Source organism: Enterobacter sp. DC4 (assembly GCF_000568095.1).
Classification (GTDB): domain Bacteria; phylum Pseudomonadota; class Gammaproteobacteria; order Enterobacterales; family Enterobacteriaceae; genus Enterobacter; species Enterobacter pseudoroggenkampii.
Window position 1 is genome coordinate 1 of the sequence record NZ_AZUB01000005.1, and the last position, 458,871, is coordinate 458,871.

A 458,871-nucleotide genomic window follows, 5' to 3' on the forward strand; every position below is an offset into this window, starting at 1 on the left:
CCGGAGTGGACGCATCACTGGTGTTCGGGTTGTCATGCCAATGGCACTGCCCGGTAGCTAAATGCGGAAAAGATAAGTGCTGAAAGCATCTAAGCACGAAACTTGCCCCGAGATGAGTTCTCCCTGAGACTTTAAGTCTCCTGAAGGAACGTTAAAGACTATGACGTTGATAGGTCGGGTGTGTAAGCGCAGCGATGCGTTGAGCTAACCGATACTAATGAACCGTGAGGCTTAACCTTACAACGCCGAAGGTGTTTTGGCGAAGACAGAGACGATTTTCAGCCTGATACAGATTAACAGAATTTGCCTGGCGGCTTTAGCGCGGTGGTCCCACCTGACCCCATGCCGAACTCAGAAGTGAAACGCCGTAGCGCCGATGGTAGTGTGGGGTCTCCCCATGTGAGAGTAGGGAACTGCCAGGCATCAAATTTAGCGTGCTGATATGGCTCAGTTGGTAGAGCGCACCCTTGGTAAGGGTGAGGTCCCCAGTTCGACTCTGGGTATCAGCACCACTTTATACTTAGGTTAAAGTTTGGCAAGAAGTAAAAGAATTTGTCTGGCGGCTTTAGCGCGGTGGTCCCACCTGACCCCATGCCGAACTCAGAAGTGAAACGCCGTAGCGCCGATGGTAGTGTGGGGTCTCCCCATGTGAGAGTAGGGAACTGCCAGACATCAAATAAGTGAGAAGGCCATCCGAAAGGATGGCCTTTTTGCGTTTATGCGCCGAAAAAAACGGTAGGCCGGGTAAGGCGAAGCCGCCACCCGGCAGAGCTAACGGCTAATGAATCACCTGCGACAGGAATGCTCGCGTACGTTCTGACTTCGGATGCGCAAAGAACTCATCCGGCGGCGCCTGCTCAACAATCTCCCCACGGTCCATAAAGATCACCCGGTCGGCTACAGTTCGCGCAAAACCCATCTCATGCGTCACACACAGCATGGTCATGCCGGATTGTGCCAGCCCAATCATGGTGTCCAGAACCTCTTTCACCATTTCAGGATCGAGGGCAGATGTCGGCTCATCAAAAAGCATAATTTTCGGTTTCATACACAGAGAACGGGCGATAGCCACACGCTGCTGTTGGCCACCCGATATCTGGCCAGGGAACTTATTCGCATGCTCTGCGATACGTACGCGCTCCAGGTAGTGCATGGCTAATGCCTCCGCTTCCTTTTTCGGCATCTTTCGTACCCAAATCGGTGCAAGCGTACAGTTCTGCAGAACGGTCAGGTGCGGAAACAGATTAAAGTGCTGAAAGACCATTCCCACTTCCTGACGCACGCGTTCAATATTGCGGATATCTTCATTCAGCTCGATACCGTCAACCACGATGCGTCCTTGCTGATGCTCTTCAAGATGGTTAATGCAGCGAATAGTTGTGGATTTCCCGGATCCGGAAGGGCCGCACAGGACAATGCGCTCTCCCTGCTTGACCTTAAGATTAATGTCCTTCAGGACATGAAACTGTCCGTACCATTTATTCACGTTTTCCAGCGTAATCATCGCGTCGGCGGGTGTCATAGTTATTTGGCTCATAATTTCCTCAGTGCGGTGTACGCCCGGTGTTAAAGCGCTTTTCCAGATGCTGGCTGTAGCGCGACATGCTAAAACAAAAGATCCAGTAGATCAGAGCTGCAAAGACATATCCCTCGGTGGACATACCCAGCCAGACAGGGTCAACGGTTGCCTGCTGCACGCTGCTAAAGAGATCGAACAATCCAATGATGATCACCAGGCTGGTGTCCTTGAAGAGGGCAATGATCGTGTTGACCAGCCCTGGAATGACCAGCTTGAGTGCTTGTGGAAGAATGACCAGCCCCTGCGTTTTCCAGTAACCGAGAGCCAGTGATTCCGCCGCTTCGTACTGGCCTTTAGGCAGCGCCTGCAGACCTCCGCGCACAACTTCAGCGACATAGGCGGACTGGAAGAGAATCACCCCCACCAGGGCACGGATCAGCTTGTCGATGGTGGTCCCTTCTGCCATAAACAGCGGCAGCATGACCGACGACATAAACAGAACGGTGATAAGCGGTACGCCGCGCCAGAACTCAATGAAGATAACGGAGAGCACGCGTACGATCGGCATTTTTGAACGCCGCCCCAGAGCAAGTAAAATCCCCCACGGTAGAGCACCGGCTATCCCCACTGAAGCGATAATCAACGTCAGCGTCAGCCCGCCCCACTGGCGTGTTTCTACGCGTTCCAGCCCCAGAAAACCGCCATACAACAGTACCCAGACAATAATCGGATAAACCACTGCCCAGACGGCAATATAGCGTCCGCGATGAGGCAGCTTTTTCCAGAACATGGCTGCGACAGAGAGCAGGCCGATAACCAGCGCCAGATTAATCCGCCAGCGCTGTTCATGCGGATACAACCCATACATGAACTGACCGAATCGCTCGTGGATAAACACCCAGCAGGCACCGGCTTTTGTGCAGTCTGCTCGGGTTGAACCGACCCAGTTGGCCTGTAAAAACGCCCAGTTCAGCAGGGGAGGAATCAACTCCCACATGAGCCACAGGCAGACAATCGTCAGCAGGCTGTTACTCCAGCTGGAGAACAGATTCTTACGCGCCCAGAGAATGAAGCGTCCACCTGTCGAGTTGGCAGGGCGCGAGGAGTGCGACAGTATCGCTTTTGTCATCATAGATCCTTAGCGCTCGACCAGTGCTATACGACGGTTATAAAGGTTCATCAGCAGTGAAATCACCAGGCTGATGATCAGATAGACAGACATCGTGATGGCGATGGTTTCAATGGCTTGTCCGGTCTGGTTAAGCACGGTTCCGGCGAAAAGTGACACCATATCCGGGTAACCAATGGCAGCGGCCAGCGACGAGTTTTTGACAATATTGAGATACTGGCTGGTCAGGGGCGGGATGATGACCCGTAAAGCCTGCGGAATGATGACCTGGCGAAGCGTCACGGTATGGGGTAATCCCAGTGAGCGTGCCGCCTCGTGCTGTCCGTAAGGTACGGCCTGGATCCCGGCACGGATAATCTCTGCGATAAACGCGGACGTATAAATCGACAGCGCCAATGTCAGCGCTGCCAGCTCGGGAATTAATACCATCCCGCCCTGAAAGTTAAAGCCACGCAGATGGGGAATGTCCCAGTGCAGCGCAGCCCCAAACAGCCAGTGTGCCAATAGCGGGAGACTAACGATCAGGACCACAGCCGTTGGCCAGGTTCTACGAAGCTGACCGGTTTTGATCTGGTGCTTGCGATTAAAACGAAATACGCCAACAGAAAGAGCAAGCGCCATCACAATCGCGCCAATGAAAGCGTACAGCCCTTCACCCGTCTGAAGAGAAGGAATGGACAACCCACGGTTACTCAGGAAAAACAGCTCAAACGCGTCGACGGCCTGACGAGGGCCGGGAAGGTTGCGCAGTACGGCGAAATACCAGAAGAAGATCTGCAGGAGCGGGGGGATATTGCGGAACGTCTCGATATAAACAGTCGACAGTTTCCGCAGCAGCCAGTTTTCAGAAAGACGTGCCAGACCAATAAAGAAGCCCAGTATCGACGCGAAGACGATACAAAGCGCCGATACCAACAGCGTATTCAGTAAACCGACCACGAACACGCGTCCATACGTGTCACCTTCCTGGTAATCAATAAGGTGCTGAACAATGCCAAACCCCGCGCTGCGATCTAAAAACGCGAAACCGGAGGTAATGCCACGATTATTCAGGTTGGTAATGGTGTTATGGATGAGATACACGGCGATGAGAACAACCGCAACAATAGCAATAATCTGGAATAGCCAGGCGCGGACCGCGGGATGAGAAAAGGATAGCGATCCTTTTACGGCTGAGCGGCGATGGGACATAAAGAAACCTCAGTAACCATGACTCTGGAGAGGGCACTGCCTGAGCAGTGCCCGTTACAGCTATGACTTAACGTACCGGTGGCGCGTACTGAATACCGCCGTTGTTCCAGAGATTGTTCTGGCCGCGTTTGATCTTCAGCGGGCTTTCCGATCCCACGTTGCGCTCAAAGATCTCAGAGTAGTTGCCCACCTGTTTGATGATGTTGTAGGCCCACTTGTTATCCAGCTTCAGATCCTTGCCGAAATCACCTTCTGTACCGAGCAGGTGTGCCATATCCGGGTTGGATGGCTTAGCGGCTTTCTCATCAACGTTTTTCGAGTTGATGCCCATCTCTTCTGCGTTCAGCATGGCGAACAGCGTCCAGCGAACAATGGAGAACCAGTCTTCATCGCCACGACGTACGACCGGTCCGAGAGGTTCTTTGGAGATCACTTCAGGCAGAACAATCCACTCTGCCGGGTTGCTCAGCTTAATACGTAAGGCATACAGCTGTGACTGGTCAGAGGCCAGCGTGTCGCAACGGCCGGACTCCAGCGCTTTGGCCGACTCATCCGAGCGGTCGAATGTCACTGGCGTGTATTTCATGTTGTTTGCTTTGAAATAATCCGCGACGTTCAGCTCGGTATCGGTGCCCGCCTGAATACAAACGGTGGCGCCATCCAGCTCTTTGGCGCTTTTCAGGCCCGCTTTATTGTGGGTCAGGAAGCCGATGCCGTCATAATAGGTCACGCCCGTAAATGACATACCCATCCCTGCGTCGCGGGAGGACGTCCAGGTGGTATTACGGGAGAGCATGTCGACCTCTCCGGACTGCAGCGCCGTAAAGCGTTCTTTCGCCGTCAGCGGGGTGTATTTTACTTTGCTGTCATCACCAAAAACGGCGGCAGCAACGCCACGGCAGACGTCCACATCGATACCGGTAAATTTGCCGTTCGCATCGGCATAAGAGAAGCCAGGCAAACCGTCACTGATACCGCATTGAACAAAACCTTTCTTTTTAACGGCATCCAGTGTCGTTCCCGCATGGGCTTGACCGGCTACGGCAAACAACATGCCTGCAGCGGCCAGGCTGGCTATCATCGTCTTTTTCATAATGCATCCTGTGTGGCGAAATTTATCGTTATAGAGGCGTTTTTAAACGCTTAACCTGTCTGTGGCTTTGGCCAACGTTTATAAAGCAAACGTAATGCCAGTTTTGCGTTCGACAAAATAAGAGACGAGTGAACGCTTAATGCTGAGTGTAGACAGGCTTAAATAAAACGAGCGCCCTGAAATGGTGCGAAATTACAACCTGTGCCACAAATCGGAGCAAAAGTTATGCGTCGGGTCAGGAAAAAAGGGAGATAGTTTCCAGAGTGAATATTGGCAGGGTATTCAATAATATTAATGTGTGAAAATCATCACGATAGAATAAGTAATTTGAATGAGTATGCGAAAAAGCTGTGACTGACTTCAGGCTTAGATTAATTACGTGAATAAATACGGGGCTATTTTTTTACTTATTTGAAAATACTGCACTCATTAAAAGCAAAAGCGCGGCCAGAGCCGCGCTTTCTTAACAGATGTTACTTCGTCAGGGCAACAATACCCAGCGTCAAACCCGCTACTGCGGCAGCACCGCCAGCGATAGCACCCGCAGTTTCCCAGTTATCCTGGGTGGTGCCTTTCATACAGGTATTGGTATGAACCAGTCGGCCCTGGTCATCGTAAACCGGTACACATGGAGAGTCGTGCGCGCAACCAGCCAGCAGCGCAGCGAGAAGTGCAACGGAAATGAATCTTTTCATGATGTTACCTCAGTATTATTTCTCATCCGCTATAAAGCCAGGAGGGCTATTAACGAACTGGAGGTTATTTTACCACCGGGGTAAGTCCTCGTTACACGAGGAATAATCTCAAATTATGTAGTTTGTAAAAATCGTGGAGAAAAATCGGTTTCAGGAGGAATTAATGGAGACATTATGGAGCTGCAAGAGACTGTTTTTACTTAATGCAAATCATCATGTTTTTAACACTGCCTTTATGTAAAGCGTAATTCATTGTTTATGTTAAAAATAAAAAAGGCACCAAAGGTGCCTTTTCGGGGGAATATTACTCTTTATGGTGAGTAAACCGTCGCCGAACAACCACAAAGAAGACGGGCACGAAGAAAATCGCCAGAAGCGTTGCGGAAAGCATTCCCCCCATAACGCCCGTACCGACAGCGTTTTGCGCGCCGCTCCCGGCACCGGAGCTGATCACCAGCGGCATGACGCCAAGGATAAAGGCCAGAGACGTCATCAGGATCGGTCGAAGTCGCATCCTGGAGGCTTCCAGCGTGGCTTCAATAATGCCTTTGCCTTCTTTATCCATCAGGTCTTTAGCAAATTCGACGATCAGGATGGCGTTTTTCGCCGATAAACCAATCGTCGTCAGCAGGCCGACCTGGAAATAGACGTCATTGTTTAACCCGCGCAGCGATGCTGCGAGAAGCGCCCCAATGACCCCCAGCGGTACAACAAGCATAACGGAGAACGGAATGGACCAGCTTTCATACAGCGCTGCCAGACACAGGAACACCACGATCAGCGAAATGGCGTACAGTGCAGGCGCCTGGTTACCCGAGAGCCGCTCCTGATAGGACATTCCCGTCCAGTCATAGCCGATGCCGGAAGGCAGTTTTGCCGCGAGACTTTCCATCATAACCATGGCCTCACCGGTACTTTTACCCGGGGCTGATTCACCGAGGATCTCCATAGAGGGCATCCCGTTATAGCGCTCCAGGCGAGGTGAACCATAGACCCAATGAGCATTGCTAAAGGCAGAGAACGGGACCATTTCCCCATTCGCGCTGCGCACGTAGAGGTTGTTAATATCGCCTGGCAACATACGGAATTTGGCGTCGGCCTGTACGTAGACCTTTTTCACGCGCCCATGATCGATAAAGTCGTTCACATAGGTGCCACCTAATGCCGTCGAAATCGTCTGGTTGACGTCAGAAAGACTGACGCCCAGCGCCTGCGCTTTCTCCTGATCGACATCCAGTTTGAACTGAGGCGTATCTTCAAGACCGTTAGGACGCACGCGAACCAGCAGATCAGGGTGCTCTTTCACCATGCTGAGCAGTTGGTTACGCGCCTGCGTCAGTTGGGTATGCCCCAGGTTAGCCTGATCGATCAATTCAAAGTCGAAGCCCGTGGCGGTACCCAGCTCAATAATTGCAGGCAGGTTAAACGGGAAAACAAGGCCATCTTTAATCTGACTGAAGGCTTTCGTCGCGCGGCCCACAATGGCTTCGACACCATTTTCCGACCCAGGGCGCTCCTCCCAGGGCTTCAGGCTGACGAATGCAATACCGGAGTTCTGACCCTGGCCGCTAAAGCTAAAGCCGTTTACGGTAAAGACGGATTCAACGTTCGCCTTCTCTTTGTTCAGGTAGTAGTCCTGAACCTGGTCGAGGACCTGCTGAGTACGCGTCTGGGTTGCACCTGCCGGGAGTTGAACCATCGTCATAAACACCCCCTGATCCTCTTCGGGCAGGAAGGAGGTGGGTAGGCGCAGGAAGAGTACCGCCATCCCACCGACAATAATGACGTACACCACCAGATAGCGCCCTGTCTTACGCAAAATACCGCTCACGCTGTTGCTGTAGTGCTCCACGCTTTTATCAAAGAGCGCGTTAAACCAGCCGAAGAAGCCCCCTTTTTTCTCATGATGGTCGCCGGATACGGGCTTAAGCAACGTTGCGCAGAGTGCGGGCGTCAGGATGAGCGCAACCAGTACGGACAACGCCATAGCGGAAACGATAGTCAGCGAGAACTGGCGATAGATCGCCCCCGTCGAGCCGCCAAAAAAGGCCATCGGAATAAAGACCGCCGAGAGCACCATGGCGATCCCGACCAGTGCGCCCTGGATCTGCTCCATCGACTTCTGCGTGGCCTCTTTCGGCGGCAGCTTATCCTCGACCATGACACGTTCGACGTTCTCAACGACCACGATAGCGTCATCGACCAGCAGACCTATCGCCAGCACCATGCCGAACATCGTCAGGGTATTGATGGAGAAACCAAATGCCGCCAGAACCGCAAAGGTGCCCAGCAGAACGACCGGCACCGCGATAGTCGGGATGAGCGTCGCCCGCAGGTTTTGCAGGAACAGATACATGACCAGGAAGACGAGAACGATCGCTTCAAACAGGGTCTTCACCACTTCGTGAATGGAGATTTTCACAAAAGGCGTGGTGTCATAGGGATAGACAACTTTCAGCCCCTGTGGGAAGAACTGCTGCAGCTGCGCCAGCTTGCTTTTGATGGCTGCCGCAGTGTCCAGCGCATTGGCCCCGGTTGCCAGCTTAATCCCCAGACCGGTTGCCGCCTGCCCGTTGATTTTAGTGACCATGTTGTAGTTTTCGCCGCCCAGCTCAATACGAGCCACGTCCTTCAGATGAACCATCGAGCCGTCCTGGTTCACCTTGAGCGTCACGCGGCCAAACTCCTCCGGCGATTTCAGGCGAGTTTGCGCGATGATCGAGGCATTCAGCTGTTGCCCGGGAATGGACGGCGTTCCGCCCAGCTGGCCTGCCGCTATCTGATCGTTCTGGGTTTTCAGCTGGTTGATAATATCCAGCGGCGTCAGCTGGTATTTGTTCATCGCGTTGCTGTCGAGCCAGATGCGCATCGCATACTGAGCGCCAAACAGCTGAACGTCACCGACGCCAGACGTTCGGCTGATGGCATCTTTGACGTTTGAGGCGACATAGTCAGAGATGTCATCCTGCGTGAGATTTTTGTTGTCAGAAACAAAACCGGCGACCAGCAGGAAGCTGCTGCTGGATTTCTCCACGCCAATCCCTTGCTGCTGAACCTCTTGCGGCAGCAGCGGCATGGCGAGCTGCAGCTTGTTCTGTACCTGCACCTGAGCGATGTCCGGGTTGGTGCCTGACTCGAAGGTCAGGGTGATGGTGACGTTACCCGCTGAATCACTGGTGGAGGACATATACATCAGGTTATCGATACCGTTCATGTTCTGTTCGATAACCTGGGTCACGGTATCCTGCACCGTTTGAGCGTCCGCTCCCGGGTAGGTCGCGGATATCGCCACGGCGGGAGGGGCGATGGTCGGATACTGTGCGACCGGAAGTTTGAGAATGGCCAGCCCGCCTGCAATCATCAGGATGATGGCAAGTACCCAGGCGAAAACCGGTCTCTGAATAAAGAAGTTAGCCATGTCGTCGTCCCTTAACCGGCTGGAGTCGTGGTGGTATCCGGCGTGGCGACGACGGTTACCCCTGGTCTGACTTTCTGTAGCCCGCTGACAATCACGCGGTCACCGTTTTTCAGCCCTTCCGTCACCAGCCAGCGATCGCCAATTGCCTGCGGGGCGACGACGGTACGCGGCTCAACCTGGTTTTTATCGTTCACCACCAGGACGGTTGCATCACCTCGCGGTGTGCGGGTCACGCCTTGCTGGGGAACCAGAATCGCATCCGGCTGGGTACCTTCATCGATGCGGGCGCGAACAAACATGCCGGGTAACAGCATATGCTGAGGGTTCGGGAAAATGGCGCGCAGGGTAATTGAGCCGGTACTTTCATCGACCGTGACGTCAGAGAACTGCAAGGTGCCTTTCAGCGGATAGGGCTGCCCGTTCTCCATCAGTAGCTCAACGCTGCTGGCGGTATCGCCTTTTTGCAGGCTAGTCTGTTTCAGGCGCATAAAATCATTACTGGACTGGGTGACATCGACATAAATCGGATCGAGCTGCTGGACCGTTGCCAGCGCTGCGGCCTGTCCGTTCGTCACAAGTGCCCCTTCGGTCACGCTGGATTTCCCGATACGACCATCAACAGGAGAGGTCACTTTGGTGTAGGCAAGGTTGATACGTGCGCTTTCAACGCCGGCTTTCGCAGCAACCACGCTGGCATCTGCCTGCTGAGCCGTCGCCACGGCCTGGTCATACTCCTGCTTACTGACATATTGGGTGCCTACCAGCGGGAGATAGCGTTTTACCGTCAGGTGCGCAATATTGGCCGCCGCCTGAGCCTTCGCCAGTTCGCCTTTCGCGCTGTCATAGGCTGCCTGATAGGTCGCAGGATCAATCTGGTAAAGTGACTCACCCGCTTTTACATCGCTACCTTCCGCGAAGTTGCGGCGAAGGATAATGCCGCTAACCTGAGGACGAACCTCCGCAACGCGAAATGCATCTGTTCTGCCCGGGAGTTCAGTGGTGACAGCCAGAGGTGCGCTTTTCACAATGTGCACGCTGACCTGAGGCGCCTGCAGGTGTTGTTGTTGATTTTCCTGACCATCGCATCCAGTGAGCAGTACCGCGCAGACAATGAAACCGGATAAGGGCAAGCGTCTGAAATGATTCGTCATTACTGTTCCTTTAAATACCCATTAACCGATATATGCCGCGAACCGGTAGCTGGGGCAGAGGGATAAAAAATAAAATGTAGCTGCGTATAATAATGAGGGTATTTAATGTTTTTTAATTTATAAGTGCGAATGACCATGCTTCTGGAGAAAATCAGAATCAGACCTGGTCCATTCCGGGATATACTTCAGGCATGTTAATCAGGTAAATGGGGTTTATGTTGTTTGGTTATTCATCCCGTCAATTTAATTCACTCGATGTATTTGTATTAATTATAAATTAAGAGAGGTGACTTTTTTTGTGCAAAATTAAAACGGATTTTAGTGAATACTTACATTTGCATGAACGCAATATTACCTTTAAACCTTGTGAGTAACGAGTAGTTGCCTATGGCGCGTAAAAAGAAAGAAGAGGCTCAACAAACCCGGCAGCAGCTGATTGAGGCGGCTATAGGACAGTTTGCGACGCGTGGCGTAGCCAGTACGACGCTGACGGATATCGCTGATGCTGCAAAGGTGACGCGCGGCGCGATCTACTGGCACTTCACCAGTAAATCAGAAATATTTAATGCCATCTGGGAACAGCAATTACCGCTTCGCGACATTATTCGTGACAGGCTTTCCCTTTCCGATAGCGACGACCCATTGTTAAAACTTCGTGAGCAATTTATTACTGCGCTGCAGTATATTGCCCGTGAACCCCGGCAATGTGCGCTTTTACAAATTCTGTATCATAAGTGTGAATTTAGCAGTGATATGATTTCAGAGCGTGAAATCAGAAACCGCATTGGATTCAATGATGACACGCTACGCGCCACGCTGGAGACCTGTATTTCGCAGAATATCATTTCGCCAAAGGTGAATGTTGATCTCACCTTGATTGTATTCCACGGTTTTTTTAGCGGAATAATTAAAAACTGGTTAATGAATAACGACAGTTTTAATCTTTATCAGCAGGCTCCCGCTCTGGTTGATAGCATACTGGCGACACTCCCTGTCATTCGCGTGTCGCCTGATGAGGATGCTTACAGCTCAGCGCCAGGTAACATTTCTCCTCGGGCACAAAGTGCTTCTATGGTCTGCGCGCTGGTGGGTTTACCTAACAGATAACCCTGAAGGGTGTTACAGCCCAGCTCGGTTAAAAAGGCTTGCTGTGCTTCGGTTTCCACACCTTCTGCCACGACTTTCAGGTTAAGCGTTTTGGCAAGGGCGACAATCGCTGAGACAATAGTGGCATCCTCGCTTTCGCCGCTGAGCTCTTTCACAAACGCCCTGTCGATTTTCAATTCACAGGCCGGTAACCGCTTGAGATACAGCAGGCTCGAATATCCGGTGCCAAAATCATCAATGGAGGCCTTCACGCCCGCATCCGTTAGCTCTGTCAGCACCCTTACGCTCTCATCAGGGTTGCTCATCGCCGTGGTTTCCGTCACTTCGAGGATCAACATTTCCGGTGGCACATGGTGAAGAGCCAGGCAGTCGAGAACCGTTTTCACCAGCGAAGGTTGTTCAAACTGCAGTGTCGACAGGTTTACCGCCATTGACCAGCTTTGATGCCCCTGAAGATGCCATTCCCGCAGCTGGCGACAGGCTTCATTAATCACCCAGTTGCCAATGGGGATGATCAGCCCCGTTTTTTCCGCCAGCGGCAGAAAAAGCTCCGGCGTCAGTAACCCCTGCTTAGGATGCTGCCAGCGCAATAACGCCTCGAATCCGAGGACAGGACCCGCGGGGGCGTGAAATTTTGGCTGATACAGCAGGCGCAGCTCATTGCGATCGATCGCCATCCACAGATCGTTCATTAACTGGAGATGGGTCTGCGCCAGGGTGTTCATGGAGGGCTGGAAAAAGTGGTAGCCGTTACGGCCCATATGCTTCGTGTGATACATCGCCGCGTCGGCGTTAAACATCAGTTCACGCTCAGTTTTGCCGTCGTGAGGGTACAGTGCGATACCAATGCTGAGAGTCACCACCAGTTCATAGGGGCCGAGATTGAACGGGCTATCGATCGCGCGGACCAGCGAATTTGCCAGCGATGCCGCGTCGTCCGGACCTTCTCCCTCTGCCAGCAGAACAAACTCATCACCGCCGATACGTGCAAGGGTGAACTGGCCTTTCAGGAGAAGCAACAGACGCTGCGTAACGGCGACCAGCAGCCTGTCACCGACATCATGGCCGTAGGCGTCATTGATGGCTTTAAAGCCGTCGAGATCCATGAACATCAGGGCAAAGTGATTCCCTTCACGATCGGCTTTGCTGATGGCCTGATCGAGTCTGTCTTCCAGCAGGATACGATTGGGCAGACGCGTCAGAGTATCGTGCAGCGCCAGTTGAGCGAGCTCCCGGTTAGCTTCTGCCAGCGACGAGGCCAGAAGGGCGGTACGTGCCTGAAGGCGGGCATCCAGCATCGACACCAGCAGGGTAATCCCAAGAATAGAGAGGGCGACAACGCTGACCAGCACCGCCAGCCAGCTCCCGTTAATCCCCTCATGATGAACCATTGTGGACATGGGAAATTGCGCTGCTTTCATCCCGGCATAGTGCATACCGGCAATGGCAATCCCCATCGTGATGGCGGCCCCCATGCGCATCAGCACGACCTGTGCGGCTTCGCGACGCAGGCGGAAGGTCAGCCATAGTGCCGCGAGAGAAGCGGCAAGCGCAATCGCGACCGAAATGGCCACCCAGACCTTGTCCCAGATAATCCCCGGCATCACTTCCAGCGCCGCCATGCCGGTGTAATGCATAGCAACAATACCGCTCCCCATCACCAGCGCGCCGGGCAGCAGTCGGCGCAGGCGTAATTGCTCGCAGCTCACGAGCCATAACGCAAACAGCGACGAACCCACGGCGATGACCATGGATAACACCGTCAGGGTGGCGTTGTAGCTCATGCTCATGGAGAGGTCCATCGCCAGCATGCCGATAAAGTGCATGGCCCACACGCCAATACCCATTGCAATACCGCCGCCAGCCAGCCAGACGCGGGCAGCAACGCCCTCACTCCCGGCGACGCGTGCAGCCATGTTCAGCGCGGTATACGCCGCAAGGATGGCAACAACAAAGGAGAGGACGACAAGGATATGGTTGTATTGGCTGACCAGCATGGACGGTTCTACTCGAGTGTGGGGTTACGCTAGAGCGGTTGAGAAGGGCGAGACATTATCACCGTCAGGTAATGGCTCAAAGGGATTTAAATCCCCGTTTTTAGTGGGTAATAATGGTGTGATTTGCGCAATCGGGCGGTTAGTCGAGCTCGGAGCAGTTCACGAGTTTCAGCGGATTGACGGAGTTCATATTGCGACACTTATCGGTTTCGGTACTCATCAGTTCAATCCACTGCATCAGGAGTGCATCGAAAATGAGAACGGAGATTGCAAAGACAATCAGCCACCAGTATTTACGAATCATTGTGTCATTCCGCGAGAAGAGCGCCTGTAGGATGGGGAAAAATATACACGAAAAACCGTGGTTTAAAAGCGGGAGAAGCGAAGGTTTACACTGCGTTGACGGAGAGGTACAGGTAATAAAAAAGGCGCTTCCCCATGCCGAAGAGCGCCTTTTTAAACAAGCATTTAACTGATTAGTATCAGTTCATGCCGTATTTTTTCAGTTTCTTACGCAGAGTACCACGGTTGATACCCATCATCAGCGCAGCGCGGGTTTGGTTACCGCGGGTGTATTGCATCACCATGTCCAACAGTGGCTGTTCAACTTCAGCCAGTACCAGCTCATACAGGTCATTAACATCCTGACCGTTCAGTTGAGCAAAATAGTTCTTCAGTGCCTGTTTAACCGAGTCACGCAGGGGCTTTTGAGTTACCTGGTCCTGAGAGTTAACGGTAGAAACGGTCAGTACGTCAGAATTTACGCGTTGTTCGAACATAGTTCTGTCAGCTCTTTATTTCATTACGCAAGATTTTCGAAGTATGCCTCCAACGCCTCCAGCTGTACGCTGGCATCCTCTATGGCGTTGAATGTGCGCCGAAACTGGTCATCTGGAGCGTGCTCCTGGAGATACCAGGAGACGTGTTTACGCGCAATTCGGTACCCTTTTGCCTGACCGTAGTGGTCATGCAGTTCCCGAACATGCGAACAAAGCAAGCGCTTAACCTCTGCCAGAGGCAGCGGGGCAAGCAGCTCCCCAGTGTCCAGATAATGCTGGATTTCCCGGAAGATCCAGGGTCTTCCCTGAGCGGCACGTCCTATCATCAGAGCATCAGCTCCCGTATAGTCGAGTACAGCTCTGGCTTTAAGCGGGTCAGTTATGTCGCCATTCGCGATAATCGGAATGGAAACTTTCTGCTTAACTGCCCGAATGCTGTCGTATTCAGCTTCACCGTTGAACAAACAGGCGCGAGTGCGTCCATGAATGGTCAGGGCCTGAATGCCACAGTCTTCGGCCAGTTGGGCAATCTCTACACAGTTACGGTGTTCCGGCGACCAACCCGTGCGAATCTTCAACGTAACAGGAACGTCCACTGCGCTGACAACCGCCGTCAGGATAGCTTTCACCTGGTCGGGGTATTGCAGAAGGGCTGAACCTGCAAGCTTGCGATTCACCTTTTTGGCCGGGCACCCCATATTGATATCAATAATCTGGGCACCACTTTCCACGTTAATCCGCGCGGCATCTGCCATCTCTTCAGGCACGCTTCCGGCAATTTGCACGGTGCGAATACCTGGTTCATCAACGTGCACCATCCGAAGGCGGGATTTATCGCTTTCCCAAACCTGCGGGTTAGACGACATCATCTCGGATACGGTTAAACCGGCTCCCATCTCATAGCACAGCGTCCTGAACGGCCGGTCTGTAATACCTGCCATAGGGGCTGCGATCAGGCGATTTCTAAGCTGGTGGTGTCCGATGCGCATGAGTTAAGAAATGACCATACTGTGACTGCAAGGCGGCGTATATTACGCATTTTTTGCACGAGATGAAAGGCCAAACTTTGAACAATCCACTGTTGTAGATCAAGGAATCGCCGCTCAATCTTTCCGTTCAAAATTATTCATTATTTAAATCATTATGTTATACGAGAATGGTTATTTTATAGGCGCTTACAATTTCCCGTAACTTCTCATCATTTCTGAATAAATGCTTCGATGAAGCGGGATAATCTGCTGTTTTTAGCAGCAGATTTCCCCAGTTCTTTGCGATCTGCGTCGCATTTTAGAACATGATCGTCATGCGAAAAATGCGTCTTATTCGACCACAACGCGCCCGTGCAGCGACTGTACCGGACGGTTATTATCGTGATGCATGGTATGAGTAAATTGCTCAAGCTGTTCTGCTGAGAGGGTTAACGGCTGTTTGAGCACGATCCAGGTGACCCCTTCAGAACACGGTGGCGTGGTCAAGGAGCCGCTAAAGCGCCAGTAAGTTTTCACCTTTGGCAGCAGTTTGTTCAGGTTGAGCTCCTTCTCAATCGATACATTCTGTTCAGCCTGCTGAGGCATCACACTCCACAGCTTTTCCAGCTCGGGATTCGCAGCACCGTTATCAAACATGACGGCCACCACGGCCAGCTCACCCGCGCTGTTTTTATGTACCAGATGCATCTCCATCGCGTACTTCTTGCCATGCACGGTGTTTTCGCTCGGTGCATGGAAGTGGAACTGCTGTAGCGTCCAGGTTTGCTTGTCCAGGGTTATCGTGTTGCGGGTATCTGCTTTTTCGCTGGCCTGAATGGTATGGCCATTGTTTGTCAGCCCGACAGGGCCATCAATGTAGTGCGTTTTAAGCGGAGGGAGATGGGCGTTAGCGGTCGAATCAATATTAATCGGAGACTGGTTCATCCCGCTTTGACAGGTCTTGTATGCCTCGTCCAGCTCGCCCCAGTGTTCCGGTGAACCTTCCCCTTCGTAGCTCCAGTGTGACGCAAATGCTGAAGCCGAAACCATGCTCAGCGCCAGCAGCGCTGCCTTGCCTGTAATGTGTTTCATCATATTCTTCCGGTGAATTTTTATAATACAAATCAACATGATTTGTGTGGTTATTTTAACGAAGAATGGCAGAGGGAGAGAGAATAATCAGAGGGTGAAAGGCGTGGTCAGATGACCACGCCAAATGCTTATTTTTTACGGCCGGTGATGCGGCACCACTCTTCTTTCTCAACCACCGGGTCGAGGGTGAAAAGATCGGCGTAGGCTTCACACACGCTGTCGGCCTGGCTCGCCAGAATACCGGAAAGCCCCAGCAGACCGCCCTCAACGGGCAGCACGCTGATTAATGGGGCCAGCTCACGCAGTGGGCCTGCCAGAATGTTTGCGACCACCACATCGGCTTTCATTGCGTCTGGCTGCGCATCCGGCAGATACAGCTCCAGACGATCGGACACGCCGTTACGCTCGGCGTTGTCGCGGCTGGCCTGAATCGCCTGCGGATCGATATCGATCCCGATAGCTTTAGCTGCGCCCAGTTTCAGGGCGGCAATCGCGAGGATCCCGGATCCACAGCCGAAGTCGATCACAGTCTTCCCGTCCAGATCGAGACCATCCAGCCACTGCAGGCACAGGGATGTGGTTGGGTGAGTACCGGTACCAAATGCAAGGCCCGGGTCGAGCATCACGTTGACCGCATTCTCGTCCGGGACGTCGCGCCAGCTTGGGCAGATCCACAGACGCTTGCCGAACTGCATCGGGTGGAAGTTATCCATCCACTCGCGTTCCCAGTCTTTATCTTCCAGCTGTTCGATTTTGTGCACAAATCCCGCGCCCAGCAGAGGATGGTTTTCCAGAATCGCGACAACCTCTTTCATATCGGTTTCGGCATCAAACAGGCCAATAACGTCGGTATCGCCCCACAGACGGGTTTCGCCCGGTAGCGGCTCAAAGACCGGCGTGTCATGCGTGTCCTGGAAGGTGATAGAGACCGAACCGGCCTCCATCAGCGCATCGCTCAGTTCCTCGGCGTTAGCGCCGGTTGTGTTCAGTTTTAGTTGGATCCACGGCATGGCAAAACTCTTTATTTATCAGTAGAAATCATAGCGGGTTGTGGGACAGGCTGACCGAAACGGTTCCCCACCACAAACGCCAGTAAACTTAGCAGTAACGAAGGCACAATCGGATGGAAGCCCAGGTACTGAATCTTAAACGTTGCGAGGACGGCATACAGCACACCGCCGACGATCATGCCGCTCAGCGCGCCCGCCGCGTTTGCGCGTTCCCAGTAGAGCCCTAACACCAGCGGCCACAGGAATACCGCTTCCAGCCCACCAAATGCCAGCAGGTTCAGCCAGATGATCATCTCCGGCGGACGCCATGCGGCGAGCATCATCAGAATACCGAGCACCAGCGTGGTCCAGGTTGAGATGCGTTTCAGCTTCTGCTCATTATGCATTTTAGCCGGACGCGCGCTAAGCCACAGATCTTTGATAATGGTGGCGGAAGCCTGAAGCAGGTGCGCGTTAACGTTCGACATGATGGCCGCCATTGGTGCAGCAAGGAATAAACCTGCGGCCCACGGTGGCAGAACCTGCACCATCAGCGTTGGGATCACCTGATCCGGCACGGTCAGGTGAGGTAATACAGCTCGCCCCAGCGCGCCCGCCAGATGCATGCCCAACATCAGAAGGGCGACAACGACGGTACCAATCACAATCCCGCGGTGAACGGCTTTGCTGTCTTTATAGGAGATACAGCGCACGGCGGTGTGCGGCAGACCGATAACCCCAAAGCAAACCAGCACCCAGAAGGAGGTCATAAACGCGGGCGTCAGGATATCGTCAGCACCATGAGGGCTGACCAGCTTAGGATCAATCTGTTCCAGCGTTTGCACTGCATTGTGTAACCCGCCGGCCGCGTAGATGACGCCAACCAGCAGCACAAGAGTACCTATCAGCATCACCATGCCCTGCATGGTGTCGTTCAGCACGCTGGCGCGGAAACCGCCAAACGCGGTGTACAGCGCAATCGTGATCCCGAAGATGAGCAGCCCGGTCTCGTACTTAATACCCGCTGCCGTTTCCAGCAGGCGCGCGCCGCCAATAAACTGAACGGCAATGGCGCCGACGAAGGCGACAATCAGGCTGATACTGGCAATCCAGACCACCGCGCGGCTCTGATAACGCGCCTGCAGCATGTCGTTCAGCGTAATGGCGTTATAGCGGCGAGCGAGTATGGCAAATTTTTTGCCCAGAATACCCAGTGACAGCCAAATCGTGGGCACCTGAATCATGGCCAGCAATACCCAGCCCAGGCCGTATTTGTATGCGGCTCCCGGCCCGCCGATAAACGAACTGGCGCTCACGTAGGTGGCGGTCAGCGTCATCGCCAGCACAAACCCGCCCATGGAACGGCTGCCGAGGAAATATTCGCTCAGGAACGATCCGGTACTGCGTTTGCGCATGGCATAGAAAGAGAGGCCAAATACCACGATCAAATAGACAACCAGTACGGTGATGATTTCAGTTTGCATCACTGTCCTCCAGCGGGAAATCGCGGAAGATAAAGCGCACCATCAGCCAGCTGAGCAAAATAAAAATCAACGGCACCAGCAGACACGCCATTTCAAACCAGTGCGGCAGGCCGGTTATGCCGGACGCTGAATTCGGTAAGTAAGCAGTTACTAACCATGCGGCGAGATAGAGAAGGGTCAGCCACAGCGCCCAGCGCGCTTCTTTATGGGCCTGAACAAAACGTTTGTCCATTTTTTGTCCCTTGTGGATGAAGAAAGCGGGGATTGTACATGATGAGGCTTTCCAGGCCCCAGAAATAAAAAAGGCCGGATAATCCGGCCTTTTCGTGTGCGCGCAGTCTTACTTCTCGTTAAGACCGAGTTTCTTCTCGAGATAGTGGATGTTGGTTCCACCATTCTGGAAGTGCTCGTCGCTCATAATGCGCATCTGCAGATCAACGTTGGTTTTGATACCGTCGATGATCAGCTCCTGCAGGGCGTTCTTCATGCGGGCAATCGCCACGTCACGGTTTTCGCCGTAGCAGATGAGTTTACCGATCATTGAGTCATAGTACGGCGGTACGGTGTAACCGGCGTAGATATGAGATTCCCAACGCACGCCAAAGCCGCCCGGCGCGTGGAAACGCGTGATTTTTCCCGGGCTTGGCAGGAAGGTGTTCGGGTCTTCGGCGTTGATACGACACTCGATCGCATGGCCTTTCACCACAACTTCTTCCTGCTTGATGGACAGCGGCTGACCGGCTGCGATACGCAGCTGTTCTTTGATCAGGTCAACGCCGGTGATCATTTCGGTAACCGGGTGTTCAACCTGAATACGGGTGTTCATTTCGATGAAATAGAACTCGCCGTTTTCGAACAGGAACTCAAAGGTACCCGCCCCGCGATAGCCGATATCGACACACGCTTTGGCGCAACGTTCGCCGATGTAGCGACGCAGTTCCGGGGTAATACCCGGTGCTGGCGCTTCTTCGACCACTTTCTGGTGACGACGCTGCATGGAGCAATCACGTTCTGCCAGATAGATCGCGTTGCCCTGACCGTCAGCCAGCACCTGAATTTCGATGTGGCGTGGGTTTTCCAGGTATTTTTCCATGTATACCATGTCATTGCTGAAAGCGGCTTTTGCTTCAGCTTTGGTCATGGAGATGGACTGCGCCAGGTCAGCATCGCTGCGCACAACGCGCATACCGCGACCGCCGCCGCCGCCGGACGCCTTGATGATAACCGGGTAGCCAATGCGTTTAGCATGAGCACGGTTAGCATCCATGTCGTCGGTCAGAGGGCCGTCAGAGCCTGGTACGGTTGGCACACCGGCTTTTTTCATCGCAGTGATTGCAGACACTTTGTCGCCCATCAGGCGGATGGTGTCGGCTTTCGGGCCGATGAAGATGAAGCCAGAGCGTTCAACCTGCTCAGCAAAGTTGGCGTTCTCAGAGAGGAAGCCGTAACCCGGATGAATTGCTACCGCGCCGGTGATTTCAGCGGCGCTGATGATAGCCGGGATGTTCAGATAGCTTTTTACGGACGGAGCCGGGCCAATACAGACCGTCTCATCCGCCAGCAATACGTGTTTTAAATCGCGATCCGCGCTTGAGTGCACAGCGACGGTCTTGATGCCCAGTTCTTTACAGGCACGAAGAATACGCAGTGCGATCTCGCCGCGGTTAGCGATAACAATTTTATCCAGCATGTACGCCTCGTTACTCGATGACGACCAGCGGCTCGTCAAATTCAACCGGCTGACCACTTTCGACCAGAATCGCTTTCACAGTACCTGATTTGTCTGCTTCGATCTGGTTCATCATTTTCATCGCTTCAACGATGCACAGGGTATCGCCTACGTTGACTTTCTGACCCACTTCGATGAACGCCTTCGCGTCCGGGCTCGGGGTGCGGTAGAAAGTACCAACCATTGGGGAACGTACGATGTGACCACTGATTTCTGCTGCAGCGGCAGGTGCGGCTTCAGCTGCTGGCGCAACGGCTGCGGAGAGCGCAGGCTGCTGCACTGGCGCAGCATAAGCCTGCTGCATTACCGGGAAGCTAGCGGCTGGGGCTGCACGGCTGATGCGTACAGACTCTTCGCCTTCAGAAATTTCCAGTTCGGAGATACCTGATTCTTCAACCAGCTCGATCAGTTTTTTAATCTTACGAATATCCATGAGTGGGTTCCGTACTCTTGTTTAGTGTGATTGTGACAAGCGTTTTACCGCTGTCTGTAAAGCGTATGAATAGCCGTCTGCGCCCAGTCCACAGATAACGCCAGCAGCGATATCTGACAGATACGAATGGTGGCGGAACGGCTCTCGGGCGTGCACGTTACTCAGGTGGATCTCGATAAACGGGATACTCACCGCGAGCAGTGCGTCGCGGATAGCAACACTGGTGTGCGTAAACGCGGCCGGATTGATCAGGATATAGTCCACATTGTCTTTAGCCTGATGAATACGGTCGATGATTGCGTACTCCGCATTCGACTGAAAATGATCCAAATCCACATTCAGTGACGCTGCTTCCGTTCCCAGACGGTTAACAATTTCACTCAATGTCAGCGTGCCGTACTTCTCTGGCTCACGGGTTCCGAGCATGTTCAGGTTCGGTCCGTTCAAAACTAAGATATGGAACTTATCAGTCATTATGCCGCTATCTCCTGCGATTTTCGGGTAAAAAACAAAATATACCTTCGAAACGCAAATGTCACCTTTTCAGAGGCTTAAAACCGCTATCAGGCGAACCAAGGTCGCACATTATAACGATTTCGTAGCATTTAGCAGCTAAATACTGGTCTTATCAGGGAAGATTATCAACCGCTATCCGAAAAAGATTTGCGGTTGACGGGGAATATGCGGGAAAACGCACAGTTTCGCGAACTATCGCAACCACTGGCGGAACTTCTTGTAACGCCATGCTAAAAGCGCCACGGCGGCCAGTGCGTACAGGACCGGCTGCGGGGAGAGGATCTTCACCGACCACAGGTAATGAATGGGGGCGAGGATCGCGACAAGATAGACGAAGTTGTGTAGCAGCTGCCAGCGCCTGCCCAGTTTTCGCTGCGCATATTGCGTGGAGGTCAGCGCTAACGCCAGTAAAATCACCCAGCTCACAATACCCAGCGTCAGATAAGGGCGTGTCACCAGTTCGCGGCCAAGCAGTGCCAGATTGTTAATTCCCAGTTCCAGCAGGGCATAGCTGGTGAGGTGCAGCGTCGCCCAGGCAAAACACCATAGCCCTAACAGCCGACGGGTGCGTATCAATAGTGGCTGTTTAGCGTAGCGCGCCAGCGGCGAGACGAGCAAGGTGGCCAGTAAAAATTTCAGAGCCATCCGACCGGTAAAATGCTGGATATCCTTGGCCGGGTCTGCGCTAAAGAGCCCCTGGCTGGCGGCCCAGAACAGCCATATAAAAGGAAGTAACCCGGCCAGGTGCAGCAGCACTTTCAGCCAGGTAATCTGTTTTGCCGTTAAACGCACTCAGAAGTTCTCCCGTAAATTGAGGCCACGGTACAGCGAGGCCACTTCATCCGCATAGCCGTTAAACAGCAGCGTGGGCTGACGCTTCACGTCCAGCGCACCGCCGGAACCGATAAACCGCTCGGTTGCCTGCGACCAGCGCGGATGATCCACATGCGGGTTCACGTTGGCGAAGAAGCCGTATTCGTTCGGAGCCGCCAGATTCCAGGTGGTGGGAGGACGCTCGCGGGTAAGCTTAATGCTGACGATGGACTTAATTCCTTTGAAACCGTATTTCCACGGTACGGTTAAACGGATGGGGGCACCGTTCTGCGGCGGAAGCGCCTTGCCGTACACGCCAACGGTCAGCAGGGTAAGCGGGTGCATCGCCTCATCGAGACGTAGCCCTTCCACATACGGATACTCAAGCCCGCCGCCGATAAACCGGTCTTTTTGTCCTGGCATCTCGTCCGGCGCATAGCGCGTCTGGAAAGCGACATATTTTGCGTTGCTGGTGGGCTCAACCATCGCCAGCAGTTTATGCAGCGGGAAGCCGACCCACGGCACCACCATCGACCAGGCCTCCACGCAGCGCATGCGGTAGATACGCTCTTCGAGCGGGAAACGGGTGGTCAGATCGTGATGATCCAGCGTCAGGGGTTTTGCTACTTCGCCATCAATCTTCAGCGTCCACGGATCGGTTTTGAGGCTACCGGCGTTGGCGGCAGGATCGGCCTTGTCGAGACCAAATTCGTAGAAGTTGTTGTAGCCGGTGACTTTATCTTCTGGCGTCAGCGTCAGTTTATTTTGCCATTGGGCGGGTTTCGTAAAGGTGAGCGGGGCGCCGGAAGGAGCCTTCGGCCGATCGTTGCCTTTAAACCAGTCGAGCAGGTCGGCGTGTGCCGCCGGAGAGAGCGTCAGGGCTGTGGCGCTGATGCCAAGCATTTTCAGGATCTGGCGGCGCTGTAACATAAAGACAGACTCGGACGTTACGTCGGCTTCCGTCAGTTTTCGATTTTTCATGGCATCCTCCGTCATGCGTTTTCCTAAGCATGACGGAGGAGAGGGATTCGCGCGAATATGTCACGAAAATTTGAAGATTAGGCGATTTTTACCAGCGCACGACCGTGGAACTGGTTATCCATGATCTTACTGGCGTATTCCGGCGCCTGGCTGAGGGTTATCTCCGTTGCGCTCTGGGTATAGAAAGATTCCGGCAGGTCGCGCACCAGCCGTTCCCAGGCTTCATGGCGACGGGCCGGCGGGGTCATCACGGAATCCACACCCTGCAGGCGGACGTTACGCAAAATAAATGGCATCACGGTGGTGGGCAGGGCAAATCCCCCCGCCAGTCCGCAGGCTGCCACGCAGCCGCCGTAGTTCATCTGCGCCAGGACTTTTGCCAGCACTTTATCACCGACGGTATCCACCGCGCCTGCCCAGACCTGTTTTTCCAGTGGACGAGTTTCGGCGAATTCGTCACGGCTGAGAATGCGGCTGGCGCCGAGCTGGCGCAGGTAATCGTGGGTGCTTTCACGACCGGAAACCGCCGCGACCTGATAGCCCAGCTTGTGCAGCAGCGTGACAGCCGTGCTGCCCACGCCGCCGCTGGCACCGGTGACGACAATTTCACCCGACTCAGGGCGGATGCCCGCATCTTCCAGCGCCATCACGCACAGCATGGCGGTAAAGCCTGCCGTACCGACGATCATCGCCTTGCGGCCATCCATGCCTTTCGGCATTGGCACCAGCCAGTCGCCCTTCACGCGCGCCTGCGTTGCCAGCCCGCCCCAGTGATTTTCACCCACGCCCCAGCCGGTGAGCAGCACCTGCTGGCCCGGGTGGAAGCGCGGATCCTCGCTGGTATGAACCCGGCCCGCGAAATCAATCCCCGGCACCATAGGGAAATTTCGGATGATTTTACCCTTACCGGTAATCGCCAGCGCATCTTTATAATTTAAACTGGACCAGTCGATGTCGACGGTTACTTCGCCTTCCGGCAGGCGACTCTCTTCTACCGCCTGCACTGAGGCAAGCGTTTTGCCGTCCTGCTGTTCTAAGATCAAAGCCTGCATACGGGGTCCTCTCGACTCATATGATTGGAAAATAATTTCTGAAGACTATACTCGCTCAGGGAAACGCAGTGCCGATTTAACGCAATAAATTGCCAGATACACCCGATTTGATAGTATGCCGCATTTGGAATGCAAGTTAGCGCTTACTCGCTACCCCATCAACCCACGGAGTAATCTCAAGGATGCGATTAACGACGAAGTTCTCGGCTTTTATCACCTTGCTGACGGGGCTTACCATTTTTGTCACGCTTATGGGCTGCTCCCTGAGCTTTTACACCGCCATTCAGGACAAGCTGGTTAACCGGGTACAGTCTGTTGCATCGGTGATTGATGCGCGTCTGCTGACGACGCCGCTACCGGCGCTCTCCAGTGAGCTCGATGAGTTGATGGTACCTGTTGATATCGTTCAGATCGACATTCTGCAGGGAAAGCATCGTGTTTTAAGCCACGAACGGCCGGGAAGCTATCGTCCCGCGGGCGTGGTGAGCCAGTATCGGGAAGTGACGGTGCATTCCCTGAAAAATCCGGGGATGACCATACACATGGTCTACCTCGATCCGATGGCGAGCTATTTTCGTTCAATGATGACCACCGCACCGCTCACCGTCGCCGTTGCGTTTATCGTCCTGCTGATCTTTCTCGCGGTCCGCTGGCTGCGCCGCCAGCTCTCCGGTCAGGAGCTGCTGGAGATGCGCTCCGTGCGGATCCTTAACGGTGAACGCGGCCCGCAGGTGCGTGGCTCGGTCCATGAGTGGCCGTCACGCGCCAGCAGCGCGCTGGATACGCTGCTCTCGGAAATCCAGTTTGCCAGCGACCAGCGCAGCCGAATGGATACGCTGATTCGCTCTTATGCCGCCCAGGATAATAAAACTGGCCTTAACAACCGTCTTTTCTTTGATAATCAGCTCGCCACGCTGCTCGACGATTCAGAAAAAGTGGGGACACACGGGGTGGTGATGATGATTCGCCTGCCCGATTTCGATCTCCTGCGCGATACCTGGGGACAGCGGGCTGCGGAAGAAAACCTCTTTACGCTGATCAACCTGCTCTCCACCTTTATTATGCGCTACCCGGGCGCGCTGCTGGCCCGCTATCACCGCAGCGACTTTGCCGTATTGTTGCCTCATCGTACGCTGAAGGAGTCGGAAAGCATCGCCAGCCAGCTGCTGAAGGCGGTGGATGCGCTGCCGCAGAGCAAAATGCTCGACAGGGACGATATGGTCCACATGGGGATCTGCGCCTGGCGTGGCGGACAATCCACACAACAGGTGATGGAACATGCGGAAGCGGCCACCCGCAACGCCGTGTTGCAGGGGGCGAACGGATGGGCGGTTTACGATGACTCGCTGCCGGAAAAAGGGCGTGGTAATGTGCGCTGGCGTACTTTGATTGAGCAAATGCTTAGCCGCGGTGGACCACGTATTTATCAAAAACCCGCGGTCATGAAAAACGGCAACGTTCATCACCGTGAACTGATGTGTCGTATTTTTGACGGTTCGGAAGAGGTTATCTCGGCGGAATATCTGCCGATGGTCCTGCAATTTGGTCTGTCCGAAGAGTATGACCGCCAGCAAATTACCCGATTGATTCCGTTTTTATCTTTTTGGCCTGAAGAGAGCCTGGCATTACAGGTTACCGTTGAGTCCTTAATACGCCCACGTTTTCAGCGCTGGCTTCGTGATACATTAATGCAATGCGAAAAATCGCAACGCAAACACATTATTTTTGAACTTGCTGAGGCTGATGTAGGTCAACACATCAGCCGGTTACGTCCGGTAGTTCGTTTGATCAATGCGCTCGGTGCGCGTGTGGCGGTGACGCAGGCAGGTTTAACGCTGGTCAGTACCAACTGGATCAAGGAGCTGGATGTGGAGTTATTAAAGCTACATCCGGGGCTGGTAAGGAATATTGAGAAGCGTACGGAAAACCAGCTGCTGGTACAGAGTCTGGTAGAAGCATGCAAGGGAACGCGAACACAAGTATTTGCCACGGGCGTGCGCTCCAGAAGTGAATGGCAGATGTTAACAGAGCGCGGTGTGATGGGTGGTCAGGGGGATTTTTTTGCTGCCTCTCAACCGCTTGACACCAACGTGAAAAAATATTTGCAAAGATACTCTGTTTGACCTGCCGTTTACGCTGTTTTCACGTAGAATATCGCGCCTGTAGCTTTGAGTATGTCGAGCAAAAAGCCAGTGAACGACCTTTAACGGGTTACAAACGTCAGTGGGGAACGCTACTGTTTATTCAGCCCTGAGGGAGTCAGGGGATGATTTTGTAACATCAGGAAACGTACTGCACAAATTTTCACCGTTGCAGATGATTTTTGCGCCTTGTCGCTGCTGCGTGTGGTTGGTAAAGTAAGCGGATTTTGTTTTCCGCCCCAGCTTTCAGGATTATCCCTTAGTATGTTGAAAAAATTTCGTGGCATGTTTTCCAATGACCTGTCCATTGACCTGGGTACCGCGAATACCCTTATTTATGTAAAAGGACAAGGCATCGTATTGAATGAGCCTTCTGTTGTGGCCATTCGTCAGGATCGTGCAGGCTCGCCGAAAAGCGTGGCCGCAGTGGGTCATGACGCGAAGCAGATGCTGGGTCGTACCCCTGGCAACATCGCCGCCATTCGCCCAATGAAAGACGGCGTTATCGCCGACTTCTTCGTGACTGAAAAAATGCTTCAGCACTTCATCAAGCAGGTTCACAGCAACAGCTTCATGCGCCCAAGCCCGCGTGTTCTGGTGTGTGTGCCGGTTGGTGCAACCCAGGTAGAGCGTCGCGCAATTCGTGAATCTGCCCAGGGCGCAGGTGCGCGTGAAGTGTTCCTGATTGAAGAGCCAATGGCGGCGGCCATCGGTGCTGGCCTGCCTGTGTCTGAAGCGACCGGTTCCATGGTGGTGGATATCGGTGGTGGTACCACTGAAGTGGCCGTTATCTCTCTGAACGGCGTGGTGTACTCCTCTTCCGTACGTATCGGTGGTGACCGCTTCGACGAAGCCATCATTAATTATGTACGCCGTAACTACGGCTCTCTGATCGGTGAAGCCACCGCAGAGCGTATCAAACACGAAATCGGCTCTGCGTATCCGGGCGATGAAGTGCGTGAGATCGAAGTACGTGGCCGTAACCTGGCTGAAGGTGTGCCACGCGGTTTCACCCTGAACTCCAACGAAATTCTGGAAGCACTGCAGGAACCACTGACGGGTATCGTGAGCGCGGTAATGGTCGCGCTGGAACAGTGCCCACCAGAGCTGGCGTCCGATATCTCCGAGCGCGGTATGGTTCTGACCGGTGGTGGTGCGCTGCTGCGTAACCTCGACCGCCTGTTAATGGAAGAGACAGGTATTCCTGTCGTAGTTGCAGAAGATCCACTGACTTGCGTCGCCCGTGGTGGTGGCAAGGCGCTGGAAATGATCGACATGCACGGCGGCGATTTGTTCAGCGAAGAGTAGTCGAGTTTGAGAGGGTAGCAATTTGCTACCCTTTCTCTCTGACGCGAGAATACGCATAGCCTATGAAGCCAATTTTTAGCCGTGGCCCATCGCTACAGTTTCGCCTTATTCTGGCGGTTCTGGTTGCGCTTGGGGTCATTATTGCCGATAGCCGCCTCGGTACGTTCAGCCAGATCCGAACGTACATGGATACCGCCGTCAGTCCTTTCTACTTTATATCCAATGGTCCCCGTGAATTGCTCGACTCCGTTTCTCAAACGCTGTCTTCACGTGACCAACTCGAACTCGAAAACCGGGCATTACGTCAGGAACTGTTACTGAAAAACAGCGAACTGCTGATGCTGGGGCAATACAAGCAGGAAAATGCGCGTCTGCGTGAACTGCTCGGCTCGCCGCTGCGTCAGGATGAGCAGAAAATGGTCACGCAGGTGATCTCCACCGTGAACGACCCTTACAGCGATCAGGTTGTGATCGACAAAGGGAGCGTGAACGGGGTGTATGAAGGTCAGCCTGTTATCAGTGATAAAGGCGTCGTGGGCCAGGTGGTTGCCGTGGCCAAACTGACCAGCCGCGTGCTGCTGATTTGCGATGCCACGCATGCGCTGCCGATCCAGGTGCTGCGCAACGACATCCGCGTGATTGCGGCCGGGAACGGCTGTACGGATGACCTGCAGCTGGAACACCTGCCAGCTAACACGGATATCCGCGTGGGTGACGTCCTGGTGACCTCCGGTCTGGGCGGACGCTTCCCTGAGGGCTATCCGGTTGCGGTGGTCTCTTCAGTGAAGCTGGATACGCAGCGTGCCTATACCGTAATTCAGGCGCGTCCAACCGCCGGTTTGCAGCGTCTGCGCTATCTGCTGCTGCTGTGGGGCGCCGATCGTAACGGTGCTAATCCGATGACGCCTGAAGAGGTGCATCGCGTAGCAAATGAGCGCCTGATGCAGATGATGCCGCAGGTTCTCCCGCCTGCGGATTCCATGGGGCCGCCTGCGCCAGTCCCGGCGCCGGCAACCGGGTTAACGCAGCCGCTGCCGGATGCGCCGCCACCGCCTAAACTCTCTTCGGGAGGGCAGTAGTGGCAAGCTATCGTAGCCAGGGACGCTGGGTCATCTGGCTCTCGTTTCTCATTGCACTGTTGCTGCAAGTGATGCCCTGGCCGGATGACATTCTCGTTTTCCGGCCAAATTGGGTATTGCTCATTTTGCTCTACTGGATCCTTGCCCTGCCGCATCGCGTAAATGTCGGCACAGGTTTCGTGATGGGTGCCATACTGGATCTCATTAGCGGCTCTACGCTTGGCGTGCGCGCCTTGTCCATGAGCATTATTGCGTACCTCGTCGCACTCAAATTCCAGCTCTTCCGTAACCTTGCGCTCTGGCAACAGGCCCTGGTGGTGATGCTATTGTCGCTCGCTGCGGATATCGTTGTTTTCTGGGCAGAGTTTTTAGTGATCAACGTCTCTTTCCGACCGGAAGTGTTCTGGAGTAGTGTAGTAAACGGTGTGCTCTGGCCATGGTTATTCCTGCTGATGCGTAAGGTTCGCCAGCAGTTTGCTGTGCAATAAAAGGTTTCTATGACGTCTTTGTATCTCGCTTCCGGCTCCCCGCGCCGTCAGGAACTCCTGACGCAGCTAGGGGTCTCTTTTGAACGCATCGTGACCGGCATTGAAGAAAAACGTGCTGAGGGCGAAAGCGCGCAACAGTACGTGTCTCGCCTGGCGCGTGAGAAAGCGCAGGCGGGCGTGGCCAGTGTGCCATGCGATCTCCCCGTGCTGGGAGCAGATACCATCGTTATTCTGAACGGTGAAGTGCTTGAGAAACCGCGCGACGCCGATCATGCGGCGCGCATGCTGCGCAAACTGTCCGGACATACGCATCAGGTGATGACGGCCGTCGCGCTGGCTGACAGCCAGCACGTGCTGGATTGCCTGGTGGTGACAGAAGTGACGTTCAGAGTGCTTACCGACGACGACATCGCCGCTTATATTGCCAGCGGTGAACCAATGGATAAGGCAGGTGCATACGGTATTCAGGGGCTGGGTGGCTGTTTTGTCAGGAAGATTCATGGCAGCTATCACGCCGTAGTCGGCTTACCGCTGGTGGAAACGTATGAGTTGCTGAGCAATTTTAACTCACTGCGTGAGGGAAGGGATAATTATGACGGCTGAATTGTTGGTAAACGTAACGCCATCGGAAACCCGTGTGGCCTATATTGATGGTGGCATTCTTCAGGAAATTCATATTGAGCGTGAAGCGCGGCGCGGAATAGTAGGCAATATCTACAAAGGTCGTGTCAGTCGTGTACTACCGGGTATGCAGGCGGCTTTTGTAGATATTGGACTGGATAAGGCGGCATTTTTACATGCCTCCGATATCATGCCGCACACCGAGTGCGTCGCGGGCGAAGAGCAAAAGCAGTTTGCTGTGCGCGACATTTCCGAACTGGTGCGTCAGGGACAGGATCTGATGGTGCAGGTGGTGAAAGATCCCCTCGGTACCAAAGGCGCCCGTCTGACCACCGACATCACCTTACCTTCCCGCTATCTGGTCTTTATGCCCGGCGCGTCGCACGTGGGCGTTTCGCAGCGTATTGAGAGCGAAAGCGAGCGCGAGCGTCTGAAGAAAGTGGTCAGCGCCTACTGCGATGAGCAGGGAGGGTTTATCATCCGTACCGCCGCAGAGGGGATCAGCGAGGAAGACCTGGCGTCGGATGCGGCATACCTGAAGCGCGTCTGGACCAAAGTGATGGAGCGTAAAAAACGCAACCAGACCCGCTACCAGCTCTACGGTGAACTGGCGCTTGCACAACGCGTTCTGCGTGACTTTGCTGATGCGCAGCTCGACCGCATTCGCGTGGACTCGCGCCTGACCTATGAAGCACTGCTGGAATTTACCGCCGAATATATCCCCGAGATGCCTGGCCTGCTGGAGCATTATTCAGGGCGTCAGCCGATCTTCGATCTCTATGATGTCGAAAACGAGATCCAGCGTGCGCTGGAGCGTAAGGTTGAGCTGAAGTCCGGCGGCTATCTGATCATCGATCAGACCGAAGCGATGACCACCGTCGATATTAACACCGGCGCGTTTGTCGGCCATCGCAATCTCGATGACACCATCTTCAACACCAACATCGAAGCCACGCAGGCGATTGCGCGCCAGCTTCGTCTGCGCAATCTGGGCGGCATTATCATCATCGACTTCATCGATATGAGTAATGAAGACCATCGTCGCCGCGTGCTGCATTCGCTTGAGCAGGCGTTGAGTAAAGATCGCGTGAAAACCAGCATCAACGGCTTCTCACAGTTGGGGCTGGTGGAAATGACGCGTAAGCGTACCCGCGAGAGCGTGGAGCATGTGCTGTGTAATGAATGCCCGACCTGCCATGGACGCGGAACGGTAAAGACGGTTGAGACCGTCTGCTACGAAATTATGCGTGAAATTGTGCGTGTGCATCATGCCTACGACTCCGACCGTTTTCTGGTCTATGCTTCCCCTGCGGTGGCTGAAGCGCTGAAAGGCGAAGAGTCACACGCGCTGGCGGAAGTGGAAATCTTTGTCGGCAAACAGGTAAAAGTACAAATTGAACCGCTCTATAACCAGGAGCAGTTTGACGTCGTGATGATGTAAACGCAGTACGCTGCGTGACGAATGCTGACAAGGAGAGATGCGTGAGGCGATTGCCGGGGATTTTATTGCTTACAGGGGCAACGCTGGTCGTGATTGTCGCGTTGCTCGTGAGCGGGCTACGCCTCGTATTGCCGCATCTGGACAGCTGGCGTCCGCAGCTGCTGGCGAAAATCGAATCCACCACCGGCGTGCCGGTGAACGTCAGTCAGGTCAGCGCTAACTGGCAAAATTTTGGCCCGACGCTCGATGTCCGGGATATCAACGCCCGCCTGAAAGATGGCGGTTATCTGAAAATCAAACGCGTGACCCTGGCGCTGGACGTCTGGCAAAGCCTGCTGCATCTGCGCTGGCAGTTTCGCGATCTCACCTTTTATCAGCTCCAGTTCCTGACCAATACGCCGCTGTCCGGTAGCGATAGCGGTCAGGGACTTGAAGCCAACCGCTTCAGCGATCTTTTCCTACGCCAGTTCGATCATTTCGATCTGCGTGACAGCGAAGTGAGCTTTATTACTCTTTCCGGCCAGCGCGCCGAGCTGGCGATCCCGCAGCTGACCTGGCTCAACGGTAAGGATCGGCATCGCGCCGAGGGACAGGTCAATCTCTCAAGCCTGAACGGCCAGCACGGCGTGATGCAGGTGCGCATGGATCTGCGCGACGATGACGGCCTGTTAAATAACGGTAAAGTCTGGCTGCAGGCCGATGATGTGGACGTCAAGCCGTGGCTGGGCGACTGGCTCCAGCAAAATATGCAGCTAGAAACGGCCCGCTTCAGTCTTGAAGGCTGGCTGACCCTGACGAAAGGCGAATTTGCCAGCGGTGATATCTGGCTCAAGCAGGGGGGCGCGAGCTGGAAAGGCGAAAAACAACAGCATCAGCTTTCCGTCGATAACCTCACCGCACACGTAACGCAGGAGAAAGAGGGCTGGCAGTTTGCCATTCCCGATACGCGCATCACGATGGACGGCAAGCCGTGGCCGCGCGGTGCGCTGACGCTGGCCTGGATGCCGGAGCAGGATGTCGGTGGCACGGCCAGTAAACGCAGCGACGAGCTGCGCATCCGTGCCAGCAACCTGGATTTGGCCGCCATTGAAGGGCTGCGCTCGATGGCGGCAAAGCTCTCTCCCGATCTCGGCGAGATCTGGCTGGCAACGCAGCCGAGCGGGAAGATAGACGCTCTGGCGCTGGATATCCCGCTCCAGGCGACGGAAAAAACCCGCTTCCAGGCAACGTGGAAAGATCTTGCCTGGAAGCAGTGGAAGCTGCTGCCGGGGGCAGAGCACTTTAGCGGCAAGCTGGAAGGCAGCGTGGAAAATGGCAGGCTGACGGTTGATATGCACGACGCCAAAATGCCTTACGAGACGGTCTTCCGCGCGCCGCTGGAAATCAAACAGGGCAGCGCGGTGCTTAACTGGCTCCGTAACGACAAGGGTTTCCAGCTTGATGGACGCCATATCGATGTGAAAGCCAAAGCGGTGCATGCGCGCGGCGATTTCCGCTATCTGCAGCCTGAAGGGGATGAGCCGTGGCTGGGTATTCTCGCCGGGATCAGCACCGATGACGGCTCTCAGGCCTGGCGCTACTTCCCGGAAAACCTGATGGGAAAAGCGCTGGTAGACTATCTCAGCGGGGCGATTCAGGGCGGTCAGGCGGACAATGCCACGCTGGTCTACGGCGGAAATCCGCATCTTTTCCCGTACAAACATAATGAAGGCCAGTTCCAGGTGCTGGTGCCGCTGCATAACGCCACCTTCGCGTTCCAGCCGGACTGGCCCGCGCTGAAAAACCTGGATATCGAACTTAATTTCCTCAATGACGGCCTGTGGATGAAGTCCGACAGCGTGGCGCTGGGCGGCGTGACGGCCAGTAACCTGACGGCCAACATTCCGGACTACTCAAAAGAGAAGCTGCTGATTGATGCCGACATCAACGGTCCCGGCAAGGCGGTCGGACCGTACTTTGAGGAGACGCCGCTGAAAGAGTCGCTGGCCGCGACGCTTCAACAGCTGCAGCTTGATGGCGATGTGAATGCTCGCTTACATCTTGATATCCCGCTGGACGGCAAGATGACCACCGCCAAAGGCGACGTCCGTCTGAAGAACAACAGCCTGTTCATTAAACCCCTTGAGAGCACGCTGAAAAATCTCAGCGGGCAGTTCAGCTTTGAGAACGGTAACCTGAAGAGCGAGCCGCTTACGGCCAGCTGGTTTAATCAGCCCGTTAATATTGACTTCACGACGACCGAGGGTGAAAAGGCCTATCAGGTAGCCGTCAATCTTGACGGTAACTGGCAACCATCACGTATGGACGTCCTGCCGAAGCCCATTGAGGCGTCAGTGGAGGGGGCGGTTGCCTGGCAGGGTAAAGTGGCAATCGACCTGCCTTATCACGCGGGTGCCCAGTATAAGGTCGACATCACGGGCGATCTGAAAAACCTTCAGAGCCAGCTGCCTGCGCCGCTGGATAAACAGGCCGGACAGCCGCTGCCGGTAAAGCTGAACGTCGATGGCAACCTGAACAGCTTCGCGCTGACCGGCAGCGCGGGTGGGACAAACCATTTCAACAGCCGCTGGCTGCTTAACCGCAAGCTCACCCTCGATAAAGCCATCTGGACAACGGATAGCCGCTCCACGCCACCGCTGCCGGAGCAGACGGGCATTGAGCTGAATCTCCCGCCGATGGACGGTGCTGAGTGGCTGGCGCTGTTCCAGAAAGGCGTTGGGCAAAACGTTGATGAAACCGCCCAGTTCCCGCAAACCATTACCGTACGTACGCCGTCGCTGATGCTGGGCGGACAGCAGTGGAACAACCTGAGCATTGTCTCGCAGCCTGGCGCTAACGGCACGAAGGTGGAGGCCCAGGGCAGAGAGATCAACGGTACGCTGACCATGCGTAATCACGCGCCGTGGCAGGCGGCGATACGCTACCTCTACTACAACCCGGCAAGCGCCGCGAGCGGGAAAGACAAACCGGCAGAGACGTCGCCGCTGAGTCATACCTCCCGTGTCGATTTTAGCGGCTGGCCCGATCTCCAGCTGCGCTGTGCGGAGTGCTGGTTGTGGGGGCAGAAATATGGCCGTATCGACGGTGATTTCACTATTCAGGCAAACACGCTTACGCTCTCCGGCGGCCTGGTTGATACCGGATTTGGCCGCATGACGGCCGCAGGGGAATGGGTGAATAACCCGGGCGAGCAGCGGACGTCCCTGAAGGGCGACATTAAAGGCAACAAACTGGATGCGGCAGCCAGTTTCTTTGGTATCAGCACGCCGCTGCGCGGCTCGTCATTTGACGTCGATTACGATCTTCACTGGCGCGACGCACCGTGGAAGCCGGATGAGGCCTCGCTGAACGGCATTCTGAAAACCCACTTCGGCAAAGGTGAAATTGCCGACGTAAGCACGGGGCGTGCCGGACAGATCCTGCGCCTGCTGAGTTTTGACGCGCTGCTGCGCAAGCTGCGCTTCGATTTCAGTGATACCTTCAACGAAGGTTTCTACTACGATTCCATCCGCAGTACGGCGTGGATCAAGGACGGCGTTCTGCACACCGACGACACGCTGGTGGATGGCCTTGAAGCGGATATCGCCATGAAAGGCTCCGTTAACCTCGTGCGTCGCGAACTGGATATGGAAGCCGTCGTGGCACCGGAAATTTCCGCGAGCGTGGGTGTGGCGGCAGCTTTCGTGGTGAACCCGATTGTTGGTGCGGCGGTGTTTGCCGCCAGTAAAGTGCTGGGGCCACTCTGGAGCAAGGTCTCCATTCTGCGCTACCGCATTACCGGTCCGGTAGATAAACCGCAGATTAACGAGGTGCTGCGCCAGCCGCGCAAAGATGCACAGCAATGATTTGACGTGGGCAGGTAATTGCCTCACTCTCAATAAATACGATCTTTATACCGCCACGGGCGGCAACGAACGAGTAGCAATACGATGAGTCTGAACCTGGTAAGTGAACATTTGCTCGCAGCGAACGGCCTGAGCCATCAGGACCTGTTCTCCATTCTTGGTCAACTGACCGAACGCCGTCTCGACTACGGCGACCTTTATTTCCAGTCGAGCTATCACGAATCTTGGGTTTTAGAAGACAGCATCATCAAAGATGGCTCCTACAACATCGACCAGGGCGTCGGCGTCCGTGCCGTCAGCGGCGAGAAAACCGGTTTTGCCTATGCCGATCAGATTAGCCTCACCGCACTTGAGCAGAGCGCGCAGGCCGCGCGTACCATTGTGCGTGATACCGGCGATGGTCGCGTGAAAACCCTGGGAGAAGTGCAGCACTCTGCGCTCTATACCAGCATCGATCCGCTGCAGAGCATGAGCCGTGAAGAGAAGCTGGATATCCTGCGTCGCGTGGACAAAGTCGCCCGCGCGGCGGACAAACGCGTGCAGGAAGTTTCAGCCAGCCTGAGCGGTGTGTATGAGCTGATTCTGGTTGCGGCAACGGACGGCACCCTGGCGGCAGATGTTCGCCCGTTGGTGCGTCTCTCCATCAGCGTGCAGGTTGATGAGGACGGCAAACGCGAGCGCGGCTCAAGCGGCGGCGGCGGTCGTTTCGGCTATGACTGGTTCCTGGGCGACGTTGACGGTGAAGCGCGCGCTGACGCGTGGGCAAAAGAAGCCGTGCGTATGGCGCTGGTGAATCTGAATGCCGTCGCGGCGCCGGCGGGCTCATTCCCGGTGGTGCTGGGTGCCGGCTGGCCGGGTGTATTGTTGCATGAGGCGGTAGGCCACGGCCTGGAAGGCGACTTTAACCGTCGCGGGACGTCCGTGTTCAGCGGACAGATCGGGCAACTTGTCTCCTCGGAGCTGTGCACCGTGGTGGATGACGGCACCATGCGCGATCGCCGTGGCTCGGTGGCTATCGACGATGAAGGTACGCCAGGCCAGTACAATGTGCTGATCGAAAACGGCGTGCTGAAAGGCTACATGCAGGACAAACTCAACGCGCGCCTGATGGGTGTTGCGCCGACGGGCAACGGACGCCGTGAATCTTACGCGCATCTGCCGATGCCGCGCATGACCAACACTTACATGCTGCCGGGCAAATCCACGCCGCAGGAGATTATCGAATCCGTTGATTACGGTATCTTTGCGCCAAACTTTGGCGGCGGCCAGGTGGACATCACCTCCGGTAAGTTTGTCTTCTCTACTTCAGAAGCGTACCTGATCGAGAAGGGCAAAGTGACCAAAGCGGTGAAAGGTGCAACGCTGATTGGCTCCGGTATTGAAGCCATGCAGCAGATCTCGATGGTTGGTAACGATCTGAAGCTGGATAACGGCGTGGGCGTCTGCGGTAAAGAGGGCCAGAGCCTGCCGGTTGGCGTGGGCCAGCCAACGCTGAAAGTGGACAACCTGACGGTGGGCGGTACAGCCTGACCTGACTCCTTCATAAAAAAGGCGCTACATCAGTAGCGCCTTTCTTTTAGCGTAAGTGACCCAGCGGTATCTCCGGATCCGGTTCGTGCGTGATGCGGTTACGCAAATCACGACGAATGATCTCGATCGACCAGAACCAGACCAGATGGCCCACGATCTCTGACACGTGTTCATACCACGGCAGCTCAAACAGCGGTGGCGTCAGCCCCATCAGCGGGAAGGAGATCATATGCACAAAGAGCTGAGCTAACGCACCCGCCAGCAAACCCTGCCAGAGTTTAATTTTCGGGAAGACTTCAGCAACGACACAATACCCGACAGCGAAGACGATTGAGAAAATAATATGCGTCACGCCGACCCAGTTAAATATATGTCCGGCAAATGTATAAACCGCTGCGTTAGGGTCAACAACCCCCAGCCAGTCTCGTAAAAATACATAGGGAGGGTTTAAAAAATTACGTGAACAGTCAATCTGGCTTGCGGCTCTTATTAATTGCTCAGGCCCGCATGCGCCGGTAAATAGATCGGTGGGGCTGCGTGGCGGAAGCGGTACTTCGGCTCCCCATTTGACAAACGCGGAGACAATCCCTGCAATTAAACCGACGAACGCGGCGAGCCCATAGCGCCTGCGTGAAAGCGGTGTTTGTTCAAATAGATTCATTTCTTTTCCTTGTTTAATGTCATCCTGCGGAATACATTTTATTATTCATATCAGCAACAAATTAATAACAGTCTGAACAGCAGACTGTTTATAAAGTAAAGGGCGGGCGGCGGCAGTGTCAATTAGCTATTCCTGATAGTGGCGAAGGAATATTCCAGAATGCAGAGGGGTTTTATCCTGGAAATATTCATCGCTCATATACTTTCAGGGATAAATCGATTATTCCTTCCTTCTTCCCCGCATCCCCTGAAACAGCTCCGCCACGTCCACAAAATACTCGGTCAGATAGTTAATACACACCTGTACCTTGAGCGGGAGTTTGTCTTTTTCGGTATACAGGGCGTACACCGGACGCGGATCGGACTGGTAGCGTGGGAAGAGGATCTCCAGCACGCCGCTGTTGATCTCGTTGATCACCCACATCAGCGGCACGTAGGCGATCCCGGCGCCGGCCACCAGCCAGCGCGAAATGGTCATCGGATCGTTGGTGACAAAACGCCCTTCCGGCAGCAGTCGGGTGGAGATCCCCTCCGGGGCAATCAGCTCAAATTCATTGTCGGGCCGCACGCTGTACTCCAGCCACGAGTGGTTGGTGAGGTCGGCGGGTTTCTCCGGCACACCATACTGCGCCAGATAGCTTTTCGATGCACAGACCACCATCGGCATGCTGCCCAGCCGACGCGAGAACAGGCTGGAATCCTGCAACGCGCCGACGCGGATCACCACGTCCAGCCCGTCGGCAATCAGATCCGGCGCCGGGATACCCGTCACCAGATTGACGGTAAGCCCGGGGTACTCTTTCAGCATATCCGCCGTCATGGCAGCGAGAACATTTTGTGCCATAGTTGAAGAACACCCGATGCGCAGCGTGCCGATGGGGGTGTTGTTGAAGGCATAAAGCTGTTCGTGAACATCCTGCACTTCAAGCAGCATGCGGCGACAGCCCTGATAGTAAATTTTGCCCGCTTCCGTCAGCCCAATGCTGCGGGTACTGCGGTTGAGCAGCTTGACCTGAAGCTCATCTTCCAGTTTGGACACCGTCTGGCTGATGGATGAGACGCTCATCTGAAGCTGGCGTGCAGCGGCGGTAAAGGAGCCCAGTTCAACCACTTTGGCGAAGACCGACATGCGTTTTAAACGTTCCATTGTTCACTCTGGCTTAAAAGTGATTTAGATCACATATTATAGATAACAGCATAACAGTTACGTTAATATATTATTTATTACATAACGGCTGCGCCATTCTCGCCCGGCGTTTCTTGCTCTCCTGCGATGGCGTGCGCTAAAAAATTCTGAAGCCTGCACTCTCTCTAATCAAGGTCAACATGAGTCTGTTTCCCGTTATCGTGGTGTTCGGTCTGTCGTTCCCACCGATATTTTTCGAGCTTCTTTTATCACTGGCGATCTTCTGGCTGGTGCGCAAGGTGCTGGTCCCTACCGGGATCTACGATTTCGTCTGGCACCCTGCATTGTTCAATACCGCGCTGTATTGCTGCCTGTTCTACCTGATATCGCGCATGTTTGTCTGAGGTTGATGTGAAAACGCTAACAAGAAAAATCTCCCGCACTGCCATCACTACGGCGCTGGTTATCCTCGCCTTCATCGCTATTTTCCGCGCCTGGGTCTATTACACCGAATCACCGTGGACGCGTGATGCACGCTTCAGCGCCGATGTGGTGGCCATCGCCCCTGACGTGGCCGGTCTTATCACGGCGGTCAACGTCCACGACAACCAGCTGGTGAAGAAAGATCAGGTCCTGTTCACCATCGACCAGCCTCGTTACCAGAAAGCGCTGGAAGAGGCGGAAGCGGACGTGGCCTATTACCAGGCGCTGGCTGCGGAGAAACGCCGCGAGGCTGGCCGCCGTAATCAGCTGGGCGTTCAGGCAATGTCCCGTGAAGAGATTGACCAGTCCAACAACGTGCTGCAGACCGTGCTCCACCAGCTGGCGAAAGCGCAGGCAACGCGCGATCTGGCGAAGCTCGATCTGGAGCGCACCGTGATCCGTGCGCCGTCGGATGGCTGGGTGACCAACCTGAACGTCTACGCCGGGGAATTCATTACCCGCGGCTCAACCGCCGTGGCGCTGGTTAAACAGAACTCCTTCTACGTGCTCGCCTATATGGAAGAGACCAAGCTGGAGGGTGTACGTCCAGGGTATCGCGCGGAGATCACGCCGCTGGGCAGCAATCGCGTCTTTAAAGGCACCGTCGACAGCGTTGCCGCAGGGGTGACTAACTCCAGCAGCTCTAACGATGCTAAAGGGATGGCGACGGTAGATTCCAACCTCGAGTGGGTGCGTCTGGCCCAGCGCGTGCCGGTGCGCATCCACCTGGACGAGCAGCAGGGAAATCTGTGGCCTGCGGGTACCACGGCGACGGTGGTGATTACCGGTGAAAAAGACCGGGATGCCAGCCAGGACTCGTTCTTCCGTAAAATTGCCCACCGCCTGCGCGAGTTTGGTTAATCGCCATGGGTATTTTTTCTATCGCCAGCCAGCACATTCGCTTCGCCGTGAAGCTGGCGTGCGCCATCGTGCTGGCGCTGTTTGTCGGCTTCCACTTCCAGCTTGAAACCCCTCGCTGGGCGGTGCTGACGGCTGCGATTGTCGCGGCGGGGCCGGCCTTCGCCGCGGGCGGGGAGCCCTATTCTGGCGCGATCCGCTATCGCGGGATGCTGCGTATCATCGGGACGTTTATCGGCTGCTTCGCGGCGCTGACTATTATTATTCTGATGATCCGTACCCCGCTGCTGATGCTGATGGTCTGCTGTATCTGGGCAGGTTTCTGCACCTGGATCTCGTCTCTGGTGAAAGTGGAGAACTCCTACGCCTGGGGGCTGGCGGGCTATACCGCGCTGATTATTGTCATCACCATTCAGTCTGAACCGCTGCTTGCCCCGCAGTTTGCGGTTGAGCGCTGCAGCGAGATTGTGATTGGTATTGTCAGTGCAATCGTCGCTGACCTGCTGTTCTCCCCGCGCTCCATCAAGCAGGAAGTCGACCTTGAGCTTGACGCGCTGATGGTTGCCCAGTACCAGCTGATGCAGCTCTGCATTAAGCATGGCGACAGCGAAGAGGTGGATAAAGCCTGGAGCGGGCTGGTACGTCGTACGCAGGCGCTGGAAGGGATGCGCAGCAACCTTAATATGGAGTCCTCGCGCTGGGCTCGCGCGAATCGTCGCCTGAAAGCCCTCAACACCGTCTCTCTGACGCTGATTACCCAGGCATGTGAAACCTATTTGATTCAGAACACCCGGCCGGAAGCGGTCACCGATACGTTCCGCGAACTGTTTGCCGAGCCGGTGGAAACCGTGCAGGACGTGCACAAGCAGCTTAAGCGCATGCGTCGGGTGATTGCCTGGACTGGGGAGCGCGACACGCCGGTGACGATCTACACCTGGGTCGGCGCCGCGACGCGCTATCTGCTGCTGAAGCGCGGCGTGATAGGGAACACCAAAATCAGCGCGGCGGAAGAAGAGGTGCTGCAGGGCGAAGTGGTGATCAAGGCGGAATCCGCCGAGCGCCATCACGCCATGGTCAACTTCTGGCGTACCACGCTGGCCTGTATGCTCGGCACGCTGTTCTGGCTCTGGACGGGCTGGACGTCCGGCAGCGGCGCGATGGTGATGATTGCCGTCGTGACCGCACTGGCGATGCGTCTGCCTAACCCGCGAATGGTCGCCATTGATTTCCTCTACGGCACCATTGCCGCCCTGCCGATAGGCGCGCTCTATTTTCTGGTCATCATCCCGTCTACCCAGCAGAGCATGCTGCTGCTCTGTATTAGTCTGGCGGTAATGGCGTTCTTTATCGGCATTGAAGTACAAAAGCGGCGCCTGGGATCGCTGGGGGCGCTGGCAAGTACGATTAACATCATCGTGCTCGATAACCCGATGACCTTCCATTTCAGCCAGTTCCTCGACAGCGCGTTAGGTCAGCTGGTGGGCTGTTTCCTGGCCATGATGGTGATACTTCTGGTTCGGGATAACTCGCAGGCAAGAACGGGCCGCGTGCTGCTGAACCAGTTCGTGTCGGCTGCCGTGTCGTCGATGACAACCAATACCGCACGCCGTAAAGAGAACCACCTGACCGCGCTCTACCAGCAGCTGTTTTTACTGCTGAACAAGTTCCCGGGCGATATCGCGAAGTTCCGCCTGGCGTTAACCATGATCATCGCGCACCAGCGTCTGCGTAACGCGCCCGTGCCGATCAACGACGATCTGTCGGCCTGGCACCGCCAGCTGCGTCGTACCGCCGATCACGTGCTTTCCGCCAGTAGCGATGACAAACGGCGTCGTTACTTTACGCAGCTGCTTGAAGAGCTCGATATCTACCAGGAGAAGCTAAAGCACTGGGAAGCACCGCCTCAGGTGACCGAGCCGGTAGGACGGCTGGTGTTTATGCTGCATCGCTACCAGAATGCCCTCACGGATAACTGACTGAAGTAAAAAAACCGACGCCAAAAGCGTCGGTTTTTTTGTGGCTATACTTATTCCAGCACGTTCTTACATTTCAGGAAGGGAGGACACATGACGACCCAGGCGCTTCAGGATCACATCCTTTTTCAGACCGGTTATCTGGTCAACGGGATCTGGAAAACGCTGGACACGACGTTCGATGTACTTAACCCCGCTACCGGGGAAGTCATCGCGAAAGTCGCCAAAGCGGGTAAAGCACAAACCGAAGAGGCTATCGCAGCGGCCACCAAAGCCTTCCCGGCCTGGCGTGCCAAAACTGCAAAAGAGCGTTCGGCGATTCTCTACCGCTGGTACGAACTGATTATTGAGAATAAAAGCTGGCTCGGGCGGTTAATGACCACCGAACAGGGCAAACCCCTGAAAGAAGCGGAGGGAGAAGTCGAATACGCCGCCAGCTTTATCCAGTGGTTTGCCGAAGAGGCCAAACGCGCCAACGGTGAAATTATTCCGCCGATCAAACCCGGCTCACGCATTCTGGCGACCCGTGAACCCATTGGTGTGGTCGCGGCGATTACGCCGTGGAACTTCCCGATGGCCATGCTCACCCGCAAGTTAGGCCCGGCGCTGGCAGCAGGATGTACCGGGGTGATCAAACCGGCCAATAACACACCGCTCAGTGCCTTTGCGCTGCTTACCCTGGCAAAACAGGCCGGCGTACCCGACGGCGTGCTCAACGCCGTGGCCGGGAATACGCATGAAATCAGCGATGCGATTATGGCAAGCCGGGACGTGCGTAAAATCTCCTTTACGGGTTCAACCTCCGTCGGCAAAACGCTGGTGCGTAACGCCGCAGAAACCATGAAGAAAGTCTCGATGGAACTGGGGGGAAATGCTCCTTATATCGTTTTTGAGGATGCGGATATCGACGCAGCGGTTAAGGGGGCGATCGCCAACAAGTTCCGCAATGCCGGGCAGGTCTGCGTCAGCGTGAACCGTTTTTATATTCAGGAAACCGTCTACGACAAATTTGTGAATAAACTTGCCGATGCGGTGAATGGGCTGAAGGTGGGGAATGGTCTTGACGAAGGGGTGGTCGTCGGGCCGCTGATTGAACCTTCTGCGGTCAACAAGGTGCGTGAGCATGTCGACGATGCCGTTGCCCGGGGCGCAACCGTATTGGCTGGGGGTAAGCCCCATCCGCTTGGTGGGAATTTCTGGATGCCAACCGTACTGGGCGACTGCCATGAAGGCATGAAGCTGGCAGAAGAAGAGACGTTTGGCCCGGTGGCGGCGTGCTTCCGTTTCACCTCGGAAGATGAAGTTATCCAGCGCGCCAACAACACGCCCTATGGGCTGGCGGCTTACTTCTATACCCAGAATCTCTCACGGGCCTTCCGCGTTTCACAGGCAATCGAGAGCGGGATGATTGGCATTAACGAGTGTGCCGTCTCCACGGAGCTCGGGCCCTTTGGCGGCGTAAAAGAGTCAGGTCTTGGACGAGAGGGCTCCGTGCTGGGGCTGGAAGAGTATCTGGAAGTTAAAACCCTGCATATTGGGGGATTATAATAGACAGGGCGGCATCTGCCGCTCGCCTGGACTGGGTGGCTGGCAATGAAAACCTATACGTTTGATTTTGACGAGATCGACAGTCAGGAAGACTTCTACCGTGAATTTATCCGGGTGTTTGATCTTGAACGGGAAAGCGTGACGAATCTGGATACGCTGTGGGACGTGGTGACCGGCAGTCTGCTGCCGCTACCGCTGGAAATTGAGTTCATCCATTTGCCCGATAAGCTTCGCAGACGTTTTGGCGCGCTGATATTGCTTTTCGATGAAGCGGAAGAAGAGCTTGAAGGGCAGCTGCGCTTTAACGCGCGGCATTGAATCAAAAAAAGCCCCTGACCATGAGGCCAGGGGCAAGTCGTATGATGAGATACGACGAGGGTTTATTTATACAGTTCAGCCGTTGCATGCCAGTGGTCACCCTGATTCAGTTCGGTGACGCGATAGCTGCTGGCGCCTGCTTTTTCAGCTTTGGCGGCCAGTTCCTGACGAATATCCATTGGGGAACCGGTGACTGACGTCACGGACACGCTGCCCATACGCTGTAGATTTTGTGCCTGGTCAGCATTCACCTGCTGTACGGCTGCGCTTGCGCCGAAAGAGAGAACAGATGCCAGACCGAGGGTTGCGATGATCAATTTGGTTTTCATAGTCTTTACTCCTGAATAGGGTTTTTTACTCAACGGCGAGAAGGGTTGAACCGCTATTTTTATGCCTGGTGCCGTTGAGGGGAGATTTACGTTTTCAGTTATTACTAAAACTTATTTGTACAGCTCAGCGGTAGCGTGCCAGTGGTCACCAGAACGCGCTTCGATGATGCGATAGGATGACGCACCCTGTTCTTCCGCTTTTTTGTTCAGCATCTCATGCATGTCCATTGGCGATGTGCCGACCGCGCCGACAGAAACCGTACCGATGGCCTGGCGGGATTGCGCCTGGTCAGCATTGATAGAGTCGGCCGCGAAAGCACCGAAAGACAGGACAGACAGGACGCTCAGCGCCGCTACAGTTGATTTGATTTTCATGATTCTTACCTCGTCGAATTTTTTAGTGGGGTCTTGTTTCGTGACCCTCATCACAAAATCAAGTATACACTAATAACGGTAAAAATTAATACCAGACTAATGGTTTCTGTTGTTATTACGTGTTAACCAGACTATTTTTTATAACCAAATTGCATAATATTGGGTGTTTTTTGTTCGATTGTGGTGGTTATATCTAATTAAATCATATGGATAGTAGCTTTTGATTTTTTGTGCGATTTTTTGATTTAGCATTCACCAGATGAATGTTAATGGGTGGTAAAAAGCACTATTTGTCAAAGTGAAGGGCAGTAGAAAAGAGGGGGAAACGCAGCGTAAGCAGAACGATCCCCGCAGCGACGCTACGGGGAGAGGGGATTAGAGTTCCTGTTCGAACAGAACCAGAATCGCTTCGTGGAGATCTTTCACGGAGAAACCGCTGGCTGGTGTGGTAAAGATGGTGTCATCGCCGGCGATAGTCCCGAGGATCCCCTCCGTTTTACCCAGCGAGTCCAGCATGCGGGCAATCAGCTGTGCGGCACCAGGGCTTGTGTGGATCACCACTACGGCGTCGTTATGATCGATATCCAGAACCAGATTTTTGAGCGGGCTGGAGGTGGTCGGCACGCCAAGTTCTGCCGGCAGGCAATAGACCATCTCCATCTTGGCGTTACGGGTACGCACCGCGCCAAATTTCGTTAACATGCGGGAGACTTTCGACTGATTGATGTTATCGAAGCCTTGTTCCTGCAGCGCCTGAACAATTTCTCCCTGAGAACTGAATTTCTCTTCTTTGAGTAGCGCCTTAAACGCCTTTACTAATTCTTCTTGCTTAGACGAGCTTCGCATAAGTCACCCGGAATATGACGATAGAAACAACATTATTATGCATGTGGATGAATTTTTATGCAAATTATCTACCCAGCGCCAGGCTGAAATAATGTTATGAAAGGGAGTGATTTTATCAGATTTCGTTATCAGAAAACATGCCTGGGTCACGCCGCGCAAATAAGCTTAAAAGTAAATTAAATGTTATCAAAATGATGTTGTTTTGGTGGCGGGGCAGGGTGTATTGTAACCACCTCTTAATGCGTTGCCATTTGTCGTCAGATAGTCTTCTGATGAGAGATAAAGTCGCGTGACCTCAAATTCTTTAGCTACGAAAATTGTAATTATTTACTTGCTGAATTATGGTCGCCGCAACGGATTTACAGATACTTAAGTTAACCATAATAAGGAGTTTAGGATGAAAGTCGCAGTCCTCGGCGCTGCTGGTGGTATCGGCCAGGCGCTTGCCCTACTACTGAAAACCCAACTGCCTTCAGGCTCAGAACTCTCCCTGTACGATATTGCTCCGGTAACCCCAGGTGTGGCGGTTGACCTGAGCCACATCCCGACCGCTGTAAAAATCAAAGGCTTCTCCGGTGAAGATGCACGTCCTGCACTGCAGGGTGCTGACGTGGTGCTGATTTCTGCAGGCGTGGCGCGTAAGCCAGGCATGGATCGTTCAGACCTGTTCAACGTCAACGCGGGCATCGTGAAAAACCTGGTGCAGCAGATTGCAGAAATCTGCCCGAAAGCATGCATCGGTATCATCACTAACCCGGTGAACACCACCGTGGCTATCGCGGCAGAAGTGCTGAAGAAAGCGGGAGTTTACGACAAAAACAAACTGTTCGGCGTGACCACGCTGGATATCATCCGTTCCAACACCTTTGTTGCTGAGCTGAAAGGCAAACAGCCAACAGAAGTGGAAGTGCCGGTCATTGGCGGTCACTCTGGCGTCACCATCCTGCCTCTGCTGTCGCAGATCCCAGGCGTGAGCTTCACCGAGCAGGAAGTGGCTGACCTGACTAAACGCATCCAGAACGCGGGCACCGAAGTGGTGGAAGCGAAGGCGGGTGGCGGTTCTGCAACCCTGTCTATGGGCCAGGCAGCTGCGCGTTTTGGCCTGTCACTGGTTCGCGCTCTGCAGGGCGAGAAAGGCGTTGTTGAATGCGCTTACGTTGAAGGCGATGGCGAACACGCTCGCTTCTTCTCTCAACCGCTGCTGCTGGGTAAAAACGGTATCGAAGAGCGTAAATCCATTGGTACGCTGAGCGCGTTTGAACAACACGCGATGGAAGGTATGCTGGATACGCTGAAGAAAGATATCACCCTGGGTGAAGAGTTCGTTAACAAGTAAAACGAACCGTCTTCCGGCAAAAAAAACGGAGCTTATCGCTCCGTTTTTTTATGCTTGTCAGTTAGTGGCCGGATATTCCTGAATCGTCACATGCAGCGTCAGTTTCTTATCGTTGCGCATGACTTCAACAGGGATGATTGAGCCCGGGCGAATCTCTGCCACCTGATCCATCGTCTCCAGCGCTGAGACCGCTGGCGTGCCGTTGACCGACACAATGACGTCATTAACCTGAATACCCGCATTAGCGGCAGGGCCACCAGGCGACACTTCATTCACCACAATCCCCTGAATCTGATCGATACCGCCGCCCTGGGTATGCATCGGTGCAATTTCGCGCCCGCCGATACCGATATAGCCGCGGATCACGCGTCCGTCGCGGATCAGCTTATCCATGATCTTGGTCGCCAGCTGGAATGGAATGGCAAAGCCGATCCCTTCCGGCGTCTCGCCGTCGTTACTCTTATCGAACGAGAGGGTGTTGATGCCCATCAGTTCACCCAGCGAGTTGACCAGCGCCCCGCCGGAGTTACCGTGGTTGATGGAGGCATCGGTTTGCAGGAAGTTCTGCCGCCCGGAGGGGTTGAGGCCAATACGACCGGTCGCGCTAATAATCCCCTGGGTGATGGTCTGACCCAGGTTGTAAGGGTTACCAATCGCCAGGACGACGTCACCAATATGCGGGGTTCGTTTACGGTTGATCGGGATGACCGGCAAACCGCCCGTGGCGTTAATTTTCAGCACGGCCAGGTCGGTCAGGCTGTCAGATCCAACGAGTAACGCCTCAAATACGCGGCCATCCTGCAGGGCGACGATAATCTGGTCGGCATCGTTAATCACGTGCTTGTTGGTGATAATGTAGCCGCGCTCGTCCATGATTACGCCGGAGCCGAGGGTACGGATCTCCAGCTGGTTGTGGGCTGAGGTGTTCAGACCACGATTATAGACGTTAACCACGGCAGGTGCGGCACGGCGAACGGCCTGGTTATAGGTGGCTGGCGTTTCATCCGTGCTATCGAACTGGGGAGCCGACAGTTTATTGAGCTGACGTATAGACGGCAGCGCCAGCAGCAGCAGGCCAGCAACAATCAAACCGATGACAATAGAACGTAAGAGCTTTAAAAGCATGATGCGCGTGTCGTTAAAAAAGGAACGATTTGCAGCATAACATGAGTTATCCGGACATCACACGCAGCGGTGATGTCCGGGTCACAAATGCTTAGCGCAACAGTATATAGATGGACTCATTGCCACGCATGACCTGCAGGGCAATAACCGCCGGTTTACTTTCCAGCACCTTGCGCAATTCGGCAATGGACTGCACGCGATTGCGGTTTACGCTAATGATCACGTCATCCTGATGCAATCCGGCCTGTGCGGCAGGGCTGCTCTTCTCGACGGTGTCGATGCGAATGCCTTTCGTACCGTCTTTCAACTGCCCATCGCTCAACGTAGCCCCTTGCAGGGCCGGGGCGATAAGCTCCGCACTGGCAGAGGAAGAGGTGCTCTTATCCAGCGTGACTTCAACGTCCAGTGGCTTACCGTCACGTATCAGGCCCAGCTTCACTTTGGCACCAGGTTCCGTTGTGGCAATCCGCGAACGCAGTTCTGCAAAGCTGCTCAGCGGCTTGTCGTTGAGGCTGACGATCACATCACCCGATTTCACGCCCGCTTTTGCCGAGCCGGAGTTAGGCAGCACTTCACTGACAAACGCCCCGCGCTGTACATTGATGTTGAACGCTTTTGCAATATCCGCGCTCATCTCCATGCCTTTAATACCCAGCAGCCCGCGTTTGACTTCGCCAAACTGAATGAGCTGTTGAGAGAGGGTTTTGGCCATATTGCTGGGGATAGCAAAACCGATCCCGATGCTGCCGCCGCCCGGGGCCAGAATCGCCGTGTTAATCCCTATCAGCTCGCCGTTAAGGTTGAGCAATGCCCCGCCGGAGTTCCCACGGTTGATGGAGGCATCGGTCTGGATAAAGTTTTCCAGCCCTTCCAGATTGAGGCCGCTGCGTCCCAGCGCGGAGACGATCCCGGAAGTCGCGGTCTGCCCTAAACCAAAGGGGTTGCCCACGGCGACGGCAAAATCGCCGACGCGCAGTTTGTCGGAGTCCGCGATGGCAATTTGGGTCAGGTTGCTCGGGTTTTGCACCTGCAACAGCGCGATGTCGCTCTGGTCATCTCCGCCGATCAGTTTGGCATCGAATTCGCGGCCATCGTTCAGCTGGACGCTGATTTTATCGGCCTGGCTGATGACATGATTGTTGGTCAGAATATAGCCTTTTGCCGCATCAATAATGACGCCAGAACCCAGGCCTTCAAAAGGCTGAGCCTGCTGGTCGGGAGATTCATCGCCAAAATATTTTTTCAGTTCTTCAGGGACGCGTTGGCTTTGTACTGCGGTACCCTCAACCTGAACGCTGACGACCGCAGGCAACACTTTTTCCAGCATGGGTGCGAGGCTTGGAATGGCCGCCTGGCCAGGCACCTGGGAGGGAATGGCGGCAAATACAGGAACGGACGCCGAGAGAGATAACCCGACACTTAACGCGATAGCGCTCAACAGCTGGTTTTTTTTCTTCATCGATGTTGACTCTCGTAACCTGGAATAAAGGAAAAACGGCCCCAAAAACACGTTGATGTTATTGAATTTTAAACCGCTGAACAATGAGGTGTTTAACTAAATGATAGCTGGGGTCATCAAGAAAGGACGGGCGCAATCGCTGCGCCCGTAAAATAAATTCAGGTTGTGCGATTAATCGCGTTTTACACCGCCGCGCAGCAGGCCGGACGCGCCGTCTGAATAGTCGCGAGGCATCTGAACGGGCGCCTGATCGTTACCGGCTTCAGAGTCAGCCAGACGGTTGCGGAACGGGTTGGTTTCCGCGGTCATTTCCGGCAGCAGGCTGCTGGAGCTTTTGGCCATATGTTGATACAGCTGACGATAGTCGGTCGCCATGTTGTCCAGCAGCTCGGCGCTACGGGCAAAATGGCTGACCAGCTCTTCACGATACTCTTCCAGCTCGGCTTTGTTCTTTTCCAGTTCGTACTGCAGTGACTGCTGCTGACGCAATTTGCGATTACCGAAACGCATGGCCACAGCACCGATAACGATGCCGACGACTAAACCGATTAGCGCATATTCCCAGGTCATGAACTTCTCCCGTTGTCTTGTTGTTCCGTAGGGTGTTGGCTCGGCTCCTGCCTGTGCCTGATAATGCCACTATAACCGCTATTTCTGTAGAAGTGGAATCCTGACGTATCATCGCGTAGTGTAGAACGGCCTTTTTTTCATCAGTCGCGTCTGCTGGTGAGCGTTAATTGAAGGAATAACAATAAGATTATGCAAAACCTGTCCCCTGCATCGCGATATCAACTGGCCCTAAACGAGGGCACTCATCAGCCGGATGACGTTCAACGTGAGGCGGTAAACCGTCTGGAGATGATTTATCAGGAGCTCACGGCAAAACCCGCTGAAGCCGAACAGAACGGCGGGCTAAAGGCGGCGTTTGGGCGGTTGCTCGGTAAAAAAGCGCCGCTGGCTCATGCGCCGGTGCGCGGTTTATATATGTGGGGCGGGGTCGGTCGCGGAAAAACCTGGCTGATGGACCTGTTCTATCTGAGCCTGCCGGGCGCACGCAAACAGCGCCTGCACTTCCATCGTTTTATGCTGCGGGTGCATGAAGAGCTGACCGCACTGCAGGGTAAAAGCGATCCGCTGGAGATTGTGGCCGACAGGTTCAAGGCGGAAACCGACGTGCTCTGCTTCGATGAGTTTTTTGTGTCTGACATCACCGATGCCATGCTGTTAGGTGGCCTGATGAAAGCGCTATTTGCCCGCGGAATCACGCTGGTGGCCACGTCGAATATCCCGCCGGATGAGCTCTATCGTAACGGCCTGCAGCGGGCACGCTTCCTGCCTGCCATCGACGCCCTCAAGCAGCACTGCGACATCATGAACGTCGATGCCGGTGTCGATTATCGTCTGCGCACCCTGACACAGGCGCACCTGTGGCTTTCGCCGTTAAATGCAGAGACCACCCGCGAGATGGATAAACTTTGGCTGGCGCTGGCCGGCGCAAAACGCGAGCACGCCCCGGAGCTCGAAATTAACCATCGTCCGCTGCCTACGCTCGGCGTTGAAAACCAGACGCTGGCGGTCTCCTTTACGACGCTCTGCGTGGATGCCCGCAGCCAGCACGACTACATTGCGCTTTCGCGTCTGTTCCACACAGTGATGGTGCTGGATGTACCGGTGATGACGCGGCTGATGGAGAGTGAAGCACGGCGCTTCATTGCGCTGGTGGACGAGTTTTATGAGCGCCACGTCAAGCTGGTGGTCAGCGCCGAGGTACCTTTATATGAGATTTACCAGGGCGAGCGGCTGAAGTTTGAATTCCAGCGCTGCCTGTCGCGCCTGCAGGAGATGCAGAGCGAGGAATACCTGAAGCTGGAGCATATGCCGTAACAAACGCCACCCCCTCCCTGTGGGAGTGGGGCTGGGGGTGAGGGTACCAGACGTTAATAAATGCCACCCTCTCCCTGTGGGAGAGGGGCCGGGGGTGAGGGCACCAGACCGCACACTACTTACCCCCGAAAAACCCATTCCAAATCACATTTAAGGGTCGATCTTTGACCTCAACTTCTCTATAATCTTGCGACCCCACGTTACGAGAAGGTTTTTTTCCCGAAACTTTCTATGTGTCGGCATTAGCTATTCGAAGGGGTAGGTTTGCCGGACTTTGTCGTGTGAACCTCAACTGACTAAACGTTTGGGTGTTCACCAACGTGTAACTTATTATTTGGGTAAGCTTTTAATGAAAACTTTTACAGCTAAACCAGAAACCGTACAGCGCGACTGGTATGTTGTTGACGCGACCGGTAAAACTCTGGGCCGTCTGGCTACTGAACTGGCTCGTCGCCTGCGCGGTAAGCACAAAGCGGAATACACTCCGCACGTTGATACCGGTGATTACATCATCGTTCTGAACGCTGATAAAGTTGCTGTAACCGGCAACAAGCGTACTGACAAAGTGTACTATCACCACACCGGCCACATCGGTGGTATCAAAGAAGCGACCTTTGAAGAGATGATTGCTCGCCGTCCTGAGCGTGTGATTGAAATCGCGGTTAAAGGCATGCTGCCAAAAGGCCCGCTGGGTCGTGCTATGTTCCGTAAACTGAAAGTTTACGCAGGCAACGAGCACAACCACGCGGCACAGCAACCGCAAGTTCTTGACATCTAATCGGGATTATAGGCAATGGCTGAAAATCAATACTACGGCACTGGTCGCCGCAAAAGTTCCGCAGCTCGCGTTTTCATCAAACCGGGCAGTGGTAAAATCGTAATCAACCAGCGTTCTCTGGAACAATACTTCGGTCGCGAAACTGCCCGCATGGTAGTTCGCCAGCCGCTGGAACTGGTTGACATGGTAGAAAAACTGGATCTGTACATCACCGTTAAAGGTGGTGGTATCTCCGGTCAGGCAGGTGCGATCCGTCACGGTATCACCCGCGCTCTGATGGAGTACGACGAATCCCTGCGTTCTGAACTGCGTAAAGCTGGCTTCGTTACTCGTGACGCGCGTCAGGTTGAACGTAAGAAAGTGGGTCTGCGTAAAGCACGTCGTCGTCCACAGTTCTCCAAACGTTAATCCATTCTGCTTACGCAGAACGATTGGCGAAAAACCCGCTTCGGCGGGTTTTTTTATGGATAATGCGCAGGTTATCCACAATCTCCATGCATATATCTTCTCTTTTTCCACATTTCCAGAATCCCCTCACCACAAAGCCATCAAAATCTGGTAAACTATCATCCAATTTTCTGCCCAAATATCGGTGAATACTCGATTTTTGTTCGTTTCTTGAACAATGTGTTTTCTCTGGGATGGGCGATACAACATCTGGCTGGCCCCTGTTGGGCTGGTAGCAGTAAAAATTCTGAATATACCTGGAGGTTTTCATGGCTGTCGCTGCCAACAAACGTTCGGTAATGACGCTGTTTTCTGGTCCTACTGACATTTATAGCCATCAGGTTCGTATCGTGCTGGCCGAGAAGGGTGTCAGTTTTGAGATCGAGCATGTGGAAAAGGATAACCCGCCTCAGGATCTGATCGATCTCAACCCGAGCCAAAGCGTACCGACGCTGGTGGATCGCGAGCTGACCCTGTGGGAATCCCGTATCATTATGGAATATCTGGATGAGCGTTTCCCGCATCCGCCACTGATGCCTGTTTACCCTGTCGCGCGTGGTGAAAGCCGCCTGTACATGCAGCGTATCGAAAAAGACTGGTACTCGCTGATGAACGTTATCGTCAGCGGTTCCGCTTCTGAAGCCGACGCTGCGCGTAAGCAGCTGCGTGAAGAGCTGCTGGCTATCGCCCCGGTGTTTGGTCAGAAGCCGTTCTTCCTGAGCGATGAGTTCAGCCTGGTGGATTGCTACCTGGCACCGCTGCTGTGGCGTCTGCCAACCCTGGGCGTAGAGTTCAGTGGTCCTGGCGCGAAAGAGCTGAAAGGCTATATGACTCGCGTATTTGAACGCGACTCTTTCCTGGCATCTTTAACTGAACCGGAACGTGAAATGCGTCTCGGCCGAGGCTAATGACTGTGGAAATGTCACAACTTACCCCACGCCGTCCGTATCTGCTGCGCGCCTTCTATGAATGGCTGCTGGATAACCAGCTCACGCCGCACCTGGTTGTGGATGTGACGTTGCCGGGCGTGCTGGTTCCAATGGAATACGCGCGTGACGGACAGATCGTACTGAACATTGCGCCGCGTGCGGTGGGTAACCTGGAGCTGGCAAACGATGAAGTGCGCTTCAACGCGCGTTTCGGCGGCGTGCCGCGTCAGGTTTCCGTACCTCTGGCAGCTGTGCTGGCTATCTACGCGCGTGAAAACGGTGCGGGTACCATGTTCGAGCCGGAAGCGGCGTATGATGAAGATGTTGCCAGCCTGAATGATGACAACGCATCCGATGAGCGCGAAAGCGACACGGTGATGTCACTTATTGATGGCGATAAACCCGATCATCACGACGACAGTGACCCTGATGACGATCCGCCTCCGCGCGGTGGTCGTCCGGCTCTTCGCGTCGTGAAATAAAAAAACAGGCCCAATCGGGCCTGTTGTTTTTACACTTCCAGGTAGTTCAGTATACCGTCAGCCGCCTTGCGGCCTTCGGCAATCGCCGTTACCACCAGGTCAGAACCGCGAACGATATCGCCACCGGCGAAGATTTTCGGGTTGCTGGTCTGGAACGCGTTATCGCTGCCTTCTGGCGCAATCACGCGGCCCTGCGAATCCAGCTCAACGCTGTGCTTCGCCAGCCACTCCATGCTGTGAGGACGGAAACCGAACGCCATCACCACGGCATCGGCCGGGATCACGTGTTCAGAACCGGCGACGATTTCCGCACGACGACGGCCTTTCGCATCCGGTGCCCCCATCTCCGTGCGCGCCATCTTCACGCCGCTCACTTTACCGTTGGCATTCACTTCAATACCCAGAGGCTGGATGTTGAACTGGAACTCCACGCCCTCTTCACGCGCGTTTTTCACTTCGCGCTTAGAGCCCGGCATGTTCTCTTCGTCACGACGGTAGGCGCAGATCACGTGTGCCGCATTCTGACGAATGGAGGTACGCACGCAGTCCATCGCGGTATCACCGCCGCCCAGCACCACCACGCGTTTGCCTTCCATGCTGACGAATGGCTCATCGGCGGTTTCGCCGTAGCCCATGATCTGCTTGGTGTTGGCAATCAGGAACGGCAGCGCGTCAAACACGCCCGGCGCATCTTCGTTCTCCAGGCCGCCGCGCATGGACTGATAGGTGCCCACGCCGAGGAACACGGCGTCGTAATCCTTCAGCAGGTCGTCGAGCTGCACGTCGCGGCCTACTTCCACGTTCAGTTTGAACTCAATGCCCATGCCGGTGAAGATTTCACGGCGACGGGTCATGACCTCTTTTTCCAGCTTGAAGGCCGGGATGCCGAAGGTCAGCAGACCGCCGATCTCCGGATGACGGTCAAAGACCACCGCCTTCACGCCGTTGCGGGTCAGCACGTCCGCACAGGCCAGGCCCGCCGGGCCCGCGCCGATGATCGCCACGCGCTTGTCGGTTTGCTTCACGCCGGTCATGTCCGGACGCCAGCCCATCTCGAACGCTTTATCGTTGATATAGCGCTCAATGTTGCCGATGGTCACCGCACCGAACTCGTCGTTCAGCGTACAGGAGCCTTCGCACAGACGGTCCTGAGGACACACGCGGCCGCACACTTCCGGCAGGGTGTTGGTCTGGTGAGACAGCTCGGCGGCTTCAAAAATACGTCCTTCGTTGGCGAGCTTCAGCCAGTTCGGGATGTAGTTATGTACCGGGCATTTCCATTCGCAGTAAGGGTTACCGCAGGACAGGCAGCGGTCTGCCTGCGCTTTAGCCTGGCCCTCTGAAAACGGCTCGTAGATTTCAACAAATTCAATTTTGCGGATCTTCAGCGGTTTCTTTGGCGGATCAACACGCTGCAGGTCGATAAACTGGTATACGTTCTGGCTCATCTGAATTCCTTACTGCGCCTGCACGCGCAGCTCTGCTGCGCTACGACTACGGTGACCCAACAGGGCTTTAACATCGCTGGACTTCGGCTTAACCAGCGCGAATTTCGCAGAGAACGCTGGCCAGTTCGCCAGGATCTCTTCGCCGCGCGAAGAACCGGTATGCTGCACGTGTTCGGTGATCAAACCGCGCAGATGTTCTTCGTGGATAGCCAGCGTATCAACGTCCAGCACTTCCACCAGCTCCGGGTTCACGCGTTTGCGGAACTCACCGTCTTCATCCAGGACGTAGGCAAAACCACCCGTCATGCCCGCGCCAAAGTTCACGCCGGTTTTGCCCAGAACGCAAACAATCCCGCCCGTCATGTATTCACAACCGTTATCGCCAATGCCTTCCACCACGGTGATGGCACCGGAGTTACGCACCGCAAAACGCTCGCCCGCACGGCCTGCTGCGAACAGGCGACCGCCGGTCGCGCCGTACAGGCAGGTGTTACCGATGATGCTGGCTTCATGGCTGCGGAAGGCTGAGCCAACCGGAGGACGCACCGCCAGCAGACCGCCCGCCATGCCTTTGCCGACGTAGTCGTTGGCATCTCCGGTCAGGTAAAGCTCAACGCCGCCTGCGTTCCACACGCCGAAGCTCTGACCCGCGGTACCGCTGAAGTGCGCGGTAATCGGATCCGCCGCCAGCCCCTGGTCACCGTGCGTTTGCGCGATATAACCGGAAAGGGAGGCGCCCACGGAGCGGTCGGTGTTGCGGATATCAAACCAGAACGTTTTGCTCTGCTTGTCGTCCACGTACGGCTTCGCCTGCTGCAGCAGCTGTGCGTTCAGCACGCCGTTATCGAACGGCGGGTTGTTCTCGGTGCAGTAGACTGCTTTGCCCGGGTGCGGCTGCGCGGTTTCCAGCAGCTTAGACAGCTCCAGCTTCTGCTGCTTCGCCGTGAAGCCTTCCAGCTCTTTCAGCAGGTCGGTACGACCAATCAGATCCACCAGACGTTTAACGCCCAGCTGCGCCATCAGCTCGCGGGTTTCGCGGGCGATGAAGTCAAAGTAGTTGGTTACTTTGAACGGCAGACCGTGATAGTGATTCTTACGCAGCTTCTCGTCCTGGGTTGCCACGCCGGTTGCGCAGTTGTTCAGGTGGCAAATACGCAGGTATTTACAGCCAAGTGCAACCATTGGGCCGGTACCGAAGCCGAAGCTTTCCGCACCGAGGATCGCCGCCTTGATGATGTCGAGGCCGGTTTTCAGGCCACCGTCCACCTGCAGGCGGATCTTATGACGCAGACCGTTAGCCACCAGCGCCTGCTGGGTTTCCACCAGGCCAAGCTCCCACGGACAGCCCGCATATTTCACGGAGGAGAGCGGGCTTGCACCGGTACCGCCGTCGTAGCCGGCGATGGTGATGAGGTCCGCATAGGCTTTCGCCACGCCGGTGGCGATGGTGCCGACGCCCGGTTCGGAAACCAGCTTCACGGAGATCATCGCCTTCGGGTTGACCTGCTTCAGGTCGAAAATCAGCTGCGCTAAGTCCTCGATAGAGTAGATATCGTGGTGCGGCGGCGGGGAGATCAGCGTCACGCCCGGTACCGAGTAGCGCAGTTTGGCGATGTACGGGGTAACTTTATCACCCGGCAGCTGGCCGCCTTCGCCCGGTTTCGCACCCTGAGCGACTTTAATCTGAATCACGTCGGCGTTGACCAGGTACGCTGGCGTTACGCCAAAGCGACCGGATGCCACCTGCTTGATGCGGGACACCTTGTTGGTGCCGTAACGGGCCGGATCTTCACCGCCTTCGCCGGAGTTAGAGTTGCCGCCGATACTGTTCATGGCTTCCGCCAGCGCTTCGTGGGCTTCCGGGCTCAGCGCGCCGATGGACATCGCCGCGGTGTCGAAGCGTTTGAACAGTTCGGATGCCGGTTCAACGTCGTCAATGCTGACCGCTTCATCACCCGGGTTCAGGGCAATGAGGTCGCGCAGCGTTGCCGCCGGACGGTTGTTCACCAGCTCAGCGTACTGCTGATAATCACGGTATTCGCCGCTCTGAACCGCCTGCTGCAGCGTACGCACCACGTCCGGGTTGTAGGCGTGGTATTCGCCGCCGTGAACGTATTTCAGCAGGCCGCCCTGATCCAGCGGCTTACGTGCCAGCCAGGCGCGTTTGGACAGGTTCACCAGATCCTGCTGGAAGTCAGCAAAACCGGCGCCGCCGATGCGGCTGACCACGCCCTGGAAGCAGAGGTTGGCGACCTCGTCATGCAGGCCGACCGCTTCAAACAGCTTCGAGCAGCGGTAGGAGGCAATGGTCGAGATGCCCATTTTGGACATGATCTTGTACAGACCTTTGTTGATGCCGTTACGGTAGTTGAGCATCACCGCGCGGTAATCTTTGTCGATCGCGCGGGTATCCACCAGACGGGCCAGCGTTTCGTAGGCCAGGTACGGGTAGATCGCCGTCGCACCGAAGCCCAGCAGCACGGCAAAGTGGTGCGGATCGCGCGCGCTTGCGGTTTCCACAATGATATTGGCGTCGCAGCGCAGGCTCTTATCGACCAGACGCGTCTGGATAGCGCCAACCGCCATCGGGGCCGGTACCGGCAGACGGTTTTTCGCGATGTTGCGGTCGGAGAGCACCAGCAGAACGGTACCGTTACGCACCATCTGCTCGGCTTTGTCGCACAGCGCATTCACCGTCTCTTCGAGGCTCGCTTCGTTCACGTCGAAGGTAATGTCGAGCGTGTCAGCGCGGTAGTGCTCCTCTTTCATGGTGGTGAGCTGTTTGAAATCGGAGTACAGCAGGATCGGCGATTTAAAGGTCAGACGGTGTGCCTGGCCTTCGGCCTCGCAGAAGACGTTCATCTCGCGACCGATGCTGGTGGCCAGCGACATCACGTGCGCTTCACGCAGCGGGTCGATCGGCGGGTTGGTGACCTGCGCGAACTGCTGACGGAAGTAATCGTAAATGATGCGCGGCTGGCTGGAGAGCACGGCAAACGGGGTATCGTCACCCATCGAGCCGACCGCTTCCTGGCCGTTCTCACCGAGCACGCGGATGACGGAGTCCAGCTCTTCTGCGCTGTAGTTAAACTGCTTCTGGTAGCTTGCGAGGGTATCGTCGTCCAGCTCGCGGCTGCCCACTTCTTCGTCCGACAGATCTTCGAACGGCACCAGACGACGCACGTTCTTCTCCATCCACTCTTTGTACGGATGGCGGCTTTTCAGATCGTTGTCGGTTTCGGCGGAGTGCAGGATGCGCCCACCGCGGGTGTCGATTACCATCAGCTCGCCCGGACCGACGCGGCCTTTCTCGACCACTTCGTCAGGCTGGTAATCCCAGATACCGACTTCAGAGGCGCAGGTGATGAGCTTGTCTTTGGTGATGACGTAGCGCGCCGGACGCAGACCGTTACGGTCCAGGTTACAGGCGGCGAAACGGCCGTCGGACATGACGATGCCCGCCGGACCGTCCCACGGCTCCATGTGCATGGAGTTGAAGTCGAAGAACGCGCGCAGCTCAGGATCCATATCCGGGTTGTTCTGCCAGGCCGGTGGCACGAGCAGACGCATGGCGCGCACGATATCCATCCCGCCCGCCAGCAGCAGTTCCAGCATGTTATCCATCGAGCTGGAGTCAGAGCCGGTTTCGTTCACGAACGGTGCGGCATCGTGCAGATCGGGGATCAGTGGCGTCTGGAACTTATAGGTACGGGCGCGGGCCCACTGGCGGTTACCGGTGATGGTGTTGATCTCGCCGTTGTGCGCCAGGTAGCGGAACGGCTGAGCCAGCGGCCAGCGTGGAACGGTGTTGGTGGAGAAGCGCTGGTGGAACAGGCAAATGGCCGATTCCAGACGCAGGTCCGCCAGGTCCAGGTAGAAGCGCGGCAGGTCAGCCGGCATACACAGACCTTTATAGATGTTCACAAGATTAGAGAGGCTACAGACGTAGAACTCTTTATCGTCCTGGAGACGTTTTTCAATACGGCGGCGGGCAATAAACAGACGGCGTTCCATATCACGCGGACGCCAGCCCGCAGGCGCGTTGACGAAAATCTGTTCAATACGAGGCAGCGAGGAGAGGGCGATTTCACCGAGCACCCCTTCGTTGGTTGGCACATTGCGCCAGCCGACAATCGACAGGGTTTCACGCTGAAGTTCTTCTTCGACGATGCGGCGTGAGGCGGCAGCCTTTTCAGGATCCTGATTCAGGAACAGCATGCCGACAGCGTAGTTTTTGGCTAAACGCCAGCCGCGCTCTTCCGCCACGATGCGGAAGAAACGATCCGGTTTTTGCAGCAGCAGGCCGCAACCGTCGCCGGTTTTACCATCGGCAAGGATGGCGCCACGGTGCTGCATACGGGCCAGTGCGTGAATAGCGGTACGCACTACCTTGTGGCTAGGTTCGCCTTCTATGTGGGCGATCAGGCCGAAACCACAGTTATCCTTCTCAAGGGATTTATCGTACAACATATCAGTGAACCTCCCCAGGCTCGTCGGGCTTCCCACTGAACTTTACCGTGGCGCACAGGCACAGAAAGAGCATGGCGACGGGGTTTGCGTTTCATACGCGGACCTCGCATTCGCCCTCTTTTTCATCCTTTCGCGCAGGTAAACAAGTTTGAGGACTTGCTTCAGAGGGAATCTCAATTACTGCATAAATATGATGAGCAGGCCGCTCATCCAGAAAGCTTCCAGCGGATTTCCAACTTATCGGGAATTGGTACACAGGTCAAATGGCAATCTTATTTATACAAAAATGTGCTAAAGAGAGTTTATCTGATTGTAATTAAAGGCTATTTAACTATTTTTACATTGATTGTATGCCCTGGCAGGACGCAGCGGAGTGTGATCTGACTCACTATATGTAAGCGGTATTATCAATGTAGCGTGCTGAATAGCAGTTTTATAGCAGAATAATAATCTGGCATTGTCTTCAAACCCGCATAAAGTCACTGTTTTTCAGTGGCGGCGCTATAAATGAAAAAAACAATCAGAACATAAGGAAAAGTAATTACGAATGGCGTGAATGAAATTGCAGTAATCCTGAGTATTTATTCATATAGATAAAGGCCGTCCAGGGCGATTGATCCAGGTCATCGCCGACAGAGGCTAAAAGTGGCAGGCTTGTCCCCTTTCTCCGGGACGGTCTATCAGATTATGCAGTTACAGAAATTAGTCAATATGTTTGGTGGGGATCTTTTGCAGCGGTACGGGCAAAAGGTTCACAAGCTGACGCTGCACGGCGGGTTTAGCTGCCCGAATCGTGATGGCACCATCGGGCGCGGCGGCTGCACCTTCTGTAACGTTGCGTCCTTTGCTGACGAAGCCCAGCAGCATAAATCTATCGCGGAACAGCTTGCCCATCAGGCCAGCCTGGTGAATCGCGCGAAGCAGTATCTGGCCTATTTCCAGGCCTACACCAGCACGTGGGCGGAAGTGCAGGTGCTGCGCGCTATGTATCAGCAGGCCGTCAGCCAGGCTAACATCGTTGGGCTGTGCGTGGGCACGCGCCCGGACTGCGTGCCGGACGCGGTGCTGGACCTGCTCAGCGAGTATAAAGAACAAGGCTGCGAGATCTGGCTGGAGCTGGGCCTGCAAACCGCGCACGACAAAACCCTACACCGTATTAACCGTGGCCATGATTTCGCCTGCTACCAGCGCACCACCCGCCTGGCCCGTGAGCGCGGGCTGAAGGTCTGTTCGCATCTGATTGTCGGTCTGCCCGGCGAAGGTCAACAGCATGGCCTTGAAACGCTGGAGAGGGTAGTTGAGACCGGCGTGGACGGCATCAAGCTGCACCCGCTGCATATTGTTAAGGGAAGCATTATGGCGAAAGCCTGGGAAGCGGGGCGGTTAAACGGTATTGCGCTTGAGGACTATTCGGTGACGGCGGGGGAGATGATTCGCCACACGCCGCCGGAAATTGTCTACCACCGTATTTCGGCCAGCGCCCGCCGTCCAACGCTTCTGGCACCGCTATGGTGTGAGAACCGCTGGACGGGGATGGTGGAAATCGACCGCTATCTGCAGGAGAGCGGTGTACAGGGTTCGGCGCTGGGCCGCCCGTGGATTCCCCGTCTACCGGCGACGGCCGCCTAACAGACTCCCCAGCATGCCGCGCACGATCTGATTGGTGACCTGTCGCGCCGCGCTTTTCGCCATGGTCTGTACCACGCCGTCGCGCTTGCCGCCACGCGGCCCGGTGCTGCCGAACAGGATGTCTTTGAGCCCCCCGAGAATACCGTCATCCACGGCGACAGACTGTCCTTTAGCGGCGGGCGCATCCTGCGATTCGGTGGTCGCCTGTACCCCTTTTTGCAGCATCTCGAACGCGGACTCGCGATCCACCTCGTCTTCATACTTCCCGTAAACCGGAGAGTGGTTAATCAGGCCGTTACGTTCATCGTCGGTCACCGGCCCCATGCGCGAGCAGGGGGCAATCACCATGGCGCGTTCCACCACGGACGGGCTGCCCTTCGCATCCAGGAACGAGATCAGCGCTTCACCGGTGCCTAACGCCTGAATCGCCGCCTCAGTGTCAAAGGCAGGATTGGCGCGCATGGTTTGCGCAGCGGCTTTCACCGCTTTCTGATCCTTCGGCGTAAAGGCGCGCAGGGCGTGCTGCACGCGGTTGCCGAGCTGACCGAGCACGTTATCGGGGATATCCGACGGGTTTTGCGAGACAAACCAGACGCCGACCCCTTTGGAGCGGATCAGGCGAATGACTTGTTCAATTTTATCCAGCAATACCTGCGGCGCATCGTTAAACAGCAGATGCGCTTCGTCAAAGAAGAACACCAGCTTCGGTTTTTCCAGATCGCCCGCTTCCGGTAGCTGTTCATACAGTTCGGAGAGCATCCACAGCAGGCTGGCGGCGTAGAGCTTTGGCATCTGGTAGAGTTTTTCCGAACTCAGAATGTTGATGATGCCTTTGCCGCTGCTGTCGGTGCGCATCCAGTCTTTGATATCCAGCATTGGCTCGCCAAAGAAGTGTTCGGTACCCTGTTGCTCCAGGGTCAGCAACCCACGCTGAATGGCGCCCACCGAGGCGCTGCTGATGTTGCCGTACTGGTTCTGAAAGGATTTAGCGTTATCGCCGATATACTGCGTAATGGCGCGCAGATCTTTAAAATCAAGCAGCAACAGCCCCTGATCGTCGGCAATGCGGAAGATAATATTCAGCACGCCGGACTGCACGTCGTTGAGGTTAAGCAGACGGGCCAGCAGCAGCGGGCCGAGATCGGAGACGGTGGCGCGCACCGGATGGCCTTTCTCACCAAAGATATCCCACACCACTACCGGATTGTTATGCGGCGTCCAGTCCGTGATGCCAATATTCTTTAGCCGTTCGAGCAGTTTTTCAGAGGCCGTCCCTTCCTGAGCGACACCGGTTAAATCGCCTTTCACGTCAGCCATAAAGACCGGTACGCCAATCTCCGAAAGCGACTCCGCCAGCTTTTGCAGGGTGACGGTTTTCCCCGTCCCGGTCGCGCCGGTGATCAAACCGTGGCGGTTCGCCATCGCGGGCAGTAAATACAGCTCTTTTTCCAGCGTCCGGGCAATTAACAATGGTGTACTCATGATGCGCTTCCTCTCTTAGTCCTGGGTGGAGTATAGGCAACCTGATAGCAATTTGGTTGAGTAAATTCCTGACTTTGCGGCGCATTATCCAGCGCGGACTATGCTTTTGCATACGGTTCACAAAATAGTGGGAAACTATGTCCAGATTCTTCTTTAACGATCGCAAACAGCTGGTCAACGATGCCATTGAAGGCATACTGCTTTCTGCGCCACATGCCAATCTCGTCAAGCTTGATATCGATCCGGCCATCAGGATCGTCGCACGCGGTGACTGGGACAAAAGCCGCGTGGCGGTGATCTCCGGCGGCGGCTCAGGCCACGAACCCGCACACGCCGGGTTTGTCGGCAAAGGGATGCTGACGGCGGCAGTGTGCGGCGATCTGTTTGCCTCGCCGAGCGTGGATGCGGTGCTGAATGCCATTGTGGCGGTCACGGGCGATCGCGGCTGTCTGCTGATCGTCAAAAACTACACTGGCGACCGCCTGAACTTTGGTCTGGCGGCCGAAAAGGCCAAACGCTACGGTCTTAAGGTGGAGATGGTGATTGTGGCAGACGATATCGCGCTACCGGACAACAAGCAGCCGCGCGGTATTGCCGGTACGGCGCTGGTGCATAAGATTGCGGGCTATGCGGCGGAGCAGGGGAAATCGTTGAGCGAGGTACGGGAGATTGCGCAACAGGCCTGCGACAACCTCTGGAGCCTGGGCGTTGCGATGCAAACCTGTAATCTGCCGGGCAGCGACGATGAAGAGGGGCGCATTAAGCAAGGCCACGTCGAGCTGGGTCTGGGCATTCACGGTGAGCCCGGCGCTTCCGTCGTAGATACGCAGAACAGCAAAGCGATTATCGACACGCTGGTGACGCCGCTACGCGCGCAGGCGGGAGAGGGGCGCTTTGCGGTATTGATTAACAATCTTGGCGGTGTATCGGCGCTGGAGATGGCGCTGCTGACCAAAGAGCTGGCGCATTCGGCGCTGAAAGAGGAGATCGCGTATCTGATAGGCCCCGCGCCGCTGGTGAGCGCGCTGGACATGAAGGGCTTTTCGCTTACGCTGCTGAAGCTCAACGATTTCTTCGAAAAGGCGATTCACGCCGAGGTTGAAACGCTGGGCTGGCAGAAGCCCGTGGCGTTTGCGCCGCTGCGCACCGTGGCGCATAGCGCCATTCATGACCGTGTGGAGTATACCCCCTCTGACAATCCGCAGGTGCGTGCGTTTGTCTCCTCCGTGTCGACAACGCTGATCCAGCTGGAAAACCGCCTGAACGCGCTGGATGCCAAAGTGGGCGACGGTGATACCGGCTCCACCTTTGCGCAAGGGGCGCGGGATATTGCGCAGCGCCTGGAGCAGAACACGCTCCCGCTTAATGACGTGCCTAAGCTGCTGCTGCTGGTTGGCGAGCGGCTGGCAACGGTGATGGGCGGATCGAGCGGCGTATTGATGTCGATCTTCTTTACGGCGGCCGGGCAAAAGCTGCATGACGGACACGCCCTGCCGGATGCGCTGTTGAGCGGACTGGCGCAGATGAAGCAGTACGGCGGGGCAGATCTCGGCGATCGCACGCTGATCGATGCGCTGCAACCGGCGCTGGAGGCGTTACAGAAAGGCAATATTCAGGCGGCAGCGCAGGCCGCGCAGCAGGGCGCAGAAGCAACGTCGAAAATGGTGAAAGCCGGCGCGGGACGCTCGTCGTATGTCAATAAAGAGAACCTGGATGGGGTGATGGATCCGGGAGCGGTAGCGATAGCGGAAGTATTTAACGTATTGGCGCAGCAGTGAAAGTAGGCCGGGTAAGGCAAAGCCATTACCCGGCACTATCACATCAGAAATCTGCTTTCAACACCACGCGGTAACGGGCTTTGCCGTCGCGCACGTGCTGGATCGCTTCGTTGATTTTCGACATCGGATACAGTTCGGTGGTCGGGGCTACTTTGGTGCGTCCGGCAAACTTCATCAGCTTGCGCAACTCAAACGGCGTACCGGTCGCGGAGCCTGATACGCTGCGATCGCCGCCGATCAGGGTAAACGCCGGAACCGGCAGCGGCTTCATCACGGCACCTACGGTATGGAAGTTACCGCCATAGGCCAGCGCTTCAAAGTACGGCTGCCAGTTGAGATCGACGTTAACGGTATTGATGATCAGGTCAAACTGACCCGCCAGCGCGTTTAGTGCTTCAGGATCGCGGCTGTTCACGACTTTATCCGCACCCATCGCCAGCACTTCTTTCTCTTTCGCCGGGTTCGAGCTGAACGCCGTGACTTCACAGCCCATCGCGTGCAGCAGCTTGATGGCGATATGCCCAAGGCCACCGATACCGATGACGCCCACGCGGCTGGTGGCGGTGATATGGTGCATCAGCAGGGGTTTGAAGACGGTGATACCGCCGCACAGCAGCGGACCGGCGGATTCGATATCAATGCTGTCCGGCAGCGGGATGACCCATTGCCAGTCGGCACGCAGCTTGTCGGCGAAACCGCCTTTGTTCAGAATGGTGGGAACGGCGCCTTCGAGGCAGTTGATCTGATTACCGCTGATACAGGCATCGCAGTGACCACAGCTGCGCGCTGTCCAGCCAATGCCTACGCGCTGGCCCACTTTCAGCCCTTTGTCCTGCGCGGCGCTACCGAGCGCCACGACGCGGCCAATGACCTCGTGCCCGGCAATCAGTGGATAGCTTGAAAAGCCCCATTCGTTGTCGATCATCGAGAGATCCGAGTGGCAGATCCCGCAGTAATCAACCTGTACTTCGACGTCTTCTGCTTTTAGTTCGCCCGCGTCGTACTCGTACAGCTCAAGTTCTGCACCCGCCTGCGGTGCGGCGTAGCTTTTTATCTTTGACATCGTGTTTCCCCCGTTGTGGTGTGAACTGAGAGTGTAGAGTATTCAGTTCAGCGCCGCTTAACAGAAGGGGGCAGCAAAGATATTTACAGACTTTTCAGCATCCTGACTTCGCAATCAACATGGCCGGTACAGCCCAGCGGCGCATCGATATGCTCAAAGCCCAGATGTTCATACAGGCCGATGGCCTCTTTGAGGAAGGCGGTCGTTTCCAGGTAGCACCGGGTAAAGCCCTGCTTGCGCGCGTGGTCCAGCGCCATCAGCGCCAGCTTTTTTGCCAGTCCTTGTCCGCGCGCCGCTGGCAGGAAATACATTTTCTGCAGTTCGCAGATGTCCGGCTCGCTGCAGCTGAGGGGCGCCACGCCGCCACCGCCCACCACCTGGCCATTCTGCTCGATTACCCAGTAGGCATGCCCTGGCTGGCTGTAGAGCTGGAAAAGCGCGTCCAGGTTCGGGTCCGCAACCGTGTAGCCTTTGTCAGCCGTCAGGCCATATTCGGCAGAAACGGTGCGGATAACGGCGGCGATAGCCGGATTATCCTGCTCAGTGATCCGACGCATCGTCGTCGCGACGGGGGTAATCACGCTCATAGCATTACTCATTACAAAAATTGACACATAACTGCTGTTAATAGCACCGCAGAAGGGGGAGTGCAAGCGAGGAGTTTTCAGGAAGGTTACCCCTTACGCCCTGAAGCGTAAGGGGTAAAAGCATTACAGCGCGGCGATAACCGCCTGCTGCTCAATCAGCTTGGTCTTCGCATCGGCGAAGGCAACCAGACGCTCACGCTCTTTCGCTATGACCGCTTCCGGCGCGCGGGCGACAAAGCCTTCGTTCGCCAGCTTGCCTTCGATTTTGCCAATTTCCACGTCGACTTTCGCCACTTCTTTCGCCAGACGAGCCAGCTCAGCGTCTTTGTCGATCAGACCTGCCATTGGGATCAGCAGCTCGGCACCGTCGATGATTTTGGTCACGGAAACCGGACCTTTGTCATCCGCAGGCAGCACGGTGATGCTTTCCAGACGCGCCATGGTCTTGAGGAAGGTGTTGTTCTCGGTGACGCGACGAACAGCCGCTTCGCTGCAGCCGCGCAGCAGCAGTTCCAGCGGTTTGCCCGGGGCGATGTTCATTTCAGCACGAATGTTACGCACCGCAACGATCGCCTGTTTCAGCCACTCGGTATCCGCGGACGCCGCTTCATCAACCTTAGCCGCATCGAATTCCGGGAACGGCTGCAGCATGATGGTGTCAGCGTTGATGCCTGCAATCACCTTCACGCGCTGCCAGATGGTTTCGGTGATAAATGGAATGACCGGATGCGCCAGGCGCAGCAGACCTTCCAGAACGGTAATCAGCGTGTTGCGCGTGCCGCGCAGTTCCGCCTCAGTACCGCCGTTCATCACCGGCTTCGCCAGCTCCAGATACCAGTCGCAGAACTGGTTCCAGGTGAATTCATACAGGATGCCCGCCGCGATATCGAAGCGGTAGCTGTCCAGCGCCTCGCGGAACGCTTTCACCGTCTGGTTGAATTCCGCCAGGATCCAGCGGTCCGCCAGAGACAGGGTCATTTCGCCGCCGTTGAAGCCGCAATCCTGATCTTCGGTGTTCATCAGCACGAAGCGGCTGGCGTTCCACAGCTTGTTACAGAAGTTACGGTAACCTTCCAGACGCTTCATGTCCCAGTTGATGTCACGGCCGGTCGAGGCCAGTGCCGCCAGGGTGAAGCGCAGGGCGTCGGTACCGTGAGACTCGATGCCGTTCGGGAACTGCTTCTCGGTGCGCTTGCGGATTTTCTCCGCCAGCTGCGGCTGCATCATGTTACCGGTACGTTTTTCCAGCAGCTCTTCCAGAGAGATACCGTCAACCATGTCCAGCGGGTCAATCACGTTACCCTTGGACTTGGACATCTTCTGGCCTTCGTCGTCGCGGATCAGACCGGTCATGTAGACGGTATGGAACGGAACCTGCGGCTTGCCGTCTTCGTCTTTGATGAAGTGCATGGTCATCATGATCATGCGGGCAATCCAGAAGAAGATAATGTCGAAGCCGGACACCATCACGCTGGTCGGGTGGAACTGACGCAGCGCGTCGGTGTTTTCTGGCCAGCCGAGGGTGGAGAAGGTCCACAGCGCGGAGGAGAACCAGGTATCCAGCACGTCTTCGTCCTGACGCAGGGCAACGTCAGCGCTCAGGTTGTTTTCCTGACGCACTTCGTCTTCGGTGCGGCCAACGTAGACGTTACCGTCGTTGTCGTACCATGCCGGGATACGGTGACCCCACCACAGCTGACGGGAGATACACCAGTCCTGAATGTCACGCATCCAGGAGAAGTACATGTTTTCGTACTGTTTCGGCACGAACTGAATGCTGCCGTTCTCAACCGCTTCAACAGCCGGTTTCGCCAGCACGTCGGCACGCACGTACCACTGGTCGGTCAGCATTGGCTCGATAACCACGCCGCCACGGTCGCCGTACGGCACGGTCAGATCGTGAGGTTTAATTTCTTCCAGCAGGCCGAGAGCGTCGACTGCTGCAACGATCGCTTTACGCGCGGCAAAACGTTCCAGCTTCTGGAACTCTGCAGGGATGTCGCTGGAGTAAACGTCAGACTCTTCGCCTTTGGTGTCATACACTTCTGCGCTTTCGCGGATATCGCCGTCGAAGGTCAGGATGTTGATCATCGGCAGGGCGTGACGACGACCCACTTCATAGTCGTTGAAGTCGTGCGCAGGGGTGATTTTCACGCAGCCGGTGCCTTTTTCCATGTCGGCGTGTTCGTCGCCCACAATTGGAATACGGCGGTTTACCAGCGGCAGCACCACGAATTTGCCGATCAGATCTTTATAACGTGGATCTTCCGGGTTAACGGCCACGCCGGTATCGCCCAGCAGGGTTTCCGGACGGGTGGTTGCGACCACCAGGTAATCTTTACCGTCGGCGGTTTTTGCACCGTCGGCCAGCGGATAGCGGATGTGCCACATGGAGCCTTTAGACTCGCGGTTTTCCACTTCCAGGTCAGAGATGGCGGTACGCAGTTTTGGATCCCAGTTTACCAGGCGCTTGCCGCGGTAAATCAGGTCTTCTTTATACAGGCGGACGAAGACTTCTTTCACGGCGTTGGAAAGGCCCTCATCCATGGTGAAGCGCTCGCGCTCCCAGTCCACGGAGTTGCCGAGACGGCGCATCTGACGGGTAATGGTGCCGCCGGATTCCGCTTTCCACTGCCAGATTTTGTCGATGAACGCGTCGCGACCGTAGTCGTGGCGGGTTTTTCCTTCTTCAGCGGCAATTTTACGCTCAACCACCATCTGGGTCGCGATACCCGCGTGGTCAGTCCCCGCCTGCCACAGGGTGTTTTTACCCTGCATGCGCTGGTAGCGGATCATGGTATCCATGATGGTCTGCTGGAAAGCATGACCCATATGCAAACTGCCGGTGACGTTCGGCGGCGGGATCATGATGCAGAAGGACTCTTTGCTTTCGTCGCCGTTAGGCTTGAAATAGCCCTGCTGTTCCCAGTGCTCGTAAAGCGGCTGTTCGATATCGCGTGGGTTATATGTCTTTTCCATTATTTCCAGGTTGCCGTATTCAGGTTAAAACCAGCCAGGCGGTACGCTTTATAGCGTTCGCGCGCCAGTTGTTTCAAAGATTCTTCGTAAGGGACAAAGTCTACCACTTCTGTGAAAGCGGTGGCAAAATCTGCAAAATCTATCCGCAGGCTAATCAGAATATCGCGCGCGCTGCTGTTGCGCTTTTGCGGCCAGGCAATTTCAACCGGTGCTCCACCGCGCGGGCCTTCGCCCGACAGGTTATGTGGGACAAAGCTCTCCGGCGGACGCGCCCACAGCGCCTCATCAAGGCGAATGGCCTGCTGTTCATCTTCACAGGCAATCAGAACGCGTTTACCTGCGCGCCAACGTTCTGCGGCAATTTCACACACCAGCTGTTCGACGGCGCTGAGGCCATCCTGATGGGTGTCGTTGTCCAGAAGGTAGAACGTTGCATTCTTCATATATGGGGCTTCTTGTCGTGGATTTAAATGCAAAGCCGGGTGGCGCTACGCTTACCCGGCCTACGGTTGAGTGACGCTGTAGGCCGGGTAAGGCGAAGCCGCCACCCGGCGTTTTACATCATTCGTCGCCGTTAAAACCCGCGCGATTGAGCAGGAACTGCGACAGCAGCGCCACTGGACGACCGGTTGCGCCTTTGGCTTTGCCGGAGCGCCATGCGGTGCCCGCGATATCCAGGTGCGCCCAGTTGTACTTGCGGGTGAAGCGTGCCAGGAAGCAGCCCGCGGTGATCGCTCCGCCAGGACGTCCACCGATGTTTGCCATATCCGCGAAGTTAGACTCCAGCTGCTCCTGATATTCGTCACCCAACGGCAGACGCCATGCGCGGTCGCCAGCCTGTTCCGAGGCGCCGATAAGCTCGTGCGCCAGCGGATTGTGGTTCGACATCAGGCCGGTGATGTGGTGGCCCAGCGCAATCACGCAGGCACCGGTGAGGGTGGCGACGTCAATCACCGCTTCAGGCTCGAAGCGTTCCACATAGGTCAGCACGTCACACAGCACCAGACGGCCTTCGGCGTCGGTGTTCAGCACTTCAACGGTCTGGCCGGACATGGTGGTCAGCACGTCGCCCGGACGGTAAGCGCGGCCGCCAGGCATGTTTTCACAGCCCGCCAGCACGCCGATGACGTTAATCGGCAGCTGAAGCTCTGCAACCATGCGCATCACGCCGTAAACCGCCGCCGCGCCGCACATGTCGTATTTCATCTCGTCCATGCCTTCGGCAGGCTTGATGGAGATACCGCCGGAATCGAAGGTCAGGCCTTTACCGACCAGCACGACAGGGCGCGCGTCTTCGGCCGGGTTGCCCTTGTACTCGATGACGGACATCAGGGATTCATTCTGCGATCCGTTACCGACCGCCAGGTAAGAGTGCATCCCGAGCTCTTTCATCTGCTGTTCGCCGATGACGCGGGTAATGACGTTTTTGCTGTAGGCGTCGGCCAGCTGACGCGCCTGAGAGGCCAGGTACGCCGCGTTACAGATGTTAGGCGGCATGTTGCCGAGATCTTTGGCCGCTTTAATGCCGGCTGCGATCGCCAGACCGTGCTGGATCGCGCGTTCGCCGCTGGTCAGTTCGCGACGGGTTGGCACGTTAAAGACCATTTTACGCAGCGGACGACGCGGCTCGCTTTTATTGGTCTTCAGCTGATCGAAGCTGTAGAGGCTCTCTTTTGCCGTTTCGACCGCCTGACGCACTTTCCAGTAGGTGTTACGCCCTTTAACGTGCAGCTCGGTCAGGAAGCAGACGGCTTCCATTGAGCCGGTATCATTCAGCGTATTGATTGTTTTCTGAATCACCTGCTTATACTGACGTTCATCCAGCTCGCGTTCTTTGCCGCAGCCAATCAGCAGAATACGCTCTGACAGTACGTTCGGAACATGGTGCAGTAACAGCGTCTGCCCAGGTTTGCCTTCCAGTTCGCCACGGCGCAGCAGGGCGCTAATATAGCCGTCACTGATTTTATCGAGTTGCTCGGCGATCGGGGAGAGTCGGCGTGGTTCAAAGACGCCCACAACGATGCAGGCACTCCGCTGTTTCTCCGGGCTACCGCTTTTTACACTGAACTCCATGCACTACGCTCCTGAATCTTAAAGACAACGGCGGCTGCTACGGATAGAATTGAAACCTTTCGTAACTCATGTCCGCTGTTGTGGTGACTTCGTGTTAATCTTACGTTACTACGGTTTCGACACGTCAGAAAAAGTCCTGAAGCGTGAATCCGCTGGATGTTTTAATCTTAGCGATGATTTCGACGACTCAAGAGAATAAATGACGTTTAAGCCATGAAACAAGCGAAATTCCTGCAAAGAGACGGGTTTTTACGGGCGTATTTAAAGTGATAATCATAAGATATCTGGTGCGGGAGACGCTCAAAAGCCAACTGGCGATCCTCTTCATCCTGCTGCTGATTTTTTTCTGTCAGAAGCTGGTTAAGATCCTCGGTGCGGCCGTTGACGGCGAAATTCCAACAAATCTGGTGCTTTCCCTGCTTGGTTTAGGGATCCCGGAAATGGCGCAGCTCATCCTGCCGCTAAGTCTTTTCCTTGGCCTGCTCATGACGCTTGGGAAACTCTACACCGAGAGTGAAATCACGGTGATGCATGCCTGTGGCCTGAGCAAAGCGGTACTGGTGAAAGCGGCCATGATACTGGCGCTGTTCACGGGTATTGTTGCCGCGGTGAATGTGATGTGGGCGGGCCCCATGTCTTCCCGTCATCAGGACGAAGTGCTGGCCGAAGCGAAAGCCAACCCCGGCATGGCGGCGTTAGCCCAGGGGCAGTTCCAGCAGGCGACCGACGGCAACTCCGTGCTGTTTATTGAGAGCGTTGACGGCAGTAAATTCAACGACGTCTTCCTGGCGCAGTTACGTCCCAAAGGTAACGCGCGTCCTTCCGTGGTGGTGGCAGATTCCGGTCAGCTTGCTCAGCGCAAAGATGGTTCTCAGATCGTGACGCTGAATAAAGGCACCCGTTTCGAAGGCACCGCGATGCTGCGCGACTTCCGTATCACGGATTTCCAGAACTATCAGGCCATTATCGGCCATCAGGCGGTGGCGCTCGATCCAACGGATACCGAGCAAATGGACATGCGGACCCTCTGGAATACCGATACCGACAGAGCGCGCGCTGAGTTCCACTGGCGTATTACGCTCGTCTTCACCGTGTTTATGATGGCGCTGATTGTCGTTCCGCTGAGCGTGGTGAACCCTCGCCAGGGACGCGTGCTCTCTATGCTGCCAGCGATGCTGCTTTACCTGATCTATTTCCTGCTGCAAACCTCGATTCGTTCTAACGGCGCGAAGGGTAAGCTGGACCCTATGGTCTGGACATGGTTCGTCAACAGCCTGTACATCTTACTGGCGCTAGGGTTAAACCTGTGGGATACGGTGCCTGTGCGCCGCATACGTGCCCGATTCTCGCGTAAAGGAGCCATCTAATGCAGGCGTTTGGCGTTCTTGATCGCTATATCGGTAAAACCATTTTTACCACCATCATGATGACCTTGTTCATGCTGGTGTCGCTCTCCGGCATTATCAAATTTGTCGATCAGCTAAAAAAAGCCGGGCAGGGGAGCTATGACGCGATGGGCGCGGGGATGTATACCCTGCTCAGCGTGCCGAAAGATGTGCAGATCTTCTTCCCGATGGCGGCCCTGCTGGGGGCGCTGCTGGGGCTGGGAATGCTGGCGCAGCGCAGTGAGCTGGTCGTTATGCAGGCCTCAGGCTTTACCCGCATGCAGGTCGCGCTGTCGGTAATGAAAACCGCGATCCCACTGGTGCTGTTGACCATGGCGATCGGCGAGTGGGTCGCGCCGCAGGGCGAACAGATGGCGCGTAACTACCGTGCGCAGGCAATGTACGGTGGCTCACTGCTCTCGACTCAACAAGGTTTATGGGCGAAAGACGGTAAAAACTTCGTCTACATCGAGCGGGTAAAGGGGAATGACGAACTGGGTGGGGTGAGCATCTACGCTTTCGATGACCAGCGCCGTCTGGAGTCCGTTCGCCACGCCTCTTCGGCGAAATTTGACGCCGAACATAAGCAGTGGCGGTTGTCCCAGGTTGATGAATCCAACCTGACCGATCCGAAACAGATTACGGGTTCTCAGACGGTAACCGGGACGTGGAAGACCAACCTGACGCCCGATAAGCTCGGGGTCGTGGCGCTGGATCCAGACGCGCTCTCCATCAGCGGTTTACACAACTATGTGAAATACCTGAAGTCGAGCGGGCAGGATGCGGGACGTTATCAGCTCAACATGTGGAGCAAGATCTTCCAGCCGATGTCCGTGGCGGTGATGATGCTGATGGCGCTGTCGTTTATCTTCGGCCCGTTACGCAGCGTGCCGATGGGCGTGCGCGTCGTGACCGGTATCAGTTTCGGCTTTGTGTTCTACGTGCTCGACCAGATCTTCGGTCCGCTGACGCTGGTTTATGGCATTCCGCCGATAATTGGTGCGCTGCTGCCAAGTGCCAGTTTCCTCCTGATCAGCCTCTGGCTGTTGTTGAAACGCTCCTGATTGACCTCTCCTCGCTTCCGGTTCACCGGGAGCGAGGCTAATCTCCTGTTTCACCCCGCACTTTTTCTCACAACCTTCAACGCCTCGCCCTGAATTTGAGTATTATTGAGCGATAAAGTCGTGAAGGGATCCTCTATGAAGCAAATTCGAATGCTTGCCCAGTATTACGTCGACCTGATGATGAAGCTTGGGCTGGTGCGTTTCTCTATGCTGCTTGCGCTGGCACTGGTCGTTCTGGCCATTGTCGTGCAAATGGCCGTCACCATGGTTCTGCATGGTCAGGTCGAGAGTATCGACGTCATCCGCTCTATCTTCTTTGGCTTGCTTATTACCCCCTGGGCGGTCTACTTCCTTTCCGTGGTGGTTGAACAGCTGGAAGAGTCCCGTCAGCGTTTGTCTAAGCTGGTCGATAAACTGGAAGAGATGCGCGAGCGTGACCTGAAGCTCAACGTCCAGCTTAAAGACAACATTGCGCAGCTGAACCAGGAGATTTCAGATCGTGAGAAGGCGGAGGCCGAGCGCCAGGCCACGCTGGAGCAGCTGAAAATCGAAATGAAAGAGCGTGAGGTCACGCAGATCCAGCTTGAGCAGCAATCCTCTTTCCTGCGGTCATTCCTCGATGCTTCGCCGGATCTGGTGTTTTACCGTAATGAAGATAAAGAGTTTTCCGGCTGTAACCGGGCGATGGAGTTGCTCACCGGGAAAAGCGAGAAGCAGCTGATTAACCTGAAACCGCAGGACGTTTACTCTGAAGAGGCGGCGGCCAAGGTCATGGAGACGGATGAAAAGGTATTCCGCCATAACGTCTCGCTGACCTATGAACAGTGGCTGGATTACCCGGACGGACGCAAAGCCTGCTTTGAGATCCGTAAGGTGCCCTACTATGACCGCGTGGGCAAACGCCATGGCCTGATGGGCTTTGGCCGTGATATCACCGAGCGAAAGCGCTATCAGGATGCACTGGAGCGCGCCAGCCGCGACAAGACTACCTTTATCTCTACTATCAGCCACGAGCTGCGTACGCCGCTTAACGGCATTGTCGGGCTGAGCCGTATTCTGCTGGATACCGACCTGACCGCAGAGCAGGAAAAATACCTCAAGACTATCCATGTTTCGGCGGTCACGCTGGGTAATATCTTCAACGATATTATTGATATGGATAAGATGGAGCGCCGTAAAGTTCAGCTTGATAATCAGCCTGTTGATTTCACCAGCTTCCTTGCCGATCTGGAAAACCTGTCCGGCCTGCAGGCGCAGCAGAAGGGGCTAAGTTTTGTCATGGAGCCAACCCTGCCGCTGCCGCATAAAGTGGTGACTGACGGTACGCGTTTGCGCCAGATCCTGTGGAACCTTATCAGCAACGCGGTGAAATTTACCCAGAAGGGGCAGGTTGCGGTGCGCATCCGCTTTGACGAAGGCGACATGCTGCACTTCGAGGTAGAGGACTCCGGGATGGGTATTCCGCAGGAGGAGCAGGACAAAATCTTCGCCATGTACTACCAGGTGAAGGACAGCAACGGCGGAAAACCGGCGACAGGAACGGGCATTGGCCTGGCGGTCTCTAAACGACTGGCGAAGAGCATGGGGGGCGATATCACCGTTGCCAGCCAGCCGGGTAAAGGGTCAACCTTCACGCTGACGGTCCATGCGCCGGCGGTGGCGGAAGAGGTGGAAGATACCTTTGAAAATGACGATATGCCGCTGCCTGCGCTGCACGTCCTGCTGGTGGAAGACATTGAGCTGAACGTGATCGTGGCGCGCTCCGTGCTGGAAAAACTGGGCAACAGCGTCGATGTCGCGATGACCGGTAAGGCCGCGCTGGAGATGTTTAAACCGGGTGAATACGATCTTGTTCTGCTGGATATTCAGTTACCGGATATGACCGGGCTGGATATCTCGCGCGAGCTGACGCGTCAGTACGCGGCCGACGAACTGCCGCCGCTGGTTGCCCTGACGGCGAACGTACTGAAAGATAAAAAAGAGTATCTCGATGCCGGTATGGACGATGTACTCAGCAAGCCGCTGGCGGTGCCTGCTCTGACCGCCATGATTAAGAAGTTCTGGGATACCCGTGATGAAGAGGAGAGCACCATGACGTCTGTTGATAGCGCAAAAGCCCAAACGATACTCGATACCGCGATGCTGGAGCAGTACATCGATCTGGTCGGCCCGAAACTGATTACCGATGGTCTGGCGGTGTTCGAAAAAATGATGCCGGGCTATCTGAGTGTGCTGGAATCAAACCTGACGGCGCGTGACCAGAAGGGCATCGTGGAAGAAGGACATAAAATTAAAGGTGCCGCCGGTTCGGTTGGCCTACGCCACCTGCAGCAGTTGGGTCAACAGATTCAGTCGCCTGATTTACCTGCATGGGAAGATAACGTGGGTGATTGGGTTGAAGAGATGAAGCAAGAGTGGCAAAACGATGTGGCGGTGCTTAAAGCCTGGGTTGACGCCAGAAAAAAATGACCCCGGATTAACCGGGGTGCGCGAATACTGCGCCAACACCAGGGAAATCGTGGCTGCGCCTGTTTTTAAACGTTATTTTCGAAAGGGCGCCGCCTGAAAAATTTAGGCCGCACGCAGATAAGATAGCAAATCTTAAATGGTTTGTTACATGAATCAGTGAAATGTGTGAAGCATAGCGTTTTAATCAAAATTATTAATGTGCTTCAGCAAGTTGCAGAAAAGGATTGTCATGATGAAAAAGATTGGTGTCGTCCTGAGCGGATGCGGTGTTTACGATGGTTCTGAAATACATGAAGCCGTAATCACACTGCTGGCCCTGGCTAAGCAGGGAGCAGAGGTGATTTGTTTTGCACCAGACAAAAATCAGGCGGATGTGATTAATCATCTGACCGGTGAGCCGATGGCGGAAACCCGTAATGTACTGATTGAAGCCGCGCGTATTGCGCGAGGTGATATCCATCCTCTTATTCAGGCAGACCCTACAGAGCTTGATGCGCTCATTGTGCCGGGTGGGTTTGGCGCGGCCAAAAATCTCAGTACCTTTGCTGCGCAGGGCGCGGAGTGTCAGATCGATCCTCATCTGAAAGCGCTGTCACAGGCCATGCATGCGGCAGGAAAGCCGCTGGGCTTTATCTGTATCGCACCGGCGATGTTGCCTAAGATTTTTGATTTCCCGCTGCGCCTGACTATCGGGACGGATATCGATACCGCAGAGATCGTCGAGGAAATGGGGGGCGAACACGTTCCGTGCCCGGTAGATGACATTGTGGTTGATGAAGATAACAAAATTGTCACCACGCCTGCGTATATGCTGGCTAAGAATATTGCAGAAGCGGCTATGGGGATCGAAAAGCTGGTCGCCCGCGTGCTGGTGTTGGCTGAATGAGTCGTCAATCCGGTGCTGGCGCGTGGGTAAAACGTACCCTGTTGCGCATCGTTCTGGTGCTGGCGGTGTTTTGGGGTGGTGGACTCGCCCTGTTCAGCATTATGCCAGTCCCGTTCTCTGCCGTGATGGTTGAGCGCCAGCTCGGCGCGTGGCTCAGCGGCGATTTCAGCTATGTTGCCCACTCTGACTGGGTAAGCATGGACGAGATCTCGCCGTTCATGGGGCTGGCGGTCATCGCGGCGGAGGACCAGAAATTCCCGGAGCACTGGGGGTTCGACGTGGCGGCCATTGAGAAGGCGCTGGCCCATAACGAACGCCATGAAAACCGCGTGCGCGGTGCCTCAACCTTGTCGCAGCAGACGGCCAAAAATCTGTTTCTGTGGGACGGCCGCAGCTGGGTGCGAAAGGGGCTGGAAGCGGGGTTGACCCTGGGGATGGAAACGGTCTGGAGCAAAAAACGCATTCTGACCGTCTATCTCAACGTCGCTGAATTTGGCGACGGTATTTTTGGTGTGGAAGCTGCCGCGCGGCGTTATTTTAATAAGCCAGCCAGCCGTCTGAGCATGTCAGAAGCAGCACTATTGGCCGCTGTCTTACCGAATCCCATCCGCTTTAAAGCCAGCGCCCCATCAGGGTACGTGCGAAGCCGTCAGGCGTGGATCCTACGCCAGATGAATCAGCTGGGTGGAGAGGGTTTTATGCAGCGTAATAATCTTATGTAGGGCGGGTAAGCGCAGCGCCACCCGCCGAGGGGCGAACGCTAGTCTTCGTCAAATCCGGCGTTAAACAGGGCAATCACCGCCGCCAGCGCTTCCTCTTCCTGAGGTCCGGTGGCTTCGACTTCAATCTGGCGCCCTTTGGCGGAATCCAGCATTAGCAGGGCGATCACGCTGTTCGCTTCCGCTTCGGTACCTTCGTCATTCCGCAGCAGAACCTCAGCATCGAAACCCTGCATCAGCTCAAACAGTTTCATCGCCGGGCGTGCATGCATACCCAGCTTATTGGTGATCTCAACGGTTTGTTTTACGGTCATGTTTTACGTTTTTCCAGCGTGCGATGACGGGACTGAACGTTCTTCCCGCGCGAGCGGAAATAGTCGGCCAGCTGTTCGGCGATATAAACCGAACGATGTTTACCGCCGGTACAGCCAATCGCCACCGTCAGGTAGCTACGATTGTTTGTCTCCAGCATAGGTAACCATAGCTCAAGGTAGCTTCGCGTCTGGTAGATAAAATTGTGAACTTCTGTGTGCCGGTCGAGGAAGGCCGCGACGGGTTTATCCAGACCGGTCATGGGACGCAGCTTCGGATCCCAGTGCGGGTTCGGCAGGAAGCGCACGTCGAAAACATAATCCGCATCGATCGGAATACCGTGCTTAAATCCGAAGGATTCGAACACCATCGTCAGCTCACGCTCGCGTTTGCCCAGCAGCCGGGTACGCAGCATTTCCGCCAGCTCGTGAACGGACATCTCAGAGGTGTCGACAATCAGGTCGGCACGAGAGCGCAGCGGCTCCAGCAGATCGCTCTCTTCATCGATCGCGCTCTCCAGTGAGAGGTTCTTACTGGAAAGCGGGTGCAAGCGACGGGTATCGCTGTAGCGACGGATCAGCGTATTGCGGTCTGCATCGAGGAACAGCAGCTGAGGCGAAAACGCATCAGGCAGGTTGCTCATGGCCTGCTCGAAGATCTCTGGCGATTCAGGCATGTTACGGACGTCGATGCTGACGGCGGCAGAGGTTTGTCTCTCCGCAAGCGTGCGTGCCAGGTCGGGCAATAACACGACCGGCAGGTTATCGACGCAGTAAAAACCCATGTCTTCCAGCGCGCGCAGAGCAACGGATTTCCCCGACCCTGAACGGCCACTGACAATCATCAGCACCATGTTCCGTTTCTCCTCAGGACAACAGATGTGAAGGCCATCTCCTGGTTATGCATCATCCTGATTGCCTTCTGCTTCAGTGATAATCTGATAGAGCTCTTCATCACTTTGGGCCGAGCGCAGTCGACGGCAAATAGTTTTATCGGCCAGACGTTTTGCGACCAGCGACAGCGTATGCAGATGGGTTTTCGTCTGGTCGGCAGGCACCAGCAGCGCGAAGAGGAGATCGACGGGCTGGTTATCAATGGCATCGAAGGCGATGGGTGTTTCAAGCTGCACAAACACACCAACGGCACGCAGGGTATCCTCTTCCAGTTTGCCGTGCGGGATCGCGATGCCGTTGCCGATACCGGTACTGCCCATTTTTTCACGGGTCAGAATCGCTTCGAATACCACCTGCGGCGGCAGGCCCAGCTGTTTTGCGGCCAGTTCACTGATGATCTCCAGCGCACGTTTTTTGCTCTGGCAGTGAACCGCACTGCGGGTACATTCCTGGTTAAGGACATTGCTCAGTTGAAGAGCGGAATCGTTGTTCATCATAATTTCACCTAAGCGCTAACTGTACAAATGGCCTGTTGTGTTTCACAACAGGCCGTCCTGCACCCGTTAACTGCCCGGACAATTAGTGTTGTTTCAGTTTATCTTTATGTTTATTGAGCTGTCGTGCAAGCTTATCAATCAAGCCGTCGATAGCAGCGTACATGTCTTGCCCTTCCGCACTGGCATGCAGTTCACCCCCGTTAACATGCAGGGTGGCATCCGAGATATGAGTCACTTTCTCCACTTTCAACACAATATAGACCTGATTGATCCTTTCGAAATACTGCTCGAGTTTTGCAAACTTCGCGTTTACAAAGTCGCGTAAAGCCTCAGTAATTTCGACGTTTTGTCCAGTGATGTTGAGCTGCATAGTGTCTTCCTTATCGGTTGTGTCAGACCAGCTGTTTACGCTGGTTGGACGGCGGAATGGATAAAGACTCTCGATACTTCGCAACAGTACGACGTGCCACCATAATACCCTGATCGGACAGCATGGTGGTTAACTTACTGTCGCTTAGTGGCTTCGCGGGGTTCTCCGCGGCGATCAACTTCTTCACCAGGGCACGAATGGCCGTTGACGACGCTTCGCCGCCGCCTTCGGTATTCACATGGCTGGAGAAGAAATACTTAAGCTCAAAAATACCGCGTGGACTGTGCAGATACTTCTGCGTGGTGACACGGGAAATGGTTGATTCATGCATTTCGACGGCCTGGGCGATATCCGCCAGTACCATCGGTTTCATATACTCTTCGCCCTGCTCAAAGAACGCCTGCTGCTGTTCGACAATACAGCGGCTGACGCGTAGCAGCGTATCATTTCGGCTCTCCAGACTTTTGATCAGCCATCGCGCTTCCTGCAAATTGCTACGAATATATTGATTGTCGGAGTCGTTACGCACGCTGGTGCACATGGAGGCATACTGCTGGTTGATTTGCAGGCGAGGGATGCTGTCTGAATTCAGTTCAACGACCCAGCGGCCATTGTGTTTTCTGACCAGCACATCCGGGATGACGTACTCGGGCTCGCTGGTCTGGATCGACTGTCCCGGGCGCGGATCGAGCGACTGGATCAGATTCACCGCTTCTTTCAGCACCTCTTCCTTCAGGCGCGTGACGCGCATCAGGGAGCGGAAATCGTGGTTCGCCAGCAGATCCAGATGATCGCTGATGATTAAGCGCGCTTCGTCGAGCCACGGCGTCTCTTTGCTGAACTGAGAAAGCTGGATCAGCAGGCAGTCGCGCAGATCTTTTGCGGCCACGCCTACCGGATCGAAACGCTGGATGCGCTTCAGAACGGCTTCAACTTCCTCAAGCTCTATCTCGTCGTCGCCCATGCTTTCCAGAATATCGTCCAGCGTGACGGTCAAATAGCCAGTGTCGTCAACGGCATCGACAATTGAGGTGGCAATCGCGCGGTCGGTATCGGAGAAGGGTGTTAGTTCCACCTGCCACATCAGGTAATCCTGCAGTGACTGGGTGGTTTCGCCCTGGTAGACCGGTAGCTCATCATCCTGGTAGTCTGCACGCGTACCGGAAGGGGTTCCGGCGGTGTAGATTTCATCCCAGCTGGCATCCAGCGGAAGCTCGTCCGGCATCTCTTTTTGTTCGAGTGCATCCGCGGTGTCGAGCGCTTCTGTATCCTGCGATTGCTGGGTATCTACCTCGTCATGAAGATCGGTTTGTTCCAGCAGGGGGTTGCTGTCCAGCGCCTGCTGGAGCTCCTGCTGAAGTTCTAACGTGGACAGTTGCAACAGGCGAATTGCCTGCTGTAGCTGCGGCGTCATCGCCAGTTGTTGGCTGAGCCTTAATTGCAAACCTTGCTTCATGTTCAGAGCATTTTTCTCCGGTTCGGCGTTACGTTACCTCTACCCTATCAGAGTCTGAAGTCTTCCCCAAGATAGACGCGCTTAACATGATCGTCTTCGAGGATCTGCTGCGGCGTACCGTGGGCGATCAGATTGCCCTGGCTCACAATATACGCGCGTTCACACACGGCCAGCGTTTCACGGACGTTGTGGTCGGTGATCAGTACGCCAAGCCCGCTGTCGCGCAGGTGTTCAATGATACGTTTAATGTCGATAACCGAGATCGGGTCAACGCCCGCAAACGGTTCATCCAGAAGGATAAACTTCGGGTTTGCGGCCAGCGCACGGGCAATCTCAACACGACGGCGTTCGCCCCCGGAGAGAGCCTGACCGAGGCTGTCGCGCAGATGCTCAATGTGGAACTCTTCCATCAGCTCGTTGGCACGATCCTGACGCTGTTCGCTGGTCAGATCGTTACGAATTTGTAGGACCGCCATCAGGTTATCGTAAACGCTAAGACGACGGAAAATGGAGGCTTCCTGCGGCAGGTAGCCGATCCCGCGACGTGCGCGTGCGTGCAGCGGCAGAAGACTGATGTCTTCATCGTCAATGACAATGTTGCCGGCATCGCGCGGCACAATGCCAACGACCATGTAGAAAGTGGTGGTTTTACCCGCACCGTTAGGGCCAAGCAGCCCTACAATTTCGCCGGAGTTGACGGTCAGACTGACATCTTCTACGACACGGCGGCCCTTATAGGCCTTCGCGAGATTTTTTGCAGTTAATGTTGCCATAACGAATTAGTTACTCTTCTTCTGTGCCGGGGCCTGGCCTTTGCCTTTGTCCTGCAGCTGCGACGGAACCAGTACGGTGGTGACGCGTTTGCCTTTCTCGCTGGAGGCCTGCATTTTTTGCTCTTTTACCAGATAGGTAATCTGGTCGCCGGTAATGTTGCTGTCCAGCTGTTCCAGGTACGCATTACCGGTCAGGATGACCAGGTCCTTCGCCAGCTCATAGTGCATGTGCGTAGCGTGACCTTTCACCGGCTTGCCATTGTCCTGCATCTGGTAGAAGGTGGCCGGGTTACCGTAACCATCAATGATCTCTTTGCCCTGCTCGCCACCCGGACGGGTCACGACCACTTTGTCGGCGTTAATTTTGATGGTGCCCTGAGTCATGACGACGTTACCCGTGAAGGTGACGACATTGCCCTGCATATCGAGAGACTGGGTATCGGACTCGATATGGATCGGTTGGTCGGTATCGCCCGTTACAGCAAGCGCGGGGAGACTGGTCGCCAGCATCGCGCTGGCGATAATTACTTTAAGGCTGAGTTTGTTTGTTTTGAATTTCATAGGAGGTTCTAACCTTTTCAATCAGCTCGGCGTTTTTGCTGCGTAAGTTCCCGCGCATTCTCAAACCGCTGGAATTAAATGTTGTGCCATACAGTGTGACCAGATCCTGCGACGTCACGTCCTGGGTTACCAGGTTGATCTGGGCATTATCCGTCGTAATTTTTCGTAGTTGCGAGTCAGCGGTCAGGGCGTTGACTTCAACGTGGCCATACAGATAAAGCATACGGTCATTTGTCAGTTTTGCCCGATCTGACTTAATTGACCACGTCGGCACTTTGTCCTTATCAAATGTGGTCATGACAGGTTGGGTAAACCACGAAATACCGTCATCTGAAAAATATTCAACATGCTGGGCAATCAGGCGATAGTTCAGCGCGCCTTCAGGGCTGTAGACCACGGTGTCGCTGTGATCGCTTTTATAGGTTGGATCGTTATTGTTGATCACTTCCGTTTGCGTATCGTCGCGATCGGCAAGGTTCACGCCAATCAATACCAGTGCGACAAGCGAAAGCAAAATGATAATCCAACGTCTGGTTTTACTCATATCGATTGCCCTTTGGCCTCATCAAGCTTGCCCTGCGCCAGCAGGAGCAGATCGCAGACTTCACGTACGGCACCGCGGCCCCCGTTGATGTGGGTAACATAGTCAGCTCGTGGGACCAGCAGCGGATGCGCATCGGCAACGGCGATGCTCAGCCCAACTTCAGCCATCACGGGCCAGTCAATCAGATCGTCCCCGACGTAGGCCACGCTTTCCGGTGCGATAGCCAGTTTACCCAGTAAATCTTTAAACGCCGCCATCTTATCGGATTGCCCCTGATACAGATGGGTAATGCCTAAGGTTTCACAGCGGTCTTCTACCAGTTTAGCTTTTCGCCCGGTGATGATAGCCACCTCAATACCTGAGGTGAGCGCACAGCGGATACCGTAGCCGTCGCGAACGTTAAACGCTTTCAGCTCTTCACCATTATTGCCCATGTAAATAAGGCCGTCGGAGAGTACCCCATCCACATCCAGGATGAGCAGACGAATGTTTTCCGCCTTTGCCATCATCTGGGTACTGACCGGACCATAACAGGTTGCAAGGGATGCACCCGCATTACTCATTGTCTTATCCTTCATTACACTACGCCTGCGCGCAGCAGATCATGCATATGTACCACACCCAGCAACTGGTCGCCATCGGCAACCATAACGGAGGTGATATGGCGGGACTGCATCAGGTTCAGCACATCCACGGCCAGCGTACCCGGACGCACGCGGATACCGCCTGGCGTCATCACGTCGGCAATGCCGAGCGTGCGGACATCGACACCCATGTCGAACACGCGACGCAGGTCGCCATCGGTGAAGATCCCCTGAATTTTCATCAGATCGTCGCATACGACCGTCATACCCAGATTCTTGCGGGTGATTTCCAGCAGTGCATCACGCAGGGAGGCTTCTTTACTGACGTGAGGGATCTCATCCCCGGTGTGCATAATATCGTTTACCCGAAGCAGCAGCTTGCGCCCCAGCGCACCGCCCGGGTGGGAAAGCGCAAAATCTTCCGGCGTAAAACCACGGGCTTCGAGCAGCGCGACGGCAAGCGCATCACCCATGACCAGCGCGGCGGTGGTGCTGGACGTCGGCGCCAGGCCGAGCGGACAGGCCTCCTTGGGCACTTTCACGCACAGGTGAATGTCTGCCGCCCGCGCCATACTGCTTTCCGGACGGCTGGTCATGCAAATAAGCGGCACCTGCAGGCGCTTCAGTACCGGGATCAACGCCAGGATCTCATTGGACTCACCGGAGTTGGACAGCGCGATGACGATATCCTGCGGCGTGACCATACCCAGGTCGCCGTGCGCGGCTTCCCCCGGGTGCACAAAGAAGGACGAGGTGCCGGTACTGGCAAACGTTGCCGCCATTTTGCGTCCAATGTGGCCGGACTTACCCATCCCCATCACCACGACTTTGCCGGCACAGTAGAATATCTTCTCACATGCCAGACTAAAATCCTGATTAATGTACTGATCTAACTGCGCCAGACCTTCACGTTCAATCTCCAGAACGTCTTTGCCTGCTTTCTGAAAGTCAAAACCCGGCTGCAATTCTATTTGCGACATAATGCGTTTCCGTTACCCAGAGAGAAGAGGCGAGAGCCAGTACAGCATCGCCATCCATACGATAAATCCACCCGTCAGCAGCGCGCCTGCGCCTTTGCCGATCTGTCGTTGCCGCCGCCAGCAGAGCAGGGCAAATATCACGCTGACCAATAACATCACGCCGTAGTCGCGTGAGAACGCCAGGGGATTAAAGGGCCCTGGCGTAATCAGGGCCGGCAGACCCATCACAATGGCGATATTAAATATGTTGGAACCGATGATATTACCAATGGCAATGTCATCCTCACCTTTGCGTGCCCCCGCAATGGCCGTGGCCAGCTCCGGCAGGCTGGTACCGATGGCAATCACCGTCAGGCCAATGGTCAGTTCACTGATGGCGAAATAGTTCGCCAGCACCGTCGCGTTATCCACAACCATACGCGTTGCCATCGGCATGATGATCAGCGCAACGCCAAGCCACAGCAGGGCAACAGGCAGCGTGCCTTCTCGCGGAAGTTCGGCGACCTGCTCACGCGTGAGGCTATCCTGGCCCTGCTTTTCAGCCAGACGGGCGATTTTAACACTATACAGCAGCCAAATAACGGCCAGCGCCAGCAAGAAAATGCCGTCGCTGTAGCTCAGTACACCATCGTAAAATACGCACCCTGCCAGCAGACTTACGATTAACATTAGCGGCAATTCACGGCGCAGAACATCAGAATGCACGCGAAATGGATGGAGCAGTGCCGCCAGGCCTAAAATCAAGAGTATATTGACGATGTTAGAGCCAATCGCAGTGCCTACTGCCAGGTCTAACTGACCATGCAGCGATGCCGAGACAGAGACGATGATTTCAGGAAGTGACGTTCCAACACTGACCACGGTCATCCCGATGACGACAGGCGGTACGCCCGTCAGGCGACACAGGATAGATGCAGCAAACACTAAACGGTCAGCACTGTAGACCACCAAAAGTAAACCAATTATTAACAGTGCTGTTGCTAAAAGCATCAAAAGTCCTTTCTTCAGGTATACTCGTCGGTCCATCGCGCGGAAATGGCTGGACTGCATACAGTCTGAGGCGTAACGAATTCCTAATTTTGACTTTATGCGCCGGAAAAGTAAAACAAATGCCAGCTTTCGCTAACCTCAACGGCTATTATTCTGTAAAAATGCGGAGTTGAGGGCTGATTCAGGCAGCATGCCTTAATGTGAGCAGGGTAATAAAGGAACCATAAATGAGCCAAACGATGGCGAATTTAGTCGATGTTCGCGGTGTGAGTTTTTCTCGCGCCAACAGATTGATATTTGATGATATTTCGTTGACCGTACCGCGTGGCAAGATCACTGCCATCATGGGGCCGTCCGGGATCGGTAAAACGACCCTGTTGCGCCTTATTGGTGGGCAGATCCCACCGGATAGCGGTGAAATTCTCTTTGATGGCGAAAACATCCCGGAGATGTCACGCTCGCGCCTGTATACTGTCCGCAAACGCATGAGCATGCTCTTTCAGTCTGGAGCCTTGTTCACCGACATGAATGTCTTTGATAACGTGGCCTATCCGCTGCGCGAGCATACCAGCCTGCCGCCTGAACTGCTGAAAAGCACGGTGATGATGAAGCTTGAAGCCGTCGGTTTGCGGGGCGCCGCGAAACTGATGCCTTCAGAGCTATCCGGGGGGATGGCGCGCCGCGCCGCGCTGGCGCGAGCCATTGCACTCGAACCTGATTTAATCATGTTTGACGAACCGTTCGTTGGACAGGATCCCATCACGATGGGCGTGCTGGTGAAGCTCATCTCTGAACTGAACAGTGCGCTTGGCGTCACCTGCATTGTGGTATCTCACGATGTACCGGAAGTATTGAGCATTGCCGATTACGCCTATATCGTGGCGGACAAAAAGATCGTCGCACACGGTAGCGCCCAGGCGCTGCAGGAGAATTGCGATCCGCGCGTGCGGCAGTTCCTCGACGGTATTGCCGATGGCCCTGTGCCGTTCCGCTACCCGGCGGGCGACTATCGTGACGATTTACTGGGAATAGGGAGTTAAGCCACTCATGCTGTTAAATGCGTTGGCCGCTCTCGGACACCGTGGCATAAAAACCATCAGGACGTTCGGGCGTGCCGGATTGATGTTATTCAACGCGCTGGTCGGCAAGCCGGAATTCCGTAAGCACGCACCGCTGTTGGTGCGGCAGCTTTATAATGTCGGCGTGCTGTCGATGCTCATCATCATTGTCTCCGGTCTTTTTATCGGTATGGTGCTTGGGCTACAGGGCTATCTTGTTCTGACAACCTACAGTGCGGAAACCAGCCTCGGGATGCTGGTGGCGCTCTCGCTGCTGCGAGAGCTGGGGCCGGTTGTGGCGGCGCTGTTGTTCGCCGGGCGTGCGGGGTCGGCATTAACGGCAGAAATTGGCCTGATGCGTGCGACCGAGCAGCTCTCCAGCATGGAGATGATGGCGGTCGATCCGCTACGTCGCGTGATCTCGCCGCGTTTCTGGGCTGGGGTGATCTCTTTACCGTTACTGACTATTCTGTTTGTCGCCGTGGGTATCTGGGGCGGTTCGCTGGTTGGCGTGCACTGGAAAGGCATTGATGCCGGTTTCTTCTGGTCCGCGATGCAGGACGCTATTGACCTGCGAATGGATCTGGTTAACTGCCTGATTAAAAGCGTGGTATTTGCCATTACGGTCACGTGGATTGCATTGTTCAATGGTTACGATGCCATCCCGACGTCGGCGGGCATTAGCCGTGCAACTACACGTACCGTCGTACATTCGTCGCTGGCCGTACTGGGTCTGGATTTTGTGCTCACCGCACTGATGTTTGGGAATTGAGTTCATGCAAACGAGAAAAAATGAAATTTGGGTCGGTGTATTCCTGCTTCTGGCGCTGCTGGCCGCGCTGTTCATCTGCCTGAGAGCGGCGAATATTACGTCTGTGCGCACCGAGCCGACGTATCGCATCTATGCCACCTTCGATAACATCGGCGGGCTGAAGGCGCGTTCACCGGTCCGTATTGGCGGCGTGGTGATCGGACGCGTAACGGACATTACGCTCGATGAGAAAACCTATCTGCCACGCGTCGCGATGGATATCGAAGAGCGTTATAACCATATCCCGGACACCAGTTCCCTTTCTATCCGTACTTCCGGCCTGCTGGGTGAACAATATCTGGCGCTTAACGTCGGTTTTGAAGACCCCGAGCTGGGAACGACTATCCTTAAAGACGGTAGCGTCATTCAGGATACGAAATCCGCGATGGTTCTGGAGGATATGATTGGTCAGTTCCTTTACAACAGCAAAGGGGATGAGAAAAAATCCGATGCAGCCCCTGCGCAGAGCGAAGATCATACCGACGCCGCACCGACACCTGGTGCTGCGAATTAATTTCAGGAGAAGTCATTCATGTTTAAACGACTGTTAATGGTTGCCATGCTGGTCATCGCCCCTCTTACCGCCGCCCACGCTGCGGATCAGAGTAACCCGTACAAACTGATGGACGAAGCGGCGAAGAAGACCTTCGACCGTCTTACAAACGAACAGCCTAAAATTCGTGCTAATCCTGATTATCTGCGTGAGGTCGTTGACCAGGAACTGCTGCCGTATGTGCAGATCAAATATGCGGGTGCGCTGGTACTGGGCCGTTATTACAAAGACGCGACCCCTGCGCAGCGTGATGCCTACTTTGCCGCGTTCCGTGAATACCTGAAGCAGGCTTATGGCCAGGCGCTGGCGATGTACCACGGTCAGACCTATCAGATTGCGCCTGAGCAGCCGCTGGGTGATGCGACCATCGTGCCTATCCGCGTAACGATCAACGATCCTAACGGCCGTCCGCCGGTGCGTCTGGATTTCCAGTGGCGTAAAAACAGCCAGACCGGCCACTGGCAGGCGTATGACATGATCGCCGAAGGCGTAAGCATGATCACCACCAAACAGAACGAGTGGAGCGACCTGCTGCGCACCAAGGGTATTGATGGCCTGACCGCGCAGCTGCAGTCCATTGCTCGTCAGAAAATCACGCTGGACGAGAAGAAGTAATGTCACAGCAACTCAGCTGGTCGCGTGAAGGCGAGACGTTAAAGCTGTCCGGTGAGCTGGATCAGGATCTGCTGAACCCCTTATGGGATAAACGCCAGGAAGCTATGCAGGGCGTGACGCTTATCGACTTAACCGACGTCACGCGGGTCGATACGGCGGGTGTTGCGCTGCTTGCCCATCTGGTTGCGGTAGGGAAAAAGCAGGGGACTAGCGTCACGCTTCATGGCGCGAGCGATAATGTCGTTACCCTTGCGCAGCTCTACAATCTCCCTCAGGACGTATTGCCTCGTTAATATTTTCAGTGCGTTACTTCCGAAAGCCCTGACAGTTTCATCGTCGGGGCTTTTTGCTTGTTTAAGACGACGCCACTTTGCTCTAAGATGTTGGGCTTGTTTTCACTATCAGATGATTAAGAACCCATGGAAAATCATGAAATCCAGACAGTGCTGATGAATGCACTCTCCCTTCAGGAAGCCCACGTCACTGGCGATGGCAGTCACTTCCAGGTTATTGCTGTGGGTGAGATGTTCGACGGTATGAGCCGTGTGAAGAAACAGCAGGCTGTGTACGCGCCGCTGATGGAATATATTGCGAATAACCGCATCCACGCCCTGTCGATTAAAGCGTTCACCCCGCAAGAGTGGGCACGCGATCGCAAACTAAACGGTTTTTGAGCTGAGGGCGACAGGCCCGCAGCACGGTTGAATTTATAAGAGAGCACACAATGGATAAATTTCGTGTACAGGGGCCAACGCGTCTCCAGGGCGAAGTCACAATTTCTGGCGCGAAAAACGCCGCGCTGCCAATCCTCTTTGCTGCGCTGCTCGCGGAAGAGCCGGTAGAAATTCAGAACGTACCGAAGCTGAAAGATATCGATACCACCATGAAGCTGCTCACCCAGTTGGGCACGAAAGTCGAGCGTAACGGTTCCGTCTGGATCGACGCCAGCAAGGTGAACAACTTCTCTGCTCCTTACGATCTGGTGAAAACCATGCGTGCATCCATCTGGGCGCTTGGCCCGCTGGTGGCGCGTTTTGGTCAGGGTCAGGTCTCTCTGCCGGGCGGCTGCGCGATCGGTGCGCGTCCGGTTGACCTGCACATCTTTGGTCTGGAAAAGCTGGGCGCAGAGATCAAGCTGGAAGAAGGTTACGTTAAAGCGTCCGTCAATGGTCGTCTGAAAGGCGCGCACATTGTCATGGACAAAGTGAGCGTGGGCGCAACGGTGACCATTATGTCTGCGGCGACGCTGGCAGAAGGGACCACTATCATCGAAAACGCCGCGCGCGAACCAGAAATTGTGGATACCGCCAACTTCCTCGTGGCGCTGGGTGCGAAGATCACCGGTCAGGGGACCGACCGTATCACCATCGAAGGCGTTGAGCGTCTGGGCGGTGGTGTCTATCGCGTACTGCCAGACCGTATCGAAACCGGTACTTTCCTGGTCGCCGCGGCGATCTCTGGCGGTAAGATTGTTTGTCGCAACGCGCAGCCAGATACCCTGGATGCGGTGCTGGCGAAACTGCGTGATGCGGGTGCGGATATCGAAATCGGTGAAGACTGGATCAGCCTTGATATGCACGGCCAGCGTCCAAAAGCGGTCAATGTGCGTACGGCACCGCATCCGGCGTTCCCAACGGACATGCAGGCGCAGTTCACCCTGTTGAACCTGGTCGCCGAAGGTACTGGCTTCATCACTGAAACCATTTTCGAAAACCGCTTTATGCACGTACCAGAGCTGATCCGTATGGGGGCGCATGCTGAGATCGAAAGTAATACCGTGATTTGCCATGGCGTTGAGAAACTGTCAGGTGCTCAGGTGATGGCAACCGATCTGCGTGCGTCTGCAAGCCTGGTGCTGGCGGGTTGTATCGCGGAAGGCACAACGATCGTGGATCGTATTTATCACATCGATCGTGGCTATGAGCGTATCGAAGATAAACTGCGCGCGCTGGGTGCCAATATCGAGCGTGTGAAGGGCGAGTAATCGTTCCGGCAGCCCCCTGCCAGAAATGACCGGGGGGTTGCTGTTCCTGTCAAAAAAACCGTTATTCCTGCGGTTCTCTTTTTGCCTTTCTCTGGCGAATCATGCGCGTTCTGTCGATAAATTCATGGGTGATGGGATCGTGGTAGCGCGAAGGCCAAATCACCCACGGATGCGTATCCAGCGCCGTCGCGATGATTAATTCTCCCTTGGGCCAGGGGCGGGTGAGGGCGTTTGCCAGAGTTGAAGAACTCAGTCCATGGCGGCGGGACTCTGCTGCCAGTGAAGTGCCTCTTTTGCGCAGTGCGGCAATAATATCAGCCGTGTGCCAGTCGATAAATTTCGTATCCATAACACCGTCCTTAAGTTCGGATTCACCTACGCCGTTTCTTCTGAAACGACGGGGTTAATATACCCATTTCAAGCTTTTGTTCTAAAAAGTTCGCGTTACTTGAAGGGATATTCAGAATAAGACATGGCTTTATTCATGCGGTCTCTAAACCGATGAATTTACAGGAATACGTAATTTACAGGATTTTTCTGGAATCTCCCCGCCATGGTCGCGGGGAGAAACAAGGAGGGTTAACGGTCGCGCTGAACGGCGATGTGGGCAAGACCAATCAATGCCTCGCGCCACGGGCTGTCGGGAATGACCTGGAGAGCTTCGATGGCTTTGTCGGCTTCTTCTTCCGCACGCTGCCGCGTCCATTCCAGCGATCCGCAGATAGCCATGGTTTCCAGCACAGGTTCCAGAAGATGGCGGCCATTTCCCTGCTCAATCGCTTCACGGATCATTTTCGCCTGATCGGCTGTTCCGTTACGCATGGCATGGAGTAGCGGCAGGGTTGGTTTGCCTTCATTAAGGTCATCTCCCACGTTTTTGCCGAGCGTCTCGCCGTCCGCACTGTAGTCCAGCAAATCATCAATCAGCTGGAATGCCGTACCCAGATAGCGACCATAGTCCTGCAGGCCTTTTTCCTGTGCTTCGGTACAGTCAGCCAGAATGCCGGAACACTGGGCCGCCGCTTCAAACAGGCGCGCGGTTTTGCTGTAGATCACGCGCATGTAGTTTTCTTCGGTGATGTCCGGGTCGTTGACGTTCATCAACTGCAGCACTTCGCCTTCAGCAATGACGTTTACGGCTTCGGACATCACTTCCAGCACTTTCAGGGAGCCCAGACTGGTCATCATCTGGAAGGCGCGGGTGTAGATAAAGTCCCCCACCAGTACGCTGGCTGCGTTCCCGAACGCGGCGTTAGCCGTGGCTTTGCCACGACGCATATCCGATTCATCCACCACATCGTCGTGCAGAAGCGTCGCCGTGTGGATAAATTCGATGAGCGCTGCGATAGTGATGTGGGCATTTCCCTGATAACCAACGGCTCTGGCAGCCAGAATGGCGATCATCGGACGAATGCGTTTACCACCGCCGCTGACAATGTAATAGCCCAACTGATTGATCAGCTGGACGTCAGAGTTGAGTTGCTCCAGGATTGCTGCATTCACACCCGCCATATCTTGCGCGGTTAACTCGTTGATTTTTTCTAAATTCATCGCAAAAGCCGGGCTTTTTATCCTGTTGATCCCATCTTCAATGGGGTAACGAAGGGTTTCGGTTTATCAATAGTAGTGCTGATTGTACTGAAAAAACGGCTCAGATAAACGTTACCGTACGTGTTGTGTTTTTTTTCTTCATGTATTGACGGTAGCACTTGTCAAAGGCTCGCGTTTTGCGTAATATTCGCGCCCTATTGTGAATATTTATAGCGCACTCTGAATCATACGAGGATGTGCGCGGAAGCGGAGTTTATATGTACGCGGTTTTCCAAAGTGGTGGTAAACAACACCGAGTAAGCGAAGGTCAGACCGTTCGCCTGGAAAAGCTGGACATCGCAACTGGCGAATCTGTTGAGTTCGCAGAAGTTCTGATGATCGCAAACGGTGAAGAAGTCAAAATCGGCGTTCCTTTCGTTGATGGCGGCGTTATCAAAGCTGAAGTTGTTGCACACGGTCGTGGCGAGAAAGTTAAAATCGTTAAGTTTCGTCGTCGTAAGCACTACCGTAAGCAGCAGGGCCACCGTCAGTGGTTCACTGATGTGAAAATTACTGGCATCAGCGCCTAAGACCTGAGGAGAGATTTAAATGGCACATAAAAAGGCTGGCGGCTCCACACGTAACGGTCGCGATTCAGAAGCTAAACGCCTGGGCGTTAAGCGTTTCGGTGGCGAATCCGTTCTGGCGGGTAGCATCATCGTTCGTCAACGTGGTACCAAATTCCACGCTGGCAACAACGTAGGTTGCGGTCGTGACCACACTCTGTTTGCTAAAGCAGACGGTAAAGTGAAATTTGAAGTTAAAGGCCCGAACAACCGTAAATACATCAGCATCGTTGCTGAGTAAGGTTTTCTCGGTCCGGTAACGGATTAAAGCCCCGCACCCTGTTGCGGGGCTTTTTACATTGGAAACCCGGTAATTTTTTCTGTAGGGAAAACGGGCATGAAGCAGCAGGCCGGCATAGGAATTCTTTTGGCGCTCACCACCGCAATGTGCTGGGGTGCGCTGCCAATTGCAATGAAGCAGGTGCTGGAAGTGATGGAGCCGCCTACGGTGGTCTTTTATCGCTTTCTGATGGCAAGCATTGGCCTCGGGGCCATTCTGGCCGTCAAAGGTAAGCTTCCACCCTTGCGGCTCTTCCGTAAACCGCGCTGGCTGGTGCTGCTGGCTATCGCGACGGGCGGTCTGTTCGGTAACTTCATCCTGTTCAGCTCTTCCCTGCAATATCTCAGCCCCACGGCGTCGCAGGTGATTGGTCAGCTTTCACCGGTGGGCATGATGGTCGCCAGCGTCTTTATCCTCAAGGAGAAGATGCTCGGTACGCAGATTATCGGGGCGAGCATGCTGCTGTGCGGTCTGGTGATGTTCTTCAACACCAGTCTGATAGAGATTTTTACCCGCCTGACGGATTACACATGGGGCGTCATTTTCGGTGTGGGGGCAGCAACGGTCTGGGTGAGCTATGGCGTCGCACAAAAGGTGTTATTGCGTCGGCTTGCCTCACAGCAGATCCTCTTTTTGCTGTACACTTTGTGTACAATAGCATTGCTGCCATTAGCGAAGCCGGGTGTGATTACTCAGCTTAGCGACTGGCAACTGGCGTGCCTCATTTTTTGTGGGCTGAACACGCTGGTCGGTTATGGCGCGCTGGCCGAAGCGATGGCGCGCTGGCAGGCAGCACAGGTGAGCGCGTTAATTACGCTTACTCCGCTGTTTACGCTGTTATTTTCAGATTTGTTATCAATGGCCTGGCCCGATGTCTTCGTCAGACCGATGCTCAACCTGTTGGGCTATCTCGGTGCGTTTGTCGTGGTTGCGGGCGCGATGTATTCCGCCATTGGTCATCGTCTCTGGGGACGTTGGCGCAAAAATGAAGCGGTTGTAGTAGTCCCCCGCTCAGGCGAATGAGTTACGGAGAGTAAAATGAAGTTTGTTGATGAAGCGACGATCCTGGTCGTGGCTGGTGATGGCGGCAACGGTTGCGTGAGCTTCCGCCGTGAAAAGTATATCCCTCGTGGCGGTCCTGATGGCGGCGACGGTGGGGATGGTGGTGACGTGTGGCTGGAGGCGGATGAGAACCTCAACACGCTGATCGACTACCGTTTCGAAAAATCCTTCCGCGCTGAACGTGGCCAGAACGGTCAGAGCCGTGACTGTACCGGGAAACGTGGTAAAGACGTCACCATTAAGGTTCCGGTCGGTACGCGTGTGATTGACCAGGGAACCGGTGAAACCATGGGTGACATGACCAAACACGGTCAGCGCCTGATGGTAGCGAAAGGCGGTTGGCACGGTCTGGGTAACAGCCGTTTCAAATCTTCCGTTAACCGTACGCCGCGTCAGAAAACGATGGGTACCCCGGGCGATAAGCGCGACCTGCAGCTGGAGCTGATGCTTCTGGCTGACGTGGGCATGCTGGGTATGCCAAACGCCGGTAAATCAACGTTCATTCGTGCCGTCTCTGCGGCGAAACCGAAAGTGGCGGACTATCCGTTTACCACGCTGGTACCAAGCCTGGGCGTTGTCCGCATGGATAACGAGAAGAGCTTTGTGGTTGCCGATATTCCGGGTCTGATTGAAGGCGCTGCGGAAGGCGCGGGTCTGGGTATTCGCTTCCTGAAACACCTTGAGCGTTGCCGCGTACTGCTGCACCTCATTGATATCGATCCTATCGATGGTTCCGATCCGGTTGAAAACGCCCGCATCATCATCGGTGAGCTGGAAAAATACAGCGAAAAACTGGCGAATAAACCACGCTGGCTGGTCTTCAACAAGATCGACCTGATGGACAAAGCCGAAGCGGAAGCAAAAGCGAAAGCCATTGCTGAAGCGATGGGTTGGGAAGATAAATACTACCTGATCTCTGCGGCAAGCCAGGTTGGCGTGAAAGATCTGTGCTGGGATGTGATGACCTTCATCATCGAGAACCCAATCGTTCAGGCGGAAGAAGCCAAACAGCCTGAAAAAGTCGAATTCATGTGGGATGACTACCACCGCCAGCAGCTCGAAGAGATGGAAGCGGAAGAAGACGATGAAGACTGGGACGATGACTGGGATGAAGACGACGAAGAAGGCGTCGAGTTCATTTACAAGCACTAATATCTGTTCAAAGCCCCCATTATGGGGGCTTTTTTTATTCCAGCGTCGCAGGCAGCCAGCAGCTGGCGATTAAACCGCCTTCAGCGCCATTCTCAAGCGTGAGCCTGCCGTGGTGAAGCTGGACGATGCGCTGCACGATGCTCAGCCCCAGACCGCTGCCGCCGTAGCGCTGGTCAAGACGGCGGAATGGCTCAGTAATGGACTGTCGGTGCGCTTCATCAATCCCTGGACCCTGATCGATAACGCTGATCTGCGTCCCCCCGTCGACCTCGGTTAATGTCACTGTAATCGTTGTCCCTGCCGGGCTGTAGCGTCCTGCATTTTCCAGCAGGTTGCGCAGCATCAGGCGCAGGAGCACGGCGTCTCCCTGAACCGTGAGCTCGCTTTTAGCGGGCCAAATCACCGTATGCTCTTTGGCTTCATGACCCAGGCCGAGAGGTTCAATGATATTTTCCGTCCAGCTTACGGTTTCGTAGTGGCCGCTCGCCATTGCCTGTCCGGCCCGGGCCAGCATCAGCAGCTGTTCGACGGTATGCATGAGCTGATCGATACGGCTAATCAGCGTTGCCGCCTGTGGCGCACCAGACTGCGACATCAGCTCCAGATGGAGCCGGATACCGGCAAGAGGCGTTCGAAGCTCGTGCGCGGCGTCTGCAGTGAAGAGACGCTCCTGTTGAATGGTATTGTCCAGCCGGGCGAGGAGCTGGTTCAGGGAGGTCGTCACCGCGCCGATCTCTTCCATGTCGGAATACATAGGAAGCGGGGTTAAGTTATCCGCCGAACGGTTAGCCAGGCTGACACGCAGTTTATTCAGGGGCCGGGTGATCCAGGTGACCGCCCAGAAGGAGAAGAGCAGGGTAAAACCGACCATCACCAGAGAAGGGACCAGCAGCGAGGCAATCGCCTCGCGGATCTCTTTTTCGACATGGTTATTACGCGCTTTTGCTGACAGCGTTTCACTGACCAGGAAACTAATCTGCTCACGGCTTTCATGCCACAGCCAGATGACGCTTATCAGCTGGAAAAATAACAGAATGACCGCCAGCAGCACCATCAAACGCCGACGCATGCTGTTCATTTCTGGCTCTCCAGGCGATAGCCAACGCCACGGACGGTTTTGATTCTGTCCTTGCCGAGCTTACGACGCAGGTTGTGAATGTGGACTTCAAGGGTATTTGACCCCGGATTGTCCTGCCAGGAGTAGATATCCTGCTGGAGCGTTTCTCTGTGCACCGTTTGCCCGCTGCGCATGATCAGACGCGTAAGCAAGGCGAACTCTTTTGGTGTTACCTCGACCGCCTGATCCTGGCGCAGTACCTGCTGGGTTTGCAGATTCAGCGTAATATCGCCGTCGGTCAGTAAGTTATCACTATGTCCCTGATAGCGGCGAATCAACGCTCGCACCCGAGCCTGCAGCTCCGCAAGCGCAAAAGGCTTCACCAGGTAATCGTCTGCGCCTGCATCGAGGCCGGTGATACGATCCTCAATGGCATCGCGTGCCGTCAGGATCAACACCGGGTTGGCGATACCGCGGCGTCGCCACTGGCTGAGCAGCGTGGCGCCGTCTTTATCAGGCAAGCCCAAATCGAGGATCACCAGACTGTATTCGCCGCTCTGAATCAGGGCGTCCGCCTCCGCTGCGGTGCCGGCACAGTCGAGGGCATACCCTTCATTGGCCAGCCCCAGCGCCAGCCCTTCCTGCAATAACAGATCGTCTTCAACTATAAGTAGTTTCATCGCTAGTTATTCTGGTAGATGTCCTTATAAAGCCTGCTTTCGAAGCGAACAAGCGGAATACGACGATTGCGCTGGTCGGTCGGTTCGACGGCATAGCCGGAAAGATACTGCACGAATGCCATGCGTTGTCCGCTGGCGGTAGTGATGAAGCCTGCAAGGTTGTAAACCCCCTGCAGTGAGCCTGTTTTAGCGGATACTTTGCCATCCACACCGGCAGCGTGAAGCCCGGCGCGGTACTGCAGTGAACCGTCATGCCCGGCCAGCGGCAGCATTGAAATAAAGTTTAGCTCAGTGTCATGCTGTGCAATGTACTGAAGCACCTGCATCATCGTGGCCGGAGAGATCAAATTATGGCGCGATAGTCCGGAGCCATCGACAGCGATGGTATTACCCAGATCGATCCCCGCCTGCTGGCGCAGGATCTGCCGAACCGCGTCTGAACCCGCGCGCCAGGTTCCCGGCACGCCGAAACGGGCGTGACCAATCATGCGGAACACCGTATCGGCAATCATGTTGTCCGACTTTTTCAGCATGATGCGCAATAAATCGTGCAGCGGTGGAGACTGTTTGCTGGCGATGACCGTACCGGGCTGGTTGACCTGCGTCTGACGAAGCAGCGTGCCCGAGTAGGTTATTCCCGCTTGTTTCAGTTCATCTTTCAGAATGGCGCCTGCATAGCTTGCGCCATCCTGTATCGCAAATGCCAGCGGCAGCGGATCGGCGCGCTGGGTCAGGCAGCCGGTCAGCGTGAAGCGGTTAAGATCGCCTGGTACGACGTCCAGCTCACAATATTGCGCATCCGGGGAGCCTTTCGCCAGCGTGCGGACCTGGCTAAACATCGTGACCGGGTAGTAGGACGCTATGCGGATAAACGCTAAATCATCCGGCTTTGGCGCGCTGTAAAGCGAAACCGAGAAGCAGTTACGGTCGACAATCGCGGCGGCGGGCGGGGCGCTAAAGCACTGGGTCATGTCGTTCCACGGCCAGCCTGGGGCTTTATCGTGGCTGGCAAAGATGGACGTGTCGATCAGCACATTGCCATCAATTTTCTGCACGCCAGATTTTTTCAGCACCGCAACCATATTGCGGATATCCTGGCGCTTAAAGGTCGGATCGCCGCCAAAACGGGCGATAAGATCGCCTTTCAGTTCGCCACCCTCAACGTTACCTTTGGTTTCAAGAGTGGTGGTAAAACGGAAGTCAGGCCCGAGCTGGAGCAGGGCGGCGAGGGCAGTGATCACCTTTTGGGTACTGGCAGGCAGCGCCATCTGTTGACTGTGATAGTCAATCTCGGGAGCCTGTGCGCCAACCTTCTGCACCATCAGGGCAAGGTTCGCGCCTGCGGGGAGCTGATTAATGTACTCATCAACATTCGCGGCCTGGGCGGTGAACGTTATACTGGTAGTCAATCCGATGATAAATCTGGAAAATCGCATAATCTCGCGCTAACAACCCGAAAACAAACCGTCATACTACGGTGCATGGCACTGCAAAGTAAACGATGACCCATAGTGAACTTCGCGGTAAAATGCATATCAAATTGAAAAATTGCTGCTGACCTGGGGCATTGCTCCCGGGTCGGTTTTCTTTTTGCTTCTTGCCCGCTTAGGGGGGCAGGAGCAGGGAACACTGCTCCCAACAGGAATGTTTAAGAGGTATAACAAATGCAAGCTATTCCGATGACCTTACGTGGTGCCGAAAAACTGCGCGAAGAGCTGGATTTCCTGAAATCCGTGCGTCGTCCTGAAATCATCGCCGCTATCGCGGATGCGCGCGAGCATGGCGACCTGAAAGAGAATGCTGAATACCACGCCGCGCGTGAGCAACAGGGCTTCTGTGAAGGGCGTATTAAAGATATCGAAGCAAAACTGTCCAATGCACAGGTTATCGACATCACCAAAATGCCTAACAACGGGCGTGTGATCTTTGGTTCTACCGTGACCGTGCTGAACCTGGACAACGACGAAGAGCAGACCTATCGCATCGTGGGTGATGATGAAGCTGATTTCAAACAGAACCTGATTTCGGTGAACTCGCCGATTGCTCGCGGCCTGATTGGCAAAGAGCAGGACGATGTTGTCACCATCCGCACCCCTGGCGGTGAAGTAGAATACGAAATTATTAAGGTTGAATACCTGTAATTCGCTTCTCTACTAAGATGTTGATACATTGTAAAGAAAAGAAAAAGGCCGCGTAGCGGCCTTTTATCAACTCAAGGAGCATGGCATTTTGCTCGCCTGCTGACAGAAATCCCTCGTTTCACACAGAAAATGTGTTTAATTCAGGATATCCTTAACGTGGCAGCGAGATTTTACGCTCTTTAGACGGGCGGTAGAGCACCAGCGTTTTACCGATGACCTGTACATTACAGGCGCCGGTTTCGCGCACGATGGCTTCCACGATCAGGTTTTTAGTGTCTCTGTCTTCAGAGGCGATTTTCACCTTGATCAGCTCGTGGTGTTCCAGCGCTTGTTCAATCTCGGCAAGCACCCCTTCGGTCAAACCATTGTTGCCAAGCATCACTACAGGCTTGAGCGGATGTGCCAGACCTTTAAGGTGCTGTTTTTGTTTAGTACTCAGATTCATCGTATATTTTTGCTTACGTTGGGATTGAAAACGGTTCATTCTACCGCCATCTCCCTTATATCGCCAAATAGCTGCGTAGAAATTTACGTCACAGGCAAGCAACGATGAACCAGGACGGAAATGTTAAATGACAGGTAAAAAGCGTTCTGCCAGCTCCAGTCGCTGGCTCCAGGAACACTTTAGCGATAAATACGTTCAACAGGCACAGAAAAAGGGGTTGCGTTCCCGTGCCTGGTTTAAACTTGATGAAATACAGCAAAGTGACAAACTTTTTAAGCCGGGGATGACGGTTGTTGACCTCGGCGCGGCACCTGGCGGATGGTCCCAGTATGCGGTCACGCAGATCGGCGGAACGGGCCGAATCATCGCGTGCGATCTTTTACCAATGGATCCCATCGTCGGTGTCGACTTCCTTCAGGGCGACTTTCGTGATGAATTAGTGCTGAAAGCGTTACTTGATCGTGTAGGTGACAGTAAGGTCCAGGTTGTCATGTCAGATATGGCACCAAATATGTGCGGAACACCGGCGGTGGATATCCCCCGCGCCATGTATCTGGTGGAGCTAGCGTTAGAAATGTGTCGTGATGTACTAGCGCCTGGTGGTAGTTTTGTTGTGAAGGTGTTTCAGGGCGAAGGTTTCGAGGAGTATCTTAAGGAAATTCGCTCCCTGTTTGCGAAGGTCAAAGTTCGTAAGCCGGACTCTTCCCGGGCCCGTTCCCGTGAAGTGTATATTGTAGCGACCGGGCGAAAATGATAACCGGGAGATTTCAGACGAAAGTTTGAATGAAACTGGATATAGAGTATCCTGACGCTGTTTTTAACACAGTTGTAATATGAGGTTAATCCCTTGAGTGACATGGCGAAAAACCTAATACTCTGGCTGGTCATTGCCGTTGTGCTGATGTCAGTATTCCAGAGCTTTGGGCCCAGCGAGTCGAATGGCCGCAAGGTGGATTATTCTACCTTCCTGCAGGAGGTCAATCAGGACCAGGTTCGCGAAGCGCGTATCAACGGACGTGAGATCAACGTTACCAAGAAAGATAGTAACCGTTACACGACTTACATCCCGGTGAACGATCCTAAGCTGCTTGATAACCTTCTGACCAAAAACGTCAAGGTAGTTGGCGAGCCGCCAGAAGAACCAAGCCTGCTGGCTTCTATCTTCATTTCCTGGTTCCCGATGCTGCTTCTTATCGGCGTCTGGATCTTCTTTATGCGCCAGATGCAGGGCGGCGGTGGCAAAGGTGCCATGTCGTTCGGTAAGAGCAAGGCGCGTATGTTAACGGAAGATCAGATCAAGACCACTTTTGCAGACGTTGCCGGGTGTGACGAAGCGAAAGAAGAGGTCGGCGAACTGGTTGAATACCTGCGTGAACCGAGCCGTTTCCAGAAGCTGGGCGGTAAGATCCCGAAAGGCGTGCTGATGGTTGGCCCTCCGGGTACCGGTAAAACCCTGCTGGCGAAAGCCATCGCGGGCGAAGCGAAGGTGCCGTTCTTTACTATTTCAGGTTCTGACTTCGTTGAAATGTTCGTGGGTGTCGGTGCATCTCGTGTACGTGACATGTTCGAGCAGGCCAAAAAGGCAGCACCGTGCATTATCTTCATCGATGAAATCGACGCCGTAGGCCGCCAGCGTGGCGCAGGTCTGGGCGGTGGTCACGATGAACGTGAACAGACGCTGAACCAGATGCTGGTTGAGATGGACGGCTTCGAAGGTAACGAAGGTATCATCGTTATCGCGGCGACTAACCGTCCGGACGTACTTGACCCTGCGCTGCTGCGTCCAGGCCGTTTCGACCGTCAGGTTGTTGTGGGTCTGCCGGACGTTCGCGGTCGTGAACAGATTCTGAAAGTTCACATGCGTCGCGTACCGCTGGCACCAGATATCGACGCGGCAATCATTGCGCGCGGTACCCCGGGCTTCTCCGGTGCGGACTTGGCTAACCTGGTCAACGAAGCTGCTCTGTTTGCCGCTCGCGGTAACAAGCGCGTCGTATCGATGGTCGAGTTCGAGAAAGCGAAAGACAAAATCATGATGGGTGCGGAACGTCGCTCCATGGTGATGACGGAAGCGCAGAAAGAGTCCACGGCATACCACGAAGCGGGTCACGCGATTATCGGTCGCCTCGTGCCGGAACACGATCCGGTGCATAAAGTGACGATTATTCCGCGCGGTCGTGCGCTGGGTGTGACCTTCTTCCTGCCTGAAGGCGACGCGATCAGCGCCAGCCGTCAGAAACTGGAAAGTCAGATTTCTACCCTCTACGGTGGTCGCCTGGCAGAAGAGATTATCTACGGTGTGGAACATGTTTCTACCGGTGCGTCCAACGACATCAAAGTCGCGACAAACCTGGCGCGTAACATGGTGACGCAGTGGGGCTTCTCCGACAAACTCGGTCCGCTGCTGTATGCAGAGGAAGAGGGTGAAGTCTTCCTGGGCCGTTCTGTGGCGAAAGCGAAACATATGTCCGATGAGACTGCACGTATCATCGACCAGGAAGTAAAATCTCTGGTAGAGCGTAACTATGCACGTGCTCGCCAGATCCTGAACGACAATATGGACATCCTGCATTCGATGAAAGATGCGCTTATGAAGTATGAGACCATCGATGCACCGCAGATTGACGACCTGATGGCGCGCCGTGAAGTGCGTCCGCCAGCAGGCTGGGAAGACCCAGGCGCTTCCAATAATTCTGACAACAATGGCACCCCGCGTGCGCCGCGTCCGGTTGATGAACCGCGTACGCCAAACCCGGGTAATACCATGTCAGAACAGTTGGGCGATAAGTAAGTTACTGCTGTTGACGCGTTTGTCTGTACCTCAAACCCTGGAGCTTGCTCCGGGGTTTTTCATTTCTGTTTAACCATATAGATATCAGGGATTTCGCCATGAAATTATTCGCTCAGGACTCGCATCTCGATCTTTCACATCCCCATGTGATGGGGATCCTGAATGTTACCCCTGACTCCTTCTCTGACGGCGGCACGCATAACACGCTTATCGAGGCGGTTAAGCACGCGAATTTAATGATTAATGCGGGTGCCACCATCATTGACGTTGGCGGCGAATCGACGCGTCCTGGTGCGGCTGACGTGTCTGTGGAAGAAGAGCTGGCGCGCGTCGTGCCGGTGGTTGAAGCGATTGCACAGCGGTTTGAAGTGTGGATCTCCGTTGATACCTCCAAACCCGAAGTGATTCGTGAAGTGGCGAGAGTGGGCGCTCACATTATTAATGATATACGCTCACTCACCGAGCCTGGCGCACTTGAAGCCGCGGCAGAGACGGGGTTACCGGTATGCCTGATGCACATGCAGGGCCAACCGAAAACCATGCAGGAAGCACCGAAGTATGACGATGTCTTTGCCGACGTGAATCGCTTCTTTATTGAGCATATTGCACGCTGTGAACGTGCAGGTATCCCAAAAGAGAAATTGCTGCTCGACCCGGGGTTCGGTTTCGGTAAAAATCTCTCACACAATTATGCGTTGCTTGCGCGCCTGTCGGAATTCCATCATTTTGGCCTGCCGTTACTGGTGGGGATGTCGAGAAAGTCGATGATTGGGCAGTTGCTGAACGTGGGGCCGAGCGAACGCCTGAGCGGCAGCCTGGCCTGCGCAGTGATTGCGGCGATGCAGGGTGCACACATTATTCGTGTCCATGACGTCAAAGAAACAGTAGAAGCCATGCGTGTGGTGGAAGCCACACTGGTAGCGAAGGAAAACAAACGCTATGAGTAATCGTAAATATTTTGGTACCGACGGTATCCGTGGGCGTGTAGGCGATGCTCCCATCACCCCTGATTTTGTCCTGAAGCTCGGCTGGGCTGCTGGCAAGGTACTGGCGCGTCATGGCTCACGTAAAATTATCATCGGTAAAGACACCCGTATTTCGGGCTATATGCTCGAGTCCGCGCTTGAAGCGGGTCTGGCAGCTGCCGGACTGTCCGCCTCCTTTACGGGTCCAATGCCAACGCCTGCAGTCGCGTATCTGACGCGCACCTTCCGTGCGGAAGCGGGGATTGTCATTTCGGCTTCTCACAACCCGTTCTATGACAACGGCATTAAATTCTTCTCCATTGACGGCACCAAGCTGCCGGATGACGTGGAAGAGGCGATTGAAGCCGAAATGGAAAAAGAGATCACCTGTGTTGATTCCGCAGAGCTGGGTAAAGCGAACCGTATCGTCGATGCGGCGGGGCGTTATATCGAATTCTGTAAAGGTACCTTCCCGAATGAGCTGAGCCTGGCTCATCTGAAAATTGTGGTGGACTGTGCGAACGGTGCGACCTACCACATCGCCCCAAATGTTTTCCGCGAACTGGGTGCGAAAGTGATCGCCATTGGCTGCGAGCCGGATGGTCTGAACATTAACGAGCAGGTGGGGGCAACTGACGTTCGTGCTCTGCAGGCGCGTGTTCTGGCGGAGAAAGCCGATCTGGGTATTGCGCTGGACGGCGACGGTGACCGCGTGATCATGGTCGACCACGAAGGTAACAAGGTCGACGGCGATCAGATCCTCTACATCATTGCACGTGAAGGTCTACGTCAGGGCCAGTTGCGCGGCGGTGCGGTAGGTACGCTGATGAGTAACATGGGCCTGGAACTGGCGCTGAAACAGCTCGGTATTCCGTTTGTCCGCGCGAAAGTGGGTGACCGCTACGTGCTGGAAAAACTGCAGGAGAAGGGCTGGCGCATCGGTGCAGAAAACTCGGGTCACGTCATCCTGCTCGACAAAACCACCACCGGTGACGGTATCGTGGCCGCGCTGCAGGTGGTTGCCGCGATGGCGCGCAACCATATGAGCCTGCACGATCTGTGCAGCGGGATGAAAATGTTCCCACAGATCCTGGTGAACGTGCGCTTTACTGCTGGCAAAGGCGATCCGCTGGAAAATGAGAACGTCAAAGCGGTGATGGCTGATGTTGAAGCGGCTCTGGGCAGCCGTGGACGCGTGCTGCTGCGTAAGTCTGGTACCGAACCGCTGATCCGCGTGATGGTGGAAGGTGAAGACGAAGCGCAGGTCACCGAATTTGCGCACCGTATTGCGGATGCCGTAAAAGCTGCATAATCTTGCACGCTAAATGTTTAAAAAGGCGGCGTTTGCCGCCTTTGTTTTAAGCAATTCATGGCTTTTTGCTGTTTTTTTCCGCAGTTGATACAATGCGTCGAAAATGCCCTTGCGAAGGTGATTCGCTTTGGTTAGTATTCACACCCGCTTCAGTGGGAAACAAAAATCCTGCTAATTGGTCGAAGCATTGGTATGCGGCAAATCCGCAAGGAACAGGTTGATTATGTACGAAGCTCTTTTAGTTGTTTTCCTTATTGTAGCCATCGCTCTCGTAGCGCTGATTATGCTGCAGCAAGGTAAAGGCGCTGATATGGGAGCCTCCTTCGGAGCAGGCGCTTCCGGTACGCTGTTCGGTTCAAGTGGTTCTGCGAACTTCATGACCCGCACAACGGCGATTCTGGCTACGCTGTTCTTCATCATCAGTCTGGTGCTTGGCAATATCAACAGCAACAAGACCAGCAAAGGAAGCGAGTGGGAAAATCTGAGCGCGCCAGCAAAAACTGAGCAGACTCAGCCAGCTGCACCGGCTAAGCCAACCAGCGATATCCCGCACTAAGTATTCTGTACCGAGGTGGTGGAATTGGTAGACACGCTACCTTGAGGTGGTAGTGCCCTAACGGGCTTGTGGGTTCGAGTCCCATCCTCGGTACCAATATTCCAGAAGAAAGACGTCGAAAGACGTCTTTTTTTTCGTCTGTATATTGTGGTAGCGGGCAAAATGGCGGCTGGCGCTGCGCTTACCCGCCCTACAAATACCAAATAAAAAAGGCGCCTGTTGGGCGCCTTTTGCATGTCTTGCTGTCGATTACTTCTTATCGCTGTGTTCCAGGTTTTCAACCTGCGGCAGGCCGTTACCGGAGCTGGCGGAGAGCAGGCCATTCTCAACATAGTTGAACAGCTTCTCACGGGTATCAGTGATGTCCAGATTACGCATGGTCAGCTGACCAATACGATCGTCTGGTGAGAACACAGATTCACCTTTCTCCATAGTCAGACGCTCTGCTTTATAGGTCAGGTTGTCAGACACGGTGTTCAGGATGGAGTAGTCGTTACCGCGACGCAGTTCGAGGGTCACTTCACCGGTGATCGCGCTTGCCACCCAACGCTGCAGCGCATCACGCAGCATCAGCGCCTGTGGATCGAACCAGCGGCCCTGATACAGCAGTTTGCCCAACTGACGGCCATGAGAGTGATACTGCTCAATGGTGTCTTCGTTGTGAATGCCGGTCAGCAGACGCTCGTAAGCGATGTGCAGCAGCGCCATTCCCGGGGCTTCATAAATGCCACGGCTTTTCGCTTCGATGATACGGTTTTCAATCTGATCGCTCATGCCCAGACCGTGACGACCGCCAATACGGTTAGCTTCCAGCATCAGCTCAACATCGTCAGAGAAGGTTTTACCGTTCAGCGCAACCGGATGGCCGCGTTCGAAACGCACTGTCACTTCTTCTGCCTGGATTTTGACGTTCTCGTCCCAGAACTTCACGCCCATGATCGGGTTAACGATCTTCACGCTGGAGTTCAGGAATTCCAGGTCTTTCGCTTCGTGCGTCGCACCCAGCATGTTGGAGTCGGTGGAATAGGCTTTCTCGACTGACATCTTATAGTCGAAACCGCAGGCGATCATAAACTCGGACATCTCATGACGGCCACCCAGCTCGTCGATGAAGTCGGTGTCCAGCCATGGTTTGTAAATCTGCAGCTCGGCGTTGGTCAGCAGGCCATAACGATAAAAGCGTTCGATATCGTTACCTTTATAGGTGCTACCGTCACCCCAGATGTTGACGCCGTCTTCTTTCATCGCCGCAACCAGCATGGTGCCGGTGACCGCACGGCCCAGCGGCGTGGTGTTGAAATAGGTCAGACCGCCGGTGGTGTTATGGAATGCACCACACTGAATCGCCGCGATACCTTCCGCGACCAGTTGCTTACGGCAGTCAATCAGGCGCGCGTTCTCTGCACCATACTCTTTAGCGCGACGAGGAATGGCATCATAGTCGTCCTCATCCGGCTGACCCAGGTTCGCAGTATAGGCATACGGAACCGCTCCCTTCTGGCGCATCCACAGCAGTGCAGCGCTGGTATCCAGGCCACCTGAGAAAGCGATGCCAATACGTTGTCCTACCGGAAGATGCTTGAGAATCGTCGTCATAGAATAAAACCCTGCTTGATTGACTGATTAGAGACCGCTTTCGCTCTCTTGTGCATTTTTATGCAAAATAAGTGAGTATTCATTTAATCATCTTTTGGCGAAGACCGGAAGAGAGTCATGCGTTTTTTGTAAAAATTTTGGTCTGATCGATCTGGCGGAAGTCGCCTTGACAGGTGGGGTCAACTATCAATATACTAAACGCCGATTTTACGTCCCGTCTTCGGTACCAAATCCCAGCATTATTTGCAAATTCTGTCCAAAACGCGTAGAATTTGCCACGTTTCAGGCGCGGGGTGGAGCAGCCTGGTAGCTCGTCGGGCTCATAACCCGAAGGTCGTCGGTTCAAATCCGGCCCCCGCAACCACTTTCCCATAAAGTTCTTTTTCAAATATACTGTGAAGACTTAGAGCCTTCGTAGCTGGATTTGAAAAAATTCTTTCGGAAAGTGCTCCAGGCCACAGTTGTGGCTATAGGGTTCAGTTATCTAAAGCCCCGATTTATCGGGGTTTTTTGTTATCTGACTACAGAATAACTGGGCTTTACGCCCTTTTTTTATGTCTTGGGGGTGGGCTTGTCCACATTAGAGCAAAAATTAACAGAGATGATTACTGCACCGGTCGAAGCACTGGGCTACGAACTGGTCGGCATCGAATTCGTTCGCGGCCGTACATCGACGCTGCGCATCTATATTGATAGTGAAGATGGCATCAATGTTGATGATTGTGCTGATGTCAGCCACCAGGTGAGTGCGGTTCTTGATGTTGAAGACCCGATTACCGTTGCGTACAACCTGGAAGTTTCCTCACCTGGCCTCGATCGCCCGATGTTCACGGCCGAGCACTATGTGCGCTTTACCGGTGAAGAAGTGGCTCTCGTTCTGCGTATGGCCGTACAGAACCGCCGTAAATGGCAGGGAATTATCAAAGCCGTTGATGGTGAAATGATCACGGTGACAGTCGAAGGCAAAGATGAAGTGTTCGCGCTGAGTAATATCCAGAAGGCGAACCTGGTTCCCCACTTTTAACAGTCTGGATTGAGGTGAAAAGCCCGCGATGAACAAAGAAATTTTGGCTGTTGTTGAAGCCGTCTCCAACGAGAAATCACTGCCGCGTGAAAAGATTTTCGAAGCGCTGGAAAGTGCACTGGCTACAGCAACCAAGAAAAAATACGAACAAGAGATCGATGTTCGCGTAGAAATCGATCGTAAAAGCGGTGACTTCGATACATTCCGTCGTTGGGTAATCGTTGAAGAAGTGACCCAGCCGACCAAAGAGATCACCCTGGAAGCCGCCCGTTTTGAAGACGAAAGTCTGAACGTGGGTGACTACGTTGAAGATCAGATTGAATCTGTGACCTTCGACCGTATCACCACCCAGACCGCTAAACAGGTTATCGTGCAGAAAGTGCGCGAAGCCGAGCGCGCGCTGGTTGTCGATCAGTTCCGCGATCAGGAAGGCGAGATCATCACCGGCGTGGTGAAGAAAGTGAACCGCGACAACATCTCCCTGGAGATCAAATCCGAAGGGTTGCCGGGTAACGCTGAAGCCGTGATCCTGCGTGAAGATATGCTGCCGCGTGAAAACTTCCGCCCAGGCGACCGTATTCGCGGTGTTCTGTACGCCGTTCGCCCTGAAGCGCGTGGCGCACAGCTGTTCGTGACCCGTTCTAAACCAGAAATGCTGGTAGAACTGTTCCGTATCGAAGTACCGGAAATCGGTGAAGAAGTTATCGAGATTAAAGCGGCGGCTCGCGATCCGGGCTCCCGTGCGAAAATTGCGGTGAAAACCAACGACAAGCGTATCGACCCGGTCGGTGCTTGCGTCGGTATGCGCGGTGCGCGTGTCCAGGCAGTGTCTACTGAGCTGGGCGGCGAACGTATTGATATCGTTCTGTGGGATGACAACCCGGCGCAGTTCGTGATCAACGCAATGGCTCCGGCTGATGTGGCGTCTATCGTTGTTGACGAAGACAAACACACCATGGATATCGCTGTTGAAGCGGGCAACCTGGCGCAGGCAATCGGCCGTAACGGTCAGAACGTACGCCTGGCGTCACAGCTGAGCGGCTGGGAACTCAACGTGATGACCGTTGATGACCTGCAGGCTAAGCATCAGGCTGAAGCCCATGCGGCGATCGATACCTTCACGAAATACCTGGATATTGACGAAGACTTCGCCACTGTTCTGGTTGAAGAAGGTTTCTCTACGCTGGAAGAACTGGCCTATGTGCCAATGAAAGAGCTGCTGGAAATTGACGGTCTGGATGAACCAACCGTTGAAGCCCTGCGTGAACGCGCTAAAAACGCACTGACCACCCTGGCACTGGCTCAGGAAGAAAGCCTTGGCGATAAGAAGCCGGCTGATGACCTGCTGAATCTGGAAGGTCTTGATCGTGCGATTGCGTTCAAGCTGGCTGCCCGTGGTGTTTGTACGCTGGAAGATCTCGCTGAGCAAGGCGTTGATGACCTGGCTGATATCGAAGGTTTAACCGACGAGAAAGCCGGCGAGCTCATCATGGCCGCACGTAATATTTGCTGGTTCGGCGACGAAGCGTAATAAACTGTAGCAGGAAGGAACAGCATGACTGATGTAACTGTAAAATCGCTGGCTGCTGAGATTCAGACCTCCGTGGACCGCCTGGTACAGCAATTTGCTGATGCAGGGATCCCGAAGTCCGCTGATGACTCGGTGACCGCGCAAGAAAAACAAACCTTGTTAACGCACCTGAACCGTGAACACGGTTCTACGCCTGACAAGTTAACGCTGCAGCGCAAAACGCGTAGCACGTTAAACATCCCTGGTACCGGTGGCAAAAGCAAATCGGTACAAATTGAAGTCCGCAAGACGCGCACCTTTGTAAAACGTGATCCGCAAGAGGCAGAACGCCTTGCCGCGGAAGAGCAGGCACAGCGTGAAGCGGAAGAACAAGCTCAGCGTGAGGCGGAAGCAACCGCCAAACGTGAAGCAGAATTAAAAGCTGAACGTGAGGCCGCAGAAAAAGCGAAACGCGACGCAAGTGATAAAGTGAAGCGTGACGCTGCGGAAAAAGACAAAGTGAGCAATCAACAGACAGACGAAATGACCAAAACCGCCCAGGCTGAAAAAGCCCGCCGTGAAAATGAAGCTGCCGAGCTGAAGCGTAAAGCGGAAGAAGAAGCCCGCCGTAAGCTGGAAGAAGAAGCTCGCCGCGTCGCCGAAGAAGCGCGCCGTATGGCAGAAGAAAACGAGAAGAATGGTGTGAATACCGTTGAGCCGACTGAAGACACCAGCGACTATCACGTGACCACTTCTCAGCATGCGCGTCAGGCTGAAGATGATAACGACCGTGAAGTGGAAGGCGGTCGTGGCCGTGGCCGTAATGCAAAAGCTGCGCGTCCGGCGAAAAAAGGCAACAAGCACGCTGAATCCAAAGCTGACCGTGAAGAAGCACGCGCTGCTGTTCGCGGTGGTAAAGGCGGCAAGCGTAAAGGTTCCGCTCTGCAGCAGGGCTTCCAGAAGCCTGCTCAGGCCGTTAACCGTGACGTTGTGATCGGCGAAACCATTACCGTTGGCGAACTGGCGAACAAGATGGCGGTTAAAGGCTCTCAGGTCATCAAAGCGATGATGAAACTGGGCGCCATGGCGACCATCAACCAGGTGATCGATCAGGAAACCGCACAGCTGGTTGCTGAAGAGATGGGCCACAAAGTAATCCTGCGTCGTGAAAACGAGCTGGAAGAAGCAGTAATGAGCGACCGTGACACAGGTGCTGCGGCAGAACCGCGTGCACCGGTTGTGACCATCATGGGTCACGTTGACCACGGTAAAACCTCTCTGCTTGACTACATTCGTTCTACTAAGGTTGCCTCGGGTGAAGCGGGTGGCATTACCCAGCACATCGGTGCATACCACGTAGAAACTGACAACGGTATGATCACCTTCCTGGATACCCCAGGCCACGCCGCGTTTACCTCAATGCGTGCTCGTGGTGCTCAGGCGACGGATATCGTTGTTCTGGTTGTTGCGGCGGACGACGGTGTGATGCCACAGACCATCGAAGCTATCCAGCACGCGAAGGCTGCAGGTGTGCCAGTTGTGGTTGCCGTGAACAAGATCGATAAGCCAGAAGCGGATCCCGATCGTGTTAAAAACGAACTTTCCCAGTACGGTATCCTGCCGGAAGAGTGGGGCGGCGAAAGCCAGTTCGTACACGTGTCTGCGAAAGCGGGTACCGGTATCGACGAACTGCTGGACGCGATCCTGCTGCAGGCCGAAGTTCTGGAGCTGAAGGCCATCCGTAACGGTATGGCGAGCGGTGCGGTAATCGAATCCTTCCTGGATAAAGGACGTGGCCCGGTTGCTACCGTTCTGGTTCGTGAAGGTACACTGCATAAAGGCGATATCGTTCTGTGCGGTTTCGAATACGGCCGCGTTCGTGCGATGCGTAACGAACTGGGTCAGGAAGTGCTGGAAGCGGGTCCGTCCATTCCAGTGGAAATCCTGGGTCTGTCCGGTGTTCCGGCTGCCGGTGACGAAGTGACCGTTGTGCGTGACGAGAAGAAAGCGCGTGAAGTGGCACTGTACCGTCAGGGCAAATTCCGTGAAGTTAAACTGGCTCGTCAGCAGAAATCTAAACTCGAGAACATGTTTGCCAACATGACCGAGGGCGAAGTTCACGAAGTGAACATCGTTCTGAAAGCCGACGTTCAGGGTTCTGTGGAAGCGATCTCCGACTCCTTGCTGAAACTGTCCACCGACGAAGTGAAAGTGAAGATCATCGGTTCGGGCGTAGGTGGTATCACCGAAACCGACGCTACCCTGGCTGCTGCCTCTAACGCTATCCTGGTTGGCTTCAACGTTCGTGCGGATGCGTCTGCGCGTAAAGTGATTGAATCCGAAAGCCTGGATCTGCGTTACTACTCCGTCATCTATAACCTGATCGACGAAGTGAAAGCCGCGATGAGCGGTATGCTGTCTCCTGAGCTGAAACAGCAGATCATCGGTCTGGCTGAAGTACGTGACGTGTTCAAATCACCGAAATTCGGTGCGATCGCGGGCTGTATGGTTACCGAAGGTAACATCAAGCGTCACAACCCAATCCGCGTACTGCGTGACAACGTGGTTATCTACGAAGGCGAGCTGGAATCCCTGCGCCGCTTCAAAGATGACGTTAACGAAGTCCGTAACGGCATGGAATGTGGTATCGGCGTGAAGAACTACAACGACGTTCGCGTTGGCGATATGATCGAAGTGTTCGAGATCATCGAAATTCAGCGTACCATCGCTTAATTACCGATTGTAAGCCGGGATCGCCTCGCGCCACCCGGCAATATTTTCAAAAAGGGGCTTTAGCCCCTTTTTTGTCTGGAGAATTTATTATGGCGAAAGAATTTGGTCGCCCTCAGCGCGTAGCGCAGGAAATGCAGAAAGAGATCGCACTCATTCTGCAACGTGAAATTAAAGACCCGCGTGTCGGCATGATGACTACCGTTTCCGGTGTGGAAATGTCCCGTGACCTGGCCTATGCCAAAGTGTTCGTCACCTTCCTGAACGATCAGGACGAAGCGGCAGTGAAAAACGGCATTAAAGCGCTGCAGGAAGCCTCTGGTTTTATCCGCTCACTGCTTGGCAAAGCGATGCGCCTGCGTATCGTGCCTGAACTGACCTTCTTCTACGACAACTCGCTGGTCGAAGGTATGCGTATGTCCAACCTGGTGACCAGCGTGGTTAAACATGACGACGAGCGTCGTGTTAACCCGGCGGACGACAGCAAGGAGGACTAATGAGTCGTCCTCGTCGTCGTGGTCGCGACGTGCATGGTGTGCTGCTGCTGGATAAACCCCAGGGCGCTTCCAGCAACGACGTGCTGCAAAAAGTTAAGCGTATTTATAACGCCAACCGTGCGGGCCACACCGGCGCGCTCGATCCGCTGGCAACCGGCATGCTGCCGGTCTGCCTGGGAGAGGCGACAAAGTTTTCCCAGTACCTGCTCGACTCCGATAAGCGCTACCGCGTTATCGCTAAACTGGGCCAGCGCACGGATACCTCCGACGCGGATGGCCAGGTGGTAGAAGAGCGTCCGGTGACCTTCAGCGCGGAACAGCTTGATGCTGCGCTGGAGAGCTTCCGTGGGGACACGATGCAGGTGCCGTCGATGTATTCGGCACTGAAGTATCAGGGAAAAAAACTCTACGAATATGCGCGCCAGGGCATTGACGTCCCGCGTGAAGCCCGTCCGATAACCGTGTATGAGCTGCTGTTTATTCGCCACGAAGGTGATGAGCTTGAGCTGGAAGTGCACTGTTCGAAAGGGACCTATATTCGCACCATCATCGACGACCTCGGTGAAAAGCTAGGCTGCGGCGCACATGTGATTTACCTGCGTCGTCTGGCGGTGAGCAAGTACCCGGTAGAGCGGATGGTGACCCTGGAGCAACTGCGCGAGCTGGTAGAACAGGCGGAAGCGCAGGGGATCGCGCCGGCAGATTTGCTGGATCCATTGCTGATGCCGATGGACAGTCCGGCAGCGGACTTCCCGGTTGTTAATCTTCCTTTAACATCCTCCGTTTACTTTAAGAACGGCAACCCGGTTCGTACGACGGAAGCGCCGCTGGAAGGGCTGGTCCGCGTCACCGAAGGTGACGAAGGTAAGTTCATCGGGATGGGCGAAATGGATGGCGAAGGGCGCGTTGCGCCGCGTCGTCTGGTCGTCGAATATCCGGTCGAAGCGTGATGGCGATAACGGCTCACCTTGCGATAAGCAGGGGAGACGAGTAGAATATCGCCGCTTAACGCCTGGTAAATTGTTTAACAATCTGCGGGGCGTACATTGGATTGCTGAATTAGAGATCGGCATCCTTACATTCTTTATACTTTGGAGTTTGAAAATGTCTCTAAGCGTTGAAGCTAAAGCTAAAATCGTTTCTGAGTTTGGTCGTGGTACTAACGACAGCGGTTCTACCGAAGTTCAGGTTGCACTGCTGACTGCACAGATTAACCACCTGCAGGGTCACTTTGCAGAGCACAAAAAAGATCACCACAGCCGTCGTGGTCTGCTGCGTATGGTTTCTCAGCGTCGTAAACTGCTCGACTACCTGAAACGTAAAGATGTTGCACGCTACACCGCGCTGATCGAGCGTCTGGGTCTGCGTCGCTAAGTCTTGCGAGTTTCAGAAAAGGGGGCCTGATGGCCCCTTTTTTCAACCAGACGGCAGCAATTCACTGGAAACTATTGTATTGTTGCTATAAATGATCTTCATTGCAGAGGTTCGCGCGGCTAATGAGAGGCTTCACCCATGGGGGTGTTGGTTGTCATTAGTCGCGAGGATGCGAAGAAGGTCGGGTTAAATCGACAGCACACCGGTGGTGTGCTGTCAAACATTTAAGAAAGGACAGAACTTTGCTGAATCCGATCGTTCGTAAATTCCAGTATGGTCAACATACCGTCACGCTGGAAACCGGCATGATGGCACGTCAGGCTACTGCTGCCGTTATGGTAAGCATGGATGACACTGCGGTATTCGTTACCGTAGTTGGCCAGAAAAAAGCTAAACCAGGTCAGGACTTCTTCCCGCTGACCGTTAACTACCAGGAGCGTACCTACGCTGCCGGTAAAATCCCGGGTGGTTTCTTCCGTCGTGAAGGCCGTCCAAGCGAAGGCGAAACCCTGATCGCGCGTCTGATTGACCGCCCGGTTCGTCCGCTGTTCCCGGAAGGCTTCGTTAACGAAGTGCAGGTTATTGCGACCGTTGTTTCCGTTAACCCACAGGTTAACCCGGACATCGTGGCGATGATCGGTGCCTCTGCTGCCCTGTCACTGTCTGGTATTCCATTCAATGGTCCAATCGGTGCAGCGCGCGTTGGCTACATCAACGACCAGTATGTGCTGAACCCAACCCAGGAAGAGCTGAAAGAAAGTAAGCTGGACCTGGTTGTTGCGGGCACTGAAGCCGCTGTGCTGATGGTTGAATCCGAAGCTGAACTCCTTAGCGAAGACCAGATGCTGGGCGCTGTGGTCTTTGGCCACGATCAGCAGCAGGTTGTTATCCAGAACATCAACGACCTGGTGAAAGAAGCCGGTAAACCACGTTGGGACTGGCAGCCAGAAGCGGCAAACGACGCGCTGAACGCACGCGTTGCTGCCCTGGCAGAATCTCGTCTGAGCGATGCATACCGCATCACTGACAAACAGGAGCGTTACGCTCAGGTTGACGTGATCAAGTCTGAAACTATCGCGACCCTGGTTGCTGAAGATGAAACTCTGGACGCTAATGAGCTGAGCGACATCCTGCACGCTATCGAGAAAAACGTTGTTCGTAGCCGCGTACTGGCAGGCGAGCCGCGTATCGATGGCCGCGAAAAAGACATGATCCGTGGTCTGGATGTGCGTACTGGCGTTCTGCCACGTACTCACGGTTCCGCGCTGTTCACCCGTGGCGAAACGCAGGCGCTGGTTACCGCGACCCTGGGTACTGCACGTGATGCGCAGATCATCGACGAACTGATGGGCGAGCGCACTGACAGCTTCCTGTTCCACTACAACTTCCCTCCGTACTCCGTAGGCGAAACCGGTATGGTTGGCTCGCCGAAGCGTCGTGAAATTGGTCACGGCCGTCTGGCGAAGCGCGGCGTACTGGCAGTCATGCCAGAAGCAGACAAATTCCCGTACACCGTACGTGTAGTGTCTGAAATCACCGAATCCAACGGTTCCTCTTCCATGGCTTCCGTGTGTGGTGCCTCTCTGGCGCTGATGGATGCAGGCGTGCCAATCAAAGCCGCCGTTGCGGGTATCGCAATGGGCCTGGTGAAAGAAGGCGACAACTTCGTTGTTCTGTCTGACATTCTGGGTGACGAAGACCACCTGGGCGATATGGACTTCAAAGTAGCGGGTTCCCGCGAAGGTATCTCTGCACTGCAGATGGATATCAAAATTGAAGGTATCACCAAAGAGATCATGCAGGTTGCTCTGAACCAGGCTAAAGGTGCGCGTCTGCACATCCTGGGCGTGATGGAACAGGCGATTAACGCGCCGCGTGGCGACATTTCTCAGTTCGCTCCACGTATCCACACCATCAAGATCAATCCAGACAAGATCAAAGATGTTATCGGTAAGGGCGGTTCCGTAATCCGTGCGCTGACCGAAGAGACCGGCACCACCATCGAAATCGAAGATGACGGTACTGTGAAGATCGCAGCAACCGACGGCGAGAAAGCGAAATTCGCGATCCGTCGCATCGAAGAAATTACTGCAGAAATCGAAGTGGGCCGTGTCTACGCAGGTAAAGTGACCCGTATCGTTGACTTTGGCGCGTTCGTTGCCATCGGTGGCGGTAAAGAAGGTCTGGTTCACATCTCTCAGATCGCTGACAAGCGCGTTGAGAAAGTGACTGATTACCTGCAGATGGGTCAGGAAGTACCGGTGAAAGTTCTGGAAGTTGATCGCCAGGGCCGTATCCGTCTGAGCATTAAAGAAGCAACCGAGCAGTCTCAGCCAGCTGCTGCGCCAGAAGCACAGGCAGCAGAACAGCAAGGCGAGTAAGTTGCCATTTGCCCTCCGCTTTGCGGAGGGCCTATTATCAGGCAGGACGCCTTGTTAAGCCGCCGGGGGACAGGACGTTCATCCAATAGTTGTCTTCGGGAGTGGGAAATGAAGCCTTTTTTGCGCTGGTGTTTCGTTGCGACAGCTTTAACGCTGGCAGGATGCAGCAACTCTGCCTGGCGTAAGAGCGAAGTCCTCGCAGTGCCATTGCAACCGACTTTGCAGCAGGAAGTGATCCTGGCACGCATGGAACAAATACTTGCCAGTCGGGCTTTAACCGATGAAGAACGCGCACAGCTTTTATATGAGCGCGGAGTGTTGTATGATAGTCTTGGTCTGAGGGCATTGGCGCGAAATGATTTTTCACAAGCGCTGGCTATCCGACCTGATATGCCTGAAGTATTCAATTACTTAGGCATTTATTTAACGCAGGCAGGCAATTTTGATGCTGCCTATGAAGCGTTTGATTCTGTACTTGAGCTTGATCCAACTTACAACTACGCGCACTTGAATCGCGGTATCGCATTGTATTACGGCGGTCGTGACAAGTTAGCGCAAGATGATCTGCTGGCGTTTTATCAAGACGATCCTAATGATCCTTTCCGTAGCCTGTGGCTTTACATCGTTGAGCGGAAGCTCGATGAGAAGCAGGCAAAAGAGGCACTGAAACAGCGCTTCGATAAATCGGACAAGGAACAGTGGGGATGGAACATTGTCGAGTTCTACCTGGGCAACATTAGCGAAGCAACGCTGATGGAACGCCTCAAGGCGGACGCAACGGATAACACCTCGCTCGCTGAGCATCTCAGTGAAACCAACTTCTATTTAGGTAAGTACTACCTAAGTCTGGGGGATATGGACAGCGCTACGGCACTGTTCAAATTAGCGGTTGCTAACAACGTACACAACTTCGTTGAGCACCGTTATGCATTGTTGGAATTATCGCTCTTGGGCCAGGAGCATGACGACCTGGCAGAATCGGACCAGCAATAGCTGACGACATAAACATCAGCCCGTAATCTTTTGATTGCCATCACCTTAACTGGTGAGGGCGTTGTTGTTCGTCAATACACCTACTTTGAGCCGGTTCACACTTTTCAATGAAAATTGCTAATCATTTTCACGATGAGCTAAGTAGACTGGCCGCCATTGACATTGAGGCACTCGTACTACATGGCTGAATTCGAAACCACTTTTGCAGATCTGGGCCTGAAGGCTCCTATCCTTGAAGCCCTTAACGATCTGGGTTACGAAAAACCATCTCCGATCCAGGCTGAGTGTATCCCACACCTGCTTTCTGGTCGTGACGTGCTGGGCATGGCCCAGACTGGTAGCGGTAAAACTGCAGCATTCTCGCTGCCGCTGCTGAACAACATTGATCCGGACCTGCGTGCACCGCAGATCCTCGTTCTGGCTCCAACCCGTGAACTGGCTGTTCAGGTTGCAGAAGCCATGACGGAATTCTCTAAACATATGCGCGGCGTAAACGTGGTTGCCCTGTACGGCGGCCAGCGTTATGACGTGCAGTTACGCGCCCTGCGCCAGGGCCCACAGATTGTTGTCGGTACGCCGGGCCGTCTGCTGGATCACCTGAAGCGCGGTACCCTGGACCTCTCTAAACTGAGCGGTCTGGTACTGGATGAAGCAGATGAAATGCTGCGTATGGGCTTCATCGAAGACGTTGAAACCATCATGGCGCAGATCCCGGATGGTCATCAGACCGCGCTGTTCTCTGCAACCATGCCGGAAGCTATCCGTCGCATTACCCGTCGCTTCATGAAAGAGCCGCAGGAAGTGCGTATTCAGTCCAGCGTAACCACTCGCCCGGACATCAGCCAGAGCTACTGGTCTGTGTACGGCATGCGTAAAAACGAAGCGCTGGTACGTTTCCTGGAAGCGGAAGATTTTGATGCGGCGATTATCTTCGTTCGTACCAAAAACGCGACCCTGGAAGTGGCTGAAGCCCTGGAGCGTAGCGGCTACAACAGCGCAGCGCTGAACGGCGACATGAACCAGGCCCTGCGTGAGCAGACTCTGGAGCGTCTGAAAGACGGTCGTCTGGATATCCTGATTGCAACCGACGTGGCAGCACGTGGTCTGGACGTTGAGCGTATCAGCCTGGTTGTTAACTACGACATCCCGATGGATTCCGAGTCTTACGTTCACCGTATCGGCCGTACCGGTCGTGCGGGTCGTGCTGGCCGTGCGCTGCTGTTCGTTGAGAACCGCGAGCGTCGTCTGCTGCGTAACATCGAACGTACCATGAAGCTGACCATTCCAGAAGCGGACCTGCCAAACGCAGAGCTGCTGGGCAAACGCCGTCTGGAAAAATTCGCCGCCAAAGTACAGCAGCAGCTGGAAAGCAGCGATCTGGATCAGTACCGCGCGCTGCTGTCGCAGATTCAGCCTGTTGCTGAAGGCGAAGAGCTGGACATGGAAACCCTGGCTGCAGCACTGCTGAAAATGGCTCAGGGCGAACGTAGCCTGATCGTGCCGCCAGATGCGCCGATGCGTCCTAAGCGTGAATTCCGTGACCGTGACGATCGTTTCGAACGTCGTGGCGACCGTAACGATCGTGGCCCACGTGGTGACCGTCCAGAGCGTGGTGGTGAAGACCGTCCACGTCGTGAACGCCGTGACGCGGGTGACATGGAACTGTACCGCATTGAAGTGGGTCGTGATGATGGCGTTGAAGTTCGTCACATCGTTGGCGCGATCGCTAACGAAGGCGACATCAGCAGCCGTTACATCGGTAACATCAAGCTGTTCGCATCCCACTCTACCATCGAGCTGCCAAAAGGCATGCCGGGCGAAGTGCTGCAGCACTTTACGCGTACCCGCATCCTGAACAAGCCGATGAACATGCAGTTGCTGGGCGATGCACAGCCACGTCCTGACCGTGGCGGCGAACGTCGTGGCGGTGGTCGCAGCTTCGGCGGCGAGCGTCGTGAAGGCGGTCGCAGCGAAGGTCGCGGTGGTGAAGGTCGTCGTTTCTCCGGCGAGCGCCGCGAAAGCCGTGGCCCGCGTCGTGAAGAAGGCACCAGCCGTCGTCGTTTCGGTGACGCGTAAGCCTTACGCTTCTGACGTAAAGTAAAATATACAGCCCCGATACATGCTATCGGGGCTTTTTTTATTCCCTTTGTACTCTTGTACTGGTACAGTGCGTCACATTAAAATGCAGAACCGCATGATTGACTGGAGAAAAGGCTGTATGGCGACACTAACCACCACCCAAACGTCACCTTCGCTGCTTGGCGGCGTGGTGATCATCGGCGGAACCATTATAGGTGCCGGGATGTTCTCCCTGCCCGTGGTCATGTCCGGTGCGTGGTTCTTCTGGTCGCTGGCTGCGCTGGTCTTTACCTGGTTCTGTATGCTCCATTCCGGGCTGATGATCCTCGAAGCCAACCTGAACTACCGCATTGGCTCCAGCTTCGACACCATCACCAAAGATCTGCTGGGCAAAGGCTGGAACCTGGTTAACGGGCTGTCCATCGCCTTTGTGCTCTATATCCTGACCTACGCGTATATCTCGGCAAGCGGTTCGATTCTGCATCACACCTTCTCTGAGATGTCGCTGAACGTTCCGGCGCGTCTGGCCGGACTATGCTTTGCGCTGGGCGTGGCGTTTATCGTCTGGATGAGTACCAAAGCGGTAAGCCGGATGACGGCGATCGTACTGGGCGCGAAGGTCATCACCTTCTTCCTGACCTTCGGCAGCCTGCTGGGGCACGTGACGCCCGCCACGCTGTTTAACGTTGCCGAAGTGAATACCTCCTACACGCCGTACCTGCTGATGACGCTACCGTTCTGTCTGGCGTCGTTCGGCTACCACGGCAACGTGCCGAGCCTGATGAAGTACTACGGCAAAGATCCGCGCACGATTGTGAAGTGTCTGGTCTACGGCACGCTGCTGGCGCTGGGGCTGTATGTGATCTGGCTGCTGGGGACGATGGGCAACATCCCGCGTCCGGAGTTTATCGGCATTGCCCAGAAGGGCGGTAACATCGACGTGCTGGTGCAGGCTCTGAGCGGCGTGCTGAACAGCCGCAGCCTGGATCTGCTGCTGGTTATCTTCTCTAACTTTGCGGTGGCGAGCTCTTTCCTCGGCGTAACCCTGGGCCTGTTTGACTACCTGGCGGATCTGTTTGGCTTTGATGATTCTGCGATGGGGCGCTTCAAAACCGCGCTGCTGACCTTCCTGCCGCCGATTGTGGGTGGTCTGCTGTGGCCGAACGGCTTCCTGTACGCCATCGGCTATGCCGGACTGGCGGCAACAATCTGGGCGGCGATTGTGCCAGCGCTGCTGGCACGTAAATCACGTAAACGCTTCGGCAGCCCGAAATTCCGCGTCTGGGGCGGCAAGCCGATGATTGCGCTGATTCTGGTGTTCGGTGCTGGCAATGCGCTGGTCCACGTGCTGTCGAGTTTTAACCTGCTGCCTGTGTATCAATAAACAGAAAGCCCGGTGGCGCTGCGCTTACCGGGCCTACAGGGATCGCGTAGGCCGGATAAGGCGAAGCCGCCATCCGGCAAAAAACTACCCCACCAGCTCCTCTTTCACCTGCATCGCCAGCTCAAACGAATGCAATCGCGCCTGGTGATCGAAAATCTGGCCGTTAACCATAATTTCATCCGCCTGCGTTTCGCGCAGCACCGCCTCCAGCCCGTGACGCACTTTCGCTTTATCGCCTACCAGCGACATGCTCAGCGCCTGCTGAACGCCATACTGCTCTGACGCTGACCACAGCTGATGCATATTCTCCACCGGCGGCGGAAGCTGGCCCGTCTCACCGCGGCGCAGCTTCACAAACGCCTGCTGCATAGAGGTGAACAGGAATTCCGCGTCGCGATTGCTGTCGGCGGCAATGATGTTGATGCACACCATCGCGTACGGTTTCTCCAGACGCTCGGACGGTTTGAAGTGCGTGCGGTAAAGATGCAGCGCCTGATGGAGCATATCCGGCGCGAAGTGCGAGGCAAACGCAAACGGCAGCCCCAACTGGGCGGCGAGCTGCGCGCTGTAGAGGCTTGAGCCCAACAGCCACACCGGGATCTTCTCACCGTAACCCGGCACCGGGCGCACGTGCGGGTTCGGATCGCGCGCGTCGAACCAGTCCACCAGCTCTGCCACGTCGCGCGGGAAGTTATCGATATCGCCGCTCATATGGCGACGCAGGGCGCGCATGGTCGGCTGGTCGCTGCCCGGCGCACGGCCAAGCCCTAAATCGATACGGCCCGGATAGAGGGTATTCAGCGTGCCGAACTGCTCGGCGATCACCAGCGGGGCATGGTTCGGCAGCATCACGCCGCCGGAGCCCAGGTGCAGAGTGGTGGTATTTGCCGCCAGATAACCAATCAGTACCGAGGTGGCGGCGCTGGCAATGCCCACCATGTTGTGGTGCTCGGCCAGCCAGTAGCGGTGATAGCCACGCTTTTCGGCCAACTGAGCGAGATCGAGGGAGTGCGAAAAGGCTTCTCTTGCCGAGGAGCCTTGTGGGATCGGCGCCAGATCCAGCACCGAAAACGGAATAGTTTTGTCAGTCATAACAGCTCACTTTGTCGACGGTCAATCTTTAATACTGCATTAAAAAATGATAACCGTTGTTAACAAAGTGAGCCTTTTTTAGGCCTGCAGTTCCAGCCCGGCCAGACGCTTCCAGTAGCCGTTGCAGTCGCTGTTTGCCGTCAGCGGCAGCGGAGCGGCGCCGTTTTCGTTGGCGCGGAAGGCATCCAGCATCGCAAACACGCCGGTATCCAGCGGCGACAAGCGCACCATATCCACCAGCCCGTCCATCGACGCCAGCTCGTTGCCGAGGTTATAGACATAGCCGCTCATGGTCTGAATGCCGTTGAGGACAAACACCTGCTGATTCTCCTGCGACAGCATGCTGCGCCCGTTCGGGTACTTAATGCAGCAGGTTTCGCACTCGTCTTTCGGACGGTCTTCCGAGCGCGCGGTAAAGCAGCGGGCAGAATAGGCCAGCGGCAGATGCCCATAGCTCAGCACTTCCACTTCAAACTGATTGCGAATGCCCAGCTTGTCGCACTGATTCAGCAGGTTTGCCAGCCAGTCGCGAGAGAGCTCCACCGGCATGCACCAGCGCGTCATCCCCTGTTTGAGCAGCAGGCGCAGGGTCACGGCGTTATAGCAGTTCAGAGCATGGCCCGCGACAAACGGTAGCTTGCGTTCGGCGCACATATTCACCACGCCGAGATCGCTCGCTTCCAGCAGGAACTCGCCGTTCTCTACGTAGCGTTTCAGCTCGCCCAGTTCAGAAGAGGCCTGCACCAGCGCAAGCGTCGAGAGCACCACCTGCTTGCCGCTGCCGGCCAGGCTTTTCGCCATATCCAGCCAATCGCCCACTTTAGTGGCGCGGCGCTTGCTGCACACCGCTTCGCCGAGGTAAATCACATCGGCGCTGCTGGTGGCGGCCTGTTGGTAAAAATCTTCCAGCGTCTCTTTTGGCCAGTAGTAGAGCACCGGTCCTAATGAATATTTCATGGTTATCTCACTGCCATTTACGGTGATACGCGCCAAGCGTGGTTTGCGTGCCTTCGGACATCGATCCGAGCGTGTCCATCCAGGCCTGCTGCGGAGCATAGTTCTGCGGGTCCGCCATGCAGCGGTCGATGGCCTGACGCCACACTTTCGCCACCTGGCTCACATAGGCCGGGCTGCGCTGACGACCTTCGATTTTCACCGAGGCAATATTGGCCGCCAGCAGCTCCGGCAGCAGCTCCAGCGTGTTGAGGCTGGTCGGCTCCTCCAGCGCGTGATAGCGCTCGCCGTCGACCAGATAGCGGCCTTTACACAGGGTGGGATAACCGGCGTTTTCACCGTCCTGATAGCGGTCGATCAGCACCTCATTAAGGCGAGATTCCAGCCCCTGAGGGGTCTGATGCCAGCGAACAAAGCGGGCAGGGGAGCAGGCCCCGACGGTATTCGGCGATTCACCGGTTAAATAAGAGGAAAGATAGCAACGGCCTTCGGCCATGATGCACAGGCTGCCAAAGGCAAAAACTTCCAGCGGCACTGGCGTGACGCGCGCGAGTTGCTTAACCTGATGAATAGAGAGCACGCGCGGCAGCACCACGCGGGCCACGTCAAAGTGTTGATGGTAAAAACGTACGGCCTCTTCGTTGGTGGCAGATGCCTGAACAGAGACGTGGCGCTCAATATGGGGATAGCGTTCTGCCGCATACTCAAGCATGGCGAGGTCGGCCAGGATCAGCGCATCGGCACCCAGCTGTGCCGCCATATCCACCGCGCGCTGCCAGCGGGCGTAGCCGTCAGGATGAGCAAAGGTATTGATGGCGATATGCAATTTGCGGCGGTGCTGGTGAACGAAGTTAACGGCTTCCTGAAGCTTTTTCTCCGTAAAGTTGAGGCCAGCAAAATGGCGGGCGTTGGTGTCATCTTTTAGCCCGATATAGACCGCATCGGCCCCATTTTCGATGGCCGCCTTAAGCGCCGGAAGATTTCCGGCAGGGCAGAGCAGCTCCATAATTTATCCTGATGTAGTCGATCGCAAAATTGTTAACGAGCTGGGATTTTAATTAACCCATAGGCGACAATTTTTGATTTAAGGCAGCTAATGGCGTATTGATGACACCAATAATGAGGTACGGCGGACGACGGTTTGTTGATTTACGCCGCTATGTTGCGCTTCGGATATGGCAAAATAGCAGGACTATAGATATCAGGGAGTAAAGCTCGTGCTGGATAAACTGCGTTCACGTCTCGTACAATTTGGTCCATCAATGCTGAGCGTGCCGGTAAAGCTGGCGCCGTTCGCGCTTAAACGTCAGGTGCTGGAGCAGGTCCTGAGCTGGCAGTTCCGCCAGGCGCTGCAGGATGGCGAGCTGGAATTCCTGGAAGGGCGCTGGTTGAGCATTGAGGTGCGTGATATCGGGCTGCGCTGGTTTACCTCCGTTGAGAATGACCAGCTGATCGTCCGCGAAACCGCCGAGGCGGATGTGAGCTTTAGCGCCAACGCCAGCGATCTGCTGATGATCGCCGCGCGTAAGCAGGATCCGGATACGCTCTTCTTCCAGCGCCGTCTGGTGATTGAAGGCGACACGGAGCTCGGTCTGTACGTGAAGAATTTAATGGATGCCATTGAGCTGGAGCAGATGCCGAAAGCGCTGCGCGTGATGTTAATGCAAATGGCAGATTTCGTTGAGGCCGGGCTGAAAACCCCGCCGGACGGTAAACACACTTCAGTAGGTGAGCCATGCTGATTCGAGTCGAAATTGGGATTGATGCGCCGGGGATCGATGCGTTGCTACGCCGCGCCTTTGCGAGCGATGCCGAAGCCCAACTGGTCCACGACCTTCGCGAAGACGGCCTGATTACGCTGGGGCTGGTTGCCACCGATGACGAAGGTCAGGTGGTGGGCTATGTTGCCTTCAGTCCGGTCATCGTTCAGGGCGAAGAGCTGCAGTGGGTAGGCATGGCACCGCTGGCGGTAGATGAAAGCTATCGCGGGCAGGGGCTGGCACGCCAGCTGGTCTATGAAGGCCTGGATTCGCTCAATGAGTTCGGTTATGCGGCCGTTGTCACGCTGGGCGATCCGGCGTTCTATGGCCGTTTAGGCTTTGAGCAGGCCGCGCATTACGATCTGCGCTGCCGCTGGCCGGGTACGGAATCCGCTTTCCAGGTGCACCGTCTGGCGGACGACGCGCTGAACGGCGTCAATGGGCTGGTCGAGTACCACGACCATTTCAATCGCTTTTAATCAGGCTCTCGCGTAGCGCCTCAAAGGAGCCGTCTCCGGTCACGAGGCGCTCTTTCTGGCGCTTCGTCAGCTGTTTGATGCGGTATTCCAGCCTGAGCGCCAGCGATCGGTCACCGACGGGCGCCGAAAAGGCGAGCTGTAATTCCCCTTTCCCTCGCAGTGCTTTTGCCCCTTTCCCCGTTTGATGTTGTAAAAAACGCCGCGCCACATCGGTGGTGATCCCGGTGTAGAGTGCGTTATCAGCGGTTCGGACAAGATAGAGAAACCAGCACACGGTAAACAGATTCAGTATGTTAAGGTGAACGCACCATAGCATGAGAGAGAACGAAAATGGAAACACTGGCCGCCATTAACCGCTGGCTGGCGAAGCAGCATGTTGTCACCTGGTGCGTCTATGACGAGGGGGAGATGTGGTGCGCAAACGCGTTTTACTACTATGATCCGGAGCGCGTCGCGTTTTATGTCATGAGCGAAGACAAAACGCGTCATGCGCAGATGACCGGCCTGCAGGCAAAGGTCGCGGGGACGGTAAATGGCCAGCCGAAAACGGTCGCACTGATCCGCGGCGTGCAGTTCAAAGGGGAGATCCGTCGTCTGGATGGCGAAGAGAGCGACGCGCGCCGTAAGCTCTACACGCGCCGCTTTCCCGTTGCCGCTGCGCTAAAAGCCCCGGTGTGGGAAATCCGCCTCGATGAGCTGAAATTTACCGACAACACCCTGGGCTTTGGCAAGAAGCTGCACTGGTTACGCGCCGAGCAGGCGTAGCGCTTCGCGGTTAAACGCCGGGAGATCGTCCGGGGTACGGCTGGTGATCAGCTGGTCTTTGTCGTTGACCACCTCCTGATCGTAAAACTCGGCGCCCGCATTTTTCAGATCGATAACGATCGGTTTCACCGCCGTGAGCTTACGCCCGCGTACAACCTCCGCGCTGATGAGCAGCTGCGGACCGTGACAGATGGCAAAGACCGGTTTGCCGGTAGAGACAAAGTCCCGGGTAAAGGTCACGAAGCGCTCGTCCCCGCGCAGGGAATCCGGGGAATGGCCACCGGGTAACAGCAGGGCGTCGAAATCTGAGGGGCTAACGTTATCGATAGTCTCATCAATGGTTACGGTCGCCTCGCCCTTATGGCCTGTCACCGTTTTGCCCGCCTCTTTCTCAATGGTGATGACCTCATGTCCTGCCTTGCGGAACGCCTCTGCAGGCGAGGTGAATTCTGAATCTTCAAACTCGTCGGTAATCAAGACTGCGATTTTCTTGCCCATGCTTCCTCCGTTGTTTTGGCTTCAGACTGATTTTTCTCCGCTTGTGGTAAATACTTACCTGTAACAGACTTCTAAGTGTGGTCGACGACGCTGAGTTCGCAAACGGACAATTCTGTAAAGGGGATACGATGAGTCAGGTATTGATTACCGGGGCTACCGGGTTAGTGGGCGATCATCTGCTGCGGCTGCTGATTCAGGATCGCCGCGTGAACTATATCGCCGCCCCGACGCGTCGACCGCTGGCAGATTTATCTGGCGTCTTTAATCCGCACGATCCTCAGCTGACGGACGCGCTGGCGCAGGTCCAGGATCCTATTGATATCGCCTTTTGCTGTCTGGGCACCACGCGACGGGAGGCGGGCAGCAAAGAGGCATTTATCCACGCTGACTATACGCTGGTGGTGGACACCGCGCTTACGGCGAAAAAGCTGGGGGCCAAACATTTTCTGGTGGTCAGCGCGCTGGGCGCTAATGCCGGATCGCCTTTCTTCTACAACAAGGTGAAGGGCAAGATGGAGGATGCGCTGATTGCGCAGAAATGGGAGCAGCTGACGATTGTGCGCCCTTCGATGCTGATCGGCCACCGGGACGAACGCCGCTTTAACGAGTCGATACTGGCCCCGCTGTTTCGCATCCTTCCCGGCAACTGGAAGGCCATCGAGGCGCGGGACGTCGCGCGGGCGATGTTAAAAGAGGGACTGGCCCCGTCGAAAGCGGGCGTAAACATTATCCCTTCGGCAAAACTGCGTGAAATCGCGCAGGGCGAGGCGTAAACTCCCCCGGCTAATAACCTAATACTCTCCGGGGAATGCTATGACTGGTCAGTCTTCATCTCAGGCGGCAACACCTGTTCAATGGTGGAAGCCCGCACTCTTCTTTCTCGTGGTCATTGTTGGCCTCTGGTACGTGAAATGGCAGCCGTACTACGGCAAAGCCTTCACCGCCGCCGAAACGCACAGCATCGGTAAATCTATTCTCGCTCAGGCTGAGTCCAGCCCGCTGCAGGCGGCGTGGGACTATGCCATGGTCTACTTCCTTGCCGTCTGGAAAGCCGCCGTTTTAGGCGTCATTCTGGGGTCGCTGATTCAGGTGCTGATCCCGCGTAACTGGCTGGTGAAAACCCTCGGACAGCCGCGCTTTCAGGGCACGCTTCTGGGGACGATTTTCTCCCTGCCGGGCATGATGTGCTCCTGCTGTGCCGCGCCTGTGGCGGCAGGGATGCGCCGCCAGCGCGTGTCGATGGGCGGCGCGCTGGCGTTCTGGATGGGCAACCCGCTGCTCAATCCGGCGACGCTGGTGTTTATGGGCTTTGTGCTGGGCTGGCATTTCGCGTTCATCCGTCTGGTCGCCGGGCTGCTGACCGTGCTGGTGGTGGCGACACTGGTGCAAAAACTGGTGAAGGATACTGCTGAAGAACCCGCAGCCGTTGAGCTGGATGTCAGCGAGCCGCAGGGGGGCTTCTTTGCGCGCTGGGGCAGGGCGCTATGGCAACTTTTCTGGAGCACCATCCCGGTCTATATCCTGGCGGTACTGGTTCTGGGGGCGGCGCGCGTCTGGCTCTTCCCGCATGCGGATGGCGCTATCGACAACACGCTGATGTGGGTCATTGCGATGGCCGTTGCAGGCTGCCTGTTTGTGATCCCAACGGCGGCTGAAATTCCCATTGTTCAAACCATGATGCTGGCCGGCATGGGCACCGCGCCGGCGCTGGCGCTGCTGATTACGCTGCCGGCGATCAGCCTGCCGTCGCTGATTATGCTGCGTAAGTCATTCCCGGCGAAAGCGCTCTGGCTGACCGCGGGGCTGGTGGCGTTGAGCGGGGTGATGGTGGGAAGTATTGCGCTTCTGTGAAAAACGCCCGGTGGCGCTACGCTTACCGGGCCTGCAAAAAAATCCCCTCAAGTGAGGGGATTTTTTTTATTTAATGTAAGTAAACGCAGTGGTGACGTGCTTCACGCCGCTCACCCGGCTGGCGATATCGGCCGCCGCTTTCCCTTCACGGTCGGTCACCAGACCCAGCAGGAACACTTCGCCGTTTTCCGTCGTCACTTTCACGTTGGAGGATTTCACCTGGTCTGAGCCCAGCAGCTGGGAACGTACTTTGGTGGTGATCCAGGTATCGGAAGAGGCATCACCCAGGCCAATTGGCTTGCCCTGACGCACTTCGTTAAACACCTCTGTGGTTCCTTCAACACCCATTGCGATTTGTTTCGCACGAGAGGCGAGTTCCATATTCGGCGCCTGGCCTGCCAGCAGCACTTTGCCCTGGTAAGCCGTCACGTTAATACGCGCCTCTTTCTTGATCTGTTCGTCTTTCGACAGCGCACTGTTGACGCGCAGCTCCAGCGTACCGTCATCCACCTGTGTCCCCACAGAGCGCGGATCGGTTGCCGCTTTGGTGCCTACTGCGGCGGTACCCACAACGGCCGCAGCGATACATCCCTGAAGCAGTAATGCAGACATAAGGACTGCGAGGGTCGATAAAGCCTTCATAAGAACTCCTTAATCATCCTGGTGAGGGAAAAGCGTGTTATCGATCAAGTCACATAAGCAGTTCACCGTGAGCATATGCATTTCCTGAATACGCGCGCTCCGGTGAGACGGAATGCGGATTTCCACATCCTGCGGCCCAAGCAGACCCGCCAGCTCACCCCCGTCATAGCCGGTTAAGGCCACGATGGTCATGTCGCGGGTGACGGCGGCTTCAACGGCTTTGACAATATCCCGGCTATTGCCGCGCGTGGAGATGGCCAGCAGCACATCTCCGGCATGACCCAGGGCTCGCACCTGCTTTGCGTAAATTTCGTCATGCAGACGATCGTTAGCAATCGCCGTTAAGACCACATTATCGGTATTAAGTGCAATGGCGGGTAAACTCGGGCGTTCTGTTTCAAAGCGATTGATCATGCTGGCAGCAAAATGCTGTGCGTTGGCGGCTGACGTGCCGTTGCCACAACAGAGGATTTTGTTGCCATTAAGCAGGGATTGCACCAGCGTCATTGCGGCACGCGAGATAGCATCCGGAAGGGCTTCCGCCGCGGCAATCTGAGTCTGGATGCTTTCTGTGAAGCACACTTTAATTCTTTCGAGCACGTTATCCCTTTTAAATCTTAATTATGCGTCTTCGCCAAAAGCGTTTTTAAGCCATTCGATCTCATTTCCGGTGAAGGCTATCACATCGAACCGGCAATCCACAGTATCAAAGCTCCCATTATGGCGGGCAAGCCACAAGTGGGCAGTCTGTAATAATTTATGTTGTTTGGCGAGCGTCACGCTGGCGGCAGCACCGCCAAAACGGGAGGACTGTCGAAAGCGCACTTCTACAAACACGATGACCTGACCGTCTTTCATGATCAGGTCGATTTCGCCGCCACGCCCGCGGACGTTGGCGGCGATGAAATGCAGTCCTTTGCCTTCAAGCCAGCGACGCGCCCCTAACTCCCACGCATCGCCGGTCTGTTTGCGGCTTAACTGGCCGGGACGATCTGCCCCTGCTGGTATTTGAGCCATGATAACTTCCTGTTAATCACACAATCCTGAGTGGCGGTCAGATCGCCGGTGTTGCCGTTAAGCTCGAAGCCCGGCACCTGACGCATCTGGGTAAAGTGGTTCGCCAGCGCCCACGCATCAACCCCCATCGCATACAGACGGGCCAGCGAATAATCGTTACGTACGGTACTCAGCGCCTGCTGCATCAGCGCCGGGTTGCTGCCTGCCAGCATCGGGATTTCGCTGTACTGCAGACCGTCCATTTCCAGACGGAAATCCGGTCCCGCGGTGCCCTGCGCGCTGCGGGAGCTGGCGTAGAGCGTTGCGCCGCTCTGGCTGCCGTTACGCATCGCAATCATCGGTTTGATAAAGGCGATCTCCTGCGGCGTGGCAACGATATAAGCCGCATCCACTTTACCGCCACCGCTGATCTGCGCGTCGGTAGGTGGGGCAGGGATCGTCAGGCCGCCAATCGTCACGCCCTGCTGCTGTGGCAGGCTCGCGGTGACCGGGCTACCGTTAAGCGCGATACCCGCTCCACCGTTTACGCCCGCGCGCAGTTCAGAGACGGAACCGAATTTCTGCTGCAGCACCACGCCGCCGCCGAGCTTCTGCCACTCATCGGCAAAGGCATTGGCCACGCGATCGCCCAGCGCGCTGCGTGGGATAAGCAGCAGCGGAGCCTGCTTACCCTGCTCGTGAATATGACGCGCCGCATCGCGGGCTTCATCTTCAGGAGAGAGCGCGAAGTAGCAAATATTGGCCCGGTTCTGAACCTGCTCCGGCTGGTTGAGCGCCAGCACGTTCAGCGTGGTATTGCTCTTCATCAGCTCTTCCACGTTGTTTTTCAGCAGCGGACCGACAACGATGCTCGCCCCGTCCTGTTGAACCTGCGCCAGCACCTGATCAAGCGGCTGCGAACTGGTGTCGTAGATTTTCAACTCAGCGCCCGGATTGGCGCTGGTGGTTGCCACGGCCTGCGGCTGCGCGGCAGGTTGGGCCGCGGGTTGCGCAGGCTGCTGTTGAGGTTGCTCTGCTGTTGTGACAGGTGCAGGTGCCGCTTGCGTCTCGGCCGGAGCCTGGGTCGCAGGTGCTGTAGTAGCCGGTGCCGCTGTAGCTGGCGGCGTCGTCGGAGCCGTCACCGGGTTTTGCATCGTGCCCTGCGCCGGCGCTTGCGCCGAGGTCAGGTCGCTGGTCTCTGCGGCAGATGGGCTGACAACATCATTCACGTTAGCCGCCTGGGCCGCCTGCGCGGGAACCGCGCTGCCGGTTACCGACGTCGTACCGTTTTTCGCCGCTTCAAAGCCCTGCTGAATGGTGCGGCCAAACACCGCCGCCTGGCCGTTGAGCGGCAGCAGCAGAGCGATTTTGCTGGTAGACGCAGGCTTAAAGTTCTGCACGTTCACCAGCTGGGTTGGCAGCATTTTCGCGCCCGGGTTTTGCGGGTAGCGCGTCTGCCAATCCGTAATACCGGCTTTCAGCATCTTTGGATCGCTGCGGTTGTTAAACCACATCTGCTGCAGATCCAGCCAGCCCTGCAGGACGTTTTCATCGGCGTTGATGACCAGCGCCTGCGCCTGTTCTTGCGTCATCGAAGCCAGCGCTTGCCAGGTGGCATCGATATTTTTCTGCTTATCGGCACCGCCAAGCAGTGGCTCTTGCGCGACGAGCGCGCGGAGCAAGGTCAGCGAAGGGCGTCCCTGCTCAGCGGTAATGCCCGCCTGCCAGAAGCGCGCCTGCTGATTTTTATCCAGCGCGCTCACGTCAATATCCCCGAGGATCTTCTTCGCGGCGGCGTAATCTTTCAGCGCGACTTTCAGCTCGGCAGAGAGCAGGCTCTGCTCACGACGCTGGGCGTCGTTAAGATCTTTTGGCAACTGGTTAAACAGCTCGGCTGCCCGCTGGGTTTTACCCTCTTTCAGCAGTGCACGAATGGCGAGTAATTGCCAGTTGGTCTTGGTATCATTTGAACTCTGCGACATTTGTTGCAGATAAAAGCCAGAATCAGCCTGAGCAGAACCCTGGAGATGGGCGGTGCTCTGGTCAGGTGCCTGGGTGCCACAGCCTGCAAAGATCAGGGCTGCCAGCAGAAGCGGCACGCTGCGCGTGGCTTTTTTTCGAAGAAACGTTAACGGTACCATACTGTATCCAGTGATTTTTTTTACGCAATGCTCAATATTAAATCGGCAATACGGACGAAACAATGAAACAACACGAAACGGCAGATAATTCTCAAGGCCAGCTTTATATTGTACCTACTCCTATCGGGAATTTGTCTGATATTACCCAACGTGCGCTCACCGTACTGCAAGCTGTTGATTTAATTGCTGCTGAAGATACCCGCCACACCGGCTTACTGCTGCAACATTTCGCGATTAACGCCCGTTTGTTCGCTCTGCACGATCACAATGAGCAACAAAAAGCCGAAACGCTGGTGGCGAAGCTGAAAGAGGGGCAGAACATCGCCCTGGTCTCCGACGCCGGTACGCCGTTGATTAACGATCCTGGCTATCACCTGGTGCGTACCTGTCGCGAAGCTGGTATTCGCGTTGTGCCCCTGCCGGGTCCATGCGCTGCCATTGCTGCGCTGAGCGCCGCAGGTCTGCCGTCTGACCGTTTCTGCTATGAAGGCTTCCTGCCAGCCAAATCCAAAGGCCGTCGCGACGTGTTAAAAGATCTGGAAGTGGAGCCGCGCACCCTGATTTTCTACGAATCCACGCACCGCCTGCTGGAGAGCCTGGAAGATATGGTGACCGTCTGGGGAGAAGCCCGCTACGTGGTGCTGGCGCGCGAGCTGACCAAAACCTGGGAAACGATCCACGGCGCGCCGGTGGGTGAACTGCTGGCGTGGGTGAAGGAAGACGAAAACCGCCGCAAGGGCGAAATGGTGCTGATTGTTGAAGGACATAAAGCGCAGGAAGACGCGCTGCCAGCCGACGCGCTGCGCACGCTGGCATTGCTGCAGGCGGAACTGCCGCTGAAGAAAGCGGCGGCATTAGCGGCGGAGATCCACGGCGTGAAGAAAAATGCGCTGTATAAGCATGCGCTGGAGCAGCAGGGGGAGTAAGTCAAATGAGCCGCTATCAGCCTCCGTTCACCATCACACCCTTTATCCTCAATCAGGTGGTTGAGATTGGTGAGCTATTAGGGCATTGGGCGGCACATTCTGGTAGGACTTCGCCACTTCTCCGTAAAGAGAATCGTATTAGAACCATTCAGGCCTCGCTAGCCATTGAACATAACTCGCTGACGACAGGGCAGGTGACGGCAATCATGGATGGCAAACGCGTACTTGCTCCTGAAAAAGATATTCAGGAAGTACGCAACGCTATCCTGGCATATGAGAAATTGCCCGAATGGAAGCCCTGGAAGCTCAATGACTTACTCAGTGCGCACCGATTATTGATGATGGGTCTGGTCGATCATCCCGGAAAGCTCAGAAATGGGGACGTAGGGGTATACCGTGGAAACCAGTTAGTTCACATGGCTCCGCCAGCCTCGCAGATGAATCGCCTTATCGACGATCTTCTTTCCTGGCTTAAGCAAACCGATCTTCACCCGCTGATTGCCAGCTCGGTATTTCATTACGAGTTTGAGTTTATTCATCCCTTTTCGGATGGAAATGGCCGCATGGGGCGGCTGTGGCAAACGTTGATATTAAGCCAGTGGCGTGTAGAGCTTGCATGGCTGCCCGTTGAGACACTGATTCACTTCCAGCAAGCGCGCTATTACCAGATTTTAGGGCAATGCGATCGGGCCAGTGATTGCACGGTATTCGTGGAATTTATGCTGCAAAATATGGCCGACGCTTTGCGGGAAGGCATAAACATGCCGTCCGTCATGTCGGAAAAAATGTCGGAAGAATTGTCGGAAAAGGAAAACGCTATCCTTGAGCTTCTGACCGTTCAACCGCAATTGACTGCGGTAATGTTGGCCTCTGTATTGGGCGTGACTTCCCGCACCGCGGAACGATATCTCCATTCTTTGCAAACAAAAGGTAAATTAAAACGCATCGGGGCAAGGAAAGGGGGGAGCTGGCAGGTCATGGCTTAACCTGCCAGCTGAACTCGCTTTATTTCCCTGGCATCGCCTCAAACACCAGCGTTTCCAGCGGCTGCAGCGTAATCAGCACGGCGTTTTTGTACGCCTCCGGCACGGTTGAATTACGGCCATACACCGCCTTCAGACTAAACTGCGCCGCGTTTCCTGTCGGGACTTCGAAATCTTTCGCCAAATCCAGGAAGTAGCTTTGCGGCTTATCCGACGGGTTACGCAAGCCGAGAATCGCTTTGTCCTTGCTCCAGGATGCCCAGCCGTAAACCTGCAGTGCGGTTGGATCACCACCAATCCAGTGCGTATCCACCAGCACGCTGGCGTTATCCCGCGACCACTTCGCCGCCTGCGCCAGGGTATCCCACTTCGCCTTGTTCAGCATTGACGGGGTGATATACAGCTCCTGCAACTGCGTGCCGGTGGCGAAGTAGCTCCAGACCTGGTCGGCAAAATCGCTGTCCGTTTGTACTTTCTCCAGCCCGTAATAGGCGTTTTCCGCGCTGACGATCCCGTGGTACATCAGCGAGTTCAGCGGGAACAGCGGGCCTTTGCGCACAATGGAGCGGTACGTTTCCGCATCGCGGTAGGTCATCCACTGCTGCACCGGCGTGCCGGGGCCGTACAGGTTGATGTCATCGCCCTGGCGCCAGATCGAGTCGGCGTAGAACAGCCAGGACGGGCTGGCGTTAGTACCGGTCGTCAGGTTGATAAACAGATTCGGGTTGGCGCTGCGCATGTTGCGCAGCAGGGCGATGGAAGCATCAAAATCCGAGGCATACGGGCTGCCCTGGATATGCGCGTTGGCATTACCCATCCCGTCCAGCTTGAATGAGGTAATGTGTTCGTTTTTGATTAGCTTAACGATCTGCTCATTGAAGTTCTTAAAGTAGTTCGGCCCTGACAGCGCCAGCTTCCCGTCGACGGTTTCGAACCCATACTCTTTTGCATGCGAGACGCGAACGTCGCGCGGCTTGTTGTAGCCTCCCCACGGTGAGAGCCACAGTCCAACCGAGCTGTGCAGGCTGTCGGCTTTTTCCCGAACCTTGCCAAAACCGTTGCTGAATGCCGGGCCAAATAGCCAGCGCCCGGTAAGGTCGTCCCATCCGTCGTCCAGCAGGAAGGCGTCCAGCGCCACGCCGCGTCCGGTAATAAACTCCTTATTCCACTCGTCCATCCGCTCCAGCACATCCTGCTCGGTGTAGGGATTGAAAAAGCCGATATCCATCCAGCTGTTGTAGTGCAGATAAGGCTTGTACGGTCGCGGACGAACGGCATCAATAAACTGATTTACGCTGCGGCGCAGCTGGCTGATTTCCGGGAAAGTGCCGAACCAGGTGGTAAAGCTGACCGGCGACTCTGGCTGGATCGGCGTTTTCAGTTCTACGTTGAGATTAGTGGTCGCTTCATAGGCGTAAGTGTTAACGATGGGCTTGTCCGGCAAAATAAAGAATGAGTCAGCAACGATCGGCGAGCTGTTAATCGCTCCGTCGACATAGGGGGCCTGAGACTGTTTTTTGGTCGGGAAGAAGGTAATTTTCGCCACGTCTCGCGGCTGGCCGACTGCGGCAATGGTGTAGTCGATGCTGGCGTATTTTCCCTTCACCAGGTTTAGCATCACCGTCACGTTAAAGTCCGGATGGGTAAAGTCGATGACAATTGCGCTGTCCTGCTTTTCGACGTGCTTGATGGTGAAATCAGCGGTGTGGATTTTTGTCTCATCCGGCAGCGTCAGAAAGAACAGCTCCTGCGGCGTGAGCGGATGGTTAGCCTTATTGTCCTTAACCACTACCGTTGAGTTTGCGTCATCAAACGAAAGGGCAATATTGTCGTTATTGAGCGCGTAGTTGGCGGCCAGAGCGCCATGAGAAACAGAGAGAGCCAGCAGCGAAAGAGTGAGCACTTTTTTCATCGGGTTAAGATCCTTATCAGTAATGCTTCAGCATTCGGGTGATGGACTGCTCCAGCCAGTAGCGCTGGGTGCCGAAGTTAATCCGCAGGTAGTTTTCGCCGTTTTGCACGTAGTGGCTGCCGTCTTCAATGACCACGCCCGCCTGCCGGGCAAAATGTTGGGTTAACTGGGTGGCGCTGCGCTCGTCGGCGCTCACGTCTATCCAGGCCAGATACGACGATTCCGGGTTCATCATCTTCCACGCCGGGAAGTGGGTCTGAATCGCGTCTGCAAGGTAGCGCGCGTTGCCTTGCAGATACCCGTTCAGCGCGTCGAGCCACGGCAGACCGTGCTGGTAGGCGAGGATAATCCCCCATACGCCGAACATATTGGGGGATGTTATCGAGTTCTTCTCAAGCTGCTGGCGGAAGCGCTGGCGCAGCGAATCGTCCGGGATCATTGAATAAGACGTTTTCAACCCGCCCAGGTTGAAGGCTTTATTGGGGGACGTCAGCACGATCAGGTTGTCCTGCGCGGCACAGCCCGAAGTCAAACAGCTGACGAATGTACCGTCCAGAATGTGCTCGGCGTGAACCTCATCGACCACCAGAATCGTGCCGTAGCGTTTACAGAGATCGGACACCTGCCGTATCTCATCTGCGCGCCAGATTCGGCCCGAGGGGTTATGCGGCGAGCAAAAGAACCACAGTTTTGGACGGTGGGTTTTGAGCTGATCTTCAATCAGATGAAAATCCAGCTGATAGCGGTTTTCCTCAACGCGAAGCGGGTTAGCGAGGACCTTAACGCCCTGGCGCTGTGCCGCCATTGCAAACGGGTCGTAGACCGGGGTGTTCATCATCACGCTGTCGCCAGCCCTGCAGAACGCCTGAACCGTGTAGTGCAGTGTGGACACGGTGCCGTAGGTTAGCGTGATCCACGACCTGTCTACCTCAACCTGATGACGCGTGCGCTGAAAGGCGATCGTCGCATCGTAGAATTCGTCGAAACACCACGTATAGCCAAAGGTGCCGTGCTCCACGATGCGCCGGAAGCCTTCAATAACGGCGGGCGGTGAGGTGAAATCCATATCTGCGATCCACAGCGGGATAAACCCCTCCGGAACATCACCAAAGCGTGAGCAGACAAACGCATGGTCCCATTTACGGCACTTATCGCTTTTACGCTCGATGATTTTGTCGAAATCAAACACAACGACCCCCTGTTAAATTAAGGCTTCAATGCCGGTTTTGACGCTCTGCACCTGCGGACCGATGATCACCTGTACGCTGTGAGCATCCAGCACCACCACCGACAGGGCGCCCGCGGCTTTCAGCGCCTGCTGATCGATAAGGCCCATCTCTTTCACCACCAGACGCAAGCGGGTGATGCAGTTGTCGAGCGACTCGATGTTCTCTTTGCCACCGAGCGCCTGCAGGATAAGCCCATGATCGTATTTCGATTTTCCACGCGCGCGGGTGTTAGCTTCGACGGCCTGCTGTGCAGCCTGTGCATCCACTTCACGTCCAGGCGTCTTGATATCGTGTTTGAGGATGTACCAGCGGAAGACGACGAAGTAGATAGCAAACCAGGCGATACCGACCGGGAACAGCAGATACCATTTGGTCGACATCCCCTGCATCACGCCAAAGATCAGCAGATCCAGAATCCCACCGTCGGTGTTGCCGATGGTCACCCCCAGCAGGGCCATCACCATCAGCGCCAGGCCCGACATCACGATATGGAAGGCGTAAAGCGCAGGCGCGATAAACAGGAACAGGAACTCAATCGGCTCTGAAATACCGGTAACGACGGACACCAGCACACCGGAAAGCAGCAGCCCCTTAATCACCGGGCGGTTTTCCGGACGCGCGGTGCGGTAGATGGCGTAGGCCACGGCAGGTAAGCCAAAGATAAAGGTCGGCATAAACCCTTGTGACAGAAACGCGGTAACGTGCGGGCTAAACGGCAGCCCGGCTTTCAGCTCGGCGTAGAAAATATTCAGCGCGCCGGCCACTTCATGGCCGTTGACCATCTCAATCCCGCCTGCTGGCGTGAAGCGCACCATCGCCAGCAGAATGTGGTGCAGGCCGAAGGGTTTAAGCAGCAGCACGCCCACGCCGTAAAGGAAGGGGCCAAAAACGCTGGTGCTCTGGATAATATGGCCAATCCCGGCAATCCCCAGCGCCACGTATTCCCACAGCAGGGGAATGAACAGCCCGACCAGTGAAAGGGTAAGGGCGGTGATAATCGGTACAAAACGGATGCCGCTAAAGAAGGCAAAGGCGTCGTGGAGGACCGTGTCCTGAAAACGCTCGTGCAGGAAATAGGTAATCACCCCCACCACGATGCCGCCCAGCACGCCCATCTCCAGGGTCTGTATCCCCAGCACGATCGATTGTCCCACCTGTCTCATGGTCGCGGCATCGGCAAGCTGGTGGGTGGCGGTCAGGTAGTAGTTGATGCTCATGTTCATCAGCATGTAGCCAACGAACCCGGCAAAAGCGCCCACGGCCTTGTTGCGTTTCGCGAGGCCCATCGGGATCGCCATGGCGAACATCAGCGGCAGATAGGTAAAGGCGAAGCCGCCCACCATGGCGATAAAGCCAAAGGTCAGCTGCGTTAACTCGCCGCCCAGAAAGGGAAAACTTTTTATGGTGGAAGGGCTGGTGACGGAGCTACCGATCCCCAGCAGCAGCCCCATAAAGGCCAGCAGGGAGACCGGGAACATAAAGGTCTTTCCCAGGCTTTGGAAAAATTCCCACGCTTTCGATTTAAACGACTTTTCCTGTGTCATGTAGGGACTCCTCGGATTTTTAGGATAATGGAAGGCGCTGTCCGGCTTAAGGACGCGCCTTCATATTTGCGAGGCTTATAGTTATTTTTAGGTACTGACGTAATGCGCGATGGGATCAGGCTTCCGCTGGAAGCAGCAGTCGGTTTGCCGAGCCGCAAACGGCGATCTTGCTTCTGACTACCTCTTTCATGGCGTCCATGCCGACCCGCATGTAGAAGCGCGGATCGTTGCCCTGCGGGTTGTCGGCAAACCAGGCTTTCACCGCGTCAGAGAAGGCGATTTTCAGCTCGGTGGCCACGTTGACTTTGCACACGCCCAGCTCGATGGTGCGACGCACATCCTCATCCGGCACATCGCTCGCGCCGTGCAGCACCAGCGGCACCGTGACCACTTCGCGAATTTCTGCCAGCCGCTGGAAGTCGATTTTCGGGCGTTTGGTATACAGGCCGTGCGCGGTGCCGATGGCGACGGCAAGGCTGTCGACGCCGGTCAGTTCGACGAAGCGTTTCGCCTCCTGCGGATCGGTGAGGAAAGCGCTTTCGGCGTCCACGCTCATGTCATCTTCCACGCCGCCCAGGCGGCCCAGCTCGGCTTCGACGCTGCAGTCGTTGAGGTGGCAGAAATCGACCACCGACTTCACCAGCTTCACGTTCTGTTCAAACGGATAGTGGCTGCCGTCGATCATCGCGCTGCGCACGCCCGCGTTGACCTTGCGGCGAATATCGTCCAGCGATTCGTGGTGATCGAGGTGCAGCGCCAGCGGCATGTCGTAGGTGTGGGAGTACGCGCTGCACAGGGCGTAGATCTCTTCCAGCGCAATATGCTTAAAGGTGCCCGGCGTGCCCGCGAGGATCACCGGCGATCGCATTTCGCTGCACACTTCGAGGATCGCCTGGATCGTCTCCGCGTTGTGGATGTTGAACGCCGGAACGGCGTAGCCTTTTGCCTGCGCGTCCAGCAGAAGATATTTCGTCGAGATAATACTCATAATCAGATCCTCTTAAGCCTGCCACGGATGAATAACAACGCCCTGCACCACGCGGTTGACCGTCCCGCTGGCGGATGGCGTATCGGGCGTATTGCCTACGCTGAGCGACTGGGTGAGTGCAAAGACCTGGGCATAGATCAGGAAGCAGAACGCCTGTTCCATATCGATAAACGGACGTGAAGGCGGCAGCAGAATGTGCGGACCCGCTTCAATGACCGGATCGTTTTCAGCGGCGATGGCGACGACGCGCATAGCCTGGCGATCGCGGCGCAGCTCGGCCAGCAGATCCAGATCGTACTGACGCGTATACGGATGGCTGGAGATGAACACCACCACCAGCGTTTCGTTGTCGACCAGAGATTTCGGCCCGTGACGGAAGCCCGTCGGAGAATCGTAAAACGCCGCCAGCTTGCCCGCCGTCAGCTCCAGCACCTTCAGCGCCGATTCGCGCGCCGCGCCCTGCAGGCCGCCGCTTCCCAGATACACGATCCGTTTCCATGGCTCGTTGCCAAAGACGCCGTGGCTGAAATCGCCGAGCGAGGAGAGGATCGCCTGACAGCGATCGGCCACGTCGCGGAAGGTGTGGCTATTGATCGTTTCCGGGGCGAATACGGCCAGACAGCTCGCCATCATGGTGGTGATACTGCTGGTCATCGCGAACCCGCGATCGTGCGTTTCGGCAGGCATCAGCAGGGCATAAGCGTTATCGCTTTCGACGGCGGTTTGGTACAGGCTCCCTGCCTCGTTGCAGGTGATCGACAGGTGGTAGCACTCCGGTACGAACTGATTGGCGAGCTCAACGGCCGCGACGCTTTCCGGGCTGTTGCCGGAGCGGGCAAACGAAACCAGCAGCAGCGGATGCGCAGGGTTGAAGTAGTCCATCGGGTTTGTGACCAGGTCAGTGGTCGGGACGGCGGAAATATTTTTCCCGGTGTAGCTCGCGAGCCAGGGAGAAACGATATCGCCGATAAAGGCGGACGTGCCCGCGCCGGTCAGGACGATCCGCAGATCGTGCTTGCGCAGCAGCGGCGTCAGGAAGCTGTCGATCGAAGCACGCAGGCTATCGATATTGTTGAGCGAGCGGATCCAGCTGGCAGGCTGCTGGCGGATCTCTTCCTCGGTCCAGGTGCCGGTTGCGGCGGTGGTAGTTTGTGGCATAACTCAGTCCTTAGTCGTGTGAATTCCACATCAGACGCTGGCAATCGTGTCGCTATCTTTCGTTTCGTTTCACTTGTTCACTTAATCAGTTAAATAAAATCTATAGAAAAGAAATCGAAACTTCAATGAAAGAAAAGAAATAAAACGAAAAGTGTGATCGTGAAAGGAAAGGGAAAATTTAAGGAAAGGAAAAGAAAGGCCTTACGATCGGGTGCCGTAAGGCCAACAGGAGACACAATGAAAGGGCTAAAGGGGGAGAGCCTGGCCCTGAATCCAGATCTGCTGGAGGTGCAAACCCCCGTCCAGCGCAATGATATTGGCGCGTTTACCCGGGGCTAAGGATCCGAGCTGACCGTCAACGCCAAGCAGCCGGGCAGGGTGTAGCGAGGCCATATGGATAGCGTCTTCGGCGGTTACGCCCGCATACTCCACCATATTCCTGACCGCGGCATCCAGCGACAGCGTGCTACCTGCCAGCCCGCCGGAGCCGGTTCGAACCACGCCGTTTTGCATTGAGACCTCTTCACCACAGAGCGTGTACCGTCCGTCCGGCATACCTGCCGCCTGCATGGCATCGGTAATCAGCACCACGCGATCCTTCGCGCAGCAACAGCATAAGCGCATCGCCCCAGGATGGACGTGGTGGCCGTCGGCAATTAGCTCCAGCCACGCCCGTTTGTCCGTAAGCCCTGCACCGACCATGCCGGGCTCTCTGTGGTGCAGCCCCGTCATGCCGTTGTAGCAGTGAACCAGCCCGTCGGCACCCGCATCAAACGCGGCGAGTGTTTGCCGGTACGTGGCAGCGCTGTGGCCCAGCATCACGCGTAAACCGCTCTGTTTAAGATGGTGGATCGCCTGTAGCGCGCCGGGTTTTTCTGGCGCGAGCGCCACTACCCGCAACGTGTTATGCGAGACGTCGATCAGTGTATCCAGCTCCGTGATATTCAGTTCCCGGAATAACTCGGGCGGGTGCGCCCCTTTGTTCTGCGGCGTAAAGTACGGTCCTTCCAGGTAGCTGCCCAGGATCTGCGCCCCGGGGCCGCCCGACTGAGCGCGCCGGGCGATTCGCGCGAGCGCGCCGTGGATAGCCTCCAGCTGCGCGGTCACGGTTGTGGGTAAAAAGGCGCCCACGCCTTCGCGCGCTTTATGCATCGCGAGAATATCCAGCACGTCAGGCGCATCATCCATCACGTCCACGCCCGCGCCGCCGTGGACGTGCGTATCGATATACGCCGGGCAAAGCAGCTCTGCATCGCGCGACGTCACGCCTGCCGGGACAGGCTCAATAGCCGCAATCACGCCGTCTTCAATGCGTAGCTGGTGGTCATCCAGCCAGCCCTGTTCGGTAAGCACCCGCCTCGCGCGCAGCAGCTGCCTCATATCCCTTCCTCGGCAGGGGCTTCCTCGCGACAGCGTCCCAGCTCGTCTACGAGGCTCGTCAGGCCGCGGTGCCCGCACTCCAGTGCCTGCAGACGAAACGCTTCGCTGCTTAATCCATCGCGCTCCAGCACCATCTCCAGCAGCAGCTGCAGGTTGGTGCCGGTGATCACTTCACTGCCCGGCCGTTGCATGGCGAGCGTCGATGCCACGCGAAACGGCGTGCCGCCGAGCAAATCGGTGAGAAACACAATATCGTGCTCTGCATCGAGTTCGCTCACCGCCTGCTCAAGCTGAGTGGTCAGCCGCGCGGTGGTGGACGTTTCAGGAAAATCGATGGCGATAAACTGCGGCTGTTCGCCGAGGATCTGCTTCATCGCCTGCTCAAGCCCGCTGGCAAACCCGCCGTGACCCGTCAAAATAATGCCTAACATCGCAACCTCTTTGCTTTTACAGGAAGTGACAGAATTTACCGACAACGCCCAGCAGCACGGTGATACCAATCAGCCGCAGCGGGCTCCAGCCGCGACGCACCAGCCAGAACATGGTCAGGGTGTAGACCAGCGGCAGGAACGCGGGCATCAGCTTGTCGATAACGTCGGCCTGCAGTTTGACAACGGCATCACCTGCCTTGATTTCAAGCGTCGTATTGAGGCGGACGTAGGTTGCCACCAGCGCGCCAATTACCGTCATCCCGACGATAGACGCCGCGTGGCCGACCTTTTTGGTGTTGGCTTTGATCAGCGGAATGGCCGCCACGCCCATCCGGTAAGCGTAGTGCGCCAGGCCAAAACGCAGGCCGAGGTGCACCACGTTAAACAGCACGATAAAGACCACGGCCCCCAGAATCGACCCTTGCAGCGCCAGGCTGGCGCCGATACCACCGCAGATGGGCAGCAGGGTTAGCCAGAACATGGCATCGCCAATACCGCCGAGCGGCGCGCCGACGGCAATTTTGGTGCTCTGGATGCTGTTCACATCCTGCTTGGAGCGCTCCATCGCCAGAATGATGCCGATAACAAAGGTCACCAGGAACGGGTGGGTGTTAAAGAAGCCCATATGGCCTTTCATTGCCCGCGCCAGATCCCGCTTGTTGGTGTGGATCTTTTTCAACGCGGGCAGCAACCCGTACAGCCAGCCGGAGGCCTGCATACGTTCGTAGTTAAACGAGGCCTGCAGCAGCATGGAACGCCAGGCCACGCGGTTAATATCCTTTTTCGTCAGCTCGGCACCGATGCTCTGGTCTTCGTAGACGTTTTCGTTGACGCCGGTCAGCAGCGTCTCTTCGGATTCAGACACGCCCGGTAACGTTGTTTGATTAGATGCCATCTTCGAATTCCTCTTTCTGGGCCGCTGGAGCCGTCGGTTCAGGTGATTTACGCATCAGGTCGATCAGCGCCATCGCCAGCGCGGCCGCCGCAATCGCCAGCACCGGAAGCTTGAGCCAGGCAGCGGCGACAAAACCGATAATGAAGTAAGGGATGTAGACGTTTTTCATCATGATCTTCAGCAGCACGGCGAAGCCGATGGCTGGCATGATGCCGCCCGCGACGCCGAGGCCGTCAATCAACCGTGCCGGCAGAACATCAATGGCGGTTTTCGCATGTTCCGCACCGAAGTAGATCGGCAGGAAGGCGCACAGAAAATAGAAGATGCCGAGCGCCAGCAGCGCAAGATAGTTAACCCGTTCAATACCGTGAGTATCTGCATTGGCCGCCATGCGATCGCAGCGTGACATCACGCCGGACATCACCGAGAAGAGGAACGTGATTCCCATCTGTACCGCGACGGCAAACGGGACGGCGACGCCAACGGCAACTTCTGGCTTCACCCCGGTGCTGATGGCAAATGCGGTACCCACGATGGTGCCGATAATGACGTTAGGCGGCTGGGCACCGGCGAGCGGGGCCAGCCCCATCCAGACCAGCTCTAACGTACCGCCGGTCAAAATACCGGTATGCAGGTCGCCCAGAATCAGACCGACCAGCGGCCCGAGCACCACCGGGCGGTGCATGTGTGTTAACCCGTTAAACATATCCAGACCGGCGATAAAGGCGAGTATGCCCAACCCAAGCGCCTGCAACAGACTGATTTCCATTGTGAATCCCTCAGAGCAGTTTAAAGAGATCCAAAGCAGTTTCTGTTGGAACGCCCTGAACGAAGCATTCCACACCGGCCGCTTTCAGGCCGTTGAACGCGGCGATATCGTTCGCGTCGACAGAGACCGTTTTGGCAATTTGTTGTTTGCCACTGGCGTAGTGCATGTTTCCGACGTTAATACGGGTGATGGGCACGCCGCCCTCAACCAGCTTCAGAAAATCGGCGGGTGATTTGCAGACCAGCAGGATTTTCTGGCGGTCAGCGGCGCGGTGAATGTTGTCGATCACTTTTTGCAGCGACCAGAAGCGCACGGCGATCCCTTCCGCGAGCACCATTTCCATCAGGTTCTGTTGAACCGGATCTTCAGCCACCTCATCGTTGGCGACGAGTACCAGGTTTGCCCCCGCAAACCCCACCCACTGCACGCCCACCTGACCGTGGATCAGGCGTTCATCAATGCGGCATAAGACAATGTTTGGCATAGCGCTTTCCTCTTTTTATTATGCGTTTTGCGTTGTTACGCCTTCGCAGGCGGCGTGGTACTGCTGGAGTATGTCCTGAATGTGGTCAATGATGAGTTCCCGTGGCGTTGACTTGAGAGCGCCCTCGCGAACTTTGCTGTACTGCAACGGCAGGTACTGGCTGATCAGCGGCAGCGGAATGGGCTCGTCTGCCAGGTTACGCACCAGGCGTTCAAAGGCGTCGTCAATCTGACTGTCCGGCCAGTAGTAGCGCACGCGGTCAGAGTAGCTGTAGCCGCGCGCCAGGCGACGCGCGTTGCCGTCACCGTGGTAATGGCTTTGCCAGTATTCCGGGCGGTCGAGCATGACGTTTTCCAGTACGTGACGCAGGCCGGAGCTGGCTTTAGCCGGCAGCAGCTCTTCTTCTATAGCTGCCAGCGAGAACAGCGCTTCGCGCAGGGCGAAGGTCAGGGCAGGACCAACTTTCAGAATCGCAAAGTGATCGTTGACCAGCTTTCGCAGCGCCTGCGGCGTCTGGTAGTCGGTGGAGTGTGCTTCAAACACCAGCGTGTCGTAGGCTTCAACCATTTTGCTCAGGGCAACGGCTTTCTGCGGCTGATAGTCGCAGACGTGCGCATGGTCGAACTCCACGCCAGGCTGGACCACCAGGCCAATAATGCGCGGCCAGATGTCGCTTAAGCCTTCCTTTTCGAACGCGTGGCGGTGCGCTTCAAGCGTGGCGCGGGCCGCGTCTGGCGTGGTGACGGCAAGTTCGGTGAGCGTCTCGTGCGCGCCACCGGGAACCGGCACTTCCGTGCCAATAACGTAGACCAGATCGGATTCACCAAACTGCTCGCGACAGGTCGCTTCGGCAATCTTCGCCAGGCGTGCGGCGCGTCCGGCAACGATCGCGTCGGTCAGGGGAACCGGGTCGTCCGCGCAGGACATGCTGCAGTCGAGGTGGATCTTTTTGAATCCGGCAGAAACATAGCTTTTGATCAGATCGTCGGCATTTGCCATCGCCTGTTGCGCAGGCAAGTTTTGCCAGCGGTTAGGGCCCAGGTGATCGCCGCCGAGGATCAGCTGTGACGTCGGGAAACCGAGCGACTCGGCCAGCTGGCAGACAAACCCGTGAAAATCAGCGGGCGTCATGCCGGTATAGCCACCAAACTGATCCACCTGGTTGGAGGTGGCCTCGATCAACATCGGCGACTGATGCGAATGCGCGTAACGAATTGCAGCTTCCAGTACCAGCGGATGTGCGGAGCAGACGGCGTAAATCCCGTTTGAATTCCCCCGTTTATGGTGTTCCACCATTTCTGTCAGATGTTTCACTTTCCTCTCCATTTCGGATGGTAATGATATTTATCTTTCGTTTTGTTTCATTTAATCCTGCATCATGGTGATATAAAAATAAAACGAAAGATAATAGTTTTCCGATCTGTTTCACAAAAGAAACATAATGAAAGGTTTCAGCGCGGTGCCAGCTTGCGTATCGTCGCTATGCAGGGCTTGCATTCCCGTAAAGGAAAGGCCTTAATAGGCAAAACGAAATGAAACGAAAGAATATTGATTAAGGAGCTCGTATGAGCAGCACCGATTCATCCGCGGAAAAGCGCATCACCAGCACCAGTGAAAGGCGGGAGCAGATCATTCAGCGGTTGCGGGCGCAGGGAAGCGTACAGGTTAACGATCTGTCTCATCTGTACGGCGTATCGACTGTAACAATCCGCAACGACCTGGCGTTCCTGGAGAAACAGGGCATTGCCGTTCGCGCTTACGGTGGGGCATTGATTTGCGAAGGCAACATGCCGGGCGCTGAGCCTTCCGTGGAGGATAAAAGCTCGCTGAATACGGCGGTGAAGCGCAGTATCGCGCAGGCTGCTGCCGCGCTGGTCAAACCCGGGCACCGTATTATTCTGGACTCCGGCACCACGACGTTTGAAATCGCTCGCATGCTGCGTCAGCACACGGACGTCATCGCGATGACCAACGGGATGAACGTCGCGAATGCGTTGCTGGAAGCGGAAGGGGTGGAACTGCTGATGACCGGCGGACATTTGCGCCGTCAGTCGCAATCTTTCTACGGTGACCAGGCCGAGCAGTCGCTACAGAATTACCATTTTGACCTGCTGTTCCTGGGCGTTGACGCCATCGATCTCGACCGCGGCGTGAGCACGCACAACGAAGACGAAGCCCGTCTGAATCGCAAAATGTGCGAGGTGGCAGAACGCATTATAGTGGTGACGGACTCCAGCAAATTTAACCGCTCGAGCCTGCATAAAATCATTGATACACAACGGATTGATATGATTATTGTCGATGAAGGCATTCCGGCGGAGAGCCTGGAAGGGTTGCGAAAAAGCGGGATTGAGGTGGTGTTGGTTTAAGGTTTTTTACCCTCTCCCCTGGGGGGAGAGGGCTGGGTGACGGGAAGTCACGTCACCGGTGCCGGGTTAAACACCGCCAGCTGATTATGCAATCCCCACTGATCCGAAAAGGTTTTCTTCCGTCCGCTGGCGACATCCAGAATGAAGTGGAACAGTTTCCAGCCCACGTCCTCAATACTCTCTTCTCCGGTGGCGATAGTGCCCGCGTTGATATCCATTAAGTCATACCAGCGGTTTGCCAGCTCGGTGCGGGTCGCCATCTTAATCACCGGCACCGCCATCAGGCCGTACGGCGTGCCGCGCCCGGTGGTAAAGACCTGTACCGTAATGCCGGATGCCACCTGCTGCGTGCCGCAGACAAAATCGCTGGCCGGCGTTGCCGCGTAAATCAGGCCGCGTTTCGTCGGGCGCTGGCCCGGGGAGAGCACTTCTGCAATGGCGCTCTGACCGGATTTGGCAATGGAGCCAAGGGCTTTTTCCACCACGTTTGCCAGGCCGCCTTTTTTGTTCCCCGGAGACGGGTTGGCGCTGCGGTCGGTTTTGCCCATATCGAGATAGCTATCGTACCAGGCCATCTCCTCAAGCAGGCGCTTGCCGACCTCTTCATTAACGGCGCGTGGCGTAAGCAGATGGATGGCGTCACGCACTTCGGTCACCTCGGAGAACATCACCGTGGCGCCGCAGCGAACAAGCAGATCGGACGCATAGCCTACCGCCGGGTTGGCCGTCACGCCGGAGAAGGCATCGCTGCCGCCGCATTGGGTGCCCACGACCAGTTCCGAGGCCGGACACGTTTCGCGCTGGCGGCGGTTGAGTTTGTCCAGATGTCGCTCTGCCACCTGCAGAATGTCATCGACCATTGAGCGGAAACCAACGTGGCGTTCGTCCTGCAGGCGCACGATGCTGGCCTCGTCTGCCGGGATGGCTTTGACATCCTCGGTACCCTGCAGCAGGCGTTCTGGCTGCAATTTTTCACAGCCGAGGCCGATGACCATCACCTCGCCGCCAAAGTTCGGGTTGAGGGCGATATTGTGGATGGTCCGGATCGGCACCACGGCAGCGGGCGCGTTAATCGCCACGCCGCAGCCGTAGAGGTGGTTCAGGCCCACCACGCCGTCGACGTTCGGGTATTTTGGCAGCAGATCGCGTTCGATGATTTTCACCACGTAATCCACTACGCCCGCCACGCAGTGCACGCTGGTGGTAATACCGAGCAGATTTTTGGTGCCGACGCTGCCGTCCGCATTGCGGTAGCCTTCGAAGGTATAGCCCTCCAGCGGAGGAAGCGGTTCCGGCACGCGGGTTGCCAGCGGAAGCGTGTTCAGCGGCGGCGCTTCTGGAAGTGCCACCAGCGACTCCTCAACCCAGCTACCCTGTGGTATAGCGCGAACGGCATAGCCGATGACTTCACCGTAACGTACGATTTCGCTATTAGCAGGGATATCCACCAGGGCGACTTTATGTCCCTGTGGAATATGCTCAATCAGTTCCAGCCCGTCCGGGAATCGAGTGCCCGCTTTTAAACCATTGTCGTTGACAATAATCGCCACATTATCGATGTCGTGTACTTTGATATAAAACGCCGTCGGCGATGCCTGTCGAATTTCAATGTCGGCCATTGTTCACTATTCTCCAGCAAAGTGTCTGATAATAAATTCAGCCAATTTTCTAATGGTAGAAATTAATACGCGGCTTTCAGAAATAAAGCATGTCAGCATAGGGGATATTAAAATGTGATCTCGATCGCTCCCGAACCCGTAATCCTTGATTCTGTGCATTAGCGCCCAGTGCTTTGTGCATATGCAAAAAATTTTATCAAAATATGCCGTAATACCTGAGCATTAAAACAATGTGCGGTCGCGGATGGCGTCTTATACTGAATGACTATTTTATCACGCCAGAATACGTCAGAATAATAAATATCATGCTGGCACGGTGTCTGAATGAATAAATAAAATGACGCTGGAAAAGGCTGCGGAATAAAAAGGTAAATACGATGAGTAACGATATCTTCCCGAATAAATTTAAAGCGGCCCTCGCGGCGCACCAGATTCAGATTGGCTGTTGGTCCGCGCTGGCAAACCCAATCAGCACCGAAGTGCTGGGCCTGGCCGGTTTCGACTGGCTGGTGCTGGACGGCGAACATGCGCCGAACGATATCAGCACGTTTATTCCGCAGCTGATGGCGCTGAAAGGCAGCCACAGCGCCCCGGTGGTGCGTGTACCCACCAACGAGCCGGTGATTATCAAGCGTCTGCTGGATATCGGCTTCTACAACTTTCTGATCCCGTTTGTGGAGACGGAAGAACAAGCGGCGCTGGCCGTTGCGTCAACGCGCTACCCCCCGGAAGGGATCCGCGGCGTCTCCGTTTCGCACCGCGCCAATATGTTTGGCACCGTGCCGGATTATTTCGCGCAGTCCAACAGCAACATCACCATTCTGGTTCAGATCGAGAGCCAGCAGGGCGTTGATAACGTCGACGCGATTGCCGCCACAAACGGCGTGGACGGTATCTTCGTCGGCCCAAGCGATCTGGCTGCCGCCTTTGGCCATCTGGGCAACGCCAGCCACCCCGACGTGCAGCGCGCGATCCAGCACATCTTTGCCCGCGCCAAAGCACACGGCAAACCGTGCGGCATTCTGGCGCCGGTTGAGGCGGACGCCCGTCGCTATCTGGAGTGGGGAGCCACGTTTGTTGCCGTCGGCAGCGACCTCGGCGTATTCCGCTCGGCCACGCAGAAATTAGCGGACGCTTTTAAAAAATAACCATCATTGAGGATACAGATTATGACGCTGAAAGTGGGTTTTATTGGCCTGGGGATCATGGGTAAACCAATGAGTAAGAACCTCATCAAAGCGGGCTACTCACTGGTGGTATCCGATCATAATCCGCAGGCCGTGGCGGAGGTGATGGCGGCGGGCGCAGAAACGGCCACCACCGCCAAAGCGATTGCTGAGCAGTGCGACGTCATCATCACCATGCTGCCAAACTCACCGCATGTTAAAGAGGTCGCGCTGGGTGAAAATGGCATTATCGATGGCGCGAAGCCGGGCCTGGTGTTGATTGATATGAGCTCTATTGCGCCGCTCGCAAGTCGTGAAATCAGCGAGGCGCTAAAAGCAAAGGACGTCGATATGCTGGACGCGCCGGTCAGCGGCGGTGAGCCGAAAGCGATAGACGGTACGCTGTCGGTGATGGTCGGCGGTAATAAAGCCGTTTTCGATAGATACTACGATCTAATGAAAGCGATGGCGGGCTCCGTGGTGCATACCGGGGATATCGGGGCGGGTAACGTGACCAAGCTGGCAAACCAGGTGATTGTGGCGCTGAACATTGCCGCCATGTCCGAAGCGCTGACGCTGGCAACCAAAGCGGGCGTCAACCCGGACCTGGTCTATCAGGCCATTCGCGGTGGCCTGGCGGGCAGTACCGTGCTGGAGGCCAAAGCGCCGATGGTCATGGATCGTAATTTCAAACCCGGTTTCCGCATCGACCTGCATATCAAAGATCTGGCCAACGCGCTGGATACGTCACACGGCGTGGGCGCGCAGCTGCCGCTGACCGCGGCGGTCATGGAGATGATGCAGGCGCTGCGTGCCGATGGCCTGGGCACGGCCGATCACAGCGCAATTGCATGCTACTACGAAAAACTGGCGAAGGTGGAAGTGGCGCGTTAATCACGCCTTGCCCATACCTGAGGGTGACAGCGGCGCGCAAACCCTCTATACTGCGCGCCGAAGCTGACCAGACAGTCGCCGCTTCGTCGTCGTCCCTTTCGGGGGAGACGGGCGGAGGGGAGGAAAGTCCGGGCTCCATAGGGCAGGGTGCCAGGTAACGCCTGGGGGGGAAACCCACGACCAGTGCAACAGAGAGCAAACCGCCGATGGCCCGCGCAAGCGGGATCAGGTAAGGGTGAAAGGGTGCGGTAAGAGCGCACCGCGCGGCTGGTGACAGTCCGTGGCACGGTAAACTCCACCCGGAGCAAGGCCAAATAGGGGTTCACATGGTACGGCCCGTACTGAACCCGGGTAGGCTGCTTGAGCCAGTGAGTGATTGCTGGCCTAGATGAATGACTGTCCAACGACAGAACCCGGCTTATCGGTCAGCTTCAACTTCTTCTATAACAATACGTTGGTGTGTCTCAGATTTTCTAAGGCAAAACTGTGACACAGACTGTGATACAAAAGAGACACACCAACGGCTGTTCTATCCCCAACATCCTAAAGCGTGGCAATCGCTACAGCGTTCATTTCAGACTACCTTCAGGCGGTTTTTTCGCGTGTCTCTGGGCTGCGATTCAGCCAGTAGAGCAAGATTTATATCTTTCCGTCTCCCTATGTTCATTTCATTTGTAAAATCGTCCCGGTTTGAGCCAGCCCTACTATTGGATATCGTGCAGAAAAGGAGGAAATTAGAACAAAAATACATTGATGATTATTTACTCAGCATTCAGACCGCCTTCTATGTCGCAGCAAAAAATCCCCTCAAAAGTGCGTAGTACTATGCGAAAGTCAGGTTCGCTAGCTGATGAAAAACGTAATTTGTTTGAGTACCTACGTCACCAAGTCGAAACATTGTCCATACAGCAAAAGCTTCAATATTTCACAATCCGAATGAAATAACAGAAAATATTTACCGAGTGAATTATTTAAAACAATGTTTCAATTTTGGTGATAAACCGCTTTCGCGTGCATGGGTGTTATTTGTACAATGTGTCCGAGAACAGAAAAATTCACAGCAAGCAGAGGGACTTATGCAACAGTACACCAACGAACTCACTTCATCGGTCATCGCATCTTTCGATGCTCCCCGTTATACCGACCAGCAACTATCAGAAATGAATGTGGAAGCCCGCAATCTCATTATTGAACAGCAAGAATATGCCCGACACCATCCAATCACAGCCATCTATCGTGCAGCGGTTGCCGGAAGTCTTACTCTTCGGGGTGGCGTTGTCGATGAACCTAATCCGGATCCGAGTCAGGGCATGAAAGTCCAACTCGATAATGGTCAATGGGTCAGCATGGTTACAGAAGGTGCAACCGTGACCTATCCAGACGGGACTAAGGCCACCATTATCACCAGCGCCGGACAGTTAAGCGAATGGGAAGGTAAAGGGATCGCGCTGGTTGGTAGTTTACTTGATAACGGAGATCAAATTCTCAGCACCCCTGATTATAGATTGATGTTCTCTTTCCGCGAGGGTGAATCAATGCCAGATGATTTCCTGACTGTTGCAAAGGTGGCGTAAATGGGGGGAATGCGTCCAAACGTTTTAGGTCGTGGAATGGCGTTGTTTGGTGATCAGACTACAACTGGCGCAAAGCTAATCCCCTCACTTTCTTTCGGTAACATTCTGGGCCGTCGCCCGATTGTTCTGGGTGACAAGACCACAGCTTGCCCAAAATGCGGCAAAGAAGGAAAAGTTGTTGAAGGTGAGCCACACCGCACAATTCACCAGATCCCTGTTGCCGTGGACAAGTGCGTAGTTTTATGTGGCTGCCTCTCTGGATCTAACCGTATCATAGCCCCTTTGGGCTGGATAGGCCCAGGTGAATCCCCCTCTCAGGCAACAGCAAGGTATCTGGCAGAAGCGGCAACCGCAGCAGCCACTTTAGCTGCATCTCAACAGTCGCAGGTAGAACCAGAACAACACGCCCAAACAGCGAAAAAGAAAACAGGTATTGACGCAGGTTTTACCATTATTCCTTACGGCGGTACTACAGAAGCTTGGCAACGTCTGCTATTTACGGAAAACCCGCCAGCAGGCGTAAAGGAGCTATTCGCTACACTAAACGGCCCGGATAAAAGATATAAAGCGGGTTCTATCATGCTGGTAGTTGACCCCGATAAGCAGGATGAAGAGCAAATCTCCCATATGCGGGCCGCGAAACAACGGATTGATGCAGCATTAGCGCCGCTCTCCATCCAGCAGGCTAACTTCCTTTTCAAATATAAAGATACCATTGAGATGTTTGCAGCTGCTGCGACTACTGCAAACGATGCTGTTGGAAAGGCAGGAAGAGCGACGGAAGCAGCGAAGGGATATTTCGAGAGAGTCGAAAAAATTCTCGTCGAGATCGAGAAGACATACAAAAACCAGTACATCACAAGCGGCACACTGATCGGTGAACAATTCTTCGTTGAACGTCGTCGCTTATTTGGTCAACTTGAAAGCGTGCTGAAGATGTTCATGAAACATCGATTCATGTTCAACGAATACACCGATCTGAAAAGCGCCCTTGGCCTTTCCAGCCGTTCAATTACCCACCGCTGGAATGAAACTGGTGTTAGTGATATTGAAGGTTACGCAACCCATATCGAGAAGCTGGCGAAGTACGTTAAGTGGATGGAAACAGCCGGGAAGATCGGTATTGGTCTGTCTGCTTTGGATACCGCAGCGAAGATCATGGAAGCCTGCACCGTTGGCAGGGATTGCGCCAAAACCTCGTTTACTTCCATCGGTGAATTTTCAGGTGGCCTAGTAGGTGGAGCTGTGGGAGCTAGGATTATTGGCGCTGGCGCAGCAAATACTATTTGCGCTGTGGTTCTGGGGGCTGCAACCATAGAGGCAGGAGGAGCGGGAGCGCTGCTTTGCACGCTCAGTGTATCTGGCGGAATTGCATACGGAAGCGATAAAGCTTTTAGCTGGTCTGTCGGAAAAGCGAGCGAATCCATTGGGGAGGCCCTCGGTCTTTATGAGATTACCAGTGATGATTAGTATAAAAATGGTATCGGTTATAGCCACACTTACAGGATTGTTATTAGGTGTCTTGAGCATCGTCGTGTCCGTCTTAAACCGTAAACGGTTTAGCGAAATTTGCGTCCTGTACAAAAAAAAATATGGCAGCCTTCCTGATGCCGTCTTGCTGTTCGAAAACGTCAACACGCTTTACGTCAACATAGCCTATAGTACGAAAGTGCAGTTCATCTACATCCCTCTATTATGGAATCGCAGTTCAATCCTGACCAAAAACGATGACAAGGACTTCATCAGAGGACTTCCCAAACGGCTGATCGGACCTTTCTATGTCGAGATATATCTGGCTGTCGTCAGTCTAATCTTCTTTATCATTGGGGGGCTACTGATGGTAGCGATAGAGCGCGGTTGGGTGTAAAAGGCGCGTCCCTTAGCGGGCTTTACTCTATAACACTAAGTGCGATACAGTCTGCGACAAATGATAACCCCAGCGCCGCAGATGCCTGACGTATGGTTGAACGAACCCGGCTTATCGGTCAGCTTCAACTTCTCAGAGAACCCCGCTTCGGCGGGGTTTTTGCTTTCAGGGGGGTGTAGGCTGGGTAAGCGCAGCGCCACCCGGCACCAGACAAACGACATCAATTCTCATATTTGCGACATTAAGCACATTTCACTGTTTTTATCCCTTCAGTATCGTTCCTGTGCCTGCGGACGATCGTCATCACAAAATTTCACGCTAAAAAACTCGCCATTTTCAGTATTGATAATTTGTTATGATTGTTATCTTAATGATCGCGAAACTTTTCTCGTTTGATATGCATACATTGAAATCAAATACATTTCTCCCGTGAATATGTGACGTATTCCACTCTTTTCCGCCAGCCTGAAAATTCGCGTCGGAAAAATTTGATAAATTGAAAGAATGTTTCAAACAAATAGCGGTTATTTATTGGTCTTTAATTGCCTGAAATATCGCCTTTATTGATTTTTTACGGATGGAAAAATTTATCCGGGTTATCGCCATAAAATAAATTTATTACCGCTATTTTTGTTGATCAATATCAGCGTAGTAGCATATTTGTCTCTATTTATTGCTTTGATAAATAAGCGTTTTTATGGTTTTTCGCTGTGCGTGATAAAGGGTCTGGAAAGCAAATTGTGAGTAACAGCACATACCCCTTCAAACATTATTGAGTAGAATTCACCCCGTCATAGGGAAATAAGTGCAGAATATTATGAACACTATTATTCTACCGAAAACACAGCACCTCGTGGTATTTCAGGAAGTCATTAAAAGTGGCTCCATAGGTTCTGCAGCAAGACAGCTGGGCCTGACGCAACCCGCCGTCAGCAAAATCATCAGCGATATTGAGTCCTACTTCGGCGTGGAAGTGATGGTGCGTAAAAACACCGGCGTAAAACTCACTGCTGCGGGCCAGGTTCTGCTCTCGTACTCAGAGTCCATCACCCGCGAAATGAAAAACATGGTGAGTGAGATTAACAGCCTGAGTTTCAGCACCGTTATGGACGTCTCCTTTGGTTACCCGTCGCTGATCGGTTTCACCTTCCTGTCCGAAATGATCAAAAAATTTAAGGAAGTGTTCCCGAAAGCACGCGTCTCGATGTATGAAGCCCAGCTCTCATCTTTCCTTCCGGCCATTCGCGACGGTCGTCTGGATTTCGCTATCGGCACGCTGAGTGATGAAATGCTGCTGCAGGATCTGCACGTCGAACCGCTGTTTGAGTCCGAATTTGTGCTGGTCGCCAGCAAAACGCGAACGTGCACCGGCCCGACGACACTGGCATCGCTCACGCACGAGCAGTGGGTGATGCCGCAAACCGATATGGGCTACTACAAAGAACTTCTGACCACCCTGCAAGACAACCACATCAGCATCGAAAACATCGTCCAGACCGATTCCGTCGTCACCATTTATAACCTTGTGCTGAATGCCGATTATCTGACGGTGATTCCCCGCGACATGATTGCACCGTTCGGTTCTGACCAATTTATTGTGCTGCCAGTGGAAGATGAATTACCCGTGGCGCGTTATGCCGCCGTGTGGTCAAAAAATTACAGGATTAAAAAATCGGCGTCAGTATTAGTTGAGCTGGCAAAACAATATTCGTCGATGAATATCGAAAGACGACGATGAATAATTAGTACCCATTTTAAAAACACCCAGAGCGTTAACGTGTTAACGCACTGATACCCTGACTTTGCCTGAAAAGAATGAATTATTATAACGAGGATATTATGCATATTACCTACGATCTCCCGGTAACGATTGAAGATATTCAGGACGCCAGAAAACGACTGGCAGGAAAAATATATAAAACCGGTATGCCACGTTCGAATTATCTCAGCGAACGTTGTAAGGGCGAAATATTCCTGAAATTTGAGAATATGCAGCGTACCGGCTCGTTTAAGATCCGCGGCGCGTTTAACAAGTTAAGCTCGCTGACCGACGCTGAAAAACGCAAAGGCGTTGTCGCCTGCTCCGCGGGAAACCACGCGCAGGGTGTGTCCCTCTCCTGCGCCATGCTCGGCATCGACGGCAAAGTGGTGATGCCGAAGGGGGCACCGAAATCCAAGGTTGCCGCCACCCGCGACTACTCCGCCGAAGTGGTGCTGCACGGCGAGAACTTCAACGATACCATCGCGAAAGTGAGCGAAATCGTTGAGACGGAGGGGCGCATTTTTATCCCGCCTTATGATGACCCAAAAGTGATTGCCGGCCAGGGCACCATCGGCCTGGAAATTCTCGAAGATTTATACGACGTGGATAACGTCATTGTGCCTATCGGCGGCGGCGGATTAATTGCCGGGATTGCGACGGCAATTAAATCCATCAACCCGACCATTAATATTATCGGCGTACAGTCTGAAAACGTGCACGGAATGGCAGCCTCCTGGCAGGCAGGAGAAATAACCAACCACCGCGTTACCGGCACGTTAGCCGACGGCTGCGACGTCTCTCGTCCGGGGAAATTAACCTTCGAAATCGTTCGTGAACTGGTCGATGACATTGTGCTGGTGAGCGAAGACGATATTCGCAACAGCATGGTTGCCCTTATTCAGCGAAATAAAGTGGTGACGGAAGGCGCTGGCGCACTGGCTTGTGCTGCGTTATTAAGCGGCAAACTTGACCACTATATTCAGGGCCGCAAAACCGTCTGCATTATTTCCGGCGGCAATATCGACCTCTCCCGTGTTTCCCAAATTACCGGCTTCGTTGACGCATAAAGGTGACCTATGAGCAACACAGAAAGCATTATCGTTGGCCAGACAAAAACGTCCTCCTGGCGTAAGTCTGATACCACCTGGACGCTTGGCCTGTTTGGTACCGCCATTGGCGCAGGCGTGCTGTTCTTCCCCATTCGCGCAGGCTTTGGCGGATTGATCCCGATCCTGCTGATGCTGGTTCTCGCATTCCCGATTGCGTTTTACTGCCACCGCGCGCTGGCGCGTTTGTGTCTGTCCGGCAGCAACGTCTCCGGAAACATCACCGAAACGGTGGAAGAGCATTTCGGTAAAACCGGCGGGGTGGTGATCACGTTCCTCTACTTCTTTGCCATTTGCCCGCTGCTGTGGATTTACGGCGTCACCATTACCAACACCTTTATGACCTTCTGGGAAAACCAGCTCCAGTTGCCAGCGCTGAACCGCGGCGTGGTGGCGCTGTTCCTGCTGCTGCTGATGGCTTTTGTTATCTGGTTTGGTAAAGACCTGATGGTGAAGGTCATGAGCTTCCTGGTGTTCCCGTTTATCGCCAGCCTGGTGCTGATTTCCCTGTCGCTGATCCCTTACTGGAACTCGGCGGTGATCGACCAGGTCAACCTGAGCGATATCGCCTTCACCGGTCATGACGGCATTCTGGTCACCGTGTGGCTGGGTATCTCCATCATGGTCTTCTCCTTCAACTTTTCGCCTATCGTCTCCTCGTTTGTGGTCTCCAAGCGCGAAGAGTACGAGCCAACGTTCGGTAAAGAGTTCACCGAGCAGAAATGTTCCAAAATCATCGGTCGCGCCAGCCTGCTGATGGTGGCCGTGGTGATGTTCTTCGCCTTTAGCTGTTTGTTTACGCTCTCTCCGCAGAACATGGCGGACGCCAAGGCGCAGAACATTCCGGTGCTCTCTTACCTGGCGAACCACTTTGCGTCAATGTCCGGAACCAAATCGACGTTCGCGACGGTACTGGAATACGGCGCGTCTATCATCGCGCTGGTTGCTATCTTCAAATCCTTCTTCGGGCACTACCTGGGCACGCTGGAAGGTCTGAATGGCCTGATCCTCAAGTTCGGCTACAAGGGCGATAAGAAGAAAGTTTCCGTTGGCAAACTGAACACCATCAGCATGGTGTTCATCATGGGCTCCACCTGGGTTGTGGCCTACGCCAACCCGAACATTCTCGACCTTATTGAAGCCATGGGCGCACCAATCATCGCCTCTCTGCTGTGCCTGCTGCCGATGTACGCCATCCGCAAAGCCCCAGCTCTGGCGAAATACAAAGGGCGTACCGAGAACATCTTCGTTACCGCGGTCGGCCTGCTGACCATTCTGAATATCGTTTACAAACTGTTCTAACCCATTGCTCAGGAAGAGCGGAGTCACATGATGATTGAGTTTCCGGTTGTACTGGTAATTAACTGCGGTTCGTCCTCTGTTAAGTTTTCGGTGCTCGACGCCAGCAGCTGCGATGCCCTGATGACGGGCATTGCAGACGGCATCAACACCGAGAAGGCCTTTATTTCCGTGAACGGGGGTGAGCCAGCCAGACTGGCTCACCAGGACTACGAAGGGGCGCTGGCTGCCATCGCCCTGGAGCTGGAGAAGCGTGACCTGATGAGCAGCGTGGCCTTAATTGGCCACCGCATTGCGCACGGCGGCGACCTCTTCAGCGAGTCGACCCTGATTACGGAAGCGGTGATTGCGCAGATCCGCCAGGTCTCTCCGCTGGCGCCACTGCATAACTACGCTAACCTGAGCGGCGTGGAAGCCGCAGAGCGCTTGTTCCCGGGCGTGCAGCAGGTCGCGGTATTTGATACCAGCTTCCACCAGACGCTGCCGCCGCAGGCGTATCTGTACGGATTGCCGTACCGCTATTTTGAAGATCTGGGCGTGCGCCGCTACGGCTTCCACGGCACCTCTCACCGCTACGTGGCCGCGCAGGCGCATACGCTTCTCGGGCTGTCCCCCGATGACAGCGGCCTGGTGATTGCCCATCTCGGCAACGGAGCGTCCATCTGCGCGGTGCGCAACGGCGAAAGCGTGGATACTTCCATGGGGATGACCCCCCTGGAAGGGCTGGTAATGGGTACGCGCTGCGGCGATGTGGACTTCGGCGCGATGGCGTGGATTGCCCAGCAGACCGGGCAGTCGTTCGAGGATCTGGAGCGCGTGGTCAACAAAGAGTCCGGGTTGCTGGGGATCTCCGGCATCTCCTCCGATTTACGCGCGCTGGAGAAAGCCTGGCACGCTGGCAATGAGCGGGCGCAGCTGGCTATCCAGACCTTCGTTCACCGTATAGCGCGACACATTGCCGGGCACGCTGCGTCGCTGCACCGCCTCGATGGGGTGGTCTTTACCGGCGGTATTGGCGAAAACTCGACGCTTGTCCGCGCGCTGGTGGCGGAACATCTGAACGTGTTCGGCATCCGCCTCGACGACGCCAAAAATGCCCTGCCGGGCAGCGCGGGTGAGCGCGTGATCTCCACCGAGTCGTCCCGCGTGGCCTGCGCGGTGATCCCTACCAACGAAGAAAAAATGATCGCGCTGGACGCCCTCCGTCTTGGGAAGGTTACCCCGGCTGCGGCTTACGCCTGATAAAGCGAGAAACACATGAAAGTAACAATCGATACGGGCGTCGCGCCCTACAGCGACGCATGGGCCGGGTTTCGCGGTGAAGAATGGAAAAACGCCGTCAACGTCCGCGATTTTATTCAGCATAACTACACCCCTTATGAAGGCGATGAAGCTTTCCTCGCGCAGGCGACGCCAGCAACGACGGCGCTGTGGCAGAAGGTAATGGTCGGCATTCGCCAGGAGAATGCCACCCACGCCCCGGTGGATTTTGACACCAACATTGCCACCACCATTACGGCCCACGGGCCGGGCTATATCGACCAGGATCTGGAGACGATCGTCGGCCTGCAAACAGATAAGCCGCTCAAGCGCGCCCTGCATCCGTACGGCGGGATCAACATGATCCGCAGCTCGTTCGAAGCCTATGGCCGGGAGATGGATCCGCAGTTTGAATATTTCTTTACCGACCTGCGCAAAACCCACAACCAGGGCGTGTTTGACGTCTATTCGCCAGAGATGATGCGCTGCCGTAAGTCCGGCGTGCTGACCGGCTTGCCAGACGGCTACGGGCGCGGACGTATCATTGGCGACTATCGCCGCGTGGCGCTGTACGGGATTGCTTATCTGGTGCGCGAGCGTGAACTCCAGTTTACGGATCTGCAGGGCAGGCTGGAGCGCGGTGAGGATCTGGAGGGGACGATCCGCCTGCGCGAAGAGCTGGCAGAGCACAAGCGCGCGCTGCTACAGATCCAGCAGATGGCGGCGAACTATGGCTTCGATATCGCACGCCCGGCGATGAACGCCCAGGAAGCGGTGCAGTGGCTCTATTTTGCCTACCTTGCCGCGGTGAAATCCCAGAACGGCGGGGCGATGTCGCTGGGGCGTACGGCCTCGTTCCTTGATATCTACATCGAACGTGACATGCAGGCAGGAAGGCTGAATGAAGTCCAGGCGCAGGAGCTGATCGACCACTTCATCATGAAGATCCGCATGGTGCGCTTCCTGCGCACGCCGGAGTTCGACACGCTCTTCTCCGGCGATCCGATCTGGGCGACGGAAGTGATCGGCGGCATGGGGCTGGACGGGCGCACGCTGGTGACCAAAAACAGCTTCCGCTATCTGCACACGCTGCACACCATGGGGCCAGCACCTGAGCCGAACCTGACGATCCTCTGGTCTGAACAACTGCCGATCGCGTTCAAGAAATACGCCGCGCAGGTGTCGATCGTCACCTCTTCGCTGCAGTATGAGAACGACGATCTGATGCGTGCGGACTTCAACAGTGACGACTACGCCATTGCCTGCTGCGTCAGCCCGATGGTGATCGGCAAGCAGATGCAGTTCTTTGGCGCGCGCGCTAACCTCGCCAAAACGCTGCTGTACGCGATCAACGGCGGGGTGGACGAGAAGCTGAAGATCCAGGTCGGTCCTAAAACCGAGCCGCTGCTGGACGACGTGCTGGATTACGACACCGTGATGGCGAGCCTCGATCACTTTATGGACTGGCTGGCGGTGCAGTACATTAGCGCCCTGAATCTCATTCACTACATGCATGATAAGTACAGCTACGAAGCCTCGCTGATGGCGCTGCACGACCGGGACGTCTATCGCACCATGGCCTGCGGCATTGCCGGGCTGTCGGTAGCCGCGGATTCCCTGTCGGCCATTAAATATGCCACGGTGAAGCCGGTGCGCGACCATACCGGACTGGCAGTCGATTTCGTGATTGAAGGGGATTATCCGCAGTACGGCAATAACGACGACCGCGTGGACAGCATTGCCTGCGACCTGGTGGAGCGCTTTATGAAGAAAATTCAGGCGCTGCGGACCTACCGCAACGCGGTGCCAACCCAGTCGATCCTGACCATCACCTCCAACGTGGTTTATGGCCAGAAGACCGGGAACACGCCGGACGGACGACGCGGCGGCACGCCGTTTGCCCCAGGCGCGAACCCAATGCACGGGCGCGACAGAAAAGGGGCGGTGGCCTCGCTAACGTCGGTTGCCAAACTGCCGTTCACCTATGCGAAAGACGGGATTTCCTACACCTTCTCCATCGTGCCGCAGGCGCTTGGCAAGGACGAGCTGGTGCGCAAAACCAACCTGGTGGGGCTACTGGACGGGTATTTCCATCACGAAGCCTCTATTGAGGGGGGGCAGCATCTGAACGTCAACGTCATGAACCGGGAAATGCTCCTCGATGCCATCGCGCACCCGGAGAATTACCCGAACCTGACAATCCGCGTTTCAGGTTATGCGGTGCGGTTTAATGCGCTGACGCGCGAGCAGCAGCAGGATGTGATTTCGCGAACCTTTACCCACTCTATCTAAACGTGAGCTCTCATGCCCCCTCAATGCAGGGGGCCTTTTTTTGTCCGCTAAACATACAAAATTGTTTATATAATTACTCACACATATTCATCCGCTCTTGAAAAACAATACCCCTGCTTTTCCCTATAACAGCATGTAAGGACAGTAAGATGATGAAAATGACCCGTGTTGCGCTGGTCGCCGCCTCGCTGGCAGTGTGTAGTTTTACGGCACAGGCCGCGAACGTTGAGGCTGCTCCGTCTCCATCGCAGGATCCGCTGGTGCAGCACCTGAAGCTCAGCAATGAACAAGTTACGAAGATTGAAGGTCTGCATAAGCAGCTGGAACAAAATGTCAGCAAGATCCCGATGACGGGCGTGAAGGACGGCGCGCTGATCGACATGTTCCAGGCGGGCAAATGGGACGAAAGCACGGTGAAAAGCCAGCTTGCCGCCTTTAGCAAAATTGAAGAGCAGACCCGTTATTACCGCGTGAAATATTACTTCGACGTCAGCCAGGTTTTGACTCCGGAACAGCGTAAACAGATTAGAACGGATATGGCTAACGCGCTGGCTAACTGATTTCCTACCCGCGAATGCCGCGGGTTTTTATTTCTTGATCGGCGTCACTTTTAGAAAATTAGCTTTTAATATCCCACTTCAGAAGCAAAATTTCCTCCAGAAGCAGAATATCCTTATTAATGTTGTGACATTTTTCTCCCGCTCTCCGGATATGATCTTCCCACACCAATAACACTCACCTGCAACCATCTGAATCGTAATCGCTGGCGATCGGAAACTAATAAAAACAACTGTTTACCCTACAAAATAAGCGAGTGCCCAATGGATACGGCAACAAACAGCAGTGTGATTGTGAGTGATTCCCCCGCGGCAAGGCGGGCGGGAATGAGTGAAAGCGAGTGGCGAGAGGCGATTAAATTCGACAGCACCGACACGGGCTGGGTCATCATGAGTATTGGGATGGCTATCGGCGCGGGGATAGTTTTTCTCCCCGTGCAGGTCGGATTAATGGGGCTGTGGGTATTTTTGCTCTCATCAATAATCGGCTATCCGGCCATGTATTTATTCCAGCGTCTGTTTATTAATACGCTGGCGGAATCACCGGAGTGCAAAGATTACCCGAGCGTAATTAGCGGTTATTTGGGTAAGAACTGGGGCATTTTATTAGGCGCACTCTATTTCGTGATGCTGGTGATCTGGATGTTTGTCTATTCTACGGCCATCACCAACGACAGCGCCTCGTATTTGCATACCTTCGGCGTGACCGACGGTTTGTTATCAGATAATCCGTTTTACGGTTTATGCCTGATCTGCATTCTGGTGGCCATTTCGTCGCGCGGTGAAAAGCTGCTGTTTAAAGTCTCCAGCCTGATGGTGCTGACCAAATTATTCGTGGTAGCCGCGCTGGGGCTGTCAATGATTGGCCTCTGGCATTTAGCCAACGTGGGCATGCTGCCGCCGCTGGGACTGTTGATTAAAAACGCCATCATTACGCTGCCCTTTACCTTAACCTCCATTCTGTTTATTCAGACCCTGAGTCCGATGGTGATCTCATACCGTTCACGGGAAAAATCGGTGGAGGTGGCGCGCCACAAAGCGCTGCGGGCGATGAATATTGCCTTTGGCATCCTGTTTGTGACGGTCTTTTTCTACGCCGTCTCCTTCACGCTGGCGATGGGGCACGATGAGGCGGTTAAAGCCTACGAGCAGAACATTTCGGCGCTGGCGATTGCGGCGCAGTTTATCAGCGGTGATGGCGCGGGCTGGGTCAAAATCGTCAGCGTGATCCTCAATATCTTCGCCGTGATGACCGCGTTCTTCGGCGTCTATCTCGGCTTTCGCGAGGCGACGCAGGGTATCGTCATGAACATCCTGCGCCGCAGAATGCCGGCTGAGAAAATCAATGAAAACGCCGTCCAGCGCGGGATTATGCTGTTCGCCATCCTGCTGGCCTGGAGCGCGATAGTCCTGAACGCGCCGGTGCTGAGCTTCACCTCCATTTGCAGCCCCATCTTCGGCATGGTGGGCTGCCTGATACCTGCATGGCTGGTCTACAAGGTGCCAGCCCTGCATAAATATAAAGGCGTATCGCTGGTGATTATCGTCATCACCGGACTGCTGCTTTGTGTTTCTCCTTTCCTCGCATTCTCCTGAGGGTAATTAAGGTCGTAACGATGTCTGAGCAAACTCATCCTTTATGGAATCAATTTATTCGAGCGGTGCAGGAAGAAGTGAAGCCTGCCCTTGGGTGTACCGAACCCGTCTCTCTGGCATTGGCCTGTGCGATGGCCGCAGACCTTCTGCCGGGGGAGGTCACACGGATTGAGGCGTGGGTCTCGCCGAACCTGATGAAAAACGGGCTGGGCGTGACGGTACCGGGTACCGGTATGGTCGGGTTACCGATTGCGGCGGCGCTGGGCGCGATTGGCGGTAACGCGCACGCCGGACTGGAGGTGTTGAAAGATGCCACCGCCGATGCACTGGTCCGCGCCAAAGCCCTGCTTGAGGCAGGGCAAGTGCAGGTAAAACTGCAGGAGCCCTGTGATGAGATCCTCTATTCCCGCGCCTGCGTTCATGCCGGGGATCACTCGGCGATGGTGACCATCGCGGGCGGGCATACCCGAGTGGTGGAAGTGGTTTGCCAGGGGGAAACGCGCTTTACGCTTGACGATCAACGGTGCCAGACGAATGACGATCCGCTGGCGGTGCTTTCAACTACTACACTGTCGCAGATCCTGGAATTTGTCGAGCAGGTGCCGTTTGAGGCGATCCGCTTTATCCTGCAGGCAGGGCGGCTGAACGATGCGCTCTCCCGCGAAGGGCTCAGCGGGAAGTGGGGGCTGCATATTGGCGCAACGCTTGATAAGCAGCGCGCGCGCGGATGGATGGCGCAGGATCTGGGGTCAGATATTGTAATTCGTACCAGCGCAGCCTCGGATGCCCGCATGGGCGGCGCGACGCTGCCGGCGATGAGCAATTCGGGCTCTGGCAATCAGGGGATCACCGCCACTATGCCGGTGGTGGTCGTGGCTGAACACGTTCAGGCTGACGACGAAAGGCTGGCGCGGGCGCTGATGCTGTCGCATCTGTCGGCGATCTATATCCATTATCAGCTTCCGCGCCTGTCCGCACTGTGTGCGGCGACAACGGCGGCGATGGGCGCTGCGGCGGGCATGGCGTGGCTGATGGGGGGCTGTTACCAGACCATCGCGATGGCGATTGGAAGCATGATCGGTGACGTCAGCGGGATGATCTGCGACGGGGCGTCAAACAGCTGCGCCATGAAGGTCTCAACCAGCGTCAGTAGCGCCTGGAAAGCGGTGATGATGGCGCTGGATGAGTCGGGCGTAACGGGCAACGAGGGGATTGTGGCGCACGATGTGGAGCAGTCAATCGCAAACCTGTGCGCGCTGGCGTGCCGCTCGATGCAGGCCACGGACCGGCAGATTATTGAGATTATGGCGAGTAAGGTGTCGTGATTTAATCCAACCCGTTCCCCCTCATCCTGGCCCTCTCCCCAAATGGGAGAGGGAACGATCGAGCCCCTCGCCCCTTTGGGGAGAGGGGTTGGGGTGAGGGGGATTTTTAAACCGGCAAATCAATCAGCAGCGCGCGCAGCGGCGTATCCGCCACCAGGGTGATATTCGCTTCATCACGAATAAACGCCCCGTCGCCGCAGGTTAGCGCTTCTTTCTCTTCCGTATGCGTCACCGCATGCACCGTACCGTGAATAGACTGCAAATAGGCGCGCGGGCCATGAAGCTGGAAGCTTGCCTGTTCACCTTTCTTCAGCTCGATATGGTGCAGCCACACCTGCTGACGCAGCTGCAGGCTCTCTTTGCTGCCATCAGGGGATGCAATCAGCTGCTGTTTTTCGTCCGTTAAATCTATCTTCTGCACCAGCGGATTTTCCCGCTCAGGGCAGGCGTCCAGCCACAGCTGCATGCGGGTCAGCGTTTTGTCTTTGCTGAGGTTATGCTCGCTGTAGCTGATGCCCGGCTGCGTGGAAATTAACAACGCTTCGCCAGCCTTTGCCTGGACATGATTGCCCTCGCTATCGCGGTATTCTGCCTCGCCTTCCAGGATCAGGTTCAGGATATCGACTTTCGGGTACGTACGCGGCTGGAAGGAGGCGCCCGGGGCGAGCACTTCCTGGTTCAACACGCGCAATGAAGCGTAACCGAGGAGTTTAGGGTCAAAGTAGTGTCCAAAGGAAAAGGTGTAGCGGGCCTGCAGCCAACCGAAATCGGCTTGTCCGCACTGTTTAGCTGTTCTTGTCGTAATCATAAACTTGACCTCTCTTTACACTAAAACAATGGTAAAGGTATGGACGCTGCATTGTTAGCCAGATATTCTGCCTGGTATGTTCAAATTTCCTGAATGAGAACGAGATGGCTAAAGAGAGAGCATTGACGCTTGAGGCGCTTCGCGTCATGGACGCGATTGATCGGCGCGGCAGTTTTGCGGCGGCGGCAGATGAACTGGGGCGCGTTCCGTCTGCGCTGAGCTACACCATGCAGAAGCTGGAGGAAGAGCTGGACGTCGTGCTGTTTGACCGCTCCGGCCATCGAACAAAATTCACCAACGTCGGGCGGATGCTGCTGGAGCGTGGCCGCGTGCTGCTGGAGGCGGCGGACAAGCTCACCACGGACGCCGAAGCGCTGGCGCGCGGCTGGGAAACCCATCTGACGTTAGTTACCGAAGCGCTGGTGCCGTCAGAAGCGCTGTTCCCGCTGGTGGACCGCCTGGCAGCGAAGGCCAATACGCAGCTGTCGATCATCACCGAGGTGCTGGCAGGGGCGTGGGAGCGTCTGGAGACGGGCAGGGCGGATATCGTCATTGCGCCGGACATGCACTTCCGCTCATCGTCAGAAATCAACTCGCGCAAGCTTTACAGCGTGATGAACGTCTACGTTGCCGCCCCCAACCACCCGATTCACCAGGAGCCGGAGCCGCTCTCTGAAGTCACGCGCGTGAAGTATCGCGGCGTGGCGGTCGCGGATACCGCGCGCGAGCGTCCGGTGCTGACGGTGCAGTTACTGGATAAGCAGCCTCGTCTGACGGTGACCTCGCTGGAAGACAAACGGCAGGCGCTGCTGGCAGGTCTGGGCGTGGCGACCATGCCGTACCCGTTTGTGGAAAAAGATATTGCAGAAGGGCGACTGCGGGTCGTGAGCCCGGAGTATACCAGCGAAGTGGATATCATTATGGCGTGGCGTCGCGACAGCATGGGCGAAGCCAAATCATGGTGCCTGCGCGAAATACCCAAACTCTTCGCCCACCACAATAAATAAACGAGTAGGCCCGGTAAGCGTCAGCGCCACCGGGCGTTATTTTACGCGCCGACCTTAGGATCGGGGCCAAAGCGGTTTTCGCCCGGCGTCCCGCTCTGGCAGTTGAAAATCAAAATCACGATCCAGCCCACAATCGGGATCAACAGCAGCAATAGCCACCACGCTGAACGATCGGTGTCGTGCAGTCGACGGAACAGCACCGCCCATGATGGCAGAAGGACCAACAGGCCATAAATGGTGGTCAGCACGCCTTCACCGCCAGCCCGCTCCCAGCCGAGAATTTTATCCACGATGCCCAGCACCATAATCAGGACGAAGTTCACCAGAACAAACATCCAGTACTCTTTGCGGCGGGCGCGGCCACCAAATCCAATGTAGTTGCGCAGTACTTTTAAATACCAGTCCATTTTCCTTGCCTCATTAGTCAGTCAATCACTTGTTTTCTAAGCGATCGAGGTAAGGATAGATGGAGATTGTGAATTAAAAAAGGGCATTTACCCGTCATACTTCAAGTTGCCTGGGCGTTGGCTTGACTCGGCCTGTGGCCTCGCCCCTTCGGGGCCAGCGCAAGCGCTGTTCAAACTGGCCAGGCCAGTTTGTCCTCGCTCACCCCAGTCACGTACTAATGTACGCTCCTGGGGATTCGCTGCGTCGCCGCCTTCACGCAACTTGAATTATTTAGGGTATTGATTGATGTCCTTAATATTTATCCAAAACGGACGTCGCGCCCGTGAGGTTCATCCAGATCCTGCCACGGCCCAATGGAGATAATGCCCGTCGGGTTGATGGTCTTGTGGCTGCGGAAATAGTGGGTGCGAATATGGTCGAAGTCGACCGTCTCCGCGATGCCCGGCATCTGGTATATGTCGCGCAGGAAACCATACAGGTTCAGGTAATCGCTGATGCGGTGCTTGTCGCACTTAAAGTGGGTGACATAGACCGGATCAAAGCGAACCAGCGTGGTCCACAGGCGAATGTCCGCTTCCGTCAGGCGATCGCCCGTCAGGTAGCGATGCTTGCCCAGGAGCTGTTCCAGGCGTTCAAGCGATTCAAACACTTTTCCAACCGCTTCGTCATACGCTTCCTGGCTGGTGGCGAAACCGGCCTTATAGACACCGTTGTTGACGTTGTCGTAAATCCAGCTGTTCAGCTCATCAATCTTATCGCGCAATTCAACCGGGTAGTAATCCCCGGCGCGGGCGCCGTGGGCATCAAATGCGGTATTGAACATGCGGATGATTTCCGCAGACTCATTGCTGACAATCGTCTGGTTTTTCTTGTCCCACAGCACCGGCACGGTCACGCGACCGGTGTAATGCGGATCGGCGCGCAGATAGAGCTGGTACAGGAAATCGTGGTGATACAGTTCGTCGCCGGTCGCCGCAGGGAAATCACTGTCAAACGTCCAGCCGTTTTCCAGCATCAACGGGTTGACGACGGAAACCGGAATGAAGGATTCAAGACCTTTAAGCTTGCGCACGATCAGCGTGCGGTGGGCCCACGGACAGGCAAGGGAAACATAAAGATGATAACGGTCTTTCTCAGCCGCGAAGCCGCCTTCACCGCTAGGGCCTGGCGCACCATCGGCGGTCAGCCAGTTACGGAAGGCCGAAACAGAGCGTTTAAAGCGACCTCCGGTGGATTTGGTGTCATACCAGACATCCTGCCAGACGCCGTCTACGAGTTGTCCCATTTTTTCTCCTCCGTCAGATAGCAAAAGCGAGGAGATGTCTCCTCGCTTTGTGTTCATTCAGTATAGCGTGCTTACCATTTCTTATTCAGAACGCGGTCGATGCTGTATGCGCCCGGGCCAGTGACGGCCAGCAGCAGGAAGCCACCCGCGATGGTCAGGTTTTTCATGAACATCAGAGAGTTCACGCCTTCCGCAAAGTTGCTGTGGAAGATGAATGCCGTCAGCACGGTGAAGCCTGCAGTAAACAGCGCGGTGGTGCGGGTCAGGAAGCCGAACAGTACCGCCAGGCCGCCGCCGAACTCAAGAAGAATGGTCAGTGGCAACAGGAACCCCGGAACGCCCATGGCTTCCATATACTGCTGGGTACCCGCATAACCGGTGATTTTTCCCCAACCTGCCACGATGAACAGAATTGGCATCAGAATACGCGCTACCAGTACACCAACATCTTCTAATTTTTTCATTTTACTCTCCAGGAAACCACATCAGCGGCTGAACGTTATTTGTCTGCAATTCCGGGTAGATACCGCGTCGTTGCTGTCGATGGAGAGGATAATAAACGGGGCGGGTGGCAATTGTTAGCAAGGAAAACTGTCAATCTTTTTCAAAGATATTGAGTAAGGGAGGGGGAGAGAATATTGCCGGGTAAGCGCAGCGCCACCCGGCGAGAAGGCTAGCGTAATTGCTGCTGCCGCAACGTTGCTTTCACCAGACGCCAGGCGCTCCAGGCACCAAATCCACGACGCGCCCAGCGGATCAGCATGTTCGGATGACGAACGGACCAGATAGCCATCACGCTGCTGCCGACCAGCGCCCATGAACGCAGGCTCAGGACGGTATTCCAGCCCCGGTCAAACCGTCGCGTCGCGTCAATCCAGTCGCGACGGCTGGCAGACAGGTCCAGCCGTTGCTGCTGGATCTGGCTTAGCAGGTACGCTTTTCGCTTTTGACGTTCGGCTTTACCGCTCACGGCTAGTCATCCTCCAGCAGGGCGCGATCGTTCGCCAGCTCCTGACGCGTATGGCGTAGGAATGTGGACTTGCGCGCTTTACGCAGCGTCCAGATACCGCCGATCAACGCGGCGACCAGCAGAACGACGGTGGTGGCAATCATCGCGTTAAGACGATACTGCGGGTCAATGGCCCAGATGATTAACACCATCAGGCTCATCAGGCCAAACGCGGCGAAGAGCATGGTCAGCCCGAGCATCAGCAGCATCTGGAAGAGGTTCGCTTTCTCCTCTTCCAGCTCGACCACTGCCAGCCGGACGCGCGTTTCGGCAATCCCGACCAGCGTCGTTAAAATACGCTGGCCGATGCCGAGGACGTTGTTAGCAGGCCCTTGTGCGTGACGAGGATCTTCCATATCAACGACGCGTCAGCAGGACACCCAGTACCACACCCACTGCGGCACCAATCCCTACACCCGTCCATGGATTATCACGCACATATTCGTCCGCGCGGGCAGCCGCTTCACGGGTCTGTTTCGCCAGTGCATCACCGGTTTCACCCAGGCGATAACGGCTCTCCTTCAGCGCTTGCTCCGCCTTGCTGCGCAGCTTGCTTACCTCTTCTTTTGACTTGTCAGCAGAGGAGTTCAGTACCTCTTCAAGGGTATCGGCCAGGGATTTCAGTTCAGCGCGCAGATGTTCAGACGTCGTATCTTTTGACATGATTCTCTCTCCTGTTGAGATTTCCGTTAACTCAATAATCGCGAGCTTCCAGCGCTTTCAGGTCGTCCTGCGCTTCTTTCAACTTCTTCTCGCGCTTAGCAATTTTTTCCGCATCCCCTTTCTCTTTCGCTTCCTGCAGGTCGCGACGGCGCTCGGCTATCTCGTCCTTCTGTTCAGCGATTTTCTTCTGGTGGTCGGCACGAAGCTTGCTGTCTGAACAGTTCGCTTTCACTTCGCTCAGCGCTTTTTTAAGACCATCAACACGGTGCTGATTGTTATGCTTTTCGGCATAACCGATCTCACGCTGAATATCCTGTTCTTTCTCCTGACAGAGAGAGTTTGCGAAGGATGCTGTGCTTAAAGAAAAAAGGGCCAAAGCCAGAGTCATGCGGAATTTCATTATCGAAACCTTCCATTGTGTTGCGGCATAAGCCGCTATCCAAAGTTATGCGGAGTACATCGAGGGGTGCTCCGCGTACTTAAGCATAGTAAGTAAACGGGGGATTCACCAAAGTGAGTGAAAAGATTCGGAATCCTGGAAGTTATCCAAACCGATGCGACGTATCGCGAATCAATGAGAGCCAGGCAGCTGGCTGGCTGTCATCTTCCTGCTGAGCAATGATATACCCGCGCGGCAGCGTACGGTCGAGAACCACTTTCGCGGCGGCACTTTGCGCACGGGAATCAAACTTGATCAGTAAAACATCGTCCTGCGGGGTGATGCTCTTAAAGCGGATCCCGTTCGCATCCAGATGATGCCAGACAGAAAAACCGTCAGGTACGCTGGCACCCTGGTTTACCGGGCGGATGGCCAGCGTCGATTCCTGATGCGAAAGCGCGCTCCAGGCCAGCAGCAGGGCGCTGAGCACCACCAGCGTAATCATGGCAAAGGCAAAACGGCGCAGAGCGAGCGGTGAGATAACCATCGTCAGCCTCTGGCTCCGTATTTCTTTTTCCACAGGACGACCAGGGAGCCGATCAGGCCGAAGACCAGCAGAACCACAGGCAGCAGCATCAGGCAGGACATCAGCTGGTCTTCATATTTCATAAAGACCGGCGTTTTACCCAATGCATAACCCAGCGTCGTCAGAATAAGCACCCATAGCAGACCGCTCATCCAGTTGAAGAACTGGAAGCGCGTGCTGCTCAACCCCGACAGCCCGGCAATGGTGGGCAACAGGGTGCGAACAAAGGCAATAAAGCGACCAATCAGCAGCGCGGAAAGCCCGTGCTTATGGAAAAGGTGGTGCGCCCGCTGATGATAATGTGCAGGCAGGTGCGAGAGCCAGTTCTGGACGATTCGGGTATTGCCCAGCCATCTTCCCTGGATATAGCTCACCCAGCAGCCGAGGCTGGCCGCAACGGTCAGTAATAAAATGGTGTGTGGAAACGCCATCGCCCCTTTGGCACACAGCACGCCGACAAGCACCAGCAAACTGTCACCGGGCAGGAAGGCAGCAGGCAGCAAACCGTTCTCAAGGAACAGGATCATAAACAAGACGAAATAGAGCATGCCAATCATGGAAGGGTTGGCCAGCGTTTCAAAATCCTGCGCCCAGAGGGCATGCAGTAGTTGGGTCAAAAGTTCCATTCAGTGTTCCTGGAAATCGGTTAACGTCACGCCTGTTATCCGGGACAAACAGCACGGCGACATTGTTGTGATTTCATTATGGTCGCTCGCGGACACATTGCGGTGTGGCCAACACTGTTCCCTGTTAATTGGCTGGTTAGCAAGCACTAACTTACAAAATAAGGAATTGAATCCAATTGTAACAAAGCCCAACGTTCTGCGTCACAGAATTTGCAGGGGTGAGTTGATTTTGGCGTAAGCCCAGGAAGTGAGCGAGGGGATTTACAAAGGCTGACACTATATATGTTTTGCTTACCCATGTAAGCCGGAAGGCGCAGCGAGGCGCCTGCCAGCGGGAAGGTCATCTATTTTGCGGCACTGGGGGCCGTATCGAGATGAACAACGGGATTATCGGCGAAAAGATAGCGGTCAGCGTTAAATTCGAAGTCATCGCTGGTTTCGTTGAACAACATCTGCTTGGTGTTTTCCAGGTGCTGCCACATCGCCAGCTTAGCGGCATGCGGGTCTTTACGAATCAGCGCCTTAAGGATTTGATCGTGATCGTCACACCAGTTGTCGACGGTACGGGAATCGATATGGTCGTGCAGTTTTTTCCAGTACGGGTTGTGAACGCGCTGAGTCCACATTTTCTCAACGATTGCCGCCAGCGCCGTATTCTGGGTTGCCAGGGCGACCTGAACGTGGAACTGCAGATCCCACTCTGAATCGCGGAAACATTTTTCCTTACGGGCATTCTCCTGGATCTCCATCAACTTCATGATGTCCTGCTTGGTCACCTGCGTCGCCGCAAACTCGGCAATATTGCTTTCGATCAGCTGGCGAGCCTGGAGCAGCTCAAACGGGCCATAGCTGGCGAATTCCAGACTTTCGTCCGCGACGGGAGAGTGTTTCGGCAGATTAGAAATCACGTGAATGCCGGAGCCTTTGCGTACCTCAACGTAGCCTTCCACTTCGAGCATGATAATCGCTTCACGCACCACGGTGCGGCTCACGCTTTTTTCATCCGCGATAAAGCGCTCGGCGGGAAGTTTATCACCGACAAGATAGACCCCTTGCTCGATGCGATCTTTCAGCTCGGCAGCAAGTTGTTGATATAAACGACGTGGTTCGGTGATTTCCATATGCGCTCCAGGCAGGGTACGGCAGATGATTTGTTATACCACTTTTGCGTGCCACTCTCCAGATTTTGCCACTAAAAAAGCCGCTACTGAGCGGCCTTTAAATGCCCGGCGGCGCTTCGCTTGCACGGGCCTACGGGTTTTGTAGGCCGGGTAAGCGTAGCGCCACCCGGCGGAAAAATGGTTGCTAACTCTGCGTCGCCGGTTTCCCGAGGGACTCTTTCGCCAGCTCTTCTGCCGATTTGCTTTTCAGCACCGTCCAGATCACCACCGCGCCCAGCAGGTCGAAAATAGCCAGCACGGCGAACAGCGGGCTGAAGCCGATGGTATCCGCCAGCGCGCCGACCACCAGCGCAAACATCGTACTCGCGGTCCAGGCGGCCATCCCGGTCAGGCCGTTGGCGGTGGCCACTTCGTTGCGGCCGAAAACGTCAGACGAGAGCGTTATCAGCGCGCCGGACAAGGACTGGTGCGCAAAGCCACCGATGCACAGCAGGGCAATGGCGACGTACGGGCTGGTGAACAGGCCGATCATACCCGGGCCAATCATCAGCAGCGCGCCCATGGTGACGACCATCTTACGGGAAACAATCAGGTTCACCCCAAACCAGCGCTGGAACAGCGGTGGCAGGTAGCCGCCCACGATACAGCCCAGGTCAGCGAACAGCATTGGCATCCAGGCGAACATCGCGATCTCTTTCAGGTTAAAGCCGTAGACTTTAAACATGAACAGGGGGATCCACGCGTTAAAGGTGCCCCAGGCCGGTTCAGCCAGGAAACGCGGCAGGGCGATACCCCAGAACTGACGGGTGCCCAGGATCTGCCAGACGGTCATTTTTTTGCCGTTGTTGGTCTGATGCTGCGCTTCCTGACCACCAATGATGTATTCGCGTTCTTCTTCGGAGAGTTTTTTCTGATCGCGCGGGTGTTTATAGAAAATCAGCCACGCCATTGCCCAGGCAAAGCTCAGCACGCCAGAGATGATGAACGCCATCTGCCAGCTGTGCATCACAATGGCCCACACCACCAGCGGCGGTGCAATCATTGCCCCGATGGACGAGCCCACGTTGAAGTAACCGACCGCAATGGAGCGCTCTTTTGCCGGGAACCACTCGGAGCTGGCCTTCAGGCCCGCCGGGATCATCGCGGCTTCTGCCGCACCGACCGCACCACGCGCCAGCGCCAGTCCACCCCAGCTGCCTGCCAGCGCGGTGGCACCGCAGAACACCGCCCAGGCGATGGCGAAGAAGGCATAACCGATTTTGGTACCGAGAATGTCCAGCACATAGCCAGCAACAGGCTGCATGATGGTATACGCCGCGGAATAGGCGGCAATGATGTAGGAGTATTGCTGCGTGGAGATATGCAGCTCTTCCATCAACGTTGGCGCTGCAGCTGCCACGGTGTTACGCGTCAGGTAGCCCAGCACGGTGCCTAACGTCACCAGTGCGATCATATACCAACGTAACCCTTTAATTTTACGCATCTAAAACCTCATCGTTATGTTATGTCCGCGCCAGAGCACGGCAACCTCTCAACCGTTTCCGGGAGCAGTTGTGTAACGGGAGGGGCGTAGCGGGAGCATGTCCCGGAACGGCCCGAACCTTGCCATAAGTAAGCGTGCATAAGTCGGTATCCGTACCGTTAAACCCGATGCCTCTCACACCAGTAATGCATTCCGTCGGCTTAGCGTTTGCGACGGCGAAAAGATAACTTGTCATACAACTTTAAAAGGTGAGTGACATCACAAAAGTATGATTCTTTGTAGGGACATTAATCGCTGCGCGCAAAGCCAGTAATGGCGCGGCCTGTAGAAGGGTTTACGCCATTGAGGGTAATTTATTTGTTGGTGTTTATTGATCTCACTCACGAAAAAAGCTTCGGTGGGTGGAAATTGGTGTGATAACTTTGCAGCATATGAACATACGCTTTCTGACGCTCCCGTAATGAGGAAGACGATAATGACGCCGTTTATGACCGAAGATTTTCTGTTGGATACCGAATTTGCTCGCCGCCTGTATCACGACTACGCAAAAGACCAGCCGATTTTCGACTACCACTGCCATTTACCGCCGCAGCAGGTTGCCGAAAATTACCGTTTCAAAAACCTGTATGACATCTGGCTGAAGGGTGACCACTATAAATGGCGTGCCATGCGCACCAACGGCGTCGCTGAGCGCCTGTGCACCGGCGATGCGACTGACCGTGAGAAGTTTGACGCCTGGGCGGCGACCGTTCCGCACACCATCGGCAACCCGCTTTATCACTGGACGCACCTCGAGCTGCGTCGTCCGTTTGGCATCACCGGCAAACTGCTCTCCCCAACGACCGCCGATGAAATCTGGGATCGGTGCAATGCGCTGCTGGCGCAGGATAACTTTTCCGCGCGCGGCATCATGAAGCAGATGAACGTGAAGATGGTGGGTACCACCGACGATCCGATTGATTCCCTGGAACATCATGCTGTCGTCGCCAAAGACACCGCTTTTGATATCAAAGTGCTCCCAAGCTGGCGCCCGGACAAAGCCTTCAACATTGAGCAGGCTACGTTTAACGACTACATGGCGAAGCTGGCGGAAGTGTCCGATACCGACATTCGTCGTTTCGCCGATCTGCAAACCGCGCTGACCAAACGTCTGGATCACTTCGCGGCGCACGGCTGTAAAGTCTCTGACCACGCGCTGGACGTCGTGCTGTTCGCGGAATCAAACGAGGCCGAGCTGGACAGCATCCTTGCGCGTCGTTTGTCCGGTGAATCGCTTAGCGAGCACGAAGTGGCGCAGTTCAAAACGGCGGTGCTGGTCTTCCTCGGCGCGGAATACGCGCGTCGCGGCTGGGTACAGCAGTACCACATCGGTGCGCTGCGCAATAACAACCAGCGCCAGTTCAAACTGATCGGTGCGGACGTGGGCTTCGACTCCATCAACGACCGTCCGCTGGCGGAAGAGTTGTCCAAACTGCTGAGCAAACAGAACGAACAAAACCTGCTGCCAAAAACCATCCTGTACTGCCTGAACCCGCGCGATAACGAAGTGCTGGGTACTATGGTCGGCAACTTCCAGGGCGAAGGAATGCCGGGCAAGATGCAGTTCGGTTCTGGCTGGTGGTTCAACGATCAGAAAGACGGCATGGAGCGTCAGATGACGCAGCTGGCGCAGCTTGGCCTGCTGAGCCGCTTTGTAGGCATGCTTACCGACAGCCGCAGCTTCCTCTCTTACACTCGACACGAATACTTCCGCCGCATTCTGTGCCAGATGATTGGCCGCTGGGTGCACGCGGGCGAAGCGCCGGCGGATATCCAGCTGCTGGGTGAAATGGTGAAAAACATCTGCTTTAACAATGCGCGTGACTACTTCGCCATTGAACTGAACTAAGGCCGTTTGAGGTTGATATGCAATACATCAAAATCCATTCGCTGGATAACGTGGCCGTCGCGCTGACGGATCTCGCTGAAGGCGACGTGGTGACCGTTGATAACCAGAGCGTCACCCTGCGTCAGGCGATTGCTCGGGGACACAAGTTTGCCGTGAAGCCTCTCGCTAAAGGGGACAACGTCATTAAGTACGGTCTTCCGATTGGGCATGCGCTGGTGGATATCGTGCCGGGTGAACATATTCATTCCCATAATACCCGCACCAATCTGAGCGATCTGGACGAGTACAGCTATCAACCTGATTTACCTGCGGCACAAGAGCAGGCGGCGGATCGTGACGTGCAGATCTACCGCCGCGCCAATGGCGACGTGGGGATCCGCAACGAGCTGTGGATCCTCCCGACCGTCGGCTGCGTGAACGGGATTGCGCGTCAGATCCAGACGCGCTTCCTGAAAGAGACTCACGATGCCGAAGGCACCGACGGGGTACATCTGTTTAGCCACACCTACGGCTGCTCCCAGCTGGGTGATGACCACATTAATACCCGCACCATGCTGCAAAACATGGTGCGTCACCCGAACGCGGGCGCGGTGCTGGTGATTGGCCTGGGCTGCGAGAACAACCAGGTGGACGCCTTCCGCGAAACGCTGGGGGAATTCGACCCTGAGCGCGTGCATTTTATGGTGTGTCAGCATCAGGACGACGAAGTGGAAGCGGGCGTTGAGCAGCTTCATCAGCTGTATAACGTGATGCGCCACGACAAGCGCGAGCCGGGCAAGCTGAGCGAGCTGAAGTTTGGTCTGGAGTGCGGCGGGTCTGACGGCCTGTCCGGTATCACCGCCAACCCGATGCTGGGTCGCTTCTCGGACTATATGATTGCTAACGGCGGCACGACGGTGTTGACCGAGGTGCCGGAGATGTTCGGCGCGGAACGTATTCTGATGAGCCACTGCCGCGACGAAGAGACGTTTGAGAAAACCGTCACCATGGTGAACGACTTCAAACAGTACTTCATTGCCCACAATCAGCCGATTTATGAGAACCCGTCGCCGGGCAACAAGGCGGGCGGGATCACCACGCTGGAAGAGAAATCCCTCGGCTGCACCCAGAAAGCGGGCTCGAGCCAGGTGGTTGACGTGCTGCGCTACGGCGAGCGCCTGAAAACGCACGGTCTGAACCTGCTGAGCGCACCGGGCAACGATGCGGTTGCCACCAGCGCGCTGGCGGGAGCCGGCTGCCATATGGTGCTGTTCAGCACCGGTCGCGGCACGCCGTACGGCGGTTTTGTGCCGACGGTGAAAATCGCCACCAACAGCGAGCTGGCGGCGAAGAAAAAGCACTGGATTGACTTTGATGCCGGTCAGCTTATCCACGGCAAAGCCATGCCGCAGCTGCTGACGGAATTCGTGGACGCGATTGTGGAATTTGCCAACGGCAGGCAGACCTGCAACGAGAAGAACGATTTCCGCGAGCTGGCGATCTTTAAGAGTGGTGTGACGCTTTAATCGGTGCGGCCTGATGCCCTCACCCTGACCCTCTCCCACGGGGAGAGGGTACAAACACTAAAAACGGCAACCTCAGGGTTGCCGTTTTGCTGTTAACCTCGTAGGGCGTTCTTCGCTAAACGCGCGTCTTCCGCCTGGCACACGGCGGCGGTGAACATCACGTCGGTGGAGGAGTTAATCGCCGTCTCGCAGGAGTCCTGCAATACGCCGATGATAAAGCCCACCGCAACCACCTGCATGGCGATCTCGTTCGGGATGCCGAACATATTACATGCCAGCGGGATCAGCAGCAGGGAACCGCCCGCCACGCCGGATGCGCCGCAGGCACACAGCGAAGCCACCACGCTTAGCAGCAGCGCGGTTGGCAGATCCACCGGAATACCCAGCGTATTGACCGCCGCCAGCGTCAGCACCGTGATGGTGATGGCCGCTCCCGCCATATTGACGGTCGCACCCAGCGGAATGGATACGGAGTAGGTATCGCGGTCCAGATTCAGCTTCTCACACAGGGACATGTTGACCGGAATGTTTGCCGCCGAGCTGCGGGTGAAGAAGGCGGTCACGCCGCTTTCGCGCAGGCACATCAGCACCAGCGGGTACGGGTTACGACGGGTCTGCAGAAACACCAGCAGCGGATTAATCACCAGTGCCACGACGGCCATACAGCCAATCAGCACCAGCAGCAGCTGCGCATAGCCCCACAGCGCGCCGAAACCGGTGGTTGCCAGTGTGGATGCCACGAGGCCAAAAATACCAATCGGCGCAAAGCGGATGACCACCGTCACGATAAAGGTCACGGCGTGAGAAAGGTCGTTAACTAGGTTTTTGGTCGTATCGTTGCTTTGGCGCAGAGCGAAGCCCAGGCCGACGGCCCATACCAGAATCCCGATGTAGTTCGCGTTAATCAGCGCATGGATCGGGTTGGCGACAATGCTCATCAGCAGGCCGTGCATCACCTCAACAATGCCCGCAGGTGGGGTAATGTCGGTCGCGCCGGTGGTCAGCTGCAGCGTGGAGGGGAAGATAAAGCTCACCACCACGGCCGTCAGGGCCGCAGAGAAAGTCCCCAGCAGGTACATCCACAGAATCGGGCGAATATTGGTTTTTTGTCCCTGCTGGTGATTGGCGATTGAGGCCATCACCAGGGTCAAAACCAGAATCGGCGCGACCGCTTTCAGCGCGCCGACGAACAGCGTGCCGAGCAGGCCGGTGGCCTCGGCGGCAGGTTTCGAGATCAGTGCCAGTGCGATGCCGAGCACAAGGCCAACCAGTATTTGCTTAACGAGGCTGCCGCGCGAGAGGCGCGCAAACAGACCAGACGAGGATGCAGTCATAGGTGTTCCTTAAGTGAAATTGCGTTCCATCCCGGATGTGCTCTTAGTCACATTTATGTCCGGATGTAAGTAAATGTTTGCCTGGTCGAGTATAGGGAAAGTGTCTTGGGAGGGAAGCGTAAAATGCTGGATTTTACGTGGTGCGTCATGTTTTTTAACTACTGCGTTACAAATGTGTGTTCACCCTCTCCCTGTGGGAGAGGGCCGGGGTGAGGGCATCACCCCGCACCGAACGTTTTACTCCACCTGCTGCTTCTTATCGTGCTGGCGGTTAACCCAGGTATTGATAATCAGCGTCACGATCAGAATGCCAAACACCACGCCGAGCGAAATGGCGATCGGGATATGGTAGAAATCGACGATCAGCATTTTGATACCGATAAACACCAGGATCACCGACAGACCGTACTTCAGCATCGAGAAGCGCTCCGCCGCGCCTGCCAGCAGGAAGTACATCGCACGCAGGCCGAGGATGGCGAACAGGTTTGAGGTCAGGACGATGAACGGGTCGGTGGTGACCGCAAAAATGGCCGGAATGCTGTCCACGGCGAAAATCACGTCGCTCAGCTCAACCAGAATCAGCACCAGCAGCAGCGGGGTGGCAAACAGCAGGCCGTTCTTGCGCACGAAGAAGTGCTCGCTCTCAATCTTGTCGGTCATGCGCAGGTGTCCACGGATCCACTTCACCAGCGGGCGATCGCCAATCGCAGAGCCGTCCTCTTTCGCCAGCGCCATTTTGACCCCGGTGAACAGCAGGAACGCGCCGAAGACGTACAGCAGCCATTCGAACTGGGTAATCAGCCAGCTGCCGGCGAAGATCATTATGGTACGCAGAACAATGGCACCCAGTACGCCATAAACCAGCACGCGGCGCTGCAGGGCAGCAGGCACGGCGAAGTAGCTGAACAGCATCAGCCAGACGAAGACGTTATCCACCGCCAGGGCTTTTTCAATCAGATAACCGGTGAGGAAGGCGAGGGCCTGAGGATCGGCAACCGCGCGGCCTTCGGTCGAGGCCAGATACCACCAGAAGGCGGCACAGAACAGCAGGGAGAGGGTGACCCACACCAGAGACCAGGCCGCAGCCTGTTTGATGCTCATGCCGTGTGCGCCGCGACGCCCCTGCAAAAAGAGGTCGATCGCCAGCATGATGAGCACGACAACCGCGAATCCGCCCCACAACATTGGAGTGCCGACAGAATGCATACTATTTTCCTTACACATAAAAAACAAAAACGGCCATGGTCAGAAGACGATAGCCGTTAGCTTTTTATGCATAGACCTCGCCTTCCGGCAAGGTCTCACTTACAACCACGAGGGTTGCCCGGCGACCGGATGCGGTATTGCACGCATCGTAATGACGATCCACCGGCGAAGAAGTTACTCCCCTTTGCAGGTAACAAAATATGTCAGACCATCGGTTTCGTCAATGGTCTGCACCGTTTCATTACACAGCTTTACGCGATCGCTTCCGCGCTGATGCCGTCTGCCGGGAACACCACGCCGGTCTGGCGGCGGATCTCCGTTTGCAGCTTCGCCGTGGTGCGGCTCACCGCCAGGCCAGGGTGATTCACTTCGTTGTCTTCCACCAGACGGGCGAAGACCTCTGCCTCATAGAGCATAGTGTTAATATGCTGAGGCTGCGTCAGCTCCTGCGCTTTGCCGCCGCGCGGCACAAAGCTCACTTTCTGACACTCGGAGATCTTCTCGATAACCAGCGAGCCCGCCTCGCCCTGAATTTCGCTCGGCAGCACGGAATCGCTCACCTTGGAGTGCTGCAGCGTGACGCTGAAATCACCGTAATCCAGCACTACGAGTCCGTGCGCATCCACGCCGCTCTCCAGCAGGCTGGCGGTGGCCGTTACGCCGTGCGGTTCGCCCCACAGGGCCACGGCAGAGGCCAGACAGTAGAAGCCGATATCCATAATCGAACCGTTAGAGAAGGCCGGGTTAAAGGTATTCGGGTTCTCGCCGTCCAGATAGCGCTGGTAGCGCGACGAGTACTGGCAGTAGTTGATAAAGGCTTTACGCACTTTGCCAATTTTCGGCAGGGACTGCTGCAGCAGCAGGAAATTCGGCAGGCTGGCGGTTTTGAACGCTTCGAACAGCACCACCTGATTTTCGCGGGCAAGCGCAATGGCCGCTTCCACTTCCTGGATATTCGACGCCAGCGGCTTCTCGCAAATCACATGCTTTTTGTGGCTGAGAAACAGCTTTGTCTGCGGGAAGTGCAGGGAGTTCGGGCTGGCGATATAGACCGCGTCAATGGCGTCGCTTTGCGCCATCTCATCAAGCGAGGTGAAGAGATGCTCAACGAGGTAGTCGTTAGCAAAACTCTGCGCCTGCTCAAGGCTGCGGGAATAGACTGCGGTAAGTTTAAGTTTGCCGGTTTCGTGGGCGGCGTCGACGAACTGGCGTGTGATCCAGTTCGTACCAATGACTGCGAAACGTATCATAAACGTTTACGTACTCCGTTGCGGGGAACCTTTAGCCACTGTAGCACGTCATCATGACAATTCGCGTGCGCTATTCCGCATTACCATTTAACGATAAATGCGTAAGCCACAGGCGGGTATCAAACTCCAGCTGATGGTACTGCGGCTCCATGTGGCAGCACAGGGAATAGAACGCTTTGTCGTGCTCTTTCTCTTTCAGGTGCGCCAGTTCGTGCACCACGATCATCCGCAGAAACGCTTCCGGCGCGTTACGGAACACCGTCGCGACGCGGATTTCGGCCTTCGCCTTCAGCTTGCCGCCCTGCACGCGGGAGATGGCGGTGTGCAGGCCGAGCGCGTTTTTCAGCACGTGGATCTTATTGTCGTACATCACCTTGTTGATCGGTGGCGCGCTCTTCAGATACCGGCTTTTCAGATCCTGCGTATACTGCCAGAGGGCCTTATCGGTCGCGAAATCGTGCGTGCCGGGATAGCGTTTTTCCAGCACCGCACCGAGCTTCTGCTCGGCAATCAGGCTGCGAACCTGAGTCAGTAAATGCTCCGGATAGCCCTGGAGATAAGTAAGTTGGTTCATCAAGAGCCCAAATTAATGCGAAAACGGGTATACCCTTCATCCTTCACGTTGTCTCTGCGTTGGCTGCGTCTGCTCACCCCAGTCACTTACTTGTGTAAGCTCCTGGGGATTCTCAGACTTGCCGCCTTGATACAACTTGAATGATTTTGGGTATATACTCACGCACCCTTTTCAGGGATACGCCAAATTTTACCATTCAGGAGGGCCGATGAGCCACTTAGACAACGGTTTCCGTTCACTCAACCTTAAACGTTTCCCGGAAACGGACGACGTTAACCCGCTTCAGGCGTGGGAAGCGGCGGATGAATATCTGCTGCAGCAGTTGGATGACACTGAAATCCGCGGCCCGGTTTTGATCCTGAATGACGCGTTTGGCGCGCTGGGATGCGCCCTGGCGGAGCACACGCCATACAGCATCGGCGATTCCTACCTGAGCGAGCTGGCGACGCGTGAAAACCTGCGCCATAACGACATCGAAGAGTCCAGCGTGAAGTTTCTCGACAGCACCGCGGACTACCCGCAGGCGCCCGGCGTGGTGCTGATCAAAGTGCCAAAAACCATGGCGCTGCTGGAGCAGCAGCTGCGCGCGCTGCGTAAGGTCGTCACGCCAGAAACCCGCATCATCGCGGGTGCCAAAGCGCGCGATATTCATACTTCGACGCTGGAGCTGTTCGAGAAAGTCCTCGGCCCGACCACCACCACGCTGGCCTGGAAAAAAGCGCGCCTGATCAACTGCATCTTCAGCGCACCGGAGCTGGCCGACGCGCCAGAAACGCTGAGCTGGAAGCTGGAAGGGACAGACTGGACCATCCATAACCACGCGAACGTCTTCTCCCGCACCGGTCTGGATATCGGCGCGCGCTTCTTTATGGAACATCTGCCGGAAAATCTGGAAGGTGAGATTGTCGACCTGGGCTGCGGCAACGGTGTGATCGGCCTGACGCTGCTGGCGAAGAACCCGGAAGCCAGCGTGGTGTTCAGCGACGAGTCGCCGATGGCGGTGGCCTCCAGCCGTCTGAACGTGGAAATCAACATGCCGGACGCGCTGGATCGCTGCGAGTTTATGATCAATAACGCGCTGTCTGGCGTAGAGCCGTTCCGCTTCAACGCGGTGTTCTGTAACCCGCCGTTCCACCAGAAGCACGCCCTGACGGATAACGTTGCGTGGGAAATGTTCCACCACGCGCGCCGTTGCCTGAAAATCAACGGCGAGCTGTACATCGTGGCGAACCGCCACCTGGACTACTTCCACAAGCTGAAGAAGATTTTCGGTAACTGCGTCACCATTGCGACGAACAATAAGTTTGTGGTGCTGAAGTCGGTGAAGCTGGGGCGTCGTCGTTAAGATTGGGTATGTGCGGCCTGATGCCCTCACCCCGACCCTCTCCCACAGGGAGAGGGCGCAAACATTAAAAACGGCAACTGGGTTGCCGTTTTGCTTTTACCCCGCTGCACGGCAATGTTCTAGATCATCAGAGCCAACTTCGTCCCCTGCGCAATCGCGCGCCGCGCGTCCAGCTCCATCGCCACGTCGCACCCGCCAATCAGATGCACCGTTTTACCGGCTTCGCGCAGCGGATCCGCCAGATCGCGCTTTGGCTCCTGCCCGGCACATAAAATGACGTGATCTACGCGCAGCAGCTGCGGTTCGCCGCCGATCGTGACGTGCAGACCCTCGTCGTCGATCTTCTCGTAGCTCACCGCCGGGATCATCTTCACCCCGCGCGAGAGCAGGGTAGCGCGGTGGATCCAGCCCGTGGTTTTACCCAGCCCTTCGCCCGGCTTGCTGGCTTTACGCTGCAGCATCACGATCTGACGCGGGCTTTTTGGCAGCTGCGGCCCTTCGGGACGAAGCCCGCCGGACTGCTTCAGGCTGGTGTCGATACCCCATTCCACGCAAAACTCGGCAATGTTCTGGCTGGTGGCCTCGCCCGGCTGGCTTAAATACATGGCGGTATCAAAGCCGATACCGCCGCAGCCGATAATCGCCACCTTCTCGCCAACCGGCGTTTTGTCGCGGAGTACATCCAGATAGCTCAACACCTTCGGATGATCGATACCCTCGATCGCAGGCGTGCGCGGTACGATCCCGCTCGCCAGGATCACCTCATCGAAACCCGTCAGATCCGCCGCATGGACAAACTGGTTAAGCCGCAGCTCGACGCCCGTCAGCTCGATCATCCGGCGGTAGTAGCGCAGCGTTTCGTAGAACTCCTCTTTGCCGGGGATCTGTTTGGCGATATTAAACTGCCCTCCAATCTCCCCCAGCGCATCAAACAGCGTCACGCCGTGCCCGCGCGAGGCGGCGTTCACGGCAAATGCCAGCCCCGCCGGGCCTGCGCCCACCACGGCCAGGCGTTTTTTATTAACCGCCGGAACGACCGGCATTTTGGTTTCGTGGCAGGCGCGTGGGTTAACCAGGCATGAGGTGACCTTGCCGACGAAGATCTGATCCAGGCACGCCTGATTACAGCCGATGCAGGTGTTGATCTCATCCGCACGGCCGCTTTGCGCTTTGGACAGCAGCTCGGCATCGGCCAGGAACGGGCGCGCCATCGAGACCATGTCGGCATCGCCGCGTGAAATCACATCGTCCGCCACCTGCGGATCGTTAATGCGGTTGGTGGTGACCAGCGGAACAGACACTTTCCCTTTCAGCCTGCGCGTCACCCAGCTGAACGCCGCGCGCGGCACCGGCGTGGCGATGGTCGGAATGCGCGCCTCGTGCCAGCCGATGCCGGTGTTGATAATGGTGGCCCCCGCGGCTTCTATCGCCTGCGCCAGCTGCACGGTTTCGTCAAACGTTCCGCCGCCCTCCACCAGGTCGAGCATCGACAGGCGGAAGACGATAATAAAATCAGCCCCTGCACGTTCGCGCACCGCGCGAACCACCTCCACGGCAAAGCGCATCCGGCGGGCATAGTCGCCGCCCCATTCGTCTTCACGGTGGTTGGTGCGGGCGGCGAGAAACTCGTTGATCAGGTAGCCTTCTGAGCCCATCACCTCAACGCCGTCGTAGCCCGCCTCGCGCGCCAGCGCCGCGCAGCGGGCGAAGTCGTCAATCAGCGCCAGGATCTCGTCGTGGGTGAGGGCGTGAGGTTTAAAACGGTTAATCGGTGCCTGAAGAGCCGATGGCGCGACCAGATTCGGCTGATAGCTGTAGCGTCCGGTGTGCAGAATTTGCAGGGCGATTTTGCCGCCCTCGCGGTGTACCGCGTCGGTCACAATGCGGTGGTGCGGCAGCTGTGACGCATCGTTCAGGACCGCGCCGCCCTCCATGCCCACGCCGGAAGGGGCAGGGGCCACGCCGCCGGTGACGATCAGCGCCACCCCGTGGCGTGCGCGCTCGGCATAGAAGGCTGCCAGACGCTCGGCCCCGTCCGGGTGCTCTTCCAGCCCGGTGTGCATCGACCCCATCAGCACGCGGTTTTTGAGTGTGGTGAACCCCAGATCGAGGGGGGCGAATAACGACGGGTAGCGGCTCATAGTCTCTTCCAGTGTAAAATTATTGTTATGTGGTCGGATGAGTTACTAATTTAGCCAGCGGCAGCGGAAAGGTAAAAGCGGGATCGAATGATTGTGATAGATCTCAAAGAACTTCCCCTCACCCTAACCCTCTCCCCGGAGGGGAGAGGGGACTGGCCGGTGCGGCCTTAAAGAATCAGCTCGATCTGGTTTTTCCCCTCTCCCCTCCGGGGAGAGGGGCAGGGTGAGGGGTATGGGTTTTTACTAACCCCGGTGCCTGCCACATCGACGTCGTCAGCCCGCTGTCCACCAACCCAAGCTGGTCCACATATACCGCCTGCCATTTCTGCATCATGCCGTCGTACAGCTCGCGATGTACCGGGTTTGGCGTGAATTCGCGGCTCCATTTCACCAGCCGCTCGCCCGTCGAGGCCATATCGGCAAACAGCCCTGCGCCAACGCCTGCCGCAATGGCGCAGCCCAGCGCCGTCGCCTCCTTCACTTCCGGCACGCGCACCGGCAGGCCGGTGACGTCGCTTAAAATCTGGCTCCACAGCGCGCCTTTCGAACCGCCACCGGCAAACACCAGGCTCTCAAACGTCACGCCGGAGAAGCGCGAAATCTGCGCCAGGTTGCAGGCCGAGACGATCGCCGCGTTCTCCTCCAGTGCGCGGAACAGCGTCGCTTTATTGCATTTTTCCGGGTCGATGGAGAGGTTAATAAACGACGGCGCGGCGTGGTACCACTGCTTAAAATGCATGGCGTCGGAGAAGATCGGCATCACCCCGTGTGAACCCGCCGGCACGCGGCTGGCCATCTCTTCCAGCAGGGAGTAGGTGTCCATCCCCATCCGCTCGGCAATCAGCTTTTCCTCCGCGCAGAAGGCGTCGCGGAACCAGCGCATGGTCAGCCCGGTAAAGAAGCTGATCGACTCCGCCTGCGCCATGCCGGGGATAACGTGCGGGTTGACGCGGATGTTCATCTCGGGGTCGGTGCGCACCTGCGGCAGGTTCACCACCTGCTGCCAGAAGGTGCCGCCCAGCACCGCCGTCTGCCCGGCGCGAACCACGCCCAGCCCCAGACACCCCAGTTGCACGTCGCCGCCGCCCATGACGACCGGCGTGCCTTCGCGCAGGCCGCTTTGCTGCGCGGCCTCTTTGGTGATAGCGCCCAGCACGGTGCCGGTCTCTTTCACCGGGGAGAGAATATCGGCGCGCAGCCCGGCCATGTCGAGCAGCGCCGGACGCCAGTCGCGGGAAAACAGATCCAGCATGCCGGTGGTGCCCGCGTTAGACGGGTCGACCGCCAGCTCGCCGGAGAGCTTCGCCGCCAGCCAGTCGCTGATCATGGTGATGGTCGCGGCCTTGCGGTAAATATCCGGACGATGGTGTGCCAGCCACAGCAGGCGCGGCATGGCGCTCAGCGCCAGCGTCTGCCCGGAAACGTCATACACTTCGGATTCAAAACGATAGTCGTGGATCTCTTTGAGTTCGGCCACCTCGCGGCTGGCGCGGGCGTCAACGTTGGCGCAGGCCCAGATGGCCTCGCCGTTGCGGTCGTAAAGCACGATCCCTTCGCGCATGGAGCAGCATGCGACGGACTGAACATCCGCCGCGCCCATATTCGCGCGCGTCAGCGCCTGATGAATGCACTGGCAGGCCAGCTGCCAGTTGGTCTCGAGGTCGAACTCCATCGACCCCGGTACGTTCTCCACGCTCAGGTGCTTCCACTCGGCCTGGCCGACGGCAATCTGGTTGCCCTGCAAATCGAAAATCACGGCGCGAACGCTACCGGTCCCTGCATCTAACGCTAAAAGGTAACTCATGAGCTTGCCTCGCTGTTAGCGCAGGGCGGGCTCTCATTTGGCCAGAGCCAGCACCGCGCGGGCTGTCGTCTCCTCCGTCACCAGGCCATTGATACGGCGACCCTTCAGTGCGGCATAAATCGCATCGGCTTTCTCTTCACCTCCGGCCACGCCAACGATGGTGGGCAGCTGCGCCAGCTCATCAAGCGAGACGCCGAGTAATTCTTTATGGATCTCCAGCTCCTCGACGCACTCCCCTTCGGCATTGAGGAAATAGCCGAGAATGTCGCCGACCGCGCCTTTGCGGGCGTACATCAGCTGTTCACCTTCGCTGATATAGCCGGATCGCAAGATCGTGGCGTCACGGCGCTGGTTCACCGACCCAATGCCGACCACCGCCACGTCAGCGGCGGTGGCGGCGAGGATTACGTCCCGCACGCTGGTTTCACGTTTTAAGATCCCGGCCACCTCGGCGGATGACACGCGAAGCGGGGCGGGGATCATGCTGACGCTGCAGGCCGCATCCAGCTGGCCGATACCGGTCATGTACGGCCCGACGCCGCCGGAGAGCGTCACCAGGCGGATCTGCTGCGAGCTGATAAAGCCGCTCAGGTGCTGCAGGCTGCTCATGGTGGTTTCACCAAACCCCACCGCCAGCAGCTGGCCGGGCTCCAGTACGCCCATCAGCGACTGCGCCGCGCCAATGCCCAGCCGCACGTTCATCTGCGGCGTATTCAGGGCGGGCATCACGCGCACCAGCTTCAGGCCAAAGCGCTGCTGTAGCTCGGTTTCCAGCGCCAGGCAGCCCTCGTAGCGGGAGTTGATCTGCACGCGGATCACCCCGGACTGACGGCCTTTCTCCAGCAGGCGAGAAATCTTTAAACGCGGCAGTCCGAGCCGCTCGCCGATATCGTTCTGGGTCAACCCGTCGTGGTAGTAGCACCAGGCCACGCGCGCCACCAGCTCCTCTTCCGCCAGCGCCAGCCCGGCAAACCGTCCTTCTTCCGCAGTGCGTTTATCGCTCATAGTTGAACTCTTATAAAAATTTAGATCATATGTTCGTGTTGGCGCGGAGGGAAAGTGTGAGCCACGCGACAAAACGGATCATTTCGATCGTTTCTGGTTTATCTGAATCTCAATCGATGAAACTGTGATCCCTGCACGGTTGTAAATATAGTTCACCGTCTACGCTTTTGAACATTATTAAATCTAAAAATCATTTGTTCAATGACGGAGCGATGATGACCTCACTTCTCGACGCGCGGAATATCAGCAAGCAGTTCTCAGGCGTGCCGGTTCTTAAAGGCATTGATTTCACGCTGCTTGCGGGCCAGGTGCACGCCCTGATGGGCGGAAACGGCGCGGGAAAATCGACGCTGATGAAGATCATCGCCGGGGTCGAAACGCCGGACAGCGGTGAACTTTCTGTCGAGGGGCAGTCATATGCGCGGCTGACGCCCGTTCAGGCGCACAGGCTTGGCATTTATCTCGTGCCGCAGGAGCCGCTGCTGTTCCCCAACCTGACGGTGCGGGAAAACATCCTGTTCCGCCTGCCGCGCGAGCGCGATCTTGAAAAGTGCCTGGCGGAGAAACTCCAGCAGCTGCAGTGCCAGCTTAACCTCGACGCTACCGCCAGCACTCTGGAAGTGGCGGATCAGCAGATGTTGGAGATCCTGCGCGGATTAATGCGCAACGCCCGGATCCTGATCCTCGACGAACCTACGGCCTCCCTCACGCCGGGCGAAACCGAACGGCTGTTCCGCCAGATCCGCGCCCTGCAGACACTCGGCGTCGGGATTGTTTTTATCTCCCATAAGCTGCCGGAAATTCGCATGCTTTCAAGCCACGTCTCGGTGATGCGCGACGGCGCGGTGGTGCTGAGCGGCGAAACCGCGCAGTTTGACGATAGCGCCCTGATCGCCGCCATGACGCCGGTAAGCCGGGAGAAATCCCTCAGCGATACGCAAAAGCTGTGGCTGGCGCTGCCGGGCAACCGTCGCACCCAGCCGCAGGATTTCCCGGTGCTGCGCGTTGACGATCTTACCGGGGAAGGCTTTATCGATCTCAGCCTTGAGATCTACGCCGGCGAGATCGTCGGCCTGGCCGGGCTGGTGGGATCCGGGCGCACCGAGTTTGCGGAAACGCTCTACGGCCTGCGGCCCGTGCGCGGGGGCCGTGTCTGGCTGGAGAACCAGGAGATCACCGGCGATCCGGTAAGTTCACGCCTGGAAAAAGGGCTGGTCTACCTGCCAGAAGACAGGCAGGTGTCCGGCCTGTTCCTCGACGCGCCGATCCGCTGGAACACCGTGGCGCTGAACGAGCCGTCGCTCTGGCAGCAGCGCAAGCGGGAGTCTGCGGTCGTGGAGCGCTATCACCGGGCGCTGGGGATCAAGCTCAACCATGCGGATCAAACCGTGCGCACGCTCTCCGGCGGTAACCAGCAGAAGGTGCTGCTGGCGCGCTGCCTTGAGGCTAACCCTTTGCTGCTGATCGTCGATGAACCGACGCGCGGCGTGGACGTCTCGGCGCGCGCCGACATCTACCAGCTGATCAAAAGCGTGGCGGCGCAGAACGTGGCGGTGCTGATGATCTCAAGCGATCTCGATGAGTTTCCGGGCCTCGCGGACCGCGTGCTGGTGATGCATCAGGGCGTACTCAGCGGCGAGCTGCCGCGCCATGCCGTCAGCCTCGACAGAATGATGGCGCTGGCGTTCGGAGGGCAAGCATGAAGACCTTACTGAAAAACCGCGAGCTGAGCGCGTTTCTCGCCATTCTGGCGCTGTTCGCCGTGCTGGTGGCGCTCAATCCGTCCTACCTGAGTTTGCAGACGCTGGGGATGATCTTCGCCAGCTCGCAGATCCTGATCCTGCTGGCCATCGGCGCGGCGCTGGTGATGCTGACCCGCAATATCGACGTCTCCGTGGGGTCAACCGTCGGGCTCTCCGCCATTGCCGTCGGCGTGGCGCTCAACAGCGGCTACAGCCTGCCGGTTTCCATTCTCTTCGCGCTCACGGTTGGCGCGCTGGCCGGGGCGTTCAACGGGTTTCTGGTGGTGGGGCTGCGCATCCCGGCGATTGTCGCCACCCTCGGCACGCTGGGGCTGTATCGCGGGGCAATGCTGCTCTGGACGGGCGGAAAGTGGATTGAAGGGCTGCCGCCGGGGTTGAAATCTCTCTCTGAGCCTGCGGCCATCGGCGTGTCGCCCCTTGGCATGGTGGTGTTGATGATCGTGCTCATCGGCGCATGGACGCTGTCGCGCACCGCGTTCGGGCGTGATTTTTACGCGGTGGGGGATAACCTCGCCGCCGCGCGCCAGCTGGGCGTGGCGGTGAACCGCACCCGCATGATCGCCTTTACCCTGAACGGCATGCTGGCGGCCTGCGCCGGGATCGTCTTTGCCGCGCAGATTGGCTTTGTGCCCAACCAGACCGGCAGCGGGCTGGAGATGAAGGCCATCGCCGCCTGCGTCCTCGGCGGCATCTCGCTGCTGGGCGGCACGGGCACGCTGATCGGCGCGTTGCTTGGCGCGTTTTTCCTGACGCAAATCGACACCGTGCTGGTGCTGTTCAGGCTTCCCGCCTGGTGGAACGACTTTATTGCCGGGCTGGTGCTGCTGGGCGTACTGGTGCTCGACGGGCGTCTGCGCCAGGCGCTGGCGCGCCATCAGCGGGCGCTGAAGTACGGTCGCTTCCAGCCGGGTAACAGGGGGGGGGAAGCACGTCACCCCGTTTCCCAAACGCAAAAAAGAGGTGGCGTAAATGAGGCTTAACTGGGAAAGCGCGCTGCTCATTTTGCTGGTGCTGGAGATCCTGCTCTTCGGCGCCATCAACCCGCGCATGCTCGACGTCAACATGCTGCTGTTCAGCACCAGCGATTTTATCTGCATCGGCATTGTGGCGCTGCCGCTGACGCTGGTGATCATCAGCGGTGGGATCGACATTTCGCTGGGCTCGACCATCGGCCTGTGCGCGATTGCGCTGGGGGTGATGATGCAGGCCGGGTGGCCGATGGCGGTTGCGATTCCGCTGACGCTGCTGCTGGGACTCCTGTGCGGGCTGGTAAACGCGGCGCTGATCCACTACACCGGCATCAGCCCGCTGGTGATTACCCTTGGCACGCTCTACCTCTACGGCGGCGGGGCGCTGCTGCTCTCCGGCATGGCGGGAGCCACGGGCTACGAGGGCATCGGCGGCTTCCCGGACAGCTTCACGGCGTTCGCTAACCTCACGGTGTTGGGGCTGCCGATCCCGCTGGTGCTGTTCGCGGTGATTACCGTCTTCTTCTGGCTGATTACCCACCGCGGGCGCTTTGGGCGCCATCTGTTCCTGATTGGGCAAAATCCGCGTGCGGCACGCTATGCGGCGCTGTCGGTGAACGGCATGCCCTACGCGCTGTATGGTCTGGTGGGCGTGGCCTCGGCGGTTGCCGCGCTGGTAATGGTCTCCTATTTCGGCTCCGCTCGGTCGGATCTGGGGCGCGATTTGCTGATGCCCGCGCTCACCGCTGCCGTGCTCGGCGGGGCCAATATCTACGGCGGTTCAGGTTCTGTTGTCGGTACGGCGCTGGCGGCGCTGCTGGTGGGCTACCTGCAGCAGGGTTTACAGATGGTCGGTATCCCTAATCAGGTGTCGAGCGCGCTGTCAGGGGCGCTGCTGGTCGTGGTGGTGATGGGACGTTCGCTGAGTCTGCACCGCGAGTGGGTGCGTTCTCTCTTTAGAAAACTATCCGGAGCGTAAGATGAAAACAAAACTGTTCGTCCTGGCAATGGCCCTCAGCTTCGCTTCGGCGCAGGCGGCGGACCGCATTGCCTTTATCCCGAAGCTGGTGGGCGTGGGCTTCTTCACCAGCGGCGGCAACGGCGCGAAAGAGGCGGGGAAAGACCTTGGGGTGGACGTCACCTACGACGGCCCGACCGAGCCGAGCGTCTCCGGCCAGGTGCAGCTGATCAATAACTTCGTCAACCAGGGCTATAACGCCATCATCGTCTCCGCCGTGTCGCCGGACGGCCTCTGCCCGGCGCTCAAGCGCGCGATGCAGCGCGGGGTCAAGGTTCTGACCTGGGACTCCGACACCAAACCGGAGTGCCGCAGCATCTACATCAACCAGGGAACGCCGGAACAGCTGGGCGGCCTGCTGGTGGAGATGGCGGGCAAGCAGGTCACCAAACCGAATGCCAAAGTGGCGTTCTTCTACTCCAGCCCCACCGTCACCGACCAGAACCAGTGGGTGAAAGAGGCGAAGGCCAAAATCGAGAAAGATCATCCCCAGTGGCAGGTCGTCACCACCCAGTTTGGCTATAACGACGCCACCAAATCGTTGCAAACCGCCGAAGGGATCTTAAAAGCGTATCCGGATCTGGATGCGATCATCGCCCCGGATGCCAACGCGCTGCCGGCCGCTGCGCAGGCGGCGGAAAACCTGAAGCGCGAAGGGGTGGCGATTGTCGGGTTCAGTACGCCGAACGTGATGCGTCCGTACGTTGAGCGCGGCACGGTAAAAGCCTTCGGCCTGTGGGATGTCGTACAACAGGGAAAAATTGCGGTCAATGTCGCCGATCGTTTGCTGAAAAAAGGCGATCTTAACGTCGGCGACAGCGTGGACGTAAAAAATATCGGGGCGCTGAAGGTCGAGCCGAACAGCGTGCAGGGTTACCAGTATGAGGCGAAGGGCAACGGCATAGTGCTGCTGCCGGAGCGGGTGGTGTTCACCAAAGAGAACATCAGCAAATACGATTTCTGACGGGGGAGCAAATGGCTGATTTAGACGATATCAAAGACGGTAAGGATTTTGGCATCGGCACGCCGCAGGTCAACGTGCCGTTCACGCTGAAGGGCTGCGGCTCGCTGGACTGGGGCATGCAGTCCCGCCTGGCGCGCATCTTTAACCCGCAGAGCAACCGTACGGTGATGCTGGCCTTTGACCACGGCTACTTTCAGGGGCCGACCACCGGCCTTGAGCGTATCGATCTCTCCATCGCGCCGCTGTTTGGTGAAACCGACGTGCTGATGTGCACCCGCGGCATCCTCAGGAGCCAGGTGCCCGCCGCGACGAACAAACCGGTGGTGCTGCGCGCCTCCGGCGGTAATTCGATTCTGGGAGAGCTGTCGAACGAGTGCGTGGCGGTGGCGATGGAGGACGCGCTGCGCCTGAACGTCTGCGCGGTGGCGGCGCAGGTGTACATCGGCAGTGAGTTTGAGCATCAGTCGATCAACAACATCATCAAGCTTGTCGATGCGGGCGCGCGCTACGGAATGCCGACGCTGGCGGTGACGGGGGTCGGTAAAGAGATGGCGCGTGACGCGCGCTATTTCTCGCTCGCCAGCCGCATCGCCGCCGAAATGGGGGCGCAGTTCGTCAAAACCTACTACGTGGACGAGGGCTTTGAAAAAGTGACCGCCAGTTGCCCGGTGCCGATAGTCATCGCCGGGGGCAAAAAGCTGCCGGAGCACGAGGCGCTGGAGATGTGCTGGCGCGCGATAGATCAGGGGGCATCCGGCGTGGACATGGGGCGCAACATCTTCCAGTCCAGCGCGCCGCTCGCCATGCTGAAGGCGGTGAAAAAAGTGGTTCACGAGAACTGGAATGCCCGCGATGCGTTCCAGTTCTGGCAGGAAGAGAAACAGGGAGAAGCAAAATGAACGTGACGCTGGTTGAAATCAACATTAAGCCCGAGCGGGTGGACGAGTTTCTGGAGGTATTCCGCGCCAACCACGAGGGGGCAATCAAGGAGCCGGGAAACCTGCGTTTTGACGTATTGCAGGACCCGAGGGTGAAAACCCGGTTCTTTATCTACGAGGCCTACAAAGACGAAGAGGCGGTGCTGGCGCATAAGCAAACGCCGCACTATCTGGCGTGCGTGGATAAGCTTGAGGAATTGATGTCGGAGCCACGTAAGAAACGCAGTTTTGTGGGGTTGTTGCCAGAGTAACGGAGTTACCCGACAGCGTATGTCTGTCGGGTAAACGCCTTGTCAGAAATTAACCTTCTGCAATGTCTTTATCAAACTATCAGCACTGTATTTACTAAGAAGCGTTTCATCCACGTTGGGAAGTGGGCTCTGCAAAAAATCCCGAAGACCTTCAATATCGTCCTCGTTATAAATAAAAATTCGTGCAGGGTCGTAAAGATCCATGCTTCGAATCGACACGTTGGTGGTAATTAGTTTTTTATTGAAAATAAGCGCTTCCAAAGCACGTAGCGTTAATCCCTGCTGCTCAGGCTTATTGATTTCCAGTAAAACAGCGGCGTGTTTCACCTTCTCAATGTTTTCGATGTAGCTAAGTCTTTTATTTTGACAGTTGTCCGGGTAGTTATCCTGATTGTTGTATTTATCCAAAAGGTAAAAGTCAGGGCTATAGCCGTTATTCTCAAGTTCAGGTGTGATTATCTTAAGGGTTTCTGCACGAACCGGCTCATAGCCTCCAACAAAAAAACAGCTTTTATTCTCGCTCTGGCTCTCTTTTTGTAATCGTTGAATTTCATGCAGGCTAAACGGTAAAAATTGTTCAATCATCGCCAGGTTATAGCGTTGGCAGTCAGCAGAGTCAAAACTAAATATTACGTCAAATACCGGGCGAACCTTTTCGATATAGTCTTCGTCTTCAGTCAGTTGACCAAGAAGGCGGCGCTTGCGTGTTAAGGCCACAACCGAATCGCGCAGGATTAACACTTTTTTACACGGCATGCTGGCAATATAATCCAGGAAAGGGAAAACGCTATAGCCGTTACAAATTACAATATCATCTGGCTTTATCGCCGATAATTTAACGGCACAATGAAAACGTTTATGCCATTTTTTTAACAGCGTACCGGGCATAAAGGCATTAACTGATTTATAACGCCGCATAATACGATTGATTTTCATGACGGGATAATCCTTCGCCAGAGAATTAAGCATCATAATTTCGAAATCATTTACCCATTCCAGAAAATAGTAGCGCATGGTCCCTCAGGGATTGATGGTCGAATTTCTCCAAATGATATCTTATTCCAGAGGGAGAATCATTATGCTGAGGTTGTATTGCTTTTGTAGGCCGGGTAAGCGTTAGCGCCACCCGGCGTTGTTCAGGCCAGCTCCAGATCCGCAAGTATCGCAGCAAGCGCTTCGCGCGGCTCACCCTGAATAGCCTGAAGCGGGAAGGGGAGCGCGGGTGTTTCCACTTTCCCCAGCATTTCTGCCGCTGCTGCTACAACCCGCAAGCTGCCGTATCGACGGAACAATTCCCAAAGCGGCTCCAGCCGCTCGGATTGTGCCGTCTCTTTCGTACGCGCAATCGCCAGCGCTGTTTGCGGGAACAATCCGCCGAGGACCGAGTACCAGACGTCAAACCCGGCATGCAGGGCGGAGGCCGCTCGCCAGTCGCCGGCGATGCCCAGCGTGACGGTCTCAGGAAGACGAGCGCGTACCTGCGACAGGTCCTCCGGCACGCGACCAAGCTTTATGGAGCCTATATTCGGCAGGGCCGCGGCGGCAAATAACAATTCATCGCTAAACGAAAAACCGGTCGTGGCGGGATTATCGTAAATGCACAGCGGTACGGAGATCTGGCGGGTCACCGTTTCATAGAGATTAAACACTTCGTCTTCCGTTAATCGCTGGTACGACACGGGGGCCAGCAGCAAGCCGGAGACACCTGCCGATTGCGCGTCGTCAGCCAGACGCAGAATATCGTCCAGCCGTAATGCGCCAATGCTGACGATGACCGGAATGTCATCAGCATGCGCCGCCGCGCAGCGTGCGATCCGACCGCGCTCTTCTACGGTCAGATAGGCATAGCTTCCCGTTGAGCCGAGAATGCCCAGAGAATCCACGCCAGCGTCGACCACGGGGCGCAGAAGATTGATGAAGGACTGCTCGTCAAACGTCCCCTCCTTCAGGGGGGTTAACGGAAAAGCGCTTAATCCGTGAAACATCGTGTTGTCCTCTTACAGCATCAGCATCTTAACCTGAGCCGTGGCCCCCGGCATCAGCCGCTGCAGGTTGTTGACCAGCTCCTCTCCTGCCTCTTCCAGTGCCGCAAGCGGCATCGACGGCAAGCTTTCAAGAATAAACCACATAGATTGTGCCTGGCTGTCCAGACGCGTACGCACCCCCTGGCGCCAGTTCCAGCGGCGGCAGGTGACGCCGAGGTTATCGCGCCAGATAACCTCGCCTGGTTCCGGATGTTCCGCCACTGGTTGTCCCTCTTTTAAAGTATCAAACGGCTCGCTGCCGTCGGCCAGCGTCAGACGCGGCGCACCCGAGTACGCCGCGAGATTTTCCCCACCCACTGGAATGGCATAGCGAATGCTCACTGCGTTATAGATATCCACCACCGGATCCAGCGACGGCAGCGAACCGTCTTTCAGTACCCGCTTGCGCAGGGCCGCGGCGGAACAGGGCGTGCGTTTCGGTTTCGCGCCGAAGGCTTTAAACACCTCATCCCAGTCTGAAAGGTGTGCATCAGCCCACGGCACATCATCATTCAACATCTGCTGGCAGGCCTGCGCCAGCGCGGCGGGCGCTACCTCCGGGTGGGTAATCGGCGCAGCTTCAACCAGAATGCTCAGCGCCCGAAAGCCTGGGGCAATCCCGGCAAGACGCGAATCTATTGACGGCGTAACGAGAGACATAAATAATCCTGTATTGACTGTTTTATACCATGGTAGTGACCAATGACTGATAAAGTCAATATAATGACTGATTCGGGTGCCGATGTTGCCCAGGTAAGCCTGGCCGTGGCGAACCGCATCCGCAACTGGCGTAAAGAGAAAAAGCTGTCGCTGGACGAGCTGTCCCGCCGCGCCAGCGTCAGCAAAGGGATGCTGGTGGAGATCGAAAAGGGCGCAGCCAATCCCAGTATCGCCATTTTGTGCAAGCTGGCCGCCGCGCTCGGCATCTCCGTGGCGGATATCGTCAATGTCTCCAGCGAGCCGCTGGTACATGTTATCGAAGAAGAGGCGATTCCGGTGCTGTGGCAGGGCGCGCTGGGTGGACGTGCCAGACTGCTGGCGGGTACCGCGGGACCTGACATGATTGAGTTATGGCAGTGGGAGATGCAGCCGGGAGAACGTTTTACCTCTCCGGGGCACCCGGCGGGAACCTTTGAGCTGCTGCACGTAAACGAGGGCGTGTTAACGCTGACGGTGGATGAGGCGGTGACCCAGGTTAACGCTGGTGCGTCGGCGGTGGCGAAAACGGAAGCGTCGCACGGCTACGCCAATGAAAGCGATACCGTGCTTCGCTTCACCATGACGGTGGCGGAGTTTCACCGATAAAAAACTGCCGGGTAGCGTAACGCCACCCGGCGTTGATTACGCCTCTTCCACGCTCACCCGCAGCGCTGCCAGCGCTTTACGCGCCGCTTTCAGCACCTGCTCACACTGCTCAATCGTCAGCGTCAGCGGCGGTTCAATGCGGATGGTTTTCGAGTTGTTGAGCGTTCCGGCCACCAGCACCCGCTGGCGGAACATCTCGCTCGCGAAGCTGTAGCCGGTTTCGTTATCAACAAACTCAATCGCCATCAGCATCCCTTTCCCACGCGCGTCCTGCACCAGGTCCGGATACTCCCGGCCTAGCTGACGGAAGCCGTCCAGCAGCATGTCGCCTTTCTGCTCCGCCTGCGCGGGCAGGTTTTGCTCCAGCAGCACGTTAATGGTCGCCAGAGCGGCCGCACAGGCCAGCGGGTTACCGCCAAAGGTGGTGGTATGCAGGAACGGATTGTCGAACAGCACCGAGAAGACCTCCTCGGTGGCCACCGTCGCGCCAATCGGCATCACGCCGCCGCCGAGCGCCTTCGCCAGGCACAGGATGTCCGGCTGCACGTTTTCGTGCTCGCAGGCAAACATCTTGCCGGTGCGCCCCATCCCGGTCTGGACTTCGTCGAGGATCAGCAGGGCGCCAAACTCATCGCACAGCTGACGCACGGCGGGCAGATAGCCCTGCGGAGGGAGGATCACGCCGCCTTCGCCCTGAATCGGCTCCAGGATCACCGCCGCCACGTCATCGCCGGTCTTGCGGCATTCGCTCAGCGCGGTGCGCATGGCGTTGATGTCGCCAAACGGCACGTGGCGGAAGCCCGGCAGCAGCGGCATAAACGGTTTGCGGAAGGTGGATTTGGCGGTAGCAGACAGTGCGCCCAGGGATTTACCGTGGAACGCGCCGCTGGTGGCGATAAAGGTGAATTTCCCGCGCGGCGACTGGTACGCTTTGGCGAGTTTAATCGCCGCTTCGACCGATTCCGTGCCGCTGTTGCTAAAGAAGCTGTACTTCAGTTTGCCGGGCGTTAAGGCCGCCAGCGTTTTCGCGAGCATGGCGCGAAGCGGGTCGAGCAGTTCCTGGCTATGGAGAGGTTGTTTCGCAAGTTGATTCTGTACGGCGGAAACCACAACTGGATTACGGTGCCCCACGTTGAAAATTCCAAAACCTCCCAGGCAATCGATAAACTCCTGTCCCTGGGTGTCGACAAGCGTGTTCAGACTTCCCGCTTGCCACTCTACGGCTCCGTAATCCCCGCCGGCGGTAACAGATTTGCGATACTCCAGAAACCCTGGATTGACGTGCTCTTTAAAGTAATCGATGACCTCTCGGTTAAGTTGTTTCATCTCCTCATGATCGAGCGTTCGCTTCTCAATGAGATTCAGTGCGTGCGCGGTACAGGCAAGAGCCGAGGCGCTGGAAGGTAACCTGTTCAAAATGTGCTCCCGGGGATCGCGTATCACATGATACTGGTTTAAGTATTGCAGGGATTACGCCACTTCAGATGACTTAACGAAAATCGGGATAAACGCCAGGTTAAAATAATGTTGCACAATATTTAATCATGCCGATAGAAGCCAAACGGGATTTAGCGGTACGGGGCAGAGAGTATAAAAGAAGGGGGAAGAGCGCCGCTGCACTAAAGAAGTGCATACGCTGCAACTTAAGTGGGCATTAACGGGTCATGCTTTGTGGGTAATTTCTCTGCGAAAGTATTTGAAATCAATGGATTAAAAAATCGCACAAAAAGTATGGTTTAAGTCAAATCTGCGATCTCCATCAAGTTTAACAACTAAAGATAAATTGTTTACCGCCGAAAAAACATTGACCCACAAAATTAACATTCAAATAACCTGCAAGGGATGCCCACGATGTCCTCTCCAACCTATGTCACCCAGAATGAATATCCTCTGGACGATGACACCACCTTAATGTCTACCACAGACGTCCACAGCTACATCACCCACGCCAACGACACCTTTGTGCAGGTGAGCGGCTACCAGCTCGATGAGCTGACGGGCCAGCCGCACAATATGGTACGCCATCCCGATATGCCAAAAGCCGCGTTTGCCGATATGTGGTACACGCTGCAGCAGGGCGAGCCGTGGAGCGGGATTGTCAAAAACCGGCGCAAAAACGGCGACCACTACTGGGTGCGTGCGAATGCGGTACCGATGGTGCGCCGCGGGCAGGTGACGGGCTATATGTCCATTCGTACCAAAGCCACAGCGGAAGAGATTGCCGCCGTGGAGCCGCTCTACCGGGCGCTGAACGACGGGCGCTGTAAAAAACGTATTCATAAAGGGCTGGTGGTCGGAAAGGGCTGGCTGGGCAAACTGCCGGCAATGCCGCTGCGCTGGCGCGTGCGCAGCGTGATGGCGGTGCTCTTTGCCGTACTCGCCGCCACGCTGGTCGCGACCTCCGCCGGGTGGATGCCGCTTGCCGCAGCCGCGCTGGTAATGCTGCTGGGGACACTGCTTTTTGAGCAACAGATTGTCCGCCCGATAGAGAATGTGGCGCGACAGGCGCTGAAGGTTGCCACCGGCGAGCGCAACAGCGTGCAGCACCTTAACCGCAGCGACGAGCTGGGGCTGACGCTGCGTGCGGTCGGGCAACTGGGCCTGATGTGCCGCTGGTTAATCAATGACGTGTCGAGCCAGGTGGTGAGCGTCCGTGACGGCAGCGACAGGCTGGCGCAGGGAAATGAAGATCTGAACGATCGGACGCGTCAGACCGTGGCGAACGTGCAGCAGACCGTCGCGACAATGAACCAGATGGCCGCGTCCGTTCAGAGCAACTCCGAAACCGCCGCCGAGGTGGACAAACTCTCCGTGGCCGCGAGCAGCGCGGCAACGAAAGGGGGCAACGCGATGCAGACCGTCGTTAAAACCATGGATGACATTGCCGACAGCACGCAGCGAATTGGCTCGATTACCTCCCTGATTAACGATATCGCTTTCCAGACCAATATTCTGGCGCTGAACGCGGCGGTTGAAGCGGCAAGGGCAGGGGAGCAGGGCAAAGGTTTTGCCGTGGTCGCGGGCGAAGTCCGCCATCTTGCCAGCCGCAGCGCCAGTGCCGCGAATGATATTCGTAAACTCATTGATGCCAGCGCCAGCAAGGTGCAGTCCGGCTCTGAGCAGGTACACGCCGCAGGCCGTACGATGGATGATATCGTTGTGCAGGTGAAAAACGTGACGCAGCTTATCGCCCAGATCAGCCACGCGACCTCCGAGCAGGCAACCGGACTTTCAGAGTTGACCCGCGCGGTGGCTGAACTCGACAGCATCACGCAGAAAAACGCCGACCTGGTCGAGGAGAGCGCGCACATTTCTGCGATGGTGAAGCATCGCGCCGGACGCCTTAAGGATGCGGTGACTGTGCTCCATTGAGTCAATAATGTTCCGGAAAAGCCGTTTATTCCGTAAGGAATAAACGGCTTCTTATTTTCTGATTGTGACTATTAATGTATTTTATTGTTAAGCTCATATTAAATAACTAAAGAAAGTGCCTCAGTTATTTATTCCTGCCTAAGTCAATTATTCAGAACACTATTATGAAAAATACCTATCTGGTGGTCTGGTAACGATCGATGGAGCAATATTAATAGCCTCTACCTATCCATTGTGACGGTTATGAAATAAAAAAACGATCAAACTCATAAAGTTAGCGAAATCGTTACCGATAACAGCGATCGTCTGAGAAATAATCACATCGATGGAGAAAATATGTTCTTACATGACGTAAAGATCGGCACGAAATTATTTCTGGCGTTTGGATTCTTTATTGTCCTGATGGCGATCAGCGCGAGCCTGTCTCTGCTGAGTCTGAACCGGGCTAATAACGGGATGCAATCCATTATTACCAGTGATTATCCGACCACGGTAAAAGCGAACCAGTTAATCGATAACTTCCAGGAATTTATTAGCACGCAACAGCTGATGCTGCTGGATGAGCAGGGTACCTACACGGGGCAATCTCAGCAGCGCCTGAAAGAGATCAGCGAGCACATCACGGTGATCCTCGGCGAGCTTAACAACGCGCTGCAGGATCAAAAGTCTCAGCAGGTGCTGGCGGATATTCGCAGCGTGCGCCAGCAGTATCTGGACTCGCGCTACCGCATTTTGCAGGCGGTGCAGAACAACAATCGTGCGGGCGCTATTCAGGAGATGATGACCACCACCCTCGCCGTGCAGCAGGCTTATAAAGCGAAGGTGAAGGAGCTGATTACTATTCAAAACAGTGAGATGCAGAGTGCAGGGGCGCAGGTGGAAGGAGATTTCAGGTCTAACCGCCTGCTGCTGATCCTGATCACGCTCTTTAGCGTCGTGGCAGGCAGCCTGATTGGCTGGTTTATCGTGCGCGCTATCACACGTCCGCTCGGCGAGGCGGTGCATTTTGCAAAAGCCATTTCAGAGGGCGATCTGACGGGCAGCATCACGCCGCACGGCAAAGACGAAACGGGTCTGCTGCTGCATGCGCTGATGGAGATGAAGACGCGACTGCTGGACATTGTGCAGCAGGTGCAAACCGGCTCGGAGAATATCTCCAGTGCAGCCGCGCAGATTGTCGCCGGGAACCAGGATTTGGCCGCGCGCACGGAAGAGCAGGCAAGTTCTGTCGAACAGACCGCCGCCTCGATGGAGCAGATCACCGCGACGGTGAAAAATACCGCCTCGCATACCGGGGAAGCGACCAACCTTTCTGCCGATGCCGCCACGGTGGTCAAAAACAACGGTGAGATGATGAAGCAGGTGACCAGCAAAATGCGCCTGATTAACGAAACATCGAACCGGATGTCCGACATTATCGACCTGATCGACGCCATTGCGTTCCAGACCAACATTCTGGCGCTCAACGCGGCGGTGGAAGCGGCGCGTGCCGGCGAGCACGGACGCGGCTTTGCGGTGGTGGCCGGTGAGGTGCGTCAGCTTGCCCAGAAGAGCGCGTCGTCTGCCAGCGAAATCCGTGAGCTGATTGAGAGCTCCACCAGCCAGACCCAGGACGGGATGAACCTGGTCGAAAAAGCGAGTGGGCTGATCAACGGGATGGTGGGCAACGTGGAGGAGATGGACGTGATTCTGCGGGAAATTCGCCAGGCCAGCCACGAGCAGACGGAAGGTATCTCGCAGATTAACAGCGCGATTGGCCTGATTGATGCCACCACCCAGCAGAACTCCGCGCTGGTGGAGGAGTCTGTGGCTGCGGCGGCATCGCTTAACGAACAGGCGATGCACCTGAAAGAGCTGGTACGCGTCTTCCGCGTGAGCGAGCACGCGCCGGCTTAATCCAGCTGGGAGATCTCCAGCGCCGCGCGGTCAATCACGCCGATAATCTGCTTAAGCTGCGCGTCGCTGAGCTCTCCCTGGTTCACCTTCAGGTCTAACACCGCTTTGAAGTTATCCAGCGCCCGCTTCATCTGCGGGTTTTTGCGCAGCTGAAAACCGACGCTGCGCGCTTTGATACGCACCTGGATCTGTTCCAGTTGTTCCCGGTTTTCATCCAGCCAGCGCTGTCCTTCAGCGGTAATCGCAATGCGCTTACGCCCGCTCTCTTCTTCCGTAATGGTGATAAAGGACTGATCCTGAAGATAATCCAGGGTTGGGTAGATGACGCCTGGGCTCGGGGTGTAATTCCCCTGGGTCAGGTTTTCAATCTCTTTGATCAGTTCGTAGCCGTGGCTCGCGCTACGGGTCAGGATATCCAGAATCACCAGCCGCAGATCGCCGTGGCCGAAAAAGCGCGGTCGGCGCCCGCCGCTGTCGTGTTCGTGTCGCATAACAGGTCCTTTAATTTGATATATCTAAACTATATCTAAGATATATTCAGATGCAATCTAAAAGATCTTGCATTTTTCATTATTAGTAATCATTATCATTTGAAAATTGATTTAGATATATCGTATTCACCAGCAAAGGGTCCAAAAATGGCATCTACCCGTTATCCACAGCGTGTTCGTAATGACCTGCGTTTTCGCGAGCTGACGGTGCTCCGCGTTGAGCGCGCCAGCGCGGGTTTCCAGCGCATTGTTTTAGGCGGCGAGGCGCTGGAGGGCTTTAGCTCCCGCGGTTTCGACGACCATACCAAGGTCTTTTTCCCGGCACCCGGGATGACGTTTACGCCGCCGGTGGTCACCGATGAAGGCATCGACTGGGGCGACGGCGTGCGTCCGCAGGCGCGCGATTATACGCCGCTCTACGATGAGGCAAATCATGAGCTGGTTCTCGATTTCTTCATTCATGACGGCGGCATTGCCAGCAGCTGGGCGGTCGAGGCGAAAGCGGGCGACACGCTGACCATCGGCGGCCCGCGTGGTTCGCTGGTGGTGCCGGAGGATTACGCCTGGCAGCTGTACGTGTGCGATGAATCCGGCATGCCCGCGCTGCGTCGACGTTTAGAAAGCATTGCTAAACTGCCGGTTCGCCCGGAGGTTCATGCGGTCGTGACGGTCGGGGACGAATCTTATAAAGACTATCTGGCGCACCTGAGCGGGTTCAATATCACCTGGGTGGTGGGCCATCGCGAGCAGGCGGTCGCAGACCATCTGACGGCGCTGACCGTTCCGGGGGAAGACTACTTCATCTGGCTGACCGGGGAAGGGAAGGTGGTGAAAACGCTGAGCCGTCAGTTTGAAACCGACGCGATTGACCCGCAGCTGGTGCGTGCCAGCGCATACTGGCACGCCAAATAATCAGGCGGCGGAATCCAGCTGCGCTTCGTTCACCTGATGTTCGAGCGAGGCGCGGACCTCGTGCAGCGCTTTCTCCTGCTGAGCGAAGTACGCTTCCATATTGTTGAGCGACGAGACCAGCAGCCAGGACTCCTCTTTCTCCAGTTCCGCCAGCTCGTTCACTAAAATGTCGATCTGCTCGCGGACCTGCGCCATTTTTTTGCGGATACGTTCCAGATCGTTCAGCCTGTCGCTGGCCATCAATGGCTCGAAGCCCTGTTGCAGGCGGGCCACCAGCGAGCGAATGGCTTTCACATCGCCGCGCTGCTTCGCCTGGTTTAGCTGCACCATCATGCTGTTGGCTTCTTCTTTCAGATCGTCCGCCACCAGATCCGGGTGGCAGAGCTTGCTCGCCTGCCGCCAGAGACGCTTGAGTTCGTTCTGGTCTTCTTCCGAAAGATGCTTACCTTTGCGCAGCCGCACTTCGGCATCGTGATGCTGCTCGCGATACTTCTCGTACTCTTCGTTCGCCTCGTCGCGCGCCTGACGCGCAGGCTCCTCTTCGCGCGTTAAGCCGCTCTCCAGCTCCAGCGCTTCGGCCAGCAGGTTGGCAATCAGATTGCTTTGCTGTTCCAGATGCTTACGCGCCTCAGCGGCCTGTACGGAATCGGCCGGGAGATCGCGCCAGCGCTGGGTGAGCGTCGCCAGCACCTCTACCGCCTGCGCCATATAGTGCTGGCAGCGACGGTAATCTTCCTCGCGACGACGCGCTTCCGCCTGCTGACGACGCAGGTTTAGCTCCGCCAGGGTTTTACGCAGGGCAAGGATCTGCTGCATCAGCGGCCCAAGGCGGGAAAAATAGAGATCGTTAAACTCATCAAGCTGCTGCACGCGGGCGTTGCGGCGGTCAATCAGATCGCGCAGACGCTCTTCCAGCGCCTTCAGCTCCAGCTTGCTGGCGGCCACCTGCGGGTCGCGCCACGGGGTGACGGCGCGCTGGCCCTGTAGCCAGGCGGTAATGGCCGCCATGGCCGCGGTGTAGTTCTTCTCCTCAAGCGCCACGACGATTGCCTGTAGCTCATCGTCAAACGCTTCATTTTTCAGGCGTGTCAGCTGGCTCTGGATGATGTCGTCATCTTCCAGTTCAATGGCATTTTTAATGATTTCTAGCCGTTTGATCGGTGTGCTCATGATGCCTTTCGCTTTGGCGCTTAAGTATTTGAGTTAAGGTTAGTTGTTGTAAAAGCTACAGGAAATAATACACACGGATGATGATCGGCGCGATGGGGGATTTCTTTAGATTTTACAGAGTGTGAAGATGGGCGCTTAACAGGTGAATAAGCGCTTTGTTTTTTGAGGTGAGAGTTAATTCCTTGAAATAGATAACAATAGTTTTAAATCAAGACAAGTCCCTACGTAAAATTACCAGGTAAAACGCGTATTCATCCGAATAGTTTGCCCTTTCTGGAGTGCTTATGCTTCATCTCACTGACTTTTCCTGACACCGGCAGACGATGGTTCGCCGTGCGGAATATTATTTTCAACGGAGTGTAGATGAAGATGAAAGCTATTGTAGTCGCCCTGCCGATCGCGCTGATCCCGGCAACCGTTCTGGCGGCAAATACGGAAGAAGGGTATTACGGTTCGGCAAAATATCTGCAGATTGAAGAGCGGGCCAAAGAGATGGATACCAGTTCCCGTCCAGGTGTCGGGCAGTTTGTGGGTGGTAAACAGAAAGAGCACTTAGGCGGTGCGGCGATTGCTGCGGGTTATCAGTTTGGTAACGGCTGGCGCACTGAAGGTGAATACACCTTTAAGCAGAAAACCGAATACACCAACGGTTCCAGCGCCTTCCCTAACGGTTTTGATCATCTTCAGACTGAAACTGAACGTCTGATGTTGAATGTCTATCGTGATTACGAGCTGGGCTACGGCGTCTCTGTTTACGGTACCGCAGGGCTTGGTGTAAGCAGGATTAAAGCAGGCGGCTGGCAGGGCAATCCTGGCCGTGAATATGGCTCGACGACGCAAAATAATCTGACTTACGCGTTAGGTGCAGGCGTAAGCTACACGCCGGTTGAACGTCTGTATATCGATCTGGGCTATCGCTATGTTGATATGGGTAAGATCGAAAGCGGATATAACAACTATGCGAACATGCGTGGTTTAAAGGATGAGCAGATGAAGGCCCATATCGTCTCTAATGAATTTACCCTTGGCATGCGTTATGTCTTTTAACCTGTTGTAAGTGTCATTGCTCTAAAAACAGGGCCAACACCGCGTGAATGCGGGGTTGGCTTTTTTATTGCACACAGGTGTTTTTGATTACCTGCACGCCATCAATTAACCTCACGATAGATCCCCACCACGCGTCCCACCGTTTTTATCTCGTCGATACCGCACTCAAACGGAACCTTGCCGCCCGCCACGTGGAGTTTTTTACCCGGCAGCAGCGTCAGGTCGCGGATGCTGGCGGTGCCTTCAATCTCAACCAGCCACAGGCCGTCGGTTAACGATGCGTCTTTTTCGATAAAGTGCAGCTTCCCCTCCGCCCGGACGGCGATGCCGCGCGCCAGCGGTTTGCTAAAGAAAGCAGAGTCGATACTCAAAATGGAATTTTCTTCCAGTCTCCCGTCACTGAGTGTGAATGTCGAAACTGAAACGGGATCGCCCGGCACGGGGTGACCTTCAAACTGCGCCCCTTGGCCGGTCATCAGCCAGCGAAGGCTGGCGCCGGTGTCCAGCGCGCACTGAACCGCAAAGTCGTAAGAGACGGTACCGCGCGCGTAGCGGTTCTGAAGCGAGCTGGCGGCGATATTAAAGTGCCGGGCCAGCTGGATTTTCTGCGTGAAACCATATACCTGACAGATTCTATCGAGTAACTCTTCATTATTCACTTGAGAATCTAAGATCAAAATATATTCCTTTGGGTGTTTACTAATACTCAATTGGGTATTAGTATCATTGCAAATTCGGGCAATCAGCGGCAGACGTTGGCAAACAGAGGCTAATGATTGCAGACAGTATCAAAATGGGAATCATGCAGCATGGCTTCTGAAATCGCAATCATCAAACGGTGGAAAAAACCGTGCTGTACCCGTTTTCAGCACATTAGCGTGCGTGAATTTATGCGAGGGGAGATATGGCGATAGAAGCTGCCCGTGCAAGGGTTCCACTTAGCGTGGGAGCGCGTCTTAACGGGCTTAACCACGTCGCTGAACTGCGCGCCCGATACGGGAGCGATAGCGGAAAAGAGCTGGCGCGGTTTATGGCCGAGCTGCGCGATAAGCGCGACCCCTATTTTGAGGAGAACTGCAGGGCACTGGCCGCCCTCTTTTTCCTGGCGAGATTGCCCGTCGCCCGTCATGAGTGCGATATCAGCGAGCTGACGACCGAAGAGAAACGGGCGCTGATTAACGCCATGAACCATTTTCGTGCTGTTGTGAGTTTATTTCCTGAACGGCTGACCATGCCGATATAACCCAACCCAAAAACTAATGGCGTAAACCCGCCGGGCATCCTTTTGCCTGAATTTAAGGAGAACGCGTGATGCGAAACAGTGAAAACCACCCTTATCCGATCGGAAGTGAAGAACTGAAACGCCTGCTGGCAGAGGCAAAAACGGAGGAACGATGCGCGCGAGCCCTCGCGGTCTCCCTGCGCCTGGAGGCGCTGGCGAGCCATATCTACAAAACCGGTATGAGCGGAGAGGACGTTGCCGAACTGCTGTGCCACGAGGCGGCCCGCTACGAGCGTGAATCACAGGAGCTGCACTGATGGCCGATTTTATCGATCTTGCCCAGGCGCGCGAGCAGGAAGACAGAGAGCGCCACATTAATCGCGCCCGCAGACGACCCGCATCGCCTTCGCGTTTCCTCTGCGAGGACTGCGAGGCGCCGATACCGGAGGCGCGCCGAATAGCGGTGCCTGGCGTAGCCCTGTGCGTCACCTGTCAGGAGATCGCAGAGATGAAAAATAAACACGTCCGGGGAGGATGAGTTGGCGACGTCATTTGCTTATCCGTGGAATGCCCCACGGTCGGCCATTGCCAGCCCTTATCTCACCCATGCCCAACAGCAGCGCCGCGATCGCTTCTTCGCGGCGCTGAAGCAGGCAAGAATGGCTCTTTCACAGCAGCCTGACTGCGTGCGTTTTGAGGTCTGGCGCGCGTTTGACGCCCTCGAACAGCATCGTGGCAGCCCGCAGGCTAACGCCTTTTTGATCCGCTTCTGCAAAAGAATGTTACCTCGCCTGCGGCGGGTCTCTGAACGCTATGCCTGCGCAGGTTTGCATGAAGCAGTCTCCCGAGCCGTGTTTGACGGCCATTTCGATACCCAGCTTCTGCAGTACCTTGCCTCGCGAATGGTCGAACTGGTTGCCCGCTATAACCGTCTGCCGGATATGTCCCGCGCGGACATCGACCTGCTGGCCGCCGATATCGCCAGCTTTATTCGCGGCGAGCTGGCGAATATTAACGATGCTGAGATGGGTGAATACCAGACGCTGTACGTCTGGTATCAGCGCGCCGGACTGATCGCCCGGCAGTTCAACGTGTCGCCTCCGCACTGGGAGCGCGTGTCGAAGACGTGTTTCGACAAAGATGACGTTGCCGCGGCGGTGATCCGCATGTTTTCCGAGGCGTGGTGGCGCGGGCGTCTGCGTCGGGTCGCGGCGGCCTGGCGCGAGCATTTGCAGATTGCCCTCGGCAACGTCAGCAAACGGAGAACGGCGTATGCGAGCAAACGCTGCGTGACCGAGTGGCGCGAGCAGAAGCGCCGCACCCGCGAATTTCTCAAGGGCATGGAGCTGGAAGATGAAGAGGGCAACCGCATTAGCCTGATTGAAAAATTCGATAGCTCGGTGGCCAACCCGGCGATACGACGCTGTGAACTGATGACCCGTATCCGCGGATTTGAAAATATCTGTGAGGCGCTGGGCTATGTGGGCGAGTTCTATACCTTAACCGCACCCGCGCAGTATCACGCGACGCTGAAATCAGGCTACCCCAACGCGAAGTGGAACGGGGCCAGTCCGGCGGATACGCAAGGCTACCTCACCCGGCTGTGGGCGCGCATCCGCGCAAAGCTCCACCGTGATGGGATCCGTATTTTTGGTATCCGCGTTGCGGAACCCCATCACGACGGTACGCCCCACTGGCACATGCTGATGTTTATGCTGCCGGAAGATGTCGAATGCGTTCGTCGGATTATTGGGGACTACGCGCGGCAGGAGGATGCCGCTGAGCTGCAGAGCGAAAGCGCCAGACAGGCGCGCTTTCACGCGGACGCGATCGATCCGCAGAAAGGCAGTGCTACCGGCTATATTGCCAAATACATCTCAAAGAATATCGACGGCTATGCGCTCGATGGCGAGACCGATAGCGAAAGCGGCGGGCTGCTGAAGGAGACGGCGTCCGCCGTGTCGGCCTGGGCGGGGCGCTGGCACATTCGCCAGTTTCAGTTTATTGGCGGCGCGCCGGTAACGGTCTACCGCGAGCTGCGACGTCTGGCGGATCCCGAGGCCGCGAGCGGTCTGAGCGTTGAGTTTGCTGCCGTCCAGGAGGCTGCCGACGCCGGCGACTGGGCGGGATACGTTACTGCACAGGGCGGCCCGTTTGTGCGTCGCGATGATTTACAGGTGCGCACCCTGTATGAGCCGGGTGCCGGGTTTAACCAGTACGGCGAGGAAACGGTCCGCATCCGCGGCGTGTACGATTCTGCCGTTGGCGCGGGCAGCCCAATTATAACCCGACTCACGCAGTGGAAAATTGTGCCGAAGCGGGCCGCGGATCTTAAGGACACGCCTGTATCCTCTCGGAGTTCTGTCAATAACTGTACGCAGACCGATCTTTCTCAACCCCTCAGCAGGCGTGCGAGGCGGGCGTTAACCGAACGCATCAAATTCATCCGCCCTGGCGCGTCGTCGCCCATCGTCTTCGCGAGCGACCCGCAGAACGGGGTTCCGGAGAAAGTAATCGATGAGATACGGCTCGCCACCGGAATCGCCATCAGCCGTGGAGAGGCCCTGCATCTTATGGCTGGCGGCGTTAGCCGCTTTAACGACAAATGGTGCAGAGGGGCAGCTGACGGATCGCTCTTTCCGGCAGCGCGTTCTTATCAGCACAAGGCGCGGAAAATCCTTGAACGTATTGGCTATTTAACGGATCTCTTTGCTCAGAGAGCCCGCTAATCTCCATCCATATCATGTACATACCGTGAAGGGTTCTGATTTTTCGCTTCACTCTTTTTATGAATACGTGCTACTGTATTTTTATACAGTATCTCGTGGTGGAGGTTGTGTGGACAGAGAGTTGAACGAGCAGGTCATGATTGAACGCGTCGAGATGATTGCGCGACTGACGACAGAAGGAACATGTCAGGAAAGAGATCGTGAGATTGCCCTGAATTTGATTGCTGAGATTGCGCGGGGAAATTTAATCAAGAACAACGCATTTACCGTTGTTTTCTCAGCATCGCCTGTTCCGGAACGAATCAAAAAAGAGGGTAACGTTCGGGTGAACATTACGCTCGATAAAGATCAGCAGATTGGCCATGCCGTCGTTGAAGCCTTTCAGTGCGAACTGACCCGCAGAATACGATCCCTGTTTCCGTCATCGCGGGTGAGCGTGAAAATAGGATCGGTGACGGGAGTCGAGCTCCAGGGGCTTGAAGGAGAGGCCGATCGCGAAATGCTGGATAATATTCTCCGGGAAGTCTGGGAAGACGAGAGCTGGCGTTAGCCCAGCGTCATAGCCCGAACGTACACCCTCATTCAGATTTTGCGCTTTCGTCGACCCACGCTTCGCTGCTTGTGGACGGTCTGTTGTGTCCGAGATTGTCCATCCGTCAGCGATAGCGAAAAGACCGCCGGCCCGGGAAACTCTACAGTACCTGGTAACCGGATGTTGGGAGCGTCTGATGAAGATCTATGCAATGCAGGGGGACACGCTTGATGCCGTTTGCGCCCGCTATTATGGGCGCACGGCTGGCGTCGTAGAAGCCGTTCTGAAGGCCAATCCTGGCCTCGCGGAGTCAGGCGTTATTTTGCCTCACGGCACGCCGGTAGAGATGCCGGAGGTGAATAGCGCCCCCACCAAAGAATCCGTAAACCTATGGGACTGAGCCTGGAGAAAATCACCACGGTTATCGCCTACTGGCTGGCCGTGGCGCTGGCCTGGTTCGGGGCGATGTCTCCTGAAAAGGTTGCGCTGTACGTGGGGAGCCTTTGCGCCATTTTTACCGCGCTGACGAATTACTGGTTTAAGCGCAAAACCTGGCGCTACCTCCAGTCTCTGGGCCTCGATAAGAAGAGCATTCGTGAACTCAATCATTAAGCGTTGCAGCGTCGCTGGCGTGCTGGCCCTGGCGGTGCTGATGCCTCACTTTCGATTACTGAAAACCTCCCCGGAGGGGCTGGCGCTGATTGCCGATCTCGAAGGATGTCGCCTCTCGCCCTACCGGTGCAGCGCTGGCGTATGGACGTCAGGCATTGGTCACACGGCAAACGTCGTGCCGACGCGGGACATTACCGAGCGTGAGGCCGCGGTAAATCTGGTCGCTGATGTGCTTAACGTTGAGCGTCGTCTGGCGGCGTGCGCGCCGGTGGAGATGCCGCCGCGGGTCTACGACGCGCTGGTGAGTTTTTCCTTTAACGTCGGCGCAGGCGCCGCCTGCCGTTCGACTCTGGTCTCCTTTATCAAACGTAAACAGTGGCCACAGGCGTGCGGGCAGCTTACCCGCTGGGTGTACGTCAACGGCGTCAAAAATACCGGGCTGGAAAACCGTCGTGTCCGCGAGCAGGCCTGGTGCATGAAGGGGCTGCCATGAGAGTCCTCATGCTGATGCTGGCCGGACTGCTGGCGATCGCGCTGTGGCTTCGTCATGACAACCAGACCCTGTCCCGTTCTTTAGCCACGGCCAACCGGGTCGCCAGCGAGCAAAAAACGGCCCTCGCCACGCTTAACCATCAGCTGTCCCTGTCGCAACGGATGGCCAGAGCAAATGAAAACGCCCAGGTCAGGCTCCGTGAGGAGCTTGTTACTGCGGGCGAGGAGAGGGCAAGACGGGAAGCGACTATCGGGAGATTACTCAATGAAAATGAAGCGTTACGCCGCTGGTATACCGCTCAGCTGCCTGATGCTGTCCGCAGGTTGCACACCCGCACCGCCTGTGCCTCCGCAGCCCATTGTTTACAACGCCTGCCCGAAGGTGAGCCGCTGCCCGATGCCGGGAAGCGAACCCGCCACTAACGGCGATCTCAGCGCCGATATTCGCAGGCTGGAATACGCCCTTATCGCCTGCGCGCTGCAGGTTGAAACCATAAAAGACTGTCAGGATAAACTCGATGCACAAACTCAAGAGCCTGCGTCAGGCATTAATTGACGCGATCCCCCAACTGAATGCCAACCCGGAGCGCCTGCAGATGTCGGTCGGCAGCGGCAATTTTGACGCCCGACTGGCCTCCTCGCTCTCCTTTGAAAAGCGGTATGCGCTGAACGCGAAGGTCAGCGGTTTCACCGGCGACAGCGAGGGATTTTTTGTCCCGGTACTGGCCTGGCTGCGGGAAAACCAGCCGGATATTTTTACCCTCGATGAAGGACGCAAAAACGGATACACCTTCACGATCGTCTTAAACGATGACGATACGATGGATATCACCATCAGCGTGCAATTGACCGAGCGCATTCTTGTCACTCAGGAGCAGGGCGCTCTGCACGCGACGTATTCCCCGGAGCCGCCGCTGCCGGAGCCCGTCACGCGTCCGAAGGCGTTGTACATCAACGGTGAGCTGGTCAGCCAGTGGGAGGATTAAGCTCCCCGAGCTGAAGGCCGCCAGCCGCCAGCTGTCTGGACCGCTTGTTGTATCATCCCGCAGAAAACCCCGTCTCGTTGCTGCCGTTCGTCCTGAACGGCATTCTCTTCTTATGAATACATTAACTTCCATGAACGGTATCGCTCGCGCGATCCGCAACCTGATTCGTATCGGTGTTGTGACCGACGTTGACCTCAACAGAGGCCTTTGTCGTGTCCAGACCGGCGGGATGAAAACCACCTGGCTGAACTGGCTAACCTGTCGTGCGGGACGTTCGCGCGTGTGGTGGGCCCCTTCCGAGGGAGAGCAGGTGCTGCTGCTGGCCATCGGCGGTGAGCTGGATACCGCCTTTGTGCTGCCCGGCATTTTCTCGGACGACCATCCGGCACCGTCCGGGTCACCTGACGCGTTCCACGTCTCGTTTCCGGACGGCGCTGTGATCGAGTACGAACCCGGGCGCGGGGCGCTGACGGTTGCAGGCATTAAAACGGCTGACATTACCGCCTCTGAATCGCTGACCGCCACCGTGCCGGAGGTACGGGTGACGTCAACGTCCCGCATCACGCTGGATACGCCTGAAGTGGTATGTACCAATAAGTTAATTACCGCCTCGCTGGAAGTGCAGAAGGGCGGGGTGATGACCGGAAATATTGAGCACTCCGGCGGTAAATTCACTTCCAACGGGGTGCAGGTGGACAACCACGCGCACGGCAGTGTGCAAAGCGGCGGAAGCTGGACTAAGGGGACACAATGACGGTGCGTTACAGGGGAATGAACAGGCAGACCGGGCTAAGCCTTTCAGAGTCTGACCATATCCGGCAGAGCGTGCGCGACATTCTGGTCACGCCGATTGGCTCGCGGGTCATGCGCCGAGATTACGGCTCGCTGCTGGCGGCGATGATTGACAGGCCGCAGAGCCCGGCGCTGCGCCTGCAGATCATGGCCGCATGCTATTCCGCCATCCAGAAATGGGAGCCGCGGATAAGCCTGACGGCCATCACTTTCGAACGTTCGGAGAACGACGGGACGTTGTATGTCGATATCACCGGCACGCGCCCGACCTCCGGACAATCCTTTTCTATCACCATTTCACTGAGTTAAACGCTATGGCTATTGTTGATCTGAGCCAGCTCGCCGCGCCTGATGTCGTGGAGGAGGTGGATTATGAAACGCTGTTGGCAGAACGAAAGGCCACCTTTGTCTCCCTCTATCCGGAAGAGGAGCGAGAGGCGATTGCACGGACGCTGACGCTGGAGTCAGAGCCGATTGTGAAGCTGCTGCAGGAGAACGCCTACCGGGAAGTCATCTGGCGCCAGCGGGTTAACGAGGCTGCGCTGGCTGTGACACTTGCCTATTCTGCTGGTCGTGACCTTGATGTTATTGCGGGAAACAATAATACCGAACGCCTGACCATCACCCCGGGAGATGACACTACCATTCCGCCAACGGCTGCCGTCATGGAGTCTGACGCTGACCTGCGACTGCGCGCCCAGCAGGCATTTGAGGGATTGAGCGTCGCGGGGCCGGTTGGAGCCTATGAATATCATGGTCGAAGTGCCGACGGACGGGTCGCTGACGTTTCGGTTGATAGCCCTCAGCCTGCATACGTGACGATTTCGGTGTTATCCCGTGAGGGTGACGGCACCGCTCGTCCTGAACTACTGGCGGTTGTTGAAAAAGCGCTTAACGCTGAAACCGTCCGCCCGGTCGGCGATCGTGTGACTGTTCAGTCAGCAGAAATTGTGCCTTACAAGATAAACGCAACACTCTACGTTTATCCCGGACCAGAGTCTGAACCCATCAGGCAGGCTGCAGAGCAAAGGCTGCAAAATTATATCAGCGCACAGCATCGCCTTGGACGCGATATCCGCCTGTCGGCCATTTATGCAGCACTTCACGTTGAAGGCGTGCAGCGCGTTGAACTGGAATCTCCCCACTCTGACATTGTACTGAGTAAGTCGCAGGCCTCGAACTGTACCTCGTATCAGATAGCGATCGGGGGTTCGGATGAGTGACAGGCTATTACCCGTTGGGTCCTCACCGCTGGAAATCGCTGCTGCCGCTGCGCTCTCGAATATTGAGCATGTGCCGGTACCGCTACGCACGTTATGGAACCCCAGCGCGTGCCCGGTGAATTTACTTCCCTACCTGGCATGGGCGCTGTCGGTAGACCGTTGGGATGAGGCGTGGCCGGAGAGCACCAAACGCAGCGTCATTATGTCCTCATTTTTCGTCCATCAGCACAAAGGAACCATCAGCGCATTGCGTCGTGTGGTGGAACCGCTTGGCTTTTTGATTGAGGTGCGCGAGTGGTGGCAGCTCGGTGAGGAGCCTGGCACATTCCGTCTGGTTGTCGGTGTGCTTGATAACGGCATCACTGACGAAATGTATCAGGAGCTTGAACGTCTCATTGAGGATGCCAAACCGGCAAGTAGACACATGACCGGGCTGGCTATCAGCCTGAGCTCAACGGGAGAGTTTTATGTCGGCGCAGGATGCTATCACGGCGATGCGCTGGCTGTTTACCCCTACACCACTGAGGAACTTATTGTCGGTGGTGATTATTACCCGGCCTCGGCCATCCATTTGATTGATAACCTGAGAGTGAACGCATGACCGCAAAATATTTTGCCATACTGACGAATCAGGGCGCTGCGCGGCTAGCTAACGCGACGGCACTTGGTACGCAACTCAACCTGACGCAAATGGCGGTAGGCGACGCTAATGGAACGTTGCCAACCCCCGATCCGGCGCAGACGAAGCTCGTCAACCAAAAACGCATAGCGCCGCTGAACCTGCTCGCTGTTGACCCTAATAATACCAGCCAGATCATCGCGGAACAGATTATTCCCGAGAATGAGGGCGGTTTCTGGATCCGAGAGATCGGTCTCTATGACGACGACGGCATTCTGATCGCCGTGGCTAATTGCCCGGAGACTTATAAGCCTCAGCTGCAGGAAGGCAGTGGTCGCACGCAGACCATTCGTATGATTCTGATTGTGTCGAGCACGTCATCAATTTCCCTGAAAATTGATCCGTCGGTTGTGCTGGCAACGCGCCAGTATGTTGACGATAAAGTTATTGAGGTAAAGGGCTACGCTGATGATCAGATGAAAAAGCACATTGCTGCTGATAATCCGCATAAACAGTACCCTTTAATCGCCAATGCGTTAAAAGAAATTGCCGATGCAGGGTTGAGTGCTGAGGTTCTCAAAAACCTTGGTTTGGGGGAAGGCTCCGCGCTGCCTGTTGGTGTACCCGTTCCATGGCCATCAGCAACTCCACCGGCAGGGTGGCTTAAATGCAACGGAGCGGCGTTCACCGCCTCACAGTATCCCAAACTTGCACTGGCTTATCCTGCACTCAGATTACCTGATTTACGTGGTGAGTTTATCCGTGGCTGGGATGACGGGCGAGGGATTGACGCTGGTCGTGGGCTGCTGTCATTCCAGGAAGGTACTATTGTTTCGGGCTTTGATGACAATGATACGGGAGATATCAGCTCAATCGGGTCTGCTGCCTATGGGTTCGGCGATGTAATGACCGCAGCACAATGGGAAAACATTAAAGGAAAAAAATGGATAGGTAGTCCGGCAAATTCGCAGCGTTACGATTGGTGGGCTTATGTTTCAGCCCGCCCCCGTAACATCGCATTTAACTACATCGTGAGGACCGCATAATGGTGATGGCAAAATTAAGCAGTGAACATATCGCCATTATGGCCGGTGAGATTACTGTGTTTAATTATGACGGAGAGACGGGTGAATATCTTTCTTCATCCGTTGAATATTTAGCGGAAGGTGTAGGCATTCCAGCCTTATCATGTATTGATGCGCCTGGAGAATCTAAAGAAGGTTTTACCATTTGTCGCACCTCTGACTTAAGCGCATGGGAGTACCTCGCCGATCATCGCAGTGAAACTGTATACAACACGAAGACAGGTCAACGAGTCACGATTTCCCTGCCGGGTGATTATCCGAAAGATACGACTACAGAAGCCCCTGGTACGCCATATGATAAGTGGAGTGGCAGCGGGTGGATAACCGACGTAAAAGCGAAACACTCTGCGGATGTGGAAAAGGCTGAACAGCAGAAAACCGCATTACTGGCTGAAGCGTCTGCAATTATCGCACCATTAGCAGATGCTCAGGTTGGAGGCTACATTGACGATGCAGATATTCCACGTCTGACTGAATGGCAGCGGTACCGTTATAAACTAACTAAGATTGATACCGGCACTGCTCCGAATCTTTACCTTCCACCAAAACCCGAGGTATAGGTCATCCAATATCAGGTGCTTTTGATGTATCAATAATCATCAGCAGCACCTGATATTTTCAGCATTCAGCCAGGAAACGTATTCATTTATTCGTTGCCAGATATCTCATGGCTAATTTCCATAAGAGTTGGCTCACCTTTTTCATTGACTTCAAGCCGCATTCCCTCAGGTATTTCCCGCATTGTGAAAAACCAGTTATCTTCAGGGAGCTCTATAGCACCAACAGTATCGTGGAAACCATGAATGACCTCCGTCATCGTGATCGGATTAAATAGGCGCATAGTAAACTCTCCACGAAAAACCATTATTTGATGGGGCACCCGTTGCGGCCATTGTGCAACGAGCTTTGAAACCGATATTTGTTGTTAAAGCATCAATGATCATTGATGAATGAGCAAAGTTGGGCGCTGTGCCAGGATCAGCAGAGAGACGTTCGGCAATGCTGATATAGCGGCTTATACCTGGTAGCGCAATTGGGTAATTAACGGTTGCCAGGCCGTTATCAAGGATTACACCATACCCCATAACCTCAATGGCTCCGTCCGACCATATTACCCAAGCTCCATTTGCGTTACTTCCTCGACTGGTTACGTATTTAGCTCCTCCCAAACCAAGGTTTTCGAAAATGCGTGTTTATCCATTAAATGGCATGATTTCCGGTTTTGACGGAGAGAAATACCATGCTTATTGGATACATACGCGTGTCAACAAATGAACAAAACACCGCCTTACAGCGTGACGCGCTGCAGCGTTCAGGATGTGAGCTCATTTTTGAAGATAAAATCAGCGGTAAATCGACAAACAGACCAGGGCTCAATCGTGCTCTCAGACAGCTGAATGCGGGCGATACTCTCGTTGTATGGAAACTCGATCGGCTCGGGCGCAGTATGCGCCACCTTGTTTCAATGACCGAGGAACTACGCCAGCGAAGCATTAACTTCCGCAGTTTGACTGACAGCATTGATACCTCAACGCCAATGGGGCGTTTCTTCTTCCATATTATGGGAGCGCTTGCTGAAATGGAGCGTGAACTCATTGTCGAGAGAACGTGCGCCGGGCTGGCCGCAGCGCGGGAACAGGGACGTATTGGTGGCCGACGCCCTAAATTGACGCAGGAGGAATGGGCTCAGGCTGGAAGACTGATTGCTGCCGGAGAATCCCGGCAGCGCGTTGCGTTAATTTTTGATGTGGGTGTTTCAACGCTTTATAAAAAATTCCCCGCCACGGTAATCGGACAATCGTTGTGCCAGCGGCCGCTGGACAGGGATGGTTAGCTCATAGCAAGCCCAGCCGCGACAATATCACTCACCAACTAACCAAGGAGTTAAACGGATGAGTGATTTTCACCACGGCGTGGAAGTTATCGAAATCAACGATGGCACCCGCACCATTTCCACCGTCTCGACGGCAATCATCGGTATGGTCTGTACGGCCAGCGATGCTGACGACAAGACATTTCCTTTAAACGAGCCCGTGCTCATTACCAACGTGCAAACTGCGATTGCGAAAGCCGGCAAGGCGGGGACGCTGTCCGCTTCTCTGCAGGCGATTGCCGACCAGTGTAAACCGGTTGTTGTCGTTGTTCGCGTGGCTGAAGGCACCGCAGAAACCCCGGAAGAGGCGCGCAAACAGACCGTTTCCAACATCATCGGTACCACCGACGAAAACGGCAAATACACCGGCCTGAAGGCGCTTCTGACTGCGAAAACGGTAACCGGCGTTAAGCCACGTATTCTCGGCGTTCCGGGGCTGGATTCTCAGGAAGTGGCGACCGCACTGGCCGCGATGTGCCAGAGCCTGCGCGCGTTCGGCTACGTCAGCGCATGGGGCTGTAAAACCATCTCTGACGCGATCAACTACCGCAAAAACTTCAGCCAGCGCGAGCTGATGGTTATCCATCCTGATTTTCTGGCATGGGATACCACCACGAACGCAACGACGACGGCCTGGGCAACCGCCCGCGCGCTTGGCCTGCGCGCCAAAATCGACCAGACAATCGGCTGGCATAAAACCCTGTCAAACGTTGGCGTCAACGGCGTTACGGGTGTAAGCGCCTCTGTCTCCTGGGATCTGCAGGAACAGGCTACCGATGCGAACCTGCTTAACCAGGCGGGCGTCACCACGCTGATTCGCAACGACGGCTTCAAATTCTGGGGTAACCGTACCTGCTCTGACGATCCGTTATTCGTCTTTGAAAACTACACCCGTACCGCGCAGGTGCTGGCCGATACCATGGCGGAAGCGCACGCGTGGGCGATGGATAAACCCATCACGCCAACGCTTATCCGCGACATCGTTTCCGGTATTAATGCCAAGTTCCGCGAGCTGAAAACCAACGGCTATATCGTCGACGGCTCCTGCTGGTATGACCCTGAGTCTAACGATGCATCAACCCTGAAAGCGGGGAAACTGTATATCGATTACGACTACACCCCTGTCCCGCCGCTGGAAAATCTGACCCTGCGCCAGCGCATCACCGATACCTATCTGGCAGACCTGTCAGATTCGGTTAATAGCTAAGGAGCTCCAGCATGGCGTTACCACGCAAACTTAAGTACCTGAATATGTTCAACGATGGCCTGAGCTATATGGGCGTTGTTGAGTCTGTGACCCTACCGAAGCTTACCCGCAAGCTGGAGAAGTATCGCGGCGGCGGTATGCCGGGCTCGGTCTCTGTCGACCTCGGTCTGGACGATGATGCCCTGGCGCTGGAGTGGACCGTTGGCGGTCTGCCGGACGCCGCGCTGTGGGCGCAGTATGCCTCTCCGGGCGCGGACAGCGTGCCGCTGCGCTTTACCGGCTCTTATCAGCGCGATGATACCGGCGAAATCTCCGCCGTCGAAATCGTCATGCGCGGCCGTCATAAAGAGTTCGATGGCGGTGAAAACAAGCAGGGCGAGAGCGGCACCACCAAGATGTCCACCGAGTGCGTGTACTACCAGCTGACCATTGATGGCAAAGAGATCATCGAGATCGACATCATCAACATGGTGCTGAAAGTCGACGGCGTCGATCGTCTGGCAGAACACCGTAAGGCCATCGGCCTGTAACCCTTTAACCGGCCGGGATTACCGGCCGGTGAGTTAACTTTCTGAAGAGTAACGAAATGGAAAATATCAACGAGACCGCCATGCACGAAAGTGAAAACCCACATATCGTCACGCTTGATAGCCCCGTTCAGCGCGGTGAGCAAAAAATTGAACAGGTGACGGTTTCTAAACCCAATGCGGGAACCCTGCGCGGGGTATCGCTGGCGTCGCTGGCGCAATCCGACGTTGATGCGCTGATTAAGGTGCTGCCGCGAATGACCTCTCCGGCGCTGACCGAGCATGAGGTTGCGCGCCTGGATGCCTGCGATCTGCTCTCTTTTGCAGGTAAGGTGATCGGTTTTTTGTCACCGGCTTCGGCTCGCTGAAATTTCCAGAAAATCTGTCGGTCGACGATCTGATGGCGGATATCGCGGTGATCTTTCACTGGCCGCCGTCAGAACTGTACTCCCTGAGCGTGACCGAACTCCTCTTATGGCGCGAAAAAGCGCTGCAGCGAAGCGGAAACCACCATGAGTAATAATGTCAGTCTTCAGGAGCTGCTTAAGGCAGTCGACCGGGCAACCCGACCACTTAACGCTCTCCATAACGCCAGCGTCACTCTCGCAAGCGATATCCACGATTCGCAGACGGCGCTAGGGGCGCTTGATGAGCAGGCGGGGCGTATTAACGGCTTCAGGAAAGCAAATGCCCAGCTCTCCGTGACGGAGCAGTCGCTTGCACAGGCGAAACAACAGGCAGCGGCGCTGGCGGTGCAGCTTAAAAACACGCAAAACCCTACCCAGGCACAGGCTGATGCGCTGTCCGCAGCCCGAAAATCGGCGGCTGACCTTAAGCTTGAGTACAACAGCTTACGCTATTCGGTACAGCGCCAGCGCACTGAACTCGCCCAGGCGGGAGTCAACACGCGTACGCTCTCGTCTGATGAGCGTCGTTTACGAACTCACATCAGCGAAAAAACGCAGCAGCTTAACCGACAGCGGGATGCGCTGGCCCGCGTCAACCAGCAGCAGGAGCGGCTGAGTACCGTTCAGAATCGCTACGAGTCAGGCAAACGCGTTACCGCGCGGGTGCGCCAGCTTGCGAATACGGGTGTGGGCATGGCCAAAGCGGGCTTTGACCAGACGTCCCGGTTTATGGCGCCAGGCATCAGCGTTGAAAAGCAGATGTCGGCCATTCAGGCAAACCTTGGCCTGTCGAAGGGGGATTCCCGGCTTGAGGCGATTCGCCAGCAGGCGCGGGAGGTCAGTGCCAGGACCGGAGTACCTGCAGATACGGTCCTTCGGGCACAAACCGAACTGACTCGTTCAGGCTATGACGCCGATGGGTTGCTTGCGGCCACCGCGCCAACGGTCAACCTCAGCCTGGCGGGGAATGTCGACGCGGTTAAAGCGGCCGATATGATCGCCAGCACGCAGGCCGCGTATAGCCTGGCCGATGCGGATGCGGGACGCATCGCAGATGTGCTTACACGCGGTTTTACCTCTTCGAATACCAGCCTCGCTGAGATGGTGGCGGCCGTCACCTCTGCAGCGCCCGCTGCGGATGCCGCCGGTATGGGGCTTGAAGAGACCACCGCGCTGCTGGGCGTTCTGGCGGAAAAAGGGATGAAAGGCGCCGCCGCCGGGGACGCGCTCAGCGCGATGTTGCGCCATGTTCAGACTCCGGATGCCATAAAAGCCTCGGGGGCGCTGGCTTCCGCCGCGGGTGATGGATCGCTTGATGAAAAACGCCAGCAGTTGCGGGGGGCGAAGGGCAGTACCGCGCTCGCGGCTTCCGTGCAGACCGATAATCTTGACGGCGATATCAACCGACTCCAGGCCGCGTGGAACGGGTTGAAGATTGATGTATTTGATAAAGCGGATGGCGCTCTGCGTAACCTGATAACAACCGCAACCGGCTGGCTTGGCACGGCCTCCCTTTGGGTGAATGCCAACCCTGAGCTAACGCAGACCCTCGCCAGCGTAGTTGTCGGCGCGCAGGCGTTTGCTGGCGTACTGGGTGGCGTAGGCACGGTTCTCGGCCCGGTTCTGACGGGCGTCAATATGGTTATCACCGCGGCCGGGATGTTAGGAACGGTATTCAGCGTGGTGGGCGGCGCCATCATGACGGTGCTGGGCGCACTTAGCTGGCCGGTGATTGCCCTTGGCGCGGCGATTGCCGCCGGCGCCTTACTGATTTTCAAGTACTGGGAGCCCATCAGCGCCTTCTTTGGCGGAGTGATGGAAGGGCTTTCAACGGCTTTCGCACCGCTGGGTGTGCTGTTCTCACCGGTGATGACGGTATTTGACGCTATCTCGGAGAAGCTGGGCGGTATCTGGCAATGGTTCACCGACTTAATCACGCCGATCAAGGCGACGCAGGAAACGCTGGATGGCTGTAAAAACGCTGGCGTGATTTTTGGACAGGCGCTGGGTGATGCGTTAATGGCACCGCTTAATCTCTTTAACAGCCTGAGCGGCAAGGCCAGCTGGCTGCTGGAGAAACTCGGTCTTATCAAAAACGAGTCGGGTAATCTCGATGCCGCGGCGGAAAAAGCAGGCGCGACATCCTCTTCTGCGGGCAGTTCGTCCATTCCGGTGGCGGGGATCTCGGGCGTCGGCCTGGGGTATCAGCCAACCCTCGTGCCGGGAGGACGCTCTTACGTCGATCAGAGTAAAAGCGAATACAACATCACGCTGCAGGGGGGCACGGCCTCAGGAACGGATCTGACGCGTCAAATCCGGGAGACAATAGATAGCATTGAACAGGATAAAGCGAGACGGCAGCAAGCCAGTTTTATGTAAGGTTGAGGAGAGAGAAAATGTTAATGGTGCTGGGTCTGTTTGTCTTTGAACGACGAACCTTACCCTATCAGACAATGCAGTTTACAAAGGATTATCGCTGGGCGTCCAACAATCGGATCGGGAAACCTAAAGCCTGGCAGTACCTTGGCGAAGGCGAGACATCTTTTACCCTCTCCGGACTGCTTTACCCGGAGCTCACGGGAGGGCGGCTTTCCCTTAAGGCGGTCGAGCTGATGGCTAATGAGGGGAGGGCATGGCCGTTGATAGACGGAACCGGCATCATTCACGGCATGTTTATCATTGAGAAAGTCACGCATACGCATTCGGATTTTTACAGTGACGGTACTGCCCGAAAAATTAATTTTACGCTGGAACTGAAACGCGTGGACGAATCGCTGATGACGATGTTTGGCGATCTGAGAACACAGGCCGAAGAGCTGGTGACGAGCGCACGTAATAGCATTGGAGGGCTGGTGGGATGATCACCGAAATGAATATCCGGGCGGGTGGGAAAATCGCCCCTGATTTTATGCTTAAGCTTGACGATCGCGATATCACACAAAATTTCAGCCATCGTCTTATCAGTCTGAGCATGATCGACAAACGTGGACTGGAAGCCGATCAACTGGATATTCAACTGGATGATTCCGACGGGCTGCTAGACTTGCCGGCCCGGGGGGCAAGGCTCTCCTTATGGCTGGGATGGGAGGGAACCCCGCTCCAGCCGAAAGGGAACTTTACGATCGATACAATTGAATTTCGGGGCGCGCCGGACACGCTGACCATTCGGGGATGCAGTGCTGATTTTCGTGGAAAGCTAAACGTGCGGCGCGAACAGTCGTGGCATGACACGACGATCGGCGCGATAGTCAATACTATCGCTCAGCGTAACCAGTTAACTGCCAGCGTTGCGGCGGGACTTTCATCGATTGCTATTTCTCATATCGATCAGTCTCAGGAGACCGACGCTGCGTTTCTCACCCGCCTGGCCGAACGTAATGGTGCCTTTGTTTCAATCAAAGCCGGCAAGGTTATTTTTATGAAAGCGGGGCACGCCGTGACGGCCAGCGGCACGCCGATCCCCTTAATGATGATTGAGCGTGGTGACGGCGATAAGCACCTTTTTTACGTTGCCGATCGTGAAAACTATTCCGGCGTGACGGCCAAATGGCTGCAAACGCGCGACCCAAAACAGCAAAATACTCAATTGAGTATTAATCGTCTACCTGAGGGGCAAGCGACAGAGGGGCTGCAACACCCGGATGCCGCCGTGCCGATTGCAGAACCAGGAGGCAAGGAGCAGAAGCCGCAAGAGAGGCTGGTGGGATCGGCGGAAAACGTATTTGAGCTCACCACGGTGTATGCCTCTGAAGAGCAGGCTCTCAGGGCCGCAGAGGCGAAGTGGCGCGCGCTGCAGCGGGGTACCGTGAATTTCTCTATCCAACTGGCGCTGGGGCGAGCCGATTTGTACCCCGAAACGCCGGTATTGGTAAACGGTTTTAAACGCGTTATTGACGAGCAGGCGTGGATCATCCGCGAGGTGGTGCATACCCTCAACGATAGCGGATTTACCACGCAGCTTAAGCTTGAACTGAATGCCACTGACGAAAAATTTACTGTTGATAGTGAGTAATACAGTTGCTATTGGTTTTATTTTGGGTATTATTGATTCACAAAATGTGAATCAAGTGGAGGGGTACATGTTTCATTGTCCTAAGTGCAAGCACTCTGCGCATGCGCGTACCAGTCGCTATCTAAGTGAAAATACCAAAGAGCGCTATCACCAGTGCACCAATGTGGACTGCAGCTGTACGTTCGTGACGATGGAGTCCGTGGAGCGCCTGATTGCGACCCCCGGTGTTTCTGAACGTGTCCAGACGGCTTCGCTGAATCAGGGTTAGCGGCTGCGTCACCGGCTCAAAAAAGCCAATAAAAAAGCCACTCAATCGAGTGGCTTAATCATATGATTCTACTGCTAAAATTTGGTGGCCCCTGCTGGACTTGAACCAGCGACCAAGCGATTATGAGTCGCCTGCTCTAACCACTGAGCTAAGGGGCCGTGGCGGTGAATTATAAAGTAACTCCCCGCAGCAATCCAGCCATTCACACCTGCCTGCTGTTTTTATAAACAACGCATAATCAATCCTTTATACTTCCCTGACGATGTATCGAGCGGGAGTAAAGATGATCAACGATATTCTGGCCCCAGGCCTGCGGGTGGTGTTCTGCGGAATCAACCCGGGCAAGTCCTCGGCGCACACCGGTTTTCACTTCGCCCATCCGGGCAATCGCTTCTGGAAGGTGATCTACCAGGCCGGGTTTACCGACAGGCTACTCAAGCCCGAAGAGGAGCAGCATCTGCTGGACACGCGCTGCGGGATCACCATGCTGGTTGAGCGGCCTACGGTGCAGGCGAGTGAGGTCAACCTGCATGAGCTGCGCAGCGGCGGGCGGGAGCTGATCAAGAAGATAGAGGATTATCAGCCGGCCGCGCTGGCGATCCTCGGCAAGCAGGCCTACGAGCAGGCGTTTAGCCAGCGCGGAACGCAGTGGGGCAAACAGAGCATCATGATTGGCGTGACGCAGGTATGGGTGCTGCCAAATCCAAGCGGGATCAACAGAGCGACGCTGGATAAGCTGGTAGAGGCGTATCGGGAGCTGGATGAGGCGCTGATGGTGCGGGGGCTTTAGGGGCCTCTGCGGGCTGATGCCTTCACCCTAATCCTCTCCCACAGGGCTGAGGGTTCCCCAGTAATTTTCCCTGAAGCGATGAACGTTGCTTCAGCAAAATTAATAACTTACAGCGACGCCCTGGTCCGGCTGTAAATCGCCGAAGCGTTTCCGTAAGGCCGGGGCGAGGCGCAGGGATGCGCCGAGAGGGCGTGGCCTGCAGGGATGCAGGCTCATGCCCGACCCGATAGCCTGAAGGAATAAGCTGAGGGCACCGCGAAGCGGCGATTTACCGCCGGGAGCCCGGTTCGCAAGGGTGGTGGCGACTGAGCCACCCTGGCACGTTCACTGGTCATGTCGTTACAGAGTAGCAAGGAACATAAAGTGAACGGAATGACCACCACAGCCGTAGGTTCCCCCTCACCCCATCCCTCTCCCTCAAGGGAGAGGGGGTCGTCCGTGCAGCCATTATTTTGAGGGGATCCCACATCCCACAGGGAGAAGGAATAAACAAAAAAAAAGCTCCCGATTGGGAGCTTTTTGCTGTTTACCTGGATTAGTCGTCCAGGAAGCTACGCAGCACTTCAGAGCGGCTTGGATGACGCAGTTTACGCAGCGCCTTCGCTTCGATCTGACGGATACGTTCGCGGGTAACGTCGAACTGTTTACCCACTTCTTCCAGCGTGTGGTCGGTGTTCATATCAATACCGAAACGCATACGCAGGACTTTCGCTTCACGGGCGGTCAGGCCAGCCAGAACGTCGTGCGTTGCGGCACGCAGGCTCTCGGTGGTTGCAGAGTCCAGCGGCAACTCGAGGGTGGTATCCTCGATGAAATCACCCAGATGTGAATCTTCATCATCACCGATTGGTGTTTCCATGGAGATTGGCTCTTTGGCGATCTTCAGCACTTTACGGATCTTGTCTTCCGGCATCAGCATGCGCTCGGCCAGCTCTTCCGGCGTCGGCTCGCGGCCCATCTCCTGCAGCATCTGGCGGGAAATACGGTTGAGCTTGTTGATGGTCTCAATCATATGCACCGGAATACGGATGGTGCGCGCCTGATCCGCGATGGAGCGGGTGATCGCCTGACGGATCCACCAGGTTGCGTAGGTGGAGAACTTGTAACCACGACGGTATTCAAACTTATCTACCGCTTTCATCAGACCAATGTTGCCTTCCTGAATCAGATCCAGGAACTGCAGACCACGGTTGGTGTATTTCTTGGCGATAGAGATAACCAGACGCAAGTTCGCTTCAACCATCTCTTTCTTCGCACGGCGGGCTTTCGCTTCACCGATGGACATACGACGGTTGATATCTTTAACCTGCTCGATGGTCAGGCCGGTCTCTTCTTCAATCTGATGCAGTTTCTGCAGGCCGCGATGCACATCGTCCTTCACGTCGTGCAGTTTTTCAGACCATGGCTTGTTCATCGCGATAGCCGCGTTGAACCAGGTTTCGCTGGTTTCGTTGCCGGTGAAGAGGGTGATGAAGTTCTTCTTCGGCATTTTGCACTGCTCAACACACAGCTTCATGATGATGCGTTCCTGGGTACGTACGCGATCCATCATCACGCGCATGCTGTTTACCAGGTAGTCGAACTGTTTTGGCACCAGGCGGAACTGTTTGAATACTTCAGACAGTTTCAGGATCTCTTCCTGTGCGGCAGCATGGCTGCGGCCTTTCGCTTTGATGGTGTCACGCGTCACTTCGTACTGGGTACGCAGCTCGGCAAACTTCTCACGCGCCAGCTCCGGGTCGATGCTGTTGTCATCATCCGCGGTGTCGTCGTCGCTCTCTTCCTCATCTTCGTCTTCGTCATCATCCATCTCTTCCTGAGACAGTTCAGAACCGACGTGAGTGGCGGTAGGCGCCATATCTTCTTCAGCGTTCGGGTCGACAAAACCGGTGATCAGGTCAGACAGGCGCGCTTCTTCCGCTTCAACGCGATCGTACTGCTCCAGCAGATAGGTAATCGCTTCCGGGTACTCGGCAACAGAGCACTGAACCTGGTTGATCCCGTCTTCGATGCGTTTTGCGATGTCAATTTCGCCTTCGCGGGTCAACAGTTCAACGGTACCCATTTCGCGCATGTACATGCGGACCGGGTCAGTGGTACGCCCGATTTCAGATTCCACGCTGGACAGTACCTGTGCAGCAGCTTCTTCCGCATCTTCGTCAGTGTTGTTGGAGGTTTCAGCCAGCAACAGATCATCGGCATCCGGTGCTTCTTCCATCACCTGAATGCCCATGTCATTGATCATTTGGATGATGTCTTCGATTTGATCTGAATCGACGATATCTTCCGGCAGATGGTCATTGACCTCGGCATAGGTCAGATAGCCTTGCTCCTTACCACGTTGGACAAGAAGTTTCAGCTGTGACTGCGGGTTTTGCTCCATAAGACGGTATCCACACTTAATTCGTTTGATTGGTGTCGGCGATGGGGCTGCCAACCTTTAAAGCGAGGGCGTACTTATATTTTTGCCGCTGCCTCTCAGTGCGGCTGCCGGGGGCTTCCCGATCGATATTCGGCACTTAAGCCGTTAAATTTTTTATTTCTTCGCCAGTTCCTGGTTAATCATCCAGAGCTCCCGGCGTTCTTCGCTGCTTAAACCGTGTGTGCGCTCGCGAGCTATCAACTCTTCCTGGCGCAGCTCAAGCATCGAATCAAACATATGGTTGAGTGAGTCGGTGAACGTTTTTTCTGCAATATCCTTATCTGCTATATCGTCCCACATCGACAATTTTTCAAGGGTAGCGGCCTCTTTTGTGCCGCGATAATGTTCTAAAAGTTGTCCGGTGGTCAGACCTGGCTGTGATAAACACGTGTTGACCAGTTCTGAAAATAAGCCAAGTCCGGGCAATTTTTCGTGGTTCAAACCCGCCAGCGACGGCACCTGTGGCGCCAGTTCCGGGTTTTGCACCAGTAACCCTATCAGTATACGCATGGTTGTGCGTTTTAGCTGAGGCGCGGGGCGAACCGCGCCGTTTTCAGCCTGTTTAGGCATTAAACGTTCAAGCTGGCTGTCATCCAGAATGCCGAGCTTGTTGCCTAACTCCTGACGCAGATAGATGCGCAGCGTTTCGCCGGGCACCTGACTGATTAACGGCAGCGCCAGCGTGCTGAGCTGCGCGCGCCCGTCAGGGGTACTCAAATCGACCTGCGGCATCAGGCTGTTAAACAAAAACGTGGAGAGCGGCTGAGCCTGCTCCATCCGCGCTTCAAACGCCGCTTTGCCCTCTTTACGCACCAGCGTATCCGGGTCTTCACCGTCGGGCAGAAACATAAAGCGTAGCTGACGCCCGTCGGTCATATAGGGTAGCGCGGTTTCCAGCGCGCGCCAGGCGGCATCGCGTCCTGCGCGGTCACCGTCGTAACAGCAAATCACGTTGTTGGTCACGCGGAACAGCAGTTGAATGTGATCCGCTGTCGTGGACGTTCCTAACGACGCAACCGCGTAGTTGATGTCGTACTGCGCCAGTGCCACGACGTCCATATAGCCTTCGACGACCAGAAGACGCGGAGGTTCCGCGTTATCCTGCTGCGCCTCATAAAGACCGTAAAGCTGGCGGCCTTTATGGAAAATATCGGTTTCCGGGGAGTTGAGGTACTTCGGCAGGGCATCACCCAGCACGCGACCACCAAAACCAATTACCCGGCCTCGCTTGTCGCGGATTGGGAACATCACCCGTTCGCGGAAGCGGTCGTAGCTTCGTCCCTGGTCGTTGGTGACCAGCATGCCTGCATCGATGAGAGACTTACGATCTTCGCTATTGCCGCCAAAACGCTTTAACACGTTGTCCCAGCCGGGCGGGGCGTAGCCAATAGCGAAACGCGCAATGACATCGTCGCTCAGTCCGCGCTTGTTCAGATACTGACGCGCAGGCTCAGCCGCAGAGTGCTTAAGAGACTGTTGGTAAAACGAATTCAGGCCATCCATCAGTTGATACAGCGTTTGCCGTTGATGGCGCTCGATCTGACTTGGCCCACTGCCTGCTTCATACGGCACTTCAAGGTTATGCATCGCCGCCAGCTCTTCGACGGTTTCAACGAACTCGAGCTTGTCGTAGTTCATCAAAAAATCAACGGCATTACCGTGTGCGCCACAGCCGAAGCAATGGTAGAACTGCTTTTCACCGTTTACGGTGAAGGAGGGGGTTTTTTCGTTATGGAACGGACAGCACGCATGGTAGTTCTTGCCCTGCTTTTTCAGCTTTACCCGCGCGTCGATGAGATCGACGATGTCGGTTCTGGCAAGCAGGTCATTGATGAAAACGCGTGGGATTCTTCCGGCCATATGCCCCAAAATTTTAAGCGACTTATAAACGAAAACAAGCCGCGCATTCCTTCCGGAAGCACGGCCTTACGACTATTACTCTGTCTGTCAATTGAGGGCTGAGGCCCTCAACCAATTAGTACAGACGAGTACGGCGTGCGTTTTCGCGAGCCAGTTTCTTCGCGTGACGTTTCACAGCGGAAGCTTTAGCGCGCTTACGTTCGGTCGTTGGTTTTTCATAAAACTCACGACGACGAACTTCAGCCAGAACACCTGCTTTCTCGCATGAACGTTTGAAGCGACGCAGTGCTACGTCGAACGGCTCGTTTTCACGTACTTTAATTACCGGCATGTAACTCTCACCTTTAATAAATTCGGTTTGCCGCTGGCATCAACGCCAGCTTATTTCAAAATGGTGCGGAATTTTACTGCAAATGCTGCTGCTTTGTAAAGCACCGATGCGATTTTGAAAGGGACTTTAATAAGGGTGAGGAGTATACACGAGCCTTCTTCCTGGGGCGAACAAAGTTTTACATCAACCCGCCCAGGCTCTACACTGCGCGGTATTGAAACGAGGTAAAACAAGTCATGCGTGTACTGGGTATTGAAACATCCTGCGATGAAACCGGCATCGCCATTTACGACGACGAAAAAGGGCTTCTGGCCAACCAGCTGTATAGTCAGGTGAAATTGCACGCTGACTACGGCGGCGTCGTGCCTGAACTGGCCTCTCGTGACCACGTGCGTAAAACGGTTCCCCTGATTCAGGCGGCGCTAAAAGAAGCAGGATTAACGGCAAAAGAGATTGATGCAGTGGCGTATACCGCAGGCCCGGGCCTGGTCGGTGCGCTGCTGGTTGGCGCAACGGTTGGCCGTTCGCTGGCATTTGCGTGGGATGTGCCGGCGATCCCGGTTCACCATATGGAAGGGCACCTTCTGGCGCCGATGCTGGAAGAGAATCCGCCTGAATTTCCGTTTGTGGCGCTGCTGGTCTCCGGCGGCCATACGCAGTTGATTAGCGTCACGGGCATTGGCAAGTACGAGCTGCTGGGCGAGTCGATCGACGATGCCGCCGGTGAAGCGTTTGACAAAACCGCCAAGCTGCTGGGGCTGGATTACCCTGGCGGCCCGATGCTGTCGAAAATGGCGTCACAGGGAACGGAAGGACGCTTTGTCTTCCCGCGCCCGATGACCGACCGTCCGGGGCTGGACTTCAGCTTCTCCGGGCTGAAAACCTTCGCGGCCAACACGATCCGCAATAACGATGATAGCGAGCAGACCCGCGCCGATATCGCCCGCGCGTTTGAAGATGCGGTGGTGGATACGCTGATGATCAAGTGCAAGCGCGCGCTGGATCAGACCGGCTTCAAGCGTCTGGTGATGGCGGGCGGCGTGAGCGCCAACCGTACGCTGCGCGCGAAGCTCGCCGAGATGATGCAAAAGCGTCGCGGGGAAGTGTTCTATGCCCGTCCGGAATTCTGTACCGATAACGGGGCGATGATCGCCTACGCGGGTATGGTGCGCCTGAACGCTGGCGCAACGTCCGACCTGAGCGTGTCCGTGCGTCCGCGCTGGCCGCTGGCGGAACTGCCTGAGGCGTGAGTTTTTTTGTCCGGTGGCGCTGCGCTTACCGGGCCTACGGTTTTGTAGGCCGGGTCAGGCGAAGCCGCCACCCGGCAACAAACCGCACTACACCCGCAGCATCCCTTTCTCTTCCAGAAACGCAATAATCGTCGCTAAACCGTCCCCCGCCTTCAGGTTGGTAAAGGTCCATGGACGCTCGCCGCGCATGCGGTTGGTATCGCGCTCCATCACCTCCAGCGACGCACCGACGTACGGCGCGAGATCGGTTTTGTTGATCACCAGAAAATCGGATTTGGTGATCCCCGGCCCGCCCTTGCGCGGGATTTTTTCCCCTTCGGCCACGTCGATCACGTAGATGGTCAGATCCGCCAGCTCCGGGCTGAACGTCGCGCTCAGGTTGTCCCCGCCGCTTTCCACGAAGATCAGATCCAGATTGCCGAACTTCTCGCTTAACGCCTCCACCGCCGCCAGGTTCATTGAGGCATCTTCACGGATGGCGGTATGCGGACAGCCGCCCGTCTCCACGCCCACGATGCGCTCCGGTGCCAGCGCGCCCGCCTCGGTCAGAATGCGCTGATCCTCTTTGGTGTAGATATCGTTGGTCACCACCGCAAGATGATAGGTATCGCGCATCGCCTTGCAGAGCGCTTCCAGCAGCGCGGTTTTGCCCGACCCTACCGGGCCGCCTACGCCCACGCGCAGGGGATGTTTGTAATCAGCCATATTGACTCCTCAGGAACGGAATAGTCGTGAATATTGGGTTTCGTGGCGCGCGGAGGCGATGGCGGACAGCGGCGTTGCTGCCCCCAGCGCGTCGTCGCGACGTAAAAATGCCTGTTCAAAACCAGCGGCGTAGTGGTCGCTCAGTTCGATAATCAGCTGCTGTGCGGCCTGCTGCCCAAACGGCACCAGCTTGACGCCTGCCATCACCGCGCTCTCAATCCAGCTGTATCCCAGGCTCAGCGCCAGCTCGCGCACGCTAATGCCCCAGCGTACGCCGAGCCAGGCCATGCCGCAGAGCTGGCTTTGCATAAACAGCGGCAGCCATTCGGGCGGACAGTCAGGTTCCCAGCTCTTAATCAGTCGCGTAAAGGCCGCCCCACGGTTGCGCTCCTCTTCGCGCAGCTCGCGCGTTTCACGGCAGGCGAGAAGGTATGCCGTCCAGCGTTTTGCATTTGTAAGAGAGGATTGCTCACAGGCCTGATAAAGACGGATAAACAGCGGCAGATCGACGCAGAAAAAGCTCTGCTCCATCTGCTGTATTTGCCAGCGTTTAAAGGCCCCGGCGTCCGTGACCCAGCCCGCCTCAACGGCCCACTCCAGCCCCTGGGACCAGGTAAACGACCCGACCGGCAGGCTGCTGCTGGAGAGCTGCATCAGGCGCAGCCTCTGGCGAGCGTGCTCCATCAGCTCATCAGCGCCAGCAGGGCGGAGACAATCAGCCCGCCGCCGAAGGTTTTACGCAGGCCGTCGTGACGGCGCAGCAGCAGCCCTGCGGCAAAGCTGGCGCACAGCACCGCGGCGCTGGCCAGCATAAAGCCGCTGGTGAAGAGCCAGAAGCTATGGCCGGACATCTCCACGCCGTGCGCCCAGCCGTGGAACATCGCCAGGGCAGGCACCGCCAGCAGCAGACGGTTTTCCGTTTTAAACATCATCACGCCGCTGACCGCCAGCGAGGCGATAATCAGCATCTCCATGCCGCTAAAGCCGCCGAGCAGGCTGCCCGCAATGGCGCCGACAAGCATCATCCCGAGGGTGGCAAACGGCAGCAGGAGTTTGCGACCGCTCAGCGCCGAGAGCACGCCTGCACCGGTCAGCATCAGGAGATGATCGAGCCCGGTCAGCGGGTGGAAAAAACCGGCCTGAAAGCTGTCGGCGCCGTGGCCGGGATGCGCGAGCGCGGGAACGGAAAAAGCCAGCAGTAACAGCGGTAAATACTTGCGCATGATGGATCCTTAATGTGAATGAGCGTGAGAATGGCCGTGGCTGTGGGCACCGCTGGTATAAGCGCCCGCTTCCGGTTCAAACGGCAGGCTGGCGTAGCCCACGTCCAGCCCGAACTGGCGCAGCATGTCGTCGAGAACGTGGTCGTGGTGATAGCGCAGCTCGCCGGGCATGATCTGCAGCGGCACGTGGCGGTTGCCCAGGTGGTAGCAGGCGCGGGCGAGCAGGAACGGATCGGCGCAGCGCACCACGGAAACCGACTCCGGGGCGGCGATCACCTCGACAACCTCGCTGCCGTCGTCGGTAGTCAGCAGGTCGCCCCCGCGCAGCAGCAGGCCGCGCGGCAGCATCAGCCCGGCTTCGCGGCCGTCGTTCAGCGATACGCGGGCGCGGCTTTTCACCCGCACGTCAATCGGCAGCGTGACGCTGGCGGTGACGGGGTGCGCATGGTCCAGGCGTTGGGTTAAATAGATCATCATCACTCCTCAAAACAGGAAATAGCGTTGCGCCATCGGCAGAACGTTAGCCGGTTCGCTGGTAATCAGTTCGCCGTCGACGCGCACCTCGTAGGTTTGCGAGTCGACGGTGATATTCGGCTGCAGGCCGTTGTGGATCATGTCCGCCTTTTTCACCGTCCGGCAGCCTTTCACCACCGCGATGGCGCTCTGCAGGTTGAGCTGCTGCGGGATGCCGTTCGCACTGGCCGCCTGCGAGACAAACGTCAGTCGCGTGGCGTGGCGCGCGGCGCCCAGCGATCCAAACATCGGGCGGTAATGCACCGGCTGCGGCGTGGGGATTGAGGCGTTGATGTCCCCCATTGGCGCGCAGGCGATCATCCCGCCCTTGACGATGGTGGCGGGTTTGACGCCAAAGAACGCCGGGGACCAGACGACCAGATCCGCCAGCTTGCCCGCCTCAATCGAACCCACTTCATGGGCGATACCGTGGGTCAACGCCGGGTTAATGGTGTACTTGGCGACATAGCGCTTCACGCGGAAGTTGTCGTTCTCGCCGGTCTCTTCCGGCAGCGCGCCGCGCTGGACCTTCATGCGGTGCGCCACCTGCCAGGTGCGGATAATCACTTCCCCGACGCGGCCCATGGCCTGCGAATCTGACGAGGTGAGCGAGAACGCGCCGATATCGTGCAGCACGTCTTCCGCGGCGATGGTCTCCCGACGAATGCGGGATTCGGCAAACGCCACGTCCTCAGCGATATCCGGATCGAGGTGATGGCAAACCATCAGCATGTCGAGATGCTCGTCGATGGTATTGACCGTGTAGGGCAGCGTCGGATTGGTGGAAGAGGGCAGAATATTCGGGTGCGCGCAGGCGGTGATGATATCCGGCGCGTGGCCACCGCCCGCCCCTTCGGTGTGGAAGGTGTGGATTGTGCGCCCGCCAATGGCGGCCAGCGTATCTTCGACAAACCCGGACTCGTTCAGCGTGTCGCTGTGCAGCGCCACCTGAATGTCCATCTCTTCGGCCACCTCCAGCGAGCAGTTGATCGCCGCAGGCGTCGCGCCCCAGTCTTCGTGGATTTTCAGCCCTATAGCACCCGCGGCAATCTGCTCGCGCAGGGCGTCTGGACTGGAGCCGTTACCTTTGCCGAGCAGGCCGATATTCACCGGCAGCGTATCGGCAGCCTGCAGCATGCGGGCGATATACCACGGCCCCGGCGTGCAGGTGGTGGCGTTGGTGCCCGCCGCGGGTCCGGTGCCGCCGCCGATCATGGTGGTGACGCCGGAGACCAGCGCCTCTTCCGCCTGCTGCGGGCAGATCCAGTGGATGTGGGTGTCGATCCCGCCTGCGGTGACGATCTTTCCTTCGGCGGCAATCACTTCCGTTGCCGCACCAATCGGGATCGTCACACCGGGCTGAATGTCCGGGTTTCCGGCTTTACCGACGGCAAAGATCCGCCCGTTCTTGACGCCGATATCGGCTTTCACGATCCCCCAGTGATCGACGATCAGCGCGTTGGTCAGCACCAGATCCACGCAGCCGTCAGCGGTCATCTGTCCCTGACCCATGCCGTCGCGGATCACCTTCCCACCGCCGAATTTAACCTCTTCGCCGTAGACCGTGAGATCGTCTTCCACTTCGATCCACAGCTCGCTGTCGGCCAGCCGCACTTTATCCCCGGTGGTGGGGCCAAACATATCGGCATAGGCCTGGCGCGAAATCTCAGCCATGTTTCACCTCGCCCATCACCTCGCCGCGAAAGCCGACAATGCGCTGCGCACCTGCGACCTGAACCAGCGTCACTTCCCGCTTCTGGCCGGGCTCGAAGCGCACGGCGGTACCCGCTGGGATGTTCAGCCGGTAGCCTTTGGTGGCTTCCCGATCGAACTTCAGCGCCGGGTTGACCTCGTAAAAGTGGTAGTGCGATCCGACCTGGATCGGCCTGTCGCCGTGGTTTTCGACAATCACGGCTTGGGTTTCGCGCCCGACGTTGATCGCAATCGCGCCGGGCTGGATCTGGTATTCGCCTGGGATCATCACGCGCTCCTTAGACGATCGGGTTATGGACGGTGACGAGCTTGGATCCGTCCGGGAAGGTGGCTTCGACCTGAATATCCGGGATCATCTCCGGGACGCCCTCCATCACCTGGTCGCGCCTCAGGACGTGGCGGCCTGCCTCCATCAGCGCGGCGACGGTTTCGCCATCGCGCGCGCCTTCCATAATGAAGGCGCTGATCAGCGCGACCGATTCCGGGTAGTTGAGCTTTACCCCGCGCGCAAGGCGGCGTTCGGCAACCAGCGCGGCGGTGAACAGCAACAGCTTGTCTTTTTCTCTGGGGGTCAGTTCCATAACGTTTCTCTTATGTCTGCCAGATACGCGGCGAACAGGCGGTTTTGGTGGTGAGAAGCGGGCGAAGCGACTGCCAGACGTCGCGCATCACCCGCTGACAAATCAGGTTATCGTGGGAGAGAAAACGCACCGACAGCAGGCCATCGGTGAGCGTTGCACCTGCATAATTTTCCAGCGGTGCGAGGCGTTCACGCACCGCGTCGAGATGTTCTTCCTGGGCAGGGTAGAACAGCAGCGTGCCGAGCCACGGATGCCCGGCGACGGGCGTGAGATCGCCGTCGCTAAGGTGCTGACGCTCAATCAGGCGCGGCTCGTCATCTACCCACACCTCAAGACGGCTCTCCAGCGTGCCGTGGCTGAAGGTTTCGTTTATCACCGGGCGGCCCAGGCAGTACAGCTCCCATGCCAGCAGCGTGCTGGAGGCCTTCAGGTGGAAAACGGAGCGCAGCGCGGCATTAGCGCCGGGAAAAATAATCGTGTCCTGCGGCAGCCACTCCAGGGTGGAATCTTCCTCGAGATAAAAATGCTGATTCAGGCGAGCCTGTGGGCCGCTGCTGCGATAGAACTTGCTGGCGCCGGGCATGGTGATAAGCGCATGGCTTTTGGCGTCCAGACGCACGGTGATATCCAGCGTATCGCCGCCCACAACCCCGCCTGGCGGGTGCAGCAGATAAAGGTGGCAGGTTTCCCCTTCGGGATAAAATGGACGCTGAACGGTAAGCGGCCCGACGTGGTGGGCGGAGTGCAGGAGGGTTTTCTCAGGGGTGTGACAAAACTGCAGGGCAAGCGATGCCTGCCAGCCTTTGTACGAATTATCAGTGACCTGAGCTGCTAACATGCTGCATCCATTTCCACACCATCGGGATACGTTTCAGTATGCCCTGGCGGAAATGAAGCCTGTCATATGAGTCGCTTATGGATAGTCTGTAATGTAGGCCGGGTAAGCGCAGCGCCACCCGGCAAGAAAGGCGATGACATTATTAATAACGGGGTTTGCGGGACTACCGGTAATCCTCTGCATCCACATCATACCCGGACGGCTCCCAGCGGATTGCCAGCAGCGAGGCCAGGCCGATAAACGGCGCCAGGGCAATTACCCAGAACACAGCGGTATCCAGCGAGGCGACCAGCAGCGGGAACAGGAACAGCGACAGCGTCGAGCTGCTGCGCATCAGCGTCTGGTTGAGACCCACACCCACGCCGCGCAGCGAGGTCGGGTAGCTCAGCGAGGCAAACGTCATGGTATGTGCGCCCGGGCCGAAACCCTGGCCGAACAGGAAGAGCGCCAGCATCGCCACGGCAAGCACGCCTTCGGTGGCGCCTTCCGGACGACCAATCAACCCCAGGCCCAGCAGCGCGACCAGCTGGCAGGCGTAACCCGCCAGCGACATCCGCCAGGCGCCGAAGCGCGGCACGTAGCGTACCGCCAGCAGTCCGCCAACGAAGGCAAACAGCAGGTTAAGCGCCAGAGAAATGAGAATGGTGGTGAGCATCGACTGGACAAAGAAGCTGGAGATGATCACCGGCAGGCCAAACGCCACCGCGTTATAGGCGAACGAGGAGACGACGGATAGCAGCGTGGCGAGCGTCGTGCGGCGTAAGTAGATGCCGCGGAACAGGTTCAGATAGTTTGACCATTTCGCTTTATTCACGACAGGTGCGGGCTGGCTGAGCGCGTCCTGCGGCACGTGGGCATTGATGTTATACGACTGGCGTAAAATGGACGCCGCCTCTTTCAGGTTGCCCTGATTCGCCGCCCAGACCGGCGATTCGCTCATGTAGCGGCTGCGTATGGCGATAATCACCAGCGCGGGCACCGCGCCAAAGCCGAGAATCAAACGCCACAGCCAGTCGCTGTGGCTTTCCGGCAGCACGGCGTAGAAGAAAAGCACCAGCAGGTAGGAGATGCTGATGGCGGCATACCAGGTGGGGCACCACATCGCGACGCTGGAGGCCTTATTGCCGGGCCCTTTCAGCCTGGCGAACTCGCTTAAAAACGCCATCGCCACGGGAAGGTCGATCCCGACCCCCAGCCCCATCACAAAGCGGGCGCCCGCGAGCACATATTCGTTCGGGGCCAGTGCACAGGCGATGGCGGCCACCACGAAGAACACCATATCAGCCATAAAAACGCGGTAGCGCCCGATTTTATCCGTGAGGTAACCGCCAAGCAGCGCCCCGACAATGGCGCCAAAGGTAATCGCCGAGGCCACCATACCGGTACCGGCGGGCGTCAGGTTAAATTCGCGGGTGATGTCTTTAATGCCGAATGCCAGTGCGCCCAGATCGTAGGCATCTAGGAAAATGCCGCCCAGCGCGATACCGACTACGATACGGGCGTTTGCCCGGCCCTGAGAACCGTCATTAACGAGGCGTGATACATCCGATGCGCTGCGCACCCACTGGATGTCGCCATCAGGGGGAATACCTGCCGTTGAAAGGGGAGTAGATTCTGTGATTTCAGCCATTTTCTTCTTATGCGGTTGTGTTGTGTCCCTAACAGTTACCACAGGCAGAAGGTGACCAAAATCACATTTGGCTATAAGGCATAACTAACCCTTCGGAGCGTCTTTTTTCTTCCTCTTGAGCTTCGTCCAGATTTTGGTCTCCTGACGACGCCACAGGCGCTGGATATTGTCGTGATGACGCAGCAGGATAAGACAGGAGAGCATCGACACCGGGAAGGTGAACTGGGGTTTGAACCACCAGACGTAGAACGGGGCGATCAGCGCGCTGACGATAGCGCCCAGCGACGAATAGCCGCTCAGAAGAATGGTCAGAAGCCAGGTCCCGGCCATGACGCCGGTTAAGTCCCAGCCAATGGGGGCAATGGCACCAAAGGCGGTCGCCACACCTTTGCCGCCTTTAAAGCCGAAGAATACGGGCCAGATGTGGCCGACGCAGGCAGCAATAGCAATGAGCCCCAGCCAGAACGGCGTGACGCCCAGCGCATACGCGCCCCAGACGGGTAGCATCCCTTTCAGAACATCAAAAATCAAAACCGCTACGGCTGCTCCCTTGCCGCCAATTCGTAGTACGTTGGTCGCCCCCGGATTCCCGGAACCATTTTCACGCGGGTCAGGTAACCCGGCAATGCGGCAGACCAGAATGGCGCTGGAGATTGAGCCGCAAAGATAGGCGAGGAGGATCATTCCAGGCGCGATTGCACTCATAACGCTGTTCCGTTTTGAAAATGTATCTGTATTCTCAGCATCTGTGGATAATACGCATAATTCGCCGGAAGTGGTATCCGGTTTAGCCAAAAAGCAGGCAGGTCGTGATGGATATTGTATTTATAGAGCAACTTTCGGTAATCACCACTATTGGTGTTTACGACTGGGAACAGACCATCGAGCAGAAACTGGTGTTCGATATCGAAATGGGCTGGGATAACCGCAAATCGGCAAAAAGCGATGACGTGAACGACTGTCTGAGCTATGCCGACATCAGTGAAACGGTCATCAACCATGTGGAAGGGCAACGTTTTGCGCTGGTCGAACGGGTGGCTGAAGAAGTCGCAGAATTGCTGCTGAAAAAATTTAACTCACCGTGGGTGCGCATCAAGCTGAGCAAGCCGGGCGCGGTGGCGCGCGCCGCCAACGTTGGCGTCATCATTGAGCGTGGCACAAATCTGAAAGGCAAGAATTAACGTCATAATTGCTAAACCAATTTAGGTTATACCGGTCTCAGGACTGTATCTTATCGGTTGTCCGTATGGGACACCGTTTTTTTATATCTTTTTAGGGGTTTATAGATGAGCGATATGCACTCGCTGCTGGTGGCGGCAATACTGGGTGTGGTCGAAGGATTGACGGAGTTTTTGCCGGTGTCCAGTACGGGCCATATGATTATCGTTGGCCATCTGCTGGGCTTTGAAGGCGATACCGCCAAAACGTTCGAAGTGGTGATCCAACTGGGGTCTATTCTGGCGGTGGCGGTGATGTTCTGGCGCCGTCTGTTTGGTCTGATCGGTATCCATTTTGGCCGTCCGCCGCAGCACGAAGGAATGAGTAAAGGTCGCCTGTCGCTGATCCATATTCTGCTCGGGATGATCCCTGCGGTGGTGCTGGGCCTGGTTTTCCACGACGCCATCAAATCGCTGTTTAACCCAATTAACGTGATGTACGCGCTGGTGGTGGGGGGCTTCCTGCTGATCGCCGCGGAAGTGCTGAAGCCAAAAACGCCGCGCGCGGAAGGTCTGGACGATATGACGTATCGTCAGGCGTTTATCATTGGTTGCTTCCAGTGTCTGGCGCTGTGGCCGGGCTTCTCGCGTTCAGGCGCTACCATCTCCGGCGGGATGCTGATGGGCGTAAGCCGTTACGCCGCGTCAGAGTTCTCGTTCCTGCTGGCGGTGCCGATGATGATGGGCGCCACCGTACTCGACGTCTATAAGAGCTATCACTTCCTGACGGCTGGCGACATTCCGATGTTCGCCGTTGGCTTCATCACCGCGTTTATCGTGGCGCTGATTGCCATCAAAACCTTCCTGCAGTTGATTAAGCGTATCTCGTTTATTCCGTTCGCGATCTATCGCTTTATCGTCGCGGCTGCGGTGTACGTGGTCTTCTTCTGACCGATGGCCCTCAGTCTTTTGGCTGAGGGCAATGCTTTTCTTTCCAGTCAGACACCGCCTGAATTCGCCGTTTCGTGAGTTCTTCGCGAATTTCCGGTCCTTTGAATCCCGCCTCGACAACGTCCTTCGTGGGCACCGCTTTCGCCACCTCCCAGGCTTTACGCAGTAAACGTCCCTGCGGGTAGTCGCACGCTTCAAACCCGGTACGCCCGCGCACGTCAGCTTCGCTGGTCAGCGCGATTTGCTCTACGCGCTGGGGTTTGCGCCAGGCGTCGATATTATCGAAAAGCTTAACGATGGTGGCCGGTTTCAGGATGGGGAAGGTATGGATCAGATCGTGGAATTCGGCCACCAGTTTCGCCAGATCGCGGATCTCGTTCGGCACGCGCAGACGCTGGCACAGCCCCTCGACCAGCTTCACCCCTGCCGGACCGTGTCCGTGGTGGCGAGGCCAGAATTCCTTTGGCGTTAAGCCTTTGCCGAGATCGTGGCACAGGGTGGAAAAGCGCACGTCCACGTCAGGGCTGAGCATGGCCGCCATGCTCAGGGTCATCAGGGTGTGTACGCCGGTATCAATTTCCGGGTGCCATTTTGCCGGGGCAGGTACGCCAAACAGCGCGTCTATTTCCGGGAACAGCACCTTCAGCGCGCCGCAGTCGCGCAGGACCTGGAAAAAGACCTGCGGGTTACGCGTGGTGAGCGCATTTTCCGTCTCTTTCCAGACGCGCTCTGGCGTCAGGTGTTCAAGCTCGCCCGCCTCGGTCATGGCGGTCATCAGCGCCATTGTCTCATCGGCAATACGGAAACTGAGATGGGCGTAACGCGCGGCAAAGCGCGCCACGCGCAGCACGCGGAGCGGATCTTCAGAAAACGCCGGGGAGACGTGACGTAAAAGACGGTTGCGCAGATCGTCCTGACCGCCATAGGCGTCAACGATCTGCCCGTGCTCGTCCTGCGCCAGCGCGTTGATGGTGAGATCGCGGCGCAGGAGATCTTGCTCCAGCGTCACGTCCGGCGCGGCATAGCAGGTGAAGCCCGTATAGCCCGAGCCCGATTTCCGCTCGGTACGCGCCAGAGCATACTCTTCACGGCTTTTCGGGTGCAGGAACACGGGAAAATCGCGGCCTACCTGCTGGTAGCCCGCGTCGAGCATCTCTTCAGGGGTGGCGCCAACCACCACCCAGTCTTTATCTTTGACCGGCAGACCTAACAACGCATCACGTACCGCACCACCGACCAGATAACTCTTCACGCCCAACTCTCCCGTTTTCTCTTTTCCAGAATGATACGTAAGTCTGGCAGAGAAGACGAATTAGTTCATCCAGCGGTCTTTACGCTTACGGCTTGGGATCAGATGCGGCAGGACCAGACCCAGTACCAGACCCACGCCCAGCACGCCACCGCCATACATAAACCACTGCATGATTATGGTGCGCTGTTTGTCGTCGAGCTGCAGGTTGGCGGCATTCACTTTCTTCTGCGCGACAATCAGCTCGTTTTTCAGTTTCTGGTTCTCTTCTTTCAGGCCGTTAATCACACCGTCGCTTTGCGCCACTTTCTGCTGCATTTCAGCGGTGCGCTGGTTCCAGGTGCCGTCGATGTTGTTCAGCTTGTCGGTCAGGGTCTTCACCTGGTTTTCCAGATCCGGCACGCGCGTGCGCAGGCTTGGCACGGTGCTCAGCTCTTTCAGCGGGATCCAGGAAGTACGACCGGTACTGTCGCGAACCTGACCGTAGTTGGTGTCCGCATTGGTTTGTAACAGGGTGACTTCCTCGCCGGCATTTACCGTGCCCACGAGGCGATAATTATCTCCGGGGCCACTGCGTACCCAGGTGTTCAGTTCGTCAGAAACGTAACGCTTTTCTTCAGCGTGCACGGCGGTTGCGGCGCTAAAAGCGAGTAAAGTAAGTCCAATCAGGCGTAATTTAAGCATCATTAGTCGTTATTTTCATAAATAGTGGAACGATAGTAGTGGCAACAGTGTCTCTACGCAAAGCATTCGTCAGCAATCAGAATCATCTGTGTCACGACTCTACACATTTACGCCCGACAAATTGCTCATTGCATGGCAATTTGGCGCAAAATACTATGTACTGACAAACAAATGGCGAGGAAGTTCGCCCTCATTGACGCGTCTGTGACGCACGCAAAAGTACAAGGCTATGGCACAAGAAATCGAATTAAAGTTTATCGTCGAAAAAGACAGCGTTGACGCACTCCGCCAGCATCTGCATACGCTTTCCGGCGAACACCATGCACCGGTACAACTGCTTAATATCTATTACGAAACGCCAGACAACTGGCTGCGCCGCCACGATATGGGGCTGCGTATCCGCGGCGCGGGCGGGCGCTACGAGATGACGATGAAAATTGCCGGCCGCGTGGTCGGCGGCTTACATCAGCGCCCGGAATACAATATCGACATCAGCAAGCCAGAACTTGAGCTGGAACGTTTTCCGGCGGAAGTCTGGCCGGAAGGCGAGCTGCCTTCCACGCTGGCGGAACAGGTGCAGCCGCTGTTCAGCACCGATTTCTGGCGCGAAAAATGGCTGGTGACGGAAGGTAAAAGCCGCATCGAAATTGCCCTCGATCTGGGGGATGTGAAGGCGGGTGAGTTCCAGGAACCGATTTGCGAACTGGAGCTTGAGCTGCTGGAAGGGGACGCCAATGACGTGCTGAAGCTGGCGCGCAGGCTGGTAAACCAGTCCGGATTACGTCAGGGAAGCCTGAGTAAAGCCGCGCGAGGTTACCATCTAGCCGCCGGAAATGCGCCGCGCGTGCTGAAAGAGACGACCATTTTGCACGTTGCGCCGAAAGCCAGCGTTGAACAGGGTCTGGAAGCCGCGCTGGAGCTGGCGCTTTCTCAGTGGCAATACCATGAAGAGCTGTGGGTGCGGAATGTGAAAAACGCCAAATCCCACGTGCTGGCGGCGATTGCTCTGGTGCGCCATACCCTTGCGCTGTTCGGCGGTATTGTTCCTCGCAAAGCGAGCGCTCACTTACGTGACCTGCTGACGCAGACCGAAACGCTGATGCTCTCCGATGTCTCGGCGCAAACGGCGATCTACAGCCCGCAAACCGCCACGGCAAAACTGGCGCTGACCGAGTTTCTGGTGACGCGCGGCTGGCGCGCCTTCCTGGATGCGAAAGCAGAGGCCAAAATCGCGGAAAACTTTAAGCGTTTTGCGGATATTCATCTTTCCCGTCATGCCGCTGAACTGAAGAGCACCTTTGCCTATCCGCTCGGCGATAAGTATGGCGATCAGCTTCCCCGTCTGTCGCGCAACATCGACAGCATGCTGCTCCTTTCCGGTGCCTACGACGGGCCACAGGCGCAGGCGTGGCTGGAAAACTGGCAGGGGCTGAAGCATGCCATCGAAACCCGCCAGCATATTGAGATTGAGCATTTCCGTAACGAGGCCATTTCGCAGGAGCCGTTCTGGCTGCACAGCGGAAAACGTTAACTCTGGCAAGGAACCCCTAGAATGCCGCTTTCTTCACCGTTACAGCAGCAGTGGCAGACCGTTTGCGAACGTCTGCCTGAGTCATTACCGGCGTCATCGTTAAGCGAGCAGGCGAAAAGCGTACTCGCCTTCAGTGATTTTGTGCAGGAAAGCATCACCGTCTACCCGGACTGGCTGGTGGAGCTTGAGAACGCGCCGCCGCAGGCGGACGAGTGGCGGCATTACGCCGGCTGGCTGCAGGCCGCACTCGAAGACGTAGCGGATGAGACGACGCTGATGCGCGTCCTGCGTCAGTTTCGCCGTCGGGTGATGGTGCGCATTGCCTGGGCTCAGGCGCTGGAGCTGGTGAGCGAAGAGAGTACGCTGCAGCAGCTAAGCGAGCTGGCGCAAACGCTGATTGTCGCCGCGCGCGACTGGCTCTACGTCGCCTGCTGTAAAGAGTGGGGCACGCCGTGCAGCGAGGAAGGGGTTCCTCAGCCGCTGTTGATTCTGGGGATGGGCAAGCTGGGCGGCTGCGAGCTGAACTTCTCCTCCGATATCGACCTGATTTTTGCCTGGCCCGAGAACGGCTCCACGCGCGGCGGCCGTCGCGAGCTGGACAACGCCCAGTTCTTTACCCGTCTCGGTCAGCGTCTGATTAAGGCGCTGGATCAGCCCACGCAGGACGGTTTTGTTTACCGTGTGGACATGCGCCTGCGTCCGTTTGGCGACAGCGGCCCGCTGGTGCTGAGCTTTGCCGCGCTGGAAGATTATTACCAGGAGCAGGGGCGCGACTGGGAGCGTTATGCGATGGTTAAAGCGCGGATCATGGGCGACAGCGACGACGCCTACGCCAACGAGCTGCGCGCCATGCTGCGCCCGTTCGTGTTCCGTCGCTATATCGACTTCAGCGTCATCCAGTCCCTGCGCAATATGAAAGGGATGATCGCCCGTGAGGTTCGCCGTCGTGGGCTGAAGGACAACATCAAGCTCGGCGCGGGCGGCATTCGCGAAATCGAATTTATCGTCCAGGTCTTCCAGTTGATTCGCGGCGGCCGTGAGCCGTCCCTGCAGTCCCGCTCTCTGCTGCCGACGCTGAGCGCCATCGAGCAGCTGCACCTGCTGCCGGACGGCGACGCGCAAACCTTGCGCGAGGCCTATCTGTTCCTGCGTCGTCTGGAAAACCTGCTGCAAAGCATCAACGACGAACAGACTCAGACCCTGCCGGGGGATGACCTTAATCGAGCGCGTCTGGCCTGGGGGATGCGGGTGGACGACTGGTCAACGCTGACCGAACGGCTCGATGCCCATATGGCAGGCGTGCGCCGCATCTTTAACGAACTGATCGGTGATGACGAAAGCGAATCGCAGGACGATGCGCTCTCCGAGCACTGGCGCGAACTGTGGCAGGATGCGCTCCAGGAAGATGACACCACGCCGGTGCTGACGCACTTAACCGACGACGCGCGCCATCGCGTGGTGGCGCTGATCGCCGATTTCCGTCTCGAACTGAATAAACGCGCCATCGGCCCGCGCGGCCGTCAGGTGCTGGATCACCTGATGCCGCACCTGCTGAGCGAGGTCTGCTCGCGGGCGGATGCGCCGGTGCCGCTGTCGCGCATGATGCCGTTGCTGAGTGGGATCATCACGCGTACCACCTATCTGGAGCTTCTGAGCGAGTTTCCGGGGGCGCTGAAGCATCTGATTACGCTCTGCGCCGCCTCGCCGATGGTGGCCAACAAGCTGGCGCGCTATCCGCTGCTGCTGGATGAACTGCTCGACCCGAACACCCTGTATCAACCCACGGCGACGGATGCCTACCGGGACGAGCTGCGTCAGTATCTGCTGCGCGTGCCGGAAGAGGACGAAGAGCAGCAGCTGGAGGCGCTGCGCCAGTTTAAGCAGGCCCAGATGCTGCGCGTGGCGGCGGCGGACATCGCCGGAACGCTGCCGGTGATGAAAGTGAGCGATCACTTAACCTGGCTGGCAGAGGCGATCATCGACGCGGTAGTGCAGCAGGCGTGGGTGCAGATGGTGGCCCGCTACGGCCAGCCGAAGCACCTTGCTGACCGTGAGGGGCGAGGGTTTGCCGTGGTCGGTTACGGCAAGCTCGGCGGCTGGGAGCTGGGATACAGCTCCGATCTGGATTTAATCTTCCTGCACGACTGCCCGGTTGACGTGATGACCGACGGCGAGCGTGAGATTGACGGGCGTCAGTTCTATCTGCGTCTGGCGCAGCGCATCATGCATCTCTTCAGCACCCGCACCTCGTCGGGCATTTTGTATGAAGTCGATGCGCGCCTGCGTCCGTCCGGCGCGGCGGGCATGCTGGTGACCTCAACGGAATCCTTCGCCGATTACCAGAAGAATGAAGCCTGGACGTGGGAGCATCAGGCGCTGGTGCGCGCTCGCGTGGTGTATGGCGATCCGCAGCTCAAAACGCAGTTCGATGCCATTCGTAAGGACGTCATGACCACCCCGCGCGAGGGCAGTACGCTGCAGACGGAAGTGCGCGAGATGCGCGAGAAAATGCGCGCGCATCTGGGTAATAAACATCGCGATCGCTTTGATATCAAAGCCGACGAGGGCGGGATCACCGATATTGAGTTCATTACCCAGTATCTGGTGCTGCTCCACGCCCACGACAAGCCGAAGCTGACCCGCTGGTCGGATAACGTGCGCATTCTTGAACTGCTGGCGCAAAACGACATCATGGACGAACAGGAGGCGCAGGCCTTAACCCGCGCCTACACCACGCTGCGCGACGAGCTTCATCACCTGGCGCTGCAGGAGGAACCGGGGCACGTGGCGCTGGACTGTTTCACTGCTGAACGCGCTCAGGTAACGGCCAGCTGGCAGAAGTGGCTGGTGGAACCGTGCGTAACAAATCAAGTGTGATATTATCGCGCGCAAATTGTGAATCTTTCTGGAGTCAGGAATGAAAGTAACACTGCCAGAGTTTGAACGTGCTGGGGTAATGGTTGTTGGGGATGTGATGCTGGATCGCTACTGGTATGGACCGACCAGCCGCATCTCTCCGGAAGCACCGGTACCGGTGGTAAAGGTCGACACCATTGAAGAGCGTCCCGGCGGCGCGGCAAACGTGGCGATGAACATTGCCTCTCTGGGCGCGCACTCGCGTCTGGTGGGCTTGACCGGCATCGACGATGCGGCGCGCGCGCTGAGTAAGTCGCTGGCGGACGTGAACGTGAAGTGCGACTTCGTTTCGGTTCCGACCCACCCGACCATCACCAAGCTGCGCGTGCTGTCTCGCAACCAGCAGCTGATCCGCCTCGACTTTGAAGAAGGGTTCGAAGGCGTTGATCCCGAGCCGCTGCACGAGCGCATTAACCAGGCGCTGGGCAATATCGGCGCGCTGGTGCTGTCCGACTACGCGAAAGGCGCGCTGGCGAGCGTGCAGACGATGATCCAGCTGGCGCGTAAAGCCAGCGTGCCGGTGCTGATCGACCCGAAAGGCACCGACTTTGAGCGCTATCGCGGCGCGACGCTGCTGACGCCAAACCTCTCCGAGTTTGAGGCTGTGGCGGGCAAGTGCAAAACCGAGGAAGAGCTGGTTGAGCGCGGCATGAAGATCATTGCTGACTTTGAGCTGTCCGCGCTGCTGGTGACCCGCTCCGAGCAGGGGATGACGCTGCTGCAGCCGGGCAAGGCGCCGCTGCATATGCCAACCCAGGCGCAGGAAGTGTACGACGTGACCGGTGCCGGTGATACGGTGATCGGCGTGCTGGCGGCGACGCTGGCCGCAGGAAACTCCCTGGAAGAGGCGTGCTACTTCGCTAACGCCGCGGCGGGTGTGGTCGTCGGTAAACTCGGTACCTCAACCGTTTCCCCAATCGAGCTGGAAAACGCGGTGCGCGGCCGTGCGGACACCGGTTTTGGCGTCATGACCGAAGACGAGCTTAAAGTGGCCGTCGCCGCCGCGCGCAAGCGCGGTGAGAAAGTGGTGATGACCAACGGTGTGTTTGACATCCTGCACGCGGGCCACGTCTCCTATCTGGCGAATGCGCGCAAGCTGGGCGATCGCCTGATTGTGGCGGTCAACAGCGATGCGTCGACGAAACGCCTGAAGGGTGAAACGCGTCCGGTGAACCCGCTTGAGCAGCGGATGATCGTGCTCGGCGCGCTGGAAGCCGTGGACTGGGTGGTGTCGTTTGAAGAAGACACACCGCAGCGTCTGATTGCCGGTATTCTGCCGGATCTGCTGGTAAAAGGCGGGGATTACAAGCCGGAGCAAATCGCGGGCAGCGAAGAGGTCTGGGCCAATGGCGGTGAAGTGATGGTGCTCAACTTTGAGGACGGGTGTTCCACCACCAACATCATCAAGAAGATCCAGAAAGACAGTCAGTAAAAAAACGGGCCAGCTGGCCCGTTTATTTTTCACCCTCTCCCTGTGGGAGAGGGCTGGGGTGAGGGCATCAGGCCGCACTTACTCCTGGTCATCCACCGGTGGAATGGCCGGTGCTGGCTTCACTTCTTCCGGCGCATTGCGGTTTTCCAGCTCGGTCAGACGCTGTTCCAGCAGCGCCAGCTTCTCGCGGGTGCGCAGCAGAACCTGGGTCTGCACGTCAAATTCTTCACGGCTGACTAAATCAAGGCGAACCAACTGCGCCTGCAGCGTCTGGCGGATTTTCTTCTCAACGTCATCACCAAATTCACGAATGCCTTTTGGCATGGATTCATGAACCTGACGCGCAATTTGCTCAATTTTCTTTGGGTCAATCATTGTCGTTTCCCTTGATGGAAAGGTGTCAGTGTCCATTGTAGCGCGTCATGCCCGGGGTAAACAAAATTGTTTGATGCTTATGCATTGCCCAGGATAATCAATAGCGTTATAGTTATCTCGCTTATTCTCAGGGCGGGGCGAAATTCCCCACCGGCGGTAAATCAGCGTGACGCTGAAAGCCCGCGAGCGCTTTGGGTGAAAACTCAAAGGTCAGCAGATCCGGTGTAATTCCGGGGCCGACGGTTAGAGTCCGGATGGGAGAGAGTAACGATCCAGTCGGGCATGGGCCCGCTCACGTTATCTTTTTGCCGCTTATACGGCGCTCCTAAGACTGCCCTGATTCTGGTAACCATAATGTTAATGAGGTTTTTTTACCATGAATCAGACGCTACTTTCCTCTTTTGGCACTTCAACTCAACGTGTTGAACATGCACTGGATGCACTGCGCGAAGGCCGCGGTGTGATGGTGCTTGACGATGAAAACCGTGAAAACGAAGGCGACATGATTTTCGCCGCCGAAAACATGACCGTTGAACAGATGGCGCTGACCATCCGTCACGGCAGCGGCATCGTATGCCTGTGTATTACCGAAGATCGTCGTAAGCAGCTCGAGCTGCCGATGATGGTCGAAAACAACACCAGCGCCTTTGGGACCGGATTTACCGTGACGATTGAAGCGGCGCATGGCGTGACCACCGGTGTGTCTGCGGCTGACCGCCTGACCACCGTACGTGCCGCCATTGCTGACGGTGCGAAGCCATCCGATCTGCATCGTCCAGGCCACGTCTTCCCACTGCGCGCGCAGGCGGGCGGCGTGTTGACCCGCGGCGGTCACACCGAAGCGACCATCGACCTGGTGACGCTGGCGGGCTTCAAACCTGCGGGCGTGCTGTGTGAACTGACCAACGATGACGGCACCATGGCGCGCGCGCCGGAGTGCATCACCTTTGCGCGTCTGCACAACATGCCGGTGGTCACGATTGAAGATCTGGTGGAGTATCGCCAGGCGCACGAGCGCAAAGCCAGCTGAAATTGCTGATATGAAAAAAGCCGGGGAAACCCGGCTTTTTTGTATTCAGTGATAGTTGATCTTAAACAGCACCACCGTTTCGAATGGCCCGGACTGAATCGCTTTCCCTGGGACCGGTGAGAGCTCCGCGGTGTAGTTCTGTTCGTACTGCAATGTACTGCCGGTAAAATCAGCATACTCCTCGTAATGGTTGAACGTGTAAGGTTCTGTTCCATTAAGTATGCGCAGCTGCAAGCCATTCCCGATGAGCAGTGCGGTGTCATCTTGATCAAGTGATTCAGTCGTATAGAACGACGAGTCCATTTTGAAGCCATCTGAACACTGCGCATCCTGCACCTTCGTTGTCTTCACCGAAAAGGTTCGTTTACGCGTCTGTTGATTCACAATATCGCGAGCGCTAAAGGTACCGAAATCGATCTCCTGATTCTCCGGGAAAATGCTGAACGTCGCCCCACAGTCCAGAACGGTAATATTTTGCAGACCGTTAATGTGGTACTTGAGGTTCTTCGCATCCGCCATCTGGTTAACACCGCCTTTTCCGTCAAACTGGACGACAATGTAATCACTCAGAGAACTTACGTAACCGTGCGGCGGTACGGCTTTGATTTTTACATACAAGCGCAGGCGCGCGATAAAGGTACGTGACGTGTGAATATCATCCGGATTACCGGAACAGATGCGGTTTTCCCACCCCATATCCCGAATCTGCTGCGGGGTGTAGATAGTGATGCTGTTATTATCCAGACATTGACGGGTATCGATCCCGTTAGGCTGGCCAGTCGCATCGTAATCCACCCCCTCATAAGTAACACCGAGCTCGTAGTAGGGGTCGGTTGCGGCGGGATAAGGGTTGACCCAGGCGTAAACATCCTCTGGTTCAAAGCTACTCACGACGTTGTGGTCGCAGGTTACAGGAATTTTAATGTCATCCGACTCCCAAATTTTCTCACCCACCTGCGCATTGCTGGGGATGGCAAACGGCGAGATGGTTTTGGTTTCTTCAACGGGACCGCCGGAGCCACCCAGGTAGCAATCGAGCGCCAGCGCCTCTTTTAGCGGCAGCATTAAAAGCAGCGACATAAACAGTGCGTTAACGAGCTTTTGCATCTTTTTCGATCTTCCGTTCGGTGAGCTTGCACGGAGCTGTTCCTGCACACTGTGCGTCGATTTTTTTCAGAGCCCCGTAATCGTCGATGTAACCGATGCTGTAATAATTGCCGTGGTAATCACCGGTAGACGTCGTTGCCGTTGCGAAAGGCGCGATCATCAGGCTGTCGAAGCCCGGCAGCATGGTCTTTGCATTCTTGCTGAGCCACGCGAGGGTGATGTAATACGGCGTGGGGTTATGCACGGTCAGCCCTTTCGCAGTGGCTGATATTTCCATCCGCATTTCCGACTGCTCGCCGGGCTTTTTGGTAATGCCTTTAGGACGCCAGAACAGTTTGATGCGGCTCTGCATCGCGACCTGCATAACGCTGTGTTCCTCGCTGGCGCTGCTGCTTTTTGGCGGCACTTCGCGCAGGTTGAAGTAGAACAGGGATTCTCTGTCTTTCGGCAACTGGCCGGTGGACGCTTGCTTAACGATCCTGACCTGCGACGCGGTGCCCGCTTCGATGCGCTGAATCGGAGGAAGCGCCATGAAGTGCGTGTCTTCTTTGCGACCCTTTTCATCTTCAATCCAGGAGAGCGCCAGATAAGGCAACGCCTTACTCTGATTTTCAACCTTCAGGCTGCTGGCTTTGTCGCTTTCCGGGAAGACAATGCGCGTGCGGTCCAGGTTAACGGCTGCATGGGTGGCGAATGCTGTGCCGGCCAGCATCAGACACAGGCTTTTAAGTGGGGTTAATTTCATCATGATTTCTTACTGACATGGCAGTATCAACTGCATACTGTTTTCAAGGTGTGAAGGTAACGCGAAGCGACACTGCTGATTGTCTCCCCACGTCACGCGGAACTGCTGTTCTGGCTCTACGGCACCGAGCCAGACGTGGCCGTCATCGGCGACCATGGCACTCTGCTTATCGTTTTCCAGCAGGCGAACTACCGCGCCCAGCGGCGGCGTACCGGAAGCGGTGCGTAAGATGCCTGCAATATCACTGCCGGCACGCGTGGCAATCTGACGGTATCCAATCGCCCCTTCCGTCCAGGTTGAGGTGACGACGCGGGTGTCCACGTCCACCCCATCGGGCAGGTTGTTCATATTGACCTGCACGCTGGAGGGCGAATAGCTGGAAATCGAGGGTAAAACGCCAATGCCAAACCGGTTGGTTTCATCCCGCGACATGTTCAGCGGGATGTTGCCTACGCCGTCGGTACTGACCATCACGCGCGGTTCATTACCGTAACTGCGCCGGTGCAGGGCGGCACCTTTCGCCGTCGAGGTGAAGGATCCGTTCCAGCTGGCGCTCAGGGAATTGTATTCATTAGCCTTATAGCTCCCGGAGAGATTCAGATCGCCATAAGGGGAATAATGTTGATAGTTGCCGCTCACCTGCGCCCCAGCATCTGACTTCTCGCTCTCGGTGCCCGCGGAAACGCCCCAGGTATTATTGCGATCTGATGTGTCATACCACGATACGTTCTGGCTCAGGCTGTCGCTGTTTCGCAGGTCGTAATTCAGACGATGATCGGGATCGAGCGGTACGCTCAGTGAGAGATAGAACTGCGTATCATCGTTCTCGTCTTGATAGTGTGTTTTACTCCATGACAGGGTGACGCCCAGGTTTTTCCAGCGGCCTAAGTCAAAGTTGTAGCCTGCGGTCACGCTGCCCGTGGTGGACGGCGAGTCGTTCCACCAGGTTTGACGCAGCATATTCACATAGAGGTTGAGCGATAGCGCCGAAATGTACTGGCTTGCCGTCACGCTGAGCGTCTGTTTTTCTGACTGCCGATCGTTATTGTCATTATCCAGAAAACGGGCGTAGCTCAGGAACTGTGGGTCTGAATAGCGATAGCTGGCGAGCGTAAGCTGGCTGCCTGTGGTATCGAAACGTTTACTGTAGTTGACGCGGTAGCTATAGCCCGTCTGGCTATTCTGACCGGGCAACTGGCTGGTCGCCTGCGTGACGTCAAAAGAGAGGGCACCCAGGTACTCCATGTTTTGTCCAATGCCGGCGGCAACGGACCGATAATGGTCGCCATCGGCGAGCGTACCGCCATAGAGAGAAGTTTGTGACAGCATCCCCCAGGAGAATTCACCACTCAGAAACGCGTTATCTTCAACGTCATGCGAGGCGTCTTTGCGCGCTTTCCCGGTCGCCAGCTTGTAGCGAACCTGACCTTTGCGGGTTAAAAAAGGTACCGATTCTGCCGACACCTGGAAGGTGCTGACGCGCCCGTCTTCTTCCGTCACTTTGACGTCCAGCGTGCCCTGAACAGACTGGTTAAGATCCTGAATGACAAAGGGACCTGGAGGGACTTTGCTCTGGTAAATTACGCGATCGGCAAGGCTGACGGTAACCGTGGCGTTGGTTTGCGCTATCCCGGTAATTTGTGGCGCGTAACCGCGTAGCGACCAGGGCAGCATGCGCTCATCGCTAATCAGGGATGCACCGGTATAGGTGAACGCATCAAAAATAGCTGACTGAAAATCCGTTTCGCCCAGGGTTAATTTTGCCCCGAGCGAGGGCAGAGGACGGAACATATAAACGCGTGAAAAGCGCCCGTCATGTTCTGTACCGGCATCAGTATGCGTTTGCGTATACTGATAATCACTGCGTAAACGCCATGCCCCCATATTTGCACCCGCGGTACCGTAGGTGTTGACGTTGTCCGTACCTGAGCCGTTATTGGGTTGGTAATGGCTGGCGAACAGGTTGTAATCCAGCAATACTCCGGGTACGCCGTTGTCCCAGGTGGATGGCGGCATCCAGTCTGCGGCACGGTACTGTAGCCATGCCTGAGGGATGGTCACCTTGAGCGTCTGGCTGGCCTGGTCAAAGGTAAAGGTAATATCGGGTCTGGATGAAAAATCAATGCATCCCTCTTTTTCTGGCAGGGCGCTGCGAATGTTTTCCTGCAGAGCAAAGGTATCGGCCAATTCAGGTGGAATACAGACCTGTACCTGATTATTAATGTCTCGCCAGCGAAGCTGCCAGCCGTTTGCCAGGGGAATATCATTAATGGAAACCGTAACAAAATAGTTACCTGGAATTACGGCGATTTGATCTTTGAAGAGAGATAAGTCAACGCTACCGCGCTGATCTTTATCAATAGCATTAATGTTAAATTCGGTTGCGAAGGAAATTTTCGTCATTAACAGGGACGTAATAATAATTATCCATTGTAATTTGTATGTCATCGTCCTGTTACTCAGAAAAAAAGAGAATGCCGGCTGCATTAAATGCCAGCCGGTTTATACTGTGACGCGAAGTTATTACTTATACGCCAGAACGTAGTTAGCAGTGGCTTCAACCTGACCCGCAGTCGCGGTTTTGCCTGCAAGGACTTCCATTAACGCTTTGAAGTGCAGCGTCTGCGTGGTGGAGCCTGCCAGCAGATCAACTTCGTTAGCCGCACCCAGCGTAATGTTGGCTTCGGCATTATCCAGAAGACGAACGCCTACGTTCTGTGCGCCACTTGCGTAGGTGTTGGTCATCAGGCTGGTATCCGTCGCGTCTGTTGCTGAGCTGGTGAAGGTGACATCGACTTTGGTAATTGGCGTGTCAGTCTCGTCCGCAGGATCGTCAAGCTGGCAGTTTTCCAGGTTAATATCCACCGGAACAGCGGTAGACTTTTTGTTGGCGTTGATGACGGCCGTGGTCACTTCACCGAGATCGACTTCTTTATCAACGCTGTCTGGTGCAATGCTGCAAGGGGCATCAATGACTACGCCTTTGAATTTGATTTTGCCTGAGCCCTGGTCGTCAGCAAAGGCAGAACCCGATACGATGGCAGCCATAGCAACGGCTAACAGAACTTTTTTACCCATATACATGAAAATATCCTTTTTCAAACGAATTCATACTCTGAATATTAATTTCAGAACGCACGTCGAGTATACGGGAGGGCGGTGGGGAGATGCGATTATCGTAGCTTAAAGCCATTTTAAGATTATATTAATATATAATTCATTTTGATTATAAGTAACGGCTTAGATTGACAATTTATATGGTGAGCTTAGATAATATAATTATTGAATTTTATAAGTTTATTTCTATTAAATAATATTATTTATTAGAAGCGTATTTTTGACAACAGAATAGCGCATTTTTATCTGTATATTAACGTTTCGCAAACCTGCCTCCGTATGACACGGAGGCAGGTTAATGCTAACCGATACCCGCCGATTGTAATAACACCAGGCTAAACCCCATTACCGACATTCCGCACAGTACGCCATAGCTGGGGTTGTTATTGGGATCGATCTCTTTTGCCAGCGGCATGAGCTCATCGACGGAGAGCGCAACCATGATCCCGGCAACCGCGGCCATAATGGCAGCCATCACCACAGGGGAGACCAGACTTCCGAGGATCAACCACGCCAGCACCCCTCCAAGGATTTCGGCCATCCCGGAAATACCTGCCCAGAACACCGCGGTGCGTTTTGAGCCCGTGGCGGCATACACCGGTCCGGCGACGGCCAGTCCTTCAGGAATATTGTGTAAGGCCACCGCCAGCGCGATGCCAAAGCCCATTTCCAGATTGCTGCTGGCCGTCACGTAGGTGGCGATCCCTTCCGGGAAATTATGCAGACTGATACCAAGCGTTAATAGCACGGCGGTACGCTTGATATTGCGCGGCATAGGCGTCACGTTTTTCTGCATTAAATCCTGCGGATGCGCGTGCGGTAGCATACGGTCGAGGGCAAAGTATCCCAGCAGGCCAAAGACAAACATGCCGTAGCCCAGCAGCGGAGACATGCCTTCTGTGCCCAGCGCGGCAGGCAGCATCTCCATCAGGGAGATGAGCAGCATGATCCCGGCAGCAAAGCCCAGCGAGAAGGCCAGCACGCGGTTAGAGGGCTTTTGACCAAGTACGCCGAGGATCGCACCGATAAAGGTCGCGGCGCCCGCGAGTATGGTCAGGATCAAGGGGACTGACATGCATAACTCCTTGTGATAATGATTCTCATTAATATAAATGATTCATTTCTGGCAAAGCGAGGGGCGAACCCCGGCTTTACACATTCCTTACATTCAAATTTCCTGATGATGATCTTCACGCTTATCTGCGTTCATCTTTGCCGGATTGCGCGTAATGTAGCACCATTAAATTGACACCTTCTGTAAGGATATCATCATGGCTTCTTCCCGTATGCCAGCCCTGTTTTTAGGCCACGGCAGCCCAATGAACGTCCTGGAAGACAACGTCTATACCCGTGCCTGGCGTCATCTGGGCGAGACGTTGCCGCGTCCAAAAGCGATTGTGGTGGTATCCGCGCACTGGTTCACCCGTGGAACGGGCGTGACTGCCATGGAAGCGCCAAAAACCATTCATGATTTTGGCGGCTTCCCGCAGGCGCTGTATGACACGCATTATCCAGCCCCCGGCTCGCCTGAGCTGGCACAAAGGCTGGTGGATCTGCTGGCGCCTGTCCCTGTAACGCTGGATAAAGAAGCCTGGGGTTTTGACCACGGCTCGTGGGGCGTGCTGATTAAAATGTATCCTGATGCGGATATCCCGATGGTGCAGCTGAGCATCGACAGCACCAAACCGGCCGCCTGGCATCTGGAGATGGGCCGCAAGCTGGCAACGCTTCGTGATGAAGGCATCATGCTGGTGGCAAGCGGCAACGTGGTGCACAACCTGCGTACGGCGCGCTGGCACGGTGAGAATACGCCTTACCCGTGGGCGACCGCTTTTAACGACTACGTTAAAGCGAACCTGACGTGGCAGGGGCCGGCTGAGGAGCATCCGCTGGTGAACTATCTGGATCATGAGGGCGGTTCGCTCTCTAACCCGACGCCGGAGCATTTCCTGCCGCTGCTGTACGTGCTTGGCGCGTGGGACGGTCAGGAGCCGGTTACGATCCCGGTCGACGGTATTGAGATGGGAAGTCTGAGTATGCTGTCGGTGCAGGTGGGATAATAAAAGCAAAACGGCAACCTCAGGTTGCCGTTTTTTTGTGTTTGCACCCTCTCCCTGTGGGAGAAGACGGGGGGAGGGCATCAGGCCGCAGTCTTACTCCACAAAAATATGCGGATAGAACCGTGACAGATCCTGCGTGATCAGCGCGCGATCTTCGCGAATGCCAATCCCGGCCGGTTGATCGTTGATGAGCCAGCTGCCAATCAGCGTATAGCTGTCGCCAAATTTCGGCAGCTGCCAGAACTCCTGGACGATCATCCCTTCTTCGCCGTACGGCCCTTCAACCGCTTCCAGCGTCTTACCGTTTTCGATAATCGACACGTTCGCGCCTTCGCGGGAGAAGATCGGCTTAACGACGTATTTCTCCATTTGCGGGTAATCATCTTCCGCAAAATACGCTGGCAGCAGGTTAGGGTGATTCGGGAACATCTCCCAGAGCATCGGCAGCAGGGCTTTGTTAGAGATAATGCTCTTCCAGGCCGGTTCCAGCCAGCGCACGCCCGCGTCTTCCAGCTTGGTGGAGAACATCTCGCGCAGCATATACTCCCACGGGTAGAGCTTGAACAGGTTGCTGATCACCTGATCCTGCGTATCCGTAAACTGACCTTTTTCACCCAGGCCGATATCCTCGATATAGAGGAACTCGGTCGCCACCTCCGCTTCGGCAGCGCAGTCCTGCAGATACTGAACCGTGCCACGGTCTTCTTCCGTGTCGCGGCAGCAGGCAAGATGCAGCAGGTTGAAGCCAAACTGCTCGCGCAGCTCGGCGAAGCGCTCGATCAGCTTCTCCTGCAGGCTGTTGAACTGGTCGCTGCCTTCCGGCAGGTTTCCGGCATTGGCCTGGTCTTCCAGCCAGATCCACTGGAAGAACGCCGCTTCGTACAGGGACGTTGGGGTATCGGCGTTGTTTTCCAGCAGCTTCGGTTCACCTTTGCCGTCCCACGCCAGATCCAGGCGAGAGTAAAGCGAAGGCTGATTTGTTTTCCACGACTGGCGGACAAAGCTCCAGGTGTGCTTTGGAATGCGGAACTTGGCCATCAGCTCGTCGCTGTCGATGACCTTTTCCACGACCTTCAGGCACATCTGATGCAGCTCGGCCGTCACCTCTTCCAGCTTCTCAACCTGGGCCAGCGTGAGCTTGTAGTAAGCGTCTTCACACCAGTACGGCTCGCCGTACATGGTGTGGAAGTTAAAACCGTACTCGGTGGCTTTTTCACGCCAGTCCGGGCGCTCGGTGATACTGACTCGTTCCATGATCAGCCGCCCATTGAGCGAGTAGAGGAGGTGCCTGTCGCGCTGCGCTGCATGCTGGTCTGCTTCGCCACCGATTCACCAAACCCGCCGCGGGTGATGGTGCTGGTTGTCGCAGGCTTCGGCGCCATTGCCGTTTTCGGTACCGTCACGGTGCGGCCAGGCGTCGCTGCGCCGTAGCCTTTGCCGCTGGCATCGGTATATTGACCGTAAGCCGGGCTGGTCGGGTTTTTCGAGCTAAACAGCGGCTGCTGCTGGTAGCCTGCACCGCCGCCCATCAGGCGACCCATCATGTAGCCTGCCATCAGCGGCATCCAGAAGCTGCCGCTGGACTGTGCCTGCGCCTGATTTTCTGGCGCAGTGCCGGCCTGGGCCGGGGCCTGCTGGCACTGACCTTCACCGAATTCCGCCACGCAGTCTTCGCGTGAGGCATATTTCGGCGCGGTACGTTCTGCTTCTTTCAGCGCGCTCGTATAAGCCGTTTTACACTCGGCGGCTTTGCCGGTTGCGGCAGAGCAGTCGTCTGCGTTTTGATACAGCGAAACCGTTTCGTCATTTTTCTCACAGCCTGCCAGCATAAAGACAGCCGTGACCGCCAGCGCAACAGGGGTGAGGTGACGCGCGTTCCAGCTCTTGCGGAACGAAGCGTGATTTATAGATTTTGTCCGTTTCATCTTTGTCTTCCTGGACCCAGTGGTAATAACGCTCAGGATAGAGGATGAGTGGTTGAAAATGAAGCGAAGAGGGGCGGAATCAGGGGGATCTTTACGTTGGCTTACGTTCGGATGTGATTTTGCGCCGGGTGGCGCTGCGCTTACCCGGCCTACGATTCAGTAGGCCCGATAAGCGAAGCGCCATCGGGCAATGCTTAATTACGGAACGGATTATTGCCTTTGCTGGCAGGCGCAGCGGTACGCGCGGCAGCAGGCTGTGCAGCAGGGGTGTTGCTGTTAGCGTTGAAGTTATCAACCGCAGCAACCTGATCAGGATTCTCAGGTGCGACGCTCTCCGGAGAGGTAGAGACCGGTTTGCCCAGCGCGCTGTTCAGCATCTGCAGGTCTTGCTCGTTCAGCGTACCCAGAGCCTGTTTAATGTTCAGCTGGTTAATCAGGTACTGGTAACGCGCGCTCGAGAGCTGCTGCTTCGCGTTGTACAGCGTGGTGGTCGCGTCGAGCACGTCAACAATAGTACGTGTACCGACCGAGTAACCCGCTTCCATCGCGTCCAGGGAGCTCTGTGCAGACACAACGGCCTGTTTATAGGCGTTGATGCTGCTGATCGAGGCGTTCACGTTGTTGAAGGACGAACGTACGGTCTGCACCACGTTGCGGTGGGCGCTTTCCAGCTGCTCGCTCGCGCCAACAAAGTTGTACTGCGCCTGTTTCACCTGGGAGTTAACCTGACCGCCCTGGTACAGCGGCAGAGAGAAGCTCAGACCCACTTTATTCTGACCTAAGTTGCTGTCGTCATACTGGGACGTATTGGTTTTAGAGCCGCTATAGGTCGTATCAGAAACACCGGTAGAGGCGCTCAGGCTCAGGGTTGGCAGATGGCCGTCCTGCGCCTGACGAATTTGCTCGCGGGCCAGGTCCTGGCTCAGACGCGCCTGCAGCAAACTCAGGTTGCGGTTTTCCGCCTCTTTCAGCAGGGCGTTAACGGCCTGCGGCTTATCCGTTTTGAAGCTGTCGACGTTCAGGGAGGCCAGCTCAGGATAGTAATTCCCGGTGACCTGACGCAGGGATTCCAGCGCGTTATCGAGGTTGTTACGCGCGGTCACTTCGTTGGCCAGCACGGTGTCGTACTGTGAACGGGCGTTCTGCACGTCGGTGATCGCCACCAGACCCACATTGAAGCGCTGGGTAGTTTGATCTAACTGGCGGTAAATCGCCTGTTTCTGCGCTTCGGTGTAGGAGAGTGCGTCAATCGCGCTCAGCACGTTGAAGTACGCCGTGGCCGTGTTCAGGATCAGCGTCTGCTGGTCGGTCTGATAGGTCACATCCTGGATGCCCGCGCTTTTTTCCTGCAGGGTCAGGGCACGCCATTTGGACATATCAAACAGCGTCTGTGTCAATTGCAGTGAGGCGCTGGTAGCATTGGAGTTAACGCCGTTAGCGTCGCGGAAACCGTTGCTGTAGGTATAATCTGCACCTAAACCTAACTGTGGCAGCAAGGGGCTACGCGCTTCGTTAATCTTTTCAAACGCAGCATCACGATCGGCCGCTGATTTACGTAAATCAGGGTTGCCCAGACGTGCCTGCTGGTAGACCTGTAACAGGTTTTCCGCCTGGCTCATTGCACTGAAGCCCGTCAGGCTCAGGCCGATAAGGATGGGGAGCAATTTCTTCATTTGCATTCCTTGTTGTGAAGCAGTATTAGCGCTGATCTAATTAAAAAATAATTGCCGATTCTAACAGAATCTTCCATACCAAAAGGTTGGCGTTACGTGCCATCTGGCGGTAATTTGCACCAATCTACCATATAGCCTTACAAACGGCAGCCAAACAGCCTTGAAATTCACAATTTCATCACCATTGCTACCAGGACTCGACTCATGCAAAAACCAGATAAGTTGCCCGTGACTTTCGCCAAAAACGATGTAGAAATTATTGCACGAGAAACGCTTTATAGCGGTTTTTTTTCAATGGATCTTTACCGTTTCAGGCATCGCCTGTTTAACGGGGAAATGAGCGGCGAAATCAGACGCGAAATTTTTGAGCGCGGGCATGCGGCAGTCTTGCTACCCTTTGACCCAGTGCGTGACGAAGTTGTGCTGGTGGAGCAGATCCGCATCGCCGCTTATGACGTCAGTGAGAGCCCGTGGCTGCTGGAGATGGTGGCCGGGATGATCGAAGAAGGCGAGTCGGTCGAGGACGTCGCCCGGCGCGAGGCGCTGGAAGAGGCGGGGCTGGTGGTCGGCCGTACCAAACCGGTGCTGAGCTATCTGGCAAGCCCGGGAGGCACCAGCGAACGCTTATCCATAATGGTGGGCGAAGTGGACGCCACGACCGCAGAAGGTATTCACGGTCTGGCTGATGAAAACGAAGATATTCGGGTTCATGTGGTAAGCCGGGAACAGGCTTACCAGTGGGTAGAAGAGGGGAAAATCGACAACGCAGCGTCTGTCATCGCCCTGCAATGGCTACAGCTGCATTATCAGACATTACGAAACGAGTGGAAAAAATGAAGCGCTATACGCCTGACTTCCCAGAAATGATGCGCCTGTGCGAAACCAATTTCGCACAATTGCGCCGCCTGCTGCCGAGAAACGACGCACCCGGCGAAACGGTAAGCTATCAGGTGAGCAACGCGCAGTATCGATTAACGATAACAGAATCAACGCGCTACACTACGCTGGTGGAGATTGAGCAAACGGCACCCAGCATTAGCTACTGGAGCCTGCCGTCGATGACGGTTCGCCTCTATCACGATGCGATGGTCGCTGAAGTGTGTTCAAGCCAGCAGATCTTTCGCTTCAAGGCGCGGTATGATTACCCGAATAAAAAGTTGCATCAACGCGACGAAAAGCATCAAATTAACCAGTTTTTAGCCGACTGGCTAAGATATTGTTTAGCACATGGAGCAATGGCGATTCCGGTTTGTTAGCGTCATAAACCTACCTAAGGACACCATTTGGAAAGCCTGTTGAACCTGACTGTTGCTGGTGGGGCGCCAGTCAGGATATTACAAATCACCGATACCCACCTTTTTGCCGAAAAGCATGAGACGCTGCTGGGGGTGAACACCTGGGAGAGTTATCAGGCGGTACTGAGCGCCATTCACGCTGAAAACCGTGCATGCGATCTGATTGTCGCAACGGGCGATCTGGCGCAGGACCAATCTTCCGCGGCCTACCAGCATTTTGCTGAAGGCATCGCGATCTTTAGCGTGCCTTGCGTCTGGCTGCCGGGAAACCATGACTTCCAGCCTGCTATGTACAGTTCTCTTCAGGATGCGGGTATTTCTCCGGCGAAATGTGTTTTTGCGGGTGAACAGTGGCAGATCCTGCTGCTGGACAGTCAGGTGTTTGGCGTCCCGCACGGTGAATTAAGCGAGTTTCAGCTCGACTGGCTTGAGACCAAACTGGCTGCTGAACCTGAACGCCACACGCTGCTGTTGCTTCATCATCACCCTCTGCCGGCGGGCTGCAGCTGGCTCGATCAGCACAGCCTGCGCAACTCCGCGGCGCTGGATCGCGTGCTGGCGAAGTTCCCGCGGGTGAAAAATCTGCTGTGTGGGCATATTCACCAGGAGCAGGATCTCGACTGGAACGGGCGCCGCATGCTGGCGACGCCGTCGACCTGCGTTCAGTTTAAGCCGCACTGCGCCAACTTCACGCTGGATACCATCGCGCCAGGCTGGCGCTGGCTGGAACTGCATGCCGACGGCACGCTGACCACGGAAGTCTGCCGTTTGACCGGTGCAAAATTCCGCCCGGATACCGCTTCAGAAGGCTATTGATGTCTACGCTCCTTTATCTGCACGGATTCAACAGCTCGCCACGCTCCGCAAAAGCGACACAGTTTCGCCAGTGGCTGAGCGAGCATCACCCCGACGTTGAGATGATTATCCCTCAGCTGCCGCCTTACCCGGCAGAGGCCGCGGAGATGCTGGAATCCATTGTGCTTGCGCACGGCGGCGAAACCTTTGGTGTGGTCGGTTCATCGCTGGGCGGGTATTACGCCACCTGGCTCTCACAATGCTTCATGCTGCCCGCTGTGGTGGTTAATCCGGCGGTTCGGCCATTTGAGCTGCTGCGGGACTTTCTTGGCGAAAACGAGAACCCCTACACCGGCCAGCAATATGTGCTAGAGTCACGCCATATTTACGATCTCAAAGTTATGCAGGTCGACCCGCTCGAGGCGCCGGATCTCATCTGGCTGCTGCAGCAGACGGGAGATGAAGTGCTGGATTACCGCCAGGCAGTGGCGTATTACGCCTCCTGCCGCCAGACTATAGAAGAGGGCGGAAACCATGCTTTCACGGGCTTTGAGAATCATTTCACCCAGATTGTCGATTTTCTTGGACTGCACAGCCACTGACAATCAATGCGAATTGCTAGTTTAAATCATGACGCAAACCTATAACGCTGATGCCATTGAGGTCCTCACCGGGCTTGAGCCGGTTCGCCGCCGCCCGGGGATGTACACCGATACGACGCGCCCAAACCATCTGGGCCAGGAAGTTATTGATAACAGTGTGGACGAAGCGCTGGCGGGCCATGCCAAACGCGTTGACGTCATCCTGCACGCCGATCAGTCGCTGGAAGTCATTGATGACGGGCGCGGCATGCCGGTGGATATCCACCCGGAAGAGGGCGTCCCGGCCGTTGAGCTGATCCTCTGTCGTCTGCACGCGGGCGGTAAGTTCTCCAACAAAAACTACCAGTTCTCCGGCGGCCTGCACGGCGTGGGGATTTCTGTCGTCAACGCCCTGTCAAAACGCGTGGAAGTGAACGTCCGTCGCGACGGTCAGGTGTACAACATCGCGTTTGAAAACGGCGAGAAGGTGCAGGATCTGCAGGTTGTCGGGACGTGCGGCAAACGCAACACCGGCACCAGCGTTCACTTCTGGCCTGACGAAAGCTTCTTCGACAGCCCGCGCTTTTCCGTTTCCCGCCTGACGCACCTGCTGAAAGCCAAAGCGGTGCTGTGTCCGGGCGTGGAAATCACGTTTAAAGACAACGTCAACAACACCGAGCAGACCTGGCGCTACGAAGATGGCCTTAATGACTATCTGTGCGAAGCGGTAAACGGCCTGCCGACGCTGCCGGAAAAACCGTTCGTCGGCAATTTCACCGGCGACACCGAAGCGGTGGACTGGGCGCTGCTGTGGCTGCCGGAAGGCGGCGAGCTGCTGACCGAAAGCTACGTTAACCTGATCCCGACCATGCTGGGCGGTACCCACGTCAACGGCCTGCGTCAGGGGCTGCTGGATGCGATGCGTGAGTTCTGCGAATACCGCAACATTCTGCCGCGCGGCGTGAAGCTGTCGGCGGAAGATATCTGGGACCGCTGTGCCTACGTGCTCTCCGTGAAGATGCAGGATCCGCAGTTTGCCGGTCAGACCAAAGAGCGCCTGTCGTCACGCCAGTGCGCGGCGTTCGTTTCCGGGGTGGTGAAAGATGCGTTTACCCTGTGGCTGAACCAGAACGTTCAGGCGGCAGAGATGCTGGCTGAAATGGCGATTTCCAGCGCCCAGCGTCGTCTGCGCGCCGCCAAGAAAGTGGTGCGTAAAAAGCTGACCAGCGGCCCTGCACTGCCGGGCAAGCTGGCGGACTGTACCGCGCAGGATCTCAACCGTACCGAACTGTTCCTTGTGGAAGGGGACTCGGCGGGCGGGTCGGCCAAGCAGGCGCGCGATCGTGAATATCAGGCGATCATGCCCCTCAAGGGTAAGATCCTGAACACCTGGGAGGTCTCGTCTGATGAAGTGCTGGCCTCGCAGGAAGTCCACGATATCTCGGTGGCGATCGGCATCGATCCGGACAGCGACGATCTGAGCCAGCTGCGCTACGGCAAGATCTGTATCCTCGCGGATGCGGACTCCGATGGTCTGCACATCGCCACGCTGCTGTGCGCGCTGTTTGTGAAGCACTTCCGCACGCTGGTGAAAAACGGTCACGTCCACGTGGCGCTGCCGCCGCTCTACCGGATCGACCTCGGCAAAGAGGTTTACTACGCGCTGACGGAAGAAGAGAAAGCGGGCGTGCTGGAACAGCTGAAGCGTAAGAAGGGCAAGCCTAACGTGCAGCGCTTTAAAGGGCTGGGCGAGATGAACCCGATGCAGCTGCGCGAAACGACGCTGGATCCGAACACACGCCGCCTGGTGCAGCTGACGATCAGCGACGAAGACGAACAGCAGACAAACGCCATGATGGATATGCTCCTTGCCAAGAAACGTTCGGAAGACCGACGTAACTGGCTACAGGAGAAAGGCGATATGGCGGATATTGAGGCCTGATGCCCTCACCCTAACCCTCTCCCACAGGGAGAGGGAATGGATCGTAGGCCCGGTAAGCGTTAGCGCCACCGGGCTTTTTTACGTCAAAACTCCATCTTCACCGTCAGCTGCACTTCGCGCGGATCGCCAATCTGATTACCCAGATTATTGGTGGCGATAGATGAGGTGTAGTAGGTCTTATCAAACAGGTTTTTCACGTTCACCTGCAGCGTCACCGGATACTGCAGCTTCATCTTATACGCCGCAAACGCATCCGCCACGAAATAGCCCGGCAGATAATAATCCGCACCGTTGGTTGCGGAACGACGACTCACGCCGTGCCCGCCGCCGCCCAGCGTCAGGGTATTCCCGGCAAACGCATTATGAATGTCGTAGGTCAGGAACAGGGAGCCGGTATGGCGCGGCACGTTCGGCAGCGGTTTTCCCGCATAGTCCGGGTCTTCCAGCACCTTCGCGTCGGTATAGCCATAGCTGGCGATGATATTGGTGTTCTCGGTCAGCGATCCGGCAAGATCCACCTCCACGCCCTGGGAGCGCACGCGGCCCGCCGTTTTGGCGATGGTTTCACCCCCCACGCTTTCGTTGTACAGCACGTTGCGTTTATGAATATCAAACAGCGCGATATTGGCGGTAACCCCGTCGAACAGGTCGAACTTTGCGCCCACTTCGTAAGCATTCGACGTTTCCGGCGGTAGGTCGCCGATGTAGCTCGCAATGGACGACTGCGGCATAAACGTCTGCGAGTAGTTGGCAAACAGCGAGACCGCTGGCGTGAGCTTATAGACCAGCCCCAGCTTCGGCGTCCACTGTTCGTCGCGGCTGTCGGTGTTGACGTTGAACGGACGGCCTTTGCCCGCGTACTGGGTGTAATACTGGTAGCGCATCCCGGCGACGGCGATCCACTTATCGGTCAGGTACAGGGCATCCTGCGCGTACGCAGAGTAGCTTTCCTGCTTGAGCGTCTGGTCGCTGTCGGACGCCGACACGGTGGTGCATTTACTGAGATTGCCGTATGTCGGGTGATAGATATTGAAATCCTTCACGTTTTTACAGCGCATCATGTCCGTGCGTAGCAGGTCGTAATTCTCATACGACACGCCGGTGAGGATCTCATTGTAAAAGCCTGCGATATCCACGTTCCCCTGCAGATCCGCGCGGGTGCTGTGCATGCGCTGGGTCGAGCCCTGGGTCGCATCCACGCGGCGGGTCAGGTTGCCGGTTTTTGAATCGTAGGCCATCACGCGGGCCTGGTTATCGCTGTATTTGTCCTGGCTGTAGCTGTAGTCAAACTTCGCGGTCCACTGGCTGTTGAGGCGATATTCCGCATTGAGCTGAGCGAGGTCGGACTGGCCGTCGGTGATGTTAAACGGCTCGTCAAAGCGGGTTTTGCGATCGACATCGACGGCCTTTTTAGTGTTGAGATCGAAGATCGTTCCGCGATCGAACGGCGTCTTATAGTCACGATGCGAATAGAGCACGGTCACGGTGGCATCGTCGCCAAACCAGGTGAGCGACGGAGCGATAAAGGTGCTGCGTTCGGTGCCGAAATTACGCCAGTAATCCTCGTCCTGATATTCGCCCGTGAGGCGATACGCCAGGCGCGTGCCGTCAATCGGGCCTGTCACATCGACCTGTCCGGTGCCGCCGCCAAAGCTGGAAGAGGTGGCAGAAATCGAGCCGCCGAAGGTTTTCTCCGGGCGTTTGGTGACGACGTTGATCAGGCCGCCCGGGTCGAGAATGCCGTACAGGGTCGAGGCCGGGCCTTTCAGCACCTCCACGCGCTCCGTTGCGGCATTGAAGCTGCGCGGCAGTACGGTGCGCAGACCGTTGGTCATGATGGACCCGTCGCGGTTCGCGCCAAACCCGCGGCGCACAAAGGCATCCTGCGTGCCGCCCAGGGTGTTGGTCTGCACCACGTTGCTGACGTTATAGAGCGCTTCGTCCAGCGTGGTGGCGTGCTGGTCCTCCAGCACTTTATCGCTGACGGTATTGACCACCTGCGGGATATCCAGCATCGGCATGGTGGTTAACGTCGCGGTGGAGGTATTCAGCGGCTGATAGCCGTTGGTGGCTTCCGCCGCAGTATTTGGATCGGCGGTGACGGTAAGCGTTTCGCCGTCTTTAGCCGCGGTGGTGTCTGCTGCCTGCGCCAGCGGCGCCATAAACAGCAGTGAAAAGAGCGCGCGCCCTTTTATCCCAGAGAGTGAAGGTGTGAACGTAGCCATTACATCTGTTATCCCGAAATATCCCGCGAATGCGTTCGCGGCAAACTGTGTGAGTCATTGCCCTTTACGGTCTGTCCGTTAGCCGGAAGTGGCATCGGACATGTAATTGAGAATCATTCAACCATGCAGGAATGTAGTAGTAAATGGAAAAAAGAAAAAATCGACTACAGCGTTTAAACGTGCGTTTAAGCGCAGCGGGATAACAATTAAACTCTTGAAAGTAATGTATTTTTAATCCATGGTGTGCTCTTTTTTTCTCAGGCTTACCCCTGGTTTCTTCAGGGCATTTCTTCTCTTGACTACTACATGACGCAGCGTCAAACTCTCAAAAGAGAATGAGTTTTATTTTTATTTGTTGTTTTTTCATTACGTTGGCGTTCACGTGGCTCACAACACACACAAACCGGGTCTGGTTCTGGAGAACCTCTCTGCGGGCTATCAGAAAAAAATCATCGTTGATGATATCTCCCTTGCCATCCCTTCGCAGAAAATGACGGTGCTGGTAGGGGCGAACGGCTGTGGGAAATCCACGCTGTTGAGCACTATCGCGCGGCTGCTGCAGCCGCTGGGGGGAACCGCGCTGCTGGACGGTAAAGCCATTCATGAGCAGCCCACCAAAGCGGTCGCCCGTCAGCTTGGCATTCTCCCGCAGTCTCCGCTGCTGCCGGAAGGGTTAACCGTTTTTGAACTGGTCTCGCGCGGGCGTTTTCCCTGGCAGAACTTTATGCGCCAGTGGAGCGATGAGGACGAGCGGGCGGTGGAAGAGGCCCTGCGTCTGACCGGCACGGCAGAGTTTGCCCATATGCCGGTGGAAAGCTTATCCGGCGGGCAGCGTCAGCGCTGCTGGATCGCCATGGCGCTGGCGCAGCAAACGCCGTATATCATGCTTGACGAGCCGACGACGTATCTCGATCTCCGCTACCAGGTGGAGATCCTGGAGCTGCTGCACGCACTGACCCGCCAGCACGGGCGTACCGTAGTGGTGGTGCTGCACGATCTCAACTTCGCCGTGAACTACGGTGATTCGCTGGTCTTTTTACGCCAGGGGAAAGTTGAAGGCGTATTGCATGAGGGCGATGCCTGCACGCCGGAGCTGATCAAAGCGGTGTTTGATGTGGACGTGCATATGTCCATCAACCCCTTGACCGGCAAACCGTTCTTTATGCCGTTTCGCCAGAGCTTTGAACAGCCATGATGCGTGCTTCCCTGGCCTTCCTGATTTTTACATTGCTGCTGGCGCTGGGCGCGATTATGCATCTTGGCATCGGGGCGCGGTTTATCCCTCCCCGAACGGTAGTAGAGGCATTCTTCCACTTCGACCCGCGCAATTTCGACCATAACATCATCATCAGACTACGACTGCTGCGCCTCTGCGCCGCGATGGTGACCGGCGCCGCGCTCGGCGTGGCGGGCGTGCTGCTACAGTCCGTGATCCGCAACCCGCTCGGCGAGCCGCATATTCTGGGGCTCAACGCCGGGGCCGCGCTGGCGGTAGTGATTACCAGCGCGCTTGGGCTGTCGCTGCCGTTTGGTCGCCCGCTGATTGCCGCCGCCGGTGCCGCCGCGCTGTTTCTGCTGGTGCTGATGTTCTCCTCGTCCGGTCGCACCGGGCTCACGCCGATGAAGGTCACCCTGTGCGGCGTGGCGATGTCGGCGTTTGCCTCGTCGATTACCGCCGCGGTGTTAATCCTGGATGAACAGACGCTGCTCGCCCTGCGCACCTGGCTGGCGGGCGATATCGCCGGAGTCAACGCGCAGACGCTCCAGAGCGCACTGTGGGCGGCATCCGCCGGTTTTGTTCTCGCTATCGGGCTGTCGCCCTCGCTCAACATGCTGGCGCTGGGCGACAGAATGGCCCAGGGGCTTGGCGTGTCGCTGCTGAAAACTCGCCTGCTTGCCCTGCTGGCCATCGCGCTGCTCTGCGGCGCGGCCGTCTCTGTCGCCGGACCGATTGGCTTTATCGGCCTTGTGGTGCCGCAGCTCATCCGCCGTCTGGTGTCGGTCGATTTACGCGTGATGGTGCCGCTGTCGGCCCTGTGCGGCGCGCTGGTACTGCTGCTGGCGGATATCGCTGCCCGCACGCTGTTAACCCCCTGGGAGCTGGCAACCGGCATCATGACGGCCCTGGTCGGCGCGCCCGTGTTCATCTTTATGACGTCGAGGATGTTCAAATGAACCGGGCCGGACTCCGCGCAATCCGTGTTGGTCGTTTATCGGCGCTGGTTCGTCCGAAGGCGCTGGCGTACCTGTCGCTTTTCGCGCTGGCGGCGCTAAGTCTGCTGGGCTTTGGCCTGACGCACGGTTCTCTGCCCATTCCCGCCTCTGCCATCGGGCGCGCGCTTTTTTCGCCTGAAAGTCTGACGGCCGAGACTCGCTACGTCGTGATGGACATCCGCCTGCCGCGCCTGCTGATGGCTGTGCTGTGCGGCGCGATGCTCGGTATGGCGGGTGCGGCGATGCAGTCCATCACCCGCAACGGTCTGGCTGACCCCGGGCTTATCGGCGTGAAGGAGGGCTGTAGCGCGGCGGTACTGCTGCTGATTTTTCAGTTCCCGGCGCTGAGCCTGGCCTGGCGTCCGCTGGTTGGCATGGCCGGCGGACTGCTTACCGCGCTGCTGGTCATCGCCCTGGCGCGCGATATCTCGCGTCCGCGGTTCATCCTGATCGGTATCGGCGTGTCATGGGCGTTTGCCGCGGCGATGGGCGTCTTTATGACCACCGCCGACGTGCGCGACGTGCAGACGGCGATGCTGTGGCTGGCGGGAAGCCTGCACGCGGCCAACTGGACGCTGGTAGGGCTGGCCGCGCTCTGGACGGCTCCCGCGTTTGCGCTGCTGCTGTTTACCGCGCGGGCCGCGGACGTGGCGTTGCTTGGCAATCAGGCCGCCGCAGGTCTTGGCGTGCGCACAACCCGGCTGGCGCTGCTGCGGGTTCTCGCCCCGGTGGTGCTGACGGCGGCCTGCGTCTCCTGCGTGGGCAGTATTGGCTTCGTGGGGCTGATTGCTCCGCACATGGCGCGCCTGCTGCTGCGCGGTGGGCAAACCGCGCTCCTGACGGGAAGCGCCGTGCTGGGCGCGCTGCTGGTGCTGCTGGCGGATAACGTCGGACGTCTGGCATTCCTCCCGCTGCAGCTGCCGGCGGGAATTGTGATTTCATTGATTGGCGGACCGTTTTTCCTGCTGCTGCTCTGGCAGCGTCGGGACAGATTTTAGGGGACTATGATGCGCATACTGTTTTCGATGCTGTTGCTGGTGGGGTTCGCGGTGAGCGCGGCGGAGCCGACGCAGGTATTTACCGACGATTTGGAACGCAGGGTCGTTGTGCCGGTTCATCCGAAGCGGATTGTTTCATTACACGATCTGGATATCACCATTCCGCTGATTGAGCTTGGCGTGCCACCGGTGGCGAGCCATGGCCGCACGCGGCCGGACGGCAGCCACTTTCTGCGCTCCAGCGGCATGCTGACCGGCGTCGACTTCGATAATTCCGATATCAAATTTATCGGCACGGCGGATATCGACATCGAAGCCATCGCCGCCGCAAAGCCTGACCTGATCGTTACCGAGCCGACGCGCAACACCCCGGTGGAACAGCTGGAAAAAATTGCCCCGACGGTAAGCATCGATCATCTCGACGGCGGCGCGCCGGAAATCTACCGCAAGCTGGCGCAGCTCACGGGAACGCAGGTGCGGCTCAAGGTTCTGGAGCGGCGCTATCAGGAGCAGATTAAGGCGCTGAAGGCGACAATTGATACCAGCAAGGTGACCGTGTCCGTGATCCAGGCTAATCAGGGGAAAATCAACGCCATGCACAGCTACCACTCGCTGGGTCGCGTGCTGCGCGACGCCGGATTCAAATTCCCGCCGCTGATTGAGTCCATCCCGGAAGGGGGGCGCATCGACGTCAGCGCCGAGCGTCTGCCGGAGCTGGATGCCGATTTCGTCTTCGCCACCTGGCGCGGGGATACGGGCGGTAAGCCGCAGGACGAGCTGGCGGCGATGGATGCGGTCATGCCGGGCTGGTGTCAGTTCCTGAATGCCTGCCGAACCGGGCACTACGTGCTGATCTCGCGTGAAGAGGCGATCTCGAATTCGTTCGCGTCATTAGGGCTGATGGCCGCGCAGGTACAGTCGCAGATTGCCGGGCGTCCGCTGCCGGAGGCGTCACGGTGATCCGAAGAGTCGATGTTTACGGTGAGCGATTCCGCTCGCGGGCGCATCAGCTGACGCCGCGTCTGCTGCAGGTCGCACGCTATATCCATGACAACCGCGAAGCGGTGATGGAGCAGACCGCCATGGAGATTGCCGCCGTATTGAAAACCTCGGACGCCACGGTAGTCCGAGCCATACAGGCGCTGGGGTTCGCCGGGCTGCGCGATCTCAAGCAGACGCTGGAGCAGTGGTTTGGCCCGGTGGTCACCTCCAGCGAAAAGATGTCCACCACGGTGAATACGCTCGCCAGCGACGTCAACGCGAGCATTGATTTCGTGCTTGAGGGGCATCAGCACACCTGCGAGGTGTTATCCGAGCCCCACAACCGCTACGCGATGGCGCAGGCGGTCTCTCTTCTGGCGCAGGCGAGGCAGGTCGCCATATTTGGTATTGGGGCCTCCGGCATTCTGGCCGAGTACACCGCCAGGCTGTTCAGCCGCATGGGATTACCCGCCACGCCGCTCAACCGTACCGGGATCGGGCTTGCCGAACAGCTGATTGCGCTTCAGCGCGGCGACGTGCTGGTGATGATGGCGCAGAAATCCGCGCACCGGGAGGGGCAAACCACCCTGCGTGAAGCAAAACGTCTGGGCATTCCCACCATCCTGCTGACCAACGCCCTTGATTCGCGTTTCAGTAAGGAGGCCAGCGTGGTGATCCACGTTCCGCGCGGTGGCGAAAAGGGCAAAATCCCGCTCCACGGCACGGTGCTGCTCTGTCTGGAGATGATCATTTTATCCGTCGCCTCCACCGAGCCGCAGCGCACCATCAAGTCGATGAAGCGCATCAACGAGCTACATCGCGGGTTAAAACCGGGGAAGAAAAGTGGTTGAATTTCACTCTTTCTTCTAACGATATAAAAATAGGTTGAGGCCTAAGAGAGAACTAATCGCTATTTTTCACCGGCGAGTGATATTGTTCTATCAAATTATAAATAAGAGTTCCTATTATTATTTGAGCCATAAATTGGAACTCTAAATGTATATTAGAACTTAGTTGTGTATGTTAAAAAGGTATTTCCTCATCATTATTTTCATTGTCGTTATATTCAGATGTAAGTAGTAACTTTATAATGAACCCTTCATTTGATACGAGACGCTCAAAAAAATCAACTAACTCATCAAGCGAATCGCACCTCATTGTTATTTCATTTTGATAATTAATCATTACAGGGAATATTCTTTCTTGGTGAAAGTAATAGAAGAATAATTGTTCGCTTGAGTTTGTTTTGATATTTGAGACATAGACGTTATGAATGAGATCATTGTCCCCATCGGTATGCTTTGTCGTAACAAATTTGATTTTGTTATTAAGGTTTGCACTTAGTTCCGAAAGTGTTGATTCTATTATAGACATGGCTCGAATTTTATCATTTAAAATATCACGAGCTTTATTTATGTTCGCTTTTATTAAGTTTGATAGTTTTTCTTTATTATCACTCATTTTCTTATCCTGCCATGTATCGGTATATGATCAAAAAAATCAGTAAAACTGAATCCTAACCCATTAAAACAACTATGTATCTCAGGTGAGTATATGTCTAACTTCCAAGATTTACCATACACAAATGCCGAAGAAAACATCATTTGATCGTAAGTTTTCCATTTGTCATAGTCGTCATCATGATAATAGTAACTACCAGAAAATGAATGTAATGATGTTCTACTATCTAAATTTCTCCAAAAAGGATTGTAAAGTATAGAAGGTGCGTCTAAAATTATATCAAGATCTTTTGTTGTTTGTAGCGTTTGTGTAATCTCTTTTTCAAATGGCTGACTGTTATAATCACCAAGTAGAATTATATGACTTTCACCATGTTTTATTTTGATATCTATTTTGTCACGCAATTTCCCTGCGCAATATTCTTTTTTTCCTTCACCTTGAAACATCGCGCTGTTCCAATGCGAAATGAATAATGAAACTTCTTCACCATCAAACAATGCGTCTATAATTGCTCCTATACGCAATTGTTGTCTGAAATTGCTTTTTTCGTTTATAAATTCAATGTTTTTTATGGATATTTTAGTTTCTTCGTATAATATGGCAAAGTCGTAATAAACACCAGAAACATGTTTTGTAACCATTAAGTGTTTTAAATAATTTTTTTTAGCGATATCTTCAATTAGTGGTTCGTCTTGATTATATACTTCACATAAAATGAAAAGATCCACCGGTCGCTCTGAGGTTATATTGTTTATAACGGCGTCAACTTTTTCATTAAATATTGGATCCACTGGTTTATTTATTGTTTTCTTTACCGGTGGTGTTAGTTTTGTATTCCACCAACAAATGTTAAGATCCATTATACATCAGTTCTCATTAGGACGTTATAGGCTATAAATTTAACGTATGATCCTGCTCATTAAAAGGGGAAAATGCGAAAGGTCATTTTCCACAAACAGCTTCTAGATCGCACCAGCAGTGGCTGGCGTGGGAGATGATCGGTTAAGAGAGATTGCACGCTATTGCCGAAAAACATGTGCGTCGCTGGCCTCCGCATTGCCGGATGTCATGATATTAACACCCGCGATTCAGGCTATCGGGATAAGCTCTCCTGCGTGACCGCCTGGAGACTGACCGCTAACTGCGAGGTTTGTAATTTCTCGCTACTGGCAACTGAGGCTCTGCAGGAGCGCTTTCACGAGAATACGAAGTATGGGGCTATCTCTCAGATCCGCAGCCGGCTAGGCGTATACTTATCGATTATAATATTAGCATACTGGGCTAGTAAGCAAATGGGCGATCCGCGCTTTGCCGATCCCGAAAAAGCGCTCATGATTCAGGAGAAGCTTACCTCGTTCGTGAAAAATCCTTCACGTTTCACAGTTACTATGTGCATGTGCAAACCCCATTCCCGCGCGACGGCTTTACGCAGCAGGGATATGCGGAAGATTCCTGCTTTCATGCGGGCAGACGTGGAGAATATATGATTTCATGCTTAGCTTTATCTATACCATTGATGAAACGATAGTTGGTCTCTCGAAGAGGCTGATGAACTACTTCCTTAAACTTCTGCCGGACGATTATGTTTGTCACTGGGGTCTGGCGCTGGTGGATACTGATGCGCTGCAAGAAGCTTCTTCTGTGGCGATTATGTCGTAGCTGATGAAGCGCTACCTGATGAGCAAGGACGAGAAAAGAAATGGGTTACTGAAACACTCGGTGTACTGCCTTGAGACCAATTAAGACGTGGATGAGTATGCGTGCTGTGGAGACCACTTCCACGTTGAGGTGCTGGGGTGCTTACGTAGAGCTGGAAAGTGTTAATGGTAGCCATAAAACAAAGCCCGGTGGCGCTAGCGCTTACCGGGCCTACGGTTCAGGTTTTGTAGGCCGGGTAAACGCAGTGCCACCCGGCAAATTCCACGAACTTAAACCCCTTGCTCCAGGATGCGGATGTGGGTTTCCAGCACGTCGCCCTTCACCGCGTCGCTCCACGCTTTCATGTGCGCGGTCTGCAGATGCGCTTCAAGATGCGCGACGGTTTCCCACTGCTCAACCATGATGATCGAGTCTGGCGCGGTCGCCTGGAAGCTGGCGTCAGTGGCGGCATCCACCATCGGCGCGTAGCCGTGGCAGCCTTCTTCTTTCAGTACGGTCGGGATAATTTTCGCGAACTGATCCAGCACCGCCTGGCGGTGATGTTGACCTGGACGAGTACGGATTTCTGCGATAACGGTAAGCATGTTTACTACTCCTTTAATTCCAGGCTACCAGTTAAGCAAAAATTTTCGCGAGATGCTTGCGATATTCTGCGATATAGCTCGGGACATCAGGCATTTTAATCACGTCGTTGACGATAAAGGTCGGCAGCGGATCCATGCCCAGGAACTGATTCGCCTTGTGGAACGGCAGATACGCACCGTCCACGCCCACGCCTTCGAAGAACTGATCTTTCTCGGTGAAGGCTTCCAGCGGCGCGTTCCAGGTCAGTGACAGCATATATTTTTTGCCCTGAATCAGACCGCCTGAACCGTATTTTTTGGACGCGTCAGAGCGGGTGCGGCCATCACTGGCATACAGTGAGCCGTGACCTTCGGTGAACACGTCGTCCATGTATTTTTTCACGGTCCACGGCGCGCCCATCCACCAGCCTGGCATCTGCCAGATCACCACGTCAGCCCACAGGAAGTTCTGCACTTCTGCTTTCACATCGTAGTTGCTGTCTGCACGCACGACCTTAACATCATGCCCGGCGTCGCGCAGGAAACCGTCCGCGACCTCGGTCAGGGTGTCATTCAGCAGGCCTTTAGAGTGCGCAAATTCTTTTGCACCGTTAATAATCAGAATGTTGCTCATTTTTTGTCCTCGACGATGAGAGTATGCCGGGTATTCTACGCGCGAGGACGGAGCGGAAAAATGAGCAAAATGTGCAAAGTCTTTTGCATTAAACGCAATAATTCCTTACCAGCTGGCCTTCGCTTCAAAACCACCTTCAGGGGCATTGCTCAGCGAGACGCGCATCCCGTGCAGCGCGGCGATGCGTTTTACGATGGATAATCCCAACCCGCTGCCCGTGGCATCCTGACCCGGCGGACGATAAAAGCGCTCGCCGATGCGCGCCAGCGCGTCCGGTGAAATCCCGGGACCGTTGTCGCGCACGCTAAAGCTACGCGCGTCCAGCGTCACGTCCACCACGCTGCCGTGCGGGCTGTAGCGAATCGCGTTATCCAGCAGGTTGCGCACCAGCAGGCTCAGGAGCAGCGGCTGGCCCGTACGTGTAACCTCTGGTGCATGGATATTCAGGCGAACATCAATGCCCGCCTGCTGCGCCGGATGCCAGATATCCAGCACCGCCGACTGCAGTAGATCGGCAAGCGTTATAGGTTCGACATCGTCCAGGTTGTCCAGCGTATCCAGACGCGACAGCGTGAGGAGCTGGTCCACCAGCCGGGAAGCGCGGTCGATTCCCGCATGCAGTTGCATCAGCGCCTTTTCCCGCGCCTGCGGATCGTCATGAGAGAGCTGCGCCACGTCAGTTTGTACCTTAAGGGCCGCCAGCGGGCTGCGCAGCTCGTGGGCCGCATCGGACGTAAAGCGGCGCTCGCGGGTCATCATCTCCTGGGTGCGCGCGAAGAGGTGATTCAGCGCGTCGAGCAGGGGGCGTACTTCTGTTGGTACGCCCTCCGTCGGCAGGTTATCTGTGGCGTCCGGCGAGCGGGAGCGCAGGGTCTGTGCCAGCTTTTTCAGTGGCTTCAGCTCCCGACTGAGGAGGAGAACCAGCAGCAGCAACATCACGGGCAGCGCCACCAGCCAAGGGGTCAGCTGTGAGCTGACCACGTCCAGCGCCATATCCTGGCGGTACTCCCACTCCTGACCGACCACCACGCGGTACTTCCCGTCGGGTGAGGTCAGCCACAGGAAACGCCATTCGTCGTTGTCGTCCTGGAGCTGCCCGTTAGCAAACCCGTCGCGGCGATAGTGGTACGGAATATCGCGCCCGTTCTCTCCGTCGTTGAGGAGCATTTTGCCGTCGACAGCGTAAATGGCGAAAGCCAGCGCGTCGTCATCCAGACGACCATGCTTCACTTTTTTGGGGATCTCACGCATGCGTTCGGGGGCGCGGATCTCGTCAAGATCCATCGTCAGCAGCCGTTTGGCAAACAGCATCTGCTGCGTGTCGAAGAGCTTATCCAGCTTGTGGGTGGTCTGCTGCCAGGCCACCAGGCTGGCGGCAAACCATGCCGTCAGGGAAAGCGCTAAAAAAAGGAGCGTCAGGCGCAGCTTCAGGCTCAGGCGTTGCGTCAGCTTCATGCGTCACCCAGGATATAGCCGATGCCGTGCACGGTGCGGATAAACTCGCTGCCAAGCTTGCGGCGCAGATGATGAACGTGGACTTCGATGGCGTTGCTGGAGACGTCATCGTCCCAGGTATAAAGCTTTTCCTCGATAAGCTTTCGCGGCAGCACCCGGCCCGCGTTACGCATTAACAGCTCCAGCAGCGCGAACTCTTTCGGCTTCAGCGTCAGCGGCTCACCGTCCAGCGTGGCGACGAGTCGGGTCGGATCGAGCGTGACCTTGCCGTGGCGTAGCTCGCTATGCGTCTGGCCGTGGCTGCGGCGGACCAGCGCCTCAAGGCGGGCACCCACTTCAATCAGCGCGAACGGCTTACAGAGATAATCATCCGCGCCAAGACGCAGCCCCTCCACGCGCTGGTTAAGCGCATCCCGCGCGGTCAGGATCAATACCGGCTCGCTGCGCCCGCTTTCGCGCCACGCGCGCAGGATGTCCAGACCGTCGATTTCCGGCAGCGTCAGATCCAGCACCACGGCATCATAGGGCGCAGAAGCGAGCGCGGCCTGACCGGTTTTACCGTCGGTAAACCAGTCCACGCTAAAGCCCATTTTGCTTAACCCCGCCTTGATACCGTCACCGATTAACCTGTCGTCTTCTACCAGTAAAATGCGCATGTTCCCTCCTTGATGCCGTCAGTAAACCCTCTGTAAGCGCCTGCTGTACAGCAATAATAAATAAATTTTTCCCTTAAGAAGTTGTTAAGGATTACCCTGTTTAATGGACTGCGAAACCAGATTAAAGGGAGAGTTAATATGAAAAAATTCGCTGCTATTGCCGCCATCATGATGATGACCACTGCCCCCGTTTTTGCCGCGCAGGGCGGATTTAACGGCCCGTCTGCCGCACAGACCCAGACCCAAACGCAGGCAGGCGGTTTTGTCGATAATGATGCCAACCTCACCACCGCGGTGAAGGTGAAAGAGATGAAGGACGACAGCTGGGTGAAGCTGCGCGGGAACATCACCCAGCGCCTGTCCGATGACCGCTACACCTTCCGCGATGAGACCGGCACGGTGAACGTGGAAATTGACCACAAGCGCTGGAACGGCGTGACCGTCACCCCTCAGGATAAAGTGGAAATCCAGGGCAAGGTCGATAAAGAGTGGAACGATTTTGAAATCGACGTGAAGCAGGTCATTAAGCTGAACAAATAACCCGGAAAGGGCCGCATAAGCGGCCCTTTTTCTTTGTGACTCAACTCGCCAGATAAGGTAGTATCTGCGGCAATATTGCCTGAAACCCTTCGGTTTCTGAGTTGAGGAATCACACGTAATGAGCGATATGGCAGAGCGCCTCGCGCTACATGAATTCACGGAAAACGCCTACCTGAACTACTCCATGTACGTCATCATGGACAGGGCGTTGCCGTTTATCGGGGATGGTCTGAAGCCCGTTCAGCGCCGCATCGTCTATGCGATGTCCGAGCTGGGGCTGAACGCCACCGCCAAGTTCAAGAAATCCGCCCGTACCGTCGGTGACGTGCTGGGTAAATACCATCCGCACGGCGACAGCGCCTGTTATGAAGCGATGGTGCTGATGGCCCAGCCGTTCTCTTACCGCTACCCGCTGGTGGATGGCCAGGGGAACTGGGGGGCGCCGGACGATCCGAAATCCTTCGCGGCGATGCGTTATACCGAATCCCGTCTGTCTAAATATGCCGAAGTGCTGCTGGGCGAGCTGGGTCAGGGGACCGTTGACTGGGTACCGAACTTCGACGGTACGCTGCAGGAGCCGAAGATGCTGCCTGCGCGTCTGCCGAATATCCTGCTGAACGGCACCACCGGTATTGCGGTCGGTATGGCGACGGACATTCCGCCGCACAACCTGCGTGAAGTGGCGAAAGCCGCCATCACCCTGATCGAGCAGCCGAAAGCCTCGCTCGACGATCTGCTGGATATCGTGCAGGGTCCGGATTTCCCGACCGAAGCCGAAATCATTACCTCGCGTGCGGAAATCCGCAAAATCTACCAGAACGGTCGCGGCTCCGTGCGCATGCGCGCGGTGTGGAATAAAGAAGACGGCGCCGTGGTGATCACCGCGCTGCCGCATCAGGTTTCCGGTGCCAAAGTGCTGGAGCAGATCGCCTCCCAGATGCGCAATAAAAAGCTGCCGATGGTGGACGACCTGCGCGACGAGTCTGACCACGAGAACCCGACCCGTCTGGTGATCGTGCCGCGCTCCAACCGCGTGGACATGGAGCAGGTGATGAATCACCTGTTTGCCACCACCGATCTGGAAAAAAGCTACCGCATCAACCTGAACATGATCGGACTCGACGGACGCCCGGCGGTGAAAAACCTGCTGGAGATCCTCACCGAATGGCTGACGTTCCGCCGCGATACGGTCCGCCGTCGTCTGAACCATCGTCTGGAGAAAGTGCTTAAGCGCCTGCATATCCTCGAAGGTTTGCTGGTGGCGTTCCTCAATATCGACGAGGTGATTGAAATCATCCGTACCGAGGACGAGCCGAAGCCCGCCCTGATGTCGCGCTTTGGCATCAGCGAAACCCAGGCTGAAGCGATCCTCGAGCTGAAGCTGCGCCATCTCGCCAAACTGGAAGAGATGAAGATCCGCGGCGAGCAGAACGAGCTGGAAAAAGAGCGCGATCAGCTGCAGGCGATCCTCGCGTCCGAACGCAAGATGAACACCCTGCTGAAGAAAGAGCTGCAGGCCGATGCCGATGCCTTCGGCGACGACCGTCGTTCTCCGCTGCACGAGCGCGAAGAAGCGAAGGCGATGAACGAGCACGACATGCAGCCGTCCGAGCCGGTGACCATTGTCCTGTCGCAGAGCGGCTGGGTGCGCAGCGCCAAAGGCCACGATATCGACGCGCCGGGGCTCAGCTATAAAGCGGGCGACAGCTTCAAAGCGGCGGTGAAAGGGAAGAGCAACCAGCCGGTGGCGTTTATCGACTCCACCGGCCGCAGCTACGCCATCGACCCGATCACGCTGCCTTCCGCGCGCGGGCAGGGCGAGCCGCTCACCGGCAAGCTGACGCTGCCGCCGGGGGCGACGGTTGACCATATGCTGATGGAAGCCGATGAGCAGAAGCTGCTGCTGGCGTCCGATGCGGGCTACGGCTTTATCTGTACCTTTAACGATCTGGTTTCCCGCAACCGTGCCGGTAAGGCGCTGATTAGCCTGCCGGACAACGCTCACGTGATGGCGCCGCTGGTGATTGAGAACGAAAGCGACATGCTGCTGGCGATCACCACCGCCGGACGTATGCTGATGTTCCCGGTCAGCGATCTGCCGGAGCTGTCAAAAGGCAAGGGCAACAAGATCATCAACATTCCGTCGGCGGAGGCCGCGAAAGGCGAAGATGGCCTGGCGCACCTCTTCCTCCTGCCGCCGCAGAGCACGCTGACCATTCACGTCGGCAAGCGCAAAATCAAGCTTCGTCCGGAAGAGTTGCAGAAAGTGGTGGGTGAGCGCGGTCGCCGCGGCTCGCTGATGCGCGGTCTGCAGCGTATTGATCGCGTGGAGATTGACTCTCCTGCGCGCAGCACCGCGGGTGACAGCGAAGAGTAATGTCGTGATATCCCCCTCTGTCCGGAGGGGGAATTTCAATAAAATTTCCCGTAAAATCGTTGTTAATTCGTGCGTTGCGATTAACAATACGCGCTCGTAATAAAGTCCTTACCTGGCCACAGGTGAAGTATAATTGTCAGCTGTTGGGGCTTCAGAGGTCGCTATGCTATATATTGTTCGTCTTATTCTTACCGTTATCTACTGCATCCTGGTCTGTATTTTCGGCTCTATCTATTGCCTGTTCAGCCCGCGTAATCCGAAGCATGTCGCCACCTTTGGCCATATGTTCGGGCGCCTTGCGCCGCTGTTTGGTCTTAAAGTTGAAAAACGTCTGCCGGAAGGGGCAGAGAATTTCGGTAACGCCATCTATATCGCCAACCATCAGAACAACTACGATATGGTGACGGCCTCTAATATCGTGCTTCCACCGACCGTGACGGTGGGCAAAAAAAGCCTGCTGTGGATCCCGTTTTTTGGTCAGCTGTACTGGCTCACCGGTAACCTGCTGATCGACCGTAATAACCGTGCAAAAGCGCACAGCACCATTGCGGAAGTGGTGAATCATTTTAAAAAGCGCAAAATTTCAATCTGGATGTTCCCGGAAGGGACGCGCAGCCGTGGCCGCGGCCTGCTGCCGTTTAAAACCGGTGCGTTTCATGCCGCAATTGCGGCAGGTGTTCCAATTATTCCTGTGTGCGTTTCCAATACTTCGAATAAGATTAATCTTAACCGCCTGAATAACGGGCTGGTGATTGTCGAAATGCTGCCACCCGTCGATACCAGCAAATACGGTAAAGATCAGGTGCGCGAGCTGGCCGCGCACTGCCGTGATCTGATGGCTGAGCATATTGCGCTGCTCGACAAAGAAGTCGCAGAGAGAGAAGCCGCCGGTAAGATTTAATCCGGCGTTGAAGGGAAAACGAATTCCCGCGTTGTTAGTCGTTTCAGATGGAGCTTATATGTCACTCAGTCGGCGTCAGTTTATTCAGGCTTCGGGGATCGCCCTCTGTGCGGGTGCGATGCCGCTGACAGCCAGCGCCGCCGGGCAGCAACAGCCGCTGCCTATTCCGCCACTCATTGAATCCCGTCGCGGTCAGCCGCTTTTCCTGACGCTGCAGCGCAGCCACTGGTCCTTTACCCAGGGGACGCGTGCGCCGGTCTGGGGCATTAACGGACGTTACCTTGGGCCGACCATACGCGTGTGGAATGGCGATGACGTAAAGCTCATCTACAGTAACCGTACCCCTGAAAATGTCGCCATGACCATCAGCGGCCTGCAGGTGCCTGGCCCGCTGATTGGCGGCGCGGCGCGAATGATGTCACCCAGCGCCGACTGGGCGCCCGTTCTGCCAATTCGCCAGAGCGCGGCAACCCTGTGGTATCACGCCAACACGCCTAACCGCACGGCGCAGCAGGTCTATAACGGCCTGGCCGGCATGTGGCTGGTGGAAGATGAGGTCAGCAAATCCCTGCCGATCCCGAACCACTACGGCGTGGATGACTTCCCGATTATCATCCAGGACAAACGTCTGGATAATTTCGGTACGCCGGAATACAGCGAACCGGGCAGCGGCGGCTTCGTTGGCGATACGCTGCTGGTAAACGGCGCGCAGAGCCCGTATGTCGAAGTGTCCCGTGGTTGGGTGCGCCTGCGTCTGCTCAACGCGTCTAACTCGCGCCGCTATCAGCTGAAAATGAGTGACGGCCGTCCACTGCACGTAATTTCCGGCGATCAGGGCTTTTTACCGGCGCCGGTTTCCGTCAAACAGCTGGCGCTCTCGCCGGGTGAACGTCGCGAAGTGCTTATTGATATGACCAATGGGGATGAAGTGTCTGTCACCTGCGGCGAAGCGGCCAGCATTGTTGACCGTATTCGCGGGTTCTTTGAACCGTCGAGCATACTTGTCTCGACCCTGGTGCTGACCCTGCGTCCAACCGGTCTGCTGCCGCTGGTGACCGACAGCCTGCCAATGCGTCTTCTGCCGCAGGAGATCATGAGCGGCTCGCCGGTGCGCAGCCGTGATATCAGCCTGGGCGACGATCCGGGGATCAACGGCGCGCTGTGGGACGTTAACCGCATCGACATCACCGCGCAGCAGGGCACCTGGGAGCGCTGGACGGTTCGCTCGGATATGCCGCAGTCGTTCCATATTGAAGGGGTGTCATTCCTGATCCGCAACGTCAACGGCGCGATGCCGTTCCCGGAAGATCGCGGCTGGAAAGATACCGTCTGGGTGGACGGTCAGGTTGAACTGCTTGTCTACTACGGCCAGCCTTCGTGGCCGCACTTCCCGTTCCTGTTCCACAGCCAGACGCTGGAGATGATGGACAGGGGCTCGGTAGGGCAGATGCTGATCAATCCGGCACCGTAAAACGAGTCGGGTGGCGGCTTCGCCTTACCCGACCTACAGGCCCGTAGGCCCGGTAAGCGTAGCGCCACCGGGCAATAAATACCCCTTCATTTCCCACATTGATCCAGCGTATAATCCCGCTCCTTTTGTCTATTTTTTCTTCGGAAGCATTATGAGCGCAATTTCCCTGATCCAGCCGGATCGTGACCTCTTCTCCTGGCCCCAGTACTGGGCGGCCTGCTTTGGACCGGCGCCGTTCCTGCCGATGTCCCGGGAAGAGATGGACCAACTGGGCTGGGACAGCTGCGACATTATTCTGGTCACGGGCGATGCCTACGTTGACCACCCGAGCTTCGGCATGGCCATCTGTGGCCGTATGCTTGAGGCGCAGGGCTTCCGTGTGGGGATCATCTCCCAGCCTGACTGGAACAGCAAAGACGACTTTATGCGTCTGGGTAAACCCAACCTGTTCTTCGGCGTGACCGCAGGCAACATGGACTCGATGATCAACCGCTATACCGCCGACCGTAAGCTGCGTCATGACGACGCCTACACGCCGGATAACGTGGCGGGTAAACGCCCCGACCGCGCGACCCTCGTCTATACCCAGCGCTGCAAAGAAGCCTGGAAAGACGTCCCGGTGATCCTGGGCGGCATCGAAGCGAGCCTGCGCCGTACCGCGCACTACGATTACTGGTCTGATACCGTTCGCCGCTCGGTGCTGGTGGACTCCAAAGCCGACATGCTGATTTACGGCAACGGCGAGCGTCCGCTGGTGGAAGTGGCGCACCGTCTGTCGCAGGGCGAGCCGGTGAGCAGCATCCGTGACGTGCGCAATACCGCCATCATGGTGAAAGAGGCGCTGCCGGGCTGGCGCGGTGTGGATTCCCGCATCATTGACATGCCGGGCAAAATCGACCCGATCCCACACCCGTACGGTGAAGATCTGCCGTGTGCGGATAACAAACCGGTTGAGCCGAAAAAAGCGGAAGCGAAGGCTATCGTCGTGCAGCCGCCGCGCCCAAAACCGTGGGAAAAGACCTATGTGCTGCTGCCGTCCTACGAGAAGGTGAAAGCCGACAAGGTGCTCTACGCGCACGCGTCCCGTATTCTGCACCATGAAACCAACCCGGGCTGCGCCCGCGCGCTGATGCAGAAGCACGGCGAGCGCTTTATCTGGATCAACCCGCCGGCGATCCCGCTCTCCACCGAAGAGATGGACAGCGTCTTTGCGCTGCCGTACAAGCGCGTGCCGCACCCGGCGTACGGCAACGCCCGCATCCCGGCGTATGAGATGATCCGTTTCTCGATCAACATCATGCGCGGCTGCTTCGGCGGATGCTCCTTCTGCTCCATTACCGAGCACGAAGGCCGTATTATCCAGAGCCGTTCGGAAGAGTCGATCATCAATGAGATCGAAGCGATTCGCGACACGGTGCCGGGCTTTACCGGCGTGATTTCTGACCTCGGTGGCCCAACCGCCAACATGTACATGCTGCGCTGCAAGTCGCCGCGCGCAGAGCAAACCTGTCGTCGCCTCTCCTGCGTCTATCCGAGCATTTGCGAGCACATGGACACCAACCACGAGCCGACGATCAACCTCTACCGCCGCGCGCGCGATCTGAAGGGCATCAAGAAGATCCTCATCGCGTCCGGGGTGCGTTATGACATCGCCGTGGAAGATCCGCGCTATATCAAAGAGCTGGCGACGCACCACGTCGGCGGCTATCTGAAGATTGCGCCGGAGCATACCGAAGAAGGCCCGCTGTCGAAGATGATGAAGCCGGGCATGGGCAGCTATGACCGCTTTAAAGAGCTGTTCGACACCTATTCGAAGCAGGCGGGCAAAGAGCAGTATCTGATCCCGTACTTCATCTCCGCCCACCCGGGCACTCGCGATGAGGACATGGTGAACCTGGCGCTGTGGCTGAAGCAGCGTCGCTTCCGCCTGGATCAGGTGCAGAACTTCTATCCATCACCGCTCGCCAACTCGACGACCATGTATTACACCGGCAAGAACCCGCTGAGTAAGATTGGCTATAAGAGTGAAGAGGTGGTGGTGCCGAAAGGGGATAAACAGCGTCGTCTGCACAAGGCGCTGCTGCGTTACCACGATCCGAAAAACTGGCCGCTGATCCGCCAGGCGCTGGAAGAGATGGGTAAAAAACACCTGATCGGCTCGCGCCGCGACTGTCTGGTACCGGCCCCGACGCTGGAGGAGATGCGCGAAGCGCGTCGCCAGAACCGCAATACGCGCCCGGCGCTGACCAAGCACACGCCGATTGTGCACCAGCGTTCGAACGGTGGGGCGGGAACGAAGAAGAACGTAAAACGTAAGATCGGTTAAACCTGTAACAATGCCCGGTGGCGCTGCGCTTACCGGGCCTACAGGTCAGCGCGTAGGCCGGGTAAGGCGCAGCCGCCACCCGGCTTTTTTACGCACTTAACCGCCAAACTGATCCGGGTCCGGCCCAAGCCGCTTACCCTTATCCAGCTTCGCAATCTCACCCAGCTCGTCTTTGTCCAGACGGAAATCCCAGACGTCGAAGTTCTCGGCGATGCGCGACGGCGTGACCGATTTCGGTATCACCACCAGGCCGTTGTCCAGATGCCAGCGAATGACGATCTGCGCCGGGCTTTTGCCGTATTTATCCGCCAGTTCGCGAATAATTTTTTGATCGAACACGCCCTGGCCACCCTGCGCCAGCGGACTCCAGGACTCGGTCTGGATTTTATGCGTGGCGTTCCAGGCATGAAGCTGCCGCTGCTGCATCAGCGGGTGCAGCTCGATCTGGTTGATGACAGGCGCAATACCCGTCTCGTCAATCAGCCGCTGCAGGTGATGAACCTGGAAATTACAGACGCCGATGCTTTTCACCAGCCCCTCTTTCTGCAGTTCAATCATCCCTTTCCAGGCATCAACGTAGTGATCGATAGCCGGAACCGGCCAGTGCATCAGCCAGAGATCGACGAAGTCGAGCTGGAGTTTTTCCAGGCTCTCTTCCAGGGCTTCGCGGGGACGTTTTTGGTCGTCGTTCCAGAGTTTAGTGGTGATGAACAACTCATCGCGAGGGACACCGGCGCTGGCCAGTGCGGTACCCACGCCGTCCTCGTTTTTGTACGCGGCGGCGGTGTCAATCGACCGGTAGCCGACTTCCAGGGCTTTATGAATGGCGGAGACGACCTCGTCGTTACCGGCTTTCCATACACCTAGCCCCAGTTGGGGCATCACGTTGCCGTCCTGCAGCTTGATTACGGTTTGGTTTGCCATTTTTCCTCCTTCAGGTGCGCATCGCCGGAGGGTTCCTCCGGCGATGGGGTGTGCATTAAGTCTGGACGAAATGTCAAAAAACGAAAGTCGGGGGGACAAAAACGCTTAGCGTGCCGCCTCGTAAATACGACGGCTGACGTCCAGCGTGATGTCGCCGTGCTCGCCCAGATGGGTCATACCGTGCTCTTCGAGTTTCGCCAGCAGGGCAGGGATAGAGCTGCCGTCCAGGCCGTAGCCAGACAGACGCGTTGGCACGCCCAGACCTTCAAAGAAGCTGCGGGTCGCTTCGATGGCGGCATCAATACGCGCATCGTCAGAACCCTCGGTGATGTTCCACACGCGTTCAGCGTACTGCAGCAGTTTGGCGCGTTTAGTGTCGCGTTTTTCGTTCCACAGGGCAGGCAGCACAACGGCCAGCGTCTGAGCATGGTCCAGACCGTGCATCGCCGTCAGCTCGTGGCCCAGCATGTGGGTTGCCCAGTCCTGCGGCACGCCAGCCCCGATCAGGCCGTTCAGCGCCTGCGTGGCGGCCCACATTACGTTGGCGCGAACGTCGTAGTTTTCCGGCTCTTTCAGCGCTTTCGGACCTTCTTCGACGAGCGTCAGCAGAATGCCTTCCGCGAAGCGATCCTGAATTTTGGCATTCACCGGATACGTGACGTACTGCTCAACGGTATGAACAAAGGCGTCGACCACGCCGTTCGCCACCTGACGCGCAGGCAGGGTGTAGGTGTAAACCGGGTCCAGAATGGCGAACACAGGCTGAACGTGTTCGTTCATGAAGGCCTGCTTGTCACCGGTGGTTTTACGGGAGATCACCGCGCCCTTGTTGGATTCAGAACCGGTGGCCGGCAGGGTCAGCACGGAGCCCATCGGGATAGCGCTTTTGATGTCGCTGCCGCGGGTTTCCAGAATGTGCCATGGATCGATGCCGTCAGCGTAGTGCGCTGCCGCCGCGATGAATTTGGTACCGTCCAGCACGGAGCCGCCGCCGACCGCCAGCAGGAAGGTGATGTTTTCTTCGCGGGCGATTTTCACCGCGTTCATCAGCGTTTCGTAAGACGGGTTTGGCTCGATGCCGCCGAACTCACGCACGTCCAGACCGTCCAGCGCGCTGTAAACCTGATCCAATACGCCGGTTTTTTTCACGCTGCCGCCACCGTAGGTGATCAGCACGCGGGCGTCAGCAGGGATCTGCGCGCGCAGATCGGCGATAGCGTCTTTACCAAACAGAATGCGGGTTGGGGTGTGAAGATTAAAGTTGTTCATTGCTCGTTCCCTTTAGTGGGTGAAAAACCGTGGTGGCGCAGAGGGCGACCTGATGCTGCTCATTGTGGCCGCCCGGGGCTACGCCCTCAATGCACATTCCTGCCGATGTCTTGCCCATTTCTACAGAGCGCTGGAGAAAGCGCGGAAAACAACGCACACTGTCAACGTCGAAAAACGCACCCGGAGTAACGCAAGATGAACCGTGAGGCTATCTGCCAGCAGCTCACTGCGCAGATTAAAAGACTGATAGATAACGAAAATGGCGTCAGTGGCCTGCTTCCTGATATTCGCCTGCTTTATGGCACGCAGCCCGGGACGCGCACGCCGGTCATGTATCAGCCGGGCATCGTTTTTCTCTTCTCGGGCCATAAAATTGGCTATATCAACGAGCGCGTGTTCCGCTACGACACCAATGAATATCTGCTTCTGACGGTACCTTTACCCTTTGAATGTGAAACCTTCGCGACAGAGGCGGTTCCGCTGGCGGGTATTCGCGTCAATGTCGATATTCTCCAGCTGCAGGAGCTGCTGATGGAGATAGGTGAAGACGAGTTCTTCCAGCCTTCGATGGCTTCGAGCGGGATTAACTCGGCGACGCTGTCGGAAGAGATCCTCTGCGCCATTGAGCGTCTGCTGGACGTGATGGAGAGGCCGCTGGACGCGCGCATTCTGGGCAAGCAGATTATCCGCGAAATTCTCTACCACGTGCTGCTGGGCCCGGGGGGCGGAGCGTTACTGGCCCTGGTGAGCCGACAGACCCACTTCAGTCTGATAAGCCGCGTGCTCAAGCGTATCGAGAGCCAGTACACGGAAAACCTCAGCGTCGACCAGCTGGCGGCGGAAGCGAACATGAGCGTCTCGGCGTTTCACCATAATTTTAAATCGGTGACCAGCACCTCGCCGCTGCAGTACCTTAAAACCTACCGGCTGCATAAGGCGCGGATGCTGATGATCCACGACGGTATGAAGGCCAGCGCGGCGGCGATGCGGGTGGGCTACGAAAGTGCGTCGCAGTTCAGTCGGGAGTTTAAGCGCTATTTCGGCGTTACGCCGGGAGAGGATGCGTCACGTATAAGAACGATGCAGGGAGTCTGACGAAAAACGTAGGCCGGGTAAGCGATAGCGCCACCCGGCTTTGTTGAATTATGCGCTGCAGTACTTTTTCTTAATCACCACCGCGATAGTCCCCACCAGGCCCGCCACCAGCAGGAACATCGGCAGCACCATGAGGAAGGTCATCACCTGATCTTCGTGGTGTTTCACGAAGGGGATCATATTCAGCGCGTAGCCGAGCGTCGTCACCACGCCAACCCACAGCAGGGCGCTCAGCCAGTTGAAGAACTGGAAGCGGCGGTTCGACAGGCCGGAAATGCCCGCCATCGTCGGCAGAAGCGTGCGAACAAACGCCAGGAAACGCCCCGCCAGCAGCGCAAGCAGACCGTGCCGGTCAAACATGCAGGTCGCACGCTGATGATATTTATGCGGCAGCTGCGCCAGCCAGCTTTTGACGACGCGCGTGTTCCCCAGCCAGCGGCCCTGCAGATAGCTCAGCCAGCAGCCCAGGCTGGCGGCGGAGGTGAGGATAACCATCGTTGGCGTGAAGTCCATGACGCCTTTACCGATTAACGCCCCGGCAAGTAAAAGCAGGCTGTCACCGGGTAAAAACGAGGCTGGCAGTAATCCATTTTCCAGAAACAGAGTTGCGAACATCACGAAATAGACGATACCGACGACGTGAGGATCCGCCAGCGCGGCAAAATCGTGGTGCCAGAGCGCCGCGATAATATCTTGAATAACAGCCATGGACTTTCCTGTGGAACAGCAGATATAGCGCTATTGTACTCCCTTATTCGCCCGTCGGGTTTGATCCCGGGCGCAACTCATGCAGACTTTTCCGCTTGCGGTGTCCATAAAAGCGTCCAGGGAGTACATTTTCAGCCAGCACTCTACACGATACGCTCGAACCCTGCTGCTAAATCCGCAATCAGATCGTCAACATTTTCTAAACCGATATGCAGTCGAATCAGGGTACCGCTGAAGTCCACGTCGCCACCGGGGCGCAGGGCCGCAATCTGTTCCGGCTGGTTAGCCAGGATCAGGGATTCAAAACCGCCCCACGAGTAGGCCATGCTGAAGAGGGTAAAATTATCCAGATAGCTCGCCAGCTCGTCGTTATTCAGGCGTTTTTTCAGCACAAACGAGAACAACCCGCTGCTGCCCGTAAAGTCACGTTGCCAGAACTCATGGCCTTTACTGCCGGGTAGCGCGGGGTGATTCACGCGCTCAACCTGCGGATGCTGCGCCAGCCATTCGGCCACCTTCAGGCTGCTTTCATGGTGCTGACGCAGGCGAACGCCCAGCGTGCGGATGCCCCGGCTGGTCATGTAGGCCGTGTCTGCGTCCACCATTTGCCCCATCAGGTAGGCGTTTTCACGCAGCTGATCCCAGCAGCGCGCGTTGGAGACCGCCGTGCCGATCATGCCGTCCGAGTGGCCAATCAGGTATTTGGTCGCCGCCTGAATGGAGATATCAATGTCGAATTCCAGCGCTTTGAACAGCACGCCTGCCGCCCAGGTGTTGTCGATCATGACGATCGCCTCTGGCGCTTTGCTGCGCACGGCCTTCACGATAGCCGGCACGTCGTGAACTTCCATGGTGAGCGACCCCGGCGATTCCAGGAACACAATGCGCGTGTTTGGCTGAATAAGTTCGGCAATGCCTTCACCAATCAGCGGGTCGAACCAGCCGGTGGTTACGCCGAGCTTGCTGAGCATTTTGGTACAGAAGTCCTGGCTGGGTTCGTAGGCGGTGTTGGTCATCAGGATGTGATCGCCCTGTTCCACGAAAGCCAGAATGGTGTTGGCGACCGCAGCCGCTCCGCACGGGAACAGCGCGCAGCCTGCGCCGCCTTCCAGCTCGCACATCGCCTCCTGCAGAGAAAAATGGGTTAGCGTGCCGCGACGGCCATAAAACAGGCCGCCTTTCGCGCGGTTGCGCGTGGCGATTTTTTTCTCCTCAACGGTATCAAACACCAGCGAGGAGGCGCGTTGAATCACGCTGTTGACCGATCCCTGGGTATATTTTTTGCTGCGTCCTGCCTGTACCAGCGTGGTATCAAGATGCTTCTTTGTCATGTTCGCTAACCCTGTTTTTATACGTCTGGACGTCCAGACTACCACGATTGGAAAAAACTGCACCCGCAGGCTTATCGAATAAGCAGAAAATATTAGCAAAAAACCGCATAAGAAATTTTTACTGCGTAAGCGCAAGGAAAGTGAACGAAAATTGCGGCACTATGCAAATACTAATGAGAACTACTATCAATTCGACGACGTTTTGATATTATTACGTTCAGATTTTGTGATTTGCGTCCTGGAGATACAGAGTGGGTAATAATTTGATGCAGGCGGATCTCTCCGTTTGGGGCATGTATCAGCATGCTGACATCGTGGTTAAGATTGTGATGATCGGCCTGATTCTGGCGTCCGTTGTCACCTGGGCTATCTTCTTCAGCAAGAGCGCCGAGCTGCTTTCGCAGAAGCGTCGCCTCAAGCGGGAACAGCAGCAGCTGGCTGAAGCCCGCTCTCTGGATCAGGCTTCAGACATGACCTCATCCTTCCACGCGAAAAGCCTGACCACCCTGCTCGTGAATGAAGCGCAGAACGAGCTGGAACTCTCCGCGGGCAGTGAAGATAACGAAGGCATCAAAGAACGTACCGGTTTCCGCCTGGAGCGTCGCGTGGCGGCCGTTGGTCGACACATGGGGCGCGGCAATGGTTATCTGGCGACCATCGGGGCGATCTCACCGTTTATCGGTCTTTTCGGTACGGTCTGGGGCATCATGAACAGCTTTATCGGTATCGCGCAGACCCAAACCACCAACCTGGCGGTTGTGGCCCCGGGTATCGCAGAAGCGCTGCTGGCGACGGCGATTGGTCTGGTCGCGGCGATTCCAGCGGTGGTTATCTATAACATCTTCGCGCGTATGATTGGCAGCTACAAAGCGACGCTCGGTGACGTTGCCGCGCAGGTTCTGCTGCTGCAAAGTCGCGATCTCGACCTGAATGCCAGCTCGGTTAAGCCGGTGCACGCGGCGTCCAAACTGCGCGTGGGTTGATAGTATGGCGATGCGTCTAAACGAAAATCTGGACGATAACGGTGAAATGCATGAGATCAACGTGACGCCGTTTATCGACGTTATGCTGGTTCTGCTGATTATCTTCATGGTGGCTGCGCCGCTGGCGACGGTGGATGTGAAGGTAAATCTGCCTGCCTCATCCAGCCAGCCCCAGCCGCGCCCGGAGAAGCCTATCTACCTGTCGGTGAAGGCGGATAAATCCATGTTCCTCGGCAATGACCCGGTGACGGCCGACTCTGTCATCCCGGCCCTGGATCAGCTTACGGGCGGTAAGAAAGACACCACGGTCTTCTTCCGTGCGGATAAAACCGTTGATTATGAAACCATGATGAAGGTAATGGACACGCTGCATCAGGCGGGTTACCTGAAGATTGGGCTGGTCGGCGAAGAAAAAGCGGCCAAAAAATAGAACGAAAGCTGGCGAAAGCCAGCTTTTTTGTTTTCTGCCACGCGGCATCGTTATTATTTTCTGCTGTATATCCCCATTCTTCATATTTCCTTATCAATAAAGCCATAATTAATAATCCATTGATAGTTAAGTAAATATCAGTATTCGGCTGAGCCATTAAAATATATCGTTGGCTGAAATGACGTCGTGGAATATCCCCACTACGCTTAAAAAAGATAATAAAAACAAACCTTCTTCGAAGGATCTTTTCACCTGCACAGCAAGAGACTCCCTATGGCTACGATGACATGGCTGTATCCGCACGCGCCTCAAAACGATCTGTTCTCGCTTTCTGCCATTCGACGACGCGCCGACAGGCTAATACTGGTGCTCATCTGGTCGCTGTGGGCCATCTCGCTGGGGGTGGGCTATATCAACGAGAATATCCTGCAGGGGGCGATTATTGGCACCTCTCTGGCCTGTTTATCGACGCTGCTGACGCTGTTGTTTCCCGGCGCGCTGTTGCTCCGCCTGAGCTCTGCGTTTGTGCTAATGGCATTTTCCGCGCTGCTGATTCATCTGGGCGAAGGCGAAACTGAATACCATTTTTCGGTTTTTGTCCTGCTCTCCGCGCTCCTTGCCTGGCGAGACTGGCGCCCGCTGGTGATGGGGGCGGCGGTCATCGCGTTACATCATCTGGTGTTTAACTATCTGCAGGAGAATGACCTTTACGGCGTCGTGGTGTTCATGCACAACGGCTTTCATATGGTGGTTTTCCACGGGCTGTTTGTGGTGGTCCAGACCGCAATTCTGGTTCTGCTGGCGATACGAATGGAGCAGGACGCCCGCTCGGCGAGCGAGGTGGCAAGGCTGGCGGGGGTGATCAACCGTGAACCGGGGTACCTCACGCTGGTCGTCGATGCGGTCCCCGCAGAGTCTTCATTTGCCCGCACGTTCAGCCTGACGCTGGGCACCATGCGCGCCACGCTTGAGCAGGTCAGCGCCAATATTGGGCAACTGCTGGAGGCATCCCGCGCGTTAGGACAACGCAACAGCGCGCTGTCGGAACGTACCGATCACCAGGCAAGTTCGCTGGCGACGGCGGCCAGTGCGATGGAACAGTTAAGGGCTGTTGCCACCCTGACCAGTGAAAAAGCCCGCCAGGTTCGGGAGGTGGCATTCAGTACCAGTAACGTGGCGGAGCAGGGGGGCCATAACGTACGGCAGGCGATTGCGGCGATGGAGCACATTCGCGAGGAGTCGCAGCGCATTTACGCCATTCTGGAGCTGATCGACGGGATTGCGTTCCAGACCAATATTCTGTCGCTCAACGCCTCGGTCGAGGCTGCCAGAGCGGGCGAACATGGCAAAGGCTTCGCGGTGGTTGCCTCGGAAGTGCGCGTGTTGGCCCAGCGCAGCGAGGGGGCTGCAAAAGATATCCGCCAGCTTCTGACCGCATCGCAGGCAACCACGCTGCAGGGCGTCGAGCAGGTTGAGCAGGCGGGTATGACAATGAAGTCGATCATTGAGAGTATCGAAGGGCTTCGCTCTCTGCTGGAAGAACTGTCGCAGATGAGCGAGCAGCAGCGGGCAAGCATTGCGCAGATGAACGACAGCATTGCCAGCATCGATGCCAGCGTGCAGGAGAACGTACGTCACGTAGCGCAAACAGTGCAGGTGGCTGAAGCGCAGCGCCAGCAGACGGGTCAGTTAAAAGAGGCGATTGCCGTATTCAGATTTAATTAGCGTTGCGGTTCGGAGGGGGCGCTGGCACCAGACGCCAGCGCGTCTTCATCAAGCGCCACGCAGGTGACGTTTGAGGTACGGAACTCACCGTCTGACAGCTTGCGCGTCAGGCGCAGGGTGGCGATTTCTCTGGAAAGCAGATACTGGTAATTGGCCTCGAGGCGACCCAGAAGCTTCTCTTTCAGCTCTGGCCGCTGTTCCATGATGGCGTTCATCACGGCACCGTAAATTTCTTCTTTGACCTGTAGCGGATAAATTTCGCGGCGATTCTGCCATTTCAGCCGCACCAGCGTTGCCGGGATCGATACCAGGTCCTGGGTAATACGCGTCATCTCGTCATTTTTTGTGTTTCGCAGCGCATCGAGATTTTGCTTTAAGATAAATTCATCACTTTTCTTATCATCTAAAGTCAAATAAACGTCGTTGTTTTTAACTTCCTTCACGTTAATCCTCCCCCAGGCTATAAAAAATTGGGTTGTTTTTTTCGCGCGTAATTAAGTTAAGCCAAATTTCATTGCCCGCTTCGTTAATTTCTTCGGTTTTCTCGGCCAATATTTGACTTAGTTTCTGGGCATCTATTTCACCCTCGGCCTGCAGGTCATTCAGCAGGTGGACAAAGGCTTCAATTTTTATGGCGCGAAATAAGCGGTCTTTTATATGGCGATCGTGCTCTTCCAGCAACATATTTCGGGATTTGCCAGTTCGGGAAACACCAATTAATATATCGGGCTCGAAATCAGAGAGCTTTCTTTTCCCCTGAGTGAAACTGGCCTCTTTTTCTGCTTCCGTCGGTTGCTGTTCCACAGGCGTGATGTGGTACTTAGCCGGGACGAGATAGTCGGGCAGCATTTTCAATTTCCTTTAATTTCAACAGGGTGGGGTTGGTAAAGGCGTGAGATTCGTTGACAATATCATGAGGCAAATTTAAAATCAAAAAAAATGGAGCCTACCCATGAACAGCATCTTTTTTACGGTCATCACATTACTATTACTGACCGCTGGTGTTCTTTTATTGATGCAGGAGTTCAATAAAACGAAAGTGTCGAAAGACACCAGTGAACCCCCGCAACCTGAACTGATGACAAAAGAGGAAGGTGAAGACCATTTCTCTGTATTGATGAACTCCGTTACGCCGGTCTGGTACTGGCGGGTGAACCACGAATATATCGACTTTTTACACGCGACAATTAAGCGCATGAAAATGTCGGAAATTAATGATACGCCCGGACTGTTTGAGGCGCAGCGTCGCTGTAGCGACCTGAATTCAGCCGTGTATAAATATTATGACAATATCAAAAAGCGCTGCCTTAACGGTGAGAAGGTCTCTTATTCCGATCTGGACGTATTAAATTTGCGGCAGTGTTTTCGCGAGTTCAGTCTGGAAGCCTATCCTGAGCTGGTGGCGCTTGTCTGGCCGGAGTACGCCCGTCCCGAGGTTAACCCGGACAACGTCTGAGTGGCGTACTGTTGAGTTATTGCAAACAGTCAGCGCCGTTGAGATATACTGGGCGCTGGTTTCTTTTGCAAACAGGACTTTATGGAACGCTTTTTTGAAAATGCCATGTACGCCTCTCGCTGGATACTGGCCCCCGTCTATTTTGGCCTTTCGCTGGCGCTTGTCGCGCTGACGATTAAGTTCTTTCAGGAAATCCTGCATGTTCTGCCGAACATTTTTTCCATTGCCGAAGCGGATTTGATTCTGGTTCTGCTGTCGCTGGTGGATATGACCCTGGTGGGCGGGCTGCTGGTGATGGTGATGTTCTCCGGCTACGAGAATTTTGTCTCCCAGCTTGATATCGACGAGCGTAAAGAGAAGCTCAGCTGGCTGGGCAAAATGGATGCGTCATCGCTGAAGAATAAAGTGGCCGCGTCGATTGTGGCGATCTCCTCTATCCACCTGCTACGCGTGTTTATGGACGCGAAGAACGTGCCGGATAACAAACTGATGTGGTACGTCATTATCCACCTGACGTTTGTGCTGTCTGCGTTTGTGATGGGGTATCTGGATAAGATCAGTAAGAAGTAAAGTACACTTTACCCCTCACCCTAACCCTCTCCCCAAAGGGGAGAGGGGACTGCTCGGTGCGGCCTTTCTCCCTCTCCCCTTTGGGGAGAGGGCGGGGTGAGGGGCAAGGGCATCAGACCGCACTATTTATCCGACGACGCCTGCCACAGATTCAACTCCCCATCCGCAACATGCTGGTCAATCCGCTTGAGTTCGTCCTCCGTAAAGCGCAGGTTTTCCAGCGCCTGAACATTCTCTTCCAGCTGTTCCGGGCGGCTTGCGCCAATCAGCACGGACGTCACGCGCGCATCTTTCAGCAGCCAGCTTAGCGCCATCTGCGCCATGGTCTGACCGCGCGCCTGCGCCATTTCACTGAGTAAACGCAGGCTGTTCAGGTTGGCCTCGGTCAGCATTTTTTCGTTCAGACCACGGACTTTCTTGCCTTCACGCTGCATGCGTGAATCTTCAGGAATACCATTCAGGTATTTTCCGGTCAGCAAACCCTGCGCCAGCGGGGTAAAGGCAATACACCCCGTCCCGTTTGCTTCCAGCGCATCCAGCAAACCGGTCTTATCGACCCAGCGGTTGAGCAGGTTATAGGACGGCTGGTGGATCAGCAGAGGGATCTTCCACTCGCGCAGCAACTCGGCCATTTTTTGCGTGCGCCCGGTTGAGTAGGAGGAAATGCCCACATACAGCGCTTTGCCGCTCTGCACGGCGTGGGCCAGCGCGGCGGCCGTCTCTTCCATCGGCGTGTTTTCATCCACGCGATGGGAGTAGAAAATATCCACATACTCGACGCCCAGACGCTTCAGGCTCTGGTCGAGGCTGGCGAGCAGATATTTGCGTGAACCGCCCGAGCCGTACGGCCCTGGCCACATGTCGTAACCCGCCTTGGTGGAGATAATCAGCTCGTCGCGGTACGCGGCGAAGTCCTCCCGCAACAGGCGGCCGAAATTCTCTTCCGCGCTACCCGCCGGAGGTCCGTAGTTATTGGCGAGATCGAAATGGGTGATGCCGAGGTCGAAGGCTTTGCGCAGCAGCGCGCGCTGGGCATCAAGAGGCTGAACGTGGCCGAAGCTGTGCCACAGTCCCAGCGACAGCGCAGGAAGGCGCAGACCGCTCTTTCCACAGTAGCGGTACTGCATATGTTCATAGCGGGTAGCGTCAGGGTACCAGGACATGATGTCTCCTTTTCTTATCGATAATTTTTTGAAACGCCGTTTTCATTCTGAACTTATCACATCACTAAGCGCGAAGATAATGGTTAACGGCGGCTGTGCGACCAGTGAAGCCACGCTAATTAAAAATGATCACAAAACGTTATAATTTCCCTCGTTCCTGCCGATAACGAGAGTAGTACTCGCCTCTGGGCGAACTCACCCTCACGGCAAGGAAGACTTATGAATATGCTCCGTAATTTCACGATCCGCTTCGTCATGCTGGCGATTCTCGGGATCTTTTGTTTAATGTGGGCGGGTGTTGGGCTGTACAGCACCTGGTCCCTGTCTCGCGTGACTGATGGCAATGAAGTCGATCGCCAGTTGGTTAAACAGATGACGGTACTCAGCCAGGGTAACGATCAGTATTTCCGCTTTGTGACCCGTCTGAGCCGCGCAATGGAAGTTAAAGCCGCAGGCGGCACGCCGGATTTGGCCTCTGCCCAGCAGGCGCTGGATAACATGGGCAAGAAGCTGGCCGAGATGAAAGCGATCTCTCCAGGCCCGATGGATCAGCAGATCTCTTCCCGGGTGATCGGCACCTGGCAGGCGCTGCTTGAACAGGGCGTGACGCCGCAAATGCAGCAGGCGAAGCTGGGCGCGCTGGACGGTTACCGTCAGCAGGCCAACAACGTCACCCCACCGCTGAGCCGCGCGTTCGGTGCGGCGGCTGAAGAGTTCAACAATGCTGCCGCGAAGTCGCTCGACAGCACCCGCGTGGTGGTGGATAGCCTGACCAGCATGACCCGCACGGTGATTATCGTCGCCACGATAATCGGCCTCCTGATCCTGCTCTTTACCGACCGCTACCTGGTGGCGATGCTGGTCAAACCGCTGGATCGCATTCGCCAGCAGTTCCGCCAGATTGCCCAGGGCGATCTCAGCCAGCCCATTGAGCCGTTCGGCCGCAACTGCGTGGGACAACTGGTGCCGCTGCTGAGCGCCATGCAGGACAGCCTGCGCGAAGCGGTCAGCACGATCCGCTCCGGCAGTGAGAATATCTGGCGCGGCGCAACGGAGATCTCCAGCGGTAACAACGATCTCTCGTCCCGTACCGAAGAGCAGGCGGCCGCGCTGGAAGAGACGGCAGCCAGCATGGAACAGCTGACCGCCACGGTGAAGCTGAACGCGGAAAGCGCGCGTCAGGCAAGCCAGCTGGCCGATGTGGCCTCTACCACCGCCAGCCGCGGCGGCTCGCTGGTGGAAGAGGTGGTGACCACCATGAGCGGGATTTCGGAAAGCTCGAAGAAAATTGCCGAAATCACCAACGTCATTAACAGCATTGCCTTCCAGACCAATATTCTGGCACTCAATGCGGCGGTTGAAGCGGCGCGCGCGGGTGAACAGGGCCGTGGTTTCGCGGTGGTGGCAGGCGAAGTCCGCAACCTGGCAAGCCGAAGCGCCAACGCGGCCAAAGAGATTGAAGGGCTGATTACCGACTCCGTTTCCCGCGTCGAGCAGGGGGCGAAGCTGGTGGGCGACACCGGCACCACTATGGATGCGATTTTGCGTGACGTGACGGAAGTGACGACCATTATGAAGCAAATTGCCTCTGCCTCTGAGGAGCAAAGCAAGGGCATTTCGCAGGTCGGGGTTGCCATTACCCAGATGGACGGCGTTACCCAGCAAAACGCCTCACTGGTTGAAGAGGTTTCCGCGGCGGCGGCGGCGCTGGAGCGCCAGACCGAAGATCTTCAGCGCTCGGTGCAGAAGTTCCGCCTGACGGCATAACGCAGCGTTGCAAGGCTGCCTTGTGCGGCCTTGCATTATTAACGTCTTCCCCTCCAGCTCGCGCTGAAACTGCTATTCTTTTGCTAATCCCCCTGACGTTCTGGGCTCTCTTCTATGAGGTGTTGCTATGAACAGATCGTTATCTGTCATCCCTGTTCTCTCTTTCATTTTTCTGATGCTGTTTTCGGTTTTTGCCAGTGCGACCCAGCAGGCGCAGGAACGGCGCGTGGCGCGTGATGTCAGGCAGGAAACCCGCGATGCGTCACGGCAGGTGAAGCAGACCTGCGTGGCAAACAATAACCAGAGTAATCACGACTGCCGCCAGGACAAGCGCCAGATGAAACAGTCCGGACGGCAAAAAGCGCGGGATATTAAGTATTAACATAACAGGTGAGGCGGCATGCAGGCGTATTTCTTGCCGCCTTTTTAAAAAACGTAAGTCAATATTTTTTAAATATTAAAGTATTTGCTTGTAACAATATATTTGGCATTTTCTGCACATTTCAGAACATGAAAATTAATATTGTCTTAAGATTCAGTCGACATAATGAATTATCTTCTTGATACCGGAAATAATTCAATTTATGAAAAACCGTATTATTTTATTTGCTGCCCTGGCAGGTTTTGCCGTGTTCAATACAGCGATGGCCCAGAGCGTCACGGTCGATGTCCCTGCCGGGTATAAGGTCGTGATTGTTCCGCAGTCAGCCACGGTTCCTGAGGCGGTAAGCGTTGCGCCTGCACCTGCACAAACAACGTATGCCGCCCCTGCACCGGTCTATCATCCGCGTGCACGTCATGTGGCGAGCGTGGCGGAAGGGATGGTGATTGAGCATCAGTATGATGATCACCATTGATGTATTGCCCGGGTCGTACATCCGGGCCTATTTTGGAGTGGCTCTCACGCTGTTGTGTTTAATCCTGCTGTTGCAATTCGGGATATTGGGTATCCCGTTGCAGATGCCACTTCGGCGATACGCTTAAATGAAGGATTACCGTTTGGTGACAGTGATTTGTAGAGTGATTCGCGAGAAATGCCTGCGCGTTTTGCAATGACAGTCATCCCGCCGGAGGCTTCTATAACATGCCGTAAAGCCAGCATGAATGCCTCATAGCCTCCGGGCTCGTCAATTTCAATGAAAGCCTGATGAAGATATACGGGCGCGAAATCCGGAGAATCTTTCAGGAGTTGTACCATTGCGTCATCATGGAGTACTGATTTAGCCATTGCGATTTCCTTTTATATCCTGCGCTTGTAGTCGTTGAGGTACTCAACGGCTCTTTCAATATCTGCACTTTGCTTTTTTTTCGTTCCAGTCAGTAGCACCAGACTCACTGCGCCATCTGCCGGATCGGAGACTTCGCTGAAATAGACACGGTAACCTGGCCCTTGGTTAATTCTGAGCTCTGAAACGCTCTCTCTGCATGGTTTACAATCACCATAGTTACCCGTTGACATTCTGGCGACACGCGTGGCAATCATGGCTTTTGCTATGGGATCTTTCACACTTCTTAGATATGCATCAAAAGGGTCATACCCGTCAGCTGTGATGTAGTGTTTAACCTTAGCCATTATTGTAGCCTGTAGTTTACGATAAGCAAATGCATTGTAATCTTCAGGCTACGACTGGCAATTGTTAACATCGCTGCGACAGAGGGGAAATGCTATTTTGGAAAGCGGCTCGCAAAAATGCGAGATTGAGTGCGGGGTTATTACTGAACAGCAATGAGGCCGGGCACGCGCTGCGACGCCCGGCGAAATCTATCAGTGCGTCGCTTCACCAATCAGCGCGCCCGTTCCCGCGCCAACGGCTGCACCTTTCAGCACGCTCTTGCCGGTAACCGCTGCGGCACCTGCGCCCACGGCAGCACCTACCGCACCACCTTTACGCGCGGCTTTACCTTTGTCGCCGTTTTTGAACATGGCACCGGTGCCTGCGCCAACAACGGCACCGCCAACGGTCGATTTCAGATCTTTGCCCGTGGCCGCACCAATGGCAGCACCTGCTACCGCGCCAGCGGCGGTTTTGTCGATGGCCATTCCCGAGGTGGAAAAAATGAGGGCGCTGATAACCAGCGTTGTTTTAATAAGTTTCATAACAGATCCTTTGTGACTGCTGTCGGTTGATACGTTGCTTCTCACTCTGAGGTGAGAAAAACGCACAGATAGTGCCAGCAATGCCGGCTCAACCTTTAGGCCAATCATGCCCTGAGCAAGGATCTCTGTGGCCGGGCGGCGATCCGCCCGGCTAGTCGTCACGCCTGACGTTTGTCTTCTGTATTGGTCTCGAAGTCGCTCGCCGCGTGGCGTTCGTGAAGCTGCTCGTTCAGCTCGCCGCTGGTGCGGTTAACGATACGTCCGCGCTTAACGGCATGGCGGTTCGCCACGTCTTTCGCCCAGCGCTGCACGTTGGTGTACTTTTCTGCGTCGAGGAACTCAGCGGCGTTATACACGCTGCCCAGCGCCACGCAGCCGAACCATGGCCAGATAGCGATATCCGCGATGGTGTACTCCTCACCCGCCACGTAGCGGCCGCGCGCCAGCTGTTTATCCAGCACGTCGAACAGGCGTTTGGCTTCCATGGTGAAGCGGTCAATCGCGTACTCGATTTTCACCGGGGCGTAGTTGTAGAAGTGGCCAAAACCGCCGCCGAGGAACGGCGCCGCGCCCTGGAGCCAGAACAGCCAGTTCAGCGTTTCGGTGCGTCCCGCCGGATCTTTCGGCAGGAAGTGGCCGAACTTCTCCGCCAGATAGAGCAGGATATTACCGGATTCAAATACGCGCGTTGGCGGGTTCGTGGAGTGGTCACGAAGCGCCGGTATTTTCGAGTTCGGGTTCACCTCAACGAAGCCGCTGGAGAACTGATCGCCCTCGCCGATGCGGATCAACCACGCGTCGTACTCCGCGCCCGTCACGCCCAGCGCCAGCAGCTCTTCGAGCATGATCGTCACTTTCTGGCCGTTCGGTGTTCCCAGCGAGTAGAGCTGCAGCGGGTGCGAACCGACAGGAAGATCTTTCTCATGGGTCGCGCCGGAAATGGGGCGGTTGATGTTGGCGAACGCGCCGCCGTTGTTCTTTTTCCATTCCCACACTTTTGGTGGCTGATACGTGTTGTCTGACATGTTGGCCTGCCTTTTGAGTGATGTGTTGAGGCAGTGTAGCAGGAGATTTGTGAAGCGTTTAACCAACTGAGCGTAATCGATCTGCCGCTATTCCTTCCGGCGCTTATATATATCAAATCCGGCATAAGCTTAATCGAAAATCGCATTTTCATAATTAATGCGTAAACGGATAAAGCTGCATATGATGCTTCAACATAAATAAAAGATGCAGTAATAAACACTTTATAAGGCAAGGAGTTAGTGAGATGCGCAAGCTTCTGTTATCGGCCGTGGTGGTTTCGCTCGCGTTAGGCCTGGCGGGCTGTGATGATGCGAAAAATAAAGAGACCAATACGCCCTCAGCGGCAAAAAGCGACGCACCAAAAGAGGGCGGTTCGCTGATTATCGGTATTACCTCCGGCGACCCGTTAGCCGTTAATCCGCTCTATGCCAGCGACCGTACCACGTTAACGATCATGCAGGCGCTGTATGCCCCGCTCTATAGCTTCAACAACGGTAAGATCGAGTGGGGCCTGGCGGAAAGCCTGACGCCCTCCGCCGACAACCTGAGCTACACCCTGACGTTAAAACCCAACCTCAAATGGCAGGACGGACAGCCGCTGACGGCGGACGACGTGGTCTTTACGTTCAATAAGCTGCTGGATGCCAAACAGCACAGCTTCTTCCGCAGCATGTTCACCTACGGCGATAAGCCGGTACAGGTAAGCAAGGTTGACGACCGCACCGTTAAGTTCACCTTACCGCAGGTTAGCGCCGCCTTTACCGGCACTCTGGTTCAGATCTACCCGATTCCGCAGCACGTGTTCGCAGGTGAAGGTGACCTGGAAAAGAGCAGCAAAAACGATGCGCCGGTAGGCTCCGGGCCGTTCAAATTTAAAGAGTACCGCGCCGGACAATACTACGCCCTGACCCGTTTTGACGATTACTGGAACGGCAAAGCGAAGCTTGATTCGGTTACCTACCGTTTCGCCAAAGACAGCAACGCCGCCAACCTTGCGCTGCAAAACGGAGAAATCAACCTCAAGATGGTTGACCCGCAGGACGTGAACCGCCTGAAAAATACCGGTAAGTTCGACTTCGTGGTCTATCCGGAAGGCCGTCTGGCCTATATGACGTTCAACCAGAACGTGCCGGTGATGAAGAGCAAAGCGCTGCGTCAGGCCATTGCGTATGCCATCAACAAAGACGAGCTAACCCAGACCGCGTTTACCTCGCTGGACTACGCGAAACCGGCGACGTCGTTCCTGACGCCCGATACGCTTTACAAGACGGATGACGTTGAACAGTACAAATTCGATCTGCAAAAAGCCAAAGAGCTGCTTAAAGCGTCCGGCGCGCCGGACAACCTCAAGCTGCGCCTGGCGTATGTGAACACCAACAAAACCCAGGAGAGCATGGCGCTCTATATTCAGCAGGCGCTGAAGGCGATTGGGGTGAACGTGGAGCTGATGCCGCTGGACTCCAACGCCATGTCTCAGCGCAGCCTTGATATGAACAACACCGCGTGGGAGCTGAACCTGGGCGGCTACATCATGGGCTCCGAGCCGGACGGTTACAAATCGCTGTTCATGAGCAACGAAGCCTATAACTACGCGCACTACAAAAATCCGCAGTTTGATGCCCTGTGGGATAAAGGCGCCGTGGAAACCGACGCCGCGAAACGTGCCGATATCTACAAGCACATTCAGCAGACCGTGGCGAACGACATGACCTACTACCCGATTGCCTACACCAATGCGACCGTCGCGGTGGACAAGCGCTTCGGCGGCACCCAGGAGGCAGAGCCGAAACCGGTCTATCTGTTCCAGGATCTATCAAAAATCTATCAGAAATAAGTGATTGCCCCGGCCGTCAGGTCGGGGATTTTGTAAGGGCATGTCGTGAACACACTCCTCACCCGTCGGCTGCTGCAGCTGCTGCCGATGCTGTTCTTTATTTCACTGGTGGCGTTTTTGCTGGTCAAACTTGCGCCCGGCGATCCGGTGGCGGCGTACATTACGCCGCGCATGGCCCCGGAAGATATCGAGCGTATTCGCCAGAGCCTGGGGCTGGATAAGCCCCTGGTCACGCAGTACATCCTGTGGCTGAAAAACGTCCTGCAGGGCGATCTCGGCTATTCGCTTATCTACCACCGCCCCGTGCTGGAGATGATCGGCGAACGCATTCCGGCCACGCTGGGGCTGATGGGCGCGTCGCTGCTGCTGGCGATCGTGCTGGCCATCCCGCTGGGCCTGCTGGCGGGGGCATTTAAGCACCGCTGGCTGGATCACGTGCTTAACCTGTTCGCCTATATCGGCATCTCGGTGCCGATTTTCTGGTTCGGCATCTTGCTCATCACCGTCTTTGCCGTGCAGCTTAACTGGTTCCCCAGCATGGGGATGCGCACCATCGGCATGGAAGATAATACGCTGGACGTGCTGCGTCACGGCGTGCTGCCGTGTATTGCCCTCACGTTCTACAACCTCTCCAGCTACGTGCGCTACATCCGCTCCAACACCATCTCGCAGCTCTCGGCCGACTACGTGCAGACCCAGCTGGCTTACGGCGCCACGCGCTCCAGCATTCTGTTCCGCCACGTGCTGAAAAACGTGCTGCTGCCGGTGATCACCCTGTTCGGCCTGTCGTTCGGTGAGCTGATTGTGGGGGCCTATGTGACGGAAAGCGTCTTCTCGTGGCCGGGGATGGGGCTGCTCGGGATCCAGTCGATCGCCTCGCTGGACTACCCGCTGATCATGGCGATCATCATGCTCTCGTCGATGATGCTGATCGTCGGTAACCTGATCGCCGATCTGCTTTATCGCTTCGCCGATCCCCGCATTCGTACGCTGAGGTAACCCGGATGAGCAGACGCTGGCAGCAGGTTCGTCACCAGCTGCGCCGCAACCGTCCGGCGCAGTTCTCCCTGTTTGTGCTTTTTATTTTCGTTGTCGCCGCGCTCTGTGCGGGCCTAAGTCCGTACGATCCGGATCGGATGGCGCTCGGCGCACGCACGCTACCGCCGGATGCCGCACACTGGTTCGGTACCGACGAGTATGGCCGCGACTACTTCACCCGCGCGCTGTATGGCGGCCAGATCTCCCTGATGGTCGGTTTTCTGGCGATGCTCTTTTCCACGCTTATCGGCACGGTGGTAGGAACGGTGAGCGGCTATTTTGGCGGCTGGCTGGATAACCTGATGATGCGCGCCGTGGATATCCTGATGGCCATTCCGGCCTTCTTCCTGCTGCTGGTGGTGAATGCTTACCTCAAGCCGGGCGTGGATAACATCATTCTGATCATCAGCCTGCTGACGTGGATGAACATGTCGCGGCTGGTGCGCGCAGAAACCTTATCGGTGAAAGAGCGCGAGTATGTGCTTTATGCCCGCGCGTCGGGGGAAAACCCGCTGCGCATTATCGTGCGCCACATTATTCCCGGCGTGCTGCCGACCATTATCGTGGCCGCCACGCTCAATATCGCCTCGGCCATTCTGATGGAGTCGACGCTCAGCTTCTTAGGGCTGGGCGTGCAGGCACCGGCGGCATCGTGGGGAAGCATGCTCAACAACGCCCAGTCGTATATTGGCGAAGCGTCGTGGCTGGCGATGTTCCCCGGCATTTTGATCCTGCTGACGGTGTTCAGCTTTAACGTGCTGGGCGATGTCTTCCGTACCGCCTTTGAGCCAGGAGCGAATCGCGATGAGTAACTTATTAGCGCTTGAGAACCTGCAAACCACCTTCCGCACACGCGAGGGCGAGGTTCACGCGGTGCGCGGCGTGAGCTTTCAGGTTCAGCCGGGCGAACTCGTCGGTATCGTCGGCGAGTCGGGCTGCGGGAAAAGCGTCACCTGTAAGTCGATCATTCAGCTTCTGGGGAACAATGGACGGATAACCGGCGGCAGCATTCGCTTCCAGAATGACGATCTGGCGCAGAAAACCCCTGCGCAGATGCGCGCCATTCGCGGCAACGAGATCGCGATGATTTTCCAGGATCCGATGACCGCCCTGAACCCGGTGCTGACCATCGGCAAACAGATGGCGGAGATCCTGATGCGCAATAAAGGACTGACCAAAAAAGCGGCCAAAGCGGCGGCTATCGCCATGCTGGAACAGGTGGGCATTACTGAGGCTGAACGCCGATACGACCAGTATCCCCACGAGTTCAGCGGCGGGATGCGCCAGCGGGTGATGATCGCGATTGCGCTCTCCTGCAACCCAAAGCTTCTTATTGCCGATGAGCCAACCACCGCGCTGGACGTGACCATTCAGGCGCAGATCCTGCGCCTGCTGAAAAGCCTGCAACAGCAGACCCAAACCGCGATTCTGCTGATCACCCACGATCTCGGCGTGGTGGCGCAGGTCTGCAGCCGCGTGGTGGTGATGTACGGCGGGCTGGTGATGGAGGAGGGGAGCGTGGAAGACATTTTTTATCGCCCTGCGCATCCTTACACCCAGGGTCTGCTGGCCTCGCTGCCGCGCCCGGATGAGGTTAACCAACGCTTATCGCCCATCGAAGGCGCGCCGCCCGGCCTGCTTAACCCGCCGCCGGGCTGTCCGTTCGCCGAACGCTGCCCGAAACGCATGCCCCAGTGTGAACGGCAGCCCGCATTTTACACCGCCGGAGAGGGGCATCGCGCCGCCTGCTGGCTATGGGCCGATAAGGAGATTCAGGCATGAGTGAACAACAGGCGCCATTAGTGAGCGTTCGCGATCTGCGCAAACATTATCAGCTTAACGGTGGTTTGCTGCGTAAAGGCGTGGCCGTGAAGGCGGTTGATGGCGTGAGCTTTGATATTCAGCCCGGTGAGACGTTTGGCCTGGTGGGAGAGTCCGGCTGTGGGAAATCCACCCTCGGGCGCGCCATCCTGCGCCTTTTCGATATTACCTCTGGCGAGATCCACTTTGCCGGGCAGGCGATCGCTCACGCCCGCGAAAAAGAGCTCAAGCCGCTGCGTAAGCGGATGCAGGCGATTTTTCAGGATCCTTACTCCTCGCTTAACCCCGGCATGACGGTACGACAGCTGGTGGCCGAACCGATGCAGATCCACGGCTACAGCCGCGAAGAACAGCGGGAACGTACGGAAACGCTGCTCTACAAAGTGGGGCTGAAGCATGAACACCTTGAGCGATTCCCGCATGAGTTCAGCGGCGGGCAGCGCCAGCGCATCAGCATTGCCCGCGCGTTGTCCGTGCGTCCTGAATTTGTGCTGTGCGATGAGCCGCTTTCGGCGCTGGACGTCTCGGTGCAGGCGCAGGTGGTGAATATTTTGCAGGATCTGCAGCAGGAGCTGGGGCTGACCTATCTGTTCATCGCCCACGATCTCTCCATGGTGCGCCATATCTCCAGCCGCATTGGGGTGATGTATCTTGGTAAACTGGTGGAGGTGGCCCCGGCGAATGAACTGTATCAGCGTCCGGCGCACCCCTACACCCGCGCGCTGCTGGCGGCGGTTCCCCGGCCCGATCCGCGCATCCGCAATCTCGAAGACGCCACCCTGCGCGGCGACATTCCAGGCCCCACGTCCGCGCTGCCGGGCTGTAAGTTCTGCAGCCGCTGCCCGCACGCCATGCCGGTTTGCCAGACGCAGGAGCCTGCGATGCAGGAGATTGCGCCAGGGCATTTCGCGGCGTGCTGGTTGTTTAACGTGTAATTAATGCCCCACGCAGGTGTATGATAAATGCCCCTCTGTCAGGTTAATTACAACGTGCAGACGACGACAACCCTTAAAAAAATTGCCGCCTGCCTGTTTTAGGTTGGATACATGCGTAAAGGAAAGTTAAGCAGTGATGCGCCATTCGGGACATTGTTAGGCTATGCGCCCGGTGGCGTGGCGATTTACTCTTCAAATTACGGCAGTCTGGACCCGCGCAACTACCCGCAAGACGCGGATTTTCGCAGCTATATTGGCAACGAATACATGGGCCACAAGTGGCAGTGCGTTGAGTTTGCCCGCCGTTTCCTGTTTCTCAACTATGGCTTTGTGTTTACCGACGTCGGCATGGCGTGGGAGATCTTCTCCCTGCGCTTTTTGCGTCAGGTGGTGAACGATAACATTCTGCCCCTTCAGGCTTTTGCCAATGGCTCAAAACGTGCACCGCGGGCCGGAGCGCTGCTGATCTGGCAGAAGGGTGGCGAGTTTCACGAGACCGGCCACGTGGCGGTGATCACCCAGCTTCTGGACGATAAGGTGCGTATCGCCGAGCAGAACGTGATTCACTCTCCGCTGCCGCTCGGGCAGCAGTGGACGCGCGAGCTGCGTCTGAGCGTGGAGAACGGGTGTTATACGATCCATGACACTTTCAACGACACGGAGATCCTCGGCTGGATGATCCAGACCGACGACACGGAACACAGCATTCCCCAGCCGGAAATCGACGGCGAACTGCTGAAAATCAGCGGCGCGCGGCTGAAAAACAGGCGTCAGTTCGACGGAAAATGGCTTAACGAAAATGACGCATTGCAGCAGGCGTATATCCGCGCCAACGGCCATGTGATCAACAAAGATCCCTGCCAGTACTTCACCATTACCGAAAGCGCCGAGCAGGAGCTGATCAAGGCCACCAACGAACTGCACCTGATGTACCTGCACGCCACGGACAAGGTGCTGAAAGACGACAGTCTGCTGGCGCTTTTCGACATCCCGAAAATCCTCTGGCCGCGCCTGCGCCTCTCCTGGCAGTGGCGTCGTCACCATATGATCACCGGTCGTATGGATTTCTGCATGGATGAGCGCGGCATCAAGGTCTACGAGTACAACGCCGACTCCGCGTCCTGCCATACCGAGGGTGGGCTGATTCTCGAAGAGTGGGTGAAAAACGGCTATCGCGGCAACGGGCATAACCCGGCGGAAGGGCTGCTGGAAGAGCTGACCGGCGCCTGGAAGCACAGCCACGCGCGGCCGTTTGTCCACATCATGCAGGACAACGATGTCGAAGAGGACTATCACGCGCTCTTTATCCAGCGTTCGCTGATGCAGGCCGGGTTTGAAACCAAAATCCTGCACGGGCTGGGGGCGCTGAGCTGGGATGCCGCCGGACAGCTGATTGACGACGAAGGTCGCCACGTCAACTGCGTGTGGAAAACCTGGGCGTGGGAAACGGCGATAGAGCAGATCCGTGAGGTCAGCGAAACTGAATACGCCGCCGTGCCAATCCGCACCGGACATCCTGAAGGCGAAGTGCGCCTGATTGACGTCCTGCTGCGTCCGGAGGTGCTGGTCTTTGAACCGCTGTGGACCGTCATTCCCGGCAACAAGGCGATTCTCCCGGTGCTGTGGCAGCTGTTCCCGAACCACCGTTACCTGCTCGACACCGATTTTGAGGTTAACGATCTGCTGAAGCAGACCGGCTATGCCGTCAAGCCGATTGCCGGACGCTGCGGCAGCAATATCGACCTGATTAGCGCCCAGGACGAACTGCTGGATAAATCCAGCGGCAAGTTTGTCGATCGTAAAAACATCTACCAGCAGCTGTGGTGCCTGCCAAACGTCGACGGCAAGTACATTCAGGTCTGCACCTTCACCGTGGGCGGGAACTACGGGGGAACCTGTCTGCGCGGCGATGACTCGCTGGTGGTGAAGAAAGAGAGCGATATCGAGCCGCTGATTGTGGTTAAAGATAAGTAGTTATTACCCGCAATAAAAAAGCCCCCGCTGGGTATCCTGCGGGGGCTTTTCGTTACTGCTCTTCCTCTTCCAGCTGCTCGCTGATCTTCAGATCGATGATGCGGCCAATCTGGTCATGATAGACCGTCAGCAGGTTGTACTGGCTCATCTCGGAGATGATCTGCGGTGAGACATTAAAGCTGCGGGCCAGCTCCTCCTGGTGAAAATAGCCCGGCTGACGCCGCCTCACGTGGGCGCGGCGGCGGTTGTACTGATACCACAAAATCAGCAGCCAGCCGTTGAGCGCGGCGAACAGTAAATAGATCAACACCGTATTAAAGGACGCAATAATGACGCCCCAGCGGTGGTCGCTCTCATCGGTGAGCTGCATCCAGAGCCGGGCATACAGGAAAAACAGAAAGCCTCCCCACGCCACCAGCGTTAACGCGGCATCGAAAACACGTGGCAATAGCCGATGTTCGGTCAAAATTAAGGTATTTTCGTTCATTGAATGCTTCCTTTTCCCCGGTCCGGACTGATCCAGCGCGCGCGGGCACGCTGGCGTTTAAGCATGACTTTTGGAAATGCGACGAGGGTGGTGAACAGGCCAATCATCCAGTACACCATCGGGAACCAGATCACCCAGAAAAGCGAGCTGGCTACCTTCCGTTCATAGCGCCTCTCGATGTACAAACTGACCAGGAACTGCAGGAGGCACATCACGCCCAGCAGCAGCCCGGTAAACTCCGGTGGAAAGAGGCTCTCCACGGTCAGCCTGGCAGGAACAGGGGCGATATGGCTGAGGATAAATAACAGCACCGTCATGGCGTACGCGAAGGCCCACAGCGTTGACAGGGCATACTCAAGAAACAGGGGCCACATGCGGTGATGTTCCCAGCGCACAATCCTGCGCAGGTTGACCAGAAACACCTCCGCGCCGCCCTGGGCCCAGCGCAGACGCTGTTTCCACAGACCCTTGAGCGTCTCCGGCATCAGGATCCAGCACAGCGCCCGCGGCTCGAAAAAGATATCCCAGTGGCGCAGCTGGAGCTTCCAGCTGATGTCGATGTCTTCGGTGATCATGTCCGGGCTCCAGTACCCGACGTCCGCCAGCGCCTGTCGGCGAAAGGCGGCGATAACGCCCGAGACGGTAAAGACCCGGCCATAGATCCGCTGCGTCCGCTTGATGAGCCCAATAATCGATGAGAACTCGCCCACCTGGATGCGACCAATCAGCGTGGAACGTGTGCGAATACGCGGATTGCCGGTGACCGCCCCGACGTGGGGATACTGAATCAGCGGTGCCACCAGATACGCTGCCGTATCGCGATCGAGCAGGGCGTCACCGTCAATGCAGACCAGCAGATCGCCCCGGGCCGCCGCTGCCCCGGCTTTGAGCGCCAGCGCCTTCCCCTGGTTCTCCGCGAGGTTAATCACCCGCAGGCGCGGCTGCTCCTGCGCCAGAGCCTGCAATACCTCCGCGGTGTTGTCAGACGAGCCGTCGTTGATGGCGATAACTTCTATATTTTCATACCGCTGATCCAGCGCGGCGCTGATGGTCTCCCGGGCATTTCGTCCCTCGTTAAAGCAGGGGATCAGAATGGAGATGAGCGGCTCACCGGCGAGCGTCGGCGCGGGCGTGTCTTTATCCCACGACCAGTGGCGTTCAAGCTGAAACCAGAAATAGAGGCCGCCGGTTATCCAGAGCACCGACATGAACAGCGGCCAGAAGAACACAAAATCCAGAATCAGCTCGCCGGTAAAGAGGGCGGCCACGCCTAACGGCAACCCGAATACCAGACATAAAATAGAAAAGGCGATAATGCGATCAGTCATTGTCAGGATACCAGTACGAAGAAAATACAGGCCTGATACGTGAGATATCAGGTTGGTTGTTGATGAAATCATCGGGGTAGTAGCCGTAGTTTTTGACGCCGTTCAGCTGGAGCACGCGCATCCACTGTGCCAGCTGGCTGTCAGAAACGGCGCGCGGCGGTTGCTGATCCCAGTCTCTGGCCTGCAACTCGAAAATGGTTTTATCGAGCGCGCCGGGACGCGTGGCGACCGCTTTAACCAGACGCGTCAGCCAAGTATCGCTTTCGTCTACCGGGACGGACTCCATCAACGGCATGGCCATCGGCACCGTCCAGTCATACTCCGCCAGAAAATCGTCAAGATTCTGCGCGAACCACGCCTCGCTTTCGGGCTGCAGAATGGGTAAGGCGAACATGTTGCGCGCGGTTTTTATCTGCGGGCCACGGATATGCTTCACCGCCAGGCTCAGGGCGTGGGTAAACCCGATAAGCAGTTGGCTCTTCTGGCGAGTCGTGTCCTGCCCGGTATCGTCCACGTCCGTCAGCACCGCATCGTCATGGAACAAAATCCCATTGAAGCTGGCATAGCGGGACAGATCTTCATAGATGTCCGTCACCTGCTGGCGCACCTGCGGGTCCCACGGGGAGAGCCGGATATAGGGATCGGTGGCCTCGCTCAGCTGGCCTGTCTGGCGATCCCGGCGCTGCACGCGCGGCAGAGCAGGATCGAGATCGAACGAGAGCACCGGCATCCACGCGAAGACTTTCACGCCCGCGCGGGTTTGCAGCTGCCAGGAGACAAAATTAAAGAGATCGGCCCGGACCGGTAGCCGACGGTTGGGAAAATAGAGTGCCTTGATCCTGCCGTCGCCCTGCGGGTCGGCAAACGCCTGCAGGAAAACATGGCTGATTTTCATGTCGTAGACCCGCTGGATCAGCCTGTTGATATTTTGGGTCTGCTGGGCCGGATCGGGATCGTAAACGTAGTCGAGATCGACGTGCATGACGCGCACGGGCTCGCGCTCCTGAACCTGGCTTACCGTACTGGCAAACGCCTTGAGGGAGGGATTACCGGCGATCAGCAGACGAGGGATGCTCCCCAGCTCCTGCACGTTCCCCAGCCCGTCTTCAAGGGTAAAGGCCAGCTGATAACCCTGCTGTCTGGCGATCGCAAGCGACGTACCGTTAGCAGCGCCGTAGGGCCAGACCCAGGCGCGCGGCGCCTTGCCCGTCACCTGCGTGATTTTTTCGGTCACTTTACGAACGTCATCCCCGATCCGCTGGTTGAACTGTTGGTCGGTTTCATAGCGGCCCGTGGCTTTATCATAAAAGCGATTGGCGATCGCCGGTTCACGGCTGCCCTGCGGGTTGGCCGGAATGCCGTAATGCGAGGCCCAGGTATGCGATCCAATCTCAATCAGCGGCGACTGGCTGAGCTCGCGCACCATGTCCCACGTCGCGAAGCGATCGCGGGGCGTCATCAGGCCACCGAAGTTAACTTTTTGATTTTCCGGCGTATCCACCCAACTGCCCACCGGCGCCCACAGCGCAGGAACGTTCCACGCCTGAAGCAGCGGCCAGACGCGGGTGTAAAAGCTGCTGTAGCCGTCGTCAAAGCTGAGCAGAACGGCTTTGGGCGGCAACGTTTTTTTCCCGTCATGCGCATCGAGAATGTCCTGCACGCTGATGACGTGATAACCGTTGTGCAGCAGCCAGCTTATCTGCTCGTTTAGCGCGCTGGTTCGCACGGAGAGGTAGCGCTGATCGGCGGCATCGTCTTCGACGTCGTGGTAGGCCAGTACCAGAAACTGGTTCTGCGGCCAGGGTTTGCTCGCCTCCAGCTGTGGCCGCGCGTTGGGCGCAATAAACGAAAATGCCTGCGCGCAGACGCTCGCGCTGAGGCAGAGCCAGCCGATGAGTATCAGGCTCACGGAAAAACGTGTGTTCATCATCATCATCCTTAAAAGCGTAAAGTCGCATCAAACGTGACGGAGAGGTTGCTCTCGCGTTTGCCGTCGTAAGGGCGCTTGTCCCAGTTCAGCATCACGCCGGTGTCCATGACGTTGTTCCACTGAACGCGTTGTCCGTAACCCAGCAGGGTGATGGCGCCAGCGGACTGATTTTTCTGCCAGTAGCCGCCGCCACCCGCCACGAACTGCTGGCTCCAGAGGGTGTCGTAATGGCGATGCATTTCATGGTCGACGGACAGGGCGGCCGTCACGGACAGGTCCCGCGCCGGGTTGTAATAGAGCGTGTCGTGCAGGCTGTTTTTACTGGCGGCGATCCCTGGTTCGAGATCCAGCGTCAGGGACGGGGTCTGCCAGAGACGCTCCTTACCCGTGAGGGTGTATTCCTGTCGGCGGTTATGGTCCGAAAAGCGGCTGAGGGCGGCGTTGAACTGGTACTCACGGCGCTCGTTTTGATACCAGCGCACCCCGCCTTCCCCCCGGTTGGCGCTGATCCCGTTGCGTAACGCCCGCAGGGGCGTGGTGCGCGACAGGCGTTCAAGGCTGCCGCTGACCTGCCAGTTATCCGTCAGAACGTACGAGGTTGAGAGGCGAGCGCCCGGCTTGTTTGCCCCGTGATAGCGGTTGCTGGAGAGCTCGGCTTCGAGCTGGAGGTCGCGTGGTCGCCATTCGACGCCGCCCAACAGGTGACGGCTGGTGCCTTCGCCTTCTTCGAAATTACTCTGCGCATAGCGGGTGCCGGCAAACAGCCGCCAGTTATCCGCTACGGGCGGGCCATAGAGCGTGGCGTCCCAGTTGAGGTCGTGCGTCCCGCTGACGGGGTTATCGGAGTGCAAGCCCTTGCTCGCGTTGAGGCGCAGTTCGGACATGTGGTGGACGGTGCGTAGCCTGTCCAGACGCCTGGCGCTGCGATCGACGGGCGTGCGGGTGATGACGTCATCGGCCAGTAAATCCATCTGCCGCCACTCCTGCAGATCCATGGCGACGTAAGCCTGCTGCTGCTCAAGTTCCAGATTCGAGGGCTCCAGCGCCTCCGCCATTTTCAGCGTTTGCTCGGCCGCGCGCGGCAGACCCCGCGCCTGAAGCAGCGTGGCGTAGTCAATCTGTAAGCCCTGATTGCCCGGCGCCGTTGTCGCCAGATGGTGCGCCAGCTTTTCGGCTTCCGGCAGGGCATTCGTCGCCAGCAAATAGTTAAAACGGAGCGACTGCCCGGTAAGCCACAGATCGTTAGGCTGAGGGGTAGGGGAGCCGAAATCGTAGCGGGTCCAGGGGACGTTGCGGGTCTGGCGCTCTGCATACCGGCGGGCGGACGGATACTCTCCCGTATCCAGCCAGGCGTAGAAAAGCGCGTGCTCCTCATCCTGCGGGTCGGAAGCGTATTGCGGATAGCGTTGCAGAAGCGCGAAGGCGGCAGCCGCGTTTTTCTCCTGCAGATACGCGGAGATCACCCAGCCGATTGCCCAGCCCGGCACCGGATGCTGGGCTGCCGTCAGATCCTGATATTCGCTGATGACCCGCGGGTAATCACCATGAGCGTACAGCGCGCCGAGCCGGTCGATACGCGCAAGGATGATGTCTTCCGCCGCCTGCGGCTCGCGTTGCCAGCGAGCAAGCAGCGCGCCGTAACGATTCAGCGCAGATTGCGCAAGCTGCAGGCGCTCCTTTTCTGTTCGGCCAGGTACATCGGCAAGGCGAACGCTTTCGGCTGCGGCATTCAGCTCAAGGCGACGACGCTCCGCGGGGGACAGCGCCACCTTTTGTGAAAGAAGGAGCGCGGGGGTATTGACCCGGTTATCCGTTAGCGCATCAATCAGCTCCCTGAGGAGCGTTTTATTCTCAGGTGCGATATTCAGCGCGCGCGTGTCTGCTAAGAGCCGATCCCAGCTTTTTCCCTGGCGTAACCAGACATACGCCAGCGTCTGAAGATGCGCCTGAGAGGGATTTTCCGCCACCAGCCGCCTGGCTTCCTGCAATGCAAGCGTATCTTTGCGGGCATCGGCCAGGGTTTTGATATAGCCGATACGATAATCGTCGTTATCCGGCGCAAGGCTGCGCGCCTTTTCCCAGAGCGCCAGGGCTGGCTGCCACGCCTTTTGATTTCGCCTGGATTGCGCGACAGCCGCAACGCCGCGGGCGGGCAGCGGCATATAAATGCTGTAGCGCTGCCAGACCTGAATAACCTCGTCATCATGACCTGCCCAGGCCGCCACCTGTAACCAGTCCGCGACGTTTTCAGGCGTCAGGGCATGCTGCTGCTGATAACGCTGAAGATAATCGAGAAACGACGTGTAATTACCGTTACGCGCCTGTTGAATCTGTTGCTCATAAACGGATTCCGTAGCCTGAACCAGAACAGGAAAGAGTAATAACAGAAACAATAATGTTGGGGTGCGATAAAAGAATAATGTACTGAAGCTAAGTGATCTTTCCATATCTATTTGCCATTTGTTTATCATGAATCCATTGCATAACACGGCCGCCTTTAAGCTCAGCGTAAAAGGCCATAAATGAGAACATTAAATCTGAATGCAGTGATGTTACGGGGTACTTACTTAAAGGTAATTATGGATCCTCATCTCAGTAGACTGGATGGGAGGTAATGTACACCTGATATGTTGCCGGATAAATATGCTGAAAAGCGGCTGAGTAGTTTTGAGATAATTCTGGAACGAGCAGGTTTTAATGATTATTTTGAATTGGGGTCTTAATTGTAACCAACTGAAATAAAATGATTTTATTTTTATTGTGACAGTTTTGTATATATTTTTTATGACGTTTATCTGCCTCAATTAAAGTACTTTCTGGTGCATGTTTGGGAAGTTTCATGACAAAAATTCTTAATGTTTAGAGAAGTGACTTTTCTGCGATTGTTTTTTATTTATAATTAATGGCAGACATTGAATGATAGTCTACAGGAAGTCTTACTCATCAATGTCTGTATTGAGGGATGTCCAAAGCCAGAATACATTTATCGTTAATATAACAGCGCTATAAAACGAAGGCGGCCTTCTTTCTGAAGGATCGTTCTTGCTTTAATCTAAAAGGGATGGTTAGTGGCAACTTCAATAGTGTTAGTGACTCAGGATCGCTACCTTGTCAGGGGAATGCGGATATTTTTTCCGGATATTATCCTGCTCGATTCGATTGACAGAAACATATTTGATAACGGTGCAGATGAATATTCTGTATTGATTGATAGTCGTTGTCCGCTCCGTTTATATGATTACCTGATACGCCATCCGGCCAGAACGAAAAAAACAATCTGCTGCGTTATGCTTGATATGCGTCACCGCGAGGAGAATCTGCTCAGTATGAAGCTGTTTATGAACACGTCGCTCACTGCGCCGGATATGGCCTCGCTGTTTAATCTGGTGCTCAATATGAAGGGCAGGCGCCTGACCACGAAGTGGCTGCTGAATTTACGGCTTAGCACGCACGAAGCGATCATGCTGCGGCTGCTGAGGGCAGGGATGTCCATGGAAGCCATTGCCGATGAGCTGAATACGTCGGTGAAAAGCCTCTACCGCAAACGAACGGCGCTCTCGGAACGCCTGGGGGCGGAGAACTTCAACGAAGCGTGTTTGTTTATCTTTAAAAATAAACTGCTGGACGCAAGTGGGAACGATCCCTAGGGTGGGGAGAGATCAAAAGCAAAATTGCGGGCGGTATTCTGAGCTTTGAGAATGCTGGATGAGGACAACTTCCTGGCCTTGGGTATGGATTTACTCTGGCTCAAAACGACACAAGGACGTTGTCATGGACACGATTGAAGAGTCTGGTCACCGCTACTGTGTAGCATATCTTCAAATATTTGATTTAAATAAAAATTTTACAAATATCGTCAAGGAGCGATTTATCCGTCAAATTAAGTTAAACTTCGTCACAGGTTTCAGTGAGTTATGGGACGGATGGCAGAATGACGAGCGAAGAAGCACTTTTAAAATCAGGTTTTAGTAAACGAGATCTTCAAAAGCTAAAAAACAATATCGAGAATTACGGTGGTTCGTTTGATAGCGTAACTCATGATCTGGCCAATCGTTTTAAGGCAATGAAGTGGATAACTATTATTGCCTTTATCATACTGGCTTTAACTCTTTTACTTGCATCCAGGGATACAAGTCTGACACTTGCGCTCACGTTATTGATTGTACTCCCTTTTATCTGGTATATAACGCCAGCAAAACTTGGCTACAAATCCTGGCGTTATCGTAAAATGCTGACTAATTCTGGGACGGGTCGCTGACGGACAATAGATCAAAAATAATCTTAGCTTTGACCCCATAACCAGCAATTTTCATTGTAAGCTGCGGGCGGCTCAGTGTGCTCACCTTTCGGTAATAGTCTGTGGGCATATAACGAAACAGTCGCCAGGTACCTGGTCGCCGCAACAAGCCAAAAATGGTATAAGCGTTAGCGGCCAGTGAAATTGATTTGTAGACACCTAACCCGTTCTCACGACTAAAGCCCATAAACTCAGCTGTAGACATCGCGGCATCCGCGACCAGCCCTTCACTGGTAGTGTTGTTCGTTGCGTAGCGAGCCACTTCTTTACTGATGCTGTTTGCCCCGTCAGTAACCAGAACCGCACCAGCAAGGACCCCGAGAGGGGTCATAGTGCCAATAAGGGTAAATCCTGCGGCTATTTCAGCACCGGCCAGGACAACACTAACTGCCGAGATCACATACCCAACAATTTTGTTATTCTCTCGGATGAACTCGACTTTAGCGTAAAGCTTCGCTGCCTTAGTTCGTAATAAACGAGCTTGTTCCAGAAGGTTATAGTTTTCTTCTCTAAGTTTTTTAACGCATTCCATGCATTCTTCATCTGATTTAGCCCGACGAGCTAACGTAAACTGTTGTTCTATGAGGTCCCGAATTTCCTGAATAAACTTCATTCGAGTCAGACCATCGCTGAGATGAAAAGCCGACAGAGTGTTGGCTGTATTTACCAGTTTTCTGGCTTCCATATTCACCATCGTTTCCGCCCAGGCTTTATTTCTTCCACCTGATTGCATCATGTTAAGCAAAGCTGCATCCATTGTAATTCCTCTCAATTGCTTTACCGGCATCTGTTTAGACTGATAAACGGCTCCCTCTGACAGCCATGCGTGCCAACGCATGGACAATATAGTAGCAATGTAGTTACGGGGTCTGAAGCAGAAGTCGCTTTTTGCAGCTTCGCTCCTCGGCCTGCTTTGTCGCCGGTGCTCACATGTGTTGTGCCACTCCTGCTCCAGTGAATAGCTGCCCTACATATCTGAAAGCAATCTTTGCACTTTCGATAAAGCCGGATGACGGGGAGAGCCCCTATCCTGTTGAGTAATTTACTCATTTCGCTGAGTGGTTGGCGGGGTCAGTCCATGTTGAGGGCAGGGATGTTAATGGAGGAGGTTGCAGGCGAGCTGAATACGTCGGTGAAAAGTCTCTATCGTAAACGGACGGCGCTCTCGGAACGGCTGGGGGCGGAGAATTTTAATGAGGCGTGTTTGTTTATCTTCAAAAACAAACTGCTGGGCGCAGGTAGGAACGATCCCTGGGTTGGGGAGAGACCAAAAGCATAAAACTGTCTTGCGGGCGCTATTCTGAGTTTTAAGAAAAATGGACGGTGACAGCATCCTTGTTTCAGATATGGATTTACTCTGGCTCAAAACGAGAGAAAGGACGCTGTAATGGACACGGTTGAAGAGTCTGGTGGAACATATTTCTATCACGGTAATGCTAACGTAACAGCGCAGGAGCTATTTTTGCTCATATTTGCTGAAGGTCTTGCAAATCATATAGGGGTGACGGTTGAGACTGCTGCAACCATTTTGGCTGGGCAACCCCTTCTGCCTAAGCGAAAGGTCCTGGGTGCATCCGGATCACGGACAAGTATTGCCTCGAAAGTGGCGCGGCGTATTTTAAAGGGAGCACGTTTCCCCGATGGCATAAGGGTCGAAACCACCATTGGTATGGGTAAGACACGTCTAACAAACAAGGTCGGGGCAGCAGTAGGGCGGGCGGTTCCGTATGTTGGCTATACTCAGGCGGTGATTATTTTTATTACGGTTGCCAGAGAAACGAGAAGCAAGTACAACCTCATCGCGCGACCTAAAGATCGTATTGCCTGGACATACTTCTGATGTTGCTTCCTGATGAGCAAGAATTACTAGATTACATCACTGAGAATTATAGTGACCGTAAAACTCCGGCAAGGAAAGAATGGACCTTCCAGGAGCATTTCAATCTCGTACCAGAAGATCTTGAGGACATGCTGCTTGACCTTTTCACCCGGTATGGAATTGAATATAGCAACTTTGTGATGGACCATTATTTTGAACCGGAGCTGTATTGGTTTCAGTTTCGGCTCAGAAAAAAATTCCGCGATCGGCAGTACAAGCCGCTAAATCTCGAAATGATTATTGAGTCGGCAAAAGCGGGGCGCTGGCTATATGACTAAGGGGCTGAAAGCCCCTTATGATGTTTACGCCGATTGACGCTCGTTCCATGTATCACTAAAGATGATGTTCCCATCGTTATGCTTCCAGGTGATTTTCTCGTACCTGAGTTCGATGGTTTCCATATGGTTTTCGTTAGGGTTATCGCCTGAAGCCATCGCAGGGGAAATCGACACTATCCTAACGTCTTCAAGCAACATGTTGAAATACTCTTCTTCCATGCCAGAGTAATTTATCCGATACCACTTTATCTCAGCTGATGACAGGTTTTGACCTGTCGCAACGGCTTTGTAGAGGTATGGGCTTGAACAATCGAATTCCTTAATGATCAACATAGGTGAGTGCATTCGCGTACCGGTTATTTTACCGGTTGCGTTATCTGTTGGGATAACAAGGTTATGATGAAAACCTTTCACTTCAATGCTGCATTCTCTGTGTTGAACATCAACTCCGCCTTTAATCAACGCGCCACCATCGTCCTTCAGCCATAGATAAGCCGGTATAGCCATTCGAATATTCCTTCCTTTTTGCGTGTGGATCTCCATCCTGCTTTCGCAGACCATTCGGGCAAGCGTATGCGCGTAGCTGGTATAGAAGTTCAAAACAGATCATATTTACGGCCTGTCTTTGTTTTTTTAAGACAATGACTTGTTATTTTTTAATCAAAAATTAAAAGTAAGTCTGACGCTGGAAGCGTAATACTTTGTCAGTGATTGGCTGTATGAGCTGCTGGACTAGCGCAAAAGCAAAAACCCGCCACGAGGGCGGGTTTTCTGAAGAAGTGGTGCCGGACTCGGAATCGATTCTTGTTTTTATGATGTTGATATGTATGGTTTAATTTTAATGTGATGATTTTTATACCCTCATTTGTACCCTCGGTCCGTTTGCATTGATTCTGGTGACTCGAATTTGGGTTCAGGTACGAGGTGGTAGGGTTGCAGGAAAATGGCGGGCAATTATTTCGTTCATCTTATCAATCAAATCAGAGCGTTTAAAGATGATGTGCCCAGTGCCTTTCTGGAAGTAACGTATCTCAACATACTCGTCTTCGAAAATGGAAGCGCGCTGTTTGCGGATATGAGCATCCAGCCTGACGGAAAGATCGTTGCGATTCTCCGGAACAGGTTTACCATCCAGCAGATTCAGCATACGATCTAAATCTGCTAACTGCTCACGTCTGCGCCCATGACGGAAGTGAAATCCCCAACGGTCATATTGTACCAGACCATCAACGATGATCTTCTTCCCGAACTTGCAGGGGCTGTTGCTCTTGTAATCCCAGCTTAGTCCCTTAAACACGTTAATGATCCCCCGCTCGAACACCTCCGCTTTACTCTGATGTAGCTGCTCAAAGGTGCTGAGAATATTCTCTTCACTGACAGCGGGAATATCGTCCTTTTCCAGACTGTTGTACCACTCTTCACGTGCCTGTGCGTCCATGAGTGCCAGCATTCCCGACTTATTCATCAGGTTTTTCCAGATGCTGCGATCGATATTTCGGGTGATGGCTTTTATCGCTGTTTCTGGTTTATCCATCAACCAGCAGTCGTAGCGGTATTGCCGTACTGCCCATTCATTCGATTTACCTCCGCCTACACTGCTTGTCAGGGCAGAGATATCGTCAAGTTGTTGTATCAGCGTTTCAATCTGTGCAATCGCAGTATTACGTCCGCTGACGATGCGTTCTATGCTGGTAGAGCAAATCACGTCGGTGTGGCTGGTTAATACTTCGAATTCGGTGAGGGTAAGTTCTGACATGTTTTTCTTTCCTTATACAAAGCAAAGCGCCAGCCGGTGAGGGCTGGCGCTTATACGTGTGTGATGAAGATTGCCAGGCGGCTAATTTGTTCTGGCCTGTTGCAGAAGTCGAAGGTGGTGGAGATCGCGAACGTCCTGTAATGCCTGCTCTATCCAGGGCAACAGCGCCGCCGAATCCGTATTGTCTTCGTCGTTGTCGAAAATAATGACGCTGTCGCAACTGATGTTGTCCTGTAGCCAGTTAATCAGGATGGTGAGAGCGGCTTCGGTGGTTAATTCTGGCATGAGTATTCCATGTGGTTATTGAGGATGGGTTACCAGTCAAAGGTGGCAAAGCCCGGCAGCACTTCGCCAACGGCATCCAGATGAACAATACCAGTGGTGTAGCGACGCATAAGCGTCACCACTAACCGGCGGCAGGCTTTTGACAGACCGAGGCGTTTGAGGCGCAACACAGGAAATGACCACGCATCCAGGCGCAACAGATAGCCGGAGCCGGTGTACATAATCCATTCGCTTTCACCAAAGTCTGCGTACTGATGAGAAAGAGCGAACAGCAGCCTACTATCGGCTTCGGTTATATGCGCGGTACTGCACTGGATACCGTTAACGCGGGCTATGGGCGGAAGCGGATCTTCCACGACCAGCTTTCCGGGGGAATCAGCAATACGAAGCGAGTAACCGTTATCATTGACCACATCAATCAGCGCAGCCAGCTCAATGCCATCGATATCGACGGCGATCCGGCCCCCATTAAGGGCCAGTACATTAACGGTATCGGCTTCCACCGTCAGGGACAGCTTCATTGCAGCCCCCTGGATGACTGCCCACTGATGGCGCAAGCCACCGCCTTATAGCCGGTACGTTGCATCAGGCCGGTGGCCTTTCTGGCCCGGAGTATGTCAATAGCGCTGATGAACGGAGACTGATGCTGAATGGAGAAACCGGGGCGGTCAATACGAACCAGTTCAGATTTTTCAACGAGAAAATTGAGTGCATCTGCCAGTGAAATCCCGGCGTCAATATGCTGCTGGATCACATTGCCATCACCAAACTGTGTGTCGTTAAGCGAAAGGCCGTAATGCCTTTCCAGCAGATAAGTAAGAAGTTGCTGCCAGATTTCTACCGGCGACGGGTGTGACGATACCTTCCTCGTCGGGATGGTGGGTAAGGTTTGCATAAAGTTGATCTCTGTTAAATAAATAAGATGTTGATGGTCGGGGGGATAACGGTGAAGGGGGATGGTGAGTTACGGTGTTTTTCAGGTAATCCGCTTACTGTCTGATGGCGTCAAGTGCGGCCTCCAGTGTGAACCAGTTAATGCCCTGTTCTGCGTCGTGATGGCTGGCTGCATGGCATAATGCCGCTCTGGCCTCTTCTGCCGTCACAGAGTCATCCACATTGTGTACATCGTCTTCGTATCAGAGTGAACACAATACGAAGTCGTCATTTTGATGTTGTTTCAGCAGTTCAATGACCTCGCTGATTTTACAGGCGTATGGTATGGCTATTCTCCTCCGGGTTGTGCCACAGGTGGCGTCGCATAAATCGCAAGATAAACGTATCCGCAGGAGCCGAGGGTGTCTGCCTCGCAGGTCAGTCCTTTTGCGTGGAGCGTGACGCCGTGCTGATGTCGGGGAGTGAGTTCACCGCTGGTGAGCATTAACTCAAGTTGTTTCAACAGCAGTGGAAATGCCTGGTCCAGATGGCGCAGGTCTGATTCGCTGAAGGTACCGGTGATGCTGGCGCGATCAGCCAGGTAATGCAGCCGGTTGCCCTCCTGTACCAGTCGTGCGCCAAAACACGGGATAGCTGCAGGCTTAAGTCCCCACCAGGGGGCGGCAATATCGTGATTTGCTACATTTGATGAGCTTTGCATTTAAGTAATCCTTAACCAGGTGTTAATTCAGGGTAACGCTGCGCAGGACAACATACGGGCCGTTGCGGTCCTGGCGGCGTTCAGCGAATACGGCGAGCACACCGCAGATATCCTGCACCTCCCGTCCGGCATAGTGGCAGATGCTGCCGGACCACAGGTATTTCCCTGTACAGAAGCGGAACAGCCGCGACTGCGGATGCTGGCGGTATATCGCCATCGCCTGGCGTTTGCTGATAATCTTCATCGTTGTTTTTCTCCTTAAAGCCAGCCTCGTTCGGCAAAAGACACTATATCCATCCCGCCAACCACCAGGTGGTCCAGCAGGCGAATATCGACCAGCTCCAGGGCCTGTTTCAGGCGTCCGGTAATCAGCCGGTCGGCCTGACTGGGTTCAGCCTCTCCGGAAGGATGATTGTGCGCGAGTAGCGCGGCGGCAGCGTTGTGGTGAAGTCCGGCCTTCACGACCTCCCGTGGATGGACGGTAATGCTGTTGATGGTGCCGAGAAAAAGCGTATCGCAGGCGATGAGGCGGTGCTGGTTGTCCAGCCACAGCACCATCAGCGACTCCCTCTCCTGCGTGGCCAGATGCAGGCGCAGCCAGTCGCGCACGGCATTGCTGGACGTAAATGACGCACCGGGTTCACGGAGCTGCCCTTCCAGCAGGGTTAAGGCTTCCCTGACCGTCAGCTGGTCGGCAGAGGGTAATTCACGGGCAAACAGCGGTAACTGTTGTTCCATGGCGGCTGACCTCAGTCGATGATGTGCATGATCGCACTGCATTCCGCATGGCTGAGCGCGTAGTCCCGCAGGCGGTAATAGTGCTCCGTCATGGCGTCGCATTCGGTGCGCATGGCGTGGTGGCTGTAAGTCATCAGGCAGACCGCGATCCCGGCAGCCCCGGCGCTGAGCTCACCGCCGTTACCGTTCAGGGTGTTGAACAGCGACCAGAGTTTATCGCTCTCCGCTTCCGGGGCCATAAACGCGCCGCCGTTGCTGAGCGTGTAAAACTGCCAGATACCGCCGTGGTAGTCTGTGCAGAAGCGGTCCATCCACGCGAAGACTGTCGGTTCGAGGATCATCCACTGCGGGATGCTGCCGAAGTGCTGCGGCCAGAAGCTGATGCGCTGCTCGTCCTGTACGAGTGTGGCGGTCAGCGCTGGCGAAGAACTGGCAGATTGTGGCGGTAACGGGAGGATATCGTTAAGGTTAATAATATCGGTCATGCTGGTTTTTCCTTGTTTATTTATCGGGTTGGGGATGTTGGTTCAGCCGGAGTGACGGGCAGGACTGCGCATAGCCGTCCTCATCACAGCGTGACGGCCAGTGGCCCTCCGGGAGGCTTAAGCTGCACAGGCTGAGTTCGCCGGGACGATAAAGAAGGTGTGAACACCAGGCGCACAGGTCGTCATCGGAGATGGAGCGGCTGCAGGGATAGTTCTCCAGGGCGGTCGGATAAAGGGTTGCCTGGTGGGCGTTATCAGGTAGCGGTGGCATCAGCTCAGCGCCTGCTGAAGTTCTTCCTCCATCACCCAGAGGGCGCGATTGAGCTTAACGTCGCCGTCTATGCCTTTAACCGCCCGGGTATGGCTGCGTTTGCCTTTGGCGGTACGTCCTGGCAGACCCCCTTTCAGCAGGTTCTCCTGGCAACGATTGAACACTGACCACAGGTCGTCCTGACGGTCTTCATAACGTCGGGGCGTCAGTATCTGGGATGCCGCCACCGGCTGGTGCTCTTCCCCGAAGCGATACGTCAGCGCGGCTCTGGCAAAAGCCTGCTGTGCCGGTGGGGGAAGTAGCAGTGACTGCATGGCGTCCCGCTTTTCTTCCACCCGGTCAAATATCTCCAGCACTTCATAAGCCCCTTCAATGACCTTCTCAACCACGTTGCCTTTATGTGGCACGCGTACCTCACCAAAACTCTCGCCACATATCAGGCCGTTCTGGCAGACAAAGCGAAACAACCCCGGCAACATCTGGTATGAGCTGGAGCCGTCATGGCTGTTGAGGAGGATGATTTCGGGGACCTGTTTACCGGTAATCTGGCCTTCACGACGCAGGCGCAGCATGTGCTTCGTGTGGTCACGTTTATTCAGGTCGCGCACGCGGGTCTGGCAGGCAAAAAACGGACGAAAGCCTTCGCGCTGCAGGTTATCGAGGAGGGTAATGGTCGGGATGTACGTGTATCTGTCTGAACGAGATTCATGTTTCTCTTCACTGAATACGCTGGGCACATAGTGCGCCAGTTCATCGCGGGTTAACGGGCGGTCGCGGCGTACAAGGTTGACCGCACCAAAACGGCTGGCTAATCGCATGACTGATTCCTTATGGCTGGTATAGCGGCATAAACAAAAAGGCCATGCGCCCCGAAGGGAGCATGGCCTGCTGGTTGTGTGGCGGGTATTCGGGTGAGGCCCGTGATGCGTCAGTCCCCGGGAATACCGTGGCTGAGCAGATAACGGTTAAGCCATTCCCCGGCATCGGCTTCAAAGTTCCACGCCCGCCAGATCAACTGACCCGCGCGCTCGCGAATGACCAGCCGAAAATGTGTCCCCTGGTCGTCCTCAATGGTGATGTTCTGGTACGTTGCTACCACGGCATCAGCCTGCAGGCGGGTACACGGACCGGGTGGTAATGGCGTATCGTCAGTGAGTTGCATGTCTGCTCCCTGATGACAGACGGAAAATGAACGCCCTGCCCGGATGAGCAGGGCGTCGGTGGTGTGTAATACGGGGTTATGGTCGTTATCAGGGCTGGTTCGTCAGTTCTGCTCCGGCCGGAGCGGGTTCATTCGGTGTTGCGGTGGTGCCGTGAATAATCTGGTGCTTCGCCAGCGCCTGCTGCATGTCATTGATGCAGTACGTGATGTAGAAGACGTTAAACAGCACGGTATAAAAGGCATTCATCTTCAGGTCGAAGCGAAACGCGTTCAGTGCATAGTGACGCAGCGCCGTTCTGGCCTTAAAGGCCCAGACCACATACATAACGGCGCTGGCCACGGAGAGCAGCCCGCTGATGGCCAGCAGGATATCGCCGGTTGAGTCATAGCCGTACGGATCAGGCGCTGCCATGGCACCCAGCTGGCGGCTGAGTCCGAAACAGACGGTCAGCCAGATAATAAACAGATTGCCGTAAAGCGGGCAGCCCGTGGTGTCGCTGATGATATCCTGCTTTTTATAGAGCCAGAGCAGGGGCCAGACGCCGCAGGTGGCCATGCTGAGCAGGACAAAATGCAGCGTACGGGTATTCAGCCGCTGGCTGAGGGTGTTGATGTCGGTCATGGAATTATTTCCTTATCAGAGAATGAATTAAAATATGGCGTGCAGAAAGGCGGTAGCCCTTACTGCCAGTTAAAGGTGTACGGGCCCTTGCTGGTCTGTACCGTCAGCTCCAGCGGGCGACATTGAGTGAAGTTACTGTTACTCGGTGTGGTGAAAGAGAACGTCTGCCCGTAGCCCAGACGTTTGTTCATATTCTTTCCCCGGCCTGTGATGGAAATCAGGCAGTTGCCCCGGTTGAGCGTGAGTGACTCTATGGTGATGTCATTTTCGAGACTGGTCAGGGTGAGCTGCCAGACGGGGAGATTCGGATTATTAATCAGATACGTTCCCTGTGAATTTACGGACAGAGGTGCCGTGTTAGCCAGGGCAGAGGCGCTGATAATGAGCAGCGCGGCGGTCAGTAGATGTTTAAACATGAGGGTTTTTCCTTTCCGAAAGATATTTAAAATTATTGCCATTCTTGTATGGTAAAGAGGCGGATTTATTCGCGTTAGGCGCTACATCAGCTGTTTGCCAACCGTCATCAGGCCGGCCAGCCAGCCGATACATTGAGGACCCGCAAGCCAGAACAGTCGGGCTTTTAACAGGCCGCCCATTCCGCCGGTGGTATAGACGCTGTCCGGCATCAGCCACAGGCGCAGGAACGCGCCGACCGTCATACCGGCACCGGGACCGAGCGTCATCCAGAACAGATACCCCATCCCCTGCCCGAAACTGCGGATTTCGCCCGTGTTCCCGAATACGTTAAAGAGGACGACCACAAGCGCGATGGCGAAGGCAATCGCGGAATATTTAATCACTAGCGTCATTCTGTTCAGTCCTTATTTTCTGCACTGCTGAGCGGCGCTCAGCATGTTGTCCATAAAACGCGGGGGGACATAGCCGTACTGCTGGTTCATTTTCTCCAGTTCCCCGTGGGTATATTTCGTTTTCAGCTCATCCCAGATACAGCCGCAGACCGCGGTTGTCCCGCCACCGGACTTGCAGCCCCGGATAAACTCTCGTTCGTTCCTGTCACCGCAGCCGCTCAGGGCCAGCGCTGACAGCAGCGTGACGGCCAGTAATACGTTCCGGGAAACCATCGTCATTTTTAATTGCCTGTTAATCATTGGGTGAATATCCATCCGTTAAAACGCCCCTGCTCAGAGGCTGTCCGATTCCGCCACGCCTTCCTGTTCAAGGGCATGACTGATGTTGTTCACCACCGTATCCGGGTCGAGCCGGATTTCCGCCAGATGCCTACCCGTATCAGGTGTTCCCTTGTAAACGTCCAGGGACGCGAACGGTGTGCCTTCATCGTTCGTCCCGGCAGAGACCTGGTATGAGGTGTCGCCGTTCCGGACGGTGAATTCCTGCAGACTGATTACCTGATTACTCTGGTATGCGTACGTGGTGGTATGTACCGGTACGGTAATGTCCATTTCCTTATGCTCTGCGCCCGTCTTCCCGAATGAATACGATACCGACGGGGTGATGATGCAAATCTCAACCTCCTTTTTGTGGTTAACGGTCTGCGCATAGAAGACGGGCTTTCCGCAGCGCTGTTTATGAGCCTGTACAAGCGCGTCGGGCGTAGCGGCATTTACGGCCGACAGCGATGCCAGCATCATTCCTGCGCTCAGCAGCAGGGCTGTACCGTGTTTCATGTTTTAACTCCTTTTGGTCTGGTCTTAGGTTCGGGAGAAAGCTCCCGGAAGGTGTGAATGACGTTGCTGATAAAGTGAAAATGTGGAAGAGCATTGATGAAATCCGCATCCACAATGAGTGCGCTGGTCTCACTGCGCCGGTGGAAAGAGCGTTCAGACAGGGAAACGGACGTCACTTCCTCAACCCTGAATACCTGTATCGCACCATACTGGCTGGCCACCAGATACCAGCACGCATGCGAGAAAATCAGCCGGTAGGGCTCAAGGTGGTCGTGACGGATGCCCTTTACCAGCAGGCTGACCAGCCGGTGGTGGTAAATGCCTTCAGCAAGACGCTGAAAGCAGTCCGGGAGGATCCTTGATGGGGGCTGTACATGGCCTATCAGGCATGGAGATGTGCCGTTTTCATCCATCAACAGCTGCATCAGCTGACGGCTCTGTGAGGGAATGATACGGGCTATTCCGGTGTTGCGGGCAAACGCCAGCGCACCGGGAGTATGATCGCGCATCGGGTTCGTCCGTAACCGCCAGCAGCCGTTATCGCCAGTGAGATCCAGATGCAGCAGACGCTGAGAGAAATCCCGGCGCAGGGTGCGTTCAGATACGCCAAATTCACCTGACAGCGCTTTCAGTGAAAGGGATTCGCCGGCAAGAAGCCGGCTGATAATGACTGACAGCCTGAGTGCCAGCCTGTCGTGTCGGTGCGCAGGGTCCGTGGCGCGCATGTGCCCTCCGTGAATGAAAAATACTGAGATAACTCATGAGGTTATTATGCAGGACGGGATGGACAGGATATGACCAGCGATGAGACGGTGTGGCAGAAAAGATGAAATATTTTTTCGAAAATAACTGACTGAATTCTCGCGGATAATTGCACATTGTTCAGTGAGTGAGCTGTAGGTGGTCATACCCTGTCATAAAGCCGGTCAGCAGGATGCGCTGTCAGGGCTGAAGGTGGCTGCAGTATTGCGTTTTATTAATCTCTCCCTCAATAAACGCAGTAAGATGCGAAACAGAACGATGAGAGCCCAACGGACGCGGTGGATCGCTTTCTCCGGCCTGCCTGCGTGCCGGCAGTAACCCAGGATCCTGTTTACTATCTGTCTTCGGATATAGCGCAGCAGCATGCGTAACAGAGGCCATGTCAGCTTCCTGAGTATCATTTCCACCTCCTCAAAAAAACCAGTGCCACAGTGCGGAAGCGGCATTCACGATGCCATCGCGGATTGTTCCCAGCCCTTCCCGGACCGACTTTGGCAGCGGAATGGCGTCAACTATCCGGCTGAATAACTCACCCAGCAGATCGCCAAAATCCTTTCGGGCTGTACTCTCTGCCTCTGCAGACCGGTGTTCTTCCCTGACCTGACTAAACACGCCGCTGCTGGCCTCCGGGGGCAGGGCGAATATCATGGTTTCGACCAGACGGGCCAGGTTGTAGCCGGTTTTTGCCGACACCGCATGCACCGGGTAAGGACAGGAGAACTGCCGTGAGATGGCTGCGCTTCGGGCGGTCAGGGTCAGCAACTGGCCGGTGGAGGGCAGACACGCTTCCCTGTCCCATTCCAGCGAGGGTTCCGCCTTGTCGGCCTGGTTAATGACGAAGACAATGCTGCCCGGTGAGACGCCGCATTTGAGCAGGAACCGGTGAAATGCCTCATCGGTAGCACAGGCCCGGTCATCCGCCTTCATCACCCAGAGGATAAGATCCAGCGTCGGTAACTGCTCTTTATACAACTGCCGGTATTCACGGTCATAGTCCAGAGATTCTCCGGCACCGGGTAAATCGACCAGCGTCATGCGGCGGCCGCCGATATCGAGCGTGAAGCGAAGCGGTTCACGGGTACAGCCCTGAGCATCGCTGACCGGGCTGAGGGGCTGCTGAAAGAGCGCATTACAGAGCGAACTTTTTCCACTTCCTGTTTTACCCATAATGCCAATGACCGGCTCGTAATGGATGTGCTGCCGGATGCGGTTCAGTATTGTGCGGGAGAGTGTTTCGGGCAGGATAGACAGCTGTTGCTTCAGGGCATCAAGGCCCTGTTCAGTTTTATCGGACACATTAACCTCCGTGAGTGGAATAATAAAACGGCAGCATTTCTGCTGCCGTTCTCACACAGGTAATATAGGTCTGAAATTTTTTTGAATGTAATTTCTGGTCTGTATGATTGAGACTTTCATTCACTTCTGTAGTCAGGGAGAAAATTTATTCACCACCGCAAGTTTTCCGGTAATGTTCATTAATCAACATTTCCAGCATATCGCTGATACGAACCCCGCTACGATCAGCCATAAAGTCGAGTCGCGTTTTGGTTTCGTTCTTAAGATATGTGTTCAGCGCTTTTTTATCAGTACGGGACTGGCGTAGCTTTTGTTGGTTCCAGGCTTTATTGAGGTTTAGGAGAAACAAACGTTTTGAGTCCGGGGCATTGTCCCATAAATCCAGCGCTGCACGCAGGGCAAGGTTACGCTCTGTATGACTGAGAGGAGTAAACCATGTTGTTAACCCACCGGAGGTCATACTCAGTTCCTCCAGGGTACTGATGCTGACTTTCTGTACTTTACTCAGGTTGTTCCACGCCCACAATACAGCGTCCTCTTCATCCGGCAACCATTTTAGCGGGAGTGGTTTGCTGTAAATATTTTTCCACTTGTCTTTAAGTCTCTCCATGACCTGTTTTTTTAAATACGTCACAGGGGGAGGTGTGATGATAATGCGATCAAATATATGACCTATGATATTCACCCGTTCCCTGTGATTGACTGGAGACAGAGATAATCCGAAATGTGTATACCAGTTTGGACCGTATAGTGTATTTCCATTGCGGGTAATCCCAAAATCTTCATCGCTAACTTTACAGAGGTAACCCCACAACCAGAATGTAGCTCGCTCATCCTGATTCAGCCAGTCAAAACTATCCAGTGGCAGAATGTTTTCTTCCCTGCCCATTTCCATATCCTGGAGCAATCTTATCTGTTGCTCTTTATCCGGAATGTATTGATTAATAAGTTCATTTAATGCTTTTCTGCAACTTTCTGCATCCTGTCGTGGAATGTTTCTGGTGTCGATTCGGTTATTCGTCATCAGCCAGTCAGCATAATAATTGCAAATCCGCATATCCCGACTTTTTATAATTCCCTGACTTCCATTGTAGAAATTAACTGCCATTATTAATTCCTTTGTTTTTAAACTACATTGTAGTGATTTTAGTGATGTGTTTAGTGGTCACACAGTAGCATGGATACGGTTTTACAGTCACTAAAAAACACATCTGGTAGTCAGATTGAGGTTAAGTGGTGGTTTTAAATGGGTTTTTAAAAGGTGATAGCGTGGTGTGATTGTAGTCGTTAATGTTATTAAATTTCTTTCTAATACCTTGTTTTCTGGTTTTTATCTTCAATATTCCCTTTGTGAAAGGCGCATCTTAGCTACCCGATCATCCTTGTGTACACGCGCTTTTTCATCCCCATCATGGTGCCTGGTTCGCTGCTGGATACATTTTTGGCATCAGGTATGGTTACCCTGGTATAGTTTCACTTCATTGCTCAGAATCAGGGAGATGGCTTCTGTGAGTTGTGGAAATTTGGGCGTTATAGTGGTTGAGGTTATTTGAGGCGACAAAGTGTCTTTTTTTTGGTTGTTGGTAAAGATAATTCCAGAGTGAACGTGCATGGCTTTTATCGCGTATAGACCAGGCCTGACGTAACCTGCTCTGGTATTGCAGTCAGGCCCGATGTGTTGGATTGGTATTAATATAATAAAGAAGGGGGTGTCTTTATAGTTCAACAACAGTTAATACAAGCGTATTGCATCAGAAGGGTGAGTGATAGCTAAGAAAAGAATGACATCTGAAAGGGAGTGTTACTGTTAAGAAGAGTGTTACCGATGATATCAGTCGGTAGGTAAGGTTGTTATTAAGATAGTACTTGAGCTCAGATATATCCCCTTTATCAAAAAACAGGGTGAGGTGGTTGCCCTGAGATAAGGCTACGTAAATACGTTAGATATTAAATTTAGTGATATTGTTGCAGGTGTATAAACCTTCTTGGAGTGTAGTGCTGTCGATAATGTATCAGGGGAGTAACCTTGGCGTAAGGCAGCTTTTAGCGAAGTGAAAATGCATAGTGAATATTACTGGTGTTAGCCTGCCTGCTTAACGTGTTATTACGAGAACTAGCCAGGAAAGATCAATGACAGCTGAATGGCTTGTATTGATCCGTTTAGTGTGTGCCAGAGTATTGATTACATCAACGAACCATAATCCATGTTGTAGCCTGCGTCGGGAGTAATAATCGGGGTAGATACCATAAGCTGAATAACGCAGTTAAAACTTGTTTATTCTTATGGGGAAGGCCATCAGTATGCAGGGATGATTAATACACTGGATGTCAGTGATTTGATAAGTGACTGAGCGTTTTAATTCTGAATGTTACTGGAGCTTTCTGAAAGTCCCTGTAATCGCATGAAAGATAGAGGTAATGGAAATCTTTGAATGGTTCGAATACGTTGAACCTGACGCGACACAGTGCGTTTTAGAAGGTATTGAATAGTATTATCTTTCGGGGTAATGAATGGGCTAGTAATGTCAGTTTCTCAGCGGGTGCAGATTGTATAGTAGTCATTAGGATCCGCATTGCTGGCAGACCGGCAGGAACAACGGCATTATCAGAGCTACCTGGCCATTGATTGCATCAGGGCTTACTGCCTGGCTGTGGCAGATGTATAATGTTTCTTTTTTCATCAGAACTCTAAATAAGGCTACACATGGACGCAGAGAAAATTCAGTCAGATATCGATGCTCTTTTGACATACATGAACGATGACATGGAGAACCTCGGAGAAACGATCAAAACCGTTTCATTTGGATTCGATGCTGGCCAGAACGATCGCATCGCTATTGACGAGCTGCTTCACTGGTCGGAAGAGTATTTGTTCAAAATCATCAATATCTGTCATTCCCGTTCTCTCGTGCGTAAGGATTATGGTGGCTTTCAGGATGTCTCTCTGACAGAAGAAGGCCAGAGTCGCGCTATCTCAGTCAAACACGGGAAAAATCGCTCATACGAGTTAGGGGCTAGTATGCAGATTGCTATGCTAAATGTTCATGGGCCAGCGCAGGTTGGCAACGGTAACACACAAAACATCCACAACGTATTTAACCAGTTGCTTCAGCAGATCGAGATGTCTTCAGCTTCAGATGAAGAAAAACAGGAAGCTAAGAGCCGCCTTGCTAAATTTCTGGAACACCCTCTGGTCGGATCTATCGTTGGCGGACTTGCTGGTTCGCTTCCAGGTCTGATGGGATGATGGACGCTCTCAAAGAAACGATCCGGCTACGTTGTGCATTTTGCAGATCAGAGCAGTTCGCCTTACCTTACACGGATTACTCACCTCCTGGTCACAGTTTTGTCGTCTGTGCCAATTGTGGGAGGGAAAATGATGTGACATCTCTGCTCATCAACGCTAAATCGAAAGGGATGGAAATAGCCCGGGCGTATGCTGATGGGCTGGTTGAACAGATGAAGAAGGATTTCGTTAACTCTTTTAAAAATAACAAATACATTAAGATAAAGTGATCGGCCACGACAGCATCGAAGAACAACTCTTCAGGGAGTACAAATGACCAGAGAAGCGATAACGCCATCAAACTACACATCTTCCGCGATCGATGATCTGCGTGAGCTGGAACGTAATTGTCTGTATGAAGCGCCGTATTCAGCTCACGTTCTGCGCAATGTGATAACCCTGCTGGAGAACAGCGTTAAATTCATCCTGCCAAACTGCGCTGATTTTATTGCTCCCGAAGACCTGCGGCAGACGCATCTGGATCTGGCTCGTTTGCCTTATCCTGTGGTGACGTTTGAAATCCCCTGGGAGAAAGAAGGTACGCTTGAGACCTATTTTGACAAACAGGCCCTGCGCTCAACGAAACGGATAGCGTTATGTTGGGAAGCAAAAGTGGAACTGGAGCCAGTACCAGGAATTAACCATGTGCTGGAGCGTTTCCCGGGAGGTGGTGTTTTTGTATGTTCTGTCTACTGGGTCGATGATAGTCGGCGCTGGGACCCGAGCTACGGTGCTCTCTTTTACCCCTACGATAATACGCTTAATACCGTTGTTGATTTAACCTCTCGCCCTGGTGCCACCAGACTGGCTGTGGCCTCGTTGCAGGATGCAGGCCTGGTACCCCAAACGCACATGAAACAATACAAGGCAGAACCTGTGGTTATCCTGCCGGAGTTTGCCAGCCAGACGGAATCTGTACTGGGAAGCCGCGATAAGCTTTTTGCTGACATTATCATCAACTCCCGGGATGAACTTCAGGCATTCATCAACGCCTGCAGTATCCTGAATTGCGCAAATGTGGTGGTGGATGAACTGGTACCGTCGAATAGCAGGAAAGCCCAATGGGCCAGAGGAAAACGCGTCAAGGTACAGGAGCCGGCTGTAAAACCCCGCTTTACCTACAAAGTGCTGCAGATTTCGGATGAACAGCGTTCACATTCAGGAGGAAGTGGTCTCAGTACGGGGTCGCATACGAAACGAATGCATCTTCGCAGAGGTCATATTCGCCGCCGGGGGGAACGGCTGATCTGGATCCGTCCGTCGGTTGTGAACCCAGGTTCTGCACAGGGCATTGTTACCAAAGATTATCAGCTAAAAAAATCAGCTTAGTAGCCGTTACGTTGTGAAAGGTTGGCGCGAAACCTTTCTCCGTTGTCTGTTGGCCTTGGTAATCGCATCACCATGCCGCACTAAAGCCCTGTTTTTTAAGTCTGTGGCGGGTTTGTTTCACGTAAGCTACGTCAATGAGCTCATCCGGCGGCAGATCGCGTGTGATATTACAAATTGTCGCCAGCGCTGAATCTGAGAGTTTAAACGTTCGTGGTAAGGCGTAGTAATCCCTTGTTTTTTGCATGCCGATGTTATCGAATAACGCTCTGAAGAAATCCGTCAGCGAAGGGCGGCGTGCTTTAATTATCGCCTCTGTCGCTTCATCGGCAAATGTAACCTCAACCTCCTCCATACCCAGCGAACGAATAATCCCGGCAATGCCAGGCCAGTACTTAAGGTCGAAACTATTAAGCCGCTGCATTTCTGGTTTAAGGTGAAGCTGATAATGACCGCACCCCTCTCCGGCATCATCGATAAATTCGGTGAGTTTGAGCATACGCTCGCAATGAAAATGACCGTTCCCACTAAGCTCTGAACGTCGCTCCAGCATTTCAGCCAGTTGCATGCTCATGGTGCTGATATTGTCATTCAGGGCCGCCAGCTCCTGATGATCAGCACGTAGTTTTGCAAAACGCGAATCTGTTCCAAAGCTACCGGCATGGATAATCTGCTCAAGCAGCACCCAGAGCTGTTGTCTGGTAAGGCTACAGGTAGAAATCTCCCTGTACACTGATGCCATTTCATCATGACGTTCGATAAGCCGATTAAAAACAGCCCATGTTGAAGGCCACGATGGTGGAACGGTTTTTTGCCAGCCAGACAGCTTCTCATTCAACAACAACAGGGCAATCGCCGGTGCTTCATCAACGCCAATAATCATCGTTACTTCCTCTGGTTCTTATCTGTTCATGTCCATTGTTCACTGAAGCCCTGGAGATGTCGGTAACGGGAAGACTGTTTTTTGGCAGCCTTCAGGTCACCTTGCATCTGAAACGTTGTTATCTCATGGCTCCAGTCGCAGTGCTGTTACCTGTAGTGTTTTCCACCTGCCCCCCGATATTTTCCAACTCCAGCCGTCTCTGAGGGAGCGGCTGGTGGATTTGTTGAAGGCAATAAGTTTTTTTTAACGGCACCGGTAATGGTTATGAACGATAACCCACCGGAGTCCATTTTAATGAGTTACACATACGACCCTTTCTGGCAGCAACGCATCGCCGATACCTTCAGTTGCGCACTGAACGCTTACACCCGCTTACTGGCCCTGCGTGTTGACCTCCGTCTGCCGGATACGCCAGCGGCAAGCGATGCCGCTGTTATCTCCCGCTTCACCGATGCCATGAAAGCCCGCATTGCAGCCCTTCAGGCGCGTCAACGTCGCGAGGGCAAACGCGTCTGGCCGACCACGCTGCGTTTTGTCTGGGCGCGGGAGTTTGGTGAAATCAAAGGGAAGAAGCATTACCACGCGGTGCTGTTGCTGAACCGCGATACGTGGTGCGGACCGGGGGATTACAAAGACCCGGATTCGCTTGCAGGTATGATTAAGCAGGCATGGTGCAGCGCCCTGAAGGTGGACACACAGGAACATGCCGTTCTGGCCCGCTTCCCGAAGAGCCCTGTGTCCTGGCTGACGCGCGGTAATACCACAGAGCTTCAACAGGCGCTGGCGCAGGCCGCTTATCTTGCCAAACGCGAAACCAAAGTCACCGGTGATGGTGAACGTAACTTCGGTTGCAGCCGCGGCTGAGCCAGTCATATCGATTCACCAGGCCTGAACATACGGGCCTGGTAATTTTTTACAACGTTTCCCTATCCTCTGAGGCGAACCGGTAACCCCATGATTCAACCACCACCGGACGTCTCCCGACAGCCATATCCTCAGAGGGAGAAAAATACCATGACCACGTTGAATACGAACATTAATGTCAGCACTGACACACTGCTTTCAGCTCAGGACCCGCTTATCGACATGACCTTTATCACCACGTACACCGGTATGACGGACAAGTGGTTCTATAAACTGATTGGCGACGGGCTGTTTCCCAAACCCATCAAGCTGGGCCGCAGCTCCCGCTGGCGCAGAAGCGAGGTGGAAACCTGGATGCAGCAGCGTATCGCAGATTCCCGTGGTGTCTGAGCAGGCGAGGTCTCCTGATGGAAAAACAACGACGTACTAAACCACAGAACATCCCGGCGCGCTGGAAGTGTCCCCGTTGCCGGAGGCAGTATTGTGGTGCAAGACCCTGCCCCGTTTGTTTTCGTACCTCTGTAGCATCTGCACAACCGTAATCCCGGTGGTCTGCAGAGACTGAATACCAATAATCATCTTCCGCTAACGCATAACTGACCCGCCATTCACACAGCCATGCTGCCCATACCGGGACGGCTTACGCCTGCGTGTTGTCTGGCGGTAAGGAGCACCACGATGTACGCCAAATCTTTCATTGCCCTTGACGGTAATGGTCGTCCCACCGGGGCCAGAACAGCACAACGATATCCGTATGACCGCTACACCTGCCACCTGTGCGGCAGTGCGCTGCGATACCATCCTGAATACAACACTGAGCGACCGTTCTTTGAACACCGGTCCGATATGCTGACAGATAACGGGCGACAGCATTGTCCGTATGTCAACCTGGAAGCGAAAGGGACTCGCCATATCCAGCAGCTGCAATGGTATGTACCGGATGCCCGTCCGCTGGTTTACCGCGCCGACTGGCACTGTCACGGTTGCAGCAGTGATTACCACGGTGAGCGTTATTGCCTGACCTGCCGAACCGGTGAGTTCAGCAGGACGCTCTCTGATGCTGAAATCCGGACTGCAGAGGTTACGGCATGCGCGTACTGAAATGTTACCTGGCAAATGACCGTGAAGGCCACTTTGTGACGGCCAGTGAGGCCATGAGCGCACCGGGGCAGATATGGAGTTGTGCTTCCTGTGGTTGTCGTCTGGTGCTGCATGCTGGCACCTTCAGCGACCCGGCATGGTTTGAACACGATACGCAGACTGTGGCCAGGGATGTGCTGATGAATTGTGCCCATCTCGACCCGCAAGTGAAAGCTGAGGCCCTGCACAGGAAGTTACGCAATATGCTCAACGGCCTGGATGCTACGGTAATGACGCTGTCCTGGTACTGCGTGTGGTGCGGTGACCATTATCAGGGCGTGAAGCACTGTTACCGGTGCCAGACCGGTATCTACAGCATCGAAGAAGCTCACTGGCAGAGAAACTACTGCTGCACTACCAGATAGTTCCTCATTCTTATGAACAAGATACTACCGTAGAGGTGGTATCACTCCCTGATTTAATCCGAAGAGGTTTGCATTGTGAATCATTCTTACATACGGGCGTCTGATGCTGTCAGCGCGGATGCCGTCAGTAAGCGTGCATTTCTGCAACAGGCCGTTGACCATTACCCGCGACTGGCGGCATTCAGCTTTACGCTGAAATTGCCGTATCGAGAAACCCTCAGCGAATACCGGTCATTAATTCTGCATTTTCATACTGAAGTCTGGCAGCGCACCGGCGAATATTCGCGCCAGCGTCAGCAGGCGCGCCAGAGTTCACCGCCAACGATCCTGCGATGGATGTGGGAGTCTGTCAGTGCACCAGAGTGCAAAATGGTGCTGCTGATGAATCTTGATACGCTGGGTGCCTTGCGCGATGAGGTCGTACAGCAGGAGATGAGCGGGATACTCAGAGAGGCATGGTGCGAGGTGATGCATGCTGATAGCAACGTCACCAGTATGGCGTCTTTCGTTATCAGTCGTACAGGAAAGTTTTTATTTTCACGGTCATTCAGTCAGTTACAGACCAAGGTGAATGAAATGGCATCTCTCGTCATGACGGCCAGAACGGGTGTGGTTTGTCCGTGACGGAAAGGCTTCTCCAGTTAAGCAGATGTCAGTTATACAGAGCTTCCCCGATGTATTCCGCGCCGATATAATTTCTGAATGAAAAGAACTCACGATACCTTACCGCCTGAACAAACCGTTACGGCGCTCGCGCATTTTGCATGGTGTGCCCTTGTCGCCTTACGTACCGCGCAGCAGGATGGCCAGGCGTTGTCGCCACTCAGTACGCATGCATTTTTGCAGCGCTGGTTAACTGTGGCGTATAAGCAAAAACGGTTTCCGCGTGCAATCGCATCCGATATTGAAGGGTTACTGACGCTGGGGCGCAGTAAAGGCCCTGCAGCCGGCTTACATCATCGTCTGGAATATCTGTGGGCATCCTGCACCGGACCGGTCTCAGCTCAGTCGGATTTGTACCGGCTGACGTACGCTATTGAACAGCTTAAATCGCAGGGCTGGGTCAATGCAGCGGTGAGTGACGGTGACTGGGGTAATGAAGCGCTTCTGGTCCAGGAATACAGCGATACGGATGCATTGCTGGTAAGGAAGTCGGCACTGACCGGTGGATTTTCGGATGAGGGTAAACTGATTGCGCCGGTGGAATTTCTGGTGACGGGCAACCTGTCAGCATGTACAGAGGTTTTTCAGGCCCGTGCCCTCCAGTCGGTCATGGTGGCGTTGAACCGGATCTCATTACAACCTAAGCAATAGGACAAATATTCTCAATGCATCAGTTAATCTGAAACTCCCTGAATGGCAGGTATCCGGGCCGTGCTTATTTCCTGGTATTGAGGCATGTGTAAAGAGCAGTCGTGACATTTCCTTCTGACGAAAACAGATAAGCCTCGTTTAAGTGAATAATAAGAAATGATGCAAACCTGAAAATGTCGTCAATTTTTCACATGTTCAGTCACGTCCTGCTTCTCATTTTTGATAAAAGTACAAAATCAGATATTTCACGTGTTTGGTGGTTTTTTGTACAAAACCTTCCCCTAAGCTAAATTGATCATTTGCTGCACACCCTTATCCCATAAGGTCTGAAGGGGTTATGCAAGAAAATTCTTATAAATCAGAAGGGTGATCTTTTGCTGTTGAAACTTAGAAATGTAAAACTTAGTTACATTTTTTCATTTCCGATCTGGCAGGGAACGTTCCTACACTCCGGCTATTGGGTCTTATCCGAAATTTTCCATTTCAGACAAATGCTCAAAAATACAGTGTCGGCATGCTGGTGGATGGAATGCGCCCGCTTTTTAGTTCCGGGAATTTTATTTACGTCGGATGACGCGAACCGGAAAGTTGTTCTGGCAGGGTAATTTTTTCTTATTTATTTCTCACTGGCATTGACCGTTTCTATTACTCCATAGAACAGGGACAGCCATGTCTAACTCTTCCTTTCAGTCCGAAATCCCTAAAGCGCGTATTAATTTAAAACTTGATTTGCACACTGGTGGTGCGAGCAAGAAAACGGAGCTCCCCCTGAAATTGCTGGTGGCGGGCGACTTCAGTAATGGTCAGGAGTCTGCCCCCCTGTCTGAGCGCAAAAAAGTTGATTTGAATAAAAATAATTTCGACTCAGTGTTGTCCGAATATTCCCCGAACGTCAACCTCACCGTTAAAAACACGCTGGCTGATGACGGCAGCGAAGACAACATCAGCCTGACTTTCCGGAGCATGAAAGATTTCACCCCGGAACAGGTCTCCCGGCAAATCCCTCAGTTGAAGGCCATGCTTTCCATGCGCAACCTGCTTCGCGATTTAAAAGCGAACCTGCTGGACAATCAGGCGTTCCGAAAAGAACTGGAAAAAATTCTGCTCGACCCGGCGTTAAGCGCAGAACTCCGCTCCGAGCTGTCTGCTCTGGCCCCGAAACAGCCATAACGGTCGCGATGATTTAACGGATTAATAAGGAAGATGCTGATGTCTGTAAAAAATGAGAATGCCGCTGGTGGCGAAAGCGTGGTGCTGGAACGTCCTGCTGCGGGCGGGGTTTATGCGTCCCTGTTTGAAAAAATCAACCTTAACCCGGTCTCTGAGCTGAGTGCGCTGGACATCTGGCAGGACGCACAGGCGATGTCGGATGCAACTGCAGATGAGCGATTAACGGCCGGAATGCAGGTGTTCCTTGAATGCCTGACAAAATCTGGCTCAAAAGTGGAGAAGCTCGACCGCAACCTCATCGACCACCACATTGCGGAGCTGGACTATCAGATTAGCCGCCAGCTGGATGCGGTTATGCACCACCCGGACTTCCAGGCTGTTGAAAGCCTGTGGCGCGGAGTGCAGTCCCTGGTGGATAAAACCGATTTTCGGCAGAACGTGAAGGTGGAGCTGCTGGATATGTCCAAAGAAGATCTGCGTCAGGACTTCGAAGACAGCCCGGAAATCATCCAGAGTGGTCTGTATAAACATACATATATCGATGAATATGACACCCCGGGCGGTGAGCCGATCGCGGCGCTGATTTCCGCCTACGAATTTGATGCGTCTGCGCAGGATGTTGCTCTGCTGCGCAACATTTCAAAAGTGTCTGCCGCTGCGCATATGCCGTTTATCGGCTCTGCCGGCCCGAAATTTTTCCTCAAGGACTCAATGGAGGAAGTTGCAGCCATCAAGGACATTGGTAACTACTTCGATCGTGCGGAGTACATCAAGTGGAAATCCTTCCGTGAGACGGACGATTCCCGCTATATCGGTCTGGTGATGCCGCGTGTGCTGGGTCGCCTGCCGTATGGCCCGGACACTGTGCCGGTTCGTAGCTTTAACTACGTGGAAGAAGTCAAAGGCCCGGATCACGATAAATACCTGTGGACCAACGCCTCGTTTGCCTTTGCATCCAATATGGTTCGCAGCTTCATCAACAACGGCTGGTGTGTGCAAATCCGTGGCCCACAGGCTGGTGGTGCCGTTCAGGACCTGCCTATTCATCTGTATGACCTCGGTACCGGCAACCAGGTGAAGATCCCGTCAGAAGTGATGATCCCGGAAACCCGTGAGTTTGAGTTTGCGAACCTGGGCTTTATTCCACTAAGTTATTATAAGAACAGAGATTACTCCTGTTTCTTCAGCGCTAACTCCACCCAGAAGCCGGCCCTGTATGACACCGCGGATGCCACGGCCAACAGCCGCATCAACGCCCGTCTGCCGTACATCTTCCTGCTGTCCCGTATTGCGCACTACCTGAAGCTGATTCAGCGTGAAAACATCGGCACCACCAAGGACCGCCGTTTGCTGGAGCTCGAGCTCAACACCTGGGTGCGCAGTCTGGTGACGGAAATGACCGATCCGGGCGACGAGCTGCAGGCTTCACACCCGCTGCGTGACGCGAAAGTGGTGGTGGAAGATATCGAGGATAATCCGGGCTTCTTCCGCGTGAAGCTGTACGCGATCCCGCACTTCCAGGTGGAAGGGATGGACGTCAATCTGTCGCTGGTTTCCCAGATGCCGAAAGCCAAATCCTGAGGCGAGGGGAAACCAGGGATGAAAATTTACCGCCCACTTTGGGAGGATGGGGCCGCTCTGGCCCCGCAACAGTTCCAGCAGCAGGCCCGCTGGAATGAGCACGTTGCCAGCATGGTCGCCCGGATGGGGGTTTCTTATCCCTGGGGTGTGGTGGCCGCAGAGTTTGATGATGCCGCGCTTGCGCTGTCTCGCCTGAATGCCACCCGTGTGGTGGTATGTTTCCAGGATGGCACGATTGTTGATACAAATCTGGCGGATAATCTTCCGCCAGTCTGTGATTTATCCACGGCAAGCGGCTCTGAGTCTGTTGACGTCGTTGTTGCACTGCCGCTGCTGAGCGCCAGCGGCGGCAATCTTGATCGCGGGCAGGACAGTGAACGCCCGCGGCGCTGGAAAGCGGAACGTGTGGTGGTGCAGGAGCTGGCCGGGCATGAAAGCGGTGAACTGGCCATTCTGCGTAATGCCATCACACTGCGTTTGTCCACGCAGGAAAATACCGCATACCTGACCTGTCCGGTCACCCGTCTGGTGCGTAATGCACAGGGACAGTGGAGCCGGGATCCGGCTTTCATTCCGCCGATGCTTTCCGTTTCTGCGAGTCCGTTGTTGACCACTGAACTGGGTGATCTGCTGGTTCGTTTGCAGGCACGACGTAAGCGTCTGATGGCCATGCGTCGTGAGAGTAATGAGCGGATGGCAGACTTTGCGGTCGCGGATGTCTCCCTGTTCTGGCTGCTCAATGCGCTGAACAGCGCCGAACCGGTGTTGACGGAATTGCTGCAGACACCGGGTCGTCACCCGGAACTGCTGTACCGCGAACTGGCGCGCCTGGCTGGCAGCCTGCTGACCTTTTCGCTGGAGCATGATGCCGGTGATATTCCGGCGTACCAGCATGCTGCACCGGAACGGGTTTTCCCGCCGTTACTGGCCTTGCTGGATAAGTTACTGGAAGCCAGCCTGCCATCGAGGGTTGTCAGTATTCAGCTTGAGCATCAGGACCAAATCTGGAAAGGATCCCTTCACGATGCGCGCCTGCGCGAAGGGGCCGATTTTTATCTCTCGGTGCGTTCCTCCATGCCGAATCACGAGCTCCAGACCCGGTTCCCGCAGCTGTGCAAGGCGGGCAGCTTTGAGGATGTCTCGGATGTGGTGAACGTAGCGCTGAGCGGGATGGTAATCAAGCCTCTGACGCATGTTCCGGCCGCGATCCCCCTGCGTCTGGAGAACCAGTACTTCTCGCTGGACCTGAGTTCTGATGTGGCCCGGACCATGCTTGAAATGGGCAGTTGTACCTTCTATACCCCGCGTTCTCTGGGAGAGGTGAAACTTGAACTCTTTGCGGTGCTGCGTACATGAATACATCAGAAATGAGTCAAATTGAGCGTACGTTCTACCCCGGCTGGCTGATGGCCAGTCAGCTCCGGGGCGGACAGGAGATCCGCGACGGGGAAGGGCTCTACCGCCGGGCCTGCCGCCTGGTGCAGGAGGCGAAAGCCGAGCTGACGGAGGCAGGCTACAGCGATATCAGCCGGGAGCACATGGTCTATGCGCTGTGTGCCCTGCTGGATGAGAGCGTCCTGAATCGCGGGTCGACAGATGACGGCTACCTGACGTGGCGGCGCGATCCGCTGCAGGCGCATTTTTTTGGCACCCTGAATGCCGGTGAAGAGCTCTGGGAGCGTATTCGCAATCTGCTTAAAGAAACGGCACCTGACATGGCGGTGCTGACCTGTATGTACCGCACCCTGCAGATGGGCTTTGTCGGGCAGTACCGGGCTGAAGACGATGAACGACGTGAAGATGTGGTACGGGCACTGGGTGAACGGGTGCCAGCCTTTACGCTTTCGCAGGATGCGCCGATTGTCGCAAGGGCCTCCCGCCTGCGCAGCGGTCGTCGTCTGTACTGGCTTTCCTGGATTATCGGGACGGCTGTGCTGGTGGGGCTGTGGTTCTTCCTTTCATCCTCTCTCACCGAACTGGTGAGTCAGACGGTCAGACCGGGGTAAAGGATGCGTGATGTTTACCGGAGTCTGTTAACCACCCTGGCGGGCGTACTGGCACTGTGGCTTATCCTGGGCTTCTGGCCGCTGTCGGTCGGGAGCCGTGTGGCGCTCAGCCTGCTGGTCATTCTGTTGTGCGGGGCGATGCTCTGGCGTCAGCGGCGGGCGTCACGGCTGCGGGCTCAGGCACTCAGGGATATTGTGGACGAGAGTCTGCCCCCGGAAGATTTCCAGGGCGCGGTCATTCTGGTGTGTGGCGATAACAGCGCGCTGTTTGCTGAATCTGCACAGCATCGTGAAACCCGCGAGGGATGGTATCTGCGGGTGAAGGATGCGGAACAGCTGCCACTCTTTGCTCAACACCTGAGTCTGAGCCGCCCGGCGCTGGTGTCACAAGTTTCAGTGTTGCTGGCGGTGGTACCCGAGCTGCACACATCCGGTGATGATTTTACCCAGTCTCTGCGGGGCTGGCAGCGTGCTGTCATCCAGTGCCGTGCGGCATTCGGCACGATCCCCCCGCTGTGGACCGTGACCTGGGTATCGCCATCTGCGGCCTGTGCTGACGCGGAGCCGGTCTGGTTTACCACTGTCAGTCAACGGAGCGGTATTCAGGTATATCAGCCAGGTCAGGGCAATGTGTCACTGGCGGAATGGGCCCGGGAGACCGGATCAGACGGACGTCTTTCCCGTCTGAGTCAGAGCCTGTGGCTGGACAGTCTGCTTGCCTGGCAGAATTGCGCGGTCAATGACCTGCTGTTGGCCCGAGAGGGCGAGCTGCCGGTGTTGAAGCCCTGCGTGCAGGGCATGTGCATGGTGCCGGTGAGCGGTATCGCGGGCAATCTCTGGCAACAGCACATCATCGCCGTGACGGCGCTGCCACCGGATGCGACCGTCACAACAGAGCCACTGCCGCTGCCTGAACTGCTGCTGCCGGCGTTACCACGCCGGCGTGGTGTCAGCCACAGAATGGTGTTCTGGCGTTATGCCGGATTACTGGGCGGGATTTTTCTGGCACTTGCCATGCTGGCGTCCTGGATGAACAACCAGCGTCTCATTCGTAATGTTGGCGATCACCTTGCGTTGTATCACCAGCTTACGGGGAAGCCTGTTGCCCCGAAACTGCGGGCGCAGCAGCGTCTGCGGGCCGATGGCGCATTGCTGGACGACTGGGCGCGTCGTGGGGAGCCACTGCGTTATCGCCTGGGGCTGTATCAGGGGCTGCGTCTGGTTCCGCCCGTTGAGGCCGCCGTCAGTGACTGGGCCCCTCCGCCCCCGCCTCCACCAGTCATTAAGAAAATCATTCAGGGCCCGAAAACCATTCGCCTCGACAGCATGTCGCTGTTCGATTCCGGCAAGTTCGAGCTGAAAGCAGGCTCCACCAAAATGCTGGTGAATTCTCTGGTCGGCGTGAAGGCGAAGCCGGGCTGGCTGATTGTCGTGTCCGGGCACACCGATAACACCGGCAATCCGCAACTGAACCAGACACTCTCTCAGAAACGTGCCGAAGCAGTGCGCGACTGGATGCGTGATACCGGTGACGTGCCGGAAAGCTGTTTTGCGGTGCAGGGCTATGGCGCAAGCCGTCCGATCGCAACCAATGACACCCCGGAGGGCCGTGCGCTCAACCGCCGTGTCGAAATCAGTCTGGTACCGCAGGCGAACGCCTGTCAGATACCGGGCCACACCCAGGCGTCATCGCAGGATGATGGCGCATCACAACACAATGGAGAGTAATTCCCATGGCAATTCCTGTTTATCTTTGGCTGAAAGACGACGGCGGCGCGGACATTAAAGGGTCTGTTGACGTTCAGGATCGTGAAGGCAGCATCGAAGTTGTCGCTCAGGAGCATAACCTGTACATCCCGACTGACAACAACACCGGCAAGCTGACCGGTACCCGTATCCACACCCCGTTCCTGTTCACCAAGGAAATCGACTCGTCCAGCCCGTATCTGTACAAGGCTGTGACCACCGGTCAGACCCTCAAGTCTGCGGAATTCAAGTGGTACAAGATCAACGACGCGGGCCAGGAAGTGGAGTACTTCAACACCAAACTTGAGAACGTGAAAGTGGTGAAAGTGAATCCTGTGATGCACGACATCAAGGATCCTTCTTTCGAGAAGCACAACCACCTTGAGCAGATCGAACTGCGTTACGAAAAAATCACCTGGACCTACAAAGACGGCAACATCATTCATTCCGATTCCTGGAACGAACGCGCCACTGCGTAAGTCGCATGCGGACAGGGCCCCTGTCCGCAGTTTTTTGCTGAGTGCCTGTACGTAACGGGCTTTCAGCAAAGAAAACCACAAACTACCAGCCTGACCATATGCGCTTTGGTCCCCTTCACGGGAAACAGCGATGGGCGGTAGCGTGTCCAGGAACCGACAAAGAGAGAGACTCATGGAAAATCCAGCCATCCTGTTGCGACGTCTGAACCCTTACTGTGCCCGTGCGATGGAAGGCGCAGCGTCGCTCTGCCAGACCCGTACCCATGCGGAAATTTTGCCGGAGCACTGGCTGCTGAAGCTGCTCGAACAGGGAGAAGGTGATCTGACGGTGCTGGCACGCCGCTACGAGTGGGATATGGACGCCATCTGGCAGGATTTGCTGGGCTGGCTGGACAAGCAGCCGCGCTCGGTTCGCCACCGCCCACAGCTGTCTGATGCCATTCAGTCTCTTCTACAGGAAGCATGGCTGATTGCTTCTCTTAACGGCGAGGAACAAATACGCAGCATCCATCTGCTGATGGCGCTGGTTGACAAACAGAAACTGGTTCGCTGTGACGGGCTGTGGCCGCTGCTGACGCTGGGCCAGAGTCAACTGGAACGTCTGCGTCCGCTGCTTGATGGGCAGTCGGATGAACGCCCGGACGTGCAGCAGGAAGCAGGGCTGGCGCAGAGCCACGGTGGCGAGGTGGAGTTTGTTGGCCGTCCGGTGGGTGCAGAACTGAAGGAGGGGGAGCTGATCCCGGCCCTGCAGAATGCGCTGGATAAATTCACCCTCGACGTCACCACCAAAGCCAGAGAAGGCAAAATCGACCCGGTCTTTGGTCGTGATACTGAAATCCGCCAGATGGTGGACATTCTCTCGCGCCGTCGTAAGAACAATCCGATTCTGGTGGGTGAACCAGGCGTCGGCAAAACGGCGCTGGTGGAAGGTCTTGCACTGCGTATCGCTGAAGGCAACGTGCCGGAAAGCCTGAAGCCGGTTATTCTGCGCACCCTTGACCTCGGCCTGTTGCAGGCGGGGGCAGGGGTTAAGGGTGAATTTGAACAGCGCCTGAAAAACGTCATCGATGCTGTACAGCAGTCGCCCACCCCGATTTTGCTGTTTATTGACGAAGCCCACACCATCATCGGCGCGGGTAACCAGGCGGGAGGCGCAGATGCGGCCAACCTGTTGAAACCTGCGCTGGCGCGTGGCGAACTTCGCACTATCGCCGCCACCACATGGTCTGAATATAAACAATATTTTGAGCGCGATGCTGCCCTGGAGCGTCGCTTCCAGATGGTGAAGGTGGACGAGCCGGACGATGATACTGCGTGCCTGATGCTCAGAGGCCTGAAATCCCGCTATGCCGAACACCATAACGTGCACATCACTGACGATGCGGTCCGTGCGGCCGTCACCCTGTCCCGCCGCTACCTGACCGGCCGCCAGTTGCCGGACAAGGCTGTTGATTTGCTGGATACCGCCGCCGCGCGAGTGCGCATGAGTCTTGATACCGTGCCGGAAGCCATTGTACGCCTGAAATCCCGTCTGATAGCACTTGGGATGGAAACACAGGACTTGCTGGAGGACATTGCCGCAGGAGCATCGCCACACGGTGACCGGCTGGCAGTCATCGACACGCTGCGTACGGAGCTTGAATCGGAGCTGAAAACGCAGGAAGCCCGTCTGGAGATAGAGCACCAGCTGGTTGGTGAGCTGATAGCCTGCCGTCAGGACATCAGTCGTCAGGCAGATATTCACACCCTGCAGCAACAGCTGGATTTTCTGCAGCAGGACGGTGCGCTTATCCGGCCGGATGTGGACACCCGCACGGTCGCGAACGTGATTGCCGACTGGACCGGCGTGCCGCTGTCTTCCCTGATGAAAGATGAACAGACCGAACTGCTGACCCTGGAAAATGAAATCGGTAAACGTGTGGTCGGGCAGGATGCCTCCCTTAACGCTATCGCTCAGCGTCTGCGTGCGGCGAAAACCGGGCTTACGTCCGAGAACGGTCCGCAGGGCGTGTTCCTGCTGGTTGGTCCGAGTGGCGTCGGTAAGACTGAAACTGCGCTTGCGCTGGCGGACGTGCTGTACGGTGGCGAGAAGTCACTCATCACCATCAACCTGTCCGAGTACCAGGAGCCGCACACCGTTTCCCAGCTGAAAGGCTCACCGCCGGGATACGTCGGTTACGGCCAGGGCGGCATTCTCACCGAAGCGGTGAGAAAACGTCCGTACAGCGTGGTGCTGTTGGATGAAGTCGAAAAGGCGCACCGCGACGTGATGAACCTGTTCTACCAGGTGTTTGACCGCGGCTTTATGCGCGACGGCGAAGGGCGTGAAATTGACTTCCGTAACACCGTCATCCTGATGACCTCGAACCTCGGCAGCGACCACCTGATGCAGTTGCTGGACGAACAACCAGAATCCACCGAAGGCGACCTGCACGAACTGCTGCGCCCGATATTGCGCGACCACTTCCAGCCGGCTCTGCTGGCTCGTTTCCAGACCGTGATTTACCTCCCTCTGAGTGAGCCCGCCATGCGCACCATCGTGGAAATGAAACTCGCCCAGGTGAGCAAGCGCCTGCACCGTCACTACGGCCTGACCACGCATATTGACGAAAGCCTGTATGACGCTCTCACTTCTGCCTGTCTGCTGCCGGATACCGGTGCGCGTAACGTCGACAGTCTGCTCAATCAACAAATTCTGCCGGTGCTGAGTCAGCAACTGCTGACCCACATGGCTGCGAAACAGAAACCACACTGCCTGACGCTCGGCTGGAATGATGAAGAAGGGATTGTACTGGCGTTTAATGAGGCGCACGGAGGCTGAAATGCAGATTTGCATGATGGATTACGGCAACCTGTCGGCGGATGGCAAAACGGCGTACCTGAAATGCTACGGCATCGGGACTTTTGAAGTGCTGACGGGCCTGGATTTTTATATCAATAATCCTGACTGTGCTGACCATGAAAATGCTGCTATCCCGCCGGGGACTTACTGGGTGACCGACAGGCCTGCCGGCAGCTTGTATAACCGAGTACGGGCAGAGGCGATCGATGCCTGGCATGGTCACCGAAATCACCATTCCGAATGGTTTGCCCTTTTCAGCGATAAAACTAAAAGAGACGGAATCATGGTGAATGGCCTGAACCGTACAGGATTTCGTCTTCATCCTTTGAACAGCGATGGCTCCGGTGAGTCCTGGGGCTGTATCACCCTTCGCCGGTCCAGTGATTTTCAGCATCTGCGACGTCTGTTACTGCAGAGAGGAACCTCCCCTGTTCCTGGCGGCAATGGCCTGAAGGCCTATGCCCGTATCGATGTGCGTGGTACCCCGGACTACAGCCTGTGCGATAAAGAGACCGAAGAAAGAAAAGAGGCTGAGAAACGCCGGACACAGCAGGCTCTGAAAAAGAGAGCGGAGAATGCTGAATGAAAATCCTGCTGTTTATTGTGCTGTTCTGGAGCGGGATCCACTTCATTCCTGATGCATGGGTTGCGAGTTTTGTGAAGGCCCATATTCATATTAGTGGTGACGGGGAAGAAGCGATGGACAGCTTCGAGATGCATATCATCGTGATTAAAATAACGTTGTGTGCTGTCGAGGCGTACCTCCTGATGAAGCTATTCTACTGGCTGAAAACACGTCGAAAAAAATAATCTCTTTCTCAATTCCTGTGACCGATACTGGCCCGCGCCAGCCCTGATGGAATAACCGAATACACAATGGAGTCAACGCCATGAGCCTGACGGATACCCTGAACACGATGGTGGCCACCGTCACCGGAAAAGCACTGAACCGCTACTGCCTCGATATTCCTTCCTGCACAGCAGCTATCGACGTGGAGGACTTCAGTGGTTCAGAAGCGATGAGCGAGCTTTACTGCTACACCATCAACTTTACCAGTGCCGACAAGAACATTGATTCCCGCCAGATGCTGAGCAAGCCGGCGACCCTGACCATGGGCGCGGGCCATTTGCTTTCCCTTACGCAGCGCAAGGTGGTTCACGGGGTGGTGACCCGTTTCGAGCGTACCGGTGGTTCAGCAGATGAAGCGCAATACTGCATCGTGCTGGAGCCGTTTCTGGCGTTGCTGGGGAATCAGTTCCGCACCCATCGCTTTTTCGTCAACAAGTCGGTGCCGGAAGTGGTTGCAGAGGTGCTCACGGAGCATGGCCTGAAAGGTTGGGAGTTTGAGTTTACCCTCAAAGCTGAGTATCCAAAGCGTGAGCAGATTAACCAGTATCAGGAAAACGACCTCGCCTTCATTGAACGCCTGCTGGCGGAGGTGGGGATTTTTTACTTCTTCACCCTGCAGCCTGATACCCAGACCGAAGTGGTGCACTTTGCGGACAAGCAGAGCGCCTGGACATTTGGTAAAAAACTCCCGCTGAACAGCCCGTCAGGGGCGAATGACAATGCGGCCGACTCGGTGTGGGACGTGCACGTCTGGCATAACGTAGTGGAGCGCTCGGTCACCGCCAGCGATTACAACCACCGCGAAGCCCAGAACGTCCTGACGTCCGTGCCGGCGGACATGACCCGCGGGGACGGGGAAGGGAACACCTACGGCGATGTGTACCATTATCGCCCGCGTCACCTTGAACGGGGAGACAAAATTAACCCCGCAGCGGAAACAGGTAACTTCTGGGCACGCCTGGAGCATGAACGCTACCTTTCCACCCAGACTACTGTAACTGGCAGCAGTACCGACCATACCCTGGGCCCGTCTCAGGTGTTGACTATCACCGAGACGGCTATCCCGCCGACGCTGCCGCGTGAAACCGAAAACGGTCTCGTCATCATCAGCGCCGGTTACTCTGCCAGCCGTCAGAGCGCGCTGAAGGTGGAATGGGCGGCTATGCCGTACTACGAGAACCGATGCTGGCGTCCAGCCGCGAAAAAGCGTCCGGTGGTCAGCGGCACCCTGATGGCGCGTGTGACCAGTGCCAAAGATAATGATATCTATGCCTGGCAGGATGCATCCGGCATGTACCGGGTGAAATTCGATGCCGACCGTGATGACAAACGCCAGGGCATGGAAAGTATGCCCGTGCGCTTTGCCAAGCCTTACGGTGGTGACAAATACGGCTTCCACTTCCCGCTGATACAGGGTACTGAAGTTGCCATTGCATTCCATGAAGGCGATCCGGATCGTCCGTATATAGCCCATGCCCTTCACGACTCCCGCCACGTTGACCATGTTACGGAGGCCAACAGCACTCGCAACGTCATTCGCACAGCTGGTCTGAACAAGCTGCGGATGGAGGACAAGCGCGGCGAAGAGCATGTCAAGCTCAGTACGGAGTATGGTGGAAAGACCCAACTTAATTTGGGGCACAACGTTAACGCATCCAGAGCGCTGCGAGGTGAAGGTGCGGAACTGCGCACTGACAAACACGTCGCAATCCGGGGCGGCGACGGGGTGTTCATCACGGCAGACAAGCAGCAGGCAGCCAGTGATAATATGCTCTCCATGCAGGAGGCAATCACTCAGTTGGAAAATGCGTTGAGTATTGCCCGTACCTTGTCTGAAGCATCTGAAACGGCAGGGGCATTGCCAGCAGATATTCAGAGTCAGGTTAAGCTGACGGAGGCCCTGAAAGAGCTGGCTCGACCGGGTATGGTGCTGAATGCGCCGGAAGGGGTAAGCATCACCAGCCCGCAGGCGGTTCGCATGGCGTCAGGGAGTGCCAGTGTGGGGATTATGTCCCAGCAGAATACGGACATCAGTGCGCTGAAGCGCTTTACGGTGGCGGCGGGTGAGGCCGTGAGCATGCTGGCCCGAAAGGCCGGGATGAAACTCTTTGCGGCGAGGGGAAAGGTGGAAATCCAGGCGCAGGATGATGCGTTGGAGGCGATAGCGAAGAAAGACGTTACGGTGACGAGTGCCGAAGGCAAAGTTGAAATTACAGCAGCAACGGAGCTGGTAATTAACTGCGATGGTGCCTATATCAAGCTGGCAGGGGGAAATATAGAACTTGGTGCTCCGGGTAATATTTTACTGAAGTGTGCCAATGTTCAGAAAATGGGAGCCTCTTCGCTGAATACGCCAGCGCCTGAATTTCCAAAAGGGTATGGTGGTGTTTACTCCCTGACCGACGAAGAAGGGAAAACCATCCCACAGACTGAATATAAAGTGACAACGGCTGACGGGCAGGTATTTCATGGGATATCTGATGACAATGGCAAAACACTGCCGATTTATACCTCAATGCCCGGAAAATTAAACATTGAGATCCTTGGGACCGGCAAATCAGCAACAGGGAGTAAATAATCATGAGCGATTACCATGCATGGGAAGCCAGTGAGTGCGAGCATTTTACTGATGTTAATGTGTCAGAAAAGACAGTCGTCTGTAAGCGAAAGCCTGTTCCGGGTATTACAATCACAATTGGTATGTTTTTTGATGGTACGGGGAATAATGTTTTCAATACAGATGAGCGTTTATTGAAAAGTTGTACTCACCTTGATGTTGGTCTCAAAAAAGAAGATCTTGAGCTTTGTACCAAAAAACTGGGGATGAGTGTAAATGGCAGTAGTAGCTTTATGGGATATTATTCTAATATTCATTGGTTAAATACACTTTATTCAGTTGATGATGAGGTTGTTGAGGATAAAACTCACTTCCAGCGTGCTGTTTACGTTCAAGGTATTGGCACACAAAAAGGCAAAGAAGACAACCTGGTAGCAATGGGGACCGGGACTTTATCAGAAGGTGTGGTTGATAAGACCGATGAAGGTGTTTCTAAGATCGCAAAAGAAATCCGAACTCTGCTCGGTGAAGAAAGTGGCATAACAAACGCAATAGAGAAAATCCAATTCGATATATTCGGTTTCAGCCGGGGCGCAGCAGCGGCCCGTCATTTTGCAAATCGCGTCAGAAATAATGATAACGCGATACAGCAGGCAATCATTAAGGGGCTTGATGGCCGAAATCAGCATGGTCAGCCTGCCGGTGAAGTGCGGTTTATTGGATTGTTTGACACCGTTTGCGCCATTGGGCTTGACCCGCACGATGCCATAAATCCTGGAGTGGATCTGGATTTACCTCCCGATATCGCACAGAAAGTTTTCCAGATAGCGGCGATGCACGAGTGTCGATATAACTTTAGCCTGAACAGTATAAAAGAATCATGGCCAGAGCTTTCTCTCCCCGGTGTGCATTCCGATATTGGTGGCGGTTACAATCCAAATGAACAGGAATATTATTTTTTAACTAAGCCGAAAAATGAAACTGTCAGGGATAGTGTCCCCCCCGAAATTACGGACATTTATCGACAGACTGCAGCTGAAACACCTGATTTGAGGACACTTCCTAACCTTAGTCCTGTAATGGCGAGTGGAGAGGTAAAAACTGAAACCTGGTATGACTATCTGGTAAATCATGATAAACGGCGTCAGGAGATAATAGAGAAACGCGTCGGCGCTGCTGTGACGCTTAAACGAGTTGTTCCTAATGACTGGAGCAAGGTCAGTTTAAGGGTGATGCTGGATGCTGCGTTAGAGGCAGGGGTCGAGATGAATGAAATTTTGCCAAAAGATCAAAATTTCACATTACCTCCAGATCTCGAAGCTTTGAGCCAAAAAGCAATTGCCCAAGGAAAAGCAGTCAGAAGTGGCAGTGTTCCAACACCTTATACTTCATCGGAAATGCAAGTTATTGGAAAATACATACACTGCTCAGCAAACTGGAATCCCGTTGAATTTAAAACGGTATGGCTTGATGGCAAGCATATTGAAAAAATATATGGAGCAGTAAAAGCGACAGAAGTGTTTGGATTTATTAATCGACCAAACCCCGGCTGGACACGTACAGTATGGAATATGAAAGGGGAAAAAGCATGAAAATAATTACTATTTTTTTGTCATTTTCTTTTTTGGTGAGTTGCAACAGCAGTTCAGCTAATGACCAGCAAGGGAAGATTAAAGCCCCTTTTGATGAGTGGTACTTTACCTTTTCAACACCTAAAGCACTACCTGCTCAGGTGGCACTTGTAAAACTTATTGATGTCAATGGGTATGGAAAGGTTTTTCGAACAATAGACCAGCCACAAGGGCAAAGCGTGGGGACATGGAGCCAGCATGCCGGAAAAGGAACTTCGCCTTTTAATAAAGCATCTTCGCCCCCACAAGTTTTGCAATTTTGCTGGGATTCAATTATTGACAAAAAAGTTTATGAAACTACATTAGTGTTCTCTTCTGAAACTAAAAATAAAATGCTTACTACAGAGCCCAACAACTATAGCCCTGAAGATACTTATTATTTTCAGTATATGGTGATTGGTCTTGCGCCTGAAGGTAAAGTCAGGGTTTGGCTAAAAAACAATGGCAGACCTAATCTTGAACAAAAAGGTACAGAAATCACAACAGTCTCAGGTAATAATCTAAACATGTGCAAAGGAGAGACCAATTTTCCTAATGGGTATGAATATAGTGAGGGAATGAAAAAGTTTATAAAAGGTAAGGCGTATCCTTACGGGCAGTGGTGATTCAAATAAGAGTTGATTTTCAATGACGGGTGTCATTCGCGTTTAATAAACTCACTCATTGTTGCGTAAGGTCTATTTATGAAACTATCCAACTTCGTTTTTTGGCTTTCTATCGCTGCACCATGTTTCGCTGAAACTGTCGTTATCGATCCTACGTCAACGACTAAAGCAGACGATGCAAACTCAATGGCTAATGTTTATCGTTTGGGTATGGGTGTTCCGAAGGATATGAAAAAAGCATTTGAACTCTATCAGGTTGCTGCTGAACTCGGAAATGCGGATGCTCAGATCGATTTAGGTGACATGTATTATTATGGAGAGGAAACCACTCAGAGCTACGAAAAGGCTAATTATTGGTATGAGAAAGCTGCGAATAAAAATAATGCCACAGCTCAGATGTATTTAGGTTACGCATACCTTAATGGCAAGGGAGTTGCAGTGAATTATGATAAAGCAAAGAGTTGGCTTGAGCTTGCAGTTAAACAAGGCGAGCCTTCAGCTATGTATCATTTAGGCACGATGTTCTTTGATGGTAAAGGCGTAACTAAAGATCAAAACCAAGCTATCCCACTATTCAAAAAAAGCTGCTCCGAAGGTGATTCGAATGCGTGTGATAAGCTAAAGGAAATTAAAATAGAGAAATAATGTTCTTATCTGCATAGAGAAATACATATGTGGAAATTAAAAAATGGAGTTTCGTATGTCTAAAGGCTTTGTATTGATTGGTGATAACACTACGCACGGCGGACAGGTTATTTCTGCCTCATCAACAATGGTAGTAAATGGCAAAAAGGTTGCTCTCGTTGGCGATAAAGTCAGCTGCCCAAAAGATGGGCATGGCATTAATACCATTATTGAAGGATCGCCTGAATGGACCTCTGACGGTAAAGCCGTGGTTGTGGATGGTTGCCACTGTGAGTGCGGTTGCCAGGTGATCTCCAGTGCACCGGATTGTGTAATAGGATAAGTAATGGGCTGGGAGCGTCAGAAATCAACGATATCGGCTAAGCCCGAAGAACCTTCATTCATCCTGTGGATGATGCTGGGGGTTCTCGCGCTGGTTGGGTGCGTACTGTTGTTTGTCTTGCATGCCAATCAACTGGCCGGGCCACTTCAAACATTTAATCTTTGGGCTGTCACCGCATGCCCCGCAGTTGTCTGGATTTTATTTATCTGCCTGCGTGGCTGGCTTTACAACAATGCGTTTGACAGGCACGAATTTGAAGCCGGTGAGGCAGAATATGCGCAACAACAGTGGATGGAATGGTCGGGACGTAATATCACAGTATTACACAGCGGTGTCATGCTGCCTGCAAATCTGACATCTCAACTTTTTTTAGCAGCTCCGCCAACGCTGGAGCAAAGCACATCTCTGACCCGACGAATTTGTCAGCAAGGTGGTCATGAAGCGTATTTTTCTGTTTTGCTGTCAGGGTTAAGCCCAGCCCTGGAAAAGTTGCCTTCAGATATAGAACCCGCCGTCACGCTGCTGACCGACTCTCAAGATGATTTGCCAGCATTGCAGGATGAATTTGTACATGCCTGGCAGACAGCTATTCCTGATCGTCTGGTGCCTCAACTGACCATTCTTAAGTCAAAGTCCTTCCTCTCACTTGATGAGCGAATTAAATCACCGACGCTGGATGTAGATTTAATCCTGATTTACCAGACACAGGGGCGGGATGCGTACAGTGATGCGCTGGCCGTCCTGCTGTTGACCTCCGATGATGTGGCTACAAAATATAATCTCTCTTTTAACGCCCGTATTTTGCGTCCAATGGCACTTGATATGGCGATTTCAGAAAAGTCACTGGATACGTTTTTCTCGACCCAAACTCAGGCATGTGCCACCGCCAGTATTGTTGGCGACAACGTGGAATGGGGAAATGCATTCTCCGGTCTGCTTCAAGCAGCACAAAGTTATGGCGGCCACTGGAAACCTGAACAACTCCACTGGCTGGAAAAATATGCCGGGCTCAGTGGCCCCTTCTCTCCATGGATAATGGCTGCAGTAGCCAGCGATATCGTGAATATACAAAAAGCAGACTGTCTGATGCTTTCTACAGATGGCGAGCAGAAATTTATTAATACCGTGCAAACAGGGAACAGAAACAATGACAACGGGTAATTCGTCATGGCGTGGAGGGTGGGGGCGGCTGGGGTTCTCTGCCCTCATAGCAGGAGGGATTGCCTGGTTAATCTGGCATTTTGGCGACCAGATTGGGCTGCACACTACGCTCACGAAAAGCCTGGCGTTTGCCGGTGCTTTATTCCTGTTACTGATGTTTCGTCATGGCAAAACAATTAGCCTTGCCATCAGGCAGGGCTGGCATCGTTTCCAGTCCAGGAGAACGAATGTCCTGCCTGCCGATGAAGGCCGCGTTAAACAGACCGCACCACGCAACGTCACCGTCGACACCATCCGTCTCGCCATGCGCAACCTCTACGGTCGTCGCTGGGGCCGTAAAACCCGCATTCTGCTGATAACCGGCACCGCCTCTGAGGTGGAACAGCTGACCCCTGGCCTGACGGGTCAGCTCTGGCAGGAAGACCGGGGTACGCTGTTGCTGTGGGGCGGCGACCTCAATACCCCAGCCGACAGTGCCTGGCTGACCGCACTGCGCAAACTGCGCCGCCGTCCGGTGGATGGCCTGGTGTGGGTGACCTCGGCGTTCGATCAGCTCTCAGCGCCGGGACCGGAGCAGCCGCTGCCGGTACCGTCTGAAAGTACCATGGACGCCCTGTCTCATGCCATCAGCGCCCGTATGGAAACGCTGGGCTGGAAACTTCCCCTGTATGTCTGGTCCCTGCATCCGCGTGCCGGTCAGCCGGAAGGCCGCATTGTACAGGCCACAGGCTGTCTGCTGCCTGCTGGTTGTCGTACCGAAGGGCTGGCAGAGCAACTGTCAGCCCTGACGTCAGATTTAACCTCGCAGGGTCTGCAACAGACCTGCGATGATGTTAAACACAACTTCCTGCTGACGCTTGCCGACCAGCTCATTCGTGAACCGGAGAGCGTGACCGCGCCATTGTCGGTGATGCTCAATCCGTACCGCCCGCTGCCGCTGGCTGGTGTGGTGTTCAGTCAGCCTTCTGCAGGTGCTGAACGTAGCGTGCAGCATCACTGGGGTATGGATAAGCGCTGGGATGTACTGCCTGAATCTGTCAGGATGCTTCCTGTCGCGCTGCGCCCCATGAAACCGGGCATTCCGTGGCGCAGAGTGTTGGCGTCTGCTGCTGCGCTTACGATGGTGAGCTGGGCTGTGTGGATGAGTGTCGCGTATTTCACCAACCGTAACCAGATTGCTGGCGCAAATGCTCAGGCATCTCTTGCTGCCCGGGAGAATCAGCCGCTGGAGCAGCGTCTGCATGCGCTGTCGGAACTGCAGAAGACCCTGGCTCGTCTTCAGTACCGTTCCGGGCATGGTGTGCCATGGTATGAGCGTGCCGGACTCAGCCAGAATGATGCGCTGCTGGACGCACTCTGGCCCCGTTATCAGGACAGTGCACAGCCGCTGTTGCGGGATGCGGCGGCAGACCATCTGCAGAAGCAAGTCCGTGCCTTTAACGCGCTGCCGCCGGGTAGCCCGTTGCGGGAACAGATGGCAAAAAGTACTTATGACCAGCTCAAGCTCTATTTGATGCTGGCACGTCCGGAGCATATGGATGCGGCATGGTTCAGCTCTGCGTTGCTGCACGACTGGCCGAAGCGTAACGGTGTGAAAGACGGTGTCTGGCAGGGGATGGCTCCGTCTCTGTTGTCGTTCTGGGGCGCTCAGCTGATTGCGCACCCGGAGTGGAAACTCCGTGCCGATGGGGGCATGGTCAGCCAGGCGCGTTCCCTGCTGGTTCGCCTGATGGGTGTGCGCAACAGTGAATCGACCCTGTATCAAAAGATGCTCTCACAGGTGTCACATCTGTACGTCGATATGCGCCTTGAAGATATGACCGGCGATACTGACGCTTCACGTCTGTTCAGTACCACCGAAATCGTACCTGGGATGTTTACCCGTCAGGCCTGGGAGCAGGCCGTGCAGCCCGCTATCGAGAAGGTGGTGAAGGCACGCCGGGACGAGCTCGACTGGGTCCTGACTGACAGCAAGCATCAGGTGAATAAACAGGACGAGACTTCGCCGGAAGTGCTGAAAAAGCGCCTGACGGAGCGTTACTTCGCCGACTTTGGTGGTGCCTGGCTGGCGTTTCTGAACAGTCTGCGCTGGAACCCGGCTGCGACGCTGTCGGACTCCATTGACCAGCTGACGCTGATGGCCGATGTGCGCCAGTCCCCTCTTGTTGCATTGATGAACACACTTAACATCCAGGGGCGCACCGGACAGACCGGCGAGGCGATTTCTGACTCCCTGGTGAAATCCGCGAAGAACCTGCTGGGCGGTGACAACAAAGATGCCATTGACCAGAGTGCCGGTGTTCACGGGCCGCTGGATGCGACCTTTGGTCCGGTACTGGCCCTGATGGACAAGAGCCGCACCGGTGCACAGGAACTGAGCCTGCAGTCATATCTGACCCGCGTGACGCAGGTCCGTTTGCGCCTTCAGCAGGTGACCAACGCCGCCGACCCGCAGGCGATGACCCAGACCATTGCCCAGACGGTATTCCAGGGCAAAGCTGTGGACCTGACCGAAACCCGTGACTATGGCAGCCTGATTGCCGCTGGTCTTGGTCAGGAGTGGAGCGGCTTTGGCCGCACGGTGTTTGTCAACCCGATGGAGCAGGCCTGGCAGCAGGTGCTGACCCCGGCGGCCGACAGCCTCAATGCCCAGTGGCAGCAGGCTGTCGTCAGTGAGTGGAATTCTGCGTTTGGTGGTCGCTATCCGTTTAATGATGCCAGCAGTGATGTGTCCCTGCCACTGCTCGCCAAATACCTCAATGGCGATTCCGGGCGGATTGCACAATTTCTGCAGACCCACCTGAAAGGTGTCCTGCACAAGGAAGGTAATCGCTGGGTGCCGGACAGCATCAACTCGCAGGGGCTGACGTTTAACCCGGCGTTCCTCAGTGCCATCAACACCCTGAGCCATATCTCGGATGTGGCCTTCACGGAAGGCAATGCCGGGATGAACTTCGAGCTGCGGCCGGGCACCGCCGATGGTGTGATGCAGACTGACATGATTATCGACAGCCAGAAGCTGACCTATATGAACCAGCTGCCGGCGTGGAAGCGCTTCACCTGGCCTGCGGATACCGAAGCACCCGGTGCGAACCTGAGCTGGATTAGCACGCAGGCCGGGACCCGTCAGTACGCCGATATTCCGGGTAGCTGGGGCCTGATTCGCCTGCTCGATAAAGCCAGCGTAAAAGCATATCCGGGTGTGGGAAGCAGTTACAGCCTGAGCTGGAAGGCCCCGGACGGTCGCATGCTCAATTATACCCTGCGTACTGAAGCGGGTGAGGGGCCGCTGGCGCTGCTGAAGCTGCGTAACTTCCGCCTTCCGGAAACCATATTCAGCACGACCGGCGCTGCGGCATCAGGTCAGGTCGCCAGCGATGCAGAGGAGGTCTACTGATGAGTACGCTGAACACGTTACTGAGTGCCTGTCAGGCAGAAGAGGAACCATTACTTGTAGCAACCCGTGAGCGTGTGGCGCAGTGGGATAACTGGCTGCAGCCGCTGTCCGGACCCTCGCCCGCTGGCGAAGACCCAGGCTATGATGATGACTTCCAGCAGATGCGAGAAGAGGTCAATAAACTCTCCGGCGCGGATACCGAACTCATCTGTCGTCTGGCGGAGAAGCTGCTGACCACCACTGCCAAAGACATTCGCGTCGCGACGTACTACTGCTGGGCAAAGCTGCATCGTGAAGGCGAGCAGGGGCTGGCTGAGGGCCTTGAACTACTGACCGGACTACTGGAGCGCTTTGGTACACAGCTGCACCCGCAGCGTGACCGCAGCCGTAAGGCCGCGCTGGAATGGCTGGGCGGTTCGCGTATGACTGACAGCCTCTCTCTCTACCCGGAAGTCGTCAGGGAAAATGCGGAACGTACCACCGGTGCACTGCTGTTGTTAGCACATCTTACGGAGAAAGAAGCGGAAGAAACCCGCCCGGAGCTCAATGCGCTGTATGGCGCGCTAGAAAGCCGGTTGCATAAAGGCGGGGGCGTGGATGCGGTGGTGCCACAGAATGTCTGTAGCGAACCGCAAAACCCGATCGGTCACAGCGATGCCCCGTCAATCGGGCGGATCACCTCCGGTCAGGATTTGCTGGCCCAGGCTCGCACCCTCACCGAATACCTGCGTGAACAGCCGGATGGCTGGCTGTCTGCCCACCATCTGATGAAAAGCCTGCGTCATGACACCCTGCGGGCCATTCCGGCCCCGGATGCACAGGGACGTACCCGTATCGAACCGCCGAGAGCAGACCAGCGTGCGTTGCTCAAACGCCTCTACCTGCAGCAGAGCTGGGCTGAGATGCTGGAAACGGCGGACAGCACCTTTTCCCGCGGTGCCAATCACCTGTGGCTGGATTTGCAGTGGTACATCCACCAGGCGCTGACGAAATCAGGCCAGGATACCTTGGCTGGCATCATTGCTGCCGACCTGAAAGGACTACTGACCCGCCTGTCCGGGCTGGAGACGCTGGCGTTCAGTGACGGTACTCCTTTTGCGGACGAAGTGACGCTGAACTGGATCCAGCAGAGCGTGCTTGATACCACAGGCGGGGGGGGCAACGACACGCCATCAGCCCCGGTCACCGCCGGTAACGATGACATTCTGGCACTGGAGCCGGAAGCGGTGGCGCTGGCGGACAGCGAAGGCCTGGAGGCGGCGCTGAACTGGTTGCAGAGCCGTCCCGGGCTCACAACGACACGTCAGCGCTGGTTGTTGCGCCTGCTGATGGGACGGATTGCGGAGCAGTACGGTAAAAATGAGCTGGCGATGCATCTGTTTGCTGAACTGGGAGAGCGTGCCGGAGAGGTGATGCTCAGTGACTGGGAGCCGGAGCTGCTGTTTGAAGTGCAGGCCCGTCATCTGAAACTGCTGAGAATTAAAGCGGGTCGGGCAGAGTCGGACAAAGCTCGCCTGCACACTGACATGGAAAACCTGCTTGCCGGGTTAATTGCTATCGATCCTGCCCGCGCGGTAGTCCTGTGCGGGTAGTGCAAAGAAATGAATTCCGGAAGTGATGCCGGTGATATTAATGATTTTAGGAATATAAACTTTCATGAAAAGAACTAAATCTGCAGCATGTATTGGCATGGTGCTATTACTGTCCGGGTGTACTGCAATTTTGTGGGGTGGAAATAAAGTCGCAGGTAGCCATCAGGTGAATGTTATGAAAATGCAGGATAATGTCACCGATATTTTTCAGTATAAAAACCTCGCCGCTTCTGTTGTTCAGGATAAGACCAAGATACCTCTGATTATTCCTTCGGAAGGCATTGCATTTCTGGGTGAGAAAAACGTCTATATTCTGACGAGAGGGGCTGACGAATTACTGTCTTTAAACAAATTAACAGATAAAATCCCACTGATTGCAGGTAAGGAAGAAAATACGCTCAAACTTCAGTTGGCTCGCCCTGTAAAAGGGGATGCTGTCGTTCACTTTGAGGATTCGTTACGTGTCTGGGTTAATAAAAGCGCAGGTGAGCTTTCAGAATACGATATAGATGTCATTAAGCATTCAGGATTCCGGAGCGCGAAGGAGGGATACTGGAAAGACGTCAATATTGTGGGCATGGTTCTTCCAAGGAAAAGTATCAATTATACATTTACCAATACCGAGTCACTGGGGCGAAAGTATAAAATCGAATTTTACGCTACCGATAGTGAAATCGACTTTTCTCCGAAGAATCTTGCTACCAACATTGTGCTCACACCTGTGGCTCTTGCAGCAGATATCGTATTTTTCCCTGTCTCCCTCACGTTTCTGCGCTTAATCATCGGGCAACAACACTAGGGCACTCCTGCTGGAACGCATATGAAAGATCAGACCCTGCGCTATTTCGATGCAGAAATGCGCTACCTGCGTGAAGCCGCGAAAGAGTTCGCGCAAACCCATCCCGATCGCGCAGCGATGCTCGACCTGGATAAGGCCGGCACACCCGATCCGTATGTTGAACGCCTGCTTGAAGGCTTTGCTTTCTCAGTGGGGCGACTGCGCGAAAAAATTGACGACGACCTGCCGGAACTGACGGAAGGTCTGGTCAGCATGCTCTGGCCACATTACCTGCGCACCATTCCGTCTCTCTCGGTGGTGGCACTTACCCCGGCGCTACATGCCATGAAAATGGCTGAAACGGTGCCCGCGGGTCTTGAGATATATTCCCGTCCGGTAGGGCCAAAGAACACCGTCTGTCGTTACCGTACCACCCGGGATGTGATGCTCAATCCCCTGGGTATTTCGGGCATTACCATGACCACTGAGCCTGATGGTCGTTCGCGGCTTGCGATGCGTTTTTCCTGCAGCAGCCAGGCAGACTGGTCCGGTGCTGATCTCAGCCGCCTGAGCCTGTATCTCGGTGCAGATGTCCCCGTCAGCAGCCAGCTGCATCTGATGCTGACCAAAAGACAGGCCGCGCTGTACATGCGCCTGCCCGGGCAGACCGACCGTATTCGCCTCGACGGGTATTTCTCGCCGGGTGGTTTTGCGGAAGAAGACAGCCTGTGGCCGAAGGGCGATACCGCCTTCAGTGGTTACCAGCTGCTGCTGGAGTATTTCACCTTCCGTGACAAGTTTATGTTTGTTCACCTCAACGGCCTGGATGGCATTATACCGCCTGCCGGAGCGGAGTATTTCGACATTGAAGTCGTGTTCAGCACACCGTGGCCTTCAGAGCTGCCGGTCACCGATGACGCGGTTCGTCTGCACTGTGTGCCGGTGATTAACCTGTTCACACTGGAAGCTGACCCGCTCACCATTACCGGGCTTGAAAGTGAGTACCTGCTGCGCCCCAAACGTCTGCAGGACGGACACACCGAGATTTATTCGGTGGATTCGGTGACAGGCTCAAACCGGACCAGTGATGCAGAGTATGTGCCGTTCAGCAGCTTCAGGCACAAGGGCGGGATGATGCGCCGTCATGCACCACCCCGTTACTACCACACCCGTGTGAAGCGCAGCGTGACCGGGTTGTATGACACCTGGCTTATCCTTGGCGGGCACCAGTGGGAAGAGGACCGCCTGTTTGAGCGTGAAGCCGTATCGCTGCAAATCACCGGCACCAACGGCCAGCTGCCGCGCCGTGCACTACAGAGTACGCTGCTTGACCGCTGTGAGCAGGTGGTCAGTACACAACTTTCAGTACGCAACCTCTGCAAACCAACGCTGCCAGTCTATCCGCCTGCGGAAGACCGTTTCCACTGGCGGGTTCTGAGCCACCTGGGCTCCGGGTTCCTGAACATGATTAGCACCGCTGAAGTGCTGCGCGGGACGCTTGCGCTCTATAACTGGCAGGAAGATGAACTGAACACCCGGCGTCTGGAGGCGATTCAGCAGGTGGCGCATCACCGCCTTCAACGTTTTGAGCAGGGCTACCTGTTGCGCGGGCTGGATATCGAAGTGACCCTCGACAGCAAAGGGTTTACGGGGGAGGGCGACATCCATTTGTTTGGCGAAATGCTCAACCGCTTCTTTGCGCTCTATGCTGACATGAATCAGTTTAACCAGCTCACCCTCATTGTTCAGCCAGAAGGAAAATGCATCCGGTGGAAAGAGAATCACAGTCCGCGCCTGCCTGGCTGATAAAGCGGCTGGGCGATCGGCTGCCATATATCAACTTTTACCGCTTCTGCCAGTTACTGGAACAGAGCCAGCCGGACAAACCGGTTACGGGCAGTACCTGGCAGGTACGTCATGAACCGGTACGTTTTCGGCCACACCAGGGGATGGGCTTTCCGGCATCTGAAGTCAAAGGGATTGAGCAGTCTGAGCATTCGCATCTGCCGCCGACGGTACGCATCACCTTTATGGGGCTCTACGGCGTGGAGTCCCCGCTGCCAACGCACTATATCGATGACATCACCCAGTGCCGGGAAGGGTATGAGGCCACCGCGGATTTCCTCGATATCTTCAACCACCGGCTGATTGCCCAGTACTACCGTATCTGGCGTAAATATTCATACCCGGCGACTTTCGAAGAGGGCGGTAAGGACAAAACCTCGCAGTATCTGCTGGGGCTGGCCGGGCTCGGCATTGACGGCTGCACGGACAGTATCGCGACCCCGGCTTCGCGCTTTCTGGCGCTGTTGCCGGTCATGTTATTGCCTGGACGTACCGCAGAAGGTATGGCCTCACTGGTGCGCCTGCTGGCACCCAACACGCTGGCGAAAATCTGGCACCATGACAAACGCCGTGTGCCGCTGAAGAAGCGACTGACCATGAGCGTCAGCCAGCCCGTCACCCTGACAAACCGACCGGTGATGGGCAGTTATGCCACCGACGTGAACAGCCAGGTGCTGATGCGCCTGACAACCTCTGACCCGGCTGAAGTACAGGGCTGGTTACCGGGCGGGGAGCTTCACTCGGATTTAATGGCGCTGCTGCATGTCTATCTTGGCTCCCGCCTCGATGTGCGTCTGCAGCTGTGTGTCGACCGTAGCCTGCTGCCGGACGCGACAATGAGCACTAAACCCGACGCCGGAGCAGTGCAACTGGGCCGTACCGCCGTGATGCGGCCGCTGAATGCGGCAAACACAGTCACGCACCCCAAAACTATAACCATCAATCTTGGCCGCTATGAGCGGGTACAGGAAAATATTCACCGCAGGGAGACCGATGAAGATGGCGATTACCGCTGGTAAATTTCCTCTGGCTGCGCTGGCCGTTGGTATCACTTTGATACTTGCGGGCTGTGGGCTGACGCAAAAAGTGACAGACGGCACCATTGCCGTGACCAAATCGATATTTTATAAACAGGTAAAAACCCTGCACCTTGATATCCGCGCCCGCGAGGCCGTGAACAGCAATGCCGGTGGTGTGCCGTTGTCGACGGTGGTGCGTATTTATCAGCTAAAGGACCGCAAGACCTTCGACAGCACGGACTACCCGTCCCTGTTTAAAGCCGACAGCCAGGCCATTAAAGCAGACCTGGTGGCAGAGAAAGATATCCGCCTGCAGCCGGGTGGCGCGGTGACGGTCGATATGCCGATGGAGGAAAATGCGCAGTACGTGGCGGTGGCCGGAATGTTTATGTCACCGGACCAGGTGAACAACACCTGGCGGGTGGTACTGAGCCGTGATGACCTCGATCCGGATAAAGCCCGGGTGATTGAGGCCGGCAACAACCGCCTGACCCTGAAGGCGCTGAAAGATGAATGAAATTCCACGTCCGTCGCTGTATGAAACGCTTTATGGCAACTTCACCGGCGGCCTCGACCTGCATCAGGTCAGCGAGCAGAACCAGGTCATTTTGTCCGTACTCGACAATATGCAGCGTATCCTCAACTGTCGTGCCGGCACGCTGGCGCATCTGCCGGACTATGGTCTGCCCGATATGACCAAAATTCTGCAGGGCATGCCGGGAACGGCGCATGAGCTGATGGGCTCATTGTCTGCCGTACTGCTCAAATATGAACCACGCCTGAAAAAAATAGCCGTTGTCCTGCTTGAGCAAACCATACCCGGTGAACTGCGCTATGCCATTGATGCTGAGCTCAAAGGTGTCGGTCTGGTGCGTTACCGAACCGAGTTTATGCCCGAGGGACGGGTTCTCCTGCGACATCTTAAACAACAGCAGTATCTCGACACGACTACCCGTCTGTAAGGCCAGAGAACACCATGTCAGTAAAATCACAATTTCTCGAAAAATTGCAGGCCAGACGGTCTGCTCCGGCTTCATCTGTCAGCAAAACTCAGGCCGATATCGCAGAGTTTCGCCTGCGAATAACACAGCTTCAGGAGCAGATGGACGCGTGGCTGGTGGATACCGGGCTGAACGTGGAGACCATCAGTACATCCGTTACGGACCTGCTGGTGGAGGGCGGGGCTTTTGATATTGCCGGTATCGTCCTGCGTGTCGACGACCGGGCCGTAAAATTTACGCCGGCATTTTTGTACGGCCAGGGCGTGACCGGGTGTGTGGAGGCGACTTTTCATAATGGAGAACGTGTGACTCCACTGGGGCGTTTATTCATGCGGTCAGGTACCGTGAGTGACTGGACCTTTACTACGCCTGGTGCTTTATCCCGTTCCGGGCAGGATTTTGATGAGAGCGCGTTTTTTGGTTTGATTTTATCGCTTCTGCCATAGCGGGTGCTGAAAAATGAATCATTATTTTTTGCTTTGAATCATTGCAAGTTTTCCAGACGAAACGGTTAATAGCTTGCGGATTACTTCGCCCCAAAGTAACGAAATAAATCACGGACAGGGAAATGAGAAAATTAATCTACCTTCTGGTTTCAGGAATACTATTTACGGCACAAGCCGATGCTGCGCGTGGAAGGCAGCCCTGCTCAGGTTCAAAAGGCGGTATAGCGCACTGCACATCTGATGGACGCTTTGTCTGTAATGACGGGAGTCTGAGTCAATCGAAACGATTTTGTTCCGGGTATGGTTCCTCAGAAACCAGCAATCCGATAAGACCGTCCACTTCCACCCGAAAAACGCAGACGAAAAAGGTGACAACGGCGAAAAAGCAGGAGCCGCAACGTGTTGCAGAAAACGACGAACCGGTCAGTACCCAACCCCGACAGCCCACATGTGCTCCCCTCTATATGGCCAGTAAGCCCGGATACACCCATTTACCGATTTGCTCAGGGAACCAGTATTAATCCCCTTGCCCATTTTCAGTTTAAATCGTCAGGATTAAAAGAAGAAAGGAAAAAATAAAATATGGCACGAAGAAAAAAAGATGACAATGCTGCGGGTATTATTCTGGTTATTATTGGCGTCATTGCCTGGGGTGTTTATGTCGCGGTAAGAGCATTAATCAATATTAATGAGCGATTTATTGAATCTGTGTCGAATCCGGCCGGTATCATCGGTCTGTTCTTTGGTTTACTGATAGCCGTTGCGTTGATAATCCGGGTTTTCATTTCCCGTGGCTTCAGGAAGAAAACAGCGGAGCTCGAACAGGCCCTTTCGGGGCTGGCACAGAAAGAGAAAGCTTTTGAAGAGAGAGTCAGTACCGGGGTGGCTCGTGGAATACACCAGGAAAAGAAGCAACTTTCCGGTCAGTGGGATGACTTTCACCATGCCAGAAATAAAGCCACCCGGGCACTGCAGCGTATTGTCGATTCCGCTTATAAATTTAAGGTCAAAACCCTGCTTTCCGGCACCACGGTAAATAACTGGCAAAGTAAGTACGACCAGCTCAGGAAGGAGAGAGAGGCTTACACGGCCATCAGCGAGAAAATCACCTTTCTGGAACTGGAAGATAATGCCGACTGGGAAGGCGTAAAACAGCAGTTTCTGGATAAGGTCGCCCTGCTGGAAAAAGCGCAGGAAGAAAAAGAATATCAGGCTGAGCTCAAGCGTCAGATGCGGGAAGAGAAACAGCGTCAGGATGAACTGGAGCAGCAGCAGCGCGAAGCGGAAGAGGAGGAGCAACGCCTTGCTGAGCAGCAGCGTTTACTGGAAGAAGCTCTGCACGCCGCTGAAGGTGCGCACCGGGAAGAGCTGGAAAGACAGCGTCTGGAGCTGGAGCAGAAAATTCAGGACGTGCATCAACAGTATGAACGCGCCAAATCCATGGCCCAGCTCACGAAGCAGGGACATGTGTATGTGATTTCGAATATCGGCTCCTTCGGTGAAAATGTCTTCAAAATCGGCATGACCCGACGGCTGGAGCCCATGGAGCGTGTGAAAGAACTGAGCGGGGCAGCCGTGCCGTTTGATTTTGACGTCCACGCCATGATTTCCTGTGATGACGCTCCTGCGCTTGAAAAGACGCTGCATGATCATCTGGAAAACTACCGGATTAACCGAATCAACCTGCGTAAGGAATTCTTCCGGGTCGAGCTCAGCCGGATTATCGATGAGGTTGAGCGTCATCACGGGCAGGTTGAATATATCGCCGACCCGGTGGCGCTACAGTATCTGCAGAGTCTCGAATATGCAGAAAGCGAAGCCGCATAACATTATATTCTCAAATTTTGACAGCGGAACTATTGCAGGGCTTCGCTGATGTACTGCACATAAGTGGATAACATTGTATGGCGAAATTAATGACGTCCCTGACGCTATGTTCAGGGAGAATGACGCACGGGGAGCGCCGTGTAGCCCAGCGCCTTGAATCACATCTCGCGGAGGACTGCCTTGCCTGGTACGACATTCCGGTGGGGCGGCAATACAGGCATCCTGACTTTGTTATTATCGATCCCGCAAACGGCCTTATTTTTCTTGAAGTCAAAGACTGGAAGCTGAGCACCCTTCAGCATATTGACCCACAGACTGTGACTCTCCTGACTGCACAGGGAGAAAAGCAGGAACAAAATCCGCTGATACAGGTCAGAGAGTATGCCTGTGCGACCGTCGAATCGTTATCCCGTGAGCCAAAACTGCAGCAAAATACCGGCCTTTACAAAGGTAAGCTTAATATTGCCTGGGCTTATGGTGTTGTATTCACCAATATCACCCGCCAGCAGCTGCTCTCCCTTTCTGACGACGGGGCTGTGGAATCCATATTTCCCCAGGCGCTGACGATTTGTCAGGATGAAATGACTGAGTCTGTCTCTGTTTCCGCTTTTCGTTCTAAAATTTCGGGATTGTTTACCACCCGTTTCAGACCGGCAGTCACTCCGGCTGTCAGGGATATTCTCCGCCAGCACCTGTTCCCGGAGATTGCTATCCGGTCGAAGAAAAAAAGTAATCAGGTCTGCAGGGTAATGGACCTGCAGCAGGAGGTTCTGGCTCGTAATCTCGGGGAAGGGCATCGCGTCATCCATGGTGTGGCGGGTTCCGGCAAGACGCTTATTTTACTCTACCGCTGTCTGTATCTTTCAGAAACGACAACGCGTCCTGTATTAGTGCTGTGTTTTAATATTATTCTGGCGAACTATATCCGTGAATGTGTTGCTGAAAGAGGGCTGTCGGGAAAAGTGCACGTATTTCACTTCCACGACTGGTGCGCGAGCGCTGCCCGAAAATTCAAACTTAATGTGAGCGGTGACGGGCTGTACTTTGATAACTGTTTTACCGCGCTGGAAGATGCGGTTAACAGCGGTGCCGTGACCGACAGTGGTTATGATGCCGTGCTGATTGACGAGGGTCATGATTTCGACCAGCGCTGGCTTTCATTAATCGCCCGGTTGTTTGATAACACAACCCGTTCACTGCTGCTGATGTACGATGATGCGCAGTCCCTGTACCGACGTGAGAGAGCACTAAACTTTTCGCTGGCGAGTGTGGGTATCCAGGCCCAGGGGCGAACGTCAGTCCTTCGGGTGAACTATCGTAATCCCTGCCGCATTCTCAATTTCGCTTACGCCTTCTCACGCGACTATTTTGAAAGTCATCATAATCAGGAGCTCCCTCTGGTGCTGCCGGAAGCCTGCGGAGAGGAGGGTGATATTCCATATATTGAATTATGCCGGTCTGAAGCGGAGGAGGCCCATCGTGTTATTGCATGGCTGAAAGAGCAACACGCGGTTGCGGGCCGCTGGGGAGATATGGCTGTGCTGTGCCCGACACGTTATTCAGCAGTCAGGCTCACTGTATTGCTGGAGCAGCATAAGATACCCACCGCTATTAGCTTTACCTCCGGGGATAAAAAAGCCTATTCACATCGCGACGATGTTGTACACTTCATGACCTTCCAGAGCAGTAAAGGTCTTGAATTTCCTTACGTTGCCGTCATCAATGCGTCTTTTGTTCATAAAGCTGCTGAGGATGAGTCGGAAGCCATCCCGGCGCTTTATGTAGCGTTTACCCGCGCGACGCGTTCGCTGCTGGTGACCTGCTACAAAGAAAACAGCATCAGTCGTCAGCTGACAAAATTTGCCGGCGTGGATCTGCAGGAGCAACAGGATGACTATGCATAAAACGTTAAAAACCGGCGGCGACCCGCGGCTGCTGCCGGATTATGCCGCCCTGCGTGATGAGCTGAGTAAACTGACGCATCCGGCTCGCCCGGATGTGAACTGGCGTTATGCGGAAAAACTCTGTCTCTCACTGTTCGAGCAAAACGGTGTGGAATTGCAAACGGCAGCCTGGTATACGCTTGCGCGTACGCAGCTGGCCGGCTTATTCGGGCTCAATGAAGGGCTGACGATACTCAAGGCCCTGATAAACCATCAGTGGGGGGCACTGTGGCCTCAGCCAGTCCATGCCCGAATGGAAATCCTCAGCAGTCTGAGTCAGCGCCTGCAGCAACGGATGCGCTCGCTTCCGCTGAATTACAGCGACCTCAGCCAGCTGTACCGGGCGGAGCAACTGCTTACGGGTCTGGGAGAAGTACTGCAGCGCCTGGAGCTAAAACATCTGAGCCAGCTCGATACGCTGCGTACCCTGATGCACAACAGTGCTGTCCGGCTGGAAAACAGCGATAGTACCGGGTCGAACATTCAGTCTGGTATTGTGTTGCCTGCCACCGTGATGAATGATGCGACAGCATCCACGAGAGACTTTGCTGGTGGACCGGATGAAGATACGCCAGAGAGTGCAGTGAAGTGGGTTTTCGTTGCGCAACCGGAACCGCAGCCGAATGTAGAAGTACTGTCGACAATGCCTGCTCCGGTTAAAAAGTGGAAGTCCTTCGTCGCCGGGATGTGTACCATGCTGGTGATAAGCATAGTCTCAGTGTGGAGCTGGCATTTTCTTCACCGTCCAGACCCTCTGCAGACTCGGCTTGCAGCTTCACTGGCTCCGTTCCCTGCACCTCTCACGTCTGAACAACTGGGGATGTTGCGTCAGCAGACTCCATTACCGCAGGACCTTATCGCACAGACACAGCATCAGCTTGCCCGACTGGATAAGTTGCCTCCTGACTGGAATATTGCATACAGCAGAAAACTCATCGAACAGGTCCAGGTATTGTGGCCGGAGCAGGCAAAGCCCCTGGTACAGCAGTGGCGGCAACAGATTAATATCTCAGTTCTTCCTGTCGACAAAACGAACGGCTGGCATGAAGGTATGACGCAGCTTCAGGCTCTTGCCGATAAACTGAATGCACTTGATGGTCAGAGAGGAAAATACATTACCGTCAGTGAACTTAAATCGCAGGTCTTTGGCATGCTGACAAGCTTCCGGCAGGCCGTGCCGGTGGAAGAACAGCTTCGGCAGTTGAAGCTACTCCCTGAAGATTCGCTGCAGCGTCAGCAGCAGGTCCAACAGGCTGAGCAGCACCTCCGGGCTCAAATCTCTACGCTGGCGCAGGAAAAACAACGCGACTGATACTAGGGAGGTCTGACATGGTTGATAAAACGCAGCGTCACCGTAATCACTGGACACCGTGGTCGGTTGCCGAAATTACGTTTGTGGAACAACACTATGATCAGTTGTCTGCCCGTGAAATCGGGGAACGGCTTGGCAGGTCTACCAATGGGGTGGCCCGGATTGCTCAGCTTTCAGGTCTGTCCCGTGGCGTGACGCCGCCCTGGTCGGAAGAGGAGCTGGCATTGCTCCGGACCCACTATACAGAAGGTATAGAGTATGTAATGTCATTGTTACCCGGGCGTTCACGCAAGGCTAACCTCTGCATATTTCGACGTACCTCGTGATCGCATCTGGCGGCGTTAGGAATTGATCCAGTAGTTGCAGAACGCTGCCTGAACCACAGAATCAAAGGCGTTGAGGGGATATACAACCGTTATCAGTATTTCGATGAGAGGAAGCAGGCGTTGGAGTTGTGGGCTGATTTGCTCGTATCTCTGGAAAGAGGTGAAGGCTATAACGTGATGCCACTAAGAAAGGTTATCGCATAAAGGAGACAGTCCCAGCTTTTCGTTAAAAAGGCTAGATATTTCAAGATAATGGTTTCGAATGTGAACTTGAACAGAATTCTGGGTGATAAACTAGATTTTCACCATTATCTTCTTGTAATATGCCCAAAAGGGTGAAATAGCACCTTCTATTTCGGATGGAACCATATGGCAATTTCAAAAAAGAATGGTCAATCTAAGCCCAAGCGGAAAACTGAGGTTCCTGGTCAAGCGTTAGGGTACAGCCTTCAATTTACACTCCTCACTCATTTGTTGCTTCAAGCCCCTGAGGGTAGTCTTTGCAGTTTGGAGGTACTTGATGACGTTGCCCAAGAGAATAATTCTGGTGATATCAGATTCATTCAAAGTAAAAGCGCTCTTACAGCTAATCCTGCAGCTGATCGTGCAAAATCATTATGGAAAACACTTTCTAATTGGATTGACCTTGCTACATCCCCAGGCTTCGAAGTGGAAAAAGCTATTTTTGAGCTATATGTATCGCGTCCAGTTGAAGGGAGTATAGTTAAAAAGTTTAATGAAGCTAAAACAACAGAGGATGCCCAAGAAGCCATTACCCATGCCCGAACAGAATTATGGGGAGATTCACCACACTTCACTTTGAAGGATGGCATCTCGAAAGAAATTTCCAAATACGTCGAAAAAGTCTTTACCGCAGACCAAAACCTTCTACAACGACTTATTTGCAACTTTCAACTGACACTTGGTAGTGGTAGCCCACAAGCAGATCTTGAAGCATGTGTGCGAAGCCATCCTGTCTCGCCTTCAAAGGTTAGTGATATCACTAATTACCTTTGCGGAAAAGTGAAACGCCACATCGATATGCTTCTAGAAACAGAAAAACCTGCTGTCATTGCCCGTGATGATTTTTACACCTGGTACAAAGCATATGTTCAGAAAATAGATCGCCAGATGGTTCTTTCTAGCCGTGCTCAGGCCCCAGCAAAAGAGAAGGCTCAGGAGTATCTTCCTGATAAATTTGTCCAACAATTAGAGATCATCGGCCTGCCTTATGAAGAAATACTTGGAGCCATAAGTGACTATTTAATGGCCTCATTCGACCGAACTGATTGGGCTGCGCGGGGAGAGGTTGACGAAACCTCATTTGATGATTTGGATACTCTGCTTCAGAGAACATGGAAGAATAAACAGAGAATCTGTGGTTTAACACACAGAGAAAAGCCCGAACAAGATCAAGGGCAGCTACTTTACTTTGAATGTATGCAGTTTAATACCCCACTTCAGGCTATGTCTCCGCCAAGCCATTTTATTCCCGGTTGCTATCATATTTTAGCTGATAGCTTAGCTGTAGGATGGCATCCAAACTATACGACGCAGTTGAAGAATAAGAAGGTCGCATAAAATGCTGGCAAGGGAAGCTCAAAATATTCAGAATCCTGCATTAGGCGCTGCCCTTGTATGGCGGTTTTGTTGTGGTTATGTCAAAACTAATCGGGTAAGCGCGCCCCCTCCCCTTCCATTTCTCTTTCTGGTACTTCCTATAATTCTGCATCAAGAGACTTCTGAGTTTGTTAAGCGTACCTATAAAAGTTCAGGACTGCGGGCTTTTGCTGCAAAGTTTGGCGATTCAACGGTATCAAAGCAAGATTTGCTGTTTCAAATTCATGAACGTTCAATCCGTTGGCGACAGCTTAGCCTGCGATCAATTGAGCTTGCTGTCGCAGGCGATCTACTCAAATTGCAAGATGAGGGTGATGTAATCCCTTTATCGAAAACAAAGGCGAGGGGATTATCGGATGAGGTAAAGACACTCATGGATTTGGCAGAAAAACTGGGCTCTTGGTTTGGCGAACTCTCGATTCATGAGGTTGTGACAACTTTAAAGGTGAAACTCTAATGTATTTTCAAATTCGAGGCATCATACTCTGGCCACGAAATAAAAAATTTAAGCCTCGTACCATTCGTTTTGAACTCGGCAAAGTTAATGTCATCAGTGGTGCCTCACGCACTGGGAAATCGGCAGTAATTCCCATCATTGATTATTGTCTTGGTTCCAATAGCTGTTCAATTCCAGTAAATACTATTCGTAGATATTGTGAGTGGTTTGGGATCGTCGTGGCAACAGAGCAAGGTGAAAAATTGTTGGCACGAAAAGAACCAGGAAACCAACGTAGCACCACTGAGATGTATGTATTAGAGGCTGAAAATATCTCGTCCATCCCCAGCCGTCTGGAAAAAAATACTAATGTTATTGCAGTAAAGAGAATGCTTGATGATTTGGCTAACCTTTCGAATCTTGACTTTTCAGGTGGTGATGAAAATTCAGGATTTGATGGCCGACCAGCTTTTCGTGATTTAGCTGCTTTCACATTTCAACCGCAAAACGTTGTTGCTAATCCCGATGTTTTATTCTTTAAAACTAATACCTATGAACATAGGGAAAAATTGCGGAAGATTTTTCCCTATGTCCTTGGTGCAGTAACATCTGAATTAATGGCTAAACAGTTTGAGCTCAATAGAACTCGCCTATTGTTACGTCGCAAAGAACGAGAACTCAAAGATGCCCAAGCTATATCAGCACAATGGCTTGCTGATTTAAAGTCTAAGTACAGTGAGGCCCAAGAGCTTGGCTTGGTACCTAAACCGCAAGAACAGTTATCCCGAGAGCAAATGATTGGGCATCTTGAAGATGTTATTTCACAAACCGATCTAGCTTTGGAAGTAACCGTATCAACAATTTCAGACGCTTTGGATGAATTAAATAAGCTTGAAAACGAAGAGCGATTAGTTTCTCGTGAACTAACTACAATGCGTCACCGTCTTGAAGAAATGAACCGTCTAAGAGTTGGAGTACATCAATATGAAAATGCCCTTCTAATGCAACGTGACCGGCTTAAAATTTCTGGCTGGTTATTATCTAACGCAAATGATGAGTCAGATTGCCCCATGTGTGGTAGCCATTCTGATTCTGCCAAGCAAAAGCTACAAGTTCTTGTCCAACGACTTTCAGATGTTGAGGCTGCGATAGGAGCTGATACCCATAAGGAAGTTCCAGCCGCATTTGATAGAGAGCTACAACGTGTAACCTCTGAAGTGTCTAACGCAACCGAGCGTTTAAGGTCCATCCAGTTAAGTAAGCGAGCTTTAACGAGCAGATCGAAGGCGGCGCGTGAGCAACAGTTTTCCACTAGGCGTGCTGAGCGTTTCGTCGGCAATATCGAATCTGCGCTAGAGTTACATAGAAAACTAGGAAGCGATAGTGAACTTGTAGAAGAAGTTAATAATCTCAAAGAAATAGTACAGAACTTGGAAAAAGAGTTACGTGAAAAAGATATCGAATTGCGTAAAAACCAAGCATTAAGAGTTATTAACGCTAAAGCGGGGAATATCCTTCAAGGTTTAGATGTTGAAGACCCAAATGCACCTATTTCTTTAGAAATTAATGACCTAACAATCAAAGTATTAGGGGGGGAGCGTGATGATTATCTTTCAGAGATAGGAAGTGGCTCAAATTGGCTCTCCTATCATTTGGCAGTATTACTCTCTCTCCATCAATTTTATTTAAGTCAAAAAAATAATCCTGTACCTAGTTTTCTTATTCTTGATCAACCAAGTCAGGTCTATTTTCCTAAATCTACTCAGCTTCAAAACGTTGCTAATGAAGATGAACCAAAGCTTCGTGATGAAGATGTTGAAGCTGTTAGACGGGCATTTGAAACAATGGGTAATGTAGTGATTAAGGAAAATGGGAAACTTCAACTAATAGTTTTAGATCATGCACCACGCGAAGTTTGGGGAGAAATTGATGGTGTCGTTGGATTGCCAGAATGGCGCGACGGTATTAAATTGGTCCCGATGGAATGGTTAACTGATGCTTAATTAAATCATCTATTATTCCGTATACAGAGGTTAAAACCTATCAGACTAAAATCATATTACTTTTTCTGATAGGTTTTTGATATTTGACTCTTCTGATTTTCAATATCAATATATCCGAGCAGTGAGGCTCATGTACTGTTAGAAAAGCTATTAACTCACAAAGTTGGTTGAACTAATAATGGGTATAAAAATGAACGAATTGATCGCCTTAATTAATACTGACCCCGAAGAGTCTACAGTGCAGAAATTTTTCGAGAAACATCCGGCCTCAATCATTGGCACTGCCTATGCGCTATCGAATGCATTGATAGCTAAACTTCCATTAGGTGTCGATTTTGTTACAGATTTTACATGGGTAAATCCTCGTTCTGGGCCTACATATGTTTATCTGATTGAAATCGAAAAACCTTCTAAATCAATTTTTAATAAAGATGATTCATTTACTCAAAGTTTCAATCACGCATACGGACAAGTGGAAGATTGGCTGGGTTGGTACGCGAGAAACCAAGATGCCTTTCGAGATATATTAGTCCCATTAAAGTCTCATAATGACTTACCGCCATTTTTTGCTGTAAGAGGAATTTTGATCTATGGGAGAGATTCGGAGTTAAGTAATAACAGGAGAGAGGAGCGTTGGGTTCAAAAAGGATTATCAAATCCATTTGTTGAAGTACGAACATATGATGGGTGGGGTCGTGAAAAAAACAATACTATACCTCCTCATGATATATTATCTGACTATCTATCCACTGTGCATTATTCCAACCGTTCCTATATCAACAAAGACCTCCCAGAAGTTAATATATAGTTATTTTCTAAGGGTGATTGGAGTAAAAATAGGCAGGCCTCATTAGTTATGATGACACCTGCTTATTTAATTGTCACTTTAAATATAATTCTATTTTCTTGTAAGGAAGTTTTTATAAGTCTGAGATGTGAGAATTTAAAAAAAATGGCAGTGGCATTTCTTATGAAAACACCTATTGCGTATTACCACTCACAGAGACCGCCTAATAACATTACCGAAGTACGGCTGATAACATTTCGCTGGATCGCCGAATAACGGTGTTTTTCAGGGGGGGGAGTTGTCAGTTCAGTGCTGTTCATGATAGACCATGTGTCGATATTCTTTTTACCCAGAGTCTTCTGACTAATGAGCACACATTATCGCCTGTATCCACCATTCCTCTGTGTTCCTGAAAAGCATAATTTTCCGGATGTCTGGGAGCATTTTTGTTGTAAGTTGCTGAATCTTCAGCATGGTACCAGTGAAATTTATGTCCGAAATCCTCCTGAGCAGGGGATTGATCTCTGGTATCCCTCCGCCCGAATAGCTTATCAGTGCAAGTGTGTGGAATCCGGTAAGGCTGGTGATTTCAATGTTACAAAAGCTATTGAGTCAGTCATATCAGCCAAAGCGGCCCGGCATGTGCTGGGCTGGGAAAAGTATGTTTTGTGCGTCAACGTCCCTGTTACCGGGGGGGCGGAAAAGAGGCTGAAAGAGGTCCTGCCTGACATTGATATCATGAGCGAATCGGTATGGTTGTCTCTGTGTGAAAAGCATCCCCTTGAAGTTGAACGTAATTTCAGAAAGCTTCTTGATGTTCCTCAAAACAGATTTGTTTCAGCCATTAGTAATACCTTTTCAGTACGCTATACCGAAGAGCTCCGGCAACAACTGGAAGATTCACCTTTTGATATTTTTTTGTATTCCAGTCGACAGGATTCCGTGTTTCGGATCCCTGTGGCGGGGAGCTTTACTGCGGGAGATGTAATCAACATTCTGCGGAATTTTTTCCGCCTTCCGAAACCAGCGACATTTTCAGACGAAAACATTCAGGTATCGCTTAATCATTCTTTGGTCTTTGATGGCAAAAAAGTCCCTCTTAAAAAGACCCTGGGAGAGGTGGGGGTTGTCCATGGTTCTGTCGTTACTTTCTGGACTCAATTTGCCTGGAAAGACCTTGAAGATTTCCGGTTTGATGGCGATGTTATTCATTATGGCGTTCCCACATTGAGTAAAGAAGAACGCAGGGATAGGGCACTGGCCAGATATAAAAGAATGATACAGGAAGGATTCCGTGAGGCTGAGACAGATATTATAACTGATATATCCGCAGAAAAATGAGGTGGGGGTTGATTTAGCTGGTGTTGAATCAGGGATGATGGAAAATTCATCCCTGACTTTTTTACTGAATTGGTGACGCATTCGGAACATCGTAGATATGTGCGGCAAAGTGTGACTGCAGGCGATGGTCAAGCAGGGCCTGAAATATATCGGCACAGCAGGCATCACTGGCAATAATCCTGCCCTGTTCATCAAACTGAAGATTCAGCCGGAACCGCGAGGCATGTTCCCTGAGGCTTGCCATAAACTCCGGTAACTTATAGAATCCTTTTTCTTTTATGGCCGATGCTCTTCTTAGCTGCATTGCGTTTGTTCCGACATATCTTTTTAGTGGCCCGGCATCGGTAAAGAGCTGACTGAATTCTGGTTCATCAACGAGATCGTTAAAGTTAGTAAGGTGAGCTTTTTTATAACTCAGAAGGGATTCAAACGTTTTTTTGTTTTTGATGAAAACATTGTCACCAAGAATATAAAAATCAAAATCTTTTGCTATGTTAAAACGAGGGGTGTCATCTATTTTTAATTTATTGTTTTTGAAAACAACAGATCGTAATCCGGATTGTTTTTTCGTTGCCCATGATGGATCTGTTTTTTTGACACAATGTAGTACAGTATCTCCGGACACCAGTTTCACAGAGTAAAAATCACAGTTCGCCAGTTCTTTGATTTCTTTTACTTTTCTGGCCTGTGCCTGGTCCGCAGATAGTGCTGTAATTGCAACCGCAGAGGTTTCTCCGGAACCAATCAGCATCAGGCTGGCTTCATTGTTCTGGGCCAGTAGTGAATACTCAATAGTCTCCGTGTATTTTCCTCTTTCAGCACAAATAAATTCCGTCAGTTCAGTTTTGAGTTCAGGAACAACAGTGATCCATTTCCCCCTGTATACCGGGTTACTTTTTACTGTCTGTTTCCTGAACACCCAGACAGAAAGTGTTGCACTCTGGATATCAAAATCCTGTAATTCTTTAAGTTTCATCCTTATCTCCACTAATAATAATGACAGACTGTATTGTCTGATATTCGTAATCAGAATCAGGGGAAATACTCAGGTTTGATAATACCACACCTGAGTGTGTGTTTTTGCTACCTGGATGTCGATAAGTTACTTCATACATTTTCCAGTTGAATACGATAAGTATAGGGTTGAGTATTATTTGTCCGGTCTTATAAGACAGCCAGAAGAGCCAGAGAAGAAATACAATAAACCCAAAAAATTTGTTGGTCTCTTGGTAATTAATGCTCATGAACGAAACAATGTAAGGGAGAACATAGTTCATCAGGTCTGACGGCGTATACTTTACTTCCAGAATCCTGATTTTTTGCTCATCGCTTTTAGCCAGTTTTAATATAAGCCATGAAAGAAGAAAACATACCAGGCAGATGAGAAATAAACTGACGGACAGTAATGGTTCCTTAAACGGCAGGTTACAGGAGTCAGATGTCAGTAAATCAAAGCAAAGATGCCTTTTATATTTACTGTCATCAAAATCCTGAATGAGCAGGATCATACTAAGTGGCAAATATGAGCCCAGAAATACAGCAAACGCAAACGGCAGCCTTGGGGTCATTTTACCTCCTAACCTGTGGGGGAAACTCACATCGTACCAATATTTGATGACAACCGGGAAGGTGTTTAACCAGCCGGATGCTTCCACAACGGTCAGTAGCCGGCCCTTTTTAATTCGACAGCAAGTCGTTTAAGACTCTCATCCAGATATCTGTGATTCTGCATCAGCTCTTTTTTCATTAGTTCCGTGTGATGTTCCAGGTCCGGGTTATCTCCCGCCCGACTGACCGGAAAATCATCATCAGAAGACAGACGCCCATTCCTGCTGTAATCCATCACGATACAGACTAGGGTTGCAAGGTCTATCACCCTGTGCAGAGGAAGTTCTTCTGACTGCCTTGACCATTTTTCTCCGGTATTGCGCCAGACTTTAGCTGACAACTCTGTCCAGCCGGGGGAATTCCACTGCGCGATGCCGACTGACAGGCCTTTGGCATCGCTGTCGTCAGCGTATGGACCATCAATACGATCATAATTTTCGACAGTAATGACAGGTTTATGTTTCAGATAAACGGGGATCTTCATGGTCAGTAGCCTCTGGATTGATATCAGATACTGCACAATTTACAGATTTTACTAAATTATAAAATTCTGTAAATGTAACATTATATGTTTGTTGTTTTAATTTAATTGGTTAAATGGTTAATGGAAAGCCGGGTATTTATCTGATTCTGTTTCGTACGGTTTGCTGTCAGTCTTTACAAAAAAAAATCCAGAAGGTGAAGCCAGCCAACCGTAAAGGCTGGATGGCTGATTACGGGGCTTATAAGTGAAATCCTGATTATCTCAGTGGATTATTGACTCTGGCGTAGTCAAAAGGAGAAACAACCTCGTGAATGTTTGCGTCGATAAAATCCCCCCACCATTGCAGCATCAGTCTTCGTTCATCCAGAAACTCCGCCTTGTGAATGTAAGCCGCACGTACGCCATTTCGCTCCTGATGACTCATCTGGCGTTCCACTGCGTCCCTGGACCATAACCCTGACTCAATCAACGAACTGCAGGCCATTGCCCGGAATCCGTGACCACAGACATCGACCTTTGTATCGTAGCCCATCAGTCGCAGTGCGTTATTCACGGTATTTTCACTCATGGGTTTCCATGGATTGTGATCGCCGGTGAAAATCAGTTCGTGTTCACCGCTGATGGTGTGGATCTGCTTCAGTATATCCAGCGCCTGACTGGAGAGCGGTACCAGATGCTCTGTACGCATTTTGGAGCCACGGTGCGAGTACTTGACCCCTTCAATAGGTTTCCGCTCTGGAGGAATGGTCCACATGGCTTTCCTGAAGTCGATCTCAGACCACCTGGCAAAGCGAAGCTCGCTGGAACGTATGAAGATAAGAAGGGTAAGTTTAGTTGCCAGTCGGGTGAGGGGTTGTCCCCTGTAACTCTCCAGTCGCTCGAGTAGTTCTGAAATGCGATTTAAGGCGAGGGCAGGGCGATGCTGGCGCTTCACCGTCGTTAAAGCGCCAGCCATATCCACGGCAGGGTTGTAGCTGATAATGCCTGACTGGGCGGCATAGCGCATGATTGCAGTGATACGTTGCTGAAGGCGGGCTGCAATCTCATAAATCTCTTTTGCTTCAGCTGCTTTAACGGGGACAAGTAAATCGGGAGTCCTGAGGGTGGTAATATCACGTGTGCCGATATAGGGAAATACGTGCCCCTCAAGGCTTTTGATAATCTTCTCGCTGTGAGCTTCGGACCATTTTTTATTGCTCTTATGCCATTGACGAGCAACGAGCTCAAAAGTATTTATGGCATCTGGTGCTGCTTTCTTCGCTCTCCGTTGCTCGCAGGGGTCAATGCCTTCAGAGATGAGTTTTCTGGCTTCATCGCGTTTGTCGCGAGCTTCAGACAGTGAGACGTCGGGATACTGACCAAGCGCCAGCGTTTTTTCTTTACCGAGATGACGATAGCGCAGCCGCCAGTACTTTGAGCCGTTAGGGTGAACGAGCAAAAACATGTTGCCGCTATCGGCAAGTTTGTAAGGTTTTTCATCCGGTTTAGCAGCTCGGATTTTAGCGTCAGTGAGCGCCATTGGCGGTATCTCCTGATAGTAAATGGGGTATAAATTTTATCGAATCAGACTATACCCTCAGTTGTACCCTCGCAAGGGACTTGATGCGGGTTGAAGTTGATTGAGTTGGGTGGAGTTAAGAGATTGTAGAAGTGTTGATTTTTGAGGGCTTAGAATGCAAAAACGGACCTCCGTGGAGGTCCGTTGATATGAATTTGGTGCCCGGACTCGGAATCGAACCAAGGACACGGGGATTTTCAATCCCCTGCTCTACCGACTGAGCTATCCGGGCAACGGGGCGCATTAAACCCGATCTGCCCGGTGGCGTCAACGAAAAATGTTGTTTTCGTTACAGACTGCGCAATCTCTCACCATTTCGCCGCATCCTTAAGCGAAAAAGTGCGTCCAGAGCGCGGAGAGCGGCATGGCGAGCAGCAATGCGGGCAGCATGTTCACTACGGCAAACATCTTAATCCCACAGATGCGCAGCCCGGTAGCCAGCAGCAGCAGGCCGCCGACGGCGGTAAAGTCTGCCATCATCGCCGGCGTAGTGAGCGGGAGAATTAACGTGGCGCAGGTAGCCAGTGCCAGCTGGATAAGCAGCATCGGGACGCAAATCGCCGCCACGGCGACGCCAAGAGTAGTGGCGAAAATGGTGGCGGTGAAGAAATCAAGAAACGCCTTCGCAATCAATATGCTCGGGTCGCCCGTCATTCCTTCCTGCATCGAACCGAAAATCCCGGTGCCGCTGGCGCAAAACAGAATGATGATGGCGACATAGTTTTGAATAAACGTCTCGTGCGTGCCGTGTTTCGCCTTGCCCGGTCGGGCTATCAGGTTTTTGGCTTTGCTCACCGCGCTGTTAATGCCTTTTTCCAGATAGCAAAATTCGCCAATCAGCGCACCGAGCAGGGTTGCCAGCACCATCACGGGCAGGTTGGCGCATTTGATCACTAACAGAATACCGATCCCTAACGATGCCAGGCCGAATATCGAGGGCATGGAGGTGCGAATCCGCTCCGGCAACCGCTGGCTCAGCACGGCGCCGAGTACGCCGCCCAGCAATACGGCTCCTGCGTTGATAAATGGCCCGATAACCAAAGTTAACTCCTGTTATTTAATCATTGATATTGCATTATTATGGCACGTCAGGCCTGCGCGGGCCTTAGCTTTGGGTGGTTTCGTGCATACTGATTCCTTCTTGCACCTCAAAATAAAAGGTGACATTATTGCGCGAATTTTCTCCTCCCTGTCTCACCGCTCGGTGAGGGTAACTGCGCCTATGAAAACCATGAAAATTGCCGTCAGCCGTGAGCTGGCCTCCACTGTGTCTACGCACCGCGAAAAGGTGACGCTGGACAGCACGGATTTTACCGATGTGGCGGCCGTCGTCATCACAACAGCTGAAAGTCACAGCGGCATTCTTGCACTGCTGAAACGTACGGGCTTTCAGCTACCGGTGTTTATTTTCTCTCAGGAGGCAACGGACGTACCTGACGGTGCCACCGCGGTTATATCGGGTAAAGCTCAGGAGTTTCTGGAACTGGAGACAGCTGCCAGCCGTTACGAAGAGAACCTGCTGCCGCCGTTTTTCGACACTCTGAGCCAGTATGTGGAGATGGGCAACAGCACTTTCGCCTGCCCAGGACACCAGCACGGCGCCTTTTTCAAAAAACACCCGGCAGGGCGGCAGTTCTATGATTTCTTCGGTGAGAACGTGTTTCGTGCCGACATGTGCAATGCCGACGTGAAGTTGGGCGATCTGCTGATCCACGAAGGGTCTGCCAAGCACGCGCAAAAGTTCGCGGCGAAAGTGTTCAACGCGGATAAAACCTACTTCGTGCTGAACGGAACGTCGGCGGCCAACAAGGTAGTGACCAACGCGCTGCTCACCCGCGGCGATCTGGTGCTGTTCGACCGCAACAACCATAAATCTAACCACCACGGGGCGCTGATCCAGGCGGGTGCCACGCCGGTTTATCTGGAAGCCGCGCGTAACCCGTTTGGCTTTATTGGCGGGATTGACGAGCACTGCTTTGATGATGCGTATCTGCGGGAGCTGATCCGCGAGGCGGCGCCGGAGAAAGCCGACGAGGCGCGTCCGTTCCGCCTGGCGATCATTCAGCTCGGCACCTACGATGGGACGATCTACAACGCCCGTCAGGTGATCGACAAGATCGGCCATCTGTGCGACTACATCCTCTTTGACTCCGCCTGGGTGGGCTACGAGCAATTTATTCCGATGATGGCGGCAACGTCCCCGCTGTTGCTGGAGCTGAACGAGAACGATCCGGGAATTTTCGTGACCCAGTCGGTGCATAAACAGCAGGCCGGGTTCTCGCAAACGTCGCAGATCCATAAAAAGGATAACCACATCCGCGGCCAGGCGCGTTTCTGCCCGCACAAGCGGCTGAACAACGCCTTTATGCTGCATGCCTCCACCAGCCCGTTTTACCCGCTGTTCGCGGCGCTGGATGTGAATGCCAAGATCCACGAAGGGGAAAGCGGGCGCAGGCTGTGGGCCGAGTGCGTTGAGCTGGGGATTGAGGCGCGTAAGGCAATCATTGCCAACTGTCATATGATCAAACCGTTTATCCCACCTGTGGTGGCGGGGCGGCCGTGGCAGGATCATCCGACGCACGCCATTGCCAGCGAGCTGCGCTTCTTCAGCTTTGAGCCGGGGGCCAAATGGCACGGGTTTGAGGGCTATGCTCACGAGCAGTACTTTGTCGACCCGTGCAAGCTGCTGCTGACCACGCCGGGTATCGATGCCGAAACCGGGGAGTACACCGATTTCGGGATCCCGGCGACGATTCTGGCGCACTACCTGCGCGAAAACGGCATCGTGCCGGAGAAATGCGACCTCAACTCGATCCTGTTCCTGCTGACGCCTGCCGAAAGCAGCGAGAAGCTGGCGCAGCTGGTGGCGATGCTGGGCCAGTTTGAACAGCATATTGAAGACGACACGCCGCTGGCGGACGTGCTGCCGACGATCTTCCAGAAATACCCGGTGCGCTACCGGGATTACACCCTTCGCCAGCTGTGCCAGGAGATGCACGATCTCTACGTCAGCTTTGACGTCAAGGATCTGCAGAAGGCGATGTTCCGCAAGGAGAGCCTGCCTGAGGTGGTGATGAACCCGCAGGATGCCAATCAGGCGTATATTCGCGGAGAGGTGGAGCTGGTTCGCATACGGGATGCCGAAGGGCGAATTGCGGCCGAAGGGGCGCTGCCCTATCCGCCGGGCGTGCTGTGCGTGGTGCCTGGTGAAGTCTGGGGCGGGGCGGTACAGCGTTACTTCCTGGCGCTGGAGGAGGGGATCAACCTGCTGCCGGGCTTCTCGCCGGAGCTGCAGGGGGTTTACAGCGAGAAGGATGCTGACGGGATCAAGCGGCTGTATGGGTATGTTTTAAAGTAGACCCCCTCACCCTAACCCTCTCCCCAAAGGGGAGAGGGGATTGCACGGTGCCGTCTTTTCACCCTCGCCCCTTTGGGGAGAGGGCCGGGGTGAGGGGGAACCTTTAATCAAACCGCACTACGCTTGTACATCCTCCTCGGATGCCCAATCTTGCCGTACAGCATCTCCACCGTCAGAAAACCCGCCTCCACGCAGTGTTCCAGATAGCGCCGGGTGGTGGTTTTGCTTAATCCCGTTTCGCTCACCACCTCATCCACGGTAAAGCAGTGGGTTGCCTTGTCGTTAAACAGCGACTGCACCCGCGCCAGCGTATTCTCCTCAATACCCTTGCTGCCGTTGTCCTGGCGGTAGTTTTTCGCCTGTAGCTGATACAGCGAATCCACGTTCTGCTGGTCGACAATCTTCCAGACCCGCTGCTGTTCGGCAAACTGCACAAACCGCTCCAGCGACTGGCTGAGCCGCTTCCAGGAGACGGGTTTGAGGATGTAGTCGAACGCGCCGTTGCGGATCGCCTGGCTGCAGGTATCCATATCGCTGGCGGCGGTTATAAAAATCACCGAGCAGTTGGCGCGGGCCAGCATGGGGTTATTGATCAGCGAGATCCCTTTGCCGTCTGGCAGATAGTTATCCAGCAGCACCAGCTGCGGCTGTTTGTTTGCAAGTTCTGCCTGAGCCGCAGCCAGCGACGAGGCAATGCCCACCAGCCTCAGTCGCGGATGTTTGCTTATCAGCTCCGCGTGCAGTTGCGCCAGCTCGTTCTCGTCTTCAACAATCAGTACGTCGATAAGTTCATGTTGCATAGTCGGTGTCTTCCAGTTGCCGGGCGGTTCCCGTGGCCGGGATAAACAAGGAGAAAATGGCGCCGCGCGGGGTATTATCGGCAACTTCTATCGCGCCGCCAGCCTGTGTGACATAGCTTTCGATCAGATACAGGCCAATCCCATGATCGCCGCGTGTTTTGGTGGTGATGCCGCGTTCAAAGATCCGGTCACGGATCTCCGGTGTAATGCCAACGCCCTGGTCGGCCACTTCAATAATCAGCTCCTGTTCGCTGAGTTTTATCAGCACTTCTACCGGCGCATGGGGAAGCGGCGATCGCTGTGTCGCTTCGATGGCGTTATCCAGCAGGTTGCCAATAATTGAAATCAGCTCTTGTTCCCCCAGCGGCAGGAACGGTCTGTCCAGCCGACAGGCCGGGTCGAAGCACAGCTCGACGCCTTTCTCCCGCGCGCGGGCGGCTTTCCCCAGCAGCAGGCCGCACAGGGTCGGAGAGCTGAAGTGCGAAGAGATAAAGTCCAGCAACTCCTGGGCATGCTCCGACTGCGCCTGAATGTAGCCAATGGCTTCCTCATAGCGGCCCATATGCAGCAGGCCGGAGAGCGTGGTCATTCGGTTTAACTGCTCATGGCGCATAATACGCAGGTTATCGACATAGCGTTTTACCTGGCTGAGCTGGGCGCTCAGCGAGTCGATTTCATTGCGATCGCGGAAGGTGATCACCCACCCCTGCAGCGACCCCTCAAGCATGATGTGCACCCGGCTGGCAATTACCGTGAGATCGTTAAAACGGCAAATCTCGTCATGGGTATCTTTCGCCAGCATCGTCTGTGTGTCGAAGAACGGGACCGGATCGATAACCTGGCTTATCAGCTGTCCGCGCAGCTCCCGGGCCGGCTGGCTCAGACCCAGCAGCTTGCGCGCCGCCTGGTTGATCACCTCAATCCGCCGCCGATCGTCAATGGCAATCACCCCTTCATAAATAGACTCCATTAGCGCCTTCTGCTGGCGCACCAGCAGCCCGATTTCTCGCGGCTCAAGAGAGAAGATCTGCTTCTTGATGCTGCGGGTAAAGAACCAGGAGAAGATAAAGAGAGCGATTAGCAGCAGCACGGCGGCAATCAGGATATTGACCACCTTACTGACGGTAATGGTGTCCAGGTAGCTGGTGAGATAGCCGACCGAAACAATGCCGACCACCTGTCCGACAGCGTTGAAGATGGGGGCCTTACTGCGCAGCGAAATACCCAACCCGCCTTTGCGAATGGTGGTGGTGCTTTTACCCTGCAATACGGCTTCGTTGTCTCCGCCAACCAGGGTTGTGCCCACTCTGTCGGCAAAGACGGAGTGAAAAAGATGCTGACCCTTATTATCACCAATCACAATAAAGCTGGCGTCACTGTGCGCAGAAATCTTCTGCATAAAATCATGGATGGCGCTGATATTTTTTTGTTCAACTTCATTACGCAATGTCGGAATAAGTGCAATCTCTTCAGCCTGTATTTTGGCTCGCGTACTCATTTCCTGATATAGCTGTTTCCCGACGTCGGCATAATAATATCCGCCCAGTAACGCAAAAAGTACTGAGAAAAAGGCAACCAGCGAAATAAACAACTTGATCTGGAAAGAGACTTTCATAACTATCACGCAAGGTAGCAGCAAAGATCGCCAATATATCATCTTTTTTCGCGCGGACGTCCGCTTTGCCGAAAACTTGTGATCCCTTGCACAGCGGGCGCTGTAAAAGCGTTATCCTAAAGTCTGGCGTGCCTCTGGCTGCATGAACAAATGTTATTTGTTTGTTCGATTCGGAAAAGAAACCATAAAAACCACGCTAATAAATAAGGTATAAATCACATTAAATAAAAGAAACCATTAAAACCATAGCTGCCATTAAAACTTCGCTTTTAATATGCCATTCCTCACATAAAGTAAGCCTTTGTGACTCTAAGCTGAACGCACAAAATAACCAAGGGGCTTATTATGAGCACAACTGACGATTCTTTCTCTGTTACCCACGACCCGATTGAAATTCAGCGGCCTTCGCTCAAAGAGCGCTGGTGGCATATTATGGATACCTGGAAAATTGGGATTATTCCTCTGCCGCTGTTCGTTCTGGCGGGTGCACTGATCGCGATTGATTGCCTGGGCGGAAAACTGCCGAGCGATATCGTGGTGATGGTGGCAACGCTGGCCTTCTTTGGCTTTGCCTGCGGCGAGTTTGGCAAACGCCTGCCGATTGTCGGCAAGCTCGGTGCGGCGGCGATTTGCGCCACCTTTATTCCTTCCGCGCTGGTCTATTACGGCCTGCTGCCGGACGTGGTGGTTGAGTCCACCACCAAGTTCTACAAATCCACCAACATTCTCTATCTCTATATCTGCTGCATTATTGTCGGCAGCATCATGAGCATGAACCGCACGGTGCTGATTCAGGGCTTCCTGCGCATCTTCTTCCCGATGCTGTGCGGCGAAATCGTCGGCATGCTGGTGGGGATGGGCGTCGGCCTGGCGCTGGGTCTTGAGCCGTTCCAGATCTTCTTCTTTATCATTCTGCCTATTATGGCGGGCGGCGTCGGGGAAGGGGCGATCCCGCTTTCCATCGGCTATGCCACCTTACTGCACATGGACCAGGGCGTGGCGCTCGGCCGCGTGCTGCCGATGGTGATGCTCGGCGGTCTGACGGCGATCATCATCTCCGGCTGCCTGAACCAGCTCGGTAAACGTTTCCCGCACCTGACCGGTGAAGGCCAGCTGATGCCTAACCGCGCCAATGCCGATACCACCGTCTCTCAGCCTGCGTTCTCCGGCAAAGCGGATGTGACCACTATCGCCTCCGGCGCGCTGCTGGCGGTGCTGCTCTACATGCTGGGCATGCTCGGCCACAAGCTGATTGGCCTGCCTGCTCCGGTCGGCATGCTGTTTATGGCGGTGCTGGTGAAGCTCTGCAACGGCGCCTCTCCACGCCTGCTGGAAGGTTCTCAGGTGGTGTACAAATTCTTCCAGACTTCTGTGACCTACCCGATCCTCTTCGCCGTTGGCGTGGCCATCACCCCGTGGCATGAACTGGTGGCGGCGTTCACCGTCAGCAACCTGCTGGTGATTGTCAGCACCGTTTCTGCACTGGTCGCCACCGGCTTCTTCGTCGGCAAAAAGATTGGTATGCATCCGATTGATGTCGCTATCGTCTCCTGCTGCCAGAGCGGCCAGGGCGGTACCGGCGACGTGGCGATCCTGACCGCAGGCAACCGCATGAGCCTGATGCCGTTCGCCCAGATTGCTACCCGTATCGGCGGCGCGATTAACGTCTCTGTCTCACTGCTGATTCTGGGCAACTTCCTCGTTTAAGTTTTCAGGAAAGAACAATGAAACTCGCAAGCTTTTTATACCAGGGAAAACGCAGCTACGGCATCGTCCAGGCCGACGGCGTGATTGATTTAGGCCGCCGTCTGGGCGACCGCTACAGCGACCTCAAGGCGCTGCTGCAGGGCAACGGGCTGGCACAGGCCACCCGCTACCTGAACGATGCCGTGGACGTGCCGATGAGCGCCATCACCTTCTTACCGGTGATTGAGCAGCCGGAAAAAATCCTCTGCGTGGGCATGAACTACGCCGACAAGCGCAAGGAGTTTGACCAGCACAACCCGGCCCCAACGCTGTTTGTCCGCTTCCCGGATTCACAGACCGGCCACAACGAGCCGGTGCTGAAGCCGCGCCACTCCAGCGAATTCGACTACGAAGGCGAGCTGGCGGTGATCATCGGTAAAGGCGGGGAGAACATCAGCCGTGATGACGCCCTGCGCCACGTGGCGGGCTACAGCTGCTATATGGACGGCTCCGCCCGCGACTGGCAGCACACCTGGTTTACCGCCGGTAAAAACTGGCGTCAGACCGGCGCGTTCGGCCCGTGGATGGCAACGGCGGACGAGATCCCGGATCCGCACAGGCTTGCAATCCGCACCTGGCTGAACGGCCGCATGGTGCAGGAAGACAACACCAGCAGCATGATCCACAAGGTCGCGGAGCTGATTGAGTACATCAGCACCTTTACCCGCTTAAGCCCGGGCGATGTGATCATCACCGGATCCCCGGGCGGCGTGGGTAAAAAGCGTAACCCGCCGCTGTTTATGAAAGAGGGCGACCGCATTGAGGTGGAGATCGAGCATATCGGTCATCTGAGCAACGTGATCGTGGAAGCGCCAGCCGTCGGGCTTGCGGCGGCACACTGAGTAAGGCGGCATGAACAGTCAACCCATCGATTTTCGCCACACCCTCGTGGCGAAGCATCCGGAACGCTTAAGCCAGATCCGTTACCTGCTGGCAGACAGCGGCCTTGGCCTGGACAACGACATCACGCTGTTTGTCGAAGCCTGGTCAGGCCCGCAGCTGGTGGGTTGCGCAGGGCTTGCCGCCAACGTCATCAAGTGCGTGGCGGTCAACGAGCAGCTTCGCGGCGAGAACCTCAGCGCGCGGCTGCTGGCAGAGGTGGAACATGCGGCGCTGGAGCGCGGCCATTTTCACCTCTTCCTTTGCACCCGTCCGTGCAACCGGGAGCGCTTTGCCCGCAGCGGCTTCTGGCCGATTGCCCAGAGCGGGAGCAATGCCGTGCTGATGGAGAACACCCCGCAGGGGATCGAGCGCTACTGCCGCTCTCTGCGCGCGAACCGCAAGTGCGGGGAGAAGATTGGCGCCATCGTGATGAACGCCAATCCGTTCACCCTCGGCCACCGCCATCTGGTGGAGCAGGCGGCGGCGCAGTGCGACGCCCTGCACCTGTTCGTGGTGCGCGAAGACGCGTCGTTCTTCCCGTTCAGCGCGCGCCTTGAGATGGTGCGCGCGGGCGTGGCGCATCTGCCCAACGTGGTGGTGCATGAAGGCTCGCAGTACATCATCTCTCGCGCCACGTTTCCGGCCTACTTCCTGAAGGAGACCGGCAAAGTGCAGCAGGCGTGGAGCGAGATCGACGTGCTGATCTTCCGGGACTTTATCGCCCCTGCGCTCGGCATCACGCACCGCTTCATCGGCTCGGAGCCGTTCTGCGATATCACCCGCCAGTACAACCAGACGCTGCACGACCTGCTGGCCTCGCATATCGAGGTGGTAGAAATGCCGCGCATCAAGGCCACCGGCAACGCCATTTCGGCGTCCGAAGTGCGCCGATTATTGAAGACACAGCAGTTTTCCCGGATCCGGGAGATTGTCCCGGACTCCACCTTCGCGCATCTCGAAACGCATTACCGTGCGAGTGCGGAAGTCGCTTAACTACCAGGAATTTATCATGAAAATTGTAAGGGAGGCGCTGGCCGGAACGCAGGAGTCCAGCGACCTGATGGTGAAAATCGCTCCCGCTCACGGCGAGCTGGAGATAGTCATCCACAGTGAAGTGATTAAGCAGTTTGGCGAGCAAATTCGCCAGGTGGTCAACGACACGTTGCGCGCCATGAACGTGCACCAGGGATTAATCATTATTGAAGACAAAGGGGCGCTGGACTGTGTGATCCGCGCCCGTCTGCAAAGCGCGCTGATGCGTGCCGCCGATGAACAGGCCATCAACTGGGGGGCGCTGAAATGAGCAAACTCCGCCGCAGCATGCTGTTCCTGCCGGGCGCCAACGCCGCCATGCTCTCCACCGCCTTTATCTACCGTCCCGACTCCATCATGTTTGACCTTGAGGACGCCGTTGCCCTGCGCGAGAAGGATACCGCGCGCATGCTGGTGTTTCACGCGCTGCAGCACCCGATGTATCAGGATATCGAAACCGTGGTGCGCATTAACCCGCTCAGCACGCCGTTTGGCCTGCTGGATCTGGAAGCCGCCGTGCGGGCCGGCGTGGACGTGATCCGCCTGCCAAAAACCGACACGCCGGACGATATCTACGAGCTGGAGGGCCACCTTGAGCGTATCGAGCAGGCGTGCGGCCGCGAGGTCGGCTCCACCCGCGTGATGGCGGCGATTGAGTCGGCCATTGGCGTCATCAACGCCGTGGCGATTGCCCGCAGTTCTCCGCGCCTCATCGGCATTGCGCTGGCCGCCTTTGACTACGTGATGGACATGCAGACCGAGCGCGGCGACGGCACCGAGCTGTTCTATGCCCGCTGCGCCGTGCTGCACGCCGCCCGCGCTGCCGGTATCGACGCCTTCGACGTGGTGTGGTCAGACGTTAACGACGAGGCCGGTTTCCTGCGCGAGGTCGATCTGATCCGCAAGATGGGCTTCAACGGCAAATCGCTGATCAACCCGCGTCAGATTGATCTGCTGCACAACGCTTACGCCCCGACGCAGGAAGAGGTGGATCACGCCAGAAGGGTGATTGAGGCGGCGGAAGAGGGCGAGCGTAACGGCCTGGGCGTGGTGTCGCTCAACGGCAAAATGGTGGATGCACCGATTATTAACCACGCGCAGGTGGTGCTGGAGCGCGCGGCAGCCTCCGGCGTGCGTCGGTAAGGATAAGATGATGAATCAGACTGAACTTCTCCATGTGAATTTTCCCCATCTGCGGGACCTGAAGCCCTTCGATACCGCCCACAGCGCCACGCCGTGGCTGGCGGACAGCGACGCGAAGCACAGCCGCAAGCTCTGCGCCTCTGTTGAAGAGGCGGTTAAGCGCTGCGGCCTGCAGGACGGGATGACCATCTCCTTCCACCATGCGTTTCGCGAAGGCGACCGGGTGATCAACACCGTCGTGGCGCTGCTGGCGCGGATGGGCTTCAAAAACCTGACGCTGGCCTCCAGCTCGCTGATGACCTGCAACGATGCGCTGATCGAGCATATCGAAAGCGGCGTCATCGCCCGGATTTACACCTCCGGCATGCGCGGCAGGCTGGCGGACGCCATCTCCCACGGGTTGATGGACGAGCCGGTGCAAATTCACTCCCACGGCGGGCGCGTGAAGCTGCTCCAGGACGGCGAGCTGAATATCGACGTGGCGTTTCTCGGCGTGCCGTGCAGCGATGAGTTTGGCAACGCCAACGGGACGCACGGCAAATCGTGCTGCGGTTCGCTCGGCTACGCGATGGTGGACGCGCACTTTGCCCGCAAGGTGGTGCTGCTGACTGAAGAGCTGGTGCCGTTCCCCAATATGCCCGCCAGCCTGGTGCAGGACCAGGTGGACTACATCGTGCAGGTTGAAAGCGTGGGCGACCCGGCGAAAATCAGCGTCGGCGCGGCCCGCGTCACCAGCAACCCGCGCGAGCTGATGATCGCCCGCTATGCCGCGGACGTGATCGAGCATTCCGGCTACTTCAAGCCGGGCTTCTCGATGCAGACCGGCTCCGGCGCGGCGGCCACGGCCTGCACCCGCTTTATGGAAGAGAAGATGGAGCGCAGCGGCGTGAAGGCGCGCTTTGCGCTCGGCGGCATCACCGGCAGCCTGGTGGATCTGCACGAGAAGGGGCTCATCGAAAAGCTGCTCGATACCCAGTGCTTTGACGGCCAGGCGGCGGCCTCGCTGGCGCGTAACCCGAACCACGTGGAGATCTCCACCAACGTTTACGCTAACCCAGGCAGCAAGGCGGCAAGCTGCGACCAGCTCGACGTGGTGATCCTCAGCGCCCTGGAAATCGACGTCGAGTTCAACGTCAACGTCATCACCGGCTCCGACGGCGTGATGCGCGGCGCGTCCGGCGGGCACTGCGACGTGGCCGCCGCGGCGAACCTGACCATCGTCGTTGCCCCTCTGCTGCGCAGCCGCATTCCGACGGTGGTGAAGCGGGTTACCACGCGCCTCACGCCGGGCGAAAGCATCGACGTGCTGGTTACCGATCACGGCATCGCGGTCAACCCGGCGCGCCCGGAAATCCGCGAGCGGCTGCTGGAAGCCGGGCTGAAGGTTGTGGATATCAACGCGCTGTACGAGCGAGCGATCTCCCTGACCGGCGTTCCGAAACCGATTGAGTTTACCGACAAAATCGTCGGGGTGATCCGCTATCGCGACGGCAGCGTGATCGACACCGTGCGACAGGTGAAGGAGGACGTATGACTTTAGCGACACCCGTGCGGGCGGGTGTCAGCCTTGACGAACTGCTGGCGGCGAAAGAGCGCCGCGCAGCGCGCCAGGCTGACATGCTTGAGCACTATCAACAACCGGTGATTTCCCTCACGCTGGTCACGCCAGGGGAAATCAAGGACAGCCTGCGCTATCGCAATACCATGGGCGTGGCGCTGCAGATGTGCGACCAGCTGCTGTGGGAGAACCGCTGGCAGGTGCTGGATCGCCAGGTACTGTGGCTCCCGACGGGGCCAGAAGCCCTCTGGTGCGTGGCCCATCCGGCGGTGGAAATCAAAGCGCACTGTGCGGATCTGGAGCAGACGCACCCGCTCGGCAGGCTGTGGGATCTGGACGTGATCTGTCCTCAGCACGGCCACGTCGGGCGTCAGTCGCTGGGGGCGAATCTCAGGCGCTGCCTGATCTGCGACGCGCCCGCTCATGCCTGTTCCCGTTCGCGCAATCACCCCGTTGAGCAGGTGGTTTCCCGCGTGGAGAAGACGATTGATGACTGGTTTGCTCGCGACTAAACCGCGCCCGGCTGACGTGCCCGCGCTTGCCGAGGCGGCGCTGTGGCAGGAGCTGGAGCTGACGCCCAAGCCGGGGCTGGTGGACACGCTCAACAACGGTTCCCATCGCGATATGGACCACGCGCTGTTCGTCCGCAGCATTGCGGCGATTACGCCGTGGTTTTCGCGCTTTGCCGAGCTGGGCAGCGCGCATGCGGATAAACCCGCTGGCGAACAGCTACGGTTTCTCCGCCCGATGGGGCTGGCCTGCGAGCAGGCGATGTATGCCGCGACGAACGGGGTGAACACGCACAAAGGCGGGATTTTTGCCCTGGGTTTACTGTGCTTCGCCGCCGGTCGTGTGAAAAATATCTCCGCAGAGAGCCTCTGCTGTGAGGTGAGTAACATCTGCCGCGGGCTGGTGTCGCGGGAGCTGGCCGCACGCAGCGGACAGGCGACGGCTGGCGAGCGACAGTTCCAGCAGTACGGCTTAACCGGTGCGCGCGGTGAGGCGGAGAGCGGCTTTGCGACGGTGTGTAAGGCGCTGGCGCAGTGGAACGGACATTCACTTCACGGCCTGCTGTTACGCCTGATGGCCGTCAATCAGGACAGTAATCTGGTATCTCGCGGCGGCATGGAAGGGCTGCGCTACGTTCAGGGCTACGCGCGGGAACTGCTGGCTAACGGCTGGGACCGCGAGGCGTTGCTTAGGATGGATAACGCATTGATTGAACGCAATCTGAGTCCGGGCGGCAGCGCGGATTTACTGTCGGTGGGGTGGGTGCTGTCTGCAATAAAATAGCCGGGTGGCGGCTTCGCCTTACCCGGCCTACGGTCTTATTTTGTAGGCCCGGCAAGCGCAGCGCCACCGGGCACAACAATCAATGCGCGATTGGCTGCGCACCGTGTGGTTCACGTACGTGCTTGTACTTGAACAGCGCGATGAACGCGAAGAACAGCACCAGCGAGTACGCCGCGAAGATCAGCCATACAGGCTGCCAGTTGGTGATGCCGTTGGTGGTGTACATCTCCACCACTTTACCGCTCACCACGCCGCCCAGAATACAGCCGAAGCCGTTGGTCATCATCAGGAACATACCCTGCGCGCTGGCGCGGATTTCAGGCTTCACTTCTTTTTCCACAAACACCGAACCGGAGATGTTGAAGAAGTCGAAGGCGCAGCCGTAAACAATCATCGACAGCACCAGCAGCACGGTGCCGAACGGGCTTGGGTCGCCATAGGCGAACAGACCGAAGCGCAACATCCACGCCGCGATACTGATCAGCATGACGTTCTTGATGCCGTAGCGGCTCAGGAAGAACGGGATGGTCAGGATGAACAGTGTCTCAGAGATCTGAGAGATGGACATCATCACCGACGCATGTTCAACGATAAAGCTGCCGGAGAACAGCGGGTTGTTATCGAAGCTGTGCAGGAAGGTGTTGCCGAACATGTTGGTGATTTGCAGCTCTGCGCCCAGCAGCATGGAGAAGATGAAGAAGATCGCCATGCGTTTGTTTTTGAACAGCGCGAAGGCGTCCAGGCCGAGCATGGTGCTCCAGCTCTGGTTTTTCTGCTGGTTAGACACCGGAATGGTTGGCAGCGTCAGGGTGAAGATCGCCAGCAGCACGGAGAGCGCCGCACCGATATAGAGCTGCATATGGCTCAGTTCGAAGCCCGCGAAGCTCACGCCCCACATCGCCATGATAAAGCCGATGGTGCCCCAGATACGGATTGGCGGGAAATCGGTCACGATATCCATATCCGCGGATTTCAGGCGGTAGTAGGAGATGGTGTTGATCAGCCCAAGCGTTGGCATATAGGCCAGCGAGTTAAGCAGGATCACCATGAACATTGCTCCCGGCGTGGTCACCTGGGCTGCCATAAACAGCGTCCCCGCGCCCACCAGATGGCAAAGCATGTACAGCCATTTGGCGCTTAGCCATTTATCCGCCACGATCCCCAGCAGCGTCGGCATGAAGACCGCCGCAATACCGAGCGAGCTGTATACGGCACCGATTGACGCACCATCGAACTTGAGCGTCACAAACATATAGGAGCCGAGTGTAGTCAGCCAGCTACCCCACAGGCAGAACTGCAGAAACGACAATATTTTAAGCTGCAGCTTAAGGTTCATGTTACTTTCCTCACAAGTGAGCGGGAGATATGTTGTTATAGGAACATTCAGGGTTGTTATTTGATGCAATTCTATCAGTTGGCAACGATATGTTTTGTTACCTCCCGCAAAAAAATGCAATCCACATTAATTTGCAGTTTGGATTGTGATGCAAATAACATTTTCGTATGGGTGGGGGGAAGCAGAACACCTTCTCCTTGCAGGAGAAGGTGTGCCGATCACCGACGACGATAGTTTTTCTGCGCGGTATTCACCTTATACAGGTACCGGCGGGATTCCGCAGACGGGTGGCGGGTGGTGAGGGTGGAGTAGACATCCCCCGGCGCCATGCTGTTGATGATGTTTGCGGCCTGCACTTTGTCATTTGAGAAGACGCGCAGCACGCTGCCCGCACCGCCGTTATAGGCGGTGATCACCGCATAGCGGCGCGATGTTGGGTTATCAATTCCACCCAGGTACACATTGTTCAGCATCGCCAGATAGGCGGTACCGGTATCAATGTTGCTCTGCGGGTCGAACAGATAGCTGCGGCTCGGCGTGCCGGATTTCCCCTGCGCGCGGAAGACGTCTTTCCCGGCGCTGTGCTGCACCACCTGCATCAGCCCCAGGGCGTCGGAACGGCTTACCGCATACGGGTTAAACGACGATTCGGTCTGCATAATCGCCAGGATCAGCGACTCATCCACGCCGTACTTACGTGAGGCCTGACGCACCATCCCAATGTACTTATGCGCACGCTTGTCGAGGTGGTTCGGGACGAGGTTGATGGTGACGCTGTAGATGATCTTCAGACCGTTAGAGCGGCTTTTCAGGCGTGTCTGCAGCAGGTAGTCGGCAAATTTCGTGGCGCGACCTTCCCAGCGGATCGGCTGGCCGGTCTGATCGACAACCTGACCGTACAGGAACGGCTCTTTCGAGATCGTAATATCGTCGGCATCGGAGTAGAGATCGATAGATCCCGGATCGTCACCCATCAGCAGGGTTTTGATAATGGCCTGACGTAAGCGCGCTGCAGGGTCAGTGCCTGCAATGGTCTCAATCGTGATCGTACCCTCATCAAAGTTGATGTGGCTACGGGTCAAATAGGCGTCGGTGTACTTAACGTAGTCCTTGGGTCCGGCAATAAGAACTTCGTTAAATCCCCATATGTTCTCGATGTTGTGGGCAAACTGCCCCATCAAAATGTCAAAACCGTTGGTGTCCTTGATCCAGGCTTCGTTGTAATCTTCGCCTTTTTTTGACGAACACGAGACAAGCAACGGCGCAACAAGGGCTAGCGCTAAAAGTTTTTTCATCATTCCGGGAGTGCGTGTTGTGTTTGCTTTAACGGCGGGGTTTCCCCCGCACGCTGTTATTTTTCCGGTGGCGTATAGCCTTCGATGTGCACGTCTTTACCTTCGAACAGGAAGCTCACCATCTCCTGCTCCAGCAGCTTGCGGTGTTCCGGGTTCATCATGCTGAGTTTCTTCTCGTTAATCAGCATGGTCTGCTTTTTCTGCCACTGTCCCCAGGCTTCTTTGGAGATTTCATTGTAGATGCGTTTACCCAGGTCGCCCGGATAAAGCTGGAAATCCTGGCCCTCAGCGTCACGCTGCAGGAAAGTACAAAAAATCGTTCTGGCCATACTCATTCCTCTTTTTCTTGTCGATGCTAAACCATTGCACCGGCACGTAATTGCTGTAACAGGCGCTCCACGGGAGCCGCCAGTCCGACTGATGGCGGTTGCGCTAAGTTATACCAGAGAGCGGTGCCTTCATCCATGCACGAGGCAAATGACGACACGGGAAGCCACATGGGTACAATATCCAGGTGGAAATGGCTGAAGGTATGGCGAAACGCGGTCAGCTGCGTCAGGTTATCGGCAGCAATCCCGCGCTTTTTAAGCCATTCACGCAGCAAGTCTTCATCTTCAAACTGTGGGAAGCAGTATAGACCACCCCACAGGCCGCTCGGCGGACGTTGGGCCAGGAAGACCTCGTCGCCGTGCTGCATCAGCAGCATATAGCCGGTGCGCTCCGGCAGCGTCTGTTTGGGTTTCTTACCCGGATACTGCGCCCAGGAATGGTTGGCATACGCCACGCAGAGATTATTCACCGGGCAGAGTTCGCATTTTGGTTTTGAGCGCGTGCAGACCATGGCGCCGAGATCCATCATCGCCTGGTTGAAACGCTCGACGCCGTTGGCTGGGGTGACCGCTTCACTAATTTCCCAAAGACGTTTTTCAACGTCCTTCTTCCCCGGCCAGCCGTCGACGGCGTAGCAGCGTGCCAGCACGCGCTTTACGTTGCCGTCGAGGATCGGGAAATGCTTGCCTAACGACAGGGAAAGAATCGCACCTGCGGTTGAGCGTCCGACGCCGGGGAGATCAGCAACCTCGTCGAAGGTTTCCGGGAATTTCCCGTTGTGGCGCGTCGCGACCTGCTGCGCGGCCTTGTGAAGGTTACGCGCGCGGGCGTAATAGCCAAGACCGGTCCACAGGTGCAGGACCTCGTCCAGCGGCGCGTTGGCCAGATCGGTGACCGTCGGGAAGCGCGCCATAAAACGCTCGAAGTAAGGGATCACCGTGGCGACCTGCGTTTGTTGCAACATCACCTCGGAGAGCCATACTTTGTAAGGCGTTTTTTCAATTTGCCAGGGCAGGGTTTTACGCCCGTATTTGTCGTACCAGTCCAGCACCTGGGCTGAAAATTGAGAGGCTTGCATGGTCATCGATTCGCATAATCAGGGACGCAGATTGCAGCACAGCGTCAATCTGCTGTAAACCGGATCTTTCCCATGCTTGCATAGAAGCCTTAACTTTGGATAATGCCCGTTTCCCGAACATTCTCACAAGCAGACAACTCTTTTATGAAAAACGACGTCATTTCACCGGAATTTGATGAAAACGGTCGCCCGCTGCGCCGTATTCGCAGCTTTGTCCGCCGTCAGGGCCGCCTGACAAAAGGGCAGCAACATGCGCTGGACAACTACTGGCCGGTGATGGGCGTTGAGTTCAGCGAGCAGCCTCTGGACTTTACTGAACTGTTCGGCCGCGAAGCTCCCGTCACGCTGGAGATCGGTTTTGGTATGGGCTCCTCGCTGGTGACCATGGCGAAAGCCCGCCCGGAGCAGAACTTCCTCGGTATCGAAGTCCACTCCCCGGGCGTGGGTGCATGCCTGGCAACGGCCCATGAAGAGGGCGTTGAGAACCTGCGCGTGATGTGTCACGACGCGGTGGAAGTGCTGCACAAAATGATTCCTGACAATTCTTTAACCATGGTTCAGCTCTTTTTCCCTGACCCGTGGCACAAAGCACGTCATAATAAACGCCGTATCGTTCAGGCGCCGTTTGCCGAGCTGGTGAAAAGCAAGCTGAAGCTGGGCGGTGTCTTCCATATGGCGACCGACTGGGAACCGTATGCGGAACATATGCTGGAAGTGATGTCGTCGCTGGACGGCTATAAAAACCAGTCTGCGAGCAATGACTATGTACCGCGTCCGGAATCGCGTCCGGTAACGAAATTTGAACAGCGTGGCCATCGTCTTGGTCACGGTGTATGGGACTTAATGTTCGAGAGGGTGAAATAATGGCAAAGAATCGTAGCCGTCGTCTGCGTAAAAAGATGCACATCGAAGAATTCCAGGAAGTGGGCTTCTCCGTTGCGTGGCGTTTCCCGGAAGGCACCAGTGTAGAACAGATCGATCAGGACGTGGATGCGTTCATCAACGACGTGATTGAGCCAAACAAGCTGGCCTTCGACGGTAGCGGCTACCTGGCATGGGAAGGTCTGATCTGCACCCAGGAAGTGGGTAAATGCACCGAAGAACATCAGGCGCTGGTGCGTAAATGGCTTGAGGACCACAAGCTGGAAGATGTCCGCGTCAGCGAACTTTTCGACGTTTGGTGGGACTAATAAAGAAGTCAGGGGCCAGCATTAGCTGGCCCATTTTGTCTGAGGGAGTGTTTAAGATGCGCAAAACGTTGCTGGCTGTTGCTTTGATGGCAACTGGATTCACCGCCCATGCGGATTATCAGTGTAGCGTCACCCCGCGTGATGACGTGGTGTTAAGCCCGCAAACCGTGCAGGTCAAAGGCGAGAACGGCAATCTGGTGATTACGCCAGAAGGGAACGTCACCTATAACGGCAAGCAGTACAACCTGACTGCCGCACAGCGTGAGCAGGCGAAAGACTATCAGGCCGATTTGCGTACCGCGCTGCCGTGGATTAATGAAGGTGCCCTGACGCGCGTCGAAAAGAGCCGCGTGGCGCTGGATAAGATCATCACTAAAGAGGTGGGGGAGAGCAGCAATATGCGCACCCGCCTGACGAAGCTTGATAAGCAGCTTAAAGAACAGATGAACCGCATTATCGAGACGCGCTCCGACGGCCTGACTTTCCACTACAAGGCGATTGATCAGGTCCGTGCCGACGGGCAGCAGTTGGTGAACCAGGCGATGGGCGGCATCCTGCAGGACAGCATCAACGAGATGGGCGCCAAAGCCGTGCTAAAAGGCGGCGGTAACCCGCTGCAGGGCGTGCTGGGCAGTCTGGGCGGCCTGCAAACCTCTATTCAGAACGAGTGGAAGAACCAGGAAGATGATTTCCAGCAGTTCGGCAAAGACGTGTGTAAACGCGTGGTGTCGCTGGAAGACAGCCGAAAGGCGCTGGTGGGGACGTTGAAGTAAGTTCCCCTCACCCTAACCCTCTCCCCAAAGGGGCGAGGGGATGGTTTGCTCCCTCTCCCTTTCAGGGAGAGGGCCGGGGTGAGGGTTGCAGCATTTGCAGTGTTTCATGGATCTTTTCCAGCACAGCCTCTTCGTTATTCCAGAGTTCGTTGTTCCAGAATCGTATAACGTGCCAGCCCTTTTGGTTTAACCACAACGTCCTTTGACGATCGTATTCCTGATTTTCATCATGCTGTCCACCATCCAGTTCAACTGCCAGACGTGCTTCGCAGCAGGCGAAATCGAGTATGTAATTTCCTGCCGGATGCTGTCGGCGAAATTTATAATTTTCGAAACGGCGGCTGCGCAGTAGATACCAAAGTCGCCTTTCTTCCGTTGTCAGCTCGCGTCTGAGCTGCTTTGCATATGAACGAGTAATTTCCATCCCCCGCACTCTGCCAGCCTTTCCCTCAGCCGGCAGAACGGGATGCAAAATCCTGAATCAGCCTTCAGGATTCTTCGGCGAGGAACAGCTCAAGAAGGGAGTTTAAGAACAGTTTGCCGTGCTCGGTGATCTGCCAGTATCCATCACACTCGGTGAGATACCCCTGGGCCAGCGCCTCGTCGATTTGCGGGCGAATCACCGATTCCGGCAGCCCGGTGTAACGTGTAAATTCCGCGCGCGGCGCGGCCTCCAGCAGGCGGAAGCGGTTCATAAAGAACTCAAACGGCTTATCCGCCGCCTCAACGTCGTGCTGACGCTCCAGGTAGCGGCCTTCCATATACCCGCGCGGGTGGCGGGTTTTGGCGGTGCGCAGAATGCGCCCGTCCGGGAAGGTCACCTTGCCGTGCGCGCCGCAGCCAATCCCCAGATAGTCACCAAAGCGCCAGTAGTTCAGGTTGTGCTGACACTGGTAGCCCGGCTTCGCATACGCCGACGTTTCGTACTGCTGATAGCCCGCAGCAGTTAACAACTGGTGACCCTGCTCGAAGATATCCCACAGCGCGTCGTCATCCGGCAGCACCGGCGGGCGGGAACCGAACAGCGTGTTTGGCTCGATGGTGAGCTGGTACCACGACAGGTGCGGCGGGTTCAGCGCAATGGCCTGGCGCAGGTCGTCCAGCGCCTCGTCCAGCGACTGATCCGGCAGGCCGTGCATCAAATCGAGGTTGAAGCTGCGAAGATTAAGCCCGGTCGCCAGGTTTGCCGCGCGCTTCGCCTCTTCCGGGCCGTGAATGCGCCCAAGACGTTTTAGCTTCGGTTCGCTAAAGCTCTGCACGCCGATGGAGATGCGGTTTACGCCCGCGCGCTGATAGTCGACAAAACGGTCGGCTTCAACGGTGCCGGGGTTGGCTTCCATCGTAATTTCAGCATCCGCTGCCAGGTTCAGGCGCGCACGCACGCCGTCCAGCAGCGTCTGCATCGCCGGGCCGGACAGCAGGCTCGGCGTACCGCCACCAATGAAAATGGTCTTAACTTCACGTCCCTGTGCGTAAGGTACATCGGCGTCCAGGTCAGCCAGCAGATGCGCAACGTAATCATCGTGCGGCACTTCGCCCTTCAGCGCGTGCGAGTTGAAATCGCAGTACGGGCATTTCTGCACGCACCACGGGATGTGAATATAAAGACTCAGAGGCGGCAAATTAGCCATTACGCAGTGCTTCCAGTAACAGTTTCAGCGCGCGTCCACGGTGGGAAATCGCGCTTTTCTCTTCGCGGGTCAGTTCCGCAGCGGTTTTGCCCTCGGTCGGGACAAAGAAAATCGGGTCGTAGCCAAAGCCGCCGTTACCAGCCGCTTCACGGGTAATCACGCCCGGCCAGCTGCCGTGGCAGACGATAGGCGTAGGGTCTTCCGCGTGACGCAGATAGACCAGCACGCAGTGGAACTGCGCGGTACGCTGCTCGTCCGGTACGTCTTTCAGGGCGACAAGCAGCTTTTCCAGATTCTGCTGGTCGGTAGCGTCAGCGCCGGAGTAGCGCGCGGAGTAAATCCCCGGCGCGCCGCCGAGAAAATCCACGGCCAGGCCAGAGTCGTCGGCAATCGCGGGCAGGCCCGTAATCTGCGCGGCGTGGCGCGCTTTCAGGATCGCGTTTTCGATAAACGTCAGCCCCGTCTCTTCGGCGGAATCCACGCCAAGATCGGTCTGGGCGACCACGTCCAGCCCAAAATCATTTAATAGCGAGGCCAGCTCGCGCACTTTACCAGCGTTGCCGGTCGCGAGAACAACTTTCTGCATGGTTTAGTCCTGTTCTTTCAGTGCCGCGACTTCCGTCGGGATAGATTGCGGATTAAGGATTTTTACCTGTTTATGTCGCCCAAGTTCACCTTTTTCAATGATGACCTGGCTTTTGGCGACGCGAAACTGTTTTGCCAGATATTTAGTCAGATGCGCGTTCGCCTGGCCGTCAACCGGCGGGGCGGTGATGGCGACTTTTAACTCGTCGCCATGCAGCCCAACAATACTGTCACGGCTGGCTTTTGGCTGAATATACAGCCGCAAGACCAGCCCGTCAGCGCAGGTGCTTACTGCACTCATAGCGCCATCCACAGCCCCGGCAGCAGCATATTGCCCGTGGACTGTAACAGCTCAGCGATCCCCATGTTGACCACATAGAGCAGCAGAACCAGGATCATCGGGGAAAAATCGATGCCGCCCATAGACGGAAGCAGGTTACGGATTGGACGCAGCAGCGGCTCTGCCAGCTGAATCAAAGCATACTCAACCGGGCTACGCCCCTGGCTGACCCAGCTCATGATGGCCATCACCAGCAGCACCCAGAAAATAAGCAGACCGATGGTTTTGACCAGAATAAGGACCGCAGCAATCCAGATAATCGGCTGGAAGGTAATGACCATAAACAGCACGATCGCTTTGATAACGCTCAGAATAAACGCCACCAGCAGAGACGAACTGTCGATGGGGCCCATAGCCGGGATAATACGGCGCAATGGTCCGACAACAGGCTGCGTGATTTTCACGACAAACTGCGAGAACGGATTGTAAAAATCACAGCGGGCCCACTGCATCCAGACGCGCAGCAAAAGCGCCATCGTATACAGCTCAAGCACAGTTGAGAGCAGGAAAGTCAACGTCTTCATGGCGTTCCTCAGGTTTCCTTATTATTTTGAGTAGTCGCGCGCACCGAAAATTGCCGTGCCGATGCGCACCATAGTGCTGCCTGCCGCGATGGCGGCTTCCATATCATCCGACATGCCCAGAGAAAGCGTGTCTACCGTGTTATAGCGCGCTTTAAGCGCCTCAAATGCTACAGCCATTTGCTGTGCCACGGCAAACTGCCTTTCATAACTTGACTCAGGCGCCGGAATGGCCATCAGCCCGCGCAGGGTTAAGCGCGGCAGTTCGGCCACCTCTGCGGCCAGTGCGCCCAGCTCGCTCAGCGCAATGCCGGACTTGCTGTTTTCGTCGCTGATGTTGACCTGAATCAGCACGTTAAGCGCTGGCATCTCTGCCGGACGCTGGTCGTTCAGACGTGTCGCAATGCGCAGGCGGTCAATGGTATGGCACCAGTCGAAGTGCTCTGCCACCAGACGGCTTTTGTTCGACTGCAGCGGGCCAATAAAGTGCCACTGCAGATCTTTATTCCCCTGTTCCTGGAAGTAGCGAATTTTATCCACGCCTTCCTGCACGTAATTTTCACCAAACGCCCGCTGGCCTGCGTCAATGGCTTCTGCGATAGCGCTCGCAGGCTTGGTTTTGCTGACTGCAAGCAGCGTAATTTCTTCTGAAGCCCGGCCGCAACGCGTTGCGGCGGCTGAGATTTTGTCCCGGACCTGTGCCAGGTTATGCGCAATGTCGTTCATTTTCCGAGGAGTAGTGTATGGATGTGGAAGAAATTGTGGCCCTTAGTGTAAAGCATAACGTCTCCGATCTACACCTGTGCAGTGATTCGCCACCCCGCTGGCGCAGAACGGGCCGCCTTGAGCCGGCACCGTTTCCTCCTCCTGACGTCGGGGCGTTGTTAAAAGCGTGGCTCAACGACGAGCAGCAGGGGATATGGTGGGCCAGCGGGCAGGTGGATTTTGCCGTGACGGTGGCGGGAGGCCAGCGTCTGCGCGGCAGTGCCTTTAAGCAGATGAGCGGTGTCTCTGTAACGCTCCGGCTGTTGCCGCGTACCTGCCCGCAGCTCGCTTCGCTGGGCGCGCCGCGGGCAATCCAGGAACTGTTAACCAATGACGCCGGACTGATTCTGGTGACAGGAGCAACCGGCAGCGGTAAATCTACGACGCTGGCGGCGATGGTCGATTTTCTTAACCGCCATACTGATGGCCATATCCTCACGCTCGAAGATCCGGTGGAGTTTATCTACCGGAGCGAGCGTTGTCTGATCCAGCAGCGGGAGATAGGTCAGCACAGCCCGTCATTTGCAGAAGCGCTGCGCAGTGCCTTACGCCAGGATCCTGACGTGATTCTGCTTGGGGAGTTACGCGACAGCGAAACGATCCGCCTGGCGCTGACGGCGGCGGAGACCGGACATCTGGTGCTGGCGACGCTGCATACGCGCGGGGCATCGCAGGCGATTGAACGGCTGGTCGATACGTTCCTGGCGCAGGAGAAAGATCCGGTGCGTAACCAGCTGGCCGGCAGCCTGCGGGCGGTGCTGGCGCAAAAGCTGCTTCCCGATCTCCAGGGCGGGCGCGTCGCGCTGTATGAACTGCTGGTGAACACTGCAGCGGCGGCGAATCTCATTCGTGAAGGGAAAACGTGGCAACTGCCCGGCATCATTCAAACCGGTCAGCAGGCAGGTATGCAGAACTTTGACCAGAGCCTGGCGGAGAGACGGGCGCAGGGGCGGCTGTAGGCCCCTGTGCTTAAAAGCCCTGCTCGAAATAGCTTTCGAGGATGATAACGGCAGAAGCGGAGTCCACGCTGCCTTTGTTCAGCGCCCGGAAGCCGCCGTGCTCAAACAGACCCGCACGCGCTTCGACGGTGCTTAGACGCTCGTCGTGCAGCTTCACGGAGACGCCAAAGCGGCCATGGATTTTGTTGGCGAACTTACGCGCCCGGGCGGTCAGCGGCTGTTCGGTACCGTCCATGTTCAGCGGTAGCCCAACGATCACGTCATCGGGCTGCCACTCCTTGAGCAGGCGCTCGATGAGGTTCCAGTCCGGCGTACCGTCGTTGGCCTTCAGGGCCGTAAGCGGACGCGCGGTACCGGTGATGCGCTGCCCCACGGCGACGCCAATGCTTTTGGTACCAAAATCGAAGGCAAGAAGCGTTCCGCTCATCAGGCGTGCCCCGCTACGCCAGGCATGGTCAGGATATCAATGCCAATCAGCTTTGCCGCGTCACGCCAGCGATCGGCGATAGGGGTTTTAAACAGGATATTCATGTCCGCAGGGGCGGTGAGCCAGGCGTTATCGAGGATCTCCTGCTCAAGCTGGCCTTTCTCCCACGACGAATAGCCCAGCGCCACCAGCACTTCAGAAGGCTGCTCTGCGGTGCCCAGCGTTTCGAGCACGTCACGCGAGGTGGTGATAACGGTCTTGTCGGAGATGCGAATGCTGGAAGAGAATACCGGCGGCGTATGCAGGATAAAACCGCGATCTTCTGCAAGAGGTCCACCCAGCATCACGGGTTTATCAAGCCGGATTTCCGGCAGTCGCGCTTCAGCCGGGATTTTCAGCTTGTCCAGAATTCCTTCAACCTGAAGATTTTCCAGCGGTTTATTAATGATAATGCCCATCGCACCGTCTTCATTGTATTCACAAATATAAACCACGGCGCGGCGAAAAATCGGGTCCTGGAGAGCAGGCATGGCAATAAGAAAGTGATGCTGTAAATTCATTGTCAGAGGTACTGTTTCCTGGTTTAAAAAGCGACAACGCCCAGTATGGGGACAAACTCAGGCGCTGTCACTAATAGTATTGTTAGGTTATTTTTGTAAACGCTTTTCGATAGCGTCCATCAGCATACCGGTGATTGAGACAGGGAATTCCGCTTCAATTTCACGAATGCAGGTCGGGCTGGTGACGTTCACTTCGGTAAGACGATCGCCGATGATATCCAGTCCGACGAAGATCAGGCCTTTGGCTTTCAGCGTAGGACCAACGCGGCGGGCAATTTCCCAGTCGCTTTCGGTCAGCGGACGCGGCTCGCCGCGGCCACCGGCGGCCAGATTACCGCGGGTTTCGCCACCCTGCGGGATACGTGCCAGGCAGTAAGGAACCGGTTCGCCATCCACCACCAGAACGCGTTTGTCGCCGTCTTTGATCGCCGGAATATAGTTCTGCGCCATGCAGTAGCGCGTGCCCAGTTCGGTCAGCGTTTCGGCAATCACGCCAATGTTTGGGTCGCTCTCTTTCACGCGGAAAATCGATGCGCCGCCCATGCCGTCCAGCGGCTTCATGATGATATCGCCGTGCTTCTGCCAGAATTCTTTCAGCTGCGCTTTGCTGCGGGTCACCAGGGTTTCCGGCGTCAGGTCAGAGAACCAGGCGGTGTAGAGCTTCTCGTTACAGTCGCGCAGGCTCTGGGGCTTGTTGACGATCAGCGTGCCTTTCTCTTCAGCGCGTTCGAGAATATAGGTGCAGTAGATGTATTCGGTGTCGAACGGCGGATCTTTACGCATCAGGATGACGTTGAGATCGGCCAGGGCAATGTCCTGCTCGGTGCCGAATTCGTACCATTTGTCGTAGTTCTGCTCGACGTTAACGATGCGGGTGCGCGCGCGGGCTTCACCGTTGATCAGGTAAAGATCGTTCATCTCCATATAGTGGAGTTCATAGCCGCGACGCTGCGCTTCCAGCAGCATGGCGAAGCTGGAATCTTTCTTGATGTTAATGTTTGCGATGGGGTCCATCACGATGCCGAGCTTGATCATGTTCTTCTCCGTTAATGCTTCAACCCAGATCGCCAAACCGTACCTGTAGCGCGGTAATGGCCGTGAGTGCCGTTGTCTCAGTGCGCAGAACGCGAGGTCCCAACAGAATATCAGTAAACTGGTAACGTGCCGTCATCGCAATTTCGTCCGCCGACAGACCGCCTTCGGGGCCAATCAGCAGGCGTACGCGCTCAACGGGCAGGGGCAGCGTATTGATGCTGGCGCTGGCGCGCGGATGAAGATTGAGCTTCAGCCCACTGTCCTCTTCTGCACACCACTCCTCCAGATCCATCGCCGGGCGGATCTCCGGAATACGGTTGCGGCCACTCTGTTCGCAAGCCGCAATGGCAATTTTCTGCCACTGCTGGATCTTTTTGTTCAGACGTTCCGCATCCAGTTTAACGCCACAGCGCTCAGAAAAAAGTGGCGTAATGAGGCTTACACCCAGTTCAATGGATTTCTGAATGGTGAACTCCATTTTCTCGCCGCGCGACATCACCTGGCCCAGATGGATGTGCAGCGGTGATTCCCGGTCGTCCACTTCGCCACGCAGGACGTTAACGTGTACGCTTTTTTTATCAGACCGCGTGATTTCCGCGTCGAAAACCTGGTTCGAGCCGTCGAACAGCTGTATTGCCTGACCTGCGCCCATGCGCAGCACGCGGCCAACGTGGTTGGCGGCGTCATCAGACAGGGCGATTTCGCGGCCTGCGGTAATCAGTTCAGGATGGTAAATGCGGGGAATGCGCATAGTCAGAAATTCCATGTGTCATGCGATATAAGCGAATTGCCGTAGTGTAGGTTAGCTCTTTTGCGCCTGGCAAGCCCGCTGGACGTAAGGGTTGTGATTCCCCTGGACTCTGGCGATACGTTCGTCGCGCTGGCATTCCCACTCCGTCACCGGGTACTGCTTGTCCCAGGCGTTGAACAGCTGCGTCTGCTGGCGGGAAAGGTTGAGGTCGTAACGGTCACGCATATAGAAGTAGGTGCGGGCAATGCTGCCGCGCGCGCGGGCAGGGGGCTCGGCGACTTTTTCTTTAAAATCAACCTTCATACCGCACTGGCCGTACTGGCCTTCGCCACCGTTCCACTGGCTGTACATGAAATTACCCCGGTCGCCGTTCACTTCACCCACGGCAGGCTGCAGGTTATGCATATCGCTTTCCATCTGGCGATACACCGGATCTTTGGCGCAGTTTTTACGTCCGCCATCCTGCCAGCACTGGCGCTGGTGGCCAAACTGCCAGGCCGGAACGACATGCTCCCATTCAATACGGCTGGCGCGGTTTTCGTTTTTACGCACCTTGTAGCCGCAGGACTCAAGGTCAACGACCCCTTTTTTACCCTGCCAGTTAATTTTACAGCCGCAGTAGAAATCGCCCGGCACATCGGCGTTCACCTTCACGCCTGCGGCCTTGGCCTGGGAAAAACTGTTGATACCGTCGGCCAGAGCATGGCCTGAGAGCGCCGTCGTCAGAAAGGCGACCGCGAGAGAAAAATTACGGGACATCTTACACTCCGTGTCAAAACGAGCCCGCAACGTAACGAATGTTGTTCCTGTATGCAATCAGTCAGATCAGGAAAGTTCCTGAAAGTTCAGACGATTATTCCGCAACCAGCGGCTCGCCGCATTTGACGCAGCGGTAGGTCGCCTCGCCACGCACCACGCGATTATGGCGACGGACGGTAAGCTGGTGCTGCTGACACTGGCAGCGGTAGGGGAAGGTATTGCGGCGCACCGATTCCAGCTCGAACTGATGGGTACGGCGTGCCGGAACGCCGAGCACTGCCTCCATCATCCACTTCCACTCTTTTCCATGCGGCGCGACGCGGCCAAAGTGTTTCCACACCAGCAGATGTGCCAGCTCGTGCGGTACCACTTCCTCGATAAACGCCTGCTGGTTTTCCATCATCAGCACCGGGTTAAGGCGGATCTCATACGACTCGAGCCAGGCGGTACCGGCCGAGGTTCCACGCTGCTGGTAGACGAGTTTGGGTTCAGGATAATTGCGACCGAGCTTCAGGTTCGCCTGGGCGAGTTTTTCCCGCAGGCTGCGCATAACGGCCTGCTGAATGGCGATGGGGAGACGGGGTGCTTTCATAGGGGCAGAGCATAAAGCGCGAAGCGGGGAGGCGCAAGAGGCGCCTCCCGCAAGATAATTAGTCGTGAGCGCCGATTTCGCGCAGAGGACGACCTTTCATCAGGTTACGTTCAATATGTTCCAGCGAAACGTGTTTGGTTTCTGGAACCAGCCAGATGGTCAGCACAATAAAGAAGATGTTCAGACCGGCGTAGACCCAGAAGGTGTTCGCGTTGCCCAGGGTATTGAGCATGGTCAGGAACGTTGCGCCAACGATCATGTTGGCAACCCAGTTGGTTGCGGTAGAGCAGGTGATACCAAAATCACGCCCTTTCAGCGGCTGAATCTCCGAGCACAGTACCCAGATCAGCGGACCGGCGCTCATCGCAAACCCGACAATAAACATCAGCAGCATGCCTACCGCAAAGTACTGGGCGGTTGGGGAGTGAATGCCCACATGCATCATGGTACCGAGGACGCCCATACCGGCCGCCATCACCAGGAAGCCCAGCGTCAGGGTTGGCTTACGTCCCCAGCGGTCCACCAGACCGATGGCGATAAAGGTCGCCAGCACGTTGGTCAGACCCACGATGACGGTCCCCCACATCTGCTCGGTGGTGTTGGTATAACCCGCCAGCTCAAAGATTTTTGGCGCGTAGTACATGATGACGTTCATCCCGGTGAACTGCTGCATGACCTGCAGCAGCACGCCAAGGAACACCGCACGGCGGAAGTTGCTGTTCTCTTTAAACAGCGCCCAACCGGACTGTTTGACCTTCAGGCTTTCGCGGATCTCTTCCAGCTCGTTTTTCGCTTCGGCGCTGGTGTCGCGCAGGCGCATCAGCACGCGTTCGGCATCGTGGAATCGACGTTTGGCGGCGAACCAGCGCGGGCTGTCCGGCAGGAAGAAGACGCCAATCAGCAGCAGGATGGCCGGGATGATGATCACGCCGAGCATCCAGCGCCATGCGCCGCTGTAGCTAAACGCGGTATCGGAAAGGTACGCGCCCAGGATACCGATGGTGATCATCAGCTGGTACATCGAAATCATACTGCCGCGGATTTTCTCCGGCGCGATTTCAGACAGGTAAAGCGGGGCGGTATAGGACGCCACGCCCACGGCCAGACCAAGCAGCACGCGTGAAACCAGCAGAACCTCAACGTTAGGCGCTGCGGCAGAGAAGAGTGAACCGGCAACGAACAGGATCGCGCCGATCATCAGGCTCTTTTTACGCCCGAGCTTGAAGGAGAGCCAGCCGCTGCCGACGGCCCCGACGGCAGCGCCAAACATCATGGAGCTGACCACCCATTCCTGGGTGTGAGCGCTGATCTGGAACTCGTCAGTGATGAAAGGTAATGCACCGGCAATCACGCCGATATCCAGGCCAAAAAGTAATCCTGCCAGGGCGGCGAGGAAACAGACGAAGAATGTCATCGCCTTGTTGGACGTACGCCCCTGTTTTTTATTGTCAGGCATTATGCCCTCCAGTTGGGTTATCAGTTTTATTGATGTAAAGGGTAGGTGAGTGACTCGTAAAAATATGTGAGATTAATCACATAGGTGTAATCGGTTACACTAACGTGGAACCGTAAAAATAATTAAAGCTTTGAAAATATAGAGGTAAACGAGGTGATGCGCATCGCGTTTGTTAGAATTTCGGACTTAACTGAAATGAAATGTAACAGCAGAAGAAAGGCGATCAGGCAAAGAGAATATTCTGAAAGCGGAAGATATCCGCTGCGGTGTAATCGGTTCCAAATAACCGCCACCCGACAAAAAAGGCCAGCCCGAAGGCTGGCCTTTTAAAAGCGATGTCAGTCGATTACTTCAGACCGGCAGCTTCACGCAGCAGGGCGGCTTTGTCGGTTTTTTCCCATGGGAAATGTTCACGACCAAAGTGACCGTATGCTGCGGTTTCTTTGTAGATTGGGTGCAGCAGATCCAGCATCTGAATCAGGCCGTATGGACGCAGGTCGAAGAACTCGCGTACCAGCAGCGTCAGCTGTTCTGAAGGCACTTTCTCGGTACCGAAGGTTTCAACCATGATGGAGGTTGGTTCAGCCACGCCGATAGCGTAGGAAACCTGGATCTCACAGCGGTCAGCCAGGCCGGCGGCAACGATGTTTTTCGCCACATAACGTGCCGCGTACGCCGCAGAACGGTCAACTTTAGACGGATCTTTACCGGAGAACGCACCGCCACCGTGACGCGCCATGCCGCCGTAGGTATCAACGATGATTTTACGACCGGTCAGACCGCAGTCACCCATTGGGCCGCCGATAACGAAGCGTCCGGTTGGGTTGATGAAGAATTTGGTCGCAGAGCTCAGCCATTCGGTCGGCAGAACCGGCTTGATGATCTCTTCCATCACTGCTTCCTGCAGGGATTTCTGATCGATATCTTCGGAGTGTTGAGTAGAAAGCACTACCGCGTCAATCCCAACGATTTTGCCGTCGTCATACTGGAAGGTGACCTGGCTTTTTGCATCCGGACGCAGCCACGGCAGGGTGCCGTTCTTACGCACTTCAGCCTGACGCTGCACCAGACGGTGTGCGTAGGTGACCGGTGCTGGCATCAGCACGTCGGTTTCGTTGGTTGCATAGCCGAACATCAGACCCTGGTCACCCGCGCCCTGTTCCAGCGGATCGGCACGGTCAACGCCCTGGTTGATGTCTGGAGACTGTTTGCCAATCGCGCTCAGTACCGCGCAGGAGTTGGCATCAAAGCCCATATCAGAATGCACATAGCCGATCTCACGCACCGTGTTACGGGTGATCTCTTCGATATCAACCCATGCGCTGGTGGTAATCTCACCGCCAACCAGAACCATGCCGGTTTTGACATAGGTTTCACACGCGACGCGCGCTTTTGGATCCTGCGCCAGGATCGCATCCAGCACCGCATCGGAGATTTGGTCAGCAATTTTATCAGGATGTCCTTCTGATACGGACTCGGACGTAAACAGGTGTTTTGCCATGTTTTATTTCACCTAAGAGGAATTTGGTTAGCTCAAGCTGCTGTGTGGAATAGCCAAAGGAGATAATTCTACCAAGGCCTGCAGGTTTTTGACACTGGCAGTATGAGTGTTAATCAGTATAGATGGATTAACATCTGGATGGCTATTTTAGGTCACTTCTTCGCCCGATTTCCAGTTTTTTTTGACTAACCTCTCACTCAGTTGAAATTGCTGCTGGCAATAATTCCTGACGGCCCCGGCAACACGCGCATTTTTGTTTTGCTTTTTAGCCCCCTTCTCGGTATAAAACGCGGCGCGCGGCTCATATAAAATAAGCGCTCGATGAACTCATCGTGTCGCCACTTCCAGCCGGGTTAAGCAGTGAACTTTTAGCTTTGGCTTGGGGTCCGTTTCAGCAGAGGCGGCCGTGGAGGTGATACGAGATAATGAACCATCGTTTTCCGCTAATTCAGCGCAGCCGTTCTGGCGCGTATTTGATTCCCGCAACCCGCATTTCTAGTCTGCAAACCTGCCGATGTTATACCCATCTCGGCGCTTCTCAGGATTCCAGGGCCGGTCACGCTTTGTGAAAACTGAACAAGGGCGCTCTTGTTAATACAAGAGTTTTCTCGTGGTTTCGCCGAACCTTGTCATACAGAGTTCGGATACGTGTTTTACAATGATATGAATAAGAAACCGGTCGCACGGTCTGGATTTCAGCATACTCTGCTGGGAAACGGAGCCGTTTATGGGTTGTTATCGCCGTATAACGCTGCGATAGTAGTCAACTGTTTTACACTTAATACAAAGAGTTGAGGTTCGCTATGTCTGACGACATGTCTTCTTTTTCGCCTTCGTCAGCGGGCGAACAGGGTGTACTACGTTCTATGCAGGAGGTTGCGATGAGCTCCGAGGAAGCCAGCAAGATGCTGCGCACTTACAATATTGCCTGGTGGGGCAATAACTACTACGACGTCAACGAACTGGGCCACATCAGTGTCTGCCCGGATCCGGACGTCCCTGAAGCGCGCGTGGACCTTGCTAAACTGGTGAAAGCCCGTGAAGCTCAGGGCCAGCGTTTGCCTGCACTGTTCTGCTTCCCGCAGATCCTGCAACATCGCCTGCGTTCTATTAACGCCGCCTTCAAGCGCGCGCGTGAGTCCTACGGCTATAAAGGCGACTACTTCCTGGTTTACCCAATCAAGGTAAACCAGCACCGCCGCGTGATTGAATCCCTGATCCACTCCGGCGAGCCGCTGGGGCTGGAAGCTGGCTCCAAAGCGGAGCTGATGGCGGTTCTGGCGCATGCGGGCATGACCCGTTCGGTGATCGTCTGTAACGGCTATAAAGACCGTGAATACATTCGTCTGGCACTGATTGGCGAGAAGATGGGCCACAAGGTCTATCTGGTTATCGAAAAGATGACCGAAATCGCCATCGTGCTGGAAGAGGCCGAGCGTCTGAACGTGGTGCCACGCCTTGGCGTGCGTGCGCGTCTGGCGTCACAGGGTTCCGGTAAATGGCAGTCCTCCGGCGGCGAAAAATCCAAGTTCGGCCTGGCGGCGAACCAGGTGCTGCAGCTGGTGGAAATCCTGCGCGAGCGCGGTCGTCTCGACAGCATTCAGCTGCTGCACTTCCACCTCGGCTCGCAGATGGCCAACATTCGCGACATCGCCACCGGCGTGCGTGAATCCGCGCGGTTCTACGTTGAGCTGCACAAGCTTGGCGTGAACATTCAGTGCTTCGACGTGGGCGGCGGCCTGGGCGTGGACTACGAAGGGACCCGCTCGCAGTCGGACTGCTCCGTGAACTACGGCCTGAACGAATACGCGAACAATATCATCTGGGCGATCGGCGATGCCTGTGAAGAGAACGGCCTGCCGCACCCGACGGTAATCACCGAATCCGGCCGCGCGGTCACCGCGCACCATACGGTGCTGGTCTCTAACATCATCGGCGTTGAGCGTAGCGAAATCACCGAAGCGACGCCTCCGGCAGACGATGCCCCGCGTTCCCTGCAAAGCATGTGGGAAACCTGGCAGGAAATGCACGAGCCGGGCACGCGTCGTTCCCTGCGCGAATGGCTGCACGACAGCCAGATGGACCTGCATGACATCCACGTGGGGTATTCCTCAGGCACCTTCAGCCTGCAGGAGCGCGCGTGGGCGGAGCAGCTCTATCTGAACATGTGCCATGAAGTGCAGAAACAGCTCGACCCGAGCAACCGTGCGCACCGTCCGATTATCGACGAGCTGCAGGAGCGTATGGCGGATAAGATTTACGTCAACTTCTCGCTGTTCCAGTCAATGCCGGATGCCTGGGGTATCGACCAGCTGTTCCCGGTTCTGCCGCTGGAAGGGCTGAACCACGCCCCGGAACGTCGCGCGGTGCTGCTGGACATCACCTGTGACTCCGACGGTGCTATCGACCACTACGTTGACGGCGACGGTATCGCAACGACGATGCCAATGCCGGAGTACGACCCGGAGAACCCGCCGATGCTGGGCTTCTTTATGGTCGGCGCGTATCAGGAGATCCTCGGCAACATGCACAACCTGTTCGGTGATACCGAGGCGGTTGACGTGTTTGTCTTCCCTGACGGCAGCGTGGAAGTTGAGCTGTCTGACGAAGGGGATACCGTGGCGGACATGCTGGAATACGTTCAGCTGGATCCGAAAACCCTGCTGACGCAGTTCCGCGACCAGGTGAAAAACACCGGGCTGGACGATGCGCTGCAGCAGCAGTTCCTGGAAGAGTTTGAAGCGGGTCTGTACGGGTACACCTACCTGGAAGACGAGTAGGAAAACCTCCCTCTCCCTGTGGGAGAGGGGCGGGGTGAGGGCATCAGTCCGCACAATGCCCTATACTCACTTGAACCCGTATGCATTACCGGCGATAATTCGCCCCAATAAGCGATTTACGAATCAATCCCTTCCTCGTCGGGTTTAACGACGCGGAGGGGATTTTTTTTCATCTGTTTTTAATGTATCGACTTTAAAAGAGGTCAGGACATGAGCACTTTAGGTCATCAGTACGATAACTCTCTGGTATCTAACGCGTTTGGTTTTTTACGCCTTCCAATGAACTTCCAGCCGTACGACAGCGACGCGGACTGGGTGATCACTGGCGTGCCGTTCGATATGGCAACATCTGGCCGTGCGGGTGGTCGTCACGGCCCGGCGGCGATTCGTCAGGTTTCCACTAATCTGGCCTGGGAGCATAACCGCTTCCCGTGGAACTTCGACATGCGCGAGCGCCTGAACGTGGTGGACTGCGGTGACCTGGTGTATGCCTTTGGTGACGCGCGTGAGATGAGCGAAAAGCTGCAGGCGCACGCCGAGAAGCTGCTGGCTGCCGGTAAGCGCATGCTCTCCTTCGGCGGCGACCACTTCGTGACCCTGCCGCTGCTGCGTGCCCATGCCAAGCACTTCGGTAAAATGGCGCTGGTACACTTTGATGCGCATACCGACACCTACGCGAACGGCTGTGAGTTTGACCACGGCACCATGTTCTTCACCGCGCCGAACGAAGGTCTGATCGACCCGAACCACTCCGTGCAGATCGGTATTCGCACCGAGTTCGACAAGGACAACGGTTTCACCGTGCTGGATGCGGGTCAGGTTAACGATCGCGGCGTAGATGACATCCTCGCGCAGGTGAAGCAGATCGTGGGTGATATGCCTGTGTATCTGACCTTCGACATCGACTGCCTGGATCCGGCATTTGCACCGGGTACCGGTACGCCGGTGATCGGCGGCCTGACCTCAGACCGCGCTATCAAGCTGGTGCGCGGCCTGAAGGATCTGAACATTGTCGGGATGGACGTGGTGGAAGTGGCGCCTGCGTATGACCAGTCCGAAATCACTGCGCTGGCCGCAGCGACCCTGGCACTGGAAATGCTCTACATCCAGGCTGCCAAAAAAGGCGAATAAGCCTCTCCTGGCGTGAAAAAAACCTCTCCCTGGAGAGGTTTTTTATTGCCTTTAGAACACGTTAATCGGGTATTCCACGTAAGCGCGGATTTCGTCCCCGCCCACGTTATAGTCGCTGGCGTTGCTTGAGACGCGCAGCACGGAGTAGCGCAGTTTCAGTTTCAGATCCTTCGCCGGGCCATCCTGCACCTGGTACTGGATCTGGTTAAACCACTCGTGCTCTTTACCGTTGCTGGTTTCAGCGGTTTTGATGTTATCGCCGCGCACGTAGGCGGTGGTCCAGCTCAGGCCCGGTAAACCAAGGCCGCCAAAGTCCAGACCGTAGGATGCCTGCCAGGAACGTTCATCTTCGCCGTTAAAATCAGACCAGTAGGAGTTCGCCAGCCAGATGGTGTTACCGCCGTCACCCACGCCGCCCTGGTCGCGATAGCCGCCATAGTTGTAGCCGGTGCTGCCGCTGCTCTGCTGGTAGGCCACTTTGAACGTGTGAATATCCCAGATGTAGCTCGCCGCCAGGCTCCAGATGGTGTTGCTGCGGCCCGTCTCGAGGCTGTCAGCGTAACCCTGGTCCAGACGGGAGTTATAGCCGTTGAAGTCGAGCACCAACTGCTGCCCGGTGCTGAACGGCTGTTTGAAGTTCAGGCCCAGATACTGCTTGTTCATCACCTCTTCATTATGAGAGGCGTACAGCGCGCCGCTGAACTGGTCGTTGAACTGGTAGCTTGCGCCGCCGAAGGAGAGGCTCTTCAGCCCGCTGTCGTGGCGGTCATCGCTTTTACGCTGCTCGTCGGTGAAGTAACCGGCGTTGATTTCCAGACCGTCGAGCTCTTTTGAGGTCAACATAGCGCCGGTGTAGCTTTCAAACAGCAGGCGGGAGCTGTCGGCATTGATGATAGGCAGCTCAGGACGCTGATTCCCGTAGCTCAGCACGGTGTTCGATATGCGCATTTTGGCGGTTGCGCCAAACTTTGCCAGATCGGATTTTGCCCGGCCATCATCTTCCTGTTTAAAGAAGTCGATGCCGCCTGCGCCGCTTTTGCCCCGGCCGCCGTCCAGGCGCACGCCGTATTGAGCAATACCGTCCACACCAAAGCCCACCAGCCCTTCGGTATAGCCGGATGCAAACGTGGCGATGATCCCCTGACCCCATTCGGCTTTGTCCTGCTGGCCCTGATGGTAGTCGCGGCTGATATAGGCATTGCGTAAAAACAGATCCAGATGGCTGTCGTCAATAAAACCCTGACTGTCGGATTGCTGGCTTGCAGCGGCAGGTAATGCGGCAAATAAACTTAAAGCAATTAATGATAATTCTTTTTTCACGGAGGGAACGTCTCTGTCTGGATATATTAATTTGAATAACTGCGGAAGTGATAATTACCGGAAAAAGTGACCTTTGCAATAATTATGTGACCAGACATTTCAATATGATAACGTAGATTTGGCGGGGCTTGCAGGGGTGTTATCGATATGTGCTGTTAAGTTAACAATTCATGCGAAATAAAAAGGAGGCAAAACTGCCTCCTTCTGAAATTATTTAATTCCGTCTGCAGCCATACGGTCGCGAATATGCTGTGCGCGCTCTTCTGAGGCTGGGTGATCGTCAAACATGGAGCTTTGACGTCCCGCTTCCAGTTTGGCCAGTTTTTCAAAGCTGGTGGCTAAACCTGATGGATTAATGCCGCGTTTGCGCAACAGATCGTAGGAGTAATCATCCGCTTCGGACTCCTGGCGCTGGGAGAACTGGGAGTTAACCAGCTTTTCACCTACGTCGCCAAGCTGCGACTGCGACAGGCTGCCAACGATACCGCCCGCTGAGGCCGCCGCTGCGCGGATGGCGTTGGTGCCTAAAGCAACCTGCATCCCTTTCTTCACGTGGCCCAGGGCAACGTGGCCCATTTCATGGCCGATGACCGCTTCCACTTCGTTGTCGGTCATCATGTCCATCAGCCCGCTATAGACGCGGATGCAGCCGTTCGCCATCGCGAAGGCGTTCACGTCTTTCGCCATGTACACCTTGTAGTTCACCGGCTGGCCGTTGATGTTATCGCCCAGCGCAGAAGCAATCTTATCCAGACGCTGCGTGTAGGTACTGTTAGCCGGCGCAAGCGTGGCTTTTCCGTCCATATCTTTACAGGCCTGGTCGCTCAGCGCTTTTACCTGCGCATCGCTCAGGGAATAGGCCTGAAAGGCCTCTGCGCCTGAGGTCATCAGGCCGTTAGAATCCATATTCTGACAGCCGCTCAGCAGGAGCGTTGTACCCAGGGCCAGCACTATTGCACGCATTTTCATGAGGTTGCTTCCGTACTCGTTAATCTGAATAAAATCCGAAAAGTGCACCGTCAGCGAAGCCGGTGTCGCGCTAAGTATAAGGAATATCTACAGGGCCGGGCGAGTAGATTGCGCAACATGCGAGCATGATCCAGAGATTTCTTAAGCTGCAAAAGAATGGTCCATGTACATGGCATGCCGCTTGGGTTACATTGTTGGCACTTTTTTCCGGCGTAGCCCAAAACGCGCTGTCGTCAAGGGCATGGCCTTTAACAGTCCGATCTGGAGTTAAAATGTCCTCACGTAAAGAGCTTGCTAATGCTATTCGTGCGCTGAGCATGGACGCAGTACAGAAAGCCAAATCCGGCCACCCAGGGGCCCCTATGGGTATGGCTGATATCGCCGAAGTCCTGTGGCGCGATTTCCTGAACCACAACCCGCAGAACCCGTCATGGGCTGACCGCGACCGTTTCGTACTGTCTAACGGCCACGGCTCTATGCTGATCTATAGCCTGCTGCACCTCACCGGCTACGATCTGCCAATTGAAGAGCTGAAAAACTTCCGTCAGCTGCACTCTAAAACTCCAGGTCACCCGGAAGTGGGCTACACCGCTGGCGTAGAAACCACCACCGGTCCGCTGGGTCAGGGTATTGCTAACGCTGTGGGTATGGCGATTGCTGAGAAGACGCTGGCGGCGCAGTTCAACCGTCCTGGTCACGACATCGTTGACCACTTCACCTATGCGTTCATGGGCGACGGCTGCATGATGGAAGGCATTTCTCACGAAGTGTGCTCCCTGGCAGGTACCCTGAAGCTGGGCAAACTGGTTGCGTTCTATGACGACAACGGTATCTCCATCGACGGTCACGTTGAAGGCTGGTTCACCGACGACACCGCTAAACGTTTCGAAGCCTACGGCTGGCACGTTGTGCGTGGCGTTGATGGCCACGATGCTGACTCGATTAAACGTGCAGTAGAAGAAGCGCGCGCGGTGACGGACAAGCCGTCCCTGCTGATGTGCAAAACCATCATCGGCTTCGGTTCGCCGAACAAAGCGGGTACGCACGACTCCCACGGCGCGCCGCTGGGCGACGCGGAAATCGCACTGACCCGCGAAGCGCTGGGCTGGAAACACCCTGCATTCGAAATCCCATCTGAGATCTACGCTCAGTGGGATGCAAAAGAAGTGGGCCAGGCGAAAGAAGCGGCCTGGAACGAGAAGTTCGCTGCTTACGCGAAAGCGTTCCCGCAGGAAGCGGCTGAATTCACCCGTCGTATGAAAGGCGACATGCCGTCTGACTTCGACGCGAAAGCGAACGAGTTCATCGCTAAGCTGCAGGCGAACCCGTCTAAAATCGCGAGCCGTAAAGCGTCTCAGAATGCGATTGAAGCGTTCGGTCCTCTGCTGCCTGAATTCCTCGGCGGCTCCGCTGACCTGGCGCCATCTAACCTGACCCTGTGGTCCGGTTCTAAGCCAATCAACGAAGATACTGCCGGTAACTACATCCATTACGGTGTACGTGAATTCGGTATGACTGCGATTGCCAACGGTATCTCCCTGCACGGTGGTTTCTTGCCGTACACCTCTACCTTCCTGATGTTCGTTGAATATGCACGTAACGCCGTGCGTATGGCCGCGCTGATGAAACAGCGTCAGGTGATGGTCTACACCCACGACTCCATCGGTCTGGGCGAAGACGGTCCAACTCACCAGCCGGTAGAGCAGGTGGCTTCCCTGCGCGTGACCCCGAACATGAGCACATGGCGTCCGTGTGACCAGGTTGAATCCGCGGTAGCGTGGAAATACGGCGTTGAGCGTCAGGACGGTCCAACCGCGCTGATCCTCTCCCGTCAGAACCTGGCGCAGCAGGAGCGTACCCCTGAGCAGCTGGCGAACATCGCTCGCGGTGGTTACGTGCTGAAAGATAGCGCGGGCCAGCCAGAGCTGATCTTCATCGCCACCGGTTCTGAAGTTGAACTGGCTGTGGCAGCGTGGGAAAAACTGACTGCCGAAGGCGTGAAGGCGCGCGTGGTCTCCATGCCGTCTACCGACGCGTTTGACAAGCAGGATGCCGCTTACCGTGAATCCGTGCTGCCTAAAGCGGTTTCCGCTCGCGTGGCAGTGGAAGCGGGTATCGCTGACTACTGGTTCAAATACGTGGGCCTGAACGGCGCTATCGTCGGTATGACCACCTTCGGTGAGTCTGCTCCGGCAGAGCAGCTGTTCGAAGAATTCGGCTTCACCGTTGAGAACGTTGTCGCGAAAGCGAAAGAACTGCTGTAATCGTTTGTACGGTGCGGGCTGATGCCCTCACCCCAGCCCTCTCCCACTGGGAGAGGGTGCAAACACTAAAAACGGTAACCTCTCGGTTACCGTTTTGCTTTTACCTCGCCGTAAATTATTCCACCTAAAATGTGACGCAAGTCATATAGCTCGCTTATTCATCTGGACAGACATTCCTTTTATTCCCCGATTCGCTTATTCTTGCTGAAGCGTTTCAGTCGATTAAATGTTCGACAATTGACCAATCAATCGCAGTTTGTGACAGCAAGGATTCCCCTTCGGGCGTAGCTGGATTACTCTTTCAGCCACCTCAAACTCAGGGATTGCTTTGCAGGAGATCTATGACCGTACGCGTAGCGATTAATGGCTTCGGTCGCATCGGACGTAATGTGGTTCGTGCTTTGTATGAATCCGGACGTCGGGCGGAAATAACCGTGGTGGCAATCAATGAACTGGCGGATGCTACGGGCATGGCGCATTTGTTGAAATACGACACCAGCCACGGACGATTTGCCTGGGATGTGCGCCAGGAAAGAGATCAGCTCTTTGTGGGTGACGACGCTATTCGTGTGCTGCATGAGAACAGCATCTCCGGGCTACCCTGGCGTGAACTGGGTGTGGATGTGGTGCTTGACTGTACCGGTGTCTACGGCAACCGCGAACATGGCGAAGCGCATCTGGCTGCCGGCGCGAAAAAAGTCCTGTTTTCTCATCCCGGCAGTAACGACCTCGACGCGACTGTCGTGTTTGGCGTCAACCAGCATGAGCTGCAGGCCGAACACCGCATTGTTTCCAACGCCTCCTGTACCACCAACTGCATTATTCCGGTCATCAAACTGTTAGACGATGCGTATGGCATTGAATCCGGCACCGTGACCACGATTCACTCCGCCATGCACGATCAGCAGGTTATCGACGCCTACCATCCGGATTTACGACGCACTCGCGCGGCGAGCCAGTCAATCATTCCGGTGGATACGAAACTGGCGGCAGGGATCACCCGAATTTTTCCGCAGTTTAATGACCGGTTTGAAGCGATTGCCGTGCGTGTTCCAACGATTAACGTCACTGCAATCGACCTTAGCGTGACGGTGAAAAAACCGGTAAAAGCCTGTGAAGTCAACCTGTTGCTGCAAAAAGCGGCACAGGGGGCATTTCATGGTATAGTTGACTATACGGAATTACCGTTGGTCTCAGTAGATTTTAACCACGACCCGCACAGCGCCATCGTTGATGGCACGCAAACGAGGGTTAGTGGTGCACACCTTATCAAGACGCTGGTCTGGTGTGATAACGAATGGGGCTTTGCTAACCGAATGCTCGACACCACGTTAGCAATGGCCGCTCAAGGTTTCAGGTAAGACGCATTGTGCGTCTGCAAAACTTTAAGAATCAACGAGAGGATTCACCATGTCTGTAATTAAGATGACCGATCTGGATCTGGCTGGTAAACGCGTTTTCATCCGTGCCGATCTGAACGTACCGGTTAAAGATGGCAAAGTGACCAGCGACGCGCGTATCCGAGCATCTCTGCCAACCATCGAACTGGCTCTGAAGCAGGGCGCGAAAGTGATGGTCACCTCCCACCTGGGTCGTCCAACTGAAGGCGAGTACAACGAAGAGTTCTCTCTGCTGCCAGTGGTTAATTACCTGAAAGACAAACTGTCCAACCCGGTTCGCCTGGTGAAAGATTATCTGGACGGCGTTGACGTTGCAGCCGGTGAACTGGTTGTTCTGGAAAACGTTCGCTTCAACAAAGGCGAAAAGAAAGACGACGAAACCCTGTCCAAAAAATATGCTGCACTGTGCGACGTATTCGTGATGGATGCCTTCGGTACGGCTCACCGCGCGCAGGCGTCAACCCACGGTATCGGTAAATTCGCAGACGTAGCGTGTGCCGGTCCTCTGCTGGCTGACGAACTGGAAGCGCTGGGTAAAGCACTGAAAGAACCTGCTCGTCCAATGGTGGCTATCGTTGGTGGTTCTAAAGTTTCTACCAAACTGACCGTTCTGGATTCTCTGTCTAAAATCGCTGACCAGCTGATCGTTGGCGGTGGTATCGCGAACACCTTCGTTGCCGCTCAGGGCCACAACGTGGGTAAATCCCTGTACGAAGCAGACCTGGTTGACGAAGCCAAACGCCTGCTGAGCACCTGCGATATCCCGGTTCCAACTGACGTTCGCGTCGCGACCGAGTTCTCCGAAACCGCAACCGCGACTCTGAAGTCTGTAAACGACATCAAAGATGAAGAGCAGATTCTGGACCTGGGCGACGTTTCTGCACAGAAACTGGCTGAAATCCTCAAAAATGCAAAAACTATCCTGTGGAACGGTCCGGTAGGCGTGTTCGAATTCCCGAACTTCCGCAAAGGGACTGAAATCGTTGCTAACGCTATCGCAGACAGCGAAGCGTTCTCTATCGCAGGCGGTGGTGACACCCTGGCAGCAATCGACCTGTTCGGTATCGCTGACAAGATCTCCTACATCTCCACTGGTGGCGGCGCATTCCTCGAATTCGTGGAAGGCAAAGTACTGCCAGCAGTAGCAATGCTCGAAGAGCGCGCTAAGAAGTAAGCCATTCAAGGGCAGGGAAACCTGCCCAATTTTCAGCGCGCTTTTAAGAGCTCGCACCTTTTCTAACGGCCGAAGATACAGGACTAAGCAACATGTCTAAAATTTTTGATTTCGTAAAACCTGGCGTTATCACTGGTGATGACGTACAGAAAGTGTTCCAGGTAGCTAAAGAAAACAACTTCGCTCTGCCAGCAGTTAACTGCGTGGGTACCGACTCCATCAACGCCGTACTGGAAACTGCTGCTAAAGTTAAAGCTCCAGTTATCGTTCAGTTCTCTAACGGCGGCGCTGCGTTCATCGCAGGTAAAGGCGTGAAAACTGACATTCCTCAGGGTGCTGCAATCCTGGGCGCTATCTCTGGTGCGCACCACGTTCACCAGATGGCTGAGCACTACGGTGTTCCAGTTATCCTGCACACTGACCACTGCGCGAAGAAACTGCTGCCGTGGATCGACGGTCTGCTGGACGCGGGTGAAAAACACTTCGCGGCAACCGGTAAGCCACTGTTCTCTTCTCACATGATCGACCTGTCTGAAGAGTCACTGCACGAAAACATCGAAATCTGCTCTAAGTACCTGGCGCGCATGGCCAAAATGGACATGACCCTGGAAATCGAACTGGGTTGCACCGGTGGTGAAGAAGACGGCGTGGACAACAGCCACATGGACGCTTCTGCACTGTACACCCAGCCAGAAGACGTTGATTACGCTTACACCGAGCTGAGCAAAATCAGCCCACGCTTCACCATTGCAGCGTCCTTCGGTAACGTACACGGCGTTTACAAACCAGGCAACGTGGTTCTGACCCCAACCATCCTGCGTGATTCTCAGGAATACGTTTCCAAGAAACACAACCTGCCGCACAACAGCCTGAACTTCGTCTTCCACGGCGGTTCCGGTTCTTCTGCTCAGGAAATCAAAGACTCCGTAAGCTACGGCGTAGTGAAAATGAACATCGATACCGACACCCAGTGGGCAACATGGGACGGTATCCTGCAGTACTACAAAGCGAACGAAGCTTACCTGCAGGGCCAGCTGGGCAACCCGAAAGGCGAAGACCAGCCGAACAAGAAATACTACGATCCACGCGTATGGCTGCGCGCTGCCCAGACGTCCATGGTGACCCGTCTGGAGCAGGCTTTCAAAGAACTGAACGCGATCGACGTTCTGTAATTTGAGCTGCTAACAGCATCAGAAGGCCCGCAAATGCGGGCCTTTTTTTATGCTTTTTCAATACCCTGCCGGACCGGTTTTTGTGATCTGTTTGGCAATACTTGCGCTTTTTGTTTACCCTTTACGGACCTGCCTGTCTCCATGGGGGATGGATTTTGTGTTTTGGTTTAACAAAAGGAAGAATAAATGGAACAACTCGATGTTGTAGACAGCATCAATAACGCCGGTAACTGGCTGGTGCGTAACCAGGCGCTGCTGCTGAGCTATGCCGTGAACATCGTCGCGGCGATTGCCATCATCATCGTCGGGATGATCGTGGCGCGTATCGTATCGAACGCGGTTAACCGCGTCATGCTGGCCCGTCACATTGACGCCACGGTGGCTGACTTCCTCTCCGCACTGGTGCGCTACGGCATTATCGCCTTTACGCTGATTGCGGCGCTGGGCCGCGTGGGCGTGCAGACCGCCTCCGTCATTGCCGTTCTCGGTGCCGCCGGTCTGGCCATTGGTCTGGCGCTGCAGGGCTCGCTTTCAAACCTGGCGGCAGGCGTTTTGCTGGTCACCTTCCGTCCGTTCCGCTCCGGCGAATACGTTGACCTTGGCGGCATTGCCGGAACCGTGTTGCAGGTGCAGATTTTCTCAACGACCATGCGTACCGTCGATGGCCGCATCGTGGTCGTGCCGAACGGGAAAATCATCGCGGGCAACATCATTAACTTCTCCCGTGAGCCGGTGCGTCGTAATGAGCTGATTATCAGCGTGGCGTACGACTCCGATATTGATCAGGTGAAGTCGCTGATTAGCAACATCATTGCTTCAGACGATCGCATTCTGAAAGACAAAGAGCAGACGGTTCGCCTGAACGAACTGGGCGCGTCCTCCATTAACTTCGTGGTGCGCATCTGGAGCAAGAGCAGCGATCTGCAAAACGTGTACTGGGACGTGCTGGAACGCATTAAGCGCGACTTCGACGCCAACGGCATCAGCTTCCCGTACCCGCAGATGGACGTAAACGTCAAAAAAGTTAAAGAAGCAGAATAACGTCACCCGTAGGCCCGGTAAGCGCTAGCGCCACCGGGCTTTATTTTTATAAGCTCCGCTAATACCCAATTAAAATTATCCATTTCCTCTAATGTGATTTGCGCAGTATAGTCGGCTTCCAGAACAACACTGCGAGAAAATCGTCATGCTATCTTATTATTTTCAAGGGCTTGCATTAGGCGCGGCCATGATCCTTCCGCTCGGCCCGCAAAATGCGTTCGTGATGAACCAGGGCATCCGCCGCCAGTATCATCTGATGATTGCCCTGCTGTGCGCGGTAAGCGATTTACTGCTGATCTGTGCCGGGATTTTTGGCGGCAGTGCATTGCTGATGCAGTCTCCCTGGCTGCTGGCGCTGGTCACCTGGGGCGGCGTGGCGTTTCTGCTCTGGTATGGTTTTGGTGCCCTGAAAACGGCGATGAGCAGCAACCTCGAGCTGGCGAGCGCGGAGGTCATGAAGCAGGGCCGCTGGAAGATTATCGTCACCATGCTGGCGGTCACCTGGCTTAATCCGCATGTTTATCTGGACACCTTTGTGGTGCTGGGCAGCCTGGGCGGTCAACTGGACGTAGAGCCGAAACGCTGGTTTGCGCTCGGTACGGTCAGCGCCTCGTTCCTCTGGTTCTTCGGTCTCGCCATTCTGGCGGCATGGCTGGCACCTCGTCTGCGTACGGCCAAAGCCCAGCGCATCATTAATACCCTGGTGGGGCTGGTGATGTGGTTTATTGCTTTTCAGCTGGCAAAAGAGGGAATTCATCACGTTCAGGAATTGTTCAACTAATCCTTGTCTTATGGACAACTGAATAAGACCCGCTAAGCTTGCTGGCATGCGCCCTGTTAATGGGCACTCTTCGCAACATGGAGGAATAACAGTGAAGTTTAAGGTGATGGCCCTGGCGGCATTAGTAAGTTTTGGTGCGGTGTCGGTGCAGGCAAGTGAACTGCCGGATGGTCCGCACATCGTCACGTCAGGCACCGCAAGCGTGGACGCGGTACCCGATGTTGCAACCCTGGCAATTGAGGTCAATGTGGCGGCGAAAGATGCGGCGACGGCCAAGAAGCAGGCTGACGATCGCGTTGCGCAATACCTCTCTTTCCTCGAGCAGAACGGTGTCGGTAAAAAAGATATCAACTCCGCGAACCTGCGTACTCAACCCGATTACGACTACCAGAATGGTAAAAGCATCCTGAAGGGCTACCGCGCCGTGCGTACCGTTGAAGTGACCGTGCGTCAGCTGGATAAGCTTAACTCGCTGCTGGATGGTGCGCTGAAGGCAGGTCTGAACGAAATTCGTTCCGTGTCGCTGGGCGTTGCGCAACCGGAGAAATACAAAGACGAAGCGCGTAAAGCGGCGATTGATGATGCCATTCACCAGGCGGAACAGCTGGCTTCTGGCTTTAAGAGCAAGCTCGGCCCGGTTTACAGCGTGCGTTACCACGTCTCTAACTACCAGCCAAGCCCGATGGTACGGATGATGAAGGCTGATGCAGCCCCGGTGTCCGCTCAGGAAACTTACGAGCAGCCAACCATTCAGTTCGACGATCAGGTGGATGTGGTCTTCCAGCTGGAACCCGTTGCAGCACAGCCGAAACCGGCTCAGTAATCTGTAGGCCGGGTAAGGCGAAGCCGCCACCCGGCTTATTTTTTAATCCTGTCTCAACACCTTGTGCCCGTACGCCAGCAGCGCGTCAGTGACGTTGCGCATCATCCGGCTTTCCGGCGCAAAACGGTGCCAGTAGAGCATCCGACGCTGATACAGCCCCGGCGTTAAGTCAATCAGCTCACCGCTTTTCAATTCTTTCTCAATCTGCAGATGCGGGATCATGCAGCAGGTGGTGCCCTGACGCGCAAGCTGCACGAAGGCTTCAGACGAGTTAACGATATGGCACGGCACGCTGCCCGGCGGCAGATCGAAGTTTTGCTGCAGGAACGCCTGATGCATATCGTCCAGATGGTCGAACGCCACGGCAGGGGCTTTCAGCAGCGCCGCGCGGGTGACGCCGTTCGGGAAGTAGCGCTCGGCAAAGGCTTTTGAACCCACAAACAGGTAATCCAGTGCGCCTAACTGATCGACAAGGCAGCTCGGCAACGCCTGAGGCTGGATACTGACCGCCCCAACTACCTCACCGCGACGCAGGCGCTCCTGGGTACGGGTTTCATCTTCAACCTGTAAATTCAGGCGGATAGGGGAGTCAGCTAATACCGGCGCCAGGGCCGGCAGCAGCCAGGTCGCCAGACTGTCGGCGTTGACCGCCAGAGAGAGCAGCAGCGGCGTAGAGCCCGTTTGTTCGTCACCCAGCCACTCGTCTTCCAGCAGTTCAACCTGGCGCAGCAGGGCGAGGAGCTTTTGTCCTTGCTCGGTTGGACGTGGCGGCACGGTACGCACCAGCAGCGGCTGGCCGAACATATTTTCAAGCTGTTTGATACGCTGTGATACGGCGGACTGCGTGATGCAAAGCTTTTGCGCCGCGCGCTCAAAACCTCGTTCACGAATAACTGCATCAAGTGCCTGTAGTGTTCTGTAGTCCGGACGTTTCATTGCTCTGGCTGGCTCCTTAATTTTGCTTATTCTGCACTATGACACAATTTTCCCTTTGTGGCAGACGAATTCCATTCGACGTGTTCTATAATGCGCCCTGAGTTTTCACACCACAGGCAAAACGATCATGACGCAGGATGAACTGAAAAAAGCAGTAGGATGGGCCGCTCTCCAGTACGTACAGCCGGGTACCATTGTCGGTGTCGGTACGGGATCAACCGCGGCACACTTTATCGATGCGCTGGGCACGATGAAGGGGCAGATCGAGGGCGCGGTTTCCAGCTCTGATGCTTCCACGGAAAAGCTGAAAAGCCTCGGCATTACCGTTTTCGATCTCAACGAAGTGGATCGTCTGGGGATTTACGTTGATGGCGCGGATGAAATCAACGGCCACATGCAGATGATCAAAGGCGGCGGCGCGGCGCTGACGCGCGAAAAAATCATCGCCTCCGTTGCGGACAAGTTTATCTGCATCGCAGACGCCTCCAAGCAGGTCGACATTCTGGGCAATTTCCCCCTGCCGGTCGAAGTGATCCCGATGGCGCGCAGCGCGGTTGCCCGTCAGCTGGTGAAGCTGGGCGGTCGTCCGGAATATCGTCAGGGCGTAGTCACCGACAACGGTAACGTGATCCTCGACGTTCACGGTCTGGAAATTCTCGACGCGATTGCGCTGGAAAATGCCATCAACGCTATCCCAGGCGTAGTGACCGTAGGGCTATTCGCCAATCGTGGCGCGGACGTGGCACTGATCGGCACCGCTGACGGCGTGAAAACCATCGTAAAATGATCTGACGGGGGGAGTCCTCCCCCCGCTAAAAAATTTTTGAAAAGCTAAATTCGGTGACTTGTGTCACGTTTTTGGGCCTCTTTTGCCGATCCTGCCGCGTTTGTAAATTTCCATAGCATTTTCCTCTGACATTTTGCTCTGTATGACTTTTCTTCAGAGTGCCGACGCAAACGTTCATATTGCTGCAATAGTTTTTTTTGATATGTTGGCTACAGCGGATTCATATCCAGCACAACATCAGTTCAGACAAAAACAGGGTCGGGTAAATGGCAAAGGTATCACTGGAGAAAGACAAGATTAAATTCCTGCTAGTCGAGGGCGTGCATCAAAAAGCAATCGATAGCCTTCGTGCGGCAGGTTACACCAACATCGAATTTCACAAAGGGGCGCTCGATACCGAAGAGCTGAAAGCGTCCATCCGTGATGCCCACTTCATTGGCCTGCGATCCCGTACTCACCTGACTGAAGACGTTATTGCTGCGGCGGAAAAGCTGGTGGCTATCGGCTGCTTCTGCATCGGTACCAACCAGGTTGACCTGAATGCTGCTGCCAGACGCGGTATTCCCGTCTTCAACGCCCCGTTCTCCAACACCCGTTCCGTGGCGGAGTTGGTGATTGGCGAACTGCTGCTGCTGCTGCGCGGCATTCCTGAAGCGAACGCCAAAGCGCACCGCGGTGTGTGGAACAAGCTGGCGTCTGGCTCCTATGAAGCGCGTGGTAAAAAGCTGGGGATTATCGGCTACGGCCATATCGGTACGCAGCTCGGTATTCTGGCGGAATCCCTGGGTATGCATGTGTTTTTCTACGATATCGAAAGCAAGCTGCCGCTGGGTAACGCCACCCAGGTTCAACACCTCTCTGATCTGCTGAACATGAGCGACGTGGTGAGCCTCCACGTGCCGGAAAATGCGTCCACCAAAAACATGATGGGCGCGGAAGAGCTGGCGCTGATGAAGCCGGGCTCACTGCTGATTAACGCCGCGCGCGGCACGGTTGTCGATATCCCGGCACTGGCGGATGCGCTGAAGCGTAAGCACCTGGCGGGCGCGGCCATTGACGTGTTCCCGACGGAGCCTGCCACCAACAGCGATCCGTTTACCTCTCCGCTGTGCGAGTTCGACAACGTGATCCTGACGCCGCACATTGGCGGTTCTACCCAGGAAGCGCAGGAGAATATCGGTCTGGAAGTGGCGGGTAAACTGAGCAAATACTCCGACAACGGTTCTACGCTCTCTGCCGTGAACTTCCCGGAAGTGTCTCTGCCGCTGCACGGTGGTCGTCGTCTGCTGCACATCCACGAAAACCGTCCGGGCGTTCTGACCGCGATCAACCAGATCTTTGCCGAGCAGGGCGTCAACATCGCCGCGCAGTATCTGCAAACGAACTCGCAGATGGGTTACGTGGTCATTGATATCGAAGCGGATGACGATGTTGCCGAGAAAGCGTTGCTGAGCATGAAGTCTATTGCGGGGACGATTCGCGCGCGTCTGCTGTACTGATGGTGCGAGGTAAATGCAAAACGGTAACGATAGTTACCGTTTTTTATGTTTTCACCCTCTCCCTGTGGGAGAGGGCTGGGGTGAGGGCATCAGGCTGCACGCCTGTTTCACCACTCCCACAACTTCGATGGCGTCACCACCGCCGGCAACGGCACATCCCATTTTTCTACCGGCAACGCCTCCACGCCCTGACAATCATGCGCGTAGCCCACCGGCTGCAACCCATACTGCTGCCAGTTTTGCAGCGTCCGGTCGTAAAAACCACCACCCATTCCCAGGCGCTGTCCCTGCTCATCAAACGCCACCAGCGGCGTAATCAGTACATCCAGCTGTGACAGTGGGAGCACGTCGCGCACGTCGAGTTTCGGCTCGGTGATTTTCAGGCGATTCACCACCAGCTCGCTGTGCGGGTGGTAGTGCAGAAACAGCAGATTACCGTCGCTAAACGGGTGCAGCACCGGCAGGTAGACTTTCTTCCCGGCGCGCCAGAGCTGCTCTATCAGCGGTTGGGTATCCAGCTCTCCATCAAATGACAGAAACAGCGCAACGGTATGCGCCATTACGACAGGGGGATACGCCATCATACGGGCGGCGGCCTGCTGGGCAAAATGCGCTTGCTGATCGGCGGTTAACGCACGACGGCGCTGACGAATGAGCTGACGGATGTCCTGGCGTGAAGCAGAAACTTCAGGGAATTGAGTCATGGTAGTCGGTAGAAGAAAAGAGAGGGAATCTCCGAGATGCCGCCGCAGGCTGTAACCCTTGAACCCTTGGTTCAAGGTGAATGTGTCGTCATAGTTTTAAGGCTTCTCGGACGGACCGAGCATGCTCACCAACCATGGAGCGCCACATTCTTGTGGTATGAAATATCGGCTCAGGGGACTGGCCCGCTTGCGAACATCTCAGAGAAATTTTGTCTTCACAGTTACTCTACCATAGTCAACTGAGAAGTGTTATTCAAACTTGGGTCCCGGTCTTTCGGGATTGCGACCTTGATCAAGCAATGCCTGTTCTATGGTCTGCTGGAGCATTTTAATGCGCTGCTCCATGCTTGCCGCGTAGTCGCGGGTCTTCGCTTTTTCCTGAGTCAGTTCATAGCTGATGTTCAACGCGGCGATGAAAACCAGCTGCTCAGTATTTGTGACTCTAGTGCGTTCTTTTAGATCTTGCAACCGCTGATTCAAATCGTCCGCTGCCTGATTCAAAGCATCCCTTTGTTCAGGCGGACAATTCACTCGCAGTGAACGGCCAAAAATCTGGAGATCGACGGGTTGTGCAGACATGCCACCTTCCTGCTGATTGACTGCGCTGCCTTCGCTTACTGCCCCGGGGGCTGCGAAGGGGCGACACTATAGCTACCCTGATGTGAAGATACAAGCCCTTTTCTGGTATCACCAGGGTCCAAAGTGGTAGCATATCATGAAACTTCCCCCCTTTGACGACGAATGCTCATGTCTATACAGAACGAAATGCCTGGTTACAAGGATTTAAACCAGTTACTGAACCAGCAGGGAGTCGGTTTAACCCCTGCCGAAATGCACGGTCTGATCAGTGGCATGCTGTGCGGCGGAAACAGCGACAGCTCATGGCAGCCGCTGATCCACGACCTCACGAATGAAGGGCTGGCGTTTGGTCACGAGCTGGCGGAAGCGCTGCGTAAAATGCATGCCGCCATCAGTGATTCGCTGGAAGACGATGGCTTCCTTTTTCAGCTTTATCTGCCTGAAGGCGACGACGTCAGCGTGTTCGATCGCGCCGATGCGCTGGCCGGCTGGGTAAACCACTATCTGCTGGGGCTGGGCGTCACGCAGCCTAAACTGGATAAAGTCACCGGCGAAGCGGGTGAAGCGATCGACGATCTGCGCAACATCGCCCAGCTTGGCTACGACGAAGACGAAGACCAGGAAGAGCTGGAAATGTCGCTTGAAGAGATCATCGAGTACGTGCGCGTGGCGGCACTGCTGTGCCACGACAACTTCACGCGCTCACAGCCGACCGCGCCGGAAGTCCGCAAGCCAACCTTACATTAAGAAAAATAACGCACAGGAGGGTGTCATGGTTATCTCAAGTCAAGAGTATTCGCGCCGTCGTCAGGCGCTGCTGGCAACAATGCAGCCGGGCAGCGCCGCGCTGATTTTTGCTGCGCCCGAAGTGACGCGCAGCGCCGACAGCGAATATCCCTATCGCCAGAGCAGCGACTTCTGGTACTTCACCGGCTTTAACGAGCCGGAAGCGGTACTGGTGCTGATTAAGAGCAATGACACCCACAACCACAGCGTGATTTTCAACCGCGTGCGCGATCTGACGGCCGAAATCTGGTTTGGCCGCCGCTTAGGGCAAGAGGCCGCACCGGAAAAGCTGGGCGTTGACCGCGCGCTGGCGTTTAGCGAAATCAACCAGCAGCTCTTCCAATTGCTTAACGGCCTCGACGTGCTCTATCACGCGCAGGGCGAATATGCGTACGCCGATGAGATTGTCTTCACCGCGCTGGATAAGCTGCGCAAAGGCTCGCGCCAGAACCTGTCCGCACCGGCCACGCTGACGGACTGGCGTCCGGTGGTGCATGAGATGCGCCTGTTCAAGTCTGAAGAAGAGCTGAATTTGATGCGCCGTGCGGGCGAAATCAGCGCGCTGGCGCACACCCGCGCGATGGAGAAATGCCGTCCCGGGATGTTCGAATACCAGCTGGAAGGCGAAATTCACCACGAATTTAACCGCCACGGCGCGCGCTATCCCTCCTACAATACCATCGTTGGCGGCGGGGAAAACGGCTGCATTCTGCACTACACCGAAAACGAAAGCGCGCTGCGCGACGGCGATCTGGTGCTGATTGACGCCGGTTGCGAATATCAGGGGTACGCGGGGGATATCACCCGAACCTTCCCGGTGAACGGTAAATTCTCGCCGGCACAGCGCGCGATTTACGACATTGTTCTCGAATCCCTTGAGACGGCGCTCAGGCTGTATCGCCCTGGAACTTCCATGCAGGAAGTGACCGGTGAAGTGGTGCGCATCATGATTAACGGTCTGGTCAGGCTCGGGATCCTGAAAGGGGATGTCGACACCCTGATTGCTGAAAATGCGCATCGACCGTATTTCATGCACGGCCTGAGCCACTGGCTGGGGCTGGACGTGCATGACGTTGGCGCATACGGCACCGACCGTTCGCGCGTGCTGGAGCCGGGCATGGTGTTAACCGTGGAGCCGGGTCTGTATATCGCGCCGGATGCCGACGTGCCTGAAGAGTACCGCGGGATTGGCATTCGTATTGAAGACGACATCGTGATTACCGAAACCGGTAACGAAAACCTGACCGCGAGCGTCGTGAAAAACGCTGACGATATTGAGGCGCTGATGGCAGCGGCACGCGCATGAGCGTGATTATCGTTGGCGGCGGCATGACCGGGGCTACGCTGGCACTGGCCATTTCACATTTGACGAAAGGCCAGCTTCCGGTGCACCTGGTGGAAGCCGTTGCGCCAGAGGCGTCCAACCACCCCGGTTTTGATGCCCGCGCCATTGCGCTCGCGCAGGGCACCTGCCAGCAGCTTTCCCGCATTGGCATTTGGCAGGCCATTGCCGACTGCGCCACGGCAATTAAAACCGTTCACGTCAGCGATCGCGGCCATGCTGGTTTTGTCACCCTGGACGCGAAGGATTATCGTATTGATGCTCTTGGGCAGGTGGTTGAGCTGCATGACGTCGGATTGCGTCTGTTCCGCCTGCTTCAGGACGCGCCGGGCGTTACGCTGCATTGTCCGGCGCGTGTGGCCAGCGTGAGCCGCAGTGAGGCGTCGGTTAGCGTGGCGCTGGAAAACGGCACCGTCCTTGAAGGCCAGCTTCTGGTCGCCGCGGACGGTTCGCGCTCGTCGCTCGGCACCCAGTGTGGCGTGGAGTGGCGGCAGCAGCCTTACGGCCAGGTGGCGGTCATTGCGAACGTCGCTACCGCAGCTGACCACGACGGCAGGGCGTTTGAACGCTTTACGCAGCATGGCCCGCTGGCGATGCTGCCGATGTCGGACGGGCGCTGTTCCCTGGTCTGGTGTCACCCGCAGGATAAAGCTGAAGAGGTGAAGGCCTGGTCAGACGAACGTTTTTGTACCGAGCTGCAAAAAGCCTTTGGCTGGCGGCTGGGGCGTATCACCCATGCCGGCCAGCGGGCGGTCTACCCGCTTTCGTTGACTACGGCCTCTCAGTCCATCTCCCATCGTCTGGCGCTTGTCGGTAATGCCGCGCAGACGCTGCACCCCATCGCGGGGCAAGGGTTCAACCTTGGTTTACGCGACGTCATGAGCCTGGCGGAAACCCTTTCACAGGCGTGGGGTGAGCAAAAAGACTGCGGGGCGTATTCGGTGCTGAGCCATTACCAGAAGCGCCGCCAGGCGGATAAAGAGGCCACCATCGGTGTGACCGATGGTCTGGTCCATCTTTTTGCCAATCGCTGGGTACCGCTGGTTGCGGGCCGCAACCTCGGGCTGATGGCGATGGAACTATTCATTCCGGCACGTGACGTGCTGGCGCAGCGGACCCTGGGTTGGGTCGCGCGTTAAGGAGTTATCACCGTGCAAAATGTTGATGTCGCCATCGTTGGCGGCGGAATGGTCGGACTGGCATTGGCCTGTGGTTTACAGGGCAGCGGCCTGCGCGTGGCTGTGCTGGAGCAAAAGCAGCCTCAGCCCGTTGCCCCGGATGCCCCGCCGGAACTCCGCGTCTCGGCGATCAATGCCGCCAGCGAGAAATTGCTGACGCACCTTGGCGTCTGGTCAGATATTGTGGCGCAGCGCGCCAGCTGCTATCACGGCATGGAAGTGTGGGATAAAGACAGCTTTGGTCATATTGCTTTTGATGATGAAAGCATGGGCTATAGCCATCTGGGTCACATCGTTGAAAACGCGGTGATCCACCACGCGCTGTGGCAGAAAGCACAGCAGTGCAGCGACGTGACCCTGATTGCGACTGCGCAGATCCAGCAGGTGGCGTGGGGCGAAAACGAGGCGTTTATCACCCTGCAGAGCGGCGACATGCTGACCGCGCGTCTGGTGGTCGGTGCTGACGGTGCCAACTCCTGGCTGCGTAATAAAGCCGATATCCCGCTGACCTTCTGGGACTATCGTCATCACGCGCTGGTGGCAACGATCCGCACCGAAGAGCCGCACGGCGGCGTGGCGCGCCAGATTTTCCACAACGACGGCATACTGGCGTTCCTGCCGCTTGCCGATCCGCACCTGTGCTCGATTGTCTGGTCCCTGGTGCCGGAGAAAGCCCAGCAGATGCAGGAGGCAACGCCGGACGCCTTTAACCAGGCGCTGTGCGTGGCCTTTGATAACCGCCTTGGCCTGTGCACGCTTGAAAGCGAGCGTCAGGTGTTCCCGTTAACCGGCCGCTACGCGCGTCAGTTTGCCGCGCACCGTCTGGCGCTGGTGGGGGATGCGGCGCATACCATTCATCCGCTGGCCGGGCAGGGCGTTAACCTTGGCTTTATGGACGCGGCGGAGCTGGTCGAGGAGCTGCGTCGCCTGCATCGCGAAGGGAAGGACATCGGGCAGCATCTCTATCTGCGCCGCTACGAGCGCAGCCGCAAGCACAGTGCGGCGATGATGCTGGCGGGCATGCAGGGCTTCCGCGAGCTGTTTGCCGGGGCGAATCCGGCGAAAAAACTGCTGCGCGATATCGGCCTCAAGCTGGCCGATACCCTTCCTGGCGTCAAACCTCAACTCCTCCGTCAGGCGATGGGTCTTAACGACCTGCCGGACTGGCTACGTTAAAATACACGTCATCCTTCAAGCTGCCTCTGCGTTGGCCGCGTCTGCTCACCCCAGTCACTTACTTGTGTAAGCTCCTGGGGACTCTCAGACTTGCCGCCTTGATGCAACTTGAATGATTTTGTGTATTGACCCCTGTCACACTTTATTTTCCCGGCCTCCGCGCCGGGGAAATGCCCTCGTTTGAAATATTCTAATTTTACGTCATTTTTCGCATTAGATAATCTAATGTCGCGTTTTTCTCGTTACGGAAATTCGGCCCGATTTTCCGCACGAAATATCACCATGTGCTAAATCCTGTTAGATCATTGTTAATTTTGTGCGGGGTTAATCGCATTTTTCCAGTGAATAACTCTGTAGGCTTTTTAGCGTTTTTTGGTCATAAGCTAATGTGATGACCCATTTTGCCTTATGGTTAACCGCCGGTTTCGGTGGTAAGTTCAGGTAAAAGAGAACGTTTGCGTCGGTGCCCGAACGCGGTGCCGATACCGGGTTTCACGGTGAATTTTTCAACGAGGACAAGATGGCTCAACAGACTCCTTTGTACGAACAACACGTGTTATGCGGCGCCCGCATGGTGGACTTCCATGGCTGGATGATGCCGCTGCACTACGGCTCGCAGATTGATGAGCACCACGCGGTGCGCACCGATGCCGGTATGTTCGACGTGTCCCACATGACGATTGTCGATCTGCGCGGTAGCCGCACCCGGGAGTTTTTGCGTTATCTGCTGGCAAACGACGTCGCCAAACTGAAGACGCCGGGTAAAGCGCTCTATACCGGCATGCTGAATGCCTCGGGCGGCGTGATTGATGACCTTATCGTCTATTACTTCACTGAAGATTTCTTCCGCCTCGTTGTAAACTCCGCCACCCGCGAAAAAGACCTCTCCTGGATCACCCAACACGCCGAACCTTATGCCATCGACATCACCGTCCGTGACGATCTGTCGCTGATCGCCGTGCAGGGGCCGAACGCGCAGGTGAAAGCCGCCTCTCTGTTTAACGACGAGCAGCGTAAAGCCATCGCTGGCATGAAGCCGTTCTTCGGCGTGCAGGCGGGCGATCTGTTTATCGCCACCACTGGCTATACCGGTGAAGCGGGCTACGAAATTGCCATGCCGAACGAGAAGGCCGCTGATTTCTGGCGTGCGCTGGTGGAGGCGGGCGTGAAGCCTGCGGGTCTGGGCGCGCGCGATACGCTGCGTCTGGAAGCGGGCATGAACCTCTACGGTCAGGAGATGGATGAAGGCGTCTCTCCGCTGGCCGCCAACATGGGCTGGACCATCGCGTGGGAACCGGCTGACCGTGACTTCATTGGCCGTGAAGCGCTGGAGATGCAGCGCGAGAAGGGCACCGAACAGCTGGTGGGCCTGGTGATGACCGAGAAGGGCGTGCTGCGCGGCGAACTGCCGGTGCGCTTTACCGATGCTGACGGCAATCCTCGCGAAGGCGTGATCACCAGCGGAACCTTCTCACCGACGCTGGGCTACAGTATTGCACTGGCACGCGTGCCGGCGGGGATTGGCGAAACGGCGGTGGTGCAAATCCGCAACCGCGAAATGCCGGTCAACGTGACTAAACCGATTTTTGTTCGCGCCGGTAAGCCGGTCGCCTAATCATTTTTATCAGGAGAACTTCAATGAGCAATGTGCCAGCAGAACTGAAATACAGCAAAGAACACGAGTGGCTGCGCAAAGAGGCGGACGGCACTTACACCGTAGGGATCACCGAGCACGCGCAAGAGCTGCTGGGCGACATGGTGTTTGTTGACCTGCCTGACGTGGGCACGACCGTTAGCGCGGGCGACGACTGCGCCGTGGCGGAGTCCGTAAAAGCGGCCTCTGACATCTACGCCCCTGTGAGCGGCGAAATCGTTGCCGTCAACGACGCGCTGAGCGATTCGCCAGAGCTGGTGAACAGCGAGCCTTATGAAGGCGGCTGGATCTTCAAGATCAAAGCCAGCGACGAATCCCAGGTTGCCGCGCTGCTGGATGCGACCGCGTACGAAGCACTATTGGAAGACGAATAACGTTGTGCCGGATGGCGCTGCGCTTATCCGGCCTACAGCTCAACGTAGGCCCGGTAAGCGTTAGCGCCACCGGGCAACAGCGTTACAGATAACTACGATTCACTGCACGTTTCAGGAACCATCGCTCATGACACAGACTTTAAGCCAGCTTGAAAACCGTGGCGCCTTCATTGAACGTCACATTGGGCCGGATGCTCAGCAACAGCAGGAGATGCTGAAGACAGTTGGCGCGGATTCATTAAACGCACTGATCGGCCAGATTGTGCCAAAAGACATCCAGCTTGCCACGCCGCCTCAGGTGGGGGAAGCTACCACGGAATTCGCCGCGCTGGCGGAGCTGAAGGCTATCGCCGGCCTGAATAAGCGCTATAAGTCTTACATTGGCATGGGCTATACCAACGTGCAACTGCCGCCGGTTATCCTGCGCAACATGCTGGAAAACCCGGGCTGGTACACCGCTTACACCCCGTATCAGCCAGAAGTTTCCCAGGGCCGTCTGGAAGCGCTGCTGAACTTCCAGCAGGTGACGCTGGATCTGACCGGCATGGATATCGCCTCTGCTTCTCTGCTGGATGAAGCGACCGCCGCCGCTGAAGCGATGGCGATGGCAAAACGCGTGAGCAAGCTGAAAAATGCCAACCGCTTCTTCGTCGCGGCGGACGTGCATCCGCAGACGCTGGACGTGGTGCGTACTCGCGCAGAGACCTTCGGCTTTGACGTGATCGTCGACGACGCCGACAAAGTGCTGGATCATCAGGACGTCTTCGGCGTGCTGCTGCAGCAGGTAGGTACGACGGGTGAAGTACACGACTACGGCACGCTGATTGCCGAGCTGAAATCCCGCAAAGTGGTTGTCAGCGTTGCCGCCGATTTTATGGCGCTGGTGCTGCTGACGGCGCCGGGTAAACAGGGCGCAGATATCGTATTCGGCTCCGCACAACGCTTCGGCGTACCGATGGGCTACGGCGGCCCGCACGCGGCGTTCTTCGGCGCGAAAGATGAATTCAAACGCTCCATGCCTGGCCGTATTATCGGCGTCTCCAAAGATGCTGCCGGTAACACTGCGCTGCGCATGGCGATGCAGACCCGCGAGCAGCATATCCGCCGCGAAAAAGCGAACTCTAACATCTGTACCTCGCAGGTGCTGCTGGCAAACATCGCCAGCCTGTACGCCGTGTTCCACGGCCCGGCGGGCCTGAAGCGCATTGCCAGCCGCATTCACCGCCTGGCCGATATTCTGGCCTGCGGTCTGCAGCAGAAAGGCCTTAAGCTGCGCCACGCCTACTACTTCGACACCCTGTGCGTGGACGTGGCGGACAAAGCGGCCGTGCTGGCGCGCGCGAATGCGGCAGAGATTAACCTGCGCAGCGACATTCACAACGCCGTCGGCATTACGCTGGATGAAAGCACCACCCGTGACGATATCCTGAACCTGTTCAGCGTGCTGCTGGGTGACGCGCACGGTCTGGACATTGATGCGCTCGACAAAGAAGTTGCGCTCGACAGCCGCTCCATTCAGGATAGCATGCTGCGTAACGACGCCATCCTGACGCATCCGGTCTTTAATCGCTACCACAGCGAGACCGAGATGATGCGTTATATGCACTCTCTGGAGCGCAAGGATCTGGCGCTGAACCAGGCGATGATCCCGCTGGGCTCCTGCACCATGAAGCTGAACGCCGCGGCAGAGATGATCCCTATCACCTGGCCTGAATTCTCCGAGCTGCACCCGTTCTGCCCGCCAGAGCAGGCGGAAGGTTATCACATGATGATCAACCAGCTTTCCGACTGGCTGGTGAAATTGACCGGTTACGACGCGCTCTGCATGCAGCCGAACTCCGGCGCGCAGGGCGAGTACGCGGGCCTGCTGGCGATCCGTCACTATCACGAAAGCCGCAACGAAGGCCACCGCGATATCTGCCTGATCCCAAGCTCCGCCCACGGTACCAACCCGGCCTCTGCCCAGATGGCGGGCATGGAAGTTGTGGTGGTGGCGTGCGATAAGAACGGCAACATCGATCTGGCCGACCTGCGTGCGAAAGCCGAGCAGGCGGGCGACAAGCTCTCCTGCATCATGGTGACCTACCCGTCTACCCACGGTGTGTACGAAGAAACCATCCGTGAAGTGTGCGAAGTCGTGCACCAGTTCGGCGGTCAGGTTTACCTCGACGGTGCAAACATGAACGCTCAGGTGGGCATTACCTCGCCGGGCTTTATCGGCGCGGACGTGTCGCACCTGAACCTGCACAAAACCTTCTGCATCCCGCACGGCGGTGGCGGCCCAGGCATGGGGCCAATCGGCGTGAAAGCGCATCTGGCGCCGTTTGTGCCGGGCCACAGCGTGGTGCAGATTGAAGGCATGCTGACCCGTCAGGGAGCGGTCTCAGCGGCACCATTCGGTAGCGCCTCTATCCTGCCAATCAGCTGGATGTATATCCGCATGATGGGCTCGGAAGGGCTGAAGCAGGCGAGCCAGGTGGCGATCCTGAACGCCAACTATATTGCGACTCGCCTGAAGTCCGCCTTCCCGGTGCTCTATACCGGCCGCGACGGTCGCGTGGCGCACGAGTGCATTCTGGATATTCGTCCGCTGAAAGAGCAGACCGGCATCAGCGAGCTGGATATCGCCAAGCGTCTGATCGACTACGGCTTCCACGCGCCAACCATGTCGTTCCCGGTTGCGGGCACGCTGATGGTGGAGCCAACGGAATCTGAAAGCAAAGCCGAGCTGGACCGCTTTATCGACGCGATGCTGGCCATCCGCATGGAGATCGACCGCGTGCAGGACGGCGAGTGGACGCTGGAAGATAACCCGCTGGTTAACGCCCCGCACACCCAGCACGAAATGGTGGCAGAGTGGAACCACGGCTATTCCCGCGAGCTGGCGGTCTTCCCGGCAGGCGTGGCGAACAAATACTGGCCGACCGTGAAGCGTCTTGATGACGTCTACGGCGACCGTAACCTGTTCTGCTCCTGCGTGCCGATGAGCGAATACCAGTAATAGTGCTGATGTAGTAACGTAGGCCGGGTAAGGCGAAGCCGCCACCCGGCTTTTTTATTGGGAGAAGCGAATGGCAATTGCACTGGTCACCGGCGCCAGCCGCGGCATCGGTAAAGCCACCGCGCTGCAGCTGGCTCGCGAAGGCTACACCGTGGCGGTGAACTATCATCACAACATTAAAGCCGCGACGGACGTCATCAGGCAGATTGTGGATGCAGGCGGTAAAGCCTTTACCGTCCGTGCAGACATCAGCGATGAAGCTCAGGTGCTGGCGATGTTTAACAGCCTCGATCGTGAAGGTGAGCCGCTGACCGCGCTGGTCAATAATGCGGGAATTCTGTTTGAGCAATCCACTATCGAGAATCTCTCCGCTGAGCGCATTAACCGCGTCCTGGCGACCAACGTCACGGGCTACTTCCTCTGCTGCCGGGAAGCGGTAAAGCGCATGTCCTTCAAACACGGCGGCAAGGGTGGGGCGATAGTGAACGTCTCTTCCGCGGCTTCACGTCTGGGCGCGCCGGGTGAATATGTGGATTATGCCGCGTCGAAGGGGGCGGTGGATTCGCTGACAACGGGTTTATCGCTTGAGGTCGCGGCGCAGGGCATTCGCGTCAACTGCGTCCGTCCGGGTCTGATCTATACCGATATCCATGCCTCAGGCGGAGAGCCGGGGCGGGTGGATCGCGTGAAATCATTGCTGCCGATGCAGCGCGGCGGCCAGCCGGAAGAAGTGGCGCAGGCGATTATCTGGCTGCTGAGCGAGAAGGCGTCGTACGTCACGGGCAGTTTTATAGAGCTGGCGGGCGGGAAATAAAAGCCGGGTGGCGGCTTCGCCTTACCCGGCCTACACGAGTAGTAGGCCCGGTAAGCGCAGCGCCACCGGGCAAAAAATCACAACACCTCGCCGTTGCTGGCAATCACCCCTTTATACCACTCGAAGCTCTTCTTACGGGAACGCGACATGTCGCCCGTGCCGTCGTCGTGCTTGTTCACGTAGATAAAGCCGTAGCGCTTGCTGTACTGGCCGGTGGTGAACGACACGCAGTCGATACAGCCCCATGGCGTATAGCCCATCAGATCCACGCCATCGTGCGTCACGGCTTTGATCATCTCTTCCACGTGGGCACGCAGGTAGTCGATACGATAGCCATCGTTGATGCTGCCGTCCTCTTCGACTTTATCGTAGGCGCCGAAGCCGTTTTCCACGATAAACAGCGGTTTCTGGTAACGCTCGTACAGTTCGCACAGGGAATAGCGTAGGCCTACCGGGTCAATCTGCCAGCCCCAGTCGGAGGCCTTCACGTGCGGGTTCGGTACGCTGCCTTCGAAACCGGAAATGGCATCGCCGGTACCGCCTTCCGCCTTCACCGCGTTGGTCATGTAGTAGCTGAAGCCCAGGTAGTCGCAGGTGCCTTCACGCAGGATCTGCTCGTCATCCGCTTCCATTTTAATGGAGAAGCCACGGCGCTCCCATTCGTTCAGCACGTAGGACGGGTAGTAGCCGCGCAGTTGGACATCGGTAAAGACGTAGCGCTCGCGCATTGATTCCTGGGCGAACATCACGTCTTCCGGTTTGCAGGAGAACGGATAGAGCGCCACCATCGCCAGCATGCAGCCGACTTTCATCTCTGGGTTAATGCGGCGCGCGGCTTTCACCGCCAGGGCGCTGGCCACAAACTGATGGTGCAGGACCTGGTACATGGTCTCTTCCGGATTGTCATGTTCGGTATAGACCACGCCCGAGCAGCAGTAACCGAACAGCGGCGCGCGCCAGTTGCGCTGGTTGTTGATTTCGTTGAAGGTCATCCAGTATTTGACCTTGTTTTTGTAGCGCTCAAAGACCACTTCCGCGAAGCGCACAAAGAAATCGACCACTCTACGGTTGGTCCAGCTACCGTACTCCTTCACCAGGTGCAGCGGCATTTCGAAGTGGGAGAGGGTGATTACCGGTTCAATGTTGTACTTCAGCAGCTCATCGAACATGTCGTCGTAAAACTTCAGACCCTCTTCGTTTGGCTGCGTTTCGTCACCGTTCGGGAAGATACGCGTCCAGGCAATAGAGGTGCGGAAACACTTGAAGCCCATCTCGGCAAACAGCTTGATGTCTTCTTTATAATGGCCGTGGAAATCAATCGCCTCATGATTGGGATAATATTTCCCCGGCACCACGTCCTGCGTGATTTCGCGCGGTACGCCGTGTGCGCCGCCGGTCAATACATCGCAAATGCTTGGCCCTTTACCGCCTTTGTTCCAGCCGCCTTCTACCTGGTGAGCCGCAACCGCGCCGCCCCATAAAAAATCTTTTGGTAAGGTCAATTTTTTCATCGCTGCTATTCTCAGTAATTGGCTTATTGGCATCGAGTCTAGCAAAGCGAAATTAAATGTCACGATATAACAAGGTGTGCATAATGTGATTTGTCACATCAAAAAAACAGGGTGTTTTATTCTGTGAGTTTCTTCGCCAGTTTACGTCCCAGAGACTCCAGAATATAAATGACGGGAATTTGCGTGGTGATGTCGTAGACGCCTGCAATACGCGTCTGAGGAACATGCCAGGAGAGATTAAAGTCCGCCAGCTTTGCGAGACGCGAGTGCTCATGGCTGGTAATGGAGAGCACTTTGCAGTGATGCAGGCTGAACTGGCTGGCGAAGCGCAGGATCTCCTCGGTCTCGCCCGAGACGGAGAGCACGATCGCCAGCGCATTTTTCGCCATATCATTGGTGACCGGGAAATAAGGGTCATCAATATGGTTGCTGAATTTTCCGATATTAGAAAAGAAACGTGCACCATATTTTGCAAGCGAGCCTGACGTGCCTGCGCCGACAAATATAATACGTTCCGACGATAAAATAATATCGACCGCACTATCTAATAACGCGTCGAACTCTTCATTATTCACGCTTTTAAAAAAGCTGATAATTTCGCTGGCACCGAAGTTCGCCTGCTGGGGCTCGTTCTGTTCAAGATAAAGCTTAAAGCGCACGCGGAATTCAGAATAGCCTTCGCAGTTAAGCTTGCGGCAAAAGCGCAGGATAGTGGTGGTTGAGACATCTGCCGCATCCGCCAGCTCGCGGATGGTCATGTACATGACTTTGTCACGATTTTTTATGACATAGTTGTAGACCATCATCTCCAGGTTATTGAGACTGGCAATGGCGGAGTGGGTGAACATACTCACAATGGCATAACTCTTATTCTGACCTCATCGTCACATCATAACATGCACCCGGACGGCAGGATCCATTTTTATGCTCTTGATTCATAATGATTAAATTTTTATGTGAACAATTGTTAGGTGAAAGATTTCTTTATATCTATGATTTTTAGGTATAAATTTTGAAATGAAATTATTTTAGCTAACAGGTGTTCACTGGAATCATTCTCAGTTAGCATAGTTATGCGATGAATAATCATCTTTTGTTTTCCCGGAGTTTTGTATGGTGAGCAGACCATTAATCGCACAGGGATATTCGCTGGCTGAGGAAGTAGCCAACAGCATCAGCCACGGCATTGGCCTGGTGTTTGGGATTGTCGGTTTAGTGTTATTGCTGGTACAGGCGATGGACACCAATGCCAGCGCGATGGCCATTACCAGCTACAGCCTGTATGGCGGGAGTATGATCCTGCTGTTCCTGGCGTCGACGCTGTATCACGCGATCCCGCATCAGCGGGCCAAGACGTGGCTCAAGAAATTTGACCACTGCGCTATCTATCTTCTGATTGCAGGCACCTACACACCGTTTTTGCTGGTGGGGCTTAACTCGCCGCTGTCGCGTGGCCTGATGATTGTTATCTGGAGCCTGGCACTGCTGGGGATCCTGTTTAAGCTGACCATAGCGCACCGGTTTAAGGTGCTGTCACTGGTTACCTATCTGACGATGGGCTGGCTGTCGCTGATTGTGGTGTATCAACTGGCGGTCAAACTGTCGGTAGGGGGCGTGACGCTTTTGGCCTTAGGCGGTGTGGTGTACTCGCTCGGCGTGATCTTCTACGTCTGCAAGCGCATCCCGTACAACCATGCCATCTGGCACGGCTTTGTGCTGGGCGGCAGCGTATGCCACTTTTTGGCTATTTATTTGTACGTGGGGCAGGCGTAGTTTTTCCACCGTGCCTCACCCCGGCCCTCTCCCACAGGGAGAGGGAGGACACCAAAACCGTAGGCCCGGTAAGCGCAGCGCCACCGGGCGATACAGCATCACTCTTCCAGTGAATACGGCAGCGGCTCGATGCTCAGTGTGTTCGCATCGTCACGCACGCGGAACACGCTGTCAGCCTCCATGTCGTTGTTCATGACGGCTTGAACCAAAAGACGTCCATCATCCAGCTGTACAGCGGCTAACACGGTGCCGGTGCGGCGCCAGTTATCACCCATCTTCAGCTCTAAGTCTTCACCCGCTTCAGGTACACGGCTGGCATGGCCCGCCAGCGTCCACAGCGCACGTTTGTTTGCCCCGCGGAATTTCGCACGGGCGACCATCTCCTGGCCGGTGTAACAGCCCTTTTTAAAGCTGATGCCTCCCAGCGCCTGCAGGTTGGTTGCCTGAGGAATAAACTGCGCGCTGTTTGCGGCGTCAATGATCGGCAGACCCGCTTCGATGTTCAGCGCCAGCCACTGCTGACTGTTGTTGAGCTGCGCTTCGCCGCGCAGCGCTTCGGTGACGCGTTCGGCAGTTGCTGCATCCGTAACTAACAGGAAACGCTCCGCCGGGTGTTCAAACCACAGGATGGATGTCGCGCCTTCGCTGACCACCTGCTTTTCCGCATCCGGCAGTTCGCTGAACAGATTTTTCAGCGCCGCACGCGCCTGGAAGCCAGCCACACCCAGCAGGACATGTTCGTCGTCCGGGGCGATAGTGACTTTGGAGAAGACCGCGTATTTTTTCAGCTCTTTGAGCTGGGCGTCACGCAGGCTGCGGCGCTCAATAAAGGCAAAACCGTTCTGACGGCGGAACAGACGCAGGTTGCTCCACATTTTGCCTTTTGGGTCGCAATGGGCGGCCAGCAGGTGCTGGTGTTCGGTCATCTGACTGACGTCGGCGGTCACCTGGCCCTGCAGATATTTTTCGGCGTCGGCACCGGTGAGCGTCGCCAGCGCCCAGTCATCAAGAGAAATAAGCGTCAGCGGCAGACGCGCAGAGGCGGCGGGCTGGCGAGGAGAAAATGGTGTAAAGGCCATAACGATATCCTGAATTGCTTAACGCTTTGATAATGCCTAATGGTAAAAGAGCCTGCAGGCAATGCAAGCGCTTTCAACAGGCCATTTGTGCCATAAACCGGTTGTGCGTAACACCACGCAAAATAATGTAATCCGCTGTCTTTGTAGGGATTATTCTGGAAGCCTGCTCGTCGATCGCAATATTCCAGTAATGAAACGGTCAAAAACACGTTACACTAGCTGGTGTCCCCGTAGAGAAATAAAGAACACTGAAGGGGGTACCGACTGTGCCAAACGTAATGCAGGAAACTGAACATGGATATTAACAACAAGGCCCGTATTCACTGGGCGTGCCGCCGCGGCATGCGTGAACTTGATATTTCCATCATGCCTTTCTTCGAATATGAGTATGACACCTTAAGCGACGATGATAAGCGTCTGTTTGTTCGACTGCTTGAGTCTGACGATCCGGATTTATTCAACTGGCTGATGAACCACGGCAAACCCGCCGACACCGAGTTGCAACGGATGGTGCAATTAATTCAAACACGGAATCGGGAACGTGGTCCTGTGGCAATCTGATCTTCGCGTCTCGTGGCGCTCGCAGTGGATGTCTTTATTGCTCCACGGCCTGGTTGCGGCCATTGTGTTACTGATGCCGTGGCCGCTGAGCTATACGCCGCTGTGGCTGCTGTTATTGTCGTTTGTCGTTTTTGACAGCGTACGCAGCCAGCGTCGCATTAATGCCCGCCAGGGAGAGATTAAATTACTGATGGATTCCCGTCTGCGCTGGCAGGGTAAAGAGTGGGATATCCTCGGTATGCCCTGGATGCTCAACTGCGGCATGATGTTACGGTTACGCAAGGTGGACGGCGGGCGTTGCCAGCATCTGTGGCTGGCGGCTGACAGTATGGATGCTGCCGAGTGGCGAGACCTGCGCCGGATGTTGCTACAACAGACGACGCAGGGGTAACGCGCGTTAGCTAAACTTCTCTGCCATTTCGCCCAGGATCTGCTCGCACCAGCTTTGCAGGCGCTCATCGCTGAGATCGTACTGGTTGGTTTCATCCAGCGCGAGCCCAACAAACAGCTCGCCGTCGGCAATAATCGGCTTTTTACTGGTGAACTCGTAACCTTCGGTTGGCCAGTAGCCGATGAACGACACCCCTTTCGGCGCCAGCTTATCATGCAGCATGCCGAGCGCGTCCAGGAACCACTCCCCGTAACCCAACTGATCCCCCATGCCGTACATGGCAATGATTTTGCCTTCGAGGTTGAGCGTATCAAGCTGGTCCCAGATAGCTTCCCAGTCTTCCTGTATCTCGCCGAAATCCCATGTCGGGATGCCGAGGATCAGCACGTCATACTGCTCCATCAGCGTAAGCGCGTCATCTTTCAGGTTATGCAACGTCACCAGTTCCGGGCCAATGATGTCGCGAATTTTCTCTGCCGCCATTTCGGTGTAGCAGGTGCTGGAACCATAGAACAGACCAATATTCATCGCGTAACTATCTCAATTCTTGCTTTGACTTTGCGCGTAGTGTACCAGAAACCGGTCGCAATCAGGCATAATGGCCTGATTGCAGAATCAAAGGGGCTGATGTGGAAAAGGATCTCGCACTGATCGAACAGTTTCTCGACGCGCTGTGGCTGGAGAAAAACCTGGCCGAGAATACCCTCAGCGCCTACCGTCGCGATCTCACCATGCTGGTGGAGTGGCTCGCGCACCGGGGTTTATCCCTTGCGAGTGCACAGCGTGACGACCTGCAGGCGCTGCTTGGGGAACGTATCGCAGGGGGCTACAAAGCCACCAGTTCCGCACGTTTACTCAGCGCCATGCGTCGGCTGTTCCAGCATCTCTATCGTGAGAAGATCCGCGAGGACGATCCCAGCGCGCTGCTGGCATCCCCTAAACTCCCGCAGCGGCTGCCGAAAGATCTCAGCGAAGCACAAGTTGAGAGATTATTACAGTCACCGGCAGTTGACCTGCCGCTGGAGTTACGCGATAAAGCCATGCTTGAGCTATTGTATGCTACCGGCCTGCGCGTTTCGGAACTGGTTGGTCTGACGATGAGCGACATCAGCCTGCGTCAGGGCGTGGTGCGCGTCATCGGTAAAGGAAACAAGGAAAGGCTGGTTCCGCTGGGTGAAGAGGCGGTTTACTGGCTGGAAACGTACCTGGAGCATGGTCGTCCGTGGCTGCTCAATGGTACGTCTATCGACGTCCTGTTTCCAAGCCAGCGCGCGCAGCAGATGACGCGGCAAACGTTCTGGCATCGCATCAAGCATTACGCCACACTGGCGGGTATCGACAGTGAAAAGCTTTCGCCGCACGTATTGCGTCACGCCTTCGCGACGCATCTGTTAAACCACGGCGCTGATTTACGCGTGGTGCAGATGCTGCTGGGGCACAGCGATCTTTCCACAACGCAAATTTACACCCATGTCGCGACGGAACGCCTGCGGCAGCTACACCAACAGCACCACCCTCGTGCGTGAGTGCCGACGAATTGTAACAGGAACACTTATGAAAAAGTCTTTCGCGCTGTTCACCCTGCTGGCAGCCTCATTTACCGGTTTCGCCCATGCGGACGACGCCGCCATCAAACAGTCGCTGGCTAAGCTTGGCGTCACCGGCAGCGATATTCAGCCTGCACCGGTTGCCGGCATGAAAACGGTGCTGACGAGCAGCGGCGTGCTGTACGTCACCGAAGACGGCAAACACATTATTCAGGGGCCAATGTACGACGTGAGCGGCGCGCAGCCGGTGAACGTCACCAACCAGCTGCTGATGAAAAACCTGAACGCGCTCGAAAAAGAGATGATCGTCTATAAGGCGGCGCAGGAAAAACACGTCATTACCGTTTTCACCGACATCACCTGCGGCTACTGCCACAAGCTGCATGAAGAGATGAAAGATTACAACGCGCTGGGTATTACCGTGCGTTATCTTGCCTTCCCGCGTGCGGGCGTGCAGAGCCAGCCAGAGCAGGACATGAAGGCGATCTGGTGTGCGAAAGACCGCAACAAAGCGTTTGACGACGCGATGAACGGCAAAGGCGTTAAGCCGGCCTCCTGCGACATTGATATTGCTAACCACTACGCGCTTGGCGTGCAGTTTGGCGTTAACGGTACGCCAGCGATTGTCCTGAGCAACGGCTATGTCGTTCCAGGCTATCAGGGACCGAAAGAGATGAAAGAGTTCCTCGACGCGCACCAGAAACAGTTTGGTGGTAAATAATCCGCGTGAAAGCCCCAATAAAATTGCGCCGCCGTGAGGCGGTTGAACCGGTTGATTTGCCAGACGATCTCCCGGCGCTGCTTAAGCGTCTCTACGCCAGCCGCGGCGTGCGTAGCGCTGAGGATCTTGAACGCAGCGTGAAAGGGATGCTGCCCTGGCAGCAGCTGAGCGGTATCGAAAAAGCCACTGAAATGCTCTACAACGCGCTTCGTGAGGGAACGCGGATTGTGGTGGTAGGGGATTTCGACGCCGACGGCGCAACCAGCACCGCGCTGAGCGTGCTCAGCCTGCGCGCGCTGGGCTGCGATAACGTCACGTATCTGGTGCCGAACCGTTTTGAAGACGGCTATGGCCTCAGCCCGGAAGTGGTCGATCAGGCCCACGCCCGTGGTGCGCAGATGATCATGACCGTCGATAACGGGATCTCTTCCCATGCGGGGGTCGATCATGCCCACGCGCTGGGGATCCCGGTGCTGGTCACCGATCACCATCTCCCCGGTGAAACGCTGCCTGCCGCCGAGGCGATTATTAACCCCAACCTGCGCGACTGTGATTTTCCGTCGAAATCCCTTGCGGGCGTAGGCGTGGCGTTTTATCTGATGCTGGCGTTGCGTACCCTGTTACGCGACAAGGGCTGGTTCGAATCCCGCGGTATTGCCGTACCGAACCTGGCCGAATACCTCGATCTGGTGGCACTGGGTACCGTCGCTGACGTGGTGCCGCTTGATACCAATAACCGTATTTTGACCTGGCAGGGCTTAAGCCGTATCCGGGCAGGCAAGTGCCGTCCAGGGATCAAGGCGCTGCTGGAAATCGCCAACCGCGACCCGCTCAAGCTGGCGGCAAGCGATTTGGGCTTTGCCCTTGGGCCGCGCCTGAACGCGGCAGGAAGACTGGACGATATGTCCGTTGGCGTCGCGCTGCTGCTGTGCGACAACATCGGTGAAGCGCGCGTGCTGGCCAACGAGCTGGACGCCCTGAACCAGACCCGTAAAGAGATTGAGCAGGGGATGCAGGCCGAAGCGCTGACCCTGTGTGAAAAACTTGAGCGCAGCGGCGATACGCTGCCGGGCGGCCTGGCGATGTACCATCCCGAGTGGCATCAGGGCGTGGTCGGCATTCTGGCGTCGCGCATCAAAGAGCGCTTCCACCGCCCGGTGATCGCGTTCGCCCCCGCGGGCGACGGCACGCTCAAAGGCTCTGGCCGCTCAATCCAGGGTCTGCACATGCGTGATGCCCTGGAGCGTCTTGATACGCTGTACCCGGGCCTGATGATCAAGTTTGGTGGCCATGCGATGGCGGCGGGCCTGTCGCTGGAAGAGGCGAAGTTCGACGAGTTCCAGCGGCTGTTTGGTGAACTGGTCACCGACTGGATCGACCCGGCCCTGTTGCAGGGGGAAGTGGTGTCCGATGGTGAGCTTTCACCGCTTGAGATGACGATGGACGTGGCGCAAATGCTCCGCGATGCCGGTCCATGGGGGCAGATGTTCCCGGAACCGCTGTTCGACGGCCGTTTCCGCCTGCTGCAACAGCGTATCGTCGGCGAACGTCATCTAAAAGTGATGGTCGAGCCCGTGGGCGGCGGCCCGCTGCTGGACGGCATTGCCTTTAACGTTGACACGGCAGTATGGCCAGACAACGGCGTACGCGAGGTCGAGCTGGCGTACAAACTGGACATCAACGAGTTTCGCGGTAACCGCACCCTTCAGATCATCATCGACAATATCTGGCCAATTTAGCGGCAGTAATCTCTATAAAAAAGGGCGTGGATTCGGTACAATCCCGCTCTTATCACCGCATTTTGACAAGTCCATAAAAGAAAACAGACCATGTTTGAAATTAATCCGGTAAAAAACCGTATTCAGGACCTCACGGAGCGCTCTGACGTTCTTAGGGGGTATCTTTGACTACGATGCCAAGAAAGAGCGTCTTGAAGAAGTAAACGCCGAGCTGGAACAGCCGGACGTCTGGAACGAACCTGAACGCGCGCAGGCGCTGGGTAAAGAGCGTTCCTCTCTCGAAGCTATCGTAGATACGCTGGATCAAATGGCCCAGGGGCTGGAAGATGTTTCCGGTTTGCTGGAGCTGGCCGTCGAAGCCGACGACGAAGAAACCTTTAACGAAGCCGTGGCAGAACTCGACGTGCTGGAAGAGAAGCTGGCGCAGCTTGAATTCCGTCGCATGTTCTCCGGCGAATACGACAGCGCTGACTGCTATCTTGATATTCAGGCAGGTTCTGGCGGTACTGAAGCGCAGGACTGGGCCAGCATGCTGACGCGCATGTACCTGCGTTGGGCAGAAGCGCGCGGCTTCAAAACCGAAATTATCGAAGAGTCTGAAGGTGAAGTGGCCGGTATTAAATCCGTCACCATCAAGATCATCGGTGACTACGCCTACGGCTGGCTGCGTACTGAAACCGGCGTTCACCGCCTGGTGCGTAAGAGCCCGTTCGACTCCGGCGGCCGTCGTCATACCTCCTTCAGCTCCGCGTTCGTTTACCCGGAAGTTGACGAAGATATCGATATCGAAATTAACCCGGCGGACCTGCGTATCGACGTTTATCGCGCATCCGGCGCGGGCGGCCAGCACGTTAACCGTACGGAATCGGCGGTGCGTATTACCCACATTCCAACCGGGCTGGTCACGCAATGCCAGAACGACCGTTCCCAGCATAAGAACAAAGACCAGGCCATGAAGCAGATGAAAGCGAAGCTTTATGAGCTGGAGATGCAGAAGAAAAATGCTGAGAAACAGGCGATGGAAGACAACAAGTCTGACATCGGCTGGGGCAGCCAGATCCGTTCTTACGTCCTTGATGACTCCCGCATCAAAGACCTGCGTACCGGGGTTGAAACCCGCAACACGCAGGCGGTGCTGGACGGCAGCCTGGACCAATTTATCGAAGCAAGTTTGAAAGCAGGGTTATGAGGAACCAACATGTCTGAACAACAAGCACAGGGCGCTGACGCGGTAGTCGATCTTAACAACGAACTGAAAACCCGCCGCGAGAAGCTGGCAGCGCTGCGCGAGCAGGGCGTGCCGTTCCCGAACGATTTTCGTCGTGACCATACCTCAGACCAACTGCACGCTGACTTCGACGCGAAAGAGAACGAAGAGCTGGAAGCGCTGAACGTCGAAGTGGCCGTTGCAGGCCGCATGATGACCCGTCGTATCATGGGTAAAGCCTCCTTCGTAACCCTGCAGGACGTTGGCGGCCGTATCCAGCTGTACGTTTCCCGTGACGATCTGCCGGAAGGCATCTACAACGAGCAGTTCAAGAAGTGGGACCTGGGCGATATCCTGGGCGCGAAAGGTAAACTGTTCAAAACCAAAACCGGTGAACTGTCTATCCACTGCACCGAGCTGCGTCTGCTGACCAAAGCCCTGCGCCCGCTGCCGGACAAATTCCACGGCCTGCAGGATCAGGAAGCGCGCTACCGTCAGCGTTACCTGGATCTCATCTCTAACGATGAATCCCGCAAGACCTTCAAAATTCGCTCCCAGATCATGGCCGGTATCCGCCAGTTCATGGTGAACCGCGACTTTATGGAAGTGGAAACACCAATGATGCAGGTGATCCCTGGCGGCGCGTCTGCGCGTCCGTTCATCACCCATCACAACGCCCTGGACCTGGACATGTACCTGCGTATCGCGCCGGAACTGTACCTGAAGCGTCTGGTGGTTGGTGGTTTTGACCGCGTGTTCGAAATCAACCGTAACTTCCGTAACGAAGGTATCTCCGTTCGTCATAACCCAGAGTTCACCATGATGGAACTCTACATGGCGTATGCGGATTACAAAGATCTGATCGAGCTGACCGAATCCCTGTTCCGCACCCTGGCGCAGGACATTCTGGGCACCACCGAAGTGCCTTACGGTGAAGAAGTCTTCGACTTCGGTAAGCCTTTCGAAAAACTGACCATGCGCGAAGCGATCAAGAAATACCGTCCTGAGACCAACATGGCGGATCTGGATAACTTCGATTCTGCGAAAGCGATCGCCGACAGCATCGGTATCAAGGTTGAGAAGAGCTGGGGTCTGGGCCGTATCGTGACCGAGATCTTCGAAGAAGTCGCCGAAGCGCACCTGATTCAGCCGACCTTCATCACCGAATACCCGGCTGAAGTCTCTCCGCTGGCACGTCGTAATGATCAGAACCCGGAGATCACTGACCGCTTCGAATTCTTCATCGGCGGCCGTGAAATCGGCAACGGCTTTAGCGAGCTGAACGATGCGGAAGACCAGGCTCAGCGTTTCCAGGATCAGGTTGACGCGAAAGCGGCAGGCGACGACGAAGCGATGTTCTTCGACGAAGACTACGTGACCGCGCTGGAGCACGGTCTGCCACCAACGGCGGGTCTGGGGATTGGTATCGACCGTATGGTAATGCTGTTCACTAACAGCCACACCATCCGCGACGTGATCCTGTTCCCGGCGATGCGCCCGGTGAAATAAGACATTAAGATGTAAAAAAAGCCCCGAAAGGGGCTTTTTTATTGCGCCGCGAAGGCTTTGAGTTTTTCGCGGGCGGTCGTCGCTTCCATGACCATCCACGGGCTAAAGGCCCAGGGCGTCGCGTCCAGCGCGCGGAATAACGCGTCCAGCTCAACCCACTGATAGTCCATCACTTCATCTTCGTTTATCGTCACGTCATTGGTGATGCGGGCGGCGAATACCGGGCAAATTTCGTTTTCCACGATCCCGGACGGGTCGGTTTCCCGATAGCGAAATTCAGGGGCGACGGCGGTGATATCGGCCAGTTCCGCGCCCACTTCAAAGCGGCAGCGGCGGATTATCGCCTGTATCGTCTCTTCGCCGGACTGCGGGTGGCCGCAGACGGAGTTGGTCCAGACGCCGGGCCAGGCTTTTTTGCTTAAGGCGCGCCGGGTGATCAGACATTCGCCTTTTGCGTTAAAAAGCCAGGAAGAGAAAGCCAGATGCAGCGGGGTGTGTAACGTGTGCGCGGCATACTTTTCCTGAGTGCCAATCACCATTCCCTGGTCGTTTACCAAAATAACGTGTTCTTGAATACTCATTGATGCTCCAGTGCCAAAATGCCGAGTGGTTCAGCACCATCAGCCGAAGCATTATACTGCATTCTTATACGAACGGTTTGGCTCGTAGAGCGGAAAAGGGCATGACCCCTGTTCGTTTTGGCTGTTATCATAGGGCGCCATTCACGCTGACCGAGGATCTGTTTTGTTTGCAGGAAGCCTGACGAAAAATCCCATTACCGCTGTTTTTTGCCTGACGTTGACGCTATTCCTGGCGGGCTGTTCAGGAAGCAAATCCTCGGATACGGGAAGCTATTCCGGTTCGGTCTATACCGTTAAGCGCGGGGATACGCTATACCGGATTTCACGCGCAACGGGGACCAGCGTGAAGGATCTGGCGCGGCTGAATAACCTTTCTCCGCCCTACACCATCGAGGTGGGGCAGCAGCTGAAGGTGAGCGGCGGATCGTCCTCGGGTAAAAAGTCCTCTTCGAAAGGCAAAACCGCCAAAGTGACGCCGTCCTATCAGGTGCCGCAATCGTCATGGCCGCCGGTTGGACAGCGCTGCTGGATTTGGCCTGCCAGCGGTAAAGTGGTCGCCCCTTACTCACTCTCTGAAGGTGGTAACAAGGGGATAGATATCGCCGCTGCGCGCGGTACGCCGGTTTATGCCTCCGGAGCCGGGAAGGTGGTTTATGTCGGTAACCAGCTGCGCGGCTACGGTAACCTGATCATGATTAAGCATGGCGAAGACTACATCACGGCCTATGCGCACAACGACACGATGCTGGTCAACAACGGGCAGAACGTCAAAGCCGGGCAGAAGATTGCCACCATGGGCAGTACCGGTACGGATGCGGTGAAGCTGCATTTCCAGATTCGCTATAAGGCGACGGCCATCGATCCGCAGCGTTATCTTCCTGCGCCCGGCAGCAAACCGAAGTGCTAAGTGATTATTTAATCGCCGGTTAGTTGTGAAGAGGCTTGTATGAAGGTGCGTAAGGTCTATAATGCCATACGCACCTCAAAGCGGGCGTAGTTCAATGGTAGAACGAGAGCTTCCCAAGCTCTATACGAGGGTTCGATTCCCTTCGCCCGCTCCAGATTTTCTTGATGTTATCTTCCTCTGTCTATTTTTTACCCAGTTTATGCTTTTCCATCCAGGTATCGTCATGCTGTAGTTTGATCGCTTCAACGAAGTTATCACGCATGCCTCCATATTCAGCACTGAGTTATCAGGTGTCATCAGAATTTGCAGCACGATGAATGCAACGTGTAATTTAATCTGCGCTGCTAGCTGATGTTTATATCTAACTATTGGGAGGGGTGGTTAATATTTTGTGAAAGAAGAAACAATCAGGCAATAATAAAAAAATCCGATATGACGCTCTTCGTCATAACGGTTTTTTTAAACTTAACGCAAATATTACTACCAATTATAGTAGCCCTCTTTTTGAGACTATTCCCTATTGCGCCAGAGCTGTCATACTGAGGAAAACAAAAAATATTATCCTTTAATATGCGCTATTACAGCAAAGCCGTCTTTTTTTGCTCGTTATTTTTTTGTTCTCTGAGCCATGCAGCCCCCCTTACTCCTGCTGACCGGGACACAGTGCGTCAGCAGCAGGAGGAACTGTTATTAAAGAACCAGCAACAGCGTGAAGAGCTGGAGCGCAGTATTCCTCGCCCCGCGCCTGCCAGACCGCTGCCTGTTACCGGCTCCGGGCCCTGTTTCACCATTCATACCATTACCCTTTCCGGTGCGACCTTAATCTCCCCGAAAACCCGGCAGACCCTTGTCGCGCCGTGGCTGGGCCGCTGTCTGGATATGGCGAAAATAACGGAACTTCTCGCCCATATTTCTGACTGGTATATCAGCCGGGGCTATATCACCAGCCGCGCTTTTCTTACCGAGCAGGATCTCTCCGGCGGCCAGCTG

At 55.4% G+C, this 458,871-nt stretch carries 451 protein-coding genes, 6 tRNA genes, 3 rRNA genes, 2 other RNA genes, 4 pseudogenes and 1 riboswitch; of the genes and pseudogenes, 256 read left to right on the plus strand and 210 right to left on the minus strand.

All coding sequences use genetic code 11. From position 1 onward, the window contains the following. The 4 genes from P349_RS0124455 to rrf (P349_RS09535) all read left to right on the plus strand — a co-directional run. Positions 1–239: ribosomal RNA gene (locus P349_RS0124455) — 23S ribosomal RNA — on the plus strand; the annotation flags it as partial. A gap of 67 nt (positions 240–306) precedes the next feature. After that, a 5S ribosomal RNA gene (gene rrf / locus P349_RS09545) occupies positions 307–422 on the plus strand. A 14-nt stretch (positions 423–436) separates the two neighbouring features. After that, a tRNA-Thr gene (locus tag P349_RS09540) sits at positions 437–512 on the plus strand. 43 nt (positions 513–555) lie between these two features. Continuing rightward, positions 556–671, plus strand: a 5S ribosomal RNA gene (gene rrf / locus P349_RS09535). Between the two features lie 107 nt (positions 672–778). Here rrf (P349_RS09535) and P349_RS09530 read toward each other — a convergent pair. The 7 genes from P349_RS09530 to P349_RS09500 form a co-directional block, all read right to left on the minus strand. Continuing rightward, complete coding sequence (locus P349_RS09530; RefSeq protein WP_014171880.1) at positions 779–1,537, minus strand: amino acid ABC transporter ATP-binding protein; 759 nt, start codon at positions 1,535–1,537, stop codon at positions 779–781. A 7-nt stretch (positions 1,538–1,544) separates the two neighbouring features. Next, a complete protein-coding gene (locus P349_RS09525; protein WP_032650459.1) occupies positions 1,545–2,648 on the minus strand; it encodes an amino acid ABC transporter permease in 1,104 nt (367 codons plus the stop codon). 9 nt (positions 2,649–2,657) lie between these two features. Continuing rightward, the gene (locus P349_RS09520; RefSeq protein WP_032650456.1) at positions 2,658–3,839 is read right to left on the minus strand and encodes an amino acid ABC transporter permease; all 1,182 of its coding nucleotides are present in this window, start codon (positions 3,837–3,839) and stop codon (positions 2,658–2,660) included. Between the two features lie 67 nt (positions 3,840–3,906). Next, positions 3,907–4,932 carry an amino acid ABC transporter substrate-binding protein gene (locus P349_RS09515; protein WP_024906309.1) on the minus strand — a complete coding sequence of 342 codons (1,026 nt, stop codon included), beginning with the start codon at positions 4,930–4,932 and terminating at the stop codon, positions 3,907–3,909. 473 nt (positions 4,933–5,405) lie between these two features. Then, a complete protein-coding gene (locus tag P349_RS09510) occupies positions 5,406–5,627 on the minus strand; it encodes a lipoprotein (protein WP_008502867.1) in 222 nt (73 codons plus the stop codon). Positions 5,628–5,931: 304 nt separating this feature from the next. Next, the gene (locus tag P349_RS09505) at positions 5,932–9,045 is read right to left on the minus strand and encodes an efflux RND transporter permease subunit (RefSeq protein WP_032650453.1); all 3,114 of its coding nucleotides are present in this window, start codon (positions 9,043–9,045) and stop codon (positions 5,932–5,934) included. A gap of 11 nt (positions 9,046–9,056) precedes the next feature. Beyond that, positions 9,057–10,196 (minus strand): efflux RND transporter periplasmic adaptor subunit, encoded by a 1,140-nt coding sequence (locus P349_RS09500; protein ID WP_032650451.1) that lies wholly within the window; start codon positions 10,194–10,196, stop codon positions 9,057–9,059. Positions 10,197–10,583: 387 nt separating this feature from the next. Here P349_RS09500 and envR point away from each other — a divergent pair, with 387 nt between their 5' ends. Beyond that, on the plus strand, positions 10,584–11,303 hold the full coding sequence (envR, locus tag P349_RS09495; protein ID WP_024906312.1) for an acrEF/envCD operon transcriptional regulator: 720 nt from the start codon (positions 10,584–10,586) through the stop codon (positions 11,301–11,303). Here envR and P349_RS09490 read toward each other — a convergent pair. The 14 genes from P349_RS09490 to acuI form a co-directional block, all read right to left on the minus strand. After that, positions 11,219–13,300 (minus strand): putative bifunctional diguanylate cyclase/phosphodiesterase, encoded by a 2,082-nt coding sequence (locus tag P349_RS09490; protein WP_024906313.1) that lies wholly within the window; start codon positions 13,298–13,300, stop codon positions 11,219–11,221. The genes envR and P349_RS09490 overlap by 85 nt on opposite strands. A 139-nt stretch (positions 13,301–13,439) precedes the next feature. Then, positions 13,440–13,604, minus strand: a complete 165-nt coding sequence (locus P349_RS09485; protein ID WP_024906314.1) for a DUF2556 family protein — start codon at positions 13,602–13,604, stop codon at positions 13,440–13,442. Between the two features lie 178 nt (positions 13,605–13,782). Beyond that, a complete protein-coding gene (fis, locus tag P349_RS09480; protein ID WP_000462905.1) occupies positions 13,783–14,079 on the minus strand; it encodes a DNA-binding transcriptional regulator Fis in 297 nt (98 codons plus the stop codon). 23 nt (positions 14,080–14,102) lie between these two features. After that, complete coding sequence (gene dusB / locus P349_RS09475; protein WP_023309409.1) at positions 14,103–15,068, minus strand: tRNA dihydrouridine synthase DusB; 966 nt, start codon at positions 15,066–15,068, stop codon at positions 14,103–14,105. A 330-nt stretch (positions 15,069–15,398) separates the two neighbouring features. Further along, positions 15,399–16,139 carry a carbonic anhydrase gene (locus P349_RS09470; RefSeq protein ID WP_032650449.1) on the minus strand — a complete coding sequence of 247 codons (741 nt, stop codon included), beginning with the start codon at positions 16,137–16,139 and terminating at the stop codon, positions 15,399–15,401. 128 nt (positions 16,140–16,267) lie between these two features. After that, positions 16,268–17,149, minus strand: a complete 882-nt coding sequence (prmA, locus tag P349_RS09465) for a 50S ribosomal protein L11 methyltransferase (RefSeq protein WP_024906316.1) — start codon at positions 17,147–17,149, stop codon at positions 16,268–16,270. An 11-nt stretch (positions 17,150–17,160) separates the two neighbouring features. Then, the gene (gene panF / locus P349_RS09460; RefSeq protein ID WP_032650448.1) at positions 17,161–18,612 is read right to left on the minus strand and encodes a sodium/pantothenate symporter; all 1,452 of its coding nucleotides are present in this window, start codon (positions 18,610–18,612) and stop codon (positions 17,161–17,163) included. Then, the gene (locus P349_RS09455; RefSeq protein WP_032650447.1) at positions 18,602–18,844 is read right to left on the minus strand and encodes a YhdT family protein; all 243 of its coding nucleotides are present in this window, start codon (positions 18,842–18,844) and stop codon (positions 18,602–18,604) included. The genes panF and P349_RS09455 overlap by 11 nt, the downstream gene beginning before the upstream one ends. 108 nt (positions 18,845–18,952) lie before the next feature. Continuing rightward, the gene (gene accC, locus P349_RS09450) at positions 18,953–20,302 is read right to left on the minus strand and encodes an acetyl-CoA carboxylase biotin carboxylase subunit (protein ID WP_024906319.1); all 1,350 of its coding nucleotides are present in this window, start codon (positions 20,300–20,302) and stop codon (positions 18,953–18,955) included. Between the two features lie 10 nt (positions 20,303–20,312). Next, positions 20,313–20,774, minus strand: a complete 462-nt coding sequence (gene accB / locus P349_RS09445; RefSeq protein ID WP_010436174.1) for an acetyl-CoA carboxylase biotin carboxyl carrier protein — start codon at positions 20,772–20,774, stop codon at positions 20,313–20,315. A gap of 21 nt (positions 20,775–20,795) precedes the next feature. Next, the gene (gene aroQ / locus P349_RS09440) at positions 20,796–21,248 is read right to left on the minus strand and encodes a type II 3-dehydroquinate dehydratase (RefSeq protein WP_024906320.1); all 453 of its coding nucleotides are present in this window, start codon (positions 21,246–21,248) and stop codon (positions 20,796–20,798) included. A gap of 234 nt (positions 21,249–21,482) precedes the next feature. Further along, entirely contained in the window at positions 21,483–22,082 is a 600-nt protein-coding gene (msrQ, locus tag P349_RS09435; RefSeq protein ID WP_024906321.1) for a protein-methionine-sulfoxide reductase heme-binding subunit MsrQ, read from the minus strand. Beyond that, positions 22,083–23,084, minus strand: a complete 1,002-nt coding sequence (gene msrP, locus P349_RS09430) for a protein-methionine-sulfoxide reductase catalytic subunit MsrP (RefSeq protein WP_023333641.1) — start codon at positions 23,082–23,084, stop codon at positions 22,083–22,085. Positions 23,085–23,161: 77 nt separating this feature from the next. Beyond that, positions 23,162–24,136, minus strand: coding sequence for an acrylyl-CoA reductase (NADPH) (acuI, locus tag P349_RS09425; RefSeq protein WP_032650446.1), 975 nt, complete (start codon positions 24,134–24,136; stop codon positions 23,162–23,164). A gap of 182 nt (positions 24,137–24,318) precedes the next feature. On the opposite strand from acuI, the gene csrD reads away from it, so the two are divergent. From csrD to tldD, 8 genes are all read left to right on the plus strand, one after another. Further along, positions 24,319–26,259 carry an RNase E specificity factor CsrD gene (gene csrD / locus P349_RS09420; RefSeq protein WP_032650444.1) on the plus strand — a complete coding sequence of 647 codons (1,941 nt, stop codon included), beginning with the start codon at positions 24,319–24,321 and terminating at the stop codon, positions 26,257–26,259. A 282-nt stretch (positions 26,260–26,541) separates the two neighbouring features. Further along, complete coding sequence (gene mreB / locus P349_RS09415; RefSeq protein WP_000913396.1) at positions 26,542–27,585, plus strand: rod shape-determining protein MreB; 1,044 nt, start codon at positions 26,542–26,544, stop codon at positions 27,583–27,585. A gap of 62 nt (positions 27,586–27,647) precedes the next feature. Next, positions 27,648–28,664 carry a rod shape-determining protein MreC gene (gene mreC / locus P349_RS09410; RefSeq protein ID WP_032650442.1) on the plus strand — a complete coding sequence of 339 codons (1,017 nt, stop codon included), beginning with the start codon at positions 27,648–27,650 and terminating at the stop codon, positions 28,662–28,664. Further along, on the plus strand, positions 28,664–29,152 hold the full coding sequence (mreD, locus tag P349_RS09405; protein ID WP_023309399.1) for a rod shape-determining protein MreD: 489 nt from the start codon (positions 28,664–28,666) through the stop codon (positions 29,150–29,152). The genes mreC and mreD overlap by 1 nt, the downstream gene beginning before the upstream one ends. Before the next feature lie 9 nt (positions 29,153–29,161). After that, the gene (locus P349_RS09400) at positions 29,162–29,755 is read left to right on the plus strand and encodes a Maf family protein (protein WP_032650440.1); all 594 of its coding nucleotides are present in this window, start codon (positions 29,162–29,164) and stop codon (positions 29,753–29,755) included. Beyond that, on the plus strand, positions 29,745–31,214 hold the full coding sequence (gene rng, locus P349_RS09395; protein ID WP_032650437.1) for a ribonuclease G: 1,470 nt from the start codon (positions 29,745–29,747) through the stop codon (positions 31,212–31,214). The genes P349_RS09400 and rng overlap by 11 nt, the downstream gene beginning before the upstream one ends. Positions 31,215–31,255: 41 nt before the next feature. Beyond that, positions 31,256–35,059, plus strand: a complete 3,804-nt coding sequence (gene yhdP, locus P349_RS09390; RefSeq protein WP_032650434.1) for an AsmA2 domain-containing protein YhdP — start codon at positions 31,256–31,258, stop codon at positions 35,057–35,059. A gap of 84 nt (positions 35,060–35,143) precedes the next feature. Further along, positions 35,144–36,589: a metalloprotease TldD gene (gene tldD / locus P349_RS09385; protein WP_024906327.1), complete on the plus strand. Its 1,446-nt coding sequence runs from the start codon at positions 35,144–35,146 to the stop codon at positions 36,587–36,589. 46 nt (positions 36,590–36,635) lie between these two features. On the opposite strand, the gene P349_RS09380 is transcribed toward tldD, so the two are convergent. Both P349_RS09380 and aaeR read right to left on the minus strand, forming a co-directional pair. Then, positions 36,636–37,250 (minus strand): YagU family protein, encoded by a 615-nt coding sequence (locus P349_RS09380; RefSeq protein ID WP_032650431.1) that lies wholly within the window; start codon positions 37,248–37,250, stop codon positions 36,636–36,638. 219 nt (positions 37,251–37,469) lie between these two features. Next, positions 37,470–38,396 carry an HTH-type transcriptional activator AaeR gene (gene aaeR, locus P349_RS09375; protein ID WP_023309395.1) on the minus strand — a complete coding sequence of 309 codons (927 nt, stop codon included), beginning with the start codon at positions 38,394–38,396 and terminating at the stop codon, positions 37,470–37,472. Positions 38,397–38,575: 179 nt separating this feature from the next. Here aaeR and aaeX point away from each other — a divergent pair, with 179 nt between their 5' ends. The 5 genes from aaeX to P349_RS09350 all read left to right on the plus strand — a co-directional run bounded on the left by aaeX (position 38,576) and on the right by P349_RS09350 (position 43,555). Beyond that, positions 38,576–38,779 (plus strand): p-hydroxybenzoic acid efflux pump operon protein AaeX, encoded by a 204-nt coding sequence (gene aaeX, locus P349_RS09370; RefSeq protein ID WP_003860416.1) that lies wholly within the window; start codon positions 38,576–38,578, stop codon positions 38,777–38,779. Between the two features lie 7 nt (positions 38,780–38,786). Continuing rightward, positions 38,787–39,719 carry a p-hydroxybenzoic acid efflux pump subunit AaeA gene (gene aaeA / locus P349_RS09365; RefSeq protein ID WP_032650427.1) on the plus strand — a complete coding sequence of 311 codons (933 nt, stop codon included), beginning with the start codon at positions 38,787–38,789 and terminating at the stop codon, positions 39,717–39,719. A 5-nt stretch (positions 39,720–39,724) separates the two neighbouring features. Next, positions 39,725–41,692, plus strand: a complete 1,968-nt coding sequence (gene aaeB, locus P349_RS09360) for a p-hydroxybenzoic acid efflux pump subunit AaeB (RefSeq protein WP_032650425.1) — start codon at positions 39,725–39,727, stop codon at positions 41,690–41,692. Positions 41,693–41,782: 90 nt separating this feature from the next. Beyond that, entirely contained in the window at positions 41,783–43,237 is a 1,455-nt protein-coding gene (locus P349_RS09355) for an NAD-dependent succinate-semialdehyde dehydrogenase (RefSeq protein WP_032650423.1), read from the plus strand. A gap of 45 nt (positions 43,238–43,282) precedes the next feature. After that, positions 43,283–43,555, plus strand: a complete 273-nt coding sequence (locus P349_RS09350; RefSeq protein ID WP_008502839.1) for a barstar family protein — start codon at positions 43,283–43,285, stop codon at positions 43,553–43,555. Between the two features lie 62 nt (positions 43,556–43,617). Here the strand turns inward: P349_RS09350 and yhcN (P349_RS09345) are convergent, their stop codons facing one another. The 3 genes from yhcN (P349_RS09345) to argR form a co-directional block, all read right to left on the minus strand. Next, complete coding sequence (gene yhcN, locus P349_RS09345; protein WP_014885424.1) at positions 43,618–43,884, minus strand: peroxide/acid stress response protein YhcN; 267 nt, start codon at positions 43,882–43,884, stop codon at positions 43,618–43,620. 111 nt (positions 43,885–43,995) lie between these two features. Further along, entirely contained in the window at positions 43,996–44,259 is a 264-nt protein-coding gene (yhcN, locus tag P349_RS09340) for a peroxide/acid stress response protein YhcN (protein ID WP_023309389.1), read from the minus strand. Between the two features lie 375 nt (positions 44,260–44,634). Next, the gene (gene argR, locus P349_RS09335; protein WP_023309388.1) at positions 44,635–45,105 is read right to left on the minus strand and encodes a transcriptional regulator ArgR; all 471 of its coding nucleotides are present in this window, start codon (positions 45,103–45,105) and stop codon (positions 44,635–44,637) included. A 397-nt stretch (positions 45,106–45,502) separates the two neighbouring features. On the opposite strand from argR, the gene mdh reads away from it, so the two are divergent. Further along, on the plus strand, positions 45,503–46,441 hold the full coding sequence (mdh, locus tag P349_RS09330; RefSeq protein WP_023309387.1) for a malate dehydrogenase: 939 nt from the start codon (positions 45,503–45,505) through the stop codon (positions 46,439–46,441). Positions 46,442–46,498: 57 nt separating this feature from the next. On the opposite strand, the gene degS is transcribed toward mdh, so the two are convergent. The 3 genes from degS to zapG all read right to left on the minus strand — a co-directional run bounded on the left by degS (position 46,499) and on the right by zapG (position 49,595). Further along, positions 46,499–47,566, minus strand: a complete 1,068-nt coding sequence (gene degS / locus P349_RS09325; protein ID WP_032650421.1) for an outer membrane-stress sensor serine endopeptidase DegS — start codon at positions 47,564–47,566, stop codon at positions 46,499–46,501. Between the two features lie 91 nt (positions 47,567–47,657). Then, positions 47,658–49,025: a serine endoprotease DegQ gene (degQ, locus tag P349_RS09320; RefSeq protein WP_032650418.1), complete on the minus strand. Its 1,368-nt coding sequence runs from the start codon at positions 49,023–49,025 to the stop codon at positions 47,658–47,660. A gap of 171 nt (positions 49,026–49,196) precedes the next feature. Continuing rightward, positions 49,197–49,595: a Z-ring associated protein ZapG gene (gene zapG, locus P349_RS09315; RefSeq protein ID WP_008502832.1), complete on the minus strand. Its 399-nt coding sequence runs from the start codon at positions 49,593–49,595 to the stop codon at positions 49,197–49,199. Positions 49,596–49,784: 189 nt separating this feature from the next. On the opposite strand from zapG, the gene zapE reads away from it, so the two are divergent. From zapE to sspB, 5 genes are all read left to right on the plus strand, one after another. Then, positions 49,785–50,909 (plus strand): cell division protein ZapE, encoded by a 1,125-nt coding sequence (gene zapE, locus P349_RS09310; RefSeq protein WP_032650415.1) that lies wholly within the window; start codon positions 49,785–49,787, stop codon positions 50,907–50,909. Between the two features lie 349 nt (positions 50,910–51,258). Further along, complete coding sequence (gene rplM, locus P349_RS09305; RefSeq protein ID WP_006178824.1) at positions 51,259–51,687, plus strand: 50S ribosomal protein L13; 429 nt, start codon at positions 51,259–51,261, stop codon at positions 51,685–51,687. 15 nt (positions 51,688–51,702) lie between these two features. Continuing rightward, positions 51,703–52,095, plus strand: a complete 393-nt coding sequence (rpsI, locus tag P349_RS09300) for a 30S ribosomal protein S9 (RefSeq protein WP_003860436.1) — start codon at positions 51,703–51,705, stop codon at positions 52,093–52,095. Between the two features lie 308 nt (positions 52,096–52,403). Next, positions 52,404–53,042, plus strand: coding sequence for a stringent starvation protein SspA (gene sspA / locus P349_RS09295; RefSeq protein ID WP_023333624.1), 639 nt, complete (start codon positions 52,404–52,406; stop codon positions 53,040–53,042). A 5-nt stretch (positions 53,043–53,047) separates the two neighbouring features. Further along, positions 53,048–53,545: a ClpXP protease specificity-enhancing factor gene (sspB, locus tag P349_RS09290; protein WP_032650490.1), complete on the plus strand. Its 498-nt coding sequence runs from the start codon at positions 53,048–53,050 to the stop codon at positions 53,543–53,545. 29 nt (positions 53,546–53,574) lie between these two features. On the opposite strand, the gene gltD is transcribed toward sspB, so the two are convergent. Both gltD and gltB read right to left on the minus strand, forming a co-directional pair. After that, positions 53,575–54,993: a glutamate synthase subunit GltD gene (gltD, locus tag P349_RS09285; protein ID WP_029740079.1), complete on the minus strand. Its 1,419-nt coding sequence runs from the start codon at positions 54,991–54,993 to the stop codon at positions 53,575–53,577. Between the two features lie 9 nt (positions 54,994–55,002). Further along, positions 55,003–59,463: a glutamate synthase large subunit gene (gltB, locus tag P349_RS09280; RefSeq protein WP_032650412.1), complete on the minus strand. Its 4,461-nt coding sequence runs from the start codon at positions 59,461–59,463 to the stop codon at positions 55,003–55,005. 687 nt (positions 59,464–60,150) lie between these two features. On the opposite strand from gltB, the gene P349_RS09275 reads away from it, so the two are divergent. Then, positions 60,151–61,092, plus strand: a complete 942-nt coding sequence (locus P349_RS09275) for a TIGR01212 family radical SAM protein (RefSeq protein WP_152540091.1) — start codon at positions 60,151–60,153, stop codon at positions 61,090–61,092. Here the strand turns inward: P349_RS09275 and P349_RS09270 are convergent. Beyond that, on the minus strand, positions 61,072–62,574 hold the full coding sequence (locus tag P349_RS09270) for a helicase HerA-like C-terminal domain-containing protein (protein ID WP_032650408.1): 1,503 nt from the start codon (positions 62,572–62,574) through the stop codon (positions 61,072–61,074). The two genes, P349_RS09275 and P349_RS09270, sit on opposite strands and share 21 nt — an antisense overlap. 137 nt (positions 62,575–62,711) lie before the next feature. Between P349_RS09270 and P349_RS09265 the strand changes: the two genes are divergently transcribed. After that, positions 62,712–64,352, plus strand: coding sequence for a dihydroxyacetone kinase subunit DhaK (locus tag P349_RS09265; protein WP_032650406.1), 1,641 nt, complete (start codon positions 62,712–62,714; stop codon positions 64,350–64,352). A 43-nt stretch (positions 64,353–64,395) separates the two neighbouring features. Here P349_RS09265 and ahr read toward each other — a convergent pair whose 3' ends face one another. The 5 genes from ahr to pepA form a co-directional block, all read right to left on the minus strand. Continuing rightward, positions 64,396–65,415 (minus strand): NADPH-dependent aldehyde reductase Ahr, encoded by a 1,020-nt coding sequence (gene ahr / locus P349_RS09260; protein ID WP_032650403.1) that lies wholly within the window; start codon positions 65,413–65,415, stop codon positions 64,396–64,398. An 83-nt stretch (positions 65,416–65,498) separates the two neighbouring features. Beyond that, entirely contained in the window at positions 65,499–66,002 is a 504-nt protein-coding gene (locus P349_RS09255) for a GNAT family N-acetyltransferase (protein WP_024906342.1), read from the minus strand. Positions 66,003–66,125: 123 nt separating this feature from the next. Continuing rightward, positions 66,126–68,981, minus strand: a complete 2,856-nt coding sequence (locus P349_RS09250) for a valine--tRNA ligase (RefSeq protein WP_032650401.1) — start codon at positions 68,979–68,981, stop codon at positions 66,126–66,128. Then, positions 68,981–69,424 carry a DNA polymerase III subunit chi gene (holC, locus tag P349_RS09245; protein WP_008502815.1) on the minus strand — a complete coding sequence of 148 codons (444 nt, stop codon included), beginning with the start codon at positions 69,422–69,424 and terminating at the stop codon, positions 68,981–68,983. The genes P349_RS09250 and holC overlap by 1 nt, the downstream gene beginning before the upstream one ends. A gap of 118 nt (positions 69,425–69,542) precedes the next feature. Continuing rightward, positions 69,543–71,054 (minus strand): leucyl aminopeptidase, encoded by a 1,512-nt coding sequence (pepA, locus tag P349_RS09240; protein WP_024906344.1) that lies wholly within the window; start codon positions 71,052–71,054, stop codon positions 69,543–69,545. 266 nt (positions 71,055–71,320) lie between these two features. On the opposite strand from pepA, the gene lptF reads away from it, so the two are divergent. The 5 genes from lptF to mtgA all read left to right on the plus strand — a co-directional run bounded on the left by lptF (position 71,321) and on the right by mtgA (position 77,580). Next, positions 71,321–72,421, plus strand: coding sequence for an LPS export ABC transporter permease LptF (lptF, locus tag P349_RS09235; RefSeq protein WP_024906345.1), 1,101 nt, complete (start codon positions 71,321–71,323; stop codon positions 72,419–72,421). Beyond that, positions 72,421–73,503, plus strand: a complete 1,083-nt coding sequence (lptG, locus tag P349_RS09230) for an LPS export ABC transporter permease LptG (protein ID WP_024906346.1) — start codon at positions 72,421–72,423, stop codon at positions 73,501–73,503. The genes lptF and lptG overlap by 1 nt, the downstream gene beginning before the upstream one ends. A gap of 135 nt (positions 73,504–73,638) precedes the next feature. Then, positions 73,639–75,972 carry an aerobic respiration two-component sensor histidine kinase ArcB gene (gene arcB / locus P349_RS09225; RefSeq protein WP_024906347.1) on the plus strand — a complete coding sequence of 778 codons (2,334 nt, stop codon included), beginning with the start codon at positions 73,639–73,641 and terminating at the stop codon, positions 75,970–75,972. 232 nt (positions 75,973–76,204) lie between these two features. Next, complete coding sequence (gene elbB / locus P349_RS09220) at positions 76,205–76,858, plus strand: isoprenoid biosynthesis glyoxalase ElbB (protein WP_032645081.1); 654 nt, start codon at positions 76,205–76,207, stop codon at positions 76,856–76,858. After that, positions 76,855–77,580, plus strand: coding sequence for a monofunctional biosynthetic peptidoglycan transglycosylase (mtgA, locus tag P349_RS09215; protein ID WP_032650399.1), 726 nt, complete (start codon positions 76,855–76,857; stop codon positions 77,578–77,580). Before elbB ends, mtgA begins: the two co-directional genes overlap by 4 nt. 38 nt (positions 77,581–77,618) lie before the next feature. Here the strand turns inward: mtgA and npr are convergent, their stop codons facing one another. From npr to P349_RS09160, 11 genes are all read right to left on the minus strand, one after another. After that, complete coding sequence (gene npr, locus P349_RS09210) at positions 77,619–77,891, minus strand: PTS phosphocarrier protein NPr (RefSeq protein ID WP_003861872.1); 273 nt, start codon at positions 77,889–77,891, stop codon at positions 77,619–77,621. Then, positions 77,888–78,742 (minus strand): RNase adapter RapZ, encoded by an 855-nt coding sequence (rapZ, locus tag P349_RS09205; protein ID WP_014885397.1) that lies wholly within the window; start codon positions 78,740–78,742, stop codon positions 77,888–77,890. Before rapZ ends, npr begins: the two co-directional genes overlap by 4 nt. Positions 78,743–78,787: 45 nt before the next feature. After that, entirely contained in the window at positions 78,788–79,279 is a 492-nt protein-coding gene (ptsN, locus tag P349_RS09200; RefSeq protein WP_008501443.1) for a PTS IIA-like nitrogen regulatory protein PtsN, read from the minus strand. 82 nt (positions 79,280–79,361) lie between these two features. Continuing rightward, on the minus strand, positions 79,362–79,649 hold the full coding sequence (hpf, locus tag P349_RS09195; protein ID WP_008501444.1) for a ribosome hibernation promoting factor: 288 nt from the start codon (positions 79,647–79,649) through the stop codon (positions 79,362–79,364). Between the two features lie 22 nt (positions 79,650–79,671). Beyond that, on the minus strand, positions 79,672–81,105 hold the full coding sequence (gene rpoN, locus P349_RS09190; RefSeq protein WP_032650397.1) for an RNA polymerase factor sigma-54: 1,434 nt from the start codon (positions 81,103–81,105) through the stop codon (positions 79,672–79,674). Positions 81,106–81,152: 47 nt separating this feature from the next. Next, complete coding sequence (gene lptB / locus P349_RS09185; RefSeq protein WP_025756692.1) at positions 81,153–81,878, minus strand: LPS export ABC transporter ATP-binding protein; 726 nt, start codon at positions 81,876–81,878, stop codon at positions 81,153–81,155. 6 nt (positions 81,879–81,884) lie between these two features. After that, a complete protein-coding gene (lptA, locus tag P349_RS09180; RefSeq protein ID WP_024906352.1) occupies positions 81,885–82,439 on the minus strand; it encodes a lipopolysaccharide ABC transporter substrate-binding protein LptA in 555 nt (184 codons plus the stop codon). Next, positions 82,408–82,983: an LPS export ABC transporter periplasmic protein LptC gene (gene lptC / locus P349_RS09175; protein ID WP_024906353.1), complete on the minus strand. Its 576-nt coding sequence runs from the start codon at positions 82,981–82,983 to the stop codon at positions 82,408–82,410. Before lptC ends, lptA begins: the two co-directional genes overlap by 32 nt. Continuing rightward, the gene (kdsC, locus tag P349_RS09170) at positions 82,980–83,546 is read right to left on the minus strand and encodes a 3-deoxy-manno-octulosonate-8-phosphatase KdsC (protein WP_032650395.1); all 567 of its coding nucleotides are present in this window, start codon (positions 83,544–83,546) and stop codon (positions 82,980–82,982) included. The genes lptC and kdsC overlap by 4 nt, the downstream gene beginning before the upstream one ends. A gap of 14 nt (positions 83,547–83,560) precedes the next feature. Continuing rightward, entirely contained in the window at positions 83,561–84,547 is a 987-nt protein-coding gene (gene kdsD, locus P349_RS09165) for an arabinose-5-phosphate isomerase KdsD (protein WP_008501450.1), read from the minus strand. Positions 84,548–84,559: 12 nt separating this feature from the next. After that, complete coding sequence (locus P349_RS09160) at positions 84,560–85,537, minus strand: calcium/sodium antiporter (RefSeq protein WP_023309354.1); 978 nt, start codon at positions 85,535–85,537, stop codon at positions 84,560–84,562. Between the two features lie 227 nt (positions 85,538–85,764). On the opposite strand from P349_RS09160, the gene mlaF reads away from it, so the two are divergent. The 7 genes from mlaF (at position 85,765) to murA (ending at position 90,558) form a co-directional block, all read left to right on the plus strand. Continuing rightward, entirely contained in the window at positions 85,765–86,577 is an 813-nt protein-coding gene (mlaF, locus tag P349_RS09155) for a phospholipid ABC transporter ATP-binding protein MlaF (RefSeq protein ID WP_024906354.1), read from the plus strand. A 7-nt stretch (positions 86,578–86,584) separates the two neighbouring features. Beyond that, entirely contained in the window at positions 86,585–87,367 is a 783-nt protein-coding gene (mlaE, locus tag P349_RS09150; protein WP_010436044.1) for a lipid asymmetry maintenance ABC transporter permease subunit MlaE, read from the plus strand. 4 nt (positions 87,368–87,371) lie between these two features. Beyond that, positions 87,372–87,920, plus strand: a complete 549-nt coding sequence (mlaD, locus tag P349_RS09145) for an outer membrane lipid asymmetry maintenance protein MlaD (RefSeq protein ID WP_032650489.1) — start codon at positions 87,372–87,374, stop codon at positions 87,918–87,920. 18 nt (positions 87,921–87,938) lie between these two features. After that, the gene (mlaC, locus tag P349_RS09140) at positions 87,939–88,574 is read left to right on the plus strand and encodes a phospholipid-binding protein MlaC (protein WP_032650393.1); all 636 of its coding nucleotides are present in this window, start codon (positions 87,939–87,941) and stop codon (positions 88,572–88,574) included. Then, positions 88,574–88,867, plus strand: coding sequence for a lipid asymmetry maintenance protein MlaB (gene mlaB, locus P349_RS09135; protein ID WP_032650392.1), 294 nt, complete (start codon positions 88,574–88,576; stop codon positions 88,865–88,867). Before mlaC ends, mlaB begins: the two co-directional genes overlap by 1 nt. A gap of 126 nt (positions 88,868–88,993) precedes the next feature. Then, the gene (gene ibaG / locus P349_RS09130; RefSeq protein WP_032650390.1) at positions 88,994–89,248 is read left to right on the plus strand and encodes a BolA family iron metabolism protein IbaG; all 255 of its coding nucleotides are present in this window, start codon (positions 88,994–88,996) and stop codon (positions 89,246–89,248) included. A gap of 50 nt (positions 89,249–89,298) precedes the next feature. Next, positions 89,299–90,558: a UDP-N-acetylglucosamine 1-carboxyvinyltransferase gene (murA, locus tag P349_RS09125; protein ID WP_024906358.1), complete on the plus strand. Its 1,260-nt coding sequence runs from the start codon at positions 89,299–89,301 to the stop codon at positions 90,556–90,558. Positions 90,559–90,619: 61 nt separating this feature from the next. Here murA and sfsB read toward each other — a convergent pair whose 3' ends face one another. Both sfsB and ispB read right to left on the minus strand, forming a co-directional pair. Beyond that, on the minus strand, positions 90,620–90,907 hold the full coding sequence (gene sfsB / locus P349_RS09120) for a DNA-binding transcriptional regulator SfsB (protein ID WP_032650388.1): 288 nt from the start codon (positions 90,905–90,907) through the stop codon (positions 90,620–90,622). A 230-nt stretch (positions 90,908–91,137) separates the two neighbouring features. After that, positions 91,138–92,109, minus strand: coding sequence for an octaprenyl diphosphate synthase (gene ispB / locus P349_RS09115; RefSeq protein WP_024906360.1), 972 nt, complete (start codon positions 92,107–92,109; stop codon positions 91,138–91,140). A gap of 257 nt (positions 92,110–92,366) precedes the next feature. Between ispB and rplU the strand changes: the two genes are divergently transcribed. The 4 genes from rplU to cgtA all read left to right on the plus strand — a co-directional run bounded on the left by rplU (position 92,367) and on the right by cgtA (position 95,208). Further along, a complete protein-coding gene (gene rplU, locus P349_RS09110; RefSeq protein WP_003025032.1) occupies positions 92,367–92,678 on the plus strand; it encodes a 50S ribosomal protein L21 in 312 nt (103 codons plus the stop codon). Between the two features lie 19 nt (positions 92,679–92,697). Beyond that, positions 92,698–92,955: a 50S ribosomal protein L27 gene (rpmA, locus tag P349_RS09105; RefSeq protein ID WP_004385076.1), complete on the plus strand. Its 258-nt coding sequence runs from the start codon at positions 92,698–92,700 to the stop codon at positions 92,953–92,955. A gap of 96 nt (positions 92,956–93,051) precedes the next feature. Further along, positions 93,052–94,017 (plus strand): DMT family transporter, encoded by a 966-nt coding sequence (locus P349_RS09100; RefSeq protein WP_032650386.1) that lies wholly within the window; start codon positions 93,052–93,054, stop codon positions 94,015–94,017. Between the two features lie 15 nt (positions 94,018–94,032). Further along, the gene (cgtA, locus tag P349_RS09095; protein ID WP_032650383.1) at positions 94,033–95,208 is read left to right on the plus strand and encodes an Obg family GTPase CgtA; all 1,176 of its coding nucleotides are present in this window, start codon (positions 94,033–94,035) and stop codon (positions 95,206–95,208) included. A 34-nt stretch (positions 95,209–95,242) separates the two neighbouring features. Here the strand turns inward: cgtA and pmrB are convergent, their stop codons facing one another. Genes pmrB through dacB form a run of 3 tightly spaced genes read right to left on the minus strand, consistent with a single transcriptional unit; the run spans position 95,243 to position 98,381 of the window. After that, positions 95,243–96,286 carry a two-component system sensor histidine kinase PmrB gene (gene pmrB, locus P349_RS09090; RefSeq protein WP_032650381.1) on the minus strand — a complete coding sequence of 348 codons (1,044 nt, stop codon included), beginning with the start codon at positions 96,284–96,286 and terminating at the stop codon, positions 95,243–95,245. Then, positions 96,283–96,945 carry a two-component system response regulator PmrA gene (gene pmrA / locus P349_RS09085; protein ID WP_032650380.1) on the minus strand — a complete coding sequence of 221 codons (663 nt, stop codon included), beginning with the start codon at positions 96,943–96,945 and terminating at the stop codon, positions 96,283–96,285. The genes pmrB and pmrA overlap by 4 nt, the downstream gene beginning before the upstream one ends. 2 nt (positions 96,946–96,947) lie before the next feature. Continuing rightward, entirely contained in the window at positions 96,948–98,381 is a 1,434-nt protein-coding gene (dacB, locus tag P349_RS09080) for a serine-type D-Ala-D-Ala carboxypeptidase (protein WP_032650378.1), read from the minus strand. Positions 98,382–98,609: 228 nt separating this feature from the next. Between dacB and greA the strand changes: the two genes are divergently transcribed. After that, positions 98,610–99,086 carry a transcription elongation factor GreA gene (greA, locus tag P349_RS09075; RefSeq protein ID WP_014171793.1) on the plus strand — a complete coding sequence of 159 codons (477 nt, stop codon included), beginning with the start codon at positions 98,610–98,612 and terminating at the stop codon, positions 99,084–99,086. Positions 99,087–99,237: 151 nt separating this feature from the next. Here greA and yhbY read toward each other — a convergent pair whose 3' ends face one another. Continuing rightward, positions 99,238–99,531: a ribosome assembly RNA-binding protein YhbY gene (gene yhbY / locus P349_RS09070; RefSeq protein WP_003861814.1), complete on the minus strand. Its 294-nt coding sequence runs from the start codon at positions 99,529–99,531 to the stop codon at positions 99,238–99,240. 127 nt (positions 99,532–99,658) lie between these two features. Here yhbY and rlmE point away from each other — a divergent pair, with 127 nt between their 5' ends. The 6 genes from rlmE (at position 99,659) to P349_RS09040 (ending at position 105,251) form a co-directional block, all read left to right on the plus strand. Next, complete coding sequence (gene rlmE / locus P349_RS09065) at positions 99,659–100,285, plus strand: 23S rRNA (uridine(2552)-2'-O)-methyltransferase RlmE (RefSeq protein WP_003861812.1); 627 nt, start codon at positions 99,659–99,661, stop codon at positions 100,283–100,285. Between the two features lie 102 nt (positions 100,286–100,387). Beyond that, positions 100,388–102,322: an ATP-dependent zinc metalloprotease FtsH gene (ftsH, locus tag P349_RS09060; RefSeq protein WP_010436002.1), complete on the plus strand. Its 1,935-nt coding sequence runs from the start codon at positions 100,388–100,390 to the stop codon at positions 102,320–102,322. 98 nt (positions 102,323–102,420) lie between these two features. Beyond that, a complete protein-coding gene (gene folP / locus P349_RS09055; RefSeq protein ID WP_032650377.1) occupies positions 102,421–103,269 on the plus strand; it encodes a dihydropteroate synthase in 849 nt (282 codons plus the stop codon). After that, positions 103,262–104,599 carry a phosphoglucosamine mutase gene (glmM, locus tag P349_RS09050; protein WP_024906365.1) on the plus strand — a complete coding sequence of 446 codons (1,338 nt, stop codon included), beginning with the start codon at positions 103,262–103,264 and terminating at the stop codon, positions 104,597–104,599. Before folP ends, glmM begins: the two co-directional genes overlap by 8 nt. 223 nt (positions 104,600–104,822) lie before the next feature. Further along, complete coding sequence (gene secG, locus P349_RS09045; RefSeq protein ID WP_023309338.1) at positions 104,823–105,155, plus strand: preprotein translocase subunit SecG; 333 nt, start codon at positions 104,823–104,825, stop codon at positions 105,153–105,155. 9 nt (positions 105,156–105,164) lie between these two features. Then, a tRNA-Leu gene (locus P349_RS09040) sits at positions 105,165–105,251 on the plus strand. Positions 105,252–105,404: 153 nt separating this feature from the next. Here the strand turns inward: P349_RS09040 and argG are convergent. Next, positions 105,405–106,751 carry an argininosuccinate synthase gene (argG, locus tag P349_RS09035; RefSeq protein WP_024906366.1) on the minus strand — a complete coding sequence of 449 codons (1,347 nt, stop codon included), beginning with the start codon at positions 106,749–106,751 and terminating at the stop codon, positions 105,405–105,407. Between the two features lie 287 nt (positions 106,752–107,038). On the opposite strand from argG, the gene P349_RS09030 reads away from it, so the two are divergent. The 12 genes from P349_RS09030 (at position 107,039) to mtr (ending at position 120,723) form a co-directional block, all read left to right on the plus strand. Further along, positions 107,039–107,115: transfer RNA gene (locus P349_RS09030), tRNA-Met, on the plus strand. 207 nt (positions 107,116–107,322) lie between these two features. After that, entirely contained in the window at positions 107,323–107,775 is a 453-nt protein-coding gene (rimP, locus tag P349_RS09025; RefSeq protein ID WP_014833432.1) for a ribosome maturation factor RimP, read from the plus strand. A 28-nt stretch (positions 107,776–107,803) separates the two neighbouring features. Next, positions 107,804–109,306, plus strand: coding sequence for a transcription termination factor NusA (gene nusA / locus P349_RS09020; RefSeq protein WP_003861798.1), 1,503 nt, complete (start codon positions 107,804–107,806; stop codon positions 109,304–109,306). A gap of 24 nt (positions 109,307–109,330) precedes the next feature. Beyond that, complete coding sequence (infB, locus tag P349_RS09015) at positions 109,331–112,018, plus strand: translation initiation factor IF-2 (RefSeq protein WP_032650375.1); 2,688 nt, start codon at positions 109,331–109,333, stop codon at positions 112,016–112,018. Positions 112,019–112,107: 89 nt separating this feature from the next. Beyond that, the gene (gene rbfA / locus P349_RS09010) at positions 112,108–112,512 is read left to right on the plus strand and encodes a 30S ribosome-binding factor RbfA (protein WP_003024988.1); all 405 of its coding nucleotides are present in this window, start codon (positions 112,108–112,110) and stop codon (positions 112,510–112,512) included. Then, entirely contained in the window at positions 112,512–113,462 is a 951-nt protein-coding gene (gene truB / locus P349_RS09005; RefSeq protein WP_032650373.1) for a tRNA pseudouridine(55) synthase TruB, read from the plus strand. Before rbfA ends, truB begins: the two co-directional genes overlap by 1 nt. A 154-nt stretch (positions 113,463–113,616) precedes the next feature. Beyond that, a complete protein-coding gene (gene rpsO, locus P349_RS09000; protein WP_003861789.1) occupies positions 113,617–113,886 on the plus strand; it encodes a 30S ribosomal protein S15 in 270 nt (89 codons plus the stop codon). 242 nt (positions 113,887–114,128) lie between these two features. After that, positions 114,129–116,267, plus strand: a complete 2,139-nt coding sequence (pnp, locus tag P349_RS08995; protein ID WP_032650371.1) for a polyribonucleotide nucleotidyltransferase — start codon at positions 114,129–114,131, stop codon at positions 116,265–116,267. A gap of 108 nt (positions 116,268–116,375) precedes the next feature. Next, on the plus strand, positions 116,376–117,260 hold the full coding sequence (gene nlpI / locus P349_RS08990; protein ID WP_023309331.1) for a lipoprotein NlpI: 885 nt from the start codon (positions 116,376–116,378) through the stop codon (positions 117,258–117,260). A gap of 107 nt (positions 117,261–117,367) precedes the next feature. Further along, entirely contained in the window at positions 117,368–117,448 is an 81-nt protein-coding gene (yrbN, locus tag P349_RS27055) for a protein YrbN (protein ID WP_100122156.1), read from the plus strand. Beyond that, positions 117,441–119,336 (plus strand): DEAD/DEAH family ATP-dependent RNA helicase, encoded by a 1,896-nt coding sequence (locus tag P349_RS08985; protein WP_024906370.1) that lies wholly within the window; start codon positions 117,441–117,443, stop codon positions 119,334–119,336. The genes yrbN and P349_RS08985 overlap by 8 nt, the downstream gene beginning before the upstream one ends. A gap of 142 nt (positions 119,337–119,478) precedes the next feature. Beyond that, positions 119,479–120,723, plus strand: coding sequence for a tryptophan permease (gene mtr / locus P349_RS08980; RefSeq protein ID WP_032650487.1), 1,245 nt, complete (start codon positions 119,479–119,481; stop codon positions 120,721–120,723). 84 nt (positions 120,724–120,807) lie between these two features. Here mtr and P349_RS08975 read toward each other — a convergent pair whose 3' ends face one another. From P349_RS08975 to ubiU, 3 genes are all read right to left on the minus strand, one after another. Further along, complete coding sequence (locus tag P349_RS08975) at positions 120,808–121,815, minus strand: luciferase-like monooxygenase (protein WP_032650369.1); 1,008 nt, start codon at positions 121,813–121,815, stop codon at positions 120,808–120,810. 78 nt (positions 121,816–121,893) lie between these two features. Beyond that, positions 121,894–122,772 (minus strand): U32 family peptidase, encoded by an 879-nt coding sequence (locus tag P349_RS08970; RefSeq protein WP_032650367.1) that lies wholly within the window; start codon positions 122,770–122,772, stop codon positions 121,894–121,896. A 7-nt stretch (positions 122,773–122,779) separates the two neighbouring features. Continuing rightward, positions 122,780–123,775 carry a ubiquinone anaerobic biosynthesis protein UbiU gene (gene ubiU, locus P349_RS08965; RefSeq protein WP_032650366.1) on the minus strand — a complete coding sequence of 332 codons (996 nt, stop codon included), beginning with the start codon at positions 123,773–123,775 and terminating at the stop codon, positions 122,780–122,782. A 211-nt stretch (positions 123,776–123,986) separates the two neighbouring features. Between ubiU and ubiT the strand changes: the two genes are divergently transcribed. Both ubiT and P349_RS08955 read left to right on the plus strand, forming a co-directional pair. Then, complete coding sequence (ubiT, locus tag P349_RS08960; protein ID WP_024906374.1) at positions 123,987–124,511, plus strand: ubiquinone anaerobic biosynthesis accessory factor UbiT; 525 nt, start codon at positions 123,987–123,989, stop codon at positions 124,509–124,511. Beyond that, positions 124,505–125,008 carry a GNAT family N-acetyltransferase gene (locus P349_RS08955; RefSeq protein ID WP_023309324.1) on the plus strand — a complete coding sequence of 168 codons (504 nt, stop codon included), beginning with the start codon at positions 124,505–124,507 and terminating at the stop codon, positions 125,006–125,008. Before ubiT ends, P349_RS08955 begins: the two co-directional genes overlap by 7 nt. Here P349_RS08955 and P349_RS08950 read toward each other — a convergent pair. Further along, positions 124,995–125,324 (minus strand): GIY-YIG nuclease family protein, encoded by a 330-nt coding sequence (locus P349_RS08950; RefSeq protein WP_008501484.1) that lies wholly within the window; start codon positions 125,322–125,324, stop codon positions 124,995–124,997. The two genes, P349_RS08955 and P349_RS08950, sit on opposite strands and share 14 nt — an antisense overlap. 14 nt (positions 125,325–125,338) lie before the next feature. Between P349_RS08950 and P349_RS08945 the strand changes: the two genes are divergently transcribed. After that, entirely contained in the window at positions 125,339–125,773 is a 435-nt protein-coding gene (locus tag P349_RS08945) for a YhbP family protein (RefSeq protein ID WP_024906376.1), read from the plus strand. On the opposite strand, the gene P349_RS08940 is transcribed toward P349_RS08945, so the two are convergent. After that, positions 125,753–126,271 carry a type 1 glutamine amidotransferase domain-containing protein gene (locus tag P349_RS08940; RefSeq protein WP_023333577.1) on the minus strand — a complete coding sequence of 173 codons (519 nt, stop codon included), beginning with the start codon at positions 126,269–126,271 and terminating at the stop codon, positions 125,753–125,755. The two genes, P349_RS08945 and P349_RS08940, sit on opposite strands and share 21 nt — an antisense overlap. 128 nt (positions 126,272–126,399) lie before the next feature. On the opposite strand from P349_RS08940, the gene P349_RS08935 reads away from it, so the two are divergent. Together P349_RS08935 and P349_RS08930 are read left to right on the plus strand one after the other, a co-directional pair. After that, positions 126,400–127,044: an NAD(P)H-binding protein gene (locus tag P349_RS08935; protein WP_032650365.1), complete on the plus strand. Its 645-nt coding sequence runs from the start codon at positions 126,400–126,402 to the stop codon at positions 127,042–127,044. A 40-nt stretch (positions 127,045–127,084) separates the two neighbouring features. Next, positions 127,085–128,122, plus strand: coding sequence for a permease (locus P349_RS08930; protein WP_032650363.1), 1,038 nt, complete (start codon positions 127,085–127,087; stop codon positions 128,120–128,122). A 66-nt stretch (positions 128,123–128,188) separates the two neighbouring features. On the opposite strand, the gene dolP is transcribed toward P349_RS08930, so the two are convergent. The 4 genes from dolP to P349_RS08910 are packed head-to-tail and all read right to left on the minus strand — an operon-like array spanning position 128,189 to position 131,901. Then, positions 128,189–128,764 (minus strand): division/outer membrane stress-associated lipid-binding lipoprotein, encoded by a 576-nt coding sequence (gene dolP, locus P349_RS08925; protein WP_024906379.1) that lies wholly within the window; start codon positions 128,762–128,764, stop codon positions 128,189–128,191. Between the two features lie 9 nt (positions 128,765–128,773). After that, positions 128,774–129,364 carry a DnaA initiator-associating protein DiaA gene (gene diaA / locus P349_RS26385; RefSeq protein WP_003861754.1) on the minus strand — a complete coding sequence of 197 codons (591 nt, stop codon included), beginning with the start codon at positions 129,362–129,364 and terminating at the stop codon, positions 128,774–128,776. A gap of 21 nt (positions 129,365–129,385) precedes the next feature. Continuing rightward, a complete protein-coding gene (locus P349_RS26390; protein ID WP_032650362.1) occupies positions 129,386–129,781 on the minus strand; it encodes a YraN family protein in 396 nt (131 codons plus the stop codon). Beyond that, complete coding sequence (locus tag P349_RS08910) at positions 129,739–131,901, minus strand: penicillin-binding protein activator (RefSeq protein WP_032650361.1); 2,163 nt, start codon at positions 131,899–131,901, stop codon at positions 129,739–129,741. The genes P349_RS26390 and P349_RS08910 overlap by 43 nt, the downstream gene beginning before the upstream one ends. Positions 131,902–131,963: 62 nt before the next feature. On the opposite strand from P349_RS08910, the gene rsmI reads away from it, so the two are divergent. Both rsmI and P349_RS08900 read left to right on the plus strand, forming a co-directional pair. After that, positions 131,964–132,827, plus strand: coding sequence for a 16S rRNA (cytidine(1402)-2'-O)-methyltransferase (gene rsmI / locus P349_RS08905; protein WP_032650359.1), 864 nt, complete (start codon positions 131,964–131,966; stop codon positions 132,825–132,827). Positions 132,828–132,832: 5 nt separating this feature from the next. Next, a complete protein-coding gene (locus tag P349_RS08900; protein WP_032650358.1) occupies positions 132,833–133,813 on the plus strand; it encodes a Fic family protein in 981 nt (326 codons plus the stop codon). Positions 133,814–133,832: 19 nt separating this feature from the next. On the opposite strand, the gene P349_RS08895 is transcribed toward P349_RS08900, so the two are convergent. From P349_RS08895 to kbaZ, 11 genes are all read right to left on the minus strand, one after another. Next, a complete protein-coding gene (locus P349_RS08895) occupies positions 133,833–135,722 on the minus strand; it encodes an enterotoxin (protein WP_032650356.1) in 1,890 nt (629 codons plus the stop codon). Between the two features lie 16 nt (positions 135,723–135,738). Further along, a complete protein-coding gene (locus tag P349_RS08890; protein WP_032650355.1) occupies positions 135,739–136,911 on the minus strand; it encodes a MalY/PatB family protein in 1,173 nt (390 codons plus the stop codon). A gap of 12 nt (positions 136,912–136,923) precedes the next feature. Then, positions 136,924–138,495 (minus strand): maltose/glucose-specific PTS transporter subunit IIBC, encoded by a 1,572-nt coding sequence (malX, locus tag P349_RS08885; protein ID WP_032650354.1) that lies wholly within the window; start codon positions 138,493–138,495, stop codon positions 136,924–136,926. Between the two features lie 115 nt (positions 138,496–138,610). Continuing rightward, positions 138,611–139,483, minus strand: coding sequence for a tagatose-bisphosphate aldolase subunit KbaY (gene kbaY, locus P349_RS08880; protein ID WP_024906382.1), 873 nt, complete (start codon positions 139,481–139,483; stop codon positions 138,611–138,613). Between the two features lie 12 nt (positions 139,484–139,495). After that, on the minus strand, positions 139,496–140,641 hold the full coding sequence (locus tag P349_RS08875) for an SIS domain-containing protein (RefSeq protein WP_032650353.1): 1,146 nt from the start codon (positions 140,639–140,641) through the stop codon (positions 139,496–139,498). Between the two features lie 246 nt (positions 140,642–140,887). Beyond that, complete coding sequence (nagA, locus tag P349_RS08870) at positions 140,888–142,021, minus strand: N-acetylglucosamine-6-phosphate deacetylase (RefSeq protein WP_032650352.1); 1,134 nt, start codon at positions 142,019–142,021, stop codon at positions 140,888–140,890. After that, positions 142,018–142,452, minus strand: a complete 435-nt coding sequence (gene agaF, locus P349_RS08865; RefSeq protein WP_032650351.1) for a PTS galactosamine/N-acetylgalactosamine transporter subunit IIA — start codon at positions 142,450–142,452, stop codon at positions 142,018–142,020. Before agaF ends, nagA begins: the two co-directional genes overlap by 4 nt. Before the next feature lie 16 nt (positions 142,453–142,468). Then, positions 142,469–143,347 carry a PTS N-acetylgalactosamine transporter subunit IID gene (gene agaE / locus P349_RS08860; protein ID WP_024906386.1) on the minus strand — a complete coding sequence of 293 codons (879 nt, stop codon included), beginning with the start codon at positions 143,345–143,347 and terminating at the stop codon, positions 142,469–142,471. Continuing rightward, entirely contained in the window at positions 143,337–144,116 is a 780-nt protein-coding gene (agaW, locus tag P349_RS08855) for a PTS N-acetylgalactosamine transporter subunit IIC (protein ID WP_024906387.1), read from the minus strand. Before agaW ends, agaE begins: the two co-directional genes overlap by 11 nt. A gap of 10 nt (positions 144,117–144,126) precedes the next feature. Then, complete coding sequence (agaV, locus tag P349_RS08850) at positions 144,127–144,600, minus strand: PTS N-acetylgalactosamine transporter subunit IIB (protein WP_023333561.1); 474 nt, start codon at positions 144,598–144,600, stop codon at positions 144,127–144,129. Positions 144,601–144,618: 18 nt separating this feature from the next. Continuing rightward, positions 144,619–145,926 (minus strand): tagatose-bisphosphate aldolase subunit KbaZ, encoded by a 1,308-nt coding sequence (gene kbaZ / locus P349_RS08845; protein WP_032650350.1) that lies wholly within the window; start codon positions 145,924–145,926, stop codon positions 144,619–144,621. A 239-nt stretch (positions 145,927–146,165) separates the two neighbouring features. On the opposite strand from kbaZ, the gene P349_RS08840 reads away from it, so the two are divergent. Continuing rightward, positions 146,166–146,969: a DeoR family transcriptional regulator gene (locus tag P349_RS08840; RefSeq protein WP_024906389.1), complete on the plus strand. Its 804-nt coding sequence runs from the start codon at positions 146,166–146,168 to the stop codon at positions 146,967–146,969. A gap of 47 nt (positions 146,970–147,016) precedes the next feature. Here P349_RS08840 and garD read toward each other — a convergent pair whose 3' ends face one another. Continuing rightward, entirely contained in the window at positions 147,017–148,588 is a 1,572-nt protein-coding gene (garD, locus tag P349_RS08835) for a galactarate dehydratase (RefSeq protein ID WP_024906390.1), read from the minus strand. Between the two features lie 377 nt (positions 148,589–148,965). On the opposite strand from garD, the gene garL reads away from it, so the two are divergent. From garL to P349_RS08770, 14 genes are all read left to right on the plus strand, one after another. Then, positions 148,966–149,736, plus strand: a complete 771-nt coding sequence (gene garL, locus P349_RS08830; protein ID WP_032650347.1) for a 2-dehydro-3-deoxyglucarate aldolase — start codon at positions 148,966–148,968, stop codon at positions 149,734–149,736. A gap of 21 nt (positions 149,737–149,757) precedes the next feature. Beyond that, positions 149,758–150,648, plus strand: coding sequence for a 2-hydroxy-3-oxopropionate reductase (gene garR / locus P349_RS08825; protein ID WP_032650346.1), 891 nt, complete (start codon positions 149,758–149,760; stop codon positions 150,646–150,648). Between the two features lie 59 nt (positions 150,649–150,707). Further along, positions 150,708–151,085: RNase P RNA component class A (gene rnpB, locus P349_RS25005), an RNA gene on the plus strand. Positions 151,086–151,610: 525 nt separating this feature from the next. After that, positions 151,611–152,222, plus strand: a complete 612-nt coding sequence (locus P349_RS26635) for a hypothetical protein (protein WP_193745667.1) — start codon at positions 151,611–151,613, stop codon at positions 152,220–152,222. Then, positions 152,223–153,692 (plus strand): PAAR domain-containing protein, encoded by a 1,470-nt coding sequence (locus P349_RS08815; RefSeq protein ID WP_238550753.1) that lies wholly within the window; start codon positions 152,223–152,225, stop codon positions 153,690–153,692. It abuts the gene before it with no gap. A 52-nt stretch (positions 153,693–153,744) separates the two neighbouring features. Continuing rightward, positions 153,745–154,089 carry a hypothetical protein gene (locus tag P349_RS08810; RefSeq protein ID WP_227441845.1) on the plus strand — a complete coding sequence of 115 codons (345 nt, stop codon included), beginning with the start codon at positions 153,745–153,747 and terminating at the stop codon, positions 154,087–154,089. 817 nt (positions 154,090–154,906) lie between these two features. Continuing rightward, positions 154,907–155,827, plus strand: coding sequence for a transcriptional regulator TdcA (tdcA, locus tag P349_RS08805; RefSeq protein WP_008501504.1), 921 nt, complete (start codon positions 154,907–154,909; stop codon positions 155,825–155,827). A 101-nt stretch (positions 155,828–155,928) separates the two neighbouring features. Then, on the plus strand, positions 155,929–156,918 hold the full coding sequence (gene tdcB / locus P349_RS08800; protein ID WP_024906393.1) for a bifunctional threonine ammonia-lyase/L-serine ammonia-lyase TdcB: 990 nt from the start codon (positions 155,929–155,931) through the stop codon (positions 156,916–156,918). 9 nt (positions 156,919–156,927) lie between these two features. Then, positions 156,928–158,259, plus strand: coding sequence for a threonine/serine transporter TdcC (gene tdcC / locus P349_RS08795; RefSeq protein ID WP_024906394.1), 1,332 nt, complete (start codon positions 156,928–156,930; stop codon positions 158,257–158,259). A 30-nt stretch (positions 158,260–158,289) separates the two neighbouring features. Beyond that, positions 158,290–159,498, plus strand: a complete 1,209-nt coding sequence (gene tdcD / locus P349_RS08790) for a propionate kinase (RefSeq protein ID WP_032650482.1) — start codon at positions 158,290–158,292, stop codon at positions 159,496–159,498. Between the two features lie 15 nt (positions 159,499–159,513). After that, positions 159,514–161,808 carry a formate C-acetyltransferase gene (gene pflB / locus P349_RS08785; protein WP_032650342.1) on the plus strand — a complete coding sequence of 765 codons (2,295 nt, stop codon included), beginning with the start codon at positions 159,514–159,516 and terminating at the stop codon, positions 161,806–161,808. 149 nt (positions 161,809–161,957) lie between these two features. Then, entirely contained in the window at positions 161,958–162,368 is a 411-nt protein-coding gene (locus P349_RS08780) for a Spy/CpxP family protein refolding chaperone (protein ID WP_032650341.1), read from the plus strand. A gap of 261 nt (positions 162,369–162,629) precedes the next feature. Further along, entirely contained in the window at positions 162,630–163,961 is a 1,332-nt protein-coding gene (locus P349_RS08775) for an amino acid permease (protein ID WP_032650339.1), read from the plus strand. Between the two features lie 20 nt (positions 163,962–163,981). Next, on the plus strand, positions 163,982–165,286 hold the full coding sequence (locus P349_RS08770; RefSeq protein WP_032650338.1) for an L-cysteine desulfidase family protein: 1,305 nt from the start codon (positions 163,982–163,984) through the stop codon (positions 165,284–165,286). A 106-nt stretch (positions 165,287–165,392) separates the two neighbouring features. On the opposite strand, the gene P349_RS08765 is transcribed toward P349_RS08770, so the two are convergent. Next, the gene (locus P349_RS08765) at positions 165,393–166,094 is read right to left on the minus strand and encodes a pirin family protein (protein ID WP_032650336.1); all 702 of its coding nucleotides are present in this window, start codon (positions 166,092–166,094) and stop codon (positions 165,393–165,395) included. A 104-nt stretch (positions 166,095–166,198) separates the two neighbouring features. Between P349_RS08765 and P349_RS08760 the strand changes: the two genes are divergently transcribed. Next, positions 166,199–167,101: a LysR family transcriptional regulator gene (locus P349_RS08760; RefSeq protein WP_032650335.1), complete on the plus strand. Its 903-nt coding sequence runs from the start codon at positions 166,199–166,201 to the stop codon at positions 167,099–167,101. Between the two features lie 41 nt (positions 167,102–167,142). On the opposite strand, the gene P349_RS08755 is transcribed toward P349_RS08760, so the two are convergent. From P349_RS08755 to P349_RS08705, 11 genes are all read right to left on the minus strand, one after another. Continuing rightward, positions 167,143–167,508, minus strand: coding sequence for a DUF805 domain-containing protein (locus P349_RS08755; protein WP_032650333.1), 366 nt, complete (start codon positions 167,506–167,508; stop codon positions 167,143–167,145). Between the two features lie 299 nt (positions 167,509–167,807). Beyond that, on the minus strand, positions 167,808–168,794 hold the full coding sequence (locus P349_RS08750; RefSeq protein WP_032650332.1) for a glutathione S-transferase family protein: 987 nt from the start codon (positions 168,792–168,794) through the stop codon (positions 167,808–167,810). A 71-nt stretch (positions 168,795–168,865) separates the two neighbouring features. Then, entirely contained in the window at positions 168,866–169,258 is a 393-nt protein-coding gene (locus tag P349_RS08745; RefSeq protein WP_023309292.1) for a DoxX family protein, read from the minus strand. Positions 169,259–169,467: 209 nt separating this feature from the next. Beyond that, positions 169,468–169,764 carry a YqjK-like family protein gene (locus tag P349_RS08740; protein ID WP_024906403.1) on the minus strand — a complete coding sequence of 99 codons (297 nt, stop codon included), beginning with the start codon at positions 169,762–169,764 and terminating at the stop codon, positions 169,468–169,470. Positions 169,765–169,766: 2 nt separating this feature from the next. Further along, complete coding sequence (locus P349_RS08735) at positions 169,767–170,159, minus strand: phage holin family protein (protein ID WP_023333540.1); 393 nt, start codon at positions 170,157–170,159, stop codon at positions 169,767–169,769. A 1-nt stretch (position 170,160) separates the two neighbouring features. After that, complete coding sequence (locus P349_RS08730) at positions 170,161–170,466, minus strand: DUF883 family protein (protein ID WP_008503141.1); 306 nt, start codon at positions 170,464–170,466, stop codon at positions 170,161–170,163. Between the two features lie 31 nt (positions 170,467–170,497). Then, positions 170,498–170,866, minus strand: a complete 369-nt coding sequence (locus P349_RS08725; protein ID WP_008503142.1) for a DUF1090 domain-containing protein — start codon at positions 170,864–170,866, stop codon at positions 170,498–170,500. A gap of 142 nt (positions 170,867–171,008) precedes the next feature. Next, positions 171,009–171,392, minus strand: a complete 384-nt coding sequence (mzrA, locus tag P349_RS08720; RefSeq protein WP_032650331.1) for an EnvZ/OmpR regulon moderator MzrA — start codon at positions 171,390–171,392, stop codon at positions 171,009–171,011. A 2-nt stretch (positions 171,393–171,394) separates the two neighbouring features. Next, positions 171,395–172,057: a DedA family general envelope maintenance protein YqjA gene (gene yqjA / locus P349_RS08715; RefSeq protein WP_024906405.1), complete on the minus strand. Its 663-nt coding sequence runs from the start codon at positions 172,055–172,057 to the stop codon at positions 171,395–171,397. Positions 172,058–172,401: 344 nt separating this feature from the next. Beyond that, positions 172,402–173,178 (minus strand): transcriptional regulator ExuR, encoded by a 777-nt coding sequence (gene exuR / locus P349_RS08710; protein ID WP_023615584.1) that lies wholly within the window; start codon positions 173,176–173,178, stop codon positions 172,402–172,404. A 184-nt stretch (positions 173,179–173,362) separates the two neighbouring features. Further along, positions 173,363–174,661 carry an MFS transporter gene (locus tag P349_RS08705; protein WP_024906406.1) on the minus strand — a complete coding sequence of 433 codons (1,299 nt, stop codon included), beginning with the start codon at positions 174,659–174,661 and terminating at the stop codon, positions 173,363–173,365. A gap of 475 nt (positions 174,662–175,136) precedes the next feature. On the opposite strand from P349_RS08705, the gene uxaC reads away from it, so the two are divergent. Then, positions 175,137–176,549, plus strand: a complete 1,413-nt coding sequence (gene uxaC / locus P349_RS08700; protein ID WP_032650330.1) for a glucuronate isomerase — start codon at positions 175,137–175,139, stop codon at positions 176,547–176,549. 17 nt (positions 176,550–176,566) lie between these two features. Then, the gene (locus tag P349_RS08695) at positions 176,567–178,054 is read left to right on the plus strand and encodes a UxaA family hydrolase (protein ID WP_032650329.1); all 1,488 of its coding nucleotides are present in this window, start codon (positions 176,567–176,569) and stop codon (positions 178,052–178,054) included. A gap of 92 nt (positions 178,055–178,146) precedes the next feature. Here the strand turns inward: P349_RS08695 and sstT are convergent, their stop codons facing one another. The 4 genes from sstT to P349_RS08675 form a co-directional block, all read right to left on the minus strand. Next, positions 178,147–179,388, minus strand: a complete 1,242-nt coding sequence (gene sstT / locus P349_RS08690) for a serine/threonine transporter SstT (protein WP_032650328.1) — start codon at positions 179,386–179,388, stop codon at positions 178,147–178,149. Positions 179,389–179,625: 237 nt separating this feature from the next. Continuing rightward, on the minus strand, positions 179,626–180,594 hold the full coding sequence (locus P349_RS08685) for a TerC family protein (protein WP_032650327.1): 969 nt from the start codon (positions 180,592–180,594) through the stop codon (positions 179,626–179,628). A 251-nt stretch (positions 180,595–180,845) separates the two neighbouring features. After that, positions 180,846–181,844, minus strand: coding sequence for a Gfo/Idh/MocA family protein (locus tag P349_RS08680; protein ID WP_032650326.1), 999 nt, complete (start codon positions 181,842–181,844; stop codon positions 180,846–180,848). A gap of 70 nt (positions 181,845–181,914) precedes the next feature. Then, on the minus strand, positions 181,915–182,418 hold the full coding sequence (locus P349_RS08675) for a YgjP-like metallopeptidase domain-containing protein (protein ID WP_023333531.1): 504 nt from the start codon (positions 182,416–182,418) through the stop codon (positions 181,915–181,917). 208 nt (positions 182,419–182,626) lie between these two features. Here P349_RS08675 and rlmG point away from each other — a divergent pair, with 208 nt between their 5' ends. Next, positions 182,627–183,763, plus strand: coding sequence for a 23S rRNA (guanine(1835)-N(2))-methyltransferase RlmG (gene rlmG, locus P349_RS08670; protein ID WP_032650324.1), 1,137 nt, complete (start codon positions 182,627–182,629; stop codon positions 183,761–183,763). A gap of 119 nt (positions 183,764–183,882) precedes the next feature. On the opposite strand, the gene P349_RS08665 is transcribed toward rlmG, so the two are convergent. The 3 genes from P349_RS08665 to lsrR all read right to left on the minus strand — a co-directional run bounded on the left by P349_RS08665 (position 183,883) and on the right by lsrR (position 188,713). After that, complete coding sequence (locus P349_RS08665; RefSeq protein ID WP_032650322.1) at positions 183,883–185,904, minus strand: NADPH-dependent 2,4-dienoyl-CoA reductase; 2,022 nt, start codon at positions 185,902–185,904, stop codon at positions 183,883–183,885. Positions 185,905–186,079: 175 nt separating this feature from the next. Next, positions 186,080–187,708 carry an autoinducer-2 kinase gene (gene lsrK / locus P349_RS08660; RefSeq protein WP_032650321.1) on the minus strand — a complete coding sequence of 543 codons (1,629 nt, stop codon included), beginning with the start codon at positions 187,706–187,708 and terminating at the stop codon, positions 186,080–186,082. Positions 187,709–187,741: 33 nt separating this feature from the next. Beyond that, positions 187,742–188,713, minus strand: a complete 972-nt coding sequence (gene lsrR, locus P349_RS08655) for a transcriptional regulator LsrR (RefSeq protein WP_032650320.1) — start codon at positions 188,711–188,713, stop codon at positions 187,742–187,744. A gap of 215 nt (positions 188,714–188,928) precedes the next feature. Between lsrR and lsrA the strand changes: the two genes are divergently transcribed. The 6 genes and pseudogenes from lsrA to lsrG all read left to right on the plus strand — a co-directional run bounded on the left by lsrA (position 188,929) and on the right by lsrG (position 194,615). Next, entirely contained in the window at positions 188,929–190,416 is a 1,488-nt protein-coding gene (lsrA, locus tag P349_RS08650) for an autoinducer 2 ABC transporter ATP-binding protein LsrA (RefSeq protein ID WP_032650319.1), read from the plus strand. Next, a pseudogene (lsrC, locus tag P349_RS08645) lies at positions 190,413–191,445 on the plus strand (autoinducer 2 ABC transporter permease LsrC). Before lsrA ends, lsrC begins: the two are co-directional and overlap by 4 nt. Next, positions 191,446–192,423 (plus strand): autoinducer 2 ABC transporter permease LsrD, encoded by a 978-nt coding sequence (lsrD, locus tag P349_RS08640; protein ID WP_032650318.1) that lies wholly within the window; start codon positions 191,446–191,448, stop codon positions 192,421–192,423. Between the two features lies 1 nt (position 192,424). Further along, positions 192,425–193,426, plus strand: coding sequence for an autoinducer 2 ABC transporter substrate-binding protein LsrB (gene lsrB, locus P349_RS08635; RefSeq protein WP_023333523.1), 1,002 nt, complete (start codon positions 192,425–192,427; stop codon positions 193,424–193,426). A gap of 11 nt (positions 193,427–193,437) precedes the next feature. After that, complete coding sequence (lsrF, locus tag P349_RS08630; RefSeq protein WP_032650317.1) at positions 193,438–194,325, plus strand: 3-hydroxy-5-phosphonooxypentane-2,4-dione thiolase; 888 nt, start codon at positions 193,438–193,440, stop codon at positions 194,323–194,325. After that, positions 194,322–194,615 carry a (4S)-4-hydroxy-5-phosphonooxypentane-2,3-dione isomerase gene (lsrG, locus tag P349_RS08625; protein WP_003862606.1) on the plus strand — a complete coding sequence of 98 codons (294 nt, stop codon included), beginning with the start codon at positions 194,322–194,324 and terminating at the stop codon, positions 194,613–194,615. Before lsrF ends, lsrG begins: the two co-directional genes overlap by 4 nt. A gap of 42 nt (positions 194,616–194,657) precedes the next feature. Here lsrG and P349_RS08620 read toward each other — a convergent pair whose 3' ends face one another. The 3 genes from P349_RS08620 to P349_RS08610 form a co-directional block, all read right to left on the minus strand. Then, the gene (locus P349_RS08620; protein ID WP_032650316.1) at positions 194,658–195,629 is read right to left on the minus strand and encodes a hypothetical protein; all 972 of its coding nucleotides are present in this window, start codon (positions 195,627–195,629) and stop codon (positions 194,658–194,660) included. Between the two features lie 122 nt (positions 195,630–195,751). Further along, a complete protein-coding gene (locus tag P349_RS08615; RefSeq protein ID WP_032650315.1) occupies positions 195,752–196,600 on the minus strand; it encodes a dihydrodipicolinate synthase family protein in 849 nt (282 codons plus the stop codon). A gap of 12 nt (positions 196,601–196,612) precedes the next feature. Next, positions 196,613–197,299 (minus strand): B3/B4 domain-containing protein, encoded by a 687-nt coding sequence (locus tag P349_RS08610; RefSeq protein ID WP_032650314.1) that lies wholly within the window; start codon positions 197,297–197,299, stop codon positions 196,613–196,615. 42 nt (positions 197,300–197,341) lie between these two features. On the opposite strand from P349_RS08610, the gene P349_RS08605 reads away from it, so the two are divergent. Next, positions 197,342–197,944: a helix-turn-helix domain-containing protein gene (locus P349_RS08605; RefSeq protein ID WP_032650312.1), complete on the plus strand. Its 603-nt coding sequence runs from the start codon at positions 197,342–197,344 to the stop codon at positions 197,942–197,944. A gap of 36 nt (positions 197,945–197,980) precedes the next feature. On the opposite strand, the gene ygjG is transcribed toward P349_RS08605, so the two are convergent. Continuing rightward, entirely contained in the window at positions 197,981–199,360 is a 1,380-nt protein-coding gene (gene ygjG / locus P349_RS08600; RefSeq protein ID WP_032650311.1) for a putrescine aminotransferase, read from the minus strand. Between the two features lie 435 nt (positions 199,361–199,795). On the opposite strand from ygjG, the gene P349_RS08595 reads away from it, so the two are divergent. Then, positions 199,796–201,316, plus strand: coding sequence for a methyl-accepting chemotaxis protein (locus P349_RS08595; protein WP_032650310.1), 1,521 nt, complete (start codon positions 199,796–199,798; stop codon positions 201,314–201,316). 336 nt (positions 201,317–201,652) lie between these two features. Beyond that, a complete protein-coding gene (locus P349_RS08590) occupies positions 201,653–203,212 on the plus strand; it encodes a methyl-accepting chemotaxis protein (RefSeq protein WP_024906426.1) in 1,560 nt (519 codons plus the stop codon). On the opposite strand, the gene P349_RS08585 is transcribed toward P349_RS08590, so the two are convergent. Next, a complete protein-coding gene (locus tag P349_RS08585) occupies positions 203,209–203,703 on the minus strand; it encodes a PadR family transcriptional regulator (RefSeq protein ID WP_024906427.1) in 495 nt (164 codons plus the stop codon). The genes P349_RS08590 and P349_RS08585 overlap by 4 nt on opposite strands. Positions 203,704–203,850: 147 nt before the next feature. Between P349_RS08585 and P349_RS08580 the strand changes: the two genes are divergently transcribed. Continuing rightward, a complete protein-coding gene (locus P349_RS08580; protein WP_032650309.1) occupies positions 203,851–204,615 on the plus strand; it encodes a siderophore-interacting protein in 765 nt (254 codons plus the stop codon). Here P349_RS08580 and P349_RS08575 read toward each other — a convergent pair whose 3' ends face one another. After that, a complete protein-coding gene (locus P349_RS08575) occupies positions 204,616–205,785 on the minus strand; it encodes a DNA repair protein (protein ID WP_024906429.1) in 1,170 nt (389 codons plus the stop codon). A gap of 363 nt (positions 205,786–206,148) precedes the next feature. On the opposite strand from P349_RS08575, the gene P349_RS08570 reads away from it, so the two are divergent. Then, positions 206,149–206,832 (plus strand): outer membrane protein, encoded by a 684-nt coding sequence (locus P349_RS08570; protein ID WP_032650307.1) that lies wholly within the window; start codon positions 206,149–206,151, stop codon positions 206,830–206,832. 101 nt (positions 206,833–206,933) lie between these two features. Here P349_RS08570 and P349_RS08565 read toward each other — a convergent pair whose 3' ends face one another. Further along, the gene (locus tag P349_RS08565; protein WP_032650305.1) at positions 206,934–207,509 is read right to left on the minus strand and encodes a phage repressor protein CI; all 576 of its coding nucleotides are present in this window, start codon (positions 207,507–207,509) and stop codon (positions 206,934–206,936) included. 227 nt (positions 207,510–207,736) lie between these two features. On the opposite strand from P349_RS08565, the gene P349_RS08560 reads away from it, so the two are divergent. The 17 genes from P349_RS08560 (at position 207,737) to P349_RS08490 (ending at position 217,684) form a co-directional block, all read left to right on the plus strand. Next, a complete protein-coding gene (locus P349_RS08560; protein WP_032650303.1) occupies positions 207,737–208,075 on the plus strand; it encodes a DUF5347 domain-containing protein in 339 nt (112 codons plus the stop codon). A gap of 68 nt (positions 208,076–208,143) precedes the next feature. After that, complete coding sequence (locus P349_RS08555; RefSeq protein WP_032650301.1) at positions 208,144–208,371, plus strand: DUF2732 family protein; 228 nt, start codon at positions 208,144–208,146, stop codon at positions 208,369–208,371. Continuing rightward, positions 208,371–208,592: a TraR/DksA family transcriptional regulator gene (locus P349_RS08550; protein ID WP_032650300.1), complete on the plus strand. Its 222-nt coding sequence runs from the start codon at positions 208,371–208,373 to the stop codon at positions 208,590–208,592. Before P349_RS08555 ends, P349_RS08550 begins: the two co-directional genes overlap by 1 nt. A 1-nt stretch (position 208,593) precedes the next feature. Then, entirely contained in the window at positions 208,594–210,783 is a 2,190-nt protein-coding gene (locus P349_RS08545; RefSeq protein ID WP_032650299.1) for a replication endonuclease, read from the plus strand. A 109-nt stretch (positions 210,784–210,892) separates the two neighbouring features. Next, positions 210,893–211,333, plus strand: coding sequence for a DinI-like family protein (locus P349_RS26015; protein ID WP_024906437.1), 441 nt, complete (start codon positions 210,893–210,895; stop codon positions 211,331–211,333). Between the two features lie 178 nt (positions 211,334–211,511). After that, on the plus strand, positions 211,512–211,715 hold the full coding sequence (locus P349_RS08540; RefSeq protein WP_024906438.1) for a tail protein X: 204 nt from the start codon (positions 211,512–211,514) through the stop codon (positions 211,713–211,715). Further along, positions 211,706–211,927, plus strand: a complete 222-nt coding sequence (locus P349_RS08535; protein ID WP_023309247.1) for an HP1 family phage holin — start codon at positions 211,706–211,708, stop codon at positions 211,925–211,927. The genes P349_RS08540 and P349_RS08535 overlap by 10 nt, the downstream gene beginning before the upstream one ends. Beyond that, positions 211,911–212,420, plus strand: coding sequence for a lysozyme (locus P349_RS08530; RefSeq protein ID WP_032650298.1), 510 nt, complete (start codon positions 211,911–211,913; stop codon positions 212,418–212,420). Before P349_RS08535 ends, P349_RS08530 begins: the two co-directional genes overlap by 17 nt. Then, complete coding sequence (gene lysB, locus P349_RS08525; protein WP_032650297.1) at positions 212,417–212,842, plus strand: Rz-like lysis system protein LysB; 426 nt, start codon at positions 212,417–212,419, stop codon at positions 212,840–212,842. The genes P349_RS08530 and lysB overlap by 4 nt, the downstream gene beginning before the upstream one ends. Next, entirely contained in the window at positions 212,730–212,975 is a 246-nt protein-coding gene (gene lysC, locus P349_RS26845; RefSeq protein ID WP_230581841.1) for an Rz1-like lysis system protein LysC, read from the plus strand. The genes lysB and lysC overlap by 113 nt, the downstream gene beginning before the upstream one ends. Further along, positions 212,938–213,405, plus strand: a complete 468-nt coding sequence (locus tag P349_RS08520; protein ID WP_032650296.1) for a phage tail protein — start codon at positions 212,938–212,940, stop codon at positions 213,403–213,405. The genes lysC and P349_RS08520 overlap by 38 nt, the downstream gene beginning before the upstream one ends. Positions 213,406–213,517: 112 nt before the next feature. After that, complete coding sequence (locus P349_RS08515; RefSeq protein WP_032650295.1) at positions 213,518–214,159, plus strand: phage baseplate assembly protein V; 642 nt, start codon at positions 213,518–213,520, stop codon at positions 214,157–214,159. After that, entirely contained in the window at positions 214,156–214,506 is a 351-nt protein-coding gene (locus P349_RS08510; RefSeq protein WP_032650294.1) for a GPW/gp25 family protein, read from the plus strand. Before P349_RS08515 ends, P349_RS08510 begins: the two co-directional genes overlap by 4 nt. Positions 214,507–214,511: 5 nt before the next feature. Next, positions 214,512–215,420 (plus strand): baseplate assembly protein, encoded by a 909-nt coding sequence (locus tag P349_RS08505; RefSeq protein WP_032650293.1) that lies wholly within the window; start codon positions 214,512–214,514, stop codon positions 215,418–215,420. Further along, on the plus strand, positions 215,413–216,021 hold the full coding sequence (locus P349_RS08500) for a phage tail protein I (RefSeq protein ID WP_032650292.1): 609 nt from the start codon (positions 215,413–215,415) through the stop codon (positions 216,019–216,021). Before P349_RS08505 ends, P349_RS08500 begins: the two co-directional genes overlap by 8 nt. Then, positions 216,018–217,085: a phage tail protein gene (locus tag P349_RS08495; protein WP_032664155.1), complete on the plus strand. Its 1,068-nt coding sequence runs from the start codon at positions 216,018–216,020 to the stop codon at positions 217,083–217,085. Before P349_RS08500 ends, P349_RS08495 begins: the two co-directional genes overlap by 4 nt. Continuing rightward, positions 217,085–217,684, plus strand: a complete 600-nt coding sequence (locus tag P349_RS08490) for a tail fiber assembly protein (protein WP_032650289.1) — start codon at positions 217,085–217,087, stop codon at positions 217,682–217,684. The genes P349_RS08495 and P349_RS08490 overlap by 1 nt, the downstream gene beginning before the upstream one ends. An 86-nt stretch (positions 217,685–217,770) precedes the next feature. Here P349_RS08490 and P349_RS08485 read toward each other — a convergent pair whose 3' ends face one another. Together P349_RS08485 and P349_RS25565 are read right to left on the minus strand one after the other, a co-directional pair. Continuing rightward, positions 217,771–217,965, minus strand: a complete 195-nt coding sequence (locus tag P349_RS08485) for a hypothetical protein (RefSeq protein ID WP_032650290.1) — start codon at positions 217,963–217,965, stop codon at positions 217,771–217,773. Next, positions 217,952–218,209 (minus strand): hypothetical protein, encoded by a 258-nt coding sequence (locus tag P349_RS25565; RefSeq protein WP_232473032.1) that lies wholly within the window; start codon positions 218,207–218,209, stop codon positions 217,952–217,954. Before P349_RS25565 ends, P349_RS08485 begins: the two co-directional genes overlap by 14 nt. A gap of 155 nt (positions 218,210–218,364) precedes the next feature. Between P349_RS25565 and P349_RS08480 the strand changes: the two genes are divergently transcribed. From P349_RS08480 to P349_RS08445, 9 genes are all read left to right on the plus strand, one after another. Further along, entirely contained in the window at positions 218,365–218,958 is a 594-nt protein-coding gene (locus P349_RS08480) for a recombinase family protein (protein ID WP_032650287.1), read from the plus strand. Positions 218,959–219,016: 58 nt separating this feature from the next. Beyond that, the gene (locus tag P349_RS08475; protein ID WP_032650286.1) at positions 219,017–220,204 is read left to right on the plus strand and encodes a phage tail sheath protein; all 1,188 of its coding nucleotides are present in this window, start codon (positions 219,017–219,019) and stop codon (positions 220,202–220,204) included. 11 nt (positions 220,205–220,215) lie between these two features. Further along, a complete protein-coding gene (locus P349_RS08470) occupies positions 220,216–220,734 on the plus strand; it encodes a phage major tail tube protein (protein ID WP_032650285.1) in 519 nt (172 codons plus the stop codon). Positions 220,735–220,790: 56 nt separating this feature from the next. Continuing rightward, positions 220,791–221,099: a phage tail assembly protein gene (locus P349_RS08465; RefSeq protein ID WP_024906448.1), complete on the plus strand. Its 309-nt coding sequence runs from the start codon at positions 220,791–220,793 to the stop codon at positions 221,097–221,099. Positions 221,100–221,131: 32 nt separating this feature from the next. Beyond that, positions 221,132–221,251, plus strand: a complete 120-nt coding sequence (locus tag P349_RS0124475) for a GpE family phage tail protein (protein ID WP_023616176.1) — start codon at positions 221,132–221,134, stop codon at positions 221,249–221,251. After that, on the plus strand, positions 221,244–223,517 hold the full coding sequence (locus P349_RS08460) for a phage tail tape measure protein (protein ID WP_032650283.1): 2,274 nt from the start codon (positions 221,244–221,246) through the stop codon (positions 223,515–223,517). The genes P349_RS0124475 and P349_RS08460 overlap by 8 nt, the downstream gene beginning before the upstream one ends. 17 nt (positions 223,518–223,534) lie before the next feature. Then, positions 223,535–223,999 (plus strand): phage tail protein, encoded by a 465-nt coding sequence (locus P349_RS08455; RefSeq protein ID WP_024906449.1) that lies wholly within the window; start codon positions 223,535–223,537, stop codon positions 223,997–223,999. Beyond that, on the plus strand, positions 223,996–225,150 hold the full coding sequence (locus tag P349_RS08450) for a phage late control D family protein (RefSeq protein ID WP_032650282.1): 1,155 nt from the start codon (positions 223,996–223,998) through the stop codon (positions 225,148–225,150). Before P349_RS08455 ends, P349_RS08450 begins: the two co-directional genes overlap by 4 nt. Positions 225,151–225,217: 67 nt before the next feature. Beyond that, the gene (locus P349_RS08445) at positions 225,218–225,418 is read left to right on the plus strand and encodes an ogr/Delta-like zinc finger family protein (RefSeq protein WP_032650280.1); all 201 of its coding nucleotides are present in this window, start codon (positions 225,218–225,220) and stop codon (positions 225,416–225,418) included. Positions 225,419–225,500: 82 nt separating this feature from the next. On the opposite strand, the gene P349_RS08440 is transcribed toward P349_RS08445, so the two are convergent. Next, positions 225,501–225,576, minus strand: a tRNA-Ile gene (locus P349_RS08440). Positions 225,577–225,701: 125 nt separating this feature from the next. On the opposite strand from P349_RS08440, the gene mug reads away from it, so the two are divergent. Then, positions 225,702–226,208, plus strand: coding sequence for a G/U mismatch-specific DNA glycosylase (mug, locus tag P349_RS08435; protein ID WP_032650278.1), 507 nt, complete (start codon positions 225,702–225,704; stop codon positions 226,206–226,208). A gap of 535 nt (positions 226,209–226,743) precedes the next feature. On the opposite strand, the gene rpoD is transcribed toward mug, so the two are convergent. The 3 genes from rpoD to rpsU form a co-directional block, all read right to left on the minus strand. Then, positions 226,744–228,591 carry an RNA polymerase sigma factor RpoD gene (gene rpoD, locus P349_RS08430; RefSeq protein ID WP_023309228.1) on the minus strand — a complete coding sequence of 616 codons (1,848 nt, stop codon included), beginning with the start codon at positions 228,589–228,591 and terminating at the stop codon, positions 226,744–226,746. A gap of 153 nt (positions 228,592–228,744) precedes the next feature. Further along, entirely contained in the window at positions 228,745–230,490 is a 1,746-nt protein-coding gene (dnaG, locus tag P349_RS08425) for a DNA primase (RefSeq protein WP_023294585.1), read from the minus strand. A gap of 115 nt (positions 230,491–230,605) precedes the next feature. Further along, positions 230,606–230,821, minus strand: a complete 216-nt coding sequence (gene rpsU / locus P349_RS08420) for a 30S ribosomal protein S21 (protein WP_001144069.1) — start codon at positions 230,819–230,821, stop codon at positions 230,606–230,608. A 236-nt stretch (positions 230,822–231,057) separates the two neighbouring features. Between rpsU and tsaD the strand changes: the two genes are divergently transcribed. After that, the gene (gene tsaD, locus P349_RS08415; protein WP_032650276.1) at positions 231,058–232,071 is read left to right on the plus strand and encodes a tRNA (adenosine(37)-N6)-threonylcarbamoyltransferase complex transferase subunit TsaD; all 1,014 of its coding nucleotides are present in this window, start codon (positions 231,058–231,060) and stop codon (positions 232,069–232,071) included. Positions 232,072–232,158: 87 nt separating this feature from the next. Here the strand turns inward: tsaD and ureG are convergent, their stop codons facing one another. The 10 genes from ureG to plsY all read right to left on the minus strand — a co-directional run bounded on the left by ureG (position 232,159) and on the right by plsY (position 239,979). Next, positions 232,159–232,776: an urease accessory protein UreG gene (gene ureG / locus P349_RS08410; protein WP_024906473.1), complete on the minus strand. Its 618-nt coding sequence runs from the start codon at positions 232,774–232,776 to the stop codon at positions 232,159–232,161. A gap of 9 nt (positions 232,777–232,785) precedes the next feature. Beyond that, positions 232,786–233,460 carry an urease accessory protein UreF gene (locus P349_RS08405; protein ID WP_032650275.1) on the minus strand — a complete coding sequence of 225 codons (675 nt, stop codon included), beginning with the start codon at positions 233,458–233,460 and terminating at the stop codon, positions 232,786–232,788. Then, complete coding sequence (locus P349_RS08400; RefSeq protein WP_032650274.1) at positions 233,460–233,999, minus strand: HupE/UreJ family protein; 540 nt, start codon at positions 233,997–233,999, stop codon at positions 233,460–233,462. The genes P349_RS08405 and P349_RS08400 overlap by 1 nt, the downstream gene beginning before the upstream one ends. A 9-nt stretch (positions 234,000–234,008) precedes the next feature. After that, positions 234,009–234,473, minus strand: a complete 465-nt coding sequence (gene ureE / locus P349_RS08395; RefSeq protein WP_032650273.1) for an urease accessory protein UreE — start codon at positions 234,471–234,473, stop codon at positions 234,009–234,011. Between the two features lie 9 nt (positions 234,474–234,482). Next, positions 234,483–236,186, minus strand: a complete 1,704-nt coding sequence (gene ureC, locus P349_RS08390; protein WP_032650272.1) for an urease subunit alpha — start codon at positions 236,184–236,186, stop codon at positions 234,483–234,485. Next, on the minus strand, positions 236,179–236,493 hold the full coding sequence (locus tag P349_RS08385) for an urease subunit beta (protein WP_032650271.1): 315 nt from the start codon (positions 236,491–236,493) through the stop codon (positions 236,179–236,181). The genes ureC and P349_RS08385 overlap by 8 nt, the downstream gene beginning before the upstream one ends. Positions 236,494–236,503: 10 nt before the next feature. Beyond that, on the minus strand, positions 236,504–236,806 hold the full coding sequence (locus tag P349_RS08380; RefSeq protein ID WP_025758533.1) for an urease subunit gamma: 303 nt from the start codon (positions 236,804–236,806) through the stop codon (positions 236,504–236,506). Positions 236,807–236,816: 10 nt separating this feature from the next. Then, positions 236,817–237,644: an urease accessory protein UreD gene (locus P349_RS08375; protein ID WP_032650270.1), complete on the minus strand. Its 828-nt coding sequence runs from the start codon at positions 237,642–237,644 to the stop codon at positions 236,817–236,819. Between the two features lie 163 nt (positions 237,645–237,807). Beyond that, complete coding sequence (locus P349_RS08370) at positions 237,808–239,274, minus strand: MFS transporter (protein WP_032650269.1); 1,467 nt, start codon at positions 239,272–239,274, stop codon at positions 237,808–237,810. An 84-nt stretch (positions 239,275–239,358) separates the two neighbouring features. Next, positions 239,359–239,979, minus strand: a complete 621-nt coding sequence (gene plsY, locus P349_RS08365; protein WP_023309216.1) for a glycerol-3-phosphate 1-O-acyltransferase PlsY — start codon at positions 239,977–239,979, stop codon at positions 239,359–239,361. 107 nt (positions 239,980–240,086) lie between these two features. Here plsY and folB point away from each other — a divergent pair, with 107 nt between their 5' ends. Then, positions 240,087–240,455, plus strand: coding sequence for a bifunctional dihydroneopterin aldolase/7,8-dihydroneopterin epimerase (folB, locus tag P349_RS08360; protein ID WP_032645073.1), 369 nt, complete (start codon positions 240,087–240,089; stop codon positions 240,453–240,455). Between the two features lie 105 nt (positions 240,456–240,560). Then, positions 240,561–241,382: an undecaprenyl-diphosphate phosphatase gene (gene bacA / locus P349_RS08355; protein WP_032650268.1), complete on the plus strand. Its 822-nt coding sequence runs from the start codon at positions 240,561–240,563 to the stop codon at positions 241,380–241,382. A 10-nt stretch (positions 241,383–241,392) separates the two neighbouring features. Here bacA and P349_RS08350 read toward each other — a convergent pair whose 3' ends face one another. Together P349_RS08350 and P349_RS08345 are read right to left on the minus strand one after the other, a co-directional pair. After that, positions 241,393–242,634: a multifunctional CCA addition/repair protein gene (locus P349_RS08350; RefSeq protein WP_032650479.1), complete on the minus strand. Its 1,242-nt coding sequence runs from the start codon at positions 242,632–242,634 to the stop codon at positions 241,393–241,395. Between the two features lie 60 nt (positions 242,635–242,694). Beyond that, complete coding sequence (locus tag P349_RS08345) at positions 242,695–243,315, minus strand: TIGR04211 family SH3 domain-containing protein (protein ID WP_024906484.1); 621 nt, start codon at positions 243,313–243,315, stop codon at positions 242,695–242,697. A gap of 229 nt (positions 243,316–243,544) precedes the next feature. Between P349_RS08345 and P349_RS08340 the strand changes: the two genes are divergently transcribed. Genes P349_RS08340 through hldE form a run of 3 tightly spaced genes read left to right on the plus strand, consistent with a single transcriptional unit; the run spans position 243,545 to position 249,194 of the window. Continuing rightward, entirely contained in the window at positions 243,545–244,846 is a 1,302-nt protein-coding gene (locus tag P349_RS08340; protein ID WP_024906485.1) for a CYTH domain-containing protein, read from the plus strand. 21 nt (positions 244,847–244,867) lie between these two features. Further along, positions 244,868–247,723, plus strand: a complete 2,856-nt coding sequence (gene glnE / locus P349_RS08335; RefSeq protein WP_032650267.1) for a bifunctional [glutamate--ammonia ligase]-adenylyl-L-tyrosine phosphorylase/[glutamate--ammonia-ligase] adenylyltransferase — start codon at positions 244,868–244,870, stop codon at positions 247,721–247,723. Between the two features lie 40 nt (positions 247,724–247,763). Next, positions 247,764–249,194, plus strand: a complete 1,431-nt coding sequence (gene hldE, locus P349_RS08330; RefSeq protein ID WP_003862540.1) for a bifunctional D-glycero-beta-D-manno-heptose-7-phosphate kinase/D-glycero-beta-D-manno-heptose 1-phosphate adenylyltransferase HldE — start codon at positions 247,764–247,766, stop codon at positions 249,192–249,194. A gap of 78 nt (positions 249,195–249,272) precedes the next feature. On the opposite strand, the gene ubiK is transcribed toward hldE, so the two are convergent. Beyond that, positions 249,273–249,569, minus strand: coding sequence for a ubiquinone biosynthesis accessory factor UbiK (gene ubiK / locus P349_RS08325; protein ID WP_014071796.1), 297 nt, complete (start codon positions 249,567–249,569; stop codon positions 249,273–249,275). Positions 249,570–249,688: 119 nt separating this feature from the next. Then, a riboswitch (FMN riboswitch) is annotated at positions 249,689–249,839 on the plus strand. 106 nt (positions 249,840–249,945) lie between these two features. Between ubiK and ribB the strand changes: the two genes are divergently transcribed. Further along, positions 249,946–250,599, plus strand: a complete 654-nt coding sequence (gene ribB / locus P349_RS08320; RefSeq protein WP_010435670.1) for a 3,4-dihydroxy-2-butanone-4-phosphate synthase — start codon at positions 249,946–249,948, stop codon at positions 250,597–250,599. Between the two features lie 45 nt (positions 250,600–250,644). On the opposite strand, the gene P349_RS08315 is transcribed toward ribB, so the two are convergent. From P349_RS08315 to zupT, 5 genes are all read right to left on the minus strand, one after another. Beyond that, a complete protein-coding gene (locus P349_RS08315; RefSeq protein ID WP_032650266.1) occupies positions 250,645–251,706 on the minus strand; it encodes a fimbrial protein in 1,062 nt (353 codons plus the stop codon). After that, positions 251,690–252,451: a fimbrial biogenesis chaperone gene (locus tag P349_RS08310; protein ID WP_032650265.1), complete on the minus strand. Its 762-nt coding sequence runs from the start codon at positions 252,449–252,451 to the stop codon at positions 251,690–251,692. Before P349_RS08310 ends, P349_RS08315 begins: the two co-directional genes overlap by 17 nt. A 9-nt stretch (positions 252,452–252,460) precedes the next feature. Further along, entirely contained in the window at positions 252,461–254,899 is a 2,439-nt protein-coding gene (locus P349_RS08305; RefSeq protein WP_032650477.1) for a fimbria/pilus outer membrane usher protein, read from the minus strand. Positions 254,900–254,974: 75 nt separating this feature from the next. Then, positions 254,975–255,535, minus strand: a complete 561-nt coding sequence (locus P349_RS08300; RefSeq protein WP_032650264.1) for a fimbrial protein — start codon at positions 255,533–255,535, stop codon at positions 254,975–254,977. A 334-nt stretch (positions 255,536–255,869) separates the two neighbouring features. Then, positions 255,870–256,643, minus strand: coding sequence for a zinc transporter ZupT (zupT, locus tag P349_RS08295; RefSeq protein ID WP_032650263.1), 774 nt, complete (start codon positions 256,641–256,643; stop codon positions 255,870–255,872). Between the two features lie 196 nt (positions 256,644–256,839). Between zupT and ygiD the strand changes: the two genes are divergently transcribed. Next, complete coding sequence (gene ygiD, locus P349_RS08290; RefSeq protein WP_032650262.1) at positions 256,840–257,628, plus strand: 4,5-DOPA dioxygenase extradiol; 789 nt, start codon at positions 256,840–256,842, stop codon at positions 257,626–257,628. 93 nt (positions 257,629–257,721) lie between these two features. On the opposite strand, the gene P349_RS08285 is transcribed toward ygiD, so the two are convergent. The 3 genes from P349_RS08285 to tolC all read right to left on the minus strand — a co-directional run bounded on the left by P349_RS08285 (position 257,722) and on the right by tolC (position 261,226). Next, positions 257,722–258,882 carry a glutathionylspermidine synthase family protein gene (locus tag P349_RS08285; protein ID WP_032650261.1) on the minus strand — a complete coding sequence of 387 codons (1,161 nt, stop codon included), beginning with the start codon at positions 258,880–258,882 and terminating at the stop codon, positions 257,722–257,724. A gap of 2 nt (positions 258,883–258,884) precedes the next feature. After that, entirely contained in the window at positions 258,885–259,553 is a 669-nt protein-coding gene (locus P349_RS08280; protein ID WP_032650260.1) for a DUF1190 family protein, read from the minus strand. Positions 259,554–259,747: 194 nt separating this feature from the next. Continuing rightward, positions 259,748–261,226 carry an outer membrane channel protein TolC gene (gene tolC, locus P349_RS08275; RefSeq protein ID WP_032650259.1) on the minus strand — a complete coding sequence of 493 codons (1,479 nt, stop codon included), beginning with the start codon at positions 261,224–261,226 and terminating at the stop codon, positions 259,748–259,750. A 204-nt stretch (positions 261,227–261,430) separates the two neighbouring features. Here tolC and nudF point away from each other — a divergent pair, with 204 nt between their 5' ends. Genes nudF through parE form a run of 5 tightly spaced genes read left to right on the plus strand, consistent with a single transcriptional unit; the run spans position 261,431 to position 265,839 of the window. Further along, complete coding sequence (nudF, locus tag P349_RS08270; protein WP_024906492.1) at positions 261,431–262,063, plus strand: ADP-ribose diphosphatase; 633 nt, start codon at positions 261,431–261,433, stop codon at positions 262,061–262,063. Next, positions 262,060–262,482 (plus strand): DUF1249 family protein, encoded by a 423-nt coding sequence (locus P349_RS08265; protein WP_003862516.1) that lies wholly within the window; start codon positions 262,060–262,062, stop codon positions 262,480–262,482. Before nudF ends, P349_RS08265 begins: the two co-directional genes overlap by 4 nt. Positions 262,483–262,509: 27 nt before the next feature. Then, the gene (cpdA, locus tag P349_RS08260; protein ID WP_032650258.1) at positions 262,510–263,337 is read left to right on the plus strand and encodes a 3',5'-cyclic-AMP phosphodiesterase; all 828 of its coding nucleotides are present in this window, start codon (positions 262,510–262,512) and stop codon (positions 263,335–263,337) included. Continuing rightward, a complete protein-coding gene (gene yqiA / locus P349_RS08255) occupies positions 263,337–263,918 on the plus strand; it encodes an esterase YqiA (protein WP_008502976.1) in 582 nt (193 codons plus the stop codon). The genes cpdA and yqiA overlap by 1 nt, the downstream gene beginning before the upstream one ends. 28 nt (positions 263,919–263,946) lie before the next feature. After that, the gene (gene parE / locus P349_RS08250) at positions 263,947–265,839 is read left to right on the plus strand and encodes a DNA topoisomerase IV subunit B (protein ID WP_032650257.1); all 1,893 of its coding nucleotides are present in this window, start codon (positions 263,947–263,949) and stop codon (positions 265,837–265,839) included. Positions 265,840–265,922: 83 nt separating this feature from the next. Here the strand turns inward: parE and P349_RS08245 are convergent, their stop codons facing one another. Continuing rightward, positions 265,923–268,064, minus strand: coding sequence for a TonB-dependent siderophore receptor (locus P349_RS08245; RefSeq protein ID WP_032650256.1), 2,142 nt, complete (start codon positions 268,062–268,064; stop codon positions 265,923–265,925). Positions 268,065–268,446: 382 nt separating this feature from the next. Between P349_RS08245 and P349_RS08240 the strand changes: the two genes are divergently transcribed. From P349_RS08240 to P349_RS08220, 5 genes are read left to right on the plus strand one after another with little or no spacing between them, the layout of a single operon-like run. After that, entirely contained in the window at positions 268,447–269,259 is an 813-nt protein-coding gene (locus tag P349_RS08240) for an ABC transporter ATP-binding protein (RefSeq protein WP_032650474.1), read from the plus strand. After that, positions 269,256–270,239 (plus strand): FecCD family ABC transporter permease, encoded by a 984-nt coding sequence (locus P349_RS08235; protein WP_032650255.1) that lies wholly within the window; start codon positions 269,256–269,258, stop codon positions 270,237–270,239. The genes P349_RS08240 and P349_RS08235 overlap by 4 nt, the downstream gene beginning before the upstream one ends. Then, positions 270,236–271,276, plus strand: a complete 1,041-nt coding sequence (locus tag P349_RS08230) for a FecCD family ABC transporter permease (protein ID WP_032650254.1) — start codon at positions 270,236–270,238, stop codon at positions 271,274–271,276. Before P349_RS08235 ends, P349_RS08230 begins: the two co-directional genes overlap by 4 nt. Before the next feature lie 9 nt (positions 271,277–271,285). Then, positions 271,286–272,236, plus strand: a complete 951-nt coding sequence (locus P349_RS08225) for an iron-siderophore ABC transporter substrate-binding protein (RefSeq protein WP_032650472.1) — start codon at positions 271,286–271,288, stop codon at positions 272,234–272,236. Further along, on the plus strand, positions 272,233–273,108 hold the full coding sequence (locus tag P349_RS08220) for a MurR/RpiR family transcriptional regulator (RefSeq protein WP_032650253.1): 876 nt from the start codon (positions 272,233–272,235) through the stop codon (positions 273,106–273,108). The genes P349_RS08225 and P349_RS08220 overlap by 4 nt, the downstream gene beginning before the upstream one ends. Positions 273,109–273,280: 172 nt before the next feature. Here P349_RS08220 and P349_RS08215 read toward each other — a convergent pair whose 3' ends face one another. After that, a complete protein-coding gene (locus tag P349_RS08215) occupies positions 273,281–273,718 on the minus strand; it encodes a hypothetical protein (RefSeq protein WP_032650252.1) in 438 nt (145 codons plus the stop codon). Beyond that, entirely contained in the window at positions 273,715–274,578 is an 864-nt protein-coding gene (locus P349_RS08210; RefSeq protein ID WP_032664156.1) for an endonuclease/exonuclease/phosphatase family protein, read from the minus strand. The genes P349_RS08215 and P349_RS08210 overlap by 4 nt, the downstream gene beginning before the upstream one ends. A gap of 113 nt (positions 274,579–274,691) precedes the next feature. On the opposite strand from P349_RS08210, the pseudogene P349_RS27060 reads away from it, so the two are divergent. After that, positions 274,692–275,443 (plus strand): annotated as a pseudogene (locus P349_RS27060) (glycoside hydrolase family 88 protein); the annotation flags it as partial. Positions 275,444–275,646: 203 nt separating this feature from the next. Here P349_RS27060 and P349_RS08205 read toward each other — a convergent pair. The 4 genes from P349_RS08205 to qseB all read right to left on the minus strand — a co-directional run bounded on the left by P349_RS08205 (position 275,647) and on the right by qseB (position 278,685). Then, a complete protein-coding gene (locus P349_RS08205) occupies positions 275,647–275,961 on the minus strand; it encodes a putative quinol monooxygenase (protein ID WP_008502984.1) in 315 nt (104 codons plus the stop codon). Positions 275,962–275,992: 31 nt separating this feature from the next. Beyond that, entirely contained in the window at positions 275,993–276,574 is a 582-nt protein-coding gene (locus tag P349_RS08200; protein ID WP_032650250.1) for an NAD(P)H-dependent oxidoreductase, read from the minus strand. A 105-nt stretch (positions 276,575–276,679) separates the two neighbouring features. Beyond that, positions 276,680–278,029: a quorum sensing histidine kinase QseC gene (qseC, locus tag P349_RS08195; protein ID WP_032650249.1), complete on the minus strand. Its 1,350-nt coding sequence runs from the start codon at positions 278,027–278,029 to the stop codon at positions 276,680–276,682. Further along, positions 278,026–278,685, minus strand: a complete 660-nt coding sequence (qseB, locus tag P349_RS08190; RefSeq protein WP_032650248.1) for a quorum sensing response regulator transcription factor QseB — start codon at positions 278,683–278,685, stop codon at positions 278,026–278,028. Before qseB ends, qseC begins: the two co-directional genes overlap by 4 nt. A 138-nt stretch (positions 278,686–278,823) precedes the next feature. Here qseB and P349_RS08185 point away from each other — a divergent pair, with 138 nt between their 5' ends. The 5 genes from P349_RS08185 (at position 278,824) to P349_RS08165 (ending at position 286,300) form a co-directional block, all read left to right on the plus strand. Beyond that, positions 278,824–279,225: a YgiW/YdeI family stress tolerance OB fold protein gene (locus P349_RS08185; protein WP_023344926.1), complete on the plus strand. Its 402-nt coding sequence runs from the start codon at positions 278,824–278,826 to the stop codon at positions 279,223–279,225. A 118-nt stretch (positions 279,226–279,343) separates the two neighbouring features. Further along, the gene (parC, locus tag P349_RS08180; RefSeq protein ID WP_032650247.1) at positions 279,344–281,602 is read left to right on the plus strand and encodes a DNA topoisomerase IV subunit A; all 2,259 of its coding nucleotides are present in this window, start codon (positions 279,344–279,346) and stop codon (positions 281,600–281,602) included. Positions 281,603–281,765: 163 nt separating this feature from the next. Next, positions 281,766–282,503, plus strand: a complete 738-nt coding sequence (plsC, locus tag P349_RS08175) for a 1-acylglycerol-3-phosphate O-acyltransferase (RefSeq protein WP_024906505.1) — start codon at positions 281,766–281,768, stop codon at positions 282,501–282,503. Between the two features lie 58 nt (positions 282,504–282,561). After that, positions 282,562–283,974: a cell division protein FtsP gene (ftsP, locus tag P349_RS08170; protein WP_032650246.1), complete on the plus strand. Its 1,413-nt coding sequence runs from the start codon at positions 282,562–282,564 to the stop codon at positions 283,972–283,974. A gap of 151 nt (positions 283,975–284,125) precedes the next feature. Beyond that, positions 284,126–286,300, plus strand: coding sequence for a YgiQ family radical SAM protein (locus P349_RS08165; protein ID WP_032650245.1), 2,175 nt, complete (start codon positions 284,126–284,128; stop codon positions 286,298–286,300). Between the two features lie 96 nt (positions 286,301–286,396). Here the strand turns inward: P349_RS08165 and dkgA are convergent, their stop codons facing one another. Next, complete coding sequence (dkgA, locus tag P349_RS08160; RefSeq protein WP_032650244.1) at positions 286,397–287,224, minus strand: 2,5-didehydrogluconate reductase DkgA; 828 nt, start codon at positions 287,222–287,224, stop codon at positions 286,397–286,399. 105 nt (positions 287,225–287,329) lie between these two features. Further along, positions 287,330–288,493, minus strand: a complete 1,164-nt coding sequence (gene yqhD, locus P349_RS08155; RefSeq protein ID WP_024906510.1) for an alcohol dehydrogenase — start codon at positions 288,491–288,493, stop codon at positions 287,330–287,332. A 195-nt stretch (positions 288,494–288,688) separates the two neighbouring features. Between yqhD and P349_RS08150 the strand changes: the two genes are divergently transcribed. Beyond that, complete coding sequence (locus P349_RS08150; protein WP_032650243.1) at positions 288,689–289,588, plus strand: AraC family transcriptional regulator; 900 nt, start codon at positions 288,689–288,691, stop codon at positions 289,586–289,588. Between the two features lie 48 nt (positions 289,589–289,636). Here the strand turns inward: P349_RS08150 and yghB are convergent, their stop codons facing one another. Next, a complete protein-coding gene (gene yghB / locus P349_RS08145; protein WP_024906512.1) occupies positions 289,637–290,296 on the minus strand; it encodes a DedA family general envelope maintenance protein YghB in 660 nt (219 codons plus the stop codon). 143 nt (positions 290,297–290,439) lie between these two features. After that, the gene (gene metC / locus P349_RS08140) at positions 290,440–291,627 is read right to left on the minus strand and encodes a cystathionine beta-lyase (protein ID WP_032650242.1); all 1,188 of its coding nucleotides are present in this window, start codon (positions 291,625–291,627) and stop codon (positions 290,440–290,442) included. Positions 291,628–291,878: 251 nt separating this feature from the next. Between metC and exbB the strand changes: the two genes are divergently transcribed. From exbB to P349_RS08125, 3 genes are all read left to right on the plus strand, one after another. After that, the gene (exbB, locus tag P349_RS08135) at positions 291,879–292,610 is read left to right on the plus strand and encodes a tol-pal system-associated acyl-CoA thioesterase (protein ID WP_024906514.1); all 732 of its coding nucleotides are present in this window, start codon (positions 291,879–291,881) and stop codon (positions 292,608–292,610) included. A gap of 4 nt (positions 292,611–292,614) precedes the next feature. After that, positions 292,615–293,040, plus strand: coding sequence for a TonB system transport protein ExbD (gene exbD, locus P349_RS08130; protein WP_024906515.1), 426 nt, complete (start codon positions 292,615–292,617; stop codon positions 293,038–293,040). A gap of 273 nt (positions 293,041–293,313) precedes the next feature. Then, entirely contained in the window at positions 293,314–294,765 is a 1,452-nt protein-coding gene (locus P349_RS08125; RefSeq protein WP_032650241.1) for a methyl-accepting chemotaxis protein, read from the plus strand. Here the strand turns inward: P349_RS08125 and P349_RS08120 are convergent. Further along, positions 294,762–295,208: a hypothetical protein gene (locus P349_RS08120; RefSeq protein ID WP_032650240.1), complete on the minus strand. Its 447-nt coding sequence runs from the start codon at positions 295,206–295,208 to the stop codon at positions 294,762–294,764. The two genes, P349_RS08125 and P349_RS08120, sit on opposite strands and share 4 nt — an antisense overlap. Before the next feature lies 1 nt (position 295,209). Then, entirely contained in the window at positions 295,210–295,614 is a 405-nt protein-coding gene (locus tag P349_RS08115; protein ID WP_023333402.1) for a hypothetical protein, read from the minus strand. A 103-nt stretch (positions 295,615–295,717) separates the two neighbouring features. Between P349_RS08115 and P349_RS08110 the strand changes: the two genes are divergently transcribed. Beyond that, complete coding sequence (locus P349_RS08110) at positions 295,718–296,221, plus strand: ESA_00282 family adhesion-associated protein (protein ID WP_023309170.1); 504 nt, start codon at positions 295,718–295,720, stop codon at positions 296,219–296,221. A gap of 81 nt (positions 296,222–296,302) precedes the next feature. Continuing rightward, positions 296,303–296,791 (plus strand): TIGR00645 family protein, encoded by a 489-nt coding sequence (locus P349_RS08105; RefSeq protein WP_023333400.1) that lies wholly within the window; start codon positions 296,303–296,305, stop codon positions 296,789–296,791. A gap of 122 nt (positions 296,792–296,913) precedes the next feature. Here P349_RS08105 and P349_RS08100 read toward each other — a convergent pair whose 3' ends face one another. Continuing rightward, positions 296,914–297,954, minus strand: coding sequence for an aldo/keto reductase (locus P349_RS08100; protein ID WP_032650239.1), 1,041 nt, complete (start codon positions 297,952–297,954; stop codon positions 296,914–296,916). Positions 297,955–298,173: 219 nt separating this feature from the next. Here P349_RS08100 and P349_RS08095 point away from each other — a divergent pair, with 219 nt between their 5' ends. The 3 genes from P349_RS08095 to P349_RS08085 all read left to right on the plus strand — a co-directional run bounded on the left by P349_RS08095 (position 298,174) and on the right by P349_RS08085 (position 300,578). After that, entirely contained in the window at positions 298,174–299,721 is a 1,548-nt protein-coding gene (locus P349_RS08095; RefSeq protein ID WP_032650238.1) for a methyl-accepting chemotaxis protein, read from the plus strand. Positions 299,722–299,848: 127 nt separating this feature from the next. Further along, on the plus strand, positions 299,849–300,103 hold the full coding sequence (locus tag P349_RS08090) for a hypothetical protein (RefSeq protein ID WP_024906521.1): 255 nt from the start codon (positions 299,849–299,851) through the stop codon (positions 300,101–300,103). A gap of 202 nt (positions 300,104–300,305) precedes the next feature. After that, complete coding sequence (locus P349_RS08085; RefSeq protein WP_024906522.1) at positions 300,306–300,578, plus strand: hypothetical protein; 273 nt, start codon at positions 300,306–300,308, stop codon at positions 300,576–300,578. Between the two features lie 44 nt (positions 300,579–300,622). Here the strand turns inward: P349_RS08085 and P349_RS08080 are convergent, their stop codons facing one another. The 4 genes from P349_RS08080 to yghU all read right to left on the minus strand — a co-directional run bounded on the left by P349_RS08080 (position 300,623) and on the right by yghU (position 302,844). Further along, complete coding sequence (locus tag P349_RS08080) at positions 300,623–300,949, minus strand: helix-turn-helix domain-containing transcriptional regulator (protein WP_008499799.1); 327 nt, start codon at positions 300,947–300,949, stop codon at positions 300,623–300,625. A 12-nt stretch (positions 300,950–300,961) separates the two neighbouring features. Continuing rightward, positions 300,962–301,294, minus strand: a complete 333-nt coding sequence (locus tag P349_RS08075; RefSeq protein ID WP_008499798.1) for a type II toxin-antitoxin system RelE/ParE family toxin — start codon at positions 301,292–301,294, stop codon at positions 300,962–300,964. Between the two features lie 192 nt (positions 301,295–301,486). Next, entirely contained in the window at positions 301,487–301,819 is a 333-nt protein-coding gene (locus P349_RS08070; protein ID WP_008499797.1) for a glycine zipper domain-containing protein, read from the minus strand. A 158-nt stretch (positions 301,820–301,977) separates the two neighbouring features. After that, positions 301,978–302,844, minus strand: a complete 867-nt coding sequence (gene yghU, locus P349_RS08065; RefSeq protein WP_008499796.1) for a glutathione-dependent disulfide-bond oxidoreductase — start codon at positions 302,842–302,844, stop codon at positions 301,978–301,980. A gap of 245 nt (positions 302,845–303,089) precedes the next feature. Here yghU and P349_RS08060 point away from each other — a divergent pair, with 245 nt between their 5' ends. The 6 genes from P349_RS08060 to gss all read left to right on the plus strand — a co-directional run bounded on the left by P349_RS08060 (position 303,090) and on the right by gss (position 310,447). Then, on the plus strand, positions 303,090–304,679 hold the full coding sequence (locus P349_RS08060) for an ABC transporter substrate-binding protein (RefSeq protein WP_032650237.1): 1,590 nt from the start codon (positions 303,090–303,092) through the stop codon (positions 304,677–304,679). Positions 304,680–304,724: 45 nt separating this feature from the next. Beyond that, positions 304,725–305,678, plus strand: coding sequence for an ABC transporter permease (locus tag P349_RS08055; protein ID WP_032650236.1), 954 nt, complete (start codon positions 304,725–304,727; stop codon positions 305,676–305,678). A gap of 5 nt (positions 305,679–305,683) precedes the next feature. Then, positions 305,684–306,529: an ABC transporter permease gene (locus P349_RS08050; protein WP_021242100.1), complete on the plus strand. Its 846-nt coding sequence runs from the start codon at positions 305,684–305,686 to the stop codon at positions 306,527–306,529. Beyond that, positions 306,522–307,499, plus strand: a complete 978-nt coding sequence (locus tag P349_RS08045) for an ABC transporter ATP-binding protein (protein ID WP_050597504.1) — start codon at positions 306,522–306,524, stop codon at positions 307,497–307,499. Before P349_RS08050 ends, P349_RS08045 begins: the two co-directional genes overlap by 8 nt. Continuing rightward, complete coding sequence (locus tag P349_RS08040) at positions 307,496–308,473, plus strand: ABC transporter ATP-binding protein (RefSeq protein WP_032650234.1); 978 nt, start codon at positions 307,496–307,498, stop codon at positions 308,471–308,473. The genes P349_RS08045 and P349_RS08040 overlap by 4 nt, the downstream gene beginning before the upstream one ends. Before the next feature lie 111 nt (positions 308,474–308,584). Further along, complete coding sequence (gene gss / locus P349_RS08035; RefSeq protein WP_032650233.1) at positions 308,585–310,447, plus strand: bifunctional glutathionylspermidine amidase/synthase; 1,863 nt, start codon at positions 308,585–308,587, stop codon at positions 310,445–310,447. 52 nt (positions 310,448–310,499) lie between these two features. Here the strand turns inward: gss and pgaD are convergent, their stop codons facing one another. From pgaD to pgaA, 4 genes are read right to left on the minus strand one after another with little or no spacing between them, the layout of a single operon-like run. Further along, positions 310,500–310,934, minus strand: coding sequence for a poly-beta-1,6-N-acetyl-D-glucosamine biosynthesis protein PgaD (gene pgaD / locus P349_RS08030; protein ID WP_032650232.1), 435 nt, complete (start codon positions 310,932–310,934; stop codon positions 310,500–310,502). Then, complete coding sequence (gene pgaC, locus P349_RS08025; protein WP_032650231.1) at positions 310,931–312,262, minus strand: poly-beta-1,6-N-acetyl-D-glucosamine synthase; 1,332 nt, start codon at positions 312,260–312,262, stop codon at positions 310,931–310,933. Before pgaC ends, pgaD begins: the two co-directional genes overlap by 4 nt. Further along, positions 312,255–314,192, minus strand: coding sequence for a poly-beta-1,6-N-acetyl-D-glucosamine N-deacetylase PgaB (gene pgaB, locus P349_RS08020; protein WP_032650230.1), 1,938 nt, complete (start codon positions 314,190–314,192; stop codon positions 312,255–312,257). The genes pgaC and pgaB overlap by 8 nt, the downstream gene beginning before the upstream one ends. A gap of 8 nt (positions 314,193–314,200) precedes the next feature. After that, entirely contained in the window at positions 314,201–316,639 is a 2,439-nt protein-coding gene (gene pgaA, locus P349_RS08015; protein WP_032650229.1) for a poly-beta-1,6 N-acetyl-D-glucosamine export porin PgaA, read from the minus strand. 672 nt (positions 316,640–317,311) lie between these two features. On the opposite strand from pgaA, the gene P349_RS08010 reads away from it, so the two are divergent. Then, the gene (locus tag P349_RS08010; RefSeq protein WP_050597505.1) at positions 317,312–317,839 is read left to right on the plus strand and encodes a helix-turn-helix domain-containing protein; all 528 of its coding nucleotides are present in this window, start codon (positions 317,312–317,314) and stop codon (positions 317,837–317,839) included. A gap of 284 nt (positions 317,840–318,123) precedes the next feature. Beyond that, on the plus strand, positions 318,124–318,450 hold the full coding sequence (locus P349_RS25580) for a hypothetical protein (protein ID WP_071995311.1): 327 nt from the start codon (positions 318,124–318,126) through the stop codon (positions 318,448–318,450). On the opposite strand, the gene P349_RS08000 is transcribed toward P349_RS25580, so the two are convergent. After that, a complete protein-coding gene (locus tag P349_RS08000) occupies positions 318,428–319,246 on the minus strand; it encodes a DUF4225 domain-containing protein (RefSeq protein ID WP_024906534.1) in 819 nt (272 codons plus the stop codon). The two genes, P349_RS25580 and P349_RS08000, sit on opposite strands and share 23 nt — an antisense overlap. 321 nt (positions 319,247–319,567) lie before the next feature. Between P349_RS08000 and P349_RS0124485 the strand changes: the two are divergent. The 3 genes and pseudogenes from P349_RS0124485 to P349_RS07990 form a co-directional block, all read left to right on the plus strand. Continuing rightward, positions 319,568–319,768, plus strand: a pseudogene (locus tag P349_RS0124485) (hypothetical protein); the annotation flags it as partial. Between the two features lie 108 nt (positions 319,769–319,876). Next, positions 319,877–320,329: an STM2901 family protein gene (locus P349_RS07995; protein WP_024906536.1), complete on the plus strand. Its 453-nt coding sequence runs from the start codon at positions 319,877–319,879 to the stop codon at positions 320,327–320,329. Then, positions 320,329–320,646, plus strand: a complete 318-nt coding sequence (locus tag P349_RS07990; protein WP_024906537.1) for a DUF1493 family protein — start codon at positions 320,329–320,331, stop codon at positions 320,644–320,646. Before P349_RS07995 ends, P349_RS07990 begins: the two co-directional genes overlap by 1 nt. A 24-nt stretch (positions 320,647–320,670) precedes the next feature. Here P349_RS07990 and P349_RS07985 read toward each other — a convergent pair whose 3' ends face one another. From P349_RS07985 to P349_RS07895, 20 genes are all read right to left on the minus strand, one after another. Then, entirely contained in the window at positions 320,671–321,153 is a 483-nt protein-coding gene (locus P349_RS07985; protein WP_032650227.1) for an Hcp family type VI secretion system effector, read from the minus strand. 406 nt (positions 321,154–321,559) lie between these two features. Further along, the gene (locus P349_RS07980; protein ID WP_032650226.1) at positions 321,560–322,402 is read right to left on the minus strand and encodes a DUF4942 domain-containing protein; all 843 of its coding nucleotides are present in this window, start codon (positions 322,400–322,402) and stop codon (positions 321,560–321,562) included. A gap of 81 nt (positions 322,403–322,483) precedes the next feature. After that, on the minus strand, positions 322,484–322,687 hold the full coding sequence (locus P349_RS07975) for a DUF957 domain-containing protein (protein WP_032650225.1): 204 nt from the start codon (positions 322,685–322,687) through the stop codon (positions 322,484–322,486). Between the two features lie 29 nt (positions 322,688–322,716). Continuing rightward, positions 322,717–323,208: a DUF5983 family protein gene (locus P349_RS07970; protein WP_032650224.1), complete on the minus strand. Its 492-nt coding sequence runs from the start codon at positions 323,206–323,208 to the stop codon at positions 322,717–322,719. Then, positions 323,205–323,582: a TA system toxin CbtA family protein gene (locus P349_RS07965; RefSeq protein WP_032650223.1), complete on the minus strand. Its 378-nt coding sequence runs from the start codon at positions 323,580–323,582 to the stop codon at positions 323,205–323,207. The genes P349_RS07970 and P349_RS07965 overlap by 4 nt, the downstream gene beginning before the upstream one ends. A gap of 327 nt (positions 323,583–323,909) precedes the next feature. Then, positions 323,910–324,281 carry a type IV toxin-antitoxin system YeeU family antitoxin gene (locus P349_RS07960; RefSeq protein WP_032650222.1) on the minus strand — a complete coding sequence of 124 codons (372 nt, stop codon included), beginning with the start codon at positions 324,279–324,281 and terminating at the stop codon, positions 323,910–323,912. Positions 324,282–324,303: 22 nt separating this feature from the next. Further along, positions 324,304–324,525, minus strand: coding sequence for a DUF987 domain-containing protein (locus tag P349_RS07955; RefSeq protein WP_032650221.1), 222 nt, complete (start codon positions 324,523–324,525; stop codon positions 324,304–324,306). A gap of 14 nt (positions 324,526–324,539) precedes the next feature. Beyond that, entirely contained in the window at positions 324,540–325,019 is a 480-nt protein-coding gene (radC, locus tag P349_RS07950) for a RadC family protein (RefSeq protein WP_032650220.1), read from the minus strand. Positions 325,020–325,030: 11 nt separating this feature from the next. Next, on the minus strand, positions 325,031–325,504 hold the full coding sequence (locus P349_RS07945) for an antirestriction protein (protein WP_032650219.1): 474 nt from the start codon (positions 325,502–325,504) through the stop codon (positions 325,031–325,033). Positions 325,505–325,520: 16 nt separating this feature from the next. Further along, positions 325,521–325,775, minus strand: a complete 255-nt coding sequence (locus tag P349_RS25585; protein WP_071995312.1) for a hypothetical protein — start codon at positions 325,773–325,775, stop codon at positions 325,521–325,523. Beyond that, positions 325,775–326,593 carry a DUF932 domain-containing protein gene (locus P349_RS07940; RefSeq protein WP_032650218.1) on the minus strand — a complete coding sequence of 273 codons (819 nt, stop codon included), beginning with the start codon at positions 326,591–326,593 and terminating at the stop codon, positions 325,775–325,777. The genes P349_RS25585 and P349_RS07940 overlap by 1 nt, the downstream gene beginning before the upstream one ends. Before the next feature lie 110 nt (positions 326,594–326,703). Next, entirely contained in the window at positions 326,704–326,937 is a 234-nt protein-coding gene (locus tag P349_RS07935) for a DUF905 domain-containing protein (RefSeq protein ID WP_032650217.1), read from the minus strand. 88 nt (positions 326,938–327,025) lie between these two features. Next, complete coding sequence (locus P349_RS07930; RefSeq protein ID WP_032650216.1) at positions 327,026–327,559, minus strand: DUF4234 domain-containing protein; 534 nt, start codon at positions 327,557–327,559, stop codon at positions 327,026–327,028. Between the two features lie 59 nt (positions 327,560–327,618). Next, a complete protein-coding gene (locus tag P349_RS07925) occupies positions 327,619–327,975 on the minus strand; it encodes a hypothetical protein (protein WP_032650215.1) in 357 nt (118 codons plus the stop codon). 81 nt (positions 327,976–328,056) lie between these two features. Continuing rightward, complete coding sequence (locus tag P349_RS07920) at positions 328,057–328,368, minus strand: hypothetical protein (RefSeq protein WP_032650214.1); 312 nt, start codon at positions 328,366–328,368, stop codon at positions 328,057–328,059. 12 nt (positions 328,369–328,380) lie between these two features. Beyond that, positions 328,381–328,647 (minus strand): hypothetical protein, encoded by a 267-nt coding sequence (locus tag P349_RS07915; protein WP_032650213.1) that lies wholly within the window; start codon positions 328,645–328,647, stop codon positions 328,381–328,383. A 54-nt stretch (positions 328,648–328,701) separates the two neighbouring features. After that, positions 328,702–329,205: a hypothetical protein gene (locus P349_RS26850; protein WP_238550752.1), complete on the minus strand. Its 504-nt coding sequence runs from the start codon at positions 329,203–329,205 to the stop codon at positions 328,702–328,704. Further along, entirely contained in the window at positions 329,202–329,930 is a 729-nt protein-coding gene (locus P349_RS07910; RefSeq protein ID WP_032650212.1) for a helix-turn-helix transcriptional regulator, read from the minus strand. The genes P349_RS26850 and P349_RS07910 overlap by 4 nt, the downstream gene beginning before the upstream one ends. Positions 329,931–330,378: 448 nt before the next feature. Further along, positions 330,379–331,263 carry a GTPase family protein gene (locus tag P349_RS07900; RefSeq protein WP_032650210.1) on the minus strand — a complete coding sequence of 295 codons (885 nt, stop codon included), beginning with the start codon at positions 331,261–331,263 and terminating at the stop codon, positions 330,379–330,381. Positions 331,264–331,408: 145 nt separating this feature from the next. Continuing rightward, positions 331,409–332,371, minus strand: a complete 963-nt coding sequence (locus P349_RS07895; RefSeq protein WP_032650209.1) for a hypothetical protein — start codon at positions 332,369–332,371, stop codon at positions 331,409–331,411. A gap of 1,596 nt (positions 332,372–333,967) precedes the next feature. Here P349_RS07895 and P349_RS07890 point away from each other — a divergent pair. After that, the gene (locus P349_RS07890) at positions 333,968–334,510 is read left to right on the plus strand and encodes a hypothetical protein (protein ID WP_032650208.1); all 543 of its coding nucleotides are present in this window, start codon (positions 333,968–333,970) and stop codon (positions 334,508–334,510) included. 312 nt (positions 334,511–334,822) lie between these two features. Continuing rightward, the gene (locus P349_RS07885; protein WP_032650206.1) at positions 334,823–335,878 is read left to right on the plus strand and encodes a hypothetical protein; all 1,056 of its coding nucleotides are present in this window, start codon (positions 334,823–334,825) and stop codon (positions 335,876–335,878) included. Positions 335,879–335,945: 67 nt separating this feature from the next. Here P349_RS07885 and P349_RS26645 read toward each other — a convergent pair whose 3' ends face one another. Then, positions 335,946–336,758, minus strand: coding sequence for a hypothetical protein (locus P349_RS26645; protein WP_032650205.1), 813 nt, complete (start codon positions 336,756–336,758; stop codon positions 335,946–335,948). A 294-nt stretch (positions 336,759–337,052) separates the two neighbouring features. On the opposite strand from P349_RS26645, the gene P349_RS07875 reads away from it, so the two are divergent. The 40 genes and pseudogenes from P349_RS07875 to P349_RS07705 all read left to right on the plus strand — a co-directional run bounded on the left by P349_RS07875 (position 337,053) and on the right by P349_RS07705 (position 379,709). Further along, positions 337,053–337,622: an inovirus Gp2 family protein gene (locus P349_RS07875; protein ID WP_032650469.1), complete on the plus strand. Its 570-nt coding sequence runs from the start codon at positions 337,053–337,055 to the stop codon at positions 337,620–337,622. A gap of 150 nt (positions 337,623–337,772) precedes the next feature. Next, a complete protein-coding gene (locus P349_RS07870; RefSeq protein ID WP_032650204.1) occupies positions 337,773–338,012 on the plus strand; it encodes a helix-turn-helix transcriptional regulator in 240 nt (79 codons plus the stop codon). A gap of 288 nt (positions 338,013–338,300) precedes the next feature. After that, positions 338,301–338,723 (plus strand): putative zinc ribbon protein, encoded by a 423-nt coding sequence (locus P349_RS07865; RefSeq protein ID WP_032650203.1) that lies wholly within the window; start codon positions 338,301–338,303, stop codon positions 338,721–338,723. Next, on the plus strand, positions 338,711–339,127 hold the full coding sequence (locus P349_RS07860) for a putative zinc ribbon protein (RefSeq protein ID WP_032650202.1): 417 nt from the start codon (positions 338,711–338,713) through the stop codon (positions 339,125–339,127). Before P349_RS07865 ends, P349_RS07860 begins: the two co-directional genes overlap by 13 nt. A 75-nt stretch (positions 339,128–339,202) precedes the next feature. Next, positions 339,203–339,751 carry a YagK/YfjJ domain-containing protein gene (locus P349_RS07855; RefSeq protein ID WP_032650201.1) on the plus strand — a complete coding sequence of 183 codons (549 nt, stop codon included), beginning with the start codon at positions 339,203–339,205 and terminating at the stop codon, positions 339,749–339,751. 78 nt (positions 339,752–339,829) lie between these two features. Beyond that, the gene (locus P349_RS07850) at positions 339,830–340,441 is read left to right on the plus strand and encodes a DUF2913 family protein (RefSeq protein WP_032650199.1); all 612 of its coding nucleotides are present in this window, start codon (positions 339,830–339,832) and stop codon (positions 340,439–340,441) included. 669 nt (positions 340,442–341,110) lie between these two features. After that, positions 341,111–341,611 (plus strand): type VI secretion system contractile sheath small subunit, encoded by a 501-nt coding sequence (gene tssB / locus P349_RS07845; protein ID WP_032650198.1) that lies wholly within the window; start codon positions 341,111–341,113, stop codon positions 341,609–341,611. Positions 341,612–341,644: 33 nt separating this feature from the next. Beyond that, the gene (gene tssC / locus P349_RS07840; protein ID WP_032650196.1) at positions 341,645–343,192 is read left to right on the plus strand and encodes a type VI secretion system contractile sheath large subunit; all 1,548 of its coding nucleotides are present in this window, start codon (positions 341,645–341,647) and stop codon (positions 343,190–343,192) included. 18 nt (positions 343,193–343,210) lie between these two features. Further along, positions 343,211–344,548 (plus strand): type VI secretion system baseplate subunit TssK, encoded by a 1,338-nt coding sequence (tssK, locus tag P349_RS07835; protein WP_032650195.1) that lies wholly within the window; start codon positions 343,211–343,213, stop codon positions 344,546–344,548. Beyond that, on the plus strand, positions 344,545–345,198 hold the full coding sequence (gene tssL / locus P349_RS07830; protein ID WP_032650193.1) for a type VI secretion system protein TssL, short form: 654 nt from the start codon (positions 344,545–344,547) through the stop codon (positions 345,196–345,198). Before tssK ends, tssL begins: the two co-directional genes overlap by 4 nt. A 3-nt stretch (positions 345,199–345,201) precedes the next feature. Further along, the gene (locus P349_RS07825; protein ID WP_081758213.1) at positions 345,202–346,926 is read left to right on the plus strand and encodes an OmpA family protein; all 1,725 of its coding nucleotides are present in this window, start codon (positions 345,202–345,204) and stop codon (positions 346,924–346,926) included. 5 nt (positions 346,927–346,931) lie between these two features. Next, complete coding sequence (gene hcp, locus P349_RS07820; protein WP_001007319.1) at positions 346,932–347,423, plus strand: type VI secretion system effector Hcp; 492 nt, start codon at positions 346,932–346,934, stop codon at positions 347,421–347,423. Positions 347,424–347,595: 172 nt separating this feature from the next. Next, positions 347,596–350,244, plus strand: coding sequence for a type VI secretion system ATPase TssH (tssH, locus tag P349_RS07815; RefSeq protein WP_032664158.1), 2,649 nt, complete (start codon positions 347,596–347,598; stop codon positions 350,242–350,244). Position 350,245: 1 nt separating this feature from the next. Then, positions 350,246–350,851 carry a DUF2778 domain-containing protein gene (locus P349_RS07810; RefSeq protein WP_032650191.1) on the plus strand — a complete coding sequence of 202 codons (606 nt, stop codon included), beginning with the start codon at positions 350,246–350,248 and terminating at the stop codon, positions 350,849–350,851. Beyond that, complete coding sequence (locus P349_RS07805) at positions 350,848–351,075, plus strand: hypothetical protein (protein ID WP_032650190.1); 228 nt, start codon at positions 350,848–350,850, stop codon at positions 351,073–351,075. The genes P349_RS07810 and P349_RS07805 overlap by 4 nt, the downstream gene beginning before the upstream one ends. An 80-nt stretch (positions 351,076–351,155) precedes the next feature. After that, entirely contained in the window at positions 351,156–353,693 is a 2,538-nt protein-coding gene (locus P349_RS07800; protein ID WP_032650189.1) for a type VI secretion system Vgr family protein, read from the plus strand. A 2-nt stretch (positions 353,694–353,695) separates the two neighbouring features. Then, complete coding sequence (locus P349_RS07795; RefSeq protein ID WP_032650187.1) at positions 353,696–355,264, plus strand: T6SS phospholipase effector Tle1-like catalytic domain-containing protein; 1,569 nt, start codon at positions 353,696–353,698, stop codon at positions 355,262–355,264. After that, the gene (locus tag P349_RS07790; protein WP_032650185.1) at positions 355,261–355,908 is read left to right on the plus strand and encodes a DUF2931 family protein; all 648 of its coding nucleotides are present in this window, start codon (positions 355,261–355,263) and stop codon (positions 355,906–355,908) included. The genes P349_RS07795 and P349_RS07790 overlap by 4 nt, the downstream gene beginning before the upstream one ends. A 78-nt stretch (positions 355,909–355,986) precedes the next feature. After that, positions 355,987–356,553, plus strand: a complete 567-nt coding sequence (locus P349_RS24995; protein WP_081766796.1) for a tetratricopeptide repeat protein — start codon at positions 355,987–355,989, stop codon at positions 356,551–356,553. A 55-nt stretch (positions 356,554–356,608) separates the two neighbouring features. After that, positions 356,609–356,875 carry a PAAR domain-containing protein gene (locus P349_RS25595; RefSeq protein WP_071995313.1) on the plus strand — a complete coding sequence of 89 codons (267 nt, stop codon included), beginning with the start codon at positions 356,609–356,611 and terminating at the stop codon, positions 356,873–356,875. Between the two features lie 3 nt (positions 356,876–356,878). Then, complete coding sequence (locus tag P349_RS07780) at positions 356,879–358,036, plus strand: hypothetical protein (RefSeq protein ID WP_032650184.1); 1,158 nt, start codon at positions 356,879–356,881, stop codon at positions 358,034–358,036. Next, complete coding sequence (locus tag P349_RS07775; RefSeq protein WP_032650182.1) at positions 358,023–361,433, plus strand: ImcF-related family protein; 3,411 nt, start codon at positions 358,023–358,025, stop codon at positions 361,431–361,433. Before P349_RS07780 ends, P349_RS07775 begins: the two co-directional genes overlap by 14 nt. Beyond that, on the plus strand, positions 361,433–363,025 hold the full coding sequence (gene tssA, locus P349_RS07770; RefSeq protein ID WP_032650181.1) for a type VI secretion system protein TssA: 1,593 nt from the start codon (positions 361,433–361,435) through the stop codon (positions 363,023–363,025). Before P349_RS07775 ends, tssA begins: the two co-directional genes overlap by 1 nt. A gap of 64 nt (positions 363,026–363,089) precedes the next feature. Next, positions 363,090–363,824, plus strand: a complete 735-nt coding sequence (locus P349_RS07765; RefSeq protein WP_032650180.1) for a hypothetical protein — start codon at positions 363,090–363,092, stop codon at positions 363,822–363,824. Between the two features lie 21 nt (positions 363,825–363,845). Continuing rightward, a complete protein-coding gene (gene tssF, locus P349_RS07760; protein WP_032650178.1) occupies positions 363,846–365,609 on the plus strand; it encodes a type VI secretion system baseplate subunit TssF in 1,764 nt (587 codons plus the stop codon). After that, positions 365,564–366,667, plus strand: coding sequence for a type VI secretion system baseplate subunit TssG (tssG, locus tag P349_RS07755; RefSeq protein ID WP_032650177.1), 1,104 nt, complete (start codon positions 365,564–365,566; stop codon positions 366,665–366,667). Before tssF ends, tssG begins: the two co-directional genes overlap by 46 nt. Continuing rightward, positions 366,648–367,184, plus strand: a complete 537-nt coding sequence (tssJ, locus tag P349_RS07750; protein ID WP_193745669.1) for a type VI secretion system lipoprotein TssJ — start codon at positions 366,648–366,650, stop codon at positions 367,182–367,184. Before tssG ends, tssJ begins: the two co-directional genes overlap by 20 nt. After that, entirely contained in the window at positions 367,177–367,629 is a 453-nt protein-coding gene (gene tssE, locus P349_RS07745) for a type VI secretion system baseplate subunit TssE (protein WP_032650174.1), read from the plus strand. The genes tssJ and tssE overlap by 8 nt, the downstream gene beginning before the upstream one ends. A 14-nt stretch (positions 367,630–367,643) precedes the next feature. Continuing rightward, positions 367,644–368,114 carry a hypothetical protein gene (locus tag P349_RS07740; protein ID WP_032650173.1) on the plus strand — a complete coding sequence of 157 codons (471 nt, stop codon included), beginning with the start codon at positions 367,644–367,646 and terminating at the stop codon, positions 368,112–368,114. A gap of 122 nt (positions 368,115–368,236) precedes the next feature. Beyond that, positions 368,237–368,635, plus strand: coding sequence for a hypothetical protein (locus P349_RS27065; protein ID WP_071995314.1), 399 nt, complete (start codon positions 368,237–368,239; stop codon positions 368,633–368,635). 61 nt (positions 368,636–368,696) lie between these two features. Then, entirely contained in the window at positions 368,697–369,941 is a 1,245-nt protein-coding gene (locus P349_RS07735; RefSeq protein ID WP_032650172.1) for a GIY-YIG nuclease family protein, read from the plus strand. A 77-nt stretch (positions 369,942–370,018) separates the two neighbouring features. Continuing rightward, positions 370,019–371,845 carry a 3'-5' exonuclease gene (locus tag P349_RS07730; protein WP_032650171.1) on the plus strand — a complete coding sequence of 609 codons (1,827 nt, stop codon included), beginning with the start codon at positions 370,019–370,021 and terminating at the stop codon, positions 371,843–371,845. Continuing rightward, a complete protein-coding gene (locus P349_RS07725; RefSeq protein ID WP_032650170.1) occupies positions 371,832–373,196 on the plus strand; it encodes a VasL domain-containing protein in 1,365 nt (454 codons plus the stop codon). The genes P349_RS07730 and P349_RS07725 overlap by 14 nt, the downstream gene beginning before the upstream one ends. Before the next feature lie 17 nt (positions 373,197–373,213). Beyond that, positions 373,214–373,522, plus strand: coding sequence for a hypothetical protein (locus P349_RS26855; protein ID WP_238550754.1), 309 nt, complete (start codon positions 373,214–373,216; stop codon positions 373,520–373,522). Next, positions 373,523–373,726: pseudogene (locus P349_RS25610) on the plus strand (tyrosine-type recombinase/integrase); the annotation flags it as partial. It lies immediately after the preceding gene. A 165-nt stretch (positions 373,727–373,891) separates the two neighbouring features. Then, on the plus strand, positions 373,892–375,103 hold the full coding sequence (locus tag P349_RS07720) for an ABC-three component system protein (protein WP_032650169.1): 1,212 nt from the start codon (positions 373,892–373,894) through the stop codon (positions 375,101–375,103). Between the two features lies 1 nt (position 375,104). Further along, complete coding sequence (locus P349_RS07715; RefSeq protein ID WP_032650168.1) at positions 375,105–375,599, plus strand: three component ABC system middle component; 495 nt, start codon at positions 375,105–375,107, stop codon at positions 375,597–375,599. Further along, a complete protein-coding gene (locus tag P349_RS07710) occupies positions 375,599–377,581 on the plus strand; it encodes a DUF3732 domain-containing protein (protein ID WP_032650167.1) in 1,983 nt (660 codons plus the stop codon). The genes P349_RS07715 and P349_RS07710 overlap by 1 nt, the downstream gene beginning before the upstream one ends. A 190-nt stretch (positions 377,582–377,771) precedes the next feature. After that, positions 377,772–378,389: a Shedu immune nuclease family protein gene (locus P349_RS25615; RefSeq protein ID WP_071995919.1), complete on the plus strand. Its 618-nt coding sequence runs from the start codon at positions 377,772–377,774 to the stop codon at positions 378,387–378,389. 345 nt (positions 378,390–378,734) lie between these two features. Then, a complete protein-coding gene (locus tag P349_RS07705) occupies positions 378,735–379,709 on the plus strand; it encodes a hypothetical protein (protein ID WP_032650166.1) in 975 nt (324 codons plus the stop codon). Positions 379,710–379,770: 61 nt separating this feature from the next. On the opposite strand, the gene P349_RS07700 is transcribed toward P349_RS07705, so the two are convergent. The 6 genes from P349_RS07700 to P349_RS07680 form a co-directional block, all read right to left on the minus strand. Next, a complete protein-coding gene (locus P349_RS07700; protein WP_032650165.1) occupies positions 379,771–380,685 on the minus strand; it encodes a Kiwa anti-phage protein KwaB-like domain-containing protein in 915 nt (304 codons plus the stop codon). Further along, complete coding sequence (locus P349_RS0124500) at positions 380,675–381,277, minus strand: hypothetical protein (protein WP_024156415.1); 603 nt, start codon at positions 381,275–381,277, stop codon at positions 380,675–380,677. Before P349_RS0124500 ends, P349_RS07700 begins: the two co-directional genes overlap by 11 nt. Positions 381,278–381,369: 92 nt before the next feature. Beyond that, positions 381,370–381,801 carry a DUF6530 family protein gene (locus tag P349_RS07695; RefSeq protein WP_032650164.1) on the minus strand — a complete coding sequence of 144 codons (432 nt, stop codon included), beginning with the start codon at positions 381,799–381,801 and terminating at the stop codon, positions 381,370–381,372. Between the two features lie 256 nt (positions 381,802–382,057). Beyond that, complete coding sequence (locus P349_RS07690) at positions 382,058–383,320, minus strand: tyrosine-type recombinase/integrase (RefSeq protein ID WP_032650163.1); 1,263 nt, start codon at positions 383,318–383,320, stop codon at positions 382,058–382,060. A 195-nt stretch (positions 383,321–383,515) separates the two neighbouring features. After that, positions 383,516–383,591: transfer RNA gene (locus tag P349_RS07685), tRNA-Phe, on the minus strand. A 95-nt stretch (positions 383,592–383,686) separates the two neighbouring features. Next, complete coding sequence (locus P349_RS07680) at positions 383,687–384,400, minus strand: DUF554 domain-containing protein (protein WP_032650162.1); 714 nt, start codon at positions 384,398–384,400, stop codon at positions 383,687–383,689. A 181-nt stretch (positions 384,401–384,581) separates the two neighbouring features. Here P349_RS07680 and P349_RS07675 point away from each other — a divergent pair, with 181 nt between their 5' ends. Then, a complete protein-coding gene (locus P349_RS07675) occupies positions 384,582–386,717 on the plus strand; it encodes an ornithine decarboxylase (protein ID WP_032650161.1) in 2,136 nt (711 codons plus the stop codon). 107 nt (positions 386,718–386,824) lie between these two features. On the opposite strand, the gene P349_RS07670 is transcribed toward P349_RS07675, so the two are convergent. Both P349_RS07670 and P349_RS07665 read right to left on the minus strand, forming a co-directional pair. After that, a complete protein-coding gene (locus tag P349_RS07670; protein WP_024906541.1) occupies positions 386,825–387,517 on the minus strand; it encodes a response regulator in 693 nt (230 codons plus the stop codon). Next, positions 387,507–389,132 carry an ATP-binding protein gene (locus P349_RS07665; RefSeq protein WP_032650159.1) on the minus strand — a complete coding sequence of 542 codons (1,626 nt, stop codon included), beginning with the start codon at positions 389,130–389,132 and terminating at the stop codon, positions 387,507–387,509. Before P349_RS07665 ends, P349_RS07670 begins: the two co-directional genes overlap by 11 nt. Before the next feature lie 345 nt (positions 389,133–389,477). Between P349_RS07665 and P349_RS07660 the strand changes: the two genes are divergently transcribed. The 8 genes from P349_RS07660 to citG are packed head-to-tail and all read left to right on the plus strand — an operon-like array spanning position 389,478 to position 396,786. Next, positions 389,478–390,839, plus strand: coding sequence for a 2-hydroxycarboxylate transporter family protein (locus P349_RS07660; protein ID WP_032650157.1), 1,362 nt, complete (start codon positions 389,478–389,480; stop codon positions 390,837–390,839). 17 nt (positions 390,840–390,856) lie between these two features. After that, entirely contained in the window at positions 390,857–391,720 is an 864-nt protein-coding gene (locus P349_RS07655; protein ID WP_032650155.1) for a fumarylacetoacetate hydrolase family protein, read from the plus strand. Between the two features lie 10 nt (positions 391,721–391,730). After that, complete coding sequence (citC, locus tag P349_RS07650; RefSeq protein ID WP_032650154.1) at positions 391,731–392,753, plus strand: [citrate (pro-3S)-lyase] ligase; 1,023 nt, start codon at positions 391,731–391,733, stop codon at positions 392,751–392,753. A gap of 16 nt (positions 392,754–392,769) precedes the next feature. Further along, positions 392,770–393,063, plus strand: coding sequence for a citrate lyase acyl carrier protein (gene citD, locus P349_RS07645; protein ID WP_008499773.1), 294 nt, complete (start codon positions 392,770–392,772; stop codon positions 393,061–393,063). Then, complete coding sequence (gene citE, locus P349_RS07640) at positions 393,060–393,935, plus strand: citrate (pro-3S)-lyase subunit beta (RefSeq protein ID WP_023326048.1); 876 nt, start codon at positions 393,060–393,062, stop codon at positions 393,933–393,935. Before citD ends, citE begins: the two co-directional genes overlap by 4 nt. A gap of 10 nt (positions 393,936–393,945) precedes the next feature. Next, the gene (gene citF / locus P349_RS07635) at positions 393,946–395,469 is read left to right on the plus strand and encodes a citrate lyase subunit alpha (protein ID WP_032650153.1); all 1,524 of its coding nucleotides are present in this window, start codon (positions 393,946–393,948) and stop codon (positions 395,467–395,469) included. Beyond that, entirely contained in the window at positions 395,466–396,005 is a 540-nt protein-coding gene (gene citX, locus P349_RS07630) for a citrate lyase holo-[acyl-carrier protein] synthase (protein WP_023618643.1), read from the plus strand. Before citF ends, citX begins: the two co-directional genes overlap by 4 nt. Then, complete coding sequence (gene citG / locus P349_RS07625) at positions 395,983–396,786, plus strand: triphosphoribosyl-dephospho-CoA synthase CitG (RefSeq protein WP_032650152.1); 804 nt, start codon at positions 395,983–395,985, stop codon at positions 396,784–396,786. The genes citX and citG overlap by 23 nt, the downstream gene beginning before the upstream one ends. A gap of 79 nt (positions 396,787–396,865) precedes the next feature. Here the strand turns inward: citG and P349_RS07620 are convergent, their stop codons facing one another. From P349_RS07620 to mutY, 4 genes are all read right to left on the minus strand, one after another. Beyond that, positions 396,866–398,122 carry a nucleoside permease gene (locus tag P349_RS07620; protein WP_008499767.1) on the minus strand — a complete coding sequence of 419 codons (1,257 nt, stop codon included), beginning with the start codon at positions 398,120–398,122 and terminating at the stop codon, positions 396,866–396,868. Positions 398,123–398,340: 218 nt separating this feature from the next. Beyond that, complete coding sequence (gene mltC, locus P349_RS07615) at positions 398,341–399,417, minus strand: membrane-bound lytic murein transglycosylase MltC (RefSeq protein WP_024906549.1); 1,077 nt, start codon at positions 399,415–399,417, stop codon at positions 398,341–398,343. Between the two features lie 56 nt (positions 399,418–399,473). Next, positions 399,474–399,746, minus strand: coding sequence for an oxidative damage protection protein (locus P349_RS07610; RefSeq protein ID WP_023309138.1), 273 nt, complete (start codon positions 399,744–399,746; stop codon positions 399,474–399,476). A gap of 26 nt (positions 399,747–399,772) precedes the next feature. Next, positions 399,773–400,825, minus strand: a complete 1,053-nt coding sequence (mutY, locus tag P349_RS07605; RefSeq protein WP_168708010.1) for an A/G-specific adenine glycosylase — start codon at positions 400,823–400,825, stop codon at positions 399,773–399,775. A 144-nt stretch (positions 400,826–400,969) separates the two neighbouring features. Here mutY and trmB point away from each other — a divergent pair, with 144 nt between their 5' ends. Genes trmB through P349_RS07590 form a run of 3 tightly spaced genes read left to right on the plus strand, consistent with a single transcriptional unit; the run spans position 400,970 to position 402,788 of the window. Then, positions 400,970–401,689: a tRNA (guanosine(46)-N7)-methyltransferase TrmB gene (gene trmB / locus P349_RS07600; RefSeq protein WP_032650151.1), complete on the plus strand. Its 720-nt coding sequence runs from the start codon at positions 400,970–400,972 to the stop codon at positions 401,687–401,689. Beyond that, the gene (locus P349_RS07595; protein WP_014885198.1) at positions 401,689–402,015 is read left to right on the plus strand and encodes a YggL family protein; all 327 of its coding nucleotides are present in this window, start codon (positions 401,689–401,691) and stop codon (positions 402,013–402,015) included. Before trmB ends, P349_RS07595 begins: the two co-directional genes overlap by 1 nt. A 56-nt stretch (positions 402,016–402,071) precedes the next feature. Beyond that, the gene (locus P349_RS07590) at positions 402,072–402,788 is read left to right on the plus strand and encodes a DUF2884 domain-containing protein (RefSeq protein WP_032650149.1); all 717 of its coding nucleotides are present in this window, start codon (positions 402,072–402,074) and stop codon (positions 402,786–402,788) included. A 61-nt stretch (positions 402,789–402,849) separates the two neighbouring features. Here P349_RS07590 and P349_RS25620 read toward each other — a convergent pair whose 3' ends face one another. The 6 genes from P349_RS25620 to P349_RS07565 form a co-directional block, all read right to left on the minus strand. Continuing rightward, positions 402,850–403,212: an endonuclease domain-containing protein gene (locus P349_RS25620; protein WP_071995316.1), complete on the minus strand. Its 363-nt coding sequence runs from the start codon at positions 403,210–403,212 to the stop codon at positions 402,850–402,852. A gap of 64 nt (positions 403,213–403,276) precedes the next feature. Then, positions 403,277–404,419 (minus strand): radical SAM family heme chaperone HemW, encoded by a 1,143-nt coding sequence (gene hemW / locus P349_RS07585; protein WP_032650148.1) that lies wholly within the window; start codon positions 404,417–404,419, stop codon positions 403,277–403,279. After that, positions 404,412–405,005 carry an XTP/dITP diphosphatase gene (locus P349_RS07580; protein ID WP_024906553.1) on the minus strand — a complete coding sequence of 198 codons (594 nt, stop codon included), beginning with the start codon at positions 405,003–405,005 and terminating at the stop codon, positions 404,412–404,414. Before P349_RS07580 ends, hemW begins: the two co-directional genes overlap by 8 nt. 3 nt (positions 405,006–405,008) lie before the next feature. Next, entirely contained in the window at positions 405,009–405,305 is a 297-nt protein-coding gene (yggU, locus tag P349_RS07575) for a DUF167 family protein YggU (RefSeq protein WP_023333349.1), read from the minus strand. Next, the gene (locus tag P349_RS07570) at positions 405,302–405,868 is read right to left on the minus strand and encodes a YggT family protein (protein ID WP_024906554.1); all 567 of its coding nucleotides are present in this window, start codon (positions 405,866–405,868) and stop codon (positions 405,302–405,304) included. The genes yggU and P349_RS07570 overlap by 4 nt, the downstream gene beginning before the upstream one ends. A 21-nt stretch (positions 405,869–405,889) precedes the next feature. Continuing rightward, the gene (locus P349_RS07565) at positions 405,890–406,591 is read right to left on the minus strand and encodes a YggS family pyridoxal phosphate-dependent enzyme (protein ID WP_032650146.1); all 702 of its coding nucleotides are present in this window, start codon (positions 406,589–406,591) and stop codon (positions 405,890–405,892) included. Positions 406,592–406,608: 17 nt separating this feature from the next. Here P349_RS07565 and P349_RS07560 point away from each other — a divergent pair, with 17 nt between their 5' ends. Beyond that, on the plus strand, positions 406,609–407,589 hold the full coding sequence (locus tag P349_RS07560) for a type IV pilus twitching motility protein PilT (protein WP_032650145.1): 981 nt from the start codon (positions 406,609–406,611) through the stop codon (positions 407,587–407,589). A 10-nt stretch (positions 407,590–407,599) separates the two neighbouring features. Here the strand turns inward: P349_RS07560 and ruvX are convergent, their stop codons facing one another. The 8 genes from ruvX to metK form a co-directional block, all read right to left on the minus strand. After that, the gene (gene ruvX, locus P349_RS07555) at positions 407,600–408,016 is read right to left on the minus strand and encodes a Holliday junction resolvase RuvX (protein ID WP_021242076.1); all 417 of its coding nucleotides are present in this window, start codon (positions 408,014–408,016) and stop codon (positions 407,600–407,602) included. Next, the gene (locus P349_RS07550; protein WP_032645077.1) at positions 408,016–408,576 is read right to left on the minus strand and encodes a YqgE/AlgH family protein; all 561 of its coding nucleotides are present in this window, start codon (positions 408,574–408,576) and stop codon (positions 408,016–408,018) included. The genes ruvX and P349_RS07550 overlap by 1 nt, the downstream gene beginning before the upstream one ends. 87 nt (positions 408,577–408,663) lie before the next feature. After that, positions 408,664–409,611: a glutathione synthase gene (gene gshB, locus P349_RS07545; protein ID WP_024906557.1), complete on the minus strand. Its 948-nt coding sequence runs from the start codon at positions 409,609–409,611 to the stop codon at positions 408,664–408,666. 19 nt (positions 409,612–409,630) lie between these two features. Next, entirely contained in the window at positions 409,631–410,362 is a 732-nt protein-coding gene (gene rsmE, locus P349_RS07540; RefSeq protein ID WP_024906558.1) for a 16S rRNA (uracil(1498)-N(3))-methyltransferase, read from the minus strand. A 51-nt stretch (positions 410,363–410,413) separates the two neighbouring features. Beyond that, positions 410,414–411,121 carry a deoxyribonuclease I gene (endA, locus tag P349_RS07535; RefSeq protein WP_023333343.1) on the minus strand — a complete coding sequence of 236 codons (708 nt, stop codon included), beginning with the start codon at positions 411,119–411,121 and terminating at the stop codon, positions 410,414–410,416. Positions 411,122–411,215: 94 nt separating this feature from the next. Beyond that, positions 411,216–411,713: a SprT family zinc-dependent metalloprotease gene (locus P349_RS07530; RefSeq protein WP_032650144.1), complete on the minus strand. Its 498-nt coding sequence runs from the start codon at positions 411,711–411,713 to the stop codon at positions 411,216–411,218. A gap of 58 nt (positions 411,714–411,771) precedes the next feature. Next, the gene (gene galP / locus P349_RS07525; RefSeq protein WP_032650142.1) at positions 411,772–413,169 is read right to left on the minus strand and encodes a galactose/proton symporter; all 1,398 of its coding nucleotides are present in this window, start codon (positions 413,167–413,169) and stop codon (positions 411,772–411,774) included. 346 nt (positions 413,170–413,515) lie between these two features. Continuing rightward, on the minus strand, positions 413,516–414,670 hold the full coding sequence (metK, locus tag P349_RS07520; RefSeq protein ID WP_010435443.1) for a methionine adenosyltransferase: 1,155 nt from the start codon (positions 414,668–414,670) through the stop codon (positions 413,516–413,518). A 425-nt stretch (positions 414,671–415,095) separates the two neighbouring features. Here metK and P349_RS27070 point away from each other — a divergent pair, with 425 nt between their 5' ends. The 4 genes from P349_RS27070 to speB all read left to right on the plus strand — a co-directional run bounded on the left by P349_RS27070 (position 415,096) and on the right by speB (position 418,581). After that, positions 415,096–415,239 (plus strand): hypothetical protein, encoded by a 144-nt coding sequence (locus P349_RS27070; protein WP_419716730.1) that lies wholly within the window; start codon positions 415,096–415,098, stop codon positions 415,237–415,239. 94 nt (positions 415,240–415,333) lie between these two features. Beyond that, positions 415,334–415,465 (plus strand): acid stress response protein YqgB, encoded by a 132-nt coding sequence (yqgB, locus tag P349_RS25630; protein WP_127312443.1) that lies wholly within the window; start codon positions 415,334–415,336, stop codon positions 415,463–415,465. Between the two features lie 8 nt (positions 415,466–415,473). Beyond that, a complete protein-coding gene (speA, locus tag P349_RS07515) occupies positions 415,474–417,450 on the plus strand; it encodes a biosynthetic arginine decarboxylase (RefSeq protein ID WP_024906561.1) in 1,977 nt (658 codons plus the stop codon). Between the two features lie 210 nt (positions 417,451–417,660). Next, a complete protein-coding gene (speB, locus tag P349_RS07510) occupies positions 417,661–418,581 on the plus strand; it encodes an agmatinase (protein WP_008499737.1) in 921 nt (306 codons plus the stop codon). Between the two features lie 51 nt (positions 418,582–418,632). On the opposite strand, the gene P349_RS07505 is transcribed toward speB, so the two are convergent. After that, a complete protein-coding gene (locus tag P349_RS07505) occupies positions 418,633–419,901 on the minus strand; it encodes an OprD family outer membrane porin (RefSeq protein ID WP_032650141.1) in 1,269 nt (422 codons plus the stop codon). Positions 419,902–420,111: 210 nt separating this feature from the next. Then, a complete protein-coding gene (locus tag P349_RS07500) occupies positions 420,112–420,870 on the minus strand; it encodes a M48 family metallopeptidase (RefSeq protein WP_032650140.1) in 759 nt (252 codons plus the stop codon). Positions 420,871–421,142: 272 nt separating this feature from the next. Between P349_RS07500 and tkt the strand changes: the two genes are divergently transcribed. The 7 genes from tkt (at position 421,143) to P349_RS07465 (ending at position 429,525) form a co-directional block, all read left to right on the plus strand. Beyond that, positions 421,143–423,134 (plus strand): transketolase, encoded by a 1,992-nt coding sequence (gene tkt, locus P349_RS07495; protein WP_032650139.1) that lies wholly within the window; start codon positions 421,143–421,145, stop codon positions 423,132–423,134. A gap of 341 nt (positions 423,135–423,475) precedes the next feature. Then, a complete protein-coding gene (epd, locus tag P349_RS07490) occupies positions 423,476–424,495 on the plus strand; it encodes an erythrose-4-phosphate dehydrogenase (RefSeq protein ID WP_023333324.1) in 1,020 nt (339 codons plus the stop codon). A gap of 49 nt (positions 424,496–424,544) precedes the next feature. Beyond that, positions 424,545–425,708 carry a phosphoglycerate kinase gene (gene pgk, locus P349_RS07485; RefSeq protein WP_024906565.1) on the plus strand — a complete coding sequence of 388 codons (1,164 nt, stop codon included), beginning with the start codon at positions 424,545–424,547 and terminating at the stop codon, positions 425,706–425,708. Positions 425,709–425,800: 92 nt separating this feature from the next. Next, positions 425,801–426,880, plus strand: coding sequence for a class II fructose-bisphosphate aldolase (gene fbaA, locus P349_RS07480; protein ID WP_008499731.1), 1,080 nt, complete (start codon positions 425,801–425,803; stop codon positions 426,878–426,880). Positions 426,881–427,066: 186 nt separating this feature from the next. Continuing rightward, a complete protein-coding gene (mscS, locus tag P349_RS07475; RefSeq protein ID WP_024906566.1) occupies positions 427,067–427,921 on the plus strand; it encodes a small-conductance mechanosensitive channel MscS in 855 nt (284 codons plus the stop codon). Between the two features lie 145 nt (positions 427,922–428,066). Next, on the plus strand, positions 428,067–428,702 hold the full coding sequence (argO, locus tag P349_RS07470; protein ID WP_021242063.1) for an arginine exporter ArgO: 636 nt from the start codon (positions 428,067–428,069) through the stop codon (positions 428,700–428,702). A gap of 91 nt (positions 428,703–428,793) precedes the next feature. After that, on the plus strand, positions 428,794–429,525 hold the full coding sequence (locus tag P349_RS07465; RefSeq protein ID WP_008499728.1) for an oxidative stress defense protein: 732 nt from the start codon (positions 428,794–428,796) through the stop codon (positions 429,523–429,525). A gap of 42 nt (positions 429,526–429,567) precedes the next feature. On the opposite strand, the gene argP is transcribed toward P349_RS07465, so the two are convergent. Beyond that, a complete protein-coding gene (argP, locus tag P349_RS07460; RefSeq protein WP_008499727.1) occupies positions 429,568–430,461 on the minus strand; it encodes a DNA-binding transcriptional regulator ArgP in 894 nt (297 codons plus the stop codon). 127 nt (positions 430,462–430,588) lie between these two features. Between argP and rpiA the strand changes: the two genes are divergently transcribed. Together rpiA and serA are read left to right on the plus strand one after the other, a co-directional pair. Next, complete coding sequence (gene rpiA / locus P349_RS07455) at positions 430,589–431,248, plus strand: ribose-5-phosphate isomerase RpiA (RefSeq protein ID WP_014885151.1); 660 nt, start codon at positions 430,589–430,591, stop codon at positions 431,246–431,248. A 266-nt stretch (positions 431,249–431,514) separates the two neighbouring features. Beyond that, positions 431,515–432,747, plus strand: a complete 1,233-nt coding sequence (gene serA, locus P349_RS07450; RefSeq protein WP_024906569.1) for a phosphoglycerate dehydrogenase — start codon at positions 431,515–431,517, stop codon at positions 432,745–432,747. 107 nt (positions 432,748–432,854) lie between these two features. Here serA and P349_RS07445 read toward each other — a convergent pair whose 3' ends face one another. From P349_RS07445 to zapA, 3 genes are all read right to left on the minus strand, one after another. Next, positions 432,855–433,451 (minus strand): 5-formyltetrahydrofolate cyclo-ligase, encoded by a 597-nt coding sequence (locus P349_RS07445; protein ID WP_032650138.1) that lies wholly within the window; start codon positions 433,449–433,451, stop codon positions 432,855–432,857. A 24-nt stretch (positions 433,452–433,475) separates the two neighbouring features. Further along, positions 433,476–433,659, minus strand: a non-coding RNA gene (ssrS, locus tag P349_RS25640) — 6S RNA. A gap of 41 nt (positions 433,660–433,700) precedes the next feature. After that, positions 433,701–434,030 carry a cell division protein ZapA gene (zapA, locus tag P349_RS07440; RefSeq protein ID WP_006811891.1) on the minus strand — a complete coding sequence of 110 codons (330 nt, stop codon included), beginning with the start codon at positions 434,028–434,030 and terminating at the stop codon, positions 433,701–433,703. 168 nt (positions 434,031–434,198) lie between these two features. Here zapA and P349_RS07435 point away from each other — a divergent pair, with 168 nt between their 5' ends. From P349_RS07435 to P349_RS07400, 8 genes are all read left to right on the plus strand, one after another. Further along, a complete protein-coding gene (locus tag P349_RS07435) occupies positions 434,199–434,777 on the plus strand; it encodes a YecA/YgfB family protein (protein ID WP_024906571.1) in 579 nt (192 codons plus the stop codon). 31 nt (positions 434,778–434,808) lie between these two features. Continuing rightward, positions 434,809–436,122 (plus strand): Xaa-Pro aminopeptidase, encoded by a 1,314-nt coding sequence (gene pepP, locus P349_RS07430; RefSeq protein WP_152540092.1) that lies wholly within the window; start codon positions 434,809–434,811, stop codon positions 436,120–436,122. Beyond that, complete coding sequence (ubiH, locus tag P349_RS07425) at positions 436,119–437,297, plus strand: 2-octaprenyl-6-methoxyphenyl hydroxylase (protein ID WP_032650136.1); 1,179 nt, start codon at positions 436,119–436,121, stop codon at positions 437,295–437,297. Before pepP ends, ubiH begins: the two co-directional genes overlap by 4 nt. Positions 437,298–437,309: 12 nt before the next feature. Beyond that, positions 437,310–438,512 (plus strand): FAD-dependent 2-octaprenylphenol hydroxylase, encoded by a 1,203-nt coding sequence (gene ubiI, locus P349_RS07420; RefSeq protein ID WP_032650135.1) that lies wholly within the window; start codon positions 437,310–437,312, stop codon positions 438,510–438,512. Positions 438,513–439,032: 520 nt separating this feature from the next. After that, positions 439,033–440,127 carry a glycine cleavage system aminomethyltransferase GcvT gene (gcvT, locus tag P349_RS07415; RefSeq protein WP_032650461.1) on the plus strand — a complete coding sequence of 365 codons (1,095 nt, stop codon included), beginning with the start codon at positions 439,033–439,035 and terminating at the stop codon, positions 440,125–440,127. 23 nt (positions 440,128–440,150) lie between these two features. Then, entirely contained in the window at positions 440,151–440,540 is a 390-nt protein-coding gene (gene gcvH, locus P349_RS07410; protein ID WP_008499718.1) for a glycine cleavage system protein GcvH, read from the plus strand. Between the two features lie 127 nt (positions 440,541–440,667). Continuing rightward, complete coding sequence (gcvP, locus tag P349_RS07405) at positions 440,668–443,541, plus strand: aminomethyl-transferring glycine dehydrogenase (protein ID WP_032650134.1); 2,874 nt, start codon at positions 440,668–440,670, stop codon at positions 443,539–443,541. A 70-nt stretch (positions 443,542–443,611) separates the two neighbouring features. Beyond that, positions 443,612–444,355, plus strand: a complete 744-nt coding sequence (locus tag P349_RS07400; RefSeq protein ID WP_032650132.1) for an SDR family oxidoreductase — start codon at positions 443,612–443,614, stop codon at positions 444,353–444,355. Positions 444,356–444,432: 77 nt separating this feature from the next. Here P349_RS07400 and P349_RS07395 read toward each other — a convergent pair whose 3' ends face one another. Further along, entirely contained in the window at positions 444,433–445,866 is a 1,434-nt protein-coding gene (locus P349_RS07395; RefSeq protein ID WP_032650131.1) for a 6-phospho-beta-glucosidase, read from the minus strand. Between the two features lie 116 nt (positions 445,867–445,982). Continuing rightward, positions 445,983–446,714: a MurR/RpiR family transcriptional regulator gene (locus P349_RS07390; RefSeq protein WP_032650129.1), complete on the minus strand. Its 732-nt coding sequence runs from the start codon at positions 446,712–446,714 to the stop codon at positions 445,983–445,985. A 265-nt stretch (positions 446,715–446,979) separates the two neighbouring features. On the opposite strand from P349_RS07390, the gene trhA reads away from it, so the two are divergent. Beyond that, complete coding sequence (gene trhA / locus P349_RS07385; RefSeq protein WP_032650127.1) at positions 446,980–447,639, plus strand: PAQR family membrane homeostasis protein TrhA; 660 nt, start codon at positions 446,980–446,982, stop codon at positions 447,637–447,639. Between the two features lie 98 nt (positions 447,640–447,737). Here the strand turns inward: trhA and ygfZ are convergent, their stop codons facing one another. Beyond that, a complete protein-coding gene (ygfZ, locus tag P349_RS07380; protein ID WP_032650125.1) occupies positions 447,738–448,718 on the minus strand; it encodes a tRNA-modifying protein YgfZ in 981 nt (326 codons plus the stop codon). A 294-nt stretch (positions 448,719–449,012) separates the two neighbouring features. Between ygfZ and sdhE the strand changes: the two genes are divergently transcribed. Together sdhE and P349_RS07370 are read left to right on the plus strand one after the other, a co-directional pair. Next, positions 449,013–449,279, plus strand: coding sequence for an FAD assembly factor SdhE (gene sdhE, locus P349_RS07375; RefSeq protein WP_006178375.1), 267 nt, complete (start codon positions 449,013–449,015; stop codon positions 449,277–449,279). After that, the gene (locus P349_RS07370; RefSeq protein ID WP_023326024.1) at positions 449,260–449,670 is read left to right on the plus strand and encodes a protein YgfX; all 411 of its coding nucleotides are present in this window, start codon (positions 449,260–449,262) and stop codon (positions 449,668–449,670) included. The genes sdhE and P349_RS07370 overlap by 20 nt, the downstream gene beginning before the upstream one ends. 6 nt (positions 449,671–449,676) lie before the next feature. Here P349_RS07370 and fldB read toward each other — a convergent pair whose 3' ends face one another. Next, complete coding sequence (fldB, locus tag P349_RS07365) at positions 449,677–450,198, minus strand: flavodoxin FldB (protein WP_032650124.1); 522 nt, start codon at positions 450,196–450,198, stop codon at positions 449,677–449,679. 101 nt (positions 450,199–450,299) lie between these two features. Here fldB and xerD point away from each other — a divergent pair, with 101 nt between their 5' ends. From xerD to lysS, 5 genes are all read left to right on the plus strand, one after another. Beyond that, on the plus strand, positions 450,300–451,196 hold the full coding sequence (gene xerD, locus P349_RS07360; RefSeq protein WP_023309098.1) for a site-specific tyrosine recombinase XerD: 897 nt from the start codon (positions 450,300–450,302) through the stop codon (positions 451,194–451,196). A gap of 28 nt (positions 451,197–451,224) precedes the next feature. After that, complete coding sequence (dsbC, locus tag P349_RS07355) at positions 451,225–451,938, plus strand: bifunctional protein-disulfide isomerase/oxidoreductase DsbC (protein WP_024906584.1); 714 nt, start codon at positions 451,225–451,227, stop codon at positions 451,936–451,938. A gap of 5 nt (positions 451,939–451,943) precedes the next feature. Further along, positions 451,944–453,677, plus strand: a complete 1,734-nt coding sequence (gene recJ, locus P349_RS07350) for a single-stranded-DNA-specific exonuclease RecJ (protein WP_032650122.1) — start codon at positions 451,944–451,946, stop codon at positions 453,675–453,677. A gap of 90 nt (positions 453,678–453,767) precedes the next feature. Continuing rightward, positions 453,768–454,866 (plus strand): peptide chain release factor 2 gene (gene prfB, locus P349_RS07345; RefSeq protein ID WP_096059326.1). Its coding sequence is split into 2 segments (ribosomal slippage): positions 453,768–453,842 and positions 453,844–454,866, totalling 1,098 coding nucleotides; the frame shifts between segments, so codons are not numbered across the junction. Positions 454,867–454,875: 9 nt separating this feature from the next. After that, positions 454,876–456,393 (plus strand): lysine--tRNA ligase, encoded by a 1,518-nt coding sequence (gene lysS, locus P349_RS07340; RefSeq protein WP_032650119.1) that lies wholly within the window; start codon positions 454,876–454,878, stop codon positions 456,391–456,393. 38 nt (positions 456,394–456,431) lie between these two features. Here lysS and idi read toward each other — a convergent pair whose 3' ends face one another. Further along, positions 456,432–456,974: an isopentenyl-diphosphate Delta-isomerase gene (gene idi / locus P349_RS07335; protein WP_032650117.1), complete on the minus strand. Its 543-nt coding sequence runs from the start codon at positions 456,972–456,974 to the stop codon at positions 456,432–456,434. A gap of 163 nt (positions 456,975–457,137) precedes the next feature. Between idi and actS the strand changes: the two genes are divergently transcribed. From actS to P349_RS0124510, 3 genes are all read left to right on the plus strand, one after another. Beyond that, positions 457,138–457,881, plus strand: a complete 744-nt coding sequence (actS, locus tag P349_RS07330; RefSeq protein WP_032650115.1) for an amidase activator ActS — start codon at positions 457,138–457,140, stop codon at positions 457,879–457,881. 80 nt (positions 457,882–457,961) lie between these two features. Next, a tRNA-Gly gene (locus P349_RS07325) sits at positions 457,962–458,035 on the plus strand. 509 nt (positions 458,036–458,544) lie between these two features. Continuing rightward, on the plus strand, positions 458,545–458,871 hold a 327-nt coding region (locus P349_RS0124510; RefSeq protein ID WP_032650114.1), incomplete at its 3' end, for a POTRA domain-containing protein.

Bases quoted from the DNA above. Each gene is read 5' to 3' on its own strand.
- mlaD (WP_032650489.1), top strand. From the start codon at position 87,372: ATGCAAACGAGAAAAAATGAAATTTGGGTCGGTGTATTCCTGCTTCTG.
- P349_RS08510 (WP_032650294.1), top strand. From the start codon at position 214,156: ATGACGGTGCGTTACAGGGGAATGAACAGGCAGACCGGGCTAAGCCTT.
- aaeR (WP_023309395.1), bottom strand. From the start codon at position 38,396: ATGGAACGTTTAAAACGCATGTCGGTCTTCGCCAAAGTGGTTGAACTG.
- P349_RS08310 (WP_032650265.1), bottom strand. From the start codon at position 252,451: ATGAAATTAACCCCACTTAAAAGCCTGTGTCTGATGCTGGCCGGCACA.
- argR (WP_023309388.1), bottom strand. From the start codon at position 45,105: ATGCGAAGCTCGTCTAAGCAAGAAGAATTAGTAAAGGCGTTTAAGGCG.
- garD (WP_024906390.1), bottom strand. From the start codon at position 148,588: ATGGCCGACATTGAAATTCGACAGGCATCGCCGACGGCGTTTTATATC.
- P349_RS08165 (WP_032650245.1), top strand. From the start codon at position 284,126: ATGAGCGCAATTTCCCTGATCCAGCCGGATCGTGACCTCTTCTCCTGG.
- P349_RS08215 (WP_032650252.1), bottom strand. From the start codon at position 273,718: ATGAGTGATAATAAAGAAAAACTATCAAACTTAATAAAAGCGAACATA.
- P349_RS07875 (WP_032650469.1), top strand. From the start codon at position 337,053: ATGAGTTACACATACGACCCTTTCTGGCAGCAACGCATCGCCGATACC.
- P349_RS0124500 (WP_024156415.1), bottom strand. From the start codon at position 381,277: ATGACCCCAAGGCTGCCGTTTGCGTTTGCTGTATTTCTGGGCTCATAT.
- P349_RS08280 (WP_032650260.1), bottom strand. From the start codon at position 259,553: ATGAAACGGACAAAATCTATAAATCACGCTTCGTTCCGCAAGAGCTGG.
- P349_RS07780 (WP_032650184.1), top strand. From the start codon at position 356,879: ATGGGCTGGGAGCGTCAGAAATCAACGATATCGGCTAAGCCCGAAGAA.
- rbfA (WP_003024988.1), top strand. From the start codon at position 112,108: ATGGCGAAAGAATTTGGTCGCCCTCAGCGCGTAGCGCAGGAAATGCAG.
- P349_RS09510 (WP_008502867.1), bottom strand. From the start codon at position 5,627: ATGAAAAGATTCATTTCCGTTGCACTTCTCGCTGCGCTGCTGGCTGGT.
- P349_RS08840 (WP_024906389.1), top strand. From the start codon at position 146,166: ATGAGCAGCACCGATTCATCCGCGGAAAAGCGCATCACCAGCACCAGT.
- P349_RS09530 (WP_014171880.1), bottom strand. From the start codon at position 1,537: ATGAGCCAAATAACTATGACACCCGCCGACGCGATGATTACGCTGGAA.
- P349_RS09490 (WP_024906313.1), bottom strand. From the start codon at position 13,300: ATGCTGGTCAGCCAATACAACCATATCCTTGTCGTCCTCTCCTTTGTT.
- P349_RS08940 (WP_023333577.1), bottom strand. From the start codon at position 126,271: ATGGGCAAGAAAATCGCAGTCTTGATTACCGACGAGTTTGAAGATTCA.
- lysC (WP_230581841.1), top strand. From the start codon at position 212,730: ATGCTGTCCGCAGGTTGCACACCCGCACCGCCTGTGCCTCCGCAGCCC.
- fbaA (WP_008499731.1), top strand. From the start codon at position 425,801: ATGTCTAAAATTTTTGATTTCGTAAAACCTGGCGTTATCACTGGTGAT.
- radC (WP_032650220.1), bottom strand. From the start codon at position 325,019: ATGGAACAACAGTTACCGCTGTTTGCCCGTGAATTACCCTCTGCCGAC.
- rplM (WP_006178824.1), top strand. From the start codon at position 51,259: ATGAAAACTTTTACAGCTAAACCAGAAACCGTACAGCGCGACTGGTAT.
- mlaE (WP_010436044.1), top strand. From the start codon at position 86,585: ATGCTGTTAAATGCGTTGGCCGCTCTCGGACACCGTGGCATAAAAACC.
- nagA (WP_032650352.1), bottom strand. From the start codon at position 142,021: ATGAGGCAGCTGCTGCGCGCGAGGCGGGTGCTTACCGAACAGGGCTGG.
- P349_RS08450 (WP_032650282.1), top strand. From the start codon at position 223,996: ATGATCACCGAAATGAATATCCGGGCGGGTGGGAAAATCGCCCCTGAT.
- P349_RS09525 (WP_032650459.1), bottom strand. From the start codon at position 2,648: ATGACAAAAGCGATACTGTCGCACTCCTCGCGCCCTGCCAACTCGACA.
- idi (WP_032650117.1), bottom strand. From the start codon at position 456,974: ATGAGTATTCAAGAACACGTTATTTTGGTAAACGACCAGGGAATGGTG.
- P349_RS08550 (WP_032650300.1), top strand. From the start codon at position 208,371: ATGGCCGATTTTATCGATCTTGCCCAGGCGCGCGAGCAGGAAGACAGA.
- csrD (WP_032650444.1), top strand. From the start codon at position 24,319: ATGCGATTAACGACGAAGTTCTCGGCTTTTATCACCTTGCTGACGGGG.
- rlmG (WP_032650324.1), top strand. From the start codon at position 182,627: ATGAGCCACTTAGACAACGGTTTCCGTTCACTCAACCTTAAACGTTTC.
- P349_RS08610 (WP_032650314.1), bottom strand. From the start codon at position 197,299: ATGTCTCTCGTTACGCCGTCAATAGATTCGCGTCTTGCCGGGATTGCC.
- endA (WP_023333343.1), bottom strand. From the start codon at position 411,121: ATGTCCCGTAATTTTTCTCTCGCGGTCGCCTTTCTGACGACGGCGCTC.
- agaW (WP_024906387.1), bottom strand. From the start codon at position 144,116: ATGGAAATCAGTCTGTTGCAGGCGCTTGGGTTGGGCATACTCGCCTTT.
- P349_RS08465 (WP_024906448.1), top strand. From the start codon at position 220,791: ATGGAAAATATCAACGAGACCGCCATGCACGAAAGTGAAAACCCACAT.
- yqiA (WP_008502976.1), top strand. From the start codon at position 263,337: ATGTCTACGCTCCTTTATCTGCACGGATTCAACAGCTCGCCACGCTCC.
- citG (WP_032650152.1), top strand. From the start codon at position 395,983: ATGACTGGTTTGCTCGCGACTAAACCGCGCCCGGCTGACGTGCCCGCG.
- P349_RS08665 (WP_032650322.1), bottom strand. From the start codon at position 185,904: ATGAGCCGCTACCCGTCGTTATTCGCCCCCCTCGATCTGGGGTTCACC.
- lsrB (WP_023333523.1), top strand. From the start codon at position 192,425: ATGAAAACAAAACTGTTCGTCCTGGCAATGGCCCTCAGCTTCGCTTCG.
- mtgA (WP_032650399.1), top strand. From the start codon at position 76,855: ATGAGTCGTCAATCCGGTGCTGGCGCGTGGGTAAAACGTACCCTGTTG.
- P349_RS07730 (WP_032650171.1), top strand. From the start codon at position 370,019: ATGGCGAAATTAATGACGTCCCTGACGCTATGTTCAGGGAGAATGACG.
- P349_RS08000 (WP_024906534.1), bottom strand. From the start codon at position 319,246: ATGGATGCAGCTTTGCTTAACATGATGCAATCAGGTGGAAGAAATAAA.
- tldD (WP_024906327.1), top strand. From the start codon at position 35,144: ATGAGTCTGAACCTGGTAAGTGAACATTTGCTCGCAGCGAACGGCCTG.
- ubiH (WP_032650136.1), top strand. From the start codon at position 436,119: ATGAGCGTGATTATCGTTGGCGGCGGCATGACCGGGGCTACGCTGGCA.
- P349_RS08555 (WP_032650301.1), top strand. From the start codon at position 208,144: ATGCGAAACAGTGAAAACCACCCTTATCCGATCGGAAGTGAAGAACTG.
- yqjA (WP_024906405.1), bottom strand. From the start codon at position 172,057: ATGGAACTTTTGACCCAACTACTGCATGCCCTCTGGGCGCAGGATTTT.
- P349_RS25580 (WP_071995311.1), top strand. From the start codon at position 318,124: ATGACGAGCGAAGAAGCACTTTTAAAATCAGGTTTTAGTAAACGAGAT.
- P349_RS08895 (WP_032650356.1), bottom strand. From the start codon at position 135,722: ATGAAAAAAGTGCTCACTCTTTCGCTGCTGGCTCTCTCTGTTTCTCAT.
- hldE (WP_003862540.1), top strand. From the start codon at position 247,764: ATGAAAGTAACACTGCCAGAGTTTGAACGTGCTGGGGTAATGGTTGTT.
- P349_RS08405 (WP_032650275.1), bottom strand. From the start codon at position 233,460: ATGGAGCACGCTCGCCAGAGGCTGCGCCTGATGCAGCTCTCCAGCAGC.
- mlaF (WP_024906354.1), top strand. From the start codon at position 85,765: ATGAGCCAAACGATGGCGAATTTAGTCGATGTTCGCGGTGTGAGTTTT.
- P349_RS08105 (WP_023333400.1), top strand. From the start codon at position 296,303: ATGGAACGCTTTTTTGAAAATGCCATGTACGCCTCTCGCTGGATACTG.
- P349_RS08470 (WP_032650285.1), top strand. From the start codon at position 220,216: ATGGCGTTACCACGCAAACTTAAGTACCTGAATATGTTCAACGATGGC.
- P349_RS08930 (WP_032650363.1), top strand. From the start codon at position 127,085: ATGACTGGTCAGTCTTCATCTCAGGCGGCAACACCTGTTCAATGGTGG.
- rplU (WP_003025032.1), top strand. From the start codon at position 92,367: ATGTACGCGGTTTTCCAAAGTGGTGGTAAACAACACCGAGTAAGCGAA.
- P349_RS08480 (WP_032650287.1), top strand. From the start codon at position 218,365: ATGCTTATTGGATACATACGCGTGTCAACAAATGAACAAAACACCGCC.
- dsbC (WP_024906584.1), top strand. From the start codon at position 451,225: ATGAAAAAGTCTTTCGCGCTGTTCACCCTGCTGGCAGCCTCATTTACC.
- bacA (WP_032650268.1), top strand. From the start codon at position 240,561: ATGAGCGATATGCACTCGCTGCTGGTGGCGGCAATACTGGGTGTGGTC.
- yghB (WP_024906512.1), bottom strand. From the start codon at position 290,296: ATGGCTGTTATTCAAGATATTATCGCGGCGCTCTGGCACCACGATTTT.
- exuR (WP_023615584.1), bottom strand. From the start codon at position 173,178: ATGGAAATCACCGAACCACGTCGTTTATATCAACAACTTGCTGCCGAG.
- parE (WP_032650257.1), top strand. From the start codon at position 263,947: ATGACGCAAACCTATAACGCTGATGCCATTGAGGTCCTCACCGGGCTT.
- P349_RS08910 (WP_032650361.1), bottom strand. From the start codon at position 131,901: ATGGTACCGTTAACGTTTCTTCGAAAAAAAGCCACGCGCAGCGTGCCG.
- argP (WP_008499727.1), bottom strand. From the start codon at position 430,461: ATGAAACGTCCGGACTACAGAACACTACAGGCACTTGATGCAGTTATT.
- P349_RS07395 (WP_032650131.1), bottom strand. From the start codon at position 445,866: ATGAAAAAATTGACCTTACCAAAAGATTTTTTATGGGGCGGCGCGGTT.
- P349_RS07890 (WP_032650208.1), top strand. From the start codon at position 333,968: ATGGACGCAGAGAAAATTCAGTCAGATATCGATGCTCTTTTGACATAC.
- P349_RS09505 (WP_032650453.1), bottom strand. From the start codon at position 9,045: ATGGCTAACTTCTTTATTCAGAGACCGGTTTTCGCCTGGGTACTTGCC.
- P349_RS07935 (WP_032650217.1), bottom strand. From the start codon at position 326,937: ATGCAACTCACTGACGATACGCCATTACCACCCGGTCCGTGTACCCGC.
- citC (WP_032650154.1), top strand. From the start codon at position 391,731: ATGAACAGTCAACCCATCGATTTTCGCCACACCCTCGTGGCGAAGCAT.
- dusB (WP_023309409.1), bottom strand. From the start codon at position 15,068: ATGCGCATCGGACACCACCAGCTTAGAAATCGCCTGATCGCAGCCCCT.
- P349_RS07870 (WP_032650204.1), top strand. From the start codon at position 337,773: ATGACCACGTTGAATACGAACATTAATGTCAGCACTGACACACTGCTT.
- P349_RS25620 (WP_071995316.1), bottom strand. From the start codon at position 403,212: ATGGAAATTACTCGTTCATATGCAAAGCAGCTCAGACGCGAGCTGACA.
- P349_RS27065 (WP_071995314.1), top strand. From the start codon at position 368,237: ATGAGAAAATTAATCTACCTTCTGGTTTCAGGAATACTATTTACGGCA.
- P349_RS07570 (WP_024906554.1), bottom strand. From the start codon at position 405,868: ATGAAGACGTTGACTTTCCTGCTCTCAACTGTGCTTGAGCTGTATACG.
- ahr (WP_032650403.1), bottom strand. From the start codon at position 65,415: ATGTCAAAGATAAAAAGCTACGCCGCACCGCAGGCGGGTGCAGAACTT.
- agaV (WP_023333561.1), bottom strand. From the start codon at position 144,600: ATGCCAAACATTGTCTTATGCCGCATTGATGAACGCCTGATCCACGGT.
- P349_RS07795 (WP_032650187.1), top strand. From the start codon at position 353,696: ATGAGCGATTACCATGCATGGGAAGCCAGTGAGTGCGAGCATTTTACT.
- zapA (WP_006811891.1), bottom strand. From the start codon at position 434,030: ATGTCTGCACAACCCGTCGATCTCCAGATTTTTGGCCGTTCACTGCGA.
- P349_RS07655 (WP_032650155.1), top strand. From the start codon at position 390,857: ATGAAACTCGCAAGCTTTTTATACCAGGGAAAACGCAGCTACGGCATC.
- P349_RS07910 (WP_032650212.1), bottom strand. From the start codon at position 329,930: ATGCGCGCCACGGACCCTGCGCACCGACACGACAGGCTGGCACTCAGG.
- P349_RS08455 (WP_024906449.1), top strand. From the start codon at position 223,535: ATGTTAATGGTGCTGGGTCTGTTTGTCTTTGAACGACGAACCTTACCC.
- P349_RS24995 (WP_081766796.1), top strand. From the start codon at position 355,987: ATGAAACTATCCAACTTCGTTTTTTGGCTTTCTATCGCTGCACCATGT.
- P349_RS07400 (WP_032650132.1), top strand. From the start codon at position 443,612: ATGGCAATTGCACTGGTCACCGGCGCCAGCCGCGGCATCGGTAAAGCC.
- P349_RS07850 (WP_032650199.1), top strand. From the start codon at position 339,830: ATGAAAAGAACTCACGATACCTTACCGCCTGAACAAACCGTTACGGCG.
- mug (WP_032650278.1), top strand. From the start codon at position 225,702: ATGATCAACGATATTCTGGCCCCAGGCCTGCGGGTGGTGTTCTGCGGA.
- P349_RS08400 (WP_032650274.1), bottom strand. From the start codon at position 233,999: ATGCGCAAGTATTTACCGCTGTTACTGCTGGCTTTTTCCGTTCCCGCG.
- tssK (WP_032650195.1), top strand. From the start codon at position 343,211: ATGAAAATTTACCGCCCACTTTGGGAGGATGGGGCCGCTCTGGCCCCG.
- P349_RS08185 (WP_023344926.1), top strand. From the start codon at position 278,824: ATGAAAAAATTCGCTGCTATTGCCGCCATCATGATGATGACCACTGCC.
- dacB (WP_032650378.1), bottom strand. From the start codon at position 98,381: ATGCGATTTTCCAGATTTATCATCGGATTGACTACCAGTATAACGTTC.
- P349_RS09400 (WP_032650440.1), top strand. From the start codon at position 29,162: ATGACGTCTTTGTATCTCGCTTCCGGCTCCCCGCGCCGTCAGGAACTC.
- rpsI (WP_003860436.1), top strand. From the start codon at position 51,703: ATGGCTGAAAATCAATACTACGGCACTGGTCGCCGCAAAAGTTCCGCA.
- P349_RS07715 (WP_032650168.1), top strand. From the start codon at position 375,105: ATGCTGGCAAGGGAAGCTCAAAATATTCAGAATCCTGCATTAGGCGCT.
- P349_RS08950 (WP_008501484.1), bottom strand. From the start codon at position 125,324: ATGCTATGGTGCGTTCACCTTAACATACTGAATCTGTTTACCGTGTGC.
- P349_RS08935 (WP_032650365.1), top strand. From the start codon at position 126,400: ATGAGTCAGGTATTGATTACCGGGGCTACCGGGTTAGTGGGCGATCAT.
- yhcN (WP_014885424.1), bottom strand. From the start codon at position 43,884: ATGAAAACCAAATTGATCATCGCAACCCTCGGTCTGGCATCTGTTCTC.
- pmrB (WP_032650381.1), bottom strand. From the start codon at position 96,286: ATGAACAGCATGCGTCGGCGTTTGATGGTGCTGCTGGCGGTCATTCTG.
- plsY (WP_023309216.1), bottom strand. From the start codon at position 239,979: ATGAGTGCAATCGCGCCTGGAATGATCCTCCTCGCCTATCTTTGCGGC.
- msrP (WP_023333641.1), bottom strand. From the start codon at position 23,084: ATGAAAAATCGAAAACTGACGGAAGCCGACGTAACGTCCGAGTCTGTC.
- plsC (WP_024906505.1), top strand. From the start codon at position 281,766: ATGCTATATATTGTTCGTCTTATTCTTACCGTTATCTACTGCATCCTG.
- P349_RS08560 (WP_032650303.1), top strand. From the start codon at position 207,737: ATGGCGATAGAAGCTGCCCGTGCAAGGGTTCCACTTAGCGTGGGAGCG.
- tsaD (WP_032650276.1), top strand. From the start codon at position 231,058: ATGCGTGTACTGGGTATTGAAACATCCTGCGATGAAACCGGCATCGCC.
- gcvH (WP_008499718.1), top strand. From the start codon at position 440,151: ATGAGCAATGTGCCAGCAGAACTGAAATACAGCAAAGAACACGAGTGG.
- greA (WP_014171793.1), top strand. From the start codon at position 98,610: ATGCAAGCTATTCCGATGACCTTACGTGGTGCCGAAAAACTGCGCGAA.
- accC (WP_024906319.1), bottom strand. From the start codon at position 20,302: ATGCTGGATAAAATTGTTATCGCTAACCGCGGCGAGATCGCACTGCGT.
- P349_RS08875 (WP_032650353.1), bottom strand. From the start codon at position 140,641: ATGCCACAAACTACCACCGCCGCAACCGGCACCTGGACCGAGGAAGAG.
- P349_RS08060 (WP_032650237.1), top strand. From the start codon at position 303,090: ATGCGCAAGCTTCTGTTATCGGCCGTGGTGGTTTCGCTCGCGTTAGGC.
- hpf (WP_008501444.1), bottom strand. From the start codon at position 79,649: ATGCAGCTCAACATCACTGGACAAAACGTCGAAATTACTGAGGCTTTA.
- gcvT (WP_032650461.1), top strand. From the start codon at position 439,033: ATGGCTCAACAGACTCCTTTGTACGAACAACACGTGTTATGCGGCGCC.
- P349_RS08070 (WP_008499797.1), bottom strand. From the start codon at position 301,819: ATGAAACTTATTAAAACAACGCTGGTTATCAGCGCCCTCATTTTTTCC.
- P349_RS09255 (WP_024906342.1), bottom strand. From the start codon at position 66,002: ATGAGCGTGATTACCCCCGTCGCGACGACGATGCGTCGGATCACTGAG.
- truB (WP_032650373.1), top strand. From the start codon at position 112,512: ATGAGTCGTCCTCGTCGTCGTGGTCGCGACGTGCATGGTGTGCTGCTG.
- zapE (WP_032650415.1), top strand. From the start codon at position 49,785: ATGCAAAACCTGTCCCCTGCATCGCGATATCAACTGGCCCTAAACGAG.
- P349_RS26390 (WP_032650362.1), bottom strand. From the start codon at position 129,781: ATGGCTCAAATACCAGCAGGGGCAGATCGTCCCGGCCAGTTAAGCCGC.
- P349_RS07725 (WP_032650170.1), top strand. From the start codon at position 371,832: ATGACTATGCATAAAACGTTAAAAACCGGCGGCGACCCGCGGCTGCTG.
- mreC (WP_032650442.1), top strand. From the start codon at position 27,648: ATGAAGCCAATTTTTAGCCGTGGCCCATCGCTACAGTTTCGCCTTATT.
- P349_RS08775 (WP_032650339.1), top strand. From the start codon at position 162,630: ATGGATACGGCAACAAACAGCAGTGTGATTGTGAGTGATTCCCCCGCG.
- garL (WP_032650347.1), top strand. From the start codon at position 148,966: ATGAGTAACGATATCTTCCCGAATAAATTTAAAGCGGCCCTCGCGGCG.
- P349_RS08815 (WP_238550753.1), top strand. From the start codon at position 152,223: ATGGGGGGAATGCGTCCAAACGTTTTAGGTCGTGGAATGGCGTTGTTT.
- P349_RS08375 (WP_032650270.1), bottom strand. From the start codon at position 237,644: ATGTTAGCAGCTCAGGTCACTGATAATTCGTACAAAGGCTGGCAGGCA.
- P349_RS07810 (WP_032650191.1), top strand. From the start codon at position 350,246: ATGCAGATTTGCATGATGGATTACGGCAACCTGTCGGCGGATGGCAAA.
- ubiK (WP_014071796.1), bottom strand. From the start codon at position 249,569: ATGATTGACCCAAAGAAAATTGAGCAAATTGCGCGTCAGGTTCATGAA.
- P349_RS08770 (WP_032650338.1), top strand. From the start codon at position 163,982: ATGTCTGAGCAAACTCATCCTTTATGGAATCAATTTATTCGAGCGGTG.
- fldB (WP_032650124.1), bottom strand. From the start codon at position 450,198: ATGAATATTGGTCTGTTCTATGGTTCCAGCACCTGCTACACCGAAATG.
- glmM (WP_024906365.1), top strand. From the start codon at position 103,262: ATGAGTAATCGTAAATATTTTGGTACCGACGGTATCCGTGGGCGTGTA.
- P349_RS09160 (WP_023309354.1), bottom strand. From the start codon at position 85,537: ATGCTTTTAGCAACAGCACTGTTAATAATTGGTTTACTTTTGGTGGTC.
- P349_RS07965 (WP_032650223.1), bottom strand. From the start codon at position 323,582: ATGCAAACCTTACCCACCATCCCGACGAGGAAGGTATCGTCACACCCG.
- P349_RS07995 (WP_024906536.1), top strand. From the start codon at position 319,877: ATGGACACGGTTGAAGAGTCTGGTGGAACATATTTCTATCACGGTAAT.
- P349_RS08520 (WP_032650296.1), top strand. From the start codon at position 212,938: ATGCACAAACTCAAGAGCCTGCGTCAGGCATTAATTGACGCGATCCCC.
- malX (WP_032650354.1), bottom strand. From the start codon at position 138,495: ATGACACAGGAAAAGTCGTTTAAATCGAAAGCGTGGGAATTTTTCCAA.
- P349_RS07580 (WP_024906553.1), bottom strand. From the start codon at position 405,005: ATGCAGAAAGTTGTTCTCGCGACCGGCAACGCTGGTAAAGTGCGCGAG.
- P349_RS08245 (WP_032650256.1), bottom strand. From the start codon at position 268,064: ATGGCTACGTTCACACCTTCACTCTCTGGGATAAAAGGGCGCGCGCTC.
- P349_RS07975 (WP_032650225.1), bottom strand. From the start codon at position 322,687: ATGCCAGAATTAACCACCGAAGCCGCTCTCACCATCCTGATTAACTGG.
- P349_RS08485 (WP_032650290.1), bottom strand. From the start codon at position 217,965: ATGCGCCTATTTAATCCGATCACGATGACGGAGGTCATTCATGGTTTC.
- P349_RS08695 (WP_032650329.1), top strand. From the start codon at position 176,567: ATGCAATACATCAAAATCCATTCGCTGGATAACGTGGCCGTCGCGCTG.
- P349_RS25615 (WP_071995919.1), top strand. From the start codon at position 377,772: ATGAACGAATTGATCGCCTTAATTAATACTGACCCCGAAGAGTCTACA.
- yghU (WP_008499796.1), bottom strand. From the start codon at position 302,844: ATGTCAGACAACACGTATCAGCCACCAAAAGTGTGGGAATGGAAAAAG.
- P349_RS08075 (WP_008499798.1), bottom strand. From the start codon at position 301,294: ATGGCTAAGGTTAAACACTACATCACAGCTGACGGGTATGACCCTTTT.
- P349_RS07885 (WP_032650206.1), top strand. From the start codon at position 334,823: ATGACCAGAGAAGCGATAACGCCATCAAACTACACATCTTCCGCGATC.
- P349_RS09380 (WP_032650431.1), bottom strand. From the start codon at position 37,250: ATGAATCTATTTGAACAAACACCGCTTTCACGCAGGCGCTATGGGCTC.
- P349_RS07960 (WP_032650222.1), bottom strand. From the start codon at position 324,281: ATGCAAAGCTCATCAAATGTAGCAAATCACGATATTGCCGCCCCCTGG.
- ureG (WP_024906473.1), bottom strand. From the start codon at position 232,776: ATGGCTGATTACAAACATCCCCTGCGCGTGGGCGTAGGCGGCCCGGTA.
- P349_RS27070 (WP_419716730.1), top strand. From the start codon at position 415,096: ATGAACCATCGTTTTCCGCTAATTCAGCGCAGCCGTTCTGGCGCGTAT.
- ftsP (WP_032650246.1), top strand. From the start codon at position 282,562: ATGTCACTCAGTCGGCGTCAGTTTATTCAGGCTTCGGGGATCGCCCTC.
- P349_RS08490 (WP_032650289.1), top strand. From the start codon at position 217,085: ATGGTGATGGCAAAATTAAGCAGTGAACATATCGCCATTATGGCCGGT.
- P349_RS07825 (WP_081758213.1), top strand. From the start codon at position 345,202: ATGCGTGATGTTTACCGGAGTCTGTTAACCACCCTGGCGGGCGTACTG.
- gss (WP_032650233.1), top strand. From the start codon at position 308,585: ATGCGTAAAGGAAAGTTAAGCAGTGATGCGCCATTCGGGACATTGTTA.
- tssJ (WP_193745669.1), top strand. From the start codon at position 366,648: ATGGCGATTACCGCTGGTAAATTTCCTCTGGCTGCGCTGGCCGTTGGT.
- P349_RS07920 (WP_032650214.1), bottom strand. From the start codon at position 328,368: ATGACGCTAGTGATTAAATATTCCGCGATTGCCTTCGCCATCGCGCTT.
- P349_RS07390 (WP_032650129.1), bottom strand. From the start codon at position 446,714: ATGTTCACCCACTCCGCCATTGCCAGTCTCAATAACCTGGAGATGATG.
- ribB (WP_010435670.1), top strand. From the start codon at position 249,946: ATGAATCAGACGCTACTTTCCTCTTTTGGCACTTCAACTCAACGTGTT.
- rpoD (WP_023309228.1), bottom strand. From the start codon at position 228,591: ATGGAGCAAAACCCGCAGTCACAGCTGAAACTTCTTGTCCAACGTGGT.
- rpoN (WP_032650397.1), bottom strand. From the start codon at position 81,105: ATGAAGCAAGGTTTGCAATTAAGGCTCAGCCAACAACTGGCGATGACG.
- qseB (WP_032650248.1), bottom strand. From the start codon at position 278,685: ATGCGCATTTTACTGGTAGAAGACGACAGGTTAATCGGTGACGGTATC.
- P349_RS09270 (WP_032650408.1), bottom strand. From the start codon at position 62,574: ATGAGTACACCATTGTTAATTGCCCGGACGCTGGAAAAAGAGCTGTAT.
- lysS (WP_032650119.1), top strand. From the start codon at position 454,876: ATGTCTGAACAACAAGCACAGGGCGCTGACGCGGTAGTCGATCTTAAC.
- speA (WP_024906561.1), top strand. From the start codon at position 415,474: ATGTCTGACGACATGTCTTCTTTTTCGCCTTCGTCAGCGGGCGAACAG.
- P349_RS07720 (WP_032650169.1), top strand. From the start codon at position 373,892: ATGGCAATTTCAAAAAAGAATGGTCAATCTAAGCCCAAGCGGAAAACT.
- pgk (WP_024906565.1), top strand. From the start codon at position 424,545: ATGTCTGTAATTAAGATGACCGATCTGGATCTGGCTGGTAAACGCGTT.
- agaF (WP_032650351.1), bottom strand. From the start codon at position 142,452: ATGTTAGGCATTATTTTGACGGGTCACGGCGGGTTTGCCAGCGGGCTT.
- tdcA (WP_008501504.1), top strand. From the start codon at position 154,907: ATGAACACTATTATTCTACCGAAAACACAGCACCTCGTGGTATTTCAG.
- lsrR (WP_032650320.1), bottom strand. From the start codon at position 188,713: ATGAGCGATAAACGCACTGCGGAAGAAGGACGGTTTGCCGGGCTGGCG.
- npr (WP_003861872.1), bottom strand. From the start codon at position 77,891: ATGACCGTAAAACAAACCGTTGAGATCACCAATAAGCTGGGTATGCAT.
- P349_RS08210 (WP_032664156.1), bottom strand. From the start codon at position 274,578: ATGGATCTTAACATTTGTTGGTGGAATACAAAACTAACACCACCGGTA.
- P349_RS08900 (WP_032650358.1), top strand. From the start codon at position 132,833: ATGAGCCGCTATCAGCCTCCGTTCACCATCACACCCTTTATCCTCAAT.
- P349_RS08680 (WP_032650326.1), bottom strand. From the start codon at position 181,844: ATGATACGTTTCGCAGTCATTGGTACGAACTGGATCACACGCCAGTTC.
- P349_RS08125 (WP_032650241.1), top strand. From the start codon at position 293,314: ATGGCTACGATGACATGGCTGTATCCGCACGCGCCTCAAAACGATCTG.
- mscS (WP_024906566.1), top strand. From the start codon at position 427,067: ATGGAACAACTCGATGTTGTAGACAGCATCAATAACGCCGGTAACTGG.
- P349_RS07660 (WP_032650157.1), top strand. From the start codon at position 389,478: ATGAGCACAACTGACGATTCTTTCTCTGTTACCCACGACCCGATTGAA.
- P349_RS08620 (WP_032650316.1), bottom strand. From the start codon at position 195,629: ATGCGCTACTATTTTCTGGAATGGGTAAATGATTTCGAAATTATGATG.
- P349_RS07990 (WP_024906537.1), top strand. From the start codon at position 320,329: ATGTTGCTTCCTGATGAGCAAGAATTACTAGATTACATCACTGAGAAT.
- P349_RS09520 (WP_032650456.1), bottom strand. From the start codon at position 3,839: ATGTCCCATCGCCGCTCAGCCGTAAAAGGATCGCTATCCTTTTCTCAT.
- P349_RS07775 (WP_032650182.1), top strand. From the start codon at position 358,023: ATGACAACGGGTAATTCGTCATGGCGTGGAGGGTGGGGGCGGCTGGGG.
- P349_RS07530 (WP_032650144.1), bottom strand. From the start codon at position 411,713: ATGAAAGCACCCCGTCTCCCCATCGCCATTCAGCAGGCCGTTATGCGC.
- aaeB (WP_032650425.1), top strand. From the start codon at position 39,725: ATGGGTATTTTTTCTATCGCCAGCCAGCACATTCGCTTCGCCGTGAAG.
- rsmI (WP_032650359.1), top strand. From the start codon at position 131,964: ATGAAACAACACGAAACGGCAGATAATTCTCAAGGCCAGCTTTATATT.
- P349_RS08615 (WP_032650315.1), bottom strand. From the start codon at position 196,600: ATGTTTCACGGATTAAGCGCTTTTCCGTTAACCCCCCTGAAGGAGGGG.
- P349_RS08765 (WP_032650336.1), bottom strand. From the start codon at position 166,094: ATGATTACGACAAGAACAGCTAAACAGTGCGGACAAGCCGATTTCGGT.
- prmA (WP_024906316.1), bottom strand. From the start codon at position 17,149: ATGCCGTGGATCCAACTAAAACTGAACACAACCGGCGCTAACGCCGAG.
- P349_RS08590 (WP_024906426.1), top strand. From the start codon at position 201,653: ATGTTCTTACATGACGTAAAGATCGGCACGAAATTATTTCTGGCGTTT.
- P349_RS08735 (WP_023333540.1), bottom strand. From the start codon at position 170,159: ATGGAAGATCCTCGTCACGCACAAGGGCCTGCTAACAACGTCCTCGGC.
- exbD (WP_024906515.1), top strand. From the start codon at position 292,615: ATGGCGATGCGTCTAAACGAAAATCTGGACGATAACGGTGAAATGCAT.
- P349_RS07940 (WP_032650218.1), bottom strand. From the start codon at position 326,593: ATGCGATTAGCCAGCCGTTTTGGTGCGGTCAACCTTGTACGCCGCGAC.
- lsrF (WP_032650317.1), top strand. From the start codon at position 193,438: ATGGCTGATTTAGACGATATCAAAGACGGTAAGGATTTTGGCATCGGC.
- metC (WP_032650242.1), bottom strand. From the start codon at position 291,627: ATGACAAAGAAGCATCTTGATACCACGCTGGTACAGGCAGGACGCAGC.
- P349_RS25595 (WP_071995313.1), top strand. From the start codon at position 356,609: ATGTCTAAAGGCTTTGTATTGATTGGTGATAACACTACGCACGGCGGA.
- P349_RS08305 (WP_032650477.1), bottom strand. From the start codon at position 254,899: ATGACATACAAATTACAATGGATAATTATTATTACGTCCCTGTTAATG.
- P349_RS07665 (WP_032650159.1), bottom strand. From the start codon at position 389,132: ATGAAAGTCTCTTTCCAGATCAAGTTGTTTATTTCGCTGGTTGCCTTT.
- folB (WP_032645073.1), top strand. From the start codon at position 240,087: ATGGATATTGTATTTATAGAGCAACTTTCGGTAATCACCACTATTGGT.
- metK (WP_010435443.1), bottom strand. From the start codon at position 414,670: ATGGCAAAACACCTGTTTACGTCCGAGTCCGTATCAGAAGGACATCCT.
- nudF (WP_024906492.1), top strand. From the start codon at position 261,431: ATGCAAAAACCAGATAAGTTGCCCGTGACTTTCGCCAAAAACGATGTA.
- P349_RS08090 (WP_024906521.1), top strand. From the start codon at position 299,849: ATGAACAGATCGTTATCTGTCATCCCTGTTCTCTCTTTCATTTTTCTG.
- argO (WP_021242063.1), top strand. From the start codon at position 428,067: ATGCTATCTTATTATTTTCAAGGGCTTGCATTAGGCGCGGCCATGATC.
- lsrK (WP_032650321.1), bottom strand. From the start codon at position 187,708: ATGAGTTACCTTTTAGCGTTAGATGCAGGGACCGGTAGCGTTCGCGCC.
- P349_RS08050 (WP_021242100.1), top strand. From the start codon at position 305,684: ATGAGCAGACGCTGGCAGCAGGTTCGTCACCAGCTGCGCCGCAACCGT.
- P349_RS07945 (WP_032650219.1), bottom strand. From the start codon at position 325,504: ATGACCGATATTATTAACCTTAACGATATCCTCCCGTTACCGCCACAA.
- ispB (WP_024906360.1), bottom strand. From the start codon at position 92,109: ATGAATTTAGAAAAAATCAACGAGTTAACCGCGCAAGATATGGCGGGT.
- P349_RS08315 (WP_032650266.1), bottom strand. From the start codon at position 251,706: ATGCAAAAGCTCGTTAACGCACTGTTTATGTCGCTGCTTTTAATGCTG.
- P349_RS09455 (WP_032650447.1), bottom strand. From the start codon at position 18,844: ATGGACAAACGTTTTGTTCAGGCCCATAAAGAAGCGCGCTGGGCGCTG.
- P349_RS08945 (WP_024906376.1), top strand. From the start codon at position 125,339: ATGGAAACACTGGCCGCCATTAACCGCTGGCTGGCGAAGCAGCATGTT.
- P349_RS09470 (WP_032650449.1), bottom strand. From the start codon at position 16,139: ATGAAACACATTACAGGCAAGGCAGCGCTGCTGGCGCTGAGCATGGTT.
- P349_RS07765 (WP_032650180.1), top strand. From the start codon at position 363,090: ATGAAAAGAACTAAATCTGCAGCATGTATTGGCATGGTGCTATTACTG.
- P349_RS07675 (WP_032650161.1), top strand. From the start codon at position 384,582: ATGAAAACCATGAAAATTGCCGTCAGCCGTGAGCTGGCCTCCACTGTG.
- P349_RS08970 (WP_032650367.1), bottom strand. From the start codon at position 122,772: ATGAAATATTCATTAGGACCGGTGCTCTACTACTGGCCAAAAGAGACG.
- P349_RS0124475 (WP_023616176.1), top strand. From the start codon at position 221,132: ATGGCGGATATCGCGGTGATCTTTCACTGGCCGCCGTCAGAACTGTAC.
- P349_RS08475 (WP_032650286.1), top strand. From the start codon at position 219,017: ATGAGTGATTTTCACCACGGCGTGGAAGTTATCGAAATCAACGATGGC.
- dkgA (WP_032650244.1), bottom strand. From the start codon at position 287,224: ATGGCAAACCAAACCGTAATCAAGCTGCAGGACGGCAACGTGATGCCC.
- P349_RS08535 (WP_023309247.1), top strand. From the start codon at position 211,706: ATGGGACTGAGCCTGGAGAAAATCACCACGGTTATCGCCTACTGGCTG.
- mtr (WP_032650487.1), top strand. From the start codon at position 119,479: ATGGCGACACTAACCACCACCCAAACGTCACCTTCGCTGCTTGGCGGC.
- ygiD (WP_032650262.1), top strand. From the start codon at position 256,840: ATGGCTTCTTCCCGTATGCCAGCCCTGTTTTTAGGCCACGGCAGCCCA.
- P349_RS08500 (WP_032650292.1), top strand. From the start codon at position 215,413: ATGAGTGACAGGCTATTACCCGTTGGGTCCTCACCGCTGGAAATCGCT.
- tdcC (WP_024906394.1), top strand. From the start codon at position 156,928: ATGAGCAACACAGAAAGCATTATCGTTGGCCAGACAAAAACGTCCTCC.
- tssA (WP_032650181.1), top strand. From the start codon at position 361,433: ATGAGTACGCTGAACACGTTACTGAGTGCCTGTCAGGCAGAAGAGGAA.
- envR (WP_024906312.1), top strand. From the start codon at position 10,584: ATGGCGCGTAAAAAGAAAGAAGAGGCTCAACAAACCCGGCAGCAGCTG.
- acuI (WP_032650446.1), bottom strand. From the start codon at position 24,136: ATGCAGGCTTTGATCTTAGAACAGCAGGACGGCAAAACGCTTGCCTCA.
- agaE (WP_024906386.1), bottom strand. From the start codon at position 143,347: ATGGCATCTAATCAAACAACGTTACCGGGCGTGTCTGAATCCGAAGAG.
- P349_RS07860 (WP_032650202.1), top strand. From the start codon at position 338,711: ATGCGCGTACTGAAATGTTACCTGGCAAATGACCGTGAAGGCCACTTT.
- P349_RS08570 (WP_032650307.1), top strand. From the start codon at position 206,149: ATGAAGATGAAAGCTATTGTAGTCGCCCTGCCGATCGCGCTGATCCCG.
- P349_RS08505 (WP_032650293.1), top strand. From the start codon at position 214,512: ATGGCTATTGTTGATCTGAGCCAGCTCGCCGCGCCTGATGTCGTGGAG.
- mreB (WP_000913396.1), top strand. From the start codon at position 26,542: ATGTTGAAAAAATTTCGTGGCATGTTTTCCAATGACCTGTCCATTGAC.
- murA (WP_024906358.1), top strand. From the start codon at position 89,299: ATGGATAAATTTCGTGTACAGGGGCCAACGCGTCTCCAGGGCGAAGTC.
- rpmA (WP_004385076.1), top strand. From the start codon at position 92,698: ATGGCACATAAAAAGGCTGGCGGCTCCACACGTAACGGTCGCGATTCA.
- P349_RS09515 (WP_024906309.1), bottom strand. From the start codon at position 4,932: ATGAAAAAGACGATGATAGCCAGCCTGGCCGCTGCAGGCATGTTGTTT.
- nlpI (WP_023309331.1), top strand. From the start codon at position 116,376: ATGAAGCCTTTTTTGCGCTGGTGTTTCGTTGCGACAGCTTTAACGCTG.
- hemW (WP_032650148.1), bottom strand. From the start codon at position 404,419: ATGGCTAATTTGCCGCCTCTGAGTCTTTATATTCACATCCCGTGGTGC.
- ygfZ (WP_032650125.1), bottom strand. From the start codon at position 448,718: ATGGCCTTTACACCATTTTCTCCTCGCCAGCCCGCCGCCTCTGCGCGT.
- P349_RS08745 (WP_023309292.1), bottom strand. From the start codon at position 169,258: ATGAAAAAATTAGAAGATGTTGGTGTACTGGTAGCGCGTATTCTGATG.
- zupT (WP_032650263.1), bottom strand. From the start codon at position 256,643: ATGTCAGTCCCCTTGATCCTGACCATACTCGCGGGCGCCGCGACCTTT.
- P349_RS08445 (WP_032650280.1), top strand. From the start codon at position 225,218: ATGTTTCATTGTCCTAAGTGCAAGCACTCTGCGCATGCGCGTACCAGT.
- garR (WP_032650346.1), top strand. From the start codon at position 149,758: ATGACGCTGAAAGTGGGTTTTATTGGCCTGGGGATCATGGGTAAACCA.
- ptsN (WP_008501443.1), bottom strand. From the start codon at position 79,279: ATGATGAACAACGATTCCGCTCTTCAACTGAGCAATGTCCTTAACCAG.
- P349_RS08675 (WP_023333531.1), bottom strand. From the start codon at position 182,418: ATGAACCAACTTACTTATCTCCAGGGCTATCCGGAGCATTTACTGACT.
- P349_RS08095 (WP_032650238.1), top strand. From the start codon at position 298,174: ATGAATATGCTCCGTAATTTCACGATCCGCTTCGTCATGCTGGCGATT.
- gshB (WP_024906557.1), bottom strand. From the start codon at position 409,611: ATGATCAAGCTCGGCATCGTGATGGACCCCATCGCAAACATTAACATC.
- mdh (WP_023309387.1), top strand. From the start codon at position 45,503: ATGAAAGTCGCAGTCCTCGGCGCTGCTGGTGGTATCGGCCAGGCGCTT.
- P349_RS07735 (WP_032650172.1), top strand. From the start codon at position 368,697: ATGGCACGAAGAAAAAAAGATGACAATGCTGCGGGTATTATTCTGGTT.
- P349_RS08085 (WP_024906522.1), top strand. From the start codon at position 300,306: ATGAAAAACCGTATTATTTTATTTGCTGCCCTGGCAGGTTTTGCCGTG.
- pmrA (WP_032650380.1), bottom strand. From the start codon at position 96,945: ATGAAACTACTTATAGTTGAAGACGATCTGTTATTGCAGGAAGGGCTG.
- P349_RS08370 (WP_032650269.1), bottom strand. From the start codon at position 239,274: ATGGCTGAAATCACAGAATCTACTCCCCTTTCAACGGCAGGTATTCCC.
- P349_RS08230 (WP_032650254.1), top strand. From the start codon at position 270,236: ATGAACCGGGCCGGACTCCGCGCAATCCGTGTTGGTCGTTTATCGGCG.
- P349_RS07710 (WP_032650167.1), top strand. From the start codon at position 375,599: ATGTATTTTCAAATTCGAGGCATCATACTCTGGCCACGAAATAAAAAA.
- P349_RS09355 (WP_032650423.1), top strand. From the start codon at position 41,783: ATGACGACCCAGGCGCTTCAGGATCACATCCTTTTTCAGACCGGTTAT.
- P349_RS08515 (WP_032650295.1), top strand. From the start codon at position 213,518: ATGAATACATTAACTTCCATGAACGGTATCGCTCGCGCGATCCGCAAC.
- degS (WP_032650421.1), bottom strand. From the start codon at position 47,566: ATGCTTTTAAAGCTCTTACGTTCTATTGTCATCGGTTTGATTGTTGCT.
- yhbY (WP_003861814.1), bottom strand. From the start codon at position 99,531: ATGAATCTGAGTACTAAACAAAAACAGCACCTTAAAGGTCTGGCACAT.
- P349_RS08755 (WP_032650333.1), bottom strand. From the start codon at position 167,508: ATGGACTGGTATTTAAAAGTACTGCGCAACTACATTGGATTTGGTGGC.
- P349_RS08380 (WP_025758533.1), bottom strand. From the start codon at position 236,806: ATGGAACTGACCCCCAGAGAAAAAGACAAGCTGTTGCTGTTCACCGCC.
- aaeX (WP_003860416.1), top strand. From the start codon at position 38,576: ATGAGTCTGTTTCCCGTTATCGTGGTGTTCGGTCTGTCGTTCCCACCG.
- P349_RS08725 (WP_008503142.1), bottom strand. From the start codon at position 170,866: ATGAAATTCCGCATGACTCTGGCTTTGGCCCTTTTTTCTTTAAGCACA.
- galP (WP_032650142.1), bottom strand. From the start codon at position 413,169: ATGCCTGACAATAAAAAACAGGGGCGTACGTCCAACAAGGCGATGACA.
- fis (WP_000462905.1), bottom strand. From the start codon at position 14,079: ATGTTCGAACAACGCGTAAATTCTGACGTACTGACCGTTTCTACCGTT.
- tdcD (WP_032650482.1), top strand. From the start codon at position 158,290: ATGATTGAGTTTCCGGTTGTACTGGTAATTAACTGCGGTTCGTCCTCT.
- lysB (WP_032650297.1), top strand. From the start codon at position 212,417: ATGAGAGTCCTCATGCTGATGCTGGCCGGACTGCTGGCGATCGCGCTG.
- P349_RS08580 (WP_032650309.1), top strand. From the start codon at position 203,851: ATGGCATCTACCCGTTATCCACAGCGTGTTCGTAATGACCTGCGTTTT.
- trhA (WP_032650127.1), top strand. From the start codon at position 446,980: ATGGTGAGCAGACCATTAATCGCACAGGGATATTCGCTGGCTGAGGAA.
- P349_RS08040 (WP_032650234.1), top strand. From the start codon at position 307,496: ATGAGTGAACAACAGGCGCCATTAGTGAGCGTTCGCGATCTGCGCAAA.
- qseC (WP_032650249.1), bottom strand. From the start codon at position 278,029: ATGAAGCTGACGCAACGCCTGAGCCTGAAGCTGCGCCTGACGCTCCTT.
- P349_RS07865 (WP_032650203.1), top strand. From the start codon at position 338,301: ATGTACGCCAAATCTTTCATTGCCCTTGACGGTAATGGTCGTCCCACC.
- P349_RS08685 (WP_032650327.1), bottom strand. From the start codon at position 180,594: ATGCATTCTGTCGGCACTCCAATGTTGTGGGGCGGATTCGCGGTTGTC.
- lsrD (WP_032650318.1), top strand. From the start codon at position 191,446: ATGAGGCTTAACTGGGAAAGCGCGCTGCTCATTTTGCTGGTGCTGGAG.
- argG (WP_024906366.1), bottom strand. From the start codon at position 106,751: ATGACGACGATTCTCAAGCATCTTCCGGTAGGACAACGTATTGGCATC.
- mlaC (WP_032650393.1), top strand. From the start codon at position 87,939: ATGTTTAAACGACTGTTAATGGTTGCCATGCTGGTCATCGCCCCTCTT.
- folP (WP_032650377.1), top strand. From the start codon at position 102,421: ATGAAATTATTCGCTCAGGACTCGCATCTCGATCTTTCACATCCCCAT.
- P349_RS07695 (WP_032650164.1), bottom strand. From the start codon at position 381,801: ATGAAGATCCCCGTTTATCTGAAACATAAACCTGTCATTACTGTCGAA.
- rpsO (WP_003861789.1), top strand. From the start codon at position 113,617: ATGTCTCTAAGCGTTGAAGCTAAAGCTAAAATCGTTTCTGAGTTTGGT.
- pgaB (WP_032650230.1), bottom strand. From the start codon at position 314,192: ATGATGAACACACGTTTTTCCGTGAGCCTGATACTCATCGGCTGGCTC.
- lptC (WP_024906353.1), bottom strand. From the start codon at position 82,983: ATGAGTAAAACCAGACGTTGGATTATCATTTTGCTTTCGCTTGTCGCA.
- tolC (WP_032650259.1), bottom strand. From the start codon at position 261,226: ATGAAGAAATTGCTCCCCATCCTTATCGGCCTGAGCCTGACGGGCTTC.
- tssF (WP_032650178.1), top strand. From the start codon at position 363,846: ATGAAAGATCAGACCCTGCGCTATTTCGATGCAGAAATGCGCTACCTG.
- lptG (WP_024906346.1), top strand. From the start codon at position 72,421: ATGCAGGCGTTTGGCGTTCTTGATCGCTATATCGGTAAAACCATTTTT.
- serA (WP_024906569.1), top strand. From the start codon at position 431,515: ATGGCAAAGGTATCACTGGAGAAAGACAAGATTAAATTCCTGCTAGTC.
- P349_RS07895 (WP_032650209.1), bottom strand. From the start codon at position 332,371: ATGGCAGTTAATTTCTACAATGGAAGTCAGGGAATTATAAAAAGTCGG.
- sspA (WP_023333624.1), top strand. From the start codon at position 52,404: ATGGCTGTCGCTGCCAACAAACGTTCGGTAATGACGCTGTTTTCTGGT.
- kbaZ (WP_032650350.1), bottom strand. From the start codon at position 145,926: ATGGAGAGGAAAGTGAAACATCTGACAGAAATGGTGGAACACCATAAA.
- P349_RS07970 (WP_032650224.1), bottom strand. From the start codon at position 323,208: ATGAAGCTGTCCCTGACGGTGGAAGCCGATACCGTTAATGTACTGGCC.
- P349_RS08300 (WP_032650264.1), bottom strand. From the start codon at position 255,535: ATGTATATGGGTAAAAAAGTTCTGTTAGCCGTTGCTATGGCTGCCATC.
- P349_RS09265 (WP_032650406.1), top strand. From the start codon at position 62,712: ATGTCCAGATTCTTCTTTAACGATCGCAAACAGCTGGTCAACGATGCC.
- pflB (WP_032650342.1), top strand. From the start codon at position 159,514: ATGAAAGTAACAATCGATACGGGCGTCGCGCCCTACAGCGACGCATGG.
- P349_RS08115 (WP_023333402.1), bottom strand. From the start codon at position 295,614: ATGCTGCCCGACTATCTCGTCCCGGCTAAGTACCACATCACGCCTGTG.
- P349_RS07800 (WP_032650189.1), top strand. From the start codon at position 351,156: ATGAGCCTGACGGATACCCTGAACACGATGGTGGCCACCGTCACCGGA.
- P349_RS09100 (WP_032650386.1), top strand. From the start codon at position 93,052: ATGAAGCAGCAGGCCGGCATAGGAATTCTTTTGGCGCTCACCACCGCA.
- mltC (WP_024906549.1), bottom strand. From the start codon at position 399,417: ATGAAAAAACTTTTAGCGCTAGCCCTTGTTGCGCCGTTGCTTGTCTCG.
- nusA (WP_003861798.1), top strand. From the start codon at position 107,804: ATGAACAAAGAAATTTTGGCTGTTGTTGAAGCCGTCTCCAACGAGAAA.
- pepA (WP_024906344.1), bottom strand. From the start codon at position 71,054: ATGGAGTTCAGTGTAAAAAGCGGTAGCCCGGAGAAACAGCGGAGTGCC.
- P349_RS08760 (WP_032650335.1), top strand. From the start codon at position 166,199: ATGGCTAAAGAGAGAGCATTGACGCTTGAGGCGCTTCGCGTCATGGAC.
- P349_RS08150 (WP_032650243.1), top strand. From the start codon at position 288,689: ATGAACCGTGAGGCTATCTGCCAGCAGCTCACTGCGCAGATTAAAAGA.
- P349_RS07590 (WP_032650149.1), top strand. From the start codon at position 402,072: ATGCGCAAAACGTTGCTGGCTGTTGCTTTGATGGCAACTGGATTCACC.
- P349_RS09350 (WP_008502839.1), top strand. From the start codon at position 43,283: ATGAAAACCTATACGTTTGATTTTGACGAGATCGACAGTCAGGAAGAC.
- sfsB (WP_032650388.1), bottom strand. From the start codon at position 90,907: ATGGATACGAAATTTATCGACTGGCACACGGCTGATATTATTGCCGCA.
- P349_RS07445 (WP_032650138.1), bottom strand. From the start codon at position 433,451: ATGACTCAATTCCCTGAAGTTTCTGCTTCACGCCAGGACATCCGTCAG.
- ibaG (WP_032650390.1), top strand. From the start codon at position 88,994: ATGGAAAATCATGAAATCCAGACAGTGCTGATGAATGCACTCTCCCTT.
- rsmE (WP_024906558.1), bottom strand. From the start codon at position 410,362: ATGCGCATTCCCCGCATTTACCATCCTGAACTGATTACCGCAGGCCGC.
- P349_RS07700 (WP_032650165.1), bottom strand. From the start codon at position 380,685: ATGAAACTTAAAGAATTACAGGATTTTGATATCCAGAGTGCAACACTT.
- lptB (WP_025756692.1), bottom strand. From the start codon at position 81,878: ATGGCAACATTAACTGCAAAAAATCTCGCGAAGGCCTATAAGGGCCGC.
- lsrA (WP_032650319.1), top strand. From the start codon at position 188,929: ATGACCTCACTTCTCGACGCGCGGAATATCAGCAAGCAGTTCTCAGGC.
- kdsD (WP_008501450.1), bottom strand. From the start codon at position 84,547: ATGTCGCAAATAGAATTGCAGCCGGGTTTTGACTTTCAGAAAGCAGGC.
- P349_RS08225 (WP_032650472.1), top strand. From the start codon at position 271,286: ATGCGCATACTGTTTTCGATGCTGTTGCTGGTGGGGTTCGCGGTGAGC.
- P349_RS25565 (WP_232473032.1), bottom strand. From the start codon at position 218,209: ATGGGGTATGGTGTAATCCTTGATAACGGCCTGGCAACCGTTAATTAC.
- P349_RS08495 (WP_032664155.1), top strand. From the start codon at position 216,018: ATGACCGCAAAATATTTTGCCATACTGACGAATCAGGGCGCTGCGCGG.
- P349_RS08235 (WP_032650255.1), top strand. From the start codon at position 269,256: ATGATGCGTGCTTCCCTGGCCTTCCTGATTTTTACATTGCTGCTGGCG.
- dolP (WP_024906379.1), bottom strand. From the start codon at position 128,764: ATGAAGGCTTTATCGACCCTCGCAGTCCTTATGTCTGCATTACTGCTT.
- zapG (WP_008502832.1), bottom strand. From the start codon at position 49,595: ATGACCTGGGAATATGCGCTAATCGGTTTAGTCGTCGGCATCGTTATC.
- degQ (WP_032650418.1), bottom strand. From the start codon at position 49,025: ATGAAGAAAAAAAACCAGCTGTTGAGCGCTATCGCGTTAAGTGTCGGG.
- yhcN (WP_023309389.1), bottom strand. From the start codon at position 44,259: ATGAAAATCAAATCAACTGTAGCGGCGCTGAGCGTCCTGTCTGTCCTG.
- pgaC (WP_032650231.1), bottom strand. From the start codon at position 312,262: ATGACTGATCGCATTATCGCCTTTTCTATTTTATGTCTGGTATTCGGG.
- P349_RS08205 (WP_008502984.1), bottom strand. From the start codon at position 275,961: ATGCTTACCGTTATCGCAGAAATCCGTACTCGTCCAGGTCAACATCAC.
- kbaY (WP_024906382.1), bottom strand. From the start codon at position 139,483: ATGAGTATTATCTCGACGAAATATCTTCTGCTGGACGCGCAGGCAAAA.
- elbB (WP_032645081.1), top strand. From the start codon at position 76,205: ATGAAAAAGATTGGTGTCGTCCTGAGCGGATGCGGTGTTTACGATGGT.
- mlaB (WP_032650392.1), top strand. From the start codon at position 88,574: ATGTCACAGCAACTCAGCTGGTCGCGTGAAGGCGAGACGTTAAAGCTG.
- P349_RS08985 (WP_024906370.1), top strand. From the start codon at position 117,441: ATGGCTGAATTCGAAACCACTTTTGCAGATCTGGGCCTGAAGGCTCCT.
- P349_RS07805 (WP_032650190.1), top strand. From the start codon at position 350,848: ATGAAAATCCTGCTGTTTATTGTGCTGTTCTGGAGCGGGATCCACTTC.
- citD (WP_008499773.1), top strand. From the start codon at position 392,770: ATGAAAATTGTAAGGGAGGCGCTGGCCGGAACGCAGGAGTCCAGCGAC.
- P349_RS09275 (WP_152540091.1), top strand. From the start codon at position 60,151: ATGCAGTTACAGAAATTAGTCAATATGTTTGGTGGGGATCTTTTGCAG.
- P349_RS08460 (WP_032650283.1), top strand. From the start codon at position 221,244: ATGAGTAATAATGTCAGTCTTCAGGAGCTGCTTAAGGCAGTCGACCGG.
- lptA (WP_024906352.1), bottom strand. From the start codon at position 82,439: ATGAAATTCAAAACAAACAAACTCAGCCTTAAAGTAATTATCGCCAGC.
- P349_RS08080 (WP_008499799.1), bottom strand. From the start codon at position 300,949: ATGGCTAAATCAGTACTCCATGATGACGCAATGGTACAACTCCTGAAA.
- P349_RS07740 (WP_032650173.1), top strand. From the start codon at position 367,644: ATGTCAGTAAAATCACAATTTCTCGAAAAATTGCAGGCCAGACGGTCT.
- ruvX (WP_021242076.1), bottom strand. From the start codon at position 408,016: ATGAGCGGAACGCTTCTTGCCTTCGATTTTGGTACCAAAAGCATTGGC.
- P349_RS07565 (WP_032650146.1), bottom strand. From the start codon at position 406,591: ATGAACGACATTGCGCATAACCTGGCACAGGTCCGGGACAAAATCTCA.
- ureE (WP_032650273.1), bottom strand. From the start codon at position 234,473: ATGATCTATTTAACCCAACGCCTGGACCATGCGCACCCCGTCACCGCC.
- P349_RS08955 (WP_023309324.1), top strand. From the start codon at position 124,505: ATGCTGATTCGAGTCGAAATTGGGATTGATGCGCCGGGGATCGATGCG.
- sstT (WP_032650328.1), bottom strand. From the start codon at position 179,388: ATGACTGCATCCTCGTCTGGTCTGTTTGCGCGCCTCTCGCGCGGCAGC.
- ftsH (WP_010436002.1), top strand. From the start codon at position 100,388: ATGGCGAAAAACCTAATACTCTGGCTGGTCATTGCCGTTGTGCTGATG.
- rapZ (WP_014885397.1), bottom strand. From the start codon at position 78,742: ATGGTGCTGATGATTGTCAGTGGCCGTTCAGGGTCGGGGAAATCCGTT.
- kdsC (WP_032650395.1), bottom strand. From the start codon at position 83,546: ATGAGTAATGCGGGTGCATCCCTTGCAACCTGTTATGGTCCGGTCAGT.
- tssB (WP_032650198.1), top strand. From the start codon at position 341,111: ATGTCTAACTCTTCCTTTCAGTCCGAAATCCCTAAAGCGCGTATTAAT.
- parC (WP_032650247.1), top strand. From the start codon at position 279,344: ATGAGCGATATGGCAGAGCGCCTCGCGCTACATGAATTCACGGAAAAC.
- P349_RS07705 (WP_032650166.1), top strand. From the start codon at position 378,735: ATGAGCACACATTATCGCCTGTATCCACCATTCCTCTGTGTTCCTGAA.
- yggU (WP_023333349.1), bottom strand. From the start codon at position 405,305: ATGAGTGCAGTAAGCACCTGCGCTGACGGGCTGGTCTTGCGGCTGTAT.
- gcvP (WP_032650134.1), top strand. From the start codon at position 440,668: ATGACACAGACTTTAAGCCAGCTTGAAAACCGTGGCGCCTTCATTGAA.
- P349_RS08730 (WP_008503141.1), bottom strand. From the start codon at position 170,466: ATGTCAAAAGATACGACGTCTGAACATCTGCGCGCTGAACTGAAATCC.
- rlmE (WP_003861812.1), top strand. From the start codon at position 99,659: ATGACAGGTAAAAAGCGTTCTGCCAGCTCCAGTCGCTGGCTCCAGGAA.
- gltB (WP_032650412.1), bottom strand. From the start codon at position 59,463: ATGTTGTACGATAAATCCCTTGAGAAGGATAACTGTGGTTTCGGCCTG.
- hcp (WP_001007319.1), top strand. From the start codon at position 346,932: ATGGCAATTCCTGTTTATCTTTGGCTGAAAGACGACGGCGGCGCGGAC.
- P349_RS07790 (WP_032650185.1), top strand. From the start codon at position 355,261: ATGAAAATAATTACTATTTTTTTGTCATTTTCTTTTTTGGTGAGTTGC.
- P349_RS08975 (WP_032650369.1), bottom strand. From the start codon at position 121,815: ATGACTGACAAAACTATTCCGTTTTCGGTGCTGGATCTGGCGCCGATC.
- aroQ (WP_024906320.1), bottom strand. From the start codon at position 21,248: ATGACTGATAAGTTCCATATCTTAGTTTTGAACGGACCGAACCTGAAC.
- P349_RS07435 (WP_024906571.1), top strand. From the start codon at position 434,199: ATGTCTATACAGAACGAAATGCCTGGTTACAAGGATTTAAACCAGTTA.
- P349_RS07595 (WP_014885198.1), top strand. From the start codon at position 401,689: ATGGCAAAGAATCGTAGCCGTCGTCTGCGTAAAAAGATGCACATCGAA.
- P349_RS26850 (WP_238550752.1), bottom strand. From the start codon at position 329,205: ATGAAACACGGTACAGCCCTGCTGCTGAGCGCAGGAATGATGCTGGCA.
- P349_RS08340 (WP_024906485.1), top strand. From the start codon at position 243,545: ATGGCACAAGAAATCGAATTAAAGTTTATCGTCGAAAAAGACAGCGTT.
- holC (WP_008502815.1), bottom strand. From the start codon at position 69,424: ATGAAGAATGCAACGTTCTACCTTCTGGACAACGACACCCATCAGGAT.
- rng (WP_032650437.1), top strand. From the start codon at position 29,745: ATGACGGCTGAATTGTTGGTAAACGTAACGCCATCGGAAACCCGTGTG.
- P349_RS09500 (WP_032650451.1), bottom strand. From the start codon at position 10,196: ATGACGAATCATTTCAGACGCTTGCCCTTATCCGGTTTCATTGTCTGC.
- P349_RS08385 (WP_032650271.1), bottom strand. From the start codon at position 236,493: ATGATCCCAGGCGAATACCAGATCCAGCCCGGCGCGATTGCGATCAAC.
- P349_RS08045 (WP_050597504.1), top strand. From the start codon at position 306,522: ATGAGTAACTTATTAGCGCTTGAGAACCTGCAAACCACCTTCCGCACA.
- ubiU (WP_032650366.1), bottom strand. From the start codon at position 123,775: ATGGAGCTGCTCTGCCCTGCCGGAAATCTTCCGGCGCTTAAGGCGGCC.
- P349_RS07955 (WP_032650221.1), bottom strand. From the start codon at position 324,525: ATGAAGATTATCAGCAAACGCCAGGCGATGGCGATATACCGCCAGCAT.
- P349_RS25585 (WP_071995312.1), bottom strand. From the start codon at position 325,775: ATGCCACCGCTACCTGATAACGCCCACCAGGCAACCCTTTATCCGACC.
- tkt (WP_032650139.1), top strand. From the start codon at position 421,143: ATGTCCTCACGTAAAGAGCTTGCTAATGCTATTCGTGCGCTGAGCATG.
- yrbN (WP_100122156.1), top strand. From the start codon at position 117,368: ATGAAAATTGCTAATCATTTTCACGATGAGCTAAGTAGACTGGCCGCC.
- P349_RS08110 (WP_023309170.1), top strand. From the start codon at position 295,718: ATGAACAGCATCTTTTTTACGGTCATCACATTACTATTACTGACCGCT.
- secG (WP_023309338.1), top strand. From the start codon at position 104,823: ATGTACGAAGCTCTTTTAGTTGTTTTCCTTATTGTAGCCATCGCTCTC.
- epd (WP_023333324.1), top strand. From the start codon at position 423,476: ATGACCGTACGCGTAGCGATTAATGGCTTCGGTCGCATCGGACGTAAT.
- P349_RS07925 (WP_032650215.1), bottom strand. From the start codon at position 327,975: ATGTTTAAACATCTACTGACCGCCGCGCTGCTCATTATCAGCGCCTCT.
- pgaD (WP_032650232.1), bottom strand. From the start codon at position 310,934: ATGAACGAAAATACCTTAATTTTGACCGAACATCGGCTATTGCCACGT.
- P349_RS07620 (WP_008499767.1), bottom strand. From the start codon at position 398,122: ATGAACCTTAAGCTGCAGCTTAAAATATTGTCGTTTCTGCAGTTCTGC.
- mzrA (WP_032650331.1), bottom strand. From the start codon at position 171,392: ATGGTTATCTCACCGCTCGCTCTGCGCCGTTTTGCCTTTGCCATGATT.
- rpsU (WP_001144069.1), bottom strand. From the start codon at position 230,821: ATGCCGGTAATTAAAGTACGTGAAAACGAGCCGTTCGACGTAGCACTG.
- P349_RS09485 (WP_024906314.1), bottom strand. From the start codon at position 13,604: ATGATTCGTAAATACTGGTGGCTGATTGTCTTTGCAATCTCCGTTCTC.
- P349_RS08595 (WP_032650310.1), top strand. From the start codon at position 199,796: ATGTCCTCTCCAACCTATGTCACCCAGAATGAATATCCTCTGGACGAT.
- yqhD (WP_024906510.1), bottom strand. From the start codon at position 288,493: ATGAACAACTTTAATCTTCACACCCCAACCCGCATTCTGTTTGGTAAA.
- citE (WP_023326048.1), top strand. From the start codon at position 393,060: ATGAGCAAACTCCGCCGCAGCATGCTGTTCCTGCCGGGCGCCAACGCC.
- P349_RS08750 (WP_032650332.1), bottom strand. From the start codon at position 168,794: ATGGGACAACTCGTAGACGGCGTCTGGCAGGATGTCTGGTATGACACC.
- tssL (WP_032650193.1), top strand. From the start codon at position 344,545: ATGAATACATCAGAAATGAGTCAAATTGAGCGTACGTTCTACCCCGGC.
- tdcB (WP_024906393.1), top strand. From the start codon at position 155,929: ATGCATATTACCTACGATCTCCCGGTAACGATTGAAGATATTCAGGAC.
- P349_RS08705 (WP_024906406.1), bottom strand. From the start codon at position 174,661: ATGCGTAAAATTAAAGGGTTACGTTGGTATATGATCGCACTGGTGACG.
- glnE (WP_032650267.1), top strand. From the start codon at position 244,868: ATGCCGCTTTCTTCACCGTTACAGCAGCAGTGGCAGACCGTTTGCGAA.
- P349_RS26855 (WP_238550754.1), top strand. From the start codon at position 373,214: ATGGTTGATAAAACGCAGCGTCACCGTAATCACTGGACACCGTGGTCG.
- P349_RS08540 (WP_024906438.1), top strand. From the start codon at position 211,512: ATGAAGATCTATGCAATGCAGGGGGACACGCTTGATGCCGTTTGCGCC.
- arcB (WP_024906347.1), top strand. From the start codon at position 73,639: ATGAAGCAAATTCGAATGCTTGCCCAGTATTACGTCGACCTGATGATG.
- tssE (WP_032650174.1), top strand. From the start codon at position 367,177: ATGAATGAAATTCCACGTCCGTCGCTGTATGAAACGCTTTATGGCAAC.
- P349_RS07560 (WP_032650145.1), top strand. From the start codon at position 406,609: ATGGATGTGGAAGAAATTGTGGCCCTTAGTGTAAAGCATAACGTCTCC.
- trmB (WP_032650151.1), top strand. From the start codon at position 400,970: ATGAAAAACGACGTCATTTCACCGGAATTTGATGAAAACGGTCGCCCG.
- ureC (WP_032650272.1), bottom strand. From the start codon at position 236,186: ATGGCTGAGATTTCGCGCCAGGCCTATGCCGATATGTTTGGCCCCACC.
- infB (WP_032650375.1), top strand. From the start codon at position 109,331: ATGACTGATGTAACTGTAAAATCGCTGGCTGCTGAGATTCAGACCTCC.
- P349_RS07610 (WP_023309138.1), bottom strand. From the start codon at position 399,746: ATGGCCAGAACGATTTTTTGTACTTTCCTGCAGCGTGACGCTGAGGGC.
- P349_RS07500 (WP_032650140.1), bottom strand. From the start codon at position 420,870: ATGAAAATGCGTGCAATAGTGCTGGCCCTGGGTACAACGCTCCTGCTG.
- P349_RS07670 (WP_024906541.1), bottom strand. From the start codon at position 387,517: ATGCAACATGAACTTATCGACGTACTGATTGTTGAAGACGAGAACGAG.
- panF (WP_032650448.1), bottom strand. From the start codon at position 18,612: ATGCAAACTGAAATCATCACCGTACTGGTTGTCTATTTGATCGTGGTA.
- P349_RS09250 (WP_032650401.1), bottom strand. From the start codon at position 68,981: ATGGAAAAGACATATAACCCACGCGATATCGAACAGCCGCTTTACGAG.
- P349_RS08200 (WP_032650250.1), bottom strand. From the start codon at position 276,574: ATGAGCAACATTCTGATTATTAACGGTGCAAAAGAATTTGCGCACTCT.
- accB (WP_010436174.1), bottom strand. From the start codon at position 20,774: ATGGATATTCGTAAGATTAAAAAACTGATCGAGCTGGTTGAAGAATCA.
- cgtA (WP_032650383.1), top strand. From the start codon at position 94,033: ATGAAGTTTGTTGATGAAGCGACGATCCTGGTCGTGGCTGGTGATGGC.
- P349_RS07985 (WP_032650227.1), bottom strand. From the start codon at position 321,153: ATGGCTATACCGGCTTATCTATGGCTGAAGGACGATGGTGGCGCGTTG.
- pgaA (WP_032650229.1), bottom strand. From the start codon at position 316,639: ATGGAAAGATCACTTAGCTTCAGTACATTATTCTTTTATCGCACCCCA.
- dnaG (WP_023294585.1), bottom strand. From the start codon at position 230,490: ATGGCCGGAAGAATCCCACGCGTTTTCATCAATGACCTGCTTGCCAGA.
- P349_RS08010 (WP_050597505.1), top strand. From the start codon at position 317,312: ATGCGGATATTTTTTCCGGATATTATCCTGCTCGATTCGATTGACAGA.
- P349_RS07915 (WP_032650213.1), bottom strand. From the start codon at position 328,647: ATGACGATGGTTTCCCGGAACGTATTACTGGCCGTCACGCTGCTGTCA.
- tssC (WP_032650196.1), top strand. From the start codon at position 341,645: ATGCTGATGTCTGTAAAAAATGAGAATGCCGCTGGTGGCGAAAGCGTG.
- P349_RS07690 (WP_032650163.1), bottom strand. From the start codon at position 383,320: ATGGCGCTCACTGACGCTAAAATCCGAGCTGCTAAACCGGATGAAAAA.
- yqgB (WP_127312443.1), top strand. From the start codon at position 415,334: ATGAATAAGAAACCGGTCGCACGGTCTGGATTTCAGCATACTCTGCTG.
- citF (WP_032650153.1), top strand. From the start codon at position 393,946: ATGAATCAGACTGAACTTCTCCATGTGAATTTTCCCCATCTGCGGGAC.
- speB (WP_008499737.1), top strand. From the start codon at position 417,661: ATGAGCACTTTAGGTCATCAGTACGATAACTCTCTGGTATCTAACGCG.
- tssG (WP_032650177.1), top strand. From the start codon at position 365,564: ATGCATCCGGTGGAAAGAGAATCACAGTCCGCGCCTGCCTGGCTGATA.
- P349_RS08345 (WP_024906484.1), bottom strand. From the start codon at position 243,315: ATGCTTAAATTACGCCTGATTGGACTTACTTTACTCGCTTTTAGCGCC.
- P349_RS08605 (WP_032650312.1), top strand. From the start codon at position 197,342: ATGACTGATAAAGTCAATATAATGACTGATTCGGGTGCCGATGTTGCC.
- P349_RS08575 (WP_024906429.1), bottom strand. From the start codon at position 205,785: ATGAGCACACCGATCAAACGGCTAGAAATCATTAAAAATGCCATTGAA.
- P349_RS08585 (WP_024906427.1), bottom strand. From the start codon at position 203,703: ATGCGACACGAACACGACAGCGGCGGGCGCCGACCGCGCTTTTTCGGC.
- P349_RS08100 (WP_032650239.1), bottom strand. From the start codon at position 297,954: ATGTCCTGGTACCCTGACGCTACCCGCTATGAACATATGCAGTACCGC.
- gltD (WP_029740079.1), bottom strand. From the start codon at position 54,993: ATGAGCCAGAACGTATACCAGTTTATCGACCTGCAGCGTGTTGATCCG.
- rpiA (WP_014885151.1), top strand. From the start codon at position 430,589: ATGACGCAGGATGAACTGAAAAAAGCAGTAGGATGGGCCGCTCTCCAG.
- mutY (WP_168708010.1), bottom strand. From the start codon at position 400,825: ATGCAAGCCTCTCAATTTTCAGCCCAGGTGCTGGACTGGTACGACAAA.
- citX (WP_023618643.1), top strand. From the start codon at position 395,466: ATGACTTTAGCGACACCCGTGCGGGCGGGTGTCAGCCTTGACGAACTG.
- P349_RS26645 (WP_032650205.1), bottom strand. From the start codon at position 336,758: ATGATTATTGGCGTTGATGAAGCACCGGCGATTGCCCTGTTGTTGTTG.
- P349_RS07550 (WP_032645077.1), bottom strand. From the start codon at position 408,576: ATGAATTTACAGCATCACTTTCTTATTGCCATGCCTGCTCTCCAGGAC.
- uxaC (WP_032650330.1), top strand. From the start codon at position 175,137: ATGACGCCGTTTATGACCGAAGATTTTCTGTTGGATACCGAATTTGCT.
- P349_RS08285 (WP_032650261.1), bottom strand. From the start codon at position 258,882: ATGGAACGAGTCAGTATCACCGAGCGCCCGGACTGGCGTGAAAAAGCC.
- P349_RS07980 (WP_032650226.1), bottom strand. From the start codon at position 322,402: ATGTCAGAACTTACCCTCACCGAATTCGAAGTATTAACCAGCCACACC.
- sdhE (WP_006178375.1), top strand. From the start codon at position 449,013: ATGGATATTAACAACAAGGCCCGTATTCACTGGGCGTGCCGCCGCGGC.
- P349_RS08780 (WP_032650341.1), top strand. From the start codon at position 161,958: ATGATGAAAATGACCCGTGTTGCGCTGGTCGCCGCCTCGCTGGCAGTG.
- lsrG (WP_003862606.1), top strand. From the start codon at position 194,322: ATGAACGTGACGCTGGTTGAAATCAACATTAAGCCCGAGCGGGTGGAC.
- tssH (WP_032664158.1), top strand. From the start codon at position 347,596: ATGGAAAATCCAGCCATCCTGTTGCGACGTCTGAACCCTTACTGTGCC.
- P349_RS07930 (WP_032650216.1), bottom strand. From the start codon at position 327,559: ATGACCGACATCAACACCCTCAGCCAGCGGCTGAATACCCGTACGCTG.
- P349_RS08265 (WP_003862516.1), top strand. From the start codon at position 262,060: ATGAAGCGCTATACGCCTGACTTCCCAGAAATGATGCGCCTGTGCGAA.